The organism is Streptomyces sp. Qhu_M48, assembly GCF_051305195.1.
Classification (GTDB): domain Bacteria; phylum Actinomycetota; class Actinomycetes; order Streptomycetales; family Streptomycetaceae; genus Streptomyces.
The window spans coordinates 783,623-1,237,711 of sequence record NZ_CP195432.1 but is presented as its reverse complement, the minus strand read 5'-3'; the positions used below and the strand labels follow the sequence as shown (position 1 = coordinate 1,237,711).

Annotated in this window: 391 protein-coding genes, 11 tRNA genes, 1 other RNA gene, 3 pseudogenes and 2 riboswitches (2 of these 408 only partly in view); of the genes and pseudogenes, 149 read left to right on the top strand and 257 right to left on the bottom strand. The window is 72.3% G+C overall.

Features of this window, described 5'->3' with window-relative positions:
• Together ppdK and dusB are read right to left on the bottom strand one after the other, a co-directional pair.
• Positions 1 to 2,134, bottom strand: partial view of a pyruvate, phosphate dikinase gene (gene ppdK, locus ACRRSS_RS05835; protein ID WP_435970136.1) — the 5' portion only. 578 nt of this gene lie to the left of the window's left edge; the window shows 2,134 of its 2,712 coding nt (coding positions 1-2,134); the start codon lies at positions 2,132 to 2,134; its stop codon lies off the left edge, out of view.
• Between the two features lie 355 nt (positions 2,135 to 2,489).
• Positions 2,490 to 3,626: a tRNA dihydrouridine synthase DusB gene (gene dusB, locus ACRRSS_RS05830; protein WP_435970135.1), complete on the bottom strand. Its 1,137-nt coding sequence runs from the start codon at positions 3,624 to 3,626 to the stop codon at positions 2,490 to 2,492.
• Between the two features lie 52 nt (positions 3,627 to 3,678).
• Here dusB and ACRRSS_RS05825 point away from each other — a divergent pair, with 52 nt between their 5' ends.
• Positions 3,679 to 5,136, top strand: a complete 1,458-nt coding sequence (locus ACRRSS_RS05825) for an MFS transporter (RefSeq protein ID WP_435970134.1) — start codon at positions 3,679 to 3,681, stop codon at positions 5,134 to 5,136.
• Positions 5,137 to 5,463: 327 nt separating this feature from the next.
• Here ACRRSS_RS05825 and ACRRSS_RS05820 read toward each other — a convergent pair whose 3' ends face one another.
• Positions 5,464 to 5,727 carry a DUF6243 family protein gene (locus ACRRSS_RS05820; RefSeq protein ID WP_435970133.1) on the bottom strand — a complete coding sequence of 88 codons (264 nt, stop codon included), beginning with the start codon at positions 5,725 to 5,727 and terminating at the stop codon, positions 5,464 to 5,466.
• A gap of 230 nt (positions 5,728 to 5,957) precedes the next feature.
• On the opposite strand from ACRRSS_RS05820, the gene ACRRSS_RS05815 reads away from it, so the two are divergent.
• A complete protein-coding gene (locus ACRRSS_RS05815; protein WP_435970132.1) occupies positions 5,958 to 6,995 on the top strand; it encodes an aldo/keto reductase in 1,038 nt (345 codons plus the stop codon).
• A 43-nt stretch (positions 6,996 to 7,038) separates the two neighbouring features.
• Complete coding sequence (locus ACRRSS_RS05810; protein ID WP_435970131.1) at positions 7,039 to 7,629, top strand: TetR/AcrR family transcriptional regulator; 591 nt, start codon at positions 7,039 to 7,041, stop codon at positions 7,627 to 7,629.
• Between the two features lie 271 nt (positions 7,630 to 7,900).
• On the opposite strand, the gene ACRRSS_RS05805 is transcribed toward ACRRSS_RS05810, so the two are convergent.
• Positions 7,901 to 9,283 (bottom strand): glycine--tRNA ligase, encoded by a 1,383-nt coding sequence (locus ACRRSS_RS05805; RefSeq protein ID WP_435970130.1) that lies wholly within the window; start codon positions 9,281 to 9,283, stop codon positions 7,901 to 7,903.
• A 166-nt stretch (positions 9,284 to 9,449) separates the two neighbouring features.
• Between ACRRSS_RS05805 and ACRRSS_RS05800 the strand changes: the two genes are divergently transcribed.
• The 4 genes from ACRRSS_RS05800 (at position 9,450) to ACRRSS_RS05785 (ending at position 12,631) form a co-directional block, all read left to right on the top strand.
• Positions 9,450 to 10,439, top strand: a complete 990-nt coding sequence (locus ACRRSS_RS05800; protein ID WP_435970129.1) for a metal ABC transporter substrate-binding protein — start codon at positions 9,450 to 9,452, stop codon at positions 10,437 to 10,439.
• Between the two features lie 26 nt (positions 10,440 to 10,465).
• Positions 10,466 to 11,239, top strand: a complete 774-nt coding sequence (locus ACRRSS_RS05795; protein ID WP_435970128.1) for a metal ABC transporter ATP-binding protein — start codon at positions 10,466 to 10,468, stop codon at positions 11,237 to 11,239.
• A 16-nt stretch (positions 11,240 to 11,255) separates the two neighbouring features.
• The gene (locus ACRRSS_RS05790; protein ID WP_435970127.1) at positions 11,256 to 12,149 is read left to right on the top strand and encodes a metal ABC transporter permease; all 894 of its coding nucleotides are present in this window, start codon (positions 11,256 to 11,258) and stop codon (positions 12,147 to 12,149) included.
• A gap of 71 nt (positions 12,150 to 12,220) precedes the next feature.
• Positions 12,221 to 12,631, top strand: coding sequence for a Fur family transcriptional regulator (locus ACRRSS_RS05785; RefSeq protein WP_351901428.1), 411 nt, complete (start codon positions 12,221 to 12,223; stop codon positions 12,629 to 12,631).
• A 54-nt stretch (positions 12,632 to 12,685) separates the two neighbouring features.
• Here ACRRSS_RS05785 and ACRRSS_RS05780 read toward each other — a convergent pair whose 3' ends face one another.
• From ACRRSS_RS05780 to ACRRSS_RS05770, 3 genes are all read right to left on the bottom strand, one after another.
• On the bottom strand, positions 12,686 to 13,510 hold the full coding sequence (locus ACRRSS_RS05780) for an isoprenyl transferase (RefSeq protein WP_435970126.1): 825 nt from the start codon (positions 13,508 to 13,510) through the stop codon (positions 12,686 to 12,688).
• Between the two features lie 13 nt (positions 13,511 to 13,523).
• The gene (gene recO / locus ACRRSS_RS05775; protein ID WP_351901432.1) at positions 13,524 to 14,273 is read right to left on the bottom strand and encodes a DNA repair protein RecO; all 750 of its coding nucleotides are present in this window, start codon (positions 14,271 to 14,273) and stop codon (positions 13,524 to 13,526) included.
• Between the two features lie 96 nt (positions 14,274 to 14,369).
• Positions 14,370 to 15,293, bottom strand: a complete 924-nt coding sequence (locus ACRRSS_RS05770; RefSeq protein WP_435970125.1) for a hypothetical protein — start codon at positions 15,291 to 15,293, stop codon at positions 14,370 to 14,372.
• Between the two features lie 238 nt (positions 15,294 to 15,531).
• Here ACRRSS_RS05770 and ACRRSS_RS05765 point away from each other — a divergent pair, with 238 nt between their 5' ends.
• Positions 15,532 to 17,850 (top strand): hypothetical protein, encoded by a 2,319-nt coding sequence (locus ACRRSS_RS05765; protein WP_435970124.1) that lies wholly within the window; start codon positions 15,532 to 15,534, stop codon positions 17,848 to 17,850.
• A 76-nt stretch (positions 17,851 to 17,926) separates the two neighbouring features.
• Positions 17,927 to 18,199, top strand: a complete 273-nt coding sequence (locus tag ACRRSS_RS05760; protein ID WP_435970123.1) for a hypothetical protein — start codon at positions 17,927 to 17,929, stop codon at positions 18,197 to 18,199.
• A gap of 67 nt (positions 18,200 to 18,266) precedes the next feature.
• Here the strand turns inward: ACRRSS_RS05760 and ACRRSS_RS05755 are convergent, their stop codons facing one another.
• Both ACRRSS_RS05755 and ACRRSS_RS05750 read right to left on the bottom strand, forming a co-directional pair.
• On the bottom strand, positions 18,267 to 18,482 hold the full coding sequence (locus tag ACRRSS_RS05755; protein WP_435970122.1) for a hypothetical protein: 216 nt from the start codon (positions 18,480 to 18,482) through the stop codon (positions 18,267 to 18,269).
• Positions 18,479 to 18,700 (bottom strand): hypothetical protein, encoded by a 222-nt coding sequence (locus ACRRSS_RS05750; RefSeq protein WP_435970121.1) that lies wholly within the window; start codon positions 18,698 to 18,700, stop codon positions 18,479 to 18,481. Before ACRRSS_RS05750 ends, ACRRSS_RS05755 begins: the two co-directional genes overlap by 4 nt.
• Positions 18,701 to 18,832: 132 nt before the next feature.
• On the opposite strand from ACRRSS_RS05750, the gene ACRRSS_RS05745 reads away from it, so the two are divergent.
• From ACRRSS_RS05745 to ACRRSS_RS05720, 6 genes are all read left to right on the top strand, one after another.
• Positions 18,833 to 19,666, top strand: coding sequence for a helix-turn-helix domain-containing protein (locus tag ACRRSS_RS05745; protein ID WP_435970120.1), 834 nt, complete (start codon positions 18,833 to 18,835; stop codon positions 19,664 to 19,666).
• The gene (locus tag ACRRSS_RS05740) at positions 19,648 to 19,917 is read left to right on the top strand and encodes a DUF397 domain-containing protein (RefSeq protein ID WP_435970119.1); all 270 of its coding nucleotides are present in this window, start codon (positions 19,648 to 19,650) and stop codon (positions 19,915 to 19,917) included. The genes ACRRSS_RS05745 and ACRRSS_RS05740 overlap by 19 nt, the downstream gene beginning before the upstream one ends.
• 32 nt (positions 19,918 to 19,949) lie before the next feature.
• On the top strand, positions 19,950 to 20,756 hold the full coding sequence (locus tag ACRRSS_RS05735) for a hypothetical protein (protein ID WP_435970118.1): 807 nt from the start codon (positions 19,950 to 19,952) through the stop codon (positions 20,754 to 20,756).
• 137 nt (positions 20,757 to 20,893) lie between these two features.
• A complete protein-coding gene (locus ACRRSS_RS05730) occupies positions 20,894 to 22,264 on the top strand; it encodes an FAD-dependent oxidoreductase (RefSeq protein ID WP_435970117.1) in 1,371 nt (456 codons plus the stop codon).
• A gap of 69 nt (positions 22,265 to 22,333) precedes the next feature.
• Positions 22,334 to 24,163, top strand: a complete 1,830-nt coding sequence (locus ACRRSS_RS05725; RefSeq protein WP_435970116.1) for a LuxR C-terminal-related transcriptional regulator — start codon at positions 22,334 to 22,336, stop codon at positions 24,161 to 24,163.
• A gap of 80 nt (positions 24,164 to 24,243) precedes the next feature.
• The gene (locus ACRRSS_RS05720) at positions 24,244 to 25,614 is read left to right on the top strand and encodes an FAD-binding oxidoreductase (RefSeq protein WP_435970115.1); all 1,371 of its coding nucleotides are present in this window, start codon (positions 24,244 to 24,246) and stop codon (positions 25,612 to 25,614) included.
• Between the two features lie 89 nt (positions 25,615 to 25,703).
• Here the strand turns inward: ACRRSS_RS05720 and ACRRSS_RS05715 are convergent, their stop codons facing one another.
• Together ACRRSS_RS05715 and leuA are read right to left on the bottom strand one after the other, a co-directional pair.
• Positions 25,704 to 26,396, bottom strand: a complete 693-nt coding sequence (locus tag ACRRSS_RS05715) for a TerB family tellurite resistance protein (protein WP_435970114.1) — start codon at positions 26,394 to 26,396, stop codon at positions 25,704 to 25,706.
• A gap of 432 nt (positions 26,397 to 26,828) precedes the next feature.
• Positions 26,829 to 28,592, bottom strand: a complete 1,764-nt coding sequence (leuA, locus tag ACRRSS_RS05710; RefSeq protein WP_435970113.1) for a 2-isopropylmalate synthase — start codon at positions 28,590 to 28,592, stop codon at positions 26,829 to 26,831.
• A gap of 289 nt (positions 28,593 to 28,881) precedes the next feature.
• Between leuA and ACRRSS_RS05705 the strand changes: the two genes are divergently transcribed.
• Positions 28,882 to 29,946, top strand: a complete 1,065-nt coding sequence (locus ACRRSS_RS05705) for a M4 family metallopeptidase (RefSeq protein WP_435970112.1) — start codon at positions 28,882 to 28,884, stop codon at positions 29,944 to 29,946.
• 21 nt (positions 29,947 to 29,967) lie between these two features.
• Positions 29,968 to 30,243, top strand: coding sequence for a protealysin inhibitor emfourin (locus ACRRSS_RS05700; RefSeq protein WP_435970111.1), 276 nt, complete (start codon positions 29,968 to 29,970; stop codon positions 30,241 to 30,243).
• A 14-nt stretch (positions 30,244 to 30,257) separates the two neighbouring features.
• On the opposite strand, the gene era is transcribed toward ACRRSS_RS05700, so the two are convergent.
• The 6 genes from era to ACRRSS_RS05670 all read right to left on the bottom strand — a co-directional run bounded on the left by era (position 30,258) and on the right by ACRRSS_RS05670 (position 35,846).
• Complete coding sequence (era, locus tag ACRRSS_RS05695; protein ID WP_435970110.1) at positions 30,258 to 31,208, bottom strand: GTPase Era; 951 nt, start codon at positions 31,206 to 31,208, stop codon at positions 30,258 to 30,260.
• Between the two features lie 21 nt (positions 31,209 to 31,229).
• The gene (locus ACRRSS_RS05690; RefSeq protein ID WP_435970109.1) at positions 31,230 to 32,204 is read right to left on the bottom strand and encodes a WxL protein peptidoglycan domain-containing protein; all 975 of its coding nucleotides are present in this window, start codon (positions 32,202 to 32,204) and stop codon (positions 31,230 to 31,232) included.
• A 66-nt stretch (positions 32,205 to 32,270) separates the two neighbouring features.
• The gene (locus ACRRSS_RS05685) at positions 32,271 to 33,608 is read right to left on the bottom strand and encodes a beta-xylosidase (RefSeq protein ID WP_435970108.1); all 1,338 of its coding nucleotides are present in this window, start codon (positions 33,606 to 33,608) and stop codon (positions 32,271 to 32,273) included.
• A gap of 216 nt (positions 33,609 to 33,824) precedes the next feature.
• Positions 33,825 to 34,304: a hypothetical protein gene (locus ACRRSS_RS05680; protein WP_435970107.1), complete on the bottom strand. Its 480-nt coding sequence runs from the start codon at positions 34,302 to 34,304 to the stop codon at positions 33,825 to 33,827.
• Between the two features lie 235 nt (positions 34,305 to 34,539).
• Positions 34,540 to 34,902 (bottom strand): cytidine deaminase, encoded by a 363-nt coding sequence (locus ACRRSS_RS05675; RefSeq protein WP_435970106.1) that lies wholly within the window; start codon positions 34,900 to 34,902, stop codon positions 34,540 to 34,542.
• Positions 34,903 to 34,985: 83 nt separating this feature from the next.
• A complete protein-coding gene (locus ACRRSS_RS05670) occupies positions 34,986 to 35,846 on the bottom strand; it encodes a helix-turn-helix transcriptional regulator (RefSeq protein WP_435975261.1) in 861 nt (286 codons plus the stop codon).
• 118 nt (positions 35,847 to 35,964) lie between these two features.
• Between ACRRSS_RS05670 and ACRRSS_RS05665 the strand changes: the two genes are divergently transcribed.
• Entirely contained in the window at positions 35,965 to 37,368 is a 1,404-nt protein-coding gene (locus ACRRSS_RS05665) for an MFS transporter (RefSeq protein WP_435970105.1), read from the top strand.
• A gap of 123 nt (positions 37,369 to 37,491) precedes the next feature.
• Here ACRRSS_RS05665 and ACRRSS_RS05660 read toward each other — a convergent pair whose 3' ends face one another.
• The 5 genes from ACRRSS_RS05660 to ACRRSS_RS05640 form a co-directional block, all read right to left on the bottom strand.
• Complete coding sequence (locus ACRRSS_RS05660) at positions 37,492 to 37,845, bottom strand: MmcQ/YjbR family DNA-binding protein (RefSeq protein ID WP_435970104.1); 354 nt, start codon at positions 37,843 to 37,845, stop codon at positions 37,492 to 37,494.
• Positions 37,842 to 39,146: a hemolysin family protein gene (locus ACRRSS_RS05655; protein ID WP_435970103.1), complete on the bottom strand. Its 1,305-nt coding sequence runs from the start codon at positions 39,144 to 39,146 to the stop codon at positions 37,842 to 37,844. The genes ACRRSS_RS05660 and ACRRSS_RS05655 overlap by 4 nt, the downstream gene beginning before the upstream one ends.
• Before the next feature lie 5 nt (positions 39,147 to 39,151).
• Positions 39,152 to 39,649 (bottom strand): rRNA maturation RNase YbeY, encoded by a 498-nt coding sequence (gene ybeY, locus ACRRSS_RS05650; RefSeq protein WP_351901476.1) that lies wholly within the window; start codon positions 39,647 to 39,649, stop codon positions 39,152 to 39,154.
• Between the two features lie 12 nt (positions 39,650 to 39,661).
• Complete coding sequence (locus ACRRSS_RS05645) at positions 39,662 to 40,738, bottom strand: PhoH family protein (RefSeq protein ID WP_435970102.1); 1,077 nt, start codon at positions 40,736 to 40,738, stop codon at positions 39,662 to 39,664.
• A 104-nt stretch (positions 40,739 to 40,842) separates the two neighbouring features.
• Entirely contained in the window at positions 40,843 to 41,961 is a 1,119-nt protein-coding gene (locus ACRRSS_RS05640) for a carbohydrate kinase family protein (RefSeq protein WP_435975260.1), read from the bottom strand.
• Positions 41,962 to 42,232: 271 nt separating this feature from the next.
• Here ACRRSS_RS05640 and ACRRSS_RS05635 point away from each other — a divergent pair, with 271 nt between their 5' ends.
• Positions 42,233 to 43,564 carry an MFS transporter gene (locus tag ACRRSS_RS05635; protein WP_435970101.1) on the top strand — a complete coding sequence of 444 codons (1,332 nt, stop codon included), beginning with the start codon at positions 42,233 to 42,235 and terminating at the stop codon, positions 43,562 to 43,564.
• A 63-nt stretch (positions 43,565 to 43,627) separates the two neighbouring features.
• On the opposite strand, the gene ACRRSS_RS05630 is transcribed toward ACRRSS_RS05635, so the two are convergent.
• From ACRRSS_RS05630 to ACRRSS_RS05610, 5 genes are all read right to left on the bottom strand, one after another.
• Positions 43,628 to 44,650 carry an adenosine deaminase gene (locus tag ACRRSS_RS05630; RefSeq protein ID WP_435970100.1) on the bottom strand — a complete coding sequence of 341 codons (1,023 nt, stop codon included), beginning with the start codon at positions 44,648 to 44,650 and terminating at the stop codon, positions 43,628 to 43,630.
• A gap of 9 nt (positions 44,651 to 44,659) precedes the next feature.
• The gene (locus ACRRSS_RS05625) at positions 44,660 to 45,562 is read right to left on the bottom strand and encodes a ribonuclease Z (protein ID WP_435970099.1); all 903 of its coding nucleotides are present in this window, start codon (positions 45,560 to 45,562) and stop codon (positions 44,660 to 44,662) included.
• Between the two features lie 3 nt (positions 45,563 to 45,565).
• Complete coding sequence (locus tag ACRRSS_RS05620; RefSeq protein WP_435970098.1) at positions 45,566 to 45,925, bottom strand: histidine triad nucleotide-binding protein; 360 nt, start codon at positions 45,923 to 45,925, stop codon at positions 45,566 to 45,568.
• Positions 45,926 to 45,999: 74 nt separating this feature from the next.
• Entirely contained in the window at positions 46,000 to 47,094 is a 1,095-nt protein-coding gene (locus ACRRSS_RS05615; protein ID WP_435970097.1) for a tetratricopeptide repeat protein, read from the bottom strand.
• A complete protein-coding gene (locus ACRRSS_RS05610) occupies positions 47,091 to 48,458 on the bottom strand; it encodes an AAA family ATPase (protein WP_435970096.1) in 1,368 nt (455 codons plus the stop codon). The genes ACRRSS_RS05615 and ACRRSS_RS05610 overlap by 4 nt, the downstream gene beginning before the upstream one ends.
• A gap of 74 nt (positions 48,459 to 48,532) precedes the next feature.
• Here ACRRSS_RS05610 and ACRRSS_RS05605 point away from each other — a divergent pair, with 74 nt between their 5' ends.
• Positions 48,533 to 48,925, top strand: coding sequence for a hypothetical protein (locus ACRRSS_RS05605; RefSeq protein WP_435970095.1), 393 nt, complete (start codon positions 48,533 to 48,535; stop codon positions 48,923 to 48,925).
• A gap of 8 nt (positions 48,926 to 48,933) precedes the next feature.
• Here the strand turns inward: ACRRSS_RS05605 and ACRRSS_RS05600 are convergent, their stop codons facing one another.
• The 4 genes from ACRRSS_RS05600 to hrcA form a co-directional block, all read right to left on the bottom strand.
• Positions 48,934 to 49,677 (bottom strand): 16S rRNA (uracil(1498)-N(3))-methyltransferase, encoded by a 744-nt coding sequence (locus ACRRSS_RS05600; RefSeq protein ID WP_435970094.1) that lies wholly within the window; start codon positions 49,675 to 49,677, stop codon positions 48,934 to 48,936.
• Positions 49,674 to 50,756: a nitronate monooxygenase gene (locus ACRRSS_RS05595; protein WP_435970093.1), complete on the bottom strand. Its 1,083-nt coding sequence runs from the start codon at positions 50,754 to 50,756 to the stop codon at positions 49,674 to 49,676. The genes ACRRSS_RS05600 and ACRRSS_RS05595 overlap by 4 nt, the downstream gene beginning before the upstream one ends.
• Positions 50,757 to 50,980: 224 nt before the next feature.
• Entirely contained in the window at positions 50,981 to 52,117 is a 1,137-nt protein-coding gene (gene dnaJ / locus ACRRSS_RS05590; RefSeq protein WP_435970092.1) for a molecular chaperone DnaJ, read from the bottom strand.
• On the bottom strand, positions 52,118 to 53,137 hold the full coding sequence (hrcA, locus tag ACRRSS_RS05585) for a heat-inducible transcriptional repressor HrcA (protein WP_435970091.1): 1,020 nt from the start codon (positions 53,135 to 53,137) through the stop codon (positions 52,118 to 52,120).
• Between the two features lie 147 nt (positions 53,138 to 53,284).
• Between hrcA and ACRRSS_RS05580 the strand changes: the two genes are divergently transcribed.
• Positions 53,285 to 54,013, top strand: a complete 729-nt coding sequence (locus ACRRSS_RS05580; RefSeq protein WP_435970090.1) for an MBL fold metallo-hydrolase — start codon at positions 53,285 to 53,287, stop codon at positions 54,011 to 54,013.
• A gap of 10 nt (positions 54,014 to 54,023) precedes the next feature.
• Positions 54,024 to 54,824: a DUF3097 domain-containing protein gene (locus ACRRSS_RS05575; RefSeq protein WP_435970089.1), complete on the top strand. Its 801-nt coding sequence runs from the start codon at positions 54,024 to 54,026 to the stop codon at positions 54,822 to 54,824.
• A 178-nt stretch (positions 54,825 to 55,002) separates the two neighbouring features.
• Here the strand turns inward: ACRRSS_RS05575 and hemW are convergent, their stop codons facing one another.
• The 3 genes from hemW to lepA all read right to left on the bottom strand — a co-directional run bounded on the left by hemW (position 55,003) and on the right by lepA (position 60,250).
• Positions 55,003 to 56,235: a radical SAM family heme chaperone HemW gene (gene hemW / locus ACRRSS_RS05570; RefSeq protein ID WP_435970088.1), complete on the bottom strand. Its 1,233-nt coding sequence runs from the start codon at positions 56,233 to 56,235 to the stop codon at positions 55,003 to 55,005.
• Between the two features lie 87 nt (positions 56,236 to 56,322).
• On the bottom strand, positions 56,323 to 58,200 hold the full coding sequence (locus ACRRSS_RS05565; RefSeq protein WP_435970087.1) for an AMP-dependent synthetase/ligase: 1,878 nt from the start codon (positions 58,198 to 58,200) through the stop codon (positions 56,323 to 56,325).
• Positions 58,201 to 58,384: 184 nt separating this feature from the next.
• On the bottom strand, positions 58,385 to 60,250 hold the full coding sequence (lepA, locus tag ACRRSS_RS05560) for a translation elongation factor 4 (RefSeq protein WP_435970086.1): 1,866 nt from the start codon (positions 60,248 to 60,250) through the stop codon (positions 58,385 to 58,387).
• A gap of 182 nt (positions 60,251 to 60,432) precedes the next feature.
• Here lepA and rpsT point away from each other — a divergent pair, with 182 nt between their 5' ends.
• On the top strand, positions 60,433 to 60,699 hold the full coding sequence (gene rpsT, locus ACRRSS_RS05555) for a 30S ribosomal protein S20 (protein WP_435970085.1): 267 nt from the start codon (positions 60,433 to 60,435) through the stop codon (positions 60,697 to 60,699).
• A gap of 620 nt (positions 60,700 to 61,319) precedes the next feature.
• Here the strand turns inward: rpsT and holA are convergent.
• A complete protein-coding gene (gene holA, locus ACRRSS_RS05550) occupies positions 61,320 to 62,309 on the bottom strand; it encodes a DNA polymerase III subunit delta (protein WP_435970084.1) in 990 nt (329 codons plus the stop codon).
• 48 nt (positions 62,310 to 62,357) lie between these two features.
• Here holA and ACRRSS_RS05545 point away from each other — a divergent pair, with 48 nt between their 5' ends.
• The gene (locus tag ACRRSS_RS05545) at positions 62,358 to 62,618 is read left to right on the top strand and encodes a hypothetical protein (protein WP_435970083.1); all 261 of its coding nucleotides are present in this window, start codon (positions 62,358 to 62,360) and stop codon (positions 62,616 to 62,618) included.
• 179 nt (positions 62,619 to 62,797) lie between these two features.
• Here the strand turns inward: ACRRSS_RS05545 and ACRRSS_RS05540 are convergent, their stop codons facing one another.
• The 8 genes from ACRRSS_RS05540 to ACRRSS_RS05505 all read right to left on the bottom strand — a co-directional run bounded on the left by ACRRSS_RS05540 (position 62,798) and on the right by ACRRSS_RS05505 (position 73,631).
• Positions 62,798 to 64,060 (bottom strand): MFS transporter, encoded by a 1,263-nt coding sequence (locus ACRRSS_RS05540; protein WP_435970082.1) that lies wholly within the window; start codon positions 64,058 to 64,060, stop codon positions 62,798 to 62,800.
• 5 nt (positions 64,061 to 64,065) lie between these two features.
• Entirely contained in the window at positions 64,066 to 64,686 is a 621-nt protein-coding gene (locus tag ACRRSS_RS05535) for a winged helix-turn-helix domain-containing protein (RefSeq protein WP_435970081.1), read from the bottom strand.
• Between the two features lie 107 nt (positions 64,687 to 64,793).
• Positions 64,794 to 67,340 (bottom strand): ComEC/Rec2 family competence protein, encoded by a 2,547-nt coding sequence (locus ACRRSS_RS05530; RefSeq protein ID WP_435970080.1) that lies wholly within the window; start codon positions 67,338 to 67,340, stop codon positions 64,794 to 64,796.
• Positions 67,337 to 68,377 carry a helix-hairpin-helix domain-containing protein gene (locus ACRRSS_RS05525; protein ID WP_435970079.1) on the bottom strand — a complete coding sequence of 347 codons (1,041 nt, stop codon included), beginning with the start codon at positions 68,375 to 68,377 and terminating at the stop codon, positions 67,337 to 67,339. Before ACRRSS_RS05525 ends, ACRRSS_RS05530 begins: the two co-directional genes overlap by 4 nt.
• Positions 68,378 to 68,492: 115 nt before the next feature.
• A complete protein-coding gene (locus ACRRSS_RS05520; protein ID WP_435970078.1) occupies positions 68,493 to 69,338 on the bottom strand; it encodes a DegV family protein in 846 nt (281 codons plus the stop codon).
• Between the two features lie 76 nt (positions 69,339 to 69,414).
• The gene (locus tag ACRRSS_RS05515) at positions 69,415 to 70,167 is read right to left on the bottom strand and encodes a hypothetical protein (protein WP_435970077.1); all 753 of its coding nucleotides are present in this window, start codon (positions 70,165 to 70,167) and stop codon (positions 69,415 to 69,417) included.
• 190 nt (positions 70,168 to 70,357) lie between these two features.
• On the bottom strand, positions 70,358 to 73,234 hold the full coding sequence (leuS, locus tag ACRRSS_RS05510) for a leucine--tRNA ligase (RefSeq protein ID WP_435970076.1): 2,877 nt from the start codon (positions 73,232 to 73,234) through the stop codon (positions 70,358 to 70,360).
• 324 nt (positions 73,235 to 73,558) lie between these two features.
• Positions 73,559 to 73,631 (bottom strand) — tRNA-Ala (locus ACRRSS_RS05505).
• Between the two features lie 124 nt (positions 73,632 to 73,755).
• Between ACRRSS_RS05505 and ACRRSS_RS05500 the strand changes: the two genes are divergently transcribed.
• Entirely contained in the window at positions 73,756 to 74,976 is a 1,221-nt protein-coding gene (locus ACRRSS_RS05500; RefSeq protein WP_435970075.1) for a glycosyltransferase 87 family protein, read from the top strand.
• Here ACRRSS_RS05500 and ACRRSS_RS05495 read toward each other — a convergent pair.
• Positions 74,955 to 75,188 (bottom strand): hypothetical protein, encoded by a 234-nt coding sequence (locus ACRRSS_RS05495; RefSeq protein ID WP_056559019.1) that lies wholly within the window; start codon positions 75,186 to 75,188, stop codon positions 74,955 to 74,957. The genes ACRRSS_RS05500 and ACRRSS_RS05495 overlap by 22 nt on opposite strands.
• A 137-nt stretch (positions 75,189 to 75,325) precedes the next feature.
• Entirely contained in the window at positions 75,326 to 76,759 is a 1,434-nt protein-coding gene (locus tag ACRRSS_RS05490; protein ID WP_435970074.1) for an MFS transporter, read from the bottom strand.
• 101 nt (positions 76,760 to 76,860) lie between these two features.
• On the opposite strand from ACRRSS_RS05490, the gene ACRRSS_RS05485 reads away from it, so the two are divergent.
• On the top strand, positions 76,861 to 77,766 hold the full coding sequence (locus tag ACRRSS_RS05485; RefSeq protein WP_435970073.1) for a helix-turn-helix transcriptional regulator: 906 nt from the start codon (positions 76,861 to 76,863) through the stop codon (positions 77,764 to 77,766).
• 3 nt (positions 77,767 to 77,769) lie between these two features.
• On the opposite strand, the gene ACRRSS_RS05480 is transcribed toward ACRRSS_RS05485, so the two are convergent.
• The 7 genes from ACRRSS_RS05480 to ACRRSS_RS05450 form a co-directional block, all read right to left on the bottom strand.
• Positions 77,770 to 77,842, bottom strand: a tRNA-Ala gene (locus tag ACRRSS_RS05480).
• A 94-nt stretch (positions 77,843 to 77,936) separates the two neighbouring features.
• Positions 77,937 to 78,590 (bottom strand): histidine phosphatase family protein, encoded by a 654-nt coding sequence (locus ACRRSS_RS05475; RefSeq protein WP_435975259.1) that lies wholly within the window; start codon positions 78,588 to 78,590, stop codon positions 77,937 to 77,939.
• The gene (rsfS, locus tag ACRRSS_RS05470; protein ID WP_351901542.1) at positions 78,587 to 79,054 is read right to left on the bottom strand and encodes a ribosome silencing factor; all 468 of its coding nucleotides are present in this window, start codon (positions 79,052 to 79,054) and stop codon (positions 78,587 to 78,589) included. The genes ACRRSS_RS05475 and rsfS overlap by 4 nt, the downstream gene beginning before the upstream one ends.
• A gap of 83 nt (positions 79,055 to 79,137) precedes the next feature.
• A complete protein-coding gene (locus ACRRSS_RS05465) occupies positions 79,138 to 80,874 on the bottom strand; it encodes an LCP family protein (protein WP_435970072.1) in 1,737 nt (578 codons plus the stop codon).
• Between the two features lie 19 nt (positions 80,875 to 80,893).
• Positions 80,894 to 81,514, bottom strand: a complete 621-nt coding sequence (gene nadD / locus ACRRSS_RS05460) for a nicotinate-nucleotide adenylyltransferase (RefSeq protein ID WP_435970071.1) — start codon at positions 81,512 to 81,514, stop codon at positions 80,894 to 80,896.
• A gap of 51 nt (positions 81,515 to 81,565) precedes the next feature.
• Complete coding sequence (locus ACRRSS_RS05455; RefSeq protein ID WP_351901548.1) at positions 81,566 to 81,727, bottom strand: hypothetical protein; 162 nt, start codon at positions 81,725 to 81,727, stop codon at positions 81,566 to 81,568.
• A gap of 83 nt (positions 81,728 to 81,810) precedes the next feature.
• Entirely contained in the window at positions 81,811 to 82,035 is a 225-nt protein-coding gene (locus tag ACRRSS_RS05450; protein ID WP_435975520.1) for a hypothetical protein, read from the bottom strand.
• A gap of 128 nt (positions 82,036 to 82,163) precedes the next feature.
• Between ACRRSS_RS05450 and ACRRSS_RS05445 the strand changes: the two genes are divergently transcribed.
• Positions 82,164 to 83,282 (top strand): M48 family metallopeptidase, encoded by a 1,119-nt coding sequence (locus tag ACRRSS_RS05445; protein WP_435970070.1) that lies wholly within the window; start codon positions 82,164 to 82,166, stop codon positions 83,280 to 83,282.
• Positions 83,283 to 83,341: 59 nt separating this feature from the next.
• Here the strand turns inward: ACRRSS_RS05445 and ACRRSS_RS05440 are convergent, their stop codons facing one another.
• The 7 genes from ACRRSS_RS05440 to ACRRSS_RS05410 form a co-directional block, all read right to left on the bottom strand.
• Entirely contained in the window at positions 83,342 to 84,433 is a 1,092-nt protein-coding gene (locus ACRRSS_RS05440) for a hypothetical protein (RefSeq protein WP_435970069.1), read from the bottom strand.
• 130 nt (positions 84,434 to 84,563) lie between these two features.
• Positions 84,564 to 85,124 carry a hypothetical protein gene (locus ACRRSS_RS05435; protein WP_435970068.1) on the bottom strand — a complete coding sequence of 187 codons (561 nt, stop codon included), beginning with the start codon at positions 85,122 to 85,124 and terminating at the stop codon, positions 84,564 to 84,566.
• 76 nt (positions 85,125 to 85,200) lie between these two features.
• Positions 85,201 to 86,484, bottom strand: a complete 1,284-nt coding sequence (locus ACRRSS_RS05430; RefSeq protein ID WP_435970067.1) for a glutamate-5-semialdehyde dehydrogenase — start codon at positions 86,482 to 86,484, stop codon at positions 85,201 to 85,203.
• Positions 86,485 to 86,703: 219 nt separating this feature from the next.
• On the bottom strand, positions 86,704 to 87,243 hold the full coding sequence (locus ACRRSS_RS05425) for a hypothetical protein (protein WP_435970066.1): 540 nt from the start codon (positions 87,241 to 87,243) through the stop codon (positions 86,704 to 86,706).
• 158 nt (positions 87,244 to 87,401) lie between these two features.
• Positions 87,402 to 88,505 carry a glutamate 5-kinase gene (gene proB, locus ACRRSS_RS05420; protein WP_435975258.1) on the bottom strand — a complete coding sequence of 368 codons (1,104 nt, stop codon included), beginning with the start codon at positions 88,503 to 88,505 and terminating at the stop codon, positions 87,402 to 87,404.
• 120 nt (positions 88,506 to 88,625) lie between these two features.
• Complete coding sequence (locus ACRRSS_RS05415; protein WP_435970065.1) at positions 88,626 to 89,102, bottom strand: GtrA family protein; 477 nt, start codon at positions 89,100 to 89,102, stop codon at positions 88,626 to 88,628.
• On the bottom strand, positions 89,102 to 90,127 hold the full coding sequence (locus ACRRSS_RS05410) for a glycosyltransferase family 2 protein (RefSeq protein ID WP_435970064.1): 1,026 nt from the start codon (positions 90,125 to 90,127) through the stop codon (positions 89,102 to 89,104). The genes ACRRSS_RS05415 and ACRRSS_RS05410 overlap by 1 nt, the downstream gene beginning before the upstream one ends.
• A gap of 305 nt (positions 90,128 to 90,432) precedes the next feature.
• On the opposite strand from ACRRSS_RS05410, the gene ACRRSS_RS05405 reads away from it, so the two are divergent.
• The gene (locus ACRRSS_RS05405; RefSeq protein WP_435970063.1) at positions 90,433 to 92,010 is read left to right on the top strand and encodes a hypothetical protein; all 1,578 of its coding nucleotides are present in this window, start codon (positions 90,433 to 90,435) and stop codon (positions 92,008 to 92,010) included.
• Positions 92,011 to 92,162: 152 nt separating this feature from the next.
• Here ACRRSS_RS05405 and galE read toward each other — a convergent pair whose 3' ends face one another.
• The 20 genes from galE to folC form a co-directional block, all read right to left on the bottom strand.
• Positions 92,163 to 93,155: a UDP-glucose 4-epimerase GalE gene (gene galE / locus ACRRSS_RS05400; RefSeq protein ID WP_435970062.1), complete on the bottom strand. Its 993-nt coding sequence runs from the start codon at positions 93,153 to 93,155 to the stop codon at positions 92,163 to 92,165.
• 183 nt (positions 93,156 to 93,338) lie between these two features.
• Positions 93,339 to 94,493, bottom strand: coding sequence for a glycosyltransferase (locus ACRRSS_RS05395; protein WP_435970061.1), 1,155 nt, complete (start codon positions 94,491 to 94,493; stop codon positions 93,339 to 93,341).
• Positions 94,486 to 97,269: a bifunctional glycosyltransferase/CDP-glycerol:glycerophosphate glycerophosphotransferase gene (locus ACRRSS_RS05390; RefSeq protein ID WP_435970060.1), complete on the bottom strand. Its 2,784-nt coding sequence runs from the start codon at positions 97,267 to 97,269 to the stop codon at positions 94,486 to 94,488. Before ACRRSS_RS05390 ends, ACRRSS_RS05395 begins: the two co-directional genes overlap by 8 nt.
• Positions 97,270 to 97,477: 208 nt before the next feature.
• Complete coding sequence (locus ACRRSS_RS05385) at positions 97,478 to 99,115, bottom strand: glycosyltransferase (RefSeq protein ID WP_435970059.1); 1,638 nt, start codon at positions 99,113 to 99,115, stop codon at positions 97,478 to 97,480.
• A gap of 188 nt (positions 99,116 to 99,303) precedes the next feature.
• On the bottom strand, positions 99,304 to 100,743 hold the full coding sequence (gene obgE / locus ACRRSS_RS05380; RefSeq protein WP_435970058.1) for a GTPase ObgE: 1,440 nt from the start codon (positions 100,741 to 100,743) through the stop codon (positions 99,304 to 99,306).
• Positions 100,744 to 100,849: 106 nt separating this feature from the next.
• On the bottom strand, positions 100,850 to 101,104 hold the full coding sequence (gene rpmA / locus ACRRSS_RS05375) for a 50S ribosomal protein L27 (RefSeq protein ID WP_056558961.1): 255 nt from the start codon (positions 101,102 to 101,104) through the stop codon (positions 100,850 to 100,852).
• A 13-nt stretch (positions 101,105 to 101,117) separates the two neighbouring features.
• Entirely contained in the window at positions 101,118 to 101,438 is a 321-nt protein-coding gene (rplU, locus tag ACRRSS_RS05370; protein ID WP_056558958.1) for a 50S ribosomal protein L21, read from the bottom strand.
• Positions 101,439 to 101,679: 241 nt separating this feature from the next.
• Positions 101,680 to 105,567 (bottom strand): Rne/Rng family ribonuclease, encoded by a 3,888-nt coding sequence (locus ACRRSS_RS05365; RefSeq protein WP_435970057.1) that lies wholly within the window; start codon positions 105,565 to 105,567, stop codon positions 101,680 to 101,682.
• A 234-nt stretch (positions 105,568 to 105,801) separates the two neighbouring features.
• Positions 105,802 to 106,593 carry a TIGR03936 family radical SAM-associated protein gene (locus tag ACRRSS_RS05360; protein ID WP_435975257.1) on the bottom strand — a complete coding sequence of 264 codons (792 nt, stop codon included), beginning with the start codon at positions 106,591 to 106,593 and terminating at the stop codon, positions 105,802 to 105,804.
• Positions 106,594 to 106,715: 122 nt separating this feature from the next.
• Entirely contained in the window at positions 106,716 to 108,116 is a 1,401-nt protein-coding gene (locus ACRRSS_RS05355; protein WP_435970056.1) for a hypothetical protein, read from the bottom strand.
• A 76-nt stretch (positions 108,117 to 108,192) separates the two neighbouring features.
• Positions 108,193 to 110,121 (bottom strand): TIGR03960 family B12-binding radical SAM protein, encoded by a 1,929-nt coding sequence (locus tag ACRRSS_RS05350; RefSeq protein WP_435970055.1) that lies wholly within the window; start codon positions 110,119 to 110,121, stop codon positions 108,193 to 108,195.
• A 51-nt stretch (positions 110,122 to 110,172) separates the two neighbouring features.
• Positions 110,173 to 111,711, bottom strand: a complete 1,539-nt coding sequence (locus ACRRSS_RS05345; protein ID WP_435970054.1) for a CHAD domain-containing protein — start codon at positions 111,709 to 111,711, stop codon at positions 110,173 to 110,175.
• 42 nt (positions 111,712 to 111,753) lie between these two features.
• Positions 111,754 to 112,953, bottom strand: a complete 1,200-nt coding sequence (gene rodA, locus ACRRSS_RS05340; protein WP_435970053.1) for a rod shape-determining protein RodA — start codon at positions 112,951 to 112,953, stop codon at positions 111,754 to 111,756.
• A 4-nt stretch (positions 112,954 to 112,957) separates the two neighbouring features.
• Positions 112,958 to 115,147 (bottom strand): penicillin-binding protein 2, encoded by a 2,190-nt coding sequence (mrdA, locus tag ACRRSS_RS05335; protein WP_435970052.1) that lies wholly within the window; start codon positions 115,145 to 115,147, stop codon positions 112,958 to 112,960.
• Positions 115,148 to 115,166: 19 nt separating this feature from the next.
• A complete protein-coding gene (mreD, locus tag ACRRSS_RS05330) occupies positions 115,167 to 115,835 on the bottom strand; it encodes a rod shape-determining protein MreD (protein ID WP_435970051.1) in 669 nt (222 codons plus the stop codon).
• Positions 115,832 to 116,812, bottom strand: a complete 981-nt coding sequence (gene mreC / locus ACRRSS_RS05325; protein WP_435970050.1) for a rod shape-determining protein MreC — start codon at positions 116,810 to 116,812, stop codon at positions 115,832 to 115,834. Before mreC ends, mreD begins: the two co-directional genes overlap by 4 nt.
• 109 nt (positions 116,813 to 116,921) lie before the next feature.
• Positions 116,922 to 117,941, bottom strand: a complete 1,020-nt coding sequence (locus ACRRSS_RS05320; protein WP_125753625.1) for a rod shape-determining protein — start codon at positions 117,939 to 117,941, stop codon at positions 116,922 to 116,924.
• A gap of 292 nt (positions 117,942 to 118,233) precedes the next feature.
• On the bottom strand, positions 118,234 to 118,647 hold the full coding sequence (ndk, locus tag ACRRSS_RS05315) for a nucleoside-diphosphate kinase (protein ID WP_121830245.1): 414 nt from the start codon (positions 118,645 to 118,647) through the stop codon (positions 118,234 to 118,236).
• Positions 118,648 to 118,713: 66 nt separating this feature from the next.
• Positions 118,714 to 119,079, bottom strand: coding sequence for a DUF4233 domain-containing protein (locus ACRRSS_RS05310; RefSeq protein ID WP_351910559.1), 366 nt, complete (start codon positions 119,077 to 119,079; stop codon positions 118,714 to 118,716).
• A 5-nt stretch (positions 119,080 to 119,084) separates the two neighbouring features.
• Positions 119,085 to 120,602 carry a bifunctional tetrahydrofolate synthase/dihydrofolate synthase gene (folC, locus tag ACRRSS_RS05305; protein ID WP_435970049.1) on the bottom strand — a complete coding sequence of 506 codons (1,518 nt, stop codon included), beginning with the start codon at positions 120,600 to 120,602 and terminating at the stop codon, positions 119,085 to 119,087.
• Between the two features lie 111 nt (positions 120,603 to 120,713).
• Between folC and ACRRSS_RS05300 the strand changes: the two genes are divergently transcribed.
• Entirely contained in the window at positions 120,714 to 121,736 is a 1,023-nt protein-coding gene (locus ACRRSS_RS05300; RefSeq protein ID WP_435970048.1) for a rod shape-determining protein, read from the top strand.
• A 105-nt stretch (positions 121,737 to 121,841) separates the two neighbouring features.
• Here the strand turns inward: ACRRSS_RS05300 and ACRRSS_RS05295 are convergent, their stop codons facing one another.
• Both ACRRSS_RS05295 and ACRRSS_RS05290 read right to left on the bottom strand, forming a co-directional pair.
• A complete protein-coding gene (locus ACRRSS_RS05295) occupies positions 121,842 to 122,981 on the bottom strand; it encodes a sensor histidine kinase (protein ID WP_435970047.1) in 1,140 nt (379 codons plus the stop codon).
• Between the two features lie 251 nt (positions 122,982 to 123,232).
• On the bottom strand, positions 123,233 to 125,854 hold the full coding sequence (locus ACRRSS_RS05290) for a valine--tRNA ligase (RefSeq protein WP_435970046.1): 2,622 nt from the start codon (positions 125,852 to 125,854) through the stop codon (positions 123,233 to 123,235).
• A gap of 138 nt (positions 125,855 to 125,992) precedes the next feature.
• Between ACRRSS_RS05290 and ACRRSS_RS05285 the strand changes: the two genes are divergently transcribed.
• A complete protein-coding gene (locus ACRRSS_RS05285; RefSeq protein ID WP_435970045.1) occupies positions 125,993 to 126,952 on the top strand; it encodes a hypothetical protein in 960 nt (319 codons plus the stop codon).
• A gap of 72 nt (positions 126,953 to 127,024) precedes the next feature.
• Here the strand turns inward: ACRRSS_RS05285 and clpX are convergent, their stop codons facing one another.
• The 5 genes from clpX to ACRRSS_RS05260 all read right to left on the bottom strand — a co-directional run bounded on the left by clpX (position 127,025) and on the right by ACRRSS_RS05260 (position 131,684).
• Positions 127,025 to 128,308, bottom strand: coding sequence for an ATP-dependent Clp protease ATP-binding subunit ClpX (gene clpX / locus ACRRSS_RS05280; RefSeq protein ID WP_015033605.1), 1,284 nt, complete (start codon positions 128,306 to 128,308; stop codon positions 127,025 to 127,027).
• Positions 128,309 to 128,464: 156 nt separating this feature from the next.
• Entirely contained in the window at positions 128,465 to 129,127 is a 663-nt protein-coding gene (locus ACRRSS_RS05275; protein WP_435970044.1) for an ATP-dependent Clp protease proteolytic subunit, read from the bottom strand.
• 65 nt (positions 129,128 to 129,192) lie between these two features.
• Positions 129,193 to 129,810: an ATP-dependent Clp protease proteolytic subunit gene (locus ACRRSS_RS05270; protein WP_351910667.1), complete on the bottom strand. Its 618-nt coding sequence runs from the start codon at positions 129,808 to 129,810 to the stop codon at positions 129,193 to 129,195.
• 240 nt (positions 129,811 to 130,050) lie between these two features.
• Positions 130,051 to 131,436, bottom strand: coding sequence for a trigger factor (tig, locus tag ACRRSS_RS05265; RefSeq protein ID WP_435970043.1), 1,386 nt, complete (start codon positions 131,434 to 131,436; stop codon positions 130,051 to 130,053).
• 171 nt (positions 131,437 to 131,607) lie between these two features.
• Positions 131,608 to 131,684 (bottom strand) — tRNA-Pro (locus tag ACRRSS_RS05260).
• A 132-nt stretch (positions 131,685 to 131,816) separates the two neighbouring features.
• Here ACRRSS_RS05260 and ACRRSS_RS05255 point away from each other — a divergent pair.
• A tRNA-Gly gene (locus tag ACRRSS_RS05255) sits at positions 131,817 to 131,890 on the top strand.
• Positions 131,891 to 131,991: 101 nt separating this feature from the next.
• The gene (locus ACRRSS_RS05250) at positions 131,992 to 132,375 is read left to right on the top strand and encodes an amphi-Trp domain-containing protein (protein WP_435970042.1); all 384 of its coding nucleotides are present in this window, start codon (positions 131,992 to 131,994) and stop codon (positions 132,373 to 132,375) included.
• Between the two features lie 23 nt (positions 132,376 to 132,398).
• On the opposite strand, the gene ACRRSS_RS05245 is transcribed toward ACRRSS_RS05250, so the two are convergent.
• Both ACRRSS_RS05245 and ACRRSS_RS05240 read right to left on the bottom strand, forming a co-directional pair.
• Complete coding sequence (locus ACRRSS_RS05245) at positions 132,399 to 132,593, bottom strand: hypothetical protein (protein ID WP_435970041.1); 195 nt, start codon at positions 132,591 to 132,593, stop codon at positions 132,399 to 132,401.
• A 151-nt stretch (positions 132,594 to 132,744) separates the two neighbouring features.
• Positions 132,745 to 133,890 carry a PP2C family protein-serine/threonine phosphatase gene (locus ACRRSS_RS05240; RefSeq protein ID WP_435970040.1) on the bottom strand — a complete coding sequence of 382 codons (1,146 nt, stop codon included), beginning with the start codon at positions 133,888 to 133,890 and terminating at the stop codon, positions 132,745 to 132,747.
• Positions 133,891 to 133,996: 106 nt separating this feature from the next.
• Here ACRRSS_RS05240 and ACRRSS_RS05235 point away from each other — a divergent pair, with 106 nt between their 5' ends.
• Positions 133,997 to 135,226 carry a GNAT family N-acetyltransferase gene (locus ACRRSS_RS05235; protein WP_435970039.1) on the top strand — a complete coding sequence of 410 codons (1,230 nt, stop codon included), beginning with the start codon at positions 133,997 to 133,999 and terminating at the stop codon, positions 135,224 to 135,226.
• 48 nt (positions 135,227 to 135,274) lie between these two features.
• On the opposite strand, the gene ACRRSS_RS05230 is transcribed toward ACRRSS_RS05235, so the two are convergent.
• Positions 135,275 to 136,084 (bottom strand): Fpg/Nei family DNA glycosylase, encoded by an 810-nt coding sequence (locus ACRRSS_RS05230; RefSeq protein ID WP_435970038.1) that lies wholly within the window; start codon positions 136,082 to 136,084, stop codon positions 135,275 to 135,277.
• Positions 136,084 to 136,578, bottom strand: a complete 495-nt coding sequence (locus tag ACRRSS_RS05225) for a ribose-5-phosphate isomerase (protein ID WP_351906466.1) — start codon at positions 136,576 to 136,578, stop codon at positions 136,084 to 136,086. Before ACRRSS_RS05225 ends, ACRRSS_RS05230 begins: the two co-directional genes overlap by 1 nt.
• 196 nt (positions 136,579 to 136,774) lie before the next feature.
• Between ACRRSS_RS05225 and ACRRSS_RS05220 the strand changes: the two genes are divergently transcribed.
• Positions 136,775 to 138,229 carry an amino acid permease gene (locus ACRRSS_RS05220; protein ID WP_435970037.1) on the top strand — a complete coding sequence of 485 codons (1,455 nt, stop codon included), beginning with the start codon at positions 136,775 to 136,777 and terminating at the stop codon, positions 138,227 to 138,229.
• An 83-nt stretch (positions 138,230 to 138,312) separates the two neighbouring features.
• On the opposite strand, the gene ACRRSS_RS05215 is transcribed toward ACRRSS_RS05220, so the two are convergent.
• The gene (locus ACRRSS_RS05215) at positions 138,313 to 138,906 is read right to left on the bottom strand and encodes a biotin transporter BioY (RefSeq protein ID WP_435970036.1); all 594 of its coding nucleotides are present in this window, start codon (positions 138,904 to 138,906) and stop codon (positions 138,313 to 138,315) included.
• Between the two features lie 263 nt (positions 138,907 to 139,169).
• On the opposite strand from ACRRSS_RS05215, the gene ACRRSS_RS05210 reads away from it, so the two are divergent.
• The 3 genes from ACRRSS_RS05210 to ACRRSS_RS05200 all read left to right on the top strand — a co-directional run bounded on the left by ACRRSS_RS05210 (position 139,170) and on the right by ACRRSS_RS05200 (position 143,067).
• Positions 139,170 to 140,555, top strand: coding sequence for an amino acid permease (locus ACRRSS_RS05210; RefSeq protein WP_435975256.1), 1,386 nt, complete (start codon positions 139,170 to 139,172; stop codon positions 140,553 to 140,555).
• A gap of 116 nt (positions 140,556 to 140,671) precedes the next feature.
• Positions 140,672 to 142,090, top strand: a complete 1,419-nt coding sequence (locus ACRRSS_RS05205) for an amino acid permease (protein WP_435970035.1) — start codon at positions 140,672 to 140,674, stop codon at positions 142,088 to 142,090.
• 332 nt (positions 142,091 to 142,422) lie between these two features.
• Positions 142,423 to 143,067, top strand: a complete 645-nt coding sequence (locus tag ACRRSS_RS05200; protein ID WP_435970034.1) for a superoxide dismutase — start codon at positions 142,423 to 142,425, stop codon at positions 143,065 to 143,067.
• A gap of 150 nt (positions 143,068 to 143,217) precedes the next feature.
• On the opposite strand, the gene ACRRSS_RS05195 is transcribed toward ACRRSS_RS05200, so the two are convergent.
• Entirely contained in the window at positions 143,218 to 143,853 is a 636-nt protein-coding gene (locus ACRRSS_RS05195) for a mycothiol-dependent nitroreductase Rv2466c family protein (protein ID WP_435970033.1), read from the bottom strand.
• A 142-nt stretch (positions 143,854 to 143,995) separates the two neighbouring features.
• Here ACRRSS_RS05195 and pepN (ACRRSS_RS05190) point away from each other — a divergent pair, with 142 nt between their 5' ends.
• Positions 143,996 to 146,560, top strand: a complete 2,565-nt coding sequence (gene pepN, locus ACRRSS_RS05190) for an aminopeptidase N (protein ID WP_435970032.1) — start codon at positions 143,996 to 143,998, stop codon at positions 146,558 to 146,560.
• A 185-nt stretch (positions 146,561 to 146,745) separates the two neighbouring features.
• Positions 146,746 to 147,750 (top strand): hypothetical protein, encoded by a 1,005-nt coding sequence (locus ACRRSS_RS05185; RefSeq protein WP_435970031.1) that lies wholly within the window; start codon positions 146,746 to 146,748, stop codon positions 147,748 to 147,750.
• Between the two features lie 39 nt (positions 147,751 to 147,789).
• On the opposite strand, the gene ACRRSS_RS05180 is transcribed toward ACRRSS_RS05185, so the two are convergent.
• The 4 genes from ACRRSS_RS05180 to ACRRSS_RS05165 all read right to left on the bottom strand — a co-directional run bounded on the left by ACRRSS_RS05180 (position 147,790) and on the right by ACRRSS_RS05165 (position 150,259).
• Positions 147,790 to 148,257: an NUDIX hydrolase gene (locus tag ACRRSS_RS05180; RefSeq protein ID WP_435970030.1), complete on the bottom strand. Its 468-nt coding sequence runs from the start codon at positions 148,255 to 148,257 to the stop codon at positions 147,790 to 147,792.
• A gap of 9 nt (positions 148,258 to 148,266) precedes the next feature.
• Positions 148,267 to 148,815, bottom strand: a complete 549-nt coding sequence (locus ACRRSS_RS05175; RefSeq protein WP_435970029.1) for an HPP family protein — start codon at positions 148,813 to 148,815, stop codon at positions 148,267 to 148,269.
• 82 nt (positions 148,816 to 148,897) lie between these two features.
• The gene (locus ACRRSS_RS05170) at positions 148,898 to 149,794 is read right to left on the bottom strand and encodes a pyridoxamine 5'-phosphate oxidase family protein (protein ID WP_435970028.1); all 897 of its coding nucleotides are present in this window, start codon (positions 149,792 to 149,794) and stop codon (positions 148,898 to 148,900) included.
• 9 nt (positions 149,795 to 149,803) lie between these two features.
• Entirely contained in the window at positions 149,804 to 150,259 is a 456-nt protein-coding gene (locus ACRRSS_RS05165; protein ID WP_435970027.1) for a VOC family protein, read from the bottom strand.
• Positions 150,260 to 150,386: 127 nt separating this feature from the next.
• Here ACRRSS_RS05165 and ACRRSS_RS05160 point away from each other — a divergent pair, with 127 nt between their 5' ends.
• The 3 genes from ACRRSS_RS05160 to pepN (ACRRSS_RS05150) all read left to right on the top strand — a co-directional run bounded on the left by ACRRSS_RS05160 (position 150,387) and on the right by pepN (ACRRSS_RS05150) (position 154,815).
• Entirely contained in the window at positions 150,387 to 150,929 is a 543-nt protein-coding gene (locus ACRRSS_RS05160) for a CGNR zinc finger domain-containing protein (RefSeq protein WP_435970026.1), read from the top strand.
• A gap of 139 nt (positions 150,930 to 151,068) precedes the next feature.
• Positions 151,069 to 152,085 carry an aspartate-semialdehyde dehydrogenase gene (locus ACRRSS_RS05155; protein WP_435970025.1) on the top strand — a complete coding sequence of 339 codons (1,017 nt, stop codon included), beginning with the start codon at positions 151,069 to 151,071 and terminating at the stop codon, positions 152,083 to 152,085.
• 153 nt (positions 152,086 to 152,238) lie between these two features.
• Complete coding sequence (gene pepN, locus ACRRSS_RS05150; RefSeq protein ID WP_435970024.1) at positions 152,239 to 154,815, top strand: aminopeptidase N; 2,577 nt, start codon at positions 152,239 to 152,241, stop codon at positions 154,813 to 154,815.
• A 122-nt stretch (positions 154,816 to 154,937) separates the two neighbouring features.
• Here the strand turns inward: pepN (ACRRSS_RS05150) and alc are convergent, their stop codons facing one another.
• The 4 genes from alc to ACRRSS_RS05130 form a co-directional block, all read right to left on the bottom strand.
• Complete coding sequence (alc, locus tag ACRRSS_RS05145) at positions 154,938 to 156,062, bottom strand: allantoicase (protein WP_435970023.1); 1,125 nt, start codon at positions 156,060 to 156,062, stop codon at positions 154,938 to 154,940.
• A 223-nt stretch (positions 156,063 to 156,285) separates the two neighbouring features.
• Positions 156,286 to 157,212 (bottom strand): LysR family transcriptional regulator, encoded by a 927-nt coding sequence (locus ACRRSS_RS05140; protein WP_435970022.1) that lies wholly within the window; start codon positions 157,210 to 157,212, stop codon positions 156,286 to 156,288.
• A gap of 10 nt (positions 157,213 to 157,222) precedes the next feature.
• The gene (locus ACRRSS_RS05135) at positions 157,223 to 158,257 is read right to left on the bottom strand and encodes a DMT family transporter (RefSeq protein ID WP_435970021.1); all 1,035 of its coding nucleotides are present in this window, start codon (positions 158,255 to 158,257) and stop codon (positions 157,223 to 157,225) included.
• A 5-nt stretch (positions 158,258 to 158,262) separates the two neighbouring features.
• A complete protein-coding gene (locus ACRRSS_RS05130; protein ID WP_435975255.1) occupies positions 158,263 to 159,225 on the bottom strand; it encodes an EamA family transporter in 963 nt (320 codons plus the stop codon).
• A 161-nt stretch (positions 159,226 to 159,386) separates the two neighbouring features.
• Between ACRRSS_RS05130 and ACRRSS_RS05125 the strand changes: the two genes are divergently transcribed.
• Positions 159,387 to 159,893: a MarR family winged helix-turn-helix transcriptional regulator gene (locus tag ACRRSS_RS05125; protein WP_435970020.1), complete on the top strand. Its 507-nt coding sequence runs from the start codon at positions 159,387 to 159,389 to the stop codon at positions 159,891 to 159,893.
• Between the two features lie 99 nt (positions 159,894 to 159,992).
• On the opposite strand, the gene ACRRSS_RS05120 is transcribed toward ACRRSS_RS05125, so the two are convergent.
• The 3 genes from ACRRSS_RS05120 to ACRRSS_RS05110 are packed head-to-tail and all read right to left on the bottom strand — an operon-like array spanning position 159,993 to position 162,542.
• Positions 159,993 to 160,220 (bottom strand): hypothetical protein, encoded by a 228-nt coding sequence (locus ACRRSS_RS05120; protein ID WP_351209892.1) that lies wholly within the window; start codon positions 160,218 to 160,220, stop codon positions 159,993 to 159,995.
• Between the two features lie 20 nt (positions 160,221 to 160,240).
• Positions 160,241 to 162,340: a 4-alpha-glucanotransferase gene (malQ, locus tag ACRRSS_RS05115; protein WP_435970019.1), complete on the bottom strand. Its 2,100-nt coding sequence runs from the start codon at positions 162,338 to 162,340 to the stop codon at positions 160,241 to 160,243.
• 1 nt (position 162,341) lies between these two features.
• On the bottom strand, positions 162,342 to 162,542 hold the full coding sequence (locus ACRRSS_RS05110) for a hypothetical protein (RefSeq protein WP_351906632.1): 201 nt from the start codon (positions 162,540 to 162,542) through the stop codon (positions 162,342 to 162,344).
• Between the two features lie 233 nt (positions 162,543 to 162,775).
• Between ACRRSS_RS05110 and ACRRSS_RS05105 the strand changes: the two genes are divergently transcribed.
• The gene (locus ACRRSS_RS05105; RefSeq protein ID WP_435970018.1) at positions 162,776 to 165,961 is read left to right on the top strand and encodes a beta-N-acetylglucosaminidase domain-containing protein; all 3,186 of its coding nucleotides are present in this window, start codon (positions 162,776 to 162,778) and stop codon (positions 165,959 to 165,961) included.
• 65 nt (positions 165,962 to 166,026) lie between these two features.
• Here ACRRSS_RS05105 and ACRRSS_RS05100 read toward each other — a convergent pair whose 3' ends face one another.
• Positions 166,027 to 166,590, bottom strand: a complete 564-nt coding sequence (locus ACRRSS_RS05100; RefSeq protein ID WP_030325842.1) for an HNH endonuclease — start codon at positions 166,588 to 166,590, stop codon at positions 166,027 to 166,029.
• A gap of 256 nt (positions 166,591 to 166,846) precedes the next feature.
• Here ACRRSS_RS05100 and ACRRSS_RS05095 point away from each other — a divergent pair, with 256 nt between their 5' ends.
• The 10 genes from ACRRSS_RS05095 (at position 166,847) to ACRRSS_RS05050 (ending at position 178,979) form a co-directional block, all read left to right on the top strand.
• Positions 166,847 to 167,908 (top strand): mechanosensitive ion channel family protein, encoded by a 1,062-nt coding sequence (locus tag ACRRSS_RS05095; protein ID WP_435970017.1) that lies wholly within the window; start codon positions 166,847 to 166,849, stop codon positions 167,906 to 167,908.
• Positions 167,909 to 168,119: 211 nt separating this feature from the next.
• Positions 168,120 to 169,331, top strand: coding sequence for an ROK family transcriptional regulator (locus ACRRSS_RS05090; protein WP_435970016.1), 1,212 nt, complete (start codon positions 168,120 to 168,122; stop codon positions 169,329 to 169,331).
• A 74-nt stretch (positions 169,332 to 169,405) separates the two neighbouring features.
• Positions 169,406 to 170,752, top strand: coding sequence for an ABC transporter substrate-binding protein (locus ACRRSS_RS05085; protein WP_435970015.1), 1,347 nt, complete (start codon positions 169,406 to 169,408; stop codon positions 170,750 to 170,752).
• A gap of 16 nt (positions 170,753 to 170,768) precedes the next feature.
• Positions 170,769 to 171,767 carry a carbohydrate ABC transporter permease gene (locus ACRRSS_RS05080; RefSeq protein WP_435970014.1) on the top strand — a complete coding sequence of 333 codons (999 nt, stop codon included), beginning with the start codon at positions 170,769 to 170,771 and terminating at the stop codon, positions 171,765 to 171,767.
• A gap of 3 nt (positions 171,768 to 171,770) precedes the next feature.
• Entirely contained in the window at positions 171,771 to 172,658 is an 888-nt protein-coding gene (locus tag ACRRSS_RS05075) for a carbohydrate ABC transporter permease (RefSeq protein ID WP_435970013.1), read from the top strand.
• A gap of 8 nt (positions 172,659 to 172,666) precedes the next feature.
• Positions 172,667 to 173,932 (top strand): 6-phospho-beta-glucosidase, encoded by a 1,266-nt coding sequence (locus ACRRSS_RS05070; protein ID WP_435970012.1) that lies wholly within the window; start codon positions 172,667 to 172,669, stop codon positions 173,930 to 173,932.
• Positions 173,929 to 174,912, top strand: a complete 984-nt coding sequence (locus tag ACRRSS_RS05065) for an N-acetylglucosamine kinase (protein ID WP_435975254.1) — start codon at positions 173,929 to 173,931, stop codon at positions 174,910 to 174,912. Before ACRRSS_RS05070 ends, ACRRSS_RS05065 begins: the two co-directional genes overlap by 4 nt.
• A gap of 257 nt (positions 174,913 to 175,169) precedes the next feature.
• Positions 175,170 to 176,597, top strand: a complete 1,428-nt coding sequence (locus ACRRSS_RS05060; protein WP_435970011.1) for a hypothetical protein — start codon at positions 175,170 to 175,172, stop codon at positions 176,595 to 176,597.
• Positions 176,598 to 176,608: 11 nt separating this feature from the next.
• Positions 176,609 to 177,646, top strand: a complete 1,038-nt coding sequence (locus tag ACRRSS_RS05055; RefSeq protein WP_435970010.1) for a glutamate ABC transporter substrate-binding protein — start codon at positions 176,609 to 176,611, stop codon at positions 177,644 to 177,646.
• 55 nt (positions 177,647 to 177,701) lie between these two features.
• On the top strand, positions 177,702 to 178,979 hold the full coding sequence (locus ACRRSS_RS05050; RefSeq protein ID WP_435970009.1) for a hypothetical protein: 1,278 nt from the start codon (positions 177,702 to 177,704) through the stop codon (positions 178,977 to 178,979).
• A gap of 42 nt (positions 178,980 to 179,021) precedes the next feature.
• Here the strand turns inward: ACRRSS_RS05050 and ACRRSS_RS05045 are convergent, their stop codons facing one another.
• A complete protein-coding gene (locus tag ACRRSS_RS05045; protein ID WP_435970008.1) occupies positions 179,022 to 179,339 on the bottom strand; it encodes a hypothetical protein in 318 nt (105 codons plus the stop codon).
• Between ACRRSS_RS05045 and ACRRSS_RS05040 the strand changes: the two genes are divergently transcribed.
• The 4 genes from ACRRSS_RS05040 (at position 179,317) to ACRRSS_RS05025 (ending at position 185,958) form a co-directional block, all read left to right on the top strand.
• Positions 179,317 to 181,590 (top strand): tetratricopeptide repeat protein, encoded by a 2,274-nt coding sequence (locus ACRRSS_RS05040; protein ID WP_435970007.1) that lies wholly within the window; start codon positions 179,317 to 179,319, stop codon positions 181,588 to 181,590. The genes ACRRSS_RS05045 and ACRRSS_RS05040 overlap by 23 nt on opposite strands.
• A gap of 2 nt (positions 181,591 to 181,592) precedes the next feature.
• Positions 181,593 to 183,089 carry a PP2C family serine/threonine-protein phosphatase gene (locus ACRRSS_RS05035; protein WP_435970006.1) on the top strand — a complete coding sequence of 499 codons (1,497 nt, stop codon included), beginning with the start codon at positions 181,593 to 181,595 and terminating at the stop codon, positions 183,087 to 183,089.
• Between the two features lie 53 nt (positions 183,090 to 183,142).
• Positions 183,143 to 184,474 (top strand): vWA domain-containing protein, encoded by a 1,332-nt coding sequence (locus tag ACRRSS_RS05030; RefSeq protein WP_435970005.1) that lies wholly within the window; start codon positions 183,143 to 183,145, stop codon positions 184,472 to 184,474.
• A gap of 1,121 nt (positions 184,475 to 185,595) precedes the next feature.
• On the top strand, positions 185,596 to 185,958 hold the full coding sequence (locus ACRRSS_RS05025; protein WP_435975253.1) for an FHA domain-containing protein: 363 nt from the start codon (positions 185,596 to 185,598) through the stop codon (positions 185,956 to 185,958).
• Positions 185,959 to 185,967: 9 nt separating this feature from the next.
• On the opposite strand, the gene ACRRSS_RS05020 is transcribed toward ACRRSS_RS05025, so the two are convergent.
• Positions 185,968 to 186,921, bottom strand: coding sequence for a methyltransferase domain-containing protein (locus ACRRSS_RS05020; protein ID WP_435970004.1), 954 nt, complete (start codon positions 186,919 to 186,921; stop codon positions 185,968 to 185,970).
• A gap of 85 nt (positions 186,922 to 187,006) precedes the next feature.
• On the opposite strand from ACRRSS_RS05020, the gene ACRRSS_RS05015 reads away from it, so the two are divergent.
• From ACRRSS_RS05015 to ACRRSS_RS05000, 4 genes are all read left to right on the top strand, one after another.
• On the top strand, positions 187,007 to 187,411 hold the full coding sequence (locus ACRRSS_RS05015; RefSeq protein ID WP_435970003.1) for a globin: 405 nt from the start codon (positions 187,007 to 187,009) through the stop codon (positions 187,409 to 187,411).
• A gap of 208 nt (positions 187,412 to 187,619) precedes the next feature.
• A complete protein-coding gene (locus tag ACRRSS_RS05010) occupies positions 187,620 to 190,970 on the top strand; it encodes an FtsX-like permease family protein (RefSeq protein ID WP_435970002.1) in 3,351 nt (1,116 codons plus the stop codon).
• A 182-nt stretch (positions 190,971 to 191,152) separates the two neighbouring features.
• Positions 191,153 to 193,954: an FtsX-like permease family protein gene (locus ACRRSS_RS05005; protein ID WP_435975252.1), complete on the top strand. Its 2,802-nt coding sequence runs from the start codon at positions 191,153 to 191,155 to the stop codon at positions 193,952 to 193,954.
• On the top strand, positions 193,951 to 194,937 hold the full coding sequence (locus ACRRSS_RS05000; protein ID WP_435970001.1) for an ABC transporter ATP-binding protein: 987 nt from the start codon (positions 193,951 to 193,953) through the stop codon (positions 194,935 to 194,937). Before ACRRSS_RS05005 ends, ACRRSS_RS05000 begins: the two co-directional genes overlap by 4 nt.
• Before the next feature lie 55 nt (positions 194,938 to 194,992).
• Here ACRRSS_RS05000 and ACRRSS_RS04995 read toward each other — a convergent pair whose 3' ends face one another.
• From ACRRSS_RS04995 to ACRRSS_RS04965, 7 genes are all read right to left on the bottom strand, one after another.
• A complete protein-coding gene (locus ACRRSS_RS04995) occupies positions 194,993 to 195,685 on the bottom strand; it encodes a hypothetical protein (RefSeq protein WP_435970000.1) in 693 nt (230 codons plus the stop codon).
• On the bottom strand, positions 195,682 to 196,107 hold the full coding sequence (locus ACRRSS_RS04990; RefSeq protein WP_435969999.1) for an acyl-CoA thioesterase: 426 nt from the start codon (positions 196,105 to 196,107) through the stop codon (positions 195,682 to 195,684). Before ACRRSS_RS04990 ends, ACRRSS_RS04995 begins: the two co-directional genes overlap by 4 nt.
• Positions 196,108 to 196,112: 5 nt before the next feature.
• The gene (ettA, locus tag ACRRSS_RS04985; protein ID WP_435969998.1) at positions 196,113 to 197,777 is read right to left on the bottom strand and encodes an energy-dependent translational throttle protein EttA; all 1,665 of its coding nucleotides are present in this window, start codon (positions 197,775 to 197,777) and stop codon (positions 196,113 to 196,115) included.
• Between the two features lie 305 nt (positions 197,778 to 198,082).
• Positions 198,083 to 199,534 carry an LAETG motif-containing sortase-dependent surface protein gene (locus tag ACRRSS_RS04980; protein ID WP_435969997.1) on the bottom strand — a complete coding sequence of 484 codons (1,452 nt, stop codon included), beginning with the start codon at positions 199,532 to 199,534 and terminating at the stop codon, positions 198,083 to 198,085.
• 228 nt (positions 199,535 to 199,762) lie between these two features.
• Complete coding sequence (locus ACRRSS_RS04975; protein WP_435969996.1) at positions 199,763 to 200,263, bottom strand: single-stranded DNA-binding protein; 501 nt, start codon at positions 200,261 to 200,263, stop codon at positions 199,763 to 199,765.
• A gap of 225 nt (positions 200,264 to 200,488) precedes the next feature.
• Entirely contained in the window at positions 200,489 to 202,378 is a 1,890-nt protein-coding gene (locus tag ACRRSS_RS04970; RefSeq protein WP_435969995.1) for a GTPase, read from the bottom strand.
• A gap of 1 nt (position 202,379) precedes the next feature.
• Positions 202,380 to 203,990, bottom strand: coding sequence for a dynamin family protein (locus ACRRSS_RS04965; RefSeq protein WP_435975251.1), 1,611 nt, complete (start codon positions 203,988 to 203,990; stop codon positions 202,380 to 202,382).
• Between the two features lie 302 nt (positions 203,991 to 204,292).
• Here ACRRSS_RS04965 and ACRRSS_RS04960 point away from each other — a divergent pair.
• The 3 genes from ACRRSS_RS04960 (at position 204,293) to ACRRSS_RS04950 (ending at position 205,696) form a co-directional block, all read left to right on the top strand.
• A tRNA-Arg gene (locus ACRRSS_RS04960) sits at positions 204,293 to 204,365 on the top strand.
• Positions 204,366 to 204,558: 193 nt separating this feature from the next.
• Positions 204,559 to 204,921, top strand: a complete 363-nt coding sequence (locus ACRRSS_RS04955) for an antibiotic biosynthesis monooxygenase (protein ID WP_435969994.1) — start codon at positions 204,559 to 204,561, stop codon at positions 204,919 to 204,921.
• A gap of 88 nt (positions 204,922 to 205,009) precedes the next feature.
• The gene (locus tag ACRRSS_RS04950) at positions 205,010 to 205,696 is read left to right on the top strand and encodes a DsbA family oxidoreductase (protein WP_435975250.1); all 687 of its coding nucleotides are present in this window, start codon (positions 205,010 to 205,012) and stop codon (positions 205,694 to 205,696) included.
• A gap of 56 nt (positions 205,697 to 205,752) precedes the next feature.
• On the opposite strand, the gene ACRRSS_RS04945 is transcribed toward ACRRSS_RS04950, so the two are convergent.
• Positions 205,753 to 206,193, bottom strand: coding sequence for a hypothetical protein (locus ACRRSS_RS04945; RefSeq protein ID WP_435969993.1), 441 nt, complete (start codon positions 206,191 to 206,193; stop codon positions 205,753 to 205,755).
• A gap of 164 nt (positions 206,194 to 206,357) precedes the next feature.
• Here ACRRSS_RS04945 and ACRRSS_RS04940 point away from each other — a divergent pair, with 164 nt between their 5' ends.
• Positions 206,358 to 206,975, top strand: a complete 618-nt coding sequence (locus ACRRSS_RS04940; RefSeq protein WP_435969992.1) for a TetR/AcrR family transcriptional regulator — start codon at positions 206,358 to 206,360, stop codon at positions 206,973 to 206,975.
• Positions 206,976 to 207,060: 85 nt separating this feature from the next.
• Here ACRRSS_RS04940 and ACRRSS_RS04935 read toward each other — a convergent pair whose 3' ends face one another.
• Positions 207,061 to 208,398: an esterase-like activity of phytase family protein gene (locus ACRRSS_RS04935; protein WP_435969991.1), complete on the bottom strand. Its 1,338-nt coding sequence runs from the start codon at positions 208,396 to 208,398 to the stop codon at positions 207,061 to 207,063.
• Positions 208,399 to 208,678: 280 nt separating this feature from the next.
• Here ACRRSS_RS04935 and ACRRSS_RS04930 point away from each other — a divergent pair, with 280 nt between their 5' ends.
• Complete coding sequence (locus ACRRSS_RS04930) at positions 208,679 to 209,827, top strand: winged helix DNA-binding domain-containing protein (protein ID WP_435969990.1); 1,149 nt, start codon at positions 208,679 to 208,681, stop codon at positions 209,825 to 209,827.
• Between the two features lie 106 nt (positions 209,828 to 209,933).
• Here ACRRSS_RS04930 and ACRRSS_RS04925 read toward each other — a convergent pair whose 3' ends face one another.
• From ACRRSS_RS04925 to crcB (ACRRSS_RS04900), 6 genes are all read right to left on the bottom strand, one after another.
• The gene (locus ACRRSS_RS04925; RefSeq protein ID WP_435969989.1) at positions 209,934 to 210,608 is read right to left on the bottom strand and encodes a potassium-transporting ATPase subunit C; all 675 of its coding nucleotides are present in this window, start codon (positions 210,606 to 210,608) and stop codon (positions 209,934 to 209,936) included.
• A gap of 5 nt (positions 210,609 to 210,613) precedes the next feature.
• Complete coding sequence (gene kdpB, locus ACRRSS_RS04920) at positions 210,614 to 212,731, bottom strand: potassium-transporting ATPase subunit KdpB (RefSeq protein ID WP_435969988.1); 2,118 nt, start codon at positions 212,729 to 212,731, stop codon at positions 210,614 to 210,616.
• Positions 212,728 to 214,392, bottom strand: a complete 1,665-nt coding sequence (gene kdpA, locus ACRRSS_RS04915; RefSeq protein ID WP_435969987.1) for a potassium-transporting ATPase subunit KdpA — start codon at positions 214,390 to 214,392, stop codon at positions 212,728 to 212,730. The genes kdpB and kdpA overlap by 4 nt, the downstream gene beginning before the upstream one ends.
• A 9-nt stretch (positions 214,393 to 214,401) precedes the next feature.
• Entirely contained in the window at positions 214,402 to 214,491 is a 90-nt protein-coding gene (kdpF, locus tag ACRRSS_RS04910; RefSeq protein ID WP_033204243.1) for a K(+)-transporting ATPase subunit F, read from the bottom strand.
• A 295-nt stretch (positions 214,492 to 214,786) separates the two neighbouring features.
• Positions 214,787 to 215,140, bottom strand: coding sequence for a fluoride efflux transporter CrcB (gene crcB / locus ACRRSS_RS04905; protein WP_435969986.1), 354 nt, complete (start codon positions 215,138 to 215,140; stop codon positions 214,787 to 214,789).
• Positions 215,137 to 215,550, bottom strand: a complete 414-nt coding sequence (gene crcB / locus ACRRSS_RS04900; protein ID WP_435969985.1) for a fluoride efflux transporter CrcB — start codon at positions 215,548 to 215,550, stop codon at positions 215,137 to 215,139. Before crcB (ACRRSS_RS04900) ends, crcB (ACRRSS_RS04905) begins: the two co-directional genes overlap by 4 nt.
• Before the next feature lie 376 nt (positions 215,551 to 215,926).
• Between crcB (ACRRSS_RS04900) and ACRRSS_RS04895 the strand changes: the two genes are divergently transcribed.
• On the top strand, positions 215,927 to 217,189 hold the full coding sequence (locus tag ACRRSS_RS04895) for an IS701 family transposase (protein ID WP_435969984.1): 1,263 nt from the start codon (positions 215,927 to 215,929) through the stop codon (positions 217,187 to 217,189).
• A 103-nt stretch (positions 217,190 to 217,292) separates the two neighbouring features.
• Here ACRRSS_RS04895 and ACRRSS_RS04890 read toward each other — a convergent pair whose 3' ends face one another.
• The 4 genes from ACRRSS_RS04890 to ACRRSS_RS04875 form a co-directional block, all read right to left on the bottom strand.
• Entirely contained in the window at positions 217,293 to 219,323 is a 2,031-nt protein-coding gene (locus ACRRSS_RS04890; protein WP_435969983.1) for a helix-turn-helix domain-containing protein, read from the bottom strand.
• 189 nt (positions 219,324 to 219,512) lie between these two features.
• The gene (locus ACRRSS_RS04885; RefSeq protein ID WP_435969982.1) at positions 219,513 to 220,394 is read right to left on the bottom strand and encodes an AfsR/SARP family transcriptional regulator; all 882 of its coding nucleotides are present in this window, start codon (positions 220,392 to 220,394) and stop codon (positions 219,513 to 219,515) included.
• Positions 220,395 to 220,723: 329 nt separating this feature from the next.
• A complete protein-coding gene (locus ACRRSS_RS04880) occupies positions 220,724 to 221,191 on the bottom strand; it encodes an anthrone oxygenase family protein (protein ID WP_351910369.1) in 468 nt (155 codons plus the stop codon).
• A 33-nt stretch (positions 221,192 to 221,224) separates the two neighbouring features.
• Complete coding sequence (locus tag ACRRSS_RS04875; protein ID WP_435969981.1) at positions 221,225 to 222,871, bottom strand: YfbK domain-containing protein; 1,647 nt, start codon at positions 222,869 to 222,871, stop codon at positions 221,225 to 221,227.
• A gap of 215 nt (positions 222,872 to 223,086) precedes the next feature.
• Between ACRRSS_RS04875 and ACRRSS_RS04870 the strand changes: the two genes are divergently transcribed.
• Entirely contained in the window at positions 223,087 to 223,806 is a 720-nt protein-coding gene (locus tag ACRRSS_RS04870) for a DNA-binding response regulator (protein ID WP_435969980.1), read from the top strand.
• 108 nt (positions 223,807 to 223,914) lie between these two features.
• On the opposite strand, the gene ACRRSS_RS04865 is transcribed toward ACRRSS_RS04870, so the two are convergent.
• The 6 genes from ACRRSS_RS04865 to iolC all read right to left on the bottom strand — a co-directional run bounded on the left by ACRRSS_RS04865 (position 223,915) and on the right by iolC (position 233,064).
• Positions 223,915 to 224,802, bottom strand: coding sequence for an ABC transporter permease (locus ACRRSS_RS04865; protein WP_435969979.1), 888 nt, complete (start codon positions 224,800 to 224,802; stop codon positions 223,915 to 223,917).
• Complete coding sequence (locus ACRRSS_RS04860) at positions 224,799 to 227,564, bottom strand: alpha/beta fold hydrolase (protein ID WP_435969978.1); 2,766 nt, start codon at positions 227,562 to 227,564, stop codon at positions 224,799 to 224,801. The genes ACRRSS_RS04865 and ACRRSS_RS04860 overlap by 4 nt, the downstream gene beginning before the upstream one ends.
• A 185-nt stretch (positions 227,565 to 227,749) precedes the next feature.
• Complete coding sequence (gene mmsA, locus ACRRSS_RS04855; protein ID WP_351910359.1) at positions 227,750 to 229,261, bottom strand: CoA-acylating methylmalonate-semialdehyde dehydrogenase; 1,512 nt, start codon at positions 229,259 to 229,261, stop codon at positions 227,750 to 227,752.
• 14 nt (positions 229,262 to 229,275) lie between these two features.
• Positions 229,276 to 231,189 carry a 3D-(3,5/4)-trihydroxycyclohexane-1,2-dione acylhydrolase (decyclizing) gene (gene iolD, locus ACRRSS_RS04850; RefSeq protein ID WP_435969977.1) on the bottom strand — a complete coding sequence of 638 codons (1,914 nt, stop codon included), beginning with the start codon at positions 231,187 to 231,189 and terminating at the stop codon, positions 229,276 to 229,278.
• Complete coding sequence (gene iolB / locus ACRRSS_RS04845; RefSeq protein WP_435969976.1) at positions 231,186 to 232,097, bottom strand: 5-deoxy-glucuronate isomerase; 912 nt, start codon at positions 232,095 to 232,097, stop codon at positions 231,186 to 231,188. Before iolB ends, iolD begins: the two co-directional genes overlap by 4 nt.
• Before the next feature lie 10 nt (positions 232,098 to 232,107).
• Positions 232,108 to 233,064: a 5-dehydro-2-deoxygluconokinase gene (iolC, locus tag ACRRSS_RS04840; protein WP_435975249.1), complete on the bottom strand. Its 957-nt coding sequence runs from the start codon at positions 233,062 to 233,064 to the stop codon at positions 232,108 to 232,110.
• A 204-nt stretch (positions 233,065 to 233,268) separates the two neighbouring features.
• Between iolC and ACRRSS_RS04835 the strand changes: the two genes are divergently transcribed.
• Positions 233,269 to 234,189 (top strand): sugar phosphate isomerase/epimerase family protein, encoded by a 921-nt coding sequence (locus ACRRSS_RS04835; protein WP_435969975.1) that lies wholly within the window; start codon positions 233,269 to 233,271, stop codon positions 234,187 to 234,189.
• A gap of 262 nt (positions 234,190 to 234,451) precedes the next feature.
• Positions 234,452 to 234,649 carry a helix-turn-helix transcriptional regulator gene (locus ACRRSS_RS04830; protein WP_435969974.1) on the top strand — a complete coding sequence of 66 codons (198 nt, stop codon included), beginning with the start codon at positions 234,452 to 234,454 and terminating at the stop codon, positions 234,647 to 234,649.
• A gap of 189 nt (positions 234,650 to 234,838) precedes the next feature.
• Here the strand turns inward: ACRRSS_RS04830 and ACRRSS_RS04825 are convergent, their stop codons facing one another.
• Positions 234,839 to 236,089, bottom strand: coding sequence for a hypothetical protein (locus tag ACRRSS_RS04825; RefSeq protein ID WP_435969973.1), 1,251 nt, complete (start codon positions 236,087 to 236,089; stop codon positions 234,839 to 234,841).
• Between the two features lie 105 nt (positions 236,090 to 236,194).
• Positions 236,195 to 238,537, bottom strand: a complete 2,343-nt coding sequence (locus ACRRSS_RS04820; RefSeq protein ID WP_435969972.1) for an MMPL family transporter — start codon at positions 238,535 to 238,537, stop codon at positions 236,195 to 236,197.
• A 165-nt stretch (positions 238,538 to 238,702) separates the two neighbouring features.
• On the opposite strand from ACRRSS_RS04820, the gene ACRRSS_RS04815 reads away from it, so the two are divergent.
• Positions 238,703 to 239,419: a TetR/AcrR family transcriptional regulator gene (locus tag ACRRSS_RS04815; RefSeq protein WP_435969971.1), complete on the top strand. Its 717-nt coding sequence runs from the start codon at positions 238,703 to 238,705 to the stop codon at positions 239,417 to 239,419.
• 52 nt (positions 239,420 to 239,471) lie between these two features.
• On the opposite strand, the gene ACRRSS_RS04810 is transcribed toward ACRRSS_RS04815, so the two are convergent.
• Complete coding sequence (locus ACRRSS_RS04810) at positions 239,472 to 240,680, bottom strand: cation:proton antiporter (protein WP_435969970.1); 1,209 nt, start codon at positions 240,678 to 240,680, stop codon at positions 239,472 to 239,474.
• 279 nt (positions 240,681 to 240,959) lie between these two features.
• Here ACRRSS_RS04810 and ACRRSS_RS04805 point away from each other — a divergent pair, with 279 nt between their 5' ends.
• Both ACRRSS_RS04805 and ACRRSS_RS04800 read left to right on the top strand, forming a co-directional pair.
• Complete coding sequence (locus tag ACRRSS_RS04805; protein ID WP_435969969.1) at positions 240,960 to 241,184, top strand: heavy-metal-associated domain-containing protein; 225 nt, start codon at positions 240,960 to 240,962, stop codon at positions 241,182 to 241,184.
• 74 nt (positions 241,185 to 241,258) lie between these two features.
• A complete protein-coding gene (locus ACRRSS_RS04800) occupies positions 241,259 to 243,496 on the top strand; it encodes a heavy metal translocating P-type ATPase (RefSeq protein ID WP_435969968.1) in 2,238 nt (745 codons plus the stop codon).
• A gap of 531 nt (positions 243,497 to 244,027) precedes the next feature.
• On the opposite strand, the gene ACRRSS_RS04795 is transcribed toward ACRRSS_RS04800, so the two are convergent.
• The 4 genes from ACRRSS_RS04795 to ACRRSS_RS04780 form a co-directional block, all read right to left on the bottom strand.
• Positions 244,028 to 245,317 (bottom strand): citrate synthase, encoded by a 1,290-nt coding sequence (locus tag ACRRSS_RS04795; RefSeq protein WP_026057844.1) that lies wholly within the window; start codon positions 245,315 to 245,317, stop codon positions 244,028 to 244,030.
• Positions 245,318 to 245,496: 179 nt separating this feature from the next.
• Positions 245,497 to 247,722: an SF1B family DNA helicase RecD2 gene (recD2, locus tag ACRRSS_RS04790; protein WP_435969967.1), complete on the bottom strand. Its 2,226-nt coding sequence runs from the start codon at positions 247,720 to 247,722 to the stop codon at positions 245,497 to 245,499.
• A 54-nt stretch (positions 247,723 to 247,776) separates the two neighbouring features.
• Positions 247,777 to 248,058, bottom strand: a complete 282-nt coding sequence (locus ACRRSS_RS04785) for a hypothetical protein (protein ID WP_435969966.1) — start codon at positions 248,056 to 248,058, stop codon at positions 247,777 to 247,779.
• Positions 248,055 to 248,363, bottom strand: coding sequence for a hypothetical protein (locus tag ACRRSS_RS04780; RefSeq protein ID WP_435969965.1), 309 nt, complete (start codon positions 248,361 to 248,363; stop codon positions 248,055 to 248,057). The genes ACRRSS_RS04785 and ACRRSS_RS04780 overlap by 4 nt, the downstream gene beginning before the upstream one ends.
• Before the next feature lie 117 nt (positions 248,364 to 248,480).
• On the opposite strand from ACRRSS_RS04780, the gene ACRRSS_RS04775 reads away from it, so the two are divergent.
• Together ACRRSS_RS04775 and ACRRSS_RS04770 are read left to right on the top strand one after the other, a co-directional pair.
• On the top strand, positions 248,481 to 249,305 hold the full coding sequence (locus tag ACRRSS_RS04775; protein ID WP_435969964.1) for a helix-turn-helix domain-containing protein: 825 nt from the start codon (positions 248,481 to 248,483) through the stop codon (positions 249,303 to 249,305).
• Positions 249,292 to 249,516: a DUF397 domain-containing protein gene (locus tag ACRRSS_RS04770; RefSeq protein WP_435969963.1), complete on the top strand. Its 225-nt coding sequence runs from the start codon at positions 249,292 to 249,294 to the stop codon at positions 249,514 to 249,516. The genes ACRRSS_RS04775 and ACRRSS_RS04770 overlap by 14 nt, the downstream gene beginning before the upstream one ends.
• 308 nt (positions 249,517 to 249,824) lie before the next feature.
• On the opposite strand, the gene ACRRSS_RS04765 is transcribed toward ACRRSS_RS04770, so the two are convergent.
• From ACRRSS_RS04765 to ACRRSS_RS04755, 3 genes are read right to left on the bottom strand one after another with little or no spacing between them, the layout of a single operon-like run.
• Positions 249,825 to 250,628: a sugar phosphate isomerase/epimerase family protein gene (locus ACRRSS_RS04765; RefSeq protein ID WP_435969962.1), complete on the bottom strand. Its 804-nt coding sequence runs from the start codon at positions 250,626 to 250,628 to the stop codon at positions 249,825 to 249,827.
• On the bottom strand, positions 250,625 to 251,776 hold the full coding sequence (locus tag ACRRSS_RS04760) for a dihydrodipicolinate synthase family protein (RefSeq protein ID WP_435969961.1): 1,152 nt from the start codon (positions 251,774 to 251,776) through the stop codon (positions 250,625 to 250,627). The genes ACRRSS_RS04765 and ACRRSS_RS04760 overlap by 4 nt, the downstream gene beginning before the upstream one ends.
• Positions 251,773 to 252,924: a Gfo/Idh/MocA family protein gene (locus ACRRSS_RS04755; protein ID WP_435969960.1), complete on the bottom strand. Its 1,152-nt coding sequence runs from the start codon at positions 252,922 to 252,924 to the stop codon at positions 251,773 to 251,775. The genes ACRRSS_RS04760 and ACRRSS_RS04755 overlap by 4 nt, the downstream gene beginning before the upstream one ends.
• Before the next feature lie 135 nt (positions 252,925 to 253,059).
• Here ACRRSS_RS04755 and ACRRSS_RS04750 point away from each other — a divergent pair, with 135 nt between their 5' ends.
• Positions 253,060 to 254,127 carry a LacI family DNA-binding transcriptional regulator gene (locus tag ACRRSS_RS04750; RefSeq protein WP_435969959.1) on the top strand — a complete coding sequence of 356 codons (1,068 nt, stop codon included), beginning with the start codon at positions 253,060 to 253,062 and terminating at the stop codon, positions 254,125 to 254,127.
• Positions 254,128 to 254,212: 85 nt separating this feature from the next.
• Here the strand turns inward: ACRRSS_RS04750 and ACRRSS_RS04745 are convergent, their stop codons facing one another.
• Positions 254,213 to 254,776 carry an AAA family ATPase gene (locus tag ACRRSS_RS04745; RefSeq protein ID WP_435969958.1) on the bottom strand — a complete coding sequence of 188 codons (564 nt, stop codon included), beginning with the start codon at positions 254,774 to 254,776 and terminating at the stop codon, positions 254,213 to 254,215.
• A complete protein-coding gene (locus ACRRSS_RS04740; RefSeq protein ID WP_435969957.1) occupies positions 254,773 to 255,786 on the bottom strand; it encodes an EamA family transporter in 1,014 nt (337 codons plus the stop codon). Before ACRRSS_RS04740 ends, ACRRSS_RS04745 begins: the two co-directional genes overlap by 4 nt.
• A gap of 104 nt (positions 255,787 to 255,890) precedes the next feature.
• Here ACRRSS_RS04740 and ACRRSS_RS04735 point away from each other — a divergent pair, with 104 nt between their 5' ends.
• Positions 255,891 to 256,820 (top strand): LysR family transcriptional regulator, encoded by a 930-nt coding sequence (locus ACRRSS_RS04735; RefSeq protein WP_435969956.1) that lies wholly within the window; start codon positions 255,891 to 255,893, stop codon positions 256,818 to 256,820.
• 110 nt (positions 256,821 to 256,930) lie between these two features.
• Positions 256,931 to 258,757, top strand: a complete 1,827-nt coding sequence (locus ACRRSS_RS04730; protein WP_435969955.1) for a glycoside hydrolase family 3 protein — start codon at positions 256,931 to 256,933, stop codon at positions 258,755 to 258,757.
• Between the two features lie 107 nt (positions 258,758 to 258,864).
• On the opposite strand, the gene ACRRSS_RS04725 is transcribed toward ACRRSS_RS04730, so the two are convergent.
• The 6 genes from ACRRSS_RS04725 to ACRRSS_RS04700 form a co-directional block, all read right to left on the bottom strand.
• Positions 258,865 to 260,310, bottom strand: coding sequence for an aminopeptidase (locus tag ACRRSS_RS04725; protein ID WP_435969954.1), 1,446 nt, complete (start codon positions 260,308 to 260,310; stop codon positions 258,865 to 258,867).
• Between the two features lie 99 nt (positions 260,311 to 260,409).
• Complete coding sequence (locus tag ACRRSS_RS04720) at positions 260,410 to 260,838, bottom strand: hypothetical protein (protein WP_435969953.1); 429 nt, start codon at positions 260,836 to 260,838, stop codon at positions 260,410 to 260,412.
• Between the two features lie 150 nt (positions 260,839 to 260,988).
• Positions 260,989 to 264,717, bottom strand: a complete 3,729-nt coding sequence (locus ACRRSS_RS04715) for an ABC transporter ATP-binding protein (protein WP_435969952.1) — start codon at positions 264,715 to 264,717, stop codon at positions 260,989 to 260,991.
• Positions 264,718 to 264,927: 210 nt separating this feature from the next.
• The gene (locus ACRRSS_RS04710; RefSeq protein ID WP_435969951.1) at positions 264,928 to 266,610 is read right to left on the bottom strand and encodes a thiamine pyrophosphate-binding protein; all 1,683 of its coding nucleotides are present in this window, start codon (positions 266,608 to 266,610) and stop codon (positions 264,928 to 264,930) included.
• A 191-nt stretch (positions 266,611 to 266,801) separates the two neighbouring features.
• Positions 266,802 to 267,779: an agmatinase gene (speB, locus tag ACRRSS_RS04705; RefSeq protein WP_435969950.1), complete on the bottom strand. Its 978-nt coding sequence runs from the start codon at positions 267,777 to 267,779 to the stop codon at positions 266,802 to 266,804.
• Positions 267,780 to 267,885: 106 nt separating this feature from the next.
• A complete protein-coding gene (locus tag ACRRSS_RS04700) occupies positions 267,886 to 269,379 on the bottom strand; it encodes a sodium:solute symporter (RefSeq protein WP_435969949.1) in 1,494 nt (497 codons plus the stop codon).
• Between the two features lie 224 nt (positions 269,380 to 269,603).
• On the opposite strand from ACRRSS_RS04700, the gene ACRRSS_RS04695 reads away from it, so the two are divergent.
• Positions 269,604 to 271,085 (top strand): PucR family transcriptional regulator ligand-binding domain-containing protein, encoded by a 1,482-nt coding sequence (locus ACRRSS_RS04695; protein WP_435969948.1) that lies wholly within the window; start codon positions 269,604 to 269,606, stop codon positions 271,083 to 271,085.
• Positions 271,086 to 271,100: 15 nt separating this feature from the next.
• On the opposite strand, the gene ACRRSS_RS04690 is transcribed toward ACRRSS_RS04695, so the two are convergent.
• On the bottom strand, positions 271,101 to 271,703 hold the full coding sequence (locus ACRRSS_RS04690; protein WP_435969947.1) for a hypothetical protein: 603 nt from the start codon (positions 271,701 to 271,703) through the stop codon (positions 271,101 to 271,103).
• 168 nt (positions 271,704 to 271,871) lie between these two features.
• Between ACRRSS_RS04690 and ACRRSS_RS04685 the strand changes: the two genes are divergently transcribed.
• The 4 genes from ACRRSS_RS04685 (at position 271,872) to ACRRSS_RS04670 (ending at position 276,312) form a co-directional block, all read left to right on the top strand.
• The gene (locus ACRRSS_RS04685; protein ID WP_435969946.1) at positions 271,872 to 273,215 is read left to right on the top strand and encodes a helix-turn-helix domain-containing protein; all 1,344 of its coding nucleotides are present in this window, start codon (positions 271,872 to 271,874) and stop codon (positions 273,213 to 273,215) included.
• 87 nt (positions 273,216 to 273,302) lie between these two features.
• Positions 273,303 to 274,460: an acyl-CoA dehydrogenase family protein gene (locus ACRRSS_RS04680; RefSeq protein WP_435969945.1), complete on the top strand. Its 1,158-nt coding sequence runs from the start codon at positions 273,303 to 273,305 to the stop codon at positions 274,458 to 274,460.
• Positions 274,461 to 274,466: 6 nt separating this feature from the next.
• Positions 274,467 to 275,336 (top strand): acyl-CoA thioesterase II, encoded by an 870-nt coding sequence (gene tesB / locus ACRRSS_RS04675; RefSeq protein WP_435969944.1) that lies wholly within the window; start codon positions 274,467 to 274,469, stop codon positions 275,334 to 275,336.
• Between the two features lie 22 nt (positions 275,337 to 275,358).
• A complete protein-coding gene (locus tag ACRRSS_RS04670; RefSeq protein ID WP_435969943.1) occupies positions 275,359 to 276,312 on the top strand; it encodes a cation diffusion facilitator family transporter in 954 nt (317 codons plus the stop codon).
• An 8-nt stretch (positions 276,313 to 276,320) separates the two neighbouring features.
• On the opposite strand, the gene ACRRSS_RS04665 is transcribed toward ACRRSS_RS04670, so the two are convergent.
• A complete protein-coding gene (locus ACRRSS_RS04665) occupies positions 276,321 to 277,094 on the bottom strand; it encodes a phosphatase (RefSeq protein WP_435969942.1) in 774 nt (257 codons plus the stop codon).
• 137 nt (positions 277,095 to 277,231) lie between these two features.
• A complete protein-coding gene (locus tag ACRRSS_RS04660; RefSeq protein ID WP_351898194.1) occupies positions 277,232 to 277,843 on the bottom strand; it encodes an SACE_7040 family transcriptional regulator in 612 nt (203 codons plus the stop codon).
• Positions 277,844 to 277,930: 87 nt separating this feature from the next.
• On the opposite strand from ACRRSS_RS04660, the gene ACRRSS_RS04655 reads away from it, so the two are divergent.
• From ACRRSS_RS04655 to ACRRSS_RS04610, 10 genes are all read left to right on the top strand, one after another.
• Entirely contained in the window at positions 277,931 to 279,538 is a 1,608-nt protein-coding gene (locus ACRRSS_RS04655) for a carboxyl transferase domain-containing protein (RefSeq protein ID WP_435969941.1), read from the top strand.
• A 14-nt stretch (positions 279,539 to 279,552) separates the two neighbouring features.
• On the top strand, positions 279,553 to 281,523 hold the full coding sequence (locus ACRRSS_RS04650) for a biotin carboxylase N-terminal domain-containing protein (protein WP_435969940.1): 1,971 nt from the start codon (positions 279,553 to 279,555) through the stop codon (positions 281,521 to 281,523).
• Positions 281,524 to 281,537: 14 nt separating this feature from the next.
• The gene (locus ACRRSS_RS04645) at positions 281,538 to 282,455 is read left to right on the top strand and encodes a hydroxymethylglutaryl-CoA lyase (protein ID WP_435975248.1); all 918 of its coding nucleotides are present in this window, start codon (positions 281,538 to 281,540) and stop codon (positions 282,453 to 282,455) included.
• A gap of 8 nt (positions 282,456 to 282,463) precedes the next feature.
• The gene (locus ACRRSS_RS04640; RefSeq protein WP_435969939.1) at positions 282,464 to 283,624 is read left to right on the top strand and encodes an acyl-CoA dehydrogenase family protein; all 1,161 of its coding nucleotides are present in this window, start codon (positions 282,464 to 282,466) and stop codon (positions 283,622 to 283,624) included.
• 241 nt (positions 283,625 to 283,865) lie between these two features.
• A complete protein-coding gene (locus ACRRSS_RS04635; RefSeq protein ID WP_435969938.1) occupies positions 283,866 to 284,729 on the top strand; it encodes a siderophore-interacting protein in 864 nt (287 codons plus the stop codon).
• Between the two features lie 188 nt (positions 284,730 to 284,917).
• A complete protein-coding gene (locus ACRRSS_RS04630; protein ID WP_435969937.1) occupies positions 284,918 to 286,357 on the top strand; it encodes a pyridoxal phosphate-dependent decarboxylase family protein in 1,440 nt (479 codons plus the stop codon).
• Positions 286,344 to 287,627 carry a lysine N(6)-hydroxylase/L-ornithine N(5)-oxygenase family protein gene (locus tag ACRRSS_RS04625; RefSeq protein WP_435969936.1) on the top strand — a complete coding sequence of 428 codons (1,284 nt, stop codon included), beginning with the start codon at positions 286,344 to 286,346 and terminating at the stop codon, positions 287,625 to 287,627. Before ACRRSS_RS04630 ends, ACRRSS_RS04625 begins: the two co-directional genes overlap by 14 nt.
• A complete protein-coding gene (locus tag ACRRSS_RS04620; RefSeq protein WP_435969935.1) occupies positions 287,624 to 288,154 on the top strand; it encodes a GNAT family N-acetyltransferase in 531 nt (176 codons plus the stop codon). Before ACRRSS_RS04625 ends, ACRRSS_RS04620 begins: the two co-directional genes overlap by 4 nt.
• Entirely contained in the window at positions 288,151 to 289,941 is a 1,791-nt protein-coding gene (locus ACRRSS_RS04615; RefSeq protein WP_435969934.1) for an IucA/IucC family protein, read from the top strand. Before ACRRSS_RS04620 ends, ACRRSS_RS04615 begins: the two co-directional genes overlap by 4 nt.
• 14 nt (positions 289,942 to 289,955) lie before the next feature.
• Positions 289,956 to 290,087 (top strand): DUF397 domain-containing protein, encoded by a 132-nt coding sequence (locus tag ACRRSS_RS04610; protein ID WP_435969933.1) that lies wholly within the window; start codon positions 289,956 to 289,958, stop codon positions 290,085 to 290,087.
• Positions 290,088 to 290,152: 65 nt separating this feature from the next.
• On the opposite strand, the gene ACRRSS_RS04605 is transcribed toward ACRRSS_RS04610, so the two are convergent.
• Complete coding sequence (locus ACRRSS_RS04605; protein WP_435969932.1) at positions 290,153 to 291,796, bottom strand: beta-N-acetylhexosaminidase; 1,644 nt, start codon at positions 291,794 to 291,796, stop codon at positions 290,153 to 290,155.
• A 194-nt stretch (positions 291,797 to 291,990) separates the two neighbouring features.
• Here ACRRSS_RS04605 and ACRRSS_RS04600 point away from each other — a divergent pair, with 194 nt between their 5' ends.
• A complete protein-coding gene (locus ACRRSS_RS04600; RefSeq protein ID WP_435969931.1) occupies positions 291,991 to 292,266 on the top strand; it encodes a hypothetical protein in 276 nt (91 codons plus the stop codon).
• Between the two features lie 61 nt (positions 292,267 to 292,327).
• On the top strand, positions 292,328 to 294,145 hold the full coding sequence (gene glmS / locus ACRRSS_RS04595; protein WP_435969930.1) for a glutamine--fructose-6-phosphate transaminase (isomerizing): 1,818 nt from the start codon (positions 292,328 to 292,330) through the stop codon (positions 294,143 to 294,145).
• Between the two features lie 188 nt (positions 294,146 to 294,333).
• Here the strand turns inward: glmS and ACRRSS_RS04590 are convergent, their stop codons facing one another.
• Complete coding sequence (locus ACRRSS_RS04590) at positions 294,334 to 294,900, bottom strand: GPR1/FUN34/YaaH family transporter (protein WP_435969929.1); 567 nt, start codon at positions 294,898 to 294,900, stop codon at positions 294,334 to 294,336.
• A 207-nt stretch (positions 294,901 to 295,107) separates the two neighbouring features.
• Positions 295,108 to 295,629, bottom strand: a complete 522-nt coding sequence (locus tag ACRRSS_RS04585) for a universal stress protein (RefSeq protein WP_351898230.1) — start codon at positions 295,627 to 295,629, stop codon at positions 295,108 to 295,110.
• 346 nt (positions 295,630 to 295,975) lie between these two features.
• On the opposite strand from ACRRSS_RS04585, the gene ACRRSS_RS04580 reads away from it, so the two are divergent.
• The 5 genes and pseudogenes from ACRRSS_RS04580 to ACRRSS_RS04560 all read left to right on the top strand — a co-directional run.
• Positions 295,976 to 296,356, top strand: a complete 381-nt coding sequence (locus ACRRSS_RS04580; protein ID WP_435969928.1) for a hypothetical protein — start codon at positions 295,976 to 295,978, stop codon at positions 296,354 to 296,356.
• 438 nt (positions 296,357 to 296,794) lie between these two features.
• Positions 296,795 to 297,964 (top strand): helix-turn-helix domain-containing protein, encoded by a 1,170-nt coding sequence (locus tag ACRRSS_RS04575; protein WP_435969927.1) that lies wholly within the window; start codon positions 296,795 to 296,797, stop codon positions 297,962 to 297,964.
• Positions 297,965 to 298,134: 170 nt separating this feature from the next.
• Positions 298,135 to 298,737 (top strand): oligoribonuclease, encoded by a 603-nt coding sequence (orn, locus tag ACRRSS_RS04570; RefSeq protein ID WP_435969926.1) that lies wholly within the window; start codon positions 298,135 to 298,137, stop codon positions 298,735 to 298,737.
• Positions 298,738 to 298,855: 118 nt separating this feature from the next.
• Positions 298,856 to 298,928, top strand: a tRNA-His gene (locus ACRRSS_RS04565).
• 77 nt (positions 298,929 to 299,005) lie between these two features.
• Positions 299,006 to 299,167 (top strand): annotated as a pseudogene (locus ACRRSS_RS04560) (aspartate 4-decarboxylase); the annotation flags it as partial.
• A 141-nt stretch (positions 299,168 to 299,308) separates the two neighbouring features.
• On the opposite strand, the gene ACRRSS_RS04555 reads toward ACRRSS_RS04560, so the two are convergent.
• From ACRRSS_RS04555 to ACRRSS_RS04545, 3 genes are all read right to left on the bottom strand, one after another.
• Entirely contained in the window at positions 299,309 to 300,823 is a 1,515-nt protein-coding gene (locus ACRRSS_RS04555) for a glycoside hydrolase family 18 protein (protein ID WP_435969925.1), read from the bottom strand.
• 281 nt (positions 300,824 to 301,104) lie between these two features.
• Positions 301,105 to 302,514 (bottom strand): ATP-binding protein, encoded by a 1,410-nt coding sequence (locus ACRRSS_RS04550; RefSeq protein WP_435969924.1) that lies wholly within the window; start codon positions 302,512 to 302,514, stop codon positions 301,105 to 301,107.
• Positions 302,511 to 303,221 carry a response regulator transcription factor gene (locus ACRRSS_RS04545; protein WP_435969923.1) on the bottom strand — a complete coding sequence of 237 codons (711 nt, stop codon included), beginning with the start codon at positions 303,219 to 303,221 and terminating at the stop codon, positions 302,511 to 302,513. The genes ACRRSS_RS04550 and ACRRSS_RS04545 overlap by 4 nt, the downstream gene beginning before the upstream one ends.
• Before the next feature lie 78 nt (positions 303,222 to 303,299).
• On the opposite strand from ACRRSS_RS04545, the gene ACRRSS_RS04540 reads away from it, so the two are divergent.
• Positions 303,300 to 303,881: a hypothetical protein gene (locus ACRRSS_RS04540; RefSeq protein ID WP_435969922.1), complete on the top strand. Its 582-nt coding sequence runs from the start codon at positions 303,300 to 303,302 to the stop codon at positions 303,879 to 303,881.
• A 73-nt stretch (positions 303,882 to 303,954) separates the two neighbouring features.
• On the opposite strand, the gene ACRRSS_RS04535 is transcribed toward ACRRSS_RS04540, so the two are convergent.
• A complete protein-coding gene (locus tag ACRRSS_RS04535) occupies positions 303,955 to 304,821 on the bottom strand; it encodes a spermidine synthase (protein WP_435969921.1) in 867 nt (288 codons plus the stop codon).
• 112 nt (positions 304,822 to 304,933) lie between these two features.
• The gene (locus ACRRSS_RS04530; RefSeq protein ID WP_435969920.1) at positions 304,934 to 305,377 is read right to left on the bottom strand and encodes a hypothetical protein; all 444 of its coding nucleotides are present in this window, start codon (positions 305,375 to 305,377) and stop codon (positions 304,934 to 304,936) included.
• 228 nt (positions 305,378 to 305,605) lie between these two features.
• On the opposite strand from ACRRSS_RS04530, the gene ACRRSS_RS04525 reads away from it, so the two are divergent.
• Positions 305,606 to 306,892 carry a tetratricopeptide repeat protein gene (locus ACRRSS_RS04525; protein ID WP_435969919.1) on the top strand — a complete coding sequence of 429 codons (1,287 nt, stop codon included), beginning with the start codon at positions 305,606 to 305,608 and terminating at the stop codon, positions 306,890 to 306,892.
• Positions 306,893 to 306,930: 38 nt separating this feature from the next.
• Here ACRRSS_RS04525 and ACRRSS_RS04520 read toward each other — a convergent pair whose 3' ends face one another.
• Positions 306,931 to 307,527: a histidine phosphatase family protein gene (locus tag ACRRSS_RS04520; RefSeq protein WP_435969918.1), complete on the bottom strand. Its 597-nt coding sequence runs from the start codon at positions 307,525 to 307,527 to the stop codon at positions 306,931 to 306,933.
• Between the two features lie 143 nt (positions 307,528 to 307,670).
• On the opposite strand from ACRRSS_RS04520, the gene ACRRSS_RS04515 reads away from it, so the two are divergent.
• The 7 genes from ACRRSS_RS04515 to ACRRSS_RS04485 all read left to right on the top strand — a co-directional run bounded on the left by ACRRSS_RS04515 (position 307,671) and on the right by ACRRSS_RS04485 (position 313,957).
• Positions 307,671 to 308,549 (top strand): phosphatase PAP2 family protein, encoded by an 879-nt coding sequence (locus ACRRSS_RS04515; RefSeq protein ID WP_435969917.1) that lies wholly within the window; start codon positions 307,671 to 307,673, stop codon positions 308,547 to 308,549.
• Positions 308,443 to 309,630, top strand: coding sequence for a hypothetical protein (locus tag ACRRSS_RS04510; protein WP_435969916.1), 1,188 nt, complete (start codon positions 308,443 to 308,445; stop codon positions 309,628 to 309,630). Before ACRRSS_RS04515 ends, ACRRSS_RS04510 begins: the two co-directional genes overlap by 107 nt.
• Positions 309,631 to 309,667: 37 nt before the next feature.
• The gene (locus ACRRSS_RS04505) at positions 309,668 to 311,257 is read left to right on the top strand and encodes a hypothetical protein (RefSeq protein WP_435969915.1); all 1,590 of its coding nucleotides are present in this window, start codon (positions 309,668 to 309,670) and stop codon (positions 311,255 to 311,257) included.
• Positions 311,258 to 311,265: 8 nt separating this feature from the next.
• Entirely contained in the window at positions 311,266 to 312,612 is a 1,347-nt protein-coding gene (locus ACRRSS_RS04500; protein WP_435969914.1) for an AAA family ATPase, read from the top strand.
• Positions 312,613 to 312,751: 139 nt separating this feature from the next.
• The gene (locus ACRRSS_RS04495) at positions 312,752 to 313,108 is read left to right on the top strand and encodes a hypothetical protein (protein ID WP_435969913.1); all 357 of its coding nucleotides are present in this window, start codon (positions 312,752 to 312,754) and stop codon (positions 313,106 to 313,108) included.
• 158 nt (positions 313,109 to 313,266) lie between these two features.
• Positions 313,267 to 313,893 (top strand): hypothetical protein, encoded by a 627-nt coding sequence (locus ACRRSS_RS04490; protein WP_435969912.1) that lies wholly within the window; start codon positions 313,267 to 313,269, stop codon positions 313,891 to 313,893.
• Positions 313,884 to 313,957: transfer RNA gene (locus ACRRSS_RS04485), tRNA-Lys, on the top strand. Before ACRRSS_RS04490 ends, ACRRSS_RS04485 begins: the two co-directional genes overlap by 10 nt.
• Before the next feature lie 83 nt (positions 313,958 to 314,040).
• Here ACRRSS_RS04485 and ACRRSS_RS04480 read toward each other — a convergent pair.
• Entirely contained in the window at positions 314,041 to 315,291 is a 1,251-nt protein-coding gene (locus ACRRSS_RS04480) for a M6 family metalloprotease domain-containing protein (RefSeq protein ID WP_435969911.1), read from the bottom strand.
• A gap of 356 nt (positions 315,292 to 315,647) precedes the next feature.
• On the opposite strand from ACRRSS_RS04480, the gene ACRRSS_RS04475 reads away from it, so the two are divergent.
• Complete coding sequence (locus ACRRSS_RS04475) at positions 315,648 to 317,510, top strand: putative bifunctional diguanylate cyclase/phosphodiesterase (protein WP_435969910.1); 1,863 nt, start codon at positions 315,648 to 315,650, stop codon at positions 317,508 to 317,510.
• Positions 317,511 to 317,651: 141 nt separating this feature from the next.
• Here ACRRSS_RS04475 and ACRRSS_RS04470 read toward each other — a convergent pair whose 3' ends face one another.
• Both ACRRSS_RS04470 and ACRRSS_RS04465 read right to left on the bottom strand, forming a co-directional pair.
• Positions 317,652 to 319,346: a glycosyl hydrolase family 18 protein gene (locus ACRRSS_RS04470; protein ID WP_435969909.1), complete on the bottom strand. Its 1,695-nt coding sequence runs from the start codon at positions 319,344 to 319,346 to the stop codon at positions 317,652 to 317,654.
• Between the two features lie 399 nt (positions 319,347 to 319,745).
• Entirely contained in the window at positions 319,746 to 320,819 is a 1,074-nt protein-coding gene (locus tag ACRRSS_RS04465) for an LLM class flavin-dependent oxidoreductase (protein ID WP_435969908.1), read from the bottom strand.
• 360 nt (positions 320,820 to 321,179) lie between these two features.
• Between ACRRSS_RS04465 and ACRRSS_RS04460 the strand changes: the two genes are divergently transcribed.
• Together ACRRSS_RS04460 and ACRRSS_RS04455 are read left to right on the top strand one after the other, a co-directional pair.
• The gene (locus tag ACRRSS_RS04460) at positions 321,180 to 321,938 is read left to right on the top strand and encodes an IclR family transcriptional regulator (RefSeq protein ID WP_435969907.1); all 759 of its coding nucleotides are present in this window, start codon (positions 321,180 to 321,182) and stop codon (positions 321,936 to 321,938) included.
• A 64-nt stretch (positions 321,939 to 322,002) separates the two neighbouring features.
• Positions 322,003 to 322,076 (top strand) — tRNA-Lys (locus ACRRSS_RS04455).
• Positions 322,077 to 322,220: 144 nt separating this feature from the next.
• On the opposite strand, the gene ACRRSS_RS04450 is transcribed toward ACRRSS_RS04455, so the two are convergent.
• From ACRRSS_RS04450 to ACRRSS_RS04425, 6 genes are all read right to left on the bottom strand, one after another.
• A complete protein-coding gene (locus tag ACRRSS_RS04450; RefSeq protein ID WP_435969906.1) occupies positions 322,221 to 322,883 on the bottom strand; it encodes a response regulator in 663 nt (220 codons plus the stop codon).
• On the bottom strand, positions 322,814 to 324,118 hold the full coding sequence (locus tag ACRRSS_RS04445; RefSeq protein ID WP_435969905.1) for a sensor domain-containing protein: 1,305 nt from the start codon (positions 324,116 to 324,118) through the stop codon (positions 322,814 to 322,816). The genes ACRRSS_RS04450 and ACRRSS_RS04445 overlap by 70 nt, the downstream gene beginning before the upstream one ends.
• Positions 324,119 to 324,321: 203 nt before the next feature.
• The gene (locus ACRRSS_RS04440; RefSeq protein WP_435969904.1) at positions 324,322 to 325,998 is read right to left on the bottom strand and encodes an AMP-binding protein; all 1,677 of its coding nucleotides are present in this window, start codon (positions 325,996 to 325,998) and stop codon (positions 324,322 to 324,324) included.
• Positions 325,999 to 326,066: 68 nt separating this feature from the next.
• Positions 326,067 to 326,660, bottom strand: coding sequence for a lytic polysaccharide monooxygenase auxiliary activity family 9 protein (locus ACRRSS_RS04435; protein WP_435969903.1), 594 nt, complete (start codon positions 326,658 to 326,660; stop codon positions 326,067 to 326,069).
• A 119-nt stretch (positions 326,661 to 326,779) separates the two neighbouring features.
• Positions 326,780 to 328,654, bottom strand: a complete 1,875-nt coding sequence (locus ACRRSS_RS04430) for an SPFH domain-containing protein (protein WP_435969902.1) — start codon at positions 328,652 to 328,654, stop codon at positions 326,780 to 326,782.
• An 889-nt stretch (positions 328,655 to 329,543) separates the two neighbouring features.
• The gene (locus tag ACRRSS_RS04425) at positions 329,544 to 330,908 is read right to left on the bottom strand and encodes a peptidoglycan-binding protein (RefSeq protein WP_435969901.1); all 1,365 of its coding nucleotides are present in this window, start codon (positions 330,906 to 330,908) and stop codon (positions 329,544 to 329,546) included.
• A gap of 184 nt (positions 330,909 to 331,092) precedes the next feature.
• Between ACRRSS_RS04425 and ACRRSS_RS04420 the strand changes: the two genes are divergently transcribed.
• A tRNA-Lys gene (locus ACRRSS_RS04420) sits at positions 331,093 to 331,166 on the top strand.
• Positions 331,167 to 331,551: 385 nt separating this feature from the next.
• Here the strand turns inward: ACRRSS_RS04420 and ACRRSS_RS04415 are convergent.
• The 13 genes from ACRRSS_RS04415 to ACRRSS_RS04355 form a co-directional block, all read right to left on the bottom strand.
• A complete protein-coding gene (locus tag ACRRSS_RS04415) occupies positions 331,552 to 332,274 on the bottom strand; it encodes a class F sortase (RefSeq protein WP_435969900.1) in 723 nt (240 codons plus the stop codon).
• Positions 332,275 to 332,276: 2 nt separating this feature from the next.
• A complete protein-coding gene (locus ACRRSS_RS04410) occupies positions 332,277 to 332,987 on the bottom strand; it encodes a PT domain-containing protein (RefSeq protein WP_435969899.1) in 711 nt (236 codons plus the stop codon).
• A 74-nt stretch (positions 332,988 to 333,061) separates the two neighbouring features.
• Entirely contained in the window at positions 333,062 to 333,841 is a 780-nt protein-coding gene (locus tag ACRRSS_RS04405; RefSeq protein WP_435969898.1) for an HAD-IIA family hydrolase, read from the bottom strand.
• A 79-nt stretch (positions 333,842 to 333,920) separates the two neighbouring features.
• A complete protein-coding gene (locus ACRRSS_RS04400) occupies positions 333,921 to 335,456 on the bottom strand; it encodes an alkaline phosphatase family protein (protein ID WP_435969897.1) in 1,536 nt (511 codons plus the stop codon).
• A 203-nt stretch (positions 335,457 to 335,659) separates the two neighbouring features.
• Positions 335,660 to 336,718 (bottom strand): 2-aminoethylphosphonate ABC transporter substrate-binding protein, encoded by a 1,059-nt coding sequence (locus ACRRSS_RS04395; RefSeq protein WP_435969896.1) that lies wholly within the window; start codon positions 336,716 to 336,718, stop codon positions 335,660 to 335,662.
• A gap of 30 nt (positions 336,719 to 336,748) precedes the next feature.
• Complete coding sequence (locus ACRRSS_RS04390) at positions 336,749 to 337,546, bottom strand: ABC transporter permease (protein ID WP_435969895.1); 798 nt, start codon at positions 337,544 to 337,546, stop codon at positions 336,749 to 336,751.
• Entirely contained in the window at positions 337,533 to 338,420 is an 888-nt protein-coding gene (locus ACRRSS_RS04385; protein WP_435969894.1) for a 2-aminoethylphosphonate ABC transporter permease subunit, read from the bottom strand. Before ACRRSS_RS04385 ends, ACRRSS_RS04390 begins: the two co-directional genes overlap by 14 nt.
• Positions 338,413 to 339,465 carry an ABC transporter ATP-binding protein gene (locus tag ACRRSS_RS04380; protein ID WP_435969893.1) on the bottom strand — a complete coding sequence of 351 codons (1,053 nt, stop codon included), beginning with the start codon at positions 339,463 to 339,465 and terminating at the stop codon, positions 338,413 to 338,415. Before ACRRSS_RS04380 ends, ACRRSS_RS04385 begins: the two co-directional genes overlap by 8 nt.
• Positions 339,462 to 340,157: a phosphonatase-like hydrolase gene (locus tag ACRRSS_RS04375; protein ID WP_435969892.1), complete on the bottom strand. Its 696-nt coding sequence runs from the start codon at positions 340,155 to 340,157 to the stop codon at positions 339,462 to 339,464. Before ACRRSS_RS04375 ends, ACRRSS_RS04380 begins: the two co-directional genes overlap by 4 nt.
• Positions 340,154 to 341,275, bottom strand: a complete 1,122-nt coding sequence (locus ACRRSS_RS04370; RefSeq protein WP_435969891.1) for a TIGR03364 family FAD-dependent oxidoreductase — start codon at positions 341,273 to 341,275, stop codon at positions 340,154 to 340,156. The genes ACRRSS_RS04375 and ACRRSS_RS04370 overlap by 4 nt, the downstream gene beginning before the upstream one ends.
• A gap of 136 nt (positions 341,276 to 341,411) precedes the next feature.
• Positions 341,412 to 342,170, bottom strand: a complete 759-nt coding sequence (locus ACRRSS_RS04365; protein WP_435969890.1) for a GntR family transcriptional regulator — start codon at positions 342,168 to 342,170, stop codon at positions 341,412 to 341,414.
• A 50-nt stretch (positions 342,171 to 342,220) separates the two neighbouring features.
• Positions 342,221 to 343,198, bottom strand: coding sequence for a hypothetical protein (locus tag ACRRSS_RS04360; RefSeq protein ID WP_435969889.1), 978 nt, complete (start codon positions 343,196 to 343,198; stop codon positions 342,221 to 342,223).
• Between the two features lie 121 nt (positions 343,199 to 343,319).
• Complete coding sequence (locus ACRRSS_RS04355; protein WP_435969888.1) at positions 343,320 to 344,435, bottom strand: ROK family transcriptional regulator; 1,116 nt, start codon at positions 344,433 to 344,435, stop codon at positions 343,320 to 343,322.
• A 56-nt stretch (positions 344,436 to 344,491) separates the two neighbouring features.
• Here ACRRSS_RS04355 and ACRRSS_RS04350 point away from each other — a divergent pair, with 56 nt between their 5' ends.
• Both ACRRSS_RS04350 and ACRRSS_RS04345 read left to right on the top strand, forming a co-directional pair.
• Positions 344,492 to 345,595, top strand: a complete 1,104-nt coding sequence (locus tag ACRRSS_RS04350) for a Gfo/Idh/MocA family protein (protein WP_435969887.1) — start codon at positions 344,492 to 344,494, stop codon at positions 345,593 to 345,595.
• Positions 345,592 to 346,074 (top strand): heme-degrading domain-containing protein, encoded by a 483-nt coding sequence (locus ACRRSS_RS04345; protein ID WP_435969886.1) that lies wholly within the window; start codon positions 345,592 to 345,594, stop codon positions 346,072 to 346,074. Before ACRRSS_RS04350 ends, ACRRSS_RS04345 begins: the two co-directional genes overlap by 4 nt.
• Here ACRRSS_RS04345 and ACRRSS_RS04340 read toward each other — a convergent pair.
• The 5 genes from ACRRSS_RS04340 to ACRRSS_RS04320 all read right to left on the bottom strand — a co-directional run bounded on the left by ACRRSS_RS04340 (position 346,046) and on the right by ACRRSS_RS04320 (position 350,594).
• A complete protein-coding gene (locus ACRRSS_RS04340) occupies positions 346,046 to 347,626 on the bottom strand; it encodes a choice-of-anchor A family protein (protein ID WP_435969885.1) in 1,581 nt (526 codons plus the stop codon). The genes ACRRSS_RS04345 and ACRRSS_RS04340 overlap by 29 nt on opposite strands.
• Positions 347,627 to 347,762: 136 nt before the next feature.
• Positions 347,763 to 348,620: a fumarylacetoacetate hydrolase family protein gene (locus ACRRSS_RS04335; RefSeq protein ID WP_435969884.1), complete on the bottom strand. Its 858-nt coding sequence runs from the start codon at positions 348,618 to 348,620 to the stop codon at positions 347,763 to 347,765.
• A 138-nt stretch (positions 348,621 to 348,758) separates the two neighbouring features.
• Positions 348,759 to 349,487, bottom strand: a complete 729-nt coding sequence (locus tag ACRRSS_RS04330) for a YidC/Oxa1 family membrane protein insertase (RefSeq protein WP_435969883.1) — start codon at positions 349,485 to 349,487, stop codon at positions 348,759 to 348,761.
• Positions 349,488 to 349,625: 138 nt separating this feature from the next.
• Positions 349,626 to 349,922, bottom strand: a complete 297-nt coding sequence (locus ACRRSS_RS04325; protein ID WP_435969882.1) for a DUF6412 domain-containing protein — start codon at positions 349,920 to 349,922, stop codon at positions 349,626 to 349,628.
• Between the two features lie 141 nt (positions 349,923 to 350,063).
• Entirely contained in the window at positions 350,064 to 350,594 is a 531-nt protein-coding gene (locus tag ACRRSS_RS04320) for a winged helix-turn-helix transcriptional regulator (protein ID WP_435969881.1), read from the bottom strand.
• A 101-nt stretch (positions 350,595 to 350,695) separates the two neighbouring features.
• On the opposite strand from ACRRSS_RS04320, the gene ACRRSS_RS04315 reads away from it, so the two are divergent.
• Positions 350,696 to 352,225, top strand: a complete 1,530-nt coding sequence (locus ACRRSS_RS04315; RefSeq protein ID WP_435969880.1) for an MFS transporter — start codon at positions 350,696 to 350,698, stop codon at positions 352,223 to 352,225.
• A gap of 129 nt (positions 352,226 to 352,354) precedes the next feature.
• Here ACRRSS_RS04315 and ACRRSS_RS04310 read toward each other — a convergent pair whose 3' ends face one another.
• Together ACRRSS_RS04310 and ACRRSS_RS04305 are read right to left on the bottom strand one after the other, a co-directional pair.
• Complete coding sequence (locus ACRRSS_RS04310; RefSeq protein WP_435975519.1) at positions 352,355 to 352,630, bottom strand: hypothetical protein; 276 nt, start codon at positions 352,628 to 352,630, stop codon at positions 352,355 to 352,357.
• A gap of 51 nt (positions 352,631 to 352,681) precedes the next feature.
• Complete coding sequence (locus tag ACRRSS_RS04305) at positions 352,682 to 353,491, bottom strand: class E sortase (RefSeq protein WP_435969879.1); 810 nt, start codon at positions 353,489 to 353,491, stop codon at positions 352,682 to 352,684.
• A gap of 63 nt (positions 353,492 to 353,554) precedes the next feature.
• Here ACRRSS_RS04305 and ACRRSS_RS04300 point away from each other — a divergent pair, with 63 nt between their 5' ends.
• The gene (locus ACRRSS_RS04300) at positions 353,555 to 354,556 is read left to right on the top strand and encodes a hypothetical protein (RefSeq protein WP_435969878.1); all 1,002 of its coding nucleotides are present in this window, start codon (positions 353,555 to 353,557) and stop codon (positions 354,554 to 354,556) included.
• 7 nt (positions 354,557 to 354,563) lie between these two features.
• On the opposite strand, the gene ACRRSS_RS04295 is transcribed toward ACRRSS_RS04300, so the two are convergent.
• The 3 genes from ACRRSS_RS04295 to ACRRSS_RS04285 all read right to left on the bottom strand — a co-directional run bounded on the left by ACRRSS_RS04295 (position 354,564) and on the right by ACRRSS_RS04285 (position 357,014).
• The gene (locus ACRRSS_RS04295; RefSeq protein WP_435969877.1) at positions 354,564 to 355,694 is read right to left on the bottom strand and encodes an MrcB family domain-containing protein; all 1,131 of its coding nucleotides are present in this window, start codon (positions 355,692 to 355,694) and stop codon (positions 354,564 to 354,566) included.
• A 70-nt stretch (positions 355,695 to 355,764) separates the two neighbouring features.
• Positions 355,765 to 356,118: a hypothetical protein gene (locus ACRRSS_RS04290; RefSeq protein ID WP_435969876.1), complete on the bottom strand. Its 354-nt coding sequence runs from the start codon at positions 356,116 to 356,118 to the stop codon at positions 355,765 to 355,767.
• Positions 356,119 to 356,402: 284 nt separating this feature from the next.
• Complete coding sequence (locus ACRRSS_RS04285) at positions 356,403 to 357,014, bottom strand: ATP-binding protein (RefSeq protein WP_435969875.1); 612 nt, start codon at positions 357,012 to 357,014, stop codon at positions 356,403 to 356,405.
• Positions 357,015 to 357,151: 137 nt separating this feature from the next.
• Here ACRRSS_RS04285 and ACRRSS_RS04280 point away from each other — a divergent pair, with 137 nt between their 5' ends.
• The 3 genes from ACRRSS_RS04280 to ACRRSS_RS04270 all read left to right on the top strand — a co-directional run bounded on the left by ACRRSS_RS04280 (position 357,152) and on the right by ACRRSS_RS04270 (position 359,657).
• The gene (locus ACRRSS_RS04280; RefSeq protein WP_435969874.1) at positions 357,152 to 358,540 is read left to right on the top strand and encodes a Tat pathway signal protein; all 1,389 of its coding nucleotides are present in this window, start codon (positions 357,152 to 357,154) and stop codon (positions 358,538 to 358,540) included.
• 58 nt (positions 358,541 to 358,598) lie between these two features.
• Entirely contained in the window at positions 358,599 to 359,084 is a 486-nt protein-coding gene (locus tag ACRRSS_RS04275; RefSeq protein ID WP_435969873.1) for a TrmO family methyltransferase domain-containing protein, read from the top strand.
• 270 nt (positions 359,085 to 359,354) lie between these two features.
• The gene (locus ACRRSS_RS04270; protein WP_435969872.1) at positions 359,355 to 359,657 is read left to right on the top strand and encodes a hypothetical protein; all 303 of its coding nucleotides are present in this window, start codon (positions 359,355 to 359,357) and stop codon (positions 359,655 to 359,657) included.
• Between the two features lie 182 nt (positions 359,658 to 359,839).
• Here ACRRSS_RS04270 and ACRRSS_RS04265 read toward each other — a convergent pair whose 3' ends face one another.
• From ACRRSS_RS04265 to ACRRSS_RS04250, 4 genes are all read right to left on the bottom strand, one after another.
• A complete protein-coding gene (locus ACRRSS_RS04265; RefSeq protein WP_435969871.1) occupies positions 359,840 to 361,108 on the bottom strand; it encodes a DUF445 domain-containing protein in 1,269 nt (422 codons plus the stop codon).
• Positions 361,109 to 361,119: 11 nt separating this feature from the next.
• On the bottom strand, positions 361,120 to 362,097 hold the full coding sequence (locus ACRRSS_RS04260; protein ID WP_435969870.1) for an ABC transporter ATP-binding protein: 978 nt from the start codon (positions 362,095 to 362,097) through the stop codon (positions 361,120 to 361,122).
• 5 nt (positions 362,098 to 362,102) lie between these two features.
• Entirely contained in the window at positions 362,103 to 362,879 is a 777-nt protein-coding gene (locus ACRRSS_RS04255; protein ID WP_435969869.1) for an ABC transporter permease, read from the bottom strand.
• Between the two features lie 340 nt (positions 362,880 to 363,219).
• Complete coding sequence (locus ACRRSS_RS04250) at positions 363,220 to 364,020, bottom strand: ABC transporter permease (protein ID WP_435975247.1); 801 nt, start codon at positions 364,018 to 364,020, stop codon at positions 363,220 to 363,222.
• Positions 364,021 to 364,185: 165 nt separating this feature from the next.
• Between ACRRSS_RS04250 and ACRRSS_RS04245 the strand changes: the two genes are divergently transcribed.
• Positions 364,186 to 366,714, top strand: a complete 2,529-nt coding sequence (locus ACRRSS_RS04245) for a transglycosylase domain-containing protein (protein ID WP_435969868.1) — start codon at positions 364,186 to 364,188, stop codon at positions 366,712 to 366,714.
• Here the strand turns inward: ACRRSS_RS04245 and ACRRSS_RS04240 are convergent.
• The 3 genes from ACRRSS_RS04240 to ACRRSS_RS04230 form a co-directional block, all read right to left on the bottom strand.
• Positions 366,708 to 367,028: a DMT family transporter gene (locus tag ACRRSS_RS04240; protein ID WP_435969867.1), complete on the bottom strand. Its 321-nt coding sequence runs from the start codon at positions 367,026 to 367,028 to the stop codon at positions 366,708 to 366,710. The two genes, ACRRSS_RS04245 and ACRRSS_RS04240, sit on opposite strands and share 7 nt — an antisense overlap.
• A gap of 32 nt (positions 367,029 to 367,060) precedes the next feature.
• Positions 367,061 to 367,122, bottom strand: a riboswitch (guanidine-III (ykkC-III) riboswitch).
• Positions 367,123 to 367,209: 87 nt separating this feature from the next.
• Positions 367,210 to 367,548, bottom strand: a complete 339-nt coding sequence (locus ACRRSS_RS04235) for a GroES family chaperonin (protein WP_073807849.1) — start codon at positions 367,546 to 367,548, stop codon at positions 367,210 to 367,212.
• A 46-nt stretch (positions 367,549 to 367,594) separates the two neighbouring features.
• A complete protein-coding gene (locus tag ACRRSS_RS04230; RefSeq protein ID WP_435969866.1) occupies positions 367,595 to 367,915 on the bottom strand; it encodes a DUF3618 domain-containing protein in 321 nt (106 codons plus the stop codon).
• Between the two features lie 133 nt (positions 367,916 to 368,048).
• On the opposite strand from ACRRSS_RS04230, the gene bcp reads away from it, so the two are divergent.
• The 5 genes from bcp to ACRRSS_RS04205 all read left to right on the top strand — a co-directional run bounded on the left by bcp (position 368,049) and on the right by ACRRSS_RS04205 (position 371,791).
• Complete coding sequence (gene bcp, locus ACRRSS_RS04225) at positions 368,049 to 368,522, top strand: thioredoxin-dependent thiol peroxidase (RefSeq protein WP_435969865.1); 474 nt, start codon at positions 368,049 to 368,051, stop codon at positions 368,520 to 368,522.
• Positions 368,523 to 368,719: 197 nt separating this feature from the next.
• Entirely contained in the window at positions 368,720 to 370,216 is a 1,497-nt protein-coding gene (proP, locus tag ACRRSS_RS04220) for a glycine betaine/L-proline transporter ProP (protein WP_435969864.1), read from the top strand.
• A gap of 171 nt (positions 370,217 to 370,387) precedes the next feature.
• Positions 370,388 to 371,038, top strand: coding sequence for an HNH endonuclease signature motif containing protein (locus ACRRSS_RS04215; RefSeq protein ID WP_435969863.1), 651 nt, complete (start codon positions 370,388 to 370,390; stop codon positions 371,036 to 371,038).
• Entirely contained in the window at positions 371,035 to 371,742 is a 708-nt protein-coding gene (locus ACRRSS_RS04210; protein ID WP_435969862.1) for an HNH endonuclease signature motif containing protein, read from the top strand. The genes ACRRSS_RS04215 and ACRRSS_RS04210 overlap by 4 nt, the downstream gene beginning before the upstream one ends.
• A tRNA-Leu gene (locus tag ACRRSS_RS04205) sits at positions 371,708 to 371,791 on the top strand. Before ACRRSS_RS04210 ends, ACRRSS_RS04205 begins: the two co-directional genes overlap by 35 nt.
• 55 nt (positions 371,792 to 371,846) lie before the next feature.
• Here the strand turns inward: ACRRSS_RS04205 and rdgB are convergent.
• The 4 genes from rdgB to ACRRSS_RS04185 form a co-directional block, all read right to left on the bottom strand.
• Positions 371,847 to 372,449: an RdgB/HAM1 family non-canonical purine NTP pyrophosphatase gene (gene rdgB, locus ACRRSS_RS04200; protein ID WP_435969861.1), complete on the bottom strand. Its 603-nt coding sequence runs from the start codon at positions 372,447 to 372,449 to the stop codon at positions 371,847 to 371,849.
• 8 nt (positions 372,450 to 372,457) lie between these two features.
• On the bottom strand, positions 372,458 to 372,838 hold the full coding sequence (locus ACRRSS_RS04195) for a hypothetical protein (protein ID WP_435969860.1): 381 nt from the start codon (positions 372,836 to 372,838) through the stop codon (positions 372,458 to 372,460).
• 111 nt (positions 372,839 to 372,949) lie between these two features.
• Positions 372,950 to 373,687, bottom strand: coding sequence for a ribonuclease PH (gene rph, locus ACRRSS_RS04190; protein ID WP_435969859.1), 738 nt, complete (start codon positions 373,685 to 373,687; stop codon positions 372,950 to 372,952).
• 180 nt (positions 373,688 to 373,867) lie between these two features.
• Positions 373,868 to 374,101, bottom strand: coding sequence for a PTS glucose/sucrose transporter subunit IIB (locus tag ACRRSS_RS04185; RefSeq protein ID WP_351898403.1), 234 nt, complete (start codon positions 374,099 to 374,101; stop codon positions 373,868 to 373,870).
• A 235-nt stretch (positions 374,102 to 374,336) separates the two neighbouring features.
• Between ACRRSS_RS04185 and ACRRSS_RS04180 the strand changes: the two genes are divergently transcribed.
• Positions 374,337 to 375,635, top strand: a complete 1,299-nt coding sequence (locus tag ACRRSS_RS04180) for a PTS transporter subunit EIIC (protein ID WP_435969858.1) — start codon at positions 374,337 to 374,339, stop codon at positions 375,633 to 375,635.
• Positions 375,636 to 375,945: 310 nt separating this feature from the next.
• Positions 375,946 to 377,211, top strand: a complete 1,266-nt coding sequence (locus ACRRSS_RS04175; protein WP_435969857.1) for a PTS transporter subunit EIIC — start codon at positions 375,946 to 375,948, stop codon at positions 377,209 to 377,211.
• Positions 377,212 to 377,313: 102 nt separating this feature from the next.
• Here the strand turns inward: ACRRSS_RS04175 and ACRRSS_RS04170 are convergent, their stop codons facing one another.
• The gene (locus ACRRSS_RS04170) at positions 377,314 to 378,066 is read right to left on the bottom strand and encodes an MBL fold metallo-hydrolase (RefSeq protein WP_435969856.1); all 753 of its coding nucleotides are present in this window, start codon (positions 378,064 to 378,066) and stop codon (positions 377,314 to 377,316) included.
• A 204-nt stretch (positions 378,067 to 378,270) separates the two neighbouring features.
• Between ACRRSS_RS04170 and ACRRSS_RS04165 the strand changes: the two genes are divergently transcribed.
• Positions 378,271 to 378,753, top strand: a complete 483-nt coding sequence (locus ACRRSS_RS04165; RefSeq protein WP_435969855.1) for a type II toxin-antitoxin system PemK/MazF family toxin — start codon at positions 378,271 to 378,273, stop codon at positions 378,751 to 378,753.
• Positions 378,754 to 378,865: 112 nt separating this feature from the next.
• Here ACRRSS_RS04165 and ACRRSS_RS04160 read toward each other — a convergent pair whose 3' ends face one another.
• The 10 genes from ACRRSS_RS04160 to clpS all read right to left on the bottom strand — a co-directional run bounded on the left by ACRRSS_RS04160 (position 378,866) and on the right by clpS (position 386,600).
• On the bottom strand, positions 378,866 to 379,816 hold the full coding sequence (locus tag ACRRSS_RS04160) for a PLP-dependent cysteine synthase family protein (RefSeq protein ID WP_435969854.1): 951 nt from the start codon (positions 379,814 to 379,816) through the stop codon (positions 378,866 to 378,868).
• A gap of 5 nt (positions 379,817 to 379,821) precedes the next feature.
• The gene (locus ACRRSS_RS04155) at positions 379,822 to 380,100 is read right to left on the bottom strand and encodes a MoaD/ThiS family protein (RefSeq protein ID WP_351898418.1); all 279 of its coding nucleotides are present in this window, start codon (positions 380,098 to 380,100) and stop codon (positions 379,822 to 379,824) included.
• A 92-nt stretch (positions 380,101 to 380,192) separates the two neighbouring features.
• A complete protein-coding gene (locus ACRRSS_RS04150; RefSeq protein WP_435969853.1) occupies positions 380,193 to 380,309 on the bottom strand; it encodes a putative leader peptide in 117 nt (38 codons plus the stop codon).
• Between the two features lie 44 nt (positions 380,310 to 380,353).
• Positions 380,354 to 381,139, bottom strand: coding sequence for an ABC transporter ATP-binding protein (locus tag ACRRSS_RS04145; protein WP_435969852.1), 786 nt, complete (start codon positions 381,137 to 381,139; stop codon positions 380,354 to 380,356).
• On the bottom strand, positions 381,136 to 382,293 hold the full coding sequence (locus ACRRSS_RS04140; RefSeq protein ID WP_435969851.1) for a FecCD family ABC transporter permease: 1,158 nt from the start codon (positions 382,291 to 382,293) through the stop codon (positions 381,136 to 381,138). The genes ACRRSS_RS04145 and ACRRSS_RS04140 overlap by 4 nt, the downstream gene beginning before the upstream one ends.
• Positions 382,290 to 383,264 carry an ABC transporter substrate-binding protein gene (locus ACRRSS_RS04135; protein ID WP_435969850.1) on the bottom strand — a complete coding sequence of 325 codons (975 nt, stop codon included), beginning with the start codon at positions 383,262 to 383,264 and terminating at the stop codon, positions 382,290 to 382,292. Before ACRRSS_RS04135 ends, ACRRSS_RS04140 begins: the two co-directional genes overlap by 4 nt.
• A 59-nt stretch (positions 383,265 to 383,323) precedes the next feature.
• Positions 383,324 to 383,397: riboswitch (cobalamin riboswitch) on the bottom strand.
• Positions 383,398 to 383,428: 31 nt separating this feature from the next.
• Positions 383,429 to 383,857 (bottom strand): Mov34/MPN/PAD-1 family protein, encoded by a 429-nt coding sequence (locus ACRRSS_RS04130; protein WP_435969849.1) that lies wholly within the window; start codon positions 383,855 to 383,857, stop codon positions 383,429 to 383,431.
• Positions 383,858 to 383,957: 100 nt separating this feature from the next.
• On the bottom strand, positions 383,958 to 385,385 hold the full coding sequence (locus ACRRSS_RS04125; protein ID WP_435969848.1) for an amino acid permease: 1,428 nt from the start codon (positions 385,383 to 385,385) through the stop codon (positions 383,958 to 383,960).
• A gap of 328 nt (positions 385,386 to 385,713) precedes the next feature.
• Positions 385,714 to 386,295 carry a DUF2017 domain-containing protein gene (locus ACRRSS_RS04120; RefSeq protein WP_435969847.1) on the bottom strand — a complete coding sequence of 194 codons (582 nt, stop codon included), beginning with the start codon at positions 386,293 to 386,295 and terminating at the stop codon, positions 385,714 to 385,716.
• Complete coding sequence (clpS, locus tag ACRRSS_RS04115) at positions 386,295 to 386,600, bottom strand: ATP-dependent Clp protease adapter ClpS (protein ID WP_435969846.1); 306 nt, start codon at positions 386,598 to 386,600, stop codon at positions 386,295 to 386,297. The genes ACRRSS_RS04120 and clpS overlap by 1 nt, the downstream gene beginning before the upstream one ends.
• A gap of 146 nt (positions 386,601 to 386,746) precedes the next feature.
• Between clpS and ACRRSS_RS04110 the strand changes: the two genes are divergently transcribed.
• Both ACRRSS_RS04110 and ACRRSS_RS04105 read left to right on the top strand, forming a co-directional pair.
• Positions 386,747 to 388,075 (top strand): nicotinate phosphoribosyltransferase, encoded by a 1,329-nt coding sequence (locus ACRRSS_RS04110; RefSeq protein ID WP_435969845.1) that lies wholly within the window; start codon positions 386,747 to 386,749, stop codon positions 388,073 to 388,075.
• 81 nt (positions 388,076 to 388,156) lie between these two features.
• Positions 388,157 to 388,756 carry an isochorismatase family protein gene (locus ACRRSS_RS04105; protein WP_435969844.1) on the top strand — a complete coding sequence of 200 codons (600 nt, stop codon included), beginning with the start codon at positions 388,157 to 388,159 and terminating at the stop codon, positions 388,754 to 388,756.
• A gap of 41 nt (positions 388,757 to 388,797) precedes the next feature.
• On the opposite strand, the gene ACRRSS_RS04100 is transcribed toward ACRRSS_RS04105, so the two are convergent.
• Both ACRRSS_RS04100 and ACRRSS_RS04095 read right to left on the bottom strand, forming a co-directional pair.
• A complete protein-coding gene (locus ACRRSS_RS04100; protein WP_015033879.1) occupies positions 388,798 to 389,109 on the bottom strand; it encodes a hypothetical protein in 312 nt (103 codons plus the stop codon).
• A 122-nt stretch (positions 389,110 to 389,231) separates the two neighbouring features.
• Positions 389,232 to 391,670, bottom strand: coding sequence for an immune inhibitor A domain-containing protein (locus ACRRSS_RS04095; RefSeq protein ID WP_435969843.1), 2,439 nt, complete (start codon positions 391,668 to 391,670; stop codon positions 389,232 to 389,234).
• A 361-nt stretch (positions 391,671 to 392,031) separates the two neighbouring features.
• Here ACRRSS_RS04095 and ACRRSS_RS04090 point away from each other — a divergent pair, with 361 nt between their 5' ends.
• Positions 392,032 to 392,310, top strand: coding sequence for a hypothetical protein (locus ACRRSS_RS04090; RefSeq protein ID WP_435969842.1), 279 nt, complete (start codon positions 392,032 to 392,034; stop codon positions 392,308 to 392,310).
• 28 nt (positions 392,311 to 392,338) lie between these two features.
• On the opposite strand, the gene ACRRSS_RS04085 is transcribed toward ACRRSS_RS04090, so the two are convergent.
• The 3 genes and pseudogenes from ACRRSS_RS04085 to ACRRSS_RS04075 all read right to left on the bottom strand — a co-directional run.
• Positions 392,339 to 393,097, bottom strand: coding sequence for an RDD family protein (locus tag ACRRSS_RS04085; RefSeq protein WP_435969841.1), 759 nt, complete (start codon positions 393,095 to 393,097; stop codon positions 392,339 to 392,341).
• A gap of 97 nt (positions 393,098 to 393,194) precedes the next feature.
• Positions 393,195 to 394,280 carry an RDD family protein gene (locus tag ACRRSS_RS04080; protein ID WP_435975246.1) on the bottom strand — a complete coding sequence of 362 codons (1,086 nt, stop codon included), beginning with the start codon at positions 394,278 to 394,280 and terminating at the stop codon, positions 393,195 to 393,197.
• Positions 394,281 to 394,742: 462 nt separating this feature from the next.
• Positions 394,743 to 394,862, bottom strand: a pseudogene (locus ACRRSS_RS04075) (DUF2510 domain-containing protein); the annotation flags it as partial.
• A gap of 312 nt (positions 394,863 to 395,174) precedes the next feature.
• Here ACRRSS_RS04075 and ACRRSS_RS04070 point away from each other — a divergent pair.
• Positions 395,175 to 395,666 (top strand): SsgA family sporulation/cell division regulator, encoded by a 492-nt coding sequence (locus ACRRSS_RS04070; RefSeq protein ID WP_435969840.1) that lies wholly within the window; start codon positions 395,175 to 395,177, stop codon positions 395,664 to 395,666.
• Positions 395,667 to 395,694: 28 nt separating this feature from the next.
• Here ACRRSS_RS04070 and ACRRSS_RS04065 read toward each other — a convergent pair whose 3' ends face one another.
• Positions 395,695 to 397,062 (bottom strand): FAD-binding oxidoreductase, encoded by a 1,368-nt coding sequence (locus tag ACRRSS_RS04065; protein WP_435969839.1) that lies wholly within the window; start codon positions 397,060 to 397,062, stop codon positions 395,695 to 395,697.
• 98 nt (positions 397,063 to 397,160) lie between these two features.
• On the opposite strand from ACRRSS_RS04065, the gene ACRRSS_RS04060 reads away from it, so the two are divergent.
• Positions 397,161 to 398,663: a tetratricopeptide repeat protein gene (locus ACRRSS_RS04060; RefSeq protein ID WP_435969838.1), complete on the top strand. Its 1,503-nt coding sequence runs from the start codon at positions 397,161 to 397,163 to the stop codon at positions 398,661 to 398,663.
• A 196-nt stretch (positions 398,664 to 398,859) separates the two neighbouring features.
• On the opposite strand, the gene hppD is transcribed toward ACRRSS_RS04060, so the two are convergent.
• On the bottom strand, positions 398,860 to 400,005 hold the full coding sequence (hppD, locus tag ACRRSS_RS04055) for a 4-hydroxyphenylpyruvate dioxygenase (protein WP_435969837.1): 1,146 nt from the start codon (positions 400,003 to 400,005) through the stop codon (positions 398,860 to 398,862).
• A 121-nt stretch (positions 400,006 to 400,126) separates the two neighbouring features.
• Here hppD and ACRRSS_RS04050 point away from each other — a divergent pair, with 121 nt between their 5' ends.
• The 4 genes from ACRRSS_RS04050 (at position 400,127) to ACRRSS_RS04035 (ending at position 402,908) form a co-directional block, all read left to right on the top strand.
• Positions 400,127 to 400,594 (top strand): Lrp/AsnC family transcriptional regulator, encoded by a 468-nt coding sequence (locus ACRRSS_RS04050; protein ID WP_351898464.1) that lies wholly within the window; start codon positions 400,127 to 400,129, stop codon positions 400,592 to 400,594.
• A gap of 148 nt (positions 400,595 to 400,742) precedes the next feature.
• The gene (locus ACRRSS_RS04045) at positions 400,743 to 401,324 is read left to right on the top strand and encodes an ArsR/SmtB family transcription factor (RefSeq protein ID WP_435969836.1); all 582 of its coding nucleotides are present in this window, start codon (positions 400,743 to 400,745) and stop codon (positions 401,322 to 401,324) included.
• A 19-nt stretch (positions 401,325 to 401,343) separates the two neighbouring features.
• A complete protein-coding gene (locus ACRRSS_RS04040) occupies positions 401,344 to 401,547 on the top strand; it encodes a hypothetical protein (protein ID WP_435969835.1) in 204 nt (67 codons plus the stop codon).
• On the top strand, positions 401,544 to 402,908 hold the full coding sequence (locus ACRRSS_RS04035) for an MFS transporter (protein WP_435969834.1): 1,365 nt from the start codon (positions 401,544 to 401,546) through the stop codon (positions 402,906 to 402,908). Before ACRRSS_RS04040 ends, ACRRSS_RS04035 begins: the two co-directional genes overlap by 4 nt.
• Here ACRRSS_RS04035 and ACRRSS_RS04030 read toward each other — a convergent pair.
• From ACRRSS_RS04030 to ACRRSS_RS04010, 5 genes and pseudogenes are all read right to left on the bottom strand, one after another.
• The gene (locus ACRRSS_RS04030; RefSeq protein WP_435969833.1) at positions 402,841 to 403,635 is read right to left on the bottom strand and encodes a S16 family serine protease; all 795 of its coding nucleotides are present in this window, start codon (positions 403,633 to 403,635) and stop codon (positions 402,841 to 402,843) included. The two genes, ACRRSS_RS04035 and ACRRSS_RS04030, sit on opposite strands and share 68 nt — an antisense overlap.
• Before the next feature lie 105 nt (positions 403,636 to 403,740).
• Positions 403,741 to 404,382, bottom strand: coding sequence for an IclR family transcriptional regulator (locus ACRRSS_RS04025; RefSeq protein WP_041129456.1), 642 nt, complete (start codon positions 404,380 to 404,382; stop codon positions 403,741 to 403,743).
• Between the two features lie 504 nt (positions 404,383 to 404,886).
• Positions 404,887 to 406,677, bottom strand: a complete 1,791-nt coding sequence (locus ACRRSS_RS04020) for a DEAD/DEAH box helicase (protein WP_435969832.1) — start codon at positions 406,675 to 406,677, stop codon at positions 404,887 to 404,889.
• A 126-nt stretch (positions 406,678 to 406,803) separates the two neighbouring features.
• Positions 406,804 to 407,121 (bottom strand): annotated as a pseudogene (locus ACRRSS_RS04015) (type II toxin-antitoxin system death-on-curing family toxin); the annotation flags it as partial.
• A 42-nt stretch (positions 407,122 to 407,163) separates the two neighbouring features.
• A complete protein-coding gene (locus tag ACRRSS_RS04010; protein ID WP_435969831.1) occupies positions 407,164 to 408,663 on the bottom strand; it encodes an MFS transporter in 1,500 nt (499 codons plus the stop codon).
• A gap of 179 nt (positions 408,664 to 408,842) precedes the next feature.
• Here ACRRSS_RS04010 and ACRRSS_RS04005 point away from each other — a divergent pair.
• Positions 408,843 to 408,917: transfer RNA gene (locus ACRRSS_RS04005), tRNA-Cys, on the top strand.
• 58 nt (positions 408,918 to 408,975) lie between these two features.
• The gene (locus ACRRSS_RS04000) at positions 408,976 to 409,365 is read left to right on the top strand and encodes a hypothetical protein (RefSeq protein ID WP_435969830.1); all 390 of its coding nucleotides are present in this window, start codon (positions 408,976 to 408,978) and stop codon (positions 409,363 to 409,365) included.
• Positions 409,366 to 409,464: 99 nt separating this feature from the next.
• Here the strand turns inward: ACRRSS_RS04000 and ACRRSS_RS03995 are convergent, their stop codons facing one another.
• From ACRRSS_RS03995 to ACRRSS_RS03980, 4 genes are all read right to left on the bottom strand, one after another.
• Positions 409,465 to 409,971 carry a hypothetical protein gene (locus ACRRSS_RS03995; RefSeq protein ID WP_435969829.1) on the bottom strand — a complete coding sequence of 169 codons (507 nt, stop codon included), beginning with the start codon at positions 409,969 to 409,971 and terminating at the stop codon, positions 409,465 to 409,467.
• Positions 409,972 to 410,107: 136 nt separating this feature from the next.
• Positions 410,108 to 410,758 (bottom strand): hypothetical protein, encoded by a 651-nt coding sequence (locus ACRRSS_RS03990; protein WP_435969828.1) that lies wholly within the window; start codon positions 410,756 to 410,758, stop codon positions 410,108 to 410,110.
• Between the two features lie 52 nt (positions 410,759 to 410,810).
• Positions 410,811 to 413,144: a hypothetical protein gene (locus tag ACRRSS_RS03985; protein WP_435969827.1), complete on the bottom strand. Its 2,334-nt coding sequence runs from the start codon at positions 413,142 to 413,144 to the stop codon at positions 410,811 to 410,813.
• A 14-nt stretch (positions 413,145 to 413,158) separates the two neighbouring features.
• Positions 413,159 to 413,587 (bottom strand): hypothetical protein, encoded by a 429-nt coding sequence (locus ACRRSS_RS03980; RefSeq protein WP_435969826.1) that lies wholly within the window; start codon positions 413,585 to 413,587, stop codon positions 413,159 to 413,161.
• Between the two features lie 358 nt (positions 413,588 to 413,945).
• Between ACRRSS_RS03980 and ACRRSS_RS03975 the strand changes: the two genes are divergently transcribed.
• From ACRRSS_RS03975 to ACRRSS_RS03965, 3 genes are all read left to right on the top strand, one after another.
• Positions 413,946 to 414,836, top strand: coding sequence for a serine/threonine protein kinase (locus tag ACRRSS_RS03975; RefSeq protein ID WP_435969825.1), 891 nt, complete (start codon positions 413,946 to 413,948; stop codon positions 414,834 to 414,836).
• Between the two features lie 68 nt (positions 414,837 to 414,904).
• The gene (locus ACRRSS_RS03970; RefSeq protein WP_435969824.1) at positions 414,905 to 417,091 is read left to right on the top strand and encodes a protein kinase domain-containing protein; all 2,187 of its coding nucleotides are present in this window, start codon (positions 414,905 to 414,907) and stop codon (positions 417,089 to 417,091) included.
• A 57-nt stretch (positions 417,092 to 417,148) separates the two neighbouring features.
• Entirely contained in the window at positions 417,149 to 419,248 is a 2,100-nt protein-coding gene (locus tag ACRRSS_RS03965; protein ID WP_435969823.1) for a protein kinase domain-containing protein, read from the top strand.
• 44 nt (positions 419,249 to 419,292) lie between these two features.
• Here the strand turns inward: ACRRSS_RS03965 and mycP are convergent, their stop codons facing one another.
• The 12 genes from mycP to ACRRSS_RS03905 form a co-directional block, all read right to left on the bottom strand.
• Positions 419,293 to 420,477 carry a type VII secretion-associated serine protease mycosin gene (gene mycP, locus ACRRSS_RS03960; RefSeq protein ID WP_435975245.1) on the bottom strand — a complete coding sequence of 395 codons (1,185 nt, stop codon included), beginning with the start codon at positions 420,475 to 420,477 and terminating at the stop codon, positions 419,293 to 419,295.
• An 81-nt stretch (positions 420,478 to 420,558) separates the two neighbouring features.
• Complete coding sequence (locus tag ACRRSS_RS03955) at positions 420,559 to 422,049, bottom strand: hypothetical protein (RefSeq protein WP_435969822.1); 1,491 nt, start codon at positions 422,047 to 422,049, stop codon at positions 420,559 to 420,561.
• Between the two features lie 96 nt (positions 422,050 to 422,145).
• Positions 422,146 to 422,622: a hypothetical protein gene (locus ACRRSS_RS03950; protein WP_435969821.1), complete on the bottom strand. Its 477-nt coding sequence runs from the start codon at positions 422,620 to 422,622 to the stop codon at positions 422,146 to 422,148.
• 120 nt (positions 422,623 to 422,742) lie between these two features.
• Complete coding sequence (locus ACRRSS_RS03945; RefSeq protein ID WP_435969820.1) at positions 422,743 to 425,070, bottom strand: xanthine dehydrogenase family protein molybdopterin-binding subunit; 2,328 nt, start codon at positions 425,068 to 425,070, stop codon at positions 422,743 to 422,745.
• Positions 425,067 to 426,656 (bottom strand): (2Fe-2S)-binding protein, encoded by a 1,590-nt coding sequence (locus tag ACRRSS_RS03940; protein ID WP_435969819.1) that lies wholly within the window; start codon positions 426,654 to 426,656, stop codon positions 425,067 to 425,069. Before ACRRSS_RS03940 ends, ACRRSS_RS03945 begins: the two co-directional genes overlap by 4 nt.
• On the bottom strand, positions 426,653 to 427,528 hold the full coding sequence (locus ACRRSS_RS03935; protein ID WP_435969818.1) for an FAD binding domain-containing protein: 876 nt from the start codon (positions 427,526 to 427,528) through the stop codon (positions 426,653 to 426,655). The genes ACRRSS_RS03940 and ACRRSS_RS03935 overlap by 4 nt, the downstream gene beginning before the upstream one ends.
• Positions 427,529 to 427,809: 281 nt before the next feature.
• Positions 427,810 to 429,462 carry a beta-N-acetylhexosaminidase gene (locus tag ACRRSS_RS03930; RefSeq protein ID WP_435969817.1) on the bottom strand — a complete coding sequence of 551 codons (1,653 nt, stop codon included), beginning with the start codon at positions 429,460 to 429,462 and terminating at the stop codon, positions 427,810 to 427,812.
• A 4-nt stretch (positions 429,463 to 429,466) separates the two neighbouring features.
• Positions 429,467 to 430,315 carry a carbohydrate ABC transporter permease gene (locus ACRRSS_RS03925; RefSeq protein WP_435969816.1) on the bottom strand — a complete coding sequence of 283 codons (849 nt, stop codon included), beginning with the start codon at positions 430,313 to 430,315 and terminating at the stop codon, positions 429,467 to 429,469.
• Entirely contained in the window at positions 430,312 to 431,274 is a 963-nt protein-coding gene (locus ACRRSS_RS03920) for a carbohydrate ABC transporter permease (protein ID WP_435969815.1), read from the bottom strand. Before ACRRSS_RS03920 ends, ACRRSS_RS03925 begins: the two co-directional genes overlap by 4 nt.
• Before the next feature lie 5 nt (positions 431,275 to 431,279).
• Complete coding sequence (locus tag ACRRSS_RS03915) at positions 431,280 to 432,623, bottom strand: extracellular solute-binding protein (RefSeq protein ID WP_435969814.1); 1,344 nt, start codon at positions 432,621 to 432,623, stop codon at positions 431,280 to 431,282.
• Positions 432,624 to 432,937: 314 nt separating this feature from the next.
• Entirely contained in the window at positions 432,938 to 433,225 is a 288-nt protein-coding gene (locus ACRRSS_RS03910) for a DUF3039 domain-containing protein (protein WP_024761666.1), read from the bottom strand.
• Between the two features lie 74 nt (positions 433,226 to 433,299).
• On the bottom strand, positions 433,300 to 433,860 hold the full coding sequence (locus ACRRSS_RS03905) for a YqgE/AlgH family protein (protein WP_435969813.1): 561 nt from the start codon (positions 433,858 to 433,860) through the stop codon (positions 433,300 to 433,302).
• 301 nt (positions 433,861 to 434,161) lie between these two features.
• Between ACRRSS_RS03905 and murA the strand changes: the two genes are divergently transcribed.
• Positions 434,162 to 435,508: a UDP-N-acetylglucosamine 1-carboxyvinyltransferase gene (gene murA, locus ACRRSS_RS03900; RefSeq protein ID WP_435969812.1), complete on the top strand. Its 1,347-nt coding sequence runs from the start codon at positions 434,162 to 434,164 to the stop codon at positions 435,506 to 435,508.
• A gap of 177 nt (positions 435,509 to 435,685) precedes the next feature.
• On the opposite strand, the gene ACRRSS_RS03895 is transcribed toward murA, so the two are convergent.
• The 6 genes from ACRRSS_RS03895 to ACRRSS_RS03870 all read right to left on the bottom strand — a co-directional run bounded on the left by ACRRSS_RS03895 (position 435,686) and on the right by ACRRSS_RS03870 (position 444,500).
• A complete protein-coding gene (locus ACRRSS_RS03895) occupies positions 435,686 to 435,967 on the bottom strand; it encodes an HU family DNA-binding protein (protein ID WP_015033921.1) in 282 nt (93 codons plus the stop codon).
• 323 nt (positions 435,968 to 436,290) lie between these two features.
• The gene (locus ACRRSS_RS03890; RefSeq protein WP_351910731.1) at positions 436,291 to 437,721 is read right to left on the bottom strand and encodes an NAD-dependent malic enzyme; all 1,431 of its coding nucleotides are present in this window, start codon (positions 437,719 to 437,721) and stop codon (positions 436,291 to 436,293) included.
• Between the two features lie 412 nt (positions 437,722 to 438,133).
• Positions 438,134 to 440,473, bottom strand: a complete 2,340-nt coding sequence (locus ACRRSS_RS03885) for a HelD family protein (protein ID WP_435969811.1) — start codon at positions 440,471 to 440,473, stop codon at positions 438,134 to 438,136.
• Between the two features lie 191 nt (positions 440,474 to 440,664).
• Positions 440,665 to 441,801, bottom strand: coding sequence for a uroporphyrinogen-III synthase (locus ACRRSS_RS03880; protein WP_435969810.1), 1,137 nt, complete (start codon positions 441,799 to 441,801; stop codon positions 440,665 to 440,667).
• Between the two features lie 84 nt (positions 441,802 to 441,885).
• Entirely contained in the window at positions 441,886 to 443,265 is a 1,380-nt protein-coding gene (locus ACRRSS_RS03875) for a nitrate/nitrite transporter (protein WP_435969809.1), read from the bottom strand.
• Positions 443,266 to 443,528: 263 nt separating this feature from the next.
• Positions 443,529 to 444,500 carry a LysR family transcriptional regulator gene (locus ACRRSS_RS03870; protein ID WP_435975244.1) on the bottom strand — a complete coding sequence of 324 codons (972 nt, stop codon included), beginning with the start codon at positions 444,498 to 444,500 and terminating at the stop codon, positions 443,529 to 443,531.
• Positions 444,501 to 444,627: 127 nt separating this feature from the next.
• On the opposite strand from ACRRSS_RS03870, the gene ACRRSS_RS03865 reads away from it, so the two are divergent.
• The 3 genes from ACRRSS_RS03865 to ACRRSS_RS03855 all read left to right on the top strand — a co-directional run bounded on the left by ACRRSS_RS03865 (position 444,628) and on the right by ACRRSS_RS03855 (position 446,487).
• The gene (locus tag ACRRSS_RS03865) at positions 444,628 to 445,893 is read left to right on the top strand and encodes an MFS transporter (RefSeq protein ID WP_435969808.1); all 1,266 of its coding nucleotides are present in this window, start codon (positions 444,628 to 444,630) and stop codon (positions 445,891 to 445,893) included.
• A 64-nt stretch (positions 445,894 to 445,957) separates the two neighbouring features.
• Positions 445,958 to 446,233, top strand: coding sequence for a type II toxin-antitoxin system Phd/YefM family antitoxin (locus ACRRSS_RS03860; RefSeq protein ID WP_435969807.1), 276 nt, complete (start codon positions 445,958 to 445,960; stop codon positions 446,231 to 446,233).
• The gene (locus ACRRSS_RS03855; protein ID WP_435969806.1) at positions 446,230 to 446,487 is read left to right on the top strand and encodes a Txe/YoeB family addiction module toxin; all 258 of its coding nucleotides are present in this window, start codon (positions 446,230 to 446,232) and stop codon (positions 446,485 to 446,487) included. Before ACRRSS_RS03860 ends, ACRRSS_RS03855 begins: the two co-directional genes overlap by 4 nt.
• Before the next feature lie 93 nt (positions 446,488 to 446,580).
• Here the strand turns inward: ACRRSS_RS03855 and ssrA are convergent.
• The 5 genes from ssrA to ftsE all read right to left on the bottom strand — a co-directional run bounded on the left by ssrA (position 446,581) and on the right by ftsE (position 450,555).
• Positions 446,581 to 446,973: a transfer-messenger RNA gene (gene ssrA, locus ACRRSS_RS03850) on the bottom strand.
• 118 nt (positions 446,974 to 447,091) lie between these two features.
• Positions 447,092 to 447,631 carry an SsrA-binding protein SmpB gene (gene smpB / locus ACRRSS_RS03845; RefSeq protein WP_435969805.1) on the bottom strand — a complete coding sequence of 180 codons (540 nt, stop codon included), beginning with the start codon at positions 447,629 to 447,631 and terminating at the stop codon, positions 447,092 to 447,094.
• A gap of 18 nt (positions 447,632 to 447,649) precedes the next feature.
• The gene (locus ACRRSS_RS03840) at positions 447,650 to 448,846 is read right to left on the bottom strand and encodes a S41 family peptidase (RefSeq protein WP_435969804.1); all 1,197 of its coding nucleotides are present in this window, start codon (positions 448,844 to 448,846) and stop codon (positions 447,650 to 447,652) included.
• 78 nt (positions 448,847 to 448,924) lie between these two features.
• Entirely contained in the window at positions 448,925 to 449,842 is a 918-nt protein-coding gene (gene ftsX, locus ACRRSS_RS03835; RefSeq protein WP_435969803.1) for a permease-like cell division protein FtsX, read from the bottom strand.
• 23 nt (positions 449,843 to 449,865) lie between these two features.
• Positions 449,866 to 450,555 (bottom strand): cell division ATP-binding protein FtsE, encoded by a 690-nt coding sequence (gene ftsE, locus ACRRSS_RS03830; protein ID WP_351910284.1) that lies wholly within the window; start codon positions 450,553 to 450,555, stop codon positions 449,866 to 449,868.
• A gap of 233 nt (positions 450,556 to 450,788) precedes the next feature.
• Here ftsE and ACRRSS_RS03825 point away from each other — a divergent pair, with 233 nt between their 5' ends.
• Entirely contained in the window at positions 450,789 to 450,971 is a 183-nt protein-coding gene (locus ACRRSS_RS03825) for a hypothetical protein (RefSeq protein ID WP_015033932.1), read from the top strand.
• Positions 450,972 to 451,056: 85 nt separating this feature from the next.
• Here ACRRSS_RS03825 and ACRRSS_RS03820 read toward each other — a convergent pair whose 3' ends face one another.
• From ACRRSS_RS03820 to ACRRSS_RS03810, 3 genes are all read right to left on the bottom strand, one after another.
• Positions 451,057 to 452,061 carry an LPXTG cell wall anchor domain-containing protein gene (locus ACRRSS_RS03820; protein WP_435969802.1) on the bottom strand — a complete coding sequence of 335 codons (1,005 nt, stop codon included), beginning with the start codon at positions 452,059 to 452,061 and terminating at the stop codon, positions 451,057 to 451,059.
• Positions 452,062 to 452,452: 391 nt separating this feature from the next.
• Positions 452,453 to 453,556, bottom strand: coding sequence for a peptide chain release factor 2 (gene prfB / locus ACRRSS_RS03815; protein ID WP_435969801.1), 1,104 nt, complete (start codon positions 453,554 to 453,556; stop codon positions 452,453 to 452,455).
• A gap of 88 nt (positions 453,557 to 453,644) precedes the next feature.
• Positions 453,645 to 454,089 carry the final stretch of a serine/threonine-protein kinase gene (locus ACRRSS_RS03810; RefSeq protein WP_435969800.1) on the bottom strand. It continues 791 nt past the right edge of the window, so 445 of the gene's 1,236 nt are visible here — the last part of the coding sequence; its start codon lies off the right edge, out of view — the gene reads right to left on this strand; the stop codon is at positions 453,645 to 453,647.

Sequence of the window (454,089 nt, the reverse complement as noted above, 5' to 3'; positions counted from 1 at the left end):
CGGCCTCGGCGATCGCCCGGACCTGCATGGTGAACAGGCCGGGGATGACCAGGCCGAGACGGACACCGCGCAGACCCAGCATCGGGTTCTGCTCGTGCAGCCGGTGCACGGCCTGGAGCAGACGCAGGTCGTTCTCGTGCGGCTCCTTGCGGGACTCGGCGAGGGCGACGCGGACCGAAAGCTCGGTGATGTCGGGCAGGAACTCGTGCAGCGGCGGGTCGAGCAGCCGGACCGTGACGGGCAGGCCGTCCATGGCCTCGAAGAGCTCGACGAAGTCCGTCTTCTGCAGCGGGAGGAGGGCTTCGAGGGCCTGGTCGCGCTCGGCGTCCGTGTCGGCGAGGATCAGCCGCTCGACGTACTGGCGGCGCTCGCCGAGGAACATGTGCTCGGTGCGGCAGAGGCCGATCCCCTGGGCCCCGAAGCGGCGGGCGCGGTTGGCGTCCTCGGCGTTGTCGGCGTTGGCGCGGACGCGCAGCCGGCGGACGCGGTCGGCGTAGGCCATGATCCGGTGGACGGCCTGGACCAGCTCGTCGGCGTCGTCGGCGCCGGCGTGCATGCGGCCCTCGAAGTACTCGACGACCGGGGACGGTACGACGGGTACCTCACCGAGGTAGACCTTGCCGGTGGAGCCGTCGATGGAGACGACGTCGCCCTCCTCGACGACCTGGCCGTCGGCGGTGGTCATCCGGCGGCGCTTGGTGTCGACCTCCAGCTCCTCGGCGCCGCAGACACAGGTCTTGCCCATGCCGCGGGCGACGACGGCCGCGTGCGAGGTCTTGCCGCCGCGGGAGGTGAGGATGCCCTCGGCGGCGATCATGCCGTCCAGGTCGTCCGGGTTGGTCTCACGGCGGATCAGGATGACCTTCTCGCCGGAGCGGGACCACTTGACCGCGGTGTACGAGTCGAAGACGGCCTTGCCGACCGCGGCGCCCGGGGAGGCGGCGATGCCGCGCCCGATCTGGTCGACCTTCGCGTCCTCGTCGAACTTGGGGAACATCAGCTGGGCGAGCTGCGCGCCGGTGACGCGCTGGAGCGCCTCGGCCTCGTCGATCAGCCCCTGGTCCACGAGCTGCGTGGCGATGCGGAAGGCGGCACCGGCGGTGCGCTTGCCGACGCGGGTCTGGAGCATCCAGAGCTGGCCGCGCTCGATGGTGAACTCGATGTCGCAGAGATCCTTGTAGTGGGTCTCCAGCGTGTTCATGATGTGCATGAGCTGGTCGTACGACGTCTTGTCGATCGACTCGAGGTCGGCCAGCGGCACGGTGTTGCGGATTCCGGCGACGACGTCCTCGCCCTGCGCGTTCTGCAGGTAGTCGCCGTAGACGCCGGCGTGGCCGGAGGCGGGGTCGCGGGTGAAGGCGACGCCGGTGCCGGAGTCCGGGCCGAGGTTGCCGAAGACCATCGAGCAGACGTTGACGGCGGTGCCGAGGTCGCCCGGGATGCGCTCCTGGCGGCGGTACAGCTTCGCGCGGTCGGTGTTCCAGGAGTTGAAGACGGCCTCGATGGCGAGGTCCATCTGCTCACGCGGGTCCTGGGGGAAGTCGCGGCCGGTCTCGGCCTTCACGATCGCCTTGAAGTGCTCGACGACCTGCTTCAGGTCGGCGGCGTCGAGGTCGGTGTCGCTGGCGACCTTCTTCGCGGTCTTCGCCTCGTCCAGCGCGTCCTCGAAGAGCTCGCCCTCGACGCCGAGGACGGTCTTGCCGAACATCTGGATGAGACGGCGGTACGAGTCCCAGGCGAAGCGCTCGTTGTCGGCCTGGCGGGCGAGGCCGGCGACGGACTCGTCGGAGAGGCCGATGTTGAGGACGGTGTCCATCATGCCCGGCATGGAGAACTTGGCCCCGGAGCGGACGGAGACGAGCAGCGGGTCGTCCGCCTGCCCGAGCTTCTTGCCCATCTGCTGCTCGAGGGCGTCGAGGTGCGCGCTGACCTCGTCGCGGAGCTCGACCGGCTCCGAACCGCTCTCGAGGTAGACCTTGCACGCCTCGGTGGTGATCGTGAAGCCCGGGGGGACCGGCAGACCGAGGTTGGTCATCTCGGCCAGGTTCGCGCCCTTGCCACCGAGCAGGTCCTTCAGGTCCCTGTTGCCCTCGGTGAAGTCGTACACGAACTTCTGATCATTGTTTTCCGACACGGGTCCCGACTCCTCGATGACTCGGTTGGCTGCCCTGACGGCGAGGAACATACCCAGATCGAAGGCTTCTGGGGAGGTACGCCTAGCGGTCACGTGGCCTTAACCACCCGTCCGCCAGCACTTCGAAAGTAACCGACAGGTAGCTTCCGCTTTCAGGCCCCGAAGTCGCCATGACCGAAAGAAGACCGAAGGCGCTCACATGAGCGCGCATCCGAGCACTTGCGTTCAACTCTTGAACGCAAAAAGGGTGGCACCCCGTGCCACCCTTCAGGCGGTGCAGCCGTTCGTAACCTGCTCATCTGAGCACCACACCCCTCAAGGGTGGCGAGGATCACTCCTTCGGAAAGGCCGGATCTCAGCCGCCGGACGTGTCCAGCTCGGCTTCCTCGCTCACTCCGGAGCAGTCGTAGGGGTCCTTCAACCAGCCGTCCGGCAGGACGACTCGGTTGTTTCCGGACGTACGACCCCGAGGGCCGTCCGCACCCACCGGCCACGACTGGTCCAGGTCCAGCTCGCTCAACTGAGCGCTCAGCTCGTCCAGGGAGGAGGTGACCGCCAGCTTCTTGCGCATCTCGGAGCCCACCGAGAAGCCCTTCAGGTACCAGGCCACATGCTTGCGGAAGTCGATGACACCGCGTGCCTCGTCGCCGAGCCACTCGCCGAGCAGCCGCGCGTGCCGCACCATCGCGTCCGCGACCTCCTTGAGACCGGGCTGGGCGTACGCCGCCGTCCCCTCGAAGCCCGCCACCAGGTCCGCGAAGAGCCAGGGCCGCCCGAGGCAGCCGCGCCCGACGACCACGCCGTCGCAGCCCGTCTCCCGCATCATCCGCAGGGCGTCGTCGGCCGACCAGATGTCGCCGTTGCCGAGGACCGGGATCTCGGGCACGTGCTCCTTGAGACGCGCGATCGCGTCCCAGTCCGCCGTGCCGCCGTAGTGCTGCGCCGCCGTCCGCCCGTGCAGGGCGATCGCCGTCACGCCCTCCTCCACCGCGATCCGGCCCGCGTCGAGGAAGGTGATGTGGTCGTCGTCGATGCCCTTGCGCATCTTCATCGTGACCGGCAGGTCACCCGCGTTGGTCACGGCCTCGTGCAGGATCGCGCGCAGCAGCGGCCGCTTGTAGGGCAGGGCCGAGCCGCCGCCCTTCCGCGTGACCTTGGGGACGGGGCAGCCGAAGTTCAGGTCGATGTGGTCGGCGAGGTCCTCGTCGACGATCATCCGTACGGCCTTGCCGACCGTCACCGGATCCACCCCGTACAGCTGGATCGAGCGCGGCCGCTCGGTCGCGTCGAAGCGGATGAGCTGCATCGTCTTCTCGTTGCGCTCGACCAGGGCGCGCGTCGTGATCATCTCGCTCACGAACAGCCCCTTGCCGCCGCTGTACTCGCGGCAGAGGGTACGGAAGGGGGCGTTGGTGATGCCGGCCATGGGGGCGAGCACCACCGGCGGCTGCACGATGTGCGGCCCGATGGCGAGGGGGGAGAACGCGGTCATGGGGCCATTGTCGCGCACTGCGCCGGTCGTGAGGCAGCCGTACGATCCGAGCATGCCCGAGCTCACACGCTCCTCGCGGCTCCCCCGGGACCGGAAGCTCGTCGTCCTGGCGATCTGCTGCATGAGCCTGTTGATCGTCAGCCTGGACAACACCGCGCTCAACGTCGCCCTGCCCTCCCTCCGGCGCGACCTGGACGCCTCCGTCTCCGGCCTGCAGTGGACCCTCGACGCCTACACCCTCGTCCTGGCCTCGCTGCTGATGCTCGCGGGCTCCACCGCCGACCGCGTCGGGCGCCGCAAGGTCTTCGTGACCGGCCTGATCGTCTTCGCGCTCGGCTCGCTGCTCTGCTCCCTCGCCCCGAACCTGGAGGCGCTGATCGCCTTCCGGGCGGTGCAGGCCGTGGGCGGCTCGATGCTCAACCCGGTCGCCATGTCGATCATCGCCAACACCTTCACCGAACCCGCCGCACGCGCGCGTGCCATCGGGGTCTGGGGCGGGGTCGTCGGCGTCTCCATGGCCGCGGGGCCCCTGGTGGGCGGGGTGCTCGTGGAGTCGGTCGGCTGGCGGGCGATCTTCTGGGTCAACCTGCCGGTCGCCCTCGTCGCCCTCCTCCTCACCCTGCGGTACGTCCCCGAGTCCCGCGCCCCCCGGCCCCGCCGCCCCGACCCCGTCGGACAGCTCCTGGTGGCGGCGCTCCTCGGCTGTCTCACGTACGCGATCATCGAGACCGACCCGCTCTTCTTCGGGATCGCGGCCGTGGCGCTCGTCGGGCTGCTCCTGTACGAGCCGAGGCGCCGCGAGCCCCTCATCGACCTGAGGTTCTTCCGCAGCGCGCCGTTCAGCGGGGCGACCGTCGTCGCGGTCTGCGCCTTCGCGGGGTTCGGCGGCTTCCTCTTCCTGAACACCCTGTACCTCCAGGACGTGCGCGGCCTCTCCCCGCTGCGCGCCGGGCTCTTCATGCTGCCGATGGCGGGCATGACCCTCGTCTTCGCCCCGCTGTCGGGACGGCTCACCGGCGCGCGCGGGCCACGGATCCCGCTGCTGCTCGCGGGCACGGCGATGGCGTCGGGGGCGCTGCTCTTCGCGGCCTTCGGGGCGGAGACGAGCGATCCGCTGCTCTTCACCGGGTACGTGGTCTTCGGCATCGGCTTCGGCCTGGTGAACGCCCCCATCACCAACACGGCGGTGTCGGGCATGCCCCGCGCGCAGGCGGGGGTGGCGGCGGCGGTCGCCTCCACGAGCCGCCAGGTCGGGCAGACCCTCGGGGTGGCGGTCCTCGGCGCGGTGCTCGCGGCCGGGGCGGGCGCGGGGATGCCCCCGGACGCCTACGCGGCGGCGGCCCGGCCGGGCTACTGGGTCGTGACGGCCTGCGGCCTCGCCGTCCTCGTGGTCGGGGCGCTGACCAGCGGGAAGTGGGCCCGGGGGACGGCGGAACGGACGGCCCGGTGCCTGGCGGAGGAGGACGAGGACCCGCGGCCCGCGGTACGGGCGGACGCCGGACACCGGTGAGGCCCCGGGCGCTCCGCGCGGGCCTCGGACGACGGTGAGGGCGGCGTCGTCGCGGGCCGCCCGGCGGGCGGTGAGGGCAGGGCGTGGGGAGCGGCGTCATGGTGACCACCCAGCAGTCGGCGCTCGGCCTGGGCGTCGCCATCCTCGGCTCCCTCTGCCCGAGCCTGCGGCCGACGCTCCGGCGGACTCGGGCACGGCCCTGACGACGACGCTCCTGGTCGCGGTTACGGTGAGCCTGTCCGTGCGGCTGCCAAGGTCGGTGGGGCAGAGCGCGCGAGGGGCCCGAGGCGGCGGACGCCTCGGGCCTTCGTCGTGCGGTGGTGGCGACTACTCCTGGCCGGTGGCGGTCCCGTTGGGGTCGGCCGTCGTGTCGGCGCTGTCGGCGCCCGGGGCGCTGTCGGCCGTCCCGGTGCCGTCGGCGCTCTCGGCTCCCCGCGCGCGCTCGCGCATCTTCTTCAGGAGGGCCTGCTTGCGGTCGTCGTCGGCGCGCTGGGCCGCCGTGCGGCCGTGGCCGGCGCCGTGCTGGTCGGCGCGGGACAGCTTCTTGCGCTGTCCTCCGACGCCGAGGAGGTTGTTGCGGCTCTTGGCCATGGTGTTCTCCCGTCGGTGAGGTGGGCGGTGGTCGAGCTCGGTCTGCCGGCGACGGCGCTCACTCGTAGATCTGGAAGAACGAGGACATGCCGGTGACGCTACCCGGGCCTCCTGACGGGAGCACCCGATTTTCCCCGCACCCTCACGGGAATGACAGATATTGAAATCTGTCATCGGTCATGTCATGGTTGTTCTGTCACACCGTCCGTCCCCCTTCCGAGGAGACAGCCATGAGCACCACCAGGCCCCCCGTCCCCACCCGTCCGCTCGGCGCCACCGGCCCGCGGGTCTCCGCCCTCGGCCTGGGCTGCATGGGGATGTCCGCGCTGTACGGCGAGAGCGACCGCGCCGAATCGATCGCGACCATCCACGCCGCCCTGGACGCCGGGGTGACCCTGCTCGACACCGGCGACTTCTACGGAATGGGACACAACGAACTGCTGATCGCCGAGGCGCTGCGGAGCGCGCCCGCCACCGCCCGCGAGCAGGCCCTGACCAGCGTGAAGTTCGGCGCGCTGCGCACCGTCGAGGGCGGTTTCACGGGGTACGACGGGCGGCCGGCCGCCGTGAGGAACTTCGCGGCCTACTCGCTCCAGCGGCTGGGCACCGACCACATCGACATCTACCGGATCGCCCGCGTCGACCCGGACGTGCCGATCGAGGAGACCGTCGGCGCCATCGCCGAGCTGGTCGAGGCGGGTCACGTGCGGCACATCGGACTCTCCGAGGTCGGCGCGGACACCCTGCGCCGGGCGGCGGCCGTGGCCCCGATCGCGGACCTCCAGATCGAGTACTCGCTGATCTCCCGCTCCATCGAGGAGAAGATCCTCCCCACCGCCCGCGAGCTGGGCGTGGGCGTCACGGCGTACGGGGTGCTGTCGCGCGGGCTGATCAGCGGCCACTTCACCCGGGACCGGGAGCTGGCGGCGAACGACTTCCGGGGCATGAGCCCGCGTTTCCAGGGCGAGAACCTCCACCGGAACCTGGACCTGGTGGAGCGGCTGCGGGTGCTGGCCGGGGCCAAGGGCGTGACGGTCGCGCAGATCGCCGTCGCCTGGGTCCTGGCGCAGGCCGAGCGGCAGGGCGCGGACATCGTCCCGCTGGTCGGCGCCCGGCGCCGGGACCGGCTCGCGGAGGCGCTCGGCGCCCTGGACGTCACGCTCGACGCCGCCGACCTGGCCGCGATCGAGGAGGCCGTCCCGGCGGGCGCCGCGGCCGGCGAGCGCTACCCGGCGGCGCAGATGGCGCACCTGGACAGCGAGCACTGACCGGCCCCGCCGGACAGCGGTGACTGACAGGTACTGTCATTCCATGGCCGCCACCGAGACCCTGACCGCCGAGCGCATCCTCGAAGCCACGGAGGAGGTGCTCCGGCGCTACGGGCCGGCGAAGGCGACCGTCGTGGACGTGGCCCGGGTCCTCGGCGTCAGTCACGGCAGCGTCTACCGCCACTTCCGCACCAAGGCGGCCCTGCGCGAGGCGGTGACCGAGCGGTGGCTGGAGCGGACGATCGTCGAGCTGCGGCCGTACGTCGAGGGCGAGGAGCCCGCGGACGAGCGGCTGACCGGCTGGCTCGCGGCCCTCTTCACCCTCAAGCGCCGCAAGGCCGGGGGCGATCCGGAGCTGATGGCCACGTTCCAGGTCCTGATCGGCGAGAACAGCGCGGTGGTCGACCGGCACGAGGACCACCTCGTGGAGCAGATCGCCCGCATCCTGGAGGACGGTCACGGCGAGGGGCTGTTCGCGGCCCCGGAGCGGGACTTCGGGACGACGGCCCGCGCGGTCTTCGACGCCACGGACCGCTTCCACAACCCGGCGCACGCCGCCGACTGGTCCGCGCCGGGCGCCGAGGGCGCGTTCACGGCGGTCGTCTCCCTGGTGCGGCGGGCTCTGCGGGCCTGAGAACCACGACCCTCTTGAAGATCGCTCGGCCCGGAGTCTCCCCCTCCCTGTCCGGCGCGTGACCGGTTCCCTGTCCGGCGTTCCCCCGCACCGCGACCGCACGCGCTCCCAGGGGAACCATGTCCGCACCCGCCGAGCCACCGGCCCGCCCGGGCGCCGCCTCAGCGATCGGCTGGGCCGACCGCCTGCCGCTCGTGGCCCGACGGCAGGGGAAAGCCCCCGGTTCCGAGGACGGAACCGGGGGCTTTCCCGTCAGGCCTTCCGGACAGAGTCAGCAGCCGAGCAGGCGGCTGCCCAGGTAGCCCTGGATCTGGTCGAGGGAGACGCGCTCCTGCTTCATGGTGTCGCGCTCGCGCACGGTCACCGCGTTGTCGTCGAGGGTGTCGAAGTCGACGGTCACGCAGAACGGGGTGCCGATCTCGTCCTGACGACGGTAGCGGCGGCCGATGGCGCCGGCGTCGTCGAACTCGATGTTCCAGTTCTGGCGCAGGTCCGCCGCCAGACCCTTGGCCTTCGGGGAGAGCTGCGGGTTGCGGGACAGCGGCAGGACGGCGACCTTGACCGGCGCCAGGCGCGGGTCGAGGCGCAGCACCGCGCGCTTCTCCATGACGCCCTTGGCGTTGGGGGCCTCGTCCTCGCTGTACGCGTCGAGCAGGAAGGCCAGCATCGCGCGGCCGACACCGGCGGCGGGCTCGATGACGTACGGCGTGTAGCGCTCGCCGGACTCCTGGTCCAGGAAGGTGAGGTTGGCGCCGGAGGCCTTGGAGTGCGCGTTCAGGTCGTAGTCGGTGCGGTTGGCGACACCTTCCAGCTCGCCCCACTCGCTGCCGCCGAACGAGAAGCGGTACTCGATGTCGGCGGTGCGCTTCGAGTAGTGGGAGAGCTTCTCCTTCGGGTGCTCGAACCAGCGCATGTTCTCCTCACGGAGACCCAGGCCGGTGTACCAGTTCCAGCGCTGCTCCATCCAGTACTCCTGCCACTGCTCGTCCTCGCCCGGCTTGACGAAGAACTCCATCTCCATCTGCTCGAACTCGCGGGTGCGGAAGATGAAGTTGCCCGGAGTGATCTCGTTCCGGAAGGACTTGCCCATCTGCCCGATGCCGAACGGGGGCTTCTTCCGCGAGGTCTGCAGGACCTGGCCGAAGTTGGTGAAGATGCCCTGGGCGGTCTCGGGGCGCAGGTAGGCGACGGAGCCGGTGTCCTGGGTCGGGCCGAGGTGCGTGGAGAGCAGACCCGAGAACTGCTTGGGCTCGGTGAAGGTGCCCTTGTTGCCACAGTTGGGGCAGTTGAGGTCGGCGAAGCCGTTCTGGGGGAGACGGCCGTGCTTCTCCTCGTACGCCTCCTCCAGGTGGTCCGCGCGGAAGCGCTTGTGGCAGGAGGTGCACTCGGTCAGCGGGTCGGTGAAGGTGGCGACGTGACCGGAGGCCTCCCAGACCTCGGTGGCCAGGATGACCGACGAGTCGATACCGACGACGTCCTCGCGCGCGGTGACCATGTAACGCCACCACTGGCGCTTGATGTTCTCCTTGAGTTCGACACCCAGCGGTCCGTAGTCCCAGGCGGCCTTCTGGCCGCCGTAGATCTCACTGCACGGGTAGACGAAGCCACGGCGCTTGCTCAGGCTGACGATGGTGTCGATCTTGTCGGCGGCCACGGTGCTCTCTTCATTACGACGACGAAGTGCGAATGCCTCAGGTTACCGGCGCCCGCACCCCCTGTATCAAATCGGTTCGGTGCGGGGCCCGCCCGAGAGGTCGGGTGGGCGGGGCCACACGTACGACAATTGACAATCGTTTCCAGTTTTGTTGAAAATGAGTGTCATGAACGTACGCCGCCTGATACCCACCACCGCCGTCGCCGGAGCCGTCGCGCTCGGCCTCGTGACCCTCTCCGCCTGCGGCGGGACCTCCGACGCGGCCGGCAAGGGGAGTGACGGCAAGCTGGACGTCGTGGCGTCGTTCTACCCCATGCAGTACCTGGCCGAGCAGATAGGCGGCGGCCACGTCGCCGTCAACACGCTCACCAAGCCCGGCGTCGAACCCCACGACCTGGAGCTCAAACCGAAGCAGATCGGCGAGCTCGGCGAGGCCGACGTCGTCCTCTACCTCAAGGGCATCCAGCCCGCCGTCGACGACGCGATCGCCCAGGCCGGCGTGGAGAACACCGTCGACGCCGCCACCCTCACCACGCTGGAGAAGCACGGCACCGAGGTCGGCCACGAGGGCCACGACCACGGCACCGAGGAGCACGCGGCGGAAGAGGCGGGCCACGACCACGGCTCCGAGGCCGGCGCCGACCCGCACATCTGGCTCGACCCCGTGAAGTACGCCGAGGTCGCCAAGGGCGTCGGCACCGCCCTGGAGAAGGCCGACCCGGCCCACGCCGCCGACTACGAGAAGAACACGGCCGCCCTCGTCAAGAAGCTCGGCGACCTGGACACCGCCTTCGAGACCGGCCTGAGGAACACCGCGACGAAGACCTTCATCACCACGCACTCCGCCTTCGGCTACCTCGCCGAGCGCTACGGCCTGGACCAGGAGGGCATCTCCGGCATCGACCCCGAGTCCGAGCCGAGCCCCGCCCGGATCAAGGAACTCCAGGACGTCGCGGAGCACGACAAGGTCACCACGGTCTTCTTCGAGACCCTCGCGAGCGACAGGACCGCGAAGACCCTCGCGAGCGACACCGGTCTGAGGACCGACGTGCTCGACCCGCTGGAGGGAATCACGGAGACCTCCAAGGGCGATGACTACATCGAGGTCATGCGGTCGAACCTCACCGCGCTGCAGAAGGCCCTCGGCGCCAAGTGACCACAGCACAGCAGGAGGTACGAGCCATGGCATCCCTCGAAGCGGAACCCGTCATCTCCGTCCGCGGGGCCACGGCGGCACTCGGCGCCCGGCCCGTCCTCCGCGGTGTCGACCTCACCGTCCGCCGCGGTGAGGTCGTCGCCCTGCTCGGCGCCAACGGCTCCGGCAAGTCCACCGCGGTCCGCGCCGTCATCGGCCAGGTGCCGCTGACCGGCGGCACGATCGAACTGTTCGGCACGGAGCGGAGGCGGTTCCGCGACTGGGCCCGGGTCGGCTACGTACCGCAGCGCACGACCGCCGCGAGCGGCGTCCCCGCCACCATCCGCGAGGTCGTCTCCTCCGGCCGGCTCTCCCGCCGCCGGTTCGGCTGGCTGACCAGGGACGACAAGGCCGCCGTCGAGCGGGCCATCGACCTCGTCGGTCTCGCCGACCGCGCCAAGGACTCCGTCTCCGCGCTCTCCGGCGGCCAGCACCAGCGGGTCCTGATCGCCCGCGCGCTCGCCTCCGAACCCGAACTCCTGATCATGGACGAGCCGATGGCCGGGGTCGACCTGGCCAGCCAGGAGATCCTGGCCTCGACCCTGCGCGAGCAGGTCGCGGGCGGCACGTCGGTCCTCCTCGTCCTGCACGAGCTGGGCCCCCTGGAGCCGCTGATCGACCGCGCGGTCGTGCTCCGCGACGGCTGTGTCGTCCACGACGGCCCGCCGCCCGAGGCCCTCGGCCAGCACGCCCTGCCCGGCCACGACCACGTCCATCCGCACGCGGCCGGTGAGCCGCTCCGCACGGGTCTGCTGACCTGAGGAAGCTGACCTGATCATGGAAATGCTCGATCTCGCCTTCATGCGGCGCGCGCTCCTCGCGGCCGTGCTCGTCGGCATCACCGCGCCCGCCGTCGGCATCTACCTGGTCCAGCGGCGTCAGGCGCTGATGGGCGACGGCATCGGCCACGTCGCCATGACCGGCGTCGGCCTCGGCTTCCTGCTGAACTCCAGCCCGGTCTGGATGGCGACCCTGGTCGCCGTCGTCGGCTCGGTCGCGATGGAGCTGATCCGGGCGTACGGGAAGACCCGCGGCGACCTCGCGCTCGCGCTGCTCTTCTACGGCGGCATGGCGGGCGGCGTCCTGCTGATCAACCTCTCGCCGACCGGCTCCAACGCCAACCTCAGCTCGTACCTCTTCGGCTCGCTCTCCACGGTCTCCACCGAGGACATCACGGCGATCGGCATCCTGGCCGCCTTCGTCGTCCTGGTCACGGTCGGACTGCGCCGGCAGCTCTTCGCGGTCAGCCAGGACGAGGAGTTCGCCCGGGTCACCGGCCTCCCGGTGCGCGCCCTGAACCTGCTGATCGCGGTCACGGCCGCGGTGACCGTCACGGTCGCCATGCGGGTCGTCGGCCTGCTCCTCGTCAGCGCGCTCATGGTGGTGCCGGTGGCGGCGGCCCAGCAGCTGTCGAAGTCCTTCCGCACGACGTTCGTCCTCGCGGTGGTGACGGGCATCACGGTCACGCTGGCGGGCACGGTCACCTCGTACTACCAGGACGTACCGCCCGGCGCGACGATCGTGCTGTACGCGATCGGGGTCTTCGTCCTGCTGACCCTGCTCGCCGCACCGCTCGCCAAACGGCGTGCGCGGGCGGCCGAGACGGGTGCGGAGACCTGCGACGCGCCGGTTCCGGCGACCCGGCGGCCGACGGACGACGTGAAGGTCTGATCCGGTCCGGCCGTGGGGGCGCGGGGGGCTGGCAGAATGGCGGGGGCAGACAAGCATTCAAGGAGGCCCCCGTGGTGACGGCAGGACCCCCCGTACGAGGCCGCTCGACCAAGCAGCGGGCCGCCGTGTCGGCGGCGCTGAACGAGGTGGACGAGTTCCGCAGCGCCCAGGAGCTGCACGACATGCTCAAGCACCGCGGCGACTCCGTCGGCCTCACCACCGTCTACCGCACGCTCCAGTCCCTGGCGGACGCGGGCGAGGTCGACGCGCTGCGCACGAGCGAGGGCGAGACGGTGTACCGGCGCTGCTCGACCGGCGACCACCACCACCATCTGGTCTGCCGTCTCTGCGGCAAGGCCGTGGAGGTGGAGGGCCCGATGGTGGAGCAGTGGGCCGAGACGATCGCCTCGGAGCACGGCTTCGTGAACGTGGCGCACACGGTGGAGATCTTCGGCACCTGCGCGGAGTGCGCCGGGAAGTGACCTGACATACGAAGGGCCCGCACCCCGTGGGGTGCGGGCCCTGTCCGTATCCGCTCAGCCCTTGTCGAGGACGGCCATGTCGGCCGGGTCGACGCCGCCGAAGCGCCGGTCGCGCTGGGCGTACTCGACGCAGGCCCGCCACAGGTCGCGGCGGTCGAAGTCGGGCCACAGCACGTCCTGGAAGACCATCTCGGCGTACGCGCTCTGCCAGATCAGGTAGTTGGAGGTGCGCTGCTCGCCGCTGGGCCGCAGGAAGAGGTCCACGTCCGGCATGTCCGGGTAGTAGAGGTACTTCTGGATGGTCTTCTCGGTGATCTTCGCCGGGTCGAGCCGGCCGGCCTTCACGTCCTCGGCCAGCGCCTGCGCCGCGTCCGTGAGCTCCGCGCGACCGCCGTAGTTCATGCAGAAGTACAGGGTGAGCCTGGTGTTGTCCTTGGTCTGCTCCTGCGCGATCTCGAGCTCCTTGGCCACCGACTTCCACAGCTTCGGCATCCGGCCGACCCAGCGCACCCGGATGCCGAGCGCGTCGAGCTGGTCGCGGGACTTGCGGATGAAGTCGCGGTTGAAGTTCATGAGGAAGCGCACCTCCTCGGGCGAGCGCTTCCAGTTCTCGGTGGAGAAGGCGTACAGCGAGATCGATCCCACGCCCATCTCGATCGCGCCCTGGAGCACGTCGAGCACCTGCTCGGCGCCGACCTTGTGACCCTCGGTGCGGGGCAGACCTCGCTCCTTGGCCCAGCGGCCGTTGCCGTCCATGACGATCGCGACGTGCTCCGGGACGAGCTCGGACTGGAGCTTCGGCGGGTGGGCACCGGACGGGTGCGGCTCGGGAGTGCTGTACTCCCGGCGCTGGCGACCGAGGAGTCGTGCGATGGCCATGACGTGGTCTCTCCTAGCTTTTCTCTACGTACCGCAGGGAGCGCAGGCCGCGCTCCAGGTGCCAGTGCAGATAGGCGGACACGAGCCCGCTGCCCTCCCTGACGTGACGCGGCTCGCACGCGTCCGCCGTCGCCCAGTCGCCGGTGAGCAGCGCGCTGAGCAGGCCGATGGCCTCCGCTGAGGGTACGACGCTTCCGGGTACCCGGCAGTCGCCGCATATGACACCGCCCGCCCCGACCGAGAAGAACCGGTTGGGACCGTGGATCCCGCATCGGGCACAGTCCTCGAAGCTGGGCGCGTAGCCGTTCACGGCGAGGGAGCGGAGGAGGAAGGCGTCCAGGATCAGGTGGGGGGCGTGTTCGCCCCGGGCGAGGGTCCGCAGGCCGCCCACGAGCAGCAGGTACTGCTGCACGGCGGGCTCGCCCTCGTGGTCGGTGAACCGCTCCGCCGTCTCCAGCATGGCGGTGCCGGCGGTGTAGCGGGCGTAGTCGGTGACGATCCCGCTGCCGTACGCGGCGATGGTCTCGCTCTGGGTGCAGAGCGGCAGGCCGCGTCCGACCAGCTCACTCCCCCGGGCGAAGAACTGCACGTCCACGTGCGAGAACGGTTCGAGCCGCGCGCCGAACTTCGACTTGGTCCGCCGGACCCCGCGCGCCACGGCGCGTACGCGCCCGTGACCGCGCGTGAGGAGGGTGATGATGCGGTCCGCTTCACCCAGCTTCTGGGTGCGCAGCACGATGCCGTCGTCGCGGAACAGACTCATGCGCCCATTCTCGCGTACGGCGGAGGCGCCCCGGGCCGGAGCGGGGGAAGGCGCCGGGGCGGTGGAGGGGTCGCCCCGGGCCGGAGCCGTGCGGGGTCAGGGGACGAGCCCCCGCAGCCGGTACGTGTCCCCGTACCGGACCACGCCCCGCAGCGTCTCCACCGGGTCCAGGGGCCGGGCCATGCGCCGGTGGGGCCGATGGAGGAAGGGCAGCCCCGACCAGGGGTTGTCGGGGTGGTGGTGGCTGCCGCGCTCGGCGCCGGGGTCCTCGGCCCAGTAGAGCCAGACGCTGTCGCCGTGCCGCCGGACGACCTCGCCGAGGTACCAGACCGCCCCGGTGAGGAAGGCCCCGCCCAGGTCGGCGTCGAACGCCCCGGTGGTCGCGTACCGGCCGCGTACGAGGTCTTCGAGCCGGTCGAGGCTGTCGAGGGAGAAGTCCCAGGGGCCCGCGGCGGGGGCGGCCGCCGCCCAGGCGGGGAAGGCCTCCTCCCGCTCGCGGAGCCGGCCGGTCAGCCACGGGTCCTCCGGCTGCGGGCCGAGCGGGTCCAGCGGCGAGCGCTCCTTGACGGGTTCCCAGCCGGGGACGGCGGCCCGGCGGGCCTCCACGGCGGCGAGGAGCCGCTCCCGTTCCCCGGTGAGCTCGTGCCCGCTGCCCACGGCGACGGCGACGGCGATCAGGCCCGGCAGGGAGACGGGCGGCAGGCCGAGGGCCGGGTCCGGTTCGACGACCGGTTCCCCCTCCACGGGGTCGGCGTCCGTGTCGAGCCCCCACCGCCCGCCGCAGACGTCCATCAGGATCTCGCCGACGTAGACGCAGGCGGCCCGCTCGAACTCCTCGTCGGGCCCCTCCTCGTCGGCGAGCAGGGCCGCTTCGAGGTCGGTGAGCGAGGCCGGTGTCCAGTCGAAGGGGAACCCCTCGGGCAGGTGGACCTGTTCGAGCCGGTGGGCGAGGACGTGCGCGTCGTCGAGCCACCGCTCGACGAGGAGCTCCCGCGCGGCGGCGGAGTGGTCGTTGCTCATGCCCCAGAGCCTAGGCGGGCCCGTCCCCCGCATCCGCGGGCCCTTCGCAAAGTCCGCACACTGTAAGGGAGTTGACACAGACGACACGCACGGAACGTCTTGCGGCGACCACTGCGTCGGTGGCTATGGTGCTGGGCGGGGCAGCTGCCGCTACGGGGGCCACGCAGCGTCCCCTCCCGCACCGTCGCCGCGCGCGCCGGTGCTCACGCTTCCCTGCCCCCACGAGGGAATTCACATCGTGCACTCATCGATACGCGCCCGCGGTCGGCTGACCGCACGGGCGGCCGCCGTCGTGCTCGGCACGACCGTCCTCCTCGCCGGAGGCCTGCCCGGTCTCCAGGGCGAGGCTGAGGCGGCGCCCCAGCGCTGCATGGACAGGTACGGCACCACTCCGACACCACCGCCCCGCGCGTCGCTGCCGGGCTGGAAGCCCGCGGGACCCGGCCAGTGGTCGACTCCGAACGCCGAGCGGATCCTCTACCCGTACGAGCACCTCTCCAAGGGCTTCGACGGTCTGGCGGACCCCTCGGTGGTCGGCCTCCCCCAGGGGAACGACCCGAAGAAGTACCCGTGGGGCAGCATCGAGAACGCCGCCGCCACCTGGAAGGAGAAGCAGGCCGGGCCCAAGCCGTACGCCGGAGGCTTCAACGAGTGGCTGAACAACGTCTACATCCGCAACGAGGGCAACAACAAGCGCGGCGAGGGCTTCGAGCGCCAGGTCGTCCGCCACTTCAACCTCGGCGGGGTCGACTGGATCTGCCAGGGCAGCCTCAAGGAGCTGGACCCGCGGCTGTACCGGGAGCTGAAGGCCGAGCTCGGCAACAACTTCCCGCGCAGCACCCGGAACTTCGACGCGATCAACATGCGGACGAAGACGATCTACGAGATCAAGTCCGGGATCGGTTTCGACGCCAAGCAGCTCCCGGTCGACAAGGCGCTCGTCCAGCGCGGCTGGCGCGTGGTCTACATCAACGGCCAGGAACCCGACGCGAACACGATCAGGAAGTACAACGACGCGGGCATCAAGTACTACCGGCACTCCGCCACGCCCGACCCGCAGTTCAAGCAGACCACGTACATGCGCAAGGTCGCCGACGGCATGAACCCGGACCCCCGCAGGCCGGCCGTCGGCTCGGGCGTGGACATGACGCAGCGCTCGGCGCCCAACCCCGAGACCCATCGCCGGCAGGTGGAGCGGGCCCGCGGCCTCGTCCAGAACCCGGCGCAGAACATCCGCGGCCCCGGCGGCGTCGACTTCTCCACCCTCGACCTGTCGTACATCGGGCAGACGAAGAGCGGGAACCTCCACTACGCGTACAGCGCGAGGAACACCGACGAGGAGGAGAACCCGGGATACGGCGGCAAGGCGAAGGCCCGGCTCATCTCCGACGCCTTCTACACCTGGCTCGCCCTGACCCCGGACCACTTCTGGGTCAACCTCAACCCGGACGACCCGGGCACGATCATGAAGGCGCCGTTCGACAGGACCGACGCCGGGCGGATCCTCCTCGAGGCCGACATGGAGATGAAGCGCGAGTTCGGCCGCGCGCAGGATCCCGGGACCGAGGCGGGCAGGACGTTCTGGTACGGCATCTCCCGCGTCGACGGGGCGCCGTGCATGAACTCCACCCGGAACTGGATCGTGCCGAAGCAGGCCCAGGTGCGGCTCCAGGACGACGGCGTCTACATCCTCGACAGCCCTCTTGAGGTCAAGACGGTCGCCCAGGACTACGGCACCCCCGGTGGCGGTGGCGCGAAGTGCGATCTGACCAAGGAGCAGATCGCCCACAACATGCGTGTCTACCAGGACACGATCGTGCCGGTGGTCGAGAAGAAGATCAACGAGGACGCGAGGTACGCCGACCTGCGCCGCGTCTACAAGGCCCGCATCGGAGCCGAGTACGTCCGCCAGACGGTCACGAAGGACCCGACGGCGTTCGGCGGCTCCTTCAACCGGATCATCGACAGCGACGACGTCCGGCGCTGGCCCCTGCGCGGCGAGAACGCCTCGTGGGACAAGATGACCGTGTGGCGCGAGATGCGCCGCTCCTTCACCGAGGGCGACTACGAGTACGAACTCCCCCTCGGCGACAAGGTGTACATCTACACCACAGGTGGCGTGGACTTCTCGAAGCAGCCGCAGCGCAACATTCCCCGGACGACGTTCACCGCGCGGAAGCCCAACCTGGACGACGTCACCCGCCATGTGAAGAGCGAGGCCCTCTCCTACAAGGAGAACGGCCTCACGTTCCTCGGCGGTGACACCAGCGGCAAGGCGGGCGCCACGAACCCCACGCCGACCCCGACCCCGACCGCCCCGACCCCGTCGCCGACGAAGTCGGACCCGCCGAAGCCCACGGACACCCCGTCCACCCCGGCACCGTCGACCACACCCCCCGGCCCGGCCCCGACCCGGGACCCGCAGGACCCCGACGGAGACCTCGCCGACACCGGGTCGAGCGCCCCCGTCGGCCTGATCACCGGAATCGCCGCGGCCCTGGCGGCGGCGGGAGCGGCCCTGGTGTGGTGGAAGAGGCGACGCCCGAGCGGCGGCTAGGGGCGGGGACGGGAGTTGGACCGCACTTCACCTCCCGTCCGTTCGGGGCGACGAGCCGATCCGTACAGTTCGGGGCGTGGACATACCTGTCGCGTTCCGCTGGGCGATCGTGGCCCTGGCCGTTCTCCAGCTCACCGCCCTCGTCCCCGTCGTACGCCGGATGCGCCGCCCCGACCCCGCGGTCCGGACCGACGCACGCCTGGACCTCTTCGACGTGATCGCCTCCCTGACGCTGCTGGCCGGCGTCGGCCTGGAGAACGCCCCGCTGCTGCTCGTCGGCTTCGCCCTCCTGGGCGCGGTCATCACGGTGAAGGGGTTCCGGGCGCTCCGAAGGCACCAGCGGACCTGACCTCAGCACGACGGACGCCCGGCCGGGGACCCTCCCCGGCCGGGCGTTCCGCGTCCGTCGCGCGCCGTCAGGGCACCTCGCCCCGGCTTCGCGCGTTCACGTGCGCCGTGGCCGCGCTCAGCCGCTCGGCCGACGTCGCCTCCCGCACCCCCTCGGGCTCCACGTCCCACTCGCGTCCGCCGCCCAGCGGCCGGACCTGGACATAGGGCCCCTCGTGCCCCATGACCGTCCCGACCCGCCCGGTGCGGATCTCCACGACGTACGACCCGATGGGCAGTGTCATGACCGGTTCTCCTCCCCCGGCAGGACGGCGGCGGCGAGGAGCCGTGCCGTTTCCACCGAGCAGCATCCCAATTCGACGAGCGGCCTCGGAGGATCGGCGGCGAGGGTGACGACGTCGAGCCCGAGCGAGGGAAGCCTGATTCCCGCGCTCGCGAGTGCCTCGCGCAATTCCGTCACTGCCTCTTGTGCGGCTTCGATGGCCCCCGTGGTCGTCTTCATGATGTCTTCCTTCACCAACGTATGCCTTTCTGAATCCATTTCCTGCTTCGCCTCACCAGGGTGGGGCCGGATCCGTAGAATCGGCAGACGCGCGGGCCGTACAACTGTGGCGTCGGATAGGGGAGTTAATCCATGGCCAGAGGCAAGCGGCAGGACGTGTGGGTGTTCTTCGGCGAGCTGCTGAAGGAGCGCCGGGAGGCTGCGGGTCTTACCCAGGAGGAACTGGGCAGACGCGTGTTCGTCTCGGGTGCGTACATCGGCCTGTTCGAGCAGGGAATTCGAAAGCCGCAGCTGGACGTGGCGACGCGAATCGACGAGGTACTACAAACCGGCGGTATTTTCGAACGGACGTGTAGGGAACTCATCGAGAAGTCGCCGTACGCGTCCTATTTCCACGCGGTCGCGGAGCTGGAGGCGGTGGCGACGAAGATCTGCGAGTTCGCGCCGACGGTGATCCCCGGGCTGCTCCAGACGAAGGAGTACGCCCGGGTGGTGACGCTGGCCGCGAACCCCTTCGTCACGGAGGAGTACGTCGGGGAGAAGGTCACCTCGCGGATCGAACGGGCGCGGGTCCTCTCGGACGCTACAAGGCCCGAGTATTGGGTCACCCTGCACGAGAACGCCATGCTCACCCCGGTCGGCGGACCCGCCGTCATGGCCGAGCAGCTCGACCACATCGCGACCCTGATCCGGAAGCGGTGGGTGCTGGTGACCGTAGTGCCCCGCGCGGCGGGCGCGCACGCCTCCATGAACGGCATGCTCCAGCTCATGGAGTTTGGTGACCAGCCGCCAACGGCCTATACGGAGACGTCGTTTTCGGGGACGCTCCTCGATGATCCGGCGGTGGTGAAGCGCGCACAGCGCGCCTACGATCTGCTCAGGGTCGCCGCCTTGTCGCCGGAGGCGTCCCTGGCCCTGATCGAGTCGGCGGCGGAGGACTTCAGACGATGCGCGCGTACGACCTGACCAACGCCCACTGGTTCAAGAGCTCCCACAGCAACGGGGAGGGCGGCAGCTGCGTCGAGGTCTCCTACGACTTCACGGACACCGTCTGGCGCAAGAGCAGCTACAGCAACGGCGAGGGCGGCGACTGCCTCGAAGTCCTGGACGGCGTCGACGGCGTCGTTCCCGTCCGCGACAGCAAGCAGACCGAAGGCCCCGTCCTGGTCGTGGCAGCCGTCGCCTGGGCCGCGTTCGTCACGGCGCTCAAGGGCTGACGCGGACAGCCGTTCGCCCTAGGCTCGCGGCCATGTCGATCATCGCGTCCATACCCGTCCTCAAGGGACACGGCGGCATCACCCTGAGCGCCGCCCCCGAGGGGCTGTTCCTGGAGCGGCCCCGCGAGGAGCTCACGATCCCCGGCGAGGCCGTCGGGCGGGTGCGGGCCGAAGGAGGGGCCGTCGCCGTCGAGCTGCGGGCTCGCGCCGGGACCACGCCCGTGGTCCACCGGGTGGAGGGCGTGAGCGAGGCCGCCGCCACCGCCTTCGCCGACGGCGTGAACTCGCTGCTGCTGGAGCCGGACGAGGAGGTAGACGGCGCCGCGCTCGTCGTCCTGAGGACCTTCAGGACGCACTGGCAGCGAAGGCACCTGCGCCGGTTCATGTGGTTCGTGCTCGTGCTCCTCGGGGCGGTCGTCGCCCTGTCCGTCATCGCCGGGGTCACCGGAGGCGCCGGCTATGCCGTCGGCATCGCCGTGATCGGGCTGGTCACGGCCGTGACGCTCGGGGCCGGCGTCTACGAGTTCGGGCAGTGGGCCCACACGCGGCGGGTGCGCGAGCACGGCGTCAGGGAGTTCGCCCGGCCGGCCAACGTGCCGGGGACCTACCTCTACGTCGACACCACCGGGACGACCCGCACCGTGTCCCACCTCAGCCACGGTCCGTACCTGGAGGTCGCCTACGATCCGAAGGACCCGGCGGACGTCTACACGCTGAAGCCGGGGTTCATGCAGCGCCTGAGCATCTCGGCGGGGACGTTCCTCCTCCTCTGCGGGCTCGGGGGCCTGGCGGCCCTGGCCCTCGTGACGGTCGAGGCCCTCGCCGAGGGCGGGGCCTAGCCCGACTTTGGGAAGTCATAAGTTCGCCTTATGGGCTCATAGACCGGGGTCGGGTACCACTGTGCGCGGGATGTTAATTAGGGTGACCTAAGTGTCGGCGGCTTCGCCGCCATGTCGCTTGCGAAGGGAACCCAGTCATGCCCCGCCCCCTCCGGGTCGCGATCGTCGGCGCCGGCCCCGCCGGAATCTACGCCGCCGATGCGCTGCTGAAGTCCGAGGCCGCCGCCGAGCCGGGCGTGTCCATCGATCTCTTCGAGCGGATGCCGGCGCCCTTCGGCCTCATCCGCTACGGCGTCGCCCCCGACCACCCCCGGATCAAGGGCATCGTCAAGGCCCTCCACCAGGTCCTCGACAAGCCGCAGGTCCGCCTCTTCGGCAACGTCGACTACGGCACCGACGTCCACCTCGACGACCTGCGCGCCTTCTACGACGCCGTGGTCTTCTCGACCGGCGCCATGGCCGACCGCGAGCTGAAGATCCCCGGTGTCGAGCTGGACGGCTCGTACGGCGCGGCCGACTTCGCCTCCTGGTACGACGGCCACCCGGACGTCCCGCGCACCTGGCCGCTCGAAGCGGAGAAGGTCGCCGTCCTCGGCGTCGGCAACGTGGCCCTCGACATCGCCCGCATCCTCGCCAAGACCGGCGACGAGCTGCTGCCGACCGAGATCCCGCCGAACGTCTACGACGGTCTCAAGGTCAACAAGGCCGTCGAGATCCACGTCTTCGGGCGCCGCGGCCCGGCCCAGGCCAAGTTCAGCCCCATGGAGCTGCGCGAGCTGGACCACTCCCCCACCATCGAGGTCATCGTCAACCCCGAGGACATCGACTACGACGAGGGCTCGATCGCCGAGCGGCGCAAGAACAAGCAGACCGACATGGTCGCCAAGACGCTGGAGAACTGGGCGATCCGCGACGTCGGCGACCGCCCGCACAAGCTGTTCCTGCACTTCTTCGAGTCGCCGGTCGAGATCCTCGGCGAGGACGGCAAGGTCGTCGGCCTCCGCACCGAGCGCACCGAGCTGGACGGCACCGGGAACGTGAAGGGCACCGGCGCCATGACCGACTGGGACGTGTCGGCGGTCTACCGCGCGGTCGGCTACCTCTCCGACGAGCTGCCCAAGCTCCCCTGGGACACCACGACCGGCACCGTGCCGGACGAGGGCGGCCGGGTCATCGAGGAGACCGGCGAGCACATGGCCTCCACGTACTGCACCGGCTGGATCCGGCGCGGCCCCGTCGGCCTCATCGGCCACACCAAGGGCGACGCCAACGAGACCGTGGCGAACCTCCTGGACGACTTCGCGAACGGGCGCCTGCTGACCCCCGCCACCCCGGAGCCGGAGGCGGTCGTCTCCTTCCTGGAGGGCAAGGGCCTCACGTACACGACGTGGGAGGGCTGGTACGCCCTGGACGCCGCCGAGCAGGCGCTCGGCGAGCCGCAGGGCCGCGAGCGCGTGAAGATCGTCGAGCGCGAGGACATGCTCCGCGCGAGCGGCGCGATCGAGTAGCACCCCCGTACGGGCGGCCCTCGCCTCTTCCCGGTCCTACCCTGAAAGGACCGGGAAGAGGCGAGAGCCATGTCCGCACCCACGCTCTACACCCGACACACCCGCCACACCGCCGAGGCGGCCGACGCGGTCGAGCGCGCCAGGGAGGCCGCCGCCCGTGAGTCCTGGGCCGAGGCGTACGAGCTGCTCCACGCCCACGACCTGCACCCCTCCCGCGGGCTGACCGCCGACGACCTCTCCGTCCTCGCCGACGCCGCCTGGTGGTCCGGGCACGTCGACGAGTCCGTCACCGCCCGGCTCCGCGCGCACGCCGCCTACCTCGCGGCCCACGACCACCGGGGCGCCGGACTCGCCTCCTGGTGGCTCTCCTACGAGTACGCGGGGCTCGGACGGCCCGCCGCCGCGGCCGGCTGGCTGCACCGGGCCCGGCACCACCTGGAGGACCTGCCGGACTGCCCGGAGCAGTGCTTCCTCGCCTGGTCGGCGGCCGAGGAGGCCGTGGCGCACGGCGACCACGAGGCCGCCCTCGCCGCGACCCGCCGCATGACGGAGCTCGCGCTCGCCTCCGGCAGCCCCGACCTCCTCGCCCTCAGCCGCCAGGCCGGGTCCCGCGTCCTGTTCGCGGCCGGCCGCAGGACCGAGGCCCTCGCGCTCCTCGACGACGCGATGTGCGCGGTGGTGGCGGGCGAACTGAGCGGCATGTTCACGGGCTGGCTGTACTGCCTGGCCCTCACCCAGTGCATGGAGGCCGCCGACTTCGCGCGGGCGGTGGAATGGACGAACGCGGCGATGGAGTGGTGCGCCCCGCCGTGGCCGGGCCACCCGGCGAACGCGACGGCGGGGACCGGGGCGGCGGAGACCACGCCGGACGCGACGGCGGGGACCGGGGCGGCCGGGGCTGCGGGGACCGGGGCGGGCGCCGGGACCCCCGCTCCCCTCCCCATGACCGTGCCCGCCGACGAGAACCCGTTCCGGGGCGTCTGCCGGGCCCACCGCGTCGAGGTCCTCGACCTCCTCGGCATCTGGGCGCTCGCCGAGGCGGAGGCCCGGCAGGCCTGCCGTGAGGTGCCGGTGGACTGCCTGGAGTCGGCCGCCGCCGCGTACTACGCCGCCGGGGACGTCCAGCGCCGCCAGGGCCGCCTCGAAGCGGCCGCCGTCTCGTACGGGCACGCCCACGAACTGGGCCGGATCCCCCAGCCGGGCCTCGCGCTGCTGCGCCTCGCGCAGGGCCGGGCCGACGCGGCGGTGGCGGGCGTCGACCTGGCCCTGGCCTGCCGGGGCGAGGCCCACCACGACGTCCTGGGCCGGGCCCGCCTCCTCGCCGCCCGCACCGAGGTGGCCCTCGCCGTCCGTGACGTACCCGGAGCGGCGCGGGCGGCGGCGGAGCTGGACGCGCTCGCCGGGGACGTACCGCTGCTGCGGGCCCTGGCCGACACGGCCCTCGGCTCGGTGGCGCTGGCCCGCAGGGCCCCCGACGCGCTCCGGCTGCTGCGGCGGGCGCTCGCCGGGTGGCTGGAGCTCCGGGTGCCGTACGAGGCCGCGCAGGTGCGGATGGTGCTCGCGGCGGCCGACCGGGCGGCGGGCGACGAGGAGGCGGCCCGCCTGGAGCTGGGCACCGCGCGGGCGGTCTTCGAGCGGCTCGGGGCCGTACCGGACGCCCGGCGCGCGGCGGCGCTGCTCTCCGGCGGGTCACGGCGGCGGCTGCCGGGCGGGCTCACCGCGCGGGAGGCGGAGGTGCTGCGGCTGGTCGCCTCGGGCGGGACGAACAAGGACATCGCCCGGACTCTGGTGATCAGCGAGCACACGGTGGCCCGCCATCTGAACAACATCTTCGCCAAGCTGGGCGTCGGCTCCCGCGCCTCCGCCACGGCCTACGCGTACGCGCACGGCCTGGTCTGAACGGCCCACGCGGGGGCGTCGTCGACGCGTGGGCGGTTCGGGCGATGCGGGCGCCCGTCCCGCCGGGCTACACCGGACACATGACCACCACGACCGAACCCCTGGACACGCTTCGCGGTGCCGTGCGCGGCACCGTCGTGACCCGTGGCGACCCGTCGTACGACGTGTCCCGCCGGGTCTACAACGCCCTGCACGACCGCCGGCCCGCCGTCGTCGTCCACGCCGTGGACGCCGCCGACGTGAGCGCGGCCGTGCGGTACGCCCGGGAGCACGCCCTCCCGCTGGCCGTGCGCGGCGGCTCCCACTCCGTCGCCGGGTTCGGCACCGTCGACGACGGACTCGTCGTCGACCTGTCCCGGATGCGAGGCGTCCGGGTCGACCCGGAGGCCCGTACGGCACGGGCCGCGGGCGGTGCCACCTGGGGCGACTTCAACCACGCCACCCACGCCTTCGGGCTCGCCACCACCGGCGGGGTCGTCTCCACGACCGGCGTCGGCGGCCTCACGCTCGGCGGCGGCATGGGCCATCTCGCCCGCCGCTCCGGGCTGAGCTGCGACAACCTGGTCGCGGCGGACGTGGTGACCGCCGAGGGCACGCTCGTCGCCTGCGACGCCGAGCGGCACCCGGACCTGTTCTGGGCGCTGCGGGGCGGCGGCGGCAACTTCGGCGTCGCCGTCTCGCTCGCCTACCGGCTGCAGCCGGTCTCGGACGTCTTCGGCGGGCTGAGCTGCTATCCGCTGGACGGGGACGTGGCCCGGGCATGGGCGCGGCTCATCGCGGACTCCCCGGAGGAGCTGAACTCGATCCTCGTGATCGCCCTCGGACCCGAGGAACCGTTCCTGCCGGAGCGCTGGCACGGGCGGCCGATCTGCGCCGCGTTCACCTGCTTCAGCGGCCCGGAGACGGAGGACGGAAAGGTCCTCGCCCGCCTCGACGGGCTGGGCCCGGTCGTCGGCCGGTTCATGGAGCGCATGCCGTACCCGGTGATCAACACCCTCTTCGACGAGCAGCTGCCACCCGGCCTCCGCCACTACTGGAAGGGCCGTTTCAGCCGCGAGCTCTCGGACGGCGCGATCGACGTCCACATGGAGTTCGGCGGGACCATGCCGTCCATGGAGTCGGACACGGCGATCTTCCCGATCGACGGCGCCTGCCACCGGGTGGGCCCGGAGGAGACCGCGTTCGCCTACCGCGACGCCGTCTTCTCGCACTCCATCGGCGCCACCTGGACCGACCCGGCGGACTCGGAGCACGACATCGCCTGGACCCGCGCCTATGACGAGGCGCTGCGCCCGCACACCCAGGAGGGCGGCTACGTGAACTTCATGGACGCCGACGACCAGGACCGGACGCGGGGCAACTACCGGCAGAACTGGGACCGGCTGCGGACGGTGAAGCGCCGGTACGACCCGGACAACGTGTTCCGCCTCAACCAGAACATCGTGCCGTAGGAGAGCGCCCCGCCGGGCATCGCCCGGTGGCGGTTCCGGCCAGGTCGCGTCCGGGCGTCGCGGGCCGGGCGGGACCTTCCGGACACGATCTAGGAGACGGTCCTCGCCGAGGCGAGCAGCCGCACGGTGTCGTCGGGGGCGAGCGCGAGCGCGTTCCCGACGGTTCCGAGGACCTCCCGCTCGGCCGGGCTGTACATCCCGTCGGCGAGGGCGATCCGGGCGGCCTGGAGCAGGATCGACTCCCGCCCGGAGGGCGACAGGTGCGGGGTGAGCGGCTCCAGGGCCTCGTGCAGCTCGATCGCGAGGAGGGCCCCCTCGGGGTTCACCGCGGGCATGAAGCGCCCGGTGTCGGCCTCCAGGGCCTCGACCAGGTCGACGAGCTGGACGGCCGTGCACTCGGCGAAGCCGGCGGAGCGGACCGCGCTCACGGCCCGGTCCAGGGCCTCGCGGGAATCGGTGCCGCCGGCCGCGAGGACGGCCAGGGCGACGGTGTGCACGGCGTCCCGCAGCATCGCGGAGAACCGGCTCGTCGTGGGGTGGTCCAGCACCTCCGTGCCGAAGTGCGTGTGGCAGGCCGCGCACTCGACGACGGGGCCCGTACAGCCCCGGGGCAGGACCGGGACGCCCAGGACGGCGAACCTGCGGCGGCCGGTGCGCCGCCGGTAGTTCCGGTCGCCCCCGCACTCCTCGCAGAAGAACTCGCCGTCACCGACCGTGTTCCAGGAGGTGCGGATTCCGCAGACGCCCACTTTCCCACCACGTGAATTCCGGGCAGATCGCACACGCACCTCCTCAACGGCCCGGCTGCACTGCCGGCGTTGGCGTGATGTTAGCCACATCCTTGATGCGGCGTCAGCACCCCGTCAGGACTTCACCGCGGAGTTGGCCGAGACACGTCACTCTTCCGCCGGCGTCAGGAGGCGCGACGGCGCCGCTTTGCGAAGGCCAGGAAGCCTCCGCCGACGAGGACGGCGGCCACCGCGGCCGCGATCACACCGGGGCCGATGGCCGAACCGGTCGTCGCGAGATCACCCTCCGGGGTGGCGGACGGCGCCGGGGTCGGGGTGGTGCCCGGGGTGGTGGTGGCCTCGCCCGGGGCGGCGGGCGTGGACGGGGAGGCGAGAAAACGAAACCGTGACGCGGCTCACACGCGAGACCGCCCCGCCGCCTCGGAAAGCTCGGAGAGGGGCGGGGCGGTCCGGTGGGAGAGCGGGTCAGCGGGCGGAGCGGTTGACCGCCGAGACGACCGCCTTCAGGGAGGCGCGGGTCGTGTTGGCGTCGATCCCGATGCCCCACAGGACCTGACCGTCGATGGCGCACTCGATGTACGAGGCGGCCTGCGCGGAGGCGCCCTCGCTCATCGTGTGCTCCTGGTAGTCCAGCAGGCGGGCGTCCACGCCGATCGACTGCAGGGCGGCGAAGAAGGCGGAGATCGGGCCGTTGCCGGAGCCGGACAGCACGGTCTCGGCGCCGTCCACGACCGCCTCGACGGTCAGGGTGTCCGTGCCGTCCGTGTCGGAGGTGGTCTGACCGGAGCGCAGCTGGATGCGCCCCCAGGCGTTCCGCGGGTTGGGCAGGTACTCGTCCTGGAAGACGGCCCAGATCGCGGCCGGCGTGACCTCGCCGCCCTCGGAGTCCGTCTTCTGCTGGATGATCTTCGAGAACTCGATCTGCATCCGGCGGGGCAGGTCCAGCTTGTGGTCGTTCTTCAGGACGTACGCGATACCGCCCTTGCCGGACTGCGAGTTGACCCGGATGACGGCCTCGTAGGAGCGGCCGACGTCCTTCGGGTCGATGGGCAGGTACGGCACCGCCCACTCGATGTCGTCCACGGTCACGCCGGCGGCGGCCGCGTCGGCCTCCATGGCGTCGAAGCCCTTCTTGATGGCGTCCTGGTGGGAGCCGGAGAAGGCGGTGTAGACCAGGTCGCCCGCGTAGGGGTGGCGCGGGTGGACCTCCATCTGGTTGCAGTACTCGCTGGTGCGGCGGATCTCGTCGATCTGCGAGAAGTCGATCTGCGGGTCGACGCCCTGGCTGAACAGGTTCATGCCCAGCGTCACCAGGTCGACGTTGCCGGTGCGCTCGCCCTGCCCGAACAGGCAGCCCTCGATGCGGTCGGCGCCGGCCATGATCGCCAGCTCGGCCGCCGCCACGGCCGTTCCGCGGTCGTTGTGCGGGTGGACCGACAGGCACACGTGCTCGCGGCGGGTCAGGTTCCGGGACATCCACTCGAACCGGTCCGCGTGCGTGGACGGCGTCGAACGCTCCACGGTGGCGGGCAGGTTGAGGATGATCTCGCGGCCCGGACCCGGCTGCCAGACGTCACAGACCGCCTCGCAGACCTCCAGGGCGAAGTCCAGCTCGGTGTCGGTGAAGATCTCGGGGCTGTACTGGTAGCCGAAGACCGTGCGCTCGTCGAGCAGCTTCTCCGCGTACTCCATGACCAGCCGGGTGCCGTCCACGGCGATCTGCTTGATCTGCTCCTTCGAGCCGCGGAAGACGACCCGGCGGAAGGTGGGCGCGGTCGCGTTGTACAGGTGGACGGTGGCGCGCCTGGCGCCGACCAGGGACTCCACGGTCCGCTCGATCAGGTCCTCGCGGGCCTGCGTCAGGACGGAGATGGTGACGTCGTCCGGGATCGCGCCCTCTTCGATGATGGAGCGCACGAACGCGAAGTCGGTGTCACCGGAGGACGGGAAGCCGACCTCGATCTCCTTGTAGCCCATGCGTACGAGCAGGTCGAACATCTCGCGCTTGCGGGCCGGGGACATCGGGTCGATCAGCGCCTGGTTGCCGTCGCGCAGGTCGGTGGACAGCCAGCGGGGCGCCTTGGTGATCCGCTGCTCGGGCCAGGTGCGGTCGGGGATGACCACGGCCTCGTAGCGGCCGTACTTGTGGATCGGCATCCCGGACGGCTTCTGCAGCTGCGTCGCGTTGGTGACGGGGGTGGGACGGCCGATGAACGGGGACTGCGACATGCGTAGGGCTCCTCGGGTCCAGCTGGGGACGGCCGACTGTCGAACGCAACACCAGGTCCCGCGGGGAGGGGGTCGGCCTACGACTACAGGCCCTCGCCGCGGCAGCTAAGGAGAAGCAGCCCGAAACGCATGATGTGCCGCAGCTTAGCCCAGGGGGACGGAGGCGGACGTCCCGTTTCAGTATGCGGGACGGCGCCCGCGTCAAGAGCGAACGGTGACGCATCACTCCATTTCGCCAATCCTCGTCGCATCTCGTGACACCGCCCTCACGCAGTGCCACATTGCGAGCATGACTCCCCACCCGGCTCGTCACACGCCCGTCTTCTGCACGATCGTCCCCCCGCACCTCCTGGAGCACCTGGCCCACTCCCCGAACCCGGCCGTCGCCGCCGCCGCCCGCCGCACCCTCGTGGCGGACGCCTCGGCCCGTACGTTCCGGGTCCTGCCGCTGCCCGGCAGCGCGCCCACCCTCTCCCCCGCCGAGGCCGGCCGGCCGCACCGCACGATCCACGACTGCGAGCACCGCACCGACCTGCCGGGCGTCAAGGTCCGGGGCGAGGGCGACGAGGCGACCGGGGACGCCACCGTCAACCGGGCCTACGCGGGCCTCGGCGCCACCTTCGACCTCTTCCTCAACGCCTACGGCCACGACTCGATCGACGGCTCCGGGCTGCCGCTCCTCGCCTCGGTCCACTACGACGAGAACTACGGCAACGCCTTCTGGAACGGCGAGCAGATGGTGTTCGGCGACGGCGACGACGAGATCTTCCTCGACTTCACGCTGCCCGTGGACGTCATCGGCCACGAGCTGGCCCACGGCTTCACCCAGTACTCGGCGAACCTGGAGTACTTCAGCCAGTCCGGCGCGCTCAACGAGTCCGTCTCGGACGTCTTCGGCTCCCTCGTGAAGCAGTACGCCCTCGGCCAGAGCGCCGGGGAGGCCGACTGGCTCATCGGCGAGGGCCTCTTCCACCCGAACGTGGAGGGGACGGCGCTGCGCTCCATGAAGGCCCCGGGCACGGCGTACGACGACGACGTCCTCGGCAAGGACCCGCAGCCCGGCCACATGGACGACTACGTCCGCACCGGCCGCGACAACGGCGGCGTCCACATCAACTCCGGCATCCCCAACCACGCCTTCTACCTGGCCGCGACCGAACTCGGCGGGAACGCCTGGGAGCGGGCCGGGCAGATCTGGTACGACGTGATGACCGGCGGGACCCTCACCCCCGAGGCCCGCTTCTCCGAGTTCGCGGCGGCCACGGTGGCGGCGGCGCGGGCGCGGTACGGCGACGGGGAGGAGATCCAGGCCGTCCTGAAGGCCTGGTCGGCGGTGGGCGTACCGACCGACTGATCCGGCTGGTACACAGGTCCCATGCGGATTCGAGTGCGGCGCACGGGCGGTTTCGCGGGCATCGAACGGTCGGCGGAGGTGGACACCTCCGGCCGGCCGGACGCCGGCGAGTGGCACACCCTGGCGGTGACGGTCCTCGCCGACGCCGCCGCCGACGGCGAGGAGGCGGCCGGGGACGTGCCGGACGGCTTCCGGTACGAGATCACCCTCGACGACCGTACGGTCCGCTGCGGCGACCCCCGCCTCACGGACGCGCAGAGGACCCTCGTCACGAGGGTCCTCAAGGAAGGCGCGTAGAGCGGAGGCGGGTGCTAGAACCCCAGCTTCCGCAGCTGCTTCGGGTCGCGCTGCCAGTCCTTCGCGACCTTCACGTGCAGGTCGAGGAAGACCGGGGTGCCGAGCAGCGCCTCGATGTGCTTGCGGGACTTCATGCCGACCTCCTTGAGGCGGCTGCCCTTCGGGCCGATGATGATGCCCTTCTGGCTGGGGCGCTCGATGTACACGTTGGCGTGGATGTCGAGCAGCGGCCGGTCCGCCGGACGGTTCTCCCGCGGGATCATCTCCTCGACGACCACCGCGATCGAGTGCGGCAGCTCGTCGCGAACGCCTTCGAGCGCGGCCTCGCGGATCAGCTCCGCGACCATGACCTGCTCCGGCTCGTCCGTCAGGTCGCCCTCCGGGTAGAGCGGCGGGGACTCCGGGAGCAGCGGGATCAGCAGGTCGGCGACGAGCTGGACCTGCTTGTCGCCGACGGCCGAGACCGGGACGATCTGCGCCCACTCGAAGCCCAGCTCCTTGCCGAGCAGGTCAATCGCGATGAGCTGCTCGGCGAGGGTCTTGGAGTCGACCAGGTCGGTCTTGGTGATGATCGCGACCTTCGGGGTCTTCTTGATCGCGGCGAGTTCCTTGACGATGAACTTGTCGCCGGGGCCGAGCTTCTGGTCGGCGGGCAGGCAGAAGCCGATCACGTCGACCTCGGCCCAGGTGGTGCGCACGACGTCGTTGAGCCGCTCTCCCAGGAGGGTGCGCGGCTTGTGGAGGCCGGGGGTGTCCACCAGGATCAGCTGCGCCTCCGGGCGGTGCACGATGCCGCGGACGGTGTGCCGGGTGGTCTGCGGCCGGTTCGAGGTGATGGCCACCTTCTGACCGACCAGAGCGTTCGTGAGGGTGGACTTGCCCGCGTTGGGGCGGCCGACGAAGCAGGCGAAGCCGGCCCGGTGGACGGCTTCGGTTTCTTGGTTGCGAGCGCTCATGGGGGCCATTGTCCCCGATGAGCACCCCCCTCACGTACTCACGTGCGCGTCCGGTCCCGTACGGGCCGTCCTGTACCGCCGTATCCGCAGGCCGAAGAGGCCCGCGGCACCCCCCACGAGCAGGGTCGCGGCGGCGAGCCAGGGCAGTGCGAGGAAGGAGACGGTGCCGGTCTCCCTCACGTCCTTGGCGGTGGCGGTGAGGGTGATGTCGCCCCAGTCGAGCTGCGGGGAGCCGGTCCACCGCTCGGTGAGGCGGATCTTCTGCCGGGGCAGCAGCTCGGCCGGCACCTTCGCCAGGTCGCGGTCGAGGAGGGTGCGTCCGAAGAGTCCCTCGGCCCGGAGGGCGACCCTGGGGTTGAGGGTGACGTTTCCCCGGTTGTACAGGGTGTACGACACGACGGCGTTGCTCGTCCGGGTGCCGGGGACCAGCGGCCGGTCCTGGTCGAGGCTGACGTCCTCGACGGCGAGGGCGGGGACGGTCGGCCCGTTCACCCGGAGGTAGAGGCGGGCGGCGACCGCGCGCTGGACGCCGACGGCGACGGAGCCCTTCCCGCCGGGCCTGATCCGCTCGTCGAGGGCGACGAGGGCCCCCGGGTGGTCGCCGGGGTCGGCGTCGGCGGGGACGGTCAGCGTGTAGGGCACGGTGACGGCGGAGCCGGGCGGGACGGTGATCCTGGTCCGCTCGGGCTTGATCCAGGCACCGGCGCCGGTCTGCCTCTCCTGCCGGGTGCGGACGGCGAAGCCGCCGTCCCGGTCGGTGTTGTAGGCGTCGGCGCCGTAGAGCCGGAAGGTCAGTGGGGCGGTCGTCTTGTTGGCGACGGTGACCCGGTCGGTGACGGTGGAGCCGGGGTCGGCGGAGAGGAAGAAGTAGGGACGGCTGCCCAGCCGGGCGGCGGCCGGATAGACGGCCCACTCGCCGTTCTCGGCGGCCGAGGCGCTCGGCGCGGCCCCCAGGACGGCGAGGAGGAGGCTGCTCAGGAGGAGGACGTACGACTTGAGGCGCACGGGTGCGAACCCCCGGGGTGCGGATCGGAGCGGGCCGACCGGGTGCGCGCCCGGCCCGCCGCGCGGTCAGGACAGGGTCAGCGTCAGGACGCCCGCGTACGAGCCCGGCGCCGTGAAGGCCGGGACGTCGAGGGAGAGCCCGGCGTCGACGGTGAACTCGCCGCCCGTGACGGCGCCGTTCGGCGTGGAGGCGAGGGTCGCGCCGCCGCTGCCGACCGGGCCGGCCGAACCGGCCGCGCAGGTGCTGGGGCTGCCGGCCTTGGCGGTGCAGGCCGGGGTCCAGCTGAGGCTGCCGGCGCCGATGGAGCCGCCGGGACCGGTGAAGTCGGTGACCTTGCCGGTGAGGGACCAGCCCGCGGGGCCGCCGCGGAAGTCCTTGACCGTCACCGTCTTCAGGTCGCCGGTGGCGGCGCCGCCCTGGCCGAAGTCGACCGAGGACAGCTGGACGGCGTCCCCGGCCTGGGTCATGGACAGTTCGCCCGCCGTGACGGCCGCGGTGATCTTCTGGCTGTCCGGGGGCTGCGGCGTGTCGTCGACGACGGTGTACGCGGCGGGCCCGGCGCCCTTGTCGGCGTTCCAGGCGGCGCCCTCGTACGCCACGACCCCGGTGGTCGCCTTGTCGTTGACCTTGAGGCGCGCCGCGAAGGAGCCGTCGCTGTCGGTGGTGACGGTCATCCTGTCGGCGGTCTCCGCCGCTCCGGCGCGGCCGACGACGGTGACCTCGGTGAGCGGGGTGAACCTCGAGCCGTTGACGGTGACCCGGACGCCGGGGGCGCCGGATGCCGTGTCGAGCTGGAGCGCGCGGGTGTTGGGGCTGGTGACGGGGCTCGCGACGACCGTCTCGGAGACCGGGGCGGGCGGGTTGAGCACCGTACAGGGGGTGTCCAGCTCCATGATGTAGCTGGTGTGGATGTTGTAGTCGCCGGGCGAGAGCGTGATCGATCCGGCCTGGGTGACCGTGAAGGTGCCGGTCATGGAGAAGGCCGGGAAGGTGCCCTTGCCGGGGACCGGCGGGTTCTTCTTGGGGCCGGTGACAGTCACCGCCCCGGTCTGGGCGCCGCCGAGGGTGACCTTGCCGCTGGGCGTCATGATGTCGGCCGGGAGCGCGAGGTCGACGGGGTTGGACGCGGCGGGCCTGGTGATCGTGTAGGTCACGGTCACGGTGTCGCCGACCTTGGGGCTGGCCCTGTCGACGGTGATCTCGGCGGTGGTGGTGCCCGTGATGGGCGGGATGCCGGCGATCGGCGGCGGGACGCAGCGGGTCTGGAACTCCACCGGCTGCGAGGTGGTGGTCGCGCCGGCCGGGGCGGCGAGCGCGCCGCCCGTGACGGCGAGGGCGGTGGCGCCGAGGACGGCGGTCCAGCGCCGTCTTCGGGCCGCCGCCCGGGATCGGGTGAGTGCCATGGGTGTGCCCCCTCCTAGGGATGAGTGGGCGCCATTGACGGCTGCGGGCGGAGAGAAGTCAATGCAAGCGAGAGACATCGACTGATGACCCATCAGATACTGTCAAGATCGCGGCTCCGCGGACGTTTCCGCAGGTCACGGCAGTGACCGGTGCCGCCTACGGCGACACCGGTCCGGGACGGTACGAGGCTCGGCCGCAGCCGCCCCGCGCGGGGCTCAGCTGAAGACGAACGGGCCGGGCGACTGCGAGGTCAGGGCGTCACAGTTCACCGGGACCCCGAAGATCACCATCTTGAGGGCGACACCCGCGAAGTACGAGTTGAGGCTGTCACCCGATGCCACCGTCCCGCTCAGCGGACCGATGACCACGGAGCCCCCGGCGGGGAGCGCGGGGTTCTTCTTCCCGGTGAAGACCCGCGTGCCACCGCCGGCCTTCGCCATCGTGAGCGTGGCGTTGATCTGGTTGGCGCCGACCGCGATCGGCGTCGTGACGGCCGAGGTGACGGTGATGGTCGCGGCCGTGCCGCTCTGCGTCGCGACGAGGGTGGCGCTGCCGCCGCCCCACGATCCGCAGTCGTACGTCGCCGTCGCCGACCCCGGCGAGACGGCGGCGGCCGTCGGCGCGAAGGCGAGCGAGGCGGCGGCGAGTCCTCCGGCGAGGACCGCGACGGTTCCTAAGGTGCTTCTGCTTCTCATGGTGGGTTCGAACCCCTTCCGATGACGAACGCAGGGGTGCGGACACTGCGTGAGGGACGAGAGATCTGACGGTCCGTCGGGCGAACCGCTGTTCATTGAGACGCAGACGACCGGGGAAGGCAAGAGAAGATGCGGTGATCCTTCACAAGGACACAAAGGCGCGGGGTCCGGCGCGCGCGCCGGACCCCGCTGTCCTGTTCCCACCGCCCCGCCGGGAGCGGCCGGGCTCTCCGTCTCAGCCCGCCGTGACCGCCGCGCGGAGCTGCCCGTCGGGGCCCGCGAGCAGCACCGGGGTCTGCGGGCCGCCGAGGTCGCGCACCGCCGCGCGGTCCTCGTCCGAGGCCGCCTCGGCGTTCGACACGACGGCCGCCGCCTCCAGGGACTCGGCGCCGCTCGCCACCGCCATGGCGACGGCGGTCCGCAGCGCGCTCAGCTTGAGCGACTCCAGCTCCACGGTCCCCGCCACATAGGTACGGCCGGTCTCGTCCCGCACCGCGGCCCCTTCGGACACGCCGTTGCGCGCGCGGGCACTCCGCGCCAGAGTGATGATCTTGAGGTCCTCGGCGCCGAGGTCGCCGTGCTCGCTGCTGAGTGTCATGCCCTGAGCATAGGTCCGGCCCGGAGATCGGCCCGCGACCGGCCTGGCGACCACCGCCCCCCACGGGCCGGCCCCTCCACCGATCAGCCCGCGACCGGGTACATCGCCCCCCGGCGCCCCTCCGGCGACGCCAGCCACTCCAGCTTCGCCGCCGTGTCCGCCTCCGGCAGCGGCGTGTGCATCACGATCACCAGGTCCGGACGGGCCGGGACCCGCAGCTGCGTCGCCTCCACGACGAGCGTGCCGACCAGCGGATGCTCCATCTCCTTGCGGTTCTGGCCGCCCGGCAGGATGTCCCGCCGCCCCCACAGCTCCGCGAACTCCGGGCTCAGCTCCTTGGCCTCCTCGACCACCGCCCGGAAGCCCTCGTCGTCCGGGCACTCCGAGCACGCCGAGCGGAACTGCGCGACGACCTTCGGCGCGAGCTCCTCCCAGTGGCCCATCCGCGAGCGGTACAGCGGGTCGGTGAAGAAGTTCACCAGGCAGTTCTGCGAGATCTCCGGCCGCATCCCGAGCACGATCGCCGCCGCGTCGTTGTACAGGACCGTGTTCCAGTACACGTCCATGATGTGCGCCGGGAACGGCATCCACGCGTCGATGAGCCTCCGCAGCCCCTCGCACATGTCCCGGTCCTCCGGAGCCGTCTCCGGGGCCGGCGGGTTCAGCGCCGCCAGGACGTACAGATGACGCCGCTCCGCCGGGCTCAGCCGCAGCACCCGCGCCACCGAGTCGAGCACCTGCGGCGAGACCGTGATGTCCCGCCCCTGCTCCAGCCACTGGTACCAGGAGACCCCGACCCCCGCGAGGACCGCGACCTCCTCCCGGCGCAGCCCCGGCGTGCGGCGCCGCGCACCACCGTCCGGCAGCCCCGCCTCCGCCGGGCTCACCCGGGCCCGACGGCTCATCAGGAACTCGCGCAGTTCGCCCAGTCGGTGCTGCTTCATCGTGGTGCTCTCGAGAGCGGTGGCCACGTGTGCTTCCTCCCCCTGGATGCCTGGTGGTGCGACCAACAGGATAAGTTCCCGCTCCCCAGCGATGTTCCCGGACGCCGAGGGTGAGGTCATGACCACGCTGACCACTCCCCCCGCCGACCCCACGGCCCCCGCCGCTCCCCCGGCCCTCACCGGCCGCACGAGACTCATCCTCTTCGTCCTGTGCGCCGCCCAGTTCATGGTCGCGCTCGACTTCTCCGTACTGAACGTGGCCCTGCCCGTCCTCGGCGCCGACCTCGGCCTCGGGCAGTCCGCCCTCCAGTGGGCCGTCACCGCCTTCGCCCTGCCCTCCGGCGGCTTCCTGCTCCTCTTCGGCCGCGTCGGCGACCTCTACGGACGCAAGAAGCTCTTCCTCGCCGGGCTCGCCCTCTTCGGCGCCGCCTCGCTGCTCGCCACCTTCGCCTGGAACCCGGCCGCCTTCCTCACCGGACGCGCCCTCCAGGGCATCGGCGCCGCCGCGATCGTCCCCACCGGCATGTCCCTGCTGACCACCACCTTCCCCGAGGGCCCGCTGCGCGACCGGGCGCTCGGCATCTCCGGCACACTGCTCTCGCTCGGCTTCACCGTCGGCATGGTCCTCGGCGGCGTCATGACCGACGCACTCGGCTGGCGCTCCACGATGGGCCTGCTCGCCCTCTTCAGCGTCATCGTGCTGCCGCTGGCCCCCGGTCTGCTCCCCGAGTCCCGCACCCCCGAGCGGCCCCGGCTCGACGTGCCCGGCGCGGTCACCGTCACCGGTGGTCTGCTCGCACTGATCTACTCCCTGTCGACGGCCGCCGAGCACGGCTTCGGCGGCACGAACGTGCAGGTCACCCTGGTGGTAGGCGTCCTGCTGCTCGCGGTCTTCGTCCGGGTGGAGTCCCGGCACGCGGCCCCGCTGGTCTCGCTGCCGATGCTGCGGCGCGGCACCATCGCCTTCGGCAACCTGGGCGGTCTGGTCACCTTCTCGATGATGTCGACGGTCGTCTTCGTGCTCACCCTGTACCTCCAGGAGACGCTCGGCCTGTCGGCGTTCGCGACCGGCCTGGTCTTCGGCGTGCAGGGCGTGGTGTCGGTCGTGGCCGGCCTGCTCGCGCCGAAGGTGATCGGCCGGATCGGCGCCCGCCGCACCCTGGTCGGCTCCCTCGCCGGACAGGCCCTGCTCACGGCCGCGCTGCTCGGCGTCACCGAGCACGCGGGCGCGGTCCTGGCGACGGTCGCGGTCTCACTGGCGTCCATGTGCCACCTGGGCGCGATCATCTCGTACGGACTGACCGTCACCTCCGGTGTCCCGGACGAGGAGCAGGGCCTGGCGACCGGCCTGGTGACCACCACCCAGCAGGTCGGCCTCACCGTCGGCATCCCGCTGCTCGGCGTGCTCGCCACGACCGGCGGCGACCTGTACGGGGGTGTCCGCACGGTCCTCGCCCTGGACGCGGCGATCGTGCTCGCGACGGCGCTCCTCGTCGGCGTCGGCCTGCGCCGCCGGTCCTGAACGACGACCGGCGGCGGAGTGGGTGCCACGGAGCCCGTACGCGAGGACCACGGCCGGCCGGGGCGGAGCCCGTGACGGGAAGGTGGGTCAACGGCCGGTCGGGGCGGAGCCGTACCGGTAGGGCTACGGCCGGTCGAAACGGAGCCGTACGGCCTTCGGCAGGCCCGCGACCACCAGGTCGTACGAGTCCTCGACCAGCTCCCGGACCATCCGGTCCGGGAGCTCTCCGACGGTCACCGTGTTCCAGTGCCGCTTGCTCATGTGATAGCCGGGCACGATCGCGGGATGCTCCTCGCGGAGCCGTACCGCCTCGTCCGGATCGCACTTGAGGTTGACCCTCAGCGGCTCGGAGTCCAGCGCCGCCAGCGCGAACAGCTTCCCCGCGACCTTGAAGACGGAGGTCTCCGGGCCGAACGGGAACTCCTCCGACGCGTCGTTGAAGTCGAGACAGAAGGCTCGCAGCTCCTCGGGGGTCATGCCGGATTCTCCCCCCGTTCCAGCGATTCCGTCGGCTCCACGAGAACGGTGACGATCTTGTTCCGCCGGCCGGCCGGCGCCTCGGCCGTCAGCCGCAGCGCACGCCCGTCCGGCAGCTCCACGACCGCCTTCGCGCCGGCGATCGGAACCCTGCCGAGCGCCTTGGCGAGCAGACCGCCGACGGTCTCCACGTCCTCGTCGTCGTACTCGTCGGGTCCGTAGCCGTACAGCTCCCCGAGGTCCCCGATGTCGAGCCGGGCGGTCACCCGGTGGCGGCCGTCGCCGAGCTCCTGGACCGGCGGCAGCTCCCGGTCGTACTCGTCGGTGATCTCGCCGACGATCTCCTCCAGGATGTCCTCGATGGTGACGATCCCCGCCGTGCCGCCGTACTCGTCGACGACGACGGCGACGTGGTTGCGCTCCTGCTGCATCTCGCGCAGCAGGTCACCGGCGTTCTTGGTGTCCGGCACGAAGGCCGCGGCCCGCATCGCCGTCGACACCAGGTCCGCCTCGGACTCCCGGTTGATGTGCGTCTTGCGGACCAGGTCCTTCAGGTACACGATGCCGACGATGTCGTCCTCGTTCTCCCCGGTCACCGGGATGCGCGAGAAACCGGAGCGCAGCGCGAGCGTGAGGGCCTGACGGATCGTCTTGTACCGCTCGATGCAGACGAGGTCGGTCCGCGGCACCATCACCTCCCGCACGAGCGTGTCGCCCAGCTCGAAGACGGAGTGCACCATCCGGCGCTCCTCGTCCTCGATCAGCGACTCCTGCTCGGCGAGGTCCACCATCGCCCGCAGCTCCGCCTCGGAGGCGAACGGGCCCTTGCGGAACCCCTTGCCCGGCGTCAGCGCGTTGCCGATGAGGATGAGCAGCTGCGGGATCGGCCCCATGATCCGGGCCAGCGGCAGCAGGACGTAGGCGGCGGCCGTCGCCGTGTTCAGCGGGTGCTGCCGGCCGATCGTGCGCGGCGAGACGCCGACGGCCACGTACGAGACGAGGACCATGACGGCGATGGCGACGAGCAGCGCCTCCCAGGTCTCCGGGAAGGCCTCCAGGCAGGCGTACGTGACGAGGACACCGGCCGCCATCTCGCAGGCGACCCGGACGAGCAGCGCCACGTTGAGATAGCGGGTCGGGTCGGAGGTCACCTGGGCGAGCTTCTCGGCCCCGCGCCGGCCGGACCGTACGGCCTCGGCGGCGCGGAAGCTGGAGACGCGCGCGAGTCCGGCCTCGGCGCAGGCGGCGAGCCAGGCCACGACGACCAGGGCCACCGCCCCGAGGATCAGCGAAACGTCCATCGGGGTCAGGAGACGGTCGGCGCCGGGGAGGGGCCGGTCAGGCCCTTCTCCGCGCGCCAGCCGTCGACGATCGCCGCCTGGAGACCGAACATCTCGGCCTTCTCCTCGGGCTCCTCGTGGTCGTACCCGAGGAGGTGGAGCACCCCGTGGACGGTGAGGAGCTGCAGCTCCTCGTCCATGGAGTGCTCCGTCGGCGCGTCCTTGCCCTGCTGGGTGGCGACCTCGGGGCAGAGCACGATGTCGCCGAGGAGCCCCTGCGGGGGCTCCGCGTCGTCCTTCGTCGGCGGACGCAGCTCGTCCATCGGGAACGACATGACGTCCGTCGGTCCCGGCAGGTCCATCCACTGGATGTGGAGCTGCTCCATCGCCTCCGTGTCCACGACGATCACCGAGAGCTCGGAGAGCGGGTGGATGCGCATGCGCGCGAGCGCGTAGCGGGCGATGTCGAGGATCGCCTGCTCGTCGACCTCGGTGCCGGACTCGTTGTTGACGTCGATCGACATGTGTTCTGCGTTCTACTTCCCGTTGCGGCCGCGCCGGTGCTCACCGCGACTGTCGTCGCGGCCCTCGGTGCGGAGGTCGTACTGCTCGTACGCGTCGACGATACGGCCGACGAGCTTGTGCCGGACGACATCCTGCGACGTGAGCGTCGAGAAGTGGACGTCCTGGACGCCTTCCAGGATGTCCCGGACCTGACGCAGACCACTCTTCGTCCCGTTCGGCAGGTCGACCTGGGTGACGTCACCGGTGATGACGATCTTCGAGTCGAAGCCGAGGCGGGTGAGAAACATCTTCATCTGCTCGGGGTTCGTGTTCTGCGCCTCGTCGAGGATGATGAAGGCGTCATTCAGGGTACGACCCCTCATATATGCCAGCGGCGCGACCTCGATCGTGCCGCTCGCCATGAGCTTGGGGATCGAGTCGGGGTCGAGCATGTCGTGCAGGGCGTCGTAGAGCGGGCGCAGGTAGGGGTCGATCTTCTCGTAGAGCGTGCCGGGCAGGAAGCCGAGGCGCTCGCCGGCCTCGACGGCCGGGCGGGTCAGGATGATCCGGGTGACCTGCTTGGACTGCAGGGCCTGGACCGCCTTCGCCATGGCGAGATAGGTCTTTCCGGTGCCGGCGGGGCCGATGCCGAAGACGATCGTGTGCTTGTCGATCGCGTCGACGTACCGCTTCTGGTTGAGCGTCTTGGGGCGGATCGTGCGTCCCCGGTTGGAGAGGATGTTCTGCGTGAGCACCTCGGCGGGAGTCTCCTCGCCGCCCTCCGATCCGTTCTCGCTCGCCCTGAGCATGGCGATCGAGCGTTCCACTGCGTCCTCCGTCATCGGCTGACCGGTGCGGAGCACCAGCATCATCTCGTCGAACAGGCGCTGGATCAGCGCGACTTCCGCCGCGTCGCCGACCGCGCTGACCTGGTTGCCCCGGACGTGGATGTCGGCCTGCGGGAACGACCGCTCGATCACGCGGAGCAGCGCGTCACCGGAGCCGAGCAGGCTCACCATCGGATGCTTGGCGGGGACGGTGAACTGGGCGCGGGCCTGTCCGGGCGCCCCGTCGCGGGGCGAGTCCTGGGATGTGGGTGTCTGAGTCATGGGCCGGCACTGTGGCCTGCGCATACCTCCTGTTGCAGGGTTCTCGCCGCTCGACAACCTCTGGCTCCCCAGCCTACGACCTGGCGGTGACAGGCCGAAGGGATTTACGGGGCGGCGGCGCGGAAGCCGATCGTGGGCACCGCGCGGCGCAGCGGCCAGGGGCGCGCGGGGGCCGGGAGGAGCCGCTCCAGGAAGGCGTAGCGGCCGCGCAGGGTCTCGGGGTCCTGCTGGGCGTGGCCCTGGACGTGCTGCCACCAGGCGGCGATCTCGCCCCAGGTGGGGGCGGACAGGGAGCCGCCGAACTCCTGGACGGAGAGGGCGGCGGTGAGGCCGGCGAAGGCGAGCCGGTCGGCGAGCGGCCAGTCGGCGAGGGTGCCGGTGACGAATCCGGCGACGAAGACGTCTCCGGCGCCGGTCGGGTCGAGGGCGGAGACCTGGATGGCGGGGACCTCGGCGGTCTCGCCGGTGGCGCCGTCGACGGCGTAGGCGCCCTCGGAGCCGAGGGTGACGACGGCGTAGCGGACCTTGTCGGCGAGGGCGCGCGCGGCGGCCCGGGGGCAGTCGGTGCGGGTGTAGCGCATCGCCTCGGCGGCGTTGGGCAGGAAGGCCTCGCAGTGGGCGAGGTCGGGGAGGCCGGCCAGGTCCCAGCGGCCGGTGTCGTCCCAGCCGACGTCGGCGAAGACCTTGGCGCCGCCGCGGGCGGCCCGGGCGACCCATTCCTCGCCGCGTCCGGGGACGAGGGAGGCGACGGCCGCGCGGGCGTGCGGCGGGTAGGCGGGCAGGGCGCCTTCCAGGGGCGGGGCCTCGTGGCCGTGGGAGACCATCGTGCGCTCGCCCTCGTAGGCCATGGAGACCGTGACCGGGGAGTGCCAGCCGGGGACGGTGCGGGAGAGGGAGAGGTCGATGCCCTCGCCCTGTTCGAGCGCGTCCCAGCAGTACTCGCCGTAGTGGTCGTCGCCGAAGGCGGCGGCGAGGGAGGTGCGCAGACCGAGGCGGGCGAGGGCGGTGGCCATGTTGGCGACGCCGCCGGGGCTCGATCCCATGCCCCGGGCCCAGGATTCGGTGCCCCGGACGGGGGCGCTGTCGAGGCCGGTGAAGATGATGTCGAGGAAGACGGTTCCGGTCAGGAAGACGTCGCACGCGGGGTCGGTGGGTTCGCGCAGACACACCAGGGGGTCGACTCCGGCGTCCTGGTGCGGCTGGTCTCCCCTTGCTGTGGTCACGGCGGACTCCCCGGTCGTGGTGCGCTGGATCGGCACCGTGGTGCTGATCTGGACAGTGTGCCCGATGGGGGTGGAGGGACGGGGGTGCCGCAACGCGGCGGTCACGTGTTCCCTCACCTCCATCAACCCAAACCAATAGTGACCCACATCACAGCCTGAATCGGGGGATACCACCTTCTCCGCTCACTCGGATGCTTGATACACATGGTGCCGCGACCCCGTGCGACCACCGGGCGCCGTCTCCTTTCCCTGTTCAGTTCCTGGAACGCCCATGTCGTCGCGCCCGCGCGTCCCGGGGGCTCTCGTCGCCCTCGTCTCCCTCTTCACGGCCGGATACCTCGCCCCGTACCTGCTGCCGACCGTCGTCGGCCGGCTCTCCGCCGGGCTCGGCCTCACCCCCGCGCAGGCGGGCCTCGTCGGCTCCGTCCTGCTGCTCGGCTCCTCCTCCGCGGGCTTCACGCTCGCCGCGCGCGGAGAACGCGTCGGCCCCCGCCGGGCGGCCCGCGCGGGCCTTCTCGCGATGGCCGTCGGATACGGCTCCGCCGCCGCCACCGGCATCGTGCCCCTGGTCGTCGCGGGCGCGGTCCTCGGCGGCCTCGGCTCGGGTACGGCGACGGCGGTGGCCGCCGCCGGGATCGCCGGCCAGAAGGACCCGCACCGGGCCTCGATCCTCGGCCTGCTCTCCGTGTCGGCCGCGGCGGGCGCCCTCTACCTCACCCTCCCGCACCTGGCCGGCGGCCACGCCCCGCCGCTGCTCGCCATCGCCTGCGCGGCGGCCCTCGTGTGGCCGCTGACGGGCCGCCTGCCGGACGCCACGCGCGCCGTACGGGAGGCCACGGCGGCCACGGGCCCGCTCCCCCACCGCCGAGCCGGAGCCGTGCTCGCGGGTGGCATCCTCTGCTGGTCCCTCGCGCAGAACGCGCTGTGGGGCGTCAGCGGCCGCATCGGACTCACCCAGGCCGGTCTCTCCGAGGTCACCGTTGGCGCGGTCTTCGCGGCGGCGCTCGGCGCCGGGCTCGTCGGGGTCACGGCGGCGGGGGCGCTCGGCTCGCGCCTCGGCCGGGCCGTCCCGATCGGGGTGGGCACCGTCCTCATCGCCGGCTGCGTCCTGCTCAGCTCGGCCGCCGGGGACCTGCTCTCCTTCGCCACCGGCGAGATCCTGTGGAACGCCGTCTACCCGGTGGTCCTCTCCTACCTCCTGGGCCTGGCCGCCTCCCTCGACCCGCGTGGCCGCTGGGCCGTCCTCGTCGGCTCGGCGTCCTCCCTGGGCGTGGCCTGCGGCCCGCTGGCCGGCAGCCTCCTGTCGGAGAGCGCCGGATACACGGGCATGGGCCTGACCCTGTGCACCCTGCTGCTCCTGGTCGCCGCCCCGATGACCGCGGTGGCCCGCCACGCCTCGGGCCGTCCCCTGGTCCCCGGCTCGGTACGCCGGAGGGGCGGGGCGCCGGCGGCGATCCTGGGCGGCACGGCGGCGGCGACACCGCCCACGGTCCCCCAGATGGGCGCGCCGGAACAGGAGGTCGCACCCGTTCCGGTCACGGCGGGCCGTCGCCGCCCGGCGAAGTCGTCGTACGGGCTGGCGCGGCCGAGCGACCGGGGGTGAGGGGGGCCTGCCGCTCAGTCCCTCGCCCGCGGCGCGCGCCCCGTCCGCGCCCCCGCCGACCGCCTACGCCACGTCGAACTCGTACGCCTCCACCTCGGCGAGATACCGCGCCCGCCGAGGCTCGTCGTCCTCCAGGAACGACGCCTGGAACGAGTTCCGCGCCAGCTCCCGAAGCTGCTCGGGCGAGAGCCCCAGCGCGTCCCGCACCCCCTCGAAGTTCTCGCCCACGTACCCCCCGAAGTAGGCCGGGTCGTCCGAGTTCACGGTGACGAGCAGTCCCTCCGCCATCATCGCCCGCAGCGGATGGTCGGCGAGGGTGTCGATCACGCGGAGGCGGACGTTCGACAGCGGACAGAGGGTGAGGGGGATCCGTTCGCGGGCGAGGCGGGCGACCAGGTCGGGGTCCTCCATGCAGCGCAGGCCGTGGTCGATCCGCTCCACTCCGAGGACGTCGAGCGCCTCGCGGACGTAGGCGGCCGGGCCCTCCTCGCCCGCGTGGGCGACGCGGCGCAGGCCGAGCGCCCGGGCCGCCTCGTACACCTCGCGGAACTTGGCCGGCGGGTGGCCGACCTCGGCCGAGTCGAGGCCGACGCCGGTGATCCGGTCGAGGTGGGGCTTCGCGGCGTCGAGGGTGGCGAGCGCCGATTCGGCCGACTCGTCGCGCAGGAAGCACATGATGAGCCGGGTGGAGATCCCGTACCGCTCCTCGGAGCGTTCGAGGGAGGCGCTCAGGCCCTCGACCACGGTGCCGAAGGGGACGCCGCGCGCGGTGTGCGCCTGCGGGTCGAAGAAGATCTCGGCGTGCCGGACGCCCTGCGCGGCGGCCCGCTCCAGGTAGGCGTCGGTGAGTTCCGTGAAGTCCTCGGCGGTGCGCAGGACCGCCATCAGGCCGTAGTAGAGGTCCAGGAAGGACTGGAGGTCGCTGAAGCGGTACGCCTCGCGCAGGGCGGCGGTGTCCTCGTACGGCAGGGTGACGCCGTTGCGGGCGGCGAGCGCGAAGGCCAGCTCGGGTTCGAGGGTGCCTTCGATGTGGAGGTGCAGCTCGGCCTTGGGAAGGCCGACGGGAAGGCCGGTGGGGAGGTGCATGGGGGGTGTCTATCTCTTCGGTACGGGGACCCTCATGAGGTCCTGGGCAATGCTCAGTTCGCCGTCGAACCCGGCCGCCCGCGCCTGCCGCTCGAACTCCGACGGGTCGGAGTAGCGCTGCGAGAAGTGGGTGAGGACGAGGTGGCGTACGCCCGCGTCCCGGGCGACGGCGGCGGCCTGTCCGGCGGTCAGATGGCCGTGGTCGGTGGCGAGGCGGACGTCCTCGTCGAGGAAGGTCGACTCGATGACGAGCATGTCGGCGCCCTCCGCGAGGGCGTGCACGCCCTCGCAGAGCCGGGTGTCCATGACGAAGGCGAAGCGCTGCCCGCGCCGGACCTCGCTGACGTCGTCGAGGGTGACGCCGTCGAGGACGCCCTCGCGCTGGATGCGGCCCACGTCGGGGCCCTTGATGCCGTGCGCGGCGAGCCGCTCGGGCAGGATGCGGCGCCCGTCGGGCTCGGTGAGCCGGTAGCCGAACGACTCGACGGGGTGCGAGAGCCTGCGCGCGTCGAGGGTGTACGTGTCGGTGACGGCGAGCGGCCCGTCGCCGGCCACCGGGGCCTCGGTCAGCTTCACGGTCTCGCGGTAGGCGGTGGCGTACCGCAGCCGCTCGAAGAAGTGCTGCCCGCTCGCCGGGTAGTGCGCGGTGACGGGGTGCGGGACCTGGTCGAGGTTGATCCGCTGGATCACCCCGGCCAGGCCGAGCGAGTGGTCGCCGTGGAAGTGCGTGACGCAGATCCGGTCGAGGTCGTGCGCGGCGACGCCGGCCCGCAGCATCTGGCGCTGGGTGCCCTCGCCGGGATCGAACAGGATGCCCTGTCCGTCCCAGCGCAGCAGGTAGCCGTTGTGGTTGCGGTGTCGGGTCGGGACCTGGCTGGCGGTGCCGAGGACGACCAGTTCGCGTACGGACACGGGCTATCCGGGGGGCCAGTTGAGGCCGCGCCCGCCGAGCACGTGCGCGTGGGCGTGGAAGACGGTCTGGCCCGCGCCGGCGCCGGTGTTGAGGACGATCCGGTAGCCGTGGCCGTCGGTCTTCTCCTGGGCGGCGACCTCACCGGCCTCGCGCAGCACGTCGGCCGCGACCTCCGGCGCTCCGGCGGCCAGCGAGGCGGCGTCCGGGTAGTGGAGGCGCGGGATCACCAGGACGTGGCTGGGCGCCTGCGGGTTGATGTCGCGGAAGGCGACCGTCGTCGCCGTCTCGCGCACGATCGTCGCCGGTACCTCCCCCGCCACGATCTTGCAGAACAGGCAGTCGCTCTGCGGCTCTCCGGCCATGGCCCGGGCCTCCTCGCCTCGTCGGTCGGTACACGGGCATGCTATCCGCCGCCCCCGCCGTCACCCGTCCGGGCTCAGTCCTTGGGCGCGCGCCGGTTCAGGGCCGAGCGGCTCACCCAGTACGTGATGATCACGGCCCAGAACAGGGGTGTCCCGAGTCCGCCGACCACGCCCGCGTCGAAGGACCACAGGGCCATCGTCACCACCGAGTACAGGCCGAGCAGCCCCACGACGGTGGCCATCGCGATCACCGGCCCGCAGGAGCGCGCCACGAGGAACATCGGGCGGCGCAGCCGGGGCGGCACCCGGCGGCCCATCCACAGGACCCAGCCGCCCCAGGCGCCGACGAGCACGGCCGCGCCGATCGCGAAGGGGACGAAGGCCTCGGCGCCGGTGGCCCCGCCGCGTACCGAGGCGGCGCCGAACGTCGAGGCGATGAAGCCGAGCAGGGCCACCCAGCGGGCCCCGGCCACGGTGTTCCAGGCCATGGCCTCCAGGTTGTAGCGGGCCTTGCGGTCCTCGATGTCGAGGGCGGCGGAGGCGACGAAGCCCTCGGCGGCCTGGGTCCAGGCCCCGCGCCGGAACCAGCGGCGCCGCAGCCTCAGCAGGGAGAGGTTGTTGTGGGCCTCGCTGCTCTGCGGGTTGAGCCGCAGCGTCGCCTCGTAGGCCCGCTGCGCGGTGGCGTGGTCGCCCCGTCGCTGGGCGGTGAGCCCGACCAGGAAGTGAGCCGCGTCCTCCTCGGGGGCGAGGCTGACGGCGGCGCGGGCGGCCTCGTACGCCTCGACGGTACGCGCGGGCGTGCGCGCGTGCTCTCCGAACTGGGCGAGGGCGGTGCCCAGGGCGTAGTGGGTGCCCCAGTACTGCGGGGCGAGCTGGACGGCGTAGCGGGCGGAGGTCTCTGCGTCCTGGAACCGCCGCAGGCCCAGCAGGATCTGGACGCGCATCAGCCAGGCCATGAGCAGCTCGGGTTCGGCGCTCAGCGCGCGGTCCACGGCGTCCAGGGCGGCCGGGTGGTCCTCGGCGCGGTGGTGGCAGCGGGCGAGCAGGACGAGTGCCTCGGCGTCCTCCGGTTCGGTCGCCAGGTGCTGGGCGACGAGCTCGCCGGCCTGTGCGTACCGCCCGGTGTCGTAGAGCGCCTCGGCGCGCAGGAGCGTCGTCGGGGTGGTCACAGCTTGCGCTTCCGCTTGAGGTGGGCGAGGAGGTCGTCGTACAGGCCGCCCTCGTTGGCGAACATGGCCACGTTCCGGGCGGCCGCGAACCACGGCTCGGTGGACGGCTTGATCTGCTTGGCCGCGCCGAGCAGGTCCTTGGTGCTGATGAGCCGTACGGAGCCGCTGCGGGCGGAGTCGAGGAGCGCGGTCTCGGCGGCCGTCTCGCAGACGTGGGCGAGGTCGGCGCCGGAGAAGTCCTCGGTGGCCTTGACGAGCTTGCCGAGGTCGACGGCCTCGATGGGGCGCTCGCGCAGGTGGTAGCGGAGGATCGCCTCGCGGGCGGTGGCGTCCGGCGGGAGCACGAGCAGGGTGCGGTCGAGGCGGCCGGGGCGGCGGAGCGCGATGTCCACGTCCCAGGGCACGTTGGTGGCGGCGAGCACGAAGACGCCCTCGTTGCCCGCTCCGCTCGCGATGCCGTCGAGCTCGGTGAGGAGCTGGTTGACGACGTTGCGCAGGCCGCTGGAGTGCGTACGGGAGCGCTTGGCGCCGAGGGCGTCCAGCTCGTCGAGGAAGACCACGCAGGGGGCCTGGCGGCGGGCGGTCTCGAAGATGTCGTGGATGTTCTTCTCGGAGGCCCCGATCCACATGTCGAGGACGTCGGAGAGCGAGACGGTGAGGAAGTTCGCGCCGAGCTCGCCCGCGACGGCCCGGGCGATGAACGTCTTGCCGCAGCCGGGCGGGCCGTAGAGGAGCAGGCCGCCCCTGAGCGACTTGCCGTAGAGCCTGCGCAGTTCGGGGTTGCGCATGGGGGCGAGGAAGGCGGCCTCCAGGCGGTCCTTGACCTCGTCCATGCCGCCGACGTCGGCGAGGCGTACGGAGCCGGGGGCGTCGACGTCCCAGGCGGCGGCGTCCCCGGCGGTGCCCTCGCCGTCGGCCGCCTGCGGGCCCTCCAGGAAACGGGGTCCGACGACGTCCTGGACCTGCTGCTCGGCTGCGGCCCAGTCGAAGGCGGGTCCGTCGCCCGCGGCGGCCGGGGGCGAGGACGGGGGCTGGTCGGGGGCGCTCTCCGCCGGGGCGGGGGCGCTCTCCCCAGGAGTGGGGGCGGGGGCCTGAGCGGGGCTCGACGTCGCGGCCGGAGCCGCGGGCGGAGTGGGCGGAGTCGCGGGCGGAGTGGGCGGCAGCCCCATCGCCCGCATCATCAGCGCACGCGCGTCCGCGTCCCCCGGCGCGTGCTGGAGGGCGACGGCCGCCTCGGCGACGGCCTCGTCGTTCCGTCCCTCGGAGAGGAGGAGTTCGGCGAAGTGGAGACGCAGGGGTACGTCGCCGGGGGCGGCGGCCACGGCGGCGCGCAGACTGCGGATCAGAGGGGACTCGTCGGCCATGCCGCCACCCTATGGATGCGCCGGGGGCCGCTGTCCACCGGGTTCGGTACGCGGCCGGGCGTAGGGTGCGCCGCATGAGACGGACACGCGCGCCGCGCAGACTGACGGTGGACGACGCGGTGTGGCTGTGGAACGTCGGCCACACCCACCCGGAGTGCCGGACGTACCTCACCCTGCGCCCGGCCGGGACCCGCCACACCGGTCTCCGGCTCGTCTTCCGGAGCGGCCCGGGCCGCATCACGGGCGGGTACACGATGGGCACCGGCGAGGTGGCCGCCACGGGCGGCGGCCGGCTCAACCTGAACGAGCCCGGCGTGGTCCGCCGCTTCCTCGACGAGGCCTCGGCCCGCGGCCTCTTCCCGACCGCGCACGGCATACGCGAGACGGACGGCTGGCCGCTCTTCGACGTCCTGACGGGGGCGGAGGGGGCGGAGGACCAGGGAGGGCCGGAGAAGCGGAAGGGGTAGGACGGCGCCTAGCTCCAGCGCCCCGTACGCCCCAGGACCAGCGCCGTCGCCGCCGTGCCCGCCGTGGACGTGCGCAGCACGCTGCGGCCGAGCCGGTACGGCTTCGCCCCGGCCGCCTCGAACGCGGCGAGCTCCTCCGGGGAGACCCCGCCCTCGGGGCCGACGACCAGCACGACCGAGCCCTTCTCGGGGAGTCCGGCGGTGGCCAGCGCCCCGCTCGGGTGGTCACGGTCCTCGTGCAGGACGGCCGCGAAATCGGCCCCCGCGAGAAGGGCCGCGACCTGCTTGGTCGTCATCGGGTCCGCGACCTCGGGGAACCGGGAGCGGCGCGACTGCTTGCCGGCCTCGCGCGCGGTGGAGCGCCACTTGGCGAGCGCCTTGAGGCCCCGGTCGCCCTTCCACTGCGTGATGCAGCGGGAGGCGGCCCACGGCACGATCCCGTCGACGCCGGTCTCCGTCATCGTCTCGACGGCGAGTTCGCCCCGGTCGCCCTTGGGCAGCGCCTGGACGACGGTGATCCGGGGCTCCTCCTCGGGATCCTCGTGGACCGCGTCGACCCGCACGGTCAGCTGGTCCTTGCCCTCGGCGGCGAGCACCACGCACGCGGCCCAGCGGCCCCGGCCGTCGGCGAGGACGAGCTCCTCGCCCTCACGCAGCCGCTTCACGGAGACGGCGTGCCGGCCCTCGGAGCCGTCCAGGAGGAAGCTTCCGGCGCCGGGGACGGCGTCGACGACGAAGACGGGTGCGGTCATGAGGCGCTCCTGGGGGCCAGCTCGGAGAGGGCGGTGTCGAGTTCGGTGGCCAGCACCTCGACCAGCTGCCCGGCGGGGAGCTCACGGGCGAGCCGGTGGCCCTGCCCGGCCCACAGGGCCATGCCCTGGGCGTCGTTCGCGGTGGCGGCGGCCTTGCGGAGCGGGGCGGTGAGGTGGTGGATCTCGGGGTACGCGGCGGGGGCGTACGGCCCGTGCTCACGCATGAAGCGGTTGACGAGACCGCGCGCCGGACGTCCGGAGAAGGCCCGGGTGAAGGCGGTCCGGGTGAACAGCGGGTCCGTCAGGGCCCGCTTGTGCAGCGGGTGGGCGCCCGACTCGGGGCAGCGGAGGAAGGCGGTGCCCAGCTGGGCGGCATCGGCCCCGGCGGCGAGGACGGCGGCGATCTGGGCGCCGCGCATGATCCCGCCGGTGGCGACGATCGGCAGGGCGACGCTCTCGCGGACCTGGGTGAGGAGGGCGAGCAGCCCGGTGCCGGGGGCGCCGTCGTCGGCCGGGTCGTCGCGGTGGGTGCCCTGGTGTCCACCGGCCTCGACGCCCTGGACGCAGACGGCGTCGGCGCCGGCCTGCTGGGCGGCGAGGGCCTCTTCGGCGGAGGTGACGGTCACGATCGTGAACGTACCGACGCGGGCGAAGGAGGCGAGGGCCTCCGGCGTGGGGCAGCCGAAGGTGAAGGAGACGACGCGGACCGGGTCCTCCAGGAGGAGGGCCAGCTTGGCGTCGTAGGCGTCGTCGCGACTGTCGTCGGCCTCGCCGAGCGGCACGTCGTACCAGGTGGCCTCGCCGGCCAGCTGGTGGCGGTAGACCTCGACGGCGGCGGGGTCGGCGGGGCGTCCGGTCTGCGGCATGAAGAGGTTGACACCGAAGGGGCGGGAGGTGAGCCCGCGCACCTGCTTGATCTCCTGGTAGAGGCCTCCGGCCGTCTTGTACCCGCCGGCCAGGAAGCCGAGCGCCCCGGCCTCGCAGACGGCTCCGACCAGCTCGGGGCAGGAGGCGCCACCCGCCATGGGGGCCTGCACGATCGGAAACCGAGAGAGATCGTTCAGCGCGGTGGTGGACATATGGGCATCGTGTCATGCCCCTGCTTCGGGGCCGAATCCGTACGTCAGGTCACGAGCCCACACGGAAGGGGCGGCACCCGCCTGCGCGAGTGCCGCCCCTCTCCGAACCGTTCTAACCGGGCCTACCGCCCGTTGAACGCGTCCTTCAACCGCGAGAACAACCCCTGCTGCCCCGGCTGACCGTGTCCACCCGGGGGACGACCCCCGGACCCCCAGCAGGGCGCCTACCGCCCGTTGAACGCGTCCTTCAACCGCGAGAACAACCCCTGCTGCCCCGGCTGGAACTGGCCGGTGGGCCGCTCCTCGCCGCGCAGCTTGGCCAGTTCGCGCAGCAGTCGTTCCTGCTCGGCGTCGAGCTTGCCCGGGGTCTGCACCTCGACGTGCACGATCAGGTCGCCCCGGCCGTTGCCCCGCAGGTGGGTGATGCCACGGCCGTGCAGCGGGATCGACTGGCCGGACTGGGTGCCCGGACGGACGTCGATCTCCTCCAGGCCGTCGAGGGTCTGCAGCTGCACCTTGGTGCCGAGCGCGGCCGCCGTCATCGGGAGGGTGACCGTGCAGTGCAGGTCGTCGCCGCGCCGCTGGAAGGTGTCGTGCGGCGTCTCGTGGATCTCGACGTACAGGTCGCCGGCGGGGCCGCCGCCGGGGCCGACCTCGCCCTCGCCCGCGAGCTGGATCCGGGTGCCGTTGTCGACACCGGCCGGGATCTTGACGGTGAGGGTGCGGCGGGACCGGACCCGGCCGTCGCCCGCGCACTCGGGGCACGGGGTCGGGACGACGGTGCCGAAGCCCTGGCACTGCGGGCAGGGCCGCGAGGTCATGACCTGGCCGAGGAAGGACCGGGTGACCTGCGAGACCTCGCCACGGCCACGGCACATGTCACAGGTCTGCGCGGAGGTGCCGGGTGCGGCGCCCTCGCCCGAGCAGGTCGTACAGACGACCGCCGTGTCGACCTGGATGTCCTTGGTGGTGCCGAAGGCGGCCTCGTTGAGGTCGATCTCCAGACGGATCATGGCGTCCTGGCCGCGGCGGGTCCGCGAGCGCGGTCCGCGCTGCGAGGCCGTGCCGAAGAAGGCGTCCATGATGTCGGAGAAGTTGCCGAAACCACCGGCCCCGAACCCGCCCGCGCCGCCTCCGCCGGAGGCCGAGAGGGGGTCGCCGCCCAGGTCGTAGACCTGCTTCTTCTGCGGGTCCGAGAGGACCTCGTAGGCGGCGTTGATCTCCTTGAAGCGCTCCTGCGTCTTCGGATCGGGATTGACGTCCGGGTGCAGCTCGCGCGCGAGCCTCCGGAACGCCTTCTTGATCTCGTCCTGGGACGCGTCGCGGCGCACGCCGAGTACGGCGTAGTAGTCCGTGGCCACTTACGACTCCGCCAGGATCTGTCCGACGTAACGTGCCACTGCGCGTACCGCTCCCATCGTTCCGGGGTAGTCCATGCGGGTCGGTCCGACCACGCCGAGTTTGGCGACTGCCTCGCCGCCCGAACCGTAGCCGACCGAGACGACGGACGTGGAGCTCAGCCCCTCGTGGGCGTTCTCGTGCCCGATGCGTACGGTCATGCCCGATTCCTTGGCCTCGCCCAGCAGCTTGAGGAGCACGACCTGCTCCTCGAGAGCCTCCAGGACGGGCCTGATCATCAGGGGAAAGTCGGGGCCGAAGCGGGTGAGATTGGAGGTGCCGCCGATCATCAGCCGCTCCTCGTGCTCCTCGACCAGGGTTTCGAGGAGGGTCGCGAGCACGGTCGAGACCGTGGCGCGGTCCTCGACCTCCTCGAAGGACTCGGGGAGGTCCTGCACCAGCTGCGGCACGTCGGCGAACCGGCGGCCGACGACCCGGCTGTTGAGCCGGGCCCGCAGATCGGCGAGCGAGGTCTCGCCGAAGGGCACGGGGCAGTCGATGACACGCTGCTCGACCCGACCGGTGTCCGTGATGAGGACGAGCATCAGGCGGGCGGGCGCCAGCGAGAGCAGTTCCACGTGCCGGACGGTCGAGCGGGTCAGCGAGGGGTACTGGACGACGGCGACCTGGCGGGTCAGCTGGGCGAGCAGGCGGACCGTGCGGCCGACGACGTCGTCCAGGTCCACCGCGCCGTCGAGGAAGTTGTGGATGGCCCGGCGCTCGGGCGTCGACAGCGGCTTGACGCCGGCGAGCCGGTCGACGAAGAGCCGGTAGCCCTTGTCGGTCGGGATGCGGCCGGCGCTGGTGTGGGGCTGGGCGATGAAGCCCTCCTCCTCCAGCACGGCCATGTCGTTGCGCACGGTGGCGGGCGAGACGCCGAGCTTGTGGCGCTCGGTGAGCGCCTTGGAGCCGACGGGCTCCTCCGTCCCGACGTAGTCCTGGACGATGGCGCGCAGGACCTCGAGTCTGCGTTCGCTGAGCATCGTGCGCACCTCCAGCTGTCGTCGTCGTTCCGGTTGCTCCGCTTTTGGCACTCACCCTCTTCGAGTGCCAGCGCCCCTCGGCCAGTGTACGGCGGCGGGCGTCGCTCCTGGCAAGGCGGCGGTGCCCCCATCGGTTAGCGTCGCGGCATGGACGTGGATTGGGAAGCGTACGGGTGGGAGCGGCTCGCGGACGGGGTGGGCCGGCGGCGGCTGCCGGGATGGGACGCCACGGTGGGACTGGTACTGGGGGAACGGGGCGTGCTGCTGTACGACACGGGCTCCTCGCTCGCGGAGGGCGCCGAGCTGCGGACCCGGATCGCGGGACTCACGGGCGGCCGGAGAGTGACGCACATCGCACTGAGCCATCCGCATTTCGACCATGTGCTCGGCACGGCGGCGTTCGCGGGCGCGGAGGTCTTCGGCGCGGTGGGATCGGACGAGCTGCTCGGCCGGGAGCGGGAACGGGAGGCGCTGCGCGGGGACGCCGTGCGGCACGGTCTGGACGCGACGGCGGCGGCGGAGGCGGTGGACGTCCTGGTGTCCCCGCGCCACGTGGTCTCCGGCGAGTGGACGCTCGACCTGGGCGACCGGCAGGTCCTCCTGGCGAACGTCGGACCCGCCCACACGGGTCACGATCTGGTGGTCCTCGTCCCCGGTTCGCGCGAGGTCGTCTTCTGCGGCGACCTGGTCGAGGAGTCGGGCGAGCCGCAGGCGGGCCCGGACGCGATCCCCGCCCGCTGGCCGGACGCGCTGGACCGGCTGCTGCGGCTCGGCGGCGAGGACGCGGTGTACGTACCGGGGCACGGGGCGGTGGTGGACGCCGCTTTCGTACGACTCCAGCGGGAGGAACTGGCACGCCGCTTCCAGGTGGCCTAACGTCACCGGGATGCGCAGCTACAACCCGGATCTGACACCCCCTTGGAAGAAGTCGGCGCCCGTTCCCGAGGTGCCGGCCGACCGTGACCTCGTCGTCGAGGAGGTCACGACGGGCTTCTGCGGGGCGGTGATCCGCTGCGAGGCGGGCATGGTGACCCTGGAGGACCGCTTCGGCAAGCACCGGGTGTTCCCGCTGGACCCGCGCGGCTTCCTCCTGGAGGGCCGCGTGGTGACCCTGGTCCGCCCGTCCGCCGCTCCCGCCGCCCCGACCCGCACGGCCTCGGGCTCGGTCGCGGTGCCGGGGGCACGCGCGCGCGTGGCGCGGGCGGGCCGGATCTACGTCGAGGGCCGTCACGACGCGGAGCTCGTGGAGCGGGTCTGGGGCGACGACCTGCGCATCGAGGGCGTGGTCGTGGAGTACCTGGAGGGTGTGGACGACCTGCCGGCGATCGTCGCGGAGTTCGCCCCGGCGCCGGACGCCCGCCTCGGCGTCCTGGTGGACCACCTGGTCCCGGGCTCGAAGGAGTCGAAAATCGCGGCCCGGGTGACCTCCCCGGACGTCCTGGTCGTGGGCCACCCGTACATCGACGTCTGGGAGGCGGTGAAGCCGTCCTCGCTCGGCATCCCGGCCTGGCCGACGGTCCCGCGCGGCCAGGACTGGAAGACGGGCGTGTGCCGGGCCCTGGGCTGGCCGGAGAACACGGGCGCGGCCTGGCAGCACATCCTGTCGAGGGTGACGAGCTACCGGGATTTGGAACCGGAGCTGCTGGGCCGGGTGGAAGAGCTGATCGACTTCGTCACAGCCCCGTAGCCCCCGCCCCGGCGGGCTTTCGACCGCTTTGTGGCCCCACGCACCCCGTTGTGGGCAATCGTTCCGCTGGGGCGGAACGGGTGGGCTCAACGGACGGCGCCCTGGGTGGCGCCTCGCCCGCTGTTACCCAACCACCGGCGCGGCGCACTACAAGGGCCCCGCACCACCAGCGGCCGTCCTAGTCCACCAGATCCCGCACCACCGCATCGGCGAGCAGCCGCCCCCGCAGCGTCAGCACGGCCCGCCCGGCCGCGTAGGGCTCGGCGTCGAGCAGCCCGTCGGCGAGCGCCTTGCGGGAGGCCGCGAGCCCCGCCGGCTTGAGCAGCGACAGCTCCACGCCCTCCAGAAGCCGCAGTTCGAGGAGGATCCGCTCGACCCGCCGGTCCTCCTCGGAGAGCAGCTCACGGCCGGCCCCGGGCGACTTCCCTCCGGCGAGGGCGGCCGCGTACGTCCCGGGGTGCTTCACGTTCCACCAGCGCACGCCGCCGACGTGGCTGTGGGCTCCGGGGCCCGCGCCCCACCAGTCCGCGCCCCGCCAGTACAGCTCGTTGTGGAGGCAGCGGCCGGCCTCCGAGGTGGCCCAGTTGGACACCTCGTACCACTCGAACCCGGCCCCGGAGAGGACGTCCTCGGCGATCAGGTAGCGGTCGGCGTGCACGTCGTCGTCGGTCATCGGGACCTCGCCGCGCCGGATGCGGCGGGCCAGCTGCGTCCCCTCCTCGACGATCAGCGCGTAGGCGCTGACGTGGTCGGGTCCGGCGCCGATGGCCGCGTCGAGCGAGGCCCGCCAGTCGTCGTCGGTCTCGCCCGGCGTGCCGTAGATGAGGTCGAGGTTGACGTGGTCGAAACCGGCCGCCCGCGCCTCCGCGACGCAGGCCTCGGGCCGGCCGGGCGTGTGCGTCCGGTCGAGGATCTTCAGGACGTGCTGCTTGGCGCTCTGCATGCCGAAGGAGATCCGGTTGAAGCCGCCCTCCCGCAGCTCGGCGAGGTACGCGGGGTTCACGGACTCCGGGTTCGCCTCGGTCGTCACCTCGGCGTCGTCCGCGAGCCCGAACTCGTCGCGTACGGCCCCCAGCATCCGTACGAGGTCCCCGGCGGCGAGCAGCGTCGGCGTGCCCCCGCCGACGAACACGGTCCGCACCGGTCGGGGGTCGTCGCCGAGGACCTTCCGGGCGAGCCGGATCTCCTCGGCGACCTGCTCGGCGTAGTTGTCCCGGGAGGCGAGCACGCCGCCGGTGCCGCGCAGCTCGCTCGCGGTGTAGGTGTTGAAGTCGCAGTAGCCGCAGCGGGTCGCGCAGTACGGCACGTGCAGGTAGAACCCGAGGGGCCGCTCCCCCGCCCCTTCCAGGGCGTGCGGGGGCAGCGCCCCGTCGTCGGGAACGGTCTCACCATCGGGCAGTACGGAAGGCATGAGCCCCATTGTCCCGTACTGCCCGAGGTGGATGCCCTCCCTGTGGACAACCGGCCGGCCGGTTGTCCACAGGCCGTGCGCCGGGGGTCAGGACTCCCTGGATCCGGCGTACATCTCGTCGATGAGGCCCTTGTACTCGCGCTCCACGACCGGCCGCTTCAGCTTCAGCGACGGGGTCAGCTCGCCGTGCTCGATGTCGAGGTCGCGCGGGAGCAGGCGGAACTTCTTGATCGTCTGCCAGCGCTGGAGGCCCTCGTTGAGGCGGTCGACGTAGCCCTGGACCATCTTCACGGTCTGCGGGGCGGCGACGACCTCGGCGTACGGCTTGCCCGCGAGGTCGTGGTCGGCGGCCCAGCCGAGGAGGGAGGGCTCGTCGAGGGCGATCAGCGCGGTGCAGAAGTTCCGGTCGGCGCCGTGGACGAGGATGTTCGAGACGAACGGGCAGACGGCCTTGAACTGGCCCTCGACCTCGGCCGGCGCGATGTACTTGCCGCCGGACGTCTTGATCAGGTCCTTCTTCCGGTCGGTGATCCGGAGGTAGCCGTCGGCGGACAGCTCGCCGATGTCACCCGTGTGGAACCAGCCGTCGGACTCCAGGACCTCGGCCGTCTTCTCCGGCAGGCCGTGGTAGCCCTCCATGATGCCGGGGCCGCGCAGCAGGATCTCGCCGTCGTCGGCGATCCGGACCTCGGTGCCGGGGAGCGGCTTGCCGACGGTGCCGGTGCGGTAGGCCTCGCCCGGGTTGACGAAGGAGGCGGCGGAGGACTCCGTGAGGCCGTAGCCCTCCAGGATGTGGATGCCCGCGCCGGAGAAGAAGTAGCCGATGTCAGGGGCGAGCGCGGCGGAGCCGGAGATGCAGGCGCGCAGGTTGCCGCCGAAGGCGTCCCGGATCTTGGCGTAGACGAGGGCGTCGGCGACCTTGTGCTTGGCCGTGAGGCCGAAGGGCGCGGAGGCGGTCCCGGTGCGGCGGAAGTTGTCCTGGCTGGCCTTGGCGTAGTCGCGGGAGACGCCGGCCGCCCACTGGAAGATCTTGTACTTGGCTCCGCCGGCGGCCCGGGCCTTGGCGGCGACGCCGTTGTAGACCTTCTCGAAGATGCGGGGAACCGCCGCCATGTAGGTCGGCTGGACCACCGGAAGGTTCTCGATGATCTTGTCGACGCGGCCGTCGACGGCGGTGACGTGGCCGACCTCGATCTGGCCGGAGGTGAGGACCTTGCCGAAGACGTGCGCGAGCGGCAGCCACAGGTACTGGACGTCGTCCTGGGTGACGAGGCCGGTGGCGGCGATGGCCTTGGCCATGTAGGACCAGTTGTCGTGCGGGAGGCGGACGCCCTTGGGGCGGCCGGTGGTGCCCGAGGTGTAGATGATCGTGGCGAGCTGCGTGGAGGTGATCGCCGCGACCCGCTCCTTGACGGCCTCGGGGTGCTTCTCCAGGTAGGCCTTGCCGCGCGCCTCCAGGTCGGCGAGGGAGAGGACCCACTCGCCGTCGCTCTCCACCCCGGTGGCGTCGATGACGATCACATGGTGGAGGTTCGGCAGGTCGGCGCGGCGCTCGACGGCCTTGGCGAGCTGGGCGGCGTCCTCGGCGATGAGGACCCGGGACTCGGAGTCGGAGAGGATGAACGCCGACTCCTCGGCGTTCGTCTGCGGGTAGACCGTGGTGGTCGCGGCGGCCGCGCACATCACGCCGAGGTCGGCGAGGATCCACTCCACCCGGGTGGAGGAGGCGAGGGCGACCCGCTGCTCGGGCCGCACCCCCAGGTCGACGAGGCCCGCGGCGATCGCGAAGACCCGCTCGGCGGCCTGGCCCCAGCTGAGCGACTTCCAGTCGTCCGGGCCGGTACCGGAGGCGGCGGGCACCGGGTAGCGGTAGGCCTCCGCGTCCGGGGTCCGCTCGACGCGCTCAAGGAAGAGGGTCGCCACGGAGGGCGGCCGGTTCTCGATCTGGGTCTGTGTGTCGCTCACGACGTCCTCCGGGCGGCGGCGGTGCCTTCTGGTGGTTCGTAACTAACTGGCGAGTAACCTTCGAGTTCGGGATCAGAGTAAAGGCCCGACGACCGGCGCGTAAGAGTCTGCAGGCCGCCGCTTCATAACGAACGGGCCCACGCGCACCCTGCACGTGGACCCGTTCATCGACCGTCTCTTCCGGCTACTTCTTCTTGCCGGAGGACTCGTCGCTCGACAGCACGGCGATGAAGGCCTCCTGGGGCACCTCCACCGAGCCGACCATCTTCATGCGCTTCTTGCCCTCCTTCTGCTTCTCCAGCAGCTTCCGCTTACGGGAGATGTCACCGCCGTAGCACTTGGCGAGGACGTCCTTGCGGATGGCGCGGATGGTCTCGCGGGCGATGACCCGGGAGCCGATCGCGGCCTGGATCGGCACCTCGAAGGCCTGCCGCGGGATGAGCTCGCGCAGCTTGGCGACGAGCCGCACACCGTAGGCGTACGCGGCGTCCTTGTGGGTGACGGCGGAGAACGCGTCGACCTTGTCGCCGTGCAGCAGGATGTCGACCTTGACCAGGCTGGAGGCCTGCTCGCCGGTGGGCTCGTAGTCGAGGGAGGCGTAACCGCGCGTCTTGGACTTCAGCTGGTCGAAGAAGTCGAAGACGATCTCGGCGAGGGGCAGGGTGTAGCGGATCTCGACCCGGTCCTCGGAGAGGTAGTCCATGCCGATCAGCGTGCCCCGACGGGTCTGGCACAGCTCCATGATCGCGCCGATGAACTCACTGGGGGCGAGGATCGTGGCGCGTACGACGGGCTCGTACACGTCGTTGATCTTGCCCTCGGGGAACTCGCTCGGGTTGGTGACCGTGTGCTCGCTGCCGTCCTCCATGACCACGCGGTAGACCACGTTGGGGGCGGTGGCGATCAGGTCGAGCCCGAACTCGCGCTCCAGGCGCTCACGGATGACGTCGAGGTGGAGCAGCCCCAGGAAGCCGACGCGGAAGCCGAAGCCGAGCGCCGCGGAGGTCTCCGGCTCGTAGACGAGCGCGGCGTCGTTGAGCTGGAGCTTGTCGAGGGCCTCGCGGAGGTCCGGGTACTCCGAGCCGTCCAGCGGGTAGAGACCCGAGAACACCATCGGCTTCGGGTCCTTGTAACCGCCGAGGGCCTCGGTGGCGCCCTTGTTCAGGGAGGTGATCGTGTCACCGACCTTGGACTGACGGACGTCCTTCACACCGGTGATGAGGTAGCCGACCTCGCCGACGCCGAGACCGTCGGACGGCGTCATCTCGGGCGAGGAGACGCCGATCTCCAGGAGCTCGTGGGTGGCGCCGGTCGACATCATCCTGATGCGCTCGCGCTTGTTGAGCTGCCCGTCGATCACTCGCACGTACGTGACCACACCCCGGTACGAGTCGTACACGGAGTCGAAGATCATCGCGCGGGCGGGGGCGTCGGCGACACCGACCGGGGCGGGAACGTCCCGGACGACCCGGTCGAGCAGCGCACCGACACCGACACCGGTCTTCGCGGAGACCTTGAGGACGTCCTCCGGCTGGCAGCCGATGAGGTTGGCCAGCTCCTCGGAGAACTTCTCCGGCTGGGCGGCCGGCAGGTCGATCTTGTTCAGCACCGGGACGATGGTGAGGTCGTTCTCCATCGCCAGGTACAGGTTGGCCAGGGTCTGCGCCTCGATGCCCTGGGCCGCGTCGACCAGCAGGACCGTGCCCTCACAGGCCGCGAGCGAACGCGAGACCTCGTACGTGAAGTCGACGTGCCCAGGGGTGTCGATCATGTTCAGGATGTGCGTGTCGCCCTGGGCCGGCCCCTCGGTCGGCGCCCAGGGCAGCCGGACCGCCTGAGACTTGATCGTGATGCCGCGCTCCCGCTCGATGTCCATGCGGTCGAGATACTGGGCACGCATCTGCCGCTGGTCGACCACACCGGTCAGCTGGAGCATCCGGTCGGCGAGCGTGGACTTGCCGTGGTCGATGTGCGCGATGATGCAGAAGTTGCGGATCAGAGCCGGGTCGGTACGGCTCGGCTCGGGCACGTTGGTAGGAGTCGCGGGCACGCAGGGTCTCGTCTCGGGGCGATGTCGGATCGATACGTAGGCTCCATGGTCCCATGCCCGTCGCCCGGCGCCCGGTTTGGGCGGGCCCGAGGGCGGCTGATACTGTGGACAGCTGTGTCTCGTATGCCCTCTCAGCTGCGAGACGCATCCAGAAGGAACATCGAACCTGTAAAGGCTCTTTCGTGGCGAACATCAAGTCCCAGATCAAGCGGAACAAGACGAACGAGAAGGCGCGCCTGCGCAACAAGGCCGTCAAGTCCTCGCTCAAGACCGCGATCCGCAAGGCCCGTGAGGCCGTCGCCGCCGGCGACGTCGAGAAGGCCACTGTTGCCACTCGTGCCGCCTCGCGTCAGCTCGACAAGGCTGTCTCGAAGGGTGTCATCCACAAGAACGCCGCCGCCAACAAGAAGTCGGCGCTGGCGATCAAGGCTGCCTCCCTCCAGGGCTGAGCTCTGATGTAACAGGCCGCACGGGACCCAGCGGGCCCTCTCTCCCGCTCCCGCCCGGCCACCCAGGACTCGCACGCGGACGCGTTCGCCACGCGGGTGCGAGCCCACCCAGATCACGCCGAAGGCCCCGCCCCCTCCTTCCCCAGGAGCGGCCGGGGCCTTCGGCGTGTCCGGAGCTGGACGGGGCTGGACGGGGCTGGACAGGGCTGCCCGCCGAAGGGGATGTGCCGGGGGGATGAGGGCTCCGGAGGGCCGGGGGAATGAGGGCTCCGGGGGCCGGGGGATGGGATCCCGGGGGTCTGGGGGCGGAGCTCCCAGGGGGGCCGGGGGGCACAGCCCCCAAGGGGGCCGGGGGGGCGCAGCCCCCAAGGGGGCCGGGGGGGCGCAGCCCCCAAGGGGCCGCCCTTAACCCCGACCCCCACCAGCCCCCGGCAGGGTTTCGGGAAGGGGCGGGGTGGGGGAATGTCCGCACCAGCCACCACCCACCCCGCACGGACCGTCCACTCCGGCGGCCCGGCAGGTCAGCGGGCAGGGGCAGCAAGCCAAACCGTCGGGCCAGCCCCACGGGGCAGCAAGCCAATACCGTCGGCCCCACAGGGCGGACGGCGCAGGCCGGCCCCCTACCCCCGTCGCATCCTCGCCGCCCGCGCCACCGCGACCACTGCCTTCTCCAGGGCGTACTCCGGGTCGTCCCCGCCGCCCTTCACCCCCGCGTCCGCCTCCGCGATCGCCCGCAGCGCCACCGACACCCCGTCCGGGGTCCAGCCCCGCATCTGCTGCCGTACGCGGTCGATCTTCCAGGGCGGCATGCCCAGCTCCCGCGCCAGGTCGGCGGGTCGCCCGCCGCGCGCCGACGACAGCTTGCCGATCGCCCGTACGCCCTGCGCGAGCGCACTGGTGACGAGCACCGGCGCGACCCCGGTCGAGAGGGACCAGCGGAGCGCCTCCAGGGCCTCCGCCGCCCGCCCCTCGACCGCGCGGTCCGCGATGTTGAAGGAGGAGGCCTCGGCGCGGCCGGTGTAGTACCGCCCGACGACGGCCTCGTCGATCGTCCCGTCGACGTCGGACGTGAGCTGCGCGACCGCGGAGGCGAGCTCCCGCAGGTCGCTGCCGATCGAGTCCACGAGCGCCTGGCAGGCCTCGGGCGTGGCCGCCCGCCCCAGCGTCCGGAACTCCTGCCGGACGAACGTCAGCCGTTCCGCCGGCTTCGTCGTCTTCGGACAGGCCACCTCCCGCGCCCCCGCCTTGCGCGCGGCGTCGAGCAGGCCCTTGCCCTTGGCGCCGCCCGCGTGGAGCAGGACGAGCGAGATGTCCTCGATGGGGTCGTCGAGGTAGGCCTTGACGTCCTTGACCGTGTCGGCGGACAGGTCATGGGCGTTCCGCACGACCAGCACCTTGCGCTCGGCGAAGAGCGAGGGGCTGGTGAGCTCCGCCAGCGAGCCGGGCTGGAGCTGGTCGGACATGAGATCGCGCACGTCCGTGTCGGCGTCGGCGGCCCGGGCGGCCGCCACCACCTCCTGGACGACGCGGTCGAGGAGCAGGTCCTCCTGCCCCACGGCGAGCGTCACGGGGCCGAGGAGGTCGTCGGGGGAAGTCTTTCTGGTGGCCATCGCGATCCAGCATCCCACGGGCCACCGACAGTCGGGCCACCGACGGCGATGCCCGAGAATGGCGGGGTGAGTGAACGACACGTACTGGTACTCCCCGACCGCGACGCCGCCGAGGAGGTCGCCGGGGAGCTTCCCGACCGTTTCGGCGTCGCCGAGGAACCGCAGCTCGTCCGGGACTCCCTGGCCGGTGAGGACGACGCCGAGGACGCGCAGTGGCTGGTGGTCGTCGAGGACCCGGACGGCAGGCTCGACCCGGCGGCGCTGGACGACCTGGCCGCCGAGTACGAGGGCTGGCTGGAGGCCCCTTAGCGCTCCCCGGCGCGGTGCCTCAGCCCCGCGCCGCCGCGTGGGGAGACCCGGCCGCTTCGCGCCGCTCCGCCGAAGACAGGCCTCGACCTCGGACGTCGAAGCGGCGCCCACGGGGGCGGCTTCTGCCGCCAGGTCAACACCGCGTTCGCCGTACTGCTCCGGGGCTCGGATACAGGCCCCTATCCGACGGGCGTCGACTCCCCTTCGCTGGTGGGCAGCTCCCTCATCCGCGGCAGCGGCGACGGCAGCACCCACAGCACCGCGAGGACGGCTCCGACGGTGGCGATCCACAGCGTCGGACGCAACCCGATCGCGGTGCCGAGCAGGCCTCCGACGAGCGCGCCGATGGGGCGGAACCCGTGGTTGAGGGTCCGGAAGGCCCCCATGACCCGGGCCCGTACGGCGTCGGGGATCAGCGCCATCTGGAATGACCCCGCCGCGATGTCCACGATCATCACGCCGACGCAGGAGAGGAACTCCGCCACGAACAGCACGGCCACCACCAGCGGCAGCGGACCTTCGGCCAGGGGTATGAGGACCAGGGGCAGCGTGAACCCGAGGAACCCGGCGACGAGCGAGCCTCCGATGCCGATCCGCCGGACGACCGCCCCGCCGCACACCGCTCCGAGGAGGCCGCCCACGGCTCCCGCTCCGAGAATCAGGCCGAGCAGGCCCGCGCCGATGCCCAGTTCGGTGGTCACGTACAGCACGAAGAGGGTGTGGAACATGTAGTTGAAGAACTGCACGGTTCCGGAGGCGGCGAAGAGCGCGCGCATCGAACGCTCCCGGACCAGCCAGCGCAGCCCCTCCGTGAAGTGGCCCTTGGCGACGGGGGCCGGCGGAGGTTCGACCGGCTTGATCCGGGCCAGGTAGCCGGCCGACACCAGATAGGTGAGGGCGTCCGCGAGCAGGGCGAAGGGAGCGGTGAGGAACTGCACGAGAAGTCCGCCGACCCCGGGCCCCGCCAGCCAGGCCGTCGAACGGCTGCCGTTGACCAGCGCGTTCGCCTGCACATAGCGCTCGGTGGGGACGAGCGCCACGAGCAGCGTGGTGTTGCAGACCTCGAAGAGCACGGTGAGCGCGCCGATCCCGAAGGCCACCACGTAGAGCTGGGTGAGCGTCAGCGCGTCCAACGCGTATGCCACGGGGAGCGTCAGCACCAGTGCCGCCCGCCCGAGGTCGGCCGCGATCATGGTGCGTCTACGGCTGGCCTGCCGGTCGGCCCAGGCGCCGAACGGCAGGTTGAGCAGGAGCGCGGGCAGGAGTTCGGCGGCCTTGAGCCACCCCATCGCCGTGGCATCGGCGCCGAGCACCAGGACGGCGGCGAGCGGGATCGCCATGAGCGATATCTGGTCTCCCGCGAGGGAGATGGTCTGCCCGGTCCAGTAGCGGCGGAAGGTCCGCTCGCGCAGCAGCTCCGGTATGCGTTCCGCGAGGGTCATCCCGCTCACTCCTTCTCGTTCTCGGGGGTTTCCTGGTCCAGGTAGGCGATCCGCAGGACGATGACGGGCCGGGCGCCCTCCGGCCGGAGGGACGGGTCGGACGCGCGCCCCTCGTAGGGCGCGAGCAGGGCGTCGATCCGCTCGCCGAGACCGGTCAGCTCCTCGGGGGTGAGGTGGAGCAGGGAGTCGCCGAACTGCTCGGCCTCCCGCCACTCCTTCGGCAACCGGTGACGGTTCTCCATGGCGTGGGTGACCCGCTCGAAGTACCGCTCGGCGATCGCCGCGCTCAGCGCGTCGGCGGCCTGCGAGACCGCCGCGTCCTCGCTGTACTCCGGCCACTCGGTGTAGCGGGCCGTGGCCCGCCAGGGCTTCTCCCGCCCCCGGCCGCCCGGCGCCTCCTCCACCAGCCCGTACTTGGCGAGTATCCGCAGGTGGTAGGAGCAACTGGCGACGGACTCCCCGGTCAGCGCGGCGGCCCGGGTGGCGGTGAAGGGTCCGCTGCTGCGCAGGAGTCCCACGAGGGTCATCCGCAGGGGGTGGGCGTAGGCCCGCAGGGCGCGGGGGTCGGTGAGTCGAATACTGCGGGGCTGCTCGCCCTCGGGCCTCGGGTCACTGGTCTCCGACATGATGAAAGGTAGCTTTAGAAAGACTTCTTTACAAGCATTTCTTTACACCGCGGATCACCTCCCCGGCCCACCCCTCGTCACCACAGCCACCAGCCCCGTCACCCCCGTCACCCTCCCCTCGGCACCGCCACAAGTCCGGACCCCGCCCCCACCACCGCGATCGCCCCGTCCCGATCGGTCCGCAGCACCCTCGCCCCACCGCCCCGCAATGTCTCCACCGTCCGGGGCGAGGGATGCCCGTACGGGTTGTCCCGCCCGGTCGACACCAGCGCGAGCCTCGGCCGTACGACCCGTATCAGCCCCGGGTCCTGGTGGGCGGAGCCATGGTGGGCCACCTTGAGCACGTCCACCGGCGCGAGAGCGGGATGGGCCCGCAGCAACGCCCGTTGCGCCGGCGGTTCCAGATCACCGAGCAGCAGCAGGGTCAGCCCTCCGGCGGCCCGGACGAGGAGCGTGACACTGGCGTCGTTCGGTCCGGCGGAGGACTCCCCGGCCCCCGCCGTCGGCCAGAGCACCCGCCAGTCCAGCTCCCCGATCCTCCGCCGTTCCCCGGGCCAGGCACGGATCAGCGGCACCCGCGCGGCCGCCGCCGTCCGCCGCACGAACGCGGCCTGTGCGGGCGGCTCTTCGAGCCCCGTCGTCTGGATCGCCCCCACCGAGCGTCCCCGCAGCACCCCCGGCAACCCGGCCACATGGTCCGCGTGGAAGTGCGTCAACACCAGCAACGGCACCCGCCGCACCCCGAGTTCACGCAGACAGCGATCCACCGGCACGGGGTCGGGCCCGGCGTCCACCACGACGGCCGCGTCCCCGCCCGCCGCGAGGACCGTCGCGTCCCCCTGCCCCACCTCGCACATCGCGAACACCCAGCCCGGCGGCGGCCATCCGGTGACCCACCGGGCCAGCGGCGCCGGCCGCACCACCACCAGGAGCAGCAGGGCGGCGACGAGCACACCGACCGTCCCCCGGTACGGCAGCCGGCGCACCCCGAGCACCACGGCGGCCGTGAGCAGCGCGAGGGCGAGACCGCCCCACCATCCGCCGGGCCAGGACAGTTCCGCCCCCGGCAGCGCGGCGCCCGTGCGGGCCACCCGCGCGATCCACCCGGCGGGCCACCCGGCCACCCACGCCAGGCCCTCCGCGCCCGTGCTCCACACCGGCGCCAGGACGAGCGTGGCGAAGCCGAACACCGTGGCGGGCGCCACCGCGAGCTCGGCGAACAGGTTCGCCGGGATCGCGACCAGACTCACCCGGGCGGCGAAGACCACCACGACGGGAGCGCACACCGCCTGCGCCGCGAGCGACGCGGCCAGCGCCTCCGCGAGCCGGTCGGGCACACCGCGCCGCCGCAGGGCCTCGCTCCACCGCGGAGCGATCGTCAGGAGCGCTCCGGTGGCCAGGACCGAGAGCAGGAACCCGTAACCGCGCGCCAGCCAGGGATCGTAGAGCACCAGCAGGAGGACGGCGGCGGCCAGCGCGGGGATCAGCGATCTCCGGCGTCCGGTGCCGATCGCGATCAGCACGACGAGACCGCAGGCCGCGGCGCGCAGCACGCTCGGATCAGGTCGGCAGACCACCACGAAGGCGAGCGTCAGCGCTCCCCCGGCCAGCGCGGTGACCCGCAGGGACAGGCCGAGCCGGGGTGCGAGCCCGCCCCGCTCCACCTGGTGCGCCCGCCCCGGACGCCCGACGAGCAGCAACAGGACGATCGACAGGTTGCTTCCGCTGACGGCGAGCAAATGGGTGAGATCGGTGGCCTCGAAGGCGGCCCGCAGCTCGGGCCCGATCCGGGAGGTGTCCCCGACGACCAGGCCGGGCAGCAGGGCCCGCGCGTCCGGGTCGAGCCCCTCGGTCGCCCGTCGCAGTCCGGCGCGCAGCTCCCCGGCCGCCCGTTGCGGCGTGCTCGGTGCGCCGATCACACGGGGCGGTCCGGCCCCGTCGACCTTGAGCACCGCCGCGAAGGGGTCTCCGGAACGCGAGGGCGGCGCGAGGCGGGCGCCGACCCGCAGCCGGGTGGAGGGCAGGAGCCGCAGCCATTCCTTCCTCCCCTCGCCCGGCGGCACGATCAGCAGCACCGGCGCCCTGGTCCGGTGAACCGTGCCGTCCGACCGCTCGGCCCGGGTCACCTCGCCGTCCAGGACGACGGAGACCGGCGCCGTCGCGCTCCCCCGCACCCGGGGCCGGGTGAGTTCCGGATCGGAGGTCACCGTCACCTCCAGCTGCGCCCGCGCGTACTCCCGCGCCAGAGCCGGTACGGGTCCGCGCCGCAGGTCCGCCGCGTGCAGCCCCGCCGAGGTGGCCCCGGCCGCGGCACACAGCAGGACCCCGGCCCACGCGGTCGCCCGCAACCGCCACCCGGGCGTGGCCCCCCGCTCCCCGCCGCCAGTGCCGCCAGTGCCGCCGAACCACCGGCGCGGGAGCGGGGTCATCAGGACGCAGGCTCCCGCCAGACAGACCGTGACACCCGCCACCGTCCACCACCCGGCGACGCCCACCGCGCAGGCCGCCGCAGCCCAGGCCGCCACCGCGAGCGGCACGAGCCGGAGATCGGCGGGCGCCTCCTTCCAGGAGGACTCGCCCGAGAGTTCACCCGAGGGCGCGGGCGAGGACTCACAGAGCTCGCGCTCCCCCGCCGTCGCCTCGACGCGGCTCACGGCCGGACCAGGGGTTCGAGGTCGGCGAACCGCCGCTCACCGATGCCGTTGACCTCCCGCAGCTCCCCGACCGACCGGAAGCCGCCGTGCTCCGCACGGTGGTCGACGATGTGCCGGGCAAGGACCGGGCCGACGCCCGGGAGGGTGTCGAGCTGCTCCACCGTGGCCGTGTTGAGGCTCAACGGCACCGCCGGCCCACCACCACCCGCCCCGCTTCCTGGAGCGGGCCCGGAGCCGGTGCCGCCGAGGGCGCCGCCGACGGGCGTCCCCGGCAGGCCGACGAGAACCTGCTCGCCGTCGAACAGCACGCGTGCCCGGTTGAGTCCGGTGAGGTCGGCGTCGGGTTTCGCCCCGCCCGCGGCTCGCAGGGCGTCCGCCACCCGTGAGCCCGCGGGCAGGGTCAGCACCCCGGGCCTGCGCACCTTGCCGCCGACGTCGACGATCACCCGCGCCCCGACGGCCGCCGGCGCCGGCTCGGAACCCGGCCGCGCCCCCGGCCCCGGCCCGGCGCGTGGGGCGGGTGCCGCCGCGGCGGGGGCGGCGCGGACGAGCTCGGGAGCACGCACCGGCTCCGGCCGCCCCGTCCAGAAGTACCCGCCCGCGAGACCCGCCGCCACGATCAGGACCACCGTCAGCGCGGCCAGCGCCCTCGGTTCGAGCCCGCACCGCGTCTGCACCCACACCGGGGTCCGCTCCCGCAGCGCCTCCCTCAGCCGCTCCCACGAACCGGGCGGTGACCCACGCTCCAGCGCCTCGGGCGCACTCACCACCCCCGGGGGCTCGACCTCGCCGACCGCCTCCACCGGCGACGCCGCCGCCGGGAACAGCGCGTCCCCCCGCCGCCGTACGACGGCCTCGGGAACGGTGGCGGGCCGCCTGACCCGGGTCCGCCTCCCGGCGCGCCCCGGAGGCGTGCCATGCCCTCCGGAGCGGCTGCGCCCGTCGGACCCGGGCGCCCTGCCGGGACCGCTGGTGGGAGAACCCGCCGAGCCGAGGACGCCGGGGGTGGTCGATGCCATGCGTGTACGAGGAGTCATGCACGTGACGGTAGGAACCACCACCGCCCCGTGCTGGGCTCACCCGCGTTCCGTGGATGGAGCCCCCTCTGTGGACAACTCCGTCACCCTCCCGAGGGACAAGGCTCGGGGCAGGTCAGCGCGGCGAGACGACGACCGCGAGCAGCCCGGGGCCCGTGTGGGCGCCGATGACCGCCCCCACCTCGCTGACGTGGAGTTCTCCCATGCCCGGTACCCGCTCCCCGAGCCGGTCCGCGAGGGCGGCCGCGCGCTCGGGCGCGGAGAGGTGGTGGACGGCGATGTCGACGGGGCCGGCGCCGGCGCGTTCCACGGCGATCTCCTCAAGGCGTGCGATGGCCTTGGAGGCCGTCCGCACCTTCTCCCGCAGCTCGATCCGCCCGCCGTCGAGTTCGAGGAGCGGCTTCACCGCGAGGGCGGAGCCGAGCAGCGCCTGCGCCGCCCCGATGCGCCCGCCGCGACGCAGGTGGTCCAGGGTGTCGACGTAGAAGTAGGCGGAGGTCCCCTCGGCGCGCTTCTCGGCCGCCGCGACCGCCTCGTCGAGCGAGCCGCCCGCCTCCGCGACCTGCGCGGACGCCAGGACGCAGAAGCCCAGCGCCATGCCCATCATGCGGGTGTCCACCACCCGTACGGGCACGGGGGCTTCCTTCGCGGCGAGCACGGCCGCGTCGTAGGTTCCGGAGACCTCGGCGGAGAGGTGGAGCGAGACGATGCCGTTCGCACCCGCCTCGGCGGCCTCGCGGTAGGCCTCGGCGAAGATCTCGGGGCTCGGCCGCGAAGTGGTGACGGGCCGCTTCTTCTGCAGGGCCTCGACGAGGGCCTTGGCCGATACCTCGGTGCCCTCCTCAAGGGCGCGGTCGCCGATGACCACGGTCAGCGGGACCGTGGTGATGGCGTGCCGCTCCCTCGTCTGGCGTGGCAGGTAGGCCGTGGAATCGGTGACGATCGCGACATGCCGGGACATGAGCGGGAGGTTACCCCTCGGGGCCGCCGCGCGGCAGTCCGGCCCCCACCCCGGACACGACCGAGCGCCCGCTCCGTCAGGTGGTGGTCTCCGGCCGGGCCGACTTCTCCCAGGGGTAGGCGGTCAGTCGGGGATCGGGCGCCGTGATCGCGGACTGCTCGCCACCGGCCTGCGGACCGGCGTGCCCGGAGGCAGCGCCCGGGCTCTCGTACCCCGATGCGGCCCTCGGCACCGTGTTCCCGGAGGTCGCTCCCGGTGCCGTGCCCTGCGTGGTCTCGGGACCCGTGGTCCAGTGCCGCAGCGCACCCGCCTCGACGTCGATCTGCTCGCTGAGCGTCGACAGGTCGTCCTCGGCGAACTTCAGGGCACGGTCCCGCGCGGCGCGGCGCAGCGCGTCGGCCGAGCTCGTGATCCGCTCGGTCCGCGCGGCGAGTTCGGGAAGCTGCCCGGACACCCACGCCCGGTCGGGCTCCCGCTCAAGGCGCTTGAGGTCCCCGTCCAGTTCGATCCCGTGCGCGCTGAGCCGGTGGAACAGGTCGAGCGACTCCTTCAGGGAGGCGTCCTCTCCCACTCCGGCCTGCAGCGCCTCCTGCGTGGCGCGCATGGAGGTGCGCAGCGACAGCCGGAGCCGGGCGAGCTCGCCCGCGACTCCGGTCTGGCCGAAGCTCTTGGCGCGCAGCGTGGTGTCCTCGACCGTGCGCCGGGCCTGGTCCAGCGTGCGATCGACTCCGCGCTTGGTGGCCTTGACCGCCTTCACGGTGACGAAGACGCCCAACGCCACGAACGACAAGAAGAGCAGCGCCATGATCGTGATGATGGCTTCTTCCATGTGCGCCCCTCCGGCGTCTGTGGGTCACCACGGGTGTGGTCCCTCCACCGTAAACGGAACGGGCAGGCCGCGGGTTCCATCGGAACCCCCAACCTGCCCGTAGGGGAAACCCCTATGCCGTCGGACGACCGTTCTCGGCCGACCACCCTCAGGCGGTCGCACTCGGCCGGTCGCCGTCGGACCGTCCTCGTCAGCCCGCGACGATGTTGACCAGCTTCGGCGCCCGCACGATCACCTTGCGGATCTCCGCGCCGCCCAGCGCCGCGACCACGTGCGCGTCGGCCAGCGCCAGCGTCTCCAGCTCCGCGTCCGTGATCGACGGCGGGACCTCCAGGCGGGCCTTGACCTTGCCCTTGATCTGCACGACGCAGGTCACGGTCTCGTCGACCACGTACGCCGGGTCGGCGACCGGGAAGCCCTGGTGGACGACCGATTCGGTGTGGCCCAGCTTGCGCCACAGCTCCTCGGCGATGTGCGGGGCCAGCGGGGCTGCCAGCAGGACCAGTTGCTCGGCGACCGGCCGGGAGAGCGCGCCGCCGGACTTGGTCAGGTGGTTGTTCAGCTCGGTGATCTTGGCGATGGCGGTGTTGAAGCGCATCGCGACCATGTCCTGGCCGACACCGTCGATCGCCTTGTGCAGGGCGCGCAGCGAGTCCTCGTCGGGCGCGGTGTCGACGACGGTGACCTCACCGGTCGACTCGTCGACGATGTTGCGCCACAGCCGCTGCAGCAGCCGGTACTGGCCGACCACCGCGCGCGTGTCCCAGGGGCGCGACACGTCCAGCGGGCCCATGGCCATCTCGTACAGGCGCAGGGTGTCCGCGCCGTACTCGGAGCAGATCTCGTCGGGCGTCACGGCGTTCTTCAGGGACTTGCCCATCTTGCCCAGGACGCGGCTGACCTTCTCGCCCTGGTACCAGAAGCCGCCGTCCCGCTCCTCGACCTCGGCCGCCGGCACGGCGATCCCGCGCGCGTCCCGGTAGACGAAGGCCTGGATCATGCCCTGGTTGTACAGCTTGTGGAACGGCTCGGCCGAGGAGATGTGGCCCAGGTCGAACAGCACCTTGGACCAGAACCGCGCGTACAGCAGGTGCAGCACGGCGTGCTCGGCGCCGCCGACGTACAGGTCGACGCCGCCGGTCGGCATGCCCTCGCGGGGGCCCATCCAGTACTGCTCGACGGCCGGGTCGACCAGCTTCTCGGAGTTGTGCGGGTCCAGGTAGCGCAGCTCGTACCAGCAGGAACCGGCCCAGTTGGGCATGGTGTTGGTCTCACGGCGGTAGCGGCGCGGACCGGCGCCGTCGCCCAGGTCCAGGGTGACGTGGACCCAGTCCTCGTTGCGGGACAGCGGGGTCTCGGGCTGGGTGTCGGCGTCGTCCGGGTCGAAGGTGCGCGGCGAGTAGTCCTCGACCTCCGGCAGCTCCAGCGGCAGCATCGACTCGGGCAGCGGGTGGGCGACGCCGTCCTCGTCGTAGACGATCGGGAAGGGCTCGCCCCAGTACCGCTGGCGGCTGAACAGCCAGTCACGCAGCCGGAAGTTGACGGTGCCCTCGCCGATGCCGCGGTCGGCCAGCCAGGCGGTGATCCGCTCCTTGGCGTCGGCGACACCCAGGCCGTCGAGCGTCACGTCCTCGTTGGAGGAGTTGACCAGCTCGGCCTCGTACGAGGAGAAGGCCTCGTCCCAGGTCGACGGGTCGGTGCCGCGGTCGTCGCTCGGCTGCACGACGCAGCGCATCGGCAGCTCGAAGGCGCGCGCGAAGGCGAAGTCACGGCTGTCGTGCGCGGGGACGGCCATGATGGCGCCGGTGCCGTAGCCCATCAGGACGTAGTCGGCGATGAAGACCGGGACCTGCTCGCCGCTGACCGGGTTGGTCGCGTACGCGCCGGTGAAGACGCCGGTCTTCTCCTTGGCGTCGGCCTGCCGCTCGACGTCGGACTTGGAGGCGGCCTGCTTGCGGTAGGCGTCGACGGCCTCGGACGGGGTGGCGTGTCCGCCGGTCCACACGGAGTGGGTGCCCTCGGGCCAGGCGGCCGGGACGATCTTCTCGACCAGGTCGTGCTCGGGCGCCAGCACCATGTAGGTGGCGCCGAACAGGGTGTCCTGGCGGGTGGTGAAGACGGTGATCGCACCGGTGTCGCCGACCTGGAAGTCGACGCGGGCGCCCTCGGAGCGACCGATCCAGTTCCGCTGCTGCAGCTTGATGGCCTCGGGCCAGTCCAGCGCGTCCAGGTCGTCGAGCAGGCGGTCCGCGTAGGCGGTGATCCGCATGTTCCACTGGCGCAGCTTGGACTTGAAGACGGGGAAGTTGCCGCGCTCGGAACGGCCGTCGGCGGTGACCTCCTCGTTGGCCAGGACCGTGCCCAGGCCGGGGCACCAGTTGACGGGCGCGTCGGAGGCGTACGCCAGGCGGTACCCGCCCAGGACGTCGGAGCGCTCGGCGGCCGTCAGCTCGCTCCACGCGCGCGCGTGGCCCGGGATCTCACGCGTGCCGTTCTCGAACTGCTCGATCAGCTCGGCGATCGGACGGGCCTTGGCGGCCTCGCCGTCGTACCAGGAGTTGAAGATCTGCAGGAAGATCCACTGGGTCCACTTGTAGTACTCCGGGTCGATCGTGGCGAACGACCGGCGCTTGTCGTGGCCCAGGCCCAGCCGACGCAGCTGGACCTTCATGTTCTCCATGTTGGCCTCGGTGGACACCCGCGGGTGGGTGCCCGTCTGCACGGCGTACTGCTCGGCCGGCAGGCCGAAGGCGTCGAAGCCCAGGGTGTGCAGCACGTTGTGGCCGGTCATGCGCGCGTGGCGGGCGAAGACGTCCGTGGCGATGTAGCCCAGCGGGTGGCCGACGTGCAGGCCCGCACCCGAGGGGTACGGGAACATGTCCATGATGAACTTCTTGGGCCGGGCGGCGACCGCGGGGTCGCCCGCCAGGTCACCGGTGGGGTTCGGAGCCTCGTACGTGCCCTCGGCGTCCCAGAAGTCCTGCCAGCGTGCCTCGATGTCGGCGGCCATGGCCGCCGTGTAGCGATGCGGGGCCGCCGTCTCGGCGGCCGTATTGATCTCGGTCATGGTCCTTGAAGCTCCATCGATCGTCTCTGCCCACTGCCACGGACTGCCGTGAAATGAAAAATCCCCTCGCACAGGAGGGGACGCCGCGCCGACTCCGACAGATGTCTGTCATCCGTCGGGACTGATCAGCGCGGCTCGGTAAGCAGAAGGCGTACGGCACGCATGGCGCCAGGGTACCGCAGGGCCCGAGCGGGCCGCACCGGCGTTCCACGGTGCGGCACACGGCGGGACCGGCCCGAAGGCGCCGTGGGGCCGACCCGGGACGCGGTGGCGCCGGACACGAAGAAGCGGGCCACCCGATCCGGGTGACCCGCTTCTTTTCTGTGGAGCTAAGGAGAATTGAACTCCTGACCTCCTGCATGCCATGCAGGCGCTCTACCAACTGAGCTATAGCCCCTTGCTTGTTTCCGTCTCCGTTTTGGTTTCCCTCGCGGCGACAGACAGAACATTAACCGGCTCCCCGGCAGATCTCCAAATCGATTCTCCTGGCCCCTCTGACCTGCCGGGTAGGGTCGCCGACTGTGTCCGTCTCCGTGCTCTCCAAAACCCGCGCCCGGCCGTGGCCCCTGGCCACCGCCGCGGCGGTCTGTCTGCTCTCGTTCGCGGCCTTCTGGGTGGCGCAACGCCTCGCCCACGTGAACATGCTCGACGTGATGGTCTACCGGGCCGAGGGCGAGACGGTACGGGCGGGCGGTGACCTTTACGCGATGCGCGCCACCTCGGCGAACCTCGGCATGACCTACCCGCCCTTCGCGGCCCTGCTGTTCGTCCCCCTGACTCTCGTCGGCGTGCCGCTGATGCGGACGCTCACGACCGCCGGGAACCTGCTCCTGGTGGTCGCCCTGGTCCAGCTGTCGCTCCAGCTGGTGCGCCCGACACTGTCCCGTAACGACCTGTGGCGCACGACGCTGTGGGTCGCCGCGATCGTGGTCTGGTGCGAGCCGGTGTGGACGACCCTGCGGTACGGCCAGATCAACCTGCTCATAGCGGTGGCGGTCCTCTGGGACCTCACCCGACGCCGGGGCAGCCGCTGGGCCGGCCTGGGGATCGGCCTCGCGACCGCGGTGAAACTCACACCGGGGCTCTTCGTGGTCCTGCTGCTCGTCGCGGGCGTGCTGCTGTGGCGCCGGGACCGCACGTGGAACACCTGGCTGCGCACCGCGACCACGGCGACCGGGGTGTTCCTGGGGACGACGCTGGCCGTGGCGCTCGCGCTGCCGGCGGACTCGAGGAAGTTCTGGACGGAGACGCTGTTCGAGACCGGTCGGGTCGGCTTCGCCGAGGAGACCGCCAACCAGTCGATCCGCGGGGTCCTGGCCCGGCTGATGCACACCGACGACCCGGGCATGTGGTGGGCGGTGACCGCGGCCGTCCTGGGCGGCGCGGCGATGGTGCTGGCGGTCCGGGCCGCGCTGCGCGACGACAGGGCGGTGGCGGTGATCGTCTGCGCGTTCACGGCACTGATGATCAGCCCGATCTCCTGGTCCCACCACTGGGTCTGGTGCGTGCCGCTGCTGATCCTGCTCGCGGACCGCGCCACGCGCCCGTGGCCGGTGACGGCGGCGGTGGCGCTGGCCTTCGCCTCGTTCGCGCTGTGGTGGGTTCCGCACGACCCGGGCCGGCCCGAACTGGACCAGAACGCCGGTCAGATGATGCTGTCCGCGATCTATCCGCTGACGACGACGGCGCTGCTCGTGGGGTACGCGCTGACGCTGCGGCGTCAGGCCGTGGCGAAGGAGTAGAACCGTTTGAGGGTGCAGTGCTCGTCGAGGAGCCGGCCGTAGATCGGCTCCCCCTCGAGTTCGCGGTACGTCTCGATGGGGTCGCCTTTTATGATCAGCGCCCGCGCGCACTCCTCGCACCAGTACTGGAACCCCGGATTGACGGGTTCCATGTCGCGCACGATGGGCGTGCCGCTGCCGCACCAGTCGCACTTCCGCCTGTGTGCACCCATCAGTCAGCTCCAGCTGTGGCCGCAGGCCGTGCACCCATAGGACACCCCGCCGTTGTCGCCGAGCACTTGGGCCACCCTCCCGTCCGGATCCTCGTCCCCCTCCGGCCGTCCGATTCTGCCATGGCCTCGCAAGAGGGTCAGCGTGCTCGGCGCGGCGGCCCGACGGCGGCGCCGACGACCGCGGTGACGGCCAGGGCCAGGGTGGTCGCCCACAGCGCGTCGGCGGAGTCCCGCGCTCCGGGTCCGGCCGCCGCGCCGAGGAAGACGGTGCCGAAGGCGGCGACCCCGATCAGCTGACCGAGCTGGGTGACGGTCGCCAGCAGCCCGCTCGCGTCGGCCGCGTCCTCGGGGCGTACGGAGGCCAGCGCGCCCGTCAGGGCCGGGCTGAAGGCCAGTGAGATGCCCGCCCCGAGCGCGCCCAGCGCCGGGAAGAGGCCCCAGCCGCCCGTGCCGCCGTCCGCGAGCAGTCCGCCGACGGAGAGGGCACCCGCGGCGGCGAGCAGGAACCCGCCCGGGATCAGCGTCCGGCGCAGCCGGGCGGGCCACCGCCGCCAGGTCAGTCCGACGGCGCCGAAGACGACGGCGGCGGGTCCGAAGGTGAGTCCGGCGCGCAGCGCGCTCTGTCCGAGCCCGCCCTGCAGGTGCAGGGTGAGGGTGAACAGGAAGCCGGCGTTGACGCCCATCGCCACGGCGATCCACAGGACGGCCCGTCCCATGCCGGGGAGGCGCAGGACGCGCGGGGCGATGAGCGGTGCGCCGCCGCGCCGGGCGAGCCCCGACTCGTACGTGCCGAAGAGGGCGAGCAGCACCAGGGAGCCGCCGAGCGAGAGCCAGGACCACAGCGGCCAGTCCTGCTCCTGGCCGAGGACCAGCGGGACGGTCAGCAGGGACACCGCGGCCGCGAGGAGGACGAGGCCCGGCAGGTCGAGGGCACGCGCCCGCGTGGGTCCGGCCGGGGTGTCGCGGGGCAGCAACCGGGCGCCGAGCACCAGCAGCGCGACGCCGATCGGGACGTTGACGAGGAAGACGGGCCGCCAGCCGGTACCGAAGAGGTCGGCGCTGACCAGGACGCCGCCGACGACCTGTCCCGCGGCGGCGCCGGTGGCCAGGACGGCGGAGTAGGCGCTGAGGGCCCGGACCCGGTGATCGCCGGTGAAGTTGCGCTGGATGAGGCTGAGCACCTGGGGGATCATCAGGGCGGCGCCCGCGCCCTGGACGAGCCGGAAGGCGATCAACTGGCCTGTGCCGGCCGCGAGTCCGCAGGCCAGTGAGGCGGCGGTGAAGAGGGCGAGGCCGCCGAGGTACATCCGGCGGTGTCCGAACAGGTCGCCGAGACGGGCGCCGGTGATCAGCAACACCGCGTAGGCGATGGTGTATCCGGCGACGACGAGCTGGAGCGCGGCCCCGGACGCGGAGAGTTCGGCCCGGATGGTGGGGGCGGCGACGTTGACGATGAAGACGTCGAGGAGCGCCATGAACTGGGCGGCGAGGACCACGCCGAGCAGGGGTCCGGGGCGATTGTCGGTGCCACCGTCTTTACTGAGTACGGGACGTGTTGTGGTCGAGGTCATGCGTCGAGCGTGACCTCGACCGGATACGGGTAACGAGAGCCCGCTGATACGGGTACTGACACCACCTGGCAGCAGCGGCACGGGGACTCGACCATGGGGGTGTGACGATCGTGGCAGCAATTCCGACACAGCGACGCCGACGGCCGGAACTGGCCGCGTTCCTGCGCAGCCGCCGGGCCAGGGTGACCCCGGAGGACGTGGGGATGCCACCCGGACTCCGCCGCCGTACGCCCGGGCTGCGCCGCGAGGAGGTCGCCCAGCTCTCCGGCGTCGGCGTCACCTGGTACACCTGGCTGGAACAGGGACGTCCGATCAACGCGTCGGCGCAGGTGCTCGACGCGGTCGCCCGCACGCTCCGGCTCGACCGGCCCGAGCGCGAGCACCTGTACCACCTGGCCGAGGTGCCGTACGCGCCGGAGAGGTCGCCCTCGGACGTCGAGGTGGTCAGCCCGGAGATCCAGGGCATCCTCGACGCCCTCGACCCGCACCCGGCGGTGCTCTACAACGCGCGGTACGACGTGCTCGCGACGAACGCCATGTACGAGCGGCTCTTCTTCCAGGACGGACAGGGCCTGGACACCGGCCCGTTCGGCATACGCAACGTGCTGTGGGCGCTCTTCAGCGTGCCCGGACCCACGTGCCCGGTGGTCGACCGGAAGCGGGAGCTGCCGCTGATGGTGGCCCAGCTGAGGGGCGCGTACGGACGCCATGTGGGCGAGCCCGCGTGGGAGGAGTACGTCCGGCTCCTCGCGGAGGCCAGTCCGGAGTTCGCCCGGCTGTGGCGCAGCGGCGATGTCGTCCCTCCGGGGACGCGGGTGAAGGTCTTCCGCCACGAGCTGGTGGGCGAGGTCCGGTTGACCTCGGTCTCGCTCTCCGTGAACGGGATGCCGGAGTGCCGGATCGTGACGTACACGCCGAACGACGAGGAGAGCCGCCGCGGGCTCGCGTCCCTGCGCGAGGTGACGGAACGACGAATCCCGCCCCCTGCTGGGGACGGGATCCGGTGATTGTGGAGCTAAGGAGAATTGAACTCCTGACCTCCTGCATGCCATGCAGGCGCTCTACCAACTGAGCTATAGCCCCTCGTGTTCTTCGCGCTCCGCGCTGCGAACAAGAAGAACTTTAGCCTGTGACCTGCCGGAAAGTGAAATCCGGTGACGGCAGGCAGGTCGGGGGCTCAGTCGTCGTCGCCGAGGACCGGCTCGGGCAGCGTGCCCGCGTTGTGCTCCATCAGACGCCAGCCGCGGGCACCCTCGCCGAGGACCGACCAGCAGCAGTTCGTGAGGCCGCCCAGGCTCTCCCAGTGCTGGGATTCCAGGCCCAGGAGCCGGCCGATGGTGGTGCGGATCGTGCCGCCGTGGCTCACCACGACGAGCGTGCCGTTCTCGGGGAGCTTGTCGGCGTGCTCCAGGACCACCGGGGCGGCCCGGTCGGCCACCTCGGTCTCCAGCTCGCCGCCGCCCCGGCGCACGGGTTCGCCGCGCTTCCACGCGGCGTACTGCTCGCCGTACCGCGCCACGATCTCGTCGTGGGTCAGCCCCTGCCACTCCCCCGCGTACGTCTCGCGCAGCGCGGAGTCGTGGGCGACGGTGTGGCCGGTGAGCACGGCCAGCTCGGCCGCGGTGGCCGCCGCCCGCTTCAGGTCGGAGGCGACGATGGCGTCCGGCTTCAGCGCGGCGAGCAGCCGGGCGGCCCGGCGCGCCTGGGCGACACCGGCCTCCGTCAGCTCGATGTCGGTCGAACCCTGGAAGCGGCGCTCCAGGTTCCAGGAGGTCTGGCCGTGGCGCCAGAGGACGATACGGCGGCCAGTGCCGCCCTTGGTGGTGCTCAGCTCAGCTCACCGTCCACCTCGTCCGGCAGCCCGGCGGCGTGCTCGGAGAGGTCGACACCGGTCAGGGCGGCGTGCTCGGCGCCCTTGCCGCGGGTCTTCGTCGCGTCCTCGGGCAGCGGCAGCTCGGGGCAGTCCTTCCACAGCCGCTCCAGGGCGTAGAAGACCCGCTCCTCGCTGTGCTGGACGTGGACGACGATGTCGACGTAGTCCAGGAGGATCCAGCGGGCGTCGCGGTCGCCCTCGCGGCGGACCGGCTTGGCGCCGAGGTCCTTGTTCAGGCGCTCCTCGATCTCGTCGACGATCGACTTGACCTGACGGTCGTTGGGCGCGGAGGCGAGCAGGAAGGCGTCGGTGATCGACAGCACATCACTGACGTCGTACGCGATGATGTCGTGCGCGAGCCGGTCTGCGGCCGCCTGAGCGGCGGCGTTGACGAGTTCGATGGAGCGATCCGTGGCGGTCACATGCAGGCTTTCGTCGGCGGTCCAGTACCCCTCCAGGGTCTCACGGACCGCCGACGGCCCCGCCAACGTTTTCCGGAGCGCCGTTACCGGCCCCCCGGAACCTTGTAGTCCTGGCCCAGGACCACGGTGACCGCGGTCGTTCCGGAGGGCTTGCCCTTGGTGACCGAGCCGGCCGGCAGACCCAGCGTCTCGGCGACCTCGGCGGCCGTCGCCTTCTGGGCGTCGTCACCGTAGAGGACCTGCGACTTCTCCTGGGTGTCCGCCTTGGTTCCGCCCACGAAGGAGTAGCCGCCGTTGACCAGGACGATCCGGGCGGCCTCGGTCGCGTCCTTGCCGGAGGCGTCCCGCAACGAGACACGGGTCACATCGCCCGCCTGGGGGGCGGTGACCTTGCCGCCCAGGATGTCCTTCACCACACTGTCGCTCGCGCCGTCGGCCAGCGTGCCGTCCTGTGCGACCGGCAGGAGGGCCGTCTTGTGGTCGCCGATCTTGGCGTGCTCGGCGAGTTTGGCCAGGGAGGCCGCGAGGTCCTTCTCGGAGAGCGACGGGTCGAAGATCTGGGAGAGGCTCTCGATGGTCACCGTGGCGGACTCGGGATTGTCCGAGATCTTGCGCAGCACCCCGTGGACGACCTGGCCGAAACGCTGGAGCTGCTTGGTGTCGGCCTCGCCGGGCGCGCGGTAGGTCGCGTAGGCGACGGCGGCCCGGCCGTTCAGACTCTGCTTCTCGCCCTTGCGTACGAGCGGCTCGGCGCCCTTCTTCAGGGCGGGTACGTCCGTGTCGGTGTCCGTCTCGATGCCGCTGACGAGCTCGACGAGGTTCTCCAGGTAGGGCGTGTCCAGGCGCCAGGTGCCGGTGATCGGGGCGCCGAGGAGGTTGCCGATCGCCTCTCGGGTCCCGCTGGAGCCGTCGTCCTCGACCGACTTGCCGAGGGTGGTCGGGGCGCCCTCGGAGTCGGCGACGACGAGGGAGTTGGGGAGCAGGATCGTGGTGCCCTGGTTGGTGGTGGCGTTGTTCACGAGCAGCGCGGTGGAGGTGCCGCCGCCCGTGGTGTCGTGAAGGTGGAGGACGATCGTGTCGCGCTTCTGCGGACCGGTCGCGGTGTTCTGCTTCTTCTCCCCCTCGGACGAACCGGGGAGCATGCCCGCCGTCCAGAGGTAGCCGACGCCGCCGGCGACCGCGAGGACCAGCACGACGACGATCGCGATGACCCGGTTCTTCCCCCGGCGCCTGGCCTCCTCGCGCCGCTCCGAGCGGCTCTCGGTGAACTTCAGCCAGTCGATGACGTCCTCGGAGTCCTCGTCGGGCTCCTCGATGAACGAGAACTGCTCGGTGCGGTACTCGCGGTCGTCGTCGGCGGCGGCCGGGCGGGCGGGGGCGGGCCGCTCGGAGGCCGGGCGCTGCCCGGGGACACCGGCCGGGGCCGCGACGGGCGCGGCCGGCGGGGCCTGTACGGGGGCCTGTGCGGGGGCGGGGGCGGGCTCGGCCTGGGTGGCCCACTGCTGTCCCGTGTCGTAGGACGGGTAGGCGTAGCCCTGCTGTCCGTACGGGTCGTACTGCTGTCCCTGGTGCTGCTGCGGCTGTTGGGGCTGCTGCGGCTGGTGCTGTGGTTCCTGGTACTGCTGCTGGGCGTAGGGGTCGTAGCCGTACGCCTGTTGCGGCTGCTGGGCCTGCTCCTGGCCGCCGTACGGGTCGTAGTGCTGCCCGGTGGCACCCTGGGGCGCCTGTGGCTGCTGGTACACCGGCTGCCCGTACTCGTCGTAGCCGATGATCTGCGGCTGCGGATAGTACGGGTCGTACGGATGCTGCTGGTCGTTCACCGGTGCCCCTCCCCGAAGCTCACTCGCCGCGGTACAACTGGCGCTTGTCGATGTAGCGCACCACGCCGTCCGGGACCAGGTACCAGACGGGATCGCCCTGCGCGACCCTCGCCCGGCAGTCGGTGGAGGAGATGGCGAGCGCGGGCACCTCCACCAGTGAGACGCCGCCCTTGGGCAGTCCGTCGTCGGTGAGGTCGTGGCCCGGCCGGGTGACGCCGATGAAGTGCGCGAGCGAGAACAGCTCCTCGGCGTCGCGCCAGGTGAGGATCTGCGACAGCGCGTCGGCCCCGGTGATGAAGAAGAGGTCCGCGTCGCTGTGGAGAGAGCGCAGGTCCCGCAGGGTGTCGATGGTGTAGGTCGCGCCGCCGCGGTCGATGTCGATCCGGCTGACCGAGAACTGCGGGTTGGACGCCGTCGCGATGACCGTCATCAGGTAGCGGTCCTCGGCGGCCGAGACGGCCTTGTGGCTCTTCTGCCACGGCTGCCCGGTCGGCACGAACACCACCTCGTCCAGGTGGAACAGGGCGGCCACCTCGCTCGCCGCCACCAGGTGTCCGTGGTGGATCGGGTCGAAGGTTCCGCCCATCACGCCGACTCGGCGCTTCCCGCGCCCGCCAGTAGGCACTTCCTGCTCTCCCATGCGTGCAGAGCCTACTGGCACGGCAGCGGACGCCTGATCAGGGTCGCCGGTTCAGCGGTCGCGGTTGAAGCGGGTGGTGATCCACAGCAGGAGCATCAGGGCACCGAAGGCGCCCAAACCGGTGAGGTAGGGGCTGAGGCTTTCGTGGTTGCCGCCGTGCTCGGCGCCCTCGGCGAGAGAGACCAGGTTGGCGGCGGTGCTGTGGAGGCTCATCTTCGACAGACCTATCGATCGGGGATGGGAGCGGAGACTTCGCGCACATCGTATGCGGGCGGTCCGGACGGGCTCACGCCGACTCAGGCGTTGGCGTCACGGTCCTTGGCCACGTCCGGGGCTCCGCCGGCCACGTCCGGGGCGTCGGAGTCCCCGCTGTCGTCGCTGCGGTAGCCCCGCAGCAGGAACCAGGCCAGCAGGGCGCCGCCCACCATGGAGGCGAGCAGCACGATGCGCAGCGTGTCCCCCGGCCCCTCCTGTGCGGCGGCCGCGAGCAGGGTGGCAGCGGTGTCGACGGTGTCCGGCATGTCGGTCGTGCTCCTCCGTGGTCCTTGGTGCCCGAGTTATCCACAGGCCCCGGCACACGGTAGCTCCACCGCCTAGGCTGGGTCCCGTCAGGGGGACGAGCACCGACTCGTACGAACAGGGGGCATCCATGACCGAGAACGACCAGGGGAACGTGCCGAGCAGGCAGCGGAAGCGGTTCCCCGGCATCTCCTCGCGGGCCTATGAGCATCCGGCCGACCGCTCGGCGCTGGTGGCGCTGCGCAAGCTCAGCGGCTTCGACACGGTCTTCAAGGCGCTCAGCGGGCTGCTGCCCGAGCGCAGCCTGCGACTCCTCTTCCTCTCGGACTCCGTCCGGGTGAGCGACGCGCAGTTCAGCCATCTCAACGACATGCTGCGGGACGCCTGTTACATCCTGGACCTGGAGAAGGTCCCGCCGATGTACGTGACGCAGGACCCGAAGCCCAACGCGATGTGCATCGGCCTGGACGAGCCGATCATCGTCGTCACCACCGGCCTGGTGGAACTCCTCGACGAGGAGGAGATGCGGGCGGTCGTCGGCCACGAGGTCGGCCACGCCCTCTCCGGGCACTCCGTGTACCGCACGGTGCTGCTCTTCCTGACGAGCCTGGCGCTCAAGATCGCCTGGATCCCGCTGGGCAACGTCGCGATCATGGCCATCGTGACGGCGCTGCGCGAGTGGTTCCGCAAGTCGGAGCTCTCGGCCGACCGGGCCGGGCTGCTCGTGGGCCAGGACGTGCGGGCCTCGATGCGCGGTCTGATGAAGATCGCAGGCGGCAACCACCTCCACGAGATGAACGTGGACGCGTTCCTCGCCCAGGCCGACGAGTACGAGAAGGCCGGGGACCTGCGGGACTCGGTCCTCAAGATCCTCAACGTGCTGCCGCGCACGCACCCCTTCACCGCCGTGCGGGCGGCGGAGCTGAAGAAGTGGTCGGAGACCCGCGACTTCCAGCGGATCATGGACGGTCACTACCCGAAGCGCTCGGAGGACAAGGACACCTCGGTCACGGACTCCTTCCGCGAGTCGGCCGGGCATTACGCCGACACGGTGCGTACCAGCAGGGATCCGCTGATGAAGCTGGTCGGCGACATAGCCGGGGGAGCCGGCGACCTGGCGGGCGACCTGGGCGGGCGGCTGCGCAGCCGGTTCGCCGGCGGCCCGGGCAAGCCGGACGGTGGCGGCACCGCCGAGGACGACAAGGGCGCCGGGGACAGCGGCTCCGAAGACGGTCCGGGCAAGGCCTGAGCGTCAGGAGAGCCCGGGCAGGGCCTGAGCGTCAGGAGAGCCCGGGTAGGGCCTGAGCGTCAGGACGGGAGCGAGGGCTGGGCGCCTGGCGCGAGCGCTCCGCACAGCGAGGGGGCGGCGGGCCGGCCCGTGGCGTACGGGTCGGTGACCACCGGTCCGCCGGCCTCGGGGGCCCGCCCTCCCGCCAGGAGCGGTGTCAGGGAGCCGGTGGTGTTCGCGCCGCACGCCTGCGGGCCCGCCTCGACGGTGCTGGTGACCAGCTCGGCCCGGTGCATGCGCAGGTCCTCGCGGTCGAAGCGGAAGTGCACCTCGCGGTGGACGGTGAAGAGGGACGCCGCCGCGACCGGCCCGCCGCCCTGACCGGCCGGGCGGAGCGCGTAGGTGTACGTGTGGTCCGCGGTGACGTCCAGGGTGTCGGGGCTGGTCTCTTCGAAGCGGAGGGTGCCCTGCACGCGGACGGCGGGGTCCGCGAGGGCGACCTGCCGGGGGTCGAAGCGGACGAGCCAGGCGGCGAGGGCGTGCCGGCCGTCGTCGGCGGGTGCCTCGACGCTCCGGTCGAACTGTTCCAGCTGGTCGGGGTCGAGCAGCAGGCGCGGGGGACGCACGGTCGCCCCGGCCACCACGCCGGGCTCCAGGGAGGAGGCCACCAGGTACTCCTTGGCGATGCTGAGGGCGGTGACGACCTGGCTCTCGGCGAAGTGGGTGGTGCGTCCGGTGACGGGGAGGTTGATGCCGGCGGCGCCGGTGCGGTACTCGGCGACGGGGCTGTGGTCGAAGAGCCGGTCGGGCACTCCGCCCGGCACGGTGCCCTGCGGGGCGAGGGGGACCACGGTGGTCCGCAGCGGCTCGGCCCGCTGGTCGGCGGGCGGCTGGTACGGATTGCGCACACCCAGGTAGATGGCGGTGCCGAAGGCCAGGAGGATCAGCAGGACCAGCAGGACGGCCTGGCGGGAACCGCTCCGGCCCTCCCGGGGAGAACCGAGACTGCGGACGGCCTGGGCGTGCTCGCCCATCCGTTCCCGGGCCGAGAACTCCTGGAGGTGGGCAGCGCGGACGAACGCCTCGTCGAAGACGACGGATCGGTACTCGTCCTCACCACCGCCGGGGAACCCCTCGGGCGTCCCCTCAGGCGGGTCGCCACGGCCTGCCATACCTTCAGGGTAGGTCCGCCGGGGCTTCGGTAAACGCCGAGCCGTCCGACAGTTCGGAGAATTGCGCCGTCAGGGTGTGCGGGGGCCTCGGAGGAGCCGGACGGCTCGGCTGCCCGGGGGACGCCGACCGTTACTTCGGGGACGCGGAGCGTGCCGCGGGGGCGTGGGCGGCGGGCGGTCCCGGGTTCGGGTTGGGCGTGTCGACACCGGTCGTGGCCGGCGGCGGCATCTGGTCCTGGCGGTTGGCCGCCGCGCCCCGGTAGACGGCGCTGAACGCCAGGGCGACCATGCCGACCCCCATGACGAGGGCGAGGAGCCAGGCGGTCGGGCGGTGCCAGCGCGCGCTGCCGCGGTAGGGGCGCAGGGCTCCGCCGTGACGGCCGTAGGGACTGGCGTCGTCGCCGATGTCGTCCGGCTCGTAGGTGAGGGCGGAGGAGTCGTGGCACTCCTCGTAGAAGTCGTCATCGCCCGGTCCCCCACCCGCGCGGGCCCGGGCGGACTCGGCCTCGGCGCGGGCCTGGGCGGCGGCGAGGAGTCGCTCGACCGCGGTCGGTTCGTGGACCGTCGCGGCCCGCACGAAGTCCTCGTCGAACACCACGTCGGCGTAGACCTCGTCGGCGCCTCCGCGGTCGACAGAGTCCTCAGGGTCCCCGCCGTCCTGGAACGGCGTGCCCCCCACGTCGTCCGGCACGGATTCAGAGTAGCCCCGGAAGGTGGTTTTGGGCAGGGAGAGTGCGAACCCTCCCGGCCCGTACCGAAAGGAGGGATTACCGCACGTGGCCGTCGCCGGTGACGATGTACTTGGTCGACGTCAGCTCGGGAAGGCCCATGGGGCCCCTGGCGTGCAGCTTCTGGGTGGAGATGCCGATCTCCGCGCCGAAGCCGAACTGTCCGCCGTCCGTGAACCGGGTGGAGGCGTTCACGGCGACCGTGGTGGAGTCGACCAGCTGGGTGAAGCGGCGCGCCGCGGCCTGCGAGGTGGTGACGATGGCCTCGGTGTGACCGGAGGACCACGTGCGGATGTGCTCGACGGCCTTGTCGAGGGAGTCGACGACGGCGGCGGCGATGTCGTACGAGAGGTACTCGGTCTCCCAGTCCTCCGGCGTGGCGGGGACGACGGTGGCCTTGGAGCCCTCGGCGAGGGCGAGGACCCGCTCGTCGGCGTGGACGGTGACCCCGGCCTCCGCGAGGGCGTCGAGGGCCCTGGGCAGGAAGGCCTGGGCGACGTCCTGGTGGACGAGGAGGGTCTCGGCCGCGTTGCAGACGCTGACCCGGTGGGCCTTGGAGTTGATCAGGATGTCGACGGCCATGTCGAGATCGGTGTGGGCGTCGACGTAGACGTGGCAGTTGCCGGTGCCGGTCTCGATGACCGGGACGGTGGACTCCTCGACGACCGTCCGGATCAGGGAGGCGCCGCCGCGCGGGATGAGGACGTCGACGAGACCGCGGGCCCGCATCAGCTCGCGGACCGACTCGCGGGACTCGCCGGGGACGAGCTGGATGGCGTCGGCGGGCAGCCCCGCGCCGCCGACGGCGTCGCGCAGGACGGTCACCAGGGCGGTGTTGGAGGCGTACGCGGAGGAGGAGCCGCGGAGCAGGACGGCGTTGCCGGACTTGAGGCAGAGGGCGGCGGCGTCGACGGTGACGTTGGGGCGGGCCTCGTAGATGATGCCGACGACGCCGAGCGGCACGCGGACCTGGCGCAGGTCGATGCCGTTGGGGAGGGTGGAGCCGCGGACGACCTCGCCGACGGGGTCGGGCAGCGCGACGACGTCACGGACGTCGGCGGCGATGGCCCGGACGCGCTCGGGGGTGAGGGTGAGCCGGTCGATGATCGCCTCGCTGGTCCCGGCGGCGCGGGCCTTGGCGATGTCCTCGGCGTTGGCCTCGACGATCTCGGCGGTACGGACTTCGAGTGCGTCCGCGATCGCCAGCAGGGCGTCGTCCTTGGCCGCACGCGGGAGTGGCGCGATTTCGGCGGCGGCGCCACGGGCCCGGTAGGCGGCCCGGGTGACCGGGGACAGGTTGTCGAGGGGCGTGAGCGAGGTCATGCCCGCAGGGTACTGGCACCCCTGCGGACATCCCTCACGTATCCCGCACTCCGAGACGTACCCAGTCGCTCGCGAGACCCGCCCCCGCCGCCGGAACACGGCCGACGGTCGCGGGACCCGGCCCCGCCGCTGCGAGGATCCCCAGCCGCCGCAGGGCCCGGAGACGGCCCCTCCCTCGCGGGACGCGGCCCGCCCCTCTGGGGGCGCGCCGCCCGTCCGTCAGTACGGGTGGACGCCGACCGGGGCGGCCGGTGGCGGGCCGTAGCCCTCCGCGATCCGCTGGTGGTAGGTCTCGCGGTCGATGACCTCGAGGCCGACGATCTCCCAGGGCGGCAGCTTGGCGGTCTGCCGGTGCTCGCCCCACAGGCGCAGGGCGACGGCCGCGGCGTCGTGCAGGTCGCGGGCCTCCTCCCAGTACCGGATCTCGGCGTGGTCGTTGGCGTACCGGCTGGTCAGCAGGAAGGGGTGGTCGTGGGCCAGCTGTTCCAGCCCGCGTCGCACCTCGTTCAGCGGCGACTCCACACCCGACACGCTGAGGGTGATGTGCCAGAGCTTGGACACGGGCTGTTCCTTGGCGCGTGCCTCGCGTGTCTCGCGAGCTTCCCCTGCCTCGCGAACCTCATGTGTCTCGGTGCTGGTCTCGGTCTTCCTGTCCGTGGACCTGTCCCGTGCCTCGTCGAAGTCGGCTCCGGCCTCGACACTGGTCAGGGCGCGTTCGGCAGTCCCTCGGGGCGTGGCCCCTGGGCGCGCTCGTCTCACCGGCGGCCTCCTGTGTGATGCGTGTGGTGCTGTACCCCGCCCCTGCTCTCTTACCCCCGAGACAAAGTTGACCAGCCCGAGGGCGTACATGGGGCGGTTTTGGTAAACGTCCCTTCCGGATGGCCGCACTTTCAGCCGTTTCGGGAGGGGCGCGAGGGTCAGCCGATGACGACCAGGCCGTCGCGGTGGACGACTTCGCGCTCGTACTCGGGGCCGAGCGCCTTGGCGAGCTCGTGGGTGGAGCGCCCGAGCATCCGGGGCAGCTCCTTGGCGTCGAAGTTGACGAGGCCGCGGGCGACGGCCCGGCCCGCGGTGTCGCGCAGTTCGACGGGGTCGCCGGCCACGAAGTCGCCCTCGACTCCCGCGACACCGGCCGCGAGCAGGGACTTCTTACCCTCGACGACAGCGCGTACGGCTCCGTCGTCCAGGGTCAGGGAGCCCTGCGGGGTGGAGGCGTGGGCGAGCCAGAGGAGGCGGTCGGCTGAGCGACGGCCGGTGCGGTGGAAGTAGGTGCCGGTGTCCCGGCCGGCGAGGGCGTCGGCGGCGCGGCTCGCGGAGGTGAGGACCACGGGGGTGCCGGCGGCGGCGGCGATCCGGGCGGCCTCGACCTTGGTGACCATGCCGCCGGTGCCGACGCCCGCCTTTCCGGCCGAGCCGATCTCCACATGGGCGATGTCGGCGGGGCCGCTGACCTGCGCGATCCTCGACGTGCCGGGCTTGGACGGGTCGCCGTCGTAGAGGCCGTCGACGTCGGAGAGCAGGACGAGCAGGTCGGCGCGGACGAGATGGGCGACGAGGGCGGCGAGCCGGTCGTTGTCGCCGAAGCGGATCTCGTCCGTGGCGACGGTGTCGTTCTCGTTGACGACCGGCAGCGCGCCCATGGCGAGCAGCTGGTCGAGGGTCCGGTAGGCGTTGCGGTAGTGGGCGCGCCTGCTGGTGTCGTCGGTGGTGAGCAGGACCTGGCCGACGCGGACGCCGTAGCGGGCGAAGGAGGCGGTGTAGCGGGCGACGAGGAGCCCCTGGCCGACGCTGGCGGCGGCCTGCTGGCGGGCGAGGTCCTTGGGCCGGCGGGTGAGGCCGAGCGGTGCGAGACCGGCGGCGATGGCGCCGGAGGAGACGAGGACGATCTCCTTCTCGCCTCCGCTGCGGACCTTGGCGAGCACGTCGACGAGGGCGTCGACGCGGTCGGCGTCGAGCCCTCCGGAGGCGGTGGTGAGCGAGGAGGAGCCGACCTTGACGACGATCCTGCGGGCCTCCGTCACGTACTGCCTCGTCGCGTCCGTCTGTCCCGTCACCTGCGTCGTCACTTCTGCCGCCACCTGCGTCGTCCTCACTCGGCTGTCCTTCGCGCCGCGTGCTCCCGCTGCGGCCGCCAGGGCAATCTACGCGAGCCGGGAGGGCTGCCGCTCGTCCGTTTCGGTCCCTGGACCGGAGTCCTTGGGGTCCTGTCCGGCACGCCGGGGCACCAGGATCCGCTGCGAGATCAGGTAGGTGAACGGGATGGCGACGACGGCGGCGGCGAGTGGCGCGATTCTGTCGTCCATTCCGGCCCAGGTGACGAGCGCGTACAGGCCGACGCTCTGCACCAGGTAGTTGGTGACGTTGGTGAGGGGGAAGAGGGCGAACTTCTTCCAAGTCGGCCGGGTGCGGTAGGTGAAGTAGGTGTTGAGGAAGAAGGAGCCGATCATGCTGAGGAGGAAGGCGAGGGAGTACGCGGCGAAGTACGGCATCCACGGGTGGAGCAGCAGGTAACACCCGAAGAAGGTGCCGGTGTTGACCCCGCCGACGAGCGCGAAGCGGAATATCTCGGCGAGGCGTCCGCGCCCCGCGCGGGCCGGCTTGCCCGGGTCGGTGCCCATCAGCGCTCCCCCTCGGTGGCCACGACCTCGGTGGCGACGGCCTCGGTGGCCACGACGCGGATCCGTTCGGCGGCGGCGCGTTCGGCGGCCCCCCGGCCGAAGGAGCGGTGGGTCTCCTTCACGAGGAAGTGCGGCCGGCGCTTGGTCTCGTAGTAGATGCGGCCGATGTACTCGCCGATCAGCCCCAGCATCACCATCTGCACGCCGCCGAGGCCCACGATGATCGCGACCAGGGTGACGTATCCGGGGGCCGTGACGCCCTGGGAGAGGGCGGCGACGGTCACCCACACCGCGTAGAGGGCGGCGAGGCCGCTCAGCATCATCCCGAGCCAGAGCGCGATGCGCAGCGGACGGTTGTTGAAGGAGATCAGCCCGTCCATGCCGTAGTTGACCAGGGAGCTGAACCGCCACTTCGTCTCACCGCCCTCGCGTGCGGCGTTCTGGTAGTCGAAGGTGACGGTGTCGAAGCCGATCCAGGAGAAGAGCCCCTTGGAGAAGCGGTTGTACTCGGGCAGCGAGAGCAGGGCGTCGACGGCCGGGCGGGAGAGCAGACGGAAGTCGCCGACGCCGTCGGTGAGTTCCACGTCGACCCAGCGGTTGACGGCCCGGTAGTACATTCGGCTGAGCGCGGAGCGGAGCTTCTTGTCCCCTTCGCGGGTCCGCCGCGCCATCACCTGGTCGTGGCCCTGGTGGTGCAGGTCCAGCATGCGCGCGAGGAGTTCGGGCGGGTGCTGGAGGTCGGCGTCCATGATGACCACGGCGTCGCCGGTGGACTTGCGGAGCCCGGCCAGCATGGCGGCCTCCTTGCCGAAGTTGCGGCTGAAGGAGGCGTACTGGGTCCGGTGCGGGTGCCGGGCGGCGATCTGGCGGAGCTTGTCCAGCGTTCCGTCGGAGCTGCCGTCGTCGACGTAACAGATCTCGTAACCGACGGGGAGCGTGTCGAGCACCTGGCGCATCCGCGCGTCGAAGCGTTCGACGACGTCCTCCTCGTTGAAGCAGGGGACGACGACGGAAAGCCTGGTCATTGAACGGTCACTCCAGAGGGATGGGCGAGAGTACGTCCTGAGGGACCGCCGCCGGACTCTCCTTCGAGCAGCGCGGCCAGGGTACGGAGCGGCGGTGACCGTCCGGCGTCGCCCGAGTGGCCTCCCTCGGTCGGCATGTCGTCCATGCAGCAAAGCATGCGGGGCGGATATTGATATACGTGGCATTTTTACTCTTTTGTCACCCGTAGAGACCCGTACGGACGACACCGTGGCGGCCCGCTGCCCCGGCTGTGCCGTGCCACGGGTCCAGGCGTGCGGACCTCGGCCACCTGGAGCGAAGACCGGTGAGTAGGACGACCCTCTCGGAACGTGGTGAGGCACGGATGCCGGACGGCGGCGGAGAGGACTCCGCGTCCTCGGGAGGTCTCGGGCGGGCACTCCCCCGGGTCGCGCTCGCCGTCGCCGCTGGGGCGGGGGCGCTGCTCGCGGTCGGCGCCTTCCTCGGGCTGTACGTACGCCCCACGTCGGACGACTGGTGCGCGCTCTGGAAGGCCCGGGACATGGGCGTCCTCGGCATCACGGCGGACTTCTACGACACCCAGAACGGACGCGTCACCAACGCCTTCCTGACCGGGCTGCTCTACTCCGACGGCATGCGGGGGCCGAAGCTGCTGCCCGCCTTCCTCGTGGTGGCGCTCGCCACCGGCCTGTTCCTGCTCGCCCGCGCCGCCCTGCGCTCCCTGCACCGCGCCACGGCCGTGCGAACCGGGCCCGCCGAGCCCACGCGGCGACCCACCGTCCCGCTCGTGGCCGCGGCGGCGCTCCTCCCCGCGCTGCTGTTCTTCGCCGGCACCCGCTCGTACCAGGTGCTGCTCTGGGCACCCGCCACCATCTCGCACACCCTGCCGAGCGTGATCGGCCTCTGGACCGTGCTCGGCGCCGTCCGAGCCGCCCGCTGCGGCCTGCGGTGGGCCAGGACCGCCGCGGTGGGGTCGGCGCTCCTGGTCGGGGCGGCGCTCGGCATGCTGAGCGAACCGTTCACCCTGGTGGCCGGCCTGTTCGCGGCCACCGTCGGCATCCTCTGTCTGCCCCGGTTCGGCTGGGTGAAGGACCGGTACGTCTCCACCTGGTGCGCGGGGGCATGCTTGGGGCTCCTCGTCGGGCTCGTCCTGCTCTACACCTCACCCGGCGCACGCTGGCGGCGCGCCCAGCACCCGCCCGAGCCGCTGTCGGCGGCCGAGCTCGGAGCGACGTTCCACGACTGGTGGCGCCTGTGGCAGACGGTCGGCGGCCAGTGGGCGTACCTGGGGGCCGTCGCCGTCGGCGCGCTCCTCGGCCTGACGCTGGCCGCCGCCGGGCCCCGGCGGGACGGCGGGGCCTCCCACGGGAGCGCCTCGGGACTCCCGCCCCGCGGGCTGTTCCTGGTCGCGGTGCTGCTGCCGCTCCCGCTGATCGCCCTCGCCTCGCTGGCCGTGGTCTTCGGACTGCGCAGCGGATACGGCGCCGTCGGCTGGACGTACGGCCGCACCTGGACGAGCTTCCTCCTGCCGCTGCTGCTCGTCCTCTGCGCGTACGGGGCGTGGGGCGGCCGCCTGCTGGGGCGGCGTCTGCTGGAGTCCCCGCGCCCCGCGGGACGGGCCGCCGCGCTCGTGGCGATCGGCGCGGTCGCCGTCGGCAGCGCGGCCGCCCTGGTGCAGCCGGTGTACGCGCTGACCACGGAGACGGTCGTACGCGCTGCCGCCTGGGACCGTCAGAACGCCCGCATCCGGGCGGAGGCGGCGGCGGGCGCCCGCGACGTCGTGTACGAGCCGCTCCTCATCGGCGGCCTCACCGAGCCCCTCTTCGCCTCCTCGTACGCGCGGGACTGGGCGGCGCAGTGCACGGCCACGTACTACGGGGTGGACCGCATCCACCGTCCTTGAGACGCGCCCGGACACAGACGCGCACGCGGGCACTGGCGCCGGCACCGGGACCGGGACCGGGACCGGCACTGGCACTGGCACTGGCACTGGCACTGGCACGCGAAAACGGGGTGCCCCGGTCAGGGACACCCCGCCTCCGCGTGTTGCTCGCGTCAGACCGCCGCGCGGACCGCGCGGTTCGCGCCCCAGCCCTCCCAGGCGGAGCTGATCATGGAGCGGACGTCGTGCTGCGCCTTCCAGCCCAGCTCCGACTCGATGCGCTCCGCCGAGGCGACCACACGGGCCGGGTCGCCCGGACGGCGCGGGGTGACCAGGGGCTCGACGCTGTGACCGGTGATCTCGTTGATCAGGTTCACCATCTCGCGCACCGACACGCCCTCGCCGCGCCCGATGTTCAGGGTCAGCGTGGCCGTCTCGCCGGCCTCGGCCGCCGCGACGAGCGCGCGGGCCGCGGCCAGGTGCGCGTCCGCGATGTCGGCGACGTGGATGTAGTCGCGGATGCAGGTGCCGTCCGGCGTCGGGTAGTCGTCACCGAAGATGCGCGGCGACTCACCGGCGTCGAGGCGCTCGAAGACCATCGGCACCAGGTTGAAGACACCGGTGTCGGCGAGCTCCGGGGCGGCCGCGCCCGCCACGTTGAAGTACCGCAGGCAGGCCGTGGAGAGGCCGTGCGCCTGGCCGACGGCGCGCGCCATCCACTCGCCGACGAGCTTGGTCTCGCCGTACGGGCTGAGGGGCAGGCACTCGGTGTCCTCGGTGACCAGGTCCACGTCGGGCATGCCGTAGACGGAGGCGGAGGAGGAGAAGAGGAAGCTCTTGACGCCCGCGGAGGCGGCCGCGTCGAGGATGGTCTGCAGACCCGTCACGTTCTCGTGGTAGTAGAACAGCGGCTTCTCGACGGACTCGCCGACCTGCTTCTTGCCGGCCAGGTGGACGATGCCCGTGATCCGGTGCTCGCGCAGCACCCGGTCCAGGAACGCGCGGTCGAGGACCGTGCCCTGCTCCAGGACGATGCCCTCGGGGACGCGCGCGGGGTTGCCGGTGCTGAGGTCGTCGACCACGACGACGCTCTCGCCGCCCTCGGTCATTGCTTTGACGACGTGGGAACCGATGTAACCGGCGCCGCCGGTGATGAGCCAGGTCATTCCGACAGTGTAGTCACAGCCTCCGGGCCCTCCGGCGGCCGCGGAAGTGGCCCCGGACACGCGACCTGCGAAGACGTCCCGACACGCGGAGGCCTCACCCGGACAGCCGGTCGCGACACGCGGAAGCCCCGCTCCGACACGGGTCGGGGCGGGGCTTCCGTGACCGTTCGAGGCCGGGTCGGCCTAGCGCTCGATCTCCTCGAACGCCGCCTCCCACTGGTCGAGGACGTGCGGCAGCGCCAGGTGGGCGACGTGCTCGCGACCCGCCCTGCCGTACCGCAGGCGCATCGCGGAGTCGTCCATCAGCTCGCCGAGCGCGGCGGCGAGGCCCGGCACGTCGGCCGGCGGCACCAGAGTGCCGGAGACGCCGTCCGCGACGAGCTCCCGGACACCGCCGGAGACGTCGAAGCTCACGCACGGCACGCCGCAGGCGGCGGCCTCGGCCAGCGCCATCGGGCGGCCCTCGCGCTCACTGCTGATCGCGACGACGGACAGCTCGCGGTAGGCGGCGGCCATGTCCTGCGCCGTGCCCCGGAACACGACCTGGTCTGCGACGCCGAGGTCCTCGGCGCGCATCCGGAGCTCGCCCTCCAGGGGGCCCTCGCCGAAGAGGTGCAGCTCCCAGCCGTCGCGGCCCTGGTGGGCCAGCGCGAAGGCCTCGATCATCCGGTCGTACCGCTTGATCGGGTCGAGGCGGCCGACCGCGCCGATCCTGCGGGTGTCGAGCGGGGCCAGCTCGTCCGGGAAGAACGGCAGCGGGTTCGGCATGACCCGCACGTTCGGGACGCGCTGGTTGACGAACTCGACCCCGTCGCCCTCGGAGAGCACCAGGGTCTGCTCCAGCGCCGGGTAGTGGCGCCGGATCAGGCCCAGGTTGGCACTCCGCTTCGCCTGCGCGAAGGACTCGTGGTACTGCCCGATGCCCTTGAGGTGACGCCACTTCAGCGGCATGACCCAGTCCACCGCCCACGGCGAGCCGAAGACGATGTAGCCGTCCTCGACCTCGGCGAGCTTGCGCTCGAACTCCGCCCGCGCGTTGTCGCGGTCGGAGCGGGCCCGGCGGGCGTCGGCGCGCCGCGCCAGGCTGATCCGGTCGCCGACCGTGCGCACGGGCGGCTTGGGCTCGGAGGGGGCCGGGTAGAGCGTCGAGTGCCGGTACGCGCGCGTGGCGTTGTACGGGAACGGCTCCGGGCTCGGCCGGATGCCGATCAGCTCGACGCGGTGGCCGCGCTCCCCCATGCCCTGGGCGAGGGTGTGGAGCACCCGCTGGGATCCGCCCATCGAGTCGACGTCGATGCCGACGAAGAACACGTTGCGGACAGGGGAGGCCTCAGTCATGGGTGCCGCCTTCGAAAAAAGCATCGACCACCATCTTGCTGGCGTGGCCGGTCTCGTACGAGCAGAACATTTCCTGGAAGCGCGCGTACCGCTGGGCGTGGCGCTCCTGGGTGCCCTCCAGGTCCCGCACGGCGGCGGCGAGGTCCTCGGTGGTCGTCACCATCGGGCCGGGAGCGATCTCCTCGAGGTCGTAGTACGTGCCACGGTCGCCGCCCTTGTACGCCTCGTAGTCGTCCGTGTAGAGGATGATCGGACGGCCGGTGTTGGCGTAGTCGAACATCAGCGACGAGTAGTCCGTGAGGACCGCGTCCGAGGCCAGCATCACGTCGTTGATGTCGGCGTAGGAGGAGCCGTCGCGCAGGAAGTGCCCCAGCTCCGGAGCGATCTTGAACCGGTCGTACGGGTGGGTCCGGACGACGATGATCCACTCGTCGGACAGGTGCGGGGCGAGCGCCTCGAAGTCCACCCGCACCGACTGACCGGTGCGGCGGGCCGCGTCACGGAAGGTCGGGGCGTAGAGCAGGACCTTCTTGTCGGCCGGGATGTTCAGGGCCTCGCGGACGGTGGCGGCCCTGGCCTGCTGCTCCGGCTCGGCCCAGCGCACCAGCACGTCGTTGCGCGGGTAGCCGGAGCGGATCAGGTCGGCCGACACCTCGAAGGCCGGCACGAAGGTCCGCTCGAACTCGGCGGACGGGCAGACGAGCGCGTCCCAGCGGCCCACGGCCGCGCGGAAGCGCCCCTTCTCGATCTCCGACGCGCCCCGCAGCGAGGGCACGTCGAAGCCCATCGCCTTGAAGGTCTGACCGTGCCAGGTCTGCAGGTACCGGGTGCCCTTGGGCTTCGGGTACAGGTACGGCAGGTTGTGCGAGTCGACCCAGTAGGTGGCGCGGGCCAGGGCGCGCCCGTACGCGAAGCTGCCGCGGCGGACGAGGGTCACGTCCTTCGGGAAGGACGAACGGTCGCCGGAGTACGCCCAGACCACGTCGATCGGGAGGTTGCGGCGCTTGAGCTCCTCGTAGATGTAGCGCGGGCTGTCCGCGTAGCCGCGGCCCTCCATCGCCTCGAACACGGCGAGGCTGCGCTTGCGCGGGAGCTTGGACACGGCGTCGTACGCGGTGGCCTTGCCCTCGTTGCCGACGAGGATCTTCCTGACCTTGCCGACCTTGCCCTTGGCCTTGCGGGCCATGGGGCCGAGCGGTTCGAGGGACTTCAGGACGCCGGAGCGCTGCCAGGTCACCTCAAGGCGTCCGGCACCCTTCTGCTCCGCCCTGATGCGGAGGTGGTGGATGCCGAACGTGTGGTAGGTGACGGTGGCCCGGAAGTCCGGCTGGTCGTGCTCGGCCAGCAGGATGTCCGTGCGGCGCGCGCCGTCCCGCTCCAGGGCGATCACCGGGTGGCGTCGCGTCGCCACGCCGACCTTGCCGACGGGCACCTTGCGGAAGTCGAGCGCGGCCTTGGAGACGTACTGCCCCTCGCCCTCCGGGTGGAGGGTCAGCGGCACCGAGAGCGGCGTCTTGTGCGCGGCCAGCTTCACGGAGGCCTGGGTGCCCTCGGTGATCAGACCGGCGGGGTCGAACGTGCGGATCTCCAGGTGCAGGACCGGGCCCCGCATCGTCACGGAGGTCAACTCGTGCCGGATGCGGCCGGTGGCGAGCACCTGCTCGCGCAGGTACCACTCGCTGATGTCCAGCGCGGCGCGGGCGGCGTCGTCGGCCGGGGCGACGGCGCCCCAGTACGTGGCCTCGCCCTCGTCCGTCACGAAGCGCGGGGCGAGCTGCGGACGGCCCAGCTGGCGGGCCGCGACCTGGAGGTCGTCGAGGCGGCCGGTGCGCAGCAGGTGGATGCAGATGCGCTCCTCGCGGGAGAGCCGGGCGTAGGTCTCGTCGGAGATCTCGTCCAGGTAGGGGTTGACCACGTCCGCGAACTCGGCGACCCAGGCGGTGTCGCGGAACGGCAGGTCGCCCAGGTACAGACGGAAGTCGTGGCGGAGGAACTTGTAGTCCTTCTCCGCGCGCAGCTCCGCGCGGCCGTTCTCCTCGAACCAGGTGTCGATGAGCCGGGCCACGCCGATGCGGTCCGCGACGTTCTGGATCTTGTGACGGCTGGAGGAGATGGAGACGCTCTCCGGGGCGAGGCGCCAGGTGTAGACCGACCACGGGACGACGGCGAAGGACTCCGCGAGCGAGAACGCCTGCGCGGAGAACAGCTGGTCCTCGTAGTGGATGCCCTCGGGGAAGGTCAGCGCGTTGTCCCGGATGAAGGCGGTCCGGTAGAGCTTGTTCGTCGACAGGTGGTCGAAGAAGTACTCGGGGCGCTCGGCGATGCCGTTCACGACCCGCTTCTCGGTGAAGAGGTGCGGGTACCAGAGGCCGGTGGTGTTCGACTCCTCGAAGAGGCGGGTCACCTCACCGGTGACGAAGTCTACGCCGGTCTCCTCGGCGACGAGCAGCAGGCTCTTGCAGGCGTGACGCGGCAGCTCGTCGTCGCTGTCGAGGAACATGACGTACGGGGCGCGCGCGACGGCGATGCCCCGGTTGCGGGGCGCGCTGCAGCCGCCGCTGTTCTGCTCCAGGCGCACGTAGCGCACGCGCGGGTCGGATGCCTCCAGGGCGCGCGCGACGCGCTCGGTGCCATCGGTCGAACAGTCGTCGGCGATGATCACTTCGAGGTTGTTCAGGGTCTGGTCGAGCAGTGACCGAACCGCTCGCGGGAGCCGTTCCTCATCGTTGTAGACGATGACGACGACGCTCACATCAGGGACGTCGCTAGTCGGCATCCAAGTCCTCTCAAAGTGCGTGCGGCAACGTCTGGCACGCGTTCCGGCCAGGCGCGGCGCTGCCTGCGCCATGGTCAATGGCGCACTACTGCCTTCAGTGGTGAAGGGTGCCGCTCCGCGATGTTCGACGAGCGCCACCCGGCGACCGGAAAGATTACCCGGCAGGAGGAATTGTTCCATACCTGCTCTCCCGGGCCTTCGGTGATGTTCACCGCATCGCAAACAGCCTCTTGAACCGGCCCGACATCACCTGACGTGCGCCGACCGCGCCGCCGGCGAACCGGAGGACGAGGCCGCGGCGCGCCGAGGCGACCACCTGGACAAGCAGGACCCGGCCCAGTCGGCCGAGGACCATGCCGCGCCGCCCCGCGAACCCCTGCGGGGCCCTGACCTCGGCGTTTCCGGTCGATCCGTCCGCGTAACGGAGCTCGGCACGCAGCGACCAGGCGGCGAGCCGGCCCGGCCGGAGCAGCTTCGCCGTGGGGAGTGTCACCGTCGCCGTCCAGCCGTCCGCCGCGGAAACCAGCGGCGCGTCGGCCGAGAGTTCGGCCGCCGAGACCCGCTCGGTGAACGCGACACGCACCGCGACGGGGCCGAGCGAGGCGACACGCCCGTACAGATCGTGGACGGTCAGGGTCAGCCGGGTCGACGCGCCGACGGTCACCGAACCGTCCACGGCCACCGGCAGCTCGGCGGGCGCGAGCTCCGCGAGACCCTCCAGGGGTACGTCGGCGGGGGCGGCGGCCAGGACCGGCGCGCCGTCCTCGGCGCGCGGGTACGGCGGGACGAGCCGGGGCCGGGGCGCGGCCAGCTCGACGAAGCGGGTGAGCTCCGGCCCCCCGGGGACGGCGGCGAGCGCCGTGAGCGCGGCGTGCAGCCAGCGGGACGGCGCCTCGGCGTCGGCGACCGCGGCGGCCTCGAACCCGGCCAGATGGGCGCGGGTGACCGTCCACCAGTCGGCCCGGTAGGCGGCGGTGCGCTGCGGCAGCTCGCGCAGGTACATGGGGAGGTCGTAGTCGAGGAACTTCGTCTGCGCGGCCCGGGCGAGCGCGGGCCGCCCCGCCGCGCGGAAGACGTCGACGACGGCGGCGTGCGCGGCGATCCGGTGCTCCCAGTTGGCCAGGGAGGCGCGGCGCAGGGAGATGGACAGGGTCGCGGCCTGCCGGCGGACGTGCCAGACGTACACGGGGACGTCGGTGACGGCGAGCCGGGGCGTGGCCGCCTGGACGCGGGCGCTGAAGACGAAGTCCTCGTAGTGGAAGGCGCCGTCGGGGAAGCGGACGGCGTGCCGGTCGAGGAAGTCGCGGCGGTAGAGCTTGTTCACGGAGAGGGTGTCGAGGACGAACTCGGGGTGCTTCCCGATCCCGTCGAGGACGGTGCCGGGGAGCGTGGCGCCCTGCTCCACGTCGTACAGGGAGGGGGCCCAGACGGTCTCCCGGCCCTCGGGGAGCTCGCGCCGCACGCAGATCCCGGCGACGACGTCCGCGCGCTGCTCGGTCGCGACGGCGAGCAGCCCGTCGACGGCGCCGGGCAGCAGCAGGTCGTCGCTGTCGAGGAAGAGGACGTACGGGTGGACGGCGGCGCCGATCCCGTCGTTGCGGGGGGTGCCGCAGCCGCCGCTGTTCTCGGTCCGGATCAGCGGCCGCACCCGCGGCTCGTCGGCGAACCCGGCGAGCACCTCGGGTGTCGTGTCCCCGGAGGCGTCGTCGACGACGACGACCTCGCCGACCGCCTCGCCCTGGGCGAGGGCGGAGCGGATGGCGTCGCCGACGTGCTCCGCGTCGTTGTACGCGATGACGACGACACTGACACGCGCGGGGGCCTGCGGCTGGGGGGTCTCACTCACCCGTGAATCCTACGTGTCCCCCGTACGGCCCATGGATGCCGGAGAGACCACGAAACCGGCCGGACACCCAGGGGTGCCCGGCCGGTGAACGCTTCGAGCGGCGGCCGGCTCGGCCTCGGGGAGGCCTCGCCGGCATCGGACGACCGCGCCGGACCCCGTCCGCCGGGCCGGCGCGCCGCCCCCGTCCGCTAGAACGGGTCGAACTCGTCGAACTCGCGCTGGGCGTCGTCCCGCTCCGCGTCGCGGTCCCGGCGGCGCTGGGCCGCGGGGCGCGGGGCTTCGAGGCGGTGGTCCTCGCCTCGGCGGCCGAGCATCTCGGCGCCGGCCATCATCGAGGGCTCCCAGTCGAAGACGACCGCGTTCTCCTCGGAGCCGATCGCGACGCCGTCGCCCGCGCGGGCCCCGGCCTTCATCAGCCGGTCCTCGACGCCGAGGCGGTTGAGGCGGTCGGCCAGGTAGCCCACGGCCTCGTCGTTGCTGAAGTCGGTCTGGCGGACCCAGCGCTCCGGCTTCTCACCGCGCACCCGGTACACGTCCTCCGCCTCGTCGTACGTGACGGTGAAGCCCGCGTCGTCGACGGCCTTCGGGCGGATGACGATACGGGTCGCCTCCTCCGCCGGCTTGGCCGCGCGCGCCTCGGCGATGACCCCGGCGAGGGCGAAGGAGAGCTCCTTGAGGCCCAGGCGGGCCACGGCGGAGACCTCGAACACCTGGTAGCCGCGCTCCTCCAGGTCCGGGCGGATCATGTCCGCCAGGTCCTGGCCGTCCGGGATGTCGACCTTGTTGAGGACGACGATGCGCGGACGGTCCTCGAGGCCGCCGTACTGCCGCAGCTCCTCCTCGATGGTGTCGAGGTCGGAGACCGGGTCACGGTCGGACTCCAGCGTCGCCGTGTCCAGGACGTGCACGAGGACCGAGCAGCGCTCGACGTGGCGCAGGAACTCCAGGCCCAGGCCGCGGCCCTGGCTGGCGCCCGGGATGAGCCCCGGCACGTCGGCGATCGTGTAGACGGTCGAACCGGCCGTGACGACGCCCAGGTTCGGCACCAGGGTGGTGAAGGGGTAGTCCGCGATCTTCGGCTTGGCGGCCGACAGGACGGAGATGAGCGAGGACTTGCCGGCGCTCGGGTAGCCGACCAGCGCCACGTCGGCGACGGTCTTCAGCTCCAGGACGATGTCCCGCGCCTCACCGGGCTCGCCGAGGAGCGCGAAGCCGGGGGCCTTGCGGCGCGCGGAGGAGAGCGCCGCGTTGCCGAGCCCGCCGCGGCCGCCCTGGCCCGCGATGAAGGTGGTGCCCTGGCCGACCAGGTCGGCGAGCACGTTGCCCTGCTTGTCGAGGATGACGGTGCCGTCGGGCACGGTCAGGACCAGGTCCTGGCCGTCCTTGCCGGAGCGGTTGTCGCCTGCGCCGGGCTGACCGTTGGTCGCCTTGCGGTGCGGGGAGTGGTGGTAGTCGAGGAGCGTGGTGATCGCCTGGTCGACGACCAGGATCACGTCGCCGCCACGGCCGCCGTTGCCTCCGTCGGGTCCGCCGAGGGGTTTGAACTTCTCCCGGTGAACGGAGGCGCAGCCGTGGCCTCCGTTACCCGCGGCGACATGCAGCTCGACGCGGTCCACGAAGGTGGTCATGGGTGTGCCTCCATTTATTACGTACGGAATGTCTATCTAGTAACACGCGAAAGGCGGACCCGCTTCCCGATACGGGAAGTGAGGTCCGCCTCCGCAAAAGAACCGATCAGGCGACCGGAACGATGTTCACGACCTTGCGGCCACGGTGGGTGCCGAACTGCACCGAACCGGCCTGCAGGGCGAACAGCGTGTCGTCGCCGCCACGGCCGACGCCGGAGCCCGGGTGGAAGTGCGTGCCACGCTGGCGGATCAGGATCTCACCGGCGTTGACGAGCTGACCGCCGAAGCGCTTCACGCCGAGCCGCTGGGCATTGGAGTCACGCCCGTTACGGGTGGACGATGCGCCCTTCTTGTGTGCCATGTCTCAGTCCCTCTTACTTCGCAGCCGCGGGGATACCGGTGACCTTGATCGCCGTGTACTGCTGGCGGTGACCCTGGCGACGGCGGTAGCCGGTCTTGTTCTTGTAGCGCAGGATGTCGATCTTGGCGCCCTTGTGGTGGTCCACGATCTCGGCCTGGACCTTGATCCCGGCCAGGACCCACGGGTCGCTGGTCACGGCGTCGCCGTCGACAACGAGCAGGGTCGAGAGCTCGACCGTGTCGCCAACCTTGGCAGTGGGAATCTTGTCAACCTCAACGATGTCGCCGACAGCAACCTTGTGCTGGCGACCACCGCTGCGCACGATGGCGTACACGCGGATCTCTCTCTCACTCGGAATCGAAACCCCTGAGGCCAGCCGCTCACACGGACCCGAGGGCCCGCGGCGTTCCGGAATCGGACGAGCGGCCTCTCCCGACGAGCGGGAGGGAAGTGCTCAGAGGTGCGACGCGTCGATAGACACGCCGACGGTCTAGGTTACGGGCGGCTACCTCGGAGGGTCAAATTCGCCCGTTCGATACGGGCCGCCCCGGGGAGGGGCGGCCCGTACCCGCCGGTCAGTCCTGGGCCGGGGCGGCGGTCTTCTCCGCCGCCTTCTTGGCCGGGGCCTTCTTGGCGGTGGTCTTCTTCGCCGCGGTCTTCTTGGTCGCCGCCGTCTTCTTGGTGGCGGCCTTCTTGGCCGTGGTCTTCTTCGCCGCGGTCTTGCGCGCCGCCGTCTTCTTGGCGGGGGCGGGCTCGGCCTCGGCGGGCGTCTCGGCGGCGTCGGCCGCGGGAGCGGCCTCGGTGCCCTCGGCCGGGGCCGTGGTCACCACGACGACGGCCGCGTCCTCGGCGCCCGAGGGCGAACCGGCGGGGGCGGTGGCCTTGCGGACCACCCGGCGACGGGCACGCGGCGGGGCGGCCACGGGGGCCTCCTCGACGGCGGGCTCGGCGACGGCCTCGACGAGCGGCGCCACGACGGGCTCCGGCTCCGGGGCGGTCTCGACGACCGGCTCGACGACGACCGGCTCGGCGGCCGGCTCCGCGGTCGAGACGACCGGGGAGGTCGCCCGGCGGGTGGCCCGGCGACGGCCGCGCGGGGCCGGGGCTGCGGTCTCCTCGACCACCGGCTCGGCGACCGGCTCGACGACGGGCTCGACGACGGCCTCGACCACCGGCTCCGGCGCCACGACGGGCTCCGGCTCGAACACGACGGACTCGGTCTCCACCACTGGCCGCGCGGCGACCGGCGGCGCGGACACCCTGCGGGACGCACGACGGCGGCCCCGACCGCGCGTGGCGGCGGCCTCCGCCTCGGCGACGGAGCCGTACAGCTCCTCGTCCGCGGCGATCGGCTCGGGCAGCGCCACCGGGGCGGCCAGCTCGGCGGCGACCTCGGCCTCGGTCTCGGTCTCGGCGGGCTCCGTGGCCTCGGCGTGCTCGTGCTCGTGCTCGTGGTCGTGCTCGGCGCCGCCGCGGCCGCGCTTCTTCGAGCGCTTGCCGCCGCCACCGCCACCGGCGGTGGTCGGCTGCTCCATGTGGACGATGACACCGCGGCCGTTGCAGTGGACGCAGGTCTCGGAGAAGGACTCCAGGAGGCCCTGGCCGACCCGCTTGCGGGTCATCTGGACCAGGCCGAGCGAGGTCACCTCGGCCACCTGGTGCTTGGTCCGGTCACGGCCCAGGCACTCCAGGAGGCGGCGCAGCACCAGGTCGCGGTTGGACTCCAGGACCATGTCGATGAAGTCGATGACGACGATGCCGCCGAGGTCGCGCAGGCGCAGCTGGCGCACGATCTCCTCGGCCGCCTCGAGGTTGTTCCTCGTCACGGTCTCTTCGAGGTTGCCGCCCTGGCCGGTGAACTTGCCGGTGTTGACGTCGACGACGATCATCGCCTCGGTCTTGTCGATCACCAGCGAGCCGCCGCTCGGCAGCCAGACCTTGCGGTCGAGCGCCTTCATGAGCTGCTCGTCGATCCGGTACGTCGCGAAGACGTCGACCTCGCTCGTCCACCTGGAGAGGCGGTCGGTCAGGTCCGGGGCGACGTGGTGCACGTACCCGTGGATGGTCTCCCACGCCTCGTCACCGCTGACGATGACCTTGGAGAAGTCCTCGTTGAAGATGTCGCGGACGACGCGGACGGTCATGTCCGGCTCGCCGTAGAGCAGCGTCGGGGCGTTGCCGCTCTTCGCCTTCTTCTGGATGTCCTCCCACTGGGCCTGCAGACGCTCGACGTCGCGGCGCAGCTCGTCCTCGCTCGCGCCCTCGGCGGCGGTGCGCACGATGACGCCCGCGTCCTCGGGGACGATCTTCTTGAGGATGGTCTTGAGACGGGCGCGCTCGGTGTCCGGGAGCTTGCGGCTGATGCCGGTCATCGAGCCCTCGGGCACGTACACGAGGTAGCGGCCCGGCAGCGAGACCTGGCTGGTCAGGCGGGCGCCCTTGTGGCCGATCGGGTCCTTCGTCACCTGGACGAGGACCGACTGGCCGGACTTGAGGGCGGACTCGATGCGGCGCGGGCCGTGGCCCATGCCGAGCGCCTCGAAGTTGACCTCACCGGCGTACAGGACGGCGTTGCGGCCCTTGCCGATGTCGACGAACGCGGCCTCCATGGACGGCAGGACGTTCTGGACCTTGCCCAGGTAGACGTTGCCGACGTACGAGGTGGCCTGCTCCTTGTTGACGTAGTGCTCGACGAGCACGTTGTCTTCCAGGACGCCGATCTGGGTGCGCTCGCCGCTCTGGCGGACGACCATGACGCGCTCGACGGCCTCGCGGCGGGCCAGGAACTCGGCCTCGGTGATGATCGGGACGCGGCGGCGGCCCTGCTCGCGGCCTTCGCGGCGGCGCTGCTTCTTGGCCTCCAGGCGGGTCGAGCCCTTGATGGACTGGACCTCGTCGGCGCCGGTGCCGGGCTCGGCCTTCTCGCGGGCCGGACGGGGCTCGCGGACCTTGACGACCGTGCGGACGCCCTCCTCGTCGGCGCCCTCGGCGTCGCCGGAGGCGTCACCGCTGCGACGGCGGCGGCGACGGCGACGGCGGGAGCTGCTGGAGCCGCCCGCGAAGCCCTCGGCCTCGTCGTGCTCGTCCTCGCCGTCCTCGGACTCCTCGGACTCGTCGGAGCGCGGCTCCTCGCCCTCCTCGGCGTCCTCGGCCTCGGTGAGCTCACCGCGACGGCGGCGACGGCCGCCCCGACGGCGACGGCGGGAGGGGCGGTCCTCGTACTCGTCCGTCTCCTCGGCCTCGTCGGCCTCGTCGATCTCGTCGGCCACGGCCTCGACCTCGGGCTCGTCGGCGACGGTGGCGGGGACGGGCTCGACGGCGACGGGCTCGCCACGGCGGCGGCGACGACGACGGGAGCCGGTCTCGCGCTCGGCGGGCTCGGGGGCCTCGACGACCTCGGCCTCGGCCTCGGCGGGCTCGACGGCCTCGATCTCCTCGACCGTCTCCTCGTCCTCCGGCTCCACCACGCCGGCGGCGGCCGCGGCGGCGGCGGTCTCCGGGGTCTGGAACATCGGCTCGGTGAAGACCGGGGCCTGGAATACGGCGACGGAGGGGCGCGCGGCACGGCGCGACTCGCGGACCGGGGCCGGCTCGGAGGTGAACTGCGGGGAGGTCGCGCGGCGGCGGCCGCGGCCACGGGTGGCGGCGGTCTCGGCGGCGGTGACCTCGGCCTCGTCGGCGGCGATCTGCGCGACGGCGGCCGTGGGGAGCGCCTCGCCGGTGGCGACGGGCTCGGCCACGGGCTCGGCCACGGGCTCGGGCGAGGTGACCTTGCGGGTGGCACGGCGGCGGGTACGCGGGGCGGGCGCGGCGGCCTCCTCCGCGACCTCGGCGGCCGGGGCGGCAGCGGCGGCCGGAGCGGTGGCGACCACCGGTTCGGCGGCCGGAGCCTCGGCGGCCGCGGTCTCCGCGGTCTCGGAGGCGGCGGCCACCGCGCCGGCCGGGGCGGTGGCCTTACGGGTGGCGCGGCGGCGGGCGCGGGCCGGCGGGGCGGCCTCGGGGGCCTCCTCCACGACTGCCTCGGCGACCGGCTCCGCGACGGGCGCGGTCTCGGTCCCGGCGGGCTCCTCGGCGACGACCGGGGAGGTCACCGGCGAGGTGGCCTTGCGGGTGGCACGGCGGCGCGGGCGGGCGGGGGCGGCCTCGGAGGCCTCCTCGACGGCCTCGGGCGCGGCGGTCTCCGCGACCGGCTCCGGGCTCTCCGCCACGGGGGCGGCCTCCGCCGCCGGCGCGGTGGCCTTGCGGGTGGCCCGGCGGCGGGTGCGCGGCGCGGGGGCGGCCTCGGCCTCGGCCGGGGCGGCCTCCACGGCCGGCGTGTCGACGGCCGGGGCCTCCGCGGTCGCGGTGGCCTCGGCGGCCGTGCCCGTCACCGGCGGACCGGCGGGGCGGGAAGCGGCGCGGCGCCTGCGGCGCGGCGGCAGCTTGTCACCGGGGGCGTTGGTGTCTTCGTTGGACTCGAGCATGCGGGGTTCTCCCGTCACGCTCCCGGGCGCCGCGTCTGGTTCCGGTCCGGCGGCACGGTCGCGCCTGGGACGCGGTGCCGCCGTCCGGGGCGCGGGCGCCGCACGGGAGCTCTATGTCTGGCTCGCCGGTTCCGTACGCCCTTGTGCGGACGGCCTGGCGAAAGTCTCCTGGTCAGTGCGCTGCCCGACCCAGGTGGCTCCCGAGTACGAGGGCTGCGCTACAACGACCGCTCCTTACGCGGTGCCGTCACTCGGCGCCGTCGCTGAGGCGGTCGCGGCGGCCGTGGTAGATGCGGCCGTGACTGCCTCGCGGTCGGGCGCGAGCGGGTCGGTCACCGTGCCGGACTCCTCGTCGAAGAGCCCCTGCGCCAGCCGGGTCACCGCTGCGGGGACCGGCGGCGCCAGGTCGGCCACAGCTCGGAGACCGGACAGGACGTCGTCGGGTCGCACGGCAGGTGTCACGTGCCGAACAACCAGCCGCAGTATCGCACAGGCGCTGTCCAGCGGCCTATCACCCTGGGGATCACCCTGGGGAGGGGTCGCCGTCAGCTCGGTGACCGCGGAGCGGGCGTCGAAGGTGCGGACGCCGTTCTTGGTCTTGCGCTGTACTTCCACGGTCTCGGCCGCGAGAAACGTCTCGGTGGCCTTCGCGGCCTCCTCGACGGTGACGCCTTCGAGGCGCAGCTCCCACACGGATGCGGTGAGCCGGTCGGCGAGACCCGAGGTGCGGGCCTCGACGGCGTCGGTGATGTCGAGGCCTGCCGGGAGGGACTCGTCGAGCAGGGCTCGCAGGGTCTCCGGGTCGCGCGTCGCGGTGAGGGCGATCTCCAGGTACTCGGCCTCGGAGCCCGTACCCGTCGGGGCGGCGTTGGCGTACGACACCTTGGGGTGCGGGGTGAAGCCGGCCGAGTACGCCATGGGCACCTCGGCACGGCGCAGAGCACGCTCGAAGGCGCGCTGGAAGTCACGGTGGCTGGTGAACCGGAGGCGGCCGCGCTTGGTGTAGCGCAGTCGGATGCGCTGCACCGCCGGTGCGGGCGGCGGGCCTTCGGGCTGTCGCTTGCCCAGTGGTTCTTCTCCTCGGTGCGGGGCGGCGCGGGTGGCGCCGTCCACGGGATGTACGGGTCGCCCTGGGGGTCCCGCCCGGTTCACCCCCGCTTTCGCAGGGAGATCTCGGGGGCGGGCGCCGCGCCGGGGACGTTCGTTGTACTACCCAGAGTACGCGCCCGGGCCACGTCCGGTTCCCCGGGCCGGTCCGTCCGGGCTCCGCCGACCAGGGCACGCCAGGTGTCCCGGCGGGCCTGCCGCACGGCGGCGCGGGCCGAGGCGAGCGCTTCGCGGGCCGCCCGGCCCGCTCCGGCGAGCGTCTCCCTCGCCACGCGGCCCGCCGTGACGGCGGCGCGGCGGGCCGGGGCCCAGACGGCATCGCGGATCCAGTGGCCGACGGGTGTGCAGACGCTCCGCCAGAACCAGGACAGAGGCCGCCCCACCAGGGTCCACGCCGCCCACCGCACCGCGCGTCCGACGGCCCGCGACACGAATCCGGCGACGCGCCAGCAGACGGCGAGCGCGTCCCGGATCTCGCGCGCGACCGGCACGAGGACCCGGTTCCAGAGCCATCCGAGGGGGACGGCGATCCCGTACCGGACGAGCGGTACGAGCCCATACCGCCAGAGGCCCACCCACGGCCACACGAACACGGCCCTGGCCAGCCATCCCGCGCCGACGGCGAGGCCGCGCCCGAGCCGGGGCAGCAACCAGCCGAGGCCCTGGCCGACCGGGTTCAGCACGTACCGGTCGAACCAGAGGACCGGAACGACGACGCCGTACCGGAGCAGCGGCACCAGGACGTACCGGAGGAGCGCGGCGACCGGTACGAACACGCCCTTCTCCAGGAGGAAGAGGAGCCCGGTGCCGAGCGGGGCGAGAACCCGGCGGTACAGCCAGACGGTGGGCGCGGCGACGCCGTACCGGCAGACCGGCACGACCACGTACCGCCAGAGGCCTGCCCACGGCCACACGAACACGGCCCTGGCCAGCCATCCGGTCCCGGTCGCCAGGCCTCGTCCCAGCCGGGGCAGGAGCCACCCGAGTCCCGTCCCCAGCGCGGCGAGGGCCCGGACCAGGCCTCGGCCGGTCGGGCGCAGCACCGTGCGGTGGAGCCAGCCGGCCGGCACGGCGATCCCGTACCGGGCGACGGGCACGAGCAGGTACCGCCAGAGCCCCACCCAGGGCCATACGAAGAGGGCGTTCCAGAGGAAGCGGCCGACGACCGCGAGCCCCCGGCCCGCCGGGGCGAGCACGGACCGGTACAGCCATCGCGCGGGACGGGCCACCAGGTGGTGGAAGAGCTGTCCGAGGCCCCTCCCCACCGCGACGAGCAACCAGGTGAGGCCGCGGCCCGCCGGGCGGAGGACCGTGCGGTCGAGGAGGTGGGCCGTGGCCGTGAGGACATCCCAGACCATGCGGATCGGGAGGACCACGACCAGCACGACGATCCGGATCGGGACGCGGATCAGCGCGGGCGGCGGCGGATTCTCCATGCTCATGCCGGAAATGACGCGACGGCCCGGCGGAGGGTTTCCCCTCACGCCGGGCCGTCGCCGGAGTGTTACCCGATCGGGCCTACTTCACGACCGACAGCGGCAGCAGCTTCTTGCCGGTGGGGCCGATCTGGATCTGGGTGTCCATCTGCGGGCAGACGCCGCAGTCGAAGCACGGGGTCCAGCGGCAGTCCTCGACCTCGGTCTCGTCGAGGGAGTCCTGCCAGTCCTCCCAGAGCCAGTCCTTGTCGAGACCGGAGTCCAGGTGGTCCCAGGGCAGGACCTCCTCGTAGGTGCGCTCGCGGGTCGTGTACCAGGCGACGTCCACGCCGAACCCGGGGAGCGTCTTCTCCGCGCACGCCATCCAGCGGTCGTACGAGAAGTGCTCACGCCAGCCGTCGAAGCGGCCGCCGTCCTCGTACACCGCGCGGATGACCGCGCCGATGCGGCGGTCGCCGCGCGAGAGGAGGCCCTCGACGATGCCGGGCTTGCCGTCGTGGTAGCGGAAGCCGATCGAGCGGCCGTACTTCTTGTCGCCGCGGATCTTGTCGCGGAGCTTGCGCAGCCGCTCGTCCGTCTCCTCGGCCGACAGCTGCGGGGCCCACTGGAAGGGGGTGTGCGGCTTGGGGACGAAGCCACCGATGGAGACGGTGCAGCGGATGTCGTTCTGGCCGGAGACCTTGCGGCCCTCGGCGATCACGTTCATCGCCATGTCGGCGATCTGGAGGACGTCGTCGTCGGTCTCCGTCGGCAGGCCGCACATGAAGTAAAGCTTCACCTGGCGCCAGCCGTTGCCGTACGCGGTGGAGACGGTCCGGATGAGGTCCTCCTCCGAGACCATCTTGTTGATGACCTTGCGCATGCGCTCCGAGCCGCCCTCGGGGGCGAAGGTGAGGCCGGAGCGACGACCGTTCCTGGTCAGCTCGTTGGCCAGGTCCACGTTGAACGCGTCGACGCGGGTGGAGGGGAGGGACAGACCGACCTTGTCCTCCGTGTACCGGTCGGCGAGGCCCTTGGCGATGTCACCGATCTCGGTGTGGTCCGCCGAGGAGAGGGAGAGGAGGCCGACCTCCTCGAAGCCCGTCGCCTTGAGACCCTTCTCGACCATCTCGCCGATGCCGGTGATGCTTCGCTCCCGCACGGGGCGCGTGATCATGCCGGCCTGGCAGAAACGGCAGCCGCGGGTGCAGCCGCGGAAGATCTCGACGGACATGCGCTCGTGGACGGTCTCCGCGAGCGGCACGAGGGGCTGCTTGGGGTACGGCCACTCGTCGAGGTCCATGACGGTGTGCTTGGAGACGCGCCACGGCACACCGGACCTGTTGGGCACGACACGGCCGATGCGGCCGTCCGGCAGGTACTCGACGTCGTAGAAGCGCGGGACGTACACCGAGCCCGTCTTCGCGAGGCGGAAGAGGACCTCCTCGCGGCCGCCCGGCCGGCCCTCGGCCTTCCAGGCCCGGATGATCTCGGTCATGTCGAGGACGGCCTGCTCGCCGTCGCCGATGATCGCCGCGTCGATGAACTCCGCGATCGGCTCGGGGTTGAAGGCCGCGTGGCCGCCCGCGAGCACGATCGGGTGGTCGACGGTCCGGTCCTTCGCCTCCAGCGGGATGCCGGCCAGGTCGAGGGCGGTGAGCATGTTCGTGTAGCCGAGCTCCGTGGAGAAGCTCAGGCCGAAGACGTCGAAGGCGCCGACGGGCCGGTGGCTGTCGACGGTGAACTGCGGGACCTTGTGCTCCCGCATCAGCTCCTCGAGGTCCGGCCAGACGCTGTAGGTGCGCTCGGCGAGGACGCCCTCACGCTCGTTCAGCACCTCGTAGAGGATCATGACGCCCTGGTTGGGCAGACCGACCTCGTACGCGTCCGGGTACATCAGCGCCCAGCGGACATCGGCGGACTCCCACGGCTTCACCGTGGAGTTCAGCTCTCCACCGACGTACTGAATCGGCTTCTGCACGTGCGGGAGCAGAGCTTCGAGCTGCGGGAAGACAGACTCGGCAGCAGACATCTCGAACCTTCGTGAGCTGGCAGGGGGCGACTCTCAAGCGTACCCCGGTGCTCAGCGCGTCAGAGCCGCCCTGAGTTCCGGGGCCGAGGCCTTCGCCCAGACCCCGGGCAGCGCGCGTTCGGCGGCAGCGGCCGCGGCCTCCTCGTGTCCGTACAGAAGTCCCCAGGTGAAGGCCGATTCGCCGACCCCGTGGGCCTGGATCCCGAGCTCGCGGACGGCCTCGCGGGCGACCACCGTGTCCTGGTGCTCGCCGAGCAGGGACTGGACGGCCTTCACCCTCTTCCCGAGGCGTTTGGCGGGCTTTCCGAGAGTGGGGCGGGCGGCCTCGGCCGCGTAGCGGGCGCGTTTGGCGGCCTTGCGGGCGTCGTGGAGGGCGAGGTCGCGCTCGTGGCCGGGGTCGAGGGAGTGGGCGTGCTCGACGCGGGCGGCGAGCCGGTCGTGGTCCTTGCGGACGGCGTGGGCGAGGACCTCGGGGGCCTCGCGGCCGGCGTCCTCGCGGAAGGGCGGGTCCGTGAGGAGCGCGTCGAGGCCGCCGAGGAGGGCGAGGTGGCGGTCGGAGTCGAGGGCGGCGAGGGCCTGGCGGCGGGCGCGCCGGCCGAGGGCGGCGTCCCGGCGGCGCAGTCGGCCCTTGACCGGGCCGAGGACGAGGGCGGCGGGCAGGTCCCTGACGCGGGCCCGCAGCCGTTCGTCGAGGACCTCCTCGTCGCGGGCGACGCCGAGCTCCCCGGCGAGCCACTTCAGCTCCTCGCCGAGGGGGTCGGTGACCTCCCGGTCGAGGACGCGCCGGTAGGTCTTGAAGGCGCTGCGCAGCCGGCGGCAGGCGACCCGGAGCTGGTGCACGGAGTCGGGCAGGTCGCGCCGTACGGCGGGGTCGTACGCGACGATCGCCTCGACCTGTTCGCGGACGTAGGCGAGGACGGCCGCTCCGGCGGTGCCGGGCTTCCCCGGGGCGGGCGGGGCCTCGGGGCCGCTGCCCGTCTCGGCGAGGGCCCTGGCCAGTTTGGAGGCGGACGCGGAGGGCCGGATGCCGGCCTTCCTGAGCCGCTTCTCGACGGCGTCGAGGATCGCCGGGTCGGCGTCGTCGGCGAGCTCGACCTCGATCTCGGTCCAGCCGGTCTCCCCCGGGGCAGTGCCGGACCCAAAGTCGCCGCCGGTCAGGCGTTCGGCGTGCACCGTGTCCACGGAGAGTTCGGCCAGGAGGGTGCCGTCGTCGTCGCGGAGGTGGCGGACGTCCCGCTCCGAGCGGAGGCGGACGACGGGGACGACCTCGCCGTCCCGGACGCGGGAACGCAGGAGCCCCGCCAGGGAACGCGGGAGCGTGTCCGAGAGCGGGGCCCTGATCTCGTCGCGGATGCCGGAGGCGACGGGGAACTTCAGGTGCCAGCCGGCGTCATGGCCGCCGGTGCGGCGCCGCAGGGTGAGCGCGTCGGCGGCGAGCCGCAGGTCGGGCGTGTCGTAGTAGACGGCGTCGAGTTCGGTGACGCCCTCGTCGGTGACCGAGGCCACCCCCGGCGCCCGGGTCAGATCCGGGAGGCCGGTGTCGGTGGTGGCCTCGTACTTCCGCTCGATCTCTCGCTTCGTGTCCGCCATGAATCGAATCTAGACGGGAAGTGAACGCGGCGGGAGGGGGTCTCAGGCCGTCATCGGCCGCTGCACCCTGATCGACTGGAGCAGTCCGATCGCCACCCACACCGCGAACATCGACGAACCGCCGTACGAGACGAACGGCAGCGGCAGGCCCGCGACCGGCATGATGCCGAGCGTCATGCCGATGTTCTCGAATGACTGGAAGGCGAACCAGGCGATGATCCCGGCCGCGACGACCGTGCCGTAGAGCTCGGTGGTCTCGCGGGCGATCCGGCAGGCGCGCCAGAGGATGACGCCGAGGAGGACGAGGATCAGGCCGGCGCCGATGAAGCCCAGCTCCTCCCCCGCGACGGTGAAGACGAAGTCGGTCTGCTGCTCGGGCACGAACTGGCCGCTGGTCTGGTGTCCCTCGAAGAGGCCCGCGCCGTACAGGCCGCCGGAGCCGATCGCGATCCGTGCCTGGTTGGTGTTGTAGCCGACGCCCGCCGGGTCGAGCTCGGGGTTGGCGAAGGCGGCGAAGCGGTTGATCTGGTATTCGTCGAGCATGCCGAGCGCGGTGACGAGGACGGCGCCGCCGATGCCGGCGCCGATCAGGCCGAGGACCCAGCGGTTGGACGCTCCGGAGGCGAGCAGTACCCCGAGCACGATGACGGCCATGACCATGACGGAGCCGAGGTCGGGCATCAGCATCACGATGCCCATCGGCAGGGCGGCGAGCACCAGGGCCTTGGCGACGGTCCGGTGGTCGGGGTGGAGCTGGTCTCCGGCGTCGACCTTGGCCGCCAGCAGCACGGCCATGACCAGGATGATCGTGATCTTCACGAACTCACTGGGCTGGAGGGAGAAGCCGCCGCCGACGACGATCCAGGCGTGGGCGCCGTTGATGGTGGCGCCGAGCGGGGTGAGGACCGCGAGGATCAGCACGATGGAGACGGTGTAGAGGACGGGCACGGCACCGCGCAGGGTGCGGTGGCCGAGGCAGATCGTGCCGATCATCAGGGCGACGCCGATGCCGGTGTTCAACAGGTGCCGGAAGAGGAAGTAGTACGGGTCGCCGTTGTTGAGCTCGGTGCGCCCGCGGGTGGCGGACCAGACGAGCAGCGCGCCCAGCAGGGAGAGCGTGAGGGCCGAGAGGAGGATCGGCCAGTCGAGCCGGCGCAGCACCGAGTCACGGGCGGTGAGGCGTGCGACCGGCCCGCGATCGGGGGCGTAACGGGACACGGAGAAGCTCGTGCGGGTCGTCATCGTGTCAGTCCCTCAGGTGGGGAGGCGGGCCCGCGAGCGCCGGTACTCCGCCGCCGTTCTCGGCGGGGTCGACCAGCTGCGACTTGGGGTCGTACGGCCTGATGTCGGGGGCGTCGATGGTTCCGTCGGCGTTGATCTTCGGCAGGGCCTTCTGCGGCTTGGGCAGCAGGGCGCGCTTGAGGTCCTGGTTGCCCGCGTCGTCGAGCCCGTAGAGGGCGTCGTAGATGTTGCGCACGGCGGGGCCGGAGGCGCCCGAGCCGGTACCGCCCTGGGAGATCGTCATGACGATGGTGAAGTCGTCGGTGTAGGTCGCCAGCCAGGAGGTGGTCTGCTTGCCGTACACCTGGGCCGTTCCGGTCTTGGCCCGCATCGGGATCTTGTCCTGGGGCCAGCCGCCGAACCGCCAGGCGGCGGTGCCGCCGGGCTCGACGACGGAGCGCAGGCCCTTGTCGAGGTCGCGGACGGTCCGGGCGTCGACCGGCAGCTTGCCGTGAGCCTTGGGCTTGATCTCCCGGATCGTCTTCCCGTCGGGGCTGATCACGGCCTTGCCCACGGTGGGGTCGTAGAGGGTGCCGCCGTTGGAGATGGCGGCGTAGGCGGTGGCCATCTGGATGGGGGTGACGAGGACGTCTCCCTGGCCGATGGCGAAGTTGATGCTGTCGTAGGCCTTCAGCTGGTTGCCTTCGAGGCAGCTCTCGTAGGCGATCTGCTGGACGTAGGTGCCGCCCTTCTTGCCCTGCTTGCACCAGGCGTCCTTGTTCGCCTCCCAGAAGTTCTGCTTCCACCTGCGGTCGGGGATGCGGCCGGTGACCTCGTTGGGCAGGTCGATGCCGGTCTCGGAACCGAGTCCGAAGTCGCGGGCGGTCGTGTAGAACCAGTCGTGGGCGCCCTTCTTGGGCGTGATCCCGCCGTCGCGCTGCCACTCCTTGTGGCCGAGGGCGTAGAAGACGGTGTTGCAGGAGAACTTGAGGGCGTCCCCGAGGGTGATGGGGCCGTGGCCCTGGGACTCGAAGTTGGCGAAGCTGCGGCTGCCGAGGCTGTAGGAGCTGCTGCAGTTGTACTTGTCGTTGAAGTCGTAGCCGGCTCGTACGGCGGCGCTCGCCGAGACGACCTTGAAGATGGAGCCGGCGGGGGCCTGCCCCTGGATGGCCCGGTTCAGCAGCGGGTAGTTGGAGCCCTTGCTGGTGAGTGCGGTGTAGTCCTTGGCCGAGATGCCGCCGACCCAGGCGTTGGGGTCGTAGTCGGGCTGGGAGGCCATCGCGACGACGCGGCCGGTCTTGGTCTCCATGACGACGACGGCGCCCGAGTCGGCTTCGTACTTGCGGCCGGTGATCTTGTCGGTCTCGCCCCGGACGAGCTTCATCGCCGCGTTGAGCTCGTACTCGGCGACGGCCTGGACCCGGGCGTCGATGCTGGTGACGAGGGTGGAGCCGGCCACCCCGGGGTCGGACTTCGTCTGGCCCATGACGCGGCCGAGGTTGTCCACCTCGTAGCGGGTCACGCCGGCCTTGCCCCGCAGTTCCTTGTCGTAGGTGCGCTCGATCCCGGAGCGGCCCACCTGGTCGGAGCGGAGGAACGGCGAGTCGGTGTCCTTGGCCTTCTCGATCTCCGCGTCGGTGACGGGCGAGAGGTAGCCGAGCACCTGGGCGGTACGGGCCTTGCCGGGCGCGGCGTACCGTCGGACGGCGGTGGGTTCGGCGGTGATGCCGGGGAAGTCCTCGGAGCTCTCACGGATCGTCAGCGCCTGCTGGGTGGTGGCCTCGTCGGTGACCGGGATCGGCTGGTAGGGCGAACCGTTCCAGCAGGGCTTGGGCGTCTTGGAGTCGCAGAGCCGGATCTTGTTGATGACCTCGTCGGGCTTCATGTCGAGGACGCCGGCGAGCCGGGTCAGGACGGTCTTGCCCCGGTCCTTCATCTTCATCAGCTCGGTGCGGGACGCGGAGACCACGAGCCGGGTCTCGTTGTCGGCGAGCGGGACGCCGCGGGCGTCGAGGACGGAGCCGCGCACGGCGGGCTGTACGACCTGCTGGACGTGGTTGTTCTTCGCCTCGTCCGTGTACTCCTTGCCGTTGCGGATCTGGAGGTACCAGAGCCGGCCCCCCAGGGTCAGCAGCAGCGAGAAGACGAGGATCTGGATGACGACGAGCCGGATCTGGACCCGTGGGGTCCGTCCTGTCTCGGGGATGTTGCTCATACCGCCGGTGCCCTCTCGGTCACAGTCGCTTGACTCCCTTGATGCGTCCGGCCCGTGAGGCGCGGCTCCGGGCGGCCTTCACCCGCAGGCCGCCGCGCTGGGTCCCGATCCTCAGGCCGGTGCCGGAGGAGAGCCAGCCGGAGGCGACGTCGGCGCCGTTGCCCCCGCCGGCGTCGGCGAGCGGATCGTTCTCCGCGCGTCTGGCCAGGGCCATGATGAGCGGCACCGTGAACGGGGCGAGGAGCAGGTCGTACACGGCCGCCGTGAAGAGCAGGAATCCGAGGCCGACATGGCGGGCCGCGGTGTCGCCGACGAGGGCGCCCACCCCGGCGTACAGCAGGGTGGAGCCGACGGCGGCCGCGACGACGACGGCCATGGGGCCGGTCGCGGAGGTGAGCCGGCCGTTCTCCGGGCGGGCCAGGCCGACGAGGTAGCCGATGACGCAGAGCACGAGGGCGTAGCGGCCGGCGGCGTGGTCGGCGGGCGGCGCCAGGTCGGCGAGGAGCCCGGCGGTGAAGCCGATGAGGGAACCGCTGACGGGTCCGTGGACGAGGGCGAGGCCGACGACGGTGAGGAGGACCAGGTCGGGGACGGCGCCGGGGAGCTGGAGGCGCGCGAGCACGGAGACCTGGACGACCAGGGCCACCACGATCAGGGTGGCGGAGAGGAGGATGCGGTTGAACTTCACGGTGTCGCGTCCCCCTGGTCCTGGTTCTGGCCCTGCCGGTCGGTGGTGTCGCCGTTCTGCCGCTGTCCGTCCGGTGGCGGCGGCGTGGCCGTGACCGTGACGGTCGGCGCGGGCTTGGGCTTCTGCGGAAGCACCATGTCGCGCGGGTCGGAGCCGGGGGCCTGGACGACGACGCCCACGATGTCGAGCTTGGTGAAGCCGACGTACGGGCGGACGTACATGTTGCGGGTCAGACCGCCGCCCGCCGGGTCGACGCGGACGACCTCGCCGACCGGGACACCGGGCACGAAGGGCTTGTCGCCGCTCGACCCGAAGGTGACGAGCCGGTCGCCGGGCTTCACCTTGGCCTTGCCGTTGAGGAGCTGCACGAGCAGCGGCCCGTCGCCCTGGCCGGTGGCGAAGCCCAGCTCGTCGGACTTCTCCATGCGCGTACCGACGGTGAAGTCGGGGTCGTTGGCGAGGAGCACCGTGGAGGTGGACGGGCCGACGGTGGTGACGCGGCCGACGAGTCCGGAGCCGTTGAGGACGGTCATGTCCCGCTTGACGCCGTCGCGGGCGCCCACGTCGACGGTGACGGTCCAGGAGAAGCCCTGGGCCGCTCCGATGGCGATGACCTGCGCGCCCTTGATGCCGTACTGCCCGGCACCGGCGGTCTTCAGCATGGCGTCGAGTTCGCGCACCCGGTTGCGGTTGCGGTCGTCGCTGCCGAGCTCGGCCTTGAGTTCGGCGTTCTCCTTCTCCAGGGCGGCGATCCGGGTGTGCCGCTCGCCGGAGTCCCGGACCGCGCCTATGGCGTTGCCGATGGGATCGACGGCGGCCGCCACACCGTTCTCGACGGGCCCGAAGACCGCGGCGGCGGCCTGTCGGGCGCCGTCGACGGGTGACTCCTGACCGCCGCGGATGTCCACCGTGATCAGTGCGAACGCGATGGCGATCAGCAGCACCAGGAGCAGCCGGCTCTCTCGTGTGTCCCTCACGTGCGGCGGCCGTGCCTTTCCTCGTGGTTCGGTTGTTCGGCTGGGCGGTTGTTCTCTCGTGGGGCCGTACGGGTGGTGCTGGCGGCCGTGGGGCCGAACGGGTGGTGACCTAGCGGCGCGGCTGGGCGTCCAGGACCTGCTGGAGGGCCTCGAACTCCTCGACGCACTTGCCGGCGCCGAGCGCCACCGAGTCCAGCGGGTCCTCGGCGATGTGGATCGGCATGCCGGTCTCGCGGCGGAGGCGCTCGTCCAGGCCGCGGAGCAGGGCGCCGCCACCCGTGAGAACGATGCCACGGTCCATGACGTCACCGGAGAGTTCCGGCGGGCACTTGTCGAGGGTGGTCTTCACGGCGTCGACGATCGCGTTGACCGGCTCCTCGATGGCCTTGCGGACCTCGGCGGCGGAGATGACCACGGTCTTGGGGAGACCGGAGACGAGGTCACGGCCGCGGATCTCGGTGTGCTCGTCCTTGTCGAGGTCGTACGCCGAGCCGATGGTGATCTTGATCTGTTCGGCGGTGCGCTCACCGAGGAGGAGCGAGTACTCCTTCTTGATGTGCTGGATGATCGCGTTGTCCAGCTCGTCGCCGGCGACCCGGATCGACTGTGCCGTGACGATTCCGCCGAGGGAGATGACGGCGACCTCGGTGGTGCCGCCGCCGATGTCCACGACCATGTTGCCGGTGGCCTCGTGGACGGGGAGGCCCGAGCCGATGGCCGCCGCCATGGGCTCCTCGATGATGTGCACCTGGCGGGCGCCGGCCTGGGTCGAGGCCTCGATGACGGCGCGGCGCTCCACACCGGTGATGCCGGAGGGCACGCAGACGACGACCCGGGGGCGGGCCAGGTAGCGGCGCTTGTGGATCTTGAGGATGAAGTAGCGGAGCATCCGCTCCGTGATCTCGAAGTCGGCGATCACGCCGTCCTTCAGGGGCCGGACGGCGACGATGTTGCCGGGGGTCCGGCCGATCATCTTCTTCGCCTCGGCGCCGACCGCGAGGATGCCGCCGGTGTTGGTGTTGATGGCGACGACGGACGGCTCGTTCAGAACGATGCCTCGACCCCTGACGTACACCAGCGTGTTGGCGGTCCCGAGGTCGACAGCCATGTCACGGCCGATGAACGACATTGAGTTCCCCTTGTTTCCCATGAGGATGCTTCGGGCCTTCCCCAGCGAGCGTTGACGGCTTCTCAGGTAGGCGAAACGGTGGCTGAAGTTGGGTGGCTGAAGGTGGTGCGGCGTGGATTTTTCCATCGTAGTGCCGCCCGCCCGGATACCGCGCGGTGGTCCACCTCTGTACAGGTGACGGTAGGACGCGGCGATCCGTTCCCGGCTTTTGCGTTCATATGCCTGGGGGCGACCGAATTCCTTCGGTCGCCCCACAGGGTGCTGCGTTCGGCTGACGCGCGGTCAGCGTGGATCAGACGAGACCCGGGAAGAAGATCTTCAGCTCGCGGAGGGCGGACTCCTCCGAGTCGGAGGCGTGGATCAGGTTCTCCCGGACGATGGTGCCGAAGTCACCGCGGATCGATCCCGGGGCGGCGGCGATCGGGTCGGTCGGACCGGCCAGCTGGCGAACGCCCTCGATGACCCGCTCGCCCTCGACGACGAGCGCGACGACGGGACCGGAGGACATGAAGCCCATCAGCGGCTCGTAGAAGGGCTTGCCCTTGTGCTCGCCGTAGTGCTGCTCCAGGGTCTCCTGGTCCAGCTCGCGCAGTTCCAGGGCCGCCAGGGTCCAGCCGGCCTTGCGCTCGATACGGCCGATGATCTCGCCGACCAGGCCACGGCGGACGGCGTCGGGCTTGAGCAGGACGAGCGTGCGCTGGCTCACGGGGTGACTCCTTCGGAAAAGCGGTGTGCGGGACCTCCGAGGCTACAGGTCCCGCACGTGCCTCGATTACGCAGCGTCAGGCCCTGCCGAAGCCCCCGCGGGGTGCTCCTCGGCCCAGCGCGCCTTGATGTCGTCGATCCGTCGCCCGTAGTGCACGGAGGCCCACCACAGGCCGGCGAAGACCGCGCCGAGGAAGAACATCGTCGGCACGACGAAGCCGCTCAGGACGAGGCCGATCTGGAGGGCCCAGCCGAGCTGCACCCCGCCGGGACGGGTGACCATCCCGCAGAGCAGCACCGAGAGGACCATGGCGACGCCGCAGACCCACCACACGGTGGACATGGCGAGGCTGTCGTCCTTCATGGCGACGAGCCCGGCGAAGCCGATCACGAAGAACTCGCCGATCAGCGTCGAGGAACAGAGGGTACGCATCGGGTTCAGCCCCTTCGCAGCAGCAGCCGGGCATCGCCGACCGTGAAGATCGAACCGGTCACCAGGACACCCGCGCCGCCGTACTCGGCCTCTTCCTCCGCGAGGGTGATGGCCGCCTCGATGGCGTCGTCGAGCCTCGGCTCGACGACGACCCGGTCCTCGCCGAAGACCTCGACCGCGACGGCGGCGAGCGTGTCCACGTCGGTGGCACGGGGGTTGGAGTTCGCCGTGACGACGACCTCCGCGAAGATCGGCTCGAAGGCCTCCAGAAGTCCCCTGGCATCCTTGTCGCCGCTGGTCGAGACCACGCCGATGAGCCTCGAGAAGCCGAAGGCCTCGCTGACGCCCTCCGCCGTCGCCCGCGCGCCGTGCGGGTTGTGCGCGGCGTCCAGGATCACCGTCGGGGAGGAGCGGACGATCTCCAGGCGGCCGGGCGAGGCCACCTGGGCGAAGGCCCGGCGGACCGTGTCCACGTCCAGGGTCCTGGCGTGCTCGGCGCCGATCCCGAAGAAGGCCTCGACCGCCGCGAGCGCCACGGCGGCGTTGTGCGCCTGGTACGCGCCGTGCAGCGGCAGGAAGACGGTGTCGTACTCGCCGCCCAGGCCGCGCAGGGTGAGGAGCTGGCCGCCGACCGCGACCTCGCGGGAGACGATGCCGAACTCCATGCCCTCGCGGGCCACGGTGGCGTCCTCCCCCACGGCCTTCTTGAGCAGGACCTGCGCCGCGTCCACCGGCTGCTGGGCCAGGACCACGGTCGCGCCCCGCTTGATGATCCCGGACTTCTCGCCGGCGATCTCGGCGGTCGTCCCGCCGAGCCGGTCGGTGTGGTCCAGGTCGATCGGGGTGACGACGGCGACGGAGCCGTCGATGACGTTCGTCGCGTCCCAGGTGCCGCCCATGCCGACCTCGACGACGGCCACGTCGACCGGGGCGTCGGCGAAGGCCGCGTACGCCATTCCGGTGAGGACCTCGAAGAAGGAGAGCCGGTACTCCTCGCGGGCGTCGACCAGCTCCACGTACGGCTTGATGTCCTCGTACGTCTCGACGAACCGCTCGGCGGAGATCGGGGCGCCGTCGAGGCTGATCCGCTCGGTGATGGTCTGCACGTGCGGCGAGGTGTACCGCCCGGTGCGCAGCTCGAAGGCGCCGAGCAGGGCCTCGATCATGCGGGCCGTCGACGTCTTGCCGTTGGTGCCGGTGATGTGGATCGAGGGGTACGCGCGCTGCGGCTCGCCGAGCACGTCCATCAGGGCCGCGATTCGGGTGACCGAGGGCTCCAGCTTGGTCTCGCCCCAGCGGGTGGACAGCTCGGTCTCGACCTCCCGCAGCGCCTTGTCCAGCTCGGGGTCCTCCGGGCGGCCGGGCACGGGGTCGCCCTGGGGCGGACCGGCCTGCGTGCGCAGGGTGCGGCTGCCGGCCTCGATCACCGCCAGGTCGGGGTCTCGGTGGGTTTCGTTGTCGACGATGTCGTCGAACGCGTCGGAGGGGTCGGGCGTGTCGGACGGGTCGCGGGGCTCACTCACGGGGCCAGTCTACGGACGGGTACCGACGCGACGACCGCAGGACCATGGACCCGCCCCATTCGGGACTTTCGGTCCGCCGTCCGCCGGACCGGCCCGGCAAACTTGGCGATCATGGACATAGGGATCGACCTCGGCACGGCCAACACGCTCCTCTACGCACGCGGGCGCGGCATCGTGCTCAACGAGCCCTCCGTGGTGGCGGTGCAGGAGGGCTCGCGGCAGGCGCTCGCGGTCGGCACGGAGGCGAAGGAGACCATCGGGCGCACGCCGGGTTCGATCACCGCGATCCGGCCGCTGCGGGACGGCGTGATCAGCGACTACGAGGCGGCCGAGGAGATGATCCGGCACTTCGTGCGCAAGGCCGTCCCGGGCCGCCGGCGGCCCCGTACCCGGATGGTGGTCTGCGTGCCGAGCGGGGTCACCCAGGTCGAACGGCGGGCGATCGTGCACGCCTCGCTCTCGGCGGGCGCGCGGGCGGTCCACCTGATCGAGGAGCCGATGGCGGCGGCGATCGGGGCCGGGCTGCCGGTCTCCGACCCGCGCGGCTCGATGGTCGTCGACATCGGCGGCGGCACGACCGAGGTGGCCGTGATCTCGCTGGGCGGGATCGTCACCGCGCAGTCGCTGCGGGTGGGCGGCGACCGCATGGACGCGGCCCTCACCGACTTCGTCCGCAAGGAGCACGGGCTTCTCATCGGCGAGCGGACCGCCGAGGACGTCAAGGTCGCGATCGGCACGGCCTGGCCGGTGCCGGGCGAGGAGGAGCGGGAGCGGCTGACCTTCACCGTGCGGGGCCGGCAGAAGGTCAGCGGGCTGCCCCGGACGGTGGAGCTGACGGTGCCGGAGGTGCGGGCGGCGCTCGACGAGCCCGTGGAGGCGATCATCGCGGCGGTGCGGGTCACCCTGGAGGAGTGCCCGCCGGAGCTGGCCGGGGACGTGATGGAACACGGCATCGTGCTCACCGGCGGCGGGGCGCTGCTGCCCGGCCTCGATCTGCGGATGGCCTCGGCGACGGGCATCCCGGTCTTCGTCGCGGACGACCCGCTGGACTGCGTGGCGATCGGCTCGGGGCGGTGCGTGGAGGACTTCGACGGGCTGCAGCGGGTGATGGGGAAGGCGGAGACGGTGCGCTGAACGCTTGGCGGCCCGGCCGCCGCCGGCACCCGCCGGTACGGCCCGGCCGCCGACCGCGCCCGCCGTCGGACGGGCACGAGGTCCGCCGGACGACTGGTTGCACGGCTAGCGGTCCAGCCCCGTCGGCAGCAGCGCTGTCACCAGATAGTCGTCGCCCTCCCGGCGGGCCTTCAGCGTGCCGCCCATGCTGGTGACCCGCTCCTCCATCGAGAACAGGCCGGTGCCGGTCGAGACGGGGGCCGGGTCCGGCGGGGTCTTCGGCAGCGGGTTGCGCACCTCGATCCGCAGATCGGGTCCCTCGACCGTGATCGCGACCGTCACCGGCAGGCCGGGCGCGTGCTTGGCCGCGTTCGTCAGGCACTCCCGGACGACGCGGTGGACGGCGGCCTGCCGCAGCGGCGACAGCGCCTTCGCCTCCTCGGCGACCGTCAGCTCCACGGGGCTGCCCATCCGCTCGCTCTCCCCGGCGAGTTCGGGGAGCCCTTCGAGGCCGGGGGTGGCCGCCTCCCGGTCGGCGCGGCGCACGATCGTCTCGTTGAGCATGAGGTGGGCCCGCCGGGCGGTGTCCGCGAGCTCCTCGAAGTCCTTCCGGTGGGCCTCTCCCCTGGCCCGTACGGCGAGGACCTCGGCCCGTACCGCGAGGACGGTCAGCTCACGGCCGACCAGGTCGTGGACGTCCCGGCCGACGGAGATCCGCTCCTCCTGGACGGCCTGCCGGGCGGCGGCCTCGCGCCGCTGGACCTCCAGGGCGCGGACGAGGTCCTGCCGGTACGCGGCGACGCCGACGCCCGCCGCGAGGACGCCGATCGGGACGACCAGGCTCAGGAACTCGCTCAGGGTGTCGCCGTGCCGGGCGGGCCAGCCGGGCGTGTGGAAGAGGGCGTAGGCCACGCCGATGTACAGCAGGGTCGCGACGACGACGGCCCGCCGCCCCCGGTACCGGCCGATCGAGTACAGCGCGAACTGAATCATCGTCAGCTCGTGCAGCCAGCCCATCAGGGCGAGCGCCACGACGTACGGGACCCACGGCAGCCGGCGCCGGAGCACCAGGGTGGCGGCTCCGGCCGCCAGGACCAGGGTCGCGGTGAACCCGCTGAGGGAGTTGTCGGCGCGGGCCAGCCCCGGCACGTCCAGGAGCATCAGGCCGAAGGCGCTGAGCGCGGCGACGACGTCGAGGGCGCGGGGCGAGACCGCCCACCGGTCCACGCGACGGCGCAGCGCGGGGACGGCGGGGAGGCGGAGCATGCCTTCCATCATCCAAGGTCTTTCGTCCCGACGACGTGGACCTGAAGTCCCGTCTGATGTGACATCGGGCACTTCGTCCGTATTCCTGTTTGACTCGGAACCGTGCACGACGGCGCCCAGGAGCAGTTGCCCCTCGCCTCGGGCGGAACGCCGCGACGGCGAGGGTCGGCCCGGTCGCCACGGAGCCCTGAGGGGTACGCGAAGGGCCCGGAACCGCCGTGGCGGTTCCGGGCCCTTCGACTTTCCGATTCCTAGGCCTGCGGCAGGGTCGCCAGCTGGGTCCGGATGCGGGCGATGTCCTCGTCCGCCTTGGCGAGGCGGGTGCGGATCTTGTCGACCACGTTGTCCGGGGCCTTCGCCAGGAAGGCCTCGTTGCCGAGCTTGCCGTTCGCCTGGGCCTTCTCCTTCTCGGCCGCCGCGAGGTCCTTCGTGAGGCGCTTGCGCTCCGCCTCCACGTCGATCGTCCCCGACAGGTCGAGGGCGACGGTGGCGCCGGCGACCGGCAGGGAGGCGGTGGCGGAGAAGCCCTCGCCCTCCGGCTGGAGGCGCAGCAGCTGACGGATGGCGGCCTCGTGCGGGGCGAGCGCCGTGCCGGTCAGGTCGAAGCGGGCGGGCACCTTCTGGCCGGGCTGGAGGCCCTGGTCCGAGCGGAACCGGCGGACCTCGGTGACGACCCGCTGGACCAGCTCGATCTCCTTCTCGGCGGCCTCGTCGCGGAAGCCCGAGTCGGTGGGCCACTCCGCGATGACCACGGACTCCTTGCCGGTGAGCGTGGTCCAGAGCGTCTCGGTGACGAACGGGACGATCGGGTGGAGCAGCCGCAGCATCACGTCCAGGACCTCGCCGAGGACCCGGCCGGAGACCTTGGCCTGGTCGCCGCCCGCGAAGAACGTGGTCTTCGACAGCTCGACGTACCAGTCGAAGACCTCGTCCCACGCGAAGTGGTAGAGGGCGTCGGCGAGCTTCGCGAACTGGTAGTCGTCGTAGAACGCGTCGACCTCGGCGACCGTCTTGTTGAGCCGCGAGAGGATCCAGCGGTCCGTCGCGGACATCTCGGCGGCGTCCGGCAGCGGGCCCTCGACCGTCGCGCCGTTCATCAGCGCGAAGCGGGTGGCGTTCCAGATCTTGTTGGCGAAGTTCCGGGAGGCCTTGACCCAGTCCTCGCCGATCGGGACGTCGACGCCCGGGTTGGCGCCGTTGGCGAGGGTGAAGCGGACGGCGTCGGAGCCGTACTCGTCCATCCAGTCCAGCGGGTTGACCACGTTGCCGAAGGACTTCGACATCTTCTTGCCGTTCTGGTCACGGACCATGCCGTGCAGGGCGATGGTGTGGAACGGCGGGGTGCCGTCCATCGCGTACAGACCGAACATCATCATCCGGGCGACCCAGAAGAAGAGGATGTCGTAGCCGGTGACCAGGACGGAGTTCGGGTAGAACTTCTCGAGGCTCTCGGTCCGCTCGGGCCAGCCGAGCGTGGAGAACGGCCACAGGCCGGAGGAGAACCAGGTGTCCAGGACGTCGGTGTCCTGGTGCCAGCCCTCACCGGTCGGCGGCTGCTCGTCCGGGCCGACGCAGACGATCTCGCCGTTCGGGCCGTACCAGACGGGGATGCGGTGGCCCCACCACAGCTGGCGCGAGATGCACCAGTCGTGCAGGTTGTCGACCCAGTCGAAGTACCGCTTCTCCATCTCCTGCGGGTGGATCTTGACCTTGCCGTCGCGGACGGCGTCACCGGCGGCCTGCGCGAGCGGGCCGACCTTGACCCACCACTGCAGCGACAGGCGCGGCTCGATGGTGGTCTTGCAGCGCGAGCAGTGGCCGACGGAGTGGGTGTACGGACGCTTCTCGGCGACGATCCGGCCCTCGGCGCGCAGCGCGGCGACGATGGCGGAGCGGGCCTCCAGGCGGTCCAGTCCCTGGAAGGGGCCGTGGACGGTGATGACCGCGCGCTCGTCCATGACGGCGAGGTTCGGCAGGTTGTGGCGCTGGCCGATCTCGAAGTCGTTGGGGTCGTGCGCCGGGGTCACCTTGACGGCGCCGGTGCCGAACTCGGGGTCGACGTGAGTGTCGGCGACGACCGGGATCGTACGGTCGGTCAGCGGCAGCTTGATCTGCGTGCCGACCAGGTGCTTGTACCGCTCGTCGTCGGGGTGGACGGCGACGGCCGTGTCTCCGAGCATCGTCTCGGCGCGGGTGGTGGCGACGACCAGGGAGTCGTCCCCCTCGCCGTACCGGATGGAGACGAGCTCGCCGTCGTCGTCCTGGTACTCGACCTCGATGTCCGAGATGGCCGTGAGGCAGCGCGGACACCAGTTGATGATGCGCTCGGCGCGGTAGATCAGTTCGTCTTCGTAGAGCTTCTTGAAGATGGTCTGGACGGCCTGGGAGAGGCCCTCGTCCATGGTGAAGCGCTCACGGGACCAGGCGACGCCGTCGCCCAGACGCTTCATCTGGCCGGAGATCTGGCCACCGGACTCGGCCTTCCACTGCCAGACACGCTCGACGAACGCCTCACGGCCCAGGTCGTGGCGGGACTTGCCCTCCTTGGCGAGCTCACGCTCGACGACGTTCTGGGTGGCGATGCCGGCGTGGTCCATGCCGGGCTGCCACAGCGTCTCGTAACCCTGCATGCGCTTGCGGCGGGTGAGGGCGTCGATCAGCGTGTGCTCGAAGGCGTGGCCCAGGTGGAGCGAACCGGTGACGTTCGGCGGCGGGATGACGATCGTGTACGGCGGCTTCTCGCTCTTCTCGTCCGCCTCGAAGTACCCGCGCTCTACCCAGCGCTCGTACAGCGGCCCCTCTACCTCGGCCGGCGCGTACTGGGTCGGCAGTTCGGTGATGGGCGCTGTCTGCTGCTGAGTGTTCTCGGTCACGGGCCCAGTTTAGGGGTGTTGCGGGCCTGTCCCGAAACGCTTTGGTTCGGTAACGGTGTGGCCCCCGCCGCACCGGGTGTCCGACGGTTCCGCCAGGATGTTCGGTAGGCATAAACATCCTGTGAGGGGAACCTGTCGATGAGCTACAACCAGCCGGGCCCGTACGGCGGCCAGCCGCCCCAGCAGCCCGGGCCGTACGGCCAGCCGGGCCCCTACGGCCAGCAGCCGCAGCAGCCGGGCCCGTACGGCCAGCCGCAGGCGCCCCAGCCTGGTTACGGGTACCCCCAGCAGGCCCCGCAGGGCGTCCCGCCGCAGCAGCCGCCGTACGGCTACCCGCAGGGCCAGCAGCCGGGCCCCTACGGCCAGCAGCCGCAGTACGGCGCCCCCCAGGGCCCCGGCGGCTACGTCCCGCACCCGCCGGCCCCGAAGAAGTCCAAGGCCGGCTGGATCATCGGCGCGGTCGCGGTCGTCGCGGCGCTGGGCGTGGGCGCGTACTTCGTGTTCGGGGGCGGCGGCGGTGCCTCGGTCGCGGACGACGGCCCGCACAAGCTGATCACCCCGGAGACGGTGCTCACCGAGTACAAGAAGATGCCCGACAAGGGCGGTACGTCCGGCGACGACTCCCTGGCGGAGGCCGAGAAGAACGGCGTCAAGAACGCCAAGAAGGTCAGCGCCTCCTACCAGGTGGAGAACAAGGCCAATCCGCTGGCGAGCAAGCTGATCTCCTTCAGCGGTCTCTACGGCGAGATCGAGGACCCCGAGAAGGTCGTCGACCTCATCTTCGCCAGCGCCAAGACCAAGGCGGAGAAGGACGCGGGCAAGCCCGACGCGCCTCAGCTGCAGGGCAGCCCGCAGGAGTACAAGCCCGCGGAGCTCGACGGCGCGGTCCTGAAGTGCCAGCAGGCCAAGGGGAAGGCCGACAGCACCTCGGGCACCCCCGCCTTCAGCGTCACGATGTGCGTCTGGGCCGATCACAGCACCGTGGGCTTCGTGGTGCCCATCGACATGGCGTCCGCGCTCACGGGGACGGCCGGCTCCGCCGAGGACGCCGCCGCGATCACCGCCAAGCTCCGCAAGGAGGTTCGCGTCAAGCTCTGAGCGCCTGACCGGACATGAGTGAGGGGGTCCCACCTTCGGGTGGGACCCCCTCACTTCGTCGTGCTCGTGGCGTCAGGCCGACTTCTCGTGCCTGCCGTCGTTCTTCACGATCCGCGGGACCAGCGTCGGGTTGACGTTGTTGCGGACGACGTCCGCCGTGATGACGACCCGGGCCACGTCCTTGCGGGACGGGACCTCGTACATCACCGACTGGAGGACCTCCTCCATGATGGCCCGCAGGCCACGCGCGCCGGTGCCGCGCAGGATCGCCTGGTCGGCGATGGCCTCCAGCGCCGGGCGGTCGAAGTCCAGCTCCACACCGTCGAGTTCGAAGAGGCGCTGGTACTGCTTCACCAGCGCGTTGCGCGGCTCGACCAGGATCTGGAGGAGCGCCTCGCGGTCCAGGTTGTGGACGGAGGTGAGGACGGGGAGACGGCCGATGAACTCGGGGATCATCCCGAACTTCACCAGGTCCTCCGGCATGACCTCCTGGAACTGGTCGCTCGCCTCGATCTCGCGCTTGGAGCGGATGGTCGCCCCGAAGCCGATGCCCTTGGCGCCCGCCCGCGACTCGATGATCTTCTCCAGGCCGGCGAAGGCGCCGCCCACGATGAAGAGCACGTTCGTCGTGTCGATCTGGATGAACTCCTGGTGCGGATGCTTCCGTCCGCCCTGCGGCGGTACGGAGGCGGTGGTGCCCTCCAGGATCTTCAGCAGGGCCTGCTGCACGCCCTCGCCGGAGACGTCGCGCGTGATCGACGGGTTCTCGCTCTTACGGGCGACCTTGTCGATCTCGTCGATGTAGATGATCCCGGTCTCGGCCTTCTTGACGTCGTAGTCCGCCGCCTGGATCAGCTTGAGCAGGATGTTCTCGACGTCCTCGCCGACATAGCCGGCCTCCGTCAGCGCCGTCGCGTCGGCGATGGCGAACGGGACGTTCAGCATGCGCGCGAGCGTCTGCGCGAGGAGCGTCTTGCCGGATCCCGTGGGGCCGAGGAGCAGGATGTTGGACTTCGCGAGTTCGATCGCGTCGTCCCTGCCCTGCGCGCCGCCGTTCTCACCGGCCTGGACGCGCTTGTAGTGGTTGTAGACCGCGACCGAGAGGGCCTTCTTCGCGGGCTCCTGCCCGACGACGTACCCCTCGAGGAACTCGTAGATCTCGCGGGGCTTGGGGAGTTCCTCCCAGCGCACCTCGCTCGTCTCCGCGAGTTCTTCCTCGATGATCTCGTTGCAGAGGTCGATGCACTCGTCGCAGATGTACACACCGGGTCCCGCGATGAGCTTCTTCACCTGCTTCTGGCTCTTTCCGCAGAACGAGCACTTGAGCAGGTCGCCGCCATCACCGATGCGTGCCACGAGGTGCTTCCCCTTCGCCTGGGAGTGCTTGGTTCAGCGACTCCTGGTGCCTCATATTCGACGGTACCTTGCCGGGCCCCCCGTTCGGGCCCCCCTTGGCACGGTTCACATGGTCGCGATTCGGCCACGCGCCCCGCGCCGAGGGAAGGTCGGGCGTCAGCGCTCCGAGGAGGCCGTGCTCTTACGGGTCGAGACGATCTGGTCGACGAGCCCGTACGCGAGGGCGTCCTCGGCCGTCAGGATCTTGTCGCGCTCGATGTCGTCGCGGATCTTCTCGATCGGGGTCGAGGAGTGCTTGGCCAGCATCTCCTCCAGCTGGCTGCGCATGCGCAGGATCTCGCGCGCCGCGATCTCCAGGTCGGAGAGCTGCTCACGGCCGGTGCCGCCGGACGGCTGGTGGATCAGCACGCGGGCGTTCGGCAGGGCCATCCGCTTGCCGGGGGTGCCGGCGGCGAGCAGCACGGCCGCGGCGGAGGCCGCCTGGCCCATGCAGACCGTCTGGATGTCCGGCTTCACGAACTGCATGGTGTCGTAGATCGCCGTCAGCGCGGTGAAGGAGCCACCGGGGCTGTTGATGTAGATCGAGATGTCGCGGTCCGGGTCCATCGACTCCAGGCACAGCAGCTGCGCCATGACGTCGTTGGCGGAGGCGTCGTCGATCTGCACGCCGAGGAAGATCACGCGCTCCTCGAAGAGCTTCGCGTACGGGTCGTACTCGCGCACGCCCTGCGAGGTGCGCTCGATGAAGCGCGGCACGACGTAGCGGTTGTCCATCGGCGCGCCGGTGTAGAGGCCGCTCGGGGAGAGGTTGTTCTGCATCTGGGTGTTCACCGTCCTGGTGGCGTTCGGCGGGGGGCTGGGGCTCTTCGGCGGGCTGCCGGCGCTCAGGCGCCCGTACCGCCGCCGCCCGGAACACCCGCGGCGTGCGTGATGATGTCGTCGATCAGGCCGTACCCCTTGGCCTCGTCCGCGGTGAACCAGCGGTCGCGGTCACCGTCGCGGATGATCGCCTCGACGGTCTGGCCGGAGTGGTGCGCGGTGATCTCGGCCATGCGCTGCTTCGTACGGAGGAGGTACTCGGCCTGGATCTTGATGTCGGAGGCCGTGCCGCCGATACCGGCGGAGCCCTGGTGCATCAGGATGTCGGTGTTCGGCAGCGCGAAGCGCTTGCCGGGGGTGCCACCGGTGAGCAGGAACTGGCCCATGGAGGCCGCCATGCCCATACCGATGGTGACGACGTCGTTCGGGATGTACTGCATGGTGTCGTAGACGGCCATGCCGGCGGTCACCGAGCCACCGGGGCTGTTGATGTAGAGGAAGATGTCCTTGTCCGGGTCGGCGGCCAGGAGGAGCATCTGAGCGGTGATCTTGTTGGCGATGTCGTCGTCGACCTGCTGGCCGAGGAAGATGATGCGCTCGCCGAGCAGCCGGTTGTAGACATGGTCGCCGAGGCCGCCACCGATGGACGGCTCACCCGCGGCGTAAGGCTTCAGATTCGTCACGTATCCACCTGCTCGTCTCCGACGGCCAGAGCCGTCTCAGCGTCTCGTTCGGAGGGCACTGCCCTCGTATTCATGGACCCTAACGCGCAGGTAGGACAACGCCATCCCGGTTCCCGAACTGTTCGCTGGGAGCGCAAGGTAGTTGGGGCGCGTAACGGGGTCCGCGTACCGCCACGGGCCCGTACGCACAGGAGTGCGTACGGGCCCGTGACACGGGGTCCGCGCGGGGCGGGAGGCCCCTTACTTGTCCTCGGAGACCTCGGCCTCGCCGGTGACGGCCTCGACGGCCTCGGCGGCGGTCTCGGTCTCGTCCTCGTCGTCCGAGAGGTCGACGACCTCACCGTTGGTGTCGACGACCTTGGCGGCCTCGACGACGACCGCGAGGGCCTTGCCGCGGGCGACCTCGCCGACGAGCATCGGCACCTGGCCGCCCTCGGCCACGGCCTGGGCGAACTGGTCGGGGCTCATGCCGGAGGAGGCGGCACGGCGGAACAGGTGCTCGGTGAGCTCCTCGCGGGAGACGTCGAGCTTCTCCTTGTTGACGAGCTCGTCGAGGATGAACTGCGTCTTGATGCCCTTCTCGGCCTGCTCATGGGTCTCGGCCAGGAACTCCTCCTCGGTCTTGCCCTGGATCTCCAGGTACTTCGCGAGGTCGATGCCCATCTGGCCGAGCTGGTGGTGCTCCAGGTTGTGCTTGCGGGTGTTGATCTCGTCCTCGAGAAGCTTCTCGGGCATCGGGACCTCGACCAGCTTGAGGAGCTCGTCGAGGACGCGCTCCTGGGCCTGGGTGGCCTGGTCGAACTGCTTCATGTTCTCAAGGCGCTTGCGGCTGTCGGCCTTGAGCTCGTCGAGGGTGTCGAACTCCGAGGCGAGCTGGGCGAACTCGTCGTCCAGCTCGGGGAGCTCACGGGCGGCGACGGTGGTGACCTTGACGGTGACCTCCGCGTCCTTGCCCTCGGCGGAGCCGCCCTTCAGCTGCGAGGTGAAGGTGGCCTCGCCACCGGCCTCCAGGCCCTTGACGGCCTCGTCGATGCCGTCGAGCAGCTCGCCCGAACCGATGGTGTACGAGACACCGTCGGCGACACCGTCGGGGAGGACCTCGCCGTCGACCTTGGCCTCGAGGTCGATGGTGACGACGTCGCCGTCCTGGGCGGCACGCTCGACCGGGGAGGTCGAGGCGAAGCGCTCGCGGAGCTGCTCCACGGACTTCTCGACGTCCTCGTCGGTGACCTCGACCGCGTCGACGGTGACCTCGATGCCGGAGTAGTCCGGGATCTCGATCGTCGGGCGGATGTCCACCTCGGCGGTGAAGGCCAGCAGCTCGCCGTCCTTCAGCTCGGTGATGTCGACCTCGGGCTGGCCGAGCGGGTTGACCTCGGCCTCGTTGACGGCCTCGGTGTAGAACTTCGGGAGCGCGTCGTTGACGGCCTCTTCCAGCACGGCGCCGCGGCCGAACCGCTGGTCGATCACGCGAGCAGGGATCTTGCCCTTACGGAAGCCCTTGACCGTGACCTGCTGGTTGATCTTCTTGTACGCCGCGTCGAGGCTGTCCTTGAGCTCCTCGAAGGGCACCTCGACAGTGAGCCGAACCCGAGTCGGGTTCAGGGTCTCCACGGCGCTCTTCACGGTTCGGTCTCCTTGTGGCTGATTCCTGGAATCCACCGGTTCCGCGTGTGGCGGTCCCGGCGGGTCGGCCCGGTCAGAAAGACACACGGGCACGCAGCTTGCATAGTAACCGCAAGCGGGATGACGCCCACAACGTGATCAAGTGCGCGCACGCCGGGCGCGTGATCGTCATGGTCGGGGTGGCGGGATTTGAACCCACGGCCTTCCGCTCCCAAAGCGGACGCGCTACCAAGCTGCGCCACACCCCGTCGGTGCGACACGTAGGGTACATGGACGGGGACTGTGCGGCGCCCTCTGTTTCACGGGTGTGCGCGAACCGCCCCGGAACCGCTACCATGCTCTTCGTGCCGCGGTCCTCGTGACCTGCGGCGCGACGCTGTGCGGGTGTAGCTCAATGGTAGAGCACTAGTCTTCCAAACTAGCTACGCGGGTTCGATTCCCGTCACCCGCTCCACCGCTTCGGGGCCGGTCAGGAGAAGTCTTCTCCTGACCGGCCCCGAGGTCGTTCAACGGGCACGAGATGCCGGGTCCGGCGGGCGCGCGCAGACTGGGCTCATGACGGACCTGAAGTTCGAGCAGAAGCGCTCCCTGTCCCGCGCCGAGGCGGCGGACCAGCTCACGGCGCTCGCCGCCGCCCTGCGTCAGGGCGGGGAGGCCGAGCTGGAGCTGGGATCGGGGACCTTGAGCCTGCGGATCCCCGACGAGCTCCGCTGCGAGGTGGAGTTCGAGGTGGACCACGGCGAGATCGAGCTGGAGATCGAGCTCAAGTGGCCGACGCGCCGGCCCAGGAAGAGCGCGCCCGCCGCGTCGGCGAAGCCGGCGGACGCCGAGTCCGCGCCGGCCACGAAGTCCGCGCGGTCCGGATCCACGCCCGCCAAGTCGGCGAAGGCCTCCGCCGGTGGCGGGAGGACGAAGCGGGCGGCGGCGAAGTCCTCCTGAGGCGCGCCCGTGGGACGGTGGGCTCAGAACTTGATGGCGGCGACCGTCTGCGTTATCGAGTCCAGGAAGCGCTGGATGTCGTCCGCCATGCCGGTCGAGGCGAGGAAGAAGCCGAAGAGGACCGCGACCACGGCCGGGCCGCCCTTGAGGTTCCCCCCTCGGATCAGCACTACCAGGATGATTGCCAACAGCAACACCACAGACAGTGAAATGGCCACAACTGATCACACCCTCGGTCGGTCCCGCCTTGCCCGCCGGGAAGCGCACGCCTGACACCCCCCGGCTCCATGGTGCCACCAACCCCCCTGCCCCCGCTGCGTGGTGACGAATCGTCGTGAAGAGGATCACGTCACACGGCGGGCGGGCCGGTCAGACCGGGCGGGAGATCAGGAGCAGGGCCCGGTCGTCGTTGACGTCCTTGGCGACGGCCTCGATCAGGTGCCAGGCCACGCCGTCGAAGCCCTCGGCGACGCAGCGGTCGGCCTCGCCGGTGAGGCGGTCGATGCCCTCGGCGATGTCCCGGTCGGCGGCCTCGACCAGGCCGTCGGTGAAGAGCATGAGGGCGTCGCCGGGGCGCAGTGAGCCCTTGACCGGGTGGAACTCGGCGCCGTCGTAGACGCCGAGGAGGGGACCTTCGGCGGCCATCTCCTCCCAGCGGCCGCTGCCCGCGTGGAGCTGGAGGGCGGGGAGGTGGCCGGCGGAGAAGAGTTCGTAGTCCCCGGACTCCAGGTCGAGGACGAGGTGGATGGAGGTGGCGAAGCCCTCGTCCCAGTTCTGCCGGAGCAGGTAGCCGTTGGCGGCGGGCAGGAAGCCGTCCGGCGGGAGTGAGCCGAGGAGTCCGCCGAAGGCGCCGGAGAGCAGCAGGGAGCGGGAGGCCGCGTCCATGCCCTTGCCGGAGACGTCGGTGAGGACGACCTCCAGGGTGCGTCCGCCGTGGGTGCGGGCGGCGACGACGAAGTCTCCGGAGAAGGACTGGCCGCCGGCCGGGCGCAGCGCCATCTCGCGGTGCCAGCCCTGCGGGAGCCGGGGCAGGGCGCTCTGGACGCGGATGCGTTCGCGCAGGTCGAAGAGCATGGTGCCGCCGCGCCGCCAGGGGACGCCGACGCGGGCCCGGAACTGGGCGATGAGCAGGCCGAAGAGGCCGCAGGCGGCGACGACCAGGACGGTGCCGGGGGTGACCCGGGCGGGGCCCTGGGTGTAGGGGCCGAGGACGACGGACTCGACGATGAGGGCGCCCGCCGCGGCCGCGTACAGGCCGAGGAGGCTGGCGGGGCGCAGCAGCAGTCCGCCGGCGACGATGGGCAGGACGAGTGCGGCGGGCGCGCACCAGACGGGGTTGAGGACGGTTCCGCAGGCGATGGCCGGAATCATCAGGAGGAGTGCGGCGAAGGCGAGCCAGTCGGAGCCGTCCCCGCGGAAGTAGTCGACGCCGGACTTGCGCAGCGCGATGCGGGCCCGGCGGGCGCGTCTGCGCGTCCGGGCCGCGTACGTGTTCACTCCGGCGCGGGGTCCCATTGGCCTGGACCCTATCCATCCCGTCCGGCATCGCGCAGGGGTACCCCGGTGACAATGTGCGTGAAATCGGGTCGCCCCGGGCGGGCGCCGCTGATATCGATGGCATATGACGACTGAACTGCGGGTTCTCGACCCGAGCGAATGGGATCGCTGGTACGGAGTCCTCGAACTCGCCTTCGGGGGTGTGCCCGAGGCGCCGGAGGAGCGACAGCTGTGGCGCGACCTGACCGAGTTCGACCGTTTCCTGGGGGTCTGGGACGGTGACCTGTGTGTGGGGACGTCGGGGGCGTTCACGTTCCGGCTGACGGTGCCGGGCGGGGCCTCGGTCCCGGCGGGCGGCGTGACGATGGTGAGCGTGGCCGGCACGCACCGGCGGCGCGGGATCCTGACGTCGATGATGCGGCGGCAGCTGGACGACCTGCGGGCCGCGGGTGAGTCGCTCGCGGTGCTCACGGCCTCGGAGCCGGAGATCTACGGGCGGTTCGGGTACGGGGTCGCGGCGTACACGGCGCGGGCGACGATCGACACGACGCGGGTGCGGCTCTCGGTGCCGGAGGGTACGGACGGGGTGGTGCTGCGGCAGGCCGATCTCGTGGAGTCCTCGGCGGCGTGCGAGGCGGTGTACGCGCGTCTCGTGCCGACGCGGCCGGGGCTGCTCGCCCCGATGCCCGGCTGGGAGCGGGTGGCGCTGCTCGATCCGCCGGACCAGCGGGAGGGCGCGTCGCCGCGCCTGTGCGTGCTGGCCGAGCGGGACGGTGAGGTCGTGGGGTTCACCCACTACTCGATCAAGCCGGACTGGACGTTCGCGGGGGCGACGGGGGCGGTGAACGTGCACCGGCTGTTCGGACTCGACCCGGTGGCGGAGGCGGCGCTGTGGCGGTTCCTCTGCTCGGTGGACCTGACCTCGGAGGTGCGGATCCAGAGCCGGCCGGTGGACGACGGCTGGCAGCATCTGGTGAGCGACGTCCGGCGCTGTTCGCCGACGCTGCGGGACTCGCTGCACGTGCGGCTCGTGGAGGTGGGCGCGGCCCTTGAGGCGCGGACCTATCAGGCGCCGGTGGACGTGGTGTTCGAGGTGGAGGACGCGTTCTGCCCGTGGAACGAGGGGCGTTGGCGGCTGGTCGGGGACGCGAAGGGCGCGAGCTGTGTGCGGACCTCGGATCCGGCGGATCTCACGCTGTCGGTACGGGAGTTGGGCTCGGCCTACCTGGGCGGGACCTCGCTGGTGTCGCTGGCCGCGGCCGGTCGGGTGCGGGAGTCGCGCGAGGGGGCGCTGGTGGAGGCGTCGGTGGCGTTCGGCTCGCCGGTCGCGCCGTGGCTGCCGCACGGGTTCTAGCGCGCCCGGGGTGCGCTCGGTCCTGGCGGCCCGCCGCCGCCAGGACCGCTAGGACCGCTGGCAGCCCGGGCACCAGAAGAGGTTGCGGGCCGCCAGCTCCGCCGTGCGGATCTCCGTCCCGCAGAGGTGGCAGGGCAGGTGGGCGCGGCGGTAGACGTAGACCTCGCCGCCGTGGTCGTCCACGCGCGGCGGGCGGCCCATCGCCTCGGGGGTGTGCTCGGGGCGGACCGTGTCGATGCGGTTGAGGCGGACGCCCTCGCGCATCAGTCCCACGAGGTCGGTCCAGATCGCGTCCCAGGCGCGGCGGGTCAGGTCCCTGCCCGCGCGGTACGGGTCGATGCCGTGCCGGAAGAGGACCTCGGCGCGGTAGACGTTGCCGACGCCCGCGATGACCTTCTGGTCCATGAGCAGGGCGGCGAGGGTCGTGCGGGACTTCGAGATCCGGGCCCAGGCCTTGGCGGGGTCGTCGCCGGCGCGGAGCGGGTCCGGGCCCAGGCGGTCGTGTATCGCCCGCTTCTCGGCGTCCGTGATCAGGGCGCAGGCGGTGGGGCCGCGCAGGTCGACGTACGCGTCGGCGTCGGCGATCCGCAGCCGGACGGTGTCGGTGGGCGGTGGGGCGGGCGTGGCGCCGAAGTTCACCTTGCCGAAGAGGCCCAGGTGGATGTGGACCCAGCCCATGCCGGCGAAGCCGAGGAAGAGGTGCTTGCCGTGGGCCTCGGTGGTCTCCAGGACGGTGCCGTCGAGCAGCGCCGCCGAGTCCGCGAACTTGCCCTGCGGGCTGGTCACCCGCACGGACCGGCCGCCGAACCGTTCCCGGTGGTCGGCGGCCAGTCGGTGGATCGTGTGCCCCTCGGGCATCAGGCGGTCGGCTCCTGCGGGTGGTGGGCCGGGATCGGGGGGAGCTCGCCGGTGTTCTCGTACGCGGTGAGCATGTCGATCCGGCGGGTGTGACGCTCGTCACCGGAGTACGGGGTGTTGAGGAAGATCTCGACGAACTTCGTCGCCTCTTCCCGGGTGTGCATCCGGCCGCCGACGGAGATCACGTTGGCGTTGTTGTGCTCGCGGCCGAGGGCGGCGGTCTGCTCGCTCCAGGCGAGGGCGGCGCGCACCCCCTTCACCTTGTTCGCGGCGATCTGCTCCCCGTTGCCGGAGCCGCCGATGACGATGCCCAGGCCGTCCGGGTCCGCGGCCGTCTTCTCGGCGGCGCGCAGGCAGAACGGCGGGTAGTCGTCGAGGGCGTCGTAGATGTGGGGACCGCAGTCGACGGGCTCGTGGCCGTGTGCCGTGAGCCACTCGACGAGGTGGTTCTTGAGTTCGTATCCGGCGTGGTCGGAACCGATGTAGACGCGCATGGTGCCGAGTGTGGCATGTCAGGGGCCGGGTAGCAGGCATCGGGGTCGGGACCCTCATCCGGTCTGGTACGGACCTTCGGCTCTCGCGAGGCCGTCCGCACAACGATCCGGAATGAGGTCTTCCGATCACCCCCGTCCGCAGTGTTCAATGCTCGGGCTCGTGACCCGAGTGCCCCCCACACACAAGGAAGCGTTCATGAACACGCAACCGACCCTGACGAAGGACGGCGAGGAGACCGGCACCACCGGTACGTCGCCCTCCTCCGACGGTCTCAAGGCCGGACTCAAGAACCGCCACCTGTCGATGATCGCCATCGGTGGCGTCATCGGCGCCGGCCTCTTCGTCGGCTCCGGCTCCGGCATCGCCGCCGCGGGCCCCGCGATCCTGCTGTCCTACGCGCTCGTCGGCACCATGGTCGTCTTCGTGATGCGCATGCTCGGCGAGATGGCCGCCGCCCGGCCGTCCTCCGGCTCCTTCTCCGCCTACGCCGACCAGGCGCTCGGCCGCTGGGCCGGATTCAGCATCGGCTGGCTGTACTGGTTCTTCTGGGTCGTCGTCCTCGCCGTCGAGGCGACCGCCGGCGCGGTGATCCTGGAGAGCTGGATCCCGGCCGTCCCGCAGTGGGCCTGGGCGCTCATCGTGATGGTGGTGCTCACCGCCACCAACCTCGGCTCGGTCGCCTCCTACGGCGAGTTCGAGTTCTGGTTCGCCGGGATCAAGGTCGTCGCCATCGGCGCCTTCGTCGTCATCGGCCTGCTCGCGGTCTTCGGGGTGCTCCCCGGCTCGGACAACCCGGGCGCCGGATTCGCGCACCTCACCGACGCCGGGGGCTTCTTCCCGATGGGCGCGGGAGCGATCCTCACCGGTGTCCTGATGGTCGTGTTCTCCTTCATGGGCAGCGAGATCGTCACCCTCGCCGCCGGCGAGTCCGAGGACCCGCAGAAGGCCGTCACCAAGGCGACCAACAGCGTGATCTGGCGGATCGGCGTCTTCTACCTGGGCTCGATCTTCGTCGTCCTGACCCTGCTTCCGTGGGACGACAAGTCGATCGTCGAGAAGGGCTCGTACGTCGCCGCCCTCGACTCCATCGGCATCCCGCACGCCGGCCAGGTCATGAACGTGATCGTCCTCACGGCCGTGCTCTCCTGCCTGAACTCCGGTCTCTACACGGCCTCCCGCATGGCCTTCTCGCTCGGCCGCCGCGGTGACGCCCCCAAGGCCTTCGCCAAGGTCAACAAGCGGGGTGTGCCGGTGCCCGCGATCCTCGGCTCGGTCGTCTTCGGCTTCGTAGCCGTCTTCTTCAACTACAAGTGGCCGGACACCGTCTTCGCGTTCCTGCTGAACTCCTCCGGCGCGGTGGCCCTCTTCGTCTGGCTGGTCATCTGCGTGACCCAGCTGCGGATGCGCGGCATCATCCTGCGCGAGTCGCCGGAGAAGCTCGTCGTGCGGATGTGGCTCTTCCCGTACCTGACGTGGGCGACGATCGCCATGATCGTGTTCGTCCTCGGCTACATGCTCTACGACGGCGGCAGCGCCCGTGAGCAGGTCGTGCTCTCACTCCTGGTGGCCGCGCTGGTCATCGCGATCGCCCTGGTCAAGGAGCGGCTCACGAAGCCCTCCGAACCCTCGGAGCTCTCCGAGCGCGGGTAGCGCCGAAGGCACCCGTACGCGAGAGGGCCCGCCGTTCCCCGGGGAACGGCGGGCCCTCTCGCGTACGCGCGGACGGGCGGGGCTCAGCCCTCGCGGCCGAGGAGCTTCCAGGCCGTCGGCAGGACGCCCATGGCGAGGGCCGCCTTGAGGGCGTCGCCGATGAGGAACGGGGTGAGGCCGGCCGCGACGGCCTGGCCGAGGCTCATGCCGGTGGCGAGGGCCAGGTAGGGGACGCCGACCGCGTAGATGATCGCCGAGCCGAGCACCATCGCGCCGGCGGTGCGCGGGACCGAGCGGTCGGCGCCGCGGCGGGCGAGGGCGCCGACGACCGTGGAGGCGAGGATCATGCCGAGGATGTAGCCGAAGGACGGCATGCCGTAGCCGGAGGTGGCCTGCGCGAACCACGGCACGCCCGCCATGCCCACGACCGCGTACAGGGCCAGGGCGAGGAAGCCGCGCCGGGCGCCGAGCGCGGTGCCGACGAGCAGGGCGGCGAAGGTCTGACCCGAGACCGGGACCGGGGAGCCGGGGACCGGGACCGAGAGCTGCGCGGCGAGGCCGGTGAGGGCGGCGCCGCCGACGACAAGGGCGATGTCGCGGGTGCGGCTCGCGGGGAGCAGGTCGGCGAGGACGGTGCCCGCACGGAGGGAACGGACGGGGGCGGCGGCGGTGCTCATCGGTACTCCGCGAGGGTGAGGGTGGGTGGGACAGGTTGACGGTATGCCAGGAGTGAACGCTCGATCACCGTCAGCCGCCGACAAAGCACAAGCCAGCCGCTTCATCAGGTTCTGACAAAGGGTGGTTTTCATGCCTGGCGCTACGTGACCCTCGTCACTGGCGACTCGACGCGAGACGCCCCTTTTGCGTCAAGGGGAGGTCAACAGAGAGACTGTGGAGTCTCCATAAAGTGTCAACTCCCCGAGAGCGCGAGTCCCCCACCATGCGCGACGCCCCGCCGTCCCCTCTGACCACCGAACCGGAGCCCCTCTCCCACGGTCTGAAGCAGCGTCACCTGACGATGCTGGGGCTCGGCGGTGTGATCGGCGCCGGGCTCTTCGTCGGTTCGGGCGCGGGCATCGCCGTCGCCGGACCCGGCATCGTGGTCTCGTATCTGATCGCCGGCGCCCTCGCGATGCTGGTGATGCGGATGCTGGGCGAGATGGCGGCGGCGATGCCCGCGTCGGGAGCCTTCTCGGTGCACGCGGAACGGGCGCTCGGCCGCTGGGCCGGCTTCTCGGTGGGCTGGCTGTACTGGTTCCTGCTCGTCGTCGTCCTCGCCGTGGAGGCCACGGGCGCGGCGCGGATCGCGAACGGCTGGGTGCCGGGGGTCCCGCAGTGGGGATGGGTGCTGGTCTTCATGGTCGTGTTCACCCTCGCCAACCTCGCGGCGGTGAAGAACTTCGGCGAGTTCGAGTTCTGGTTCGCCGCCCTCAAGGTCGGCGCGATCGTCCTCTTCCTGGTGCTCGGCACGCTCGCGATCGTGGGCTGGCTGCCCGACACGGACCCGGTGGGGCTCGCGAACCTGACCGGGCAGGGCGGATTCCTGCCGAACGGCTGGGCGGGCGTGGTCTCCGGGGTCCTCGCGGTCGTCTTCGCCTTCGGCGGCCTGGAGGTCGTGACGATCGCGGCGGCCGAATCGGACGACCCGGCCAGGAACGTGGCGCGGGCGGTGCGCAGCGCGGTGTGGCGGATCCTCCTCTTCTACGTGGGCTCGATGCTGGTCATCGTGACGCTGCTGCCGTGGACGTCGATGGAGCCGGGCGAGTCGCCGTACGTGGCGGTCCTGGACTCGATCGGGGTGCCGGCGGCGGGCCAGATCATGAACGTGGTGGTGTTCGTGGCGCTGCTCTCGGCGCTCAACGCCAACCTGTACGGCTCCTCGCGGATGGTGTTCTCGCTCGCGGAGCGCGGGGAGGCGCCGAAGGGGCTGCTGCGGGTCTCGGGCGGAGGGGTGCCGCGCCGGGCGGTGCTCGCCTCGGTGGCCTTCGGGTTCGTCTCCGTCCTCCTCAATCTGAAGTGGCCGGATTCCGTCTTCCTCTACATGCTCAACGCGGTCGGCGCGGTGCTCCTCTTCGTCTGGGCGCTGATCGCGGTCTCGCAGCTGCGGCTGCGGCGCAGGATCGAGCGGGAGGCGCCGGAGACACTGACGCTGAGGATGTGGGGCTTCCCCTGGCTGACCTGGGTGGCGCTCGCCGCGATGGGCGCGGTGCTCGTCCTGATGCTGACGGACGACGCGGCCAGGCCGCAGGTGCTGTGGTCGGGGGCGGCGACCGGTGCGGTGCTCCTGGTGGCCTGGGTGCGGGAACTGCGTACGAACCGGAGCTGATTCTTCACCTTGTGTGAAGGTCGTGCCCGTATAGCGGACATGCGTTCCCTGTGAGCGGTGACGCCCCACAGACTGTGGGCTCCCTCCCCGTCTCAGCTAGTGAACAGGGCTCGCCCATGTCTCGGACCACCGCGCCCGCGTCGGCCGACCGCAAGGACGGCGCGACCGCATCTGCCGAGGGCCTCTCGCACGGCCTCAAGCAGCGCCATCTCTCGATGATCGCCCTCGGCGGCGTCATCGGGGCCGGACTCTTCGTCGGCTCCGGCGCCGGCATCGCCGCCGCCGGGCCCTCGATCGTCATCGCCTACGCGATCTCGGGCGTGCTCGTCATGCTCGTGATGCGGATGCTCGGCGAGATGTCCGCGGCGAACCCGGCCTCCGGCTCCTTCTCCGTCCACGCCGAGCGGGCGCTGGGCCCCTGGGCGGGCTTCACCGCGGGCTGGGCCTTCTGGTTCCTGCTCTGCGTCGCCGTCGGCCTCGAGGGCATCGGCGCCGCGAAGATCATGACCGGCTGGTTCCCCGGCAGCCCCGAGTGGGCCTGGGTCGCGCTCTTCATGGTGGTCTTCTGCGCCACCAACCTGGCGGCGGTGAAGAACTTCGGCGAGTTCGAGTTCTGGTTCGCCGCCCTCAAGGTCGGCGCGATCGTCCTCTTCCTCGGCATCGGCGTGCTCGCCATCGTCGGCGTGCTGCCCGGCACGGACGCTCCCGGCACCGCGAACCTCAGCGGTGACGGAGGCTTCTTCCCGCACGGCTCCGAGGGCCTGATCGTCGGTCTGCTCGCCTCCGTCTTCGCGTACGGCGGTCTGGAGACGGTCACCATCGCGGCGGCCGAGTCGGAGCACCCGGTGCAGGGTGTCGCCAAGGCCGTGCGCACGGCGATGTGGCGGATCGCGCTCTTCTACATCGGCTCGATGGCGGTCATCGTCACCCTCGTCCCGTGGGGCGACAAGGCGGTCGTCGAGAAGGGCCCGTACGTCGCGACCCTCGACCACCTGGGCATCCCGGCGGCCGGCCAGATCATGAACGTGGTCGTGCTCGTGGCCCTGCTGTCGGCGATGAACGCCAACATCTACGGCGCCTCCCGCATGGCCGGTTCGCTCGTCTCGCGCGGCCAGGGCCCGAAGGCGCTCGGCCGCACCTTCGGCGGGGTCCCCCGTCCGGCGGTGCTCGTCTCCTCCGTCTTCGGCTTCACCTGTGTGCTGCTGAGCTACTGGCGCCCGGAGGACATCTTCGTCTGGCTGCTCAACACGATCGGCGCGATCATCCTGGTCGTCTGGTTCTTCATCGCCGCCTCCCAGCTGGTGCTGCGCCGCCGCACCGAGCGCGAGGCGCCGGAGAAGCTGGTCGTGCGGATGTGGGCCTTCCCGGTCCTCACCTGGGTGGCGCTCGCCGGCATGGCGGCGATCTTCGTCCTGATGGCCCGTGAGGAGGGCACCCGGGTGCAGCTGTACTGGACGGGCGGCCTGACGCTGCTGCTCGCCGCCGTCGGCTTCGCTCGGCAGAGGCTGCGCGGACCGGTGGCCGAGGAGGCCTGACCCGTACCCCCTGGTCCGGCGCCGCGCCCCGTCGAGCTCACGCTCGGCGGGGCGCGGCGCCGTCTCCGGCCGGTACGCCGGACGGCGGCGGTGGTCCCGTCGGACCTGAGGCGGTTGGACGATGCCGCGGGCGGCGAGGGGCTCGCCGGGGACCGCCTCGATCGCCTCCAGTCCGAGGGTTGGCCCGTTCGGCGGAGCGCTCGGAAGCAGTACGAACGAACCAGGGGACCAGGACCGGCCTAGGACCAAGGACTGATCAACACCTTGCGCACCTACTGTTAGCCTGCACTTGCATATAGGTTGCAATAAGAGGTCAGTCGAAGGGCTCGGTCATGGCGATCTACACACTTCCGGAGCTGCCGTACGACTACGCGGCGCTGGAGCCGGTGATCAATCCGCAGATCATCGAGCTTCACCACGACAAGCACCACGCCGCGTACGTCAAGGGAGCGAACGACACCCTGGAGCAGCTGGAGGAGGCGCGCGACAAGGACCAGTGGGGCGCGATCAACGGCCTGGAGAAGAACCTGGCCTTCCACCTCTCGGGCCACATCCTCCACTCCATCTACTGGAACAACATGAACAGCCCGAAGGAGGGCGGCGGCGGCGAGCCGCTGGCCGCCGACGGCGTCGGTGACCTCGCGGACGCGATCACCGAGTCCTTCGGTTCCTTCGCCAAGTTCAAGGCCCAGCTCACCAAGGCCTCCGCGACCACCCAGGGCTCCGGCTGGGGTGTTCTCGCCTACGAGCCGATCAGCGGCCGCCTCATCGTCGAGCAGGTCTACGACCACCAGGGCAACGTCGGCCAGGGCTCCGTCCCGATCCTGGTCTTCGACGCCTGGGAGCACGCCTTCTACCTGCAGTACAAGAACCAGAAGGTCGACTTCATCGAGGCCATGTGGCAGGTCGTCAACTGGCAGGACGTGAGCAAGCGCTACCACTCCGCCAAGGCCTCGGTCCCCCTGATCTCCTTCTGAGGACCGGAGCCCGCGCAGGGCTCCCCCCGTCGTCCCACTCGTGATCGTCTTCTCAACCTTCACGTGCGGACGGAATGACGAGGAACCCCCGTGATGACATGGATCACGGGGGTTCCTCCATGCCGCCGGGCACGACCCGGCCGAGGCGGACTAGTGGAAGCTGGGCGCCTCGGTCCGGGTGCGCTTGATCTCGTAGAAGCCCGGCGTCGACGCCACGAGCAGCGTGCCGTCCCACAGCCGGGCCGCCGCGTCGCCGCGCGGGGTCGGGGTGACGACGGGGCCGAAGAAGGCCACCTCGTCGCCGTCCGGGCCCGGCACCGCGATGACCGGGGTGCCGACGTCCTGGCCGACCTTGTCGATGCCCTCCGTGTGGGAGGCGCGCAGCTCGGTGTCGTACGTGTCCTTGTCGGCGTACTCGACCAGGTCCTCCGGCAGACCGGCGTCCCGCAGGGCGCCGACGATCGCCTCGCGGGTCGGGCCCTCGCCGTTGTTGTGGAAACGGGTGCCGAGCGCCGTGTAGAGCTTGCCGACGGCCTCGTCGCCGTGCAGCTGCTGGGCGGCGACGACCACCCGGACCGGGCCCCAGGCCTTGGTCTCGATCAGCTCCCGGTACTCGGCCGGGACCTCGTCGAGCCGGTTCTCGTTGAGCACGGCCAGGCTCATGACCTTCCAGCGCACGTCGACCGGGCGGACCCGCTCCACCTCCAGCATCCAGCGGGAGGTCATCCAGGCCCAGGGGCAGAGCGGGTCGAAGTAGAATTCGGCGGTGGTCCTGCTCTCGGACATGTCACTCCTCGGTACGGCCGTGATGAAGGCGGTGTGCCGAAGGAGCGAACGCCGAAGGCGCGTGACGGCATTCCCGTGTGCCGGGTGACAGCCGCACATGGGAGGATCGGTGCTGTTTCGAACGCGCCACGAAGGAGTGACCGTGCCCGGTGAGAATCTGTCCCGCGACGAGGCCGACGAGCGGGCAGCGCTGCTGTCCGTCGACGGGTACGAGGTCGTCCTCGACCTGCGCTCGGCGGTCGGCGACTCCGACGAGGCGGTGCGCACCTTCCGCTCGGAGACGACGATCCGATTCCGCCGCACCGGCGAGGGCACGAGCACGTTCGTCGACCTGATCGCCCCGGCCGTGGACGCGGTGACCCTCAACGGGCGCTCCCTGGACCCGGCCGTCGTCTTCGACGGCGCGCGGATCGCGCTCGACGGCCTCGCCGACGAGAACACGCTCGTGGTCGACGCGCGGTGCGCCTACAGCCGGACCGGCGAGGGCATGCACCGCTTCGTCGACCCGGAGGACGGCGAGGTCTACCTCTACACGCAGTACGAGCCGGCCGACGCCCGCCGTGTGTACGCCACCTTCGAGCAGCCCGACCTGAAGGCCCCCCACCTCTTCTCCGTGACCGCGCCCGAGGGCTGGACGGTCTGGTCGAACGGCGCCGGGGAGCAGGACGCCGAGGGCGTGTGGCGGTTCGCGGAGACGGCGCCGATCTCCACGTACATCACCTGTGTCGTGGCCGGCCCGTACCACTACGTCACGGACACGTACACGCGCGCGCTGCCCGACGGGACCGAGCTGGAGATCCCGCTCGGCGCGATGTGCCGCAAGGGACTCGCCAAGCACTTCGACGCGGACGACGTCTTCCTGATCACCCGGCAGGGCCTCGACTTCTTCCACGACAACTTCGACTACCCGTACCCCTTCGGGAAGTACGACCAGGCCTTCGTCCCCGAGTACAACCTCGGCGCGATGGAGAACCCGGGCCTGGTGACCTTCCGCGAGGAGTACATCTACCGGGGCAAGGTCACCCAGGCCGCGTACGAGAGCCGGGCCAACGTCATCCTGCACGAGATGGCGCACATGTGGTTCGGCGACCTCGTCACCATGGTGTGGTGGGACGACCTCTGGCTGAAGGAGTCCTTCGCGGACTTCATGGGCTCGTTCGCGAACGCCGAGGCCACCCGCTTCACCAACAGCTGGGTGACCTTCGCCAACAACCGCAAGGCCTGGGCGTACCGCGCCGACCAGCTGCCGTCCACCCACCCGATCACGGCCGACATCCGTGACCTGGAGGACGCCAAGCTCAACTTCGACGGCATCACCTACGCCAAGGGCGCGTCGGTCCTCAAGCAGCTCGTCGCGTACGCGGGCCGGGACGCGTTCCTGGAGGGCGCGCGCCGCTACTTCAAGCGCCACGCCTACGGGAACACCCGGCTCGCCGACCTCCTCACCATCCTGGAGGAGACCTCGGGCCGCGACATGAGGTCCTGGGCGAAGTCCTGGCTCCAGACCTCCGGCGTGAACACCCTGACGCCGGCCGTCACCTACGACGCGGAGGGCCGGATCACCGAGCTCGCCGTCGTCCAGGAGGGCGGCGAACTCCGCCCGCACCGGGCCGCCGTGGGCCTCTACCGGCGCACGCCGGACGGTGCGCTCACCCGGTACGCGCGGGCCGAGACCGACCTCACCGGAGCCCGGACCGTCGTCGCCGACCTGGCGGGCGAGGAGAGGCCCGACCTGGTCCTCGTCAACGACGACGACCTCACCTACTGCAAGATCCGCTTCGACGAGGGCTCGCTCGCCACGCTCCGCGCGCACCTCGGCGACATCACCGATCCCCTCGCCCGCGCCCTGTGCTGGTCCGCGCTGTGGAACCTGACCCGTGACGGGCTGATGCCCGCCCGGGACTTCGTCTCCGTGGCGCTCGCCTTCGCGGGCCGCGAGACCGACATCGGCGTCCTCCAGATGGTGCACGCCTGGACGAAGTCGGCCGTCACCCTCTACGCGACCCCCGAGTGGCGCGAGGAGGGCGGGCGACTCCTCGCCGAAGCCGGCCTGCGCGAGCTGCGGGTGGCCGAGCCGGGCAGCGAGCACCAGCTGACCTGGGCGCGGTTCCTCGCCGCGACATCCTCCACCGAGGCCGACCTCCAGCTCCTGGAGGGGCTGCTCGACGGTGCGGCGAAGATCGACGGCCTCGACGTCGACCAGGAGCTGCGCTGGGCGCTGCTCTCCCCGCTGGCCGTGCACGGCCGCGCGGACGAGGCCCGGATCGGCGAGGAGCTGTCCCGGGACGACACGGCGACGGGCAAGCGCCACCAGGTCCGCCTGCTCGCCTCGCGCCCCTCGGCCGCGGTCAAGGCGCAGGCCTGGGCGCAGGTCGTCGAGGCGGACACCCTGTCGAACGCGCTGGTCGAGGCGACCATCGCGGGCTTCGTCCAGCCCTCGCAGCGCGCACTGATCGCCCCGTACGCGGAGAAGTACTTCGCGGCGATCGAGCGGCTGTGGGACGAGCGGTCGATCCAGATCGGCATCGACGTGGTCAAGGGCCTCTTCCCGGGGCTCCAGGACGACGAGGCGACGCTGACCGCGACGGACGCCTGGCTCTCGGCGCACGAGTCGGCCGCGCCGGCGCTGCGCCGTCTGGTCCTGGAGGCACGGGACGACCTGGCGCGGGCCCTGCGCGCGCAGGCGTGCGACCGCCTGGCGGCGTGACGCCGCAACCGCCGGGGTAGGGGGTCGCGGGCTTCGGCCCGCGGCCCCCTTCGGGCGTTCCGGCCCCGGTGGACGCGCCCCTCATCGGCAGTCGAACGCGCGTACTTTAGGGCGAGCTTGTCCCCAATTGTCGACGAGCGTGTAACAGGGGTTAGGGGAGCCTTCGGAAGCGGAAGACCCCCGGCATGAACCACAACGCCCCCATCACCCCCCGCCCCCTCCCCCTCGCCTCCCGCACCGGTCGTACGGAACGCCTGGCGTCCGCCGACCAGTTGAGGGCCCGGGGCGTCCCCGCCGGCGAGGTCGCGGCGCGCTGCCGGCCCGGCGGCTGGCAGCAGCTGCTGCCCGGCGTCTTCCTGCTCCAGCCGGGGCCGCCCACCAGCGAGGACCGGCTGCACGCGGCACTGCTCTACGCCCGCAGGACCGCGACCGTGCCCACGCAGGGACCCGACGCGATGATCACCGGGCTCGCCGCGCTGAACCTGCACCGCCTCCCCTCCGCTCCCCCGCTCACCTCCCTGGAGCGGATCGACGTCCTGGTCCCGCGCACCCGGCGGCTGCGCTCGACCGGCTGGGTGCGGGTGGTGCGCGCCCCCGAGGCCCCCGAGCCGGTCGAGCTGACGGGTGTGCCGGTCGCCCCGGTCGCCCGCGCCGTCGCCGACGCGGTGTCCGGGCTCTCGGACGCGGAGACCGTACGCCGCCTGCTCACCGAGGCGGTGCGCGGCGGGCACTGCGAACCGGGTGCGGTGGTACGGGAGTTGAGTCGCGCACGGCTGCTCACCCGGCCGCACGTGGTGGACGCGGTGGACGCGCTGCTCGCCGAGGGGCGGTCGCTCTCCGAGGAGCGGCTGTACGAGATGGTGCGGGAGTTCGGCCTGCCGGACCCGCTGTGGAACGTGGACCTGCGGCTGCCGGGCGGCCCGCACCTGGGCGGGGTGGACGCCTACTGGCCGGACCAGGCGGTCGCCGTCGAGCTGGACACCCGGGCGCCCCGGCAGGAGGACGACGCGCTGTGGTCGGAGTGCACCCGCAAGCGGGAGCACCTGGAGCGGCTCGGCATCACGGTCGTCCACCTGACCCCGCGCAAGCTGCGCGAGGCGATGGACCAGCAGGCCACGGTGGTGCGTACGGCCCTGATGGCCGCGCCCGACCGGCAGCCCGCCGCGTACGTCGTCGTCCTGCCCCGGTGACCCGCCGGGGGGCGCCGCCGCCTCCGGCTTTGAGCGGTTTCAGCCGTTCGACGGATCGGCGAGCCGGGAGCGGCCGGCCGGGGGCCGTTCGCGCCAGAGGTCGAGGCCGATGTCGACGAGTTCGACGCGGGCCAGATCGGGGACGGCGTCGAGCGGTTGCCAGGCGGCGAGGTCCGTGGAGCCACCGGTCTCGTTGCGGAGCGCACCGCCGGTGACCTGGACCTCGTAGATGATCCGCAGCCCCTGGAAGTCTCCGGGACCCGCGAGGCGGCGCAGCCAGGCGCGGCGGATGGAGTCGATTCCGAGGAGGGCGGTGGGTTCGGCGAGGTAGCCCGTCTCCTCCTCCACCTCGCGGACCACGGTCTGTACGGGTTCCTCCCCGTGGTCCATGCCGCCGCCCGGCAGGGTCCACCGTTTGGTGCCGTCGCCCGCCACCCAGCGGGCGAGGAGCACCTCCCCGTCCCGTACGCACACGGCGTAGGCCGCCACCCTCAACTCCTGCTTCATGAGCCGAGGTTAGAGCCAGTACGTGGGGTATGTCCGGCCCGTGGCCCGGGCGGAGCCGAGACCGGCCGCGACCAGGAGGAGGGAGGCGAGGGCGAGAAGGCCGAGAAACGACCAGAACGGCGGGGACTGGAGGGCGACGATCACGGCGGTGGCCGCGGCGGGCGAGTGCGGGGTACGGGCCAGCGTCATGACGCCCAGGGCGAGGCCTCCCGCGACGGCGGCGCCCCAGGGGCCGGGGCCGGCCACGGCCAGGACGGCGAATCCGGTGAGGGCGGAGAGCAGCTGGCCGCCGACGACCGAACGCGGCTGGGACAGCGGCAGATCGGGGGCGCCCGCCACCAGGGCCATGCTCGCGGCGAGCGGCGGGACGAGCAGGGGCCGGTCGAGCACGGTCCCGACGGCTACCAGGACCAGGAGCGCGGCGACACCGACGGCGGTGGAGCCGAGCAGGACCCGGGGGCGGGGGCGCGGGGGCGGGCCGGGGCGGGTGGTCCCGGCGGGGTTCGGGGCGGCCGCGGTCGTGGGCGGGAAGCTGCCGGGGGCCGGGGTCGTGGTCACGGGTCCTCGGGGGTGTCGGCGGGCGGGGTGGCGGTCACGGGTCCTCGGGGGTGTCGGCGGGCGGGGTGGCGGTCACGGGTCCTCAGGCGATGTCGGCGGGCGGGTTGGACGGGGAGTACTCCGGGGCCGACCAGCGCAGGGGGCTCCCCGCCGGGTTCTCGACGACGCGCGCGACACGGAAGCGGGTGACGCGCCCCTCGGGGCCGTACTCGGTGTGCGCGAGGCCGCTCAGCTGGAGCGTCGTCCCGGTCTCCCAGTCCAGGAAGAGCAGGCCCGCGCGGCCGTCCGCCTCCAGGTTCCCCAGGGTCAGGAACATGGCGTTGCCGGGGTAGTCGCGCCAGCTGAGCTCCCGGGACGTGTCGACCCGGACGAAACCGGGGTTGCCGCCGCGATGGCTGGTGTCGACACCGTCCGGGGCGGCGGTGGCCACGAAGAAGGTGTCGGCGGCACGGACGCGGCGCACCTGGTCGGGGGCGAGCGCCTCGCCGTGCCGCACGGCACCGGTCTCGGGGCGGGCGGCGTCGGAGCCGTACCACTCCCGCTTCTGGAGGTACTTCGGGCAGTTCGAGAAGACCTGTTCGGCCTCGATCGTGAACCCGCGCGCGCTGGGCCGGGCGATGCCGTTGAGGCGCATGCGGCGGCGGGTGCGGGGGTCGAGGGCGAGGGTGCCGACGGGCGTGCCGGCGGAGGTGATCGCGTCGGCGAGCGGGTCGTGGGCCGGGACGCCGCCGGCGACGGAGACGGTGTGCGGGCCGGTGGCGCGGGTGAAGCCGGGCGGGCCCGTGAGGAGGCCGGCCCAGACGCCGCCGGCGGGGTCCGCCGCGCCGATCATCAGCATCGGCTGGGCCTCCAGGAAGGCGGCGGCGACGGGCCGGATGCCGGGGGTGATGGAGCGGCCGACGTGCGCGGCGAGCTCCTGGACGCCGAGGTGCGCCTGCACGGCGAGGGAGCCGTCGTGGTAGGCGGGGACGCTGGTCATCGGGTCCTCCTAGAAGAAACCGCAGGTCGGAGCGGATTCCGAGGGGGCTTCCGCGCCCTCCGCGCCCTTCGGGACCGAGATCTCCAGGCGGGTGCCGTCCGGGTCGTGGAAGAAGATGCCGCCGGAGGCCGCGCCCTCGCGGTGGGCCACCACGCCCTCGTACGCGAAGGTGGCGCCGCGCGCGGTGAGCGCGGCCTCGGCGGCGCGGACGTGGTCGAGGGACTCCGCCTCGAAGGCGAGGTGGTGGAGGCCGGCGCTGCCGGAGGCGTAAGCGGTGTCGGCCTGCTGCCAGAGGGTGAGGACCAGGCGGCCGCCCTGGCCCAGGAAGGCGAAGTGGCTGTCCCCCTCGGCGCCCCGGCCGAGGGTCTCGAAGCCGAGGACGTCCCCGTAGAAGGCGAGCGAGCGGTCGAGGTCGGTGACGTTGAGGCCGACGTGGTGGGTGGTGAGCGTGCCGATCGCGGTCATGGTGGTCCTCCTGGTGTGGCCGGCCCCCCTCGGGCTAACCTCTTACCTCGACTTTAGAGGTTAGAAACGAGAGCGTCAACCGCTCACGTACTCTTGAGGGGTTAGTTCATCGAGGAGGGCTCCCGCCATGACCGCCATCGACCCACGGCCGCTCACCGGCGAGCCCGTCTCCCTGGACCTCCTCAACACCCGCTGGAACGAGGAGGGCGTCCGCCGGGACCTGCTCGCCGGGGTCGAGGGCCTCGCGGTCTGGCTCGCCGCCAACGGCTTGGACGGGCGGTTCGCCGCCGACGCCGCCACCCTGCGCCACACCCTCACCGCCCGGGACGCGCTGGCCGCGCTCGTCGACCACCCCGGCGACCCCGCCGCCACCGCACGGGTCGACGCCGTCCTCGACCACGGCCGCATCCGGGCCACGCTCACCGCCGAAGGCCCCGGCGAACGCCCCGAGTTCGACGACCCCGCCCGGGGCCCGGGCTGGACCGCCGCCCGCGACTACCTCGACCTGCTGCGCGGCGCCCCCGACCGCATCCGGGCCTGCGCCCACGAGGCGTGCATCCTGCACTTCTTCGACACCTCACGGAACGGCACCCGCCGCTGGTGCTCGATGGCGGTCTGCGGCAACCGCGCCAAGGCCTCGCGCCACTACGCCCGCACGAAGGAGAGCTGAGGCGGCGACCCGAGGGGCGGAGCCGGCGGGGAGAGCCCCGACCCGTCCCGACCCTTGGACAATGGATTGGACAAGGCGACCCGGGACATACGCATCATGGACCGGCAGCAACCTGCACATACGTACGGAGGAGTCCCCCGTGAAGGTCGGAATCGTCGGAGCCACCGGTCAGGTCGGCACAGTCATGCGGAAGATCCTGGCCGAGCGGAACTTCCCGGTCGACGAGCTGCGGCTCTTCGCCTCCGCCCGCTCCGCCGGAACCGTCGTGGACGGTGTCACGGTCGAGGACGCCTCCACCGCCGACTACACCGGCCTGGACATCGTGCTCTTCTCCGCCGGTGGCGCCACCTCCAAGGCCCTCGCCGAGAAGGTCGCCTCCCAGGGCGCCGTCGTGATCGACAACTCCTCCGCCTGGCGCCGCGACCCCGAGGTCCCGCTGGTCGTCTCCGAGGTCAACGCGCACGCGATCAAGGACCGCCCCAAGGGCATCATCGCCAACCCGAACTGCACCACGATGGCCGCGATGCCGGTCCTCAAGCCGCTCCACCAGGAGGCCGGCCTCACCGCGCTGATCGCCACCACCTACCAGGCCGTCTCCGGCTCGGGCGTGGCCGGCGTCGCCGAGCTGCGCACCCAGGCGTGCGCCGTGGCCGAGACCGCCGACCAGCTGGCGTTCGACGGCGACGCCGTCGAGTTCCCCGAGCCCACCGTCTACCAGCGCCCGATCGCGTTCAACGTGGTCCCGCTGGCCGGCTCGATCGTCGACGACGGCTCCTTCGAGACCGACGAGGAGCAGAAGCTCCGCAACGAGTCCCGCAAGATCCTGGAGATCCCGGAGCTCAAGGTCTCCGGCACCTGCGTGCGCGTCCCGGTCTTCTCCGGCCACTCCCTCCAGGTCAACGTCCGCTTCGAGCGTCCGATCAGCGTCGAGCGCGCCTACGAGCTCCTCAAGGACGCCGAGGGCGTCGTGCTCTCCGAGATCCCAACCCCGCTCCAGGCGGCCGGCAAGGACGCCTCGTACGTCGGTCGCATCCGCGTGGACGAGACGGTCGACAACGGTCTGGCGCTCTTCCTCTCCAACGACAACCTGCGCAAGGGCGCGGCGCTCAACGCCGTGCAGATCGCGGAGCTGGTCGCGGCCGAGCTCAAGGGCTGATCCGCACCGTACGCGCGAGGGGCGGCCACCCACCGGGGTGGCCGCCCCTCGCGCGTGCCGTGGCCGGTCCGCCGCCGTGGAAATGTTCGGTGCGCCGCCGGTGCGCCCCGTGGAAGGATGGGCCAAACGTCACGAAACCGAGGAGTTGACCGGGTGCCTGGCACGAACCTGACCCGTGAAGAGGCCCAGCAGCGGGCGGCGCTGCTGACCGTGGACGCGTACGAGGTCGAACTCGACCTCTCCGGTGCGCAGGAGGGCGGCACCTACCGGTCCGTCACCACCGTCCGCTTCGATTCCGCCGAGGAGGGTGCCTCGACCTTCATCGACCTCGTCGCGCCCGCCGTCCACGAGGTCGTCCTCAACGGCCACGCCCTGGAGATCGGCGCCGTCTTCCGGGACTCCCGGATCGCCCTGCGCCATCTGCGGGAGGGCCGCAACGAGCTCAAGGTCGTCGCCGACTGCGCGTACACCAACACCGGTGAGGGTCTGCACCGCTTCGTCGACCCGGTCGACGACCAGGCCTATCTGTACACCCAGTTCGAGGTGCCGGACGCGCGACGGGTCTTCGCCTCGTTCGAGCAGCCCGACCTGAAGGCGACCTTCCAGTTCACCGTGAAGGCCCCGGCCGGCTGGAAGGTCATCTCGAACTCGCCGACCCCGGAGCCCAAGGACGACCTCTGGGTCTTCGAGCCGACCCCGCGCATCTCCACGTACATCACCGCGCTGATCGTCGGCCCGTACCACGCGGTGCACTCGACGTACGAGAAGGACGGGCAGACGGTGCCGCTGGGCATCTACTGCCGTCCGTCGCTCGCCGAGTTCCTCGACGCGGACCACATCTTCGACGTGACCCGCCAGGGCTTCGAGTGGTTCCAGGAGAAGTTCGCGTACGACTACCCGTTCGCGAAGTACGACCAGCTCTTCGTGCCCGAGTTCAACGCGGGCGCGATGGAGAACGCGGGCGCGGTCACCATCCGCGACCAGTACGTCTTCCGCTCGAAGGTGACGGACGCGGCGTACGAGCGGCGCGCCGAGACGATCCTGCACGAGCTCGCCCACATGTGGTTCGGCGACCTCGTGACCATGGAGTGGTGGAACGACCTGTGGCTGAACGAGTCGTTCGCCACCTACACCTCCGTCGCCTGCCAGGCCTCGGTGGCGGGCACCCGCTGGCCCAACGCCTGGACGACCTTCGCCAACGCGGAGAAGACCTGGGCCTACCGCCAGGACCAGCTGCCGTCCACGCACCCGATCATGGCCGAGATCAACGACCTGGAGGACGTGCTCGTCAACTTCGACGGGATCACGTACGCCAAGGGCGCGAGCGTCCTCAAGCAGCTCGTCGCCTACGTCGGCCAGGACGAGTTCTTCAAGGGGGTCCAGGCCTACTTCCAGGCGCACGCCTTCGGCAACACCCGCCTCTCCGACCTCCTCGGTGCCCTGGAGGAGACCTCCGGGCGTGACCTCAAGACCTGGTCGAAGGCGTGGCTGGAGACGGCCGGCATCAACATCCTCCGCCCGGAGATCGAGACCGACGCGAACGGCGCCATCACCGCCTTCGCGGTCAGGCAGGAGGCCCCGGCGCTGCCCGCCGGCGCCAAGGGCGAGGCCGTCCTGCGCCCGCACCGGATCGCCATCGGCTTCTACGACCTCGACGAGGCCGGCAAGCTGGTCCGCACCGAGCGCCTCGAACTCGACATCGCCGCCGAGGGGCTGACCGCCGTACCGCAGCTCGTCGGCAAGGCCCGCCCGGCCGTCGTCCTCCTCAACGACGACGACCTGTCGTACGCCAAGGTCCGCCTCGACGAGGTGTCCCTGAGGAACGTCACCGCGCACCTCGGCGACTTCGCCGAGTCGCTGCCGCGCGCCCTGAGCTGGGCCTCGGCCTGGGACATGACCCGCGACGGCGAGCTGGCCACCCGTGACTACCTGGAGCTCGTGCTCTCCGGCGTCGGCAAGGAGACCGACATCGGCGTCGTCCAGTCGCTCCAGGGCCAGGTCAAGGCGGCCCTCGACCTGTACGCGGCGCCCGAGTGGCGCGAGGCCGGCCTGACCCGCTGGACCGAGGCGACGCTGGCGCACCTGCGGGCGGCCGAGCCGGCCAGCGACCACCAGCTGGCGTGGGCCCGCGCCTTCGCGGCGACCGCCCGCACCCCGCAGCAGCTGGACCTGCTCGCCGCCCTCCTGGAGGGCCGCGAGACCGTCGAGGGCCTGGCGGTCGACACCGAGCTGCGCTGGGCGTTCGTGCAGCGGCTCGCGGCGGCCGGCGTCTACGACGAGACGGAGATCGCCGGCGAGCTGGAGCGCGACCGCACGGCGGCGGGCGAGCGCCACGCGGCGACCGCCCGCGCGGCCCGCCCGTCGGAGACGGCGAAGGCGGAGGCCTGGGCCTCCGTCGTCGAGGACGACAAACTGGCGAACGCGGTGCAGGAGGCCGTCATCGGCGGCTTCGTCCAGTCCGACCAGCGCGAGCTGCTCGCCCCGTACACGGCGAAGTACTTCGCCGCGATCAAGGGCGTCTCGGAGACCCGCAGCCACGAGATGATCCAGCAGATCGTGGTCGGCCTCTACCCGACGCTCCAGGTCTCGCAGGCGACCCTGGACGCGACGGAGGCGTGGATCGCCGAGCACGACCCGGCGCCGGCGCTGCGGCGTCTGGTGACGGAGTGCCGCGCGGGCGTGGAGCGCGCGCTGCGGGCCCAGGCGGCGGACGCGGCCGCAGCGAAGTAGTCCGGCGGCAGGCCGGTACACGAGAAGGGGCGCCCTCCCCCGTGGGGGCGCCCCTTCTCGTGTGCGAGGTCCGCCCGGCGGGCGGGCGTCGGCGCGCTGCCGCTCCGCCGGGCGGAAGCGTGTCAGCCGCCGAGCGCCGTGAACCGGGCGCGCAGGTCGGCCGCGCCCTGCTCCGTCAGCGCCCCGTGCAGCCGCATCCGGGCGACGCCGCCGTCGGGGAAGGCGTCGAGGCGGACATGGGTGACGACGGCCCGGGCGGGCAGCTTGAAGCGGTGGAGGGTGTCGGGCTGGAGCCTGGTCCGGGGGATGATCTCGAACCATTCCCCCGTCTCTCCGTTCCGGCCCTGGAGGGCGATCCAGCCGGCCGAGTTGCCCTTGAGGTAGGCGGTGTCGATCTCGACGGCGCGGACGGCGCCCTGCGCGGCGAGCCGGAAACGCACCCAGTCGTTGGTGCCGCGCACCCGGCGGCGGCGGTTCTCCCAGCCGTCGTCCATCTTGCGGGAGGTGCCGGGCAGGATGATCTGGGTCGGCGAGGAGTAGAAGCGGTCCGAGGCGTCCTCGTACGAACCGCCGTTGAGTACGGAGATCAGGTCGAGGGTGCCCAGCAGTTCCAGCCACTCGGGGTCGGGGACGACCTCGCCGTGGACGCGCAGGCGGGCGATGCCGCCGTCGGGGTGCTGGCAGACCCGGACGTGGGTCCAGCGGCGCTCGGCGGTGATCGTGAAGCCGTTGGCGGCGTGGCCCCGGACGGGGGTCGGCGGGACGAGCTCCTCCCACTTCGCGTCGAGCAGCTCCGCGGGGCCGGGGGCTCCCTCCACGGAGGTGGCCTGGACGCTCACCCGCTGCGGGTAGTTGCCGCGGAAGTGGGCGGTGTCGACGACGATCCCGCGGATCACCCCGGGGGCGCCGAGCCGGACGATCGCCCAGTCGTGGTCCTCGGGCGCGGGGAAGACGTTCTCGGCGTCGACGCCACGACGGCGGCGGGTCTCCCAGCCGTCCATGATCTTGCCCTTGTGGCCGAAGTGCTCCGGGTCGAAGACGGCGCGCTCGCGGACGAGGAGGTTCTCCCGCTCGGCGAAGAACTCGTCGTTGGCGGCGACGACCCCCGCGCCGAGGCGGCGGTCGGCGAGGTCGACGAGCTCGGTGAAGGGGAAGTCGCCGGTGCGGTAGTCGGCGTACGGGTCACCGCCGGAGTAGGGGGCGGCGTCGTTGGCGTGCGGGTCCTGGGGCGCGTCGATGCTGCTCATGGGACGAGCCTCCCTCCGCCGGAGGCCCGGGTCCATCGAATGTTTTCGACGGGTACGTTCAGCCCTGCTGAAAGGTCGGGGGGGCGGACTCGCTGAAGGTCCGGGGTCAGGCCCGCTGACAGGTCGGGGGGCAGGCCCACTGACAGGTCGGGGGGCAGGCTCGCTGAGAGGTCGGGGTCAGGCGCTGACAGGTCGGGGGTCAGGCCCGCTGGGAGTCGGGGGTTCAGGCCTGCTGAAGGGTCTCGCGGGCCGCCGCCGCCTGGCGCAGGGCCGCGAGCACCCGGGCCACCGCCGGGCCCTCCTCCGCACCCCGCCGTACCGCCGCGACGACATGGCGGCGCGGCTGGTCGGCGGCGAGGACGCGCATGACGACCCCGGCGCCGCCCCGGCGTTCGGCGGAGGCCATCCGGGGCACGAGCGCGATCCCCATCCCGGCCTCGACCATGGCGAGGATCGCGGTCCAGCCGGAGGCGCTGTGGGCCTGTTCGGGCACGAACCCCGCGGCCTCGCAGGCGGCGGTGGTGATCTCGGACCAGGGCCCGGAGCCGCCGAAGATCCAGGGCTCGGCCGCGAGGTCGGCGAGCCGCAGACCGGGCGCGTCGGCGCGCGGGTGCCCGGTGGGCAGGGCGACGTCGAGCGGGTCGGCGAGCAGCGGCACCCGGCTGAACTTGGGGTCGCGCGCGGAGGGGGCGTGGGCGGCGAGCGAGAGCGCCAGATCGACCTCGCCGGCGGTGAGCAGCTCGTACGCCTCCGCCGCCTCGGCCTCCCGCACGCGGAGGTCGAGCCCGGGGTGCGCGCTCCGCAACTGCCGTACGGCGGGCACGACGAGGGCGGGCACGGCCGTCGAGAACGCGGCCACCCGGACCTGCCCCGCCTCGCCCCGCAGGTACCCGTCGAGTTCGGCGTCGGCCCGCTCCAGCTGGGCGAAGACGACCTCCGCGTGGCGCAGCACCAGATGGGCGGCGTCGGTGAGCCGGACGCGGCGGCCCTGGGCCTCCAGGAGCCGCACGCCGAGCTGCTTGGCGAGGTTGGTGAGCTGCTGCGACACGGCCGAGGGGGTCATGAGCAGGGCCTCCGCGGTCGCGGTGACGGTGCCGCGGTCACGGAGGGTGCGGAGGATCTGGAGCTTCCTGATGTCCCACTCGGTCATGGGGCGCAACCTACCGGGCCGAACCCAGCGCCACTCCGCCGAGGACGAGCGCCATGCAGGCGGCCCCGAGGACGCCGAGCCGTTCGCCGAGGAGCGCGTACGACAGGAGGGCGACGCAGACGGGCTGGAGGTAGTAGACGACGCCCGCGCGTGCCGCGCCGATGAGGGCGATCGCCCTGTTCCAGGCGAAGAAGGCGACGGCGGAGGAGAGGACGCCGACGTAGAGCAGCGGGCCGGCGGTCGCGGCGCCGGCGGTGAACCCGCCCTGGACGGCGAGGGAGACGGCGTAGGCGGGGGCGAGCATCAGGGCGCCGAACAGGAAGGTGGTGAAGAGGAAGGCGAGTCCGTCGATCTCGGCGGGCTTCCGCTTGAGCAGGGCGCTGTACGAGGCGAAGGAGAGGGCCGCGGCGAACATCCACAGGTCGCCGGCGGAGAGGTCGAGGGCGAGCGAGCCCTTTCCGACGAGCAGCAGCACGCCGAGTGCGGCGATCAGCATCCCGAGGACGCGCCGGATGCCGAGGCGCTCGCCGCCGAGCCGGGTGTGGACCGCCATCAGCACCGGGGAGGCGGCCATGATCATCCCCATGTCGGAGGCGGAGGTGGTCAGTCCGGCCTGGTGCACGAGGGTGTTGTAGAGAGCGACGCCGAACAGCGAGGCGAGGGCGACGAAGCCGAGATGACGGCGGATCGTCGTCCACTGCCGCAGGAACGGCCGGACGGCGAACGGGGCGACGGCGGCGAGGGCGATGATCCAGCGCCAGAAGACGGCCTGGACCGGGGGGACCGTGTCGGCCATGCCCCGGGTGGCGACGAAGCTGCCGGACCAGACGACGGTCGCGAGGAGGGCGAGGAGAACGCCGAGGCCGGCGCCTCGCGCGAGCTTCCTCGCGGGCGCCGGCCTCTCGGTGGCTTCGGTGATGACGGTGACGTCGGTGGGAGCTTCGGCGGGGGCGGCCTCGGGGGCGGTGGGGGCTTCGGCGGGGGCGGCCTCGGGGGCAGTGGGGGCTTGGGCGGGGGTCGGGAGGCGGGCGGTGGTCGGGCTCATGCCGGCTACCGTCGCACCCCCGAAACCTCCAGGTCCATCGAAACTTCCTGACTGTTCTTTTCAGTGGAAGTGAATGGTTCGACGGTCTCCGGGGCGGTGGTGGAGGCCTTCGGGGTACGGGGCCCCAGTTGGCCCGCCAGGGTGGCGGCGAAGGCGATCGCCATGCCGAGCACCTGCACCGGGCCGAGCGCCTGACCGAGCGCCCCCCAGCCGATGATCGCGGCGGTGAGCGGTGAGAGCGGGCCGAGGAGGGTGGCCGAGGAGGCGCTGAGCCGCTCGATGCCGCGGAACCAGAGGAAGTAGGAGATCGCGGTGTTGCCGAGGGCGAGGTAGGCGTAGCCGGCCAGATGGGTGCCGGTCAGGACGGGCGGCGCACCCTCGATGAGGAAGGCGAGCGGCAGGATGACCAGGCCGCCCGCGGTGAGCTGCCAACCGGTGAGCGCCAGGGCGCCGACGCCCTCGGGGCGGCCCCAGCGCTTGGTGAGGACGACGCCCGCCGACATGGAGAGGGCGGAGAGCAGCCCGGCCGTCACCCCGACGAGGTCGAGCGCGGCCCCCGCCTTGAGGACCACGAGGCTGACACCGAAGGCGGCGGCGACGGCGGTGACCAGGGACCTCACCGTGGGCTTGTCGCCCAGGAAGAGGGCGGCGAGTCCGACGACGAAGAGCGGGCCGACGGAGCCGACGACGGCGGCGACTCCGCCGGGGAGCCGGTAGGCGGCGAGGAAGAGCAGCGGGAAGAAGGCGCCGATGTTGAGGGCCCCGAGGACGGCGGACTTCCACCACCAGGCGCCCTGGGGAAGCTTGCGGGTGAGCGCCAGGAGCAGGAGTCCGGCGGGCAGGGCGCGCATGAGGCCGGTGAAGAGCGGCCGGTCGGGCGGCAGGAACTCCGTGGTGACGAAGTAGGTGGAGCCCCAGGAGATCGGGGCGAGGGCGGTCAGTGCGACGACGGCTGCCTTGCTGGACATGACGGTGGACATGACGGTCTCCCCCTCGTGCGGATGCCGGCCGGCTGCGACCCGGACTGGCTTGGCGGTAATTAACTTACCACTAAGCTACTTACTTGCAAGTGGCTTGCTCGCCAGTGGCTTGGTTGCCATCGAGGAAGAGAGAAGGGAAGACTGGAACCATGGACACGCACTCCCCCACCCACGACGCCGTCGACGCCATCGCCGACCAGTGGGCGGCCGTCCGCCCGGACCTGGACACCGTCCCCATGGCGGTCTTCGGGCGGATCTACCGGCTCTCGAACGCCATGCGGGCCAAGGTGGACAAGGCGTACGCGCCCTACGGCATGGCCCTCGGGGAGTTCGACGTGCTCGCCACCCTGCGTCGCTCCGGGGAGCCGTACACGCTCTCACCGCGGGAGCTGACCGCCACGCTGATGATCACCACCGGCGGGATGACCGGACGGCTGGACAAGCTGGAGAAGGCCGGGCTGCTCACCCGCAGCCCCGACCCGAACGACCGGCGCGGGCTGCGGGTCACCCTCAGCGAGCGCGGCAAGGAGCTGGTGGACCAGGCGGTCGGGGCCGGCCTCGCGGAGCAGCGGGCCGCCCTGCGGGCCGCGCTCAGCGAGGAGGAGGCGGCGCAGCTGACCGGCCTGCTGCGCAGGCTGCTCGCCACCACCGCGTGAGACCCGTGGCGCGGCCCCGGAAGGGGCCGGACGCACGCGAGGGCGCCGCACGGTACGTCGTACCGTGCGGCGCCCTCGGCGGAGCGGAAGAGGAGGCGGTCAGGCCTTCTTGGACTTGTCGAGCACCATCACCAGACCGGCGATGACGAGGAACAGCACCAGCGGTGCGACCACGAACAGGCCGAGGGTCTCGATGACCTCCAGCTTGGGAGCCGGGTCGTCGCCGTCGTCGCGGGTGAGCGCGAGCGCGGGGGACGACATGAGCAGCATCATCAGCGTCGTACCGGCCGCGAGCGAGCCGGCGCGCAGTGCGTTCTTCTTGTCCACGGTGCAAACGTAGCGAACACCTAAACGCGCCGCGCGCCCGGGGGTGCCGTACGGGGATCGGGGGCCGTCGTACGGGCGTGGAGTTCGCGCAGCAGGGCGTGCGCCCGGGGCGAGGCGGCGAGCCGCTCCAGGGTGAGCGGCTGGCCGTCCGGACCCGCGAGCGGCAGCCGCCAGTTGGGGTACTCGTCCCAGGTGCCCGGCAGGTTCTGCGGTCTGCGGTCCCCCACCGTGTCCGGCAGCCACACCCCGACCATGCGGGCCGGGGTGCCGAGCAGGAACCGGTGGACGGCCCGGATCTCGGCCTCGTCGCCCCCCGGCCCCTCCGGGAGCAGCCCCAGCCGCTGGAAGAGCCCCAGCCACTCGGCGGTCTCGGCCGCGTCCGCCGCCCGCTCGCGCTCCAGGTCGCCGGTGAGCAGGCCGAGGCGGTGCCGCAGGGTGACGTGGTCCCCGGCGAGGCGGGCGGCGGTCGGCGGGAGGTCGTGGGTGGTGGCGGTGGCCACGCAGTCGGCGCGCCAGCCGTCCTGCGGCAGCGGGCGGCCGGTGCCGTCCCAGTCCCGCTCGAACCAGAGCACGGAGGTGCCGAACACCCCGCGCGCGGCCAGCCGCTCCCGTACGCCCGGCTCGACCGTGCCGAGGTCCTCGCCGATGACGAGGGCGCCCGCCCGGTGCGCCTCCAGGACGAGGACGGCGAGCATCGCCTCGGCGTCGTACCGGACGTAGGTGCCCTCGGTGGGCTCGCGGCCCTCCGGCACCCACCAGAGTCGGAAGAGGCCCATCACGTGGTCGATGCGGAGCGCGCCCGCGTGGCGCAGGAGTTCGCGCAGGAGGCCGCGGTACGGGGCGTACCCCGAGGCGGCGAGCGCGTCGGGGCGCCAGGGCGGCAGCCCCCAGTCCTGCCCCCGGGAGTTGAAGGCGTCGGGCGGGGCTCCGACCGACATGCCGACGGCGAAGGCCTCCTGCTGGGCCCAGGCGTCCGAGCCCTCGGGATGCACGCCGACCGCCAGGTCGTGGACGATCCCGACCTCCATCCCGGCCTCCCGGGCGGCCTCGGCGGCCTCGCCCAGCTGCCGGTCCGTCAGCCAGGCGAGCCGGCAGTGGAAGTCGACCCGGGCGGCGAGGGCGGGGTCGTCGCGCACGACGCCCTCCGCCGCGCGCGGGGTGCGCAGCTCCTCGGGCCAGGTCCGCCAGTGGGGTCCGTACCGCTCGGCGAGGGCCTGGTAGGTGGCGTGGTCCTCCAGGGCGCGGCCCCGCGCGGCGAGGAAGTCGTGGAAGTCGGCGCACCGGCCCGGGCCGGTCTCCACGCTCCCGACGACGAGTTCGAGGGCGCGCCGCTTGACCTCCCACACGGCGTCCCGGTCGATCGCCGCGCCCTTGCCGAGGACCCGCTCGCGCAGTTCGGCGGCCTCCCCGAGGACGCGGTCGAGCTCCTCGCGGCGCTCGGGGCCGATCAGGGCGTACTCGGGGACGGCCTCGATCCGCAGGTGGACGGGGTCGGGGAAGCGGCGCGAGGAGGGGCGGTACGGGGAGGGGTCGCTCGGCGCCCCGGGCACGCCCGCGTGGAGCGGGTTGACCTGGACGAACCCGGCGCCGTGCGTGCGGCCCGCCCAGGTGACGAGTTCGCGCAGGTCGCCGAGGTCGCCCATGCCCCAGGAGCGGCTGGAGAGCAGCGAGTAGAGCTGGACGAGGAGTCCGTACGAGCGCCGCCCGGGGCCGGGCAGGCGCGGGGGGCTCACGATCAGGGTGGCCGTGGCGACGCGCCCGTCGGGGGCCTGCGCCTCGACGATGTGGACGCCGAGGGGCAGCGGCGCCCACTCCTCGCCGGTGTGGACGCCGCCGTCCTCGGTGGTGACCCGGAGCCGGGTGCCGGGCGGCAGTCCGGGCGGGGGCCCGGCGGGCTCCTCGCCGCGCCACCGGACCAGGGTCGGGGGCAGCAGGCGCTCGCGGTCGGCCCGTTCGGCCGCTTCGAGGGCGGCCGTGACCGCCTCCGGCGTGGTCGCGTCGACGCCCAGTGCGCCGAGGACGGCCACCACGGTCGTGTCCGGCACGGGCACGGTGACGCCTTCGGAGGGGCGGTGGTCGGTGGCGACGCCGTGACGGGCGGCGAGACGGGCCAGGGTCACTTCACACTCCGGGGGACTCCGTGCCGCCCGCGCTGCCGGGGGCGTTGGGTTCGCTGGTGAGGGGGGTCGCCACCGCCAGGGGCGGCTCGCTGGTGAGGGGGGCCGCGTCGGGGAGCGGCGGTTCGCTGGTCAGCGGTTCGCCGGCGGGGGCCGGCTGCTGCGGAATCCGTATCCGTCCGAGGTGGCGGGCGGTCGTGGTCACGGGGGTCTCCCGGTTCGTCTCGACTGGTGGGACCTGGGTCACGACTGAGCCCTACCCATCGCACCTCGTTTTACCGGCGGATCACGACGAAGTGACGTCACCTCGCCGACGGCACGCCGGGCAAAGGCGACACAACGGCCACCTGCATTGACACCCCGTGCGACGGGTGGTGGGCTCGTGACCCACTCGTTACCAACCGGCGGAGCGGCCGGCCCGGCCGAAGGGAGACGCCCGTGCACCTCGGGCGCAGGAAGCGCACCGCGACGGCCGTCGCCGCCGCCGTCATCGGCGGCCTCCTCGGCGGATCGGTGCCGGGCGCGGCGCAGGCGGTCCCGGCGGCCCCCGAGGCCCGGCGCTCGCCGCTCGCCCCGACGGGGCCGTTCGCGCCGGCGGCGCCGGCGGATCCGGGCGCGCCCGGCTCCACCGACCCGCGGGCCACCGCGCGCGTGCCCTCCGTCTGGCCCCGGCCGCAGTCCCTGACCGGCGCCGGGCCCTCCGTACCCCTCGGGGACGAGGTGACGCTGGTCGCCGACGACGACGCCGATCCGTACGCCCTCGCCGCCCTGCGCGAGCTGCTGCGGACCGTCGGGGTACGGACCGTCCACACCGGACTCCCGGGCCAGGGAACGGTCCTGCGGGTCGCCGGGCCCTCCGGCGAGGCCGCGGAGAAGGCGCTGACCGCCCTGCGCGTGCCCGACCGGATCGATCTGCCGCGCGGCGGCTACCGGCTCGCGACGGGCCGCTTCCAGGGCCGGGACACGGTCGTCCTGGACGGGGTGGGCGAGGACGGCCTGTTCCACGCCGTGCAGACGCTGCGTCAGCTCGTCGGCACCGGCCGGGAGGTCCCCGGGGTCGTCGTGCGCGACTGGCCCGGCACGGTCGAACGGGGCATCACCGAGGGCTTCTACGGCCGCCCCTGGACCGCCGCACAGCGGCTCGCCCAGATCGACTTCCTCGGCCGGACCAAGCAGAACCGCTATCTGTACGCGCCCGGCGACGACCCGTACCGGGGGGCGCAGTGGCGCGAGCCCTACCCGGCGGAGCGGCAGGCGGAGTTCCGGGCGCTCGCGGAGCGGGCCCGCGCCCAGCACGTGACGCTCGGCTGGGCCGTCGCGCCCGCCCAGTCCATGTGCCTGTCCAAGGCCGGTGACATGGCGGCGCTGACACGGAAGATCGACGCGATGTGGGAGCTCGGGGTGCGCTTCTTCCAGCTCCAGTTCCAGGACGCCTCGTACGACGAGTGGCACTGCGACCGGGACGCCGACGCCTTCGGGCGGGGGCCCGAGGCCGCGGCCGGGGCCCACGCGCGCGTGGCGAACACCGTCGCCCGCCATCTCGCCGAACGGCACCCGGGCGCCGAGCCGCTGACGGTGATGCCGACGGAGTACTACCAGGACGGCGCGACGGCGTACCGCGTGAAGCTCGCCGAGACGCTCGACACGGACGTGCGGGTGGCGTGGACCGGGGTCGGCGTCGTGCCGCGCACGATCACCGGCGGCGAGCTGGCCGAGGCGCGGAGCGCGCTGCGCCACCCGCTGGTCACCATGGACAACTACCCGGTCAACGACTACGCGCAGGACCGGCTGTTCCTGGGCCCTTCCACGGGCCGGGAGCCGGCGGTGGCCGCCGGTTCCGCCGCCTTCCTCGCGCTCGCCATGGAGCAGCCCGCCGCCTCCCGCGTCCCGCTCTTCACCGCCGCCGACTACGCCTGGAACCCGCGCGGCTACCGGCCGCGGGAGTCCTGGCGGGCGGCCGTCGACGACCTCGCGGGCCCCGAGCCGGCCGCCCGCGAGGCGCTCCGCGCCCTCGCCGGGAACGGCGCCTCCTCGGTCCTCGACCCGGCGGGCGAATCGGCCTACCTGAAGCCGCTCCTGACGGCCTTCTGGGCCTCCCGCACGGCCATGGGCCCGGCGGCGGCCGGAGCGCGGGCGAAGGCGGCCCGCGAGCTGCGGGCCGCGTTCACGGTGATGCGCGGGGCCCCCGGGCGGCTCGCGGCCACCGCCGACGGCGCCTTCGACGACGAGACCGGTCCCTGGCTGGAGCGGCTCTCCCGGTACGGCGAGGCGGGCGAGGCGGCGGTCGACATGCTGCTCGCCCAGACGGCCGGTGACGGCGCGGCGGCCTGGCGTGCGCAGCTGCGCCTCGAAGCGCTGCGGAAGGAGCTGAGGGCGGGCCGGGTGACGGTCGGCGCGGGGGTGCTCGACCCGTTCCTCACGCGCGCGGTGGAGCTGGCGGCGGCCTGGACCGGCGCCGACCGGGCCCCGGTGGCCGCCGACCGCGCCACCGGCTCGTACACCGTGCGGCTCGACCGGCCGCGGCCCGTGGAGGCCCTGACGGTGATGGCGGAGCCGGGCGCGGCGGGTACGGGCGGGGACGCGCGCGTGGAGGCGTACGTCCAGGGCGGGGGGTGGCGGCCGGTCGGCCCGCTGTCGGCCTCGGGCTGGACGCAGGCCGACCTCAAGGGGGTACGGGCCGAGGCGCTGCGGGTGGTGTGGAGCGGTGGGGGGCCGGCTCCCGAGGTGCGTGCGCTGGTGCCGTGGTTCGCGGACGGGCCGCGCGCGGGGCTCGGCCTGGCCCGTTCGGAGACGGACGCGGAGATCGGCGGCCCGGCAGAGCGGGTGGACGTCGAGCTGTCGGGGCGGCGCGCGGGCGAGGTGCGCGGGCCGCTGACGGCGAAGGCGCCGAAGGGGATCACGGTCACGCTGCCGGAGAGGGCGGTGGTGGAGCGCGGCGCGCGGACGACCGTGCCCCTGCGGGTGTCGGTGGCTCCGGACGTGCCGTCGGGCGCGTACCGGGTGCCGGTCTCCTTCGCGGGCGAGGAGCGGGTGCTGACCGTGCGGGCCTTCCCCCGGACTGCGGGCCCGGACCTGGCGCGGGCGGCGACGGCCTCCTCGTCCGGCGACGAGACGCCGGACTTCCCGGCCTCCCTCGCGGTGGACGGCGATCCGGCCACCCGCTGGTCCTCCCCGGCGGAGGACGGCGCCTGGTGGCAGCTGGAGCTGCCCGCGCCGGCCCGGATAGGGCGGGTGGTGCTGCACTGGCAGGACGCGTACGCCTCCCGCTACCGGGTGCAGGTCTCGGCCGACGGGCGGGTCTGGCGGACGGCGGCGACGGTCGCGGACGGCAGGGGCGGCCGGGAGTCGGTCCGGATGGACGCGGCGGACACCCGGTTCCTGCGGGTGCAGGGGGAGACGCGGGCGACCCGGTACGGCTACTCGCTCTGGTCGGTGGAGACGTACGCGGTGGCCCCGCCGAAGGAGCCGGCCGGCCCCGACGGGAAGCCGCCCGCCGGCGCGTCCCCGTCCGCGCCGGCCACGGACGCGCCTGCCACCGGCACCCCGGCCGAGGGCACGGCGTCCCCGGCGGCGCCCGCGGGCACGCCGTCCCCGGGCACGACGGAGGAGCGGCCCGCCCCCTGATGGGGTGCCGCTCCCGTGCCTCACCCGCCCCGCGCGCCCGTGCCCGGACACGCGAAAGGCCCGGCTCAACCCGTCGTCAGCGCCCTCACGGGGGCGTCGGCGACGGAGTCGATCCGGGCCATCACGTCCTCGGCTCCGTACGGCTGGAGGTACGGCAGCCAGCGGGGGTCCCGGTGTCCGGTCCCGATGATCCGCCAGGCCAGGCCGGTCGGCGGGGCCGGTTGGTGGCGCAGCCTCCAACCGATCTCGCGCAGGTGCCGGTCGGCCTTGACGTGGTTGCAGCGGCGGCAGGCCGCCACCACGTTCTCCCAGGCGTGCGTGCCCCCGCGGCTGCGCGGGATGACGTGGTCGACGCTGGTCGCGACACCCCCGCAGTACATGCAGCGCCCGCCGTCGCGGGCGAAGAGGGCTCTGCGGGTCAAGGGAACGGGCCCCCGGTAGGGGACCCGCACGAAGCGCTTCAGCCGCACCACGCTGGGCGCGGGGACGACTTGGGTCTCGCTGTGCAGGAAGGCGCCGGATTCCTCGAGGCAGAGAGCCTTGTTCTCCAGGACGAGGACGAGTGCGCGGCGGAGCGGTACGACGCCGAGCGGCTCGTACGACGCGTTGAGGACCAGGACATGCGGCACGGATGCCTCCTATGACGCCGGCGGCGCGTGGCTCGCGCCGGGACGAACTGCTCTCAGTCTCTCCTCATGCCTGGTCGGAACGCCACCACGTACCGGGATCGGGGTGAACGGCCCGGCGTGTTCTCGACCACATCGGCATGTCTTCCTTCTGTCTGCCCGGGTGAGGTCCGTCTCTCCCTCGAACAGGACGACGAGACCACGCCCCAGGCCCCGTTACTGTGGATGGCCTGCGTACGCGAAGCCTGGAGGTTGTCCCTTGTCCTGGTCCGCTCTTGCGGCTGCCACCGAACCCGAGCCCCTTCCGGCGACCCTGGACGAGGCCGCGGACAAGGCGACGAGCGCGGCGAGCTGGGTGGAGGAGAACTGGTCCACCTGGCTGAACACGGGACTGCGCATCCTGCTGATCCTGGTCGTCGCGCTGCTCCTCCGGATGGCCGTCCGCCGCGCCCTGACGAAGCTGATCGAGCGGATGAACCGTTCGGCGCAGGCGGTGGAGGGGACGGCCCTCGGCGGTCTCCTCGTCAACACCGAGCGTCGGCGGCAGCGCTCGGAGGCGATCGGCTCCGTGCTGCGGTCTGTCGCGTCCTTCCTGATCCTGGGCACGGCCGGACTGATGGTCCTGGGCGCCTTCAAGATCGACCTGGCACCGCTGCTCGCCTCGGCCGGTGTGGCCGGTGTGGCGATCGGTTTCGGTGCCCGGAACCTGGTGACGGACTTCCTGTCCGGCGTCTTCATGATCATGGAGGACCAGTACGGCGTGGGTGACTCGGTCGACGCGGGCGTGGCCTCCGGCGAGGTCGTGGAGGTCGGCCTGCGGGTGACCAAGCTGCGGGGCGAGGACGGCGAGATCTGGTACGTGCGCAACGGCGAGATCAAGCGGATCGGAAACCTCAGCCAGGGCTGGGCGACGGCCGCCGTGGACGTGACGGTCCGGCCCACGGAGGACCTGGAGCGGGTGCGGTCGGTGATCACCGAGGCCGCCGAGTCCATGGCGAAGGACGAGCCGTGGAACGAGCGCCTGTGGGGCCCGGTGGAGGTCCTCGGCCTGGTCGAGGTGCTGATGGACTCGATGACCGTCCGGGTCTCGGCGAAGACGATGCCGGGGAAGGCGCTGGGCGTGGAGCGCGAGCTGCGCTGGCGGATCAAGCGGGGCCTGGACGAGGCCGGTATCCGGATCGTGGGCGGGGTCCCGGCGCCGGCCGAGGAGGCTGCCGCCGACCCGACGGCGGGCATGGCGGCCCCGTCGGCCTTCTCCTCGGCGACCTCGCCGCAGTCGGCGGCGGCGACCCCGCTGCCGAGGCCGGACCTCTCGAAGTAGCCCTCTCCCCCGTTCGGCCCGACGCCCCCGCAGGTAACGCTTTGGTTGCCTTCGGGGGCGTCTCGCGTGCCCGGGTATTGACGCCCCCGTGACGGTCGCCTTATTTTCCTCCCACCGAATAGGAAACTTTCCTAACAGTGAAGTTGGGGAGACGGGCCGCCGGAAGGCAGCAGAATGGCCCGATCAGAAGCCGAAGGGCAGGTGCGACCTCATGGCCGGTACGACCCCGGTAACACCCGGCACGCCGCGCGTCCTGCGCGCCATGAACGACCGCGCCGCCCTGGACCTGCTCCTGGAACACGGCCCCCTCTCGCGGACCCGGATCGGCAAGCTCACCGGCCTGTCCAAGCCGACCGCCTCCCAGCTGCTCGCCCGCCTCGAAGCGGCCGGTCTCGTCGTCGCCACCGGTACCACCGAAGGCCGGCCCGGGCCGAACGCCCAGCTCTACGCGGTGAACGCGCGGGCCGCGTACGCCGCCGGGCTCGACGTCACCCCGGTCCGCATCCGCGCCGCCGTCGCCGACATCACGGGCGAGATCGTCGGCGAGTACGAGCTCCGCACCCCCGGCCGCGCCGCGTCCGGCGTCGTCCGCCAGGTCACCGACGCCCTCGACGGGGCCGTCAAGGCCGCCGGGATCACCCGCGAGGACGTCCGGCGCCTGGTCATCGGCACCCCCGGCGCCTTCGACCCGGCCACCGGGCGCCTGCGGTACGCCTCCCACCTGCCCGGCTGGCACTCCCCCACCCTCCTGGAGGAGCTGGCCGCCGTCCTGCCCCCGTTCGAGTACGAGAACGACGTCAACCTCGTCGCCGTCGCCGAGCAGCGCGTCGGCGCCGCCCGCGGCCACACGGACTTCGCCCTCCTGTGGAACGAGGCGGGCCTGGGTGCCGCCCTCGTCCTCGGCGGGCGGCTGCACCGCGGCTTCACCGGCGGCGCCGGTGAGGTCGGCTTCCTGCCCGTGCCCGGCACCCCGCTCGTACGGCAGGTCGCCAAGGCCAACTCCGGCGGCTTCCAGGAGCTCGCGGGCGTCCAGTCCCTCCCCCGGATCGCCCGCGCCGCCGGGATCGACACCCCCGACCAGCCCTACGTGGAGGTCGCCGCCCGGCTGCTCGCCCACGCCGTCGAGGCACACACCGAGGACCCCCGGTACGCGGAGCTGCTCGACCGGTACGCCGAGCGCCTCGCCACCGGACTCGCCTCGATCGTCGCGGTCCTCGACCCCGAACTGGTCGTGCTCTCGGGCCCCGCCCTGCTCGCGGGCGGCGAACCCCTCCGCGCCCGCGTCCAGTCCGAACTCGCCGACCTCGCCGCCTCCCGGCCACGGCTCGTCCTCGCCGCGGTGTCCCGGCACCCCGTGCTGCGCGGCGCACTCGAGAGCGCCCTCGCCACCACGCGCGACGAGGTCTTCGACACCTCGCGCTGACCCACCGACCGACTCACCGCCCCATCGCTCCAACCCTTTCCCCCGTAAGCCCTCCGCCACAGGGAGACACCGTCATGCCCGTACGTCCGCGCAGAGCGGCCGCCGCACTGGCCGCCACCGCCTCGATCGCCCTCTTCGCCTCCGCCTGTACGGGCTCCGCGGACAACGCGGCCTCCGACGACCCCAAGGCACGGACGACCATCACCTTCTGGCACGGCTGGGTGGCCCCCGCCGAGGTCAAGGCCATCGAGGCCGGCGTCGCCCGCTTCGAGAAGGCCCACCCGAACATCAAGGTGAAGGTCGTCGGCAACATCAACGACGACAAGCTGGGCCAGGCGCTGCGCGCGGGCGGGTCGAACGGCCCGGACGTCGTCTCCTCCTTCACGACGGCCAACGTCGGCAAGTTCTGCGCCTCGGGCTCGCTCGCCGACCTCAAGCCCTTCATCGAGAAGGACAAGCTGGACCTGGACAAGATCTTCCCGAAGGTCCTCCAGTCGTACACGCAGTTCGAGGGCAAGCGCTGCTCCCTCCCGCTGCTCTCCGACGCGTACGGCCTCTACTACAACAAGGACGCGTTCAAGGCGGCCGGCCTCGACCCCGAGGCCCCGCCGAAGACCTGGTCCCAGTTCACCGAGGTCGCCAAGGCGCTCACCAAGGCCAAGGGCGACTCCTACGAGCGGGTCGGCTTCATGCCGAACTACCTCGGCTACGAGACCGTCGTCTCGCACTACATGTCGCAGTGGAAGCACGACGGGTACTTCGGCGCGGACGGCACGTCGGCCGTCGCGAAGGACCCGGCGTTCGCCGAGATGATGACGTACCAGAAGTCCCTGGTGGACGCCCTGGGCGGCTTCCAGAAGCTCGACAAGTACCGCAGCACCTTCGGTGACGAGTGGGGCGCCAAGCACCCCTTCCACACCGGCCAGGTCGCCATGCAGCTGGACGGCGAGTGGCGGCTGAACTTCGTCAAGAACGCCGGGGTGACGTTCGACGTCGGCGTCGCGCCGCTGCCGGTCGCCGACGACGAGATCGCCGAGTACGGCAAGGGCTACCTCTCCGGCACGATCATGGGCATCGCCCCGCAGAGCAAGAAGCAGAACGCCGCCTGGGAGCTGGTCAAGTACATGACCACGGACACCGAGGCCGTGGTGGGCTTCGCCAACGACATCGGCAACGTTCCCTCCACCCTGGAGGCGCTGAAGTCCCCGAACCTGAAGTTCGACGCGCGCTTCAAGACCTTCCTGGACATCGCCCGGCACCCCGCCTCCACCACCTCGGACGGCGCGGTCAACGGCTCGGCCTACCAGGACACCCTCCAGAAGTTCGCCCAGCGGTACGAGAAGGGCCAGGTCACCGACCTGAAGAAGGGCCTCGCGGACACCGCGGCCCAGATCGACCGCGACATCGCCGCGGCGAAGTGACGGCCGGGACCCACCCATGAGCACGGACACCCTGCCCGCGAAGGAGGCGGCCGCCCCGGCCGCCCCCTCCCCCGGAGGACGCAACACGCTGCGGCACAAACGCCGGCGCAACGCGCTCCGCACCCTGGCGTTCATGTCGCCCTGGCTGATCGGATTCGGCGTCTTCTTCGCCTATCCGCTCGTCTCCACGCTGTACTTCTCGTTCATGCGGTACGACGGCCTCAACCCGCCGACCTGGCGGGGCATGGACAACTGGTCGTACGTCTTCTCCGACCTGCCCCAGTTCTGGCCCGCCCTGCGGAACACCCTCTGGCTGGCCGTCGTGATGGTCTCCTGCCGGGTCGTCTTCGGCCTCGGCGTCGGGATGCTGATCACCAAGATCAAGACGGGCGCCGGAGTCTTCCGCACCCTCTTCTACCTGCCGTACCTGGCCCCGCCGGTGGCGGCCACGCTCGCCTTCGTCTTCCTGCTCAACCCCGGCACCGGACCGGTCAACTCGCTCCTGGAGGCGGTCGGCATCCCCGCCCCCTCCTGGTTCAACGACGCGGACTGGGCCAAGCCGGCCCTGACGGTCCTCGCCGTGTGGGGCGTCGGCGACCTCATGGTCATCTTCATGGCCGCCCTGCTCGACGTACCGAAGGAGCAGTACGAGGCCGCCGAGCTGGACGGCGCGTCCCCCTGGCAGCGGTTCCGCTACATCACGCTGCCGAACATCTCGCCGATCGTGCTCTTCGCGGTCGTCACCGGGATCATCGGCGCGATGCAGTACTACACGCAGCCGATCGTGGCCTCCAAGCTCGCCTCGGGCGTGATGGGCGGCTCCGGCGTCACCTTCGTCCCCGGCCATCCGGACGACTCCACGCTGACCCTGCCGCAGCTCGTCTACAGCCTCGGCTTCAGCCAGTTCAACTACGGCGCGGCCTGTGTGGTGGCGCTGGTGCTCTTCGCCTTCTCCATGGCCTTCACCGCGCTCCTGATGCGGCGGCGCGGCGGCCTGATCGGCTCGGGTGACTGAACCATGACGACCGCAACGCTCCCCGACCGCGCCGGGACGGCGAGCCCCGCCCTGAAGCAGGCCCGCCGCAAGGCGCTGCTCCACTGGATCGCCGTGCACTCGCTCGGCGTCGCCGCCGCCCTGTTCTTCGTCCTCCCGTTCGTCTTCGTCCTCCTCACCTCCCTGATGAGCGACGACCAGGCGCTCACCCGGGACCTGACGCCGAACTCCTGGCACTGGGACAACTACGTCAAGGTCTTCCAGGCCGAGGGCTTCCTCACCTGGTGGCGGAACTCCCTGCTGTACGCGGGCCTCGGCACCGTCCTCGTCGTGGTGTCCTCGATACCCGTGGCGTACGCGCTCGCCAAGTTCCGCTTCCGCGGCCGGCACCTGTCGCTGCTGCTCGTCATCTCGATGATGATGCTGCCGCCGCAGGTCGTCATCATCCCGATGTACCTGTTCTGGGCCAAGCAGATGGACCTCTCCGGCACCCTGTGGCCGCTGATCATCCCGATGGTCTTCGGTGACGCGTTCGCCATCTTCCTGCTGCGCCAGTTCCTGCTGACCATCCCGAACGAGTACGTCGAGGCCGCCCGGATCGACGGGTGCGGCGAGTTCCGCACCCTGATCCGGATCGTGCTCCCGATGGCGAGGCCCGGCATCGCCGCCGTCGCCCTGTTCCAGTTCTTCTACTGCTGGAACGACTACTTCGGGCCGCAGATCTACGCCTCCGAGAACCCGGGCGCCTGGACGCTCAGTTACGGCCTGGAGTCCTTCAAGGGCGCGCACCACACCGACTGGAACCTGACCATGGCCGCGACCGTCCTGGTCATGGCCCCTGTGATCCTCGTCTTCTTCTTCGCCCAGAAGGCGTTCGTCGAGGGAGTCACACTGACCGGAGTGAAGGGCTGACTCACACCATGAAGCTCACTGTCGTGGGGGGCGGTTCCACCTACACCCCCGAACTGATCGACGGCTTCGCGCGCCTGCGCGACACCCTGCCCATCACCGAACTCGTCCTCGTCGACCCGGCCGCCGACCGGCTCGAACTGGTCGGCGGGCTCGCCCGGCGCATCTTCGCCAAGCAGGACCACGCGGGGAGGATCGCCACCACCACCGACCTCGACGCCGGGGTCGAGGGCGCCGACGCCGTCCTGCTGCAGCTGCGGGTCGGCGGGCAGGCCGCCCGGCAGCAGGACGAGACCTGGCCGCTGGAGTGCGGCTGCGTCGGCCAGGAGACCACCGGCGCCGGCGGTCTCGCCAAGGCGCTCCGCACGGTCCCGGTGGTCCTGGACATCGCCGAGCGGGTCCGGCGCACCAACCCGGACGCCTGGATCATCGACTTCACCAACCCCGTCGGCATCGTCACGCGCGCACTGCTCCAGGCCGGGCACAAGGCCGTCGGACTGTGCAACGTGGCCATCGGCTTCCAGCGGAAGTTCGCGGCGCTCCTCGGCGTCGCCCCGTCCGAGGTCCACCTGGACCACGTCGGGCTCAACCACCTGACCTGGGAGCGGGCGGTACGCCTCGGGGGCCCCGAGGGCGAGAACGTGCTGCCCCGGCTGCTCGCCGAGCACGGCGACGCGGTCGCCGACGACCTGCGGCTGCCGCGCCCGGTCCTGGACCGGCTCGGTGTCGTCCCCTCGTACTACCTGCGGTACTTCTACGCACACGACGAGGTGGTGCGGGAGCTCGGCACGAAGCCCTCGCGGGCCGCCGAGGTCGCCGCGATGGAGAAGGAACTCCTCGACCTGTACGGGGACCCGGCGCTCGACGAGAAGCCGGCCCTGCTCGCCAAGCGCGGCGGCGCCTTCTACTCGGAGGCGGCCGTGGACCTGGCCGCGTCCCTGCTGGGCGGAGGCGGTTCGCCGTACCAGGTGGTGAACACCTACAACAACGGCACGCTGCCGTTCCTGCCGGACGACGCCGTCATCGAGACGCAGGCCGCGGTCGGCGCCCACGGTGCCGCGCCGCTGCCGGTCGCCCCGGTGGACCCGCTGTACGCCGGTCTCATCGCGAACGTCACGGCCTACGAGGACCTGGCCCTCGAAGCGGCGCTGCGCGGCGGCCGGGACCGGGTGTTCAAGGCCCTGCTCGCGCACCCGCTGGTGGGGCAGTACGCGTACGCCGACGGGCTCACCGACCGGCTGATCGCGCACAACCGGGAGCACCTGGCGTGGGCGTGAACCTGAACGGCGCCCTCCTCGCGGTCGACGCGGGGAACAGCAAGACCGACGTCGCGGTCCTCTCCCGGGACGGCGCCGTCCTGGGGGCGGCGCGCGGCGGCGGGTTCCAGCCGCCGGTGGTGGGCGTGTCGACGGCCGTCGACACGCTGGCGCAGATCGTCGGGCGGGCGTGGGCGGAGGCCGGCGGCGCCGGTCTCTCCCCCGCGTTCGCCCATGTCGCGGCCTGTCTCGCCAACGCCGACCTGCCCGTCGAGGAGACCGCGCTCCAGGCCGAGATCCTCGACAGGGGCTGGAGCCGGTCGGTGCGGGTGCACAACGACACCTTCGCGATCCTGCGGGCCGGGCTCGACGAGCCGCGCGGTGTCGCGGTGGTGTGCGGGGCGGGGATCAACTGCGTCGGCATGACCCCGGACGGGCGGACCGCCCGGTTCCCCGCGATCGGGAAGCTCTCCGGCGACTGGGGCGGCGGCAGCGGCATGGCCGAGGAGGCGCTCTGGTTCGCGGCGCGCGCCGAGGACGGGCGCGGCGAGCCGTCCGAGCTGGCGCGCGCGCTGCCCGCGCACTTCGGTCTGGAGTCGATGTACGCGCTGATCGAGGCGCTGCACCTGGGTCGGGTGCCCGTCGAGCGCCGGCACGAGCTGACGCCCGTGCTCTTCCGGGTGAGCGCGGAGGGCGACCCGGTGGCGCTCTCGCTGGTGCGCCGGCTCGCCGAGGAGGTCGTCGCCCTGTCGGCGGTCGCCCTGGGGCGGCTCGGCCTCCTGGAGGAGGAGGCTCCGGTGATGCTGGGCGGCAGCGTGCTCGCCGCGCGCCACCCGCAGTTGGAGGAGCGGATCCGTGAACTCCTCGCCGAGCGGGCGCCGAAGGCCGTCATCGGCTTCGTGACGGCACCGCCCGTGCTCGGGGCGGGGCTGCTCGCCCTGGACGAGGTGGCGGCGGGACCGGAGGCGGCGGCCCGGCTGCGGGAGCGCTACGGGGCCTGAGGTGCGGGGTGATTGGCGGGGCGTCTCTTCGGCGGGAAGAGGCGCCCCGCGACCATGTTCACCTGTTCGAGCGATGTCCGGGACGGAACCGATCACGGCCCGGCGACGTATTCAGAGTGAGGGGATTCGCCTGCGGATGTGCCGGGGGCATACGGCACGATAGGAACAAGATCCAGTCAATCCCGGTGTGCGGACGGCCCCCTGCGGCCATACTGCAGGCCGGACCGGCCGAAGTCGGCGACCGAGGGGGAGGTCACGTGACACACCCGCCGAACGCACCTGCCGCCCCGGCGGCGCGGAGCACGGCGCACGCGCCGGCGCGCCCGGCCGGCGTGCCCGCGCAGCCGTCGCCCGCGCCCGGCGCCGCCCCGCCCGCGGGACGGGGCGCCTGGGCCGTGGGGCGGGAGCGGCTGCGGGTCGCCACGACGACCGAGCCCGGCCGGCTCCAGATCCTCGGGGCCGTCCTCGCGCTGCTCGTCGTCGCGTTCGGCGCCGTCACCGCCCTCCAGGTCGACGACCGGGCCGGCGCCGCCGACGACGTCGTCAGCCGCAGCCAGCCGCTCTCCGCCGACGCCGCCGCGATCTACCGCTCCCTGGCCGACGCGGACACCACCGCCGCCAGCGGCTTCCTCGCGGGCACGCTGGAGCCCGCGGAGTCCCGCGCGCGGTACGACCGGGACATCGCCACCGCCGCCCGGCTCCTCGTCAAGGCCGCCGCCGGCACCGACGGTTCGGGCGAGTCGGCCCGCGAGATCGCCACCCTGAACGAACAGCTCCCCCGCTACACGGGCCTGGTCGAGCGCGCCCGGGCCGCCAACCGGCAGGGCCTGCCGCTGGGCGGGGCCTATCTGCGGTACGCCAACCAGCAGATGACCAGCACCCTGCTCCCCGCGGCCGAGCGGCTCTACGCGGCGGAGACGGTCCGGCTCCGGGAGGACGACGAGTCGGCCCGCACCTGGCCCTTCCTCTCCCTCGGTCTGGGCCTGCTCGCCCTCGCCGCCCTCGTCTGGGCCCAGCGCCGCAACTACGCGAGGACGCACCGGGTCTTCAACCACGGGCTGCTCGCCGCCACCGCCGCCACCGTCGTCGTCGTGCTCTGGCTCCTCGCCGCGCACACCGTCGCGCGCACCGGCCTGGAGAGCGCGCGGGTGGACGGACAGGAGTCCCTCCAGGTCCTCAACGTCGCCCGGATCAGCTCGCTCACGGCCCGCGCCAACGAGAACCTGACCCTGGTCGCCCGGGGCGCCGTCCTCACCGAGGACGGGAAGAACGACAGGTACGAGGCGGAGTACGCGGCGAGCATGGGCGCCCTGACGGACGCGCTGGCCACGGCCCGGGAACGGTCCGACGACGACGCGGGCCGCACCCCGGTCGACGAGGCCGCCTCCCGTACGGGCGAGTGGCAGAAGCGCCACAAGGACGCTCGCGCGAAGGACGACGCCGGCGACTTCGAGGGCGCCCTCGGCCGGATCGTCGGCCCCGAGGAGACGACGGGGCAGTCCTTCGACCAGGTCGACGCGGCCCTGGAGCGGGCCCTCGCCCATGAGCAGGCCGAGTTCACCCGTGCCGCCGGGGACGCCAGGGACGCGCTGACGGCGCTGCCCCTGGGCGCCGCCGCCCTCGCGGTCCTGGGCGCGGCGGGCGCCGTGCTCGGCATCAACCGCAGACTGTCGGAGTACCGGTGAGAGGGGGCGGGATGCCGAGCGGCACGTACCCGCTGGTGCGGCGGACGGCGCGGCGGTTCCGGGGCTGGGGCGGGGTGGCCGCCATGGCGGTGGCCTGCGGGCTCACCGCCTCGCTCACGCTGCTTCCGCTGGCGCACGACGGCGGAGCCGTGGCGGCCTCGCCCGGGACGCACGGTCCCGGACCCGGCGTCGGCACCGGGGTCCAGATCAAGGCGGACACCTGTGAGCGGCCGGAGGCCTCCCTCACCCCCTCTTCGGCGGACGGCCCGTCGATCCGGGCCGTCAAGGACCGCGGGAAGCTGGTCGTCGGCGTCGACCAGTCCAGCTACCGCTGGGGCTACCGGAACCCGGAGACACGCGCCCTGGAGGGCTTCGACATCGATCTGGCGCGGGCGATAGCCAAGTCGATCCTGGGCAGCGAGGACGCCGTCATCTTCCGGGCGATCCCCACCAACCAGCGGATCGCCGCCCTCGACAGCGGCAAGGTCGACCTCGTCGTGCGCACGATGACGATCAACTGCAAGCGGATCCAGCAGGTCGCCTTCTCCACCGCCTACTTCCAGGCCGGCCAGCAGGTCCTGGCACCCAAGCTCGCCCAGGACATCACCGGCTACGACTCCTCGCTGCGCGGCAAGCGGGTCTGCACCGCCGAGGGCTCCACGGCCTACGAGGCCCTGGAGGAGAACTCCTTCGGCGCGCTGTTCAAGGACGAGCGCGACGGCACCAAGGACGACAAGGACCTGCTGACCGTCCCCAACCAGCTGGACTGCCTGGCCAGGCTCCAGATGGGCGAGGTCGACGCGGTCGTCACCGACAACGCCCTGGCGGCCGGCCAGGCCGCCCAGGACCCGGCGGTCGAGCTCAAGGGACGTCCGTTCACCACCGAGTTCTACGGAGTGGCCGCCAAGCTCGGCAACGACGACCTGATCCGCCGGGTCAACCAGGTCCTCGTGGCGTACCGGAACGGGCCCTGGCAGGCCGCGTACAGACACTGGCTCCAGGCGGACCTGCCCGGGATATCCGGGCCGCCCGCCCCCCTGTACAAGTGACCCGGCCGGGGACCCCGGCACGCAACCCCTGTACGCGCGGTGGAAGAGGTGATCGATGGGCGTCACGGGACCTCCTGGGCCGGTGATGGACCGGGACGAGGTGGACCGTGCGCTGGCGCGGCTCGGCGCGGAGCACAAGGCGGTCGAGGACTCGCTCCTCGCGCTCCAGGACCACGCGGGACGCAGACTGCTCGAAGGGGCCGAGCTGACCGGCACGACCCGGGACCGCTGGGTGGCGACCGAGCGGACCATCACCCTGCTCTGGACCTGCTTCGACGTGTACACCGGCGCCCTGCGGGACGCCCGTGAGGTGCGCGCCCGGCGGCGCTGGCCCGGCCGTGACGAGCTCCTGGAGCTGACCGACCGGCTGCGCGGCGAGAGCGTGCTCGTCGCGGGCGGCGCGGGCGAACAGGGGCTGCTCTCGGAGCGGTTCACCCTGGAGGGCCTCGTCCGCCGGATGAACGAGCTGTACGCGGCCTCCCTCGACGTGGTGGTCACCGCCGACGCCGTCTGGTCGGCGCTGCCCGCCCGGATAGACCTGCTCGCCGCCGAACTGGGCCGGACGCGCTCGCTCGCGCACTCGGTCGGGGTACGGCCCGGGGAGCACCCGGCCGGGGACGACCTGGAGGACATCACCGCCGAGCTGACCGCGCTGCGCTCCCAGGTGGTGACCGATCCGCTGGCGTTCTGGCGTCCGGCCGCGGGGAGTTCGGCGCCCGGCGGGGGCCGCCCCGACACCGGGCGGTACGACCGGGCGGCGCTCGCCCTGGAGGACGTACGGCGCGAGATCGAGGCGGTGCTCGCGGTCCGGCAGGACTCCGAGGACCGGCTGCTGCGGCTGCGGGACGTGCTCTCGCGGGCGGACCGTACGCTCGCGGAGGCGCGGTCCGCACGCGGGGAGGTCCTCGCGAAGATCGCCGCCTCCGAGGTGCCGGCCGTCAGCGGGCCGCCGATCGTGCTCCAGGAGCGGCTCGCGGCCGCCGCCGAGTACCGCAGGCACGCCCAGTGGCACCGTCTCTCCCCGCTCCTGGAGTCCCTGGAGCGGGAGGCGGAGGACGAGCTGACGCGGGCCCGGGAGTCGCTGACCGCGGTCACGGCACCGCTCGCGGTCCGGGCCGAGCTGCGGGGCCGGCTCGACGCGTACAAGGCGAAGGTGGCCCGGCTGGGCGCGGCGGAGGACCCGCTGCTCGTGGAGCGGTACGACGCGGCCCGCCGGATGCTGTGGAGCGCGCCCTGCGATCTGCGGGTCGCGGAACAGGCCGTACTGCGCTACCAGCAGGCGGCGGCGGACGTACTGTCCGGCCCGAGGGACGCGGGAGGACGACAGTGGTGAGCGGGGAACAGTGGTGAGCGGGGAGACGGGCGTGGGGAGCTGTCAGCGTCCTTCGTGCGAGGGGTCGTACGAGGACATGGGAGGCGGCGAGCTGTACTGCGACACCTGCGGGCTCGCCCCGGTGGTCGCGCCCGGCGGACTCATCGGCTCGACGCCGACCGGGATGGCCGTGCCCGGCCGGGGCACCGGCACGGGCGGGGTCGGGGGGACCGACTCGACGTCCTCGCGGAGCAGTTCGCGGGCGTCCTCGCGGGCCTCGTCGCGCTCCTCGACCTCCCGGCGTTCGGTCTCCGGGCGCCTCTCGCGTTCGCTCTCCGGGGCCGGCTCCTCCCGCTCGGTGTCGGTGCGCAGTTCGGGCACGTCGACCGGGCAGTCCGCCCGGAACCGGCTGGGCGCGGGCCTCGTGTCGATCCCGGAGGTGCCGCGCCCCGACCCTCGGGGCGCGGTGATGGCGAACCCCGAGGTTCCCGAGCGGAAGCGATTCTGCTCCCGCTCCGACTGCGGGGCGCCGGTGGGCCGTTCGCGCGGTGACCGGCCGGGCCGTACGGAGGGCTTCTGCACCACGTGCGGCCACCCGTACTCCTTCGTCCCGAAGCTGCGCGGCGGGGACATCGTCCACGGCCAGTACGAGGTGGCGGGCTGTCTCGCGCACGGCGGCCTCGGCTGGGTCTACCTCGCCGTCGACCGGGCCGTCTCCGACCGGTGGGTCGTCCTCAAGGGCCTGCTCGACACCGGCGACCAGGACGCCATGGCCGCCGCGATCTCCGAGCGCCGCTTCCTCGCCGAGATCGAGCACTCCAACATCGTCCGCATCTACAACTTCGTCGAGCACCTCGACCAGCGCACCGGCTCCCTGGACGGCTACATCGTCATGGAGTACGTCGGCGGCAAGTCGCTCAAGGAGATCGCCAACGACCGGCGCACCCCGGACGGCCGGCGCGATCCGCTGCCGGTCGAGCAGGCCTGCGCGTACGGGATCGAGGCCCTGGAGGCACTCGGGCACCTGCACAGCCGGAACCTGCTGTACTGCGACTTCAAGGTCGACAACGCCATCCAGTCCGAGGACCAGCTCAAGCTCATCGACATGGGCGCGGTCCGGCGGATGGACGACGACGAGTCCGCGATCTACGGCACGGTCGGCTACCAGGCGCCGGAGGTGGCCGAGGTCGGCCCCTCGGTGGCGAGCGACCTGTACACGGTGGCGCGCACGCTCGCCGTGATGACCTTCGACTTCCAGGGCTACACGAACGTCTTCGTGGACTCGCTGCCCGACCCGGACCACATCGCGGTCTTCCGGACCTACGAGTCGTACTACCGCTTCCTGGTCCGCGCCACCGACCCGGACCCGGCCCGCCGGTTCTCCTCCGCGCAGGAGATGGCGGAGCAGCTGACGGGTGTGCTGCGGGAGGTGGTGGCGCTCCAGTCGGGGCGTCCGCGCCCGGCGCTGTCGACCCTGTTCGGCACGGAGGTGCGGGTCACGGACACGACCCTGTTCGCCGAGCTGACGGAGGACGTGTCGCTGCTCGGGGCGCGGCGGGGCCGCAAGCAGCGGGCGCTGCCCGCTGCCGCCCCGGGCGGCGCTCCGGGCGTGGCGCTGCCCAGTGGTGCTCCCGGCGGTGCTCCCGGTGCCGTCGCCGGGACCGGGGTGCCCGCAGGGGCCCGGGGGCCGGGGCTCGGGGAGCTGCTCGCGCCGCTCGACCCGCCCGCCACCGCGCTCGCGCTGCCCGTGCCGCGCGTCGACGCGGGCGACCCCAACGCCGGTTTCCTCGCCGGTCTGGCCGCCGCCGCCCCCGGCGAACTGCTCGGCGCGCTCCAGGGCGCGCCCGCGCCCTCCGCCGAGCTGCGGCTGCGCACCCTGCGGGCCCAGCTGGAGCTGGGCGACCTGCCCTCCGCCGTACAGACCCTGGCCGGCCTGGAGGAGCGGGACCCGGACGACTGGCGGGTCGTCTGGTACCGGGGTCTCACCTCCCTGGTGACCGGCGACCACGAGCACGCGGCGCTCGCCTTCGACGCGGTGTACGACGCCTTTCCCGGCGAGCCGTCGCCGAAGCTGGCCCTCGGGATCTGTGCCGAGGTGCTCGGCCAGCTCGACAACGCCGCCGAGTACTACCGCCTGGTGTGGGCCACCGACCCCAGTTTCGTCAGCGCCGCCTTCGGGCTCGCCCGGGTGCGGCTCGCGGCGGGCGACCGCACCGGAGCCGTACAGGCCCTGGAGTCGGTACCGGAGGCCTCGATCCACTACACGGCGGCCCGGGTCGCGACCGTGCGGGCGCGGCTGCGGCGGCGCCCGGCGTGGGAGCCGCTCGGCGCCGACCTGACGGCGGCCGCCGCGCAGGTCTCCGCGCTCCAGGGCTTCGGTCTGGACGCGGTGCGCCGGGAGCAGTTGTCGACGGAGGTCCTCGGAGCGGCCCTCGACTGGGTACTCTCCGGGAGTCCCGGTGCGGAACCGGGCGGCGGCACGCTGCTGCTCGGAAGTGAACTGGACGAGCGCGGACTGCGCTTCGGCCTCGAACGCTCGTACCGGGTGCTGGCCCGGCTCGCCCAGCGGGGCGAGGAGAGGATCGAACTGGTGGAGCGGGCCAACCGCTTCCGCCCCCGGACGTGGGTGTGAGGATGTCCCAGAAGCCGAAGCCGTCACACGGCCTCATCGCCTGCCCGGACTGCGCGGAGCCCCTGGAGTCGGGTGACCGGTTCTGCGGGGCGTGCGGCCACGACCTGACGGCCGTGCCGGTCGCCGGGATCGAGCCGGACCGCCCGACCGTGGCCATCGGCTCGCCGGTGGCCTGGCCGGACGCCCCGCCCCGGGACCCCGGTTCGCTGTCGACCGCGACCCAGCACCCGGGCGACCTCCCGGGCACCGACTCCGGTGGCCGGGACCTGCCGACGATGCCGGTCCGCACGGACGGCCCGGTGCCGCCCGCCTCCGCCGGGGAGACCACGGCGGGCAGCGGGGACTTCGAACTGGCCGCGCCCGATCCGCGTACGGCGGTGCGGGCGAACCCGGCACCGCCGTTGCCGACCGCGCCGCCCGTACCGGCTGCCCCTCCCGTTCCGGTGGTCCCGCCCGCCCAGGCGAGCGCGGCGCCGGTCATCGCTCCGGCTCCGGCCCACGCCGCCCCGGCTCCGGCCGCCCCGGCCCACGCCGCTCCGACTCCGGCCGCCCCGGTCCACGCGACCGGCGCCGCCTCCGGCCTCTGTGTCGCCTGCCGGGCCGGGCGCGTGGACACCGACGGCTACTGCGAGAACTGCGGGCACGCGCAGCCCCGCGAGCGCGACCACATGGAGCGGGAGCTCGCCGGCGTGGCCGCCGTCAGCGACCGGGGACTGCGCCACCACCGCAACGAGGACGCCTTCGCGGTCTCCGCGACCACGCTCCCCGACGGCTCGGCCGCCACCGTCGCGATCGTCTGCGACGGCGTGTCCTCGGCGACCCGGCCCGACGAGGCCTCCGCCGCCGCCGCACAGGCGGCCGGCGCCTCCCTGCTCGCCGCGCTGCCCCGGGGCACCCACCCGCAGCAGGCGATGCACGAGGCGATCGTGGCCGCCGCCGAAGCCGTCAACTCCCTCGCGGAGGAACCCGCCGAGGAGGGGACGGAGCACGACCCGCACCGCCACCGCAACGCCCCGGCCTGCACCATCGTGGGTTCCGTCGTCACCGACGGACTGCTCGTGGTGGGCTGGATCGGCGACAGCCGCGTCTACTGGGTGCCGGACGACCGGGCCACCCCGGCCGCCCGCCTCACCGAGGACGACTCGTGGGCCGCACAGATGGTCGCGGCGGGCCTGATGAACGAGGCCGAGGCGTACGCGGACGAGCGGGCCCACGCGATCACCGGCTGGCTGGGCGCCGACGCCTACGAGCTGGAGCCGCACACGGCCGCGTTCAAGCCGGACCGTTCCGGCGTGGTGGTGGTCTGCACCGACGGCCTCTGGAACTACGCGGAGGGCGCCGACGACATGGCCAGGGTCGTCCCGGCCGACGCGGCCGACCGCCCGCTGCACAGCGCCCAGGTCCTCGTGGGCCACGCCCTGGACGGCGGAGGCCACGACAACATCACGGTCGCGCTCGTGCCGTTCGCCGTCACTCCCCCAGGGGCAGGATCCGCCTGAGCGGTCGCCGATCCCCTGTCCCCACACCGTTGTTGCCCGAGGAGCCCTGACAGATGGCGAAGTTCTCCAAGTCGACCGTGCCGCAGTTCTCGGTGGACGTCTACCAGAACGAGTTCCTGCCCGAGGGCGGCCGGGACGTCAGCGCGATCGTCACGGTCACCTCGACCGGGGGCGGCACCAGCGGGCAGCGGCTGTCCGCCCCGGCGGACGCCGGGGCGGCCGGTGTCGTGATCATGGTCGACTGCTCGGGCTCGATGGACTACCCCGCCACCAAGATGCGCGGTGCGCGGGAGGCGACCGCCGCCGCCGTCGACACCCTGCGCGACGGCACGGCCTTCGCCGTCGTCGCCGGTACGCACGTGGCGAAGGAGGTCTATCCGGGGAACGGCCGGCTCGCCGTCGCCGACGCCAGGACCCGGGCCGAGGCCAAGGAGTCGCTGCGCCGGCTGAGCGCGGGCGGCGGCACGGCGATCGGCACCTGGCTGCGCCTCGCGGACCGGCTGCTCTCCTCCGCCGACCTCACCATCCGGCACGGCATCCTGCTCACCGACGGCCGCAACGAGCACGAGTCGCCGGAGGAGCTGCGGGCCGCGCTCGACGCCTGCGCCGGCCGTTTCACCTGTGACGCGCGCGGGGTGGGCACCGACTGGGAGGTCAAGGAGGTCACCGGGATCGCCTCGGCGCTCCTCGGCACCGCCGACATCGTCGCCGACCCGGCCGCCCTCGCCGCCGACTTCACGACGATGATGGAGGAGGCGATGGGCAAGGGCGTGGCGGACGTCGTGCTGCGCCTGTGGACCCCGGTCGGGGTGGAGATCGCCTACGTGAAGCAGGTGGCGCCGACGGTCGAGGACCTGACCGGGCGCCGTACGGAGGCCGGGCCGCGCGCCGGGGACTACCCGACGGGCTCGTGGGGCGACGAGTCCCGCGACTACCACGTGAGCGTGCGAGTGCCGCGGGCCGCGGTCGGCCAGGAGATGCTCGCCGCCCGGGTCTCCCTGATCGCCCCGGACCCGGTGGACGGCACCCCGCGTCCGCTGTCCCAGGGACTGGTACGGGCGGTGTGGACGGACGACGTGGCGATGTCGACGTCGATCAACCCGCAGGTGGCGCACTACACGGGCCAGGCCGAGCTGGCGGACGTCATCCAGCAGGGTCTCGATGCCCGCAAATCGGGCGATCGTGACGGCGCGACGGCCAAACTGGGCCGTGCGGTGCAGCTCGCGGCGGCCTCCGGCAACGCGGATACGGCGAAACTGCTTTCGAAGGTGGTCGACGTTGTCGATGCGGCGACCGGTACTGTGCGTTTGAAGGCGAAGGTCGCGGAAGCGGACGAGATGACACTCGAGACCCGCTCCACCAAGACCGTTCGCGTCAAGAGGTAGCCCGGCCACCGGGCCGGACGACGAGAGGGGGAAGCACCGACATGCCGACCTGCCCGAACGGACACCAGTCGGTCTCCGACGACTGGTGCGAGGTCTGCGGCCATCGCATGGCCGGGGCGGGTGCGCCGACGGGTGCCGTACCGCCGCCTCCCCCGCCGCCGCCCGCCTACGGATACCCCGGCCCCGACAGCCCGGGTGGTTACGGCGGCCCCGAAGGCCCCGGTGGCTACAACAGCCCCAGTGGTCACGGTGCTCCGCCCGCTTCCGGTGGCTTCGGCCCCGGTGGCGACCCGAACGCGACGGCCCAGGCGGAGCTCTGCCCGCAGTGCCGTACGCCGCGTGAGCCCATGGCGCCGTTCTGCGAGGAGTGCCGCTGGAACTTCCTCACGAACACGGCGACCTCGTACACGCCGCTCGCCCCGCAGAACGTGCCGTCCCCGCAGCGGCAGCCCGGACCGCCGCCCGGCCTGAACCTGCCGCCCGGCTTCCAGTCCCCGTCGCAGCCGCCGCAGGGCCAGCAGCCCTCGCAGGGACAGCAGGCTCCCCAGGGACCGCCGCCGCAGGACCCGTTCGGCTACCAGGGATCACGGCCCTCGCAGGTGAACCGTCCCGCCGAGCCGCTGGGCAGCGACCCCACGCACCAACAGGCCCCGCCGCAGCGCCCGCCGGTGCAGCAGCCTCCCGCGCAGCAGCCGCAGCAGCCGCAGCAGCAGCCGGCGCCTCCGGCCTACTTCCAGGCCCCGTCCGCCCAGGCCCAGGCCCCGGCGCCGCCCGCGCCGCCACGGCCGCGCGCGGACGACGACTGGGTGCTCTCGCCGCCGTCGCAGCACCAGCCTCCGCAGCCCCCGCCGCACCAGGCGCCCCCTCAGCACCAGGCGCCTCCGCAGCCCCCGCAGCACCAGGCTCCCGGCCAGCACCAGGCGCCTCCGCAGCAGCACGCGCCGCAGCCGCCTCCGCCACCGTACGAGCAGCAGGGGCAGCACGGACAGCAGGGTCACCAGGGGCAGCACCAGGCCCCGCCGCCCCCGCAGCAGCACCAGGCGCCCCCGCAGCAGCAATTCCAGCCGCCTCGGCAGCAGCTGTCCTGGACCGCGGTGATCGGTCCGGACCGCGAGTACTTCATGGCGATGATGCAGCGCAGCGGCCCGGAGGCCACCGGCCTGAACCTGCCCGCGTACTCCCCGGACAAGCACCTGCCGCTCCAGGGCAACCAGATCTCCATCGGGCGCCGCCGGCACTCCACCGGCGAGTCCCCCGACGTCGACCTCTCGGTGCCGCCGGAGGACCCGGGCGTCTCGCACCAGCACGCCGTGCTCGTGCAGCAGCCGGACGGCTCGTGGGCGGTGGTGGACCAGAACTCCACCAACGGCACCACGGTCAACGGCGGCGAGGAGCCGATCCAGCCCTACGTCCCCGTCCAGCTCCAGGACGGCGACCGGGTGCACGTCGGCGCCTGGACGACGATCACGATCCGGCTCGGCTGACCCGCGTCCTCACGCCTCGGGCAGGGGCCAGGCGTACGGCCCTGCGGGGTCGTCCAGCCAGGCCCACTGCCGGTCGCCGCTGACCGTCACCCCGAAGCGCTCCCGCTCCGGCCGCCCCTCGCGCAGCCAGAGCGAGAGCGCTTCGCGTCTGTCCAGGACCTGGTCGGCCAGGCCCCACAGGAAGCGGAAGTGCTCGTCCCCGGCGGGTCCGTGGCGCGGGTCGCGGGCGGCGACGCCCCTCAGTGCCACGAAGTACGCCGAGGTGGCCAGGAACCGTCCCTCGGCGTGGGTGCGGTCGCGCACCCGCAGCAGGATCAGCCCGGTGGAGAGCGGGGCGAGCACCAGGGCGCCGGGCCCGCACTGGGCGAGCCAGGGGTACGGGACCGAGGGCACCGCGCACGTCGCCACGATCCGGTCGTAGGGCGCGCGCTCGGGGCAGCCGCGGGCCCCGTCCGCGGCGACCACCGCCGGCCGGTACCCGACCGCCGCGAGATGGGTCCGGGCTGACTCGGCGATCTCCTCGTCCAGGTCGACGGTGGTGACGTGCTCCGCGCCGAGCCGGTGGCAGAGCAGGGCCGCGTGGTAGCCGGTCCCGGCCCCGATCTCCAGGACGTCGTCCCCGTCGCGTACGTCCAGGGCGTGGAGCATCAGCGCCATCAGGGAGGGCTGGCTGGCGGAGGAGACCAGTTCCCCGTCCCGTACCCGGGTGGCGATCGCGGTGTCCGCGTACGCCCCGCGCAGCCAGCGGTCCCGCCGCCCGGGGTCGGGGTCGCCGGACCAGAGCCGCTCGTACCCGCCGGTCCCGGGGACGTAGTAGTAGGGGACGAAGCGGTGCCGGGGGACCTCGGCGAAGGCGGCCCGCCAGGCGGGATCGGTCAGCACACCCGCCGCCTCGACCTCCCGTACGAGCGCCCGTCGCGCCCGTGCGCCGGCCTCGGCGAACTCGTCCCGCCCGTCACCCATGTCTCCACTCTGCCGCCGCCCGGGGGCCCCGGCGAGCGGTCCTGGACCTCAAGTCCTAGGACGGGTCATCTGAGACGATGGAACGGTGAACGAGATTCCCGGGGAAACACCACAGGAGCAGACCTTCTACGAGCAGGTCGGCGGCGAGGAGACCTTCCGTCGCCTGGTCCGCCGCTTCTACGAGGGCGTCGCGGAGGACCCGCTGCTGCGCCCGATGTACCCCGAGGAGGACCTGGGCCCCGCCGAGGAGCGCTTCACGCTCTTCCTCATGCAGTACTGGGGAGGCCCCCGCACCTACAGCGACCACCGCGGTCACCCCCGGCTCCGGATGCGCCACGCCCCGTTCGCCGTGGACCGCGCCGCCCACGACGCCTGGCTCCGCCACATGCGGGTCGCCCTGGACGAGCTGGACCTGGCGCCCGAGCACGAGCACGAGCTGTGGCGCTACCTGACCTACGCGGCGGCCTCGATGGTGAACACGGCCGGCTGACCGCCGTCCGCTCCCCGTCCGTGCTCCCCCCGGCGCGGACGGGCACATTCCGGAGCCGGAACCCCGGATAACGGTCACGATCACGTCAAGGCGGGCCCGCAAGCGGTTTCCAACGGCACATGCACTCTGACAGCATCCGAGAGAAGTCTCGGGAGCGTTGGACACGTGTTCGATGTGCGCACCGTGATCAGGGTGGCCAGGGGGATGGGTGACGGGGTTCGTATTCCTGCGCGTCGGGGCGCACCGGCCGCTGCTGGCCGCGGCGCTGCTCGCCGTGCTCCTGACCACCTCGGCGCTCGCCACCCTCGCCTCCTTCTCCGGGGCGATCGGGGACGCCGCGCTCCAGGCCGGACTGCGCGGGCGCTCCGCGCCCGCCGCCGCGCTCCTGGTGAGCGGGCAGGTGCCCGCCGCCCGGCGGGCGACTGCCGAGGAGGCCGTCCGGAACGGGGCGCGGAAGACCTTCGACGGACTGCCGGTGACCGTACGGCGCCTCGAACGCTCGGGGCCGTACGCGCTGCCCCGGAGCCTCCAGGCACCCGCCGCGCGGGGCGGCGACCCCGATCTGACCCACTTCGCCGCGCTCGACCGCTCGCGGCTCTCCCTCGTCCGGGGCTCCTGGCCCTCGGCCGCCCGGGCAGCCGGCGTGGTCGAGACGGCGCTGCCGGAGGAGGCGGCACGACGGCTGCGCGTCGGCCCCGGGACCGTGGTCGAGCTGCGCGACCGGATCGACGACCGACCGCTGAAGGTCCGGATCACCGGCGTCTACAAGCCCGTCGACACCACCGACCTGTACTGGCGGCTCGACCCGGCGGGCGGGCGCGGGGTGCGGACGGCCACGTTCACGACGTACGGCCCGCTGCTCGTCGATCCGGCCGCCCTGGTCTCCGGGGCGCTGAGCCCCGGTGAGACGTCCTGGCTCGGCTCCGCCGACTTCTCCGGCCTCACCACCGACCGCATCGACGCCCTGCGCGCCGCCGCGACCGAGGGCCCGAGGACGATGTCCGCCGACACCTCCCGCTTCGGTACGACGATCTCGGTGTCCACCGCGCTTCCGACCGTCCTGGAGCAGAGCCGGCGGGCGCTGCTCGTCTCCCGTTCCACCCTCCTGATCGTCGCCGTGCAGCTGGTGCTCCTCGCCGCGTACACCCTGCTGCTCGTCGCCCGGCTGCTCAGCACCGAGCGTTCCGGGGAGACCTCGCTGCTGCGGGCCCGGGGCGGTTCGCGGCGCCGGATCGCCGGCCTCGCCGCCGTCGAGGCCCTGCTCCTCGCCCTTCCGGCTGCGGTCGCCGCCCCGCTCCTCTCGGGACCGCTGACCCGGCTCTTCGCCGAGGAGAGCGCCCTCGCCTCCCTCGGCGTACGGCTCGACACGACCCCCTCGCTCCAGGTGTGGCTGGTCGCCGCCGCCGTGGCCCTGTGCTGCGCCGCCGCCGTCGTCGCGCCCGCGCTCGCCACCGGGGACGGCTCCGGCGTCTCGCTGCGCGCGGCGCGCTCGGCCGCCCTGCCCGGTCCCGTGCGGGCCGGCGCGGACCTCGGCCTGCTGGTCGTCGCGGCCGTCGCCTACTGGCAGTTGCGGCGACCCGCCGCGGCCGGCGGCACCGCCGACGCGGGCGGGTCCGGCGGCTCCGTGGACCCGGTGCTCGTCGCCGCGCCCGCCCTCGCCCTGCTGGCCGGCACCGTCCTGACGCTGCGTCTGCTGCCGCCCGCCGCCAAGCTGGCCGAGCGGCGCGCGGCGGGCGGGCGGGGGCTCTCCGCCGCGCTCGCGGGCTGGCAGCTCAGCCGCCGGCCGCTGCGCGGCGCGGGCCCCGTCCTCCTCCTCGTCCTCTCCGTGGCGATGGGCATGCTGGCCATCGGGCAGAGCGGCTCGTGGGAGCGTTCGCAGCGCGACCAGGCCGACTTCCGGGTCGGCTCGGACGTCCGTGTCCTCGGCAGCGGCCCCGGCGAGCCCACCCGGACCGAGCAGTTGGGCACCGTGCCCGGTGTCCGCGCGGTCGCCCCGGTGCACCGCGTCACCATGGACGTCGCCGGGAAGAGCGCGACCGTCCTCGCCGTCGACAGCCGCAGCCTCACCGGCGGTCTGCTGCTCCGGCCCGACCTCGCCGACGTCCCCGTCCGTTCCCTCCTCGCCCCGCTCGCCCCCGAGGACGCGAGCCGCCCCGGTCTCCCGCTGCCCGCCGGCACCCGGTCGCTCACCGCCGACCTGCGGTTCACCGAGGCCACCGGCGACGGCGTCCAGGTCGTCGCCGTCCTGGAGGACCCGGACGGCATCCCGTACCGGCACACCATGGGGTCGCTGGACGCCGACGGCCGGACGCACCGGATGACCCTCGACCTCGGCGCCCTGACCGCCGCTCCCGGCGCCGAGGGGAACCGCGGCTCCGCCGGCCGGCTCACCCTCGTCGGCCTGGATCTCTCCGGCCACGTCGACCCCGACGTGAACGTCAGGCAGAGCCTCCGCGCCGAGCGCTTCGGCGTCGTCCCGGCGGAGGGACCCGAGCGGGTCCACTCCCCCGCGCGGGTCCTCGCCCCCTGGACGCACGCCTTCGAGCAGACCGAGGAGAACGTCCCCCAGGGCTCGCGGCCCACGACGGCCGTCCCCGGCACCGCGGGACCCGGCGGCCGCCCCGCCCCGTTCTCCGTCTCGTTCGCCCTCGTCGGCGCTCCCCCGGAGACCCTCTGGGGGCAGGGCACGGACTTCGCCCTGCGGATGCGGGCACCCGCGCCGAACGCACCCGCCCGGGTGTCCGCCGTCGCCACCCGGAGCTTCATGGCCGCCACCGGCGCCAAGCCCGGCGAGCTCATCGAGGTCACCGTCGGCGGCCGCGTCAAGGTCGTCGTCGACCGTGTCGTCGACGAGCTGCCCACCACCGGCCCGGGCGCCCCGGCGGCCTCCGCGAACGGTTCGGGCGCCGCCCCCGACACCGGCGGCGCGATCCTCCTGGACCTGACCTCGGTCAACCGCTACCTGTCCACCGGTGCGGCCTCGTCCGTGGCGCCCACCGAATGGTGGCTGTCCGTCGACCCCGGCCGGGCGGACGAGGTCGCCACCGCCCTGCGCGCCCGTCCCCACGCGGACCCGGCCCAGGTCCTCGTACGCGACGAGCTCGCCGCCGAGCTGCTCGGCGACCCGCTCGGCGCGGGCCCCAACGCCGCCCTGATGGCGGTCGCCGCCGCCGGCGCCGCGCTCGCCGCCGTCGGCTTCGCGGTGGGCTCGGCCGGAGCGCTGCGGGAACGGGCCGCCGAGTTCGGGGTGTTGCGGGCGCTCGGCACGCCACGCCGCCGCCTCGCCCGGCTGATCGCCGCGGAACAGGGACTGCTCATCGGCATCGGCCTGCTCATCGGTGTCGGACTCGGCACCGTCCTCGCGCGGGCCGTCGTCCCGCTCGTCGTCCTCACCGGCCGGGCCACCCGGCCCGTCCCCCCGGTCCTCGTCGCACTGCCCCTCGGCCAGGTCGCGCTGCTGCTCGCCGGCGTCGCCGCCCTGCCCCTCGCCATGGTCGCCGCGATCGCCCTGCGCCGCGCCGACCCGGCCGTCACGCTGCGCCACCGGGGGGACCACTGATGTCCGCGACCGCCGGGGAGAACCCGGCCGACCGGGACGGTGCGGAGGCGACCCCCGGTCCGCCCGGCCGGAGCGGCGCCGAGACACCCCCCGGCCCCGAGGGCCGTGGCCGCGCCGAAGCGTCCGGGGGCGGTCACGAGGCGACCCCCGAGACACCCTCCGTCCGCAGGAAGGCCCCCGACATGCCCCGGTCCCGGTCCGACGAACCCGCCCGCGCCGTGGCGCCCTGGGTGCGGACCCGGCTGCGGACCGCGCCCTGGGCGGCGACCTCCCTCGCCCTGCTCGTCCTGGTCACCGCCTACCTCGCGGCCGCGCTGCCGCGCGCCGTGGCCGCGTACGAGGGCGAGGGGCTCCGGCACGACATCCGGACCGCCGCGCCCCGCACCACCGCGCTCCAGGTGACCGCGGGGACGCCGGGCCTCCAGCACCCCCCGGCCGTACGCGAGGCGGCGCTCGCCCCCGCCCTCCTCCAGGAGCGGTACGACAAGGTCCGCGCGCTGCTGCCGCGGCCGCTGCGGACCGACCCCCGGCAGTCCGTGCACGGAGTCCGCACGGTGGAGTGGGTCGGGGGGACCGACCCGTGGCTGCCCCGGCCGGACGGGATCGCCCCCGTGTTCGTGCTCTCCTCCCTGTCCGGCCTGGACTCCCACGCCACCCTCCGCGCGGGCCGGGCCGCCGCCGGCACCGCCGCCCGGCCGGAGGCGGTGGTCAGCGCGAAGACCGCCGAGACGCTGCGGATCAAAGCAGGCTCCGTCGTGCACGTGCCCAGCCGGACCGGCACGGAGCCGGTCGCCGTCACGGTCACCGGGATCGTGGAGCCGCGCGAACCCGAGCGGTCGTACTGGGCCGTGGAGACGCAGCTCCACACCCCGACCCTCGCCGCGACCGACGGCCCGGAGGTCAAGTACTACTGGCAGGCGGCGCTGCTGCTCGCCCCCGCCTCGGCGCCCGCGCTGCTCTCCACCGGCGGCGAACCCGAGGTCTTCTTCCGGTTCGCCCCCACGTCCGGGCACCTCACCGGCGACGACGCGGACCGGCTCGGCGCCGCGCTCTCCTCGGCGACCGCCGGCCCCGACCTGGTCAAGCTGCGCCAGGTCGTCGGCCCCACCGGCACCTTCACCACCGACCTCGGCATGGTCGTCGACTCGTACCTCTCCATGCGGGCGGCGATCGACCCGGTCGTGGCCGTCGCCGTCTTCGGCATCACCACCGTCGCCGTGGTCGTCCTCGCCATGACCGGCAGCCTCTTCGTCACCCGCCGGGACGGCGAACTCGCCCTGATCCGCTCCCGCGGCGCCTCGCTCACCGGCATCGGCCTGCGCCTGCTCGGCGAGACCTCGGCCGTCGTCGTACCCGCCGCGGCGCTCGGCCTCGCCCTGGCGGTGGCGACCGTACGGGGAGCGGCCGACGCACCGGCGTCCGCCGACGGCGTCCCGCTGCTCCCCTCCCTGCTCGCCGCCTCCGCCGTCGCCCTGCTCGCGATGCTCGTCCTGCCCGTGCGGGCCGTCGTCCTGCACCGCCGCCCGCGCCTGCACGGCGGACGCGACGACCTGCTCACCGCGCGCCCCTCCCGGCGCCGCACGGTCGTCGAACTCACCCTGCTCGTCCTCGCCGTGGGCGCCGTCGTCGCGCTGCGCCTGCGGGGCACCGGCGACGCCGGGGACCATCTGGTGAGCGCCGCCCCGGTACTCGTCGGCCTGATCGCCGCCATGCTCCTCGTACGGATCTATCCGCTGCCGCTGCGCCTGCTGGGCCGCCCGGCCCGTCGGCTGCGCGGCGCGGTCGGACCGCTCGCCCTGGCCCGCGCCGGACGCGTCTCCTCGACGGGCGCGCTCCTCGCCCTCGTCCTCGCCCTGTCCACGGCCGCCTTCGGCGGCTCCGTCGTCTCCGGCATCGCCGACGCCCGTGAACGGGCCTCGCTCCTGAAGACCGGCGCGGACGCCCGCATCGACGGCGCGCTCGGCGGGGCACCCCTGCCGTCCGGCCTCGCCGAGGCGGTCCGCGGTACGGCGGGGGTACGGGACCTGACCCCGCTGCAGATCGACTACGCCGTGGCGCTGCCGTCCCACGAGGGCACCTCCGCGCCGCCGATGACCTCGTCGCTCATCGGCGTCGAACCCGACTCGTACACCCGGCTCGCCCGGCGGACCGGTTTCGGGCCGTTCCCGGCGGAGCTGCTCGCCCCGACGGGGAGGGTCGGCACCCCGGCCACCGGCCCGGAACGGGTGCTGCCCGCCGTCGCCTCACCGGCGGTCGCCGAGCGGCTCGGCCGCGAACCGCGGGAGATCGTGTCGTCGGCCGGGATCTTCCGGGTGAAGGTCGTCGCCGTCCGTCCGGTCACCCCGGCCCTGCCGGACGCCAACTTCCTCCTCGTCAACAGCGCCGACCTGACCCACCGGGTGGCCACCGTCCTGCTCGTCACCGGACCACGGGACGGCGCCGCGCTGCGGGCCGCCGCGCGGGCCGAGTCCCCCGCCCTCCAGGTGTCGACGCGGACCGAGGAACGGGCCGGCTACGCGGACTCGCCGCTCCAGGCGGGCGCCGGACGGATCTACCTGTCCGCGATCAGTGCGGGCGCCGGATACGCCGTGGTGGCCCTGCTGCTCTCCCTCCTGCAGAGCGCGCCGGAGCGCACGACGCTCCTCGCCCGACTGCGGACGATGGGACTGACCCGCGCGCAGGGACGACGGCTGCTCGGGCTCGAAGCGCTCCCACAGGCCTTCCTCGCCGCGCTCGGCGGCACCCTGGCCGGCTGGGCGACGGTGCCGCTGGTCGCCCCGGGCATCGACCTCGTCCGCCTCGCGCTGGCCGTGGCACCCGCCTACGCCCCACTGGACAGCGCGCCCCTGCGGCTCGACCCGTGGTCGCTCGTGGTGCCCGCCGTCACGGTCGTCCTGATCACGGCGGCGGCGGCGGCCGGACAGGCCTGGTGGGCGGGGCGCAAGGGCTCGATCAAGGAACTCAGGGCAGGAGACGCACGATGACGCGGACCGAAACGTCGAGCCGGACCGACGGGGCGGGATCCGCCTCCGACCCCACCACCCTGGAGGAGCTGGAGCGGCGGGTGACGGCGCACCGCGACCGGCCCTCGTACGGTCACGACGCCCTCATCGCCTGCGACCGGCTCGTCCGGATCTTCACCACGGACGGGGTGGAGGTGCAGGCCCTCCAGGGCCTCGACCTCCTGGTGCGCGAGGGCGAGCTGATGGCCCTCGTCGGCGCCTCCGGCTCCGGCAAGTCGACCCTCATGAACATCCTCGCGGGCCTGGACGTGCCGACCGCCGGCGCCGCCCGGGTCGGCGGGTGCGACCTCCTCGCGATGGACGGCAGGGCCCGGCTGCGCTACCGCCGCGAGGTCGTCGGCTTCGTCTGGCAGCAGACTTCCCGCAACCTCCTGCCCTATCTGACGGCCGCCCAGAACGTGGCGCTCCCCATGCAGTTGCGCGGCCGGTCGAAGCGGAAGGCCGAGCGGGCCGAGGAGCTCCTGTCGATGCTGGGCATCGCGGAGGCCCGTGACCGGCGCCCGCACCAGCTCTCCGGCGGTCAGCAGCAGCGGGTGGCCATCGCGGTCGCCCTGGCCAACAACCCGTCCGTGCTCCTCGCCGACGAGCCGACCGGCGAGCTGGACTCGGCCACCGGCGAGCAGGTCTTCGCGGCCTTCCGCCGCGCCAACGAGGAACTGGGCACGACGATCGTGATCGTCACCCACGACCAGGCGGTCGCCTCCGAGGTCCGCCGCACGGTCGCCATCCGCGACGGCCGCACCTCCTCGGAGGTCCTGCGCCGCACGGAGGTCGACGAGCAGGGCAAGGAGTCGCTGGTGGCACGGGAGTACGCGATGCTCGACCGCGCGGGCCGGCTCCAGCTCCCGGCGGAGTACACGCGGGCCCTCGGCATGGAACACCGCGTGGCCCTCGAACTCGAACAGGACCACATCGGGGTGTGGCCGGACGACGCGGAGCGCTGAGCGGGGCGGACCGTGCGGGGCGGTGGGCGGCGCGTCGGTCCGGTGGGGGTGCTGGTCAGTGCGGGGTGACGCTCAGGGCCACGGGGGCGGTACGGAGGGCGATCGAGCCGTACGGGGTACGCAGCCGCAGCCACGGGCCGGAGGCGAAGAGCGCCACGGGGACGTCCGCGCCGACCGGCGCCTCCGCGGCCGGCGTCCCCGCGGGCGGCAGGAAGCCCAGTGACTGCGCGGCGTGCACGGCCCGCAGCGGAAGGCCGGTGGGGCCGAGGGTCCGGGACCAGATCTCGCGGCCGATCCGGTCGCGCTCGGCCCTGGTCCGCCGCTCCTCGGGCAGCTCCTCGTCCCGCGCCCGGAACTCGGCGACGGCCGCGGCGACCGCGCCCCGCATCTCGGCGGCGCGCGGCAGCCCGCCGACCGGCTGCCAGCCGGCCCGGGGCGGGAGGACACCCGCCCAGGGCGGCCCGGTGACCGAGTCCGGGACGACCGCCTTGCCCGCCGACTCCTCGATGCCGTCGAGGAGCGCACCGGCGGAGACGGTGACGTCGAGGTCCACCGCGTCGACGAGTCGCGCCGTACGGATCGCGAGCACCTCGAACGACGGCGGCCGTCCGAAGACGGCCAGCGCCCCGCCGCCCGCCTGGAGGCGGACGGCGGCGGCCCGGTCGTAGTGGACGAGCCGGGTCAGGAAGGCGGCGAGGGCCGCCGCCTCCCTGGCGTCGTCGAAGTGCAGCGGCGCGAGCACGGTCATGCGGCGGACGTCATCCCGTCGTCGACGTACTCCTGGAGGAACGCGCGCTCCTCGGAGGAGATCCGGCGCGGTCGCTGCGCCTCCAGGTCGAAGGGCACGACGACCGTGGACGCCCGGACGTACACGACGTCCGCGTCCTTGACCTCGTACGCGATCGTCAGCGACGCCGCGCCTATCTTCGTGACCCACGACTCGATGGTCACCGGCTCGTGCCGGTGGACCAGCGGCCGCTTGTAGTCGATCTCGTGCCGGGCCACGACGGACCCGCCCGAGAACGAGGGGGAACCGTCCCCCGGCGCCAGCCGGAACATGAAGTCGATCCGCGCCTCTTCCAGGTACCGCAGGAAGACGACGTTGTTGACGTGCCCGAAGGCGTCCATGTCCGACCAGCGCAGGGGACAGCTGTAGATGTGCCTGGCCACTGACCTCAGCCTCGGGTCAGCTTCTTGTACGTGGCGCGGTGCGGACGGGTGGCGTCCGCGCCGAGGCGCTCGACCTTGTTCTTCTCGTACGACTCGAAGTTGCCCTCGAACCAGTACCACTTGGACTCGCCCTCGTAGGCGAGGATGTGGGTGGCGACCCGGTCCAGGAACCACCGGTCGTGGGAGATCACGACCGCGGCGCCGGGGAACTCCAGGAGGGCGTTCTCCAGCGACGACAGGGTCTCGACGTCGAGGTCGTTGGTGGGCTCGTCGAGGAGCAGCAGGTTGCCGCCCTCCTTGAGCGTGAGCGCCAGGTTGAGGCGGTTGCGCTCACCGCCGGACAGCACGCCCGCGGGCTTCTGCTGGTCCGGGCCCTTGAAGCCGAAGGCGCTGACGTACGCGCGGGACGGCACCTCGACCTGGCCGACGTTGATGTAGTCCAGCTCGTCGGAGACGACGGCCCACAGCGTCTTCTTGGGGTCGATGTTGGCGCGGCTCTGGTCGACGTACGAGATCTTGACGGTCTCGCCGACCTTGATGGAGCCGGAGTCCGGGGTCTCCAGACCCTGGATCATCTTGAAGAGCGTGGTCTTGCCGGCGCCGTTCGGGCCGATCACGCCGACGATGCCGTTACGGGGCAGGGTGAAGCTCAGGTCGTCGATGAGGACCTTGTCGCCGAAGGCCTTGGAGAGGTTCTCGACCTCGACGACGATGGAGCCCAGGCGCGGGCCCGGCGGGATCTGGATCTCCTCGAAGTCCAGCTTCCGCATCTTGTCGGCCTCGGCCGCCATCTCCTCGTAGCGGGCGAGACGGGCCTTGGACTTGGTCTGACGCCCCTTGGCGTTGGACCGCACCCACTCCAGCTCCTCCTTGAGGCGCTTGGCGCGCTTCTCGTCCTTCTTGCCCTCGACCTTGAGGCGGGTGGCCTTCTTGTCGAGGTAGGTGGAGTAGTTGCCCTCGTAGGGGATCGCGCGACCGCGGTCGAGCTCCAGGATCCACTCGGCGACGTTGTTCAGGAAGTAGCGGTCGTGGGTGACGGCCACCACGGCGCCCGCGTACTTCGAGAGGTGCTGCTCCAGCCAGTTCACCGACTCGGCGTCGAGGTGGTTGGTGGGCTCGTCGAGGAGGAGCAGGTCCGGGGCCTCGATGAGCAGCTTGCAGAGCGCGACACGGCGCTTCTCGCCACCGGAGAGGTTGGTGACGGGCCAGTCGCCGGGCGGGCAGCCCAGGGCGTCCATGGCCTGCTCCAGCTGGGCGTCGAGGTCCCAGGCGTTGGAGTGGTCCAGGTCCTCCTGGAGCTTGCCCATCTCGTTCATCAGCTCGTCGCTGTAGTCGGTGGCCATGAGCTCGGCCACCTCGTTGAAGCGCTTGAGCTTGCCCATCTGCTCGGCGGCGCCGTCCTGCACGTTCTCCAGGACGGTCTTCGACTCGTCGAGCTTCGGCTCCTGCATGAGGATGCCGACGCTGTAGCCGGGCGAGAGGAACGCGTCACCGTTGGACGGCTGCTCGATCCCCGCCATGATCTTCAGAACGGTGGACTTACCGGCACCGTTCGGGCCCACCACGCCGATCTTGGCGCCGGGCAGGAAGTTCAGGAAGACGTCGTCGAGAATCACCTTGTCGCCGTGCGCTTTACGCGCCTTGCGCATGGTGTAGATGAACTCAGCCAAGAGAAACCGTCCGGCGAGGAGTGAGTGGGCAGATACACCCCATCTTGCCTGACCGCCACCCCCGGGAGGAAACCGGTAAGCCGGGAGACGGGCGGAAGCGGGCGACCGGAGGGGGTCGCGCCGCCGCCGCGGCGGGGCCTTACCGGGCGGTAGGGGGCGGAAACGGGGCCCGGACGTGCGACGACCCCGGGCGCGGAGGCGGTCCGGGGTCGTGCGGGGATCACGGGGTGGTTCCGGTGTGACGCGGATCACCCTGTGGAGTCAGGGCTTCCCGGTGCCGGCGGGGCCGGCACCGGGGCCTGGGCTCAGTGTCCGGCGGTCTTCTTCTTGCGGAGGAAGAACACCGCGCCGCCACCGACCACGACGAGCGCGGCGGCGATGCCGGCGATCATCGGGGTGGCGTTGGAGCTGCCGGTCTCGGCGAGGTCGCCGCCACCGGTGGTGCCGGTCGTACCGGTGGTTCCACCGGTGGTGTCACCGCCGGTCGTGCCCTCCGAGGCGGACGGGGACGGCGAGGCCGGGGTCGAGGGCTCCGTGGTGGGGGTCTCGGAAGGCTTCGGGCCGGGAGGGGCCGTCTCGCAGTCCAGGACGCCCTCGAAGGTCTCCTCGAAGCCGTTCGGGCCGGTGATGGTGAACTTGTACGCCTCGTCCTCGGCGATCGGGACCAGGATGGTCTTCTTCTCACCCGGGGCGACGGTGTGCGACGTGCCCTTCAGGTCGAAGGTCCACGGCTCGTCGCCCTCGTTGGAGGCGACGACCTCGAGGCCGCCCTTGGCGCACTCCTTGGCGACGGTGACGGCCGGGACCGCACCCTTCTTCGCCCACGTGGCCGAGGCCTTGGCGGTGACGGTGGAGTCGCTGGAACCGGCCAGGATCAGGGTCTGCGACGGGCCGTCGATGGAGACGAAGGCGCGGCCGAGCTGAACCTTGGTGGTCGCCTCGGCAGCCACCTCGGCGGTGCCGTCGGCGGTGCCGGCGGGAACGTCGAGGAAGAGCTCGGCGCCGTTGGCGGCGGTGGTGACGGCGTTACCGGCCTTGTCGACGACCTTGACGCCCTCGGGGGCGCCCGGGACGACGGAGACCTTGACGTCCTTGGCGTTGGTGTTGACCGTGATCGGGCCGAGCTTGTCGCCGGCCTTGCCCGCGACGGAGGACGGGGAGAGGCTCAGGGAGGCCTTGGGCTCCTCGAGCTTCGTCGCCTTCTCCAGCAGGTAGTCGGTCAGCTTCTGCGCGTCCGCGTCCTTCGGCTTCGCCGTGACGTTGTCGGAGAGGGTCCAGATCGCGGCCTGGGTGCCCGCGGCGGCCTCGCTCTTGGACAGGTCGACGCCGACGTTCCCGCCGAGGACCTCGGTGGAGAGCTTCGGGTAGCCGTTCTCAAGGATCCAGAGGATCTTGCCCGCGTCGTCGTTGTCGTGGAGGGACGACTGGTCCCAGCCGACCTCCTTGTAGTCGAAGTCGTGCTTCGCCGGGGTACGAAGGTCGATGCAGTACGTCGAGAGGGAACCGCCACCCTCGACCTGCATGGTGAAGAGACCGCCCCGGACGGACCACTTGGAGCCGTCCTTCTCGGAGATCTCGACGCTGCCGGACTCCTCCTCGGACAGGTTGCCCAGCTTGGCCTTGACGCCACCGGCACCCGGGGCGTCATCGGCCAGCGCCGGACCGGCCGTCGCGAGGGCACCGGCGGCGACGAGCCCCGAGATCAGGGTGGCGGCGGCGAGGCGACGCACAGCGCCTCGCCCACGAACAGAAAGCATTGGATTCCCCTCCGGGCGAGCCACTCCGCGCGAACAGCGTTGTTCCGCGTGGGGGGAGAGCACGCCGACAGAACTCACAGACTCGATGGGCTCAAGTGCCACATGAGTACCCGGCGATCCTAGGGATGCGGAACCCCTCGGTGCCCGACCATACGGTCAGATAACCATTCCGAATCGGAATCGTTATCAGGCAAGGCGAGTTGGTCGACAAATCGCCACGACACAAGGTCAGGACACGGTCACCAAGCGAGTTGCGGCCTCGGCCACGGCGTCCGCCGCCGCCCCCGCCCACGGGTCCCGATCCGGCGCGGGGCCGAGCACCGCCATCCCCTCCCCCGTGGGATCGCGCTCCTGGTCAGGCCCGGGCGCCGACCGCGCAGCACGCCGGAACGCCGCCGTTCCCCGGCTCAGATCGTGCCCCACGGCCAGGGCCGCCACGTCCACGAAGGTCTTGCGCTGCCCGTCCCGCTCGTCCTCACGCACCCTCAAGCGCCCGTGCACCAGGAGCGGTTCCCCCACGGACACCGAGGCCGCCAGATTGGCCCCGAGCGAGCGCCAGGCCGACACCGTGTAGAAGCTGGTCGGACCGTCGGACCAGAGCGCCTTCTCCCGGTCCCAGCGGCGCGAGGTCACCGCGAAGCGGAACCTGGCCACCCCTCCTGTCGCCGTGTCCCGGTACTCCACCGCCGTCGCCACGTTGCCGACGAGCGTCACGGTCGTGTCGTTCATTGTCCCGTCCCCCACCCTGCGTTCACTCTGCGGTCTTCTGCCCGGTACGCATCCGGTACGCATCCGGTACGCACCAGAGTGGGGCCACGGGGAAGAGCCCGCAGCGGGCTGTGGACAGACCCGGAGAAGTGGACAACTCCCTCACTCGGGAGGGTGAACCGGCGGGGGTGGGCAGGAGCGGGGAGCCACCCCGGGGAAACGGGCCCGGGGACGGCGGCAGGGCCGCTACCTCCCCCGTACCCCCGTCCGCGTCGCACCCAGCCGGCCGGCGCCGGCGCGGCTCCCGCCGACGATCCGCGTCGACGGCCGCGTACCCACCACCGTCGCGTACTGCTCGCGCACCTCCCGGTAGCGCATCAGCTCCGCCGCCACCGGGTCGAGCACCCGGGCCCGGCCGCAGGCGGCGGTCGCCTCCCGGAGCCGTCGCTCGGCCTCCTGCCCGTACCGCTTGGCGGGACCCTTCACCGCGCCCTCGCAGGCCCATTCGACGAGCGGCCCGCCGACGATGCCGCCGAGCATCACGAGGACCGGCGGGAGGAGCCCCGGCTCCACGACGCCGACGATCTGCCCGACGAGCCACAGCGCGCCGAAGACCTGCAGGAGCGTCATCACCACCTGGGCGAGGACGGCGGCGGGCCACCAGGCGGGCCGGGGCGGCCGGGCCGCCGGGTCGCCGAGGGTGACCGTCAGCTCGTCCAGGGCCTCGGGGAGTCCCTCCGCGCCGCGTGCCGCCGCCTCGCGCACGGCCTGTGCCCAGGGCGTCGGAAGCCCGCGCGAGGCCTCGTCGGCGAGGATCCTGACCGCCTGCTCGACCCGTTGGCGAGCCGTCAGTTCCTCCTCGACCGGGGAGGAGAGGTGCGGGTCCGTGGAGCCGTGGGCGCGGATCCGCTCGTACCAGCGGTAGAGGCGCAGCCAGGGGGTGCCGCAGGCGCGGATGGCGCCCCGGCGCCAGACCCGTTCGGCGGCCTCGCCCGCGGCCTGGGCGCCGACGGCGGCCGCGAGCCGGTCCGTGAAGGCCTCGCGGGCGCGCTCGTCGAGGCCGGGCCGTCCGTCGGCGAGGTAGGCCGGGCGCAGCCGGGCGGCGGCGGCGTCGACGTCGGCGGCGAGCCGGCGTTCGAGGGCGGTGCGTTCCTGGACGAAAGCGGCGATCATGTCGCGCAGTTCGGGTACGCCGTCGCCGGTCAGCGCGGAGACGGCGAGGACACCGGCGCCGGGTTCGCCGTGCTCGCCGAGCGCGACGCCGTCCTCGTCGAGGAGGCGGCGCAGGTCGTCGAGGACGAGGTCGGCGGCCTCCGTGCCGAGCCGGTCGATCTGGTTGAGGACGACGAAGGTCACCTCGGCGTGTCCGGCGAGCGGCCGGAGGTAGCGCTCGTGGAGGGCGGCGTCCGCGTACTTCTCGGGGTCGACCACCCAGATGACGCCGTCGACGAGTCCGAGGACCCGGTCGACCTGGTCGCGGTGGGCGGTGACGGCCGAGTCGTGGTCGGGCAGGTCGATGAGGACGAGCCCCTGGAGGCCGGTGTCGGCGGCGCCGCCCGCGAGGGGGCGGCGGCGCAGCCGGCCGGGGACGGCGAGCCGGTCGAGGAGCCCGGCGGCTCCTTCGGACCAGCTGAGCGCGATGGGCGCGGAGGTGGTGGGACGGCGCAGTCCGGTCTCGGAGACGGGAACGCCGGCGAGGGCGTTGAAGAGCGTGGACTTGCCGCTGCCGGTGGCGCCGGCGATGGCGATGACGGTGTGCCGGGAGGAGAGCCGCTGCCGGGCGGCGGCCTCGTCGAGCACCCGTCCGGCCTCGGCGAGGGCCTCGCTCTCGACCCGCGTACGGGAGAGTCCGACGAGTTCGTGGAGGGCGTCGAGGCGGGCACGGAGGGGGCCGCCGTAGTTCCCTCCGAGGGGCGGCAGCGTGTCCTCCTCGTCCGGTGGGCCGTCCTCCCCGGGCAGCGTGCCGACGGCGGCGGCGCGCTCGCTCGCGCGCCGGGCGATCAGCCCGTCGTCCCAGCTGCCGCGACCGCCTTCCCGGTCCGGCCCGCGGTCCCCCGGCTCGCCCTTCCCACCCCGCTCGCCTCTCCCGTCCCTCTCGCCGTCGTTCGGTCGGCGCTCGTCGTCCGCGTCCACCACGTCACTTCTCCTTCTGCAGTACGGAGAGCGCGGCGATCAGCTCCGCCTGCGGCTCGGGGGTCACGTCGAGTGCTTCGAGGGGCGCGAGGCGCCGGTCGCGTTCGGCGTGCAGGACACGGTCGACGTACGAGAGGACCAGGTCGCCGCCCTTGTCGCGCAGGCGCAGGGCGGCCTGGGCGCCGAGGAGTTCGGCGAGGCGTTCGCCCGCGGCCCGGGTGCGCCGGCCGCCGAGGAGGGAGGCGGCGAGGAGGGCGGCGACGGTGTCGGCCTCGGGGGCGGCCGTACGGGAGGTGGAGGGGCGCTCCTCGCTCCGCACCTCCTCCTCGGCCAGTTCTTCGAGGACACGGCGCCAGCGCCGCACCTCCACGCCGATCCGCTCCGCCGTGTCGCGGTCGCCGCCGGTCCGCAGGGGGCCGAGGGCGTCGGAGGCGGGTTCGCGGCGCCACGTGTCCCGGACCTGCTCCTCGGCGGCGGAGACGGCGCAGTGGAGGAGGGCGGCGAGGGACTCGGCGAGGGCGTCGAGGAGCTCGTCGGCGGTGCTGTCGCGGGGGTAGGAGCGCCAGCGGGTGCGGGCGTCACCGGCGAGGACGGCGCCGCGGCCGAGCTCCTTGCGCACCCGCTTGCCCTGTCCGCCGTACGCGGCCTCGACGGCCCCGCCGAGCCGGACGGCTGCGGCGTACTGCGCGGCGACCGCGGCGGCCAGCTCGGGGAGCCGGGCGTCGAGGGAGTCGATGACGCCGGAGGCGGTCCGGTCGGCGGCCTGCTGGCGGGCGGCCGGGTCCTCGGCCCGGTGGGCGAGCCAGCCGCGCAGGGCGGCGACGGCGGAGTCGGGGAGCAGCCCGCTGCCGCCGTCGGCGGATTCGGGCAGCTCGGGGATGGTGAAGCGGGGCACGTCGCCGAGGCCGGCCTTGTCGAGCAGGGCCTCGTACTGCCGGGATACCTCGCCGATGACCTGGTGGGGGACGCGGTCGAGGACGGTGACGAGGGTGGCGTCGTACTCCTTGGCGGTACGGAGGAGATGCCAGGGCACGGCGTCGGCGTACCGCGAGGCGGTGGTGACCATCACCCAGATGTCGGCGGCGCAGATCAACTCGGCGGCGAGGAGCCGGTTCTCGACGACGAGGGAGTCGATGTCGGGCGCGTCGAGGAGGGCGAGGCCCCGGGGCATGGAGGACGCGGTCTCGACGCGCAGGGCGTTCTCCTCGGGGGGTGCGTCGTCGGCGGGGTGGTCCTCGTCGGCCTGGGGCAGCCAGACGCGGGTGAGCTGCGGGAGGACCCGCATCCCGGCGAACCAGTGGTGGTCCTCGGGGTGGCACACGAGCACGGGGGTGCGGGTTGTGGGTCTGAGGACACCGGACTCGCTGACCCGGCGCCCGACGAGGGAGTTGACGAGCGTGGACTTGCCGGCCCCGGTGGACCCGCCGACGACGGCGAGGAGCGGGGCGTCGGGATCTTTGAGCCGGGGCACCAGATAGTCGTCGAGCTGGGCGAGCAGCTCGGCCCGGGTCTGCCGGGCGCGTGGTGTGTCGGGGAGGGGGAGGGGGAGACGCACGGCGGCGACACGGTCGCGCAGGGCGGAGAGTGCGTCGATCAGCTGAGGCCGTTCGTCCAAGGTCACCACATGCGAAGAATGCCCAATTTATGAGTGTTTTTGAAGCCTATTGCGGCCCTGCGCGCCGAAGAGAGGGCCGGTGACCGGAAGCTCAGGCATAACGAGTGCACAACACCCGCCCCGAGCGATGCGAAAAGCGCTGCGCGAATCGCACCTGCCTGCGATTATCGTTCCGCTTCACCGAACCTCCACATCGTGCCACGCAGGTGAAGCAACCGGGCCAAGGCGATCGGAGCCCTATCCTTGTCCCGGCAGGCCACACCCCACCCACAAGGGGCTCCTGACCACACGATCACCACCCGGCCCCCGTAGCTCAGTGGATAGAGCAGGTGCCTTCTAAGCACTTGGCCGCAGGTTCGAGTCCTGCCGGGGGCGCACCGCGATCGACCCTCCTTCGGGAGGGTCTTTTTGCTGGCGGGGGGTGGCGGGAGCCGGTCCGGATTCCGCTGCCGGAGGTGGGGGCGGTCGGGTGAGGACCGCTCTTGACCTCAAGTTAGCTTGATATTTCAAACTCCTGCTCAGGGGGCGACGCCCGTCCCCGCGGACAACTCGCGGCAGGAGAGCCGACATGAGCACCGACGTCAGCACCGATCACGGCTTCTACTCGATCATCGACTACACCGTGGACGGTCCCGCGACCCAGGACGAGGTCGTGCGTGCCTTCGCCGACATCCAGGAGCGGTGGGTCAGCTTCTACCCCGGCTACCGTTCGGCCCGGTTCCACGTGAGCACGGACGGCACCCGGGTCTACAACATCGTGGCCTGGGCGAGCGAGGCCGACTACCGCAACTTCGTCGAGACCTCCGACACCGAGGGCCGGATGGCCGCCATCGGCGCGGCCCTGGAAGGGCTCACCGGCAAGGCCGAGGCCCGTATGAGCGGAGTCCCCACCTACACGGTCGTGCGGGAGATCGGTCCACGGACGCGGTAGTCCGCCCGACCCGTCGCCGTACCGCTCCACGGTCGGCACGGCACCCCGGGAGGGAGCCGGAAGGAAGCCGGAAGGAAGAAGGCAGTTGGTGAAGGTCGAGATGTACGGGGATGTGCTCTGCCCCTGGTGCTACATCGGGAAGCGGCGCGTCGAGGCCGCCGTGCGGCAGCTGGCCGACAGCGGCCGGGTGGAGGTGGTCTGGCGGAGTTACGAGCTCGCCCCGGACGAGGGGCGAACGCCCGGTCCGACGGCCGCCGAGGCGATGACGGCGTGGTGGGGCGACCGGGCGCCCGAGCGGGTCTCCCGGATCCAGGCGGAAGGCCGGCGGGAGGGGCTGGAGCTCAATCTCCACCTCGCCCGGCCGGTCAGCACGTTCGACGCGCACCGCCTGCTCCACCTCGCGGCCGAGCGCGGTCCGTCCGAGGCGGTACTGGAGGGTCTGCTGCGGGCGTACCACACCGAGGGTCGCAACATCGCCGACCCTCAGGTCCTGGAGCGGCTGGGCGTGGCAGCCGGGCTGCCCGCGGACGAGGTCCGTGCGGCTTTGGACGGTGACGCCTTCGCCGAGGACGTTCGGGCGGACGAGCGCCGCGCCGCCGCGCTGGGCATCGACAGCGTCCCTTCCCTCGTCGTCGACGGCGGTCCCCCGACCTCGGGAATCCAGTCGTCGGCCCGGCTCCGGGCCCTGCTGGAGGACGCCCTGGCCGCGTCGCACGACCCTGACCGGCGGGACACGCGCGACCGGCTCCCGCGGGGTTCGTCTCCGCGCCGCTGATCCTTCCGGAGGTGCGGGCCGCCTCCGAGGCGCACCCGCGTACACCCGGCCGGCGGCTACTCGGGCGCGGCGGCGAGTTCCGCGTTCGCCCTCGCGGTGACGTGGGCGAGGGCGCGGGCGGCGATCTCCCGGTCGGTCGCCGGGAGGTCGCCGTAGAGCCGCTCGGCCAGTTCCGCCACCGCGTCCGTGAAGCCCTGCCGGATCTCGTCGCCCTTCTCCGTGACGGAGGCTCCTGCGGCGTCGAGCAGCCCGGCGGCGACGAGTTCGTCGAGCAGCGTGTGCACCTCCGACGGGCCGATCTTGAGCCTCGCCGTCACCTGCTCGACGGCGCCGGCGCGGTCGAGTCCGTCGGCGACGGCGTTGAGCGCCACCGACTGGTGGAAGGTCAGGCCCGAGTCCACGAGCAGTCGGTCCCTTACGGCGGAGATCGCGTGGTACGCGATGCCGATCACACGGCCGTTCAGGACGGGGGCGGAGGGGGAGGTGACGGTGGTCATGGCGGGCGTCTCCTTCGTCGGCGTGCGGGGTGCGCTGGGTGCGCCGACCCCGAGCCAGAACCGGAGAGCTCTCCGGTTGGTGTGACGCGAGCTTAAGCGGAGAGCCCTCCGGTTCTCAAGAGATAACCGGAGACCTATCCGCTACGACCGTTACGCTGCTCCGCATGACCGCCCCCACCGAACGCGCCGACGCCGCCCGCAACCGCCTCCGCATCCTCGACGCCGCCCGGCGCCGACTCGCGGCGGACGGCTTCGCCGAGCTGTCCCTGGACGCGGTGGCCAAGGACGCCGGGGTCGGGGTCGGCACCGTCTACCGCCGCTTCCACAACCGGGCGGGGCTCGTGTACGCCCTGATCGAGGACAACGAGACCCGCTTCCAGGAGACCTTCGCCCGCCACTGCCAGGACGGGGCTCCGTCGGCCCACGACCGTCTGCGCGCCTTCCTGCACGGCATGGCCGACCTCGTCGACGACAACCGGGAGTTGCTGCTCCTGGCCGAGGCGAGCGCACCGGCGGGGCGCTACCGCAGCGCCCCCTTCCGCCGACACCACGAGCAGATCGTCGGCATGGTCACGGAGCTCGCCCCCGGCGTGGACGCCGCCTACGTGGCGGACCTGCTCCTCATGGCGTACACACCGGGCCTCTTCGACTTCCAGCGCACCGAACGCGGCTGGGGCGTCGACCGCGTCAAGCGTGGTCTCGACGCGGTGATCGCCGGTATCGCGGCTGTGGGAGAGGGCGGTATCGCGGCCACGGGTGAGGCCGGTCCGACGTCGGCGTGACCGGGGGCGGGCTGGTTCGACGTCGGCGTGACCGCGCCCGGGCCCCGCCCCACCCCTCCCCGCCCCACCCCTCCGTCCCATCGCGTCAGCGCAGCGCGCGGGGCAGCTTCACCCGGACCAGGGTGGTCTCCACGTCGCTGTCGACCAGGCGGCCGTTCGCGTCGAAGGCCGCGGGGCCGTCCGTCATGCCGAAGTCGTTGTCGTTGAGCAGGACCAGGGTCGAGGAGCCCTCCAGGGCGATGCCCTCGATCTTCCCCGGGACACCCTCGACCGTGTTGAAGTCGACCACCAGGCGCTTGGCGAGGACCGGTACGTCCGCGGCCGCCCCGTCGTCGAGCTGTTCGAGGCTCGGGGTGACCGGGGTGTCCCAGCGGGAGCCGAGGATGTCGGAGCCGCGGCGGAGGCGTACCTCGTGCACGCGGGAGGACTTGTCGGTGCGCTCCTGGACGAGGAGGCGGTCGTCGCCGAGCGCGACGACGGAGGAGATCTTCAGCTCGGCCGTCTTCGTCTGGCCGGGCTCGACGACGCCGACCGGGTCGAAGCGGTACGCGTACTCGGCGGTGACGCGGTTCTTGCGGGTCGAGAAGCGCAGCAGCCGCGTCGTGCGGGAGTCCTCGCCCGCGACCTTGTCGGGGTTGAGCAGCGGGCTCTGCAGGGCCAGGACCAGGTCGCCGCCGGGGAGCAGCGCGAGGCCCTCGAAGCCGCGGTTGGTCTTGCGCTTGAGGTAGATCGACGGGAGGGACTCGATGACCGGGTAGTCCGCGCCGGTCAGGGCGAGTCCCTCGGGGACGTGGCGGGCGAGGACCCGGCCCTTCGGGGAGACGTGCACGAGGGAGGGGCCGTACTCGTCGACCAGCCAGAAGCTGCCGTCCCGGTCCCGTACGAGACCCTCGGTGTCGAGGCCGTTCGGGTTGTACGGGAGCGGGGTCGAGGCGTCGTACGTGTACGGGGCCTCGTCGCGGCCCGGCTGGTTGGGCAGGCCGGTGACGGGGGCGCCGGAGGCCGTGGTGAGCGGGATGGACTTCAGGACCTGGACGCGGCCGCCGACGGCGCGGACCTTCACGATGGCCGGATCGAAGCCGGGCACGGGGAAGGTGCGCCGCTTGTCCTTGCCGACCGAGATCTGGCCGTTGGGGCCCCGGTCGGTGACCGTCCAGTACTCCCCGCGCCGCTCGGCCGGGTAGAGGTCGCTGCCGATGCCGCCGAGGTCGACGTCCCGGTCGTCGTCGACGCTGCCGGGCAGCAGGCGGTTGCTGAACGGGGCGAGCGGGATGTCCGGCAGCGTCGAGGTGGAGACGACGCGGGCGGCGGAGCCGTGCCGCGCCGGCTCGGCCTCGGCCGTCCCCATGACCACCGTGCACGCGAGTGCCACGGACAGCGGCAGGACCACGGCGGCGGGCCGGCGCAGGAGGCGCGGATTCATCTGAACTCCCTTTGGGGGCCTGGGAAGGCACGGAGGCATGAGGCGTATGGAGGTATGGGGCGTATGGAGGCACGGACGTCTGGACGTCTGGGCGTCTGGGGTGTGGACGCGTGGAGGCGTCGAGCACGGGGGTGTCGCCCCATGGCGGCGACCTCATGGTCCATTTCCGGCCACAACGCCGGGCATCGCGCGCACGACGGCCGGGCGAGTCCTGGGTGAACGCGCGGCGTCGGGCGGGACCCGCCCCCTCCTCCTCCGCCGCCCGGAGGAGAATCACGCCATGACGACGACCCCCCGCGCCCTCAACCGCTCCACCCTCGCACGGCAGTTGCTGCTCGACCGGGCACCGATCGGCGTCGGGGACGCCGTGCGGCGGGTGGTGGCGCTTCAGGCGCAGCAACCGGGTTCGCCCTATGTGGCGTTGTGGAACCGCGTCACGGACTTCGATCCGGAGCGGCTCGACGAGGCCCTGGCCGGATTCGAGTTGGTCAGATCGACCCTGATGCGGCTCACGCTGCACGTGGTGCACGCGGAGGACTACCGGGCCTTCCGTGAGGGCATGGAGCCGACGCTGCGCGGCTCACGGCTCCACGACCCCCGGTACAAGGCGGCGGGGTTCACCGCCGCGGACGCCGACGCGCTGCTGCCACGCCTGCTGGAGTACGCCGGGGAGGCGCGGACCGGGGCCCTGATGCGGGAGTGCCTGGAGGAGGCGCGGGGCGGGCCGGTGGAGGCCGTGGTCTGGCGGATGATCCGGCAGTACGCGCCGCTGTGGCACGCGCCTTCGGGGCCGCCGTGGTCGTTCGGGACGGCGCAGTCGTTCGTGACGGCGAGCACGCTGCCGGTCCTCGCCGATCCGGACGCGGCGGCCGCGGGGCTCGCCGTCCTGCTCCGGCGCTACCTGGAGGGGTTCGGGCCGGCGTCCGTCCCCGACATGGCCCAGTTCACGACGGCGCCGCGGGGCAGGGTGCGCGAGGCGGTACGGCTCCTCGAAGGCGATCTCGTCCAGCTGGAGGGGCCCGGAGGGACGGTGCTGTACGACGTGCCCGGGGCGCCGCTGCCCGACGGGGAGACCCCGGCGCCTCCCCGGCTGATGGCGATGTGGGACAGCGTCCTGCTCGCCTACGCGGACCGGGGGCGGATGATCCCGCCCGGGTACCGCAAGCACGTGATCCGGGTGAACGGTGACACGTTGCCGACGCTGCTCGTCGACGGGTACGTCGCCGGGGTCTGGCGGCCGGTCGAGGGAGGCATCGAGGCCTCGGCCTTCCACCCGTTGTCCGCCCGGGTCTGGGAGGAGATCGCGGGTGAGGCCGAGGCGCTCGACGCCTTCCTGGCCGCCCGGGACCCCCGGGTCTACGGCCGCTACGACCACTGGTGGGTCAAGGGCCTCCCGACGGTCGAGACCCGGCTGTTCGCGAGCCGCTGACCTCGCTCGGCGGCCCTCAGCCCGCCGTCCTCCCCCGGTGGCCGTCGGCTCACGGCGGTGGACCGCGCCCGGGTGCTCACCACCCGCTGTCCTCCCCCGGTGCCCCTCAGCCCGCCGTCCTCGTCAGGTCCTTCAGCGCGGTGTTGAGCTGGAGGACGTTGACGCGGGGTTCGCCGATGAAGCCGAGGATGCGGTCGTCGGTGTGGTCGGCGACGAGTCGGTCGACCTGGGCGACGGTGAGCCCGTTCCTCTCGGCGACCCGGTGGGCCTGGAGCTTGGCGTACTCCGGCGAGATGTGCGGGTCGAGGCCCGAGCCGGAGGAGGTGACCGCGTCGGCGGGGACGTCCGACGGCTTCACCGTGTAGCCGTTCACCGAGTTGTCCTTGATGACGGCGGCCTTGGCGTCCTTGACCCAGGTGATCAGGTCCTCGTTGTCGCCGGAGCGGTTGGTGGCGCCGGAGAGGATGATCGAGTACTGGGTGTTGACGCTGTTGGAGCCCAGGCCGTTGGACGGGCGCGGCTGGAACCAGCGCAGGTCCGGGGCGGCGGTCTCCTCGCCGTCCTTCAGGGGCAGGTCGTAGGTCTGGCCGATGAGTGCGGAGCCGACGACCTTTCCGCCGCTGTCCTTGACCTCGGAGCCGTTGGCCTGTCCGGGGAAGGCGACTTGGGCGATGCCGGTGACGGCGAGCGGGTAGAGGACGCCGGTGATCACGGTCAGGACGAGGAGGGCGCGCAGGCCGGCCCAGAGGACCCGGCCGGTGTTCGCTGCTGAGTTGTTCATCGTGGTCAGCCGATTCCGGGGATGAGGGAGAGGAGCAGGTCGATGATCTTGATGCCGATGAACGGGGCGATCAGGCCGCCCAGGCCGTAGATCCCGAGGTTGCGGCGGAGCATCGAGTCGGCGCTGGACGGCCGGTAGCGGACGCCTTTGAGGGCGAGGGGCACGAGGGCGACGATGATCAGGGCGTTGAAGATGACGGCCGAGAGGATCGCGGACTCGGGCGAGGCCAGGCCCATGATGTTGAGTTCGTCCAGGCTCGGGTAGGCGACCGCGAACATCGCCGGGATGATCGCGAAGTACTTCGCCACGTCGTTGGCGATCGAGAAGGTCGTCAACGCGCCCCGGGTGATGAGGAGTTGCTTGCCGATCTCGACGATCTCGATGAGCTTGGTCGGGTTGGAGTCGAGGTCGACCATGTTGCCGGCCTCCTTCGCGGCCGACGTTCCCGTGTTCATCGCCACGCCGACGTCCGCCTGGGCGAGCGCGGGGGCGTCGTTCGTCCCGTCACCGGTCATCGCGACGAGCTTGCCGCCGGCCTGCTCGCGCTTGATGAGGGCCATCTTGTCCTCGGGGGTGGCCTCGGCGAGGAAGTCGTCGACACCCGCCTCCTCGGCGATGGCCTTCGCGGTCAGCGGGTTGTCGCCCGTGATCATGACCGTACGGATGCCCATGCGGCGCAGTTCGTCGAACCGCTCCCGCATGCCCTCCTTCACGACGTCCTTCAGGTGGACGACACCGAGGACGCGCGCGCCCTTGTCGTCCTCCAGAGCCACCAGCAGCGGCGTGCCACCAGCCTGGGAAATCCGGTCCGTGAGCGCCTGCGCGTCCTCGGAGACACTGCCGCCCCGCTCCTTCACCCACGCCACGACCGAACCGGTCGCTCCCTTGCGCACCTTGCGGGCGGCCCCGTGCTCGACGAGGTCGACGCCCGACATCCGGGTCTGGGCGGTGAACCCGATCCACTCGGCACCCGTCAGTTCGCCCTGGTGGCGTTCGCGCAGCCCGTACCTCTCCTTCGCGAGGACCACGATCGAGCGACCCTCGGGCGTCTCGTCGGCGAGGGACGACAGCTGGGCCGCGTCGGCGAGTTCGGCCTCGGTGACCCCGGCGACCGGCGCGAACTCCGCCGCCTGGCGGTTGCCGAGGGTGATCGTGCCCGTCTTGTCGAGCAGCAGGGTGGAGACGTCGCCGGCGGCCTCGACCGCACGGCCCGACATCGCGAGGACGTTGCGCTGGACGAGCCGGTCCATGCCGGCGATGCCGATCGCGGAGAGCAGCGCGCCGATCGTCGTCGGGATCAGGCAGACGAGGAGCGCGGTCAGGACGATCAAGGAGGTCTGCTCGTCGGCGCCGGCGTAGATCGCGAACGGCTTGAGGGTGACGACGGCGAGCAGGAAGACCACGGTCAGCGAGGCGAGGAGGATGTTGAGCGCGATCTCGTTGGGGGTCTTCTGCCGCGCCGCGCCCTCGACCAGGTTGATCATCCGGTCGATGAACGTCTCGCCCGGCTTCGTCGTGATCTTGATGACGATCCGGTCCGACAGCACCTTCGTCCCCCCGGTCACCGCGCACCGGTCGCCGCCGGACTCGCGGATGACAGGGGCCGACTCACCCGTGATCGCGGATTCGTCCACCGAGGCGACGCCCTCGACGACGTCACCGTCGCCGGGGATGATGTCGCCGGCCTCGCAGACCACCAGGTCACCGATGCGCAGCTCGGTGCCGGGCACCCGCTCCTCGTTCGTGCCGATGATCCGGCGGGCGACCGTGTCGGTCTTGGCCTTGCGCAGGGTGTCGGCCTGCGCCTTGCCCCGGCCCTCCGCCACCGCCTCCGCCAGGTTGGCGAAGATCGTGGTGAGCCACAGCCAGGCGGTGATCGCCCAGCCGAACCAGTCCCCCGCGTTCATGACCGCGAGCACCGTGGTCACGACCGAGCCGACCAGCACCACGAACATCACGGGCGACTTGACCATCACCCGCGGGTCGAGCTTCCTGACCGCGTCCGGGAAGGACTTGACCAGCTGCTGGGGGTCGAACAGTCCGCCGCCGACGCGTCCGGCCTCGGCCGGGCGGCCGCTGGGTGTCCCGGGCCGCGGGGGCCGGGTGGGAGTGATGGTGCTCATGCTGCGAGCCCTTCGGCGAGCGGTCCCAGCGCGAGGGCCGGGAAGTAGGTGAGACCGGTGATGATGAGGATCGTGCCGACGAGGAGACCGGTGAACAGCGGCTTCTCGGTGCGCAGGGTGCCCGCCGTCTCCGGCACGGGCGTCTGCTCGGCCAGCGAGCCGGCCAGCGCGAGGACGAACACCATCGGCAGGAAGCGGCCCAGCAGCATCGCGATGCCGATGGTCGAGTTGAACCACTGGGTGTCGGCGTTGAGCCCGGCGAAGGCGGAGCCGTTGTTGTTGGCGCCCGAGGTGTAGGCGTAGAGGATCTCGGAGAAGCCGTGCGCGCCGGAGTTCGTCATCGAGTTCGACGGGGTGTCCAGGGCCATCGCCACGGCCGTGAAGCCGAGGACGAGCGCCGGGGTGACCAGGATGTAGCAGGCGGCGAACTTGATCTGGCGGGTGCCGATCTTCTTGCCCAGGTACTCCGGGGTGCGGCCGACCATCAGTCCGGCGATGAACACGGCGATGATCGCCATGACCAGCATGCCGTAGAGGCCGGATCCGACCCCGCCGGGCGCGATCTCGCCCAGCTGCATCCCCAGCATCGTGATACCGCCGCCGAAACCGGTGTACGAGGAGTGGAAGGAGTTCACCGCGCCGGTCGAGGTCAGCGTGGTCGCCACCGCGAAGAGCGACGAGCCGCCGATCCCGAAACGGGTCTCCTTGCCCTCCATCGCCCCGCCGGCCAGGTCGAACGCCGGGCCGTGGTGCGCGAACTCGGTCCACATCATCAGCGCGGTGAAGCCGACCCAGATCGCCGCCATCGTCCCCAGGATCGCGTACCCCTGCCTCAGCGAGCCGACCATCCGGCCGAAGGTCCGCGTCAGCGCGAAGGGGATGACGAGGATCAGGTAGATCTCGAAGAGGTTGGACAGACCGTTGGGATTCTCGAAAGGGTGGGCCGAGTTGGCGTTGAAGTAGCCGCCGCCGTTGGTGCCCAGCTCCTTGATGACCTCCTGCGAGGCGACCGCCCCGCCGTTCCACTGCTGGGTTCCGCCCGCGAACTGGCCGACCTCGTGGATGCCGGAGAAGTTCTGGATCGCACCGCAGGCCACCAGCACCAGAGCGCCCACCACCGAGACCGGCAGCAGGATCCGGACCGTACCCCGCACCAGATCGGACCAGAAGTTGCCCAGCTCACCCGTACGGGACCGGGCGAAGCCCCGGACCAGGGCGACCGCGACCGCGATGCCCACCGCCGCCGACACGAAGTTCTGCACCGCCAGACCACCGGTCTGCACGACGTGACCCATGGCCTGCTCGCCGTAGTACGACTGCCAGTTCGTGTTCGCCACGAACGACGCGGCCGTGTTGAACGCCTGGTCCGGATCGATCGACACGAAACCGAGCGAGCCGGGCAGCGACCCCTGCACCCGCTGGAGCAGATAGAGGAAGAGCACACTCACGGCGGAGAAGGCCAGGACGCCCCGCAGGTACGCGGGCCAGCGCATCTGCGTATCCGGGTCGGCACCGATGCCCTTGTAGATCCACTTCTCCACCCGCAGGTGCTTGTCGGAGGAGTAGACGCGGGCCATGTGGTCGCCGAGCGGGCGGTACGAGAGACCGAGCGCGACGATCAGGGCGAGGAGCTGGAGGACTCCAGCGAGGACGGGACTCATGGTCGTACCTCAGAACCTCTCGGGCTTGACGAGGGCGAGGACGAGATAGCCAAGCAGAGCGGCCGCGACGAGCAGACCGACGATGTTCTCGGCACTCACAGCTTGGCCACCCCCTTGGCGATGAAGGCCACCAGCGCGAAGACCGCGACCGTGGTGACGACGAAGGCCACGTCGGCCATCGTGAGCTCCCGGATGCAGGAAGAAGGAAGAACGGATTCTCGGACGAGATGAGGAAACCTCTCCTCGGAGCGCTCACCGCCTCCGTTGACGTGCCCCTAACGCCACGAATGCCCGTCTTGACGCTTCCCCTACGCGAACCCCTCCCCAAGGCTTCGCGGTGGCCTCCCCCGCGCCTGTCCCGAGGACCTTCCCGGGGCCCGCCTGACGCTGCGGCTCAGAGCAGCCCGGCCGTCCGGACTCCCAGCCATACGGCTCCGAGTCCGGCGGCCAGGCTCCCGGCGACGTTGAGCGCCGCGTACCCCTTCGCCCCGTCCTCGTACAGCTTCAGCGTCTCGTACGAGAAGGTCGAGTACGTCGTCAGCGCCCCGCACAGGCCCGTGCCGAGCAGCAGGTGCACCTGGGTGGAGGCGACCCCGGTGAGCAGGCCGAGCAGGAACGAGCCGGCGACGTTCACCGCGAACGTGCCCCAGGGGAAGCCGGGGCCGAACCGGGCCTTCGTGGCGCGGTCCGTGAGGTGGCGCAGGGGCGCGCCGACGGCGGCTCCGGCGACGACGAGCAGCCAGTTCACGCGCGCGCCGCCCCCGTCCGTACGGCCCTGGTGACGGTGACCCCGGCCAGGACGGCGGCGAGCGCGGTGACCACCGTCGCGCCCAGGTAGAGCAGTCCGCGGACCGGTTCGCCCGCGCTCAGCAGCCGCTCCGATTCGAGGCTGTACGTCGAGAAGGTGGTGAACCCGCCGCAGAGTCCGGTCCCGAGGAAGGGCCGGAGAAGCGGGTGCGGGGCCGCCGCGCGTTCCGTCAGGAGCACCATCAGGACGCCGAGCAGCGCGCAGCCGCTCGCGTTCACCGCGAACGTCGTCCAGGGGAAGGCGCCTTCGGGCGTCGGCCACAGGAGCGCCGCGCCGTAGCGGGCGGATGCGCCGAGCGCGCCGCCGACGGCCACCACCGTGACGACCGGCAGCTCGGCGCGCAGTCCCATGCGTCCCAGGGTACGAGGACGGACGCGCGGGACGGTTCAAGGCGAGGCGCACGGGCACGGCCCCCGGCCTGGGGCATTAACCGGGGTCCGGCCCGTGCAGCCTCGCTCTGCGATGGTCCGGCCACGCCCTGCGACGGGTCAAAGCCGGGCCGGCGAGTGTGTCAGATCCCCCCGCGGGGTATTCCGGAAGCCTCCGGTGAGGGTCCCGACGGGGGCCGTGGACACCCCCGTGACCTGCGACGACACGACGACAGGTGGTCCGGCCACCATCCGGCGGCCGATTCGGGTGCCGGGTACACCTCGTCCCCGGGGGCGGGTTCGGGCGACGGTGGTGGAGCAGCGGGAGGGAGCTGCGCAACCTTCGGGCAGGAGTGTCGTGAGTACATCCGTCGCAACCAAGCGCAGGGCCACCGCCGGGGCTGTTCCCCCGGCCGGTCCCCTGGGCGTCGTCAGGTCCGTCGGCGCGGCCGGCTCGCGCGAGGACGTCTACGCCGAGCTGTGTGCCGCGCTGTTCTCCGGCTTTCCGCGCCGTGACCAGCGTCTGAAGGCCGAGCAGTACCTGCACGGCCTGCTGACCGCGCAGGGCCGCAAGTCGATCCGTAACATCGCCGCCCAGATCGGCGGCCCCGCCGCCGAGCAGAGCCTGCACCACTTCGTCTCCAGCTCCACCTGGGACTGGCAGCCGATGCGGGCGGAGCTCGCCCGGTACCTGGAGCGGAACAGCTGCCCGCAGGCCTGGGTGGTGCGGCCCATGCCGATCCCGAAGGCCGGGGAGCACTCGGTGGGCGTGGACCGGCGCTTCGACCCGGAGCGCGGTCAGGTCTTCCACGGCCAGCAGGCGTTCGGCGTGTGGTTCGCGAGCGACGAGCTGAGCGTCCCCGTCAACTGGCGTCTGTTCCTGCCCGATCCCTGGGTGAACGACCGCACGCGGCGCGATCGTGCGGAGGTTCCCCAGGAGGCCGGCGAGGAGACGCTGGAGGAGTGCGCGGTCGCCGCGGCGCTCGACACCGCCCGCTGGCCCGACGTCACCCGCAAGCCGGTGCTGCTCGACATCCGGGGCGGTGCGGGGCGGGCGGCCCTCACCCGGCTCGCCGGGGCCGGGGTGCCGGTCGTGGCGCGGATCGGTCCGGGCTCCCGGCTCGCGATCGCCGACCGTTCGCTGCCCGGTTTCGGGGCGGGCCCGCTGTCCGCCGTCCAGATCCTGGAGTCGCTCAAGGGCCTGCGCAGGCCGGTCAGCTGGGTGGACACGGTGGCCGGCGCGCGGACCTCGCGGACCTCGCTCGCCACGGCCGTCCGGGTGGCACTGCCCACCCCGGGCGGGGAGCGGATGCGACCGCTGGTGCTGCTCGGCGAGTGGGACGATCCCCGGCGCGCCCCGGCGCGGGTGTGGATCAGCGATCTGACCGGTTCGCCGGTCGGCTCCCTGCTGCGGCTGACGAAGCTGGCCCGCCGGGTGGAGCGGGACTTCGTCGAGGTCGGCGAGGGGGCGGGGCTGCGGGACTTCGTGGGCCGCTCGTTCCGCGGCTGGCACCGGCACATCACGCTGGCCTCCGCCGCCCACGCGGCGACGGTCATGGCAGCCACCGACTGGGAGTCGTCCTACGGCCCCACCTACGGTTCGGGACGCACGGCGAGCTGACCGCGGGCCGGACGTACGGCGGGCCGGACGGGTGGGTCACGCGGAACGGCGGGACCCACCCGTCCGGGCACCGCGCCCCGGTTTCAGGCACCGCGCCCCGGCCTCACGTGCTGCGCTCCGGCGGGCCCGGCGGCTGGCGGGTCGGGTCCGTCGCGGCGCGGCCGCGGGCCAGGACCTCCCGGGTGCGCTGGAGGCGCAGGGCGAGCTGGACCTCCAGGACCTGGCCCGGCTTCTGCCACTCGGGGCCGAGGAGTTCACCGATCCGCTCCAGGCGGCGGGAGACCGTGTTGGGGTGGACGTGGAGCGCCTCGGCCGCGTTCGTCGGGCTGCCGCCGGAGGCGAAGTACGCCTCCAGGGTGTGGGTGAGGTCGGTGAACCGCTCGGCGTCGTAGTCGAGTACGGGCCCGATCGCCGCCTCGACGAAGCCGTCGACGTCGTTGTCGTCGGAGAGCAGCAGCCCCAGGAAGCCCAGGTCCTGCACGGACGCGGCCGAGCCGCTGCCGCCGAGCGCGCTCATCGCGTCGAGGCAGCGTCCGGCCTCCTGGTGCATCCGTGCGACGCCGTCCGGGCTCTGGCCGGGTCCGGCGGCGGCGACCGAGACGGGGTGGCCGAGCAACGGGGACAGTTCGGCGGCGACGGCCTTGGCGGCGGCGGACGCGTCGATCCCCGGGAGCAGCAGCACGATGCAGCCGCCCTGCACGGTCTTGAGGCCGGAGAGGCGGTACGCGTACGAGGAGGCCCACACCACGGCCCGGCCCTGTTCGCCGCCCTCGGGGCGCGCGACCACGAGGACGTGCGGTTTGCGCAGGTCGACGCCGAGCCGGCGGGCCCGCTGGGCGATCTGCTGCGGGGCGTGCGGCGGGTCGGCGATGAGGTCGTCGAGGAGTTCGTCGCGGACGGGGCCCTCGGCGACGGCCGTGGAGCGGCGCATGAGGAGGAGGAAGGCGACGGACTGGGCGGCGAGTTCGAGGAGCCGTTCGTCCTCGCCGGTGAGGCCGCCGGCGGCGCGGACGACGAGGCCGCCGAGGTCCTCGGAGCCGGCGATGACGGGGGCCACCCAGGTGTCGTCGGCGGCGGGGACCGGGCGGCGGCGGGCGTGCGCGTCGAGCGAGGCCTTCGCGACGGCCTCCTCGTCGAGGCCGGGGAAGTCGCCGGCGATGGCGAGGCAGCGGCCGCCCTGGTCGCGGATCATCACGGTGGCGTCGAGGGCGTCGGCGGCGGCCTTGGCCACGTTGCACAGGTCGCCGCCCGCGAGGACGAGGTTCATGATCCGGCCGTGGGCCTCGCTGACGTGCCGCATCCGGGTGAGGCTGGTGCGGGCCCGGGAGCTGTCGCGTTCCAGCTCGGAGACCTCCGCCCGGGTGCGGTCGAGGAGGCCGGCCTTCTCGACGGCGAGGGCGGCGAGGTCGGCGAGGGCGGCGAGGAGCCCGATCTCCTCGGAGGTGTGGTCGCGGACGCGCCGGTCGGCGCCGTGGAGGGCGCCGATCACGGTGTCGCCGCTGCGCAGCGGCGCGGCCATGATCGCGTGGAGGTCCTCGGCGCGCAGGGCCGCTTCGGCGGCCTCGTCGAAGTCGGGGGCGTGGACACCGGCGTCGAGGGAGCCCGAGGGGGCGAAGCGCTCGTCGGCGAGGTAGTCGGCCGTCCAGACGGGCTCGCCGTGGAGCTGGACGGCGCCGCCGAGACCGTACCCGTCGGCGATCCTGAGCCCGGGGGCGAGCCGGGGCCCCTCGGTGCCGCCGGTGCGGGAGCCCTCCGTCGTGAGGACGTGGCAGGCTCCGTCCGGGCCGCGGAGGGTCACGTACGCGAGGTCGAGGCCGAGGAGCCGGCGGGCCCGGCGGGTGATGACGCGCAGCAGGCTGTCGAGGTCGTACGAGAAGGTCAGGTCCCGGGCGGTGTCGGTGAGGGTGGCGAGTCCGGCCTCGCGGCGCGCCTCGTGCTCGCGCCCGGTGTGGACCTCGCCCGCGAGCGCGACGGCCCGTTCGAGGCGGGCCAGTTCCCCGTCGGCCAGTCCGGAGCGGCGGGCGTCGTCGAGGAGGGCGTCGAAGCGGGCGGGCGGGGCCTGCCGGGCGAGTAGTTCGAGGACCGTGAGCAGCGCGTCGGCACCACCGGCTCCGTCCGCGCCGTGCAACGTCATGGCCCCGTACCCCCGTGGTCGAGCGAAATCGGGCACCTGGGAGGAAACCCGTACTGCTCGCCGAAACTAATTCGGCTTCGGGAGTCGGTCAACGGTGAGTTGCGGCACTTCATTCCCGGTCGCGGTCCCGTCGTGACGTCACCGTTCCCCTCGCGGTCCGCATGGCGGTCCCGGTTTTCCGTCAGGTGGTCAGCCGACGGAGCCGGCCGGGACGAGCCCGGCCCGGGCGGGGCTGTACTGGGCGGGGATCCGGGGAGCGTACACGGGGCGGATCGCGGTGTTCCGTACGGCGAGGACGGAGCGCTGGAGGCGGCGGAGGCGCGCCGACGGCTCCATGCCGCTCTCCCCCTTCAGCGCCAGGCGCAGCCGCTCGTACACGGTGAGGGCCTCGTCGGGCTGGCCGCAGCGGAGCAGGGCCACCATGTAGTGGGCGTGGAGCGGCTCGTTGGTGCGGTAGCGGGCGACGAGTCCGGAGAGTTCGGAGAGGAGTTCGGCGTGCCGGCCGAGGCCGAGCTGTGCTTCGACCCACTGGTCGAGGACGCTCAGCCGGGAGGTTTCGAGGCGCTCGATCTCTCTTCGGAGGCGGGGGCCCGCCGCGACGCCCGCGTAGGGTTCGCCGCGCCACAGGGCGAGTGCCTCGCCGAGGCGGAGTGCGGCGCGGGAGAGGTCGCCGGCCTCCATGGCCCGGTAGCCGGCGCCCGCCGCGCGTTCGAACTGCCAGACGTCGTGGGCGCCGCCACCGGTGTCGAGCCGGTAGCCGCCGGGCTGGGAGACGAGGATCGCGTCGGCGGTGCGCCGGTCGGACCAGCCGGGGCGGGGTTCCGTCGGATCCGCGCCGCGCAGCGCGCCGGCGATGAGGGCGCGCAACTCGGCTATGTGACCCTGCAGTTCGGCGCGGCCGCCGCGAGGGGCACCGGACGGCCACAGCTCCTCGGTGAGGACCGTCACGGGGACGACCTGGTCGGCGCTGGCCGTGAGCAGGGCGAGGAGCTGCCGGGGAGCGGCCGCGGTCGGGGTGATCGACACCCCGTGCTCGCGTACCGACAGTCCCCCCAGAATCCGGACGTCCACCTTGCCCCCTCAGTGCCTGTGCGGTGTCAGCGTGCGGGATGACTTCGATGATTAGAAAAGACCCCCGTAGGCATGTCAATAAGAAACCGGAGGGTACGGAATCCCAACCCCGGATATCGGGGTGATTCACCCCGTTTGCGGTGATATAAGAGCGTAAGATTTTCGTCACTGGCGCAGACCAGCACACGCCGGAAGACTGTTTCCGGACTCGTAGGTACGCTTTCGTGGAGTCCTCGTGGATGCCCGAGGGGTCGACACGCACGAGTTCACGCCAGAAACAGCCCGCGGGGTACGGTTCCGCGGGCTGTCAGGGTCGGTCGGGGATGTCCTCAGAGCACGGCGGCGGCGGTCAGCAGGCCGAACGCGGCGACGATCAGGGCCGTACGGACGCGGTGGAAACCGTTCCAGCGGTTCTCGAAGGCGGCGCGGACGGCGGCCGGCTCGTCGCCCGTGGCCTCCGAGGCGGCCAGTGCGTTGTTGAGCGGGATGTTGCCGCCGAGGGTGACCGCGTGGTTGAGGGCCGCGCACACGAGCCCCGCGAGGACCAGCCACTTCTGGGTGTCCGTACGGCCGTCGCCGGGGACGAAGAACGCGGCGGCGGGCAGGGCGACCACACCGAGGAAGACGATCAGGAACACGCCCCTCGGCACGGCCTCGTTGATCCGGCGCATCGCCGTGACGAACTCGGCGTCCGTCAGACGGGCGAGCGCGGGCATGATTCCGGTCTGGAAGATCAGCATGAAACCGGCGTACAGCCCGGTGCATCCGACGGCGAGGGCGAGCAGCAGGGAAGCCATGCGGCCATTGTCACCCGCCACCCGCCCCACGCGTCAGCTGTACGGATCACCCGACCTCAACTCGCCCTCACGGGTGGCCCCTTCGCCTGGCACCCGCTCCGGCCCCTCGGCCCGTCCGAACAGACCGTCCGCCTGCCGCACGGCGTCGGCCAGCTCCCGGACCACGGCCGAACCCGAGCGCCCGGCGATCGCCTCGGCACGCTCCGCGAGCGCGGGGAGCCCCGGCGTGCCAGGCAGCGTGCCGCCGCGCAGGGCGTCCGCGAAGTAGGCGGTGATCGCCGTCAGTTGCAGGCTGTCGTGGCCGCCGCCCCAGATGTCGGTGGCGAGCCCGGACGTGCCGACCGCGCCGGACCGCTCGCGCGGTGCCCGGGTCTTCGGGTCGAGCCAGCGGACGGTGGCGGTGGCGACCCGACCGGTCGCCCCGGGCCGGGTCCTCACCGCGTACAGGGCGGTGACGGTGTGACCGGCGCCGATCTCGCCGCCGTCGACCCGGTCGTTCCGGAAGTCCTCGTCGGCGACCTCCCGGTTCTCGTAGCCGATCAGCCGGAACCTCTCGACGGTCCGCCGGTCGAAGGCGACCTGCGCCTTGGCGTCACGGGCGCGCAGCTCGACATGGGCGGGCAGCTGGTCGACGAAGACCCTGCGGGCCTGCGCCGAGTCGGAGACGTACGTGGTCTGACCGTCGCCGCGGTCGGCCAGCCGCTCCATGAACGCGTCGCCGAACTCGCTGCCCACCCCGACGCCGAAGAGGGTGATCCCGTACTTCCCGCGCTCCTCGTCGATGCGTTCGAGGATCGTCCCGGCCTCGGTGGCGCCGGTGTTGGCCAGCGCGTCGGAGAGCAGCACGACCCGGTTGGTGGCGCCCTCGCGGTGCCCCTCGACGGCCACGTCGTAGCCGGTGCGGACGCCCGCCTCGACATTGGTGGAGGCGCTGGTCGCGAGGGAGTCCACGACCTCGCGGATCCGGCCGCGCGCCTCCCCCACCCGGGTCATCGGCAGCCGGGTCTCGGCCTCGTCGCTGAAGGTGACGAGCGCGATCGAGTCGTCGTCGCGGAGCTGGTCCGCGAGGAGCCCGAGGGACTCCTTGACCAGGTCGAGCCGGCCCGGCTCGGCCATGGAGCCGGAGACGTCGACGACGAAGGTGAGGGCGGCGGGCGGCCGTTCGCCCGACCGGTCGGCCCCGCGGGTGGCGAGCCCGACCCGGACCAGGGACCAGCCGTCGCTCCCGGCGCGGGCCCCGTCGAGGGTCACGCTGAAACCGTTGTCCGCCGGGCGCGGATAGTCGGGACGGAAGCTGTTGACGAACTCCTCGGGGCGCACGGTCGCCGGATCGGGCAGCCGCCCCTCGGCGAGGGTCCGGCGGGCGTAGCCGTACGAGGCGGTGTCCACGTCCAGGGCGAAGGTGGACAGGTAGTCGGGGGCGGGCACCGGGGAGCGCTCCTCACCCTCCCCGCTTCCCTCCCTCCCCTCCTCGTACGCGGTGCCGGGGCGCGCGCTCCCGCCGCCGTCGGGGGCCGCCGGGGCGGTCCGGCCGGTCTCGCGGCCCGAGTGGTCGGCGGCGTTTCCGTCACCGCCCGCGGAGCAGCCGCCGACGGCGAGTCCGGCCGCGAGCAGCCCCGCGACCGTGGCCGGGAATCGGGCCCCGCGGCGTCCGGCCGCCGCCCTGTCCTGTCGTTCCATCTCATCTCCCCCTCTTGGTAAGGCACTTGTGAATGTGACGAACGAGAGGCCCACTGGGAGCAGTCGAAGGAGTTGCGGATGCGTCTCGATGCGGCAACGGCGACCGGGGTGACCGCGGGTGGCATGGATTCGCCATCCTCCTCAACAGGGGTTGTCACCGTGTGCAGTCGCATGCGTACATGGAGTAGACATCGATCGGGCGGGGGTGGTCAGCGGTGGCAGAGAGCGCGGGCTCCGTGATGCTCGCCCGTTCGGCGATGAACCGGGCCGCGACCGAGGGACAGCGGCCCGCGGGGCGCCCGGTCCGGGGCGCGCGGCGTATCAGCGCGGCGCTCGCCGGGCTGGCCGCTTCCACCCGGTACGAACTCCTGACCTTCGACGACCCGGTCGCCTCCGCGGCCCGCGCCATCCCCGAGCCGTTCCTGGAGTTGGCGGGAGCGTGCATGCGGGCCGCGGCGGAGCGGGCCGAGGAGGTCAGACGGATCGTGCCCCGGCACGCCCTGCCCCGGCTCGAAGGGGCACTCGGGCGTCCCGGCCGGGCCCGTGTCACGGAGGCGATCCCGTTCAAGATGATCGTGGTCGACCGGACGGTGGCGGCGATCCCGCTCGACCTGGAGCTGCTCTACAACGGGCTGTTGCTGATCCGGGACCCGGTGGTGGTGCAGGCGCTCGCCCGGGCGCACCACGCCTGCTGGGTGACGGCCGAGGACCCGGCGTACGCGCCGCCGCCCCCGCCGCCGCCCGGTGATCTTCCGCCCCAGCTGCGTCCGGTGCTCGACGCCCTTGTGTCGGGGCTCACGGACGAGACGGCGGCGGCCCGGCTCGGGATGTCCGCACGGACGTACAGCCGGCGGGTCGGCGAGCTGATGACGGCCCTCGGCACGACGAGCCGCTTCCGCGCGGGCGCGGAAGCGGCTCGAAGGGGGTGGCTGTGAGAGGAGCGGTGGCTGTGAGAGGAGCCGTGGCGGTGAGAGGAGCGGTGGCGGTGAGAAGACCCTGAGGCTCGCTCAGGGTTCCTCGGCCGGGGTCTCCTCCCTCGGGACCTACGACACGATGTCCTTCCGGGCGAAGCCGCGGAAGGCGAGCGCGAAGAGGATGAGGGCGTACGTCAGCGAGATCGCCGTGCCCTTCACCATGCCGCCCCACTCCAGCTGCGGCTGGAGCGCGTCGATCCAGGCGAACTGCCAGTGCGCGGGCAGGTACTCGCGCCAGTCGCCGAGGGCGGTGACCGCGTCCAGGACGTTGCCGACGATGGTCAGGCCGACGGCGCCGCCCACCGCGCCGAGCGGGGCGTCGGTGCGGGTGGACAGCCAGAAGGCGAGGCCCGCGGTGACCAGTTGGGAGGCGAAGACGAAGGCGACGGCGACGCCGATCCGCAGCAGCGCGTCCCCGGCGGGCACCGAACCGCCGGTCGGCAGCTGGAGCGGCCCCCAGCCGTAGGCGACCGTGCCCGCGGCCAGGGCCACGAGCGGCAGGAGGACCATGGCGGCCGCGCTGTAGGCGAGGGCGACCGTCAGCTTGGAGGCGAGGAGCCGGGACCGGGGTACGGGCGCGGCCAGGAGGTAGCGCAGCGAGGACCAGCTCGCCTCGGAGGCGACGGTGTCCCCGCAGAACAGCGCCACCGGGATGACGAGGAGGAAACCGGCCGAGACGAACAGGCAGGTCGCCGCGAAGTTGGCGCCGGAGGCGGTCGCCGTGTCCATCAGGGTGATCCGGCTGCCGCGGTCACCGTCCTCGCCGCCGATCGCGAAGGCGATGATCAGGACGAACGGCAGGGCGACCAGGATGCCGCCCATGATCAGGGTGCGGCGGCGCTTCCACTGCCGGAGCGCCTCGACCCGCAGGGGCAGGGTGCGCCCGGGGCGGTAGCCGGGGGCGGATTCGGCGGAGGCCGTCTCCGGGACCGGACGGCTGGTGGTGGGGGTGCTCATGCGGCTCCGCCTCCGATCAGGGTCAGGAACGCGTCTTCGAGGCGCCGGTGCGGTCCGACCCCGGTGAGCGGTACGTCCAGGCGGACGAGTTCGCCGATGAGGGCGGTCGCGTCGGCGCCGTCGAGACGGACCAGGAGCCCGCCGTCGGCGCGGGTGGCCGCGCCGACGCCGGGCAGGGCGGCGATCTTCTCGACGAGCGCGTCGGAGAGGACGGGGACGGTGGACACGCCGGCGCCCTCGGCCCGGTGCTCCGCCACCGTCACGAGGAGGGTGTCGCCGGAGCCGGTGATCTCGGCGACGGGGCCCGCCTGCACGAGCTGTCCGCGGTCCATGACGACGAGGTGGGTGCAGGACTGCTCGACCTCCGCGAGGAGGTGGCTGGAGACGATGACGGTCCGCCCGTCGGCCGCGTAGCGGATCATCACCTCGCGCATCTCGCGGATCTGCGGCGGGTCGAGTCCGTTGGTGGGCTCGTCCAGGATCAGCAGGTCCGGCAGACCGAGCATGGCCTGGGCGAGGGCGAGGCGCTGCCGCATGCCCTGCGAGTAGGTGCGGACGGCGCGGTCGAGGGCGCCGCCCAGGTTCGCGATCCGCAGCGCCTCCTCGACGTGGGCGTCCTCGGCGGGGCGGCCGGTGGCCTTCCAGTACAGGTCGAGGTTCTCCCGGCCGTTGAGGTGCGGCAGGAAGCCGGCGCCCTCGACGAAGGAGCCGACCCGGGAGAGGACCGGGGCGCCGGGCCGGATGGCCTGGCCGAAGACCCGGATCTCGCCCTCGTCGGGGGTGATCAGGCCCATCAGCATGCGCAGGGTGGTGGTCTTGCCCGCGCCGTTGGGTCCGAGGAGGCCGAGGACCTGGCCCTGCTCGACGCGGAAGGAGACGTCCCGGACGCTGTACCGGTCGCCGCCCTTGTACTTCTTGGAGAGCCCGGTGATCTGGAGCGGTACGGCGGCGAGCGCGGGGTCGGGCGCGGGGGCCGCGACCCTGCGGCGGGCCGTGAGCAGCAGCACGGCGGCGACGGCGAGGCCGATCAGCGGCAGGCCCCAGACCCACCAGGGCAGCACGGCGGCCTGGGTGTCGAGGCCGGGCGCGGTCGGGACGGTGAGCGGGCTCTCGACGGCGACGGTGTAGCCGGCGGGGACGACCGGGGAGGCGTAGCCGAGGTCGGTGGCCGCGACGACGAGCCGGAGCCGGTGCCCGGCCTCCACCTCGTGGTCGATGGCGGGCAGGGTGAGGGTGACGCTCTTGCCCGCCTTGGCGCCGTCGACGCGGACGGGGGTGACGAGCTGGGCGGGCAGCACCTGCTGCCGGCCGTCGGGCCCCACGTCGTACACCTTGGCGAAGAGGACGGCGGAGCCGTCGGCGGCGGTGGAGGTGACCTTGACGCGGACGGTCGGAGTGCCGGTGACGCGGAGCGGCTCGGTCTGCGGCTTCGCGTCGAACCGGGCGTGCTGACCGGGGAAGTCGAGGGAGAGGCCGACGCCGAGGGAGGAGAGTCCGGCGACTCCGCCGCCGAGGCCGGGGACGGCGGAGACGGCGGGCGGGGCGGCTCCGGCGGGGTTGGCGAAGGACTGCGGGCGCCCGGCGAGGGGGACGGCCGTGGTGCCGGAGGTGAGCCCCGGGTAGCGGTCGGCGGTCGCGGCGCGCAGGGTGGCCTGTCCGTCGGTGGAGTCGACGCCGCCGGTGCGGCTGACGCGGAAGGCGGGGCCGGTGTCGACGGAGGTGTCGCGCTTGAGCCAGCGGTCGAACCAGGTGCTGACGCGGCGCTCGACCCGCTCGGTCTCGCGGTCGCCGCCGTCGTGGCCGCCGGAGATCCAGTCGACGGCGACGGGGGCGCCGTTGGCGGTGAGGGTCCGGGCCATGGCGTCGGACTGGGCCAGGGTGAACAGGGAGTCGGACTGGCCCTGGACGAGGAGGGCGGGCACCTTGACGCGGGCGCCGACGGCGGAGGGGCTGCGGGCCTCCAGGAGGGCGCGAGCGGCGGCGTCGGGCTTCCCGGAGACGGCGACGCGCTGGTAGAGCTCGCAGAGTTCGGCGGTGAACCGGCCGCAGGCGGCGGGCTTGCCGGGGGCGGTGGGCTTCCCCGCGCTCCTGCCGGATCCGGTGCCCGGGGCTGTCCCGGGGTCCGTCCCGGCTCCCGTGTCCGGGCCCGCCACAGCGTCCGGCCGGTCCCCGGTGGAGAAGAAGATCCCGGCCCAGAGCTTCTTGAAGACGCCGTCGGGGAAGAGGGCGTCGGCGAGGTTCCAGTAGGTGATCTGGGGGGCGATGGCGTCGACGCGCGGGTCGTGTCCGGCGGCGAGCAGGGAGATCGCGCCGCCGTAGGAGGCGCCGGTGACGCCGACGCGCGGGTCGCCGGGCTTGTCGAGGAGGACCTCGGGCCGGGCGGCGAGCCAGTCGATCAGCTTCCGCGCGTCCTTGACCTCGTGGTCGGGGTCGTTGAGGCCGATCTCGCCGCCGGAGGCGCCGAAGCCGCGGGCGGACCAGGTGAGAACGGCGTAGCCGTCGCGGGCGAGCTGCTCGGCCTGGGCGCGGACGTCGTCCTTGGAGCCGCCGAAGCCGTGGCCGAGGAGGACCGCGGGCCGGCGCCCGTCACCGTCGCCGGTGAAGTACGAGGTGTCGAGCCGGGTGCCGTCGAGGTCGAGCATCCGGTCCGCGCGGTGCACGGGCGGCGGATCGTCCGAGGCGACGGCGGTCCAGGTGCCGGCACCCGCGAGGACGGCGAGGACGGCGGTGACCGCGGCCCACCGGGGAGTTCGGAGTCGCATGCTTCGAGCCTAAGCGGGCGACCTGTGCGGCACCGCTGTCCCGGGGCGGAGCCGCCCGCCCTCCTGGAGTCGTACGGTGCCGGCGCCGCGTACCACGGGTGCGGTATCCGCGGCGGCCCCGGACACCCGGAAGGCCCCGGGTCGCGGTGGTCCGCACCCCCGGGGCCCCGCTCACGCCGGTGGCGTCAGTGGTTGCGCGGGAAGCCCAGGTCGACGCCGGTCGGGCCCTCGGACGGGTCCGGCCAGCGGGTGGTGACGACCTTGCCGCGGGTGTAGAAGTGCACGCCGTCGTTGCCGTAGATGTGGTGGTCGCCGAAGAGCGAGTCCTTCCAGCCACCGAAGGAGTGGTAGCCCACCGGCACCGGGATCGGCACGTTCACGCCGACCATGCCGGCCTCGACCTCCAGCTGGAAGCGGCGGGCCGCGCCGCCGTCGCGGGTGAAGATCGCGGTGCCGTTGCCGAACGGCGAGGCGTTGATGAGGGCGAGGCCCTCCTCGTAGGTGTCGGCGCGCAGCACGCAGAGCACCGGGCCGAAGATCTCGTCCTGGTACGCCTTGGCCGTCGTCGGCACGTGGTCCAGGAGGGAGAGGCCGATCCAGTGGCCGTTCTCGTGGCCCTCGACCGTGTATCCGGTGCCGTCGAGGACGACCTCGCAGCCCTCGTCCGCCGCGCCGTGGACGTAGGAGGCGACCTTGTCGCGGTGGACGGCCGTGATGAGCGGGCCCATCTCGGAGGTGGGGTCGACGCCGGGGCCGATCTTGATCTTCTCGGCGCGCTCGCGGATCTTCTGCACCAGCTCGTCGCCGATGGCGCCGACGGCCACGACCGCCGAGATGGCCATGCAGCGCTCGCCGGCGGAGCCGTACGCCGCCGAGACGGCCGCGTCGGCGGCCGCGTCGAGGTCGGCGTCGGGGAGGACGAGCATGTGGTTCTTCGCGCCGCCGAGCGCCTGGACGCGCTTGCCCTTGGCGGAGGCGGTGGTGTGGATGTAGCGGGCGATCGGGGTCGAGCCGACGAAGGAGATCGCGGAGACGTCCGGGTGCTCCAGGAGCCGGTCCACGGCCACCTTGTCGCCGTGCAGCACGTTGAAGACGCCGTCCGGGAGGCCCGCCTCGGCGAGCAGCTCGGCGATCTTCAGGGAGGGCGAGGGGTCCTTCTCGCTCGGCTTGAGGATGAAGGTGTTGCCGGTCGCGATGGCGATCGGGAACATCCACATCGGCACCATGGCCGGGAAGTTGAAGGGCGTGATGCCCGCGACGACGCCCACCGGCTGGCGGATCGACGCCACGTCCACCCGGTTCGACACCTGGGTGGAGAGCTCGCCCTTGAGCTGGGTGGTGATGCCGCAGGCCAGGTCGACGATCTCCAGGCCGCGGGCGACCTCGCCGAGAGCGTCGGAGTGGACCTTGCCGTGCTCGGCGACGATCAGCTCGGCGATGGCGTCGCGGTTGGCGTCGAGCAGCGCGCGGAACTTGAAGAGGATGGTGGTGCGCTGGGCGAGCGAGGAGGTGCCCCAGGTGCGGTAGGCGTCCTTGGCGGCGGCGACGGCGGCGTCCACCTCCTCGACGGAGGCGAGCGCGACCCGCGTGGTCACGGCGCCGGTGGCCGGGTCGGTGACCGGGCCCCAGTTGCCCGACGTGCCCTCGACGGTCTTGCCACCGATCCAGTGGTCGACGGTCTTGACGGTGTTCGTCATGACGAAATGCTCCTTCAGAGATGGCGGCGTCGGGCGGTGACGTGCCGGTCGTACTCCTCCCGGGCCTTGACCGCCGACGGGCGGGTCGAGGTCTCGGCCACGGGCACATCCCACCACGCCTGGGCCGGGGGCGGGCCCGACACAGTGTCTGCCGTTTCGGTCTCGACGTAGACACATGTGGGAACCGTCGCCTCCCGCGCGTCCGCGAGGGCTTCCCGCAGGTCACGCACGGTGTGGGGGCGCAGCACCCGCATGCCGAGGGAGGCGGCGTTGGCGCCGAGGTCGACGGGGAGCGGGGGGCCGGTGAAACCGCCGTCCGCGTCCCGGTGACGGTAGTCGGTGCCGTACCGCTCGGCGCCGACGGCCTCCGAGAGGCCGCCGATGGAGGCGTAGCCGTGGTTCTGGAGGACGATCAGCCGCAGAGGGAGGCGCTCCTGCACGGCGGTGACGATCTCGGTGGGGTTCATCAGATACGTACCGTCGCCGACGAGCGCCCAGACGGGCCGTCCGGGGGTGGCGAGCAGGACGCCGAGGGCGGCGGGGATCTCGTATCCCATGCAGGAGTAGCCGTACTCGACGTGGTACTGGTCGGGCGAACGGGTCCGCCACAGCTTGTGGAGGTCGCCGGGGAGCGAGCCGGCGGCGTTGATCAGGATGTCGCTGCCGTCGACCAGAGTGTCGAGTACGCCGAGGACCTGGGCCTGGGTGGGGCGGGCGTCCTCGTCGGGGACGGCGTAGGCCGCGTCGATCCGCTCCTGCCACTCCCGCTTGGACCGGGCCCATCCGGCCGTCTCCCGCCGGTGGTCTCCCAGCGCCCCGGCCAGCGCGGTGAGGCCCTCGCGGGCGTCGGCGACGAGCGGCAGTGCCGCCAGCTTGTGGGCGTCGAAGCCGGCGATGTTGAGGTTGACGAAGCGGGTGGCCCCGGCGAACAGGGTGCCGGAGGCGGTGGTGAAGTCGGTGTAGCGGGTGCCGACTCCGATGACGAGGTCGCTGCTCGCGGCCAGGGCATTGGCGGTGGCGCTGCCGGTGTGGCCGATGCCGCCGGTCTCGCACGGGTGGTCGTACGGCAGAACGCCCTTGCCGGCCTGGGTGGTGGCGACGGGGATTCCGGTCCGCTCGGCGAACATGCGGAGGGCGTCCTCGGCGCCGCTGTACCGCACGCCGCCGCCCGCGACGATCAGCGGGCGCTCCGCGTTCCCGATCGCCTCCACGGCGGCGTCGAGTTCGGCCGTGTCCGGGCGGGGGCGGCGGACCCGCCAGACCCGCTCCGCGAAGAACTCCTCCGGCCAGTCGTACGCCTCCGCCTGCACGTCCTGCGGCAGCGCGAGGGTCACCGCGCCGGTCTGCACGGGGTCGGCGAGGACCCGCATCGCGGCGAGCGCGGCCGGGACCAGGGCCTCGGGGCGTCCGACCCGGTCGAAGTACGTCGAGACGGGGCGCAGACAGTCGTTGACCGACACGTCGCCCGCGTAGGGGACTTCGAGCTGCTGGAGCACGGGGTCGGCGGGGCGGCCGGCGAAGGTGTCGCCGGGGAGGAGCAGGACCGGGAGGCGGTTGACCGTGGCGAGGGCGGCGCCGGTGACGAGGTTGGTGGCGCCGGGGCCGATGGAGGTGGTGACGGCGTGCGCGGAGAGCCGCCGGGACTGGCGGGCGTAGCCGACGGCGGCGTGGACCATGGCCTGTTCGTTGCGGCCCTGGTGGAAGGGCATGCCCCCGGAGCCGATGGCGGCCCTCGTGTCCCCCGCGCCCCCGGCGTGCTCGACTCCCCCGAGGCTTTCCACGAGGGCCTGGCCGATCCCGGCGACGTTCCCATGGCCGAAGATGCCCCAGGTGGCGGCGATCAGCCGCCGCCGCTCCCCGTCGCGCTCGGTGTACTGGGCGGCGAGGAAGCGCACGAGCGCCTGGGCGACGGTCAGCCGGATGCTCATGCGTACCCCTCCGTGTGGTCCGGATGGAAGCAGATCTTCCACTCCCGCTCGGGTCCGGGGCCCGCCATGACGTTGAGGTAGTGCAGAGCGTGACCCGGCTGGGCGATCGACGGGCCGTGCCAGCCGTCGGGCACGAGGACGGCGTCGCCGTCCCGGACCTCGGCGAGGAGTTCGGCGCCGCCGGGGCGGGAGGGCGAGATCCGCTGGTAGGCGACGCCGTGCGGGCCCTCGATCTCGTAGTAGTAGATCTCCTCCAGGACGGACTCGGTCCCGGGGCGGTGCTCGTCGTGCTTGTGCGGCGGGTAGGAGGACCAGTTGCCGCCGGGTGTGACGACCTCGACGGCGATGAGCCGGTCGCAGTCGAAGGCGTCGGCCGAGGCGAAGTTCCGCACCTCGCGGGCGCGGTTGCCGCTGCCCCGGGTCTCGACGGGAACCTCCGGCGCGGGGCCGTAGCGGGCGGGGAGTCGTCGCTCGCACTTCGCTCCTGCCAAAGCGAAGCGGCCTCCCGCACCGGAGGCGATCTGGGCGTGGGCGTCGCGCGGTACATAGGCGAAGTCGGTCACTCCGTCGAACACGCTCGCGCGGCCCAGGAGTTCGATGATCTCGCCGTCGACGCGCACGCTACAGGCACCGGAGAGGGGAAGCACGACCCATTCGGAATCCCCGCTCCCGAAAGAGTGGATCTCCCCCGGTCCGAGGGTGAGGACGCGCAGGGCGGAGTACGTCCATCCGGCCCGCGCGGGGTCGATGTCGACGGCGTACGGGCCGCGGGCGGCGGTTCCGGCGGGCAGGTGGAGGGAGGCGGGCCGGTCAGGGAGGTCCTGGGAGGCCGGCCGGTCAGGGAGGTCCTTGGAGGCGGGCCGGTCGGGGTGGTGGGGGGAGTCGGATCGGGCGGGGCTCGGGCTCATGGCGGGATCCCTACCCCTTCTCCGGGAGGGTGCCGCTTCCGGTCGCGAGTGCCTGGGTGATCTGCGTCAGGTCGGGCATGGCGGAGGAGCAGGCGAGACGGCCCGCGACGATCGCGCCGGCGGCGTTGGCGTGGCGCAGGGTCGTGTCGAGGTCCCAGTCGGCGAGCAGTCCGTGGACGAGCGCCCCGCCGAACGCGTCGCCCGCGCCGAGGCCGTTGACGACCTCCACCGGCAGCGGCGGCACCTGGGCGCTCGTCCCGTCGGCGGCGAGCGCGAGGACGCCCTCGGGTCCCTGTTTGACGACGGCGAGACGGAGGCCGCGTCCGCTGTCGGAGGCGAGCAGGGCGCGGGCCGCCGCGTACGGATCGCGCTCCCCCGTGGCCACCTCGCACTCGTCGAGGTTCCCGACGGCGACGGTCGCGTGCCGCAGCGCCTCGGCGTAGAAGGGGCGGGCCGCGGCCGGGTCGGCCCAGAACATCGGCCGCCAGTCCAGATCGAGGACCGTCACCTCCCGGCCGGCCCTGGCCCGCAGCGCCTCCAGGGTCGCGATCCGGCTCGGCTCGGCGCACAGGCCGGTGCCGGTCGCCCAGAAGACCCGGGCGGCGCGGATCGCGTCGAGGTCCAGCTCGTGCGGGTGGATCTCCAGGTCGGGGGCCTTGGGGCGGCGGTAGAAGTACAGCGGGAAGTCGTCGGGCGGGAAGAGCTCGCAGAAGGTGACGGGGGTGGGGTGGTCCTCGACCTCGGTCACCCAGCGGTCGTCCACGTCGAAGTCCTTGAGCTCCCGGCGCAGGAAGGTGCCGAAGGGGTCGGCGCCGGTGCGGGAGACGAGGGCGGTGCGGCGGCCGAGGCGGGCGGCGGCGACGGCCACGTTCGCCGGGGAGCCGCCGAGGAACTTGCCGAAGGTCTCGACCCGGTCGAGCCCGACGCCGGACTGGAGCGGGTACAGGTCCACGCCGAGGCGGCCCATGGTGATCAGGTCGTACGGCTCCGACTCCACCCGCGCCACCTCTCGCGTCCGGCCTCTCGCGCCACGGCTTCCCGCACCCAGGTCTAGCCGTCCGCCCGGAGGCCTGTCAACGATATGTCCGGACATTCGGACGACGGGACGGGGCCGGTCGGGCCGGAGCGGCGTGCTTGACGCTGCTCTCGGGACCCGTCCAAGGTGACAGGCATGACGAAGCCGTCACCGCAGCCCGCGCCCGCGTCCCGTATTCGGATCGGCTCCGCCCCGGACTCCTGGGGCGTGTGGTTCCCCGACGATCCCCGGCAGGTGCCCTGGCAGCGCTTCCTCGACGAGGTGTCGGGCGCGGGCTACACGTGGATCGAGCTCGGCCCGTACGGCTATCTGCCCACCGATCCGGCCGTCCTGACGGAGGAGACCGCGCGACGCGGCCTCCGGGTCTCGGCGGGCACGGTCTTCACCGGGCTCCACCACGGCACCGGCGTCTGGGACCGGACCTGGGCGCACGTCGCCGAGAACGCGGCCCTCGCGCAGGCCGTGGGGGCCGGCCATCTCGTCGTCATCCCGTCCTTCTGGCGGGACGACCGCACGGGCGAGGTCCTGGAGGACCGGACGCTCACCGCCGGGCAGTGGAAGGACCTGACACGGCTCACCGAGCGTCTGGGCCGGGAGGTGCGCGAGCGGTACGGGCTGCGGATCGTCGTCCATCCGCACGCCGACACCCACCTGGACGGCGAGGAGAGCGTGACGCGCTTCCTCGACGCCACCGACCCCGAGGCGGTCTCGCTCTGCCTGGACACCGGGCACTACGCGTACGCCGGCGGGGACAGCGTCAGGCTGATCGAGACGTACGGCGAGCGGATCGGCTACCTCCACCTCAAGCAGGTGGACCCGGAGGTCCTGGCCGGGGTGGTGGCCGAGGGGGTGCCGTTCGGCCCCGCGGTGGCGCGGGGCGTGATGTGCGAGCCGCCGTCGGGGGTGCCCGCCCTGGAGCCGGTGCTCGCCGCCGCGTCCGCCCTGGACGTGGACCTCTTCGCCATCGTCGAGCAGGACATGTACCCGTGCGAGCCGGACGTCCCGTATCCGATCGCGCTGCGCACCCGGCGCTTCCTCCGCTCCTGCGGCGTGTGACCGACGCGTACCTCTCTGACCAGAGGTGACGCACGGGGACACGCCGATCTCCCGATGCTCCGTTTCCGTCACACACGTCCCTTCGGCGTCACGCGTGTCTCCGTTACGCGGGTGTTCGGTCACAGGCGCTCGACAGGCGCTCTCCTCCTGTCTGAGGGGGTCGTTGCAGGGGGCAATGGCTCAGTGATCGCCAACGCCCGCCCGCAGCGCCCCCGAACGGCACCCCCGCCGCCGCTGCGCGGTGCGCAGGGAGGTACCAGGCATGACGGACAGAAGGCTCTGGTCGTACAAGGACATCGCCGCACACATCCGGGTGCAGCCCGACACGGTCCGCTCCTACCGGAAGCACGGACTGCTGCCGAACCCCGACCACGTGGAGTCGGGCAAGCCCTACTGGTACGCGGACACGATCCGCGCCTGGGTCGCCAGCCGCCCCGGCAACCGGGGCCGCCGCGACTGACCCGTCCGGCCCGCGCGCGCCGCCGGGCCCGGAACGTTCCGGGCCCGGCGCCGTGCCGTGCGGTGCCCGGGAGGGGGCGCGGCGAGGGCCTGCGCCCCCTCCGGCCGCCGGGGGACGAGCGTGGCGAGCAGAAGACCCGCCACGACCGGAGACGTACCGGTGTGTCTCATGGATCCCCCGGCAGAGGGGTCAGATCACCGCGTTGTAGATGTCCCAGCCCCAGCCGATGTTCGTGCGGGTGGAGCCGGGCGCGTAGCCGAAGCCGGAGGGCTTGGCGTCGTAGGCCCAGAGGTTGCCGTCGATGCCCTGGGCTATCAGCTCGGTGTGGCTCCAGCGGCCGAGCTCCTCCGTCCCCACGATGTCGTTGTAGTCGTTCCAGCCGCCGCCGACCTTCCAGCGGGCGGCGTACGGCGTGCTCGCCGACCCGGAGGAGGACGCGTTGTACTTCCAGAGAACCCCGGCCGCGTCGCGGGCGACGAGGCCGTCACCGAAGGCGGCGATCTCCGTGTAGATGTTCCAGCCGCCGCCGACGCGCACACGCGGCTTGAAGCGGGGGTACGCCTCGTCGTTCTGCTCGAAGTTCCAGAGGACGCCGGCCTTGTCCCGGGCGACGAGACCGCCCTCGCCGTTGGAGGCGATGGTCGTGTAGTCCGCCCCCTCGGGAATGCCGCCGCCGCCCGTGGCGCGGACACGCGACGCGAACGGGGCCGCCGGGTCGCCGGTGCCCTGGTAGAACCAGAGGACACCGCCCATGTCCAGGGCGACCAGGTCACCCGTGCCGGCCGCCGTCGTGGGCGTCAGCTGGACGATCTCCGAGTAGATGTTCCAGCCGCCGCCGATCCGCTTGCGGGGCGTCAGGGACCTGTCCGCCTTGCCCGTGGCCTCGTAGCGCCAGAGGACACCGTCGTTGTCGCGGGCGTGGACGGCGCCGCGGGCGTCGGCCGCCGGGACGGACTCGACGACGTCGAGTCCGACCGCGCCCCGGGCGACGACGGTCCCGCTCGCGTCCTTCAGCTCGACGGGCGCGTCGAGGGAGCCGATCCAGCCGAGGTCGTCCGACAGGTCGAGGGTGACCGCGAAGTCGAGGGTCCCCGAGGCCTCCACGACGGGCAGGTCGATCAGAACCCGGGCCGGGCCGGTGTCGTCGGTGAGGCTCGTACCCCGCCAGGCGCAGGCCTCGAAGGCCCCGCCACCGACGGAGCAGGTGGAGTCGATCCGCTCAGCCGTGCGGTGGTCGGTCCAACCACCGGCCGGCCAGTTGGTGAGGGGGAGGGTGACGCGGGTCTCCACCGGGCCGGTGACCCCGGCCGGCAGCGTCGCCCTGAAGCGGAGCGTCACCGGTCCCTCGGGGCCGGCCGGCACGGTCAGCCGACCACCCTCCTGCACGATCGCGCCGGTCTCGGCGGCCGTCTCCCCCTGAGCCGACACCGGTGCGGCCACGGCCGCCGCTCCCCCGAGCGCCACCGGTGCGATTGCGACGACAAGGGCAGTCGCCAGGACCAGGCTCGTACGCATACGTAACACGAATTCCCCCATGGAATCAGTTCATTGACGAGAGGAAGCGGGCTCCCGCAACTCCTCGGACACCTCTATGACACCCGGAGTAGGCGAAGGGTTGTACGAGTCGTTCTCACTGATTCCGAAGCGGTCGTGGAAGCGGCGCAGCGGGCCCGGGGCCCACCAGGTGAGGCGGCCGGTCAGCTTCATCACGGAGGGGACGAGGAGGCTGCGGACCACCATGGCGTCCATGAGGACGGCGAGGGCGACGCCGAGGCCGAGCATCTTGGTGTTGGTGACGCGGGAGGTGCCGATGGCGACCATGACGACGGCGAGGATCACCGCGGCGGCGGTGATGAGGCCGCCGGTGTGGCGCAGGCCGAAGCGGACGGAATGCTCGTGGTCGCCGGTGACGTCGTACTCCTCCTTGATGCGGGAGAGCAGGAACACCCCGTAGTCCATGGAGAGTCCGAAGGCCACACAGAACATGAGCACCGGCAGGGTGGTCTCTATGTCGCCGGTGGGGGTGAAGCCGAGGAGTCCGGCGAGGTGTCCGTCCTGGAAGACCCAGACGACGGCCCCGAACATCGCCGTGAGGCTGAGGGCGTTGAGGACGACGGCCTGGACGGGGATGAGGACGCTTCCGGTGAGCAGGAAGACGAGGAGCAGCGTGACGAGGACGATGACGGCCGCCGCCCAGGGCAGCCGTTCGCCGAGGGCGTCCTTGGAGTCGACGAGGACGGCGGCCTGTCCGGTGACGGAGGTGTCGAACGGAGCCGGTACGGACCGCAGTTCGGCCACGGTCCGCTGGGCCTCCGCGCCCACGGCCTCCCCCTCGGACACGACGGTGAAGTAGGCGTGGCCACCGCCGGCGGTCACGGGTCCGTCGGCCCGGGCGACGCCGTCGAGGGCGCCGATCCGCTCACGGTAGGCCGCGTACTGCGCGGGGGTGGCCTCCCCCTCGGCGAGGACGGTGAGGCCGCCGCCGGGGTTGCCGGGGAAGCCGTCCCGCAGCTGGTCCTGGACGACCCGGGAGGAGGCGGTGACGGGGAGCTGACGGTCGTCGGCGGTACCGAACTTCACGCCCAGGAAGGGCAGTCCGAGGAGGACGAGCCCTGCGGTGGTGAGGACGGCGAAGACCGGCGCCCTGCGCATCACGAGCGCGGCGACCTGGCCCCAGCCCGCGCCGTCGCCGTCGCCGTCACCTCCGGCGGCGGAGCCGGGGGCTTCGGCGGCGGAGCCGGGGGCCTCGGAGGCGGGGGCGGCCTTCCCGGCGGCCCGGCCCCGCCGGAGGAGGCGCCGCAGGTCGAGCGCGTCGACCCGGTCGCCGAGCAGCACCAGGGCCGCCGGGAGCAGGGTGAGCGCGGCGGTGGCGGCGAGGAGGACGACGGCGATCCCCGCGTACGCGAAGGAGCGCAGGAAGTACTGCGGGAAGACCAGCATCGCGGCGAGCGAGACGGCGACGGTCAGGGCGGAGAAGAGCACGGTCCGGCCGGCGGTGCGCAGGGTGGTGCGGACGGCGGTGCGGGCGTCGGCGCCGGTGGCGAGCTCCTCGCGGTAGCGGCGGACGACGAACAGGGCGTAGTCGATGGCGAGTCCGAGCCCGAGGGCGGTCGTCAGGTTCTGCGCGAAGACGGAGACGTCCGTGAACTCGGTGATGCCGCGCAGGACCGCGTTGGTCCCGAGGATGGCGACTATGCCGACGCCGAGCGGGAGCAGGGCCGCGACGGCGCTGCCGAAGACCATGACGAGCAGGACGAGGGTGAGGGGCAGGGCGATGAGCTCGGCCCTCAGCAGGTCCTCCTGGATGACCGTCTGCATCTCGTGGCGCACGGCGAGGTCGCCGCCGAGGGACACCTCGACGGGTCCGTGCGTGCCCCGGAACGCGGGGGCGATCCGGTCGAGGACGGCGGCGGCGTCCTTCTCCTCGCCCGCGATCCGGGCGGCGATCACGGCCTTCCGGCCGTCCTCGGAGCGGAGGGCGGGCGAGCCGGTGGACCAGTAGGAGCCGACGCCGTCGACGCCCGGCTCGGCGTCGAGCCGCTCGGCGAGCCGCCCGGCCTCGGCGGCGACCGCCGGGGCGTCGGCCCCGGCCGCTCCGGCGTCGACGAGCAGGAGCAGATTGGGCCGGGAGCCGGGGAACCCGCGCTCCAGCGCCTCGGCCGCGTAGGTCGATTCGGCGGCCGGGTCCTCCCAGCCGCCGCTGCCCATCCGGTCGGCGACCCCGCCGCCGGCGAGGACCGCGAGGGCGGTGAGGACGAGGGCGACGAGGAGGGTGAGCCTCGGCCGGGCGGTCACGAACCGCGTCCATCCGCCACCCCGGCCCCCGGTCCCACCTGGGGCTTCTCCCGGGCCGGTCCCTCCGGGCGCTGTCTTCTTGACTTCGGCCATGACGCGGTGTCCCCTTCACCTGACCCGTGCGCACACGCTTCCCGGCAGGTCGCATGGGTCGCCCATTGCCATAGACTGGCAAACACGAGTGATCGCTCGCGTTTCTCAAGAATGCGAGCGACCTCTCGTGTTTGTCAAACGTGTTGAGGAGAGCTGGGGACAGCCATGTCCGAAGAACCGAAGCCGCGCCGCCGCCAGGCGCGGGGCGAGCGCCGCATCGCGGAGCTGCTCCAGGCCGCCGCGAACGTCTTCTGCGCCAACGGCTACACGGCGTCCAGCACCAACGCGATCGCCCGCGAGGCCCATGTCTCGCCCGGCACGCTCTACCAGTACTTCCCGAACAAGGAAGCCATCGCGATCGAGCTCGGCGGACGCCTGCTGCACGAGATGCGCGAGGCCCACGGCCAGGCGTTCACCCCGGAGAACCTCGCCCTGCCGCTGCCCGAGCTCCTGGACGCGGTCGTCGACCCGCTGATCGAGTTCAACTGCGCCAACCCGGCGTTCCTCGCCCTGATGCACGGCTCCGAGGTCCCCGGGCGGATCGCGGAGGAGCACGACGAGCTGCACGCGACCCTGCTCACCCGCGTGGAGGAGGTGATCGCCCACTACGCGCCCGCGCTGTCCGTCGCGGACCGCCTGCGGACCGCGGGCATGACCTTCGCCGCCTTCAAGGGGGGCCTGGACCTCGTCCTCGCCGCACCCGAGGGCGCCGAGCGGGACGCCACGGTCGCCGAGCTGAAGACGCTCCTCCTGCGCTACCTCTCCCCCCTCGTCGACGGCCCCCCGGCGGGCGACCCCCTGACCGACGACTCCCTCGTCGGCGGCTCCCCCGTCGGCGGCCCCCCGGCGGCCGGGTCCCCGGTCGGCGCGCCCCAGACCTAGAGGCCCGCCGGATCCGCCGAGGCCGCCGGATCCGCCCGGGCCGCCGGGGCCGTCACCACGACTCCGAGCCGCCGACCCGCTCGGCGGGCGGCTTCTTCGCGCCCGCCCGCGACTTCAGCGCGACCAGCGGGAAGACGAGGACGGAGAGCATGCCGGCCCCGACGAGGGCCGCCGCCTCGCCCGCCGTCATCGCCTTGTCGTCCACGCCGATGGTCGTGATGGCGACGACGAGCGGCAGCGCCGTGGAGCCGTAGAGGACGAGCCCGCCCCGCTCCCTGCGGTCGAGGTCGCGCGGGGCGAGGAACCAGATCGGGCCGCCGCGCACCACCAGGAAGAGCAGCAGGAAGATCGGGAGCAGGAGCAGGGTCCGGCCGCCTTCGAGGAGCGAGGCCAGGTCGAACTCGATCCCGGTGACGACGAAGAAGACCGGGACGAGGAAGCCGAAACCGACCCCCTCGACCTTCTCCAGGATCTGCGGTCCGGACTCGGGCGCGGCCCCGGCCAGGAGGAGCCGGGTGACGAGTCCGGCGGCGAAGGCGCCGAGCAGGACGTCGAGTCCGAGGGCCTGCGAGGCACCCAGCATCAGGGCGAGCAGCAGGAAGACGAAGCGGACCGCGAACTGGCCGCTGCTGTGCAGGGTCTTGGCGATGATCCGGGAGAACCACGGCGGGCGCGGCCTCAGTGCCCAGTAGACGGCCCCGGCGGTGAGCGCCGCGAAGACGGCGAGGAGCACCGTCGACTCGCCCGCGCCGCGCCCGCTGAGCAGCAGCGCCATCGCGATGATCGGGCCGAACTCGCCGACGGCGCCGAAGGCCATGACGACCGTGCCGAACCTCCCGTGGAGGTCTCCCGCGTCCCGGAGGACGGGCAGGACGGTGCCGAGGGCGGTGCTGGTGAGCGCCACTCCGATGAAGACGCCCTTGGTGTAGCCGCCGCCGAGCAGGATGCCGGCGGTGAGGCCGAGGACGAGGGCGATCAGCCAGGCCCGGACGGAGCGCTTGAGGGTGTCGCCGCGGACCTTGCCGAACTCGATCTCGTACCCCGCGAGGAAGATCAGCATGATGAGGCCGAGTTGCGAGAGTCCGTCGATCAGCGCGTCGGGGTGGGCCCAGTCCAGGACGTCGGGGCCGATGACGATGCCGAGCAGGATCTCGAAGATGACGAGGGGGACGGGGAGCCGACGCCCGACCGCGTAGGCGAGCAGTGGCGCCAGGACGGCGATCGTCATGATCAGGATGAGCGTGGTCCCCGAATGCGACATATCGGGTGTTTACCATAGGCTCCGGTCGGGCGCCGCCGCATCCCGTCAGCCGTGTCCGGCCGGTCGCGCCCCGCCGGACGCCCCGTCGACGGAGGGACGTGGAGGGGTTCGCGTGCGCGGGCATCCGCCCTCCGCGCAGTCGATCCGTCCCCTCCCATCCCCGCGACCCCACCGGCCCCACGGCCCCGCCGCGGCCCCCGGACACGCCGGAACTGGAATTTATACCCCCTAGGGGTATAAACTGATGGCGTACGGTCCTGAACCCACGAGGAGAACGCCATGACCGCAGAGACGCGGACCGAGCTCACCACCGTCTACCAGGTCAAGGGCATGACCTGCGGCCACTGCGAGGGCGCGGTCTCCGGCGAGATCTCCGAACTGCCCGGCGTCTCCTCGGTCACCGCCGTCGCCTCCACCGGCCGGGTCACCGTCGTCTCCGCCGCCCCGCTCGACGAGGCGGCCGTGCGCGCCGCCGTCGACGAGGCCGGCTACGAGCTGGTCTGACCCGCACCCACGAGCGACACCGCGCAGGGCCGTACCGTTACCGGGTACGGCCCTGCTCCCCTTTGGAACCGCACATGACCTCCAGCGTCACGGACACCACCGGCACCGCTCCCGCGACCGTCACCGAGCTGACGATCGGCGGGATGACCTGCGCCTCCTGCGCGGCCCGCGTCGAGAAGAAGCTCAACCGCATGGACGGGGTGACCGCGACCGTCAACTACGCCACGGAGAAGGCGCGGATCGAGCATCCGCCCGAAATCGGGGTCGACGCGCTGATCGCCACCGTCGTCAGGACCGGCTACACCGCCGAGGAACCCCCGCCACCGGAACCGGAACCCGTGGACCCGGACGAGCACGCGACCCCGGACCCCGAGCTCACCCCCCTCCGGCAGCGGCTCACCGTCTCCGCCCTCCTCGCCGCGCCCGTCGTCCTGCTCGCCATGGTCCCGGCGCTCCAGTTCGACAACTGGCAGTGGCTCTCGCTCACCCTCGCCGCCCCCGTCGTCGTCTGGGGCGGGCTGCCCTTCCACCGGGCCGCCTGGACCAACCTCCGGCACGGCGCCGCCACCATGGACACCCTCGTCTCCGTCGGCACCCTCGCCGCCTTCGGCTGGTCGCTCTGGGCCCTCTTCCTCGGCGACGCGGGCATGCCCGGCATGCGCCACGGCTTCGACCTGACCGTGGACCGCTCCGACGGCGCCTCGACCATCTACCTCGAAGTCGCGGCCGGCGTCGTCACCTTCATCCTGCTCGGCCGCTACCTGGAGGCCCGCGCCAAGCGGAAGGCGGGCGCGGCGCTCCGGGCCCTGATGGAGCTGGGCGCCAAGGACGTGGCCGTCCTGCGCCGGGGCACCGAGGTACGGATCCCGGTCGCCGCGCTGCGGACCGGCGACCTCTTCGTCGTACGCCCCGGGGAGAAGATCGCCACCGACGGCACCGTCACCGAGGGCGCCTCCGCGGTCGACGCCTCCCTGCTCACCGGCGAATCGCTCCCCCTCGACGTCACCGAGGGCGGCACGGTCACCGGCGGCTGCGTCAACGTCTCCGGACGGCTCGTCGTCCGGGCCACCCGCGTCGGCGCCGACACCCGGCTCGCCCGGATGGCGAAGCTCGTCGAGGACGCCCAGAACGGCAAGGCCGAGGTGCAGCGGCTCGCCGACCGGATCTCCGCCGTCTTCGTCCCCGTGGTGCTGCTCCTCGCGCTCGGCACCCTCGTCACCTGGCTCCTCGTGACCGACGACCCGACCGCCTCCTTCACCGCCGCCGTCGCCGTCCTGATCATCGCCTGCCCCTGCGCCCTCGGCCTTGCCACCCCGACCGCCCTCATGGTCGGCACCGGCCGCGGCGCCCAGCTCGGCATCCTCATCAAGGGCCCCGAGGTCCTGGAATCCACCCGCGAGGTCGACACGATCGTCCTCGACAAGACCGGCACCGTCACCACCGGCCGGATGACCCTGCGCGCGGTGTACGCGTACGAGGGCGCGGGCGTCGACGAGAACACTCTGCTGCGACTGGCGGGCGCGCTGGAGCACTCCTCCGAACATCCGGTGGCCCGCGCGATCGCGGCCGGCGCCGCCGAGCGGTGCGGGGAGCTGCCCGTACCGAAGAGCTTCGAGAACGTCCCCGGGCTCGGCGTGCGCGGCTCCGTCGACGGCCACCAGGTCCTCGTCGGACGCGCCGCCCTGCTCACGGCCGAGGGCGTCGACGTGCCCGCCGGGACGGAACCCGGCGCCGTCCACGTCGCCTGGGACGGGGTCGCCCGCGGCACCCTGACCGTCGCGGACACCGTCAAGGACACCAGCGCCGAGGCGGTCGCCCGGCTGCGCGGCCTGGGGCTGCGGCCCGTCCTGCTCACCGGCGACCACCGGGCCGAGGCGGAGGCCGTCGCGGCCCGGGTCGGCATCGACGAGGTGATCGCGGAGGTGCTGCCCGAGGAGAAGGCCGAGGTGGTCCGGCGGCTGAAGGCGGAGGGCCGGACGGTCGCGATGGTGGGCGACGGGGTGAACGACGCCGCCGCGCTCGCCACGGCCGACCTCGGTCTCGCCATGGGGACGGGCACGGACGCGGCGATCGAGGCGAGCGACCTGACCCTGGTCCGGGGCGACCTGCGGGTCGCCGCGGACGCGATCCGGCTCTCCCGGCGGACCCTCGCGACGATCAAGGGCAACCTGTTCTGGGCCTTCGGCTACAACGTCGCCGCACTGCCGCTCGCGGCGGCCGGACTGCTCAACCCGATGATCGCGGGCCTCGCGATGGCCTTTTCGTCCGTCTTCGTCGTATCCAACAGCCTGCGGCTGCGGCGCTTCGCGTGAATTCACCTACACGTGACGCACAGGACCTTCACAAGGAGATCTAGATCACAGATATTGTGGGGTAACCATCTGGGCTGTTCGCGAGTCTAAGTGGGCGATGCCGAGAACGTCTTGGGGGACGTTCATGGAATGTCTTGGGGGATGTTCCAGGCAAGCGTTGGGCCGGGGCACGTGCACCGGGGAGCTTTGAGCGGCCCTCCCGTACGTACCCCGGCAGACCGCGTAGCGCCTGACCCGCGTAGCTTCTGCTGACGCCCGGCAGACGCCCGGCCCGGATCCCGTGGGGGGAATCCGCTCCGGGATATGGGAAGCGCCCCGACTACCGACCCGTGGGGGGATCGGTAGCGGGGCGCTTCTCGCCTCTTTTTTCAGGGCTCGGTTCGCCTGCACCCGCGCACCGCCCCGACACCGGCGCGCCCCTCCCGCCTCACTCGCCGCCGCAGGTGCGGCCCTCGGCTCGCCGCCACAAAAAGGGGCACCCCCGGTCGTGGTGTGACCGACCGGGGGTGCCCTGCGTCATCGTGGTCGGGGCTAGCGGGCCTCGACCGGGACGAAGTCGCGGAGGACCTCGCCCGTGTAGATCTGGCGCGGGCGGCCGATGCGGGAACCCGGCTCCTTGATCATCTCGTGCCACTGGGCGATCCAGCCGGGAAGGCGGCCGAGCGCGAACAGCACGGTGAACATCTCGGTCGGGAAGCCCATGGCGCGGTAGATCAGGCCCGTGTAGAAGTCCACGTTCGGGTAGAGGTTGCGCGAGACGAAGTACTCGTCGGAGAGCGCGTGCTCCTCCAGCTTGAGCGCGATGTCGAGCAGCTCGTCGGACTTGCCGAGGGCCGAGAGGACATCGTGCGCCGCCGCCTTGATGATCTTGGCGCGCGGGTCGAAGGACTTGTACACCCGGTGGCCGAAGCCCATCAGGCGGACGCCGTCCTCCTTGTTCTTCACCTTGCGGATGAAGGAGTCGACATCGCCGCCGTTGGCCTTGATGCCTTCGAGCATCTCCAGGACCGACTGGTTGGCGCCACCGTGCAGGGGGCCCCACAGGGCCGAGATGCCGGCGGAGATCGAGGCGAACATGTTCGCCTGCGAGGAGCCGACCAGACGCACGGTGGAGGTCGAGCAGTTCTGCTCGTGGTCCGCGTGCAGGATCAGCAGCTTGTCGAGCGCGTTGACGACGACCGGGTCCAGGTCGTACTCCTGCGCCGGGACCGAGAAGGTCATGCGCAGGAAGTTCTCGACGTACCCGAGGTCGTTGCGCGGGTAGACGAAGGGGTGGCCGATCGACTTCTTGTACGCGTACGCCGCGATCGTCGGCAGCTTGGCGAGCAGCCGGATCGTGGAGAGGTGGCGCTGCTCCTCGTCGAACGGGTTGTGGCTGTCCTGGTAGAAGGTGGACAGCGCGGAGACCACCGAGGACAGCATCGCCATCGGGTGGGCGTCCCGCGGGAAACCGCGGAAGAAGTTCTTGACGTCCTCGTGGACCAGCGTGTGCTGCGTGATCTCGTTCTTGAAGGTCGCCAGCTCGTCGACCTTGGGCAGCTCACCGTTGATCAGCAGGTACGCCACCTCAAGGAAGGTGGAGCGCTCCGCCAGCTGCTCGATGGGGTAGCCGCGGTACCGCAGGATCCCCTGCTCACCATCGAGGTAGGTGATCGCGGATTTATAGGCGGCGGTGTTGCCGTATCCGCTGTCCAGGGTGACCAGACCGGTCTGGGCTCGGAGTTTCCCGATGTCGAAGCCCTTGTCGCCGACGGTGCTCTCGACCACCGGGTAGGTGTATTCACCGTCCGCGTACCGCAGTACTACAGAGTTGTCGCTCACGTCATCCCTCACCGACGTAGTGCCTCTTCTTCGAGGTGCCCTGACTGTCTCTACCATCCCCCATTTGGCTCAGGAGAGTGCACTCGGGGTCGACCATTGGGCCAATCGGCGGCACTCAGTGCCGCCAACCTTCATATCCTGCCCCCTTCGCCCCGGTTCCGGTAGTCCTCCGTGATCTTTCACACGAGGGGTCCGCCTGTGAGCCGAAACGCGAGTGCGGTAAAGCGCCTGCCTGCCGAGACCGTACGGACCGCCTGGGCGATCGCCCGCCGGGAGCCGACCAGGACGACCAGTTTCCGCGCCCGGGTCACGGCCGTGTAGAGCAGGTTCCGCTGCAGCATCATCCAGGCGCTCATGGTGACCGGGATCACCACGGCCGGGTACTCGCTGCCCTGGGAGCGGTGGATGGTGACCGCGTAGGCGTGGGCGAGTTCGTCCAGCTCGTCGAAGTCGTACGGCACCTCCTCGTCCTCGTCCGTGACCACGGTCAGCCGCTGTTCGACGACGTCGAGGGCGGTGACGACGCCGACCGTGCCGTTGAAGACCCCGTTGGCGCCCTTGTCGTAGTTGTTGCGGATCTGGGTGACCTTGTCGCCGACGCGGAAGACCCGGCCGCCGAACCGCTTCTCCGGCAGGTCCGGGCGGGCCGGGGTGATGGCCTGCTGGAGCAGCCCGTTGAGCGAACCGGCGCCGGCGGGCCCCCGGTGCATGGGGGCGAGGACCTGGACGTCCCGGCGCGGGTCGAGTCCGAACTTGGCCGGAATCCGGCGTGCCGCCACCTCCACGGCGACCCGGGCGGCGTCCTCCGTCTCCTCCTCGACGAAGAGGAAGAAGTCCGGCAGCCCCTCGGTCCTGGGCGGCGTGCCCGCGTTGATCCGGTGCGCGTTGGTGACGACGCCTGACTCCTGGGCCTGCCGGAAGATCCGGGTCAGCCGGACCGCCGGTACGGGGCTGCCCGGGGCGAGCAGGTCGCCGAGGACCTCGCCCGCGCCGACCGACGGAAGCTGGTCCACGTCGCCCACGAGCAGCAGATGGGCGCCCGGCGCGACCGCCTTCACCAGCTTGTTCGCCAGGAGCAGGTCGAGCATGGAGGCCTCGTCGACCACGACCAGATCGGCGTCGAGCGGCCGGTCCCGGTCGTAGGCCGCGTCACCGCCGGGCTTGAGCTCCAGGAGCCGGTGGACGGTGGAGGCCTCGGCGCCGGTCAGCTCGGCCAGCCGCTTGGCGGCCCGGCCGGTGGGGGCGGCGAGGACGACCTTGGCCTTCTTGGCGCGGGCCAGCTCCACGATGGAGCGGACCGTGAACGACTTGCCGCAGCCGGGACCGCCGGTGAGCACGGCGACCTTACGGGTGAGGGCGAGCCGCACGGCCTCCTCCTGCTCGGGCGCGAGGGAGGTCCCGGTCCGGTCCGCGAGCCAGGCGAGCGCCTTGTCCCAGGCCACGTCGCGGAAGGCGGGCATCCGGTCCTCCTCGGCCCGCAGCAGCCGGCGGAGCTGCCCCGCGAGCGAGAGCTCGGCCCGGTGGAAGGGGATCAGGTACACGGCGGTGACGGGCGTCCCCTCCGGCCCGGGCACGGTCTCCCGCACCACCCCCTCGGGGTCCTCGGCCAGCTCGGCGAGGCACTCGATGACCAGTCCGGTGTCGACCTGGAGGAGCTTCACCGAGTCCGCGATCAGCCGCTCCTCGGGCAGGAAGCAGTGCCCCTGGTCGCTGGACTGCGACAGGGCGTACTGGAGACCGGCCTTCACCCGGTCCGGGCTGTCGTGCGGGATGCCCACGGCCTGGGCGATCCGGTCGGCGGTGAGGAAGCCGATGCCCCAGACGTCGGCGGCCAGCCGGTAGGGCTGGTTCCGGACGACGGAGATCGAGGCGTCCCCGTACTTCTTGTAGATCCGGACCGCGATGGAGGTGGAGACGCCGACCTCCTGGAGGAAGACCATCACCTCCTTGATCGCCTTCTGCTCCTCCCAGGCCGCCATGATGTTCTTGACGCGCTTGGGGCCGAGGCCGGGCACCTCGATCAGACGCGCGGGGGACTCGTCGAGGACGTCCAGGGTGTCGAGACCGAAGTGCGTGGTGATGCGGTCGGCGAAGACGGGGCCGATGCCCTTGACGAGCCCGGAGCCGAGATAGCGCCGGATGCCCTGGATGGTGGCGGGCAGCACGGTCGTGTAGTTGTCGACGGTGAACTGCTTGCCGTACTGCGGGTGGGAGCCCCAACGGCCCTCCATCCGCAGCGACTCCCCCGGCTGCGCGCCGAGCAGCGAACCGACCACCGTGAGCAGGTCCCCGGCCCCGCGCCCGGTGTCGACCCGGGCGACCGTGTACCCGCTCTCCTCGTTGGCGTAGGTGATCCGCTCCAGGACCCCTTCGAGTACTGCCGGACCGCGACCCTCGTTGGACATGCACCGACCGTAGCGAAGGGCTCGGACAGTGCGGGCCCCACCTGTGGAAGACGGTCAGTCCCCCTGCCTTGCGAGCAGCCCTCCCCGGCTGTCCGCGACCCGCTTCACGTCCCGCAGAGACCCGGCCAGGCACCGCGCGAGGTAGCGCAGTTCACCGCTGGACGCCCGGCGGTCCGCGAGGAGTTCGGCGGCGTGGGCGAGGAGGTCGCCCGCCATCCCGAGCTGAAGGACCTCGATGTCGTCGGCCAGCCGGGCCACCCGGCCCGATCCGTCCGACAGCAGGTAGCAGGGCCGCCCGTCCTCCCCCGTCCAGGGCAGCAGCCTTCCGGGGTTCATCGCGTCACCTCGGCGGGGAGCGTCGGCAGCGTCCAGATGCCCGCCCCCGGCCCGACGATCCGCAGAGCGCGCCGGGCGACCGCCCGCCGCTCGTGGGCGAGCAGGTACGGACGCACCAGCGGGCTGTCCTCGCCGCGCGGGGGAAGGCTGCCGGTGCTGTGCCCGGTCGGCCCGTGGACGTACACGCAGGAGTACGGATACGCGGAGGGGGACGGGACCGGCCGGGAGCGCTCGTCCCGCCGTCGCCGGAAGGGACGGAGACACCGGAGGAAGGCGTCTCTCAGGAGTACGAGGCGAGAGGACACGGGAACTCACTTTCGTCGCTTTACGTGGTGAATTCCTCACAGAGTGGGGTCGTTGGTGGCTACGCTGCCAGGGGTGGGGCCTTGACAGCGCATCGGTCAGGTTGGGGAGTTGAGCGCATGGATCAGCACCGTAAGCCGCGTACGCCACGCGAGAAGTACGGGGAGGAACTCAGACTCCGACGCGTCGCCGCCGGGTTCACGCAGGAGGCGCTGGGTGACGCGGTCGTGTGCTCGCCCACGCTGATCAGCCACTTCGAGGCAGGGAGACGGCTGCCGAAACCCGATGACGCGCGGCGGGTCGACCGGGCGCTGGGCGCGGACGGCTTCTTCGAACGGTGGCTGGAGGACCTGGAGTCCAAGTACGCCGACCACTTCGCGGCGGCCGCCGAACTGGAACTACAGGCCACGACGATCGAACAGTTCGCCCTCTCGCTGGTTCCCGGCGTGCTCCAGACCCCTGAGTACGCGCGCGCTCTGTTCCGGGCGTACCGGCCGAACCACACGGCGGAGGAACTTGACGAGGCCGTTGTCATCCGAACGAAGCGTGCCCGCCTTCTCGACGGTCCGGTGAACCCTGTCGTCTGGACACTGCTCGACGAAGCCGTGCTTCGGCGCGAGGTCGGGGGGCGGGAGGTGATGGCGGAGCAGCTACGCAGAATCACGGACTTGGCTGAGGCGGGACGGATCCGGCTGCACGTGCTGCCGAACAGCGCCGGTGCTCACGCGCTCATGGAAAGTCTGCTGACCCTCATGAGCTTCGAGGACTCTGCCCCCGTGGCGTACGTGGAAGGTTTCCTCACGGGCAACCTGATGGATGATCCGTCCCTGGTGAACACCAGTCGCACGGCCTACGCTCTGGCTCTGAGCGACGCACTGTCGCGACAGGAGTCACTGGCCCTCCTGAGGGCAGCAGCAGAGGATTACGCACATGGTCCACAGTGAGCACACCGTCTCCGACTCGTCCGTCCTCACGGGGTGGTTCAAGTCCAGCTACAGCGGCGGGGGGCAGGGCGAGTGCCTTGAGGCCGCCCGTGGCCACGTCGGCGTACCCGTCCGCGACAGCAAGGCCGTGACCGGGCCCGCCGTCGTCTTCTCGGCCCACGGCTGGTCCGCCTTCGTCACCGCCGTCAAGGACGGCCGCTTCACCATCTGACCTTCCGGGGCCCCACGCCCGGAGCGCAGCGGCGAGGGGGTCACGCCCGATTCAGGAAGCCCTGCCGAAGCGGGCAGGAGGACCTGCCGACCCGGGCGGCCGATTCTACGGAAGGTGGCACGGACTACAGGTGACTCGCACGTCGGCGTCGGACCCCCGTGACGCAGTGCCGGGCCCGAGGCGGGTGGGGCCGCACAACCCCACCCCTCCTCGGCCCCGGCGGGCGAAGGGCCGCACCCCTTCGGGCTCGTGGGCGCCGCCGGGCGCACGGGCTCGGGCGGCGTTCCCGGGGGCGCCGCCCCGCGGGCTCAGACGGCCAGGAAGCGCTCCAGCGTCTCCTCCAGGAGCTCGACGCCGTCCCTGGCCCACAGGTCGTCGTTGAAGAGCTCCACCTCGACCGGGCCCGCGTACCCCGCCTTCTCGACGAGGTCGGCCCAGGCGCGGAGGTCGATCGCGCCGTCGCCCAGCTGGCCCCGGCCGTTCAGGACGCCGGCGGGGAGCGGGGTGGTCCAGTCGGCGAGCTGGAAGGAGTGGACGCGGCCCGTCGCGCCCGCGCGTTCCACCGCCGCCGGGGCCCGGTCGTCCCACCACAGGTGGTACGTGTCGACCACCACGCCCACCTGCTCGGGTGGGAACTGCTCGGCGATGGCCAGCGCCTGGTCCAGGGTCGAGACCGCGCACCGGTCGGAGGCGTACATCGGGTGCAGGGGTTCGACCGCGAGGCGGATGCCGCGCTCGCCCGCGTACGGGGCGAGTTCGCCGATCGCCTCGGTGATGCGGGCGCGGGCCGAGGCCAGGTCGGGGAAGGCGGGGGTGAGGCCGCCGGAGACCAGGACGACGGTGTCGGTGCCGAGCGTCACCGCCTCGTCGACGGCCGCGCGGTTCTCCGCGAGCCAGCCGTCCGTCGTGAAGAAGCCGCCCCTGCAGAGAGTGGTCACGGTGAGGCCCGCGTCCCGCACGAGCGCGGCCGCCGCCTCCACCCCGTACTCCCGGACGGGGTCGCGCCACAGGCCCACGCCCGGGATGCCGAGCCGGACGCAGTGGGCGACCAGCTCCGGCAGGCTGAGCTGCTTGACCGTCATCTGGTTGACGCTGAGGCGGTCCAGGTTCATCGGAGGCCTCCGTGGACCGCCAGGAGGGAGCGCATGCGCTCCTCCGCGAGCGAGGGGTCGGGGAACAGGCCCAGGCCGTCGGCGAGTTCGTAGGCGCGGGCGAGGTGCGGGAGGGAGCGGGCCGACTGCAGTCCGCCGACCATCGTGAAGTGGTCCTGGTGCCCGGCCAGCCAGGCGAGGAGGACCACGCCCGTCTTGTAGAAGCGGGTCGGGGCCTGGAAGAGGTGGCGCGAGAGGGCGACCGTCGGGTCGAGGATCGCGCGGAATCCGTCCGCGTCACCCGTGTCCAGGGTCCGTACCGCCTCGGCGGCCAGCGGCGCCAGCGGGTCGAAGATGCCCAGCAGGGCGTGGCTGAAGCCCTGTTCGTCGCCCGCGATCAGCTCCGGGTAGTGGAAGTCGTCGCCCGTGTAGCAGCGGACGCCCTCGGGGAGGCGGCGGCGCAGCTCGACCTCGCGCCGGGCGTCGAGGAGGGAGACCTTGATGCCGTCGACCTTGTCGGGGTGGGCGGCGATGACCTCCAGGAAGGTCTCGGTCGCGGTGTCGAGGTCCGCCGAGCCCCAGTAGCCGTCGAGCGCCGGGTCGAACATCGGGCCCAGCCAGTGCAGGATCACCGGCTCGCCCGCCTGCCGGAGGAGGTGGCCGTACAGGTCGAGGTAGTCGTCCGGGCCCTGCGCGGCGGCGGCGAGCGCGCGGGAGGCCATCAGGATCGCCTGCGAGCCGGTCTCCTCGACGAGCGCGAGCTGCTCCTCGTACGCCTTGCGTACGGCCGGCAGGTCGGCGGGGCCGGTGAGCTGGTCGGTGCCGACGCCGCAGGCGATGGTGCCGCCCACACTGCGGGCCTCGGCGGCCGAGCGGCGGATCAGTTCGGCCGCCCCGGCCCAGTCGAGGCCCATCCCGCGCTGGGCGGTGTCCATGGCCTCGGCGACCCCGAGGCCGTGGGACCAGAGGTGGCGGCGGAAGGCGAGGGTGGCGTCCCAGTCGACGGCGGCGGGCGAGTCGGGGCTCGTGTCGGCGTACGGGTCGGCGACGACGTGGGCGGCGGAGAAGACCGTACGGGAGGCCAGGGGGCCGCCCCCGCCCAGGAGCAGGGGCTCGGTGCGGGGCGCGTACTCCCGTACGCCACCGCCGGCGTCGGGGAGGCGGATCACAGGCCGACCTCCGGGACGTCGAGGCGGCGGCCCTCGGCGGCGGACCGCAGGCCGAGCTCGGCGAGCTGGACGCCCCGGGCGCCGGCGAGCAGGTCCCACTGGTACGGCTCGCCGAGGGTGACGTGCCGCAGGAACAGCTCCCACTGGGCCTTGAAGCCGTTGTCGAACTCGGCGTTGTCGGGGATCTCCTGCCACTGCTCGCGGAAGGGCTCGGTCGCCGGGATGTCCGGGTTCCAGACCGGCTTGGGGGTGGCCGAGCGGTGCTGGACCCGGCAGTTGCGCAGGCCCGCGACGGCGGAGCCGTGGGTGCCGTCGACCTGGAACTCGACGAGCTCGTCGCGGTTGACGCGGACGGTCCAGGAGGAGTTGATCTGGGCGATGGCGCCGCCCTCGAGCTGGAAGATGCCGTAGGCGGCGTCGTCGGCGGTGGCCTCGTACGGCTTGCCCTGCTCGTCCCAGCGGCGCGGGATGTGCGTGGCAACGTGCGCGCTGACGCTGGTGACCCGGCCGAAGAGCTCGTGGAGCACGTACTCCCAGTGCGGGAACATGTCGACGACGATGCCGCCGCCGTCCTCCGAGCGGTAGTTCCAGCTGGGGCGCTGGGCGTCCTGCCAGTCGCCCTCGAAGACCCAGTAGCCGAACTCGCCGCGCACGGACAGGATCTCGCCGAAGAAGCCGCCGTCGATGAGGCGCTTGAGCTTGAGCAGGCCCGGCAGGAACAGCTTGTCCTGGACGACGCCGTGCTTGACGCCCTTCTCGGTGGCGAGCCGGGCGAGCGCGAGGGCGCCGGCGAGGTCGGCGGCGGTCGGCTTCTCGGTGTAGACGTGCTTCCCGGCCCCGATGGCCTTGGTGAGCGCGTCGACGCGGGCGGAGGTGACCTGGGCGTCGAAGTAGATGTCGACGCTGTCGTCGGCGAGGACGGCGTCGAGGTCGGTGGACCACTCGGTGAGGCCGTGGCGCTCGGCGAGCGCGCGCAGGGCGGGCTCGCGGCGGCCGACGAGGACCGGCTCGGGCCAGAGGGTCTCGCCGTTGCCGAGGTCGAGGCCGCCCTGTTCGCGCAGGGCGAGGATCGAACGGACGAGGTGCTGGCGGTATCCCATGCGTCCGGTGACGCCGTTCATGGCGATGCGGACTGTCCTGCGTGTCACGAAGTGTTCCTCTCCCCGGTGTTCCGCGTTCCTGATGGAAAGTGCCTTCCCTCTGCGATAGAAAGCGCTTTCCATGAGGGATGACGCTAGCCTGCCGACATCGCCGTCGACAAGGGCCCTGGAGGTACGCACACGATGACCGTCACCCTGGCGGACGTGGCCGCCCGCGCACGGGTCTCCCCCGCCACCGTCTCCCGCGTCCTCAACGGCAACTACCCGGTCGCCGCGTCGACCCGCGAGCGGGTCCTGCGGGCGGTCGACGAGCTGGACTACGTCCTTAACGGCCCCGCCAGCTCGCTCGCCGCCGCCACCTCCGACCTGGTCGGCGTCCTCGTCAACGACATCGCCGACCCCTTCTTCGGGATCATGGCGAGCGCGGCGCAGAGCGCCATCGGGGAAGGCGCGTCGGGGCGCGGCGGCGGCGAGAAGCTCGCCGTCGTCTGCAACACGGGCGGCTCCCCCGAGCGCGAACTGACGTATCTGACCCTGCTCCAGCGGCAGCGGGCCGCGGCCGTGATCCTCATGGGCGGCTCCCTCGAAGACCCCGGACACCTCGCGGCGACGGCGGGCAAGCTCGCCAAGCTGGCGGAGGCGGGAACCCGGGTCGTGCTGTGCGGGCGCCCGCCGGTCGCCGGCGACGCGAACGCGGCGGCGCTCGTCTTCGACAACGCCACCGGCGCGCGCCGGCTCACCGAGCACCTGCTCGACCTCGGCCACCGGCGCATCGGCTACGCGGCGGGCCCCGCCGACCGGACGACCACCCGGCACCGGCTCGAAGGCCACCGGGCGGCGCTCGCGGCGGCCGGGGTGGCGGAGGGGCCGACGGTCCACGGCGCGTACGACCGGCGGGCCGGATACGAGGCCACGGCCGAACTCCTCGTCCGCGACCCGGACCTCACGGCGGTCGTCGCCGCCAACGACACGGTGGCCCTCGGCGTCTGCGCGGCCCTGCGGGAACGGGGCCTGGACATCCCGGGCGACGTGTCCGTGGCGGGCTTCGACGACCTGCCGTTCTCGGTGGACGCGGTCCCGTCCCTCACGACGGTGCGCCTCCCCCTCCACGAGTCGGGGGTACGGGCGGGCCGCCTGGCGATGGGCACGGAGGAGCCCCCGGCGGGCGGCCTGGAGAAGGTCCCGGCGGAGCTGGTGGTGCGGGGGTCGACAGGGCGGCCGCGGGGCCGCTCCGCGGGCACGGGGGGCTGACGGGGCCGGCCCCGGGGAGCGGGGCGCGGGGGCCCTCGGGAAGGGTGGGGCTCCGGCGCCGCCTGTGCGCGGCTCCGCCCCCTCGCTACCCCTCCGCCGTCAGTCCCGTCGCCCTCAGGACCGCCTCCACCGTCTCCTCCACCGTCTGGTGCGCGTTGTCGATCCAGACGCCCTGGTCCGGGAGTTCCGCGCGCATCGCCTCGTCCAGGAACGCCCAGTTCGTCGTCAGTCGCTTGTCCCGGGCGTTGTTGCGTTCCCAGGCCTTGTCCGGACCGGGGGCGAGGATCACCACGCGCAGCGGGGTCGCCTTCGTGTGGGCGCGGTAGAAGTCCAGGTGGGAGCGGCGTACGACCACGTCGTCGAGGACCGGCAGGAAGCCCGCCGCGGCGAGACTGCCCGCGAGGAGGCAGGCGTTGCGGGCGCGCAGCAGGATCTGCCGGTCTGCCTCCGGGTCGCCGTCCGGGGTGGGCCGGCGGCCGCCGCTCCTGATGAGGGACTGGAGGTCGTCGACCTCGATGTGCGCCGACCGGGCGAAGCGGGCCGTGAGGGCCGCCGCGACCGTGGACTTGCCGCTGCCGGGGATACCGGCGAGCAGGACGGCGCCGGGGGCGGGCTCGGGGGCGTCGACGGTGAGGTGCGCGAAGGTCATGCGGGCCTTTCCTCGCTGATGCGGCCGGCCGACGATACGGCTTCGGGGTCTCCGGCCACCAGGGGGTTTCCGACCGCCACCGGCCCCTCGCCCGCCGCTGAGATCCCCACCGCCTCCTCCGTCGCCACCGAGGCCCCGGCACGTCGGCGGCCCGGTGCCAGTGACGTCAGCGCCACTCCGCCGACCAGGAGCGCCGCCGCGCACCAGCGGAGCGTGCTCACGCCCTCCCCGAGGAAGAGGGCCGCCGAGGACATCCCGAAGACGGGGACGAGCAGGGAGAAGGGGGCGACGGAGGAGGCCGGGTAGCGGCGGAGGAGCCAGCCCCAGGCGCCGAAGCCGAAGACGGTGGTGATCCAGGCGACGTAGACGACGACGCCGACACCGGTCCAGTCGAGGCCGCGCAGGGCGGCGAGGTCGCGTTCCGGGCCCTCCAGGAGGAGGGAGAGGGCCAGCAGCGGCAGGACGGGCACGGTGCTGACCCAGACCATGAAGTTGAGGGCGTCGGGCGGGGAGGCCTTGCGGGTGAGGACGTTGGAGACGCCCCAGCAGGCCGCCGCCGCGATCACCAGGGCGAAGCCCAGGAGCGCCCCGGAGCCCGCGCCGCCGCCCTCGTCGGCGGCGGCCACGCCGATGCCCACCAGGGCGACCCCCATCCCCGCGATCTTGAGGCGGCCGGGGCGTTCGCCGAGGGCGGCGAAGGCGAAGAGGGCGGTGAAGACGGCCTGGACCTGGAGGACGAGGGAGGAGAGTCCGGCGGGGGCGCCGAGGTCCATGCCGGTGAAGAGCAGCCCGAACTTGGCGACGCCGAGGACGACTCCGACCGCCAGGATCCACTTCCAGGCCACGGTCGGGCGGCCCACCAGGAACACGGCGGGCAGAGCGGCGGCGAGGAAGCGGAGCGCGGAGAAGAGCAGCGGCGGGAAGTGGTCGAGGCCGATCTCGATGACGACGAAGTTGACCCCCCAGACGGCGGCGACCAGGGCGGCGAGGGCGAGGTGGGCGGGGCGCATGGATCGAGCATCGCCGCCACGATCGTGTAGCACCAGCACGGGTTCCTTCATGGTGGGATGTAGCAACACTTCATCCCCGTCGGGTCGAGCCCCCTGGAGGAACCGTGCTGGATCTCGGCCGCCTGCGCGCCCTGCACGCCGTCGCCGTCCACGGCAGTGTCGGCGCCGCCGCCACCGCCCTCGGCTACACGCCGTCCGCGGTCTCCCAGCAGATCCAGAAGCTGGAGCGGGAGACCCGTACGACCCTCCTGGAACGGAGCGGCCGGGGCGTCCGGCTCACCGACGAGGCCCGTCAACTGGCTTCCACCGCGCAGCAGTTGCTGGCTCTCGTGGAGGAGGCGGAGGTGCGTCTCGAAGAGCGGCGGGGCCTGCCGTCGGGCCGGCTCGCGATCGGCTGCTTCGCCAGTGCGGCGCGCGGTCTGATGCCCCGGGCGCTCGCGGAGCTGGCCCGGGTCCATCCGGAGCTCGACGCGCGGCTCTCGGAGGTGGACCCGCACGTGTCGATCGACCTGGTGGCGCGGGGGGTGATCGATCTGGCGGTGGCGCACGACTGGGACATCGCGCCGCTGCCGGTGCCGCCGGGGGTGGAGCAGGCCGTGATCGGTGACGACCTGTGCGACATCCTCGTCCACCGGGACCATCCGCTCGCGGCGCGGGAGTCGGTGCGGCGGGAGGAGCTGGCGGCGGAGCGGTGGATCTCGCAGCCGCCGGGGACGGTCTGCCACGACTGGCTGACGCGGACTCTGCGGGAGACGGGTTTCGAGCCCCTGATCGTGCATCAGGCGGAGGAGAACCACACGCAGGTGGCGCTGGTGGCGGCCGGTCTGGGGATCGCGCTCGTGCCGCGCCTGGGCCGCGGGGCGCTGCCGCCGGAGGTGATGCCGGTGCGGCTCGACCCGGTGCCGACGCGCCGCCTGCACGCCATGTGGCGGACCGGGGCGGCGCGGCGCCCGGCGATCCGGGAGACGGTCCGTACGCTCCAGGATCTCTGGCCCGGGATCGCCGCCGTGGGTGATTCGTGCGCGGGTCCTTGACCTGGCAGTTACTTTCGGGCTATCCGTGACTCCTTGGAAGTTTCCTTCACCGCTTCAGAGGGCCGCTTCCGGACGATTCCTTCAACCTCGCACGGCCGGAAGGAGCATCAGTGCACCACCGCGCCCCCGCCCCCTCCCGACGCACCCTCCTCACGGTGACCGCCGCCGCGGCAGCGGCAGCCGTCACCGGGGTCACCACCCCCGCCCACGCCGAGAAGGACCGGCACGACGACCGGAAGCTCCGGCGGATCATCGACCGCATGTCCCTCGAAGAGAAGGTCGGCCAGCTCTTCGTGATGCGGGTGTACGGACACTCCGCGACCGACCCCGACCAGGCCGACATCGACGCGAACCTCCAGGAGATCGGGGTCCGTACGGCCGCCGAACTGGTCGGGCGCTACCACGTCGGCGGGGTCATCTACTTCTCGTGGGCCCACAACACCCGGGACCCGCAGCAGATCGCCGGACTGTCCAACGGCATCCAGCAGGCGGCGCTCGCGCGGCCCACCCCGGTCCCGGTGCTGATCTCCACCGACCAGGAGCACGGCATCGTCTGCCGGGTCGGCGAGCCGGCCACCCTGCTGCCCGGGGCGATGGCCCTCGGTGCCGGGGGCTCGCACGCGGACGCGCGCAGGGCGGCCCAGATCGCGGGCGCGGAGCTCGCGGCCGTCGGCATCCGGCAGAACTACGCCCCGGTGGCGGACGTCAACGTCAACCCGGCGAACCCGGTGATCGGCGTCCGTTCCTTCGGTGCCGACCCGGCGGCGGTCGCCGGTCTGGTCGCCGCTCAGGTCAAGGGGTACCAGCGGGCCGGGGTCGCGGCCACCGCCAAGCACTTCCCGGGGCACGGCGACACCGCCGTGGACAGTCACCACGGGCTGCCGACGATCACCCACACCCGGGCGGAGTGGTCGGCGCTGGACGCCCCGCCGTTCCGGTCGGCGATCGCCGCCGGGATCGACTCGGTCATGACCGCGCACATCGTGGTCCCGGCGCTCGACCCCACCGAGGACCCAGCGACCCTGTCGCGGCCCATCCTCACCGGCATCCTGCGCGAGGAGCTGGGCTACGACGGCGTGGTGGTCACCGACGCGCTCGGCATGGAGGGGGTGCGCACCAAGTACGGGGACGAGCGGGTCCCGGTCCTCGCCCTGAAGGCGGGCGTGGACCAGCTGCTCAACCCGCCGAAGCTGGACGTGGCCTGGAACGCGGTCCTGACGGCGGTCAGGACCGGCGAGCTGACGGAGGACCGGCTCGACGAATCGATCCTGCGGATCCTGCGGCTCAAGGCGAAGCTCGGCCTGTTCCGGAACCCGTACGTGACCCGGGCCGGTGTCGACCGGGTGGTCGGCTCCTCCTCGCACCTGGCCCAGGCCGACCGGATCGCCGAGGCCACCACGACCCTGCTGCTCAACGAGGGCGGCTTCCTGCCGCTGGGACCGGCGCGCCACCGCTCGGTCCTCGTCGTCGGCGCCGATCCGGCCTCGCCGTCGGGGACGACGGGTCCGCCCACCACCACCCTGGCGGCGGCGCTCGGGGAGCTGGGGTTCACCGCGACCGCGCTCTCCACCGGGATCACCCCGACGGCGGCGAGGATCGAGGAGGCGGTGGCGGCGGCCTCGGGCAGGGACGTGGTGGTCGTCGGCACGTACAACGTCACCGCGACCAGTACCCAGCGCACCCTCGTGGCGCGGCTCGTGGCGACCGGGGTGCCCGTCGTGACGATCGCGATCCGCAACCCGTACGACATCGCGCGGATCAGCGGGCAGCGCGCGACGCTCGCGACGTATTCCTGGACCGATGTCGAACTCCGCGCCGTCGTACGGGTGCTGGCGGGCCGGGCCCGGCCGCGGGGCCGCCTCCCGGTCCCGGTGCAGAGCGCGGACGACCCGGCGGAGGTGCTCTACCCGGTCGGCCACGGACTGTCGTACCGCTGAGGGTCGGAGGCTTCGGTACCGCTGAGGTCGGAAGCCTTCGTACCGCCGAGGCAGGAAGGGGGTGCGCCCGGTCGGGCGCACCCCCTCACCGTGTCTCCGCGGACGGCTTACGGCCGCAGGCCGTGCTCCCGCGTCGCGTCCTCGTCGACCGGCCTGTCGAGGCGCGCGTCGAAGCGGGCGAGCGGCTGTGCCGCCTGGACGGCCGGGGCGGGGACGTCGGCCCAGGCGAGGATGCGGGCGGTGGCCTTGTTCCGCTCGGCCTCGACGAGCGCGGCGACGTTGGCCCCGTGGTTGGCGCCCGGCGCCGTGTACACGTAGCTGTCGCGCGCGCCCCTGCCGAGGTGGAACTTCTCGGAGCCCCACGGGTCGTTGCCGCCGTAGACGAACAGCATCCGGTTCGCGTTCTTGCGGACCCAGTCGTCGACGTCCCGCATGGCGTGCCGCTTGAACGTCATCGGGATCTCGCGCGGCACGAAGTTGCGGGCCGGCTGGTAGCCGTAGCGGCTCAGGCCCTTCAGGTGCGGCTGCTTGATGGTGGGCGAGCCGAGTTCGGTCGCCGCCTGGTAGTAGTACGGCGTGTACGGCTCCAGGCCCTGGTCGGTGTAGGCGGACCAGCCGGAGTAGGCGTCGATCGTGTCGTAGACCTCGTCGTCGCTCGCGGTCTTCGCGACCGGGATCTGGTCGCAGACGTCCTCGCCGTAGTACTGCCAGAAGCCCCACACGAAGTCGAGGACGACGGCCTCGAAGGCCTTGTCGAGCGTGCCGACCGTGTTGAAGGTGGCGCCCTCCGCCTCGGCCCAGGCCTTGTACTTGGCCTCCAGGGGGGCGCGGCGGACGAGGGCCTCGCGCTGGAGGTCGTTCAGGCGGTCGCGGCACTCCTGGGTGCCGACGGTCGCGAAGAAGCGGTCGTAGGCGGAGTCCTCGTTGTCGACCACGTCGTTCGGGGCGACGTAGGCGACGACGCCGTCCATGTCACGCGGGTAGAAGCGCTCGTAGTACGTGGCGGTCATGCCGCCCTTGGAGGCGCCGGTGGAGAGCCACTTCTGGCCGTAGATCCTCTTCAGGGCCGTGAAGATCCGGTGCTGGTCGCTGGCCGCCTGCCAGATGTCGAGCTTCGACCAGTCGGCGGGCTGCGGGCGGGACGGCGTGAAGAAGCGGTACTCCATGGAGACCTGGTTGCCGTCGATGATCCGCGTCGGTTCGGCGCGGCTCGGGGTGGTGCTCAGCGAGTAGCCGCTGGTGCGGAAGACGGTCGGACGGGCCGTGTCCTTGTGGAGGACGGAGATCCGCTGGTCGAACGTGCCCGCCCACGGTCGCCGGTGGTCGATCGGCTGCTTGTAGTTCAGGACGAGGTAGCGGTAGCCGGCGTACGGCTTCTCCTCGATCAGGCTCATCCCGGGGATCGCCAGGATGCGGTCCTTGATGTCCGTGCTCTGCGAGTCGACGACGGCCGTGCTGCCCGTGTCCGTGTCCGCGGCGGTAGCCACGCCGGTCGGTGCCACGGTGCCTATGAGCACCGAAAGCGACAGCGCCCATCTCAGCGACTTGCGCATTCACCCTCCCCTTGGTTCACAACGGTGTCGCGAACCTAGCGGGGGCGACGTGTGGACCGCCAGACCCAGTTGGTCCTTACCCTTGGACTTATCCGCCCATCAGCACAGGATCCAGCCGGTGGAGGTCCCCCGGCCGGCCACCGAACCGGACGCCCGGACGCAGCGGTTGAGGGCGTGGACGGTGACGGGCCCGGCCTGCCGGTCGAAGCGCCCGGACCGGACGGCGGGCCGGCCGCCCCTCGGCTGGAGGGAGACGGCCATCGCGCGGCGGGGGCCGGGCCGCTTGGCGACGGTGACGGCGCAGGCGTAGTCGCGGGTCTTGTAGAGGCGCAGCTCGCCGGTGGCGAAGGCGATGGTCCGGGTGGGACGGCCGGCGCAGACGGAGGCGGCCTCGGCGGTGGCGGCGCCGGGTCCGACACCGCTCCCGGTGCCGGGGACCAGGAGCAGGACGGCGGCGGCGAGGAGCGGCGCGAGGACACGGGCGAGCAGCCTCCGGCCGCCTCGTGTGTCGTCGGTGTTCCTGCGCATGCGTTCCCCTCCCGAGTGGCGCGGCGTACGGACGTACGACGCGGCCGCCTCCGGAATGGTTGCCTCCGGCATTCCGGCCCGGCCGGACCCGCCGAACCCGGACAGACCCGTCGGACCCCGCCGCGCCCGGCCGCACGGGCCGAGACCGCCTCACACCCGCTCGGGCTGCGGCTCCCCGATGAAGGTGCTCCACAGGGCCGCGTACCGGCCGCCGAGGGCGAGGAGCTCCTCGTGGGTGCCGTCCTCCGCGACCCGCCCGTGGTCCATGACGACGACCCGGTCGGCGCGGGCCGCCGTGGTCAGCCGGTGGGCGACGACCAGGGTGGTGCGGCGGCCGGCGAGGCGGTCGGTGGCCTGGTTGACCTGGGCCTCGGTGGCCAGGTCGAGGGCGGCCGTGGCCTCGTCGAGGAGCAGGATGTCGGGGTCGACGAGTTCGGCGCGGGCCAGGGCGATGAGCTGGCGCTGGCCGGCGGAGAGGTTGCGGCCCCGCTCGGCGACCTCGTGGAGGTAGCCGCCGTCGAGCGTGGCGATCATGTCGTGCGCGCCGACCGCGCGGGCCGCCGCCTCCACCTCGGCGTCGGTCGCGTCGGGGCGGCCGTACGCGACGGCGTCGCGGACCGTCCCGGCGAAGAGGTACGCCTCCTGCGGGACGACGCCGAGGCGGTGCCGGTAGGCGGTGAGGTCGAGGTCCCGCAGGTCGGTGCCGTCGGCGGTGACCCGCCCGGCCGTCGGGTCGTAGAACCGGGCGACCATCTTGACCAGGGTCGACTTGCCCGCGCCGGTCTCGCCGACGAAGGCGACGGTCTGGCCGGCCGGGATGCGCAGGTCGATGCCGGTGAGGGCGGTCTCGCCCTTCGCGGTCCCGTCCTCTCCCCCGTACGCGAAGGAGACGTCCTCGAAGGCGATCTCACCGCGCAGCGACAGCACGTCCAGCGGGGCGTCGGCGGCGGCCGTCGACGTCGGCTCCTGGAGGAGTTCCTGCATCCGCTTCAGCGAGACGGCGGCCTGCTGGTAGCCGTCGAAGACCTGCGAGAGCTGCTGCACGGGGGCGAAGAACAGGTCGATGTAGAGGAGGTAGGCGACGAGCGCGCCGGTGGTGAGGGTGCCCGCCTCGATCCGGTTCGCGCCGACGATCATGACGGCCGCGGCGGCCACCGAGGACAGCAGGGTCACGAAGGGGAAGTAGATCGAGATCAGCCACTGGCCGCGGACGCGGGCCTCGCGGTAGTCGTCGCTGCGGGCGGCGAACCGGGCCGCGCCCGACCGCTCGCGGCGGAAGGCCTGCACGATCCGGAGGCCGGAGACCGACTCCTGGAGGTCGCCGTTGACGACGCTGATCCGCTCGCGCGCCAGCTCGTACGCCTTCACGCTGGAGCGGCGGAAGAAGAAGGTGGCGACGGCGAGGACCGGCAGGGTCGCGAAGACGACCAGGGCCAGCTGGAGGTCGAGGAAGAGCAGCGCGACCATGATGCCGAAGAACGTCACGACCGAGACGAAGGCGGTGACCAGGCCCGTCTGCAGGAAGGTGGACAGGGCGTCCACGTCCGTGGTCATCCGGGTCATGATCCGGCCGGTCAGCTCGCGCTCGTAGTAGTCGAGGCCGAGCCGCTGGAGCTGGGCGAAGATCTTCAGGCGCAGCGCGTAGAGGACCCGCTCGCCGGTACGGCCGGTCATCCGGATCTCGGCGGTCTGCGCGACCCACTGCACGAGGACGGTGACGAGGGCGAGCGCGGAGGCCGCCCAGACGGCCCCGAGCGCGAGCCGGTTCACGCCCTCGTCGATGCCGTGCCGGATCAGGACGGGGAGCAGGAGCCCGGCGCCCGCGTCGAGGGCGACCAGGCCGAGGCTGATGAGCAGGGGGGCGCCGAAGCCGCGCAGCAGCCGGCGCAGACCGTAGGCGTCCTCGGCCGACACGGCCCGTGCCTCGTCGATGCCGGGGGTGTCGGTGGCGGGGGGCAGGGCCTCGACGGCGGCGAGCAGCTCGGGGGTGGCTCCGGGCGGGTCGCTCTCCCGGCCCGCGGCCTCGTCGCGTACCCACAGGGTCGGGGTGATGCCGCGCTCGGCGTCGAACTCGGCGTCCAGTTCGGCCCGCAGGGTGCTGTCCTCGGCAGGCGCCGGCGGGGTGGTGTGGCCGGGCGAGACGGCGCCCAGCTCCTCGGGGTCGGTGAGGAGGCGCCGGAAGAGCGGGGAGCGTTCCTCCAGCTCGGCGTGGGTGCCGATGTCGGCGAGCCGGCCGTCCTCCAGGACGGCGATGCGGTCGGCGAGGCCGAGGGTGGAGCGGCGGTGGGCGATGAGCAGGGTCGTACGGCCCGCCATCACCGACCTGAGGGCCTCGTGGATCTCGTGCTCGACCCGGGCGTCGACGGCGGACGTGGCGTCGTCGAGGAGGAGGAGCCGGGGGTCGGTGAGGATCGCGCGGGCGAGGGCGACGCGCTGGCGCTGGCCGCCGGAGAGGGTGAGGCCGTGCTCGCCGACCTTGGTGTCGTACCCCTCGGGCAGCTCGGCGATGAACCGGTCGGCCTGGGCGGCGCGGGCGGCCGTCTCGATCTGCTCCTGGGTGGCCTCCGGGAGGCCGTACGCGATGTTGGCGCGGATGGTGTCGGAGAAGAGGAAGGAGTCCTCGGGGACGAGTCCGACGGCGGCGCGCAGCGAGTCCAGGGTGAGTTCGCGGACGTCGTGGCCGCCGACGAGGACGGCGCCGCGGGAGACGTCGTAGAAGCGGGGCAGCAGGAGCGAGACGGTGGACTTGCCGGAGCCGGAGGCGCCGACGACGGCGACGGTCTCGCCGGGCCTGATCTCCAGCGAGAAGCCGTCGAGGACCGGCCTGCCCTCGTCGTACGCGAAGGAGACGTCGTCGAACTCGACGGTGGCGGGCGCGTCCGCCGGAAGCTCCTTGGTGCCGTCCTGGACGACGGGCTCGGTGTCGACGAGTTCGAGGACCCGGTCGACGCCGGCGCGGGCCTGCTGGCCGACGGTGAGGACCATGGCGAGCATGCGGACCGGTCCGACGAGCGAGGCCAGGTACGCGGAGAAGGCGACGAAGGTGCCGAGGGTGATCTGGCCGCGGTAGGCGAGCCAGCCGCCGAGCGCGAGGACGGCGACCTGGCCGAGGGCGGGGACGGCCTGGAGGGCCGGGGTGTACTTCGAGTTCAGCCGGATCGTCCGCAGCCGTCCGGCGAACAGCTTCCGCCCGGCCTCGCGGATCTTGCCGGTCTCCTGGTCCTCCTGGCCGAAGCCCTTGACGACCCGGACGCCGGTCACGGCACCGTCGACGACTCCGGCGACGACCGCGGCCTGCTGCTGCGCGTGCCAGGTGGCCGGGTGCAGGCGGGTGCGGCTCCGCTTGGCGATGAACCAGAGCGCGGGGGCGACGGCGAGGGCGACGAGGGTGAGCGGCAGCGACAGCCAGGCCATCACGGCGAGCGAGATGACGAAGAGCAGGACGTTCCCGACGGTCATCGGGAGCATGAACAGCAGGCCCTGGATCAGCTGGAGGTCGCTGGTCGCCCGTCCGACGACCTGCCCGGTGGACAGCTCGTCCTGCCGTCGCCCGTCGAGCCGGGTGATGGTGGCGAACATGTCGGTGCGCAGGTCGTGCTGGACGTCGAGGGCGAGCCGGCCGCCGTAGTAGCGGCGGACGTAGGTGAGGAGGTAGACGACGACGGCGGCGCCGATGAGGAGACCGGTCCAGACGCCGAGGTCCTTGGTCTTCGTGCCGATGACGTCGTCGATGATCACCTTGGTGACCAGCGGCACGAGGGCGAGCACGGCCATGCCGACGAGCGAGGACCCGAGCGCGAGCAGCGTGTTCGTCCTGTACCGCCACGCGTACCCGGCCAGCCTGCGCGCCCAGCCCTGCTGTTTCTCCCCGACCGCCACGAGTGGCCTCCCGTTCGTCCTGCTCTACCGGAAGGCCCAACACGGCTGGGCTGCGATTTCATCCCGCCGCAACAAATACCGGGCTTTGGTCCTAGGCCCCCACCACGACGCGGCCCCGCGCGGGGACCCTCGGGAGAGGACCCGTGCGGGGCGGTGGCCCGTGGCTCAGAGGTGCGTCGGCCCGTGGCTCGGATGTGCGTCGTTCGTGGCTCAGAGGTGCGTCGGTTCGAACATCCTCAGGAGGGCCGGGAGGACGACCACCGACGGGCCCGGGGTCGCGAGGGCCTTCGCGAGGTCCGCCGTCAGGGTCTCCGGGGTGGTCGGCGTGGCCGGGACGCCGAAGGACTCCGCCAGGGCCACGAAGTCCGGGCGGGCGAGTTCGGTGCCCGTGGCCTCGCCGAAGGCGCCCGTCATGTACTCGCGCAGGATGCCGTAGCCGCCGTCGTCGACGATCAGCCAGGTGACGTCGAGGCCGTACTGCTTCGCCGTCGCCAGCTCCGCGATCGAGTACATCGCGCCGCCGTCGCCGGAGACCGCGAGCACCGGGTGGCTCGGGTCGGCGACGGCCGCGCCGAGGGCGGCCGGGAAGCCGTAGCCGAGGCCGCCGGCGCCCTGCGCGGAGTGCATCGTGTTCGGGTGCCGGGCGTCGAAGGCCGACCACGCCCAGTACGCGAGGATCGTCATGTCCCAGAAGCTCGGGGACCGGTCCGGCAGCGCCTCCCGCACCGCCGCGACGATCCGCTGCTCCAGGCCCAGGTCCTGGGCGGCGATCCGCTCCCGGACCTTGCCGAGGACGGCCGAGACCCGCTCGGGGGCCGTCGGGTCCCGGCGCTCCGGGACGGTCTCCAGGAGGGCCTGGAGGGCGAGGCGGGCGTCGGCGTGGATGCCGAGCGCCGGGTGGTTGGACTCCAGTTTCCCGGGGTCGGCCTCGATCTGGATCACCCGGCCGCGCGGGGCGAAGGTGTGGTAGTTCGAGGACAGCTCGCCGAGGCCCGAGCCGACGACGAGGAGGACGTCGGCGTCCTCCAGGAAGTCGGTGGTGTGCCGGTCCTCCAGCCAGGACTGCAGCGACAGCGGGTGCTCCCAGGGGAAGGCGCCCTTGCCGCCGAAGGTGGTGACGACGGGGGCGTCGAGGCGCTCCGCGAGCGCGAGGAGCTTCCCGGAGGCGTCGGAGCGGACGACGCCGCCGCCCGCGATGACCGCGGGGCGCTCGGCGTGCGCCAGGAGGTGGGCCGCGACCGCCGTCAGCTCGGGGCGCGGGACGACCTCCTCGGGCGTCGCGTCCATGGCGGTCACGACGGGCAGCGTGGTCTCAGCGAGGAGCACGTCCTGCGGGATCTCCACCCAGACGGGGCCGTGCGGGGCGGTGAGCGCCGACTCCCAGGCCGCGGCGATCGCGGACGGGATCTGGGACTGCGTACGGACCGTGTGGACGGACTTCACGACGTCCCGGAACGAGGCCTGCTGGTCGCGCAGCTCGTGCAGGTATCCGTGCCGTCCGCCGCCGAGGCCGGCCACCGGGATCTGGCTGCCGATCGCGAGGACGGGGGCGGAGGCGGCGGCGGCCTCCTGGAGCGCGGCGAGCGACATGAGGGCGCCGGGACCGGTGGAGAGCAGCAGCGGGGCGGCCTCGCCGGTGATCCGGCCGTACGCGTCGGCGGCGAAGCCCGCGTTGTTCTCGACGCGGAGGCCGACGTACCGGAGGGAGGAGCGGCGCAGCGCGTCGAACATGCCGAGGGCGTGCTGGCCGGGGAGGCCGAAGACGGTGGTGGCGCCGAGGCCGGTGAGGGTCTCGACGACGAGGTCGCCGCCGTTGCGTCCGGCGGGCGGGTGGAGCGCGGCCTCGGTCTGCGCGGCGGTGGGGCGCAGGACGACGTCGTGGTCGTGGGTCATGAACGGTCCCCTCGGGACGTGGCGTGGTCGGTGCGGTGCGGCCCGGTGGCCGGGTCGTGCCCACCCTCCCCCGGAGCCGCCTCCGGGGGTGCCCCGGCCCCGGAGCTGCCTCCGGGGGACTTCCGCCCCGGAGCCGTCTCCGGGGGATGCCCCGGCCCCGGGGGAGGGTGGGCGCACGACCCGACCGGGTCCTACTTCGCCTCGCGGCTCGCGGCGATCTGGCGGGACATGATCGTCGTCAGTTCGTACGCGGTGTGGGAGGCGGCGACCGCGGTGATCTCGGCGTGGTCGTAGGCCGGGGCGACCTCGACGACGTCCGCCGACACCAGGTTGCAGGAGGAGAGGCCGCGGAGGATCTCCAGGAGCTCGCGGGAGGTCATGCCGCCGGCCTCGGGGGTGCCGGTGCCGGGCGCGTGGGCCGGGTCGAGGCAGTCGATGTCGATGGAGATGTACAGCGGGCGGTCGCCGATGCGCTGGCGCAGCTGGTCGGCGACCTCGTCGGCGCCGCGGCGGTAGATGTCGGCCGAGGTGACGATGCCGAAGCCCATCTTCTCGTCGTCGGTGAGGTCCTGCTTGCCGTACAGCGGGCCGCGGGTGCCGACGTGGGAGAGCGCCTCGGTGTCGAGGATGCCCTCCTCGACGGCGCGGCGGAACGGGGTGCCGTGGGTGTACTCGGCGCCGAAGTAGGTGTCCCAGGTGTCGAGGTGCGCGTCGAAGTGGAGCAGGGCGACGGGGCCGTGCTTCTTGGCGACGGAGCGCAGCAGCGGCAGCGCGATGGTGTGGTCGCCGCCGAGGGTCATCATGCGGGCGCCCGAGTTCAGGAGGTCGTCCGCCGCGGCCTCGATGGTCTCGACGGCCTCGTTGATGTTGAACGGGTTGGCGGCGATGTCACCGGCGTCCGCGACCTGGGCGAGGGCGAAGGGGGAGGCGTCCTGCGCCGGGTTGTAGGGCCGGAGCAGGCGGGAGGCCTCGCGGATGGCGTTGCCGCCGAAGCGGGCGCCGGGGCGGTAGGAGACGCCGCTGTCGAAGGGGACGCCGACCACGGCGATGTCGGTGGTGCCGACCTCGTCGAGTCGCGGCAGCCGGGCGAACGTCGCGGGACCGGCGTACCGCGGGACGCGGGACGAGTCGATCGGGCCGCGCGGGGTGTTCTGGTCGCTGCTGCTCATGGTCGGTGTCCTCCTGGGTGTTCGGTCGGGGTGTCCGGACGGGTCTCGTCCGGTGCGGCGGGTCGCGGTCCCCGGTCGGGGGCCGTGACCCGTCGCCGCTGGTGGCTCAGCCGGTGGCTGCCACCGGCACGGCGTCGCCCTCGGGCTCGGAGCCCTCGGACGGGGAGTCCTGGGGCGCCTCCTGGCCCGCGAGGCGGGCGCGCCAGTGCGCGAGCACGGCGGCGTCCGTCGGACGGGTCAGCAGGGAAACGATCACATATGCGCCGAGCGAGGCCAACAAACCATAGTAAACAGGCTCATTTGCCAGGATTCCGTAAGTCCACATCAGGCCAATGACGGCCAGACCGCCGACGGTGACCGCGGCGAGCGCGCCCTGGACGGTGCCCCGGCGCCAGAGGAGGCCGCCGAGGATCGGCACGAGGAGGCCGCCGACCAGCAGGTTGTAGGCGACCGTCAGGGCCTGGACGACGTCGTTGAGGGCGATCGCGATGGCGATGACGGCGACGCCCATGATCAGGATGAAGAGACGGTTGCCCTTCACCTCGTCGTGGTCGTCGCCGTTCCCCGCGGTCAGCCCGCGCAGCTTCGACCAGATGTCGTTGTTGGCGACGGTGGCGCAGGCGATGAGGGCGCCCGAGGAGGTGGACATGACGGCGGCGAGGGCGGCGGCGAGGACCAGGCCCCGGACGCCCATCGGCAGCTCGTCCTTGACGATGGTGGCGAAGGCGTCGTCGGCGCTGGGCAGGTTCGGGTACATCACCTTGGCGGCCGTGCCGATGACGGCTCCGGCGAGGGCGTACGCGAGACAGTAGGTGCCGGCGACGGTGCCGCCCCACCGCGCGACCTTGTCGGTGCGGGCGGTGAAGACCCGCTGCCAGATGTCCTGGCCGATGAGCATGCCGAAGGTGTAGATCAGCACGTACGTGAAGATCGTCTCGCCGCCGATGCCGAGGGGCTCGAAGTACGAGGTGGGCAGCGCGGCCTTCATCCCGGCGAAGCCGCCGGCCTTGACGACGGCGATCGGCAGCAGCAGGAGCAGCACGCCGACGGTCTTCACCACGAACTGCACCATGTCGGTGAGGGTGATGGACCACATGCCGCCGAGCGTCGAGTAGGCGACGACGATGGTGCCGCCGAGGACGATCGCGACGGTCCGGGGCAGGTCGAGGAGGACGTCGAAGATCGTGGCGTACGCGATGGTCGAGGTGACCGCGAGCATCAGCGTGTACGCCCACATGACGACGCCCGAGATGACGCCGGCCCGGCCGCCGTAGCGGAGGTCGAGCATGTCGGAGACGGTGTAGACCTTGAGCCGGGCGATCCGCGCGGAGAAGAAGACGCTCAGCGCGAGCAGTCCGAGGCCGATGGCGAAGACCATCCAGGCGCCGGAGAGGCCGTACTTGTAACCGAGGCCGACGCCGCCGATGGTGGACGCGCCGCCGAGGACGATGGCGGCCATGGTCCCGGAGTACATCCAGGGCCCGAGGCGGCGTCCGGCGACCAGGAACTCGCTCTTGGACCTGGCGCGGCGCATGCCCCACCAGCCCATCGCGAGCATGCCGGCCAGATACAGGACGATCACTGTGTAATCGACGGCCATGGGGCCCTCCTTCGCGCACCTCGGTGGCGTGTCGTGCGGGGGAATCCCCCTGGAGGGCCGTGCGGCCTGGTGGCCCGAGGCCTCCGGAGAGGGATCCGGAGGCGGATCGCGGGGACATCCGCCCGTACCCGCGGCCTCTGGATGCCATGACAGTAGGTGGCCGGAAAGCGACGCAGAAGTGTACGTTTCCTCCACTGTCCGGCCGGGAGATGTACGAAGGGCACATGACCATGACCTCCGCCGAGCTCGCCGCCACTCCCCCCGCCCCGCCCGTCTCCCTCACCGCGCTGCTCGCCCGCCGGGACCTCGGACTCCGGCTGCTCGCCGGGCCGGAGGACGCCTCGATCCACTGGGTGCACACCTCGGAGATGGCCGACCCCTACCCGTACCTGCTCGGCGGCGAGCTGCTGATGACCGCGGGCGTGCAGCTCACCGACCCGGCGCGCTACGTCGAGCGGGTCGTGGCGGCGGGCGCGGCGGCGCTCGGCTTCGGGGTGGCGCCGGTGTACGACACGGTCCCGGAGGAGCTGGTCGAGGCCTGCGCCCGCCAGGGTCTGCCGCTGGTCGAGGTGCCGCCGAAGACCCCGTTCACCGCGGTGGCGCGGGCGCTGTGGCGGCTGATGGCGGAGGCCCGGCTGCACGAACTGCGCCGGGTGACGGAGGCCCAGCAGTCCCTGGCGGCGGCCGCCGCCCGGCCGGCCCCGGTCCCGGCGGTGCTCGGCGCGCTCGCCTCACGGCTCGGCGGCCGGGCGGTGCTCTTCGGGCCGGACGGCACGGAGTCGGTGGCGGCCGGCCGGGAGGTCCCGGCGGACGCGGCGCGGGCGCTGCGCGAGCTGGCGGGGGTGCTCGGGCCGCGCCCCGGCGGTCCCGCCTCGGCGAGCGGGGACGGCGGCGGACTCCGGCTCGCCGCGTACGCGCTCGGCGGCGGCGACGGGCTGACGCTCGGGGTGGCGACGGAGCGGCGCGGCCCCGGGGACCACACGGTCGCGGGGGTCGCGGTCGTCCTGCTGTCACTGCTCACGGCACCGCACCGGGGCGCGGACGCGACGGTACGGGACGGGGCCCTGGTCCGGCTGCTGCTCGGCGCGGCCCCGGCGCAGGTCGTGGGCGGCCTGGGCGCGGGACCGTGGACGGTGGTCCACGCGCGGGGCGGCGACGGCACCCCGTTCGCGGCGGCCTCGCTCGCGGCGGCGCTGGGGACGCCGCTGGTGGAGGCCGCCGCGTCGGAGGAGGAGGCGGGCGGCAGCCGACAAGACGACACCCCCGTGACCGTCCGCCTGCTGCTGCCCGCCTCCACCCCCGTCACCGAGCAGCCCGGCTGGGCCCTCGGGGTCGGCGCGCCCGCCGGGGCGGAGGAGCTCGCCGCCGCCGACGCGCAGGCGGCGCGGGCCCTGCGCCGGGCGGAGGCCACCCGGACGCCCCTGGTCCGGCACCGCCCGGGAGGCATCGCCGCCCTGGTGGACCCGGCCGAGGCCGCCGCCCACGCCCGCTCCCTCCTCGCCCCCTTGGCGGAGCCGCTCCGGGAGACGCTGCGCACCTGGCTGTCCCTGCACGGCAGCTGGGACCGGACGGCGACCGCGATGGACATCCACCGCAACACCGTCCGGCAGCGGATCACCCGCTGCGCCGCGCTCCTGGACCGGGACCTGGACGACCCGGACGTACGGATGGAGCTGTGGTTCGCGCTCGCCTCCGCGTCCGGGTGATCCCGGGTCCGCGGGTCAGTAGAGCTTGTTGACGGCGGTCTTCGTCGTGGTGCGGAAGGCGGTCAGCGGGGCGTCCTTGAAGTCGCCCATCTGCCCCCACCGGACGAAGGTGACGGTCTTGCCGTCACGGCCCACCGAGAAGAGGTGGATGTCGGTGCTGCCGATCTGCGGGTCGGCGGTGTCCAGGCTGTAGACCCAGGCGCCCTCCTCGACGGCGAGCTTGCCGTGGGAGGCGCTGACGGCGCGCAGGCCCGGGTTCTGCCGCTCAAGGAGGGGCCCGCAGCCGGCGAGGGACTTGCGGAGGGTGTCGACCAGCTTCACGGCGTCGGCCTCGGTGCGGGCGACGGTGGTGATCTGGACGCCGTTGGTGTCGAGCTCGGTGCTGAACTCGCGGTAGCGGGTGTTCTGCGCCGGGATCTTGTACGGGGCGCAGAGGGCGCCGCCGTTCTCCGGGACGCCGGTGAAGACCTGGGTGGCGGTCCACGGCGTCGACGACGCCGGCATCTGGGAGGCGGCGAGGAAGGCCGGCTGGGCGGCGGCCTGCGCCGGGGCCGTGGCGAGGGCCGCGAGGCCCAGGACGGCGGCGGAGACGGTGAGTGCGGAACGGAACGTGGTCATGTCTGGTGATCCCCCTGTGGTTCGGTCGGTGCTCCACCAGAGTCCACTCCGGCACCCGGCCCCCGCAACGCTGCCGCGCCCCTTCTCGTCCCGGAACCATTCCACCCCCGTTGACGTGGGAGAACGTGAGTGGTGCGGGATGACGTGGGACGGGATGGGGTCGGCCGGATGGGGAAGTCGAAGGACGCGGCTGTCGAGGAGTTCTCGGCGCGGCTGCGCGCGGTCAAGGCACGCGGCGGCCGCAGCTACGAATCGCTGGGCCGCCGGCTCAACGTGAGCGCGTCCACGCTGCACCGGTACTGCTCCGGCGAGACGGTGCCGGAACGGTTCACCGTGATCGACCGGATGGCCCGCCTCTGCGGCGCCGACGAGCACGAGCGACGGACCCTGGAAGAGCTGTGGACCCGCGCGGACCGCTCCCGCCGCCCGATCCCACCGGAGCCGGGGTCGGGGTCGAAGCCGAATCCCGAGCCGGAACGGGAACGGGAACGGGAGCCTGAGCGGGAGCCGGTACCGGAGCCCGCACCCGACCCGGAGCGCGCACCCCAACCCGTACCTGAGCCGGAGCACGCACCCGAGCCGAAGTCCGCGCCGGAGCCCGCCCCCGGCGCGCCCGTCTCCCCCGCCCTCGGCACCGTCACCGCCGTCGTACCCGTCGTCGCGTCGCGCGCCGCCCGGCCGCGGTCCCGGCGGGTCGCGCTCGTCGCCGGGGCCGGGGCCGCCGTGATCGCTCTCGCGCTCGTCCTGGTCCTCGTACGGCCCGGGTTCCCCGGCGGTCCGGAGGCCGCGGCCCCACCGAGGTCCACGGCTCCACCGGCCCCGGCCACGGCGGGGACCGGGCCGACCCCCGCGCCGGCCCCCGCGCCCTTCACCTGGACCGCCGACTCCCAGGTCTGGCAGGACGGCTGCGGGCACGTCTACCTCGTCGACCGCGGCGCGCGCGGCTTCGCGCCGCCTCCGCCGCCGGGCGACGCCGCCGCGTGGGCGGGCGCGCACCGGGCCGTGCACGGCGGGGAGACGCTCGTGCGGATCTCGCTCCAGGGCAGGTCGCCCTCGTCCGCCGTCGTCCTCCAGGCCCTCCACGTCCGCGTCGTCGGCCGTGCCGATCCCCTCCCCTGGACCGCCTACCGGATGGGCAACGGCTGCGGCGGCGCCCTCACCCCCCGCCACTTCGCCGTCGACCTCGACGCCTCGCGTCCGCGCGCCCGGCCGGTCGACGGCTACGACGCGTCCGGCGCCGAGGGCCGGACGATCCCCGCCGTCTCCTTCCCGTACACGGTCACCTCCACCGACCCGGAGGAGCTGCTCGTCACCGCCCGCACCGCGGGCTGCGACTGCCGCTGGTACCTGGAGCTGGTGTGGAGCTCCGAGGGCCGTTCGGGCACGGTCCGGATCGGGGGCAAGGAGGGGGAGCCGTTTCGAACCAGTGGGATCGAGGGAAGGCCGGTCCAGGAGTACGACGACGTCGGTAGGCGCTGGATCACAGGCGAGAGCTCTGGACAGAGCGGGTGACCGCTGGGTAACTTCGGAGGACGAGGCTGAGCAAGCGCTTAGACAAGCGCCAGGCCGGACCAGGACAGGACCCGAAGGAGGCGGCTCGTGCGCCGTACCGTATTCAACGAGGACCACGAGGCGTTCCGGGAGACCATCCGGGCCTTCATCGAGGCCGAGGTCGTTCCCGTCTACGACGAGTGGTTCGCGGCCGGCCAGGCGCCGCGCGAGTTCTACGACAAGCTCGGCGAGCTGGGCGTCTTCGGCATCAACGTGCCCGAGGAGTTCGGCGGCGCGGGCCTGGACACCCACAAGTTCGAGGCCGTCCTGTACGAGGAGACCTCGCGCGCGGGCGTCCAGTTCGGCGGCTCCGGCGTCCACGTGCTGCTCGCCCTGCCGTACATCAAGATGCTCGCCACCGGCGACCAGAAGAAGCGCTACCTGCCGAAGTTCGTCACCGGCGAGGAGATGTGGGCCCTCGCGATGACCGAGCCGGGCACCGGCTCCGACGTCGCGGGCATGAAGACCACCGCCAAGCTCTCCGAGGACGGCACGCACTACGTCCTCAACGGCTCGAAGACCTTCATCACCGGTGGCGTCCACGCCGACCGCGTGATCGTCTGCGCCCGTACGTCCGCCCCGACGGCCGAGGACCGCCGCCACGGCATCTCCCTCTTCGCCGTGGACACCAAGTCCGAGGGCTACTCCATCGGCCGCAAGCTGGACAAGCTCGGCCTGCGCACCTCCGACACCGCCGAGCTGGCGTTCGTCGACGTGAAGGTGCCGGTCGAGGACCTGCTCGGCGAGGAGAACAAGGGCTTCTACTACCTCGGCCACAACCTGGCGTCCGAGCGCTGGGGCATCGCCTTCGGCGCGTACGCCCAGGCCAAGGCCGCCGTCCGCTTCGCCCAGCAGTACGTGACCGACCGCACGGTCTTCGGCAAGCCGGTCGCGCACTTCCAGAACACCAAGTTCGAGCTGGCCGCCTGCCAGGCCGAGGTGGACGCGGCCGAGGCCGTCGCCGACCGCGCCCTGGAGGCCCTGGACGCCGGCGAGCTGACCCCGGCCGAGGCCGCGAGCGCCAAGCTCTTCTGCACCGAGGTCGCGCACCGCGTCATCGACCGCTGCCTCCAGCTGCACGGCGGCTACGGCTACATGAACGAGTACCCGATCGCGCGCCTGTACGCGGACAACCGCGTCAACCGCATCTACGGCGGCACCAGCGAGATCATGAAGTCGATCATCGCCAAGTCGATGGGTCTGTAAGTCCCCGTGCCCGATCCGCACAGCGCCCTGGACGCCCTGCTCGATCTGCTCGACCTGGAGCGGATCGAGCGGGACATCTTCCGGGGCGAGTCCCGCTCCGCGCTCGTCCCCCGCGTCTTCGGCGGCCAGGTGGCCGCCCAGGCGCTGGTGGCGGCGGGGCGGACCGTGCCGGAGGACCGTCTGGCGCACTCGCTCCACGCGTACTTCCTGCGCCCCGGGGACCCGGGCGCGCCGATCGTGTACACGGTCGACCGCATCCGCGACGGCCGGTCCTTCACCACCCGCCGGGTCGTCGCGGTCCAGCACGGGCAGCCGATCTTCCACCTCTCCGCCTCCTTCCAGGTGTACGAGGAGGGGCTCGACCACCAGGCGGACATGCCGGCCGCGCCGGACCCGGAGTCGCTGCCGACGGCCGCCGAGACGCTCCCCCGGCACCTGCCGGAGGAGGTCGCGTCCCGGCTCGTCGAGGCGCGCGCCGCGGTGGACCTGCGGTACGCCGACACCCCGCCGTGGGGCTCGGTCGGCGAGCCGCGCGAACCGCGCTCCCAGGTGTGGTTCCGCACCAACGGCAAGCTGGCCGACGACCCCCTGCTGCACGTCTGCCTGGCGACGTACGTCTCCGACATGACGCTGCTCGACTCCGTCCTGCTCGCGCACGGGCGGGGCGGCTGGGCCGTCGGGGACGTGGTCGGGGCCTCCCTCGACCACGCGATGTGGTTCCACCGGCCGTTCCGGGCCGACGAATGGCTCCTGTACGACCAGGAGTCGCCGTCCGCCGCCGGCGGGCGCGGTCTCGGTCAGGCCAGGATCTGGACGCGGGACGGGAAGCTCGCGATCTCCGTCATCCAGGAGGGTGTCGTTCGCGTCCCGCGCTGATCACCGGACATACCGTCCGATCATGGCGGAGAACGGTGAGAGCACCTTCACAGTGATCGTGGCGGCGGTGGCGAACCTGGGGATCGCCGCCGCCAAGGCCGTCGCCGGTGTCATCAGCGGATCCAGCGCGATGCTGTCGGAGGCCGCACACTCGGTCGCCGACACCGTCACCGAGGTCATGCTGCTGACCGCGCTCAAGCGGAGCGAGAAGCCGGCCGACGAGGACCACCCCGTGGGGTACGCGGGCGAGCGGTACGTGTGGGCGATGCTCGCCGCCGTCGCCACCTTCGTGGGCGGCGCGGTCTTCTCGGTCTACGACGGCGTCCACACCCTCACCCACGGCGAGGAACTCGGCGACCCGCTCGTCTCGTACATCGTCCTCGGCATCGCCTTCCTCCTGGAGGGGTTCTCCCTGCGGACCGGCGTCCGGCAGGTCCAGGCCGAGGCGGAACGGGCGCGGACCCCGTTCGCCCGCTACATGCGGCTCACCCCCGACACCACGGTCAAGGCGGTGGTCATGGAGGACTCGGCCGCCCTCGCCGGACTGATGCTGGCGGCCGGCGGCCTCCTCGGCGGCCAGCTCACCGGCTCCGGCGTCTGGGACGGCGTCGCCTCGATCCTCATCGGCGTCCTGCTCGTCTACGTGGCCTGGGTGCTCGGCCGCTCCAACGCCGAACTCCTCATCGGGCGGCCGCTGCCGAAGCACGTGCGGGCCGAGGTCCGCGAGGAGCTGCTCTCCGTGCCGCACATCGTGGACGTCCTCGACCTGACGACGCTCATCCAGGGACCGGGCGAGGTGCTGATCGCGGCGAAGATCGACTTCCGGGACGTGGCGTCGGCGGAGCAGGTGGAGTGGGCGTGCGAGGACGCGGAGTCCCAGCTGCGCGAGCGCTTCCCGTCGATCCGCCGCGTCTACCTGGACCCGACGCCGGGGGTGGGGCAGCGGCGGAACGGGCCGGCCGGGCCGTCGGAGTAGACCGGCCGTCAGGACAGGCCGGCCGCCGCCAGCGTGTACTCCGTCATCGGCTCGTAGAAGCGCGGGTCGAGGACGTGGTCGTCCAGCGGGATGGTGACCTGCATCGTGCCCTCCGCCTCGCCGATGAAGAGCGCGGGGTCGTTGCAGTCCGCGTAGCCGACGGAGTCGATCCCGCGCTGGGCCGCCCGCCCGGCCCAGCCGTGGTCGGCGACGACCAGGTCGGGGCGGCCGGCCTCGCCCAGCGCGTCGAGGATGGCGTTCATCGGCTCCGGGGAGTGGGTGTGCCAGAGGCTGGCGCCGCGCTCGAAGACGGCGACGTCGGCGAACTGCACGACGTACCCCTCGTCGGCGACGAGCCCGCCGGGGATCTTGACGATGTCGCAGCCCTGGGCGCGGAGCCCGGCGGCGACCCGGCTGTGGACGTCGATGAGGGCGCCGGGGTGGCCGGTGGCGAAGAGGACCCGCTCCTTGCCGGCGGCGGCCTTGCGCAGCCGGGCGGCCATGCGGTCGAGGCCGTCGACGGTCAGCTCGGGGTCGATGGTGTCCTGTCCGGCGCGGTGGGCCGGGTCGTCGACGACACCGCAGCGCTCGGCCATCACGGCGAGCACGTCCTGCTCGTCGGCCCAGCGGTCTCCGAGCTCCAGGCCGAGCCAGTAGTGGCGGTCGCCGTTGGCGAGCTTGCGGTAGTGGGAGAGGTTGTTGTCGCGCGGCGTTGCGACGTCTCCCGCGATCCGGGTGCGGACGAGGTGCTCGACAAGGGCGGGGCGGCTGAGTATCGGCATGGGGCTCATTCTGGAGGACGCCGCCCCGTTGTGGGCAATCATTCCGGCCCGTGGACCCGCCGGGGAGCCGCCGGGGGATCGGCCGGGGACCCGCCGGGGGATCAGCCGTGGACCCGCCGGGGACCCGCCGAGGGGGGTCAGCCTTCCAGCGCCCCGAAGGCCCCGTGGGCCAGGCGCTTGAGGAGGGCTTCCATCGGCCCGCGGCCGAGGGCGGCGAGGTGCGGGGTGGAGTTGAGGAGGCCGAAGACGGCGTGGACGGCGGTCCGCGACTCGGACTCCCCCGCGTCGGGGTACAGCTCCCGCACCACCGTGACCCACAGCTCCACGTACTGCCGCTGGAGCTGTCGTACGCGCTTGCGGTCCTCGTCCTTGAGCCGGTCCAGCTCGCGGTCGTGGAGGGTGATCAGGGGCCGGTCGTCGAGGGCGAAGTCGATGTGCCCGTCGATGAGGGCGCCGAGCAGGGCCTCGGGGCCGCCGGCGCTCTCGCCGACGCGCAGCCGGCCTCCGTCGAGGAGCCGCTCGCTGATGCCGACGAGGAGTTCGGCGAGCATCGCGTCCTTGCCCGGGAAGTGGCGGTAGAGGCCTGGGCCGCTGATGCCGACGGCGGCTCCTATCTCGTCCACGCCCACGCCGTGGAAGCCGCGCTCGGCGAAGAGGCGGGCGGCCTCCTTGAGGATCTGCTCGCGCCGCGTGGGCGCGTCGGTCCGGCCGGTGGCGGTTCTACCGGTGACGGTCGGGGTCGTGGTCATGGATTCGATTCTAGACAACCCCGTTAGCGGTCGTTAACCTGAGCGACATACGTTAACGCTCATTAACCGAGCAAGGGAGCTCGAGGGATGCAGCAGGCACCTGTGCTGTCGAGTGCGGCGGATCCCGCCTCGCCGGCCTGGCAGGCGAACGAGGCGGCGCACCACGAGCTGGCGGCCGCCCTGCGCGCCAAGCTCGCGGCGGCGGCGCTGGGCGGCGGTGAGAAGTCCCGGGCCCGGCACACCGCGCGCGGCAAGCTGCTGCCGCGGGACCGGGTGGACGCCCTGCTCGACCCGGGCTCACCCTTCCTGGAGCTGGCCCCGCTCGCGGCGAACGGCATGTACGGCGACCAGGCACCGGCGGCCGGTGTCATCGCGGGCATCGGTCGGGTCTCGGGCCGCGAGTGCGTGATCGTCGCGAACGACGCGACCGTCAAGGGCGGCACGTACTACCCGATGACGGTGAAGAAGCACCTCCGCGCCCAGGAGGTGGCGCTGGAGAACCGTCTCCCCTGCCTCTACCTGGTCGACTCGGGCGGCGCGTTCCTGCCGATGCAGGACGAGGTCTTCCCCGACCGGGACCACTTCGGCCGGATCTTCTACAACCAGGCCCGGATGTCCGGCGCGGGCATCCCGCAGATCGCGGCGGTCCTCGGCTCGTGCACGGCCGGTGGCGCGTACGTCCCGGCGATGAGCGACGAGGCCGTGATCGTACGGAACCAGGGCACGATCTTCCTCGGCGGTCCGCCGCTCGTGAAGGCGGCGACCGGTGAGGTCGTCACGGCGGAGGAGCTGGGCGGCGGCGAGGTCCACTCCCGGATCTCCGGCGTCACCGACCACCTCGCGGAGGACGACGCGCACGCGCTGCGCATCGTCCGGAACATCGTCGCCACGCTCCCCGAGCGCGGCCCGCTGCCCTGGTCGGTGGAGCCGGTCGAGGAGCCGAAGGTCGACCCGTACGGGCTGTACGGCGCGGTGCCGGTGGACTCCCGTACCCCCTACGACGTGCGCGAGGTCATCGCCCGGGTCGTGGACGGCTCCCGCTTCCAGGAGTTCAAGTCCGAGTACGGGCAGACGCTGATCACCGGCTTCGCCCGGATCCACGGGCACCCGGTCGGGATCGTCGCCAACAACGGCATCCTGTTCGCCGAGTCGGCCCAGAAGGGCGCGCACTTCATCGAACTGTGCGACCAGCGCGGCATCCCGCTGGTGTTCCTGCAGAACATCACCGGCTTCATGGTCGGCAAGGCGTACGAGCACGGCGGCATCGCCAAGCACGGCGCCAAGATGGTGACGGCCGTGGCGACCACCCGCGTCCCGAAGCTGACCGTGGTCGTCGGCGGTTCGTACGGCGCGGGCAACTACTCGATGTGCGGTCGGGCGTACTCGCCCCGCTTCCTGTGGATGTGGCCCAACGCCAAGATCTCGGTCATGGGCGGCGAGCAGGCCGCGTCCGTCCTCGCGACGGTCAAGCGCGACCAGCTCGGCGACGGGTGGAGCGCGGAGGAGGAAGAGGCCTTCAAGGCCCCGATCCGCGAGCAGTACGAGAGCCAGGGCAGCGCCTACTACGCGACCGCCCGGCTCTGGGACGACGGGGTCATCGACCCGTTGGAGACCCGTCAGGTCCTCGGGCTCGCCCTGACCGCCTGTGCCAACGCGCCCCTGGGAGACCCCCAGTTCGGCGTCTTCCGGATGTGAGGGGACCCACGGAGATGCAGTCCATGTTCGACACCGTCCTCGTCGCCAACCGGGGCGAGATCGCCGTCCGGGTCATCCGCACGCTGCGGGAGATGGGCGTGCGCTCGGTGGCCGTGTACAGCGACGCGGACGCCGACGCCCGGCACGTGCGCGAGGCGGACACGGCGGTACGGATCGGCCCGCCGCCGGCCGCCGAGTCGTACCTGTCCGTCCCGGCGCTCCTCGACGCCGCCGCCCGCACCGGCGCGCAGGCCGTCCACCCCGGCTACGGGTTCCTCGCGGAGAACGCGGGGTTCGCGCGGGCCTGCGCGGACGCCGGCCTCGTCTTCATCGGGCCGCCCGCCTCCGCGATCTCCCTCATGGGCGACAAGATCACGGCGAAGGAGACCGTCAAGGCGGCGGGCGTGCCGGTCGTCCCCGGCGCGGCCGACCCGGAACTGGAGGCGGCGGCCCGCGAGCTGGGCGCCCCCGTCCTCCTCAAGCCCTCGGCGGGCGGCGGCGGCAAGGGCATGCGCCTCGTGCGCGACCTGTCGACGCTCACCGACGAGATCGCGGCGGCCCGCCGCGAGGCCCGCTCCTCCTTCGGCGACGACACGCTGCTCGTGGAGCGGTGGATCGACCGGCCCCGGCACATCGAGATCCAGGTCCTGGCGGACGCGCACGGCAACGTCGTGCACCTCGGGGAGCGCGAGTGCTCGCTCCAGCGCCGCCACCAGAAGATCATCGAGGAGGCGCCGAGCGTCCTGCTGACCCCGGAGATCCGCGCGGCGATGGGCGCGGCGGCGGTCGAGGCGGCGCGCTCCTGCGGCTATGTGGGCGCGGGGACGGTCGAGTTCATCGTCCCGGGCGTCGACCCGTCCTCGTACTACTTCATGGAGATGAACACCCGTCTCCAGGTCGAGCACCCGGTGACCGAGCTGATCACCGGCATCGACCTGGTGGAGTGGCAGCTGAGGGTGGCGGCGGGCGAGAAGCTGGCCTTCGCGCAGGACGACATCCGCCTCACCGGCTGGGCGATCGAGGCCCGGATCTGCGCGGAGGACCCCTCCCGGGGCTTCCTCCCCTCGGGCGGCACGGTCCTCTCGCTGCGCGAGCCGCAGGGGTGGGGGTCCCCCCTGCACGGAGTGCTTGGGGGAGGCGTCCGCACGGACTCGGGTCTGAGCGAGGGCACGGAGGTCGGCAGCCTGTACGACCCGATGCTGTCGAAGGTCATCGTCCACGCCCCGGACCGCCCGACGGCCCTGCGCCGCCTCCGCGCGGCCCTGGCGGACACGGTCACCCTGGGCGTCCCGACGAACGCGGGCTTCCTGCGGAACCTGCTGGCCCACCCGGACGTCGTCTCCGGCGCCCTGGACACGGGCCTGGTGGAGCGGGACGCCGAGAGCCTGGTCCGGCAGGGCGTACCGGCGGAGGTGTACGCGGCGGCGGCGGCCGTCCGGCGGGCGGAGCTGGCCCCGGCGCCCCGGGACGGCTGGACGGACCCGTTCTCGGTGCCGAGCGGCTGGCGCCTGGGCGGCCGGCCGGCCCCGCTCACCTTCCCGGTACGGGTGCCGGGAAGCGAACCGGTGACGGTCGGGGCGCCGGACCGCACCCGGGTCACGGACACCTCGGTGACGGTGACCCTGGACGGTGTCACCCACACCTTCCACCGCGCGGGCCACTGGCTCGGCCGCGACGGCGACTCCTGGCACGTGCTGGACCACGACCCGGTCGAGGCCGCGCTCAGCGGGGCGAGGCACGGCGGGGCCGACACGCTCGCCGCGCCCATGCCCGGCACGGTGACCGTCGTCAAGGTGGCGGTCGGGGACGAGGTCGAGGCCGGGCAGAGCCTGCTGGTCGTCGAGGCGATGAAGATGGAGCACGTCATCTCCGCCCCGCACGCCGGCACCGTGACCGAACTCGACGTCATCCCCGGCTCCACCGTGGCCATGGACCAGGTCCTGGCCGTGGTGGCGCCCCACGAGACCGCCGGGGAGGACGCGTGACCACGGGTCTGCCCATGACGGTGCGGGATCCGGCGCTGCCCGCCCGGGTCCGGATCCACGAGGTCGGCGCCCGGGACGGGCTGCAGAACGAGAAGGGCGCCGTCCCGACGGGGGTGAAGGCGGAGTTCGTCCGGCGGCTCGCCGCCGCCGGGCTCTCCACCGTCGAGGCCACCAGTTTCGTGCACCCCAAGTGGGTGCCCCAACTGGCGGACGCGGAGGAGCTGTTCCCGCTCGTCCGCGATCTGCCGGTCCGGCTCCCGGTGCTCGTGCCCAACGAGCGCGGCCTGGACCGGGCTCTCGCCCTCGGCGCCCGTGACATCGCCGTCTTCGCCTCCGCCACGGAGTCCTTCGCGAAGGCCAACCTCAACCGGACCGTCGACGAGGCCCTCGCGCTCTTCGCCCCGACGGTCACCCGCGCCATAGAGGCGGGCCTGAACGTCCGCGGCTATCTCTCGATGTGCTTCGGCGACCCCTGGGAGGGCGCCGTCCCGATCGAGCAGGTCGTCCGGGTCACCAAGGCGCTGGCCGAGATGGGCTGCGACGAGCTGAGCCTCGGGGACACGATCGGGGTGGCCACCCCGGGCCATGTCGAGGCGCTCCTCACCGCCCTGAACGAGGCCGGCGTCCCCACCTCCCGTATCGCCGTGCACTTCCACGACACCTACGGCCAGGCCCTCTCCAACACCCTCGCCGCGCTCCGCCACGGAGTGACCACCGTCGACGCCTCCGCCGGCGGACTCGGCGGCTGCCCGTACGCGAAGAGCGCGACGGGCAACCTCGCCACCGAGGACCTCGTGTGGATGCTCGACGGCCTCGGCATCGAGACCGGGGTCGATCTGACCGCCCTCACCGCCACAAGCGTGTGGATGGCCGAACAACTGGGCCGACCCAGCCCTTCCCGCACCGTCCGCGCCCTCTCCCACAAGGAGTGACGAACACCATGTCCCTCGACCACCGGCTCTCCGCAGAGCACGAGGAACTCCGCCGTACCGTCGAGGCGTTCGCCCACGATGTCGTGGCGCCGAAGATCGGCGACTACTACGAGCGGCACGAGTTCCCCTACGAGATCGTCCGCGAGATGGGCCGCATGGGCCTGTTCGGGCTGCCGTTCCCCGAGGAGTACGGCGGCATGGGCGGCGACTACCTGGCCCTCGGCATCGCCCTGGAGGAGCTGGCCCGGGTCGACTCCTCGGTCGCCATCACCCTGGAGGCGGGCGTCTCGCTGGGCGCGATGCCGCTGCACCTGTTCGGCACCGAGGAGCAGAAGCGGGAGTGGCTCCCCCGGATGTGCTCGGGCGAGATCCTGGGCGCCTTCGGGCTGACCGAGCCCGGCGCGGGCAGCGACGCCGGCGGGACCCGCACCACGGCCGTCCGTGACGGCGACGACTGGGTCATCAACGGCTCCAAGTGCTTCATCACCAACTCCGGTACGGACATCACGGGTCTGGTGACGGTCACGGCGGTCACCGGCCGCAAGCCCGACGGGCGCCCGCTGATCTCCTCGATCATCGTCCCCTCCGGCACCCCCGGTTTCACCGTCGCGGCCCCCTACTCGAAGGTCGGCTGGAACGCCTCGGACACCCGCGAGCTGTCCTTCGCGGACGTCCGGGTGCCCGCCGCGAACCTGCTCGGCGAGGAGGGTCGCGGGTACGCGCAGTTCCTGCGGATCCTCGACGAGGGCCGGGTCGCGATCTCGGCGCTCGCGACCGGGCTCGCCCAGGGCTGTGTCGACGAGTCGGTGAAGTACGCGAAGGAGCGGCACGCCTTCGGCCGGCCGATCGGTGACAACCAGGCGATCCAGTTCAAGATCGCCGACATGGAGACGAAGGCCCACATGGCCCGGATCGGCTGGCGGGACGCGGCCTCGCGGCTCGTCCTCGGCGAGCCGTTCAAGAAGGAGGCGGCGATCGCGAAGCTGTACTCCTCCACGGTGGCCGTGGACAACGCCCGTGAGGCGACGCAGATCCACGGCGGATACGGCTTCATGAACGAGTACCCGGTGGCCCGGATGTGGCGCGACTCGAAGATCCTGGAGATCGGCGAGGGCACGAGCGAGGTCCAGCGGATGCTGATCGCGCGGGAGTTGGGCCTGAAGGCCTGAGGCCGGGCCGGACGCGCACGGAAGCCCGTCGCCCCCTCGGGGCGGCGGGCTCCGTCGTGCCGCCCCCACCCCGACCGGAATTGTGAGGTTAGGCTAACCTATCCTGACTCCCCCTCGGGGCGACAGGCCTCGGGGCCGGCCTCAGGACCGGCCTCGCGGCCACCTCTCGACCACCCCTCGACCAGCCCCCTCGACGACCCTCGCGCTCACCCTCGCCCGTACCGCAAAGGTGTCCTGCCCCATGACGCACGCCGAGACCGCCCCCTTCCAGTTCTTCCGCCTCCAGGTGGACCGGACCCGGCGGCTCGGCCCGTCGCTGGTCCGGATCACCTTCACCGGCGACGACCTGCGGAGGTTCGCCGCCGGCGGCCGCGACCAGTCCCTCTCCCTCTTCCTGCCGCACCCCGGCCAGGAGGAGCCCGTCCTGCCGCCGCTGGAGGGGCAGGACATGTACGCGATCCTCGGCGCCTGGCGCGCGATGCCCGCCGACGTCCGGGCCGTGATGCGCTCGTACACCGTCCGCGAGCAGCGCACCGCGCCGGTGGACGAGGTCGACATCGACTTCGCGCTCCACGAGGACGGCGGCCCCGCCTGCCGCTGGGCCGGGCGGGCCGCGCCCGGTGACCGCGTGGTCGTCCTCGGCCCGGCGGTCGCCGAGAACACCGCCGTCCGCTTCCAGCCGCCGGGGGACGCCGACTCCGTCCTGATCTGGGCGGACGAGACGGCCCTCCCCGCCGCGTCGGCCGTCCTGGAGTGGCTGCCGGCCGGGACCCGCGCCCAGGTGTTCCTGGAAGTGCCGTACTCCGGCGACCGCGCGGAGCTGTCGACGCGCGCGGACGCGAGCGTCACCTGGCTCGTACGGGAGGAGGGGGCGCCGTCCGCCGTGGACGCGGTGCGCGGTGTCGAACTGCCCGGCGAGGCCCCGTACGTCTGGATCGCGGGCGAGTCCGGCGCGGTGAAGGCGCTGCGGAGGTACTTCGTGCGGGAGCGCGAACTCGACCGCCGCCGGGTGACGTTCGTCGGCTACTGGCGCAAGGGGCTGTCCGAGGACGCGCTGCGCGAGGTCCCGGACGAGACGCGGGAAGACGCCCTCGCCGAGGAGTAACGGAGGCCACACTCCACCGTTTCGGACACTCCGGGCGATACGGCGCCAACGGTCGTGATCCCCACGGGGCGAGGGGTCGACCGACGGAAAGTTAGGTTAGGCTAACCTAGCTTTCACCGTGTCGCCCCTCGCCCCCCTTTTTCCTGTCCGGAGGGCGCGACCGAGCCCCGCACCAGGAGGCCCCCCACATGCGCTCGCACCTGCTCAACGACGCCACGGCGGAGAGCTACCGGCGCGCCGTCACCGAAGGAGTCGCGCGCGTGGCGGACCGACTCGCCGCGACGCGAGCCCCGTTCACCGGGGTGACCCCCGCCGAGCTGGCGCCCGTCATCGACGCCGTCGACCTCGACCGGCCGCTCGGTGACTCCTCCGCCGCCCTCGACGAGCTGGAGAGCGTCTACCTCCGCGACGCCGTCTACTTCCACCACCCCCGCTACCTGGGCCACCTCAACTGCCCGGTGGTCATCCCCGCCGTCCTCGGCGAGGCCGTCCTCTCGGCGGTCAACTCGTCGCTCGACACCTGGGACCAGAGCGCGGGCGGCACCCTCATCGAGCGCAAGCTCGTCGACTGGACGAACGGCCGCATCGGCTTCGGCCCGGCCGCCGACGGCGTGTTCACCAGCGGCGGTTCGCAGTCCAACCTGCAGTCCCTCCTCCTCGCCCGCGAGGAGGCGAAGACGGACGACCTGTCGAAGCTCCGGATCTTCTCCTCCGAGTGCAGCCACTTCAGCGTCCAGAAGTCGGCGGCCCTCCTCGGCCTCGGCCAGGACGCCGTCGTCTCCGTCCCGGTCGACCGGGACAAGCGGATGCGGTCCGTCGTCCTCGCCGCCGAGCTGGAGGCCTGCCGCGCCGAGGGCCGCGTCCCGATGGCGATCGTCGCCACCGCCGGCACCACCGACTTCGGCTCCATCGACCCGCTGCCCGAGATCGCCGCCCTGGCCGACGAGTACGGCGCCTGGATGCACGTGGACGCCGCCTACGGCTGCGGACTGCTCGCCTCGCCGACCCGCCGCCACCTCCTGGCCGGCATCGAGCGGGCCGACTCGGTCACCGTCGACTTTCACAAGTCCTTCTTCCAGCCGGTGAGTTCCTCGGCGGTCCTGGTCCGCGACGGGGCGACCCTGCGCCACGCGACCTACCACGCCGACTACCTCAACCCGGCCCGGACGGTCGTGGAGCGGATCCCCAACCAGGTGGACAAGTCACTCCAGACCACCCGCCGCTTCGACGCGCTCAAGCTCTGGATGACCCTGCGCGTGATGGGCGCCGACGGTGTCGGGCAGCTCTTCGACGAGGTCTGCGACCTGGCCGCCGAGGGCTTCGCGCTGCTCGCCGCCGACCCGCGCTACGACGTCGTGGTCGCGCCGCGGCTCTCCACCCTCGTCTACCGCTACGTCCCGGCCGGCGCCGCCTCGCCCGAGGAGATCGACCGGGCCAACATGCACGCCCGCAAGGCCCTGTTCGCCTCGGGCGAGGCGGTCGTCGCCGGCACCAAGGTCGACGGCCGCCAGTACCTCAAGTTCACCCTGCTCAACCCCGAGACCACCGCGGCCGACATCGCCGCCGTCCTCGATCTGATCGCCGGCCACGCCGAGCAGTACCTGGGAGAGACCCTTGTCCACGCCTGAGACGACCGAGATCCACGACTTCATCGGCATCGGGCTCGGTCCGTTCAACCTCGGACTCGCCTGCCTGACCGAGCCGATCGACGAGCTGAACGGCGTCTTCCTGGAGTCGAAGCCCGACTTCGAGTGGCACTCGGGGATGTTCCTCGACGGCGCCCACCTCCAGACCCCGTTCATGTCGGACCTGGTCACGATGGCCGACCCGACCTCGCCGTACTCCTTCCTCAGCTACCTGAAGGACAAGGGCCGGCTGTACTCGTTCTACATCCGGGAGAACTTCTACCCGCTGCGCACCGAGTACAACGACTACTGCCGCTGGGCCGCCGCGCGGCTCTCCTCGATCCGCTTCTCGACGACCGTCACCGCCGTGACCTTCGACGAGGCCACCGAGGTGTACGCGGTGACCACCGAGGCCGGAGAGACGTTCCGCTCGCGCCGGATCGTCCTCGGCACCGGAACCCCGGCGTACGTCCCCGAGACCTGCCGGGACCTCGGCGGCGACCTGATCCACAACTCGCGCTACCTGCCGAACAAGGCGGAGCTCCAGAAGAAGCGGTCGATCACCCTGGTCGGCAGCGGCCAGAGCGCCGCCGAGATCTACTACGACCTCCTGAGCGAGATCGACGTCCACGGCTACCGGCTGAACTGGGTGACCCGCTCCCCGCGCTTCTTCCCGCTGGAGTACACCAAGCTGACCCTGGAGATGACCTCCCCGGAGTACGTGGACTACTTCCACGCGCTGCCCGAGCGGACCCGCTACCGCCTGGAGACCGAGCAGAAGGGCCTCTTCAAGGGCATCGACGGCGAGCTGATCGACGCCATCTTCGACCTGCTCTACCAGAAGAACCTCGACGGCCCCGTGCCCACCCGGCTCCTCACCAACTCCGCGCTGCACACCGCCGCGTACGAGGAGACGACCGGCACGTACACCCTCGGCTTCCGCCAGGAGGAGCAGGAGAAGGACTTCACCCTGGACACCGAGGGCCTCATCCTCGCCACCGGGTACAAGTACACCGTCCCCGCCTTCCTGGAGCCGGTCCGCGACCGGCTGCGCTGGGACGGCAGGGGCCGCTTCGACGTGGCCCGCAACTACGCGATCGACACGACGGGCCGCGGGATCTTCCTGCAGAACTCCGCCGTGCACACGCACTCCATCACCTCGCCCGACCTCGGCATGGGGGCGTACCGCAACGCGTACATCATCGGGGCGATGCTGGGCTACGACCACTACCCCGTCGAGAAGAACATCGCCTTCCAGGAGTTCGCCGCATGACCGTCCGCTTCCGCCCGCTCGATCCCGTCCAGGACGCGGAGCTGCTCCACGCCTGGGTCACCCACCCCAAGGCCGCCTTCTGGATGATGCAGGACGCGAGCCTGGACGACGTCGTGCGCGAGTACACGGCCTTCGCCGCCCACCCGCACCACGAGGCGTTCATCGGCCTGGTCGACGGGGTCCCCGCGGTCCTCATGGAGCGCTACGACCCGGCCCACCTGGAGCTGGTCGGGCTCTACGACCCGCTCCCCGGTGACGTCGGCATGCACTTCCTCGTCGCCCCGACCGACACCCCGGTGCACGGCTTCACCCGCAGGGTGATCACCGCCGTGATGGCCGAGCTGTTCGCCGACCCGGCGACCGCCCGCGTGGTCGTCGAGCCCGACGTGTCCAACAAGGCCGTCCACGCGCTCAACGAGGCCGTCGGCTTCGTGCCCGAGCGCGAGATCCAGAAGCCGGAGAAGAAGGCCCTGCTGAGCTTCTGCACCCGCGCCCGGTTCGAGGCCGCCGTGGGAGCCGCCGCGTGAGCACCCCCCGTTCCACCGAGAACCCCGTCGCCCACCTCACCCCCGAGCTGTGGGCCGACGCCAACCGGGCCCTGATCCGCAAGGGCCTCGCCGAGTTCGCCCACGAGCGGCTCCTCGACCCGCGCGAGCTGGGCGACAGCCGCTACGCGGTCCGCTCCGACGACGGCGCGACCGAGTACCGCTTCACCGCCGACCGGTACGCCCTGGACCACTGGCAGGTCTACCCCGAGTCGATCAGCCGCCACCGCGGCGACGAGCGGCTGCCGCTCGACGCGCTCGGGTTCGTCACCGAGCTGCGCGGGGCCCTCGGCCTGAGCGACGAGGTACTGCCGGTCTACCTGGAGGAGATCTCCTCCACCCTCGCCGGTACGGCCTACAAGGCGACCAAGCCGCCCGTCACCTCCGCCGAGCTGGCCCGGTCCGGCTTCCAGGCGATCGAGACCGGGATGACCGAGGGCCACCCCTGCTTCGTCGCCAACAACGGCCGGCTCGGCTTCGGTGTCGACGAGTTCCGCGCGTACGCCCCCGAGGCCGCGAACGGCATCCACCTGATCTGGCTGGCGGCCCGGCGCGACCGCACCACGTTCACCGCCGGCGAGGGCATCGACTACGAGACCTTCGTCCGCGCGGAGCTGGGCGACGCGACGGTGGACGGCTTCGCCGCGACCCTCGCCGCCCGCGGCCTGGACCTGGCCGACTACCTCCTGATGCCGGTCCACCCCTGGCAGTGGTGGAACAAGCTCTCGGTCACCTTCGCGGCCGAGATCGCGTGGCAGCGTCTGGTGTACCTGGGCGAGGGCGACGACACCTACCTCGCCCAGCAGTCCATCCGTACCTTCTTCAACACCTCGGACCCGGCCAAGCACTACGTCAAGACGGCGCTCTCCGTCCTCAACATGGGCTTCATGCGGGGCCTTTCGGCCGCGTACATGGAGGCCACCCCGGCCATCAACGACTGGCTGCACACCCTGATCGAGTCGGACTCCGTCTTCGCCGCGGCGCGCTTCTCGATCATCCGCGAGCGGGCGGCCGTCGGCTACCGGCACCTGGAGTACGAGGCCGCGACGGACCGGTACTCGCCGTACCGCAAGATGCTGGCCGCGCTCTGGCGCGAGTCGCCGGTACCGACCCTCGCCGAGGGCGAGCGCCTGGCGACGATGGCCTCCCTCGTCCACGTGGACCACAAGGGGGCGTCCTTCGCGGGCGCGCTGATCGAGGAGTCGGGCCTGGAGCCGGCCGTCTGGCTCCGCCGGTACCTGGACGCCTACCTCCTGCCGGTGCTGCACAGCTTCTACGCGTACGACCTGGCGTTCATGCCGCACGGCGAGAACGTGATCCTGGTCCTCGACGAGCGCGGCGCGGTCGCGCGGGCGATCTTCAAGGACATCGCCGAGGAGATCGTCGTCATGGACCCGGCGGCGGTCCTGCCGCCCGCGGTGGAGCGGGTCCGCGCGGAGGTCCCCGAGGACATGAAGCTCCTGTCGGTCTTCACGGACGTCTTCGACTGCTTCTTCCGCTTCCTGGCGGCGACGCTGGCGACGGAGGGCGTCCTCGACGAGGACGGCTTCTGGCGGACGGTCGCGGAGTGCGTACGGGCCTACGAGCGGTCGAAGCCGGAACTGGCGGACAAGTTCGCCCGGTACGACATGTTCGCGGAGACCTTCGCCCTGTCGGCCCTCAACCGCCTCCAGCTCCGCGACAACAGGCAGATGGTCGACCTGTCGGACCCGTCGGCGGCCCTCCAGCTCGTCGGCGACCTGGTGAACCCGATCGCCCGCTTCGCCTGACCCCTCCCCAGCCCATGCCGACGGCCTACCATCAGCTCCCCGTCCGGGACTCCAAGCGACCCACGGGCCCCGTCCTCACCCTTCCCGCCACCGCGTTCGCCGCCTTCGTCGCCGGCGTCAAGGACGGCGGGCTCGGCGTCCGCTGACCGTCGCGCCGATACGAAACGCCCGGCCAGGGCTTCCCCGGCCGGGCGTTCCTACGCGGCGGTGGCTACGGCGCCGGCCACGGCACCTGCGGCGACCTGTAGTAGTCGATGCCCAGCGCGTCGAAGCGGGGGGCCTGTTCGGCGAGGCGGACCTTGTACGTGTTCCAGTCGTGGCTCGACGCCGGCGACCAGCCCAGTTCGGCCACGCCGGGGAGGCGCGGGAAGGCCATGACGTCGAGGTCGTCCGTGGTGGCGAGGGTCTCGGTCCACAGCGGCGCCTCGACGCCCCGGACGGCGCTCTCCGGAGCGCCGGGGAGATAGGTGGCCGGGTTCCAGTCGTACGACCGCTGGACCTCGACGTACCCGGCCCAGGCGAGGCCGAGCGGGGTGTCCTTGGTGTACTTCATGTCGAGGTACGTCCGGTCGGCGGGCGAGAGGATCAGCCCGGCGCCGTTCCGCGCGGCCGCCGCGACCCGCTCCTTCTCGGCGGCGGGGGTGCGGTCGAGGCCCCAGTACTGGACGAGGGCGCCCTCGGCGGGGGTGGTGCCGGTCAGCTGGTGCCAGCCGACGACCTTCTTGCCGTACTTCGCGACGACCGGCTGCACCTTGTTCATGAAGGCCACGTAGTCGGCGTGGCTGGTGGAGTGCGCCTCGTCGCCGCCGATGTGGAGGTAGCGGCCGGGGGTGAGGGCGGCGATCTCGCGGATCACGTCGTCGACGAAGTCGTACGTGACGGGCTTCGGCACGCAGAGCGAGCTGAAGCCGACCTTGATGCCGGTGTAGAGGGGAGGAGCGACGCCGTCGCAGTTGAGTTCGGCGTATGAGGCGAGGGCCGCGTTGGTGTGGCCCGGCATGTCGATCTCGGGGATCACCTCCTGGTAGCGGGAGGCGGCGTACCGGACGATCTCCTGGTACTGCTCCTTGGTGTAGAAGCCGCCGGGGCCGCCGCCGACCTCGGTGGAGCCGCCGTAGGTGGTGAGCCGGGGCCAGGAGTCGACGGCGACGCGCCAGCCCTGGTCGTCGGAGAGGTGCAGGTGGAGCGTGTTGACCTTGTAGAGGGCGAGCTGGTCGATGTACCGCTTCACCTCGTCGACGGTGAAGAAGTGGCGGGCGACGTCGAGCATGGCGCCCCGGTAGCCGTACCGCGGGGTGTCGGTGATCGTGCCGCCCGCGATCTTCCAGGGGCCGTTCTGGACGCTCTTCCGCTCGACGGCGGAGGGCAGCTGCTGACGCAGGGTCTGGACGCCGCGGAAGAGGCCGGCGGGTGCGCGGGCGGTGAGGGTGAGGCCGCCGGGCGCAGAGCTGATCCGGTAGCCCTCGGCGCCGAGGGCGGTGTCGCCGGGGCTGAGCCGGAGCCGGATGCCGCCGCGGGCGGCGGCGTCGTCGACGACGGGCAGCGGGAAGCCGGTGGCGGGGCGGAGGAGTCCGGCGAGGTAGCGGCCGATCTCCCGGGTCTCCCGGTTGACCGTGTCCACGCCGATGCGGGTGGCGTGGGTGAGGGTGTAGGGCTCGCCGCCGGGGGTGACGGAGGCGGGCAGGGGCACGATGCGGCCGAGCGGGCGGATCTCGGGTTCGGCCGCGGCCGCCCGGCCGTCGCCGCTCTTGCCGTCCCCCCGGGTGTCGGCCGCGGCCTCGCCGCAGCCGACACCGGCGGCGGCGACCAGGAGCAGGGATCCGATCAGGCGCGGAATCGTTCGGCGCTGTCTCACAGGCTTTGGTCCCCTTCGAGCGTTGGACGCGTCTGTCGAGTTGTATATCCGAACCGTCACCATGCGTACCGCCGAGACTCCGTTCGGTCAAGGTCTGGACCAAGCCTCTCTTCGGGGGGGCTCATCGCAACACCCCTGCCCGATATCGGGCAGGATTCTTGCGAAAGTCGATGAGAACCCCTCAGTATTCACGGGTGCTCGAACGCCGCCCGTCGCACGACGACCTCATCGACCATCTGGTCCGCAGCACCGCGCTCCAGCGCGGTGAGGCCGCCCGGGTGATCCTCGACGTGCTGGCGTACTTCGACGAGACGACCGAGGAGTTCGTCCGGCGCCGCCACCGCGAACTGCAGTCCGGCGGGGCCGTGAACGCCGAGATCTTCGAACGGATCGCGGCGGAACTGCCGCACCGGGCCGTGGCGCCACCGGAACTGTCGCTCCGGCAGCTGCGCCGCATCGTCTACGGCTGACGGCGGACCGGACCGCCCGGACGGCCGAGTACATCCACTGACCTGGAGGGGTTTCACCTTTATGTGCGGAATTGTCGGTTACATCGGAAAGCGCGACGTCGCCCCCCTGCTCCTTGAGGGCCTGGCGCGACTCGAGTACCGGGGATACGACTCGGCCGGCATGGTCGTCACCAGCCCGAAGGCCTCCGGCCTGAAGATGGTGAAGGCCAAGGGTCGCGTCCGTGACCTGGAAGCCCGTGTACCCAAGCGCTTCACCGGCACCACCGGCATCGCCCACACCCGCTGGGCCACCCACGGCGCGCCGAGCGACGTCAACTCGCACCCGCACCTGGACCCCGAGAACAAGGTCGCCGTCGTCCACAACGGCATCGTCGACAACGCCCAGGAGCTCCGCGCCAAGCTGGAGGCCGACGGCGTCGTCTTCGCCTCCGAGACCGACACCGAGGTCATCACCCACCTGATCGCCCGCTCGCAGGCCTCCACCCTGGAGGAGAAGGTCCGCGAGGCGCTCAAGGTCATCGAGGGCACCTACGGCATCGCCGTCATGCACGCGGACTTCAACGACCGCATCGTCGTGGCCCGCAACGGCTCGCCGGTCATCCTCGGCATCGGCGAGAAGGAGATGCTCGTCGCCTCCGACGTCGCCGCCCTGATCGCCCACACCCGCCAGGTCGTCACCCTGAACGACGGCGAGATGGCCACCCTCAAGGCCGACGACTTCCGTACGTACACGACCTCGGGCACCACCACCACGGCCACCCCCGAGACCGTCGAGTGGGAGGCCGCCTCCTACGACATGGGCGGCCACGACACGTACATGCACAAGGAGATCTCCGAGCAGCCCGACGCGGTCGACCGCGTGCTGCGCGGCCGGATCGACGACCGCTTCTCCACCGTGCACCTCGGCGGCCTGAACCTGGACGCCCGCGAGGCCCGCACCATCCGCCGGATCAAGATCCTCGGCTGCGGCACCTCGTACCACGCCGGCCTCATCGGGGCCGGGCTCATCGAGTCCATGGCCCGCATCCCCGCCGACGCCGAGCCGGCCTCGGAGTTCCGCTACCGCAACCCGGTCGTGGACCCCGACACCCTCTACATCGCCGTCTCCCAGTCCGGCGAGACCTACGACGTGCTCGCCGCCGTCCAGGAGCTCAAGCGCAAGGGCGCCCGCGTCCTCGGCGTGGTCAACGTGGTCGGCTCCGCCATCGCCCGCGAGGCCGACGGCGGCGTGTACGTGCACGCCGGCCCCGAGGTCTGCGTCGTCTCCACCAAGTGCTTCACCAACACGGTCACCGCCTTCGCGCTGCTCGCCCTGCACCTGGGCCGCATCCGCGACCTGTCCGTCACCGACGGCAAGCGGATCATCGAGGGCCTGCGCAAGCTGCCCGCGCAGATCAGCGAGATCCTGGAGACCGAGGACGAGATCAAGAAGATCGCCGCGGAGTACGCGGGCGCGCAGTCGATGATGTTCATCGGCCGCGTCCGGGGCTACCCCGTCGCCCTGGAGGCCTCCCTCAAGCTGAAGGAGATCTCCTACATCCACGCCGAGGCGTACCCGGCCTCCGAGCTGAAGCACGGCCCGCTCGCCCTCATCGAGCCGGCCCTGCCGACGGTCGCGATCGTCCCCGACGACGACCTGCTGGAGAAGAACCGCGCCGCCCTGGAGGAGATCAAGGCCCGCAGCGGCCGCATCCTCGCGGTCGCGCACCAGCCGCAGGCGAAGGCCGACCACACCATCATCGTGCCGAAGAACGAGGACGAGCTGGACCCGATCCTGATGGGCATCCCGCTCCAGCTCCTCGCCTACCACACGGCGCTCGCCATGGGCCGCGACATCGACAAGCCGCGCAACCTGGCCAAGTCCGTCACGGTCGAGTAGCGGCGGCCTCGGGGCCTGTCCCCCCGAGCCGCACGTCGGGCCTGTCCCCCGACCCGCACCCCCGGGCCTGTCCCCCGGCGGTTCGACCGGACACGGAGCGGTCCCCCTCGCACACCCAGGTGCGAGGGGGACCGCTTCTCCCTTTCCACGGGCTCGTTCGCCTCCGGCAGGGCGCCGCTCTCCTTCGGTCAGCTCGCCGCCGCCGCCGCACCGCGGTTCGCCCTGCCCAGGGCCGTCGGCCAGCCCGCGACGGCCGCCGTGGCGCCGTACCAGGCGACGAGGCCGGCGACCGCGGCCACCCAGCCGCCCGCCTTCCCGAGGCCCCCGTTGTCGGCGAGCGCCCCTATGCCGAGCAGCAGGAGCGCGACGAACAGCAGCCCGTACACGCCCTGTCCGAACAGTCCGCTGCCCGAGGCGGCCAGCGTCAGCGTGAGCGCGAGGAGCGCCCACAGGAGCAGGAAGACGCCCACGGCGTCGGCCGTGGCGCCGCCGCCGACCGCGGTCCCCCAGGTGAACCAGAAGGCGCCGAGCGCCGTGAACGCCGTGCCGTCCCCCTTGTCGCCCGCGCGGAGGGCGAGCAGGCCGACGAGGAAGAGCGTGACCCCGCCGACCCAGGTGGCGAGGCCCGCGGCATCCGCTGCCGCGACGTTGTCGATGACACCCGTACCGCCCAGGCCGAAGGCCAGCAGGGTCAGTCCGAGTGCGAGGTGGCCGAGAGTGGAAGTGGTGTTTCCCGCGGCGACGTCTTTGTCCACGGCGGGCTCCCTTCAGATGCGCAGGTGTCCTGCGTGAGCTGCTGTGATCCGGTGACCTTTATGTACCCTTCACAAGCACACAATTCACCTGTCGAAGGCTGAATTTATGGCCGGATGACGGCAGTTGGGAAAGAGAGCCACCGGGGCGCGCGGGACGGACGCGGTGCGCGCGCTCCGGGATGGCGTTCACGGGCCGGTGGGCGCGCGCTACGGGATGACGATCACGGGCCGCTGGGCGCGGCGCGCGAGGCGGCCGGCCACCGAGCCGAAGATCCGCCCGACGATGCCGTGCGTCGAGCCGACCACGATCGCGTCGGCCGAGTACTCCCGGCCGACCTCCTCCAGCTCGTGGCAGATGTCCCCACCGCGCTCGACGAGGATCCACGGCACCTCGGAGAGGTGCTCGGCGCAGGCCAGCTCCAGACCGAGGACCTCGGTCCGGTGGTCGGGCACGTCGACGAAGACGGGGGGCTCGCAGCCGGCCCACACCGTGGTGGGCAGCCGGTTGGCCACGTGCACGATGATCAGGCCCGAGCCGGAGCGCCTGGCCATCCCGATGGCGTACGCGAGGGCTCGCTCACTGGACATGGAGCCGTCGAAGCCGACGACGACCCCGTGCCGGAAGGCCGGGTCGCAGGCGTGACGTGGCTGTTCTACCGCCAGGGGGTCGACCGTGGAGTCGGCGACGCGCTTGCGGTCCGCGGGTTCGGGGATTTCGTGACCGGCCATCGGTGTCTCGGCGAAGGGAGTCCTCGTGCGAAGGGACGGGGAAAGGAGGGGGACGGAACAACGGGCGGCGAAGCGGTGTCGTGTCCGGGAATCATCTTCCCAAGCCCATACCCCCAAGGGTACGGCGACACTCCTCTCCTGCCCAGAGCCCGCCGGGCCACTCCTGGCGTGCCCGCCGCTCGCGCGCGGCGTTCCAGGGAGCATGCACGAGCGGCTCGGGATCTGGCAATGCCGGTTGTGTCCTACAGGCGTCCGTACGGGGGCCAAACGGACGTCGCCCAGAGTGACCGGAACGTTCCACTCCTCGTTGCCACAGGTCCAGCCCACCGTCGCAGGGAGACCGCACGTGCCCGCACCATCGACCGCAGCCGGCCAGACCCCCACCGCCCCCGCCGTCCCGCTCGCCGGGCCCCGCGGCCGCCGCCGGGCGCCCGTCCTCTCCTCCCCCGCCCCCGCGGCCCCCGAGCCCGGCACCGGGCCGGGAGCGGCGAGGCCGGCCCCGGGATCGGCACCGGGGGCGGGTACGGCGGACCAGGCCGACGACGTCGTCCGCTGGGCGGTCTTCTGCTGCGCGCTGGTCCCGGTGGTCCTCGTCGTCTACGGCACCTCGCTCGGCGGGGCGGCCGGGACCGCGCTCGGGCTCGTCTCGGTGACGGCGGCCTGCCGGGTGCTGCTGCGCCGCTCGGAACGCGGCCTGCGCGGCGAGAGTCTCCGCGGGAGGCGGTAGCGCCGGGACGAAACCGGGCCGAAACGGTGCCCCGGCGAGGCCCGCCCCCCTTGGAGTTGACAGGTTCGTACACCCGAACCCATATGTTTTCGGCCAACTTCCATCCGTCGGCGAGTCCTTGGCGGAACGGTTGGCCAACCCTGGCGCCGACACCCGAATATGCCCCGCCCCAAGGGCTCACACCCCCCGCGTACGGGGGCGTTCGTCGCGGCACCCCTTCCCCCGGCGGCCACCGGACGGAAGACTTCCCGATCGATCGCTTCGCGCCAAGTGGCCTTGTCGACAATCCACCGGACGGAGAACTTGTCACGCCGGCGGCACAGGACGCAGTAGATTCGATCATGGGTACCGAAGACTGGGGTCTCGTGCAAAACCGAGGGGAAACGTGCAGGAGCGACACGACCAGGGAGACGCGAACACCGAGGGGGGCTTAGCGTCATGAGCCAGGACTCCGCCGCACCGGAGGCCGCACGGAAACTGACCGGGCGCCGCCGTCGCGAAGTCGTCGCGGTGCTGCTGTTCAGTGGCGGCCCCATCTTCGAGAGCTCCATCCCGCTCTCCGTTTTCGGCATCGACCGGCAGGACGCCGGGGTGCCCCGCTACCGCCTTCTCGTCTGCGCCGGCGAGGACGGCCCGCTGCGGACCACCGGCGGGCTCGAACTGACCGCGCCCTACGGCCTGGAGGCCATCAGCCGCGCGGGCACCGTCGTCGTCCCGGCCTGGCGGTCGATCACCTCGCCGCCACCGCCGGAGGCGCTCGAAGCGCTGCGCCGCGCCCACGAGGAGGGCGCGAGGATCGTCGGTCTGTGCACCGGTGCCTTCGTCCTCGCCGCGGCCGGCCTGCTCGACGGCCGGCCGGCGACCACGCACTGGATGTACGCGCCGACGCTCGCCAAGCGCTACCCGTCGGTCCATGTGGACCCGCGGGAGCTCTTCGTCGACGACGGGGACGTGCTGACCTCCGCGGGCACCGCGGCCGGAATCGATCTGTGCCTGCACATCGTGCGGACCGACCACGGCACGGAGGCCGCGGGCGCCCTGGCGCGCCGGCTGGTCGTACCGCCGCGGCGCAGTGGCGGTCAGGAGCGCTACCTCGACAGGTCTTTACCCGAGGAGATCGGCGCCGACCCGCTGGCCGAGGTCGTCGCCTGGGCGCTGGAGCACCTCCACGAGCAGTTCGACGTGGAGACCCTGGCCGCTCGCGCGTACATGTCACGGCGGACCTTCGACCGCCGGTTCCGCTCGCTGACCGGTTCGGCACCGCTGCAGTGGCTGATCACCCAGCGGGTGCTCCAGGCACAGCGGCTGCTGGAGACCTCCGACTACTCGGTCGACGAGGTCGCGGGCCGGTGCGGCTTCCGCTCGCCGGTGGCGCTGCGCGGCCACTTCCGGCGCCAGCTCGGCTCCTCGCCGGCCGCCTACCGGGCGGCGTACCGCGCGCGGCGGCCGCAGGGTGAGACCGGCACGGCGGTGCTCGACGCGGTCGTGCCCGCCCAGGTCTCGGCCGGCATCCGGCGCCCGGCGTCCCCGCTGGACCCGGGGAGGCCGCAGTCCGACGCCTACGCTCCGGGGCGCGCCTCGCTCCCGGGCCAGCGCAGCGCGCCGTAGCACCGACCCGCGCGGCCACGAGCGGCGCACGCGGGACCGAAGGGCGCCCGGGGAGACCTCCCCCGGGCGCCCTTCGACGTCCGCCGGACCGCTCGCCCGCGGTGCCGGGCGCCGCGGCCCGCCGGATCGGCACGACACCCCCTGGGTGAAGAGCCCCTAAGGTAGGACGCATGAACGATCGCATGGTGTGGATCGACTGCGAGATGACCGGGCTCTCGCTGACGGACGACGCACTCATCGAGGTGGCCGCACTGGTCACCGACTCGGAACTGAACGTGCTCGGCGACGGGGTGGACATCGTGATCCGCCCGCCGGACTCGTCCCTGGAGACCATGCCGGAGATCGTGCGCCAGATGCACACGTCCTCGGGACTCCTGGACGCGCTCGCCGACGGCACCACGCTCGCCGACGCGGAGGCCCAGGTCCTCGCGTACATCCGCGAGCACGTCAAGGAGCCCGGCAAGGCGCCCCTGTGCGGGAACTCGGTCTCCACGGACCGCGGCTTCCTCGCCCGGGACATGCCCGCCCTGGAGGGCCACCTGCACTACCGGATCGTCGATGTCTCCTCGGTCAAGGAGCTGGCCCGCCGCTGGTACCCGAGGGCGTACTTCAACAGTCCGGAGAAGAACGGCAACCACCGGGCGCTCGCCGACATCCGCGAGTCCATCGCCGAGCTGCGCTACTACCGTGAGGCGATCTTCGTCCCGCGGCCCGGTCCGGACTCGGAGACCGCGAAGCAGATCGCGGCCCGCCACGTCGTCCCGGCCGAATGACCCCCGTCGGGTAGGTCCCGCTCGCGCCCCGGATCAATGCGGGCGCGAGCACCCTCCCGGACCCTGTAGACTTCTTCTCGGCCGGTCAGGGAAACCTTCGGGGAAACCGCCGGGCATGGTGGGTATAGCTCAGCTGGCAGAGCACCTGGTTGTGGTCCAGGATGTCGCGGGTTCAAGTCCCGTTACTCACCCTGATGATCGAGGCCCCGGTTCGAAAGAACCGGGGCCTCGGTCGTTCTCGCGTTCCCGCTCGCGCCTCCGGCCGCCGGCCGGGTACTTCATCGAGCTGGACCTGATCGCGGAGGCCGAGCGGGTGCACGGGCAGGACTTCGCGGACTTCCTGGAGAAGAACCACGAGCCCGTCGACCCGCTGTTCCGGCTGGCCGAGCAGACCAGCGTCGTCCTCCTCAACGGCGGGGGCTTCGACGGGCGGAAGGCCTCGCGGGGCTGACCGGTACGGGTCGTCGCGGGGAAAGGGGGCGCGCCCCGGCCGAGGGGGGGTGGGGTGTCGTCGGCCGGGGCGCGCGTGTGGGGGGCGCGATGGCTTGCGGGGGCTACGGGGAGGGCGGGCCTACTTGTAGGCGGCGAAGGCCTTCGTGAAGGCCAGCGGCTGCTGGAGGATCGAGGAGCAGGTGGCGTCGGCGCGGTTCACGGCGCCGTCCGGGCACTGCTTGTCACGGGTCGAGGACCACATCGAGAGCCAGCCGATCCCCTTCGACCGCGCGAAGTCGACGAGCTGGGTCGCGTCGTCGACCTTGAAGATCTCGGTGGTGACGTCGTTGACGCCGATCATCGGTGTGACGGCGACGGCCTTCCAGGCCGCCGCGTCGGAGAGTCCGAGGACGCCCTTGATCTGCGCCTGGGTCGCGGTCGCCGCCTGGATCGCGTACGTCCCCATGTCGGAGCTGTACGCCGGCCCGTAGTCCATCGCCATGATGTTGACGGCGTCGACGCGGACCCCGTTCCTCTTGGCGTCGGCGAGCAGGTCCACGCCGGGCTGGGTCAGGCCCTCGGGCATGACGGGCAGAGTGAAGGAGACGTTCAGGCCGGGGTGGGACTTCTGGAGCTGGGCGATCGCCTGCGAGCGGCGGGTGTTGGCGGCGGTGTCCGGGAGGGCCGCGCCCTCGACGTCGAAGTCGACCTTGGTGAGCTTGTACTGGTCGACGACCTTGCCGTACGCGGCGGCGAGCGCCGAGGAGGACGAGCAGTTCAGGGCCAGCTCGTGGCCGGCGGCGCCGCCGAAGGAGACCCGGACGTCACCGCCCTTGGCGCGCAGGGCGCCGATCTGGGCGGCGACCTTGTCGTTGGCGAGGTCGGTGACGCCGCCCCACAGCGGGGCGCACGCGCCGCCGGAGGTGATGAAGGCGAGGTTGAACTCCTTCACGCCGGTGGCGTCGGCGGTGGCCAGCAGGTCGTACGCCGGGTAGAGCGAGGTGTCCACGTACGGCGCGTACCGGGCGGCCGTGACCGGGCCGCCGGTCGCGGTCGCGGTGGGTGTCGGTGTGGGGGTGGGCGGCGCCGTGGTCGCGGTGGCGGTCGGCCTGGGGCTCGTAGTGGCCGTGGCGGTCGGCTTCGGGGTCGCGGTGGCCGAGGGGGAGGCGGTGGCGGTGGGCGGGTCGGTGGGACGGCCGCTGGGGGTGGGGGCGGTGCCTCCGGCGGAGCAGGCCGCCTTGTTGATCAGGCAGCCGGACGGGTCGCCGGCCTCTCCCGCCGCCGAGGTGACGAAGCCGACGGTGACCGAGCCGCCGGGCGCCAGCTGCCTGTTCCAGCTCGCGGGCTTCACGGTGACGTGGCGCCCCGAGACGGTGTGCTCGCCGTTCCAGAGGGAGCCGATGGTCGTCCCGGCCGGGAGGTCGAACTCCAGGGTCCAGTCGGACTGGGCCGCGGAGGTCTCGTTGGTGACGACGTACTGGCCGGTGTAGCCACCGGTCCAGGAGCTGGTCCTGGTGTACGCGGCGCCGACCGCGGCGGCCTGGGCCGTACCGGTGAGGGCGAACGCGGCGCCGCCGACGACGGCGGCGGCGACGACCGCCCCGACGACCTTGGTCCTGGTGCTCGCTCTGCGCCGGTGCGAACTGGTGCCCATGGCGTGCCTGCCTCTACGTGCCGGAAGTGGGGGTGCGGCAGCACGCTAGCGACCGGGGAACGGACATAACGGCGTCCGTGGACACGGGCGGGGATCCTTAGGCTCCACTTAAGGAAGACATCGGAACCACGAAAGGTTGGGGGCCGGTCGCGCCGGTCGGGCGCGGGGCGGGCGCCGGTCGGGTGGCGGTTGGTGCGGGGCGGGCGCCGGTCGGTGCGGGGCACCCCATCGGCGTACCCCGCCGACGCGCCTGCCCGGCGTGCCCGCCGGGCGGCGCGGCGTCAGCCGTCGGTGGCCCGGCGGGTGCCCGTGCCCCCGCGCCGGCGGCGGGTCGGGCGGTGGCCCCGGCGGCCGGCCGTACTCCCGGTGCGGCGCCCGTCGAGCCCGATCCAGATCCGGACCTCGGTGCCGCCGAGCACCGAGTGCCCGATGCGGACGTCGCCGCCGGTGACCTCCGCCATCCGCCGCACGATGTCCAGGCCGAGGCCGGTGGAGCCGTCCCTGGCACCGCTGTTGCCCCTGGCGAGGGCGGCGGCGGGATCGGCGATGCCGGGGCCCGCGTCGGAGACCAGGACGATCACGGCGTCGTCGCCGTTGTGGACGTCGATCGAGAAGGCCGTGCCCTCGGGGGTGTGCCGGAAGACGTTGCCGAGCAACGCGTCCAGGGCGGCGACGAGTTCGGGCCGGGCGACGGGGATCCGGACCGGGCGCTCGACGCCCGCGACGCGGACCCGGCGGCCCTCGTCCTCGGCGAGCGCCGACCAGAACTCCATCCGCTCGCGCACCACTTCGGCGGCGTCGCAGCCCGCGCCGGGTCCGGTCGCCTGCGTCTGCGGCTTCGCGTCGCGGGCCGTGCGGATGATGATGTCGACCTCGCGCTCCAGCTGCTCGACGGCCGCCCGGGTCTGCTCGGCGACCGGACCGGAACCGAGTGAGGCCGCGTTGAGCCGGAGCACGGTGAGCGGGGTGCGCAGCCGGTGGGAGAGGTCGGCGGCCAGTTCGCGTTCGTTGGCGAGGAGTTGGACGACCTGGTCGGCCATCGAGTTGAACGCCACGGCGGCCGACTTGAGTTCGGGCGGCCCCTCCTCTGGGACCCGAGCGCCGAGCCGGCCCTCGCCGAGGTCGTGGGCGGCGCCCGCGAGCCGCTGGGCGGGCTGGACCATCCGGACGCCGAGCCGGTCGGCGACGGCGACGGAGCCGACGATCAGGGCGAATCCGACCCCGGCGAGGACCAGCCAGGCCGTGGCGACGCCGTTGGACACCTCGCCCTCGGGGACGAAGAGTTCGACGACGGCGACCTCGCCGCTGCTGAGGGCGGTGGGCTGGAGCAGCGCGAAGCCGCCCGGCACTTCGGCGATGGAGGCCCGGCCGAGCCTGCGGGTGGCCGCGAGCCCCTCCTCGCCGGCCCGCCGGGTGCCGATCTCCAGGGGCGCGGAGCCGGGTTCCTCGGCGGGCACGTGGACGGCGAGCCGCCCGGCGGCCCCGTCCTCCGTGGTGGCGACGGCCTTGTCCAGCTCGTCGCGGTCGGTGGTGATGGCGAGGACGGGGGCGAGGCCGGCGGCCCGCCGTTCGGCGTTGGAGAACGCCCGGTCGCGGGCCATCTCCTTGACGACGAGTCCGAGGGGTACGGCGAAGGCGACGACGACCATGACGGTGACGGCGAGCGCCACCTTGACGAGCGCCCATCTCACGGCTGCGGCTCCCGGGGCGGTTCCAGCTTCACGCCGACCCCGCGCAGGGTGTGCAGATAGCGGGGCCTGGCGGCCGTTTCACCCAATTTACGTCGCAGCCATGACAGATGTACGTCGATGGTCTGGTCGTCCCCGTACGACTGCTGCCACACCTCGGCGAGCAGCTCCTTGCGGGGGACGACGACACCGGGCCGGCCGGCGAGGAAGGCGAGCAGGTCGAACTCGCGCCGGGTCAGGTCCAGCGGGGCGCCGTCCAGCTCCGCCTGACGGCGCAGCGGGTCGACGGTCAGCCCGCCGACCCGGATCACCCGGGACGGCGGCACCTCGCCCGCCGAGCTCCGCGCCCGGCGCAGGACGGCCGCCATCCGGGCCGAGAGGTGGTCGACCGAGAACGGCTTCACGAGGTAGTCGTCGGCTCCGGCGTGGAGGAGCCGTACGATCTCCGCCTCGTCGTCCCGGGCCGTCGCGATGATCACCGGTACGTCGGTGATGCCGCGCAGCATCTTGAGCGCCTCTGACCCGTCCAGGTCGGGCAGTCCGAGGTCCAGGATGACCACGTCGAAACGGAAATGGGCGACCTCGCGCAACGCCTCCAGAGCCGTGCCGACACTCCGTACGGTGTGGGATTCCGTAGTGAGTTCGGTCAGATGGCGGATGAGGGCGGAGCGCACGAACTGGTCGTCCTCGACCACGAGCACACTTGCCATGGGCCGCACCGTACGCCATTCGGGGGAATGCGAAGGATCGACCACCCTCCGGCGGGGGTCCACTCGGGGTGGTGCAGTATGGCCCGGATGCGAAGAGGACTCGTTCACGCCCTGGCCTGGTCGCTCGCCACCGGCGCGGCGGTCACCCTGTCCTGGTGGGGAGTGCACACGGTGCTGTCCGGAACCGTGTACGACCCTCCGCGCGCGCTGCCCCTGCCCGTCGGCAGCGCCGGCGAACCGGTCGCGGCCGGCAGCGATCCGCTGACCTCCTCGACCCGGAGTCCCGGGACCACCGCGCCCTCCGCGACCCCCACCACGAAGCCCACGCCGAGCGGCGGCCGTTCGGCCCCGGCCACCCCCTCGGCGCCGCCGTCACGGTCGGCGAAGCCCCCGACCGAGGCTCCGCCGGCCACCGCCCCTGCCGACTCCGGCTCGAACGTGAAGACCTGGACGGTGGACGGCGGCCGCGTCACCTTCGACCTCGGCGAGACCTCGGCCGAACTGGTCTCGGCCACCCCGGCCTCCGGCTGGCAGATGCAGGTGTGGAAGCAGCCGACGTGGATCCGGGTCACGTTCACGGCGGACGGCCGCGAGCTGTCCGTCTTCTGCGTCTGGCACGACACCGCGCCCCGGGTGGAGATCGAGGACCGCGCCGTCTGAGGGGCCGCGCCGTCTGAGGGGCCGCGCCGGCCGAGAGGACCGCGCCGTCCGGAAGGGCCGCGCCGCGCCCCGCTCAGCGGAAGGCGGAGGCGGGCGGTACGGGTGAGGGCTTGGCGCTCGCGTCGGTGACCGGCGCCGCTCCCCCGGCGAAGTCGGCGAGCGCACGGCCGTGTTCGACCCGGCCCGGGTGCGGATCGGTGGCGACCCGGCGGGTCAGCTCGGCCACCGGCAGCTCGCGGTCCGAGGCGAGCAGGACCGCGTTGCCGAAGCGGCGCCCGCGCAGCACCGTCGGGTCGGCGGTCAGCGCCAGCTCGGGGAAGACGGTGGCGGCCGTGGCGATCTGGCCGCGCAGATGGGTCAGGGGCGGACCGTCGGCGAGGTTGGCCGCGTAGAGGCCGCCGGGCCGCAGCGCCCGCCGCACCTCGGCGAGGAACTCGGTGCTGGTCAGATGGGCCGGGGTGCGGGCGCCGCTGAACACGTCGGCGATGACGAGGTCGGCCCAGCCGTCCTGGACCTTGGCGAGCCCGGCGCGGGCGTCGGTGGAGCGGACCCGGATCCGGGCGCCGGGGTCGAGCGGCAGCTCCCGGCGGACGAGCTGGACGAGGAGTCCGTCGAGTTCGACGATCTGCTGGGTGGAGCGGGGCCGGGTCGCGGCGACGTACCGGGCGAGGGTGAAGGCGCCGCCGCCGAGGTGGACGACCTGGAGGGGGCGGTTCGGCGGGGCGGTGAGGTCGGCGATGTGGCCGAGGCGCCGCTGGTACTCGAAGGAGAGGTGGGCCGGGTCGTCGAGGTCCACGTGGGACTGCGGGGCTCCGTCGATGAGGAGCGTCCAGGCGCGCGGGCGCTCCCGGTCGGGTATGAGTTCGGCGAGCCCGCCGTCGACGGTCTCGACGACGGAGACGGCCGCCGCCGCCCGGTCACGCTGCTTGTTCCTGGCCACGGACCCATTATCGGCGCAGCCGGGAGGGGCCCGCCCGGCGGCCGGGGCAGGGCCGGACCGGCGGCCGGGGCAGGGCCGGACCGGAGGGCGCGACGGCGGCCGGAACGGTGCCTCAGTGGCAGCCGTCGGCCGCCTCGATGAGGCGGGCGGCCTCGCCGAGCGCCTCGCGCAGGACAACGGGGTCGGTGACCGGGTCGGTGTCCCCCGGGGGCAGCAGCCAGCCGGCGGGGCGGGGCGCGTCCCCGGCGGGCTCGGGCAGCTCCGGCAGCTCGGGGAGGCGCAGGCCACGTCCCGAGGTCCGCGTACACGCGCTGCCGGGCAAGTCCCAGGCGGCGGCCGTGCCCGGCGGGACGAGGAAGCCCAGGGTGTCGCAGGTGCCGTCGTGGACGACGGGGCCGACGGCGGGGACGGCACCGCGCCGCAGGATGTCCACGGCCTCCAGGCCCTGCCGGACCGGCACGGTCACCAGGTCCCAGGGCTCGGCGGCGGGCTGGGGCCCGTCGGCCTCCGGGGCGGACGCGTGCCACGTGGCCGACTGCGAACCGATCTCCGACATGGGGACCCCTCCTCGCTCCTGAGGAGACACGTTCCGTCTCTCCCTTACGGTTCAACGCCCGGACGCGTCAACGGCTACGGCGGTTTCCCGCCGCAAAGGATGGCAGTTCATGGCAGATCCCAGGCGAGATATCCGATTTGTAGCAAAACTCTGCGTAGGCATCCGGTCACAGCAGGTACGTTCCTGTGCTGCCGGACCACCACCGGCAGCACAGGAGAGGGCTCGGCCATGGCGATGTCACGGGCAGTTCCCAATCTCGCCTTCCGCCGGCTCCGCGGACAGCACTCGCCGGCGGAGTTCGCCGCGGCGGTCCGCCGGGCGGCGCGGGAGATCGGCGAACAGGTCGCGTGCGACGCCCGCTACATCGGGCGCGTGGAAGCGGGTGAGATCCGCTGCCCCAACTACGCGTACGAGCGGGTCTTCCTCCATATGTTCCCCGGTCTGGGCCTCTCCGACCTGGGCTTCTCCGCGCGGGAGTCGGTGCGCGGCCGGCGGCGGGCCGTCCCGGCCGGGACTCCTTCCCCCGCCGCCACCACGACCCGGAACGATGAGGAGAGCGACGTGCTGCGTCGCGCATTCATGACGAGCGGCTCCGCCACCCTGGCGGCCGCCTCGCTGGGACTCGGCGGCACCGCCGTCGCGATCCCGGCCCCCCGCGGCACCCACCGGATCGGCGAGGCCGAGGTCCGGGCCGTCGAGGACGCCGTACGGCAGATCCGTCTGCTCGACGACCGGCACGGCGCCGACGGGCTCTACAGGGTCGCCGCCCAGCCGCTGCGGGCCGCGTACGCGCTGCTCGACACGGGGACCATGACCCGCCGCTCCACCGAGGACCGGCTGCACGCGGGCGCGGGCGAGCTCTCCCTCTCCGTCGGCTGGCTGGCCCACGACTCGGGCCGGCACGAGGACGCGCGCTCGCACTACGCGGAGGCCCTGGCCACCGCGCGCGTGTCCGGGAACGCGGCCCTGGAGGCGCACGCCTTCTGCAACACGTCCTTCCTGGCCCGGGACACCGGCCGGTACCGCGAGGCGGTGCGGGCGGCGCAGGCGGGCCTGCGGGCCGCGCAGCCGCTGGACTCGGCCCGGCTGCTCTCCCTGCTGGCCCTGCGGGAGGCCGGGGCGTGGGCGGGGCTCGGCGACCGTTCGGCCTGCGAGCAGGCGCTCGGCCGCGCCCACGGCTTCTTCGACCGGGGTCCGTCCGACGGCGACCCCGAGTGGATGTCGTTCTTCGGTGAGCCGGAGCGGGAGGCCCTGGAGGCCCAGTGCTGGTCGGCCCTGGGCGACTGGGGCCGGGCCGCCCGGCACGCCCACCGGGCCACGGTCCTGCAGAACCCCCACTTCGCCCGGAACCTGGCGCTCTACCGCGCCCATCTCGCGAAGGACCTCGCGCACGCCGGGCGGCCGGACGAGGCGGCGGCGGAGGCGAGGCGGGTGGTGGACTCCCTGGAGGGCATCGCCTCGGCGCGCGTCCGCGAGATGCTGGCGGAGACCCGCCGGATGCTGGCCGCGTACTGACCGCACGCCCCGCGCCCGGTACTGCTCCAGGTGTCCGGTTACTGCTCCAGGTGCCCGGTGTCGTTCCAGCGCTCGACCGCCGGGGCGCCGTACGCCCAGCCGAGGACCGACAGGCTCGTCGGGTCGAGGCGGACGCGGGAGGCGAAGGAGACGTCCTCGCCGAGCCAGCGTGCGCCGATCGACCGCAGGATGTGGCCGTGCGCGAAGACCAGCACGTCACGGTCGCCCGAGCGGACCCGGTTCACGACCTCGTCGGCACGGGCCGACAGCTCGGCGAGGGACTCGCCCTCCGGGACCGCGTCACGCCAGATGAGCCAGCCCGGGCGGATGTCCTGGATCTGGGCCGGGGTCAGCCCCTCGTACGCCCCGTAGTCCCACTCCATCAACGCGTCCCACGGCTCGGCCCGGTCGCCGAAGCCGGCGAGCTCGCACGTCTCGCTCGCGCGGACCAGCGGGCTGGTGCGCACCTCCACCCCGGGCAGGCCCTGCCAGGGGCCGCGACGCAGGCGCTCGCCGAGCAGCTTCGCGCCGCGCCGCCCCTCGTCGAGCAGGGGTATGTCGGTCCTGCCGGTGTGCCGGCCGAGAAGTGACCACTCGGTCTGGCCGTGCCGGGCGAGCAGGATGCGCGGTGCCATGGGAAGGATCTCCAGGGGTTCACGGTGCGGACGTGCCTCTCCCATCATCGCCCACGTGGATTCGGGGTGACGTCAGGGCAACCTGGCGGCGGCGCCCCGCGTCACCTCCCCGGGGGCACGACCGTCTGGGGGGACTTTTCCGCATGAGCAAGCCGCGTTGGTGGGCCGAGCTGTCGCTGATCGCGGTCGTGTACGCGGCCTACTCGGGCGGACGGCTGCTCGTGCGGGGCGACGAGGCCTCGGCCGTCGCCCACGGGCTCGGGATCCTGCGCGTCGAGCGGGCGCTGGGGATCGACGCCGAGAGCCCGCTGAACCGGCTCTTCACGGACGTGCCCGCCCTGGGCGTCCCGGCGGACTTCGCGTACGCCTCGCTGCACTACCTCGTCACGCCGGCCCTCCTGATCTGGCTCTTCCGCCGCCGCCCGGCGGAGTACCGGGCCGCCCGCACCTGGCTGACGGTCTCCACGCTGCTCGGTCTCGTCGGCTTCACCCTGCTGCCCACCTGCCCGCCCCGGCTGCTCGACCCGGCGTACGGGTTCACCGACACGATGGCCCACTTCAGCGCGTACGGCTGGTGGGGCGGCGAGGCCAGCGCGCCGCGCGGGCTCGGCGGCATGACCAACCAGTACGCGGCGATGCCCAGCCTGCACGTCGGCTGGGCGCTGTGGTGCGGGGTGATGCTGTGGCGGTACGGGCGGACGCCGGCGGCGAAGGCCCTCGGGGTGGCGTATCCGCTGCTCACCACGGTCGTCGTGATGGGGACCGCCAACCACTATCTGCTCGACGCGGTCGCCGGCGCGGCCGTGATGGGGGCCGGTCTGCTGCTGACCCCGCACGCCCTGCGGTTCGTCGGCCGGCTGCGCGGGAGGGCGGAAGCGCCCCCGGTTGTCAGTGGCGGATGCGAGACTTCCACGGGTGAGCGCATCCCTGGACAGCGGTCTGTCACGACCTCCGCAGACGACACGTCGACTTGGGGTCTCCCCTGCCCGAGCGGAGCCGAGGACTCGGGGAAAGCTCGCTGAGCTCCGCGGACCGGGCACTCCACCGCGTCCGCTGGACGCGCGGGCGCTGGCGGCGCTGGCCGCCAACCCCGGCTGCAGTCGGCGGGCCCTGCTCGACGGCGCCGGTGTCGACAAGTCCGCCCTCGCCGCGAAGCTCGGCTCGCCGGCCCCCTTCGGGCAGTCGCAGTTCGCGATCGTGCGGGGCAACTCCTTCGAGGCGAAGGTCAAGGCGGACGGCGGCCGGGAGCTGCTGCGTCTGATCGGCGTCGAGGAGCCGGGCACGGTGTCCGTGCCGGATCTGGCGGCGGCCGGACCCGAGGGGCGGGTGGCGCGCACGGCGCTCGCGCTGCGGGAGGCGACCGGCGCCGGCGGCTGGGCGCTGCTCGACCATCCGCTGCTCGCCCTGGAGGTGGCGGGCTCGCCCGTGTATCTGGAGCCGGACGCGGTGGTCGTCCGTCCCGACGGCGGGTGGACGGTCGTGGAGATCAAGTCCTTCCCGATGGTCGACGGCGCGGCCGACGCGTCGAAGGTGGGCGCGGCGGCCCGCCAGGCCGCCGTGTACGTGCTGGCCCTGGAGCGGGTGGCCGCCCGCACGGAGGGCGCGCGGGTCGCCCGGTCGGTGCTCCTCGTCTGCCCGAAGGACTTCTCGAACGTGCCGACGGCCTCGGTCGTGGACGTGCGCAAGCAGCTTTCGGTCACCCGCCGCCAGCTCGACCGGCTGACCCGCATCGACGAGATCGCGGACGCCCTGCCGGAGGGCACGAGCTTCGACGTGGAGCGGTCGGCGCAGGAGCTGACGGCGGCCGTCGAATCGGTGCCCCACCAGTACGCGCCGGAGTGCCTCGCCGCCTGCGAGCTGGCCTTCCACTGCCGGTCGCGGGCGCGGGAGGCGGGCGCGGTGGAGACCCTGGGCCGTTCCGTACGGGGTGAGCTGGGCGGCCTGACGACCGTCGGCGCGGTGCTCGCGGCCTCGCGCGGCGAGGAGGGCGACCCGGCGGACCCGGCGGTGGCCGCGCTGCGCCGGGCGCGGGCGCTGCGCGAGGAGGCGCTGGAGTCGGCGGCCGCCCGCACCCCCCGGGAGCACGTCGAATGCCCCTGCTGACCCCCCTTGCCCGCGCCGTGCCCCGGGAGGCCCCCGCATGTCGCTGATCTCCACCCTCGCCCGGCTGGAGGCCGTCGAGTCGGGCCGGGCGCAGCCGCTCGCCACCGTCCGGCACCGGCGGCTCTCCGCGCGGCCCCTCGTCCTCGTCCCGCTGACGACGGCCGGTGAGGCGGGGGCGCCGCTGGGCGCCCTGGTCGGCACCGACCCGGAGGAGCCCCGGCTCCTGGTGGTGGCCCAGCCCCGGGACCGGGACCTGCGGTTCGCGTTCCTCGCCGACCTGGCCGAGGAGGTCCTGCCGTACGTCGACTCCTTCACGGACGTCGTCGAGGCGGTGGAGAGGAGCGAGACCGACCCCGAGACCGGCAAGAAGGTGAGGGTCGAGGTCGAGCTGTGCGCGGACGCGCCGCAGCTGATCGTGCCGAGCCGGGCGGGCGTCGAGTACGTACGGCTGCTCGGGCGGTCCACCCGGTTCCGGCGGACGGCCGAGCAGGATCCGGAGACGCCGTTCCCCGCGCCGCCGCGCGTGCCGCTGCTCGGGCGCTGGCTGACCCACTTCGGCGACCGGGCGCGGGTGCCCGGCTCCTCGCTGCTGCTCTCCGCGACCGATCTCCTCAACCGGCACTGGGCGACCGGGCAGTCCTCCCTGGAGGACCAGCACCTGGGCGCGCTGCTCGCCTGGATCGACCCGTCCGACGGGGAGACCGGCGCCGAGGCGGCGCTGCGGGCGGAGACGGGCCGGGACTCCCAGGGGCAGCTGCTGTGCCCGCCCGCCGGGCCCGCCACCGACCCCGCCTTCGACAACCGGCTCCTCGCCCCCGCGATCGAGCGGTACGACCGGGCCCGGCAGGCGCTCGGCGCGGCCGAGGACGGCGAGGCCGCCGACACGGGTCTCGGCGAACTGCACCGGGCCGAGCGGGAGCTGCGCCGGCTGGTGGTCTCCCAGCTGAGGCCGACCTGGGACGCGGTCTGGCGCTCGATCGGCCTGCTGCGGGAGCTGCCGGAGGGGGCCAGGGTCGAGGACCGCTGGACCCGCGACCGCTGGTCGTTCACCGCCCACCGGGACCGGGTCGCGGCCGGTGAGCCGCCGCAGCCGCGCCGGGACGACGCGGTGACGGCGGCCCGGAAGCTCGCGGCCCGTGAGCAGGCGCAGGGCCAGCTGGAGGCGCAGGAGGCCCTGGACGATCCGCTGGTGCTCGCCGGCCGGCGGCTGGCGGGCGAGGCGTTCGCGGCCGAGGTGGTCGAGGTGACGATGGCGTGGACGGAGTCGAAGCGGCCCTCGCCGCGTCCGCTCCTGACGGTCCGCACGGAGGACCGGCCGCATCTGGGCGAGCGGGTGAAGGTGTTCCGCTCGCTCGACGGGAAGCCGCAGTCGGCGGAGTTCGTGCGGTACGAGGAGGACGGGGCGCTGCTGCTGCGGCTCCTCGACCGGATGGGCCGTTCGAAGGAGCCCGCGGAGGGTTCGGTGCCGGAGAAGGGCGAGCGGATCTCCTGGACGCTGTTCGAGCACGACCAGCGGGTCGGGCCGCAGCTGCCGGATCCGGAGGAGACGCCCTGGACGCACGGCGGCCCCCCGCGTACGGACGCGGTGGAGCTGCCCGACGCCGTGACCTCGGAGGACGTGCTGTGAGCCGGTCGATGTCCGATACCGCGACGGAGGTCTTCGACCCGTCGGCGGAGGCCGGCCGGGCGACGGCCGCCATCCTCGCGGACACCCTGCACGGCACCTCCCGGGGTGTCGTCGTGGACTCCCCGCCGGGCGCCGGGAAGTCGACGCTCGTGGTGCGGGCCGCGCTCGAACTGGCCGCCGCCGGACGCCCCCTGATGGTGGTGGCCCAGACGAACGCGCAGGTGGACGACCTGGTGCTGCGGCTCGCCGAGAAGGAGCCGGAGCTGGAGGTGGGCCGGCTGCACTCGAACGACTCCGATCCGTACGACAAGGCGCTCGACGACCTGGAGAACGTACGGAAGTCGGCGAAGGCGGGTGAGCTGGCCGGGCTGCCCGTGGTCATCTCCACGGCCGCCAAGTGGGGTCACGTGAAGAACGTCGAGCCGTGGGCGCACGCGATCGTCGACGAGGCGTACCAGATGCGTTCGGACGCGCTGCTCGCCGTGGCGGGCCTCTTCGAGCGGGCGCTGTTCGTGGGCGACCCCGGGCAGCTGGACCCGTTCTCGGTGGTGGGGGCGGAGCAGTGGGCGGGGCTCTCGTACGACCCGTCGGCGAGCGCGGTCTCCACCCTGCTCGCGCACAACCCGGAGCTGCCGCAGCACCGGCTGCCGGTGTCCTGGCGGCTGCCCGCCTCGGCGGCGCCGCTGGTCTCGGACGCCTTCTATCCGTTCACGCCGTTCCGCAGCGGCACCGGGCACGGGGACCGGAAGCTCTCCTTCGCGGTGGCGTCGGACGGGTCGGGTCCCGACCGGGTCCTCGACGAGGCGGCGGAGTCGGGGTGGGGCCTGCTCGAACTGCCGGCCCGGCACACCCCGCGGACCGACCCCGAGGCGGTCGGCGCGGTCGCGCTGGTGGTGCGCAGGCTCCTCGACCGGGGCGGCGCTGCGGTCTCGGAGCGGGCGGAGACCCCCGTACCGCTGACGCCCGACCGGGTGGCGGTCGGCACCGCCCACCGCGACCAGGCGGCGGCGGTCAGGGCGGCGCTCGCGGAGCTCGGCGTGACGGGGGTGACGGTGGACACCGCGAACCGGCTGCAGGGCCGCGAGTACGACGTGACGGTCGTCCTCCACCCCCTGTCCGGGCGCCCGGACGCGACGGCCTTCCATCTGGAGACGGGCCGGCTGTGCGTGCTCGCCTCCCGGCACCGGCACGCGTGCGTGGTGGTCTGCCGCGCGGGGGTGGCGGAGCTGCTCGACGCCCATCCGTCGACGGAGCCGGTCCAGCTGGGGGCCGCGGTGTCGTTCCCGGACGGCTGGGAGGCGAACCACGCGGTCCTCTCGCATCTGGCGGAGCACCGGGTGGCCTGGACGCCCTGAGCCGCCCTCCCGGCGCCGAAACCGGGGCTCGGGGGCGGACCGGGGGCGTACGGGGGGAGGTACGCGCTCTTGCGGGGCGCGGGACAATGGAAGCCGGCCCGGGATTCCGGGCCGTGCCTGTGCGAGGAGGAGACGGACGATGGCGGAATCCGCGGAACGGGGCGGACAGCGGCGGCTCAGGCCGGCTCCGCTGATCTTCGAGCCTGCCGAGGCGACCGCCGATCCGGAGCACTTCTTCGACCTGGAGTCGCTGGAGGATCCGCGGGAGCTGCTGTCCCGGGCGACCGAGCTGACGCTGGCGTTCCGCGCGGCGACGGACCGGGCGACCGAGTTCCAGGCGATCGCGGCGGCGCAGCTGGCGGACCCGCGCCGGTTCGACCGGCTGACGGCGGCGGACGTCGCCGAGCGGGCGCAGTGGACCGAGGACTACGCCCGGAAGATGATCGAGTTCGGCCGCGACCTGATCCGTTCGAACGGGCGGCCCGGGGAGGAGTGAGCGGGGCTGGTGGGGGCGGTTTCGGGCGGCCCCACGTCCTGGCTCAAAAAGCACCCCTGGCATATGCCGGGGTGCACGATACTCCTCGCCCTCCCCTCCTGTCCGGGATTCCGTGAACACTCGGCGACCGGCCGGTGACGCCCGGTAGACCTGGAGCCATGACGACGTGGCTGCGCGACGAGACCCCGCACGACATCTTCCGGTTCCTCCGGGAGGGCGACGTGGGCCGGCACCAGACCGCCCGGGTGACCGCCGACGGGGCCGCCTGGCTCGCCTCGGCCGCCGGTGGCCGCGGGGCCGCGCTCACCCGCTGGGAGGCCCGGCCGGCCTCCCCGGCGACGCTGCCCTGCGGGACGGTCTTCGACGTCGTCAACGTGGACCCGGTCTTCGGGCGCCGCATGCTGGACCGGCTGTGGCTGGAGGGCCCGGGGTCGGGGCCCGTCGCCGTGCACCGGGGCCGGATGATGCTGTTCGCCGCGCCGGGGACGGCCCAGCGGCTGCCTGCGCTGCTCGACTGGGAGGAGTGGGGCGAGGCGGTCCCCCGGCCGCTCTGTCACGGGGTCGGGGACGCGGTGACCGTGCCCCCGCTCGTGCCGTCCGGCGACACCGGGCCCCGCTGGCTGGTGGCGCCCGACACCCGGAATCCCTGGCTTCCCGGCCCCGAGGTCGTGCTCTGGGCCTGCGTGCGGGCCGTCCGGGCGTTCTCCGCCGCCGACGTGCGGGTATCGATTTTTCCTCCCGCCGATCCGGGTGCTAATGTCTACGACGTCAGCAGGCGCCGCTAGCTCAGTTGGTTAGAGCAGCTGACTCTTAATCAGCGGGTCCGGGGTTCGAGTCCCTGGCGGCGCACAGACAGAGGAAGCCCCTCGCGGAAGCGAGGGGCTTCTTCGTGTTCCGGGCCGGCTCCGGGAGGGGCCGGGTGCCGGTTCCCGTCAGTCGACGGCGGGCGGGGTGATCCTGACCGTCCAGCCGCCCGTCCCGGTGCGGTCGGTGACCTCGACCCGGACCCCGGTGCCGGGCACCGTGAGGGTCTCGCCCTCCTCCAGGGGGGCGTCCGCGAGCGGCGGGTAGACCGAGCGGTCCCAGCAGGCCTCGGTGTGCGGATGGGCGTCGACGACCTCGACGGGGCCGTCGCCGGAGGCCGCCTCGCCCCGGACCCGGTAGACGAGTACGCCTTCGGTGCAGGTGTCGGCGTTGTTCCCGGCGTCGGTCCTGGCCTCGACGGCGAGGGCGCTGTCGGGGCCGGTGCGGACCACGGCGAGCCGGGTGCCGAGGGTGCCGCCGGGCGTGGGCGGGGCGTCGGTCGGCTCCAGGCTGACCAGCCGGGGCTCCGCGCCCTGGACGCAGGTCACCTGGGTGCCGGAGAGCCAGCCGAGTTTCCACTTGTGCCAGCCGAACAGATCCGGGGAGAGCCCGAACTGGCTGCCCATGACGTCCCAGTCACCCACATGGGTGTCCCAGTCGCCCTTGCCGTCCTCCGGGCGGTGGTAGAGGTCGGGCAGGTCGAAGACGTGCCCGGTCTCGTGGGCGAGGACGTTGCGGTCGGGCGGGTGCCGCTCGAAGACGGTGACGACGCGCCTGATCTCGGTGCCGTCGACCTCCAGCGGGCGATCGAGGTTGACGACCTTGGTCGCGTCGGAGTCCACGCCGGGCGCGTCGGGGTCGGCGACCAGGTAGACGATGTCGTACCGGGAGAAGTCGACGTCCGCGTCGGCGGCGGCGATCGCGTCACGGAGGTAGGCGGCGCGCTGGCCGGCGTCCCAGTCCCGCCGTATGTCGTACGCGGCGGACTCCTTGGGCATCGGGGTCCAGGCGCGCTGGGGGTGCGGGCGCAGGGTGAAGCGCCCGTAGGAGGCACGGGTGAAGAACTCGCCGGTGGCGGGGAAGTGGTCGGCGGCGAGTTCGGCCGGTGTGGTGAGCGGCTCGGCGTCCGGGAAGGACAGGAAGACCATCACCGCGTCGAGGGTGCGGTCGGGGCGTGGGTACGACCTGTTCCAGGTGTCGAGGCCGAGCGAGTGGTGGGCCGCGGTACGCGGCAGGGCGCAGGGCCCGGCCGTCGGCGCGCCGACGGCGGGGCCGGCGACGAGCCCGGTGGCGGCCAGGGCGGCGAGCGACGTGAAGGCCGCCGCACCGGCACGCAGCCGTGAGCGTTCCACTCCCCCGGGTGGCTGCTGAGCCCTCACGTGGACCTCCGGATCGGGAATGCGGGATACCCCACCCACCTTGTGACGGTTTGCGGCGTTTCGCATGTTTCCGCTGCCCCGGTCGGGTGAGGGCGCGCCACGGGGTCGACGCGACCCGAGCGCGGTTCAGCTCACGGAAAGTCACATTCGGTCATGTCGTCGCAGACCCTTGTCAGACCCGCGCAGAAACGATCGGCCGGGGTGCGCCGGCGGGCGGTCCCGCAGCCGCGGACGCTCCCCCGAGGCCGCTCGGAGCTGGAACGCCCGCCCACACGGGCTCTATGATCGGCTCACTCTTCCTTGGCCGACCGTCCCGACCACATGTGACCGGCCCGACTGCACTACGGGAGCGAGCGGTGAGCGGAACCCCCGAAGGACCGGTGCACCCAGAGCCGCCGGAGACGTACGCGACGGAGCCCGTGCTCACGGAGCGTCACCAAGCCGAACTCCGTGACTACCACGCCGCCTTCCGGGTCTCCCAGCTCGCCATGGCCGTCGTCGACCAGGACGGCGTCGTGGTCACGGCCAACGACTCCTTCGGCGCCCTCCTCGGCACCGAGGCCGGGGCGCTCCGGGACCAGGCCGCCGCCGATCTGGTCGACCTCGCGTCCGACGGGCGGACCTGGCACGCGTACCGCGAGGTGCTGCGCGGCCGCCACGCCCGCTTCCGCTGCACGCGCCGCCTCAAGCACCCCGACGGGCGCTCGCTGTGGGCCGAGGTCACCGTCGCGCCCGTCCCCGACAGCCGGCGCGTCCTGCTGTCGATCGCGGACATCAGCGACCGGCGCGAGCTCCAGGCACGGCTGCGCCACCTCCAGATGCACGACCCGGTGACCCGGCTGCCCAACCGCGCACTCTTCTTCGAACGCCTCTCGGCGGCCCTGGAGAGCTCCGCCCAGGACGCCGGGTGCGGGGACGACGCCGACGCGACGGAGGCGGTCAGCTCTTCGTACGAGTCGTACGGGTATGGCAGAACAGGGCGGATCGGTCTCTGCTACCTCGATCTCGACGGCTTCAAGGCCGTCAACGACACCCTCGGCCACCGGGTCGGCGACCGGCTGCTCGCCGCCGTCGCCGCGCGGCTCACGGAGTGCGCGGACAGCGACGGCTACACCCGGAGCGGCGGACACCTCGTGGCGCGGCTCGGCGGGGACGAGTTCGCGATCCTGGTCGAGGACTCCACCGGCACCGAGCAACTCGCCGACCTGGCCCGCTCGGTGCTGTGCGCGCTCCAGCTCCCCTTCGACCTGGCCGGTCAGCGGCTGGCGGTCTCCGCCTCGATCGGCGTGGTCGAACGCTCCGGGCACGGGACGACGGCGACCGCCCTGATGCAGGCCGCGGACACCACGCTGTACTGGGCGAAGGCCGACGGCAAGGCCCGCTGGACGCTCTTCGACCCGGAGCGCAACGCGCACCGGATGACCCGTCAGGCGCTCTCCTCCACCCTGCGGCCGGCCGTGGAGCGCGGGGAGTTCGCCCTGGAGTACCAGCCCCTCGTGGATCTGACGGACGGGGCGGTGCGCGGGGTGGAGGCGCTGGTGCGCTGGAACCACCCGCAGTTCGGCTCCCTCCCGCCGAATCGGTTCATCGGGATCGCCGAGGAGGACGGCTCCATCGTGGAGCTGGGCCGGTGGGTGCTGCGCACGGCCTGCCGTCAGGCCCGGCAGTGGCAGAAGGACCATCCGCGCGAACGCCCGATCTTCGTGAGCGTCAACGTGGCGGTCCGCCAGGTCTGGGACTCCGACCTGGTCGCGGACGTGGCCGGCATCCTCGCCGAGACGGGTCTCGCCCCGCACCTGCTCCAGTTGGAGCTGACCGAGTCCGCCGTGATGGGCTCGGCCGGACGGCCGCTCCAGGCGCTCCAGGCGCTGAGCGACATGGGCGTGCGGATCGCGATCGACGACTTCGGCACCGGTTACTCGAACCTGGCCTATCTGAGCCGGCTGCCGGTCTCGGTGCTCAAGCTCGACGGCTCCTTCGTCCGCGGCTTCCAGGACGAGGAGCACGCCAACCCGGCGGACGAGCTGATCGTCGAGGCCCTGGTGCAACTCGCGCACCGGCTGGGGCTCACGGTCACCGCCGAGTGCGTCGAGACCTCGGGACAGGCGAGCCGGCTGCGCCGGATCGGCTGTGACACGGGACAGGGCTGGCTGTACTCGCGGGCGGTGGCACCGGACCGGATCGCCGAGCTGATCGGGACGGCGCCGCTGCCGGTCTGAGGCGCCAGCTGACCCTGTCCCGCCCCGTCGGGGCCAGGGGCCGGCATGGTCCGGCGGACATGGAACTGCCCCCGGCCGGAGGGACATTCCGGGCGGGGGCAGCGGTTCATGAGGGGTTCAGCGGGTCAGCGGGTCGGGCACTCAGCAGGCGCCGAGGTCCTTCCAGACGCCCCACTCGCCGGTCGTGCCCGGCGTCTCGTTCTGGGTCCACCACTGGGCCTTGTACTTGCGGCCGTTGTGGGAGACCTCGTTGCCCGCGTTGTAGACCGTGCCGGCCGCGTACGCCGGGAGCGAGCCGCAGCCCGTGGGCGGGGTCGTCGGAGGCGTGGTGGGCGGGGTGGTCGGGGGCGTCGTCGGCGGCGTGGTGGGCGGGGTGGTGGGCGGGGTGGTGGTGCCGCCGAGCGCGGTGTTGATCTGGGTCAGCAGGGTGGCGTTGTTGTCCAGGCCGAGGAGCGAGTACATCATCGCGCCGGCCAGGCCGCGCTGCTTGCCGTAGTCCACCCGGGCCTGGATGGACTTCTGGTTGAGGCCGGTGAAGAACTCGCCGTCCTTGTAGAAGTACGAGGACTTCGACTGGTCGTCCCAGAAGGTCGTCGACGCGTTGTCGACGATGCCGCCGAGCTCCTTGTAGTGCGCGATGCCGGCCTGCTGGCTGAGCGGGCGGGCGCCTGAGCCGCCGGTGGCGGTCTGCGCGAGGCCGTTGGTGGTCCCGGCCGGGACGCCCTTCCAGCCGCGGTAGTAGAACTCGTAGCCCAGGGTCAGCTTGTTGGCGGGGAAGCCGCCGGCGATGCCGTAGGCCGGGTTGCCGTCGATCCAGGAGTCGATGGCGGAGTCGATGCTGTACTTCTCGGTGCCCGGCGCGATCACGTCGGTCGGGTCGTTCGGCGAGGGGTACAGCGGGGACTGGTGGTACGTCGGCCCGTCGCCGTCCCAGGCGCCGTGCATGTCGTACGTCATGATGTTGGCGTAGTCCAAGTACTGGCCGATCTTGTCGGTCTCGATGTACTTGATCTTGTCCTGGCCGGCCGGGAGGGCCGAGGTCAGCAGGTACTTCTTGCCGCCGTTGGCCGCGCCGTACGCGTCGAGCTGCTTGCGGAACTCGGCGAGGAGGAGGGTGAAGTTCTGCTTGTCCTCGGGGCCGTAGTGGTTGCCCAGGTGACCGCCGGAGGAGCCGGGGTACTCCCAGTCGACGTCGATGCCGTCGAAGATGCCGGCCGCCGTGCCGGCGCCGCCGTAGCCGCCCTCGACGGGCAGGTTGCCCTTGATGTACTGGTCGATGCAGGACGAGACGAGCTTCTTGCGGCTCGCGTCCGTCTTCGCCGCGTCGTGGAAGTACTTGGAGTAGGTCCAGCCGCCCAGGGAGATGTTGATCTTCAGCTGGGGGTACTTCGCCTTCAGCTCCTTGAACTGGTTGAAGACGCCCACGATCGGCTGGTCCCACTTGTCGGCGACGCCGTCGACGCTGTCCGCCGCGCTGAAGGACTTCTGGTAGTCGGCGTACGAGTCGCCCGCACCGTCACCCGCGTTGGGGTTGTTGTCGTCGCCCGCGGCCTTGTTGGCCATGAAACAGGTGAGGTTGGTGGGGTGGATGTTGCCGAACGAGTAGTTGATGACGTCCAGCTGGCCCGCGATGCCCCGGGTGTCGAGGTGCTTGGGGTAGAACGCGTTGCCGTAGACGCTCCACTGGTCGTAGTACGCGATGCGCACGTTGCCCGCGGAGGCAGTGGTCGTCGTGTCGGCCGCCTGGGCGGAGCCGAGGCCTACGGTCGCCGCGAGGGCGCCGGCGGCGAGGGCCGAGCTGAGGAGCGCGGCGATCAATGGCTTACGGGGGTGCACGTGCGGCCTCCATCGGGGGGAGTGCGGGGGTGGTGCCGTACAGGAGCTGGAGCAGTGATAACCGGCGGGTGAACAGCGCGTCAATGGTCTGAACCAGATTGAGGACTAGACCAATTCGAGGAAGAAAGGCCTTGTCAGGGAGGTGCAGCACAAAGCGGAACCGCCCGCCACCATCGGTGACGAGCGGTTTAAGGTTCACTTAGGGGAGGCGCGGGGGTGGTTCGGCGATGAACCAACCGCCGCCGAGAACCAGGGTTTTTACCCGGCCGTCGCCGGTGCGGAACGCGTCCCCCCGGTTCGCCGGCACGCTCCGGACCCTCGCTCGGGCCCGTCTTCGGATCGGGCCCCGCGAGCCCCGCCTGATCCGAGAGCGGGCCCTGCCTGATCCGAGAGCAAGCCCTAGGCCTCAGGCAGCTCCGGGAGTTCGTACGCGTCCGCGATGAGCTCGTAGCTCCGCAGCCGGGCCTCCCCGCCGTGCGCGTTCGCCGTGATCATCAGCTCGTCCGCGCCCGTCCGCTTCCGCAGGTCGTCCAGGCCCGTACGGACCTCGTCCGGGGTGCCGTACACGATGTTCGCGAGCCAGCCGTCGACGAACTCCCGCTCGGCGGAGCTGAATCCGTACGCCTCCGCCTCCTCCGGCGTCGGCACGAGACCCGGCCGGCCCGTGCGCAGCCGCAGCATCGCGAGGGCGCCGGCGAGGACCTGGCGACGGGCCTGCTCCGCCTCGTCGGCGGCGAACGCAGAGACGCCGATCATCGCGTAGGGGGCGTCGAGGTGCTCCGAGGGCCGGAAGGAGTCCCGGTAGAGATCGAGCGCCGGGATGGTGTTCCTGGCCGAGAAGTGGTGGGCGAAGGCGAAGGGCAGCCCGAGCAGACCGGCGAGGCGGGCACTGAAGCCGGAGGAGCCGAGCAGCCAGACCGGCGGGCGGCCCTTCGGGCCCTGCACCGGACCGGGCACGGCGTGGATCCGGGCGTACGGATGGCCGTCCGGGAAGTCGTCGTCCAGGAACCGGGTCAGCTCGGCGAGCTGCTCCGGGAAGTCGTCCGCGCCCTCGTTGAGCCGGTCGGTGCGGCGCAGGGCGGCGGCCGTGGCCCCGTCGGTGCCGGGCGCGCGCCCGAGACCGAGGTCGATCCGGCCCGGGGCGAAGGCCTCCAGGGTGCCGAACTGCTCGGCGATGACGAGCGGGGCGTGGTTGGGCAGCATGACGCCGCCCGAGCCGAGGCGGATGCGCTTGGTGTGGGCGGCGAGGTGGGCGAGGATCACCGCCGGCGACGAGGAGGCGACGCCGGGCATCGAGTGGTGTTCGGCCACCCAGTGCCGGTGGAAGCCACGCCGCTCGGCGAGCCTGCTCAGCTCCACGCTGGTGGCGAGCGCCCGGGTCGCGGTGCTGCCGCCGCCGACGGTCACCAGGTCCAGCACGGACAGCGGCACGGGCGCGGAACCCCGCGCCTCTCCTCGAATAGCGTCGCTCACCTTCGGGACCCTCCTCGGCACACGTACGAACTCACGACTCGGCTACGTCAGAGCAACAACAGGAGGGGGGCTCCGTTTATTCCGGCGGTTCTCGGCCACCGGTCGGGCCGTCACCGCGTCCGCTTCGCCGTAGAAAATCTTCGGACCTCCACCGGACGGACGGGTGCGTGCGAGCCCCCGCGCACGGCCCTGACCTGAGGCTCCGCACACCACTCATGACCTTGGCATATGCCAGAGTGGCGCGCCCCAGCGTACGGCCCGGACACTCCACATCATTCTCGCCAACAGCCGCCCCACAAAAGGTGCTTGGCGGCTATCGTGGTACGAAAGCTTGCGGTCACAACCTGGTAGGGGGAAACCGTGGCGCTGAAGCCCGAGCCCACCGCGCCGTTCCACTCGGTGCAATACGCCTTGCGCGTCCTCGAGACGGTCTCGCGGCACGGTGGCGGCGTGACGGACGTCCAGATCGCCCGCGAAGCCGGCCTCCCCGTCGCCCACCTCTCGTCCCTGCTCCTCATGCTCCGCCGCGAGGGGTACGTCGAGCAGGTCGCCGACGGCGCGTACGTGATCGGCGACTCCCTCGTCCTCCTCGGTTCCGGCATGACCCGCCGCGAGGCCCTGGAGGCGAAGCTCCAGGAGACCCTCACCGAGCTGCGCGACTCCGTCGGCGCGGCGGTCTACATCAGCCGGTACATCGACGGCGAGGTGAAGATCACCCAGTTCGCCGACGGTCCGCGCACGCCCAAGGTGAACGAGTGGGTGGACTTCCGCTCGGCCGCGCACGCCAGCGCGGTGGGCAAGTGCCTGCTCACCCAGCTCGACCAGAACGGGCGGCGGGACCACCTCTCCCGGCACAAGATCGCCCGGCTGACCTCGCGGACCATCACCAACGAGCGGATCCTCTTCTCCAAGCTGGACAGCCAGCCCGCCACCGTGCCCGTGCTCGACCTCCAGGAGTACGCGGTGGGCACGGTCTGCGCCGCCGTCCCGCTGACGGCGGGCTCCGCCGTGGGCTGCCTGGCGCTCTCCCTGCCGATCGAGCACGCCCACCGGCTGCGCGCGGCGGCCGACACGCTCAACCGCAGAGCCGCCCCCGTGGTGCTCTCGCTGGCGATCTGAGGACCCGGCCGCCGGGTGGTCGGGAGCACCCCGCGGGACCGGGTAGTATTTTCTCTGTCAGCAGGCGCCGCTAGCTCAGTTGGTTAGAGCAGCTGACTCTTAATCAGCGGGTCCGGGGTTCGAGTCCCTGGCGGCGCACAGACGGGAAGAGCCCCTCGCGGAAGCGGGGGGCTTTTTCGTGCCCGCAGCCCGCTCCGGTCGCCGCCCGCGCCCGCCCAGCTCCGCTCCGCGCGCCGCGCCCTGCCCGCCGCCCCGCCCCCTCCGCCCTCAGGGCCTCAGGCCTCAGGCCCTGAGGTACGTGAGGACGGCGAGGACCCGGCGGTGGGTGTCATCGGCCGGCGGCAGGTGCAGCTTCGCCAGGATGTTGCCGATGTGCTTGCCGACGGCCGCCTCCGTCACGACCAGACGACGGGCGATCGCCCCGTTGGAATGCCCCTCCGCGACCAGCCCGAGGACCTCGCGCTCGCGCGGGGTCAGCGCCTCCAGCGGATCGCGGTGCCGCCGCAGCAGCTGGCGGACGACCTCGGGGTCGACGACCGTCCCGCCGTCCGCGACCCGGGCCAGCGCGTCCAGGAACTCCTCCACCTGACCGACCCGGTCCTTCAGCAGATAGCCGACGCCCGTGCCGTCCCCCGCGTCGAGGAGATCGGCGGCGTAGCTGCGCTGCACGTACTGGCTGAGCACCAGGACCGGCAGGGCCGGCCGTTCGGCGCGGAGCGCGACCGCGGCGCGCAGCCCCTCGTCCTGGAAACCGGGCGGCATCCGGACGTCGGTCACGACGATGTCCGGGGCATGGGCGGCGACCGCCTCGCGCAGGGCGTCGGCGTCGCCGACGGCGGCGACGACCTCGTGGCCGAACCGGGCCAGGAGCCCGATCAGCCCCTCCCGGAGGAGGACGCTGTCCTCGGCGAGGACGACGCGGAGCTTTCGGTCGGTGCGGGACACGGGATCTCCACTCGCAGGAGGGTCGGCCCGCCCTTCGGGCTCATGATCGTCAGTCTGCCATCGAGGACGGCGATCCGGTCGGCGAGTCCGGTGAGACCGGTGCCCCCGGCCGGGTCCGCGGCGCCCCGCCCGTCGTCCTCGACGTCGATCCGCAGCGTGCCCCGGGTGTGCCGGGCGGTGATCCGCGCCCGGGTCGCGCCGCTGTGCTTGCCGATGTTGGCGAGGGCCTCGCAGCCGGCGAAGTAGCCCGCGCTCTCGACGGACTCCGGCAGCCGGGGCAGCTCGACGTCGACGTCGACGGGCACGGCGGACCGGTCCGCGGCGTCGGAGAGCGCCGGACCCAGGCCGTAGTCGGCGAGGACCTGGGGGTGGATGCCGTGGATGAGCTCCCGCAGCTCGGTGAGGACCTGCCCGGCCTCCGTGTGCGCCTTCGCCAGCTGGTCGGCGAGCGGGCCCGGCGGGGCGTCGAGCCGGGCCAGACCGAGGGTCATGGTGAGGGCGACGAGGCGCTGCTGGGCGCCGTCGTGCAGATCGCGTTCGATGCGGCGCCGCTCGGCCTCGAAGGCGTCCACGAGCCGGGCCCGGGAGGCGATGACCTCGCCGATCCTGCCGCCCCGCGCGTCGGCCTCGCGCGGGGCGAGCAGGGCGCGGGCGAGCGCCGCGCGGGCGCCGGCGAAGGCGGCGAGCGGGTAGGCGAGGGCGACGAGGAGCAGGGCGCCGAGGAGGGCGGCGGCGAAGGCCTCCGGATAGGAGGTCACCAGGTACGCCTTCACGACCTTGGTCTCGTCGCCGTCGAACGCCAGTTGGACGGGGGCGCTGAGAAGGGTGACCGGAAGGCCGATCGCGACGGCGACCGCGAGGAGGTCGAGCGGCCACAGGACCGTGGCGAGGAGCAGGGCGTACGCCAGTTCCCGCCAGGTCGCCTGCTCCCCCGCCCGCAGCCGGAGCCAGGCGGCCGGGCCGGGGGCGGTGGGGACGCGGTGCGGGTCGGGGGCCGGATCCAGGTCGACGAGCCGGAGGCGCCTGCGCTCGACGCCGCCGAGGAGGAGCCCGGAGAGCAGGAGCGGCGGCAGCCCGACGAGGAACAGCGAGAACACCCCGAGCACCAGGAACACGGCGCAGACGGCGGCCCCGAGCAGCCCGCCGGTGAGCAGATACCCGACGGCCCGCCAAGGCCAGGAGCCGCGCGGGAAACGGGGCCGGGTGAGGGCTTGCCAAGGGGTACGGGGGTCCATGAGCGACCACGCTAGGCGGAGGGACGGCGCCGGGGCCATGGGGTGAGGGGGTGCGGCGGGGGTGGGGCTGGGCCTACCCCCGGGCCTCGGTGGTGGCGTGCGGGTCGGGCTTCGGTCCCGGCGCGCGCGGGGCCACGTCCGACCCGGCGTTGTCGGGCCGCGGTCCCGGCGCGCGGGTCGGGCCTCGGAGGTGGCGCGCGGGGCTACGCCGGACCCGGCGGTGTCGGGCTTCGGTCGTGACGCGTGTACTCCGCGCGGAGGGTGGCCGTCGCCGTGGGGGTCAGGGGTTCGTACGGGGCGGTCGGGGTGGGGCGCCACCAGACGGGGTCGGGGCAGAGGAAGGCCGCACGGCGGAGGGCCACGCGGTGGATCTTGTTCGTCGCCGTGAGGGGGAGTTCGGGCAGTACGCGGACGAAGCGCGGCGGCATCTTCGTGCCCAGGTCCGGCTGCGCGGCGAGGAAGGCCGCGAACTCCGCCGGGTCGAAGGCCGCGCCCTCCCGCAGGGCGAACGCCGCCATGACCTGGTCCCCCGCCACCGGGTCCGGTATCGCGTAGACCGCGACCCCCGCGGCCCGCTCCCAGCGGGCGAGGATGTTCTCGATCGTCGCCGCCGCCAGGTTCTCGCTGTCGACCCGCAGCCGGTCGTCCGTGCGGCCCGCGAAGTAGAGGTTGCCGTCCGCGTCCCGGTAGAAGAGGTCGCCCGTCCAGTACCAGCCGTCGCGCAGCCGGGCGGCCTCCGCCTCGGGGTTGCGCCAGTAGCCCTCGAAGGGCGAGCGGCCGCGGTTGACGAGTTCGCCGACGGCCTCGGCCGCGTTGAGGAGCCGGCCGGTGGGCGAGAAGCGGGCCGGGGCGCACTCCCGGCCGGTCTCGGGGTCGAGGACCGCCAGGTCGTCGCCGGGCGCGGCCCGTCCGATCGCCCCCGTCGGGGTGTCGGGGGTCCGCTGGATCGCCGCGCCGCCCTCGGAGGAGCCGTACCCCTCCACGAGCGGGACGCCGAAGCGTTCCCGGAAGCGGGCCGCGTCCACCGCCCCCGCCTCGGTGCCGAAGCCGAGCCGCAGCGGGTGCGCGCGGTCGTCGGGGCCGGGCGGGGTGGCGAGCAGGTACTGGACGGCCCGGCCCACGTAGGTGAAGTAGGTGGCGCCGAAGCGGCGGACGTCGGGGAGGAAGCGGGAGGCGGAGAAGCGGGCCCGGAGCGCCACCCCGGCGCCGGCGGTGAGCGCGGGCGCCCAGTCGGCGATCACCGCGTTGCCGTGGAACATCGGCATGCAGATGTAGTGGACGTCGTCCGGGCCGACCCCGAAGTGCCGGACGAGGGAGGCGCCGGCCGCCGCGAGCCGTCCCTGGCTGCAGAGCGCGGCCTTGGGCGCGCCGGTGGAGCCGGAGGTGAAGGAGAGCAGGAAGAGGCTGTCGGGGCGTACGGGGCCGAGGCGTGCGTCGCCGGGCCGGGCGTCCCCGTAGGGGGCGAGGAGCTCCCGGTAGGCGTCGGTGTCCGTGACCAGGACGCGGACGCCGGGCAGCGGGAGGCCGTCGAGGAGGGGCAGGTGGGCGCGTTGGGTGACCAGGACCCGGCAGGCGGTGTGCCGGATGTCCCGGGCGAGTTCGGCGCCGCGCCGGGTGGGGTTGATCCCGGCGACGGCGGCCCCCGTGAGGGCCGCCGCGCTGAGCCAGAGCGGGTACTCCGGTGTGTTGTCGAGCAGGACGCCGAGGTGCGGCTCGCTCCCCGGCAGGGGTGGCATCAGGTCCACGAGCAGTGCGGCCCGCGCGGCGGCGCCCGCGGCGACCTGGTGGTGGGTGAGGGTGTGGTGCTCGTCCCTCAGCCCGATCCGGTGGTCGCCCCATTGGCGCCGTACGAGTTCCGCGACGGTGTCCGCACCCCTCATGGGCCGGACTGTAACTGACGGTTCATCAGAAATGAACCGTCAGGAACGGCCACCGAACCGCGCGCCCGTCAGAACTTGACGTCCGAGCAGGCGTAGAAGGCGTTCGCGGTGTCCGCGACCGTCCACACCGCCAGGATCAGGTGGCGGCCCGACTTGCCCGCCGGGATCGTCCCGGAGTGCGAGAGGGTCGCCGGCGGCTGCTGGCTGTTGTAGGGGACGGTGAGGAACGGCTGGGGGTCGAGCGAGGCCCGGGTCAGCTTCTGACTCGGGTCCCAGCCGTTCTTGGTGATGTAGTACTTGAAGTCGGTGGTGCGGTGCCGGGCCGTGAACTGCCAGCGGAAGCTGTAGCTCTGGCCCGCCGTGAGCTGGGTGGCGGGCCACGCGCCGCCCCGGGGGTCGTCGAGCTGGGCGAACTGCGAGAGCCCGGCGGAACAGATCTTTCCGTCGGCGGGACCGGCGGAGGGGAAGCCCTTGAGGCCCTCGACCGACTGCGGCTCCCACTGGATGTTGCCGCAGTTGGTCACGGTGCCGTTGGCGCAGAGCTTCTGACGGCTGATCGGCGAGTCGGTGTAGCCGTGGCTTCCGGCGCTACCGGTGGCGAAGAGGGTGGCGCCGGCGACGCCGAGCGCCACCACCGCCGCCCCGACTGACTTATTGCGCATGCTGTCGCTCCAGGAGAACGTGGGGGAGTTCTTGGGCCGTGCTGCACGCGTGCGGGCACTGCATTTTTGGTCTGGACCAAGTACCAAGGTATGGACGGAAGTTGAACCTGTCCATCCCCTCACGCACCCTCCACAGGACCCGTCCTTCCCGTGTAGAACGCCACCGTCAGGTCCTTGACCAGCGTCTTGCGCTCGTAGTCGTCGAGCTCCACCAGACCACGACTGGTCAGCCGGTGGACCACGTCGTCCACCGCGTCCACGACGGAGGTCAGCACGCTGTCCCGGTGCTTCGCGTCGATCGCCGCGATCCGGCGCCGCCGCATCGCCGCCGCCACCTCCGGCGCGTACTCGATCCGGGTCGGCTGCGCCGAGAACACGTCCACTCCGACCGGGGCGCACTCCGCCGACAGCATCCGCGTGAGCGCCTCGCCGACCGCCTCCGCGTCCCGGAGCGTCGGAGCGTCCTCGTGGAACGCGTCCGCCGGAAGCTGCGAGAGCACCCGGGCCATCGCCGCCTCCACCTGCTCCCGCAGATAGTCCTCGTGCCCGTCGACGCCGAGCGCCGCCCGGACGGTGTCCCGCACCCGCCACACGACGAGGACGGTGACGTCGAGCGCGGTGCCCTTGGCGTCCACGGCCGACAGCGGCTCGCTGCGCCAGTGCCGGAGCCGTACGTCGACCCGGCGGCGCAGCAGGAGCGGGCTGGCCCAGAGCAGACCGGTCCGGCGGACCGTGCCGCGGTAGTCGCCGAACAGGGTCAGCACATAGGCGTAGCCGACCCGGCCCCGGCCGAGCCCGCCGAGCGCGAACAGGGTGAGCACGACACCGAGCGCGAGCAGCGCCCACTGGCCGAGATGGATGCCGTTGTACGGGCGTTCCGGCAGCCGCAGCATCCGTGTCGCCTCCGCCGGTACGGCCCCGGTCCACCAGACGACGGCCGCGCACCCGGCCAGCGCGAGGGCGCCGCCGGCCACCCCGACCCAGCCGGGCAGCACCGGCCCCGGCCGCTCGACCAGCGTGGGGTCGGCGGTGGGGACGGGGCGCGCGGCGGACGCGACCCGGCCCGTGGACGCGAGTGCGGGCGCGGGCCCGGTCCCGTCCTTGGGCCTCGGCTTCGGCTTCGCTTTCGACTTCGCCCCGCTCGCGGGGGCGGCGACCGGGGCCGACCGGACCTGGACCTTCGACGGGCCCGGGATGGCGGGCCCGTGGCCCGTCCCCGACGGAGTGGCCGCGGCCATGGCGACGGTGTCGGGGCCCCCGTCGTCGTCGCGCGGCATACGGGGCACGGCGCCCTCCGGCTCGTCCCGGAAGAGCAGGTGTACCGGGATGGAGCCGGTGGTCTCCGAGCCGATCACGTTCCTCCGCCGCGCCACCCGCACCACGGCGGCCACGGGCACGGCGACGGCGCCGACCGCGGCGCCGGTGATCCGCCCGAAGTCGGGCACGGCGTCGCCGCGCCCGGCGAGGCGGGGGGAGGCGTCGCCGCGCCCGGCGGGAGGGCCGGCCTTCGGGTCCGCGCCGGGCGGGGCGGTCACGGCGGAGGCGGGGCGGGCCGGCGGGGCGGTGACCGCGACGGGGAGGGGCGCCTCTCCCCCGGACCGCACGGTGACGGCGGAGGCCTTCGGTGAGGCCGCCCCGGCGGGCACGGGCCCGGGCCCGCCGCCCGCCGTCGCACCGGAGAGACCCGCGGACAGGACCGACCGCGTACCGGCGAGGCCGGAACCGGTGACCGGCCCGGAGGCGGGTCGGGAGCCCGACGTGACGGAGGCGGGCGGGCCCCCCGTCGCGGAGGAGGCGGCCACGGCCGACGGCGCGGCGCCGGCCAGGTGGCCCGGGGGCGCGCCGGCGGTGGGGCCGGTGGCCGGGCGGGGCCGGGCGGCCGAGGGCGCGCGGTCGGCCGTCTCCGGTCCGGCGGTCGTGGCCGAGCCGGTCGGGCGGGAGTCGGACCCGCCCGGCGCCACGCCGGAGGGCCCGGCCGGACGCACGGACGACACGCCGGAGGGGCCGATGGGCTGCCCCGGCTGCCCCGGAGACGTACCGGAGGGTCCGGCAGGGTGTCCGGGCTGCTGCCCGGCGGGCCGATCGGGTAGGGCTGCCGACACATCGGCGGAGGCGGGGGCGGTGGCGGTGGCGGTGGCTTCACTCCCGCCCGTGCCCGAGGCGGGTGATGCCGGGGCCCCGTCGCGCGACGGCCCGGCCTCCCCGACCCCCGGGGCGGGCGCCGACACCGCGGCCGACCCTGCCGCACCATCCGACGTCGCCACCGGGGTGCCGCGCCCGGCCGGGGCCGGCGACCCGCCCCACACGGGCGCGGACGCCACGCCCGAGGCCGGGGTCACGTTCGACGTGCCACCCCCGACCGGGGCCACCGCGCCCCCGGCGAGTACCGGCGCCTCGCTCGACACGGACACCCCGCCCGGGACCGACGCGCCGTCCGACGCAGAGGCCGGGGTCGAGACCGAGGTCGGCGCGCCACCGCCGACGGGGACCGACGCCCCTCCCACGGCCGCTGCTGACGCTCCGTCCGTAGCCGGGACACCGCTCGGCGCGCCGCCCTGGACGGGGGCGGATGCCCCGCTCGGAGCGAGCCCCCACGCTCCGTCCGAAGGGGGCGCCTGGCTTGGCGTCCCACCCGCGACCGGGGCCGGCGCACCGCCCTCCGTCGGCGTCCGCTCGGGGGCGCCCGGTGGCGTCGTGGCGGCGCCGGCGTCCGCCGTCGTGTCCCGGCGGGTCGGCGGGGCTCCCTGGGGAGGTGACGTGCGCGGGAGCGTGCCGTCCGTCAGGCGTCTCGCCGTGCGGGCCGCGTCACGTGAGGCCGCCGCGCCGGAGTCCGCGGGGTTCGGGGTCGATGCCGTCATTCGGGTCCACCTCATGCTCTCGGGGTCATCGGAACAAGCGCCGCCAGGTCTCCGGGCCCGGGTAGCCGTCGGCCGCTGCGCCGCGCCAGCCCTGTGCCCGCTGGAACGCCTCGACGTTGCGGCGGTCCGCCTCCGTCCAGCGCGGACCGGGTCCCGACAGGTAGTGCTTGCCGAAGCCCCGCTTCACCAGTTGTTTGCCCAGCTTCTCCACATATGCGTTGGATTGGCCCGGACGGAAGACGCCACGCCCGGGGAACCCCGACGCATTCGCGCTCGACCCGCTCGAACCACTCGAACCGCCGATGTCCTTGCCCGTGCCGGTGACGAGGAGCTTCCACGTCTGCGCGCCGGGCAGGCCGTCCGCCTCCTTGCCCTTCCAGCCCTGCGCGAGCTGGAACGCCCGGGTCGCGCGGCGGTCCGCCTCGCCCCACGTCGGACCGGGGCCCCGGCTGTAGTACTTCTTGCCGCCGCGGTCGACGAGGAGCCTGCCGAGCTGGGTGACGTACGCGTTGTTCGCGCCGGTCCCGAACATCGCCACGCCCGGGTACGGGGTCGCCGTGGGCGTCGCCCCGGCGCCGGTCCCTCCGGTGCCGCTCACCACGGCCTTGTAGCGGTAGGCCACGTACCGGTCGGAGTTCTCCCAGTACGCCAGGGGTGTCGACTGCTTGCGCGTGCGCGGCTTGGTCTGCTCGTAGGCGACATAGGAGGTGTGGGTGTAGTCGGTCCAGCCACCGAAGATCGTGACGTGCGAGCCGCGCGTCGGGTCGGCCGGGTTGTGGAAGAGCAGGATGTCGCCGGGCTGGAGCTGGGTGCGGTCGACGCGGTCGGCGAAGCGGTCGAGGCTGCCGGTCCACTCGTTGCTGCGCAGGTTCCAGGCCATCGAGATGAAGCCGGAGCAGTCCTGGCGGTAGCCGTCCGACCAGTACTTCTCCATGGAGTACGGGACCCGCGCGGTCACCCACAGCTTGGCGCGGTTGATGATCTCGGCCCGGGTCGTCCTCCGCAGGGCGCCGATCGAGATCTGACTGGTCGTCGGAGTCGCGGCCGGGGAGGGGTCCGCGCCGGGTCCCGGCGCGCCGTGCAGCGGCTCCCGTCCGCCCTGCGGGGTGTCGGCCCCCGTCCCGGTGTCCCGCGGCGGCCCTTCCGTCAGGTCCGCCGGGGTGAGCGGTCCCGGCGGCGGGGGGAAGGCCGTCGCCACCGCTCCCCCGCCCCCGCCCAGGACCACACCCGCCGCCGTCACCAGGACCAGGGCACGGCGGGCGCCGTGCGCGGCGGGGTGGCCGCCGGCCCGGACGGGCACGCCAAGCGCGAGGTCACGCCGCTGCCGGGCGCACCCCGGGCAGCCGCAGTCGGCCGCGGGCTCGAACTCCTCGAAGACCGGCACGCTCATGCGATTCCCCTCCACACTCGTCAAGATCTTTTGACCCTTGGTTTTGGGCGTCAGTGTCTCAACTGTCTGGACAAATCGCATTTTGACGGATCGACGGCCTGATACGACCATCCGACAGGCCGGTGGTGACCGGTATTGGTCGGGAGCACACCCGCACGTCAGGTAGAGTTCTCTCTGTCAGCAGGCGCCGCTAGCTCAGTTGGTTAGAGCAGCTGACTCTTAATCAGCGGGTCCGGGGTTCGAGTCCCTGGCGGCGCACGCAGAGTCAAGACCCCCTCACCGATGGTGAGGGGGTCTTGGTCGTCTTCCGGCCGTTTTCGCGTGAACCACCTTGTGTCGTGGGCGAGTTCCTCTGCGTAACGCGTCGAACCACTCCCCCGCCCCGGACGGGGCCTCTACAGTGTCGGGAACCCCGACCTCCCGCGGCGGCACCGGGCTCCTCCCGCGCCCGCGAGCCCCGCGGTCGAGGACCGGCCCGGTCGGCGGCGGCCCGGGACACCCCCCGCCCCGCCGACCGAGGACCGGTCCGACGCGGCCCGACGCGCCGACCCGACGCGGTTCGGCTCGGCTCGGTTCGGCTCGGCTCGGTTCGGCGCGGCTCGGCTCGGTTCTGTGCGGTTCGGTTCGGCTCGGTTCTGTGCGGTCAGGGCCGGAGCCGGGGTGCGGACACTGCCGCCGCCGTGCCGGTGCCGGTGCCGGGGCTCGCGTCCGCGTCCGTCAGGTACGCCGAGACGACCACGTTCGCCGTGTACGTACCGGCCGCGCGGTCGAAGGTGCCGCCGCAGGTGATCAGGCGGAGCTCGGCGCGGCGGGGTTCGCGGGCGCCGTAGACCCGGCGGGCGTCGAAGTGTTCCCGGGGGTAGACCTGGACGTCGTCGACCGTGAACTCGGCGACCGATCCGTCCGTTCGGGTGACGCGGACCTTGGCGCCGGGGCGGGCGGCGCTGAGGCCGTAGAAGACCGCCGGCCGGGTGTCGGTGTCGACGTGGCCGACGAGGAGGGCCGGGCCCGCCGCGCCCGGTTCGGTGCCGGCCCCGAACCAGCCGACCGTGTGCGGCATCTCGTAGGGCGGCGGGTCGATCGCGCCCGTGGCGTCCAGGCCGCGCGCCACGACGGGCGCGGTGATGCCGAGGGAGGGGATCTCCACCCGCCGGGGTTCGACGGGTGCGAGCGGCTCCCGGGCGGGGGGCAGCGCCACGCCGGGCGGGCGGCCGACCGCGGCGATGTCGCCGATGGTCGGCGCGGAGCTGCCCTCGGGGCCCTCGGCGACCTCGCGGCCCCAGAGCCAGAGCCCGGAGAGCAGCAGCGCCCAGGCCACGCCGGTGACGAGTCGCCCGTTGCCCGCGGGGCGGGATCCGGACGACACCGTCACTCCGAGCCCGAGCCCGAGCCCGTACCCGAGCCCGTGCCCGTACCGGAGTCGGCGGGGCGGCGGCGGGAGCTGCGGAAGGCGACGGCCACGGCGGCGATGGCGGCCATGCCGAGGCCGAGCAGGGTGTACGGGGTGCCGAGGCCGGTCTCGCTGGTCGTCTGGGCGACGCCGGGGGCGGCCGGGGCGGCGAAGGCGGCGGCGCCGCCCCCACCGGCGCGGACCGGGGCGACCGGGCTGGCGTGGTGGGTGGGCCGGTGGGTCGGCTCGTAGGTGGGCCGGTGGGTCGGCTCGTGGGTCGGCCGGTGGGTGGGCCGGTGGGTCGGCTCGTGGGTGGGCCGGTGGGTCGGCTTCTCGCGCTGGACGCGCACGGTGCCGACATCCCGGTGGTCGTGGCCGTCGCAGGTCACGCTGACCTTGTACGTGCCGGTCTCGAGTCCCGATCTGATGGTGGTGTCGCCGTACAGCGGGGCGTGCCCGCCGTCCCGGCCGGTGAGCTCCGCGTCGGCGACGAACGCCCGGGACTTGGCGGCACCGGTGGTGCCCTTGCAGCCCTGCACGCGGACGTCGATGTCGGCGCCGGGCGAGGCGGTGGACGGGGTGACGGTGACCTTCACCCCGTCGTGGGCGTACGCGCCGCCGGCCGCGGGTGCCAGTACCAGCACCAGGGCCGCCCCTGCGGCACGGAGAGCAATGGAACCTGAACGCATCGTGACCTCCTGATACTGGCAGGGTCACCCGGATCGGGGCTTCTCGCATCCGCAGGGATCGGAGCGGGGTGCCGCTACACGCGGTCGACGATGTCCGCGATCGACTGGACGATCTTGGAGGGGCGGAACGGGAAGCGGTCGATCTCCGCCTGCGACGTCAGCCCGGTCAGCACCAGGAAGGTCTGCATGCCCGCCTCCAGACCGGCCAGGATGTCGGTGTCCATCCGGTCGCCGATCATGGCGCTCGACTCGGAGTGGGCACCGATCGCGTTGAGGCCGGTGCGCATCATGAGCGGGTTCGGCTTGCCCGCGAAGTACGGCTCCTTGCCGGTGGCCTTCGTGATGAGCGCGGCGACCGAACCGGTGGCCGGGAGCGGGCCCTCCAGGGAGGGGCCGGTCTCGTCGGGGTTGGTGCAGATGAAGCGGGCGCCGGCGTTGATGAGGCGTACGGCCTTGGTCATCGCCTCGAAGGAGTACGTACGGGTCTCGCCGAGCACCACGTAGTCCGGGGCGTGGTCGGTGAGGACGTAGCCGATGTCGTGCAGCGCGGTGGTGAGACCGGCCTCGCCGATGACGTACGCGGTGCCGCCGGGGCGCTGGTCGTCGAGGAACTTGGCGGTGGCGAGGGCCGAGGTCCAGATGTTCTCGACGGGGACCTCGAGGCCCATCCGGAAGAGGCGGGCGTGCAGGTCGCGGGCCGTGTACATCGAGTTGTTGGTGAGGACCAGGAAGGGCTTCCCGGTCTCCCGCAGCTTCTTGATGAACGCGTCGGCGCCGGGGATCGGCACGCCCTCGTGGATGAGGACGCCGTCCATGTCGGTCAGCCAGGATTCGATCGGCTTGCGCTCTGCCATGGGTGCGGGACTCCTGCCGTACAAACGTGCGGTGTGCTGGGGGCGCCGCGACAGCACTGTGGCGACGCCCCCAGCCTAATCAGGAAGCCGTGACCTTGACCCCGTCGATGGTCCAGTACCAGTTGTTGGAGCCGGTGTAGCGGAAGCGGAAGCTCACGCTGGAGGCACCGGCGGGGACGTTCACGGTGAGCGACTGGGGCTGCGAGACGACGTCGGAGGTGTAGTTCTTCACGACGGTCGGGGTGCCGCCGTTGAAGACGGCCTGGACCTGGGCGGTCTGGCTGCCCTCCTGGCGGTAGAAGGTGGTGAAGTCCAGGGTGACCCGGCTCTTCCCGGAGACGCCGTACGCGGGGGTGACCAGAGTCGAGTCGTACGTGCCCGAGAAGGCCTTGTCGGCCCACTCGTCGGAGTCGGCGACGGCGAAGACGCCCCGGGCGCGCACGTTGAGCTCACGGGACTGGTCGCGCTGGGAGCGGGACCAGAACTCGTCGGTGGCGAAGGACCAGCCGCGCCACTCGGTCATGCCGCCGGTACCCATGGCGTTGTTGATGACGGACCAGCCGCTGGGCGCGGTGTGGGTGAAGCCGAGGACCCCGGCGGGGATGCCGGTCTCGTCGACGCGGCCGGTCAGCGACCCGTACAGGCTGTCGAAGGGGTCGGTGGAGCGCTCCTGGATCGGCTTGCCGTCGAGGCCCCAGGAGGCGGCGGGGACGATGCCGAGCTGGTGGAAGACCGTGGCGGCGACGTCGACGAGCCGGGTGTCGATGGGGCGGGCGCCGGCGGCGATGCCGGGGCCCTGGGCGAGGACGAAGGTGCGCCGCTCCTCGATGGCGGAGCCGCCGTGGCCGCCGCCGTCGGTGTGGCCGTGGTCGGTGGTGACGATGACCGTCCAGCGCTCGGTGGCGTAGGCGGGGCGGGCCTTGATCGCGGTGAGCAGGCGGCCGAGGTAGCCGTCCTGGACGTCGATGGCGTCGAGGTACCTGCTGTGGGCTGCGCCGTGGTTGTGGCCGATCTCGTCGGTCTCGCCGAAGTAGACGAAGAGGACGTCGGGGTTCTGGTTGCGCAGGATGTCCTCGGTGATGTCCGTGATCACGAGGTCGTTGACGACGTAGTTGTTGTTGTAGACGAGCTTGGCGTCGGCGCCGGGGGTGACGGTGCCGTGGGTGTCGAGCTCGGGCCAGTCGACGGCGGCGAAGAGCGAGAGTTCGGGGCGGACCTGGTGCAGTCGGGCGAGGAAGCCGGGGTACTGGCCGTAGTTCTTGCCGGTGAAGGTGTTGTCCCTGACGCCGTGCTTGTCGGGCCAGACGCCGGTGGAGATCGTGGACCAGCCGGGGCCGGAGGAGGTCGCGGCCATCGGGTTGGCGTAGAGCAGGGAGCGGCCGAAGGTGCCGCCGGCCATCAGGGACTTGAGGGTCGGGGCCTTGGCGGCGTCGATCCGGTCGTACCGCAGGCCGTCCATGCCGACGACGAGCACCTTGTCCTTGCTGGTGCCGTTCGGGAGCGTGGGCGAGGCCGCGAGGGCGGCGGGGGCGGTGGCGATTCCGGTGGCGGCGACGGCCGCGGTGGCACCGGCGGCGGCGAGCACGGTGCGGCGGGAGATGCCGTTGATCGGCATGTCGGAGTCCTCCGTCAGAGGGGATGGGGTGGGGACGCACGCCAACGCCCCTGATTCCTCAGGGGCGTTGGTCCGTACCCGTTATCCTTCCGCGATGTGCGGAGGGCTTCCAGGGTCGTACGGTGAACTCTTGGTGCCGATCGTCCGGGCGACCTCCGATCGACCTCCGGTCGGCGGCAGGTCGGCGGCCGGTCGGCCGGAGGTCAGCTGCCGGTGGCGGACTTCCAGGCGTCCACGTACGTCTTGAGGTTCTTGTCGATGTCGGCCCAGTCCGGCTCGAAGATCTCGACGCCTTCGAGGAGCTTGGCGAGTTCGATGGCGTTGGCGTCGGTGGCCTTGACGTCCTTGCGGGCCGGGAAGCCGCCGCCGATCGCGCTGACCTCGCGCTGCGCGCCCTCGCTCAGCATGAAGTCGAGGAGCTTCTTGCCGTTCTCGGTGTGCGGGGCCTTGTCCACCAGGCCGGCCGCGTACGGCAGGGCGAAGGTGGTCGGCTTCCCCGATCCCCTGGCCGGGAACCAGATGCCGAGGTTCGGCATGGACTTGGACTGGGCGAAGTTCATCTGCACGTCGCCGTTGGCGACGAGGAGTTCGCCCTTGTCCACCTTGGGGGCGAGCTTGGAGGTGGAGGAGGACGGGCCGACGTTGTTGGCCTGCAGCTTCCTCAGGTACTCCAGGGCCGGCTCCTGGCCGCCGAAGTCGTGCACGGCCTTGATGAGGACGGCGGTGCCGTCGCCCGCGACGCCCGGGGTGGAGTACTGGAGCCGGTCCTTGTACTTCGCGTCGAGCAGCTCCTCCCAGCTCTTCGGGGCCCGGGGAAGCTCCTTCTTGTTGTGGATGAAGCCGAAGTAGTTGTTGACGACGGAGGTCCAGGTGCCGTCGCTCGCCTTGTCGCCGCCGCCGACCTGGTCGGCGCCCCGCGGCGCGTACTTCTGGAGCAGCCCCTTGGAGCCGGCCTGCTGGATGAAGGGCGGCAGGGTCACGATGACGTCGGCCTGGGTGTTGCTCTTCTCGCGGAGGGCGCGCTGCACCATCTCCCCGGAGCCGCCCTCGACGTACTTGACCTTGATGCCGGTCTTCTTCTCGAAGTCGGCGAAGACCTTGTCGTACCAGCCGTCGCCCGCCTCGCCCTTGAGGCCGTCGGCGCTGTAGACGGTGACGATCTTCTCGTCGGAGGCGGCGGAGGAGCCGCCGCAGGCGGTGAGGGTGGAGGCGAGGGCGAGGGCGCCGGTGACGGCGGCGATCGGCTTGGCGTACGTGCGCATAACGTCGTTCTCTCCTGACATCGGGCGGGACTAGCGGAACGAGGCCTTGGTGCGGATACGGGACACGGCGAGGAGGGCCAGCAGGGTCGCGGCCATGAGGACCACGGCGAGCGCCGAGCCGGTGAAGAGGGAGCCGCGGTCGGTGGCGGTGAAGATGAGCACCGGAAGGGGCATCCAGTCCGGCGGGTAGAGCATCATCGTGGCGCTCAGCTCGCCCATGGACAGGGCGAAGCAGAGCCCCGCGGCGGCGTTCAGGGACGGCAGCAGGAGCGGGAGCCGCACCCGGAGCAGGACGTACGAGGGGCGGGCGCCGAGGCTGGCCGCCGCCTGCTCGTACATCGGGTCGAGCCGCCGGATCGCGGCCGAGACCGACTGGTGGGCGAAGGCCGTGACGAGGACGGTGTGCGCCAGGATCACGATCCAGCGGGTGCCGTTGAGGAGGACCGGCGGCTGCGAGAAGGCGACGAGGACGGCCAGGCCGACGACCACGGACGGCACGGCGACCGGCAGCATGAACAGGGCGTCGAGGATCCTGCGGCCCCGCTTGCCCATCGCCGCCGAGGCGAGCGCCGCCCAGGTGCCGACGGTCAGGGCGATCAGGCTCGCGGTGACGGCGGTGACCAGGCTGGTGGTGAGGGCCTGGAGGGACTCGCCGCGCACGGCCGCCGCGTAGTGCGCGGTGGTCGGCCCGGAGGGGAAGGCGCCGGACCAGTGCGTGGAGAACGAGGCGGCGACGATGACGAGGAGGGGCAGGGCGAAGAGCGGGACGAAGAGGACGGCGAACCCGGCCCACGCCGCCCACCTGCCCGTACGGCTATGCACCAGCACGGCGGCTCACCCCCCGGTAGAGGACGTAGAGGCCCACGGAGAGCGCGACGTTGACGACGGCGACGACACAGGCGGCGGCGTAGTCGGATTCGAGGATCGCCTTGCCGTAGACGAGCATCGGGAGGGTCGTGACGCCCTTGGCGCCGGTGAAGAGGACGATCCCGAACTCGTTGAGGCACATGACGAGGACGAGGCTGCCGCCGGCGGCGAGCGCGGGCAGCGCCTCGGGCAGGATCACCTGCCGGACGATCCGCAGCGGCCGGGCGCCGAGCGAGGAGGCCACCTCCAGCTGGGCCGTCTCCATCTGCGAGAAGGCGGCGAGCAGGGGGCGCATCACGAACGGGGTGAAGTACGTGATCTCGGCGAGGAGCACGCCCCACGGGGTGGTGAGGAACCGGAAGGGGCCCGAGGGGTCCCCGGTGACGTCGGTCCAGACGCCGTTGGCCATGCCGACCGTGCCGTAGAGGAAGAGCAGGGCGAGGGTGATGAGGAAGGACGGGAAGGAGAGGAAGACGTCGATGAACTTCGCCACCGCCTTCCCGCCGGGGAAGGGCACGAACGCGATGACGACCGCGAGGACGAAGCCGAGGACGAGACAGCCCGCGGTGGAGGCGAGGGCCAGCCACACGGTGGTGACGAGGGCCTCGCGGAAGGACGCGGAGGCGAAGACGCCGGCGTACGCGCCGGGGGCCAGGGACTCCTGGACGACGAGCGCGAGCGGGTAGAGGAAGACGACGGCGAGCACGGCGACCGGCGGCAGGGCCCAGACCCAGACGGGGACCGTACGAGGCGCGGCGGGCGGACGCCCCGCGGGGGCGGGCACGGCCTCCGCCAGCGGCGCCCGTTCCCCGAGCGCGCCCGTGCGGCTAGCCATCCGACACCCCCGCCCCGAGCAGCACGGCGTCCTCGGGGGCGAAGTGGAGCGTGACCTCGGCCCCGAGCGGCGGCGTCTCCCGCAGCTCCCGGACGTCCGCCTTCACCCGGTGCCCGCCCACCTCCACGTACAGCCGGTGGGTGGAGCCCCGCCACTGGACCTCGGTAATGCGGCCCCGCAGCGCGTTCGGCCCGTCGCCGAGTCCGACCAGGTGCGGCCGGACGCAGAGGGTGGCGCCCGCGCCGGGGGCCGCGCCGTCGGTGGCGACCGCCAGCGCGGTCCCCTCGAAGGCGACGCCGTCCGTGCCCACCGTCACCGGCAGCAGGTTGGCGTTGCCGACGAACGAGGCCGTGAACTCCGTGCGCGGCCTGCGGTACAGGTCCTGCGGGGTGCCGCAGTCCTGGAGCCGGGCCTGGTCCATGACGGCGATCCGGTCCGCGAGGGTGAGCGCCTCGACCTGGTCGTGGGTGACGTACAGGATCGACACGTCCGGCAGCTCGCGGTGGAGCCTGGCCAGTTCGGCGAGCATCCCGGAGCGCAGCTGGGCGTCGAGCGCGGAGAGCGGCTCGTCGAGCAGGAGCACCTGGGGCCGGATGGCGAGCGCGCGGGCGATGGCGACGCGCTGCTGCTGTCCGCCGGAGAGCTCCCGGGGGTACCGGTGGGCGTAGGCCGCCATGCCGGTCATCTCCAGGGCCTCGGCGACCCGGCCGGGGATCTCGGCCTTCGGCACCTTGCGGGCCTTCAGGCCGAAGGCGACGTTGGCCTCGACCCGCAGGTGCGGGAAGAGGGCGTACTGCTGGACGACCATCCCGATCCCCCGCTTGTACGGCGGGAGGCCGGTGACGTCGCGGTCGCCGATGAGCACCCGCCCGGAGGCCGGCCGTACGAATCCGGCGACGGCCCTCAGCGCGGTGGTCTTGCCGGAGCCGGAGGGCCCGAGGAGGGCCATGACCTCGCCGGGCTCGACGGTCAGGTCGAGCCGGTCGAGGACGGTGGTGCCGCCGTACGCGACGGACACGGCGTCGAAGCGGATGCCGCTGGTCATGCCTCGCACTCCCGGAGCAGCGCGGGGAGTCCGGCGACGGAGGCGAGGACGCGGTCGGCGCCGTGCTCCGAGAGCGCGGCCTCGCCGTGGGCGCCGGTGAGGACGCCCGCCACGATCCCGGCGCCGGAGCGGACGCCGCTGAGCATGTCGTACGAGGTGTCGCCCGCGACGGCGATCCGGCGGACGTCGTCGACGGCTCCGGTACGCAGGAGGGCCGCGAGGACCATGTCGGGGTACGGGCGGCCCCGGCCGCCGGCGTCGGCCGGGCAGAGGGTGAGGGCGACGAGGTCGCGCCAGCCGAGGGCGTCGAGGATGGCGTCCTGGGTGACCCGGGCGAAGCCGGTGGTGAGGACGACGGTCCTGCCGTCCTCCTTCAGCTCGGCGATCGCCTCGGCCGCGCCGGGGATCGGTGCGATCAGGCCGGCGGCGACGAGCTCTCCGTACGCCTCCTCGAAGGCGGCGTTGGCCTGCCGGGCGCGGGTCTCGTCGCCGCCGAGGAGGTGGCGGAAGACGGAGATCTTGGACTCGCCCATGGTGGCGCGGACGTAGTCGATCATCGTGGCGGGGTCTTCGCCGAGACGCTCGGCGGCGGCGGAGAACGCCTGCTCGACGAGGCCGCCGTCGGCGACGGTGGTGCCGGCCATGTCCAGGACGACGAGGTCGTGTGTGAGGTGTGCGGTCACGGTGTTCACCAGCCCAGTTCGTTCGCGGTCGTCTCGGCGATGGCGGGCGAGCAGGTCATGCCCCGGCCGCCGGGTCCGGTCACCAGCCACACGCCGTCGCGGACCCGCTGGCGGTGCACGACCCGGCTGGTGTCGACGCACTGCGCGTACACCCCGGCCCAGCGGCGCCTGATCTTCGGCAGCGGGCGCCCGAGGAAGGACTCGACGACGCGGGTGAGGTGTTCGTAGGGGTCTTCGAGGGTGTCGAAGGCGAAGGGGTGCTCGTACTCGTGGGTGTCGCCGATGGTCAGTCCGCCGTCGAGGCGCTGCACCATGAGGAGCTGCATCCGGTGGGCGGCGGCGGTCGGGTCCTGCGGCCGCGCGGCCTGGAGGGAGTCCAGCGCCTCGGAGGCGTAGGCCGGGTAGTAGCGGAAGGAGTCGGCGTCGGCGACGGAGGTGGTGAGCGCCTCGCCGAGGGGTTCGGTCTGCATCATCTGGAGCCGGACGCGGCGGACGGGTATCTCGCCGGCGATCTCGCGGACGAGGCCGGAGAGCCAGGCGCCGGTGCACAGGACGACGGCGTCGCCGGTGTGGACCTCGCCGCGGTCGTCGCGGACCGCGTTCTCCCCGACGACGTCCCGGACCTCGCGGTGCGGCAGGAAGGTGTACTTCCCGGTGGCCAGGAGGGCCTCGCGGAGGGCGAGCTGGGCGAGGCGCGGTTCGACGGCCGCGTCCCGCTCGCACCAGAGCGCCGCCTCGAACGCGCCGCGCAGGGCCGGGTTGACCGCGCGGGCCTCGGTGGCGGTGAGCAGTCTGTAGCCGCGGGCGGCGGCGTCGGGGCGGGCCACGGCGGCCTCGGCGACGGCGAGTTCCAGCTCGTCGCGTACGGGGGTGAGGGAGCCGATGGCCCGGAAGCCGACTCCGGGGACGCGGGCCCCGACGCCCTCCCAGAGTTCGCGGGCGCGCAGGGCGGTGTCCAGCTCCTCTCCGCCCGCCCGTCCGCTCACCCAGATCTGGCCGAAGTTCCGGAGGGACGCTCCGCGCGCCTCGGCCTCGCGCTCGATGTGTACGACCACGTGGCCGCGTTCCACTGCGTGCCAGGCGTGCATGGTTCCCACCACGCCGGCTCCTACGACGATCACCTTCATGCCGTCGACGGTCGTGGGGGCGGGTGACCCGGGCGGGGCCGGTGGGCGACGGGACGGTGAACGGCCCGACAAGCTTGGACCAGACCCGTTACCTTTCTGTGACCATACGAGGGTGGGCCGTGGCGGTACGGGGGGATCAGCCCCGCTGCCCCAGGTGGGCCGTGAAGCTGAAGCGGTCACCCCGGTAGAGGGTGCGGACCCGCTCCAGGGGCCGTCCCGAGGTGTCCCGGGAGACACGGTGGAGCAGCAGCATCGGGAGTGCCGGAGGGGTGCCGACGAGGAGGGCCTCGCGGGGGGTCGCGAGCACCGTCTCGATGCGCTCGTCGGCGTCGCCGAACGAGATGCCGAGGTGGTCGTGGAGGTAGGCGTAGAAGGAGGAGTCCGGGTCGAACTCGGTGTCCAGGTGCGGGGCGCGGGCCTCGGAGACGTACGTGCTCTCCAGGCCGACCCGTTCGTCGTCGGCGAGGAGCACCCGCTCCATGTGCCAGACGGTCTCGCCGCGTTCGGCCCCGACCTCGGGGGCGAGCGACTCCGGGCAGGGGAACCGGTCGAGGGAGATCAGGCTGCGGCCGGGGCGGCGGCCCTGACGGCGCACGCCCTCCGTGTAGCTGGCGAGCGAGAGGGGCTGTTCGAGCTTGGGTCCCGCGACGACCGTGCCCCGGCCCTGGCGGCGCAGCCGCCCCTCCAGGAGGAGTTCGCGCAGCGCCTGCCGCACGGTCTCGCGGGACACCTCGTACCGCACGGCGAGGTCCCGCTCGGTGGGCAGCAGCCCACCCTCCCCCAACTCGTCGACCATCACGGCGAGTTTCGCCTTGACGGCGTAGTACTTGGGCACGCGGCCGTGCTCCGGGATGCCGGAGCGGACGGGGGCACCGGGGGTGTTCTGGTAGTTCACCGGGGGATGGTCGCAGACGGGGATGAACGGGAAGGTGTACGCGACGTGGCTCAGCGGTGCCGGCGTCGGCGGCCGACCTGGACGAGGACGGCGCCGAGGACCAGGAGCGCGGCGACGAGCGGGGCGAGACGCTCGGCGCGGGACGCGGACTCCGGTCCGGTACTGGCGAGTTCGGGGCTCTGCGGGTCGGCGGTGGGATCCCCCGCCTCGGCCGGCGGGCGGGAGGCGGTCCCGGGGGGACGGGAGGGGGCGGCCGTGCCGGATGTGTCAGGTGCGCGGGACACGGCGGGGCCGGGGGGCTCCTCGGTGGCGGTGGAGGGGGAGGGGGAGGTGGGGGCGGCGGTGTCGGCGGGGCCGACGGTCAGGCGGTACTCGCCGGACTCCCCGACCCAGTCGCCGTCGGCGCCCCGCCGTTGTACGACGGCGGCGTTCACGACGACCTCGTCGGGGGCGGTCCCCGCGCGGAAGGCCAGCCGGACGGGGACGGTGAGGGTCCGGCCGGCGGGCACGGCGAAGCCGCCGAACCCGGTGAACGCACCGACGTTCTCGGCCTCTTCGGTCGCCTCGAAGGTCACCGGCAGCCAGCGCGCGGCCCCGTCGTCGTAGAACTCGAACCGGATCTGCTCGGGCCGCAGCACCCGCTCGCGGTCGGTGAGGACGAGCACGGGGTGGATACCGGAGCAGGGGGCGTCGGTGGTGTTGGTGAGGTCGAGCTTCCACTCCTGGGGAGACCCGCCGGCCGGGTAGTCGGCGGGGCCGCCGTGGATCCGGGTGTCGAGCGGAAACCCGGCGGTGGAGGGGGTGCCGCAGGTGGGGTTGGGGGGATCGGGCGCGGGGGCACGGGGGGCGAGCACCGCCTGGGCGGGTGCGGCCGGGGTGGCGGCAGGCGCCGCCGGGGCGCTCAGGGGCGTGGGCGGGGACGCGTGGACCTGGGGCGCGGCGGCCAGGTGGGCGGTCGCGGTGGCGGCAAGCGCGGCCGCCGTCGTCAGGGCACGGGTGCTGCGCGGGCGCAGAGGGGCGGATGCCATGGAGGGCCTTCGCTGTTCGCGGGCGTACGGGTCGGCCGCGACGCTGCCATCCCGGAACGGACGCGCCGGGCAGCGACACCGCCATCGCCCCCGGACGGCCCGGATGATCCGCCCGATCAGCCTATTGTCCGAAGATCGGAGCGAGGATGAGCCGGGCGGCCCCCTCCGCCACCACCTCCGGCTCCGCCACCACACCCACCGGGGCCGCGAGCCCCAGACCCGCCAGAACCTCCCGCACCCCCTCCGCGAACACCTCCGGCGCCCCGAGCACCACCCGCCCGCCGAGCAGCACCTCGTCGATGTCGAGGAGCCGCACGAGATTGGCCGCGCCCGCGCCGAGGACCCGCGCCGCGCCCCCCACATCGCCGCGCGCGACCGCCGCCAGACACAGCACCTCCAGACAGCCGCGCCCGCCGCAGTCGCACGGGGGCCCGTCGAGCTGCACGGTCTGGTGGCCGAGTTCGCCCGCGCCCGTCCTGTCCCCGCGCAGCGGCGCCCCGCCCAGGACGAGGCCCGCGCCCAGACCCGTACCGAGGTGGACGTAGGCGAAGGAGCCGGGGGCGGCGGGCCGGAGGGCGAGGCCGAGGGCGGCGGCGTTGGTGTCCTTGTCGAGGACGACGGGCAGCCCGAGGCGCGCCGCCAGCTCCTCCCGGACGGGGTGGCCCGCCCACTCCGGGAAGCCGGTCACCCGCCCCGGCACCCCCGCGCGGTGGTCCAGCGGGCCGGGCATGGCGACGCCGACGCCCAGCACGGAGGCGGTTCCCGCTCCTGGTGCGGCAGCCCCTCCGGCCGGGAGAACCGCTCCGGGTGACGGAACGCCGGTCGCCGCCTCCCGCACCTCCTCCACCACCGCGTCGAGGACCGGCCCCGCACCCGCGCCCAGGTCCAGGGCGCGCCGGCGCAGGGCGACGACCGTGCCCGCGAGGTCGGTGAGGAGCGTGGTCAGCTCGTCGCGGTCGAGGTGGACGCCGACGGCGTACCCGGCGGACGGGACCAGGCGCAGGACCGTACGCGGCTTGCCGCCGGTCGAGGCGCGGTGGCCGGCCTCGATGGCGAGGCCCTCGGCGCGGAGCCGTCCGGTGATCTTGCTGACGGCCTGCGGGGTGAGCCCGGTCCGCTCCGCCAGCTCCAGACGGCTGATGCCCGCCTCCCCCGCCGTACGCAGCAGGTCGAGCACGAGCGCCGCGTTGTGGCTGCGCAGTGCCGGCACGTTCACTCCACCCAGGTCCGTCTTCACCCGCCCATTGTCGCTGTCGCTTGCACTTTGGCAACACCGTTGCTTAAGTGGGTTCCATGACTGGCACGGACACGACCGGTACCTCCCCCCGCACTCCCCTGCGCGTCGGACTCGTCGGCTACGGCCTCGCGGGCTCCGTCTTCCACGCCCCGCTGATCGCCGCCTCCGAGGACCTCGTCCTCGCCGCCGTCACCACCGGCAACCCCGAGCGGGCCGCCGAGGCCCGCGCCGCCCACCCCGGCGTCCGGGTCGTCGCCACCCCCGAGGAGCTGTGGGAGGAAGGCGCCGACCCGCTCGACCTGATCGTCGTCGCCTCCCCCAACAAGACCCACGTCGCCCTCGCCACCGCCGCCCTGGAGGCCGGCCTCCCCGTCGTCGTCGACAAGCCGCTCGCCGGGACCGCCGCCGAGGCCCGCACCCTCGCCGCCCTCGCCGAGGAGCGGGGCCTCCTCCTCTCCGTCTTCCAGAACCGCCGCTGGGACAACGACTTCCGCACCCTGCGCCACCTCCTCGACGAGGACGCGCTCGGCGAGGTCCAGCGCTTCGAGTCCCGCTTCGAGCGCTGGCGCCCGCTCCCCAAGGGCGGCTGGCGCGAGTCCGGCGCGCCCTCGGAGATCGGCGGTCTCCTCTACGACCTGGGCAGCCACGTCGTCGACCAGGCCCTCGTCCTGTTCGGGCCGGTCGTCTCGGTGTACGCCGAGTCGGACGTGCGCCGGCCGGGCGCCGAGGCCGACGACGACACCTTCCTCGCCCTCACCCACGCGAACGGCGTCCGCTCCCACCTGTACGTGAGCGCCACCACCGCCCAGCTCGGCCCCCGCTTCCGGGTCCTCGGGCAGCGCGCGGGGTACGTGAAGTACGGGCTGGACCCGCAGGAGGCCGACCTGCGCGAGGGGCTGCGGCCCGTGCCGGGCGCGGCGTGGGGCGTGGAGCCGAGCGAGCTGTGGGGCCGGCTCGGCGCCGACGAGTCGCCGCTGACCGGCGGCGGCGCCCCGGTCGAGTCGCTGCCGGGCGACTACCCGGCGTTCTACGCGGCCGTCGCCGCCGCCCTGCGCGGCACCGGCGAGAACCCGGTCACGGCGTACGAGGCCGCGGCCGCCCTCGACGTCCTGGAGGCGGCCAGGCGGTCCGCCCGCGAGGGAATCACGGTGGCGCTGTGAGCGACCACGAGGTCCGCGACCTGGAGGCCCAGGAAGCCCGGCTGGTCCTCCCCCGGTTCACGTACGAGGACGCCTGGACGCTCGGCACCCTCCTCGTCGGGCTGGCGCGCGAGCGGGAGGCGCCGGTCGCGATCGACATCCGGCGCGGGCCGCAGCAGCTCTTCCACTGCGCGCTGCCCGGTTCCAGCGCCGACAACGACGCCTGGATCGACCGCAAGCGGCGGGTGGTCGAGCGGTACGGCGTGAGCTCGTTCCTGGTCGGAGCCCGGTTCCGGGCCAAGGGGACGACGTTCGAGGCCTCCTCGCGCCTCGACCCCGACCGGTACGCCGCCCACGGGGGCGCGTTCCCGATCGGGGTCGAGGGGGTGGGAGTGATCGGCTCGGTCACGGTCTCGGGGCTGCCGCAGGCCGAGGATCACGCCCTGGTGGTGGAGGCGTTGGAGCGACTGCTCAGCTCATACGCCGCCGGCGCCGGCTGACGATCACGAGCGCGCCGCCGCCGAGGGCGAGACCCACCGCGGTGGCGCCCATGACGATCTTTCCGGTGCCCGCGCCGGTCTCGGAGAGCTGGCCCTGGGGACCGTGGTTCCCGCCGGGGCCTCCGTAACCGCCGTCGTCGCCGTACCCGCCGTCGTCCCCGTAGCCGCCGTCGTCGCCGTACCCGCCGTCACTGCCACCGTTCGACGAGCCGCCGTTCGTGTGGCCGGAGTGCGTGGGTGTGGGGGTCGGACGGGTCGGCGTCGGGGTCGGGTCGGTCGGGGTGGGGGTCGGGTCCGTCGGGGTCGGCGTGGGATCCGTCGGGGTCGGCGTCGGGTCCGTGGGCGTCGGGGTCGGGTCCGTCGGAGTCGGAGTCGGGTCCGTCGGAGTCGGGGTCGGGTCCGTCGGGGTCGGCGTGGGATCCGTCGGGGTCGGCGTCGGGTCCGTGGGCGTCGGGGTCGGGTCCGTCGGCGTGGGGGTGGGCTCCGTGCAGGACGGGAGGTCGCCGTTGAACGGGTAGGCGTGGATCTCCTGGCCGCCGCCGCTCGCCTCGGAGGCGTGCGTCAGGTTTCCGGTGGTGAAGAAGCGGCCGTTCATGCCCGGCATCGTGATCGTCGTCGTGCTGGCCTGGTTGCCGATCAGCACGCTGCCGGCGAACTGGGCGCCGCCCTCGAACTTCACCGTCGTGGCGTCGGGGAAGTTCCACAGGACCCGCTCGCGCAGGCCGTTCGGCAGCTGGTTGATGTACGAGTCGACCGTGCGGTCGGCGCCGAGGACGTTGACCAGGACGGTGGCGTCGTCGGGGATGTTCGCGAAGGTGATGCCCTGCTGGCCCTCGTTCGCGGACTCCAGGTCGAAGTCGACGTTGAAGACCTGGAGCGCCGAGGTGCCGTCACCCGTGAACAGCGTCTCGAAGTTGTTGTTGACGGCGGTGCCGGTGGCGGTGCGGGAGGCGCCGTTCACGTACGCGTAGCACTGGCTCGCGTCGGTGAGCTGGCCGCGGAGCGCGGTGTACGGGGCGGCCGCCTCGTCGTCCTGCACCGGGGTGGGTTCGACCGTGCCGGAGAGCGCGCCCCCGTACCGTACGACTCCGCTGATCGTGCCCTCCTCGGCGAGCAGGCGCTGGCCGGTGGCGACCGTCAGGTCCTGGCCGACGGTGAGGAAGTCGGTGCCGTTCTCCGGGGGGACGCGGGAGCCGACGCCCGCGACGCCGACGTTGTAGACGCTGGAGGCGCCGGCGCGCTTGTTCATGTCGAAGCCGCCCAGGACGACGACCTTGCCCTCGGCCTCGGCTGCGGCCTCACGGACGAGGAAGTTCCCGCCGACGTAGACGTTGATGTTGTTGTCCCGGAACTCGACGGGACCGCTGCCGAGGTCGGGGTACGTGCCGGTCGGGCAGGTGCCCGGCAGGCAGGGGCCGAGGCCGCCGGGGAGCGGGTCGGCCCAGCCGTTGACGGCCAGCGCGCCGACCAGAGCGGTGGCGGAGACCGTGGAGGCGGCGATGACGGCGAGACGGCGCCGGTCGCGTCGCCGTTCGTGTGTGTTTCTTTCCATATCCGGCAATATGCAAAAAATGGTATGAAAATGGCGACGCCCCACGCGGGACGCCGCCGATTTCACGCCGGAAGGGCCGTAACAGGAGTAATGCCTGTCACGACTCCCTGCCTGTCACGCCCCCGCTCCGGGCGGATCAGGCGCTCTTGAGCTCCTGGCGCTGCCGGCCGAGTCCGTCGACCTCCAGCTCGACGACGTCGCCGGGGCGCAGGTACGGCTTGGGCTCCGGCTGCCCCATGGCGACGCCCGCCGGGGTGCCGGTGTTGATGATGTCGCCCGGGTAGAGGGTCATGAACCGGCTGACGTACCGGACGACCTCGGCGACCGGGAAGATCTGGTCCGAGGTGTGGCCGTCCTGCCTGAGCTCGCCGTTGACCCAGAGCCGCAGGCCGAGCGCCTGCGGGTCCGGCACCTCGTCGGCGGTGACCAGCCAGGGGCCGAGCGGGTTGAAGGTCTCGCAGTTCTTGCCCTTGTCCCAGGTGCCGCCGCGCTCGATCTGGAACTCGCGCTCGGAGACGTCGTGGGCGACGGCGTACCCGGCGACGTGCGCGAGGGCCTCCTCGTCGGTCTCCAGGTAGCGGGCGGTGCGGCCGATGACGATGGCGAGCTCCACCTCCCAGTCGGTCTTCACCGAGTCGCGCGGGACGAGCACGGTGTCGTCCGGGCCGACGACGGTGTCGGCGGCCTTGAGGAAGACGACGGGCTCGGTGGGGGTGGCCTGACCGGTCTCGGCGGCGTGCCCGTGGTAGTTCAGCCCGATGCACACGACCTTGCCGATCCGGCCGACGGGCGGGCCGACGCGCAGCCCGGTGGCGTCGAGCGCGGGCAGCACACCGGCGCCCCCGGCGGCCCGGACCCGGTCCAGGGCGGAGGCGTCGGCGAGCAGACTGCCGTCGATGTCGTCGACCAGCGCGGACAGGTCGCGGAGCGTTCCGTCCTGGTCGAGCAGGGCGGGACGCTCGGCTCCGGGCGGGCCGACACGCAGCAGCTTCATGGACTTCTCCCTGTGGTCGAGGCGGGCCCGGGAAAGGGCCCTGAGGTACCCCGGCCGATGGAGTGCGGCCATCGGAGGATTGGCCGATCCTCCAAGACAAAGGGTCACTCTGCAAGACCCCGTTCAGCCACTGGACCCTTACGCGCGAGTAGCAACGGGCGCGGGACCCTCCTTCGCGCCCGGCGCGCGGAAGAGCAGGGCCCGCTCGACGGCGGTCCACGTGGTGCTCGTCACGACGTAGAGGGCGGCGGCGAGGGGGACGACCGCGACCGTGATCAGGGTGGCGAAGGAGAGCAGGGGCATCACCTGGGCGATGGCACCCGCACCCGGTGTGGGCTGCCCCAGGTCGAGGGGCTGGGCGGCGAGCTGCGCCCGGGTCCGCCGGTACGTGAAGGTGGCCACGGCGGCGACGAGCGCGAAGAGGACGAGGTAGACCCGGCCCTCCGGACCGAGGACGCCACCGCGGGAGAGGGCGTCGCCCCAGTGGTCGCCGAGCGGGGCGGCGAGGAGGGTGTGCCCGGTCATCCGGTCGCCGGAGAAGAGGTGGTACATGAGCAGGAACGCGGGCGCCTGGAGGAGGCTGGGCAGGATGCCGGCGAAGGGCGAGACCTTCTCCCGCGCGTGCAGCTCCGTGATCGCCTTCCTGAGCCGCTCGGGGTTCTTGGCGTGCTTCTTCCGGAGGGCGGCCAGTTCGGGCGCGATCCGGGTGCGGGCCTTCTGTCCGCGGGCGGAGGCGCGGGACAGCGGGTGGACCGCGAGCCGTACGAGCATCGTGAAGAGGACGATCGCGGCGGCCGTGGCGGTGGTGGCGAAGAGCGGCTGGAGCAGGTCGGCGAGCCGCTCGACCAGGGAAGCGAAGACGGACAAGGGGAGCCCTCCGTGGGGTCTCGTCGTGCCGGGGAGATGTCGGTTCTCGGCATGACGGATCCGCGTGAGGAGCCTGGGGGGTGCGAGGGGCGCCCGGGACGGTGCTCGGTGTCCGGGGTGGTGTGCTGCGGGTGCTCCCTACGCGGCCGTCGGGAGGGGACGGCCGGGAGCGCGGGGTCTGCGGCGCCCCGCGGCGTCGGGGTCGCGCTGGGGCAGGAAGGCGGTACGCCGCTCGCGGTCGCGGATGGCGGTGCGGACAACGGTGGGCGGCACGGCCGGGGCCGTCCGGGCTCCGAACAGGGAGCAGACGACCGTGGTCGCGGCGAGGGCGACGGCGGCGGGGACGCCCGCTCCGTCGGAGAGGAGGAGGTCGGCGAGGGCGAGGAGGAAGAAGAGCGGTGCGACGATGCGCAGGAGCAGGTTCCTGGTCGTCATTCCGCCTCCTCTCGCAGATGCCGGACGCCGCCGCACGGCGTCTCACGGTGAGGACGCGCGAGGGCCCTCGGGAGTTCCCGTACGCCGGTGGATTCGCCGTACGTGGGTGACGTGCCCGCGCGTCGGTGGTTCCCGTACCCCTCAGAGCTTCGCATGCTCCACGGCGGCCAGGAGGCGGCGGGGACCGAGGAGGGCGCGGCTGACGGGATCGGCGGGGTCCCGGTCGAGTCCGGCGCCGGGCCGCATCTCGACGTCGGCGGGCGGTACGGGGACGTGGCAGGCCGGGCATTCGCCGCACGGGCCGAGTTCGGTGCCGCAGTCGGCGTGGTGGAAGTGGCGCGCGGGTACGGCTCCGGGGACCTCGGCCACGCCCCAGGCGCCGAGCGAGCGCAGGACGGGCCAGAGGGCGAGCCCGCGGCCGGTGAGCACGTACTCGTCGCGCGGGGGCGACTCCTGGTAGCGGCGCCGGTCGAGGACCCCGGCCTCGACGAGGGCCTGGAGGCGGGCGGCGAGGACGGCGCGGGGGGCGCCGAGGTGGACGAGGAAGTCGTTGTAGCGGCGGACGCCGTAGAAGGCGTCGCGGACGACGAGGAGGGTCCAGCGCTCGCCGACGACTTCGAGGGCGCGGGCGATGGAGCACTGCTGGTGGGCGTAGTCCTTGCCGAGAGCCATGGGATCCATCGTACCAATCAAGGTTCACTGAACGAACCTTGATGCTACCGTGGACCCGCCGGGTGAGTTCATTCACCGAACCTACGAGTGAGGTCCCTGCCATGCCCCAGCTCGTGTCCACCGCGCGGCCCTCCGCGCCGCCCCACGGCTCCCGCCCCCGGACCGCCCTCGCCGTCACCGCCGCGGCCACCGCCGTCGCGCTGATGAACTACACCGCCCCGATGCTCACCCTCCCCGACATGGCCGCCGCCTTCGCGACCCCGGTCTCCGCCCGGGCCTGGCTGCTCAACGGCACCCCGCTCGGCCTCGCCGTCCTCCTCCTGGCGGCCGGCGGCCTCGCCGACGCGCACGGGCGCCGCCGGGTCTTCCTCCTCGGCACCCTCGCCCTCGGCCTCACCACCGCCCTCGGCGGCTTCGCGGGCTCGACCCTCACCTTCACCGCGGCCCGGATCGCCCAGGGGGCGGCGAGCGCGGCGGTCATCGCGGGCAGCCTGGGTCTGCTCGCGACCGCGTACCCGGCGGGCCGGGACCGGATCAGGGCGACCGGGATCTGGGGCGCGTCGGTGAGCGGCGGCATCGCGCTCGGCCCCCTGCTCGCGGGCGCGCTGAGCCTGGTGGACTGGCGGCTCGCGTACGAGGTCCTGGGCGCGGCGGCCCTGGTGATCGCGGCGGTGGGGGCCCGGACGCTGGGACCCGAGGGTCCGGTACGGGAGGGGACGGTGGGCCCCGGGGCGGCGGTGAGCCCCGGGGTGGCGGCGGGCCCCGGGGTGGCGGCGGGCCCCGGGGCGGCGGCGGGCCCCGGGGCGGCGGCGGGCCCCGGGGCGGCGGCGGGCCCCGGGGCGGAGCCACCGGCGCGGCCCCGCCCCGACATCGCGGGGGCGACGGCGCTCGGCCTGGCCCTGGCGGCGCTGCTCACCGCGCTCACGCTCGGCCGGGACGGCTGGCTGCGGCCCCAGGTGGGCGGCCTGATGGCGGCCTCGGTGGCCCTGACGGCGGTGTTCGTGGCGATCGAGCACCGGAGCCGTACGCCCATGGTGGACCTGGCGCTGCTGCGGCGGCCGGCGTTCCTGGCGTCGACGCTGGGGGCGCTGTTCACGGGCATGGCGGTGATCGGCCTGTTCAGCGTGGTGCCCGCGCTGCTCCAGGGCGCGGCGGGGATGTCGCCGCTGGGGGCGGCGTGGCTGTTCGTGCTCTGGTCGGGGACGGCGTTCGTGGTGGCCCTCCAGACGCGCCGGCTCGCGGGCCGGCTCTCCGCCCCGTACCAACTGGCGGGGGGATTCGCCCTGTCGGCAGGAGGCGTCCTGGCCCTCCTCGGCGGCCTGGAGGGCCCGTCCGGCTCCTGGCCGCGCCTGCTCCCCGGCCTCGTGGTGGCCGGCGCGGGCAGCGGCCTGCTGAACGCGGCGCTGCCCCGGCTCGCGGTCGACTCCGTACCCCCGGAGCGGGCGGCGATGGGCTCGGGCGCGAACAACACCGCCCGTTACATCGGTTCCTCGGCGGGCGTCGCCCTGATGCTGGCGCTGGCGACGGCGGGGGCGGACGCGGCGGTCCTGGCGTCGGCGGCGCTGGCCCTGACCGGCGCGGGGGTCACCCTCGCCCTGGGGCGGCGCCGGCCTTCCCCGGCGCCGGGGTGACGGCGGCGCCGGGGTGAGGGCGGCGCCGGTGTGAGGGCGGCGTCGGTGTACTCCTCCAGCGCGAGGACGTCCGCGTCGTCCCGTTCGTCGCGATCGCCCCCGGGAGGCGCGTACCGACTCGCGACACGCTCACGGCGGGTTGGCGAGGTTGGCGACGAGGGCGAGGAGCCCGGCGTCGACGCCCCGGAGGGGGTCGTTCCCGGAGAAGACGAGCGCGCGGACGAGCACGACGGCCCAGGCGGGCGGCGAGTCCGTCACCAGCTTGAACAGGGCGAGGTTCGACTCGGCGCCGACGGGCCCGGGGACGACGAAGAGGGCGGCGGTGCCGAGGAGCACGGGGACGAGGAGAAGGACGTTGGCGCCGAGACGGCTGAAGCTCGTGTACCCCTCCCCCGCCATCAGCACCCGACAGGAGGTACGGAGCGAGGAGCCGCAACAGATGGGGCCTGCGCCTGATCACCCGGTCGATACCAACTTCGCCCAGACGACGAGCCGGTAGGCGCTGCTGAACTCGGGGGTGCAGGTGGTGAGGGTGAGATAGGCGCCGGGGTCGTCGTAGCCGTACGAGGGCTTGACGATCGACCGGGGCACGGGCCGGATGACCCCGACGTCACGGGGAGCGGTCTGCCGCAGCACCTGGTCGACGCGGTAGGTGAAGGTGGCGCCCCGGGTGCGCACGGAGATCTCGTCCCCGGGCGCGAGGCGGTTGATGTACCGGAAGGGCTCGCCGTGGGTGTTGCGGTGCCCGGCGAGCGCGAAGTTCCCGGTGCGGCCGGGGCCGGCGGTGCCGGGGTAGTGCCCGGCGTACCCCTTGTCGAGGACGGACCGCTTGGAGACGCCGTGGGCGACGGGGACGGTGAGCCCGATCCGGGGAACACGGAGGACCGCGAAGGCGAAGGAAGGCGAGCCCCGGGAGGTGTCGCGGGGAACGGCCCCGGACCCGGTCGGGGCCGGGGCCGGGGCCGAGGAGGAGCCCTGGTCACCGCCCGACGGCCCGAGGTCCACCGGCTCTCCGCCGGGAGGGGCGTCATCGGCCGGAACGGAGGGAGAGATCGCCCACTCCCGCTCCAGGACACGCACCCGCTCGCGGGCGTCGGCACGGGCGAGGTGATTGGTCCACCACAGCTGGTGCACGACGAGGAGCAGCACGACGACACCACAGGTGACGACGGTCTCGGCAGCCACCCACAGCACGCGGGCACCCGTACGGCGCCGTCCCCGCGACTGGACGACGACCGGCACCCGCTGCCCCACCCTGGCCCGCACGCGGGGCACGATATGCGCTGGGGTGCCAACTCTCCAGGCCCGTACAGCAGTACGGTGGACGGCATGCGCCCCGACACGCCTGCCGCCCACACCACCGAAGCCGAGCGCCTGCTGCGCACCGCCGCGCAGTACCCCGGGGACAGGGAGCCGCTGTTCCTCCAGGCCGCCGCACACCTGGAACTGGCGGGCGACCGCCCGGCCGCGACGGACCTCTACGACACGCTGCTGTCCGGCGAGCCGGCGAACCCGCTCCTGATCAGGGCGCTGAAGGCGGCGAACCTGTGGGAGTACGGCCATGAGGCCGAGGCCCGCGCGATCATCGCCGGCGTCCGCGACGCCCGGCCGTCGGACGCGGCCCCGTGGGAGATCACGGCGGAGACGCTGGAGGCCCACGACGAGCTGGAGGCGGCGGAGTCGACGCTGACGGAGGCGGCGCGGCTCCTGGTCACGTCCCCGGATCTCCCGCACAGCACGGAGTCCCTCCTGATCACCCGGCACCGGATCCGCAGGATGCTGGCGCTGCCGCACGACGACTGGGACGACCTGGCGGACCGGCTGCACACGGCGGCGGTCCCCCTGGACGAACTGCACGACCCGAAGCGCCTGTGGTCGCTCGGCTCGGAGGACCCGGCGGAACTCCAGGCGGAGATCGCCCGCCTCCGCTCGGAACTGGGCACCTACCGCACGGCCCTCTCCCGCCCGTTCCCGGTCGCGGTCCTCCACTGGCCGGAAGCGGAACTGGACGAGCTGCTGACGGCGTACCCGGAACTGGAGGCGGAGTACCCCACGTACACGGCCCACCTCACGGACATCGAGGCCTCCCTCCGCGAACTCGCCCAGGCGGGCACCCCGAACCTGGGCATCGTCAGAGCCACGGTCCCCTCCTACGAAGCCTTCGCCGCCTCGGAATCCACCCACCCGTCGAACGCGGACCTCCTCCCGCAGTACGCGACGACCCTGGCGGCCCGCGGCCGGGCTACGGGGTGGCCACCGGCTTGGGGGGAGGGGTGCTGGTGCGGGCGGGAGGCTACGTACGGGGAGTGCCACGGGGGCGCTACCGCTTGATCCAAGGCTAGGCCGATGTCATCCCCCAGTCCCGCGCCATGGGGGATCCGTCCCATCCATCATCGGCCCGCCAGATCGAAGCTATTCCCTGTTCTTCCAAGTACGGGGCATAGATGCCGATCTCCTCTGAGAAGAGGCCCACAAGGAAAGGTTCCGGCCGCTGCTGGTAGAGAAAGTGGCGGTACTCGTAGAGCTGCCCGAGCGCCTCGCGCACGGCCACCGTGGCGTTTCCGTTGCGAACGATCTTCGCTTCGACCAGCCACTCCGGATCCTGCCCCCCAGAATCCCGCGATTGCCTCAGAACCAGATCTTTGGGGTGCTGTCGCAGCGTGCTGGGAACGTACCCACGGTCCACGACGTGATGACCGAAGTCCTTGATCAAGTCCTCATGAAGTCGCTGCTTGATCTGCTGTCGAGCAGTGATCTGCACCTTGTACTCACTGCCGTCCTTGGGGTGGAAGTCAGCCAGCGGATCGAAGTCCGCCGGTGCCACGGCGAATCGTGGAGCATGGCTACCGAGGTCGTAGGCCAGCTGGACCGCGTCCGTGTCGCCGCTCATCCACCAGACTCGATCGAATTCCTCCGCCCGTCGCAGGGCCTCCACACCCAGCAGAAGATCTTCCGTCAGCGCGATGTCGCTGGGCAGCGCGGCTGTTTCGTACACCTTGGCGATCACACTCGCCGCCTCGTACGCCCTGGGTCGCGCCGCGTCATCCCTGAGTTCCGGCTCGTCCACCCAATCCAGGCACTCTTTTCGCCTCACGGCGCGGCGAAGTCGCGCCGCGTGATGACGGAGGTGGTCCTGCCGAGCGATACCTTTCCCCAAATGAGCTTCCAGCCAGGTGATCCCCTGCTGCAAGGTCAACGTCACATTCTTCAGATCCGCGCTGAAGATATACGCGAGATAAAGGCCCTTCTTGGGATCCCGCATTCCCCGCTCATCGAAAACACCGATCCACGGGGTCGCCGCCGGGGTGGTCTGTCCCCCATGTCCCTCAGCCTTGAACCCCGGCGGAAGGACGAGGTCAGTTCGACCCGCGACTCCCCGCAGTATCTGCTGACCCTTTACCTCACGCTTCGAACCCGCCGTGCGGTCGTATGTGCTCGCGACCTCGCCGAGCAAATCTCGCATCCCCATGCGAGGAATCTAGATCACGGCCTCCCCTCGGAGGTATGGGTCCGCGCTACCTCGTCACCTTGCCCGGACCTCACGGCCCCGCCTCAAAGCGCGTCTGAGCCGCGTCCAGCACGTCGTCCACGTCATATCCGTGAGCATCCACCCAGTGCAAGAGGTCTGCGACCGCCTCGATCACCGCGACCTGGGCCGAAGCGGCGGTAAGTCGGCTCGCGTTCACCGCCCTAGGAGACGTGATGGCGTCGTAGAGGGAGATCATCGATTCCGCTCTCGTGACACGCGTGCCACCACTATGCCCATGAGGGGTCACGAGGTCGGTCGCGATCTCGCACCACGTGACCTGGCACTCCGCCCCCGCCAGCACACCCCAGCGATCCGCGATCCCGCCAACCAGCGTCAGGCCCATGTCCGCGTCGATGTCAGACACGGAATCGGGGGGCGCCAAGACGCCTTGACACCCCGGACCTCTCATCTCGATCCGCAGGTACGTACCGCTCATGGATAGGCGTAGCGACGCGGAAGCTCCCGCTCCTCCCTGACGAATCACTTGAGAGGCCAGTTCACTGACGCAGAGCTGAGCCGCTTCGCTCTGACGCGACAACCCCCACAGCTTCAAGTGGAGCCGCACCACACGCCGAAGCCCGGCCACCTCCCGAGGTTCCGCCGAAAACGACAGTTCCCACGGCTCACGCACCATGCAGCCATCCTCGTTCACAGCGCATTCTCCAGCCTCAACTCGGCCCAGACTTGCTTGCCCCACCGGTACAGCTCGGTTTCCCATCGATCCGCGAGAGCGTCGACAAGGAGCAGCCCCCGCCCCCGGGTTTCGCCGTCGCCGACGTCGATCAGCAGAGTCGGGACGGTCGTGGAGCGGTCGACCACACCCACGCGGACCCCGTTCGTGGAGGGTCTGGCGACGATCACGCGGATCGATGCCAGTCGACTGTGGTCGACCGCGTTGGAGACCAGTTCGGTGACCACGAGGGCGGCGTCCTCAATGAGCGCTTCCAGGCCCCAGAGCGTCAGCGCCGTACGAACCAGCCTGCGAGCGACTCCCGCACTCCGGGCGTCACGCGGCAGCGTCTGGGAGTACGAGGGGTGCCCTGTGGGGCAAGACGTGGCCGTGTCAACGGTCAGGACCTCGACGGGAGGCGTGGGTCTCTCCAGCGCGCGCACGCCTTCGTCGAAGCGGCGTCCTACGGCGGCCGCCTCGGAGACCGGAGGGCGCCACGCGCGGAGCGCTGCTCGCGGATCCGGTGTAAGGGGTGGCGTGGCTGCGGACGCCCGGCTATCGCCCTCACCCACGTGGCTGAAAGTCACCATTCACCCTTCCGTCGTTGTCGGTTGGTGGTTTCGTGTCCTCTCAGCGAACCGTGATTCGCGATAGGCGGGTATCCCCCTTCGGACCCCGACGCCGTCAAACCCGTCAAAGATTGTTCTCTTGTGAACAGGGGCGCAGCGTGGCGCGCAGGAACGATGAACTGGCTGCGGTGATCGCAGAGACAGGCTGGTCGCAGCCCGTTGTGGCGGCCGCGGTGGTACGTGTCGCGGCAGAGGCCGGCGTGGACGAACTCCTCACCGTCAAGCGCTCGCACATCGCCATGTGGGTAGCTGGAACCCGACCCCGAGGGCGAGCGGCCGACATTCTGCGTGAAACTCTGTCGCGACGGTTGGGACGTCCGCTCGCACTCGCGGAGATCGGTCTCGCGGGGAACACCCCGGATACGGTCACCGGGTCCGAGTGGGACACCGACACGCTGAAGACTCTGGTCGACCTGGGGAGAAACAGCATGGACCGCGAACGCCGCCGACTCCTCACCGGCGCCGCCGTCTTTTCCGTCGGCGGATTGACCCTGCCCAGGGAACCGTGGTGGGACGAGGCTCCACGACGGGCGCGCTCCCGCGCGGTCGACCCGAATCGGAGAGTCGGCGAGATCGAAGTGCGGGCCGTTCGCGAGATGACCGAGTTCTTCGCCCGACGCGACCAACGACACGGTGGCGTCGACGGCCGAACCGCCCTTCACCAGTACATCGTCGACGACATCGCCCGGTACGTGAGCGGGGTCTTCAGGGGCGAGGACTCGCGACAGTCTCTGTACTCAGCGGCGGCCGAGGCCGTGTACGTGGCGGGCTGGATGAGCTTCGACGCCTCCCAACACGAGTCCGCACGACGCTATTTCACCCTCGCGCTCAAGCTCGCCGCCGAAGCCGACGACGCACCCCTCGCCGGACACATCCTGCGGGCGATGGCTCATCAGGCCATAGACCTGGGGCACTCCCGGGCGGCCTTGAACCTCGCCACCGCCTCCATCGAGCGCAACCGGTACGCCCACGCCTCCCCTCGCGAACGCGCCCTGATCGGCGTCGTACGTGCGCGAGCACTGGCAGTGGACGGCCAGCGAGGCAACGCCATCACCGCGATCAAGCAAGCTGAGACCGACCTCGCCAGGGCAGCGCCGGGCGACGACGAGCCGCACCGGGTGTGGTTCTTCCAGGAAGCGTCCCTCGCCCATGAAACAGCCCGCACCCTCTGGGCCCTGGGCGACCTTGACGGCGCCCTCCGCCACTTTCACGCCAGCGTGCGGCACCGTAGAACCGACTCCTTCAACCGGACGCACGCCGTCACACTCGGCTACATGGGTTCGGTCCAGGCCGGACAAGGCAACATCGACGCGGCCTGTCGGACCTGGTCCCAGGCCCTCGACGCCATGGACGGTGTCCAGTCCGGCAGGACGCGGGAAGCGGCCCTCACCATGCGCACGGTCCTGTCCCCGTTCCGCAACCGCGGAATCCCCTCCGTCTCCGAAGTGGACGAACGCGCCCGGTCCGTACTACGACGAGTAACCTGACGGCCCTGAACCGCCCCACCCCACAAGTGGCGCCGCAGAGAAGGAAGAAGGGCAACCCGTGACTGCGCAGTTCATCCAGGTGCCGGTCATCGCCGACGTAGTCGGCGGCCATACCGGACGACTCGACGACTTCAAGGGCGGCGTCGAGTCGATCATCCGCCTGCGGCCGGAGTTCCCCGTGGAAACCCTCCAGGGCATCGAGCAGTTCTCCCACCTCCAAGTCACGTGGTTCTTCAACCTCGGCTCCCCGGACGATGTCGCACTTCACGCACGCAGCCCCCGCGACAACCCCGCATGGCCTGCGACCGGCACCTTCGTTCACCACAACCATCGGCGTCCCGCCCGGCTGGCCACGTCCTTTCCGAGACTGCTCAAGGTCGACGGGCACGACCTGCACGTCGCGGACCTCGACGCCGACGACGGCACTCAGGTCGTCGATCTCGTGGCGGTCTTCGAAGAAATGCTCCCCCGTGGACCCATAACTCAGCCGACGTGGCCCGGCGAAATGCTCGCGGACTACTGGCGAGACGCCGCCGAACGCTGAGGCCGCCACGACATGCGGGTGCCGGTGACCCGGCCGCTGGTCAGCCGGTGACCCCATCCACCGGCCGTCATCCAGAGAAGAGCCTGAGGGAGCGCGAATGCTCCGGCGGCCACATCCAACCCATGCTGTTCCGGCCCCTCGCCGACGAGACACTGTGCGCCGAATGCGCCACGCAGCCCCCGAACCAGCCGAATACGGTGCCCGGTAGGGGCCATGCGCGCACCCCCTCGTAGGCTCGAAGGACAACCCATCCGACCGAAAGGCCCCGCCATGCCCCGCATCCCCTCCCCCGCCATAGCCGCCGCCGGACTCGTGGGCGGTTACGCCGTGGCGCGGTGGACCAAGAAGCGGCCGCTCGGTGGGGTCGTGCTCGCCGGGGCCGGGGCTCTGGCCGCTCGGGAGTGGCAGCAGGTCGGTGGGGCCAAGGTGGCCGCCGGGCTCGGTACCGCCTACGTCGCCGCCTTCGCCGGGTCCCATCCCCTCGCCAAGAAGATCGGCGCCTGGCCCGCCGTCTTCTCCGTCGCCGGCGTCGTCGCCGCCACCTCCTGGGCCGTCACCCGCGACAAGGCCTGAGCCAGGGAACGACCGGACCATCACCCGCGACAAGCCCCGAGCCAGGGGAACGGCCGGGCCGTCGCCCGCGGCCCCGGGCCTGGACCCCGAGCCGAGGGAAGGCCTCCGGCAGTCACCCGCGCCCGGGGCTGAGCCGCGCACCACGCCGCGGCCAGGGCGCGAGGACCGGGCTGCGAGCGTCCTCAGCCCCCCACCCCATGGCTCACCGTGTAGATCAGCAGGCCGGCCAGCGCGCCCACCACCGTGCCGTTGATGCGGATGAACTGGAGGTCGCGGCCGATGTTCGCCTCGATCTTCTTCGAGGTCTGGGTGGCGTCCCAGCCCGCGACCGTGTCCGTGATCAGGGACGTGATCTCGCCCCGGTACGTCGTCACCACGTACGCCGCCGCATCCTCCGCCCAGCCCTCGACCTTCGACTGGAGACGGGGGTCCGTCGCCAGGCGGTTGCCCAGGGAGATCAGGGACGCGCGGGCGCGGAGGCGGAGTTGGCTGCGGTCGTCCTCGGCCGCCGCGATGATCAGATTGCGGACCGAGGACCAGGCCGAGGCGATGATGTCCTGGACCTCGGGGCGGGCCAGGAGGTCCGACTTGAGACGTTCGATGCGGGCGCGGGTGTCCGTGTCGGCCTGCAGGTCGGCCGCGAAGTCGGTGAGGAAGCGGTCGATCGCCCCGCGCGCCGGGTGCGCCGGCATGTCCCGCATCTCCGTCACGAAGCGGAGGAGTTCCTTGTAGACGCGTTCGCCGACGCGCTTGTCGACGAAGCGCGGCGTCCAGCCGGGCGCCCCGCCCTGCACCGCGTCCATCACCGAGGCCCCGTGCGTCACCAGCCAGTCGTGGGCGCGGGTGCAGATCAGGTCGACGGCCCGGTGGTGGGCCCCGTCGGCGACGATCCGCTCCAGGGTCTTCCCGAGGCCGGGCGCGATCTCCGCCGACTCCGCCCGCCGGGTGATCGCCTCCCCGACGACCGCCTGGACGTCCGCGTCGCGCAGGACGGTCAGGGCGCCCCGCAGCGCCGTGGAGGCCTCCGCCGTGACGCGGTCCGCGTGCGCCGGGTCCGCCAGCCAGGTGCCGAGGCGGCTGCCGATGCCGAGGGCAGCCAGTCGGCCCCGTACGACGTCGGCGGAGAGGAAGTTCTCGCCGACGAACTGGCCCAGCGACGCCCCCAGCTGGTCCTTCTTCGTCGGGATGATCGCCGTGTGCGGGATCGGCAGGCCGAGCGGGTGGCGGAACAGGGCCGTCACCGCGAACCAGTCCGCGAGCGCGCCGACCATGCCCGCCTCCGCCGCCGCCGCGACATAGCCCGCCCAGGAGCCCCATCCCGCGTTCTCCGCCCAGGTGGCCAGGGCGTAGATCACGGCCACCACCGCGAGCAGCGCCGTCGCCAGGGCCTTCATGCGGCGGACGCCTCTGCTCTTCTCCTCGTCCGCCGCCGTGTACGAAAAACTCACCATGAGCCGACCTCCTACATCAGGGACTCCCGGCGCTCGTCCCGAGTTCCCCCGTACATCTTCGCGATCACCGTCTCGATGTCCGGCTCCCGCACCGAGAGGTCGAGGAGGGGATAGCTCGCCGCCACCGCCGACACCAGCGGGGCCGCCGAGGCCGTGGCCGGGAAGGCGAGCCACTGGCGAGGGCCCTCCGACCGTACGAAGCGGGCGCCGGGGACGTCGATCGGGGGCAGCTCGCGTTCCAGGTCGACCATCAGGAGCCGTTCGCTCTCGCCCACGGCGTGCAGGCCCGCCAGCTCCCCGTCGTACATCAGCCGCCCGTGGTCGATCACCATCACCCGCGAGCAGAGCTGTTCGATGTCCGTGAGGTCGTGGGTGGTGAGGAGGACCGTGGTGCCCCGGGTGCTGTTCAGGTCGCTGAGGAACTCCCGCACCCGCGCCTTCGAGACGACGTCCAGGCCGATCGTCGGCTCGTCCAGGTACAGCACCTCCGGGTCGTGGAGGAGCGCGGCCGCGATGTCGCCGCGCATCCGCTGGCCCAGGGAGAGCTGGCGTACGGGCACGTCGAGCAGCTCCCCGAGTTCCAGGAGTTCCACGCAGCGGTCGAGGTTCTCCCGGTAGCGGGCGTCGGGGATGCGGTACATCCGGTGCATCAGCCGGTACGAGTCCTTCAGCGGCAGGTCCCACCAGAGCGTCGTCCGCTGCCCGAACACCACCCCTATCCGCTGCGCCAGCCTGGTCCGCTCGCGCGACGGGTCGATGCCGGCGACCCGCAGCCGGCCGCCGGTGGGGGTGAGGATGCCGGTCAGCATCTTGATCGTGGTCGACTTCCCGGCGCCGTTGGGGCCGATGTAGCCGACCATCTCGCCGCGCTCGACGCCGAAGCTGATGCCGTCGACCGCCCTGACCTCGCGCTTCTCGCGACGGAACAGGCCCGCCTTACGACGGACCGTGAAGACCTTCTCCAGTGAATCCAGCTCGATGAACGGCACGCCCCTCAGCTTCCTGTCGATCGGTACGAACGGATCCCGGCCCGCCACGCGAGCCCAGCGACCGCGCAGCAGACGGCCGCCACCAGCGGCGAGGCGAACGCCGCCCACTCCGGCACCCCCGCCGGGGCCGGCCGGTCGAGCACGTACAGCGCGGGCAGCCAGTTCACGAACGCCAGCGGCACGACGTACACGACACCCCGCACCAGGTCCTGCGCGAAGATCGTCGGCGGGTATCCGAGGAGGGTGTTCCCGCCGTACGTGAAGGCGTTCGTCACCTCCGTCGCGTCCTGCATCCAGAAGAGCGTCGCCGCGCCGATCGTCATCAGCGCCGCGAAGATCACCGCGCCGGAGACCAGCGCCACCGGCAGCAGCACCACCTTCAGCGGCGTCCACGCCACGTCGAGCAGGATCAGGCCCCAGACCAGGACGAAGACTCCCTGGAGCACGCGGCCGAAGCGCCGCAGCGCGAACTTGTCCGCCGCGACCTGTGCGAGGAGCGGCGCCGGGCGCATCAGGAAGGTGTCGAGCGAGCCGTCCCTGACCCGCTTCCCCATCCGCTGCAGCGACCCCATCGTCAGGTCGGCGATCCCGAACGACGTACCCGCCGTCCCGTACAGGAGGGCGACCTCCGCGAAGGTGAAGCCGCCGAGCCCCTCCACCTGACCGAACATCAGCAGGATGACGACGAAGTCGAAGAAGGTGACGCAGAAGCTCGTCACGAGCGTGAGGACGAAGGACGAGCGATACGCCATGGTGGAGCGGATCCACATGCCCGCCACCATGCGGTACGTGGCCCAGGAGCCGACCGGAGAACCGAAGACCCGGGATCCGGAACCGGGGCCGGGGCCGGAGCCAGAGCCGGGGCCAGAGCCAGAGCCGGGGCCAGAGCCAGAGCCGGGGCCGGAGCCAGAGCCAGCGCCAGAGCCAGCGCCAGGGCCAGGGCCAGGGCCGACCATGGAACCGGAGACACGGGAGCCGGATCCTGAGGACACGTGCACGGACCCCGCAGCCACGCCCTCGGAGCCGGACCCGGACCCTGAGCCCGAGGCCCCGGACCCTGAGCCCGAGGACCCGGACCCCGGCCCGGCACCCGCACCCCCGTCCCCCTCCCCGTACAGGACCTCAGCCACCCTGCACCACCACCTTCCGCGTCGCCGCGCTCTGCGCCGCCCGCCCCGCGCCGAACAGGACCAGCGCCCAGCACCCCTGGAAGGCGTACGCCCCCGCCAGCCCCCAGCCCTCGTACTTCCCCAGGTACACATCGGCCGGCACCTGGAGCAGCGACGCCCACGGCAGGACCCGGGCGACCTCGCCCAGCGTGCCCGGGAAGACGTTCAGCGGGAGGAGCATGCCCGAGAAGAACAGGCCGCTCAGCCAGGCCACCTGCGTCACGCCCTGGCCGTCGAGCAGCCAGAACGCGCTCATCGCCACCAGGTACCAGATCGCGAAGCCGACCACGGAGCCCAGCGCCACGGCGAGCAGGAAGGCGAGCCAGGAGCCGGGCCCGGCCGGCAGGGTGAAGCGGAAGGCGAGCCAGCCGACGAGCATCGGGACGACCCCGCGGCCGAGCAGCTGGTAGCCCGAACGGCCCAGGTTGGCCGAGAACCACCAGGCCTGGAGGTCGGCCGGGCGGTAGAGGTCGACCGCGATGTCCCCGGTCCTGACGCGCTCGATCAGCTCCTCCTCGAAGCCGCCGCCCATCAGCCCGCAGACCGTGATCAGAGCCTGTCCGATCCACACGTACGCGAGGGCGTCGTCCATCGAGTAGCCGCCGAGCTGCGGGCGTTCGTCCCAGAGGGCGATGTAGGTGTACGACAGGACGAAGCCGAAGACGGTGTTGGTGAAGACCCCCGCCGCCGTCGCCACCCGGTACGTGGCATGGCGCCGGAAGCCGCCCGCGGCCACCGTCGCGTACAGCCGCAGCATGCCGTTCCTCCTTCCGGGACCGGGACACCCCGTCCCCTATGCAGGGAAAAACGCCGAAGCGCACGACCCTAGCGAGGTCCGTCCGAGTGCCGCGACCGGATTTTCCGTCACCTTCGGGTCGCATACAGGACTTTCGTCATATTGCGGGCAATATGAGATGCCATGCCCCCTTCCTCCGGTACGAGCGGTACGAACGGGACCAGCGGCGCCGACGGCCCCCGGCCGGTCCGCGCGAGCTGGGAACCGAGGGACCCCACCCTCCCCGGCCCGAAGCCGCCCCCCGCACCGAAGCGCCGTGTCCGGCGCGTCCTGCGCACCCTCTTCGGACTCCTCCTGCTCGGCACCCTGCTCCTCGCCGGCGCCTTCGCCGCCGGCTATCTCCTGGTGGAGATCCCGCCCGCCAACGCCGCCGCCGTCGCCCAGTCCAACGTGTACCTGTACCGGGACGGCACCCCCCTCGCCCGCGACGGCGAGGTCAACCGCGAGAACGTCCGGCTCGACCGCGTCCCGCTCACCGTCCGGCGGGCCGTCCTCGCCGCCGAGGACCGCGACTTCCACACCTCACGCGCCGTCGACCCCAAGGCGATGGTCCGCGCCGCCTGGAACACCGTCACAGGCAAGGGCCGCCAGTCCGGCTCCACCATCACCCAGCAGTACGTCAAGAACTACTACCTGGGCCAGGAGCAGACCCTCACCCGCAAGGCCAAGGAGTTCTTCATCGCGATCAAGCTCGGCCGCGAGAAGAGCAAGGAGGACATCCTCCAGGGCTACCTGAACACCAGCTACTTCGGACGGAACGCGTACGGCGTCCAGGCCGCCGCCCGCGCCTACTACGGCAAGGACGTCGAGGACCTCGACACCGCCGAGGGCGCGTACCTCGCCTCCCTCCTCAAGGCCCCCAGCGCCTACGACGTCACCACCCACCCCGAGAACCGCGCCAAGGCCGTCGCCCGCTGGAACTACGTCCTCGACGGCATGGTCACCAAGGGCTGGCTCGCACCCGCCGACCGCGTCGGCGTGCGCTTCCCCCTCCCCCAGACCGCCCGCCCCGCGAACGGCCTCTCCGGACAGCGCGGCTACCTCGTCCAGGCCGTCGAGGAGTACCTCACCGACCACGGCATCGTCGACGAGAAGACCCTCGCCGGCGGCGGATTCCGCATCACCACCACCCTGGAACCCGCCAAACAGGAGGCGCTCGTCCAGGCCGTCGAGGACCGGGTCGTCAGCAAGCTCGACCCGGCGCGGGTCCCCGCCGACCGGTACCTGCGGGTCGGCGCTGCGGCCCTCGACCCGGCGACCGGCGAGGTCCTCGCGATGTACGGCGGCGTCGACTACACCCGCCAGTACGTCAACAACGCCACCCGCCGCGACTACCAGGTCGGCTCCACCTTCAAGCCCTTCGTCTTCACCGCGGCCGTACAGAGCGGGGCGCAGACCCAGTACGGCGAGCCCATCACCCCGCACACCCTGTACGACGGGGACAACCGGCGCCCGGTGCAGGGCTGGAACGGCAGCCCGTACGACCCCGCCAACGAGGACGACGAGAGCTACGGCGAGATCGCCGTGGGCGCGGCCACCAACCTGTCGGTGAACGCCGTGTACGCCCAGATGGCCGTCGACGTCGGCCCCGGGCACGTCCGGCGCACCGCGATCGCCCTCGGCCTGCCCGGGACCACGCCCGACCTCACCGCCTCCCCCTCCATCGCGCTCGGCCCGGCCACCGCCAGCGTCCTCGACATGGCGACGGCGTACGCGACCCTCGCGGCGCACGGCCGGCACGGCACGTACTCGCTGGTCGAGCGGATCAGCAGGGACGGCCAGGAGATCGCGGCGCCGGCCCCCGTCGCCCGGCAGGCGGTGAGCCGCGAGGCCGCCGACACGACCACGTCCATCCTGCGGAGCGTCGTCGAGGTGGGCAGCGGAACGGCCGCGCAGGCCGCCGGGCGCCCGGCGGCCGGCAAGACGGGCACGGCGGAGGACGACAAGGCCGCCTGGTTCGCGGGGTACACCCCGGAGCTCGCGACGGTGGTCGCGCTGATGGGCCAGGACCCGGAGACGGGACGGCAGGAGTCGCTGTACGGGGCCCTGGGTCAGGACCGCGTCAACGGGGGCGGGGCGCCCACCGAGATCTGGGGCCAGTTCACCCGGGACGCGCTGGCCGGGACGGCACCACGGGACTTCGACCTCCGGCTGATGCCGGGGGCGGAGGACATGCCGGAGGTCCCGCCGGCACCGGACGGCCCGGACGGGGCCACGTCCGCGGAGGGATCCCTGGAAGCGGCCCCCGAGGGGCCGCCGGACAGGCCGGACAGGCCGGACAGGACCGACAAGCTCGATCGGCCCGACGGAACCGGCGGGCGGCCGGACGGAACCGGCGGGCGGCCCGACGGAACCGAGGAGTCGTACGAAACAGGTGAGGCGGGGCCGGGAGCGGCGCCGGGAACAGGCCCGGGGCAGGGAACAGGGCCAGGAGCAGGCCCGCGCGGACCGGCCGCGCCGGGCCCCGCTCCCCGGCCCGCCACCGACGCGAAGCCCCGTACGAACGCGACGCCCCGTGCGAGCGCCAGGCCTCGTGCGCACGCTGAGCCCCGCGCGAACACCGAGCCTCACGCGAGCGGGAGGCCGCCCGCGAGCGCGAACACCCCCGCGAGCACCGGCGCGAACACCGGCGCGGGCCGCCCGCGTCAGTGACCCGAGGTCGCCTTGAGTCCCACCACGGCGACCAGCAGCAGACAGACGAAGAAGATCCGGGCGGCGGTCGTCGGCTCCCCGAGCACCACCATGCCGAACACCGCCGCACCGGCCGCGCCGATCCCGACCCACACGCCGTACGCCGTACCGATCGGCAGCGTCTTGGCGGCCTGCGACAGCAGCACCATGGAGGCGACGATCCCGACACCGGTGAACACGCTGGGCCAGAGCCGCGTGAAACCGTCGGTGTACTTCATGCCGATCGACCAGCCGACCTCGAGCAGACCCGCGACGAGAAGAAGAACCCAGGCCATGACGACAACACCTCCGCGAGACGGAACAACAGGCTGCGTCGTCTTGTCGAAAGCCCGGTACGGCGCGTCTCGTCGGGATGTCTCCAGGCTAGCAAAGAAAGGCCGAAGGCCCTGGTGACCATGGTCACCAGGGCCTTCACCGGCCAGAAGGCTCAGAGCCGAAAGAATTCACCGAAGGAATTCAGAGATAGAGCCCGGTCGAGTCCGTGGCCCCCTGGAACCGGTCCGCGGCCACCGCGTGCAGGTCGCGCTCCCGCATCAGGACGTACGCGACACCCCGCACCTCCACCTCGGCACGGTCCTCCGGGTCGTAGAGCACCCGGTCGCCGATCTCGACGGTGCGGACGTTCTGACCGACCGCGACCACCTCGGCCCAGGCGAGGCGACGGCCGACGGCGGCCGTCGCCGGAATCAGGATGCCGCCGCCGGAACGCCGCTCCCCCTCCGGGGAGTCGGTGCGGACCAGGACCCGGTCGTGGAGCATCCGGATGGGCAACTTGTCGTGCGTGTTCTCGCTCACGGGGTGAACCTACCCGCCCGGGCGTGGCGCCCGCGGCGGGGAGGGGTCATCCCTTCCCCTTGCGGGAGGACGCGGCGAGCAGTCCGATGACCGCCACGGCGACGAGGGCCGCCGGAACCACGCGCTCCAGGCGCGGGGCGCCGTCCTCATGGGTGAAACGTGCCTTCACGTCCGAGACGACGCGGTTGACGGCGTCGAAGGCGCGCCCGGCGGTCTGGTCGACCGTCGAGGCGACCTTGGCCTTGGCGTCCCCGACGATCGTCTTCGGGTGCACCCGAATGCCGATCTCGTCGAGAGTGACGGCGAGCTGCTCGCGCCGGCGGACGATGTCCGCCTCGATCTGCGCAGGGGTCCTGGCCTCTGACACCGCGCTGCCTCCGTAGTCGTGATCCGGTCGATGATCGGTCCTTGAGGGCCAGTCTGTCAGTTCTGCCGCCTCAGGGTCGTCCCAGACCCCCATTAGGCTCTGAACGCGTACGCGAACCATCCCGAGGAGAGCCATGAGCGAGCGACTGCAGCCCGGCGACACCGCCCCCGCCTTCACCCTGCCCGACGCGGACGGCAACGACGTCTCCCTCGCGGACCACAAGGGCCGCAAGGTCATCGTCTACTTCTACCCGGCCGCCCTCACCCCCGGCTGCACGAAGCAGGCCTGCGACTTCACGGACAACCTGGACGTGCTCGCGGCGGCGGGCTACGACGTCATCGGCGTGTCCCCGGACAAGCCGGAGAAGCTGGCGAAGTTCCGCGAGAAGGAGAACCTGAAGGTCACGCTGGTCGGCGACCCGGAGAAGGAGACGCTGACGGCGTACGGCGCCTTCGGCGAGAAGAAGCTGTACGGCAAGACGGTGACGGGCGTGATCCGCTCGACGGTCGTCGTCGACGAGGACGGCAAGGTGGAGCACGCCTTCTACAACGTGAAGGCCACCGGCCATGTCGCCAAGATCATCAGGGACCTGGCCGTCGAGGGCTGAGCCGGGCCGAACCGGGCCGGCGGCCGGGCCGAACCGGGCCGGCGGCCGGGCCAAAGCGACGTAAAGGCCCGGAACCACGCAAGGCCGCCCGGGGGGACGTGACGCACGTCCCATTCCCGGGCGGTTTTCGTTTGCGAACGGCATGACCGCGCAGGAGTGCCTCCTGGAGTTGTTGCCCCCAGAGAGGACGTACGGCCATGCCGGCCACAGACCGCGACCCCGCCGCCGATCCCGATGCCCTGAGACGCCATCCCCTCCTGTTCAGGGCCATCACCCGGCGTCGGCAGCCCCGGCTGCGGCGGACCGACATCACGGTCACCGACGAGGCGGCGGTCAAGCGGGCCGTGAAGGCGGCCTCGCTGGGCAACGCCATGGAGTGGTTCGACTTCGGCATCTACGCCTACCTCGCCGTCACCCTCGGCCATGTCTTCTTCCCGTCCGGCAACGACACCGTCCAGCTGCTGTCGTCGTTCGCGACGTTCGCGGTCGCCTTCCTGGTCCGCCCGCTCGGCGGCATGGTGTTCGGCCCGATGGGTGACCGGCTGGGCCGCAAGAAGGTCCTCGCGCTGACCATGATCCTCATGGCGGTCGGCACCTTCGCGATCGGCCTGATCCCGTCGTACGCCTCGATCGGCTTCTGGGCGCCCGTCCTCCTGATCCTCTTCCGGATGCTCCAGGGCTTCTCGACGGGTGGCGAGTACGGCGGCGCCTCGACCTTCATCGCCGAGTACGCGCCCGACCGCCGCCGGGGCTACTTCGGCAGCTTCCTGGAGTTCGGCACCCTGGCGGGGTACGTGGCCGCGGCGGGCCTGGTGACGGTGCTCAGCACCTGGCTCGGCTCCGACACGATGGAGGCGTGGGGCTGGCGCGTGCCGTTCCTGGTGGCGGGTCCGCTGGGCCTGGTCGGCCTCTACCTGCGGCTGCGGCTCGACGAGACGCCCGCGTTCCAGAAGCTGGAGAGCGAGTCGGCGCGCGCCTCCGAGGCGGCGGACGCGGTGGAGACCTCGACCAAGGGCGACCTGGCGAAGATCTTCCGGCAGCAGTGGCCGACGCTGATCCTGTGCATCGCTCTGGTGGGCGCGTACAACATCACCGACTACATGCTGCTGTCGTACATGCCGACGTACCTCTCCGACGAGCTCGGCTACAGCGAGACGCACGGGCTGCTGATCCTGCTCGTCGTGATGGTCCTGCTGATGCTGGTCATCACCCAGGTCGGCCGTCTGAGCGACCACTTCGGGCGGAAGCCGGTGCTGATGGCGGGCATGCTGGGCTTCCTCTTCCTGTCGCTGCCGTCGTTCCTGCTGATCGGGCGGGGCGGGATCCCGGCGATCACGGCGGGCATGCTGATGCTCGGCCTGTCGCTGGTCTGCATGCTCGGCACGATGTCGGCGGCGCTGCCCGCGCTCTTCCCGACGGAGGTCCGGTACGGCTCCCTGTCGGTGGGCTACAACCTGTCGGCGTCGCTGTTCGGCGGTACGACCCCGCTGGTGATCACTGCCCTGATCGGGGCGACCGGCAGCAACCTGATGCCGGCGTACTACGCGATGGGCGCGGCGCTCGTCGGCGTGGTCGCGGTGGCGTGCATGAAGGAGACGGCCAGGCAGCCCCTGGAGGGCTCCCCGCCGTCGGTGGAGACCCCGGAGGAAGCGGCGGAACTGGTCATGTCCCAGGCCCCGGAACCGAGGTTCTGACCCTCCGCCTCCCTTCACCTCCCGAACGGCCCGCACCGGTCACCACCGGCGCGGGCCGTTCCCTGTTCCAGCCGTACGCGATATTCGTACGCGACATGACGTGACCGTCCGATATTCGGTTCGTTACTCCGTACGGGGCCACGAACGGGTGGCCGGATCGGAGGGGGTGCGATGGGGACCAGCACGTACACGAGGGAACGTCTGGAAGCGGCCGCGCGAGGGGCACGGACGCTGACGGAGGCGCTGGAGCGGCTGGGGGTGGACCCGAGGAGCGGGACGCGACGATATCTGCTCGCCCGCATGCGCGGGCTGGGTGTGGACACGTCGCACTTCGAGCGGGAGGGGACGCGGTGGACCCGAGAGGTCCTGGAGGGGGCTGTGGCGGCGTCCACGAACATGTACGAGGTACTGCGGCGACTGGGAGTGGAGGTCGTGGGTGGACAGCACACGCACATCAGTCGCCGCGTCAAGGCCTACGGGATCGACACCTCGCACTTCACCGCGCCCGCCCGAACGGAACGGATGAGGTACGACCAACGCCGCCGAACAGCCGCCGAAGTGCTGGTTGAGGAGGAATCACCGCACGCCAGCCGCGCCCGGAGCAAGCGCCTCAAAGAAGCGATGCTGGAGTTCGATGTCGCGAACCAATGTGCGCTGTGCGGCAACGAAGCGGTGTGGCGGGGCAAACCCCTCCCACTAGAGGTGGACCACATCGACAGCAACTGGCGGAACAACCGGATCGAGAACCTGCGGCTACTCTGCCCCAACTGTCATTCGACGACGGACAGCTACCGAGGCCGAGGCAAGGGGCGGACCCGGTGACGAGCGGTGCGCGGTATACGCGCGAACGGCTGACCGAGGCGGCGGCGCGATGCTCCAGCATCGAGGAAGCCATCGCATTCCTTGGTAGCGAGCCATACCCCCATCTTCCGCGCTATCTGATGGGGCGCTTCCTGCACTTCGGCATCGACGTGGCGCACTTCCCACCCCGCGGCCGGCCGCCTCGGCCCAGCGTCGACGAACTGGAATGCGCCGTCAGCACTTCGTTCTCCCTCAGAGAAGTGCTGCGCCGGCTCGGGCGGGCCGACAACAGCGCCCAGCGAGCGAATCTGCGCACATGGATCGCCGACAATCAGCTCTCGACCACACATTTCCTGGGGCAGGCTCATCAGCGAGGCAAACCGAGCCCGACGGCCCTGCCTCCCGAGGATGTCCTGGTGAAGAGCGACAAGCGGTATCGAATGACAGCAACAAGACTGCGCCGCGCGTTGACCTCGGTCGGAGTGCCCGAGCAGTGTGCTCAATGCGGCATCGGGTCCCAGTGGCTCGGTCGGCCCATGACGCTGGAGGTCGACCACATCAACGGGGACTGGCTCGACAATCGCCAGGAGAACCTGCGGCTGCTGTGCCCCAACTGCCATGCCGTCACCAGCACGTGGTGCAGGGGAGGGCGAGCAGTCCGGCGAGCCCCGGTACCATGGCATGCGGCGAGCGGTGGTGGCGCAATGGCGACGCAGCAGACTTAGGATCTGTGGCCCTTGATCGGGCTTGAGGGTTCGAATCCCTTCCGCCGCACCCAAACGGCCTGCACATCGAAGGATCGATGTGCAGGCCGTTCGCATGTGGGCCCTCAGCCCAGCAGCTCCCTCACCACCGGTACCAGCGCCCTGAACGCCTTCCCCCGGTGGCTGATCGCGTTCTTCTGCGCCGGGGTCAGTTCCGCGCAGGTGATGTCGTGGCCCTCCGGCTGGAGGATCGGGTCGTAGCCGAAGCCGTTCGTGCCCACCGGGGTGTGGCGGAGCACGCCTGACATCCGGCCCTCGACCACGCGTTCCGTGCCGTCGGGGAGGGCGAGCGCCGCCGCGCACGCGAAGTGGGCGGCCCGGTGTTCGTCGGCGATGTCGGAGAGCTGGGCGAGGAGCAGGTTCAGGTTGGCGCGGTCGTCGCCGTGGGTGCCGGACCAGCGGGCGGAGAAGATGCCGGGGGCGCCGTTCAGGACGTCGACGCAGAGGCCGGAGTCGTCGGCGACGGCCGGCAGGCCGGTGGCCTGGGCCAGGGCGTGGGCTTTGAGGAGGGCGTTCTCGGCGAAGGTGACGCCGGTTTCCTTGACGTCGGGGATCTCCGGGTACGCGTCCGCGCCGACGAGTTCCAGGTCGAGACCTGCGTCGGCGAGGATCGCGTGGAGTTCGGTGATCTTGCCCGCGTTGCGGGTGGCGAGGATCAGACGGGTCATGCCACCGATTATCCCGGGGTGCAGACCTTGCCGATCTCGGCGGCCGCGTCGGTGACGGGCTGGATGTCCGGGGTCGCGTCGCCGTTCTTCACGGACGTGCGGACGGTCTCGACGCCCTTGGTGAGGTCGTCGACGGCCTTGGCGAGGTCGGCGTTGTCGGTGGTGTCCTTGAGGTTGCCGAGCTCGGTGGAGATCGAGTTGAGGGACTCCTCGATCTGCGTGACGTCGTTGGACGCGTTGGAGACGGCGTCCTGGAGCTTGGTGACCGAGGTGGCTATCGCGTCGGCGGTCTTGACGCAGTCCATTGCTTTGTCGAGGGCTCCGCAGCCGCTCAGGACGGTGGTGAGTGCGGCGGCCGTGGCCACGGCGAGTGCGAGACGGCGCTTCAAGGCGGGTCCTCCCCCAGGTGCGTGCAGACGTACGGGCGCACGGATCGTATCCGTGCACCCGATGTCCGTCAGGACGCCGTACGCACTCCGGGGGTTGCGACCCGGCCGGTCTCAGGCGGTGAGGGTGCCTTCGAGGGCCTTGCGCTGGATCTCGGCGAGTTCGGCGCAGCCGCCGGACGCGAGGTCGAGGAGGGCGTTGAGCTCCTTGCGGTCGAAGGGCTCGGCCTCGGCGGTGCCCTGGACCTCGACGAAGCGGCCGTCGCCGGTGCAGACGACGTTCATGTCGGTGTCGGCGCGGACGTCCTCCTCGTAGCGGAGGTCGAGGAGGGGGACGCCGTCGACGATGCCGACGGAGACGGCGGCGACGGTGCCGGTGAGGGGCTTGCGGCCGGCCTTGACGAGCTTCTTGCCCTGGGCCCAGGCGACGGCGTCGGCGAGGGCGACGTACGCGCCGGTGATGGCGGCGGTGCGGGTGCCGCCGTCGGCCTGGAGGACGTCGCAGTCGAGGACGATCGTGTTCTCGCCGAGGGCCTTGTAGTCGATGACGGCGCGCAGGGAGCGGCCGATGAGGCGGGAGATCTCGTGGGTGCGGCCGCCGATCTTGCCTCGGACGGATTCGCGGTCGCCGCGGGTGTTGGTGGCGCGCGGGAGCATCGAGTACTCGCCGGTGACCCAGCCTTCGCCGCTGCCCTTGCGCCAGCGCGGGACGCCTTCGGTGACGGAGGCGGTGCAGAAGACCTTGGTGTCGCCGAAGGAGATGAGGACGGAGCCCTCGGCGTGCTTGCTCCATCCGCGTTCGATGGTGACGGGGCGGAGCTGTTCGGGGGTACGGCCGTCGATACGAGACATGGGACGAGCCTAGCGGGACATGACGAGGGGTCCGTTCCTCCGTGGCCGTCCATGACGAGGGGTCCGGTTCATCCGTGGCCGCCCGTGACGAAGGGCCCGTTCCCCTGCCGGAACGGGCCCTTGTCGATGTGAGGGTGCGGACGGGGTCGGCTGCTCACATCGTGTCTGCGGGTCAGTTGCTCACATCATGTCTTCGATGTCGGCGGCGATCGGGTCGGCGTCGGTGCCGATGACGACCTGGATCGCGGTGCCCATCTTGACGACGCCGTGGGCGCCGGCGGCCTTGAGCGCGGCTTCGTCGACCAGGCTGGGGTCCACGACCTCGGTGCGCAGGCGGGTGATGCAGCCCTCGACCTCTTCGATGTTGTCGATGCCGCCGAGCCCGGCGACGATCTTCTCAGCCTTGCTGGCCATGTGTCTCTCCCTGTCCGTTCCGTTCGCGAGGACGCGAATCTCGGCGCACCTGCGGTCCGCTTTGTCACGGTAACCCACGGTTGGCCCAACTTCGCGAGCGAGTGCCGCCGTTCTGCCGAATGATGACGATCACCGGCGGCCTGTCCTCAGCGGGCTCCCGGAGCCTATCGCAACTGGTCTACACCAGTGTGCAACGAGACGCGGACCCGGCTTGTTCCGGGCAGGGAGGTCGCCGATGAGTACGGACAGCGCCGCGGCGCGGCCGCAGAAGTCCCTGTGGGGCGGTCTCTTCCAGGGGCTGCAGAAGATGGGGCGGAGCCTCCAGCTCCCCATCGCCGTGCTGCCGGCCGCGGGCATCATCAACCGGCTCGGCCAGCCGGACGTCTTCGGCGCGGACGGTCTCGGCTGGGACAACGTCGCCAAGGTGATGGCGGGCGCGGGCGGCGCCCTCCTCGACGGCAACCTCGGCCTGCCGCTGCTGTTCTGCATCGGTGTCGCGATCGGCATGGCGAAGAAGTCGGACGGCTCGACCGCGCTGGCGGCGGTCGTCGGCTTCCTCGTCTACTACACGGTGCTGCGCCAGTTCCCGAAGGACTGCCCCGACGGCGCGAAGGACATCGGCGGCGGCTGCCTCGCCATCGACGAGTCGTTCGCCGGCTACACGTACCAGAACCCTGGTGTCTTCGGCGGCATCGTCATGGGTCTGCTCACGGCGTACCTGTGGCAGCGGTACCACCGGACGAAGCTGGTCGACTGGCTGGGCTTCTTCAACGGCCGCCGTCTCGTCCCGATCATCATGACGTTCGTGGCGATCGCGTTCGCCGCTCTCTGCCTGTGGATCTGGCCGCCGATCGGTGACGCCCTGGAGAGCTTCAGCGACTGGCTGGTCGGGCTCGGCTCCTGGGGTTCGGGCATCTTCGGCCTGGCGAACCGGGCGCTGCTGGTCATCGGCCTGCACCAGTTCCTGAACGTGCCCATCTGGTTCCAGTTCGGCACGTACGAGAAGCCGGACGGTACGACGGTCCACGGCGACATCCCGATGTTCCTGGCGGGCGACCCCAACGCCGGCCAGTTCCTGACGGGCTTCTTCCCGATCATGATGTTCGCGCTGCCGGCGGCGGCGCTCGCGATCACCCACTGCGCGAAGCCGCACCGCCGCAAGGAGGTCGGCGGTCTAATGCTCTCGGTAGCGCTGACCTCGTTCGTCACCGGCATCACGGAGCCCCTTGAGTACTCGTTCCTCTTCATCGCTCCGGTGCTGTTCGCGATCCACGCGGTGCTGACGGGTGTGTCGATGGCGGTGACGTGGGCGTTCGGCGTGAAGGACGGCTTCAGCTTCTCGGCCGGCCTGATCGACTACGTGATCAACTGGAACCTCGCGACGAAGCCGTGGCTGATCATTCCGATCGGCCTCGCCTTCGCGGTCGTGTACTACGCGATCTTCCGGTTCGCGATCACCAAGTTCGACCTCCAGACACCCGGCCGAGAGCCGGACGAGGTGGGGGACGAGATGGAGCGCGAGAACGTCAAGTGAGACGGCGTGACAACGTCAGGTAGCGCCTCGATCACCTTGCGAAAGCCCTGACCGTTTCGGGGCTTTCGCCCACCTTGTAAGGCCCGCCGAAGGCCCCTGGACCTCACCGTCCAGGGGCCTTATGTCGTGCATTTCCAGCTATGGCCGAGCGCACAGAATTCGCAGGTTCCTTATCTAAGTCTCACGTGCTAAAACTGGTCTACACCACTCATTGGTGTAGACCACGCGGTCCAGACCACCGCGTTCCACGAGACGTCGCCGTCCCCCCTTTCCATCCTCTGGCGGCGCCTTGCCTTACTGGAGGAAGTTGATGAGTACGGCCACCGCCCAGGCCGCCGCTCCCGCGAAGAAGCGCGGATCCGGCCTGTTCCAGGGCCTGCAGAAGGTCGGTCGCAGCCTGCAGCTGCCGATCGCCGTACTGCCGGCCGCGGGTATCTTGCTCCGTCTCGGCCAGCCCGACGTCTTCGGTGCCGACGGCCTCGGCTGGGGCAAGGTCGCCACGGTCTTCGCCTCCGCCGGAGACGCGGTCTTCGCCAACATGCCGCTGCTGTTCTGCGTCGGCATCGCGATCGGCTTCGCCAAGAAGGCCGACGGCTCCACCGCCCTCGCCGCCCTCGTCGGCTTCCTCGTCTACTCGAGCGTCCTGAAGGCGTTCCCGGTCACCGACGCCGTCGTCAACACGACCGCCAACAAGGGTGTCGACGTCGCCGCGACGTACAACGACCCCAAGGTCTTCGGCGGCATCATCATGGGTCTGCTCGGCGCCATCGTCTGGCAGCGGTTCCACCGCACCAAGCTGGTGGACTGGCTCGGCTTCTTCAACGGCCGCCGCCTCGTCCCGATCCTCATGGCCTTCGTCGGCACCGTGATGGGTGTTCTCTTCGGTCTCCTCTGGGAGCCCGTCGGCAACGTGATCACCGACTTCGGCAACTGGATGACCAGCCTCGGCGCCATCGGCTCCGGCATCTTCGGCGCCATCAACCGTGGCCTGCTCCCGGTCGGCATGCACCAGTTCGTGAACACCGTCGCCTGGCAGGAGATCGGGACCTTCACCGACTCCACCGGCGCCGTCTGGCACGGCGACCTGCCGCGCTTCTTCCACGGTGACCCGACCGCCGGTCAGTTCATGTCGGGCTTCTTCCCGATCATGATGTTCGCCCTGCCGGCCGTCGCCCTGGCGATCACCCACACCGCTCGCCCCGAGCGGCGCAAGGTCGTCGGCGGCATGATGTTCTCGCTCGCCCTGACCTCGTTCGTCACGGGTATCACCGAGCCCATCGAGTTCGCCTTCATGTTCCTGGCGCCGCTGCTGTACGTGATCCACGCGGTGCTCACCGCCGCCTCGATGGTCATCACCTCGGCCCTCGGCGTGCACCACGGCTTCACCTTCTCCGCCGGCGCGCTGGACTACTTCCTGAACTGGACGTACGCCTCCAAGCCGTGGCTGATCATCCCGATCGGTCTGGTCTTCGCGGCGATCTACTACGTGGTCTTCCGCTTCGCGATCACCAAGTTCAACATCATGACCCCGGGCCGCGAGCCCGAGGAGGAGGTCGAGGACCTCACCAAGGCGTGAGCCTCGCCCCGAAGCACGGGGAAGGCCCCGGAACCGTCCAGGTTCCGGGGCCTTCCCCTTTGTCCGCACGAGGCGCGGACCGACCGCGCGACCGCGCGAGGCTCAGACCTCGTAGACCGCGCCCGGTCTCGCCAGTTCCGACGGGCCCGAGTAGACCGCGCGCGCGTCCGCCAGGTTCAGTTCGCCGTCGGTCCACGGCGGGATGTGGGTGAGGACGAGCCGGCCCACCGAGGAGCGGGCGGCCTCCGCCCCGGCCTCCCGGCCGTTGAGGTGGAGGGCCGGGATGTCCTCCTTGCCGTGGGTGAAGGAGGCCTCGCAGAGGAAGAGGTCGGTGCCCTCGGCGAGCTTGTGCAGCGACTCGCAGACCCCGGTGTCCCCGGAGTACGTGAGCGAACGGCCGCCGTGCTCGATCCGGATGCCGTACGCCTCGACCGGATGGCACACCTTCTCCGTACGGACGGAGAAGGGGCCGATCTCGAAGGACTCCGACTTCAGCGTGCGGAAGTCGAAGACCTCGCCCATCGAGGTGGGGGACGGGGTGTCCGCGTACGCCGTGGTCAGCCGCTGCTCGGCACCCTCCGGCGCGTAGACGGGGATCGCGTCGCAGCGCCCGCCCTCGTGCCGGTAGTAGCGGGCGACGAAGTACCCGCACATGTCGATGCAGTGGTCCGCGTGCAGGTGGCTGAGGAAGATCGCGTCGAGGTCGTACAGACCGATGTGTCGCTGCAGCTCGCCCAGGGCGCCGTTGCCCATGTCGAGGAGCAGCCGGAAGCCGTCGGCCTCGACGAGGTAGCTCGAACAGGCCGAATCCGCGGACGGGAACGACCCGGAGCAGCCGACGACGGTGAGCTTCATGGAGCGTGAACCTCCGTGGACGGATACGGAAAGCGCGCTGAGGAAGGGGGGAGGCTGTGCGGTCTGTCGAGCGTAAGGCGCACCCGGGCCTGTCGCTCCTTCGTGGTGGCCCGTTGTGGGCGAACTCACGGGCTCTGTCACCGGTTCGGATGGATGGCGGGCCGCCTCGGCGGAGTGAGCGGCGCGCCGGTACCGTCTTGAGGTATGGACACGTCGTGGTGGCCCGCGCTGGTCGCGGTCGTGGTGATCGCGCTGGTGGTGGCGCTCGCCGGCGGACGGAGGCGCTCCGCGCGCCGCCCGTCGGGGCGGACCCGGCCGCCGGGGCGGCCGCCGCGTGGGACCGCCGGGCCGCGGAAGGCTGCCGCGCGGCCGGGTCGGGGGCCGCGGGCGGCGGAGATCTGGTGGGCGGACGTGCCCTTCGAGGACGGGCCCGGTTCGAAGGACCGGCCCTGTCTCGTGCTGTCGGTACGGCGGGGCAGCGTGCTCGTCGCCAAGATCACCAGCAGGTATCACGACGAGCGGCCGGGGGTGATCGCGCTGCCGCCGGGGGCGGTGGGCGACGCGCAGGGCCGGCCGAGCTTCCTGGAGACGGACGAGCTGCGCGAGGTGCCGGTGGCCGACTTCCGGCGCAGAGTGGGAGAGGCGGACCCGGTCGTGTGGGACCAGGTCCGCCACTTGGCGCGCTAGCTGGGGGTGTCTCGTCGGTCAGGCCGCGAGCCCGGCCTGACCGACGGGACACGACTTGGCGGGTCGGGCTCGCGGGCGCCGCGGCGGGGCTACGCCCAGAGCTGGCTCGGGGCTACGCCCAGAGCTGGCCCTGGACCGAAGCGATCGCCTCTTCGGTGGTCGCGGCCGTGTAGAGGCCCGTCGACAGGTACTTCCAGCCGCCGTCGGCCACGACGAAGGCGATGTCCGCGCTCTCGCCCGCCTTCAGTGCCTTGTTGCCGACGCCGATGGCCGCGTGCAGCGCCGCGCCCGTCGAGACGCCCGCGAAGATGCCCTCCTGCTGGAGCAGTTCGCGGGTGCGGGTGACCGCGTCGGCGGAGCCGACGGAGAAGCGGGTGGTGAGGACGGAGGCGTCGTACAGCTCCGGTACGAAGCCCTCGTCGAGGTTCCGCAGCCCGTAGACGAGGTCGTCGTAGCGCGGCTCGGCGGCGACGATCTTGACGTCGGGCTTCTGTTCGCGCAGGTAGCGGCCGACGCCCATCAGCGTGCCCGTGGTGCCGAGGCCCGCCACGAAGTGGGTGATGGAGGGCAGGTCGGCGAGGATCTCGGGGCCCGTGGTGGCGTAGTGGGCGCCCGCGTTGTGCGGGTTGCCGTACTGGTAGAGCATCACCCAGGACGGGTTCTCCGCCGCGAGTTCCTTGGCGACGCGTACCGCCGTGTTCGACCCGCCGGCCGCGGGGGACGGGACGATCTCCGCGCCCCACATGGCCAGCAGCTGGCGGCGCTCCTCGCTGGTGTTCTCGGGCATGACGCAGACGATGCGGTAGCCCTTGAGCTTGGCGGCCATGGCGAGGGAGATGCCGGTGTTGCCGCTGGTCGGCTCCAGGATGGTGCAGCCGGGGGTGAGACGGCCGTCCTTCTCCGCCTGCTCGATCATGTGGAGCGCGGGGCGGTCCTTGACCGAGCCGGTCGGGTTGCGGTCCTCCAGCTTCGCCCAGATGCGGACGTCGTCCGAGGGCGAGAGCCGGGGGAGGCGGACGAGCGGCGTGTTGCCGACCGCCGCCAGCGAGGAGTCGTAGCGCATGTGGATCAGACCATGCCACCGGCGACGGCCGGCAGGATCGTGACGCTGTCGCCGTCGGTGAGCTTGGTGTCGATGCCGTCGAGGAAGCGGACGTCCTCGTCGTTCAGGTAGACGTTGACGAAGCGGCGGAGCTTGCCGCCGTCGACGATCCGGGCCTCGATCCCGTTGTGGCGGGACTCCAGGTCGGCGAAGAGCTCGGCGAGGGTGCCGCCGCTGCCCTCGACGGCCTTCTCGCCGTCGGTGTAGGTGCGGAGGATGGTCGGGATGCGGACCTCGATGGCCATGGCGTGGGCTCCTGTCGGAAGTGGCGTGGTGGGCGCGCTGCTGGGGCCCCCGCGCGGAGGGGGGTCGTACGAGGGTGCGCTCGGCCGGTCGCTCAGAGCGCGGCGCGGGTCGTACAGATCGCGCTGGCGAGGCGGCACAGGTCGACGTGCAGGCGCGCCACGAGCAGCACGCCGCTCGGGCTCTCTTCGCTCACGTCGTGGGAAACCATGGGCTCATCGTATCGATTCCCGGTCCGGGTTCCGGAATGTGATCTCACATGGTGGATCGTTCCTGACCGCCTGCCGGACGGTGCTGGTAGAGGACGGTCGGGCTGCCGGTCCTCGGATGCGGGATGACCTCGGTCTCCACACCGTAGACGGCTTCCAGGAGGGCGGGGGTGAGGACCTCGGCGGGGGTGCCGCCGGTGACGAGCCGGCCCCGCTCCAGGACGTAGATCCGGTCGCAGTACGCCCCCGCCAGGTTGAGGTCGTGGAGGGCGAGCAGGTTGGTGGTGCCCAGGGTACGGACGAGGGCGAGGACGTCGAGCTGGTGGCGGATGTCCAGGTGGTTGGTGGGTTCGTCGAGGACGAGGAGGGCCGATTCCTGGACGAGGGCGCGGGCGACGAGGGCGCGTTGGCGTTCGCCGCCGGAGAGGGTGGGGTAGGCGCGGTCGGCGAGTTCGGCGAGGCCGACGCGGGCGAGGGCGCTCTCGGTCCGTTCCCGGTCGGCGCCCGTGTCGCCCTCCCAGAACCGCTTGTGCGGGGAGCGGCCGAGGGTGACCAGTTCGCGGACGGTCAGCTCGAACTCGGTGGCGCTGTCCTGGGGGACGGTGGCGACGCGGCGGGCGCGGGCCTTCGGTCCGATGGCGTGGAGGTCGTCGCCGTCGAGGAGGGCGCGGCCGGCGGTGGGGGCGAGGGTGCCGTAGACGCAGCGCAGGAGGGTGGTCTTGCCGCTGCCGTTGGGGCCGATGAGGCCGACGGTCTCGCCGGGGCGGACGGTGAGGTCGACGGCGCGGAGCCGTTCCTCGTACGAGAGGCCCTCCAGGCGCAGTTCGGTCACAGGGACGCCCCTTCCGGGCGGCGGCGCATCAGCCAGAGGAAGAAGGGGCCGCCGGTGAGGGCGGTGAGGACGCCGACGGGGATGTCCTGGGGCGCGGCGACGGTGCGGGCGGCGAGGTCGGCGAGGACCAGGGCGAGGGCTCCGCCGAGCGCGGCGACGGGGAGGAGCCGGCGGTGCGGGGCGCCGACGGCGAGGCGGGCGGCGTGCGGGGCCATCAGGCCGACGAAGCCGACGGCTCCGCTGGCGGCGACCATGACGGCGGTGACGAGGGAGGCGAGGACGAAGACGGCGGCGCGGAAGCGGGGGGTGTCCAGGCCGAGGACGGTGGCGCTCTCCTCGCCGACGAGGAGGAGGTCGAGGGGGCGGGCGAGGGTGAGGAGGACGCCGACGCCGAGCGCGAGGACCGCGGCGGGCAGGACGAGGGTGTCCCAGCGGGCGCTGCCGAGGCCGCCGAGGGTCCAGTACAGCGCTTCCTGGAAGTGTTCGGGCCGTCCGGCGACGACCAGGAGGAGGGTGGCGAGGGCGGAGAGGATGTACGAGACGGCGACTCCGGCGAGGACGAGCCGGGTGCCCGTCATGGTGCCGCCGCGCCGCGCGAGCCCGTAGACGAGGACGAGGGAGACGAGGGCTCCGGCGAAGGCTCCGGCGGGCAGGGCGAGGGTGGTGGTGATCCCTCCGCCGATGCCGATGACGAGCACGAGGACGGCTCCGGCGGAGGCGCCGGAGGAGACCCCGAGGAGGAAGGGGTCGGCGAGCCGGTTGCGGACGAGGGCCTGGAGGACGGCGCCGACGACGGCGAGTCCGGCGCCGACGACCGCGCCGAGCAGGACCCGGGGCAGCCGGACGTCGAGGACGATCGTGCGGTACGGGGAGGGCCCGGCCCGCCCGGTGAGCGCGTCGAGGACCTGGCCGGGCGGGATGCGGACGGAGCCGAGGGCGAGGGAGACGAGCGAGGTGAGGGCGAGGGCGACGAGCAGCCCGATGACGACGACCGGGTACGGCAGCCGCCCGACGGCCGTCCGCCGGGCCTCGGCGGCGGGCCGGCCGGCGGGCCCCGGGTCCTTGCCCGCCCCGGGGTGGGGCTTCGCGCCCGTCGGGGCGGGGGGTGTGGCCGGGGTGTCCCGCCCGTCGGTCTCGCGCGTCCCCGTGGTCATCGGGTGGTGGGGTGGAGCTGGGCCGCCAGCTTGTCGAGGGCGGCGGGGACGCGGACGCCGAGGACCGTGTCGGAGAGCGGCATGACCGCGAACCGGCGGTTCCTGATCGCGGGGACGTCCTTGAGGGCGGGGTCGTCGAGGAGCCGCTTCTTCTTCTGCTCGACGGTGGTGGAGCCGTAGTCGTAGATGACGACGACCTCGGGCTTGCGGGCGACGACCTGTTCCCAGGTCGCGTCGCCGAAGGCCTTGCCGAGGTCGGCGAAGACGTTGCGGCCGCCGGCGCGGGTGATGAGGTCGTTGCCGATGCCCTTGCCGCCGGCGGTGAACGCGGTCTTGTCGCCGCTGTCGTACACGAAGACGGAGACGGGCTGCACGCCCTTGAGGCGCTTCTCCTGGGCGGCGACGGTGGCGCGGGCCTCGCGGATCCAGGTCTCGGCCCGGTCGGGGACGCCGAAGGTCCGGCCGATCTCGCGGACCTCGCGGTAGAGGTCGTCGACGGAGGGGGAACCGGAGGGGCAGTACTCGGTGTTGAGGCGGGTGGCCATGCCGGCGCGCTTCAGGTCGTCGCGGCTCCGCCCGTCCTTGGCGTCGAAGGCGGAGCCGTAACCGCCGTACACGAAGTCGGGGTTCGCGGCGAGGAGGGCCTCCTTGGAGGGGTACTCCTCGGCGAGGACGGGGACCGTGTCGTACGCCTTCTTGTACGCGGGGAGGATCGCGTCGTCCAGGTAGGCCGTGCCGACGAGCGACTTCTCCAGGCCGAGGGCGAGCATGATCTCGGTGACGTGCTGGTTCATGGTGACCGCGCGCTTCGGCGGGGCCTGGTAGGTCGTCTTCGCACCGCAGTTGGTGACGGTGTACGGGAATCCGGGCGGGGCCTTCGCCGCGGGCGTCTGCTCCGCGGGGGCCGAGCAGCCGGCGAGCAGGGGGACGAGGGCGGCGGCGGGCAGCAGGATACGGCGGTGCCAGGTCATGGCGGAGTGCCTCCTCCGGGGATTTCCACGTCCCCAGTCGGTGGTGGGAGGCGGCAGGCCAGTTCCTGGCTCCCGGCGCCCGGAGGCGCCGGTCACAGTGGCGGGACCGTGCCGGATTCTCACCGGCTTCCTGGGTCCTGCCGCCCGGGTTCCGGGTCAGTCTCTCAGGCGTCGTACGCCTCGACGACCTTGACCTCCTCCTCGGTGACGACGCCGTCGACGATCGAGTAGGAGCGGAACTGGAAGGGTCCCGCGGCGTCGCTGTCGGCGGTGGAGACGAGGACGTAGTGGGCGTGGGGCTCGTTGGCGTACGTGATGTCCGTGCGGGACGGGTAGGCCTCGGTCGCGGTGTGCGAGTGGTAGACGATGACGGGCTCCTCGTCCCGGTCGTCCATGTCGCGGTAGAGCTTGAGCAGGTCCGCGGAGTCGAACTCGTAGAACGTGGGCGAGCGGGCCGCGTTGAGCATCGGGATGAAGCGCTCGGGGCGCCCGGTGCCGGCCGGGCCCGCGACCACGCCGCAGGCCTCGTCGGGGTGGTCCGCGCGGGCGTGGTCCACGATCTGGTCGTACAGGGCCCGGGTGATGGTCAGCATGGCGACAGGATAAGCGTGCGGGCCGTTCCGTACCGAGGAGTGGTACGGAACGGCCCGCATGCCGAGACGGTCGAGGTGGCGGCCTCTTGGGGAAGGCCTGTTACGACCGCTTGGCGAAGGCCGCACCCTCGGGGTTGCGGGCCTTGAGGACCAGGTAGGAGACGCCCAGGATCAGGCCCCAGACCGGGGCGCAGTACAGGGAGACCCGGGCGCCCTCGTCGATGCCCATCATCACGATGACCATGCCGATGAAGAGGAGCGCGAACCAGCTGGTGTACGGGGCTCCCGGGGCCTTGAAGGTGGACTCGGGGAGCTCGCCGCGGTTCGCCTTGGCGCGGTAGCGGATCTGGCAGACCAGGATCATGATCCAGGCCCACATGCCGGAGATGGTGGCGAAGGAGACGACGTACTCGAAGGCCTTGCCGGGGGCGACGTAGTTGATCCAGACGCCGACGAGCATCAGCGAGGCCGAGAAGGTCAGGCCGAGCAGCGGGGTGCCGTTCCTGGTGAGCTTCGTGAAGACCTTCGGGCCCTGGCCGTTGATCGCGAGGTCGCGCAGCATGCGGCCGGTGGAGTACATGCCCGAGTTGCAGGAGGAGAGGGCCGCGGTCAGCACGACGAAGTTGACGATGGCGGCTCCGACGCCGAGGCCCATCTTCTCGAAGGCGGCGACGAACGGGGAGACGCCCGGCTGGAACTCGGTCCACGGGACGACCGACAGGATCATGATCAGCGCGCCGACGTAGAAGACGGCGATGCGCCACGGCACGGTGTTGATGGCCTTGGGCAGGACGGTCTTCGGGTCCTTGGACTCGCCCGCGGTGACGCCGACGAGCTCGACGGCGAGGAAGGCGAACATGACGATCTGCAGGGTCATCAGCGTGTTGCCGATGCCGGTGGGGAAGAAGCCGCCCTGGTCCCACAGGTGGGTCACGGAGGCGGTGTCGCCGGCGTCGGAGAAGCCGATGGTGAGGATGCCGGCGCAGATGAGGATCATGCCGATGATCGCGGTGACCTTGACCATGGAGAACCAGAACTCCAGCTCACCGAAGAGCTTCACGGAGATCAGGTTGGCGCCGTAGAGGATGACCGTGAAGACCAGTGCGGAGATCCACTGCGGGATGTCCCACCAGTAGGTCATGTACGTGGCCGCGGCGGTGACCTCGGTGATGCCGGTAACGACCCAGAAGAGCCAGTACGTCCAGCCGGTCACGAAGCCCCAGAACGGGCCGACGAACTCGCGTGCGTACTCCGCGAAGGAGCCGGACACGGGGCGGTACATGAGCAGCTCGCCCAGGGCCCGCATGATGAAGAAGATGACCAGGCCCGCGATGGCGTACGCGAGGATCAGGCTGGGTCCCGCCTTGGCGATGGCCTTGCCGGCGCCGAGGAAGAGGCCGGTGCCGATGGCACCGCCGATCGCGATCATCTGGATCTGCCGGGCGCCGAGGCCACGCTGGTAGCCCTCGCCGCCGTCCACGGCCCCGTCGGTGCCGTCGTGCTGCTTGTCGACCTGCACAGAGGTCATGGTGGTGCGCCTTTCTCCATGCTGGTCCGCGCGACCGCGAGTGCGTCTGCCGCGGATCAGATCCTGATCCCCCCGGATGTGGATGGAGTGCCACCGGCGGTCAGCCGGCCGAAGCGCCCTCGGGAACAGGGGTGGCGTCCCCGAGCGGTCGTGAAGATTTATCACGCGGTGGGACGCGATCGAGGGAGTCGGCTGTGGCGCACGCCACACGAAACGCCAGGCGAAAAGGATTCAACACGGCAAAGCGGACGCTCCGATAACGCATTCGTTATCCGGATTTGAGCGTCCGCTGAGCGAACACCTCGCCACGGAGGGGTGGCGCGGGCCGCTACGACATCAGGGTCTCGACGAGGGACTCCTGGAGCGCCCCCAGCCAGAGGTACGCCATGACCATCGGCTTGCGCGGGTCGGAGTCCGGCAGCCGGTACAGCTGCTCGCTCTCCTCGTCGGTGACCTCAAGGCGGGTCCCGATGGTCAGCCGGAGGTCGTTGAGCGCGCCGAGCCAGGCGCGGGACTCGTCCGGGGTCAGCTTCAGGACGGCGCCGCCCTCGTCCGTCGCGTCGGCGGAGAGTCCGTCCAGGACGCGGATGACGACGAGGGCGTCCTCCCGCTTGCGGGTCCGGAGGTCGTTCTCGGTGTAGCGGCGGAAGTCGGAGGCGGCCGCCCGCAGCTCCTCGCTGTCGTCCCCGTACGCGTCGGGGAAGAGGCGCTTGAGCGCGGGGTCCGACGGCGGCTTGCTCGGGCCCTCGGCGAAGAGCGCGGCCAGCGGGTCCGCGTCCGCGGCGGGCTCGTCGCCCGGTCCGATCAGCTCCATGAGCTGGACGGCGAGGGAGCGGAGGATGGAGATCTCGACGTCGTCGAGGGAGACGGCCGCGCCGCCGCCGGGCAGGGTCTCGAAGCGGCCGGCCATCAGCCGCGGTCCTGGGTGAGGGTCGCCCACAGGCCGTAGCCGTGCATGGCCTGCACGTCGCGTTCCATCTCCTCGCGGGTGCCGCTGGAGACGACCGCGCGGCCCTTGTGGTGCACGTCGAGCATCAGCTTGTGCGCCTTGTCCTTGGAATAGCCGAAGTACGCCTGGAAGACGTAGGTCACGTAGCTCATCAGGTTGACCGGATCGTTGTGCACGAGGGTCACCCACGGCACGTCCGGTTCGACGGCGGCCGATACCTTCTCGGCCGATTCCGTACGTTCGATCTCAATAGGCGCGACGCTCACTCACCCCATGCTGCCACCCCGAGGGGTCCGTCGCACAAACGGGTCACCTGTGCGCGGGCGGGCGGGCCACCCGCTCAGCCCACGATCCGTCACCCGCCCGGCCCCCTATTCGTCACTCTGACGATTTCTGCGCTAGCATCGCTGACATGAACGCTGCGGACCTTGGGCTGCCGGTGGACGTGCCGTCGACCGCGCTCTTCACCGACCAGTACGAGCTGACCATGCTCCAGGCGGCCCTCCGGGCCGGCACCGCCGACCGGCGCTCCGTCTTCGAGGTCTTCACCCGGCGGCTGCCCGAGGGCAGGCGCTACGGCGTCCTCGCCGGAGTCGGCCGGGTCCTGGACGCCGTCGAGAACTTCCGCTTCGACCCGGCCGTCCTGGCCTTCCTGCGCGAACGCGGCATCGTCGACGAGCCGACCCTGGAATGGCTGGCCCGCTACCGCTTCTCCGGCGACATCTGGGGCTACCCCGAGGGCGAGGTGTACTTCCCCGGCTCGCCCGTCCTGCGTGTCGAGGGCTCCTTCGCCGAGTGCGTGCTCCTGGAGACGGTGATCCTCTCCATCCTCAACCACGACTCGGCGATCGCCGCCGCCGCCTCCCGCATGTCGGCCGTGGCCGGCGGGCGCCGACTGATCGAGATGGGCGCCCGGCGCACCCACGAGCTGGCGGCCGTCGCCGCCTCCCGCGCCGCCTACGTCGGCGGCTTCGACTCCACCTCCGACCTGGCGGCCGGCTTCCGCTACGGCATCCCGACCGTCGGCACCTCCGCCCACGCCTTCACCCTCCTCCACGACAGCGAGCGGGACGCCTTCCGGGCCCAGGTCGAGACCCTCGGGCGGGGAACGACCCTGCTGGTCGACACCTATGACGTGGCCGAGGCCGTCCGTACGGCCGTGGAGATCGCGGGACCCGAGCTCGGAGCGGTCCGGATCGACTCCGGCGACCTGCTGCTCGTCGCGCACCGGGTGCGGGCACAGCTCGACGAGCTGGGCGCGCGGGACACCAGGATCGTCGTCACCTCCGACCTCGACGAGTACGCCATCGCCTCCCTGGCGGCGGCCCCGGTCGACGCCTACGGGGTGGGCACCCAGCTGGTCACCGGCAGCGGGCACCCGACCTGCTCCATGGTCTACAAGCTGGTGGCGCGGGCGGCCTCGGCCGACCTCAGGGCGCCGCTGGTGCCGGTCGCCAAGAAGTCCCTCGGCGGCAAGGCCTCGGTCGGTGGCCGCAAGTGGGCGGCGCGCAGGCCCGACGCGGACGGGGTGGCCGAGGCGGAGGTCGTGGGCACCGGCCCGGTGCCGCCGGAGCTCGCCGACCACCAGCTCCTGGTCGAGCTGGTCAAGGGCGGTGACGTGGTGGCCAGGGAGCCGCTGGAGGCCGCCAGGTCCCGGCACATCGCGGCCCGCTCCGGACTGCCGATGTCGGCGATCCAGCTCTCCCGGGGCGAGCCGGTGCTGCCGACGGAGTACCTGTAGGTCCTCCGGCCCCCTCCCACCGGGAGAGGGAAGTCTCTAGGCTCGAACCCGCCCCTCCCCGACGCGCTAAGGACACCCGCCATGCACCGCGCATTGATCGTTGTGGACGTTCAGAACGACTTCTGCGAGGGCGGCAGCCTCGCGGTGACCGGCGGCGCGGACGTCGCCGCCGCCATCACCGACCTGGTCGGCCAGACGGCGGGCACCTCCTACCGGCACGTGGTCGCCACCCGCGACCACCACGTCGACCCGGGCGCGCACTTCGCCCCGGAGGGCGAGGAGCCGGACTACCTCACCTCGTGGCCGGTGCACTGCGTGGCGGGTACCGAGGGGGTCGGCTTCCACCCGAACTTCGCGCCGGCCGTCGCCAGCGGGGCGATCGACGCCGTCTTCGACAAGGGCGCGTACTCGGCGGCGTACAGCGGGTTCGAGGGGCACGACGAGAACGGGCGGACGCTCGCGGAGTGGCTGCGCGAGCGGGATGTCACCGAGGTCGACGTGGTGGGCATCGCCACCGACCACTGTGTCCGGGCGACGGCCCTGGACTCGGCCCGCGAGGGTTTCCGGACCCATGTGCTGCTCGATCTGACGGCCGGCGTCGCGAGGGCGTCGACGGACCGGGCCCTGGAGGAGCTGCGGGCGGCGGGCGTGGAGCTGACCGGCAGGCCGGTCGTGGCCTGAGCGGTCCCGTGGCCCTGGCCGGTCCCGTACGGAGGTACGGATCAGGCGGCGGGTTCCCTGGGGAGGGACCGTACGGGGTGCCAGAGCTCCTGCGCGGCGCCCGGGGTGGATCTCCACAGCAGGCCGTCCGGGTGGTGCAGGACGGCGGTGATCTCGTCCGGGGTGGGCGGCTCGCTGTTGCCTCGGAGGTAGACCGCCCGGAGACCGAGGTTCCGCAGCCTGGTCAGGGCGCGGGCACGGTTGGCGGCGTGGACCAGGAAGCGGACGGTGGCGCCGTCGCGGGCCGGGCTCGGCAGCCCTATCGCGACGACCACACTGCCTCCCGGCAACTTGCAGAACCCTCCGTTGGGCATGCGGAACCACTCCCCCGTGGATCGAATGTCAATAGGAAAAGCGTCAGACGCACCTAAACACGATCGGCCGTCGCCCGCTAGAGGGCGACGGCCGATCATGCTTTGACCTGCGGTTTTACTGATTACTTCTGGGACGGACCCACGCGGACCGTGATCGTCTCGCCGCTCTTCGGCTCCTTGACGACCTCGATCTTGGTGTTGGTGTCAGTTACCTGGACACCGGCGCGAGCGGTCTCCTGGAACCAGTAGGTGCCCTTGCGGTCGTCGAAGACCGGGTTGCCCTTCTGGGAGTTCACCCACGTCGCGACGTCCGCCTTGTGGAGCTGGAGGGCGTCGGTGCGGTAGGTGCCGAAGGTGGAGTCGTACGCCTGGACGCGGTTGCGCATCAGGGTGCCGTCCTTCCACTTCAGCGGGGTCGGGTGGGCGTCGACCGGAAGGATCAGACCCTGGCCCGGGTGGACCGCGGTGTTGTTGTCCTTCTGGGAGAGGTCCCACTTCCAGATGAGCAGGCCGTTCTGGTACGGGTAGTGCTCGACCCAGCTCGACTTGTCACCGGTGAACCCGAAGTTGTACGGGCCGACCTTGAGGGTGGCGTCGTACGAGACGTACTGGCGGTTCTCCGCGATGTAGTACTGCTCGTACTCCTTCGTGAAGCCCTTGCCGACCCGCGAGAAGCCCTTGGCGACCCAGCCGTTGTCACCGTTCTCGGCGCCGTCGGAGAAGACGGGGGCGCCGTCGGCGGTCACGGTGATGGCGTCGGCGGTGAAGCCCTTGCCGCCCGCGCCGCCGTCCGTCTGGTAGCGGAAGCGGAGGTCGAACTTCTTGCCCGCGTAGGCGTCGAGGCCGTAGACGAGCTTCTTGTGCGTGCCGGAGACGTCGGTCAGCGCCGGGGCGCCGCTCGCGTCGCGCGGGATGGCCTTGCCGTCGGCGGTGCCGTCGAGGGCCGTCCAGTTGGCGCCGCCGTCGGTCGAGACCTCGGCGTACAGGTAGTCGTAGTCGAGCTCGATGTCGTACCAGCCCTGGAGCTCCAGGGAGGCGGACGTCCTGCCCGTCAGGTCGACGGAGCGGGTCAGGGTGTTCTTGAGGTCGTCACCCATGTTGCTCCACCACTGCGTGGCACCCTCGGCGGGGGCGACGACATCGGTGGTGACCGGCTTCTTCGGCAGCTCGACGATCAGCGCCTGCGGGTTCTTGGTGTTGTACTCCGCCACGCCCAGCTTGTGGGTGGAGTTCCACTTGCGGCCCTCGTCGGCGACCTTGGTGTAGTTCAGCCAGCCGAGCTGCAGCTTGTCCCAGGCGTTCATGTCGCCGGGCAGGTCGCCGATGGCGTCCTTGCCGCGGCCGAGCCAGGAACCGGAGGACATGAGCGACCAGAAGCCGGTCGAGTTCTCGGCGCCCGGGCGACCGGAGGTGTCGTACAGGTCCGGCAGACCGAGGTCGTGGCCGTACTCGTGCGCGAAGACGCCGAGGCCGCCGTTCTCCGGCTGCATCGTGTAGTCGCCGACCCAGATGCCCGAGTCACCGATCTGCGTACCGCCGGCCTTGTTGTTCGCCGGGCCGGTCTTGCCCGCGTTGGTGCCGTACGCGTACCAGCGGTGGGCCCACAGGGCGTCGCCGCCCTGGGCGCCGCCGCCCGCCGACTCGTCCTCGCCCGCGTGGACGATCTGGAAGTGGTCGATGTAGCCGTCGGCCTCGTTGAAGTTGCCGTCGCCGTCGAAGTCGTAACGGTCCCAGAGGTCGTACTGGGCCATGTCGGCCTTGATCTGGGCGTCGGTGCGACCCTTGGCCTTCTGGTCGGCCACGAAGGCGGTGACGCCGTCGCGGACCGCGTCCCAGACGTTGGAGCAGTTGCTGTTGCCGCAGTAGTTCGAGCCGTAACGGGCCTCGTTGTACTCGACCTTGACCCAGTCGGAGACGTTGCCGTCGACCGAGTAACGGCCGGACGAGGTCTTCTCGTAGTAGGTCTTCAGCGACTGCTTGGCCTGCCCCTTGGCGTCCTTGCCGGTGCCGAAGTACAGGTCCTGGAAGTGCTGCCGGTTGTAGTCGGCCTTCCAGTCCGTGGAGTTGTCGTTCTTGCGGTCCGGCTTGGCTATCTGGTTGTGCAGCGGACCGGGCGTGCCGCCGAACTTCGGCTTCGGCTCGGTCGTGTCGTCGTCGGCGCGGTCGACCAGGGTGGTGTTGTCCACCTTGTCGCCGAACTCGACGAGGATCGTGAAGATCTTGTCGGTCTTCTCGCGGCCCAGCTCGACGTACTTCTTGCTGTCGAGCTTGACGACCTGCGAGCCGCCACGGCGCTCGACCTTCGACTCGCCGCTCAGGACCTGCTCCAGGGCAGCCTTGCGCTGCTGCTCCTGCTGCCGGCTGAAGGGGCCTTCGAGATCGTGGTCGACCGCCGCCTTGTCGACGCCGGCGCCGGGCGCCGGGTCGTGACGAACGTCGGCCGGCGTCACGCTGCCGTGATTGTCGGCCCAAGCGGTGGTGAAGGTCGAGGCGGTGGCGGCGGTAGCCGCGAGCGCCACGACGACTGCGGACGTTCTGATCGCCCGTCGTCTGTTGGTCACTTGAAATGTCCTCCCCGGCGCCCGCGCTCTTCGGACCGAAGGTGGGGTGTCCGTCCGGCGGGGTCGCGCGTCACAAGTGACGACATTCGACCGGAGGGAGACAAGAAAAGACAGATCTTGACTTGCACAGACCAACTGCACTATGTGGGAGCCGGATTTCGATATCCGGACACTCTTCCCTCCCTCCCCGGCCGCCCCGGAGACCCCAACAGGCGCATGGACGGGCGCACTTGCCCGTCCGGGTGACTCCGTGCGCCCCCTGTGCACCCGGCACCGTGGGTTACGTCACGCTTACACGCGATCCGCTCGGGCATCCACTGTCATAGAGTCGAACCGTTGTCCTGAGAGGGCGGTACCTGTCATGCAGCGTCCGAACGCCGCACAGCTCGCCTACGGTTCGGCCACCGTCGTCCTCGCGACCGTCGCCCTGCTGCTGCTCTCGCGCACCACGACGACGCTGGGCATCACGGTGATCAGCCTCGTGGGCCTGCTGCTCGGACTGCTCGTGGCGGTGACGATGCCGGTGCGGACGGCCGCCGTCAAGACTCCGGAGCCCACCCCGCCCCCTTCCGGGAACGAAGAGATCCGGGTAGCGACCTCGCGCGTGGGCGCGGGGGCCGATACCCGGACCGGTTCGTGACGCTTCGTCCGCTCTGGGGCGGATGCGGTCACCGCGGGACGGAGACCACGACCGTCTTCGCCGCCTTGTCGTGCAGACCCTGCTTGTAGGGCTTGTCGACCAGGATCAGGATCAGCAGGAGCAGCGGCCACAGGCAGGCGCAGCAGATCAGCGCGGGCAGCCACAGGACGATCGCGCGCAGCAGTGACTGGCTCATCGGAGGCGTCGAGCCGTCGTTGAGCATCGCGACCCGCAGCTTCATCCACTTCTTGCCGAGGGTCTGGCCGTTCTTGGCCACCATCACCGTGTCGTAGGCGACGTACGCGACGATCGTGATCAGCTGGAAGATCAGCTGGCTGCCGCCGTTGAGGCTGTTGACCGTGTCGCCGAAGTCGCTGCCGTCCTCGGTCGCCCGCGAGTAGATGTCGAACGGGATGCCGATGATCGCCAGCGGGATCGCGACGATCAGCCAGTCGATGATCCGGGCGATGATCCGCTTGCCGGACTCGGCGAGCGGCGGCATCCCGGAGAGCGGATCGGTCCCGCCGTACCCGCTGCCGTAGCCGCTCCCGTACGGAGGAGGGGGCGGCGGCGGCATGCCGCCGTCGCCGTACGGGGAGCCGCCCGAGGGGCCGTACGGGCTGCCGGGCGGCGGCCCTCCCGGCGGCTGACCTCCCGGCGGCGGCCCGGGCGGCGGCGGGTCGGACGGCGGCGGCTGTCCGCCGGAGGGCGGCGGGGGCTCCTGGGGCCTCTTGAGGAACGGGTCCTCCTCGGGCGGCTGGCCGGACGGCGGCTGATCGGTGCTCATGGGGGCAGTGCATCCCGGGCCCGGCGCCCGCGCAAGGAATCACCGCCCGTTCGGGGGACCCTCCGCCATCAGGGGCCCGGCAGCCCCCCGCGCCAGGTCAGCGCGCCACGAACGTACGGGCGGCCTTGTCGTGCCAGCACTGCCGCCAGGGACGGTCGAAGAGGCACCACAGGACGTTGAGGACGCCGACGGCCAGCAGACCCAGAACGCTGTAGACGAGCCAGCGGCGCAGGGACGCCCCGAACCTCGGCGGCTGGTGCGCCTCGATGTCCCGCACCTCGATCCCGCACAGCTTCTTGCCGAGCGTGCGGCCCCACTTGGCCGTGGGCAGCGCCTCGTACAGGACGCCGATGACGAACAGCGCGGCCAGCGCGATGCCGAACTGGACGGACGTGGTCCCGTCCAGCAGCCAGACCTGGACGGTGACGCCGGACTGCTTGGCCGCCTCGATCTTGCCGTCGATGTGAGCGAGGGCGGCGGTCACGAACGGGAAGGAGGCGGCGCCGACGAGCGCCCCCAGGACGACGGTGTCGATCAGCCGGGCGAGCAGACGCCTGCCGAGTCCGGCGGGGCGCGCGGAGGCCTGTGCGCGGGCCGCCTGGACGAACAGGTCGTCGACGGGCGGCTTCCAGGGGACGACGGGCTGCTGCCCCTGGGACTGCTGCTGCCCTTGGGGCTGCTGCGCCTGGGGCTGGGACTGCTGCGCCCAGGAGGGCGTGGCGGGCGCGGGGGCCGGTGCGGGCGCCTGGTGTACGGGGGCGGGCGCGGCCTGGTGTACGGGGGCGGGCGTGGGCGCGGGGGCCGGTGCGGGCGCTGCGGGCTCGGGAGCCGGCCGGGGGGCGGGCCGGGACTGCTGGGGCGCCGGCTGGGGCTGCTGGGGCGCCGGGGCGGGCGTGGGGATCGGCGTGACCGGCATCCCGCCGAGTCGCGCTGCTCCCCCGGTGGCCCGGGGGTCCGCCGCCCGTTCGGACGCGGGGGCCTGTGCCTCGGCGGGTTCGCCCCCACCGGCGACCGGCCACTCCGCCGGGGTGCGCGGGTCCGGGGTCCGGGGCGCGCCCCAGGAGACCCGCTGGTCGCGGTCGCCGCCGAAGCCGGTCTGCCGGGAGGTGTCCGCCTGCCAGGCGGAGGCGGGCTCCGGGGCGACCGGATCCTCGTCGAAGAAGACGGGCCCGGTCTCCTCCACGGCCGGAACGGGAGCCGCTGCGACGGCCCGGGGCTGGAACGGGGCCTGGGGCAGGGCCTGGGCGGGCACGTGCGCGGGCGCCTGCGCCTGGGCCGGTACGGAGGCGGCAGGACCGACGGGTTCCGGGGCGGGCCGGGGCTGGGACTGGGGCTGGGGCTGGGGCTCCGGCTGGTGGCTCTGCTGCTGCTCGTGGTTCTGCTGGTGGCTCTGCTGCTGCTCGTGGTTCTGCTGCTGGTGGTGGTTCTGCTGCTGCTGGTGCCGCACGGGCTGGGCCTGCTCGGCGGACCCCACGGGCCCGGCGGATCGCACCGGCTCGGCGGACCCCACCGGCTCGGCGGATCGCACCGGCTCGGCGGTCCGCACGGAGACCGGTGCCGGGGCGGGGCCGGAGGCCAGGATCGGGCCCGCCGGAATCGCCGAGGCGGGCGGGCCGGGCGGAACCTCGCCGTCCCGGGGGGCGGGCCGGCTCGTACCGGGAACCCAGGCGCCCCCGTTCCAGTACCGGATGTACCCGGGAATGGACGGGTCCGGGTAGTACCCCGCCTGCGGTACCTCTTCGCCGCCTCCAGGAGGAGTAGCCACTGCCCCGACTCCGTTCAGTCACAACGCCCTTGAACCGCGCGGCCGCGTGCCGGGCATGCCGCGCCCAAGGAGGACAGTAACGAAGAACGTCCCCGAGGGAACAAAGAGCCCGTGAGAAAGGCCGCCTTCGGGGGGACACGTACCGGAATCGATCACTCCCGGTGATGTTCGGGCCGATACATATCCCTGCCCCGGAGGGGCCCGGAAAAACTTCCCGAAAAAACTTCCCGAAGTCGCGTCATGAACCGTGGGGACCCCGCTCTCTCCCAGTGAAGGCCCACCAGGGGCCGGTCCGCGAGAGGGAGTACGACCATGCAGAACACCGACAACACCACCGTCGAGCGCGAGCTGGAGCTGAAGCTGGTGCTCTCCCCCGAGCGCGCCGTCCCCGTCCCCGCCCGGCTCGCCTACCGCACCGACGACCCGTACGCCGTCCACATCACCTTCCACATCGGCACGGACCACCCGGTCAACTGGACGTTCGCGCGCGAACTGCTGGTCGAGGGCGTGTTCCGGGCGGGCGGGCACGGCGACGTGCGGATCTGGCCCACCAAGGTCGACGGGCGCGGCGTCATCCTGATGGCGCTCTCCTCCCCCGACGGCGACGCCCTGCTCGAAGCCCCGTCCGCGCAGGTGTCCGCCTGGCTGGAGCGGACCCTGCGCGCGGTGCCGCCGGGCACCGAGTCCGAGCGGCTCGGCATCGACGACGGCCTCGCCGAACTCCTGGCGACCACCGTGGCCACCGACGAGCTGTGGCTGCGCGACCCGTGGCCGTCGGACGAGTCTCAGGACGGCGAGCTGTGATCCCCGTACCGGAGGGCTCCGTGCGACGTCAGAAGAGCTTTCCGGGGTTGAGGAGGCCCAGCGGGTCGAACGTCGCCTTGATCCCGCGCTGGAGTTCCAGGCCGACCGGCCCCAGCTCCCGCGCCAGCCACTCCTTCTTGAGGACGCCCACGCCGTGTTCGCCGGTGATCGTGCCGCCGAGCGCGAGCCCGAGCGCCATGATCTCGTCGAAGGACTCCCGCGCGCGCCGCGACTCGTCCTCGTCGGTGTGGTCGAAGCAGACGACGGGATGGGTGTTGCCGTCCCCGGCGTGCGCGCAGACGCCGATGGTCAGGCCGTACTTCTCCGCGACGGCCGCCGTGCCGTCGAGCATCTCCGCGAGCCGCGTCCGCGGCACGCACACGTCGTCGATCATCGTCGCGGACTTGATCGTCTCCAGGGCCGTGAGGGAGAGCCGGCGTGCCTGGAGGAGGAGTTCGGACTCGGCGGCGTCCACGGCCGGGACGACCTCGGTGGCCCCCGCCGCCCCGCACAGCTCGCCGACGGCGGCCAGGTCGGCGGCCGGGTCCGGGGTGTCGAAGGCGCACAGGAGCAGCGCCTCGGTGGTGTCGGGCAGCCCCATGCGCGCCAGCCTGTTGACCGCCTGGACCGTGGTGCGGTCCATGAGTTCGAGGAGCGACGGGGTGTGACCGCGCTCCATGATCGTGCAGACGGCCGCGCAGGCGGCGGCCGCGGAGGGGAACTCGGCGACGAGCGCGAGCTGCGCCGGGGGCTGCGGCCTGAGGGCGAGCACGGCCCCGACGACGATGCCGAGACTGCCCTCCGAACCGACGAAGAGCCTGGTCAGGTCATAGCCGGCGACGCCCTTGGCGGTGCGGCGGCCGGTGGTCAGGAGGCGGCCGTCGGCGAGGACGACGTCGAGGCCGAGGACGTACTCGGCGGTCACCCCGTACTTCACACAGCACAGGCCGCCGGAGGCCGTGCCGATGTTCCCGCCGATGGTGCACGTCTCCCAGCTGGACGGGTCCGGCGGGTAGTACAGGCCGTGTTCGGCGACAGCGCGTGACAGCACGGCGTTGATCACGCCCGGTTCGACGACGGCGATCCGGTCGACCGGGTTGATCTCCAGGATCCGGTCCATCTTGACCAGGGAGAGCACGATGCAGCCCTCGGAGGCGTTGGCGCCGCCGGAGAGGCCGGTACGGGCCCCCTGGGGGACGACCGGGACGCGGAGCTCGGTGGCGGTGCGCATGACGTGCTGGACCTGCTCCACGGAGCGCGGGAGCACCACGACCGCGGGGCTGCCGGCCTCGCAGAAGCTCGCCATGTCGTTCGCGTAGGAGGCGGTCACGTCCGGGTCGGTGAGCAGTGCCTCGGCGGGCAGCCCGGCGCGCAGCCGCGTCAGAAGATCGTCCATACGTCCAGCGTGGCACCCGGGGCCATCGGTGTGAACCCGCCGGGGCGGGCGCTTCGTGTGCTCTTCGTACAGGTGCGGGCGGGCGCACAGTGAGCGCCATGAAGACGCAGAACGTGTCGAGGACGGTCCTCGCGGCCGGAGTGGGCGCGGTGCTCGCGGCCACGGCGCTGGTGTACCTCCCCGAGCTGGTCGGCCAGGGGCCGCCGCGCCCGCCCGGCCCCGCGGAGCGGGCGACGATCGCGGCCCACGCGGGCGCGCAGGCCGCGCTGCCCGACCTGGCCGCCCTGATCACCGACCGGGAGAAGTGGCTGCGGGCCCACCCGGACGACGAGGCGTCCTGGGCGGAGTTGGGCGCGGCGTACACGGAGCGCGGGACCCGCCTCGGTGACGTACGGGACTATCCGCGGGCCGAGCGGGCGCTGCGGCGCTCCCTCGCGGAGAAGCCCGCCGCGCGCGGCAACCTGGACGCGCAGCTGGGGCTGGGGGCGCTCGCGGGCGCGCGCGGCGACTGGAAGACGGCCAGGGAGTGGGGCGAGCGGGTGCGGAAGGCCGACCCGCGCCGCTGGTCCGCGTACCCGGTCCTGATGGACGCGTACAACGGTCTCGGCGACTACAAGGCGGCCCAGAAGGCGATGGAGGGCCTGGAGGGGCTCCACGCGGGCGCGGTGGTGCGGACCAGGGCGGCGCAGACCTACCGGGACCGGGGCTGGCGTGAGGACGCCGACGCGGCGGCCCTGGCGGCGGCGGCGCTCGCGGAGACGGGCGCGGAGAAGGCGGCGGCGCTCGCCCGGCTCGGGGACCTGGCGTGGGAGCGGGGCGAGCCGGAGGAGGCGCTGACGCGGTACGGGACGGCGCTGCGGCTCGTACGGGACCACGGGCCCTCGCTCGCGGGCCGGGCGCGGGCGCTCACGGCGCTCGGCCGCACCGACGAGGCGTTGCGGGAGTGGCGGGCGGCCCTGGGCCGGCTGCCGCTGCCGGAGTACGTCCTGGAGGCGGGCGAGCTGTACGAGTCGCTCGGCCGGGACGGGGAGGCGCGGGCCCAGTACGCGCGCCTGCGGACGGGCACGTGGGTCCGGGGTGAGGTGACCCTGGCGCTGCTCGACGCGGACCACGGCGATCCGGCGGCCGCGGTCACCCGGATGCGGGCGGAGTGGGCGCGGGGGCACCGGTCGGTGCGGGTCGCGGACGCGCTGGGGTGGGCGCTGTTCCGGACGGGCCGGCCGCAGGAGGCGCTGGAGTTCGCGAAGCGGGCCACGGAGGAGGGGCTGCGGAGCGCGCTGTTCGCGTACCACCGGGGCGAGATCGAGCGGGCCCTCGAACAGTCCGGTCCGGCCCGCCGTCATCTGGCGGAGGCGCTGCGGATCAACCCCGAGTTCTCGCCGCTGCTCGCGCCGAAGGCGGTGAAGGCGCTGGCGGCGGTGGGCGAGCCTCCGGACGAGCTTCCGAAGGAACTGCGCCGGGAGCCCGAGGAGCGGTCGACCGCGGCGGCGGGCTCGCCCGGGCGGCAGCGGAAGGCCGCGGGGGCGTCCGGGGCCGCGGAGTCCTCGAAGCCGTCTGAGTCGCCGGGGCAGGCGGAGCAGGCGGACTCCTCGAAGTCGTAGCGCGGGCGCCCGGCGGGTCTCGCGGCTCCCCGCCCGGCCGGACGTGTGCGGCGTCCCGGGCGAGCCCCGTGTCCCGCCGGGACGCCGAGGGCCGGTCCGGGCCCGGCGGCTGCCGGGCGCCCGGGCCGACCCGGTAGGTGGCGCACGGTGAGGGGCCCGGAGCATGGCCCCGGGCCCCTCACCGTACGGACGCGTGCTAGAGGTTGCCGCGCTTCTCCTGCTCGCGCTCGATGGCCTCGAACAGCGCCTTGAAGTTGCCCTTGCCGAAGCCCATGGAGCCGTGGCGCTCGATCATCTCGAAGAAGACGGTCGGACGGTCCTGGACCGGCTTGGTGAAGATCTGCAGCAGGTAGCCGTCCTCGTCGCGGTCGACGAGGATCTTCAGCTCGCGCAGGGTCTCGACGGGCACGCGGGTCTCGCCGGCCCACTCGCCGAGGGTGTCGTAGTACGAGTCGGGGGTGTCGAGGAAGGAGACACCCGCGGCCCGCATCGCGCGCACGGTGGCGACGATGTCGTTGGTGGCGAGGGCGATGTGCTGGACGCCGGCGCCGCCGTAGAACTCCAGGTACTCGTCGATCTGCGACTTCTTCTTCGCGATCGCCGGCTCGTTGATCGGGAACTTCACCTTGAGGGTGCCGTCCGCGACGACCTTCGACATCAGCGCCGAGTACTCGGTCGCGATGTCGTCGCCCACGAACTCCTTCATGTTCGTGAAGCCCATGACCTTGTTGTAGAAGCCGACCCAGTCGTTCATCCTGCCGAGTTCGACGTTGCCGACGCAGTGGTCGATGGCCTGGAAGGTGCGCTTGGCCGGGGGCTCGACGATGGGGTTCGCGGCGACGAAGCCCGGGAGGTACGGGCCGTCGTAGCCGGAGCGCTCGACGAGGGTGTGGCGGGTCTTGCCGTACGTGGCGATGGCGGCGAGGACGACGGTGCCGTTCTCGTCCTTCACCTCGTGCGGCTCGGTGAGGCCGGTGGCGCCGTGCTCGACGGCGTAGGCGTACGCGGCGCGCGCGTCCGGCACCTCGATGGCCAGGTCGACGACGCCGTCGCCGTGCTCGGCGACGTGGTCGGCGAGGAAGCGGCCCCGGTCGGTGGAGACCTTGATGACGGAGGTGAACACGAAGCGGGCGGCGCCGTTGGTGAGGACGTAGCTGGCGGTCTCGCGGCTGCCGTTCTCCGGTCCGGAGTAGGCGACGAGCTTCATGCCGAAGGCCGTGGAGTAGTAGTGCGCGGCCTGCTTGGCGTTGCCGACGGCGAAGACGACCGCGTCCATTCCCTTCACGGGGAAGGGATCGGCCTGCCGCGCCGTGGAGGGGGTGTGATCGATGGTCTCAGTCATGGCAGCAATGTCCCTCCGTTCCGCAAGGTGCGCAAGAGTTCGCTGTTCCCCTGGTCATGTTGCGCAGCTATCCGCGAGGATGACCGGGCGACTTGTACATCCTGACCATGGGGAGGCCGCCGTGGCGATCGATCATTTGGACGGGCGGCTGATCGCGCTCCTCGCGCGCGAGCCGCGCATCGGCGTCCTGGAGGCCTCCCGGCGGCTCGGGGTGGCCCGGGGCACGGTGCAGGCACGGCTCGACCGGCTCCAGGCGAGCGGGGTGATCCGCGGCTTCGGGCCGCAGGTGGACCCGGCGGCGCTGGGCTACCCGGTGACGGCCTTCGCGACGCTGGAGATCAAGCAGGGCCAGGGGGCGGACGTACGGGGCCATCTGGCGACGGTGCCGGAGGTCCTCGAACTGCACACGACGACGGGCCACGGCGACATGCTCTGCCGCCTGGTCGCCCGCTCGAACGCGGACCTCCAGCGGGTGATCGACCGGGTGGTCGGCTTCGAGGGCATCGTCCGGGCGTCCACGGCGATCGTGATGGAGAACCCGGTACCCCTGCGGATCATCCCGCTGGTGGAGCAGGCGGCGCGGGAGTAGACGGGCGGAACGGACGGCGGACGGCGGACGGCGAACCACGGACGAAGGGGCGGAGGGCGGAGGGGCGGAGACCCCGCCGCCGGAGTTGCAAAGGAGCTGTTGCAAAGAACCCCTTGCAGCCCTTCCTTTGCAACTCTACGGTCGAGCCATGCCCGAGCCCGAGGAACTCCCCCACCGCACCCTGGACCCGCGCTCCCTGCGCGGGCTCGCCCACCCGCTCCGTATCCAGCTGCTGCGCTCCCTGCGCCACCACGGACCCGCCACCGCCTCCCAACTGGCGGCACAGCTCGGCGAGTCCAGCGGAGCGACCAGCTACCACCTGCGTCAGCTCGCGGTCCACGGCTTCGTCCAGGACGATCCGACACGCGGCAAGGGGCGGGAGCGGTGGTGGAAGGCCGGCCCGCAGAGCACGAGCGTCGACGAATCGCTCTACCGGAACCCGGACCCGGAGATCCGGGGCGCCCTCGACGTCTACGTCCACGAGGTCGCGACCATCCACACGCAGGAGCTGAGTACCTACCTCGGCACCCGGCACGACTGGGACCCGCGCTGGCTCGGCGCCTCCGACATGAGCGACTTCACGCTGCGCCTGCCGCCCGAGAAGCTCCGCGAGCTCGACGGGAGGCTGCACGCCCTCATCGAGGAGTACCGGGACGTCGAGGAGGCGGACTCGCCGGACGCCGAGCGCGTACGGATCCATCTGCACGCGTTCCCGCAGCACGGGAACTGACCGAAGGGACCTGGGAGTCATGCACGCCGACCTTCACCTCCGCCTCCACCGGCTGCGCGCCGAGGAGCTCCACCGGGCCGCCGCCGAGGCCGCCCGGTCGCGCACCGCACCGCACCGGCCCGCCCCCGCCCTCGCCCTCCGCGTCCAGCTCGGCTGGAAGCTGGTCGAATGGGGCCTGCGCATCGCCACGCCCACCGGCCGCCCGGCCCCCCTGACCGCATGACCGCTCCGGGGGGACACACCGCACCCACCGCGCCGGGGGGCCACGGCACGGACCCGACGAAGAACGACCGCACCCCGCTGGCCACCGTCCTGACCGCCAACGCCGTCTCCATCACCGGCAATTCGCTCACGCTCATCGGCGTTCCGTGGTTCGCGCTCGACACCACGGGAAGCCCCGGCAAGGCCGGTCTGGTCGCCTTCTGCGCCGCCCTGCCCGTACTCGTCTCCGCGATCGCCGGCGGCCCGGTCATCGACCGGCTGGGGCGGCGCCGCGTCAGCATCGCCTCCGACCTGGTCTGCGGGCTCGCGCTCGCCGCGATCCCGCTGCTGCACCACACCGGCGTCCTGGAGTTCTGGATGCTGTGCGCGCTGATGGCGGTCAACGGGCTGTGCCACGCGCCCGGCGAGATGGCCCGGCACGTCCTCGTACCCGACCTCGCCCGGCGCGCCGGGACCTCGCTCCCCCGGGCGGCCAGCCTGTACGACGCCGTGTCGCGCGGGGCCCGGATGGCGGGCGCGGCGGTCGCCGGCCTCCTGATCGCCTTCATGGGCGCCGACACGGTCCTCGTCCTCGACGCGGCCACCTTCGCCCTCTCCGCGCTGCTCGTCGCCGCGGGCCTGCGCGGGGTGCCCTCGGCGGAGCCCGTACGGGACGGCCCCCGCCTCTCCCCCGCCCGCTACCGGGCGGACCTGCGCCAGGGGTACGCCTTCCTGTTCCGCGCCCGGCTGCTGCTCGGCATCACCGTCATGGTGATGGTGACCAACGGCCTCGGCCAGAGCTGGAGTGCGGTGCTGCTCCCCGTCCACGCCAGGGAGGAGCTGGGCGGCCCGGCCGCACAGGGCCTGCTCGTCTCGGTCTTCGGCGGCTGCGCCCTGGCCGGGGCCCTGCTCTACGGGGCGGTCGGGGACCGCTTCCCGCGCCGGGCGGTCTTCACGGCCGGCTTCCTGCTCGGCGGCGCCCCGCCGTTCGTGGTGGCCGCGTTCACCGACACCACCGCGCCGCTGCTCGTGACGATGGCGGCGGCCGGGTTCGGCGTCGGGGTCCTCAACCCGATCCTGACCACGGTCCTGTACGAACAGGTCCCCGACGCCCTGCGCAGCCGGGTCATGGGCGCCAGTACGGCGGGGGTGCTGCTCACGACCCCGCTGGGCGGACTGGCGGCGGGCCTCCTCGTCGAGCGCGTCGGCCTGACGGCGACACTGCTCGGCGTCGGGGGGCTCTACTTCCTGACCACCCTCGCCCCGCTGGTCTTCCCGTCCTGGCGGACCATGGACGCCACGGCGCCGGAGGAGGTCAGCAGGCCGGAACCTTCGCGTCCTGCCCCTGCTCCAGAGCCCGGAGGGACGCCACGGCGTCGCTGAGCGCGGTCACGGGGACGAGCCGCATCCCCTTGGGCAGCTCGGCCTCGGCGTCCGAGCACTCCGCCTTCGGTACGAGGAAGACGGTGGCCCCGTCCCGCGCGGCGGCCTGGGTCTTGAGGGAGACGCCACCGACGGCGCCGACCTTGCCGTCGGCGGTGATGGTGCCGGTGCCGGCGACGGTCCGGCCGCCGGTGAGGTCCCCGCCGTCACCGTCGCCGTCGAGCTTGTCGACGATGCCGAGGGAGAAGAGCAGCCCGGCGCTGGGCCCGCCGATGTCGGCGAGGTTCAGCTCCACCTTCACCCGCTCGGGGTCCTCGTCCAGGAAGCCGAGGGCGGCGAGGGCGGCCGCGTCCTGCGACTCCTTCATCTGACCGAGGTTGTACTTCTCGACCTCCGCGTCGGACTTCCCCGGCGGGTAGACGGAGTCGTGCGGCAGGACGGCCCGGTCGGTACGGAACCAGGCGTCGGCCACGTCCGCGAGGTCCACGTCCGCGGACGGTCCGGTCGCCACGATCGTCGTCATCCGCAGCTGCCCCTGGGTCACGCGGACCGGGGCGCCGGTGATCGAGATGACCTCCGTCCCGTCGTCCTCACCGAGCACGTCGACGGTCGTACCGGGCTGCGCGATCGCGTACGGCAGCGGCGCGAGCCCGACGACGGCGAAGAGCGCGGCGACGGGGAGGGCGCAGAGCGCGAGCGCGCGGGGACGAGAGAGACGGGAGAGCACACCCCCAATCTACTGGGCCCCACCCCACCCCTGAGCCGGGGGCGCTCCCGCCCGCGGCGGGGCGGGGCGCGGCCGGGCGGGGCCGTGTCCCCGGTGCCGCGTGCGCTAGCGCAGCGCGTCCGCGACCTCTCGGGCCGCGTCCACCACCCGCGGCCCGACCCGTTCCGGCACCGCGTCCGCGAGCATGACGACGCCGACGCTGCCCTCGACTCCGGTCACGCCGACGAGCGGCGCCGCGGCGCCGCTCGCGCCGGCCTCCAGTTCGCCGTGGGTGAGGGTGAAGCCGGGTTCGGTCAGTCCGCCCTGCCGGGCGGCGAGGATGGCGCGGCCGGCCGCGCCCCGGTCGAGCGGGTGGCGGAAGCCGGCCCGGTAGGCGACGTGGTAGTCGGTCCAGGTCGGTTCGACGACCGCGACGGCCAGCGCCTCCGCCCCGTCGACGAGGGTGAGGTGCGCGGTCGCGCCTATGTCCTCGGCGAGCGAGCGCAGCGCGGGCAGCGCGGCCTCCCGCACGAGGGGGTGGACCTGGCGGCCGAGCCGCAGCACCCCGAGGCCGACGCGGGCGCGCCCGCCGAGGTCGCGGCGGACGAGGGCGTGCTGTTCGAGGGTGGCGAGCAGCCGGTAGACCACGGTCCGGTTGACACCGAGTTTGTTGGACAACTCGGTGACCGTCAGGCCGTGGTCGGTGTCGGCGAGCAGTTTGAGGACTCTGAGTCCCCGGTCGAGCGTCTGGGAGGTCTCCGCGGTCACGACGCCCTCTCCTTCGGAGTGAGTGGCGGCGGGACTCTCACGGGGTTGCGTCGCCGGTCCCGTCGGCGACGCACGTCAGAGGCCGCCGGCAGGAAGGGGTACACCGGCTGCGCTCCGCGGCGGCGCTGCCACGGGGCGTTTGCTTTTGAGCCGGGACAGTAGCGACCCGCTCCGCTCAGCGGAAGACCTCGTCCAGAATCCGGGCGCCGGCGACCGTATCGAGACGGTTCGGGACCTTCGTCGGTCGCTCGCGGGACTTTGGCGGACAAGATCGGCTTTGTCGTGCCCGTAGCGTGGAAGCCGCCGGAGGCCGACCGTGGGGGCCGGTCTCCGTTGCCGGTCACGCCGGTGGTTCCGGCGATGGTTCCGCCGTCGCGGCACGAGTGAGGCCCGTACGAACGCCGTCGTACGGGCCTCAGCGGCGTCGGGGAGCGGGCGGCGGGACCGTGAGGTCACCGACCGCGGACCGGGGTCACCGCGTCCGGGCGGCCGCCGACCGGAGGGTCACCGCATCCGGGTGGCCCACTCCTGCACCTTCTTGATCCGTTCCCGGATCTGGCCGGCGGTGGCCTCCGCGCTCGGCGGTCCGCCGCAGACCCGGCGCAGCTCCGTGTGGATCACACCGTGGGGCTTGCCGGTCTGGTGGACGTACGCGCCGACCATCGTGTTGAGCTGCTTGCGCAGTTCGAGCAGCTCCTTGTGGGAAACGACAGGCCGCCGCTCGGCCGGAAGCTCCAGGAGGTCCGCCTCGTCGTCCGGCTTCTTGCGGCTGTGCGCGATCTGCCGGGCCTGGCGCTTCTGCAGCAGCAGCTGGACCTGGTCGGGTTCGAGGAGGCCCGGGATGCCGAGGTAGTCCTGCTCCTCCGCACTGCCGGGGTGGGCCTGCATGCCGAACTCGGCGCTGTTGTAGAGGACGCGGTCGAAGACGGCGTCGGACTCCAGCGCCTCGAAGGGCAGCATGTCCTGCTCGCCGGTGTCCTCGTCCTGCTCCCGCTCCGCCTCCGCCATCTCCTTCTCGGACTCGGCGTACGGGTCCTCCTCACCCGCCTTCTTGGGCTTGTCGAGGACGTGGTCGCGCTCGACCTCCATCTCGTTGGCGAAGCCGAGGAGGCTGGGGATCGTGGGAAGGAACACGGAGGCGGTCTCGCCGCGCCTGCGGGAACGCACGAAGCGGCCGACGGCCTGCGCGAAGAAGAGCGGCGTCGAGATCGTCGTCGCGTACACGCCGACGGAGAGGCGGGGTACGTCGACGCCCTCGGACACCATGCGGACGGCGACCATCCAGCGGTCGTTGTTCTCGCTGAACTCGTCGATGCGGTTCGAGGCGCCGGTGTCGTCGGAGAGGACGACGGTGGCCTTGGTGCCGGTGATCTCGCGGATCAGTTTGGCGTAGGAGCGGGCCGAGTCCTGGTCGGAGGCGATGACCAGGCCGCCCGCGTCGGGGATGGACTTGCGGACCTCGGTGAGCCGCTGGTCGGCGGCGCGCAGCACGTTCGGCATCCAGTCGCCCTTCGCGTCCAGCGCGGTGCGCCAGGCCTGCGAGACGGCGTCCTTGGTCATCGGCTCGCCGAGGCGGGCGGCGATCTCGTCGCCGGCCTTGGTGCGCCAGCGCATGTTGCCGCTGTAGGAGAGGAAGATGACGGGCCGGACGACGCCGTCGCCGAGGGCGTTGCCGTAGCCGTACGTGTAGTCGGCCGAGGAGCGCCGGATGCCGTCGTTCCCCTCCTCGTACGTGACGAAGGGGATGGGGTTGGTGTCGGACCGGAAGGGCGTACCGGTCAGCGCGAGGCGCCGCGTGGCGGGCTCGAACGCCTCCAGGCAGGCCTCGCCCCAGGACTTGGAGTCTCCGGCGTGGTGGATCTCGTCGAGGATGACGAGGGTCTTGCGCTGCTCGCAGCGGTTGCGGTGGAGCATGGGCCGTACGCCGACGCCGGCGTAGGTGATGGCGACCCCGTCGTACTCCTTGCTGAGCGGCCCGGCGCTGTAGTCCGGGTCGAGCTTGATGCCTATCCGCGCGGCGGCGGCGGCCCACTGCTTCTTCAGGTGCTCGGTGGGCGCGACGACGGTGACCTGCTGCACGACGTGGTGGTGCAGCAGCCAGGACGCGAGGGTCAGGGCGAAGGTGGTCTTGCCGGCGCCGGGGGTGGCGACGGCGAGGAAGTCACGGGGCTGCTCCTGGAGGTACCTCTCCATGGCGCCCTGCTGCCAGGCGCGCAGCTTGCCCGCGGTACCCCAAGGGGCCCGTCCGGGGAAGGCGGGAGAAAGGTGATGGGAGGAGGTGGTGGTAGTAGTCACGATCTCCGGGTTCGACGCTCGTCCAGATATGACAACCGGGCCACCTTACCGGCGGCCCGGCCGGAACGTCGTACGAAACGGGCCGGGTGGGACCCGGTTGCGATTCAGCTCACGTCGCGGGGGAACTCACCCCGCGTCGGGGGCGATCAGCTCGCGCAGCCCTGCCGCGATCGCCCCGACCTCGTCGGTCTCACCGGTCGCCACGGCGATGACCAGGCGTTCCGCCGTGTCGATGTCCGGCCGCGGCTGGACTCCGTTCATGGCGAGGAAGGTGACGCAGGACAGCCAGGCCGTGCGCTTGTTGCCGTCGACGAAGGGACGGTTGACCGCCAGGGACTGCAGGAGCGCGGCAGCCTTCCCCACGAGGTCGGGATACGCCTCCTGGCCGAACATCGCGGCCGAGGGGCGGTGCACCGCCGAGTCGAGGAGTCCGGCGTCCCGGACTCAGCCCCGCACCCCGCCGCCCGCAGCCGCGTCGCGGGGAGCTCAACCCCGGACCGGCGCCGCGTGCAGCCGCGTCGCCACCCACGCGCCCACCGCCGCCACGCCCGCCATCGGCAGGAAGACCGCGGCGAAGGCCGCCGGGTGGGAGCCGGTGGAGGCGTGGGAGGTGACCGCGTGGCCGACCGCGCCGCCGCCCAGGGCAGCGAAGGCGGCGCCGCCGGCGGCGAGGAGCAGGACGTTGGAGAGGCCGTCCGAGATCTGCAGGGCGGCCGAGTTCGCGCCGACCTCCTCGGGCGCGGAGAGCTTCATGAGCAGCACGCTCGTCGAGGCGATCACCGCGCCCATGCCGAGGCAGCCGAGGCCCCAGGCGGCCGCGATCACCCAGACCGGCACCGCCGTGATCAGGACGCTCGGAGCGGCCGCGATGGCGACCGCGACCAGCACCATGCCGAGGACCACGAGCCGCTCCCGGTACGGCTCCGTCCACGGCCGGGCCTGGATCCAGGAGCCGAGGGCCCAGGTGAGGCCGCCCAGGGCGAGGGAGAGCCCGGCCAGGGTGGGGCTCAGGCCCCGCTGGGTGACCAGCATCAGCGGCACGAACGACTCGGCCGCGATGAAGGCGCCGGCGGCGATGCCGCGCAGCAGGACGACGGACGGCAGGCCGCGGGCGGCCCGGTGGGTGCCGTGCGGCAGGAGGCCGCGGACGGCGGGCACGATGAGGGCGACGCCGACGGCGGCCGGGAGCAGGGAGAGCCAGCGCAGCTCCTGGCCCGCGTACTGCAGGAGCGCCGCGCCCGCGGAGATCGCGAGCGCCAGGCGGATCCGGCGGCGGTCCCAGGGGGAGACGGGCGCGGCCGGGTCGGCGGGTCCGGAGGCGGTGCGGCGGATCGCGGGGAGGGCGAGGGCCAGCGGGAAGACGACGAGGACGGGGATGCCGACGAAGACCCAGCGCCAGCCGAGGTGCTCGGTGACGGTTCCGGCGGCGAGGGGGCCGACGACGGAGGGGATGACCCAGCTCGCGGCGAACGCGGCCATGATCGCGGGCCTGAGGTGCTCCGCGTAGGCCCGGCCGACGATCACGTACAGGGCGACGATGACGAGCCCGCCGCCGAGACCCTGGACGGCCCGGCCGAGGATGAACATCCACATGGCGCCGGCGGTCCCGGAGAGCAGCAGTCCGGCGGCGAAGGCGCTGATCCCGGCGGTGAGGGGCGCGAGCGGGCCGCGCCGGTCGGACCACTGCCCGGCCAGGACCATGGCGAAGAGGCTGGTGGTGAAGTACGCGGAGAAGGCGAAGGCGTAGAGGGACACGCCGTTCAGCTCGCGGGCGGCGACGGGCATGGCGGTGCCGACGGCGGTCGCCTCGAAGGCGATGAGCAGGACGACCGAGACGATGCCGATGCTGAGCGCCCGGTGGGCCGGGTCGAGGAGGGACCCCTCGGCGTCGTCGTAGGCGGCGGGGGGCCCGGGTCTACCCACGACGTCGGTGGGTGTGTCCGGGTCCGTGGCCGCGTCGGCGTCGCGGGGTTCGAGGGCGCTCATCCCCCCAGAGTAAGAGGTGAACTCATGAATGACCCCTGTCAGGAGTCCCGATCCGGCTCAGCCCTTGGACGTACGACTGTGAACGGGGTGTGGCAGCGGCATGGCAGTCGCATGGCACGGCCCCCGAAACCCTTGAGCCCCTCCCGCCCCCGCCCTACGGTCGTCATCAAGCACCACATGACCGTGTGCCCGAGTGGTTGAGGGGCTCGCCTGCAAAGCGAGTTACGTCGGTTCGATTCCGATCACGGTCTCCACGGGATCCGTCTCCACTGGATCTTCACAACCCGCGCCGGGCTGTGCCAGAGTCCGCCCATGAGCGATCAAGGCAGACGCAAGCCGGCCGTCCTCGTCGGCGTGGCCCTCGCCGGGGTACTGCTGCCCGGCATCACCCTGGGCGCGGAGACGGTCGACGCCGTCCTCTCCGTCCTCGTCGCCACGCTGGTCCTGGTGGTCCTCACCCAGCTGATCCACATCGGCCCCTCGGGCCGCGTCCCCCTCCCCGCCCTGGCCGCCCTCGGCCTGGCGGGCTTCGCCCAGGACGCCCTCATCTGGTGGCTGCTGTCCTGGCTGGGCCCGAAGGTCTCGGAACTGCGGGTCGAGGGCATCGGAACGATCCTCCTGGCGGCCCTGATCACCCGCGCGACGGTCCTGCTGGCGTCCCAGCTGGCACCGTCGGCGGGGAAGGTACCGGCGGAGGACTGACGGAACCCGGCGGAGGGCCGACGGACGGAACCCGGCGAAGCCCGACGGAACCCGGCGGAGGGCCGACGGAACCCGCCAACCGCCCCGTACGCCTCCGCCTCACGAGGTCAGGTCGTCGGGAACGGTCAGCTCCTCCCGGCACCCGAGCGACGCGCGCGTGCTCCGGGCGAGGGCCGCGAGCAGTCGGTCCCTGAGCCCCGGGCTCGTCCGGTCCGCCCGCACCGAGACCTCCAGCGGCAGCCACCGCCCCTGCTCGGGGGCGGTACCGGGAACGGTGCACCGCATGAGGAGCGACCGGTCGCGGGACGCGGGCGACCCGACGTACACGTCCTCGGAGACCGCGCGCCAGCGGGGCAGACCGCCGGGCGAGGTGTTCACGTCCATGGTCGAGGTCGACCATCCGACGGAGCCGGAGACCTCCTGCGGCCCGTCGTCCCAGGCGCCCGCCAGGGTGCACGGCTCGTAGAAGGCGCGCCGCAGGTCGTCGCCCGCGCGGTCCCACTCCCGCGCCTCGGCGAGCGCCTTGGTCCTGATCCGGTCGGCCGGCGGACCGGACGCCCGGAACTTCCCTCCCGACTCCCCCGCCTCCCCGAACTCCGCCCGCACCGCGTCGACGTTCGCGGCCCCGAAGGCCGCCCGGCACGGGGCGAGACCGGCCTCGGTCCCGGCGTCGGCGCGCGACTCCCCGCCCCCGGGCAGGCCGAGGCGGCCAGGGCGAGGAGTGCGACGGCCGCCGTGGCCCCTACCGCTCGCCTCGCCACTTCTTCACCTCGAAGACGGGCTTCTCGGTGAGTCCCGCGTTGTTCTCGCAGCCCAGTTCCTTCACGACCGCGAGCGTGACGGAGTGGAGGACGGTGAGGTACGCCTCGCGGGTGGCGGGGGTGTTGGCGGGGTAGGCCCCCTTCACCGGCTTGTCGAACCTGAGCACGCCCTCGATGGGGGCGGGCTGCCCGTCCGCGCCCTTCAGGCGGGGGCTGGCGCAGCCCAGGAAGAGGCGCGCGGTCTTGTTGTCCGCGCTCGTCTCCCGGCCCATCGCGTAGAGGTACCGGCCGGACTTCGTCCACTCGGTGCCGTCGTCGTACAGGTCGGCGTCCTCGTAGAGCCTGAGGTCGATCTTGACCCCGGCCCTGGGGGCGGCGTCCGTGCCGACCTCGCACATCGCGGGGTGGCCCGGCGGCCTGCCCGTGCTCGCCCGGTCCTCGGTCAGTACCTTCGCGGTCCGGTCGAGTCCGGCACCGGTCGAGTGGAACTCCTTCGTGCCGAGGACCGACTCGAGCGCCCCGACGGCCGCGGGCGACAGAGTCCCGTCGCACTTCTGGGCGGCCTGCGGCGGCTCCTCCTCGCCGCCCCCGCAGGCGGTGAGGAGCAGGCCGAGGGCCAATACCGTCGACACGGACGCGGATGCTCTTCTCATCGGGATTCCTCGTGGAGTCGTCGGCCGGTGCTCAGCCGGTCTCGGGGGCGTTGCCGGTCTGCTTCGCGTGATCGTTGCCCATGCCGTAGCCGTTGCCCACGGACTCGATCATGTCCTGGCGGAACTCGCTGCTGACCTGGCCGCGGTGCTCGTACAGGAACCGCTCCATCGGGGACTCGGCGCTGTACCGACCGGCCGTGTACATGGCCGCGTTGTCCTCGTGGATCTTGTCCTCGGTCTTGTCCTTGCTCTCCTCGATCGACTTGTCGGACCAGTCGCCGATGACCTGTCCGGCGAGCTGCTCCATGACACCCGAACCGGTGTCGACGGCGAGCGGTACGAGGATGGCGGCCGCGCCGACCGCGGCGGTGGCCGGCAGGAAGGCGACACCGGCCGCGATGCCCACCGTGGCGCCGAGCTCCACCCAGCCGGCCTTGGCGGCCTGGGCCTTCTCGTACTCCTCGTGCTTCTTCATGCCCTCGGCCTCGACCTGCGCGCCCCGGGACTCGTCGAGCAGGCCCTGGAGGGTGGCGCCCGTGAACACCGCGCCCCGCGCACGGCCCTCGTCGATCTTTCCGTCCGGGCCGACCTGCGCTTCGAGGACACTGGTGGTGTAGAGGCGCTCGGCCGTCGAGATCGTCGCGTACGCGTCCGGGTGCTGACCGAGGGTGCTGAGGAACTTGACCGTCGCCTCGCGACCGAACTCGGGGTGGGCCGACGGGTCCTTCGTGGGGTTGAAGACGCTGTCCGGGTTGTTCTTGTCCAGACCCCAGTTGAGGTCGTCGATGTAGCCGGCGCCCATGTTGCCGAGGCTGTCCGCCAGCGGGGACTGCCACTTCTTGAGCAGTTCGGGGTCGTCGCCGTACTTCGTCATGACGTCCGTCATGATCTCGGCCGTGGTCTCGTCCCGCTTCAGCTGCGGTGTCGGGTCGTCCCAGGCGTGGCCGAGCGTCGCCGCCTCCAGCGCGTGGCCGAGGGCGTCGGGCATGTAGTCGGCCGACTTCTTGGCGGCGTCCGGGTCGTGCCCGTCGATGTCGGGGAAGAAGGTGTAGTCCTTGTTGGCGAAGTAGTCGAGGTAGTCGGCCTGCTTGCCGTCCTTCTTCCCGTTGAGGTCCACCGTCCCGCCGAGGCTGCCGTCCTTGTTGTAGGACGTCGGGTCCTTCGAGAAGAACTCCTTCGACGCCTCGGGGCTGTGTCCCAGCGCCTCCAGCATCGAGACCATCGGGTCGAAGCCGGCGCCGTTGACGCCGGAGGGGTTGTACTGGTTCTGCAGCCCGCCGTTGATCATCGGCTTGCTGTTCGCGAACAGGTACGGGTCCTTCGCGTGGAGCTGGGTGACGTGTTCGGCGATCGGGACCAGGAACTTCTTGTCGTAGTCGCCGTAGCGCATGATGCCGCCGAGCAACTGGTAGCCGAAGGCCGGGTTGTTGTCGTACTTGACCAGCGGGATGCGCTCCGTGCCGAGCTTGCGCATCTCCGTGGACCACTTGTCGGTCCACGCGTCGCCGCCCTGTGTCGCCGTCGCCAGGTTCATGCCCAGGTTCTTCTGGAGTTCCTGGACGTCGGCGAGGCGCTGCTTGTCGACCTTCGTGTAGTCGTAGGTGTCCGTGGAGAGCTGGCCGAAGAACTCGAGCGCGCCCTTCGGACCCATGCCGTCGTAGAAGGTCCGGGAGAACTCCTTCGAGCCGCTGTTGTCCTTGAGCAGCTCGTTGAGGCGCATCAGCTCCTCGTGCGAGATGTCCCGGCCCTTCTTCGCCAGGTCGACGGCGCGCTGCGCCTCCTCGGCGTCGAGGCTGGTGTACTTGGGCCCGCTGAAGTTGTGCTTGTCGCCGGTGATGTTGGCCTTGAGCGCGTTGGAGCAGGACACGTCCGCGTCGTCGCAGGTCTCGACGATCGCGTCGATACGCCGCTGCATCTCGGCGATGTCGGCGCTCTCCTTGCGGACCATGTCCTGGAAGTCGGGGTCGTGCCGCATCCCCTGGTCCTTGGTCTGCGACAGCGGTTCGACGGCCTCGACCTTGCCGGCGGAGCTCACCCGGAAGCGCTTGGCCGGCGCATCCGTCTCCACGATCTTCTTGAGGTCGTCCTTCGCCTTCTTGAAGGCGTTGTAGCCGTCCTCGAGGACCTTGTGGATACCGTCGGCGGCCTTGGCCGCGTCGTCGAACTCCTTCGCGGTCTTGTCCACGAAGGGCTTCGTGACCTCGGCGTTCACCCCGCGCCAGTACTCGTCCTTGGCCTTCGCCGCCATCGTCGTACGGGCGTCCTCGGCGAGCTTGTCCAGCTTGCCCTTCATCGCGGACCAGTCGTCGGCCGCGGACTTCATCTTGTCGAGCGGTGCCTGGTACACGTTGTCAAAGGTCAGCACAGCAGGTCCCCCGCCTACTTGAAGTACTCGTTGATCTTGGAGGCCGCGAGGGCCGCCTGGATGTCCGCCTCTTCCTTGGCGTGCGAGGACGCGCTGTAGTCGAGGTGGTTGGAGATGTTGGCGCAGGCGTCGAGCAGCGTGTTCAGCTGCGAGCCCCACGTCTCCTGCACGGTCGACATCGCGGACCCGGTGAGGAAGCCGTGGCTGGACATGCCCGTCGCCGCCTCCGTCGTGTTCGTACGCGCGTGGTTCCCGTCCTTGACCAGTCGCCCGTGCAGCGCGTAGGCGGCGCCGCCGATGGCGCCGAGCTTGTCCTGGTCGACGTTGAGGTCGGCGTTTCCGCCGCCCCCGCCCCCGGGTTCCGGAGCGACCTGGTTCAGCCTCATGTCCACGCTGGCGGTGGACGTGGTCCGTACCGACGCCCACTCCTGATCGAACGACATGCTCTCCCCCGTGACGGTGATCGTTCCGGCTTCGCCTCAGCAAGTTCCGTGCCCACGGAAACACGGCGATCGTAGTCCCATGGGCACCTGTTCGAGCACTCCCCACAGGGAATCGGCGCCGCTCCCGGGATCTTCACGGCCTCCGCGCGCCCACTTCACCTTCGCGAACCCGGACAGCCCGGACTTCCCGGACCACTTCACGGCCGCCCCGGGCACCACCCCGACGGCCACCCCGAGGACCGACGCGGGGCCGGCCCCGTCCCGGCGCCCCTCCCGGGCACGGCCCCGCGACCCCGCCTCGGTAGGCTCGACCCGCCCCCGTCACCACGGGGCGCACGGACGACGGGGGGCAGGACCGGTGGAACAGTCGCGCACAGAAAGGGAATCCGCGCGGCGGATCGGACCCTTCCGGCTGATCACCCGCCTCGACCCGCCCCACGCCACCCTCCCCTGCCGCCGCTTCGTGGCCCGCACCGAGGACGGCGCGCACACCGTGCTGCTCAGCACCCCGCTGCCCGGCACCGATCCCGCCCGGTTCGCGGTCGAGGCCGACGCCGCCCGCTTCCTCCTCGGCCCCTGGATCGCCCCGGTGACCGGCGTGGCGGGCCCCGGCGAAGCCCCCTGGTACGCCAGCCCGTACCTTCCCGCGCTCCCGCTGCCGGTGGCCCTCTCCGTGCACGGCGGCCCGCTGCCCGAGACCACCGTCCGGGCCGTCGGCGCCGCCCTCGCCGAGGCGCTGGCCGCCGCGCACGGCCAGGGCCTCACGCATGCCGGGGTCTCCCCCGCCGCCGTCCTGCTCACCGCCGACGGCCCCCGGCTGACCTGCTACGGCGCGGTACGGGCCGCCTCGGCCGACGGCGAACCGCGCACCGGCCTGCCCGGCCTCGACCCCGGGGCGCTCGCCCCCGAGCAGGCCTCGGGCGGCCGTCCGCGCCCGCCGGGCGACGTCTTCGCGCTCGGCGCGGTCCTCGCGTACGCCGCCACCGGTCACACCGTTCCCGAGCGGGACGAACTCCCGCCCGCCCTGCGCCCGGTGATCTCGTCCTGTCTGGCCCGCGACCCCGCCGACCGGCCCACGGCGGCCGCCCTGACGGCCGCGCTCGCGCCGCCCACCACGCACGAGACGGTGCTGAACTCGGCCGGCTCGCTGCTCGCCCCCGGCTGGCTGCCGGGTCGGGTGGTCGCCGCGCTGGCCCGGCAGTCATCCGAACTCCTCGCCGCCGAGCTGCCCGCGCCGGCCCGGGTCTGACCACCCCGGAAGACCCCCGGCCCTCGCCTCTCCCCCTCCCTCCCCCGGACTGACGGACCCCACATCCCATGCTGTCGCCCCTGACCCACGACGACCCGGCCGCCGTCGCCTCGTACCGTCTCCTCGCCCGCCTCGGCTCCGGCGGCATGGGCACGGTCTACCTGGCGCGCACCCCCGGCGGCCGTACCGTCGCCCTGAAGACCGTGCACGCCCGCCTCGCCACCGACCCCGCCTTCCGGGCCCGCTTCCGTCTGGAGGCGGACGCGGCGCGGATCATCGGCGCGCGCCACGGAGCGGCCGTCGTCGACGCCGACCCGCTGGCCGAGACGCCGTGGCTGGCCACCGAGTACGTCCTCGGACCGCCGCTCGACGACGCCGTAGCGCTCGGCGGTCCGCTCCCCGAGCCGACCGTCCGCGCCCTCGGCGCCGCGCTCGCCGGTGCCCTCGCCCAGCTGCACTCCTCGGACGTGGTCCACCGCGACCTCAAGCCGTCGAACGTCCTCGTCACCGCGTACGGCCCGAAGATCATCGACTTCGGCATCGCCCGCGCGGCCGGCGACGAGCACCTCACCCGTACGGGCGCGGCGGCCGGCACGCCCGCCTTCATGTCGCCGGAGCAGGCGAGCGGCCAGGAACACCCGCCCGCGGGCGACGTGTTCGCCCTCGCCGGCGTACTCGTCTTCGCCGCCACCGGCCACGGACCCTTCGGTACGGGCTCCGCCGCCGACCTCCTCTACCGGGTCCGTTACGCCGATCCCGACCTCACCGGTGTTCCTGAGGCGCTGCTGCCGCTCCTGACGGCCTGCCTCTCCAAGGAGCCGGCCGCCCGCCCCACGACCGGCACCCTGATCGACCGACTCCACGACGGCCACGGCGAGTTCGCCGACCACCTGCCGCCGCTGGTCCTCGCCGACATCGCCCGCCGCGCGACCGACGTCTGGCTGCACGCGCCGCACCGGCTGCCCGCCCCGGCGGGCGCGGCCGTGGCGGAGACCGTCCCCAGCACCCCGCTCTCCCGCCGCCGCGCCCTGACCCTCGGCGGCGGCTCCCTCCTCGGCCTCGCGGCAGCGGGCGCCGGAGGGTGGGCGTGGCTGAACTCCCGGGGCACCCCCCGGTCCACCGGCGGCTCCCAGGCCTCGGACGGCCCCACCGCCCTCCCCGCCCCGACCGCCGCCGACGGCTCGCCCAAGCCGCTGTGGCAGGGCACCGTCCTCGACCGCGAGCAGCGGACCACCCCACTGCTCGCCGGCGAGGACGTCGTGGGCTTCGCCGAGACCGTCTCCTTCCGCGCCGTCGACACGAAGAGCGGCGAGGAGCTCTGGGAGGAGTCGGCGGTCATGGAGCCCCACCAGGTCACCACCGACGGCACGAGCTACTACCTGTCCGACGGCAACTACGCGGGCCCGGGCCTCCTGAAGATCCGTACCCTCGCGCCGCGCACGGGCAAGGAGACGGCGCGGACCATCGAGCTGAAGGGCATCGACGGAACGACCACGCAGCTCCTGACGGCGTCCGGAGGAACCCTCTTCACCGCCTCACGCCTCGGCAAGCGGGAGATCGACCCGGACGCGGACAACGTCGGCTGGCACCTGCTCGCCGTCGACCTGCGGACGGGCAAGGAGGCGTGGCGGCAGCCGTACGAATGGGACGGCGTCCGGCCCTGGCTCGCCCAGGTCGTCGGAGACCGGCTGATCCTCGGCAAGAACAGCGGCGACCTCGACAGCTTCCTGGTCCAGTCGCGGGACGTGCGCACCGGCCGGCAGCTGTGGAAGCGACGGCTCCCGCTGACGGAGTCCGCCTCGCTCAAACCCGGCCACCTCACGATCGACGACCGGCACGTCTACCTGGGCGGCGACCGCCTGCGGGCGATCCGCCTGTCGGACGGGGCGATCGCGTGGGAGTACGGCACCGGCACCGATCCGCTGGGCTACGGCGTCCCCGCCGTCGCGGGCAACCTCGTCTACGCGAACGTGGCCGGCAAGGGGCTGGTGTCCGTCGGCGCGACCAACGGCCTCACGCGCTGGACGGAGGAGCCCGGCACCCGCCCGCTGACCCCCCTCTCCCTGACCAAGCCGGTGATCGGCACCAAGTACGCCTACGCCCCCGTACGGGGCGGCCTGAGCGCGGTCGACCTGTCGACCCGCACCTCGGCCTGGGTCTTCCCGACGGACGCCACGCGGTACGTCGTCGACCAGGAGCGGAGCCGCGTCATCGGGGCCGGGGAGACGTCCGTCATGGCCATCCCGTTCGAGTGACCCCCGGCCCCGCTCACCCCCTCCGACTCACCACCAACGAACCGGAAAGCATCCCTCGTGACCACGCAGCCCCTCGCCGTCGGCGATCCGCTCCGGCTCGGCCCGTACCGCCTGCTCGGCATCCTCGGCGAGGGCGGCATGGGCAAGGTGTACGTCGGCCGTGACGGCTCAGGCGCCCCCGCGGCCGTCAAGGTCCTGCGTCCCGAACTCGCCCACGACCAGCACCTCGCCCAGCGCTTCGTCCGCGAGGCCGACATGGCGCGGGCCGTCACCAGCCCCGGCGTGGCGCGGGTCCTCGACGCGCAGACGGAGGGCGGACGGCCGTGGATCGCCGCCGAGTTCCTCGCGGGACCGACGCTGGACGTCGCCGTCCAGGACCACGGGCCGATGGACGTACCGACGGTCCGCGCCCTCGCCGCGCAGCTCGCCCGGACGCTGCGGGACATCCACGCCGCCGGGCTCGTCCACCGTGACCTGAAGCCCGCGAACATCGTGCTCACCTCGACCGGCCCCCGGATCATCGACTTCGGCATCGCCCGCCCCGAGCACGGACTCACCCTCACGACGACCGGGCAGATCCCGGTCACCCCGGGGTACGGCGCGCCGGAACAGGTCCTCGGGCAGCGCGTCGGCCCGGCGTCGGACGTGTTCTCGCTCGGCGCGGTCCTCGCCTTCGCGGCGAGCGGCCGGCGCGCCTTCGTCGCGGCGCACGTGGCGGCCGTGCAGTACGAGGTCGTCCACGGCGCCCCCGACCTCGACCAGGTGCCGCCGGAGCTCCAGGACCTGATCGGCCCCTGTCTGGCGAAGGACCCGGCGTTCCGGCCGTCCCCGCCGCAGGTGGTCCAGGCCTTCGCCCCGCCGAAGGGCGCCGACCGCGTCTGGCGCAAGGGTCCGCTCGCCGAGGACATCAGGCGGCGCGAGACCGCGACGAAGCGCCTGGCGGCCCCCGAGGAGACGGCCGTGCCCGGCGCCGGGCCGTCCCGGCGCCGCTTCCTCACCGGCGCGGCCGTGGGCGTGGCGGTCCTGGGCGCGGGCGGCGGGGCCGGAGCGTGGTGGCTCGACCGGGGCGGGAAGAAGTCACCGACCGCCGATGTGCCGCCCGCCGTGCCGACCCCCGAGGCGGCCTTCGTCTCGATCATCGACACCCCGTACGGCGAGCGCCCCGAGCCCCTGTGGGGGCCCCGTCAGGTCGCGGCCCCGAACGGCCCGCTCCCGCTTCCCGTACGGGACGTGGTGATCATGCAGGCGGCGGAGGGCGGGCTGCTCGCGCTCTCCGTGACGGACGGCAGGGAACGGTGGCGGGCCAAGGAGATCGAGGGCGCCCCGGGTTTCGTCTCCGTCGCCGACCGGCTCGTCGTGGGCGTGGACAAGAACGGCGTCGCACACGCCTTCGTCGCCTCCACCGGGAAACCCGTCTGGCAGAGCCAGAACGACATCGACCACATCCTGGCGGCCGACGACACCCACGTCTACCTGGTGACGCAGAAGAACGAACTCCGCGCGGTCGACGCCTGGACCCTCGCCACCACATGGACGCGCCCGATGCCGTCCCCCCGCTTCCCGACCGGCCCCGCGAAGGCCGCGGTGGGCAGGAAGCGGCTCGTCATCCACGGCAGGGACGGCCATGTCACCGCCCTCTTCACGGAGACGGGCGAGACGGACTGGGACGTCAGGAACCAGGGCACCGAGGGCGAGAGCCCCGTCCTCGGTGACAACACCGCCTACCTGGGCGGGCCTGTGCTCATGGCCCGCCGACTCGAACGCGGCGACTACCTGTGGGACGAGGAGGCGAGCGGCGACGACACCTGGGAGACGCTGGCCGCGGACGGCGACTACGTCATCGCGGTCAAGGGTTACCAGGTCTACCGCTACGGCACGATGCTGGACCTCGACTTCCCGCTCTCCGACTGGTCCGCGGTCCTGGACGGCCTGGGCCCCAACTCCGGTCCCCGCAACCCCCCTGTCGTGGCGGGCGCGACGATCTGGGTCAGCTCACCCGACAACAGCCAGATCGAGGTCCTCCACAGGACGAGCCACGACAGTCTCTTCACCGCGACGGTCCCGCGCGAGGGCGCCTACCAGCTGGCGAGCGACGGCAACCGCGTCTTCGTCGCCCGTGGCGGGCGGGTCTACGCCATGCCGGTCTACGGCAGCTGAGACCGGACCGGTCCGGGCCCCGACGGGGCCCGGACGACCGTTCCTCAGCCCCGCCGGGACCGGAGTACGGGTACGGCGACGGCGGCGGCGATCAACACGGCCGCGCCGATGCCGAGCCCGATCCAGAGGCCGGTGTCGCCGCCCTCGTCCTCGCTCGCGACGGGTCCGGGCGCCGGGGCGGCGGAGGAGTCCGCCGGAGCCGGGCCGGCCGAGGGCAGTTCGCCCGTCGTCGGGGTCGGGGTGGCGGTCGGGGCCTCGGTGAGGTCGTCGATGGGCCGGACGTCGGCCGGACCGGGGTCGCCGGGCGTCTTCAGCGTACGCAGGGGCCGCAGGGCGCCGTACCCGACGTGGTTGCTGCGCTTCTCGCCCCCACTGGGCCCGGCGACGGAGTCGAGCATGACCTTCAGGACCTGGTTGTTGGTCCAGTCGGGGTGCTTCGACCAGAGGAGCGCGGCGGCGGCCGAGGCTAGGGCGGTGGCGTCACTGGTACCGGTGGACTTGCAGAGCCCGGTGCCGCCGCTGCAGGCATGCACCATGTCCTTGCCCGGGGCTACGACGTCGACCTGGGGGCCGTACTGGGAGTTCGCGACGCGCTTCCCCTGGTTGTCGACGGCGCCGACTCCGACCACGCCGGGGGTCGCCCCCGGGTACTCGACCGCGTTGTCCTTGTCGCCACTGTTCCCGACGGCGGCGAAGACCAAGGACCCCTTGTCCAGCGCGTACTTCACCGATTCGGTGAGGGCCTTCGAGCCCGCGGTGGCACCCAGGGAGACGTTGATGACCTGGGCGCCGGAGTCGGCAGCCGACTTGATCGCCTGTGGGACGACGCGGTTGAACCACTCGTCGCTGTCGGCCATGCTGCCGTCGCCCTTTTCGATACCGGGGACGCGGATCGGCAGGATCTTGGCGTCCGGCGCGAGGCCAAAGGACCCGTTCCCACCGTCCTTCGCCCCGGTACCGGCGATCAGAGCGGCCATACCCGTGCCGTGATTGACGTAGTCGGTGGTCTCGTCGCCCGACTCCTCCGGTGCGAGGTCCTTGCCCGGGAGCACCCGGCCGCGAAGGTCCGGGACGCTCGTGTCGACCCCGGAGTCGATCACCGCGACGGTGATGCCCTCACCCGTGCTGAGCTGCCAGATCTTCTCGGCGCCCATGGCGTCCAGGTGCCACTGCTGGGACCTGATGCCCTCCGCGTGGGCGGGGACGGATGCGATGCCCACCAGCAGCATCCCCAAGGCGGCCGAAGCGGTGGCTCGGGCACGACTCCGTCGAATACTGCTGGTACGCATCTGCTGCTTCCTCGCGCTGAGTCAGTCGATGACGGGCGGGGCCGCGCGGCGGCTGCCCTGCTGCCAGGTCTCCTCGTCCTCGACCAGGTAGTCGGGACGCTCTCCGTTCCGCTCCTCGCGCTCCTCGCCGGCCTGCGTGGAGCCTCCGCGCACGAGGCCGGAGCCGCCGGGCGTGAAGGGACGCGCGCCGCCCGCGGCCGCGCCCGCGGCGCCGGAGCGCTGCGCCTTGCCGCCGACGACTCCGCCGGTCTCACCGGCGAGGCGGCGTCCGCCGCTGATGCCGTTCTGTCCGGCGCCCATGCCGCCGCCCATACCGGCACCCATGCCGCCGCCCATGGGGCCGCGTCCCATTCCGGCGCCGCCGCGCCCGCCCTGCTCCGTGCCGATGACGGTGCTGCGCGGGATGCCGGTCGCGGGCCGGCCCGTGGTCTGGGGAACCGCGCGGCCGCCGCTGATGCCCTCGCGGGCGCCGCCGAGCGGACCGGTGACGCCCGGCAGGCCGCGCGGGCCGCCGGTCGTCGGGTTGCGCGTGCCGCCGGTGACGGGGCCGGTGGGCGCCAGCGGTCCGGGGCCGCCCTTCGACGTGATCGGCGGCATGCCGGTGGTGGTGATGAACGGAGGCATGCCTCCGTCCGGCTTGGTGAGCGGCGGCGGACCGCCGGGGTTCGGCGTCTGCGGTCCGGTCGTGGTCGTCGGCGGCAGGGTGTTCACGCTGTCGATGCCGAGGTCCACCGGCACCTCGGGCCGCAGCTCCGGCGGGACGACGTGCGTCGGCCTGGTGGTGTCCCCGGTCGGCGGGACGACGTTGGTGTCGGGCGCGTGCGGCAGGTCCGGCTGCGTCGGCGCGGGCCGCCTCGGCCCCGAGTCCGTACCGGATTCCGTACCCGTGGAGCGAACGTACTGCTGAGAAGAGGAGCCGATGTACTCGCCGCTGTCCCTGTTGGTCTGGCTTTCGGGCACGAACGCCCCCGGCGGCGGCGGGAACGTAGGTGCCTGCAGGCTCGCCATCCGGTCGCTGGACCAGTCGTACGTGCCCGAGAGCCGCTCCATCTGCTCGGCCGCCGCCAGCCGGTTCGCCTCTTCCTTGGCCTTGATGGCCGAGAGCTCCTCGGACGCGGGCATCGCGTTCTTCGCGTTGCGCGCGACGGTCTGCGCGTCCGGGTCGTTGCGGTACTTCTGCGCGGCGGCCAGGTTCTCCTTGGCGCTCTCGTACGACACGTACCGGGGGATGGCGCTGGCGGCCGCGGCGATGGCCGTGGCGTTGCCCTCCATCCAGTACGCGGCGTCGTCGCTGTACGCGCCGAGCGAGTCGGTCGACGAGGCGACCGAGAGGGCCCACTCGGAGAACGCCTTCTCCGCCTCGCCCTCCCAGTCCATCTCCTTCATGCGCTTGACGAGCCGGTCGGCGATGCTCTTCAGCTGCTCACCGGTCGAGCGCAGCACGTTCGCCGCGTCGCCGACGTAGAACGTGCTGGCCTCGTCCAGCCACGCCAGCATCTGCTGGTGGCTCATACCGCGGAAGTTGGTTCCGCTGTAGCCCCCGCCTCCGTCTGCCGGAATCATCTCTCGCCTCTTCCCCGTGTCCCCGAATGGTCGTCCGCGCCGCGCCTACTGGAAGGATCCGCCGCCCGTGGTGCCGTCGCTGCCGTTGGCCGTCGGGTCGCTCTGGTTCTTCTGCTGCTCGTGCTGGTCGTGCGCGACCTTCGTGCGCTCGTAGATGCCGCGCATCTTCAGTTTGATGTCCTCGTCCATGGCCTCGATGCCTCCCTGGGAGGCGACGGCGGCGATGCCGAGGCCCTCCAGGCAGTCCTTGAGGAGCTTGGACAGGTCCACCAGGCTCTGCCGGACCTTGGCGTACGAGGTGTACGCGCTCTGCGCCTCGGCCCAGGCGGCGCCGCCGCCGCCGAACTTCGCCCGGTCGACCTCGGACACACTGCCGTTCGGATCGGCCGTGGTCTTCATCGTCTTGTCGAGCGAGACGATGAGCTTGTCGACGTCGGTCTTCAGCTCAGCCATGGAGTCGGCGCTGTACTTGACCGCCTGCGTCCGCATCCCGGACGTCAGACCACCCATCTCAGGTAGCACGCTCGCGCTCCTCCCCCGTGAACAACCATGCCGTGTACCGCACAAGTCTAGAAGTTCACTGTAGTCAGGAACGACGACAGTGCGCACCTCCGGGTTGCACAAGCAACGGACATCACATGGTTACGAATTGGGCACGGCGACGGCCGCCTGCGGGCGGATCGGGAGGCGGTTGACGGGCCGTCCGGTCGCCGCGCGCACCGCTGAGGCCACTGCGGCGGGTGAGGTGACGACCGGGATCGCGCTCGCGGCCTTGGCGCCGAAGGGGGCGACGACGTCGCGTTCCTCGACCAGTTTCACGATGCGAATGTCCGGGGCATCCAGGGATGTCGGGAGTGCGTACCCCGTGAAGTCGGGGTGCCTGACCAGGCCGCGGGCGGTGCGGAGGTTCTCGGTGAGGGCCGCGCCGACGCCCTGGGTGACGCCCGCCTCGATGCGGGTGGCGAGCTGGGCCGGGTTGAGGACGCGGCCGACGTCCTGGGCGACGGCCATCTCCACGACGCGTACGGCGCCGAGTTCGATGTCCACGTCGACCACGGCGCGGATCGCGCAGAAGGCGAGGCCGACGAAGGCGTCGCCCTGGCCGGCCTCGTCGAGCGGCTCGGTGGGGTGGGGCCGGCACTGGGCGGTGGCCCAGAGTTCCTTGCCGTCCATCGCCTCGGTGACCGTCGTCGAGAGGACCCCGTCGTACGAGGTGATCTTGCCGTCGGTGATCTGGAGCAGCTCCGTCGACATGCCGAACTGGTGGGCCAGCGGCTGGAGGAGCTGGGTGCGGACCATCTTCGCGGCCCGTTCCACGGCTCCGCCCGAGACCCAGGTGTGGCGGCCGTGGGCGGCCGGTCCCGCGGGCGGCTGGTCGGTGTCGACGGGGGCGACGTGCACCTCGTCGATGCCGAGGGTGTCCTGGACGATCTGGCGGGCGAGGGTCGAGAAGCCCGAGCCGGTGTCCACGGCCGAGCAGATGACCGTGGCGACCCCGTCCTGGACCCGGACGGTCGCCGTGGAGACCTCGTCGGCGCCCTCCGCGCCCAGCATGTGCACCATGCCGAGCGCGTAGCCCACGCCCCGGCGCACCGCGCCGGGTTCGCCCGCGCCCTCGGGGCCGCCGGGCAGCAGCCACTCGCCCTCGGGGGTGTCCTTGGGGAGCGGGGGCAGCGGGAAGTCCCGTACGGCGGAGAGGAGTTCGCCGACCGGGGCCGGGCAGGTCACCGTCTGGCCGGTGGGCAGGATGTCGCCGGTGGCCAGGACGTTCCGCATGCGCAACTCGGCCGGGTCCACGCCCAGTCTCGCCGCGATCTTGTCCATCTGCGCCTCGTAGGCGGCGCAGACCTGCATGGCGCCCTCGCCCCGCACGTGGCCGGACGGCGGGTTGTTGGTGCGGACCGCCCAGCCTTCGACGAAGGCGTGCGGGACGACGTACGGGCCGCAGGCGAAGGCCACGGCCGCCGCGAGGGACTCGGACGAGGAGTCGGCGTACGCGCCCGCGTCGAGCAGGATCTGCGCCTCCACCTTCACCAGGCGTCCTTCCGCGTCCGCGTGGTGCCGGTAGCGCAGCAGCGTGGGGTGGCGGTGGGCGTGGCCGAGGAAGGACTCCTCGCGGGTGGCGGTGAGTTTGACCGGGCAGCCGGTGCGGAGCGCGAGGAGGCCCAGGGGGATCTGGAAGCCGGGGTCCTCGCGGTCTCCGGTGGCGCCGGGGACGCCGGTGACGACGAGCTTGACCTGCTCGGGCGGGAGCCCGAAGCAGGCGGCGGCCAGGTCCCGGTCGGTGTGCGGGTCGGTCGAGGCGGTGTAGAGCTCCACCCCGCCGTCGGGGCGCGGTACGGCGAGGCCCGCCTCGGCGCCGATCGGAGCCGGGTCCTGGCGTCCGATCCGGTAGAGGCCCTCGACGACGATCTCGCCCGTCGCGTCCGGGTCGCCGAAGCGCAGCGGAATGTGGCGGATCAGGTTGCCGTCGGGGTGCAGGGCCTCGGCGGCGAAGGCCTTCTCCGGGTCGGTGACCGGGTCGAGGAGCTCGTACTCGACGCTGATCGCGGCGGCGGCGAGCCGGGCGGTGTCGGGGTGGTCGGCGGCGACGGCGGCGATGGCCTCGCCGTGGTGCCGGACCAGGTCGGCGGCGAAGACCGGCCGGTCGGCGACGCGGCGGCCGTAGGTCGAGGCGCCCGGTACGTCGGCGGCCGTCACCACGGCGCGTACCCCCGGCATGGCGGTCGCGGCGGCGGTGTCGACGGAGACGATGCGGGCGTGCGGGTGCGGGGAACGCAGTATCGCGGCCCAGAGCAGCCCCTCGGCCCACAGGTCGGAGGCGTACGGGAAGGTGCCCTCGGTCTTGGCCCGGGCCTCGGCCTGCGGCAGCGAGGTGCCGAGGCCGTGGGCGGCCTGCTCCTGCCCGAGGGGCCCGGGGGTGTCCAGGACCGGGGCCGTGGGAACGGCGGTGGTCGCGTCGGTGCTCACGCCATGCCTCCGTCGTGCGGGTGGGGAATCTGGTGCGGGACACGGAGCTCGTCGGCGGCATCGGACGCGGTGGCAGCCGCGCTCGCCTCGCGCTCGGTGACGACGTCCCGTACGGCTTCGAGGACGCCCCGGTAGCCGGAGCAGCGGCACAGGTTGCCGGCGAGCGCCTGGCGGGCCTCCAGCTCGGTGGGGGCGTGGTTGCCCTCCAGGAGGTCGTGCACGGTCATGCACATGCCGGGGATGCAGAAGCCGCACTGGACGGTGCCGCACTTGGCCATGGCCCGCTGCACGTCGGAGGGCTCCCCGTCGACCGCGAGGCCCTCGACCGTCCGCACCTCGCTCCCGGCGGCGGTCGCCGCGGGGACGAGGCAGGAGGCGACGAGCCGGCCGTCGACCTGCACGTTGCACGCGCCGCACTCGCCCTGCGAGCAGCCGTCCTTGGCCCCGGCGAGGCCGAGGCGCTCGCGCAGGACGTAGAGCAGGGACTCGCCGATCCAGGCCCCGGTGACGGGCCGGTCGGCGCCGTTGACCCGCAGGGTGTACGAGGCGTGGGGGTGCTCGTCGCTGTCGGTGGAGGCGTAGACGGCGGGCGCGGGCTCGGGTTCGGCCGCGGGCTCCGGTTCGGGAGCGGTGGCGACCGCGTCGGGCGCGTCCGTCCCCGCCTCGGCCTCCGTGGCCGCCTCGGCTTCTCCGTCGCCGTCCGCAGCGGTCGTCAGAGGGGCGGCCGTCCCGTCCGGTTCCGCGTCGCCGTCGGGCCCGGCTTCCGGTCCGGTCTCCGGGCGCGGGTCCCGGCCGTCGCCCGGCTCGCCGGTGGCCTCCGCGGACTCCGTCACCGGCTCCGCCGGAAGCGCCCACGGCGCGGGCGCGCCGCCGGGCAGGGTCGACGGGGCCTCGGCGTACGGCGGGGCGGGCGGGGTGGGCCGGTCGTGCCGGGTCGCCCGGGGATCGAAGCCTCCCGGCTCCTCCGCCGCCTCGCCGGCCCCGTACGTCCCGGCCGCCGCGGCGCTCTCGACCGTGTCCGTTTCCACCGGAATCGCCCACTGGCCCGTGGCGCCGGAGTCGGCGGCGGGCGCCGGAGCGCCGGTGAAGCGCCACTCGGCCGTCGCGTGCGGGTCCCGCTCGGCGTACTCGACCTGCCCGGCCCGGTCGTCGTGGCCGGTCCGACCGTCATGTCCGGTCCGACCGAAGTATTCGTTCCGCCCGAAGTGTTCGGGCTGCTCGGTGTACTCCACCTGCCCGGGCCGCTCGATGTACGGGGGCGTCCGGAACTGCTCGGCGCCCTGGAACGACGGGTCCCGCTCGGCGTACTCGGCGCCGTCGAAGTACCGCGGCTGCTCCGCCCGCGTGGGCGGGTGCACCGACCACTGGCCGGTCGCCGCCGGGTCGGTCTCCGCCGTCGGGGTGAGCGGCTGGAGCGGCGTGATCATCGGCGGTACGTAGCCGTGGCCGGGGGCCTCCAGGGGGACGCCGTCCAGCATGAAGTCGGGGGGCAGCTGGACGAACGCGGTGGCGTCGCCGTCGTACCCCTCGCTCTGCGGGATCGGCTCCCAGCCGCCGGAGTTCTGCTGCTGATCGTCGCTGCTCACGCGAGTGCCCTCCCCAGTGCCCGTCGGGCGAGTGCGGCGACCGTGCGCCGCAGGTGCTGTACGGCCGGGGGCAACACCTCGTCGCCCGGCGGATCCGGGATGCAGGCGGCGGCGACGTACTCGCCGAAGGCCGCGAGCGCCTCGGGGGCGAGGCCCCGGTCGTTGTCCCAGTCCACCAGCGAGGCGATCCAGCGCTCCGCCTCCAGCGGGCGCAGCGGCATCGGCGCGACGGCGCCGACCGCGCAGCGCACCCCGCGCCGGGCCGGGTCGAGGACTACGGCGACGGAGGCGGTGGCACGGGCGGGACCGGTGCGGCCGGTGGCCTTGACGAAGACCTGGGGGGCGTGGAGCAGCGGGACGCGGACGAAGGCGACGAGCTCGCCGGGGGCGAGGAGGTCGCGGCCCGCGAGCAGGTGGGAGACGGGGATCTCGCGGGTGCCGAGCGGCCCGAGGACGACGAGGTCGGCCTCCAGGGCGGCGAGGACGGGCAGCGAGTCGCCGGTGGGCGCGGCGGTGACGACGTTGCCGCCGAGGGTGCCCGCGTTGCGGATCTGGGGCGGTCCGGCGGCGCGGGAGGCGGCGGCGAGCGCCGGGATGAGGGCGGCGAAGTCGGGGCGGCCCATCCGGGCGTGGGTGAGGCCCGCGCCGAGGAGGGCGTGTCCGTCCTGGTACTGCCAGCCGCGGATCTCGTTGATGCGGCTCAGGCCGACGACTCCGGCGGGGCGGAGCTGACCTTTGTTGACGGCCGCCATGAGGTCCGTGCCACCGGCGACGGGCACGGCGGCCGGCATGGCCGTGAGCGCCGCCACGGCCTCGTCGAGCGAGGCGGGCAGCGTCACGGACTGCGCCGTCTGTGGTGCGTGCGTGGTCAACCCGCTGCCCCTTCCCGGTGTCCCGGTGGTCCCCGACTGTGCCCGGCGGTCGCGCCTGCGTGTGGGCGTACCGTACGTGCTCACAGGCCGGACGTGGCAACTCTGGCACATCTTCCGAGCGGTCCGGCGCGAGGGTCCGCGAAGGACTGATCCGTCCCGGACGCCCCGAGGAGCGACGGTAACTTCCGTTTCGCCGCACTTGGGTGACGGGCGCGGGACGGGGGACGGGGCCGGGGGGCGGCGGTGCCGTCACGGGGGACACCGGGTGGGCCTCGCGTCTCTCACACGATCGGGGGCGTGCCCTCCAGAGGGCGGCCGAGGACTCCGGGGCGCCGCTGCCGGGGGTGGGGTCCGGCGGGCGGCCGGTAGTCGACGCCGAGGGCGTCGAGGCGCCGGTAGTGGGTGCGCATACGGCGCTCGAAGCCCGGGTAGTCGCGGGCCTCGGGAGCGGGCAGCGCGGACCAGGCGACCTCGGCGAAGGCGGCGAGGCGGGGGAAGACCTGGTAGTCGACGCGGGCCCGGTTCTGCATGACCTCGGTCCAGACGTTGGCCTGGGTTCCCAGGATGTGGGCGGCGGCCTCCGGGGAGAGGCCCGGGGGGACGGGCTCGAAGCGGTAGACGTCCTCCAGGGTGCGGACGTACCCGATGGGCATCGGCTCGTCCTCGCCCGGCGCCTGACGGTGGTCCAGGTACACGTGCTGTTCGGGGCACATGACGACGTCGTGGCCGGCCTCGGCGGCGGCGATCCCGCCGCCGTACCCCCGCCAGGACGAGACGGCCGCCCCGTCGGCGAGGCCGCCCTCCAGGATCTCGTCCCAGCCGATGAGCCGTCGTCCGCGGGCGGTGAGCCAGCGGTCGAAGTGCCGGATGAACCAGGACTGGAGCTCGTCCTCGTCGGCGAGCCCGAGTTCCCTGATACGGGCCTGGGCGGCCGGGGAGGCCTTCCACTGGTCCTTGGGGCACTCGTCGCCGCCGACGTGGACGAAGGGCGACGTGGCCGCCGGGAAGAGGTCGAGGACCTCCTCGAAGACGCCCTCGTAGAAGCGCAGGACGGCTTCGGTGGGGGCCAGGACGTTGGGGTTGACGCCCCAGGTGTCCCAGACGGTGAGGGCGGCGGTGTCGACGACGTCGGTGTTGCCGAGTTCGGGGTACGCGGAGATGGCGGCCTGCGAGTGGCCGGGGAGGTCGATCTCGGGGACGACGGTGATGTGCCGCTCGGCGGCGTACGCGACGATCTCGCGGATGTCGTCCTGGGTGTAGAACCCGCCGTGCGGGGTCTCGTCCCAGAGCGGCGACGCCCGGTGGCCCCACCGGCTGCGGGCCCGCCAGGAGCCGACCTCGGTGAGCCGGGGGTGGCGCTTGATCTCGATGCGCCAGCCCTGGTCGTCGGTGAGGTGGAAGTGGAAGACGTTCAGCTTGTGGGCGGCGAGGAGGTCGAGGTACCGCAGGACGTCCTCCTTGGGCGTGAAGTGCCGGGAGACGTCGAGCATGAGGCCGCGCCAGCCGAAGCGGGGGGCGTCCTCGACCGTCACGTACGGGAGGTCCCGGGGCCCCTCCCCGACGGCCGCCGCGCGGTACGCCTCCGGGCCGAGCAGCTGACGGAGGGTCTGGGCGCCCCAGAACACCCCGGCGGGGCCGCCGCCCTCGATCACGACCGCGGCGTCCGGGCTCTCGGTGGTCAGCCGGTACGCCTCCGGGCCGTGCTCCCGTGCCACCTCCTCGCTGATCCGCAGGCGTACGGCGCGGCTGCCCGTCCCGTCGGCGAACGGGAGGCCGGTGGCGGCGCCCAGCGCGGTGCGCAGCCAGCGGGCGGTGGACTCGGTGCCGGGCCCCGCGTCGAGCGTGGTCCGCTCGTCGAGCGGGAAGGACCCGGGGGCGCTCCCCGGGTACTCGGCCGACAGCGGGGCGGGAATCAGGTCCGTGGGGTGGGTCATCGCGTCAGTCCTTCACCGCCCCGCCCAGTCCGGAGACCAGACGGCGCTGTACGAGTACGAAGAAGACGAGCACCGGGACGGTCATCACGGTCGAGCCGGCCATGATGCCTCCCCAGTCGTTCTCGTCGGGCTTGAAGAAGACCAGCAGGGCCATGGGGAGGGTCGACTGCGAGGTGTCGCTGATGATGAACGACTTCGCGAAGAGGAAGTCGTTCCAGGTGGAGATGAACGAGAAGACGCTCGTCGCGACGAGGCCGGGGAAGACCAGCGGGAAGAGGATCTGCCACAGGAACCGGGTGCGGCTCGCCCCGTCGATCTGGGCCTGCTCCTCCAGGGCCTCCGGGACAGCCTTGACGAAGCCGCGCAGCATCCAGATCGCGAAGGGCAGCGAGAAGGCGATGTGCGGCAGGATCAGCGAGCCGAGGGTGTTGAGCTGGCCGGCGTCCCGCATCAGGAAGAACAGCGGGATGGTCAGGGCCTCGACCGGCACCATCTGGGCGACGAGGAACATGACGAGCAGCGTCGTCCGGAACCTGAAGCGGAACCGGGTGACGGCCGTCGCGGCGAGGAACGCGATCAGCGCGGAGGCGAGGACGACGGTGCAGGCCACGAGCAGCGAGTTGAGGAAGTAGCGGCCGAAATCCTGCTGTTCGAAGACGCGCCGGAACGAGTCGAGGGACGGCGAGAGCGTCCACGGCCGGGGGTCGGTGGACTGGATCTCGCCGGCCGGCTTGAAGGCCGAGAGGACCATCCAGTACAGCGGGAAGGCGACGGCGGCCGCGACGAGCAGGGTGACGGCCTCGGCGGCGAGCCGTCCGGGGCGGCGGATGCGGAAGGAGGTCGGGGCGCTCAAAGTTCTTCTCCCTGGCGTCGCAGCAGGCGCAGGTAGACGAGCGTCACGGCCAGCAGGATGAGGAGCATGACGACGCCGATCGCCGAGCCCAGGCTGTACTGGGACGAGGCGAAGGCCTTCTGGTAGGCGTACACGTTGAGGACGAGGTTCTGGCCGGCGATGCCGCCGCCGTTCGTCATCACGTAGATCTGGGTGAAGAGCTTGAAGTCCCAGATGATCGACTGGATCGTGACGACGACCAGGATCGGCCGGAGCATCGGCGCCGTCACCGAGCGCCAGATCCGCCACTGCGAGGCGCCGTCGAGGGCGGCGGCCTCCAGGACCTCGGACGGGATGGCCTTGATGCCCGCGTAGACGGTGACCATCACGAACGGGAAGGAACACCAGACGACTTCGAGGAGGACGAGGGCGAAGGCGCTGTACCGCCCGTAAGTCCAGGAGAAGTCGCCGAGCCCGAGCAGTCGGTTGACGGGGCCGAAGTCGGGGTCGAAGAGGAAGACCCAGACGGTGGAGCCGGTGACCGCCGGGGTGGCCCAGGCGCCGAGCGCGGCCACCATCAGGACGAACCGGGGCAGCGCCCGGACCCGGGTGAGGAGTACGGCGAGGGCGCAGCCGACGGCCAGCGTGGTGACGACGCAGGCGGCGGCGAAGAGGACGGTGGCGAGGAGGACCTGCCGGAACCGGGTGTCCGCGAAGAGGGCCGTGTAGTTGCCGAACCCCTTGAAGGTGGTGGGTTCGCCGCCGCTGACCTGGGCCTGGGTGTACTCCAGGAAGGAGATCAGGCCCAGTTGGTAGACGGGGTAGACGAGGAGTCCGCCGAGGACGACGAGGGCGGGCAGGAGGTACAGCCAGGGAGTCCACGGGCGGTGGCCCCGGGGGCCGCCGCGGCGCGCGGGCCGGGGGGCCGGGGGCGGGGTCGCCCCCGGCCGCCTCGAAGGGGCGGTGAGCTGGGTCGTCATGCGTCTCAGCCCGCCGGCGCGAAGGCCGCGTCCATCTTCTTCGCGGCGTCGTCGGCCGCCGCCTTGACGTCCTTACGGCCGCTGACGACCTCCTGGAACATCGTGGGCAGGACGAGGGAGGCGTCGATCTGGCCCCAGCCGGGGGACGCCGGGACGAACCTGGTGCCCGCGCCGAGGGTGTCGATGAAGGGCTTCACGAAGGGCTGGCGCCGCGCGGCGGTGGCCCGGACGTCGGTGTAGGTGGGCAGGAAGCCCATCGCGTCGAAGAGCCGGCCCTGGGTCTCCTTGCCGGTCAGGGACTTGAGGAGGTCGACGGCGAGGGTGCGGTGCGAGGTGCTCTTGAGGACGCCGATGTTGTTGCCGCCGGCGAAGGCCGGGGCGATGGAGCCGGGGGTGGTGCCGGGCAGCGGGACGACGGCGTACTTGCCCTTGACGGTGCCGGCCTCGACGGCGGCGTGGCTGAAGTCGCCGCCGATGGCCATGGCGGCCTTGCCGGAGGCGAAGGCGGTGACGGTGGCGTTGCCGCCCATCTGGGCGCACTTGGCGGCGGGGCAGTTGTCGTCGCCGAAGAGCGAGGTGTAGGTGGCGATGCCCTTGACTGCGGCCTCGCTGTTCACGGCGGCCTTGTACGTGCCGCCGTTCGCGGTGGCGAGTTCGCCGCCCGCCGCCCACACGAAGGGCATGGCGCCGTAGGTGTACGCGCCGCCGACGGCGATGCCGTAGAGCTCGGGCCTGGCCTTGCGGATCTTCTTCGCGGTGGCGACGAGTTCGGCCTGGCTCTTGGGGGCGGCGAGGCCGAGTTCGCGGAAGACGTCGGTGCGGTAGTAGAGGGCGCGGACGCCGACGAAGAGCGGGGAGCCGTAGACCTTCCCGTCGACGGTGACGGACTGCTTGGCGGTGGGGTCGGTGTCCTTGGCCTCGTCCCAGGCCGCGAACTCGGCGCTGATGTCGGCGAGTCCGCCGTCCTTGACGTATCCGGCGGTGTCGGTGTTGCCGTACTCGATGAGGTCGGGCGCCGACTCGGGGTCGTTGAAGGCCGCCTTGACGCGCTGGGCGCGGGTCTCGACGGGGATGTACTCGACCTCGACCTTCGCGCCCTGGTTCTTCTTCTCGAAGGCGGCGACGGCCTGCTGGACGACCTGCTCCTTGGGCTTGTTGCTCACCTCCTGGAAGAGCCAGACGCGCAGGGTGCCGGTCTTCTCGTCCGTCGTGGCCTTGCCGTCCGAGGTCTGGGGCGCGCAGGCGGTGGCGGTCAGGCCGGCCAGCAGCAGTGCGGCCGCCGTGGCGGCGATGGGGGTCCCCCCTGCTCGAACGAAGCCGAGAGCTTGGGGGAGGGCAGGAAGCTTCATGACGGGTCCCCTCCGAATGCGGTGCGTTGCAACATGCGCAATGAGCGTTTCGTTCTGCACAACACGCGTGAGGTTAGGCGCGCCCCGGGCGGCCCGACAAGAGGTCTCGACCACCTCAACCACTCCGTGACCGGCGAAAGCACCCTGCGCAACGCCGCGACGAGGACCCGGCGACCCCGAAGAGGACCGGAGCGCCCATAGCGCCCGAAGAGCACGGAAAACCGCCCGGAACGCGAAACGGCCCCCGGTGCCCGTACCGAAGTACGCGCACCGGGGGCCGCCCCGACTTCAGGACCCGAAGGCCGGAAACCCGACTACTTGTCCTTGCCGCCCTTGTCCTTGTCGCCGCCGCCGGCGCCCATGGATTCGTAGATCTCCTTGCACATCGGACAGACCGGGTACTTCTTGGGGTCGCGCCCCGGCACCCAGACCTTTCCGCACAGCGCCACGACGGGCGTACCGTCGAGAGCGCTCGCCATGATCTTGTCCTTCTGGACGTAATGGGCGTAGCGCTCGTGGTCGCCGTCACCGTGGGACACCTGCGGCGTCGGCTCGACGAGGGTTCCCGTACCTGCCCCGCGCTCGGGCTCGAGAGTGCTCATAACCGCCAAGGGTACTGAAAGCCGGGGCCCTCGGTTCAGGGCCCTCGCCCGACGGCCCCCGGCCGGGCGAGGACTCAGTTGAGCGACGGGTCGTCGGGGTAGGTCGCGATCATCGCCAGTTCGCCGCGCTGCCGCCGGAGCACCTGCCGCCAGAGCGACTCGGGCCGCGGCGAGGAGACGTCGCCCGGCTCGGACTCGACCACGTACCAGGCGCCGTCGCCGAGCTCGGTCTCCAGCTGGCCGGGGCCCCATCCCGCGTACCCGGCGAAGATCCGCAGCGAGCCGAGGGCCGGTCCGAGCAGTTCGGGCGGGGTCTCCAGGTCGACCAGACCGATCGCCCCGTACACCCGCCGCCAGCCGAGCGGTCCCTCGTCGCCGGGGATCACGGCGACGCCGAGGGCCGCGTCGAGCGAGACCGGGCCGCCCTGGAAGACGACGCCGGGCTCACCGGCGAGTTGGGCCCAGGGGGCGAGGATGTCGCCGACGGTCACCGGGGTCGGCCGGTTGAGGACCACGCCGAGGGAACCCTCGTCGTCGTGGTCGAGGAGGAGCACCACCGCCCGGTCGAAATTCGGGTCCGCGAGGGCGGGGGTGGCGACGAGCAGCCGTCCTGTGAGCGAGGACACCTCGGTCATGCGACACATGATCCCGCATCTTCGGCGTTCGCGGGTGCCGTCGGGGGCGACGGGCGGACGGGACGGCGGGAAGTCGCCGACCACCGCAGATCAGGTCGGTGACCGCCGGGACGGAGAGGGGGCCGAGGGCCGCCCCGGCGGGGAAACCGGACGGTGACGCTCCGCAAGATCACGAGAACAGAGGGTGTTGTGCCGAATTCATTACATCTGACAGGCCCCCCGGGGCACCCGATGGAGGTCTCATGGCCCCTTACCCTTTTCACTGGCCACCCGACCGACCCCACTCCGGAACGCGAGATTCATGACCGGCACAGACAGCCATGATGTACTGCTCGTCCATGGCGGAACCCCGCTGGAGGGCGAGATCCGCGTCCGCGGCGCGAAGAACCTCGTGCCCAAGGCGATGGTCGCCGCCCTGCTCGGCAGCGGCCCGAGCCGCCTGCGCAATGTGCCCGACATCCGTGACGTCCGCGTGGTCCGCGGACTGCTCCAGCTGCACGGAGTGACGGTCCGCCCGGGCGAGGAGCCCGGCGAGCTCGTCCTCGACCCGACGCACGTCGAGTCGGCGAACGTCGCCGACATCGATGCCCACGCCGGCTCGTCCCGTATCCCGATCCTCTTCTGCGGCCCGCTGCTGCACCGCCTCGGCCACGCCTTCATCCCGGGCCTGGGCGGCTGCGACATCGGCGGCCGGCCCATCGACTTCCACTTCGACGTGCTGCGCCAGTTCGGCGCCACCATCGAGAAGCGGGCGGACGGGCAGTACCTGGAGGCCCCGCAGCGCCTTCGCGGTTGCAAGATCCGGCTGCCGTACCCCTCGGTCGGCTCGACCGAGCAGGTGCTGCTGACGGCGGTGCTCGCCGAGGGCGTCACCGAGCTGTCGAACGCCGCCGTGGAGCCCGAGATCGAGGACCTGATCTGCGTCCTGCAGAAAATGGGCGCGATCATCTCCATGGACACCGACCGGACCATCCGGATCACCGGTGTCGACCGCCTCGACGGCTACACCCACCGGGCGCTCCCGGACCGCCTGGAGGCGGCCTCCTGGGCGTCGGCGGCGCTCGCGACCGAGGGCAACATCTACGTGCGCGGCGCCCAGCAGCGCTCGATGATGACCTTCCTCAACACGTACCGGAAGGTCGGCGGCGCCTTCGAGATCGACGACGAGGGCATCCGCTTCTGGCACCCGGGCGGCTCGCTCAACGCGATCCACCTGGAGACGGACGTGCACCCCGGCTTCCAGACGGACTGGCAGCAGCCGCTGGTCGTGGCCCTGACGCAGGCCTCCGGCCTCTCCATCATCCACGAGACGGTGTACGAGTCCCGGCTCGGCTTCACCTCCGCGCTCAACCAGATGGGCGCTCACATCCAGCTGTACCGCGAGTGCCTCGGCGGCTCCGACTGCCGCTTCGGCCAGCGGAACTTCCTGCACTCGGCGGTCGTGTCCGGCCCGACGAAGCTCCAGGGCGCCGACCTGGTCATCCCCGACCTGCGCGGCGGCTTCTCGTACCTGATCGCGGCGCTCGCGGCCCAGGGCACCTCCCGGGTGCACGGCATCGAGCTGATCAACCGCGGCTACGAGAACTTCATGGAGAAGCTCGTCGAGCTCGGCGCCAAGGTCGAGCTGCCGGGCAGCGCGCTGGTGTAGGGCGCCGTGCGGGCCCCTCGGGGGCCCGCACGGGCTCACAGGGCCCGCACACGGTCCTGGCTCCCAGGGCCCGCACACGGCCCGTACGGCCCTCACAGGCCATGCGAAAGGGCGGCCACCCCCTGACAGGGTGGCCGCCCTTTCTGCGCCTCTGGACTGTCTTACTCGCCCTTGGCCTTACTTGCCCTTGGCGGCTTCCTTGAGCTTCGAGCCCGCGGAGACCTTCACGCTGTAGCCGGCCGGGATGTCGATCGGGTCGCCGGTCTGCGGGTTACGAGCGGTGCGAGCGGCACGGTGGGTGCGCTCGAAGGTCAGGAAGCCGGGGATGGTGACCTTCTCGTCGCCCTTGGCGACGACCTCACCGACGGTCTCGGCGAGAGCGGCCAGCACGGCGTCGGCGTCCTTGCGGGTCACCTCGGCGCGGTCGGCCAGGGCGGCCACCAGCTCACTGCGGTTCATGTTGTTACTCCCGTGTTCTTCTTGCCTGTGAGGCGTGCCACGCGGCGGAAGCCGCGTGATTGGGTACAGCGAAGCCGATGCTGCCAGGGCCTTCGGACAGTCCCCGGACCCGGGTCTAATGACAGACCCTCGCGCCCAAACACGCATCCTGCCCCCACCAGCGGCGGGAACGCCAATCCGGCACCCCCTGGGGTCACACGAAAAACGCCAGAGCCCCGTGGTGGTGACGTTCTGTCGACTCCGCGAAAACAAAGCGGAGCCGAAAAGCCACCCTAAAGGCGGGTTTACGGCTCCGCGAATCGCGACGCGCCGTCAGCGCCGGGTCAGCGGCCGGTCGTCGCCGAGCCGGAGCCCGCGGCCTTCGCCGCGTTGCGGACCGCTCCCGCGACCGCGCCCGCGACCTTGTCGTTGAAGACCGAGGGGATGATGTAGTTCGGGTTCAGTTCGTCCTCGGAGACGACGTCGGCGAGGGCCGTGGCGGCCGCCAGCATCATCTCCGTGTTGACCGTACGGGAATGGGCGTCCAGCAGGCCGCGGAAGACACCCGGGAAGACCAGCACGTTGTTGATCTGGTTCGGGAAGTCGGAGCGTCCGGTGGCGACGACGGCGGCCGTCTGGCGGGCGGCGGCCGGGTCGACCTCGGGGTCGGGGTTCGCGAGCGCGAACACGATCGCGTTCTCCGCCATGGCGGCGACGTCCTCCGCGCCCAGCAGGTTCGGGGCCGAGACACCGATGAAGACGTCCGCGCCGACGACGGCCTCCTTGAGGGTGCCGGTGACGCCCTCGGGGTTGGTGTTGTCGGCGATCCAGCGCAGCGGCGAGTCGGCCGGGGCGGCCACCAGGTCCTCGCGGCCCGCGTGCACGACCCCGTGGATGTCGGCGACGACGGCGTGCTTCACACCCGCCGCGAGCAGCAGCTTCAGGATGGCCGTACCGGCGGCGCCCGCACCGGACATGACGACCCGTACGTCGCCGACGCCCTTGTTGACCACGCGCAGCGCGTTGGTGAGCGCGGCGAGGACGACGATGGCGGTGCCGTGCTGGTCGTCGTGGAAGACGGGGATGTCGAGGGCCTCGCGCAGCCGGGCCTCGATCTCGAAGCAGCGGGGTGCGGAGATGTCCTCCAGGTTGATGCCCGCGAAGCCGGGGGCGATGGCCTTGACGATCGCGACGATCTCGTCGGTGTCCTGCGTGTCGAGGCAGATCGGCCAGGCGTCGATGCCGGCGAAGCGCTTGAAGAGGGCGGCCTTGCCCTCCATCACGGGCAGGGCCGCCATCGGGCCGATGTTGCCGAGGCCGAGGACGGCGGAGCCGTCGGTGACGACCGCGACGGAGTTGCGCTTGATGGTGAGGCGGCGGGCGTCCTCGGGGTTCTCGGCGATCGCCATGCACACGCGGGCGACACCCGGCGTGTAGATCATGGAGAGGTCGTCACGGTTGCGGATGGGGTGCTTCGACGCCATCTCGATCTTGCCGCCGAGGTGCATCAGGAACGTACGGTCGGAGACCTTGCCGAGGACGACCCCCTCGATGGTCCGCAGCTGCGCGACGATCAGATCGGCGTGGGCCGTGGAGGTGGCGGCGATGGTGACGTCGATCCGGAGCTTCTCGTGGCCGGAGGCGGTCACGTCGAGGCCGGTGACGGATCCGCCGGACGACTCCACCGCCGTGGTGAGCTGGGAGACCGCGGTTCCGCTCGCGGGAACCTCCAGCCGGACCGTCATCGAATACGAGACGCTGGGCGCCGTTGCCATGGCCGAGTTCCTCTGCTTTCCCTGAGCTTCGTTGCTACGCCGCCTGGCTGGTTGCCCGGCGGCGCCCTCCGATGGTCGCACCTACCTGCCGGTAGCAGGTAATGCGGTCATTTTGTTTTCGGAAAGTAGTTTCCACCATACGAGAAGTCTCCAGGAAACAGAAGAGGCCCCTGTCACCTGGGGTGACAGGGGCCTCGACTTCGTAGCTCTGCACTAAGTGGCACCGACCCGCCATGCTCGCCTCGCGGCAAGTGGTCCCTCTGGGGGACGAAGGTTGGGCCCGGGGGCTTGGATCGAGCCGGTGCCACGACAAGGCTAACAAACCACCCTGCCCGGTGATTCCAGCGCCACAGGTTGACCGGAAATCGGCCCCCGTACGGCCTCCGGACCGGGCTCCGGCGGCGGCCCCGGGTCAGTCCCGGAGCAGGTCCGGCACCCCCGCCCCGTCCGGCATGTCCGCCGCCGCCGCGACCACCGTCAGCTGCTGCGTCGCCCGGGTCAGGGCCACGTAGAGCACCCGCAGGCCGGCCGGGGACTCGTCCGCGATCTCCGCGGGCGACACGACCACCGTGGCGTCGTACTCCAGGCCCTTCGCCTCCAGGGAGCCCAGCGCCACCACCCGGTCGCCCAGCTCGGCGAGCCAGCGGGCCGCCTCGGCGCGCCGGTTCATGGCCACGACGACACCGACCGTGCCCTCGACCCGCTCCAGGAGCAGCCGCGCCTCGGACCGAACAGTTTCGGCCAGATCGGGCTTCCCCGCCGTCTCCCGTACGGCCACGAAACGGGGCTCGACACCCGTCGAGCGCACCGCGCGCGGCGACTCCTTGCCCGGCATGGCGAGGGCGAGCACCTTGGCGGCCAGCTCGGCGATCTCGGCCGGGTTCCGGTAGTTCACCGTCAGCTCGAAGCGGCGCCGGGGCCGGGAGCCGAGCGCCTCGTCCCGCGCAGCGGCGGCCTCGTCCGGGTCCGACCAGGAGGACTGCGCCGGGTCGCCGACGACCGTCCAGGTGGCGTGCCGACCGCGCCGCCCGACCATCCGCCACTGCATGGGCGTGAGGTCCTGCGCCTCGTCGACGATCACGTGCGCGTACTCGGTGCGCTCCGCGGCGAGCCGCTCGGCCCGCTCGCGCTGGGTCTCCTCCCGTACGGGCATGAGCTCCTCCAGACCCGTGAGCTGGTCCAGCGGGTCGTACTCCCGGCGCTTCCTCGGCCGGGCCGGGGCGCCCACCAGGGTGCTCAGCTCGTCCAGCAGGGCCACGTCGTGGACGGACAGCTCCCGGCGGCGCAGCGAACGGGCGAGCCGCCGCACCTCGCCCGGGTTCAGGATGCGCCGGGCCCAGCGGCCGAGCCGCCGCTCGTCGGCCATCGCGTCGAGGACCCGGCGCGGGGTGAGCTCGGGCCACCAGGCGTCGAGGAACCCGAGGAACGAGTCCTCCGTCGAGACGTCCTCGTCGAAGGAGGAACGCAGCTCGGCGGCGAGCTCGGGGTCGCTGTGGCGGCCGACGGCGCCGGACTTGGCGTACAGCGCGTCGAGGAGCAGTCGGCGGGCGCGGGGGCGGAGCAGGTTGACGGGGGCGGTGCCGCCGAGGACGTTGTTGCGGATGCGCCGCAGCTCGTCGGCCTCCAGCTCCAGGCGGCGGCCGAACGCGACGACGCGGAGCCGTGTCGGAGTACCGGCGGGGGCGGGGGTCTCGTCCTCCCCCAGCTCCGGCTGGGTCCTGGGCGCCGGGGTCTCCAGTGCGCCACGCGCGGCCTTGCGGAGCACGTGGAGCATGCGGGAGGAGCCCTTGATCCGGGCGACGGCCGGATCGTCGTAGGCGGTGGCCTCGACGCCGTCGACGAGGCTGCCGACGGCACGGATGGCGACCTGGCCCTCCTCGCCGAGGGAGGGCAGGACGCCCTCGGTGTACGAGACGAGGAGCGGGGTGGGCGAGACGATCAGGATGCCGCCCGCGTACCGTCGCCGGTCCTGGTAGAGCAGGTACGCGGCGCGGTGCAGGGCGACGGCGGTCTTGCCGGTGCCGGGGCCCCCCTCCACGTACGTCACGGAGGCGGCGGGCGCCCGGATGACGAGGTCCTGCTCCGCCTGGATGGAGGAGACGATGTCCCGCATGGTGTGGCTGCGGGCCTGGCCGAGGGCGGCCATCAGGGCGCCGTCGCCGATGACGGGCAGCTCGCGCCCGTCGAGGGTGGCCCGCAGCTCCGGGCGCATCAGGTCGTCCTCGACGCCGAGGACCTGGCGGCCCTTGGAGCGGATGACGCGGCGGCGCACGACGCGGCCCGGGTCGACCGGGGTCGACCGGTAGAAGGGCGCGGCGGCGGGCGCGCGCCAGTCGATGACCAGCGGCGCGTAGTCGGAGTCGAGGACGCCGATCCGGCCGATGTGGAGGGTCTCGCCGATGTCTGCGGTGCTGTCGGCGCGTACGGCGTCCTCGGCGGGCTCGATCGAGGTGTAGGCGCCGTCCGGGCCCTTCTTGCCGTCCTTTCCGTACAACAGGTCGATCCGGCCGAAGAGGAAGTCCTCGAACTCGTTGTTGAGCCGGTTGAGGTGGATGCCGGCCCGGAAGACCTGGGCGTCGCGCTCGGCGAGGGCGCCGGGCGTGCCGACCTGGCCCCGCTGGGCGGCGTCGTTCATCAGGAACTCCGCCTCGTGGATCTTCTCCTCCAGTCGGCGGTAGACGTGATCCAGATGTTCCTGCTCGACACCGATCTCACGGTCTCTGACCGTGTCCACGGCTTCCTGCGCGGCCACCTAAGGCCCCCTTCTGACGTGCACTGGGCAGCCGTCGAGCGTACGCCACCGGAAGGCACCGTGTCAGGCGAGATCACCGTACGGGGGTTCGGCGTCCCGAACAGCGGTCGACGAGCGCCCGCGCCGACGCCCTGGCGCGCCCTCCCCGGCCGCCCCTTCCGTGGGGCCGTCGTCCGTGGGGGCGGCCGGATCTACCCGTCGTACTTGTCGTCCGCCGAGGGGTCCAGCGCCAGCCGGTACCCCCGCTTGACCACCGTCTGGATCAGCTTCGGCGTGCCGAGCGAGGTCCGGAGGCGGGCCATCGCCGTCTCGACCGCGTGCTCGTCGCGCCCGGCGCCGGGCAGCGCGCGCAGCAGGTCGGCCCGGGAGACGACCCAGCCGGGACGGCGGGCGAGCAGGCCGAGGAGGGCCATTCCGGCGGGCGGGACGGGCCGCAGGGCGCCGTCGACGAGGACGGCGTGGCCGCGGACCTCCACGCGGTGGCCGGCCACCGGCAGGACCCGTGAGCGGGCGGGCAGCTCCTTGCCGAGGAGCTGGACGAGCGGCCCGAGCCGGAACCGCTCCGGCTGGTACGTGTCGATGCCCTCGGCCTGGAGCGGCAGCGCCGTCACGGGCCCGACGCAGACCGCGAGGACGTCGTGCCGCAGCACGGCGACCAGGCGTTCCCGTACGCCCTTCTCCGCGGCCCGCGAGAGCAGGGACGCGGCGGCCGGGGCGCTGGTGAAGGTGACGGCGTCCAGGCCGCCGGCGAGGGCCGCGTCGAGGAGCCGGTCGAGCGGCCCGATGTCCTCGGGCGGCATCCAGCGGTAGACGGGGACGACGACGACCTCGGCGCCGCCCGCCGTCAGCGCCTCCACGAAGCCGGGCAGCGGCTCCCCGTGCAGCTGGAGCGCGACCCGGCGGTCCTCCACGCCCTCGGCGAGGAGCCGGTCGAGGACCTCGGCCATGGACTCGGAGGTGGGTGACCAGGACTCGGTGAGTCCGGCGGCCCGTACGGCTCCCTTGACCTTGGGGCCCCGGGCGAGGAGTTCGACGTCCCGCAGGACGGCGAGGAGTTCCTCCCCGTACCCCCAGCCGTCGGCCGCCTCGACCCAGCCCCGGAAGCCGATCGCCGTGGTGGCGACGACGACGTCGGGGGCGTGGGCGATGAGTTCCTTGGTGGCGGCGAGGAGTTCGGTGTCGTCGGCGAGGGGCACGATCCGCAGGGCGGGGCCGTGGACGACGGCCGCGCCGCGCCGGCGCAGCAGCGCGATGAGTTCGTCCGCGCGCCGCGCCGCGGTGACGCCGACGGTGAAGCCGGCGAGGGGCCCGTGTTCTTGCTCGTCCATGGGGCCAGAGCCTGACGGGGACGCGTGACGGATTCGGTTCGCCCGTATTTCCTGGTCGTTACGGTCCGCGCCGGGCACCGGGGGTCACACCTTCGCGTAACCGGGCCGGGCCTGCGGCTCGGTGACGGTCGCGTCGGTCACGGGGACGTCGAGGGGGGCGGCGGCGGGGACGGTGAGGGGCCGTCGAAGGTATACCGCCCACGTGACGGCCATGCAGGCCGCGTAGAAGGCGAGGAAGGCGACGAAGGCCCCGGTGCCGGCGCCGGTGGTCTGGAAGGACTGGCGGAAGGCCAGGTTGATGCCGAGTCCGCCGAGCGCGCCGACCGCTCCGATGAGGCCCATGGCGGCGCCGGAGAGACGGCGTCCGTAGGCTTCCGCGGCGTCGCCCACGAGCCCCTCGCGGTGCCCCTGGGCGAGGAAGATCGCCGGGATCATCTTGAACGTGGAGCCGTTGCCGAGGCCGCTGAGCGCGAAGAGGGCGATGAAGCCCACGAGGAAGACGGCGAGGGACTCGATCACGGAGGCGTAGATCACGACGCCGGTCGCGGCGGCCATCCCGGCGAAGGTCCCCAGGGTGATGCGGGCGCCACCGTGCCGGTCGGCGAGGGAGCCGCCGACGGGCCGGATCAGCGAGCCGAGCAGCGGGCCGATGAAGGTGAGCGAGGCGGCCTGGAGCGGGGTGCGGCCGAACTGGGTCTGGAGCACCAGGCCGAAGGCGAAGCTGTAGCCGATGAAGGAGCCGAAGCAGCCGATGTACAGGAAGGCCATGATCCAGGTGTGGCGGGCCCGGACGGCCTCCTTCGCGGCGCCGGTGTCGTTCTTGACGGGGACGAGGTTGTCCATGAAGAGCGCGGAGCAGACGGCGGCGACCACGATCAGGGGCAGGTAGACGCCGAGCACGATCCTCGGGTGCGTCGCCCCGGCGGTGCCGATGACGAGGAGGCCGACGAGCTGGACGACGGGGACGCCGATGTTGCCGCCGCCGGCGTTGAGTCCGAGCGCCCAGCCCTTCTTCCGGAGCGGGAAGAAGGCGTTGATGTTGGTCATGGAGGAGGCGAAGTTGCCGCCGCCGACGCCGGTGAGCGCGGCCACCAGGACGAGGGTGGTGTAGGAGGTCCCGGGCTCCATGACGGCGAAGGCGAGGCCGGTGGGCAGCAGCAGCAACAGGGCGCTGAAGATGGTCCAGTTACGGCCGCCGAAGCGGGCGACGGCGAAGGTGTACGGGATGCGGATGAGCGCGCCGACGAAGGTGGCGGTGGCGATCAGGAAGAACTTGCCCGCCGGGTCGACGCCGTACTGCGGCCCCATGAAGAGCACCATGACCGACCACAGGCTCCAGATCGAGAAGCCGATGTGCTCGGAGAACACGGAGAAGAGCAGGTTCCGCCTGGCGATCCGCTCCCCCTTGTCGCGCCAGAAGGCCTCGTTCTCCGGCTCCCACTGTTCGATCCACCGGCCGCCCATGTCGTACCTCCGCGGGTGTCGGGTCCTGGGGCGTCCACAGCCCCAGATCCACCTGCACCGACGCTAGGGAGGTCGCGTTTCGGCCCGGTGCCGCGAGGTGACGGGAACGGAACCTTGCTCTCACCCGGAGCACGCACGCCCTGTGAGCGCCGGGTGCCGGAGCCGGGGGAACAGGGCCGGGGGAACAGGACCGGCCGTACTCGCTCGCCAGGCGCCGCGGCGGTTCCTCAGCCGTCCGCCTCGCCAGGCGCCGCGGCGGCTCCTCAGCCGTCCGGCAGCCCCGGCTCCCCCTCCGGCAGCCAGGAGCCGGCCGGGCGGGTGTGCCAGCCCTCGCGGGCGCCGATCTCGGCGGCGGCGGTCCGCAGCGCGTCGAGGCCGGGATGACGCAGCCCCTTGCGCCACACCAGGCTCACGGGTGACAGGGGTACGGGGTCGACGAGCGGCCTCAGCACGCACTCCGGCATGGGCGGGAAGTCCACGACGGCGAGCACCGGGTTGCGGTGCTTGGCCATGATGCGGCGGAACTCCTCCTTGCCGACCGCGAGCGGCGCGGGCGGGGCGACCTCGATGCCGCGCCCGGCGAAGAGGCGGACGGCGAGGTCGGTCCACTCGGGCGTGCGGTCGTTGCCCGCGCCCGCGTAGACCCGTTCCCCGGCGAGACCGGACAGCGGCACCTCGGGAAGGCCGGCGAGCGGGTGGTCCTCGGGGAGGATCACGGCCATCCGCTCGTACCGCACGAACTGGACGTCGAGCCGCGCCCGGAGTGCCGGGTCGAGCCCCCCGTACCGGCCGAAGGAGGCGTCGATCCGACCGGCGAGGATCTCGTGCGCGGCGCCGGTGAGTCCGCTCTCGTAGCGGGCCATCAGCTCCTGTTCGGGGGCGAGTTCACGGGCCCGGTGCAGGACGTCCTCCGGTGCGAGGCCGGGGCTGTTGAGGTCGACGAGGAGAGGCCGTGGCGCGCCGCGGAAGGCCTCGCTCAGCTCGTCGTGGGCGGCCAACACCCGCCGCGCGTACGGGAGGAGACGCTCGCCGTCCGACGTGAGGGTGACCTGGCGGGTGGTCCGTACGAAGAGCTCGGCGCCCAACTCGCGCTCCAGGCGCCGGATGTCGCGGCTGAGGGCCTGCTGGGCGAGGTATAGCCGGGCGGCGGCACGGGTGAAGTGCAGCTCCTCGGCGACGGCGACGAAGGCGCGCAGGAGCCGGGGGTCGGCGTCGCGCGAGGAGGAGCCGGACACGGACGCGGGAACCGGCGGAGCGGAGGAGGAGACCGAAGAGACCACGCCGCATTCAACAACACAGCCGCGTGAATCCGCATCGAACAGGTGTTGGACCCCTCCGCCCCTCCCCCGCGACCCTTGATCCATGCCGCAACCGGACCTCGTCCCGACCCCGGCGGGCCCGGCGCTCGCCCCCCGCTACCGCGAACGACCGATCGTCGTCCCCCGCAACCCGTACCTCCGCCTCTTCGCCGCCCCCGGCACCCGCGCCTTCACCGCGGGCAACCTGATCGCCCGGCTGCCGATGGGCATGTTCGGCGTCAGCGCCGTGATCATGATCGCGTCGGCGTACGGCTCCTACGCGCTCGCCGGAGCCGTGACCGCCACCGGCATGGCCGCCGGGGCCGTCACCGCCCCCTGGATCGCCCGGCTCGTCGACCGCTACGGCCAGGCGCGGATCGCCGTCCCCGCCACCGCCTACGCGGTCCTCGGCCACCTGGTCCTGCTGCTCTGCGTCCACGGGAAGGCGCCCGTCTGGGCCCTCTTCGCCACGACCGCGCTCACCGCGACCGCCCCCAACACCGGCGGCATGTCCCGGGCCCGCTGGGCCCACCTCCTCAAGGGCGACCGGGACGCCCTGCACACCGCCAACGCCTTCGAGCAGGCCGTCGACGAGCTCTGCTTCATGCTCGGCCCGGTCGTCGCCGCGCTGCTCTGCTCGACCCTCTTCCCCGAGGCGGGCACCCTCGTCGGCGCCACGCTCTTCCTCTCCGGGGTCCTGGTCTTCGCGGCCCAGCGCTCCACCGAGCCGCCGGTCGAGCCCCGTACGGCCGCGGGCTCCCCGCTGCGGATGCCCGGGATGCCGCCGTTGCTCGCCGTCTTCCTGGCCACGGGAGCGGTCTTCGGCTCCATGGAGGTGGTGACCCTGGCGTTCGTGGACGGACCCGTCGCCGGCCCGGTCCTCGCCCTCCAGGCCGCCGGCTCCTGCGCGGCGGGCCTCCTCTACGGCCGCGCCCACCGCACCGCCCGGCTCCGCACCTGCCTGGCCGCGATGTCCCTCCTGATGGCGATGCCGCTGCTCGCCGCGTCGACCGGCTCACTGCTCGCCCTGGCCGCCGGGCTCCTGGTGGCGGGCATGGCGACCGCCCCGACGATGGTGACGGGCATGGGCCTGGTCCAGCGCCTGACCCCGGCGTCCCAGCTCAACGAGGGCATGACACTGGCCGTGACCGCGCTCCTCGGCGGTATCGCGATCGGCTCCGCCACGGGCGGCTGGGCGGCCGACCACGCGCCGTTCGCCGCCTTCGGCTTCCTGATCCCGGCCGCCGCGGCGACCCTGGCCCTGACCCTGTCCGCCACGACCGGGGTGGGCCGGGCCCCGCGCGGCGACCGGCGACCCCCCATTCCATAGACTCGTACAAGTTTCTGGTACCGTACTCGTACCAGAAATTCGTACGTACAGAGGGGTGGACGTCATGTCCATAAGCGCCAGCGAAGCCAGGGCGACCCTGTTCCCCCTGATCGAACGCGTCAACACCGACCACGACCCCGTACGCATCACCTCCAAGAACGGCGACGCCGTCCTCATGTCGGCCGACGACTACGACTCCTGGCAGGAGACCGTCTACCTGCTCCGCTCCCCCGCCAACGCCCAGCGCCTGATGGAGGCCGTGGCACGCGACCGCGAGAGCGCGCCGGCGATCGCCAAGTCCATGGACGAGCTGAGGGACTTGGCCGGGGGCGAGGAGTGAGGAGCATCCACTTCGACCCCGCCGCCTGGGAGGACTTCCTGTTCCGGCTCTCCTCGGACCGGAGGACGACCCGAAGGATCACCCGCCTGATCGGCGAGATCCAGCGGGACCCTTTCAGCGGGATCGGCAAGCCCGAGCCGCTGAAGGGTGACCTGTCCGGCTACTGGTCGCGGCGGATCGACGACGAGCACCGACTCGTCTACCGGGCCGACGACAAGGAAGTGAAGATCCTCAAGGCCCGCTACCACTACTGACGCACGACAGAGGCCCGGTAGTCGTCATGACGACTACCGGGCCTCTGCCCACATGGGATGAGGTGTCCGGGCGGGACATGCCCTTCGGACGCTCGGTGGAGATGGCGGGAATCGAACCCGCGTCCAACGGTACGGAAACAGAGCTTCTCCGTGTGCAGTCCGCTACGAGTTTCTCAGCCCCGGAGATCACGCGGACAAGTCTCCGACGGGCTCAGTCACTGTTTGGTTTCCCTCCAGCCCCCGTGACCGGGGCTAGAGGTTTAGATCCCTAAATGACGCCAGGATCCGGGTCGGGACCACCCCCGGGCTGACGCTCCTCACAGAGGCTTCTTGTCGTTACCTAAAATTAGGCAGCGAGGGCGAAGCGGGAGTTATCGCTCTTGGAGTTGGCGATTATTGGTTGCGACATATGGTTTACGAGATCATTGCCGCTTCCTCGACACGCTTCCTCTGCATCGGTATCCGCTGTCGAAACCGATCATCCCCATGTTTCTGTATTTAATTAACAACACAGTTCAAGGCGCGCACCCCTTGCGAGGTGTGCACGGCCCATCGTACGTGACCGACGGGCGCTGTCGCCAGCGCATTACCCGCGGCCGCGCCGCTAGGCGATCTTGGCCGCCCTCTGCCTGCGCTTGGCCGCCGCGATGGCCCGGTTGGTCTCGCGGGTGTCCTGCTGCTCCCGCAGGGTCTGGCGCTTGTCGAACTCCTTCTTGCCCTTGGCGAGCGCGATCTCGACCTTGACCCGGCCGTTGAGGAAGTACAGCGCGAGGGGCACGATCGTGTGACCCGTCTCCTGCGACTTCGACTCCAGCTTGTCGATCTCCTCGCGGTGCAGCAGGAGCTTGCGCTTCCGCTTCGCCGAGTGGTTGGTCCAGCTGCCCTGCATGTACTCGGGCACATGGATGTTGTGCAGCCACGCCTCGTGCTTGTCGATCTGTACGAAGCCGTCGACCAGCGAGGCACGGCCCATCCGCAGCGACTTCACCTCGGTGCCCATGAGCACCAGACCGCACTCGTAGGTGTCGACGATGTGGTAGTCGTGGCGCGCCTTCTTGTTCTGAGCGATGATCTTGCGCTCGGGCGCCTTGTCCTGGTTCTTCTTCGCAGGCTTGCCCTGCACGTTCACGAGTCCCTTTGCCATAGTGCGGTCATTTTCGCACTACGAGCCCCCTCCGAGGCCACTCAATACCGTCCTCGCCTGTTCCTCGGCCCGTTCCCCCGCCTTCAGGTCGGGGGTGATGCCCCGGCCGTCCACCGCGTGACCGGCCGGCGTGCGGTAGTGGCCGACGGTCAGCTCGGCGACGGAACCGTCCGGCAGGGCACTCGGCATCTGGACCGAACCCTTGCCGAAGGTGCGCGAGCCGACCGTGACGGCCCTGCCCCGGTCCTGGAGGGCGCCGGTGAGCAGCTCGGCCGCGCTCATCGTGCCCCCGTCGATCAGCGCCACCAGGGGGCGGCCCGTGTCGCCGCCGCCCTCCGCGTACACGGCCCGCTGCTCGCCCTTCACGTCGTACGTGGCGACCAGGCCGCCGTCGAGGAAGGCGGAGGCGGCCACGGCGGCCTCCGCGACGAGTCCGCCCGCGTTGCCCCGCAGGTCCAGGAGGACCCCGGCGCCGGCCGGGGCGGTCCGTACGGCGTCCCGCACGCGCGCTCCGGCGCCCTTGGTGAAGGCGGCGACCCGGATGAGCAGCGTCCCGTCGTCGAGGCGGCGGACGGTGACCGGGTCGGTCGCGAGCCGGGCCCGGCGCAGGGTCTTCGTCCAGGCGGCTCGGCCGCGCTCGACCGTGAGGGCGACGGCCGAGCCGGGGACGCCGTCGCCGCGCAGCAGGGCGACGGCCTCGGAGACCGAGAGCGCGTCGACCGGGCGCCCGTCGACGGAGACGAGCCGGTCGCCGGTCCGGATCCCGGCCCGTTCGGCGGGGCCGCCCCGCTGGACCCGGGTGACCCGGACCCGGCCTTCGGCGGCCCGCCCGGCGGAGAGCCCCACCCCGGTGTAGGCGCCGTCGAGGGCCTGCTCGAACTCGGCGTACTCCTTCTTGTCGTACACCGCGCCCCAGCGGTCCCCGCTGCGGCTGACGAACTCCTCGGCGGCCTTCTTGCCCGACTTGCCGTCGGCCATCGCGGCTGCGGCGGCCCGGCTCAGGGCGGCGCTGTCGACGGGCGCGCGGTCCGTACGGCCGGGACGGAGTCCCCCGGCCGGCGTGGCGGCCCCCGCGCGCTCGCCCGCGGGCTCCTGCCGGGGCAGGGAGCCGGTGGCGGCGGCGGTGGCGAGGACTCCGGTGAAGACCAACGTCAGAACGGCCCCACGGAGCACTCCGCGGGGCCGGATACAGGAGCGTTCGGTGCCGGCCGGCATGGCGCCCACTCTAGGACAAGGCGATGGCGCCGCACGGGCTTTGGCCGTACGACGCCATCCACTGTCAGGGGTGTCTTCTCACACCTTCAGGTACTTGCGCAGCGCGATGAAGGCGGCCACTGCGGGCATCAGCAGCCCGATGGCGATCACGAGCGGCAGCTTGGCGAAGACCGCGTCCCAGCCGATGAAGTTGACCAGCTGCATCTTCTCGGCGAGCGCGATGCCGTGGTCGATCAGGAAGTACCGGCCGACGAGCAACAGCACACAGGCGACCGCGCCGCCCAGCAGCCCGGCGAAGGCGGCCTCCATGATGAACGGCATCTGGATGTAGAAGCTGGACGCGCCCACGAGCCGCATGATGCCGGTCTCACGCCGTCGGCTGAACGCCGATACGCGCACGGTGTTGACGATCAGCATCAGCGCGATGACCAGCATCAGCCCCATGACGCCGAGGGCGGCGATGTTCATGCCGTTCATCAGGTCGAAGAGGTTCTGCAGGATGTCCCGCTGGTCCTGGACCGACTCGACGCCGTCCCGCCCGGCGAAGGCGGTGGCGACCACCTTGTACTTCTCCGGGTCCTTCAGCTTGACCCGGAACGACTCCGGCATCTGGTCCGGCGTGATGACGGAGGCGATGGCGGTGTCGCCGTACTCCTCCTTGTACCGCTTGAACGCCTCGTCGGCCGACTCGTAGTAGACGGTCTCGACGATGTCCATCTTCCGCAGATCGGCCTTGATCTGATCCTTCTGCTGGGCCGTGACCGCGCCCTTGGGGCACTTGACCCCGTCCGCGGCGTCGGCCTTGTTGCAGAGGAAGATGGAGACGTTGACCTTGTCGTACCAGTAGTCCTTCATCGTGCTGACCTGCTCGCGCATGAGCAGGGCACCGCCGAAGAGGGCGAGCGAGAGGGCCACGGAGATGATGACGGCGAAGGTCATCGTGAGATTGCGCCGGAGACCGACGCCGATCTCGGAGAGCACGAACTGAGCGCGCATGGTGTGTTCTGTCCCCTACCTGCTCAGTGCTGGTATCCGTAGACGCCGCGCGCCTGGTCACGGACGAGGCGGCCCTTCTCGAGCTCTATGACGCGCTTGCGCATCTGGTCGACGATGTTCTGGTCGTGGGTCGCCATGACGACGGTGGTCCCTGTCCTGTTGATGCGGTCGAGCAGCTTCATGATGCCGACCGAGGTCTGCGGGTCGAGGTTGCCGGTGGGCTCGTCGGCGATCAGCAGCATCGGGCGGTTGACGAAGGCGCGGGCGATGGCGACGCGCTGCTGCTCACCACCGGAGAGCTCGCCCGGCCTCCGGTCCTCCTTGCCGCCGAGCCCGACCAGGTCGAGCACCTGCGGCACGGCCTTGCGGATCTCGCCGCGCGGCTTGCCGATGACCTCCTGGGCGAAGGCCACGTTCTCGGCGACGGTCTTGTTGGGCAGCAGGCGGAAGTCCTGGAAGACGGTGCCGAGCTGGCGCCGCATGTGCGGCACCTTCCAGTTGGAGAGCTTGGCCAGGTCCTTGCCGAGGACGTGCACCTGGCCTTGGCTGGCGCGCTCCTCACGGAGGAGCAGCCGCAGGAAAGTCGACTTTCCGGAGCCGGAGGAACCGACGAGGAAGACGAACTCCCCCTTCTCGATCTCCAGGGATACATCCCGGAGCGCGGGGCGGTTCTGCTTCGGATAGGACTTGGAGACGTTGTCGAATCGGATCACGAATGCACCACGGTCGGCCGGGAGTAGGTGTGCGTGACCTTACGCGAACGGGGTAGGCCCGCGCAGTCGCGGTCCTGGCTTGCGACGTTTATCCTTTTCGCCCTCCGGGACAGAACGGGGGCGATCCGGTGGGGCGCGCCGAAACGCCGCCGAGCTGGCACAGTGGTAGGGGGAACGTCCGGACCTCACCGGACGTTGTTCCTGTGTAGCCCAGTGCGGGAGGAGGAGAGCGTATGACCTACGACCGACTGGTGTGCGCCAACTGCGCGGCCCCGGTCGCCGAGGGCCGCTGCCCCGTCTGCCGCGCGAACCGGGAGCGTCTGACCCCGCAGGGTCTTTCCCCCGCGATGCTGTTGACGCTGGCGATCGCCCTGTTGGCCGCGATCGCGCTGCTCGCGGCGGTCCGTACGGTCTAGCGGGACCGCGCGACGCCCACACGAGCCGGAACCATGACGAAGGGCCGGGGAGCTTCTCCCCGGCCCTTCGTCATGCGCTGGTGCCTCAGACGGCGGTACGGCCGCCGGCGACGAGACGCGGCAGCATACGGAAGCCGATGCCACCGGCGATCATGGTCGCGGCCCCGATGATCAGGAACGAGGTCTCGGCGGCGCCGGTCTCGGCGAGCTCCTCCTTGGCCTGACCCTGCTGCACGGGCTGCGAACCGGCGTTGTTGGTGTCGGTGTTGTTGTTGCCGGTGTCGACGCACTCGGCGCCGTCGAGGTCGACGGTGCAGGTGCCGGCGCCACCGTCGGTGGAGGACCCACCGTCGGTGGAGGAGCCGCCGTCGGAACCGGACGTACCCGAGGTGCCGTTGCCACCGGTGGTCTCGTTGCCGCCGGTGGTCTCGTTGCCACCCGTGGTCTCGTTACCGCCGGTGGTCTCGTTGCCGCCGGTGGTCTCGTTGCCGCCGGTGGTCTCGTTGCCACCCGTGGTCTCGTTGCCGCCGGTGGTCTCGTTGCCGCCGGTGGTCTCGTTGCCACCCGTGGTCTCGTTGCCACCGGTCGTCTCGTTACCGCCGGTGGTCTCGTTGCCACCCGTGGTCTCGTTGCCACCGGTCGTCTCGTTACCGCCGGTGGTCTCGTTGCCACCCGTGGTCTCGTTGCCACCGGTCGTCTCGTTGCCACCCGTGGTCTCGTTGCCACCCGTGGTCTCGTTACCACCCGTGGTCTCGTTACCACCCGTGGTCTCGTTACCACCGGTCGTCTCGTTGCCACCCGTGGTCTCGTTGCCACCCGTGGTCTCGTTGCCACCCGTGGTCTCGTTGCCACCCGTGGTCTCGTTACCACCGGTCGTCTCGTTACCGCCGGTCTCGTTACCGCCGGTCTCGCAGACGCCGCCCACTTCTTCGCACGGGTCTTCACTCAGGGTGCCCGCGCTCAGGGTGGACACGTTGCTCTCGGTCCCGCCGACGGCCGTCGCTGCACCGGCCGCCGTCAGGGACGCACCGGCGATGATCACGGCACTGGCCGCGACACGCACCAAACGGACTCGCGTCTTGTTGGTCATCTGGCTGCTACCCCCAGTAGCTCATCTCGTCATGGGGCAGCGCTCGGGGCACGCGACAGAGGCGGCTCACTACTGGGCCGGCCCCCGTTCGCACGCGCCCCAGAAATGCGCATGCCAGTAGGCCACCCTTCCGAGTTTCCGATGAAGCGTCAAGGTCGTTGCGCGTGCGATGCCCGAAAGATCACGAGGCGCCCGACATACGCTGATGCAACTGTGACGTAAACCCTGAACTCCGGGCTCGGCAGGAGCGGTTACCTTGTCGACAAAGCGCCCCGACGACCCGTCATCCGCTTGCGTCAGCGAATCCGTACGCCCCCGCCGGGGCGCCCGCCGCCGGAGACGCCGACGGCGCCGGGCCCTCCGAAGAGGGGCCGGCGCCGAAGGCTCCGTCCTACTTGTCCTGCTGCTTGCGCCAGCGGATGCCGGCCTCCAGGAAGCCGTCGATCTCGCCGTCCAGGACGGCCTGCGGGTTGCCGACCTCGAACTCCGTGCGGAGGTCCTTGACCATCTGGTACGGGTGCAGGACGTACGAGCGCATCTGGTTGCCCCAGGAGCTGCCGCTGTCCTTCAGGGCGTCCATCCTGGCCCGCTCCTCCTGGCGCTGACGCTCCAGGAGCTTGGCCTGGAGGACGTTCATGGCGCTCGCCTTGTTCTGGATCTGGGAGCGCTCGTTCTGGCAGGAGACGACGATGCCGGTAGGCAGGTGCGTGATGCGCACGGCCGAGTCGGTCGTGTTGACGCCCTGACCACCCGGGCCGGAGGCGCGGTAGACGTCGACGCGCAGCTCGGACTCGTCGATCTCGACGTGGTCGGAGGACTCGACGACCGGCAGGATCTCGACGCCGGCGAAGGAGGTCTGACGGCGCCCCTGGTTGTCGAAGGGCGAGATGCGGACCAGGCGGTGGGTGCCCTGCTCGACGGAGAGCGTGCCGTAGGCGTACGGGGCCTTCACGACGAAGGTGGTCGACTTGATGCCGGCCTCCTCCGCGTACGAGGTCTCGTAGATCTCGGTCGAGTAGCCGTGGCGCTCCGCCCAGCGCAGGTACATGCGCTGGAGCCGCTCGGCGAAGTCGGAGGCGTCGACGCCACCGGCCTCGGCGCGGATGTTGACCAGGGCCTCGCGCTCGTCGTACTCGCCGGAGAGGAGGGTGCGGACCTCCATCTCGGCGAGGGCCTTGCGGACGGAGACGAGCTCCGTCTCGGCCTCGGTGAGGGTGTCCTGGTCGTCCATCTCCTCGGCGAGCTCGAAGAGCACCGCGAGGTCGTCGATGCGCCCGCGCAGGGTCTCGGCCTTGCGGACCTCGGCCTGGAGGTGCGAAAGCTTGCTCGTGATCTTCTGCGCCGCCTCCGGGTCGTCCCACAGGGACGGGGCCGCGGCCTGCTCTTCGAGCACGGCGATGTCCGCCCTCAGCTTCTCGAGGTCCAGGACGGCCTCGATCGACCCCATGGTCGAGGAGAGGGACTTCAGCTCTTCTGATACATCGACGACTGCCACGCGTCCAGCGTAACGGCTCCGGGCCAGGAGCCGAACCTTTGGCGGTCACGGCCCGGAGGGGCCCTGCCCCGCGGGCGGGAACGCCCGCCTACGGCTGGGAGGACTGCTTGGAGTCCTGTGGCGGGGTGTCCGTGTCCCCGGACGCCGCGAGGTAGCCTCCGGCGCCGAGCGCCCCCGCGACGACGACCGCCGCGATGGTGAGGGTGATCCGGCGCTTGCGGACCGCGCCCGCCTTGTGGCGGGCCGAGCCGGGGCGGCGGGCGCCCGCGGGTCTGGGGGCGCGGGCGGTGCCCAGGGGTCCGCCGGAGAGCTCGTCGGGGGCCGGGACCCGCATGGAGGTGTGGGTGTCGCGGTTGGAGTCGGCCGAGGAGCCGGGAACGAGCGGGACGGCGGCCCGGCGGGGGGCGGGCTCACCGGCGCCCGTGCCGGTGGGGTACGTCTCCGGCTCGGGCTCCGCCGTCGGCTCCGCGTCCGGCTCGTCCACGTCGAGCGGGGGGATGCCCTTGAGCAGCGGGAGGATGTCCTTGAGGCGG

Excerpts from the sequence above, each read along its gene's own strand:
- ACRRSS_RS04515 (WP_435969917.1), top strand. The coding sequence starts at position 307,671 with ATGAGCAAGCCGCGTTGGTGGGCCGAGCTGTCGCTGATCGCGGTCGTG.
- hemW (WP_435970088.1), bottom strand. The coding sequence starts at position 56,235 with ATGCCTTCCGTACTGCCCGATGGTGAGACCGTTCCCGACGACGGGGCG.
- kdpA (WP_435969987.1), bottom strand. The coding sequence starts at position 214,392 with ATGAGTCCCGTCCTCGCTGGAGTCCTCCAGCTCCTCGCCCTGATCGTC.
- murA (WP_435969812.1), top strand. The coding sequence starts at position 434,162 with ATGACCGGCACAGACAGCCATGATGTACTGCTCGTCCATGGCGGAACC.
- ACRRSS_RS05820 (WP_435970133.1), bottom strand. The coding sequence starts at position 5,727 with ATGGCCAAGAGCCGCAACAACCTCCTCGGCGTCGGAGGACAGCGCAAG.
- ACRRSS_RS04955 (WP_435969994.1), top strand. The coding sequence starts at position 204,559 with ATGAGCACCGACGTCAGCACCGATCACGGCTTCTACTCGATCATCGAC.
- ACRRSS_RS04665 (WP_435969942.1), bottom strand. The coding sequence starts at position 277,094 with ATGCCGATACTCAGCCGCCCCGCCCTTGTCGAGCACCTCGTCCGCACC.
- ACRRSS_RS04650 (WP_435969940.1), top strand. The coding sequence starts at position 279,553 with ATGCAGTCCATGTTCGACACCGTCCTCGTCGCCAACCGGGGCGAGATC.
- ACRRSS_RS03980 (WP_435969826.1), bottom strand. The coding sequence starts at position 413,587 with ATGTCGTTCGATCAGGAGTGGGCGTCGGTACGGACCACGTCCACCGCC.
- holA (WP_435970084.1), bottom strand. The coding sequence starts at position 62,309 with ATGGCCACCAGAAAGACTTCCCCCGACGACCTCCTCGGCCCCGTGACG.
- ACRRSS_RS04065 (WP_435969839.1), bottom strand. The coding sequence starts at position 397,062 with ATGGACGATCTTCTGACGCGGCTGCGCGCCGGGCTGCCCGCCGAGGCA.
- ACRRSS_RS04865 (WP_435969979.1), bottom strand. The coding sequence starts at position 224,802 with ATGAGCACCCCCACCACCAGCCGTCCGGTCCCGGAGACGGCCTCCGCC.
- ACRRSS_RS04490 (WP_435969912.1), top strand. The coding sequence starts at position 313,267 with ATGACGACGTGGCTGCGCGACGAGACCCCGCACGACATCTTCCGGTTC.
- ACRRSS_RS04815 (WP_435969971.1), top strand. The coding sequence starts at position 238,703 with ATGTCCGAAGAACCGAAGCCGCGCCGCCGCCAGGCGCGGGGCGAGCGC.
- ACRRSS_RS04040 (WP_435969835.1), top strand. The coding sequence starts at position 401,344 with ATGCACGCCGACCTTCACCTCCGCCTCCACCGGCTGCGCGCCGAGGAG.
- ACRRSS_RS04120 (WP_435969847.1), bottom strand. The coding sequence starts at position 386,295 with ATGGCCGGCCGCTTCGAGACCCTGCCCGGCGGCGGCGCGGCCGTCTCC.
- ACRRSS_RS04635 (WP_435969938.1), top strand. The coding sequence starts at position 283,866 with ATGACGCACGCCGAGACCGCCCCCTTCCAGTTCTTCCGCCTCCAGGTG.
- ACRRSS_RS04775 (WP_435969964.1), top strand. The coding sequence starts at position 248,481 with ATGGATCAGCACCGTAAGCCGCGTACGCCACGCGAGAAGTACGGGGAG.
- ACRRSS_RS05140 (WP_435970022.1), bottom strand. The coding sequence starts at position 157,212 with ATGACCGAGTGGGACATCAGGAAGCTCCAGATCCTCCGCACCCTCCGT.
- ACRRSS_RS04670 (WP_435969943.1), top strand. The coding sequence starts at position 275,359 with ATGGCGGAGAACGGTGAGAGCACCTTCACAGTGATCGTGGCGGCGGTG.
- ACRRSS_RS05520 (WP_435970078.1), bottom strand. The coding sequence starts at position 69,338 with ATGTCCCGGCATGTCGCGATCGTCACCGATTCCACGGCCTACCTGCCA.
- ACRRSS_RS05445 (WP_435970070.1), top strand. The coding sequence starts at position 82,164 with ATGACCGAGAACGACCAGGGGAACGTGCCGAGCAGGCAGCGGAAGCGG.
- ACRRSS_RS05055 (WP_435970010.1), top strand. The coding sequence starts at position 176,609 with ATGCCGAGCGGCACGTACCCGCTGGTGCGGCGGACGGCGCGGCGGTTC.
- ACRRSS_RS04495 (WP_435969913.1), top strand. The coding sequence starts at position 312,752 with ATGGCGGAATCCGCGGAACGGGGCGGACAGCGGCGGCTCAGGCCGGCT.
- ACRRSS_RS05580 (WP_435970090.1), top strand. The coding sequence starts at position 53,285 with ATGGACGTGGATTGGGAAGCGTACGGGTGGGAGCGGCTCGCGGACGGG.
- leuA (WP_435970113.1), bottom strand. The coding sequence starts at position 28,592 with ATGTCGCAGTCCCCGTTCATCGGCCGTCCCACCCCCGTCACCAACGCG.
- ACRRSS_RS05320 (WP_125753625.1), bottom strand. The coding sequence starts at position 117,941 with ATGTCGTTCATCGGCCGTGACATGGCTGTCGACCTCGGGACCGCCAAC.
- ACRRSS_RS05390 (WP_435970060.1), bottom strand. The coding sequence starts at position 97,269 with ATGCCGACTAGCGACGTCCCTGATGTGAGCGTCGTCGTCATCGTCTAC.
- ACRRSS_RS03860 (WP_435969807.1), top strand. The coding sequence starts at position 445,958 with ATGTCCATAAGCGCCAGCGAAGCCAGGGCGACCCTGTTCCCCCTGATC.
- ACRRSS_RS04720 (WP_435969953.1), bottom strand. The coding sequence starts at position 260,838 with ATGCGCAGGAACACCGACGACACACGAGGCGGCCGGAGGCTGCTCGCC.
- orn (WP_435969926.1), top strand. The coding sequence starts at position 298,135 with ATGAACGATCGCATGGTGTGGATCGACTGCGAGATGACCGGGCTCTCG.
- hrcA (WP_435970091.1), bottom strand. The coding sequence starts at position 53,137 with ATGCTCAGCGAACGCAGACTCGAGGTCCTGCGCGCCATCGTCCAGGAC.
- ACRRSS_RS04405 (WP_435969898.1), bottom strand. The coding sequence starts at position 333,841 with ATGGCAGAGCGCAAGCCGATCGAATCCTGGCTGACCGACATGGACGGC.
- ACRRSS_RS05080 (WP_435970014.1), top strand. The coding sequence starts at position 170,769 with ATGAGCACGGACACCCTGCCCGCGAAGGAGGCGGCCGCCCCGGCCGCC.
- ACRRSS_RS04995 (WP_435970000.1), bottom strand. The coding sequence starts at position 195,685 with ATGACCGTGCTCGCGCCGCTGCACTTCGACGACGCCAGGGAGGCGGCG.
- ACRRSS_RS05535 (WP_435970081.1), bottom strand. The coding sequence starts at position 64,686 with ATGTCGGAGACCAGTGACCCGAGGCCCGAGGGCGAGCAGCCCCGCAGT.
- ACRRSS_RS05020 (WP_435970004.1), bottom strand. The coding sequence starts at position 186,921 with ATGGGTGACGGGCGGGACGAGTTCGCCGAGGCCGGCGCACGGGCGCGA.
- era (WP_435970110.1), bottom strand. The coding sequence starts at position 31,208 with ATGGCCCCCATGAGCGCTCGCAACCAAGAAACCGAAGCCGTCCACCGG.
- ACRRSS_RS04135 (WP_435969850.1), bottom strand. The coding sequence starts at position 383,264 with ATGACCTGGCACCGCCGTATCCTGCTGCCCGCCGCCGCCCTCGTCCCC.
- recD2 (WP_435969967.1), bottom strand. The coding sequence starts at position 247,722 with ATGTCCAACGAGGGTCGCGGTCCGGCAGTACTCGAAGGGGTCCTGGAG.
- ACRRSS_RS04745 (WP_435969958.1), bottom strand. The coding sequence starts at position 254,776 with ATGACCTTCGCGCACCTCACCGTCGACGCCCCCGAGCCCGCCCCCGGC.
- ACRRSS_RS04945 (WP_435969993.1), bottom strand. The coding sequence starts at position 206,193 with ATGACCACCGTCACCTCCCCCTCCGCCCCCGTCCTGAACGGCCGTGTG.
- ACRRSS_RS04035 (WP_435969834.1), top strand. The coding sequence starts at position 401,544 with ATGACCGCTCCGGGGGGACACACCGCACCCACCGCGCCGGGGGGCCAC.
- ACRRSS_RS03880 (WP_435969810.1), bottom strand. The coding sequence starts at position 441,801 with ATGGACGAGCAAGAACACGGGCCCCTCGCCGGCTTCACCGTCGGCGTC.
- ACRRSS_RS05620 (WP_435970098.1), bottom strand. The coding sequence starts at position 45,925 with ATGGCCGGAGAGCCGCAGAGCGACTGCCTGTTCTGCAAGATCGTGGCG.
- rodA (WP_435970053.1), bottom strand. The coding sequence starts at position 112,953 with ATGACGACCCGCACGAGCTTCTCCGTGTCCCGTTACGCCCCCGATCGC.
- hppD (WP_435969837.1), bottom strand. The coding sequence starts at position 400,005 with ATGACTGAGACCATCGATCACACCCCCTCCACGGCGCGGCAGGCCGAT.
- ACRRSS_RS05455 (WP_351901548.1), bottom strand. The coding sequence starts at position 81,727 with ATGAGCCTCCACAGCACCGCCGCCAACCTGGTCTCTCTCGCCGAGGGC.
- ACRRSS_RS05235 (WP_435970039.1), top strand. The coding sequence starts at position 133,997 with ATGACGACTGAACTGCGGGTTCTCGACCCGAGCGAATGGGATCGCTGG.
- ACRRSS_RS04175 (WP_435969857.1), top strand. The coding sequence starts at position 375,946 with ATGAGTACGGCCACCGCCCAGGCCGCCGCTCCCGCGAAGAAGCGCGGA.
- ACRRSS_RS05090 (WP_435970016.1), top strand. The coding sequence starts at position 168,120 with ATGGCCGGTACGACCCCGGTAACACCCGGCACGCCGCGCGTCCTGCGC.
- ACRRSS_RS04540 (WP_435969922.1), top strand. The coding sequence starts at position 303,300 with ATGGCCCGGATGCGAAGAGGACTCGTTCACGCCCTGGCCTGGTCGCTC.
- ACRRSS_RS05605 (WP_435970095.1), top strand. The coding sequence starts at position 48,533 with ATGAGACGGACACGCGCGCCGCGCAGACTGACGGTGGACGACGCGGTG.
- ACRRSS_RS03905 (WP_435969813.1), bottom strand. The coding sequence starts at position 433,860 with ATGACCGAGGTGTCCTCGCTCACAGGACGGCTGCTCGTCGCCACCCCC.
- ACRRSS_RS04700 (WP_435969949.1), bottom strand. The coding sequence starts at position 269,379 with ATGGCCGTCGATTACACAGTGATCGTCCTGTATCTGGCCGGCATGCTC.
- ACRRSS_RS04380 (WP_435969893.1), bottom strand. The coding sequence starts at position 339,465 with ATGACCAGCGGCATCCGCTTCGACGCCGTGTCCGTCGCGTACGGCGGC.
- proP (WP_435969864.1), top strand. The coding sequence starts at position 368,720 with ATGCCGGCCACAGACCGCGACCCCGCCGCCGATCCCGATGCCCTGAGA.
- ACRRSS_RS05205 (WP_435970035.1), top strand. The coding sequence starts at position 140,672 with ATGTCTCGGACCACCGCGCCCGCGTCGGCCGACCGCAAGGACGGCGCG.
- ACRRSS_RS04500 (WP_435969914.1), top strand. The coding sequence starts at position 311,266 with ATGTCCGATACCGCGACGGAGGTCTTCGACCCGTCGGCGGAGGCCGGC.
- recO (WP_351901432.1), bottom strand. The coding sequence starts at position 14,273 with ATGAGTCTGTTCCGCGACGACGGCATCGTGCTGCGCACCCAGAAGCTG.
- ACRRSS_RS05195 (WP_435970033.1), bottom strand. The coding sequence starts at position 143,853 with ATGTCCGAGAGCAGGACCACCGCCGAATTCTACTTCGACCCGCTCTGC.
- ACRRSS_RS05000 (WP_435970001.1), top strand. The coding sequence starts at position 193,951 with ATGACGCGGACCGAAACGTCGAGCCGGACCGACGGGGCGGGATCCGCC.
- ACRRSS_RS05350 (WP_435970055.1), bottom strand. The coding sequence starts at position 110,121 with ATGTCTGCTGCCGAGTCTGTCTTCCCGCAGCTCGAAGCTCTGCTCCCG.
- ACRRSS_RS05025 (WP_435975253.1), top strand. The coding sequence starts at position 185,596 with ATGGCGATGATGCAGCGCAGCGGCCCGGAGGCCACCGGCCTGAACCTG.
- ACRRSS_RS04875 (WP_435969981.1), bottom strand. The coding sequence starts at position 222,871 with ATGGAACGACAGGACAGGGCGGCGGCCGGACGCCGCGGGGCCCGATTC.
- ACRRSS_RS05495 (WP_056559019.1), bottom strand. The coding sequence starts at position 75,188 with ATGGGTGCACACAGGCGGAAGTGCGACTGGTGCGGCAGCGGCACGCCC.
- ACRRSS_RS05595 (WP_435970093.1), bottom strand. The coding sequence starts at position 50,756 with ATGTCCACCACCGCGCTGAACGATCTCTCTCGGTTTCCGATCGTGCAG.
- ybeY (WP_351901476.1), bottom strand. The coding sequence starts at position 39,649 with ATGTCGATCGACGTCAACAACGAGTCCGGCACCGAGGTCGACGAGCAG.
- alc (WP_435970023.1), bottom strand. The coding sequence starts at position 156,062 with ATGAGCAGCATCGACGCGCCCCAGGACCCGCACGCCAACGACGCCGCC.
- ACRRSS_RS05170 (WP_435970028.1), bottom strand. The coding sequence starts at position 149,794 with ATGACCAGCGTCCCCGCCTACCACGACGGCTCCCTCGCCGTGCAGGCG.
- ACRRSS_RS04620 (WP_435969935.1), top strand. The coding sequence starts at position 287,624 with ATGACCGTCCGCTTCCGCCCGCTCGATCCCGTCCAGGACGCGGAGCTG.
- ACRRSS_RS04325 (WP_435969882.1), bottom strand. The coding sequence starts at position 349,922 with ATGACGACCAGGAACCTGCTCCTGCGCATCGTCGCACCGCTCTTCTTC.
- ACRRSS_RS05755 (WP_435970122.1), bottom strand. The coding sequence starts at position 18,482 with ATGACACTGCCCATCGGGTCGTACGTCGTGGAGATCCGCACCGGGCGG.
- ACRRSS_RS04880 (WP_351910369.1), bottom strand. The coding sequence starts at position 221,191 with ATGGCTTCCCTGCTGCTCGCCCTCGCCGTCGGATGCACCGGGCTGTAC.
- leuS (WP_435970076.1), bottom strand. The coding sequence starts at position 73,234 with ATGACCGAGATCAATACGGCCGCCGAGACGGCGGCCCCGCATCGCTAC.
- nadD (WP_435970071.1), bottom strand. The coding sequence starts at position 81,514 with ATGGGAGAGCAGGAAGTGCCTACTGGCGGGCGCGGGAAGCGCCGAGTC.
- ACRRSS_RS04370 (WP_435969891.1), bottom strand. The coding sequence starts at position 341,275 with ATGAAGGTGATCGTCGTAGGAGCCGGCGTGGTGGGAACCATGCACGCC.
- ACRRSS_RS05250 (WP_435970042.1), top strand. The coding sequence starts at position 131,992 with ATGACGGACCTGAAGTTCGAGCAGAAGCGCTCCCTGTCCCGCGCCGAG.
- ACRRSS_RS04085 (WP_435969841.1), bottom strand. The coding sequence starts at position 393,097 with ATGAGCACCGATCAGCCGCCGTCCGGCCAGCCGCCCGAGGAGGACCCG.
- ACRRSS_RS05825 (WP_435970134.1), top strand. The coding sequence starts at position 3,679 with ATGCCCGAGCTCACACGCTCCTCGCGGCTCCCCCGGGACCGGAAGCTC.
- ACRRSS_RS05275 (WP_435970044.1), bottom strand. The coding sequence starts at position 129,127 with ATGCAGAACAACCTCTCCCCGAGCGGCCTCTACACCGGCGCGCCGATG.
- ACRRSS_RS04155 (WP_351898418.1), bottom strand. The coding sequence starts at position 380,100 with ATGGCCATCGAGGTCCGCATCCCGACCATCCTCCGCACCTACACCGAC.
- ACRRSS_RS04935 (WP_435969991.1), bottom strand. The coding sequence starts at position 208,398 with ATGAATCCGCGCCTCCTGCGCCGGCCCGCCGCCGTGGTCCTGCCGCTG.
- ACRRSS_RS04340 (WP_435969885.1), bottom strand. The coding sequence starts at position 347,626 with ATGGAAAGAAACACACACGAACGGCGACGCGACCGGCGCCGTCTCGCC.
- ACRRSS_RS05665 (WP_435970105.1), top strand. The coding sequence starts at position 35,965 with ATGACCACGCTGACCACTCCCCCCGCCGACCCCACGGCCCCCGCCGCT.
- ACRRSS_RS04750 (WP_435969959.1), top strand. The coding sequence starts at position 253,060 with ATGACCGTCACCCTGGCGGACGTGGCCGCCCGCGCACGGGTCTCCCCC.
- ACRRSS_RS03970 (WP_435969824.1), top strand. The coding sequence starts at position 414,905 with ATGCTGTCGCCCCTGACCCACGACGACCCGGCCGCCGTCGCCTCGTAC.
- ACRRSS_RS05345 (WP_435970054.1), bottom strand. The coding sequence starts at position 111,711 with ATGGCGGACACGAAGCGAGAGATCGAGCGGAAGTACGAGGCCACCACC.
- ACRRSS_RS04785 (WP_435969966.1), bottom strand. The coding sequence starts at position 248,058 with ATGAACCCCGGAAGGCTGCTGCCCTGGACGGGGGAGGACGGGCGGCCC.
- ACRRSS_RS05800 (WP_435970129.1), top strand. The coding sequence starts at position 9,450 with ATGAACGTACGCCGCCTGATACCCACCACCGCCGTCGCCGGAGCCGTC.
- ACRRSS_RS04770 (WP_435969963.1), top strand. The coding sequence starts at position 249,292 with ATGGTCCACAGTGAGCACACCGTCTCCGACTCGTCCGTCCTCACGGGG.
- ACRRSS_RS04830 (WP_435969974.1), top strand. The coding sequence starts at position 234,452 with ATGACGGACAGAAGGCTCTGGTCGTACAAGGACATCGCCGCACACATC.
- ACRRSS_RS04800 (WP_435969968.1), top strand. The coding sequence starts at position 241,259 with ATGACCTCCAGCGTCACGGACACCACCGGCACCGCTCCCGCGACCGTC.
- ACRRSS_RS05210 (WP_435975256.1), top strand. The coding sequence starts at position 139,170 with ATGCGCGACGCCCCGCCGTCCCCTCTGACCACCGAACCGGAGCCCCTC.
- ACRRSS_RS04215 (WP_435969863.1), top strand. The coding sequence starts at position 370,388 with ATGGGGACCAGCACGTACACGAGGGAACGTCTGGAAGCGGCCGCGCGA.
- ACRRSS_RS05525 (WP_435970079.1), bottom strand. The coding sequence starts at position 68,377 with ATGACTCCTCGTACACGCATGGCATCGACCACCCCCGGCGTCCTCGGC.
- ACRRSS_RS04710 (WP_435969951.1), bottom strand. The coding sequence starts at position 266,610 with ATGACCCACGACCACGACGTCGTCCTGCGCCCCACCGCCGCGCAGACC.
- ACRRSS_RS04585 (WP_351898230.1), bottom strand. The coding sequence starts at position 295,629 with ATGGCCGGTCACGAAATCCCCGAACCCGCGGACCGCAAGCGCGTCGCC.
- galE (WP_435970062.1), bottom strand. The coding sequence starts at position 93,155 with ATGACCTGGCTCATCACCGGCGGCGCCGGTTACATCGGTTCCCACGTC.
- ACRRSS_RS04100 (WP_015033879.1), bottom strand. The coding sequence starts at position 389,109 with ATGCCCAACGGAGGGTTCTGCAAGTTGCCGGGAGGCAGTGTGGTCGTC.
- ACRRSS_RS04610 (WP_435969933.1), top strand. The coding sequence starts at position 289,956 with ATGCCGACGGCCTACCATCAGCTCCCCGTCCGGGACTCCAAGCGACCC.
- ACRRSS_RS03890 (WP_351910731.1), bottom strand. The coding sequence starts at position 437,721 with ATGGCAACGGCGCCCAGCGTCTCGTATTCGATGACGGTCCGGCTGGAG.
- ACRRSS_RS05705 (WP_435970112.1), top strand. The coding sequence starts at position 28,882 with ATGACTCCCCACCCGGCTCGTCACACGCCCGTCTTCTGCACGATCGTC.
- ACRRSS_RS05030 (WP_435970005.1), top strand. The coding sequence starts at position 183,143 with ATGGCGAAGTTCTCCAAGTCGACCGTGCCGCAGTTCTCGGTGGACGTC.
- ACRRSS_RS05240 (WP_435970040.1), bottom strand. The coding sequence starts at position 133,890 with ATGGGACCCCGCGCCGGAGTGAACACGTACGCGGCCCGGACGCGCAGA.
- ACRRSS_RS04765 (WP_435969962.1), bottom strand. The coding sequence starts at position 250,628 with ATGAACCTGGACCGCCTCAGCGTCAACCAGATGACGGTCAAGCAGCTC.
- ACRRSS_RS04170 (WP_435969856.1), bottom strand. The coding sequence starts at position 378,066 with ATGAAGCTCACCGTCGTCGGCTGCTCCGGGTCGTTCCCGTCCGCGGAT.
- obgE (WP_435970058.1), bottom strand. The coding sequence starts at position 100,743 with ATGACCACCTTCGTGGACCGCGTCGAGCTGCATGTCGCCGCGGGTAAC.
- ACRRSS_RS04425 (WP_435969901.1), bottom strand. The coding sequence starts at position 330,908 with ATGAGCGTGCCGGTCTTCGAGGAGTTCGAGCCCGCGGCCGACTGCGGC.
- ACRRSS_RS05720 (WP_435970115.1), top strand. The coding sequence starts at position 24,244 with ATGACCACCACGACCGAACCCCTGGACACGCTTCGCGGTGCCGTGCGC.
- dusB (WP_435970135.1), bottom strand. The coding sequence starts at position 3,626 with ATGACCGCGTTCTCCCCCCTCGCCATCGGGCCGCACATCGTGCAGCCG.
- ACRRSS_RS04805 (WP_435969969.1), top strand. The coding sequence starts at position 240,960 with ATGACCGCAGAGACGCGGACCGAGCTCACCACCGTCTACCAGGTCAAG.
- ACRRSS_RS04505 (WP_435969915.1), top strand. The coding sequence starts at position 309,668 with ATGTCGCTGATCTCCACCCTCGCCCGGCTGGAGGCCGTCGAGTCGGGC.
- ACRRSS_RS04660 (WP_351898194.1), bottom strand. The coding sequence starts at position 277,843 with ATGACCACGACCCCGACCGTCACCGGTAGAACCGCCACCGGCCGGACC.
- ACRRSS_RS05680 (WP_435970107.1), bottom strand. The coding sequence starts at position 34,304 with ATGAGAAGCAGAAGCACCTTAGGAACCGTCGCGGTCCTCGCCGGAGGA.
- ACRRSS_RS04685 (WP_435969946.1), top strand. The coding sequence starts at position 271,872 with ATGGGGAAGTCGAAGGACGCGGCTGTCGAGGAGTTCTCGGCGCGGCTG.
- ACRRSS_RS04575 (WP_435969927.1), top strand. The coding sequence starts at position 296,795 with ATGAGCCAGGACTCCGCCGCACCGGAGGCCGCACGGAAACTGACCGGG.
- ACRRSS_RS05600 (WP_435970094.1), bottom strand. The coding sequence starts at position 49,677 with ATGACCGCACCCGTCTTCGTCGTCGACGCCGTCCCCGGCGCCGGAAGC.
- ACRRSS_RS05450 (WP_435975520.1), bottom strand. The coding sequence starts at position 82,035 with ATGCCGGACACCGTCGACACCGCTGCCACCCTGCTCGCGGCCGCCGCA.
- mycP (WP_435975245.1), bottom strand. The coding sequence starts at position 420,477 with ATGCTGCTGGTGGGCATCGCATCCGTCCCCGCCCACGCGGAGGGCATC.
- ACRRSS_RS03915 (WP_435969814.1), bottom strand. The coding sequence starts at position 432,623 with ATGAAGCTTCCTGCCCTCCCCCAAGCTCTCGGCTTCGTTCGAGCAGGG.
- ACRRSS_RS04160 (WP_435969854.1), bottom strand. The coding sequence starts at position 379,816 with ATGCGCTACGACTCCTCGCTGGCGGCGGTCGGCAACACGCCGCTCGTC.
- speB (WP_435969950.1), bottom strand. The coding sequence starts at position 267,779 with ATGAGCAGCAGCGACCAGAACACCCCGCGCGGCCCGATCGACTCGTCC.
- ACRRSS_RS05575 (WP_435970089.1), top strand. The coding sequence starts at position 54,024 with ATGCGCAGCTACAACCCGGATCTGACACCCCCTTGGAAGAAGTCGGCG.
- ACRRSS_RS04690 (WP_435969947.1), bottom strand. The coding sequence starts at position 271,703 with ATGACCACGTTCCGTTCCGCACTCACCGTCTCCGCCGCCGTCCTGGGC.
- ACRRSS_RS04295 (WP_435969877.1), bottom strand. The coding sequence starts at position 355,694 with ATGGGGATGCGAGATTTGCTCGGCGAGGTCGCGAGCACATACGACCGC.
- kdpB (WP_435969988.1), bottom strand. The coding sequence starts at position 212,731 with ATGAGCACCATCACTCCCACCCGGCCCCCGCGGCCCGGGACACCCAGC.
- ACRRSS_RS04810 (WP_435969970.1), bottom strand. The coding sequence starts at position 240,680 with ATGTCGCATTCGGGGACCACGCTCATCCTGATCATGACGATCGCCGTC.
- ACRRSS_RS04555 (WP_435969925.1), bottom strand. The coding sequence starts at position 300,823 with ATGGGCACCAGTTCGCACCGGCGCAGAGCGAGCACCAGGACCAAGGTC.
- mmsA (WP_351910359.1), bottom strand. The coding sequence starts at position 229,261 with ATGACGAACACCGTCAAGACCGTCGACCACTGGATCGGTGGCAAGACC.
- ACRRSS_RS05795 (WP_435970128.1), top strand. The coding sequence starts at position 10,466 with ATGGCATCCCTCGAAGCGGAACCCGTCATCTCCGTCCGCGGGGCCACG.
- ACRRSS_RS04060 (WP_435969838.1), top strand. The coding sequence starts at position 397,161 with ATGAAGACGCAGAACGTGTCGAGGACGGTCCTCGCGGCCGGAGTGGGC.
- crcB (WP_435969985.1), bottom strand. The coding sequence starts at position 215,550 with ATGGGACTGCGCGCCGAGCTGCCGGTCGTCACGGTGGTGGCCGTCGGC.
- ACRRSS_RS04285 (WP_435969875.1), bottom strand. The coding sequence starts at position 357,014 with ATGGTGACTTTCAGCCACGTGGGTGAGGGCGATAGCCGGGCGTCCGCA.
- ACRRSS_RS05035 (WP_435970006.1), top strand. The coding sequence starts at position 181,593 with ATGTCCCAGAAGCCGAAGCCGTCACACGGCCTCATCGCCTGCCCGGAC.
- ACRRSS_RS04400 (WP_435969897.1), bottom strand. The coding sequence starts at position 335,456 with ATGCCGATCAACGGCATCTCCCGCCGCACCGTGCTCGCCGCCGCCGGT.
- ACRRSS_RS05635 (WP_435970101.1), top strand. The coding sequence starts at position 42,233 with ATGTCGTCGCGCCCGCGCGTCCCGGGGGCTCTCGTCGCCCTCGTCTCC.
- ACRRSS_RS05165 (WP_435970027.1), bottom strand. The coding sequence starts at position 150,259 with ATGACCGCGATCGGCACGCTCACCACCCACCACGTCGGCCTCAACGTC.
- ACRRSS_RS04520 (WP_435969918.1), bottom strand. The coding sequence starts at position 307,527 with ATGGCACCGCGCATCCTGCTCGCCCGGCACGGCCAGACCGAGTGGTCA.
- ACRRSS_RS04925 (WP_435969989.1), bottom strand. The coding sequence starts at position 210,608 with ATGAACAACTCAGCAGCGAACACCGGCCGGGTCCTCTGGGCCGGCCTG.
- ACRRSS_RS05310 (WP_351910559.1), bottom strand. The coding sequence starts at position 119,079 with ATGCGTACCCTCTGTTCCTCGACGCTGATCGGCGAGTTCTTCGTGATC.
- ACRRSS_RS04300 (WP_435969878.1), top strand. The coding sequence starts at position 353,555 with ATGCGCCCCGACACGCCTGCCGCCCACACCACCGAAGCCGAGCGCCTG.
- ACRRSS_RS05220 (WP_435970037.1), top strand. The coding sequence starts at position 136,775 with ATGAACACGCAACCGACCCTGACGAAGGACGGCGAGGAGACCGGCACC.
- ACRRSS_RS04350 (WP_435969887.1), top strand. The coding sequence starts at position 344,492 with ATGACTGGCACGGACACGACCGGTACCTCCCCCCGCACTCCCCTGCGC.
- ACRRSS_RS05135 (WP_435970021.1), bottom strand. The coding sequence starts at position 158,257 with ATGAGCCCGACCACCGCCCGCCTCCCGACCCCCGCCCAAGCCCCCACT.
- ACRRSS_RS05125 (WP_435970020.1), top strand. The coding sequence starts at position 159,387 with ATGGACACGCACTCCCCCACCCACGACGCCGTCGACGCCATCGCCGAC.
- ACRRSS_RS05790 (WP_435970127.1), top strand. The coding sequence starts at position 11,256 with ATGGAAATGCTCGATCTCGCCTTCATGCGGCGCGCGCTCCTCGCGGCC.
- ACRRSS_RS05630 (WP_435970100.1), bottom strand. The coding sequence starts at position 44,650 with ATGCACCTCCCCACCGGCCTTCCCGTCGGCCTTCCCAAGGCCGAGCTG.
- ACRRSS_RS03840 (WP_435969804.1), bottom strand. The coding sequence starts at position 448,846 with ATGCCGGCCGGCACCGAACGCTCCTGTATCCGGCCCCGCGGAGTGCTC.
- ACRRSS_RS05395 (WP_435970061.1), bottom strand. The coding sequence starts at position 94,493 with ATGACTGAGGCCTCCCCTGTCCGCAACGTGTTCTTCGTCGGCATCGAC.
- ACRRSS_RS05700 (WP_435970111.1), top strand. The coding sequence starts at position 29,968 with ATGCGGATTCGAGTGCGGCGCACGGGCGGTTTCGCGGGCATCGAACGG.
- ACRRSS_RS04525 (WP_435969919.1), top strand. The coding sequence starts at position 305,606 with ATGGCGATGTCACGGGCAGTTCCCAATCTCGCCTTCCGCCGGCTCCGC.
- ACRRSS_RS04930 (WP_435969990.1), top strand. The coding sequence starts at position 208,679 with ATGACGACGACCCCCCGCGCCCTCAACCGCTCCACCCTCGCACGGCAG.
- ACRRSS_RS04740 (WP_435969957.1), bottom strand. The coding sequence starts at position 255,786 with ATGCGCCCCGCCCACCTCGCCCTCGCCGCCCTGGTCGCCGCCGTCTGG.
- ACRRSS_RS05735 (WP_435970118.1), top strand. The coding sequence starts at position 19,950 with ATGTCGATCATCGCGTCCATACCCGTCCTCAAGGGACACGGCGGCATC.
- ACRRSS_RS04125 (WP_435969848.1), bottom strand. The coding sequence starts at position 385,385 with ATGACCTCTGTGCAGGTCGACAAGCAGCACGACGGCACCGACGGGGCC.
- ACRRSS_RS05490 (WP_435970074.1), bottom strand. The coding sequence starts at position 76,759 with ATGACCTCGACCACAACACGTCCCGTACTCAGTAAAGACGGTGGCACC.
- ACRRSS_RS04435 (WP_435969903.1), bottom strand. The coding sequence starts at position 326,660 with ATGCGCAATAAGTCAGTCGGGGCGGCGGTGGTGGCGCTCGGCGTCGCC.
- ACRRSS_RS04385 (WP_435969894.1), bottom strand. The coding sequence starts at position 338,420 with ATGGCTAGCCGCACGGGCGCGCTCGGGGAACGGGCGCCGCTGGCGGAG.
- ACRRSS_RS05070 (WP_435970012.1), top strand. The coding sequence starts at position 172,667 with ATGAAGCTCACTGTCGTGGGGGGCGGTTCCACCTACACCCCCGAACTG.
- ACRRSS_RS05725 (WP_435970116.1), top strand. The coding sequence starts at position 22,334 with ATGTCCGCACCCACGCTCTACACCCGACACACCCGCCACACCGCCGAG.
- ACRRSS_RS04105 (WP_435969844.1), top strand. The coding sequence starts at position 388,157 with ATGCACCGCGCATTGATCGTTGTGGACGTTCAGAACGACTTCTGCGAG.
- ACRRSS_RS04890 (WP_435969983.1), bottom strand. The coding sequence starts at position 219,323 with ATGACGTTGCACGGCGCGGACGGAGCCGGTGGTGCCGACGCGCTGCTC.
- ACRRSS_RS04695 (WP_435969948.1), top strand. The coding sequence starts at position 269,604 with ATGACCATGACCTCCGCCGAGCTCGCCGCCACTCCCCCCGCCCCGCCC.
- mrdA (WP_435970052.1), bottom strand. The coding sequence starts at position 115,147 with ATGAGCAACATCCCCGAGACAGGACGGACCCCACGGGTCCAGATCCGG.
- ACRRSS_RS05675 (WP_435970106.1), bottom strand. The coding sequence starts at position 34,902 with ATGACACTCAGCAGCGAGCACGGCGACCTCGGCGCCGAGGACCTCAAG.
- ACRRSS_RS05685 (WP_435970108.1), bottom strand. The coding sequence starts at position 33,608 with ATGGCACTCACCCGATCCCGGGCGGCGGCCCGAAGACGGCGCTGGACC.
- ACRRSS_RS04835 (WP_435969975.1), top strand. The coding sequence starts at position 233,269 with ATGACGAAGCCGTCACCGCAGCCCGCGCCCGCGTCCCGTATTCGGATC.
- ACRRSS_RS05540 (WP_435970082.1), bottom strand. The coding sequence starts at position 64,060 with ATGACCCTCGCGGAACGCATACCGGAGCTGCTGCGCGAGCGGACCTTC.
- ACRRSS_RS04360 (WP_435969889.1), bottom strand. The coding sequence starts at position 343,198 with ATGGCATCCGCCCCTCTGCGCCCGCGCAGCACCCGTGCCCTGACGACG.
- iolB (WP_435969976.1), bottom strand. The coding sequence starts at position 232,097 with ATGAGCCCGAGCCCCGCCCGATCCGACTCCCCCCACCACCCCGACCGG.
- ACRRSS_RS04725 (WP_435969954.1), bottom strand. The coding sequence starts at position 260,310 with ATGCGCAAGTCGCTGAGATGGGCGCTGTCGCTTTCGGTGCTCATAGGC.
- ftsX (WP_435969803.1), bottom strand. The coding sequence starts at position 449,842 with ATGCGCGCTCAGTTCGTGCTCTCCGAGATCGGCGTCGGTCTCCGGCGC.
- rph (WP_435969859.1), bottom strand. The coding sequence starts at position 373,687 with ATGTCTCGTATCGACGGCCGTACCCCCGAACAGCTCCGCCCCGTCACC.
- ACRRSS_RS04130 (WP_435969849.1), bottom strand. The coding sequence starts at position 383,857 with ATGCTGACCATCACCCGGGCCCTGTACGACCAGATCGTGGACCACGCC.
- ACRRSS_RS05415 (WP_435970065.1), bottom strand. The coding sequence starts at position 89,102 with ATGGGCACCGACCCGGGCAAGCCGGCCCGCGCGGGGCGCGGACGCCTC.
- ACRRSS_RS04640 (WP_435969939.1), top strand. The coding sequence starts at position 282,464 with ATGTCCCTCGACCACCGGCTCTCCGCAGAGCACGAGGAACTCCGCCGT.
- ACRRSS_RS05285 (WP_435970045.1), top strand. The coding sequence starts at position 125,993 with ATGAGCTACAACCAGCCGGGCCCGTACGGCGGCCAGCCGCCCCAGCAG.
- ACRRSS_RS05745 (WP_435970120.1), top strand. The coding sequence starts at position 18,833 with ATGGCCAGAGGCAAGCGGCAGGACGTGTGGGTGTTCTTCGGCGAGCTG.
- ACRRSS_RS04090 (WP_435969842.1), top strand. The coding sequence starts at position 392,032 with ATGCAGCGTCCGAACGCCGCACAGCTCGCCTACGGTTCGGCCACCGTC.
- ACRRSS_RS04240 (WP_435969867.1), bottom strand. The coding sequence starts at position 367,028 with ATGGCCTGGGTTCTTCTTCTCGTCGCGGGTCTGCTCGAGGTCGGCTGG.
- ACRRSS_RS04180 (WP_435969858.1), top strand. The coding sequence starts at position 374,337 with ATGAGTACGGACAGCGCCGCGGCGCGGCCGCAGAAGTCCCTGTGGGGC.
- ACRRSS_RS05215 (WP_435970036.1), bottom strand. The coding sequence starts at position 138,906 with ATGAGCACCGCCGCCGCCCCCGTCCGTTCCCTCCGTGCGGGCACCGTC.
- ACRRSS_RS04940 (WP_435969992.1), top strand. The coding sequence starts at position 206,358 with ATGACCGCCCCCACCGAACGCGCCGACGCCGCCCGCAACCGCCTCCGC.
- ACRRSS_RS04165 (WP_435969855.1), top strand. The coding sequence starts at position 378,271 with ATGGACACGTCGTGGTGGCCCGCGCTGGTCGCGGTCGTGGTGATCGCG.
- ACRRSS_RS04445 (WP_435969905.1), bottom strand. The coding sequence starts at position 324,118 with ATGGACCCCCGTACCCCTTGGCAAGCCCTCACCCGGCCCCGTTTCCCG.
- ACRRSS_RS05545 (WP_435970083.1), top strand. The coding sequence starts at position 62,358 with ATGCCCGAGAATGGCGGGGTGAGTGAACGACACGTACTGGTACTCCCC.
- iolD (WP_435969977.1), bottom strand. The coding sequence starts at position 231,189 with ATGAGCATCCGGCTGACCGTCGCCCAGGCGCTCGTGCGCTTCCTCGCC.
- ACRRSS_RS05160 (WP_435970026.1), top strand. The coding sequence starts at position 150,387 with ATGACCGCCATCGACCCACGGCCGCTCACCGGCGAGCCCGTCTCCCTG.
- smpB (WP_435969805.1), bottom strand. The coding sequence starts at position 447,631 with ATGGCAAAGGGACTCGTGAACGTGCAGGGCAAGCCTGCGAAGAAGAAC.
- ACRRSS_RS05180 (WP_435970030.1), bottom strand. The coding sequence starts at position 148,257 with ATGAAGCAGGAGTTGAGGGTGGCGGCCTACGCCGTGTGCGTACGGGAC.
- ACRRSS_RS05810 (WP_435970131.1), top strand. The coding sequence starts at position 7,039 with ATGGCCGCCACCGAGACCCTGACCGCCGAGCGCATCCTCGAAGCCACG.
- ACRRSS_RS04975 (WP_435969996.1), bottom strand. The coding sequence starts at position 200,263 with ATGAACGACACGACCGTGACGCTCGTCGGCAACGTGGCGACGGCGGTG.
- ACRRSS_RS03820 (WP_435969802.1), bottom strand. The coding sequence starts at position 452,061 with ATGACCAACAAGACGCGAGTCCGTTTGGTGCGTGTCGCGGCCAGTGCC.
- ACRRSS_RS05770 (WP_435970125.1), bottom strand. The coding sequence starts at position 15,293 with ATGAGCAACGACCACTCCGCCGCCGCGCGGGAGCTCCTCGTCGAGCGG.
- ACRRSS_RS05660 (WP_435970104.1), bottom strand. The coding sequence starts at position 37,845 with ATGACCCCCGAGGAGCTGCGAGCCTTCTGTCTCGACTTCAACGACGCG.
- ACRRSS_RS04860 (WP_435969978.1), bottom strand. The coding sequence starts at position 227,564 with ATGCGACTCCGAACTCCCCGGTGGGCCGCGGTCACCGCCGTCCTCGCC.
- ACRRSS_RS03930 (WP_435969817.1), bottom strand. The coding sequence starts at position 429,462 with ATGACCCACCCCACGGACCTGATTCCCGCCCCGCTGTCGGCCGAGTAC.
- ACRRSS_RS05085 (WP_435970015.1), top strand. The coding sequence starts at position 169,406 with ATGCCCGTACGTCCGCGCAGAGCGGCCGCCGCACTGGCCGCCACCGCC.
- ACRRSS_RS05005 (WP_435975252.1), top strand. The coding sequence starts at position 191,153 with ATGCCCCGGTCCCGGTCCGACGAACCCGCCCGCGCCGTGGCGCCCTGG.
- ACRRSS_RS05740 (WP_435970119.1), top strand. The coding sequence starts at position 19,648 with ATGCGCGCGTACGACCTGACCAACGCCCACTGGTTCAAGAGCTCCCAC.
- ACRRSS_RS03825 (WP_015033932.1), top strand. The coding sequence starts at position 450,789 with ATGACCTACGACCGACTGGTGTGCGCCAACTGCGCGGCCCCGGTCGCC.
- ACRRSS_RS04645 (WP_435975248.1), top strand. The coding sequence starts at position 281,538 with ATGACGGTGCGGGATCCGGCGCTGCCCGCCCGGGTCCGGATCCACGAG.
- ACRRSS_RS04545 (WP_435969923.1), bottom strand. The coding sequence starts at position 303,221 with ATGGCAAGTGTGCTCGTGGTCGAGGACGACCAGTTCGTGCGCTCCGCC.
- ACRRSS_RS03910 (WP_024761666.1), bottom strand. The coding sequence starts at position 433,225 with ATGAGCACTCTCGAGCCCGAGCGCGGGGCAGGTACGGGAACCCTCGTC.
- ACRRSS_RS05750 (WP_435970121.1), bottom strand. The coding sequence starts at position 18,700 with ATGAAGACGACCACGGGGGCCATCGAAGCCGCACAAGAGGCAGTGACG.
- ACRRSS_RS05730 (WP_435970117.1), top strand. The coding sequence starts at position 20,894 with ATGCCCCGCCCCCTCCGGGTCGCGATCGTCGGCGCCGGCCCCGCCGGA.
- ACRRSS_RS04410 (WP_435969899.1), bottom strand. The coding sequence starts at position 332,987 with ATGCGTTCAGGTTCCATTGCTCTCCGTGCCGCAGGGGCGGCCCTGGTG.
- ACRRSS_RS04320 (WP_435969881.1), bottom strand. The coding sequence starts at position 350,594 with ATGGCTCTCGGCAAGGACTACGCCCACCAGCAGTGCTCCATCGCCCGC.
- ACRRSS_RS05200 (WP_435970034.1), top strand. The coding sequence starts at position 142,423 with ATGGCGATCTACACACTTCCGGAGCTGCCGTACGACTACGCGGCGCTG.
- glmS (WP_435969930.1), top strand. The coding sequence starts at position 292,328 with ATGTGCGGAATTGTCGGTTACATCGGAAAGCGCGACGTCGCCCCCCTG.
- ACRRSS_RS04140 (WP_435969851.1), bottom strand. The coding sequence starts at position 382,293 with ATGACCACGGGGACGCGCGAGACCGACGGGCGGGACACCCCGGCCACA.
- ACRRSS_RS04395 (WP_435969896.1), bottom strand. The coding sequence starts at position 336,718 with ATGCGCACGTACGCCAAGCCGATCGCCGCCGTCACCGGCGCCCTCGCC.
- ACRRSS_RS05670 (WP_435975261.1), bottom strand. The coding sequence starts at position 35,846 with ATGAAGCAGCACCGACTGGGCGAACTGCGCGAGTTCCTGATGAGCCGT.
- ACRRSS_RS04980 (WP_435969997.1), bottom strand. The coding sequence starts at position 199,534 with ATGCTTTCTGTTCGTGGGCGAGGCGCTGTGCGTCGCCTCGCCGCCGCC.
- ACRRSS_RS05410 (WP_435970064.1), bottom strand. The coding sequence starts at position 90,127 with ATGACCAGGCTTTCCGTCGTCGTCCCCTGCTTCAACGAGGAGGACGTC.
- ACRRSS_RS03875 (WP_435969809.1), bottom strand. The coding sequence starts at position 443,265 with ATGGGCGGCCGGTGGATCGAACAGTGGGAGCCGGAGAACGAGGCCTTC.
- ACRRSS_RS03955 (WP_435969822.1), bottom strand. The coding sequence starts at position 422,049 with ATGAGCCACCAGCAGATGCTGGCGTGGCTGGACGAGGCCAGCACGTTC.
- ACRRSS_RS05050 (WP_435970009.1), top strand. The coding sequence starts at position 177,702 with ATGGGCGTCACGGGACCTCCTGGGCCGGTGATGGACCGGGACGAGGTG.
- ACRRSS_RS04265 (WP_435969871.1), bottom strand. The coding sequence starts at position 361,108 with ATGGTGAGTTTTTCGTACACGGCGGCGGACGAGGAGAAGAGCAGAGGC.
- ACRRSS_RS04000 (WP_435969830.1), top strand. The coding sequence starts at position 408,976 with ATGAGCGATCAAGGCAGACGCAAGCCGGCCGTCCTCGTCGGCGTGGCC.
- ACRRSS_RS05645 (WP_435970102.1), bottom strand. The coding sequence starts at position 40,738 with ATGACTCAGACACCCACATCCCAGGACTCGCCCCGCGACGGGGCGCCC.
- ACRRSS_RS05300 (WP_435970048.1), top strand. The coding sequence starts at position 120,714 with ATGGACATAGGGATCGACCTCGGCACGGCCAACACGCTCCTCTACGCA.
- rpmA (WP_056558961.1), bottom strand. The coding sequence starts at position 101,104 with ATGGCACACAAGAAGGGCGCATCGTCCACCCGTAACGGGCGTGACTCC.
- ACRRSS_RS05430 (WP_435970067.1), bottom strand. The coding sequence starts at position 86,484 with ATGACCTCGCTCACGCCCCTCGACAACCTGTCCCCGGTCACCCGGGCC.
- ACRRSS_RS04070 (WP_435969840.1), top strand. The coding sequence starts at position 395,175 with ATGCAGAACACCGACAACACCACCGTCGAGCGCGAGCTGGAGCTGAAG.
- ACRRSS_RS04530 (WP_435969920.1), bottom strand. The coding sequence starts at position 305,377 with ATGTCGGAGATCGGTTCGCAGTCGGCCACGTGGCACGCGTCCGCCCCG.
- ACRRSS_RS04335 (WP_435969884.1), bottom strand. The coding sequence starts at position 348,620 with ATGAAGCTGCTGCGTGTCGGCCCGCCCGGAGCCGAGCGTCCCGCCCTG.
- ACRRSS_RS04655 (WP_435969941.1), top strand. The coding sequence starts at position 277,931 with ATGCAGCAGGCACCTGTGCTGTCGAGTGCGGCGGATCCCGCCTCGCCG.
- ACRRSS_RS04110 (WP_435969845.1), top strand. The coding sequence starts at position 386,747 with ATGAACGCTGCGGACCTTGGGCTGCCGGTGGACGTGCCGTCGACCGCG.
- ACRRSS_RS03920 (WP_435969815.1), bottom strand. The coding sequence starts at position 431,274 with ATGACGACCCAGCTCACCGCCCCTTCGAGGCGGCCGGGGGCGACCCCG.
- ACRRSS_RS04315 (WP_435969880.1), top strand. The coding sequence starts at position 350,696 with ATGCCCCAGCTCGTGTCCACCGCGCGGCCCTCCGCGCCGCCCCACGGC.
- ACRRSS_RS05075 (WP_435970013.1), top strand. The coding sequence starts at position 171,771 with ATGACGACCGCAACGCTCCCCGACCGCGCCGGGACGGCGAGCCCCGCC.
- ACRRSS_RS04150 (WP_435969853.1), bottom strand. The coding sequence starts at position 380,309 with ATGGTTTCCCACGACGTGAGCGAAGAGAGCCCGAGCGGCGTGCTGCTC.
- ACRRSS_RS04045 (WP_435969836.1), top strand. The coding sequence starts at position 400,743 with ATGCCCGAGCCCGAGGAACTCCCCCACCGCACCCTGGACCCGCGCTCC.
- bcp (WP_435969865.1), top strand. The coding sequence starts at position 368,049 with ATGAGCGAGCGACTGCAGCCCGGCGACACCGCCCCCGCCTTCACCCTG.
- ACRRSS_RS03895 (WP_015033921.1), bottom strand. The coding sequence starts at position 435,967 with ATGAACCGCAGTGAGCTGGTGGCCGCCCTGGCCGACCGCGCCGAGGTG.
- ACRRSS_RS04010 (WP_435969831.1), bottom strand. The coding sequence starts at position 408,663 with ATGAGCGCCCTCGAACCCCGCGACGCCGACGCGGCCACGGACCCGGAC.
- ACRRSS_RS05655 (WP_435970103.1), bottom strand. The coding sequence starts at position 39,146 with ATGGACGTTTCGCTGATCCTCGGGGCGGTGGCCCTGGTCGTCGTGGCC.
- ACRRSS_RS04270 (WP_435969872.1), top strand. The coding sequence starts at position 359,355 with ATGCCCCGCATCCCCTCCCCCGCCATAGCCGCCGCCGGACTCGTGGGC.
- ACRRSS_RS05295 (WP_435970047.1), bottom strand. The coding sequence starts at position 122,981 with ATGCTCCGCCTCCCCGCCGTCCCCGCGCTGCGCCGTCGCGTGGACCGG.
- ACRRSS_RS05610 (WP_435970096.1), bottom strand. The coding sequence starts at position 48,458 with ATGGCCGACGAGTCCCCTCTGATCCGCAGTCTGCGCGCCGCCGTGGCC.
- ACRRSS_RS05365 (WP_435970057.1), bottom strand. The coding sequence starts at position 105,567 with ATGCTCGAGTCCAACGAAGACACCAACGCCCCCGGTGACAAGCTGCCG.
- ACRRSS_RS05815 (WP_435970132.1), top strand. The coding sequence starts at position 5,958 with ATGAGCACCACCAGGCCCCCCGTCCCCACCCGTCCGCTCGGCGCCACC.
- ACRRSS_RS04185 (WP_351898403.1), bottom strand. The coding sequence starts at position 374,101 with ATGGCCAGCAAGGCTGAGAAGATCGTCGCCGGGCTCGGCGGCATCGAC.
- rdgB (WP_435969861.1), bottom strand. The coding sequence starts at position 372,449 with ATGACCCGTCTGATCCTCGCCACCCGCAACGCGGGCAAGATCACCGAA.
- ACRRSS_RS05230 (WP_435970038.1), bottom strand. The coding sequence starts at position 136,084 with ATGCCCGAGGGGCACACGATCCACCGACTGGCCGCCGACCACCGGGAA.
- ACRRSS_RS05440 (WP_435970069.1), bottom strand. The coding sequence starts at position 84,433 with ATGGCAGGCCGTGGCGACCCGCCTGAGGGGACGCCCGAGGGGTTCCCC.
- ACRRSS_RS04245 (WP_435969868.1), top strand. The coding sequence starts at position 364,186 with ATGCCCCCTTCCTCCGGTACGAGCGGTACGAACGGGACCAGCGGCGCC.
- ACRRSS_RS05515 (WP_435970077.1), bottom strand. The coding sequence starts at position 70,167 with ATGGAAGAAGCCATCATCACGATCATGGCGCTGCTCTTCTTGTCGTTC.
- ACRRSS_RS03865 (WP_435969808.1), top strand. The coding sequence starts at position 444,628 with ATGCCGCAACCGGACCTCGTCCCGACCCCGGCGGGCCCGGCGCTCGCC.
- iolC (WP_435975249.1), bottom strand. The coding sequence starts at position 233,064 with ATGGGCCGCCTCGGCGTGGACCTGTACCCGCTCCAGTCCGGCGTCGGG.
- ACRRSS_RS05355 (WP_435970056.1), bottom strand. The coding sequence starts at position 108,116 with ATGAGCATGGAGAATCCGCCGCCGCCCGCGCTGATCCGCGTCCCGATC.
- ACRRSS_RS05780 (WP_435970126.1), bottom strand. The coding sequence starts at position 13,510 with ATGGCCATCGCACGACTCCTCGGTCGCCAGCGCCGGGAGTACAGCACT.
- ACRRSS_RS04820 (WP_435969972.1), bottom strand. The coding sequence starts at position 238,537 with ATGGCCGAAGTCAAGAAGACAGCGCCCGGAGGGACCGGCCCGGGAGAA.
- ACRRSS_RS04255 (WP_435969869.1), bottom strand. The coding sequence starts at position 362,879 with ATGGTGGCGGGCATGTGGATCCGCTCCACCATGGCGTATCGCTCGTCC.
- ACRRSS_RS05185 (WP_435970031.1), top strand. The coding sequence starts at position 146,746 with ATGAACCACAACGCCCCCATCACCCCCCGCCCCCTCCCCCTCGCCTCC.
- ACRRSS_RS05130 (WP_435975255.1), bottom strand. The coding sequence starts at position 159,225 with ATGTCCAGCAAGGCAGCCGTCGTCGCACTGACCGCCCTCGCCCCGATC.
- ACRRSS_RS04630 (WP_435969937.1), top strand. The coding sequence starts at position 284,918 with ATGCGCTCGCACCTGCTCAACGACGCCACGGCGGAGAGCTACCGGCGC.
- ACRRSS_RS05225 (WP_351906466.1), bottom strand. The coding sequence starts at position 136,578 with ATGCGCGTCTACATCGGTTCCGACCACGCCGGATACGAACTCAAGAAC.
- ACRRSS_RS04440 (WP_435969904.1), bottom strand. The coding sequence starts at position 325,998 with ATGAGGGGTGCGGACACCGTCGCGGAACTCGTACGGCGCCAATGGGGC.